This window comes from Streptomyces decoyicus (genome assembly GCF_019880305.1).
In the GTDB taxonomy this organism is placed as follows: domain Bacteria; phylum Actinomycetota; class Actinomycetes; order Streptomycetales; family Streptomycetaceae; genus Streptomyces; species Streptomyces decoyicus.
This window is the reverse complement of record NZ_CP082301.1, coordinates 7,158,218-7,619,590: the sequence shown is the minus strand read 5'-3', so window position 1 is coordinate 7,619,590 and position 461,373 is coordinate 7,158,218. Positions and strand designations below refer to the sequence as shown.

Sequence of the window (461,373 nt, the reverse complement as noted above, 5' to 3'; positions counted from 1 at the left end):
GCCGTCGGTGAGCGCCTGAAGGCACGCCGAGGGGTCCTCACGGTCGAGGCCGAGGTCCATGGCGAAGTGATTGCGGGTCCCGGCACAGATGACGACGAACGGCACGCCGTGCGCCGCCGCCACGCCCGCGACCAGGGCCTGCGTACCGTCGCCGCCCGCGACGCCGAGCAGGTCGGCGCCGTCGTCGACGGCCCGCCTCGCCGGCTCGGCCACGTCCTGCGGCCGGGCGGGATCCAGCACGACGACTTCGGCGCCGAGAGCCCTGGCCTTGTCCGCCAAGTGGAACCTCTCGACCTTTCCGCCGCCCGAGCGCGGGTTCATGATGAGGAAGGGGCGTTTCGGAGGAGCGACCGGGCGTTCAGGCGGGGGCGCCGGGCCGGTGTCCTGTGCCAGTGCCGTTCTGCCCGTGACGACGGCAAGCGTCCACAGGGCGAGCGAGACGAGCACCACCCACAGCAGCCCGGCGAATGCGTAGAGCGTCAGGACGGCGACCGGTGCGCACACCGCCAGTAGGAGACCGAGCGCCCTGACCACACCTATGTGCGCGAGCACCCACCACAGGCCGGCCGCCGTGGCGGCCGACCCGGCCAGCCCCACAGCCACCAGCACGAGGCCACGGAGCCCGGCGAACACCAGCAGGACCAGCAGCGCCGCCGTTCCCGCCGCAAGTGCCAGCCGTGCGGCCCAACGCCTGTCCACGCGTGAAGACCTCCCGCGGTTTCCACCGTCCTCCCCTCCGCTCCATCCTCGTTGCCCTCCTCCCCCGCCGCCAGGCACGGGCGGCGTGCCTCGTCCGGCGTCGCCGGGCCGGGCCGCCCCGATGCCGCCGGGGTGGTGGCCCGCCGACTGCCCGGTCCGCAGCGAGCTATCGCAGCAGGCGCAGCGCGTCGTCGCCGGGGCTGCCGGGCCGGGCGGAGTAGACGAACAGCTGCCGGCATCGGCTGATCGTCGCTCTGTCCCACGACGAGGTCGTGGCCACCGCCGGACTGCTCTCCCGCGGGCCGGCGCATCCACCGCATCCGTGATGGCTGGCCGGGCGCTACGCCTCCGCGGCGAGCTCGTACGCATCTATGTCCGGCCCGAGCACCGGCGCCGCGGACTGGCCCGCGCCATGGTGCGAAGGGCGTGCGAGTTCGCCGCCGCCACGGAGGGATACGACTGCGTCTACCTCCACACCCACGTCAACATCCCCGGCGCGCAGGGCTTCTGGAACAGCATCGCCAAGGAGGTCTTCGACGCCAGGACCACCGGCGAACACGGAGCGGGCTCCGGGACCGTGCACTTCGAGATCCCGCTGCCTGCACACGGGGCGGAAGCCGCTTCAGGATCGGCAAGGCCAACCTCCACCGGAACACACACGGCCTTCGAGCCCGCCCGGACCTCAGGACAGGCCCTGAGGGCTACGGGAGGTGGCCTCTTCGTGCCTCACCGGCCCGGCTGCCCCTCAGCGCGAGGGGCAGCGGTGTCCTCGGCGGCGCGCCGCCGTGGCCCACCCGGCCATGTACAGCAAGCGCCGCGAGGCGTCAGCTCAGGGTGCGCAGCATCGAGGCGTCGAACGGGAGGAGTTCGTCGGTGCGGCCTTCGAAGACCTTGGTGGCCCACTCCGGGTCGCCGAGCAGGGCCCGTCCGACGGCGACGAGGTCGAACTCGTCGCGCTCCATGCGGTCCAGCAGGCGCTCGACGCCGGTGACTCCGGACTGCTCGCCCTGGAACGTCCCGATGAACTCGTTGTCGAGACCGACGGAGCCGACGGTGACCGTCGGCCTGCCGGAGAGCTTCTTGACCCACCCGGCGAGGTTGAGGTCGGAGTCCTCGTACTCCGGGAGCCAGTAGCGGCGCGTGGAGCAGTGGAAGGCGCTGACGCCCGCGTCGCTGAGCGGCGCCACGATCTCGTTGAGTTCTTCCGGGGTGTCGGCGAGACGTGCCTGGTAGTTGTTCATCTTCCACTGGGACATACGGAAGACGACCGGGAAGCTTGGTGCGACGGCTTCCCGGACGGCCGCCACGATCTCGGCGGCGAAGCGGGTACGGGCGGTGCGGCTGCCGCCGTAGGCGTCGGTGCGTCGGTTGGTGCCCGACCACAGGAACTGGTCGATGAGATAGCCGTGGGCCCCGTGCAGCTCGACTCCGTCGAAGCCGAGGCGCTCGGCCGTTCGGGCCGCTTCGGCGAACGCCGCGATGACGTCGTCGAGGTCCCGCTGTGTCATGGCATGGCCGGCCGGGGTGCCGTCGAGGGCGATCCCGGACGGGCCGGAGGGCGGGGCGTCGGGGAAGGGCGGCGCGCCCGCCTCGCGGGCCATGCCGACGTGCCACAGCTGCGGCATGATCGTCCCGCCCGCCGCGTGCACCGCCCGCACCACGTGCTCCCAGCCGGCGAGCGCGTCCTCTCCGTGGAAACGGGGCACGGCGCCGCTGGTCCCGGCGGCCGCGTGATCGACATAGGTGCCCTCGGTGATGATCAGGCCGACCCCGCCCGCGGCCCGGCGCGCGTAGTAGTCCGCGACATCGGCGCCCGGGACGCCGCCCGGTGAGAACTCGCGGGTCATCGGCGCCATGGCTATCCGGTTCGGCACGGTGAGGCCGCCCAGGCTGAAGGGGCGGGAGAGCACCTGAGCCGCGCGGGCGGCCGTATCGCTGGTATGCACGTGCGGGTCTCCTAGGACGAGAGGGCGGTTGCGGAACGCCGCCGGCAGGTGAACGCTCCGCTGTTCGCAACACGCGACAGCGACTGCGTCATCCGCTTCCCGTTGTCGTCTGCGCCACAGTCGTCGCCCCGCTGCGCGGCGCACGCGAGGCCGAGAGGTCGCGAGGACGATGGGACATGGCAGACGGCCCGCCCCGGCCCGGAGGCCGGGCCGGGGCGGTGCCCCCACGGAGGTCCCGCGGCCCTCAGACGGCCATCGCCTCCTGGATCCACCGGTTGACCCGGTACGGCAGCCACCACAGCAGCCCTCCGGTGCGGGCGACCAGCCGTTCCTCCAGGAAGTCGGCGGCGATGGCCTCGGGGACGGCCGACAGCGGGGCGCCGTAGGCCAGCCGGCCGATGGCCTCGCGGTATTCGGGCTCGTCCGCGGTGAACCGGCGCAGGTTGCCCCACCTGCGGTCGCGGATCTGGACGAAGCCGGGGCCTTGGCGCCACAGGCACTTGCAGAGGTAGTGCTCGTTGCGCCACTGGGTGAGCGCGGCCGCCGGGTCGGCGGGGCCGGTGAGGGTCCGGGGCGGTTGGAGATGGCTGAGGTCGCGCCATCCGTCATCGGGCTCCGCGGGCAGCCGCAGCTGCCATTGGACCAGCACGGCACGGGCCGTCAGATCGCGGACCAGACACAGCCGCCGGACCGCGTGCGCGGCGGCGTCGGGGTCGTCGACCGAGGTCAGGTCGATGTCCTCGGCGAGCCGGGCACGGCGTACCCCGCATTCCCACAGCCGGGCGGCGTGCTCCTCCGGCGGTCCGGCCAGGGCGAGTTCGCCCAGACTCATGCCCGGCAGTGTGCAGGCGTCCTCGTCGTAGTCCCGCCATGCGGCGAGTGTCAGTGCCCGGGGGGCGGGCGTGGTGCAGGTCATGACGGTCTCCTCGGGGGCCGGGCGGCGCTCAGGCGTGGACGACGGCGCGGGCCGGTGCGTCCGGCTGCTCCTGCGGGGCGGGCGCGGCGTGGCTGTGGCGCATGAAGTCGAGCCGCAGCAGGTCCTCGTTGACGGCCGCCGGTGCCAGGTGGACGTACTGGCCGCCGTCGGTGAAGACCAGCCCGAGCGTCACCCAGTGCTGGAGCAGGGCGTGCACGGCGCTCTCGTCGACCGGATGACCGGGCAGGCGCGCGGCGAGTTTGCGGGTCAGTGCGGCGGGGGCGTGCGGCTGGTCGAGGAGCCGGAAGGCCGCGGTCTGCGTGGGCTCGGTGAGCTCCATGGCCCGCCAGTCGAAGGCGCGTCTGCGGCTGACGAGCACGATGCGGTCGCCGAGGTCGGTGTGGGTGAGCCTGCTGTCCGTGTGGTGTTTCCGCCAGGCGCCGAGGGCGTCGTTGAGGGAGGTGACGGTGGGCTCGCCGATGCCGCGTTCGGGGGCCTCGAAGACGTAGGCCAGGTCGTGCAGTTCGGACTCGGGCAGGTCATAGGTGAAGCGGTAGTGCTCCTCGGCACGCAGACCGGTGAAGCCGAGTTCGGGCCGGTTGAAGTACGGGCTGAAGCGTTCGATGGCGATGCGGGCGGACAGGTCGACCGGCGGATCGAGGTGCTCCAGTGCCGGTAACTGGGCGATGACGGGCTCGTAGTCGGCGGCGGTCTCGCCGGGGAAGCCGTGGAGGTAGTTCCAGGAGACGGAGAGTCCGGTCTCGGCTCCGTCGCGGAGCATTCGGACGTTCTGACAGCCGCTCACGCCCTTGTCCATCAGGTCGAGGACGCGGCTGTTGAGGCTCTCGATGCCCGGCTGAACGTAGATCATTCCGGCTTCGGCCAGGGTGCGCAGCTGGGGACGGCGCATGTTCGCCTTGATCTCGATGTGCATCCGCAGGTCGTAGCCGCTGTCGACGATGCGGGGCAGGACGGTGTTGAGGTAGCCCATGTCCAGGATGTTGTCGACGACGTACATGTCCAGCACACGGTGACGGCGTGCCAGGTCCATGATCTCTTCGTAGAAGATCTCCGGGCTCTTGCTGCGGAACTGCATGAAGGAGCCGTTGAGTCCGCAGAAAGTGCAGTGGTGCTTCTCCCCCCACCAGCAGCCGCGGGCCCCCTCGACGACGAGCTTGGGTTCCACCCAGTTGCGGGCGACGGAGGACGCCAGCCGCTCGAAGTAGCCGCTGTAGTCGGGCGGCAGGATGGTGGCGGGTGGCAGCGGGCTGGTGCTCATGGGGTTCGCGGTGCTGGTGCCGTCAGGGCCCCGGTGGCACAGGCCGGGGACCGCGGACAGGTCTCCGCCCTCGTCGAGGGCGGTGAGCAGCTGGGGGAAGGCGGCTTCGCCCTCGCCGCGGACCACGAAGTCGAGGAAGGGGAAGTTGCGGTGGCCGGCCGCGCCCTGCTCGGCATCGCAGTTGGCGCCGCCCATGACGGTCCTGATGTGCGGGGCGAGGCGTTTGACGTACTTGGCGGCGGCGAGCGCGGCGGTGTTCTGCTGGAAGGTGGAGGTGAAGCCGACGACGTCGGGGCCGGCCGCGACGATCCGCTCGGCGGTCTCCTGAACGAACTCCGGTACCACGCGGTGCAGTTCGTGCGACATCCGCAGCCGCGCGTCGCGCAGCTTGCCGCGCATCGAGGCATTGAACTCCGGTACCCGCCACTCGGGGTCGTCGTAGAGGGCGGAGGAGAACACCCAGTCGCCGCATCCCATGAAGTACGAGGAGAGCGCGTAGAACTGGTAGTCGTCCGCGGTGAACTCGGTACGCCGGGTGATCCAGTCGGTGAACTCCAGGTTGGCGTGCAGGACATCGGCGTGGCCGGAGGTGCGCTCGTCGACGCTCCGCCGGAGGATGCCGAGGGCGAGGGACGGGAGGTCGATCGGGGACCAGGGCATGTTGACCAGCAGGACGCGCATGTCGGCTCCTCGTAGGCGGCGGGGCGGGGTGGGAGGCGGCCGGTGTCCGGCCGGTGACGCACGGCGGTCCGGCCGGCCCGGGTGGCGCACCGGGCCGGCCGGCGAGGATCAGTCCTCCTCGGTGTCCTCCGCGTTGCGGAACGGGACGGTCACCGTGATGCCGATGCCCGGCTTACGGTTCTCCTCGTCACCCGCGAGCGGGTCGTTGTGGATGATGTCCTTCTGCATGGCTGCTCTCCTGTTCTGTCGGTTTTTCGGGAACGGTTCTCACATTCCGGGGGGCGCCGGTCGGGCCGGTGCTCCCGGAGGCCCCGTCCGCTGGGGGACGGGGGGTTCGGTGGGCCGCGGGCCGCGGCGCAGGTGGCGGTCGAGGAAGCCCATGGCGCGCCGGAGGGCGGTCACGTGGTGGGCGCCGGTGTATCCGTCGTGGCCGGTGTCCAGCCACAAGGACTCGTGCCCGACGCCGGCCTGCCGCAGGGCAGCGAGGTAGCTCCGGACCTGGCCGGGCGGGCATTTGGCGTCGCGGGTGGCGGCGATCACCAGCAGGGGGGCGCGGACGTCGGCCGCGTAGTGGAGCGGCGAACTCCGCGCGTAGCGTTCGGGCACGGCGTCGGGGGTGCCGCCGAACAGCCGCTCGTCCAAGGCGCGCAGTGCGGGGGTGCCCGTGCGGTGCGCCGCGGCGCAGTCGGCGACCGGTTTGACGGCGACGCCCGCCTGCCAGAGGTCCGGCCGGGTGCCGAGGGCGAGCAGCACCAGGTAGCCGCCCCAGGAGGTGCCCCACAGGCCGATCGCGTCCTCGCGGGCCAGTCCGCGACGGAGCAGGTCGGCCCGGACCGCGACGAGATCGGCGACCTGGGTGATCCCGACGCCCTCGCCGTATGCGGCGCGCCAGCGGGGGCCGTATCCGGTGGAGCCGCGGTAGTTGACCCGTGCGACCGCGAACCCGGAGGCGACCAGGGAGTGCACCTGCGGGTCGTAGGCGTCGCGGTCGTGGTCGGCGGGGCCGCCGTGCACCAGGAACACCAGCGGGGCCGGCCGGCCGGGGACGTGGTCCGGTGCGCTGAGCAGGGTGTGCACGGGCCCGTCCGGGCCGGGGGTCCACAGGTCACGGTGCCGGCCGGGGACCGGGGCGGGCAGGGCGGGGAGCGACGGGAGCCGGGTGCCGGCGGTGGAGCGCATCTGTGGCGGGGTGGCCATGTCGGTCCAGAGGCAGTGTACGTCATCGCCCGGGTGCGGGACGGCGTCGAGCAGCGTGCCGGGCGGGCAGGGCACCGGGGTCAGGGTGCGTCGGTCGAGGTCGGCCGCGGTGAGGGCGGAGCGGCCGTGCCGGTCCTGGCGGATGAGGACCCGTCGTCCCTCGGGGTACCAGCGGGCGGTGATCTCGGTGTCGAAGCGGCACCAGTCCTGCGGCCGCAGTCCGGCCCCGGGCCGCCAACTGGCCAGACGGTAGCGGTCGTTGCGCTCCTGGACCAGCAGCAGTTCGGTGGCCGACGGGGTCGGCGCAAAGCCGAGCGCCCACAGCCTTCCGCCCCGTCCGGAGAGCTGGTCGAGGACCGCCCCGGAGCAGGTCACCAGGGTGACCGCACGGTCGGAACCCGCCGCCCCCGACAGCGCCAGCAGCCCGCCGGACGGCGAGATGCCGGTCAGCAGCGCGTGGCCGTCGACGGTGCGCACCGGCCGGGCGGGGCCGCCCGGTGTGCCGAGGTGGACGGTCATCCCACGGCCGTCCCCGAGTCCGATGGCCACGGTGCCGGCGTCGCTGACCGCGAGGCCGTACGGGAGTCCCGGCCGCAGGCCGGTCAGACCACGGAGCCGCGGCCCGCCCTCGAAGTCCTGGAAGTACCAGAGCCCGCGGCCGCCCCGGTCCTCGGCGAACCACCACACCCGGGCGTCCGCGTCGAGGGCGCAGTGCAGCGTGCCGTCCGGGCTGTCGGTGACCTGGCGTGCGGCGCCGGTGGCGGCATTCCAGGTGAAGATCTCGCAGCGGCCGTCGGCGTCCGCGGCCAGGGCCATGCGCGCCGGGTCGCGTGGGCAGACCTCGGGGAGCGCCGATCGGTAGACCCGGAAGCCGGTGCCGGACGACGGTGTGGCGGTATGTGCCGCGGTCGCGCTCATAGCGGCTCCTCCCCGGTGCCGCGGGTGACGGCCGGCGCCGCGCAGGTCGCGTACAGCGCCAGTGCGGCCAGCAGCACGGCGCAGCCCGTGAGGGTGGCGGCGACGCCGGTCCGGTCGGCGGCCAGCCCGGCGAGGGCCGGGGCCAGGGCCGCGGCCGCCCCGGAGGTGGTGGCCAGCACGGTGCCGGTGCGGGCCTGGAGCCCGGGTGGGGTGAGCTGGAGGATCCGGGCCTGTAGCGCCACGGTGGCCGGCGGCGTCAGGAAACAGAGGAGTCCGAAGAGCAGCGCGAACTGCCAGGCCTCGCGGGCCGTCACCAGTGCCGCGGCGGGCGGCACCATGAGCCAGGACACCGGCACCAGCACGCGCGCCGCGGAGTGCCGGCGGACCAGCCGGGGTGCCGCCAGCGCGCCGGCCAGGCCGGCCGCCCCGGCCGACGCGAGGACCAGGCCGAGCGGGGTCGCGCCCCCGCCGTGGTCCTGGAGGGCGAAGACCGTCGTGTAATACAGCGCGACGAGCAGCGCGTTGACGGCCGAGATCCAGACGAGCGCCAGCCGCAGGAAGGGTTCGCGGCGGATCAGGGCCGGCCCCGCCCCGGCTTCGGAGACCAGGGCCCGCCAGGTCCGGTGCGGGGCGGCAGCCGGGGACGGCTGCTCCTGCCGTGCGGACAGATCGGAGCGCATGGCGTGGATGCCGGCCGCCGCGACGGCGTACGACAGGGCGTCGACGAGGAACGGCAGCCAGGCGCCGACGGAGAAGAGCAGCCCGCCCAGCGCGGGCCCGAGGACGAGGGCGCCCCGCTCCCCCGCCTCCAATCGGGACAGCACACGCCGGTGCGCCTCGGGGGGACACACCAGCGCCACGGTGCCCCGTGACGCGGCCTCGTAGCAGGAGGTCGCGCACCGCTCGACGAGTACGGCGGCGAGGAGCACGGCCAACGGGACCGGGCCCGCCGCGACGGCCACGGTGACACCGGTCATCGCCGCGGCCGACACCAGCGCGGCGCCCACCATCACCTGCTTGCGTGCCCCGCGGTCGGCGGGTACGGCGGCGAGCGGACCGAGGGCCAGGGTGACGGCTGCGGAGATCCCGGCGAGGGCGCCGACCTCGGCGGGGGAACGGCCCAGGCTCAGCAACAGCAGCGGCAGAACGAACCCGGACGCCTGACTGCCGAGTGCGTCGCAGGTACCCGCGCCCCAGAACAGCCGGACGTCGCGGCGGGCGTGCGGCAGGGACACGGCGGACGCCGCCGCCGTAGCGGGCCGCGCCATCAGGGACGGCCCGGGGCCGGTCTCGCGGCGCCGTGCACGGCGCCGTGTCGGGTGCCGTCGAGCGCCGCCCCGGCCCGGTCGTTCACGGGCCGGTTCGCCGGCGCACTCCGGGATGACGCCGACGGTAAGCCGTGCGGCATGCCGTGCGGTAAGCCATGCGGCATGCCGTGCAGTAAGCCGTGCGGTAAGTCGCCTCCGCGCGGGGTCGCTGATCGCCGTTCCATGCGAAGCCACCTCGGTTTTCGTGGGCAGATCGTGAAGATTGCCGCACCAATAGGTCAACTTGCGGAGGAAATGTGCCTAAAGCGTGCTGGAGCTTAACCAGCCAGTGACACAGGCCACAAGATGTCGGACAGGGAACGCCTTCGGCCGCCCTCACCCCGCCCCGCTCCGGGCCCCGCGGACAGCTGGGCCGGACGCCATCGGCGGCACCGCACCCGGGATTCCCCGGACATTCCGCCCACTGCCCGCACCACGCACGGCTCCCGGACCGGTCCCCCGCACCGGTTTGTATTCTCGGCAGGCGCCACCGATCGAAGCGGCACCTGTGAGAGGAACCACCATGACCACCGAGTTGAGCCCCGACGCCCTGACCGGCCTCCTTGAGCGCGCCCGCCAGGACTACCAGGACCTCGTGGGCCGCGGGCTCTCTCTCGACCTCACCCGGGGCAAGCCGGCACCGGAGCAGCTCGACCTCTCCGCGGACCTGCTGAGCCTGCCCGGCGGGCGGCACACCTCCGCCGACGGCACGGACGTGCGCAACTACGGCGGACTCCAGGGGCTGCCCGAGCTGCGGGAGATCTTCGCCGAGGTGCTCCAGGTGCCGGCCGGACAGCTGCTCGCGGCCGGGAACTCCAGCCTCGAGCTGATGCACGACTGCCTGGTGCACGCCCTGCTGAGCGTGCTGCCGGGCGCCGAGTCGCGCTGGGTGGACCAGGAGCGGATCGCGTTCCTGTGCCCGATACCCGGCTATGACCGGCATTTCGCGCTCTGCGAGCGGTTCGGTATCGACATGATCCAGGTGCCGATGACCGCCGAGGGCCCGGACATGGAGGCCGTGGAGCGGCTGGTCGCCGAGGACCCGGCGATCAAGGGCATCTGGTGCGTACCGAAGTACAGCAACCCGGACGGCGTCTGCTACAGCGACGCGACCGTGGCGCGGCTCGCCTCGATGAGCACCGCCGCCGCCGACTTCCGGATCTTCTGGGACAACGCCTACGCCGCGCACCACCTCACCGACGAGCCCGTCGAGATAGCCGGTCTGCTCGCCGCCTGCGCCGAGGCCGGGAACCCGGACCGGGCCTTCGTGTTCGGCTCCACCTCGAAGATCACCGCGGCGGGCGCGGGTGTCGCGTTCTTCGGCTCGTCGCCCGCGAACGTGCAGTGGCTGCTCGGCAACAACGCCAAGCGGTCGATCGGCCCCGACAAGGTCAACCAGCTGCGGCACGTCCTGTTCCTGCGGGACGCCGACGGGGTGCGGGCCCACATGGAGCGCCAGCGCGCCGTGCTCCAGCCGAAGTTCGAGACGGTGGCGCGGATCCTGGACACCGAGCTCGGCGGAACCGGGCTCGCGACCTGGACCTCGCCCAAGGGCGGTTACTTCGTGACCCTCGAGGTGCCGGACGGCTGTGCCAAGGAGGTCGTACGCCGTGCCGCCGAGGCCGGAATCGTGCTGACCCCGGCCGGCGCCACCCACCCCTACGGCGACGACCCGCGCGACGCGGTCATCCGGATCGCGCCCAGCTACCCGGGCCTCGCGGAGCTGGAGCAGGCGATCGAAGGACTCGCCGTCTGCGTCCGGCTCGCGGGATACGAGCAGCAGGCCCGTTAGCGGCCCCACGCCCTCCGCCGCCCGGACCCGTGGGCACGACGGGTCCGGGCGGGGGGCGCGCGTGACCCGGCCGAGGGCCCCGTGGCCGCGCCCCGCGCCGGGGGCCGCGCCTCGCCCCGGCCAGCGGGGATGCAAGGATGCCGTCATGAGTAACGACGTGTTTTTCGACATCACCATCGACGGCGATCCCGCGGGACGGATCGTTTTCACCCTGTTCGACGACGTGGTCCCCAAGACCGCGCGGAACTTCCGTGAGCTCGCCACCGGCCAGCACGGCTTCGGCTACGAGGGCTCCGGCTTCCACCGCGTCATCCCCGACTTCATGCTCCAGGGAGGCGACTTCACCAACGGCAACGGCACCGGCGGCAAGAGCATCTACGGCGAGAAGTTCGCGGACGAGAACTTCCAGCTCAAGCACACCAAGCCCGGCCAGCTGTCCATGGCCAACGCCGGCCGGAACACCAACGGCTCGCAGTTCTTCATCACCACCATCGTCACGGACTGGCTCGACAACAAGCACGTCGTCTTCGGCGAGGTCGTCGAGGGCATGGACGTCGTCCGGAAGATCGAGTCCCTGGGCTCCCACGGCGGCACCACCCGCGCCCAGATCACCATCGCCAAGTCCGGCGTGGTCGCGTAGTCATCACCGCGCATCCGCCGCGCCGGGCAGTCCCGGCCGGCCCTCCGGGGCCGGCGCCGGTCGACGGCCCGGCGCGGCGGTGAGCCCCTCGGGTCGGCCCCGGCCCCGGCAGGCCGGGCACGGACGGCGGTCGAAGAGCTCCCGTGGCGTCGGACGAGGTGCCGGTTCCGGCCTCGTCCGACGCGCTCGTGGACCACTGCCGCCGTCAGCGCACCACGGGCGTCAGCCCTCGCGCACGGCGTAGGTGAGCGCCTGTTCGCTCAGCAACTCCTCGACGACACCGAGGAGTTGCAGCACCGCTTCGGCGATCGCGTCCGGCTTCCCGCCCGCGACGATGCGCCGGCCGATCTCGGCGTAGACCAGCGAGTGGAACCAGCCGATCTGGCTGGCCACCAGGCGCGGCATCTGGTCGTCCGGCGCTGCCCCGGTCTCCTCCGCCAGGACGGTGGCGAGCGCGTCGGTCATCTGCCGGCCGAGGTCCTCCAGGCGGGCGGTGAGAGCGGGGGCGGCTCGCATCATGTCGAAGGCACGGCCGAAGCCGGCGGTCAGGCCCACGCTGCGGTCGCGGCGCCGCAGTTCGTCCCGTAGACGGTCGAGTACGGCCCGCGCGGCGGACTCCCCGGGCTGACGGGCGCGGACGATGTCGGCGAGCCGCTGCGGGGAGGCCTGGTCCGGCGGCAGTACGAGGTCTTCCTTGGCCTCGTAATAGTTGTAGAGGGTGTTGACCGAGACTTCCGCCGCCGCGGCGACCTCGGCAATGGTGACGTGGTCAAAACCCCGCTCCACGAACAGGCCGAGGGCCGCCTCGGAGATGCGTTGCCGTGTCTGCCGCTTTTTGCGTTCCCGCAGCCCTTCCGTCATGGCGCAAGTCTGATCGCCTTGCACATTTACCCTGCATTGCACCTTTGTCATGCAGGGCGCTTGCATTGCACTTGCATTACTCTTGCGTTGCGCTTCTACGCGCTTCCAGGGCGCCTTTCTCCCGCCCGGTTATTCACGTCAACGGCGCGGGCGGACCTGACCGCGCACAGACCTGGCTCCCCTGCGGCACGCTCCCACCCGGCGGCCCGCGTACGGGTATGTCAGTCGACGAGCCGCTCACTGGCGGGAAAACCCGTGGGGAGCCACTGGGCGGAGGCTCTCGCGCGGGAGGCGAGGTGGGCGACGTAGGCCTCGCGGAGCTCGTCCGGCGTCGCGAACCCCGGCTCATCGGCGAGCCATTCGTCCGGGACGGCGGCGACGACCGCGCGCAGCAATTCGGGCGTCACGCGGTGCGCGAGTTCGGCATCCGCCGCCGCCATGTCGGGGCGACGGGAACCGAGCGCGTGGTACCGGAAGTCATAGGCCTTTTCGACGGCGTCCGCCGCGGTGTCCCACCGGTGATGGAAGACGAGCGAGGCACCGTGGTCGATGAGCCACAGGCGGGCTCCTGGTGGCCGGAGGCCGGCCAGGTCATGAGATTCGCGCTGTGCACCGTGCGGTCCACATTGGCGGTGAACGCGTCCAGCCAGATGATCCGGGCGGACTCCGCCGGAGCGACCGCCAGGCCGTCCGGCGTGAAGTCGGCGGCTCCCGGCAGGTAGTCCATGCCGAGATTGAGCCCCGCGCTGGAGCGCAGCAGATCCTGCACCTCTTGGTGCGGCTCCTCCTCGGCGACCGACGGATCGAAGTCCACCAGGACCAACTCCGGTACCCGCAGCCCGAGTCGCCGGGCCAGCTCGCCCACGACGACCTCGGCGACGAGCGCCTTGCGCCCCTGCGCCGAGCCGGTGAACTTGACGACGTACGTCCCCAGATCGTCGGCCTCGACGACACCGGGGACGGAGCCGCCGTTCCTCAGCGGGGTCAGGTACCGGACGGCTGTCACCTTCCGGAGCACCGCCGATGCTGCCGCCATACGCTCCCGCCCCTGTCCCGTCACGGAGAGCCCGGAGCGCCCTTCAGACGTACACGCTCTCGGGCGAGGGCTGGCGCCACAGCCCCGGCGAGACCTTGCGGCAGGTCCTCACCGACCTGCTGCACTGGTGTGACGACACCCAGCGCGACTTCGACGTCGCCCTGCAGCACGCACGCATCCGGCACGCCGACGAGAGCGGCCGGGCGGGCACTTCCTGACGCGTCGCCGGCGGCGCACGCGCGACCTCCCGGCCGGGGCGGGCCTGACGCAGCGCCCGGACCGCTGACGCCCCCACCCGGACGCGGGGCCGGTTTCGTATGTCCCGCGCCGTGTCGCCCATTGCCTTTCGGGCGAGCCGTCGCTGCACTGGTGCCGTGGACACCTCTGTCAGACCGAACAGCGAGTGGCGCGGTGCGCCCGGGTGCGGTCGGCCCCCGGCCGCCCGGCGCGTGAGCCACGTCACACCGACTGGCCGGAACTCACACTTCCAGTTGCCCGACTCCCTGATGCATACGGCAGAGGACCGGGCCACATCACCTTCGAGCTGGGAGCATCCGCGTGCCCACTGAACAACGTCTCGCGTCGAGCAAGGCCGGCGATGCCCCGGACGCCGTCGGCTCCGACACGCAACGGGCGGCCGTACAGCGGACCGGATGGTCCGTCCTTCGCCCGCTGGTGTTGCGCCTGCACTTCTATGCCGGTGTGCTCGTCGCGCCTTTCCTCCTCGTCACCGCGGTCACCGGACTGCTCTACGCCGGCTCGTTCCAGGCGGAGAAGGTGATCTATGCGCACGAGTTGAGCGTCCCGGCCGGTGAGCACACGCTGCCGGTGTCCCGGCAGGTCGCCGCCGCCCGCAAGGCGCACCCGGAGGGCAAGGTCGCCGCCGTACGCCCGGCACCGCAGCCGGGGGACACCACGCGCGTCCTGCTCTCCGACGTGCCGGGAGTGACCGCCGAGCACCAGCTCGCCGTCTTCGTCGACCCGCACACCGGCAGCGTCCGGGGAGCGCTGGAGACGTACGGCGCCACGGGTGCGCTGCCGATGCGCACCTGGCTCGACGACCTCCATCGCAATCTCCACCTGGGCGAGGGCGGCCGCCTCTACAGCGAACTGGCCGCCAGCTGGCTGTGGGTGGTCGCCGGCGGCGGACTCGCGCTGTGGATCGGGCGTAAGCGCACCCACCGCAAACTGCGGGCCCTCGCACTGCCGGATCGCGCCGCCACCGGACGGCGCAGGACGCTGTCATGGCACGGCGCGGTGGGGGTGTGGGCGGCGGTCGGCCTGTTCTTCCTCTCCGCCACGGGGCTGACCTGGTCCACGTACGCCGGGGCGAACATCGACGAAATCCGCCGGTCACTCGGGCAGGCGACGCCGACCGTCTCGACGGCCGTGGCCGAGGACCATGCCCACCACGGCGGCTCCGGCGGGATGGCGGGGATGCCCGACATGCCGGGGATGGACGGGAAAAAGGGCGGCGCGTCGGGCGGGGCGGCGTCCGCGGACGTGGGCATCGACAAGGTGCTCGAGGCGGCCCGCGCCGAGGGACTGTCCAACCCCGTGGAGATCGGCCTGCCGACGGACAGCGGCAGCGCCTATGTCGTCAAGCAGGTACAGCGCAGCTGGCCGGAGAAGCAGGACGCCGTCGCCGTGGACCCGGGCACGGGCAAGGTCACGGACGTCTCGCGCTTCGCGGACCACCCCGTCCTCGCCAAGCTCACCCGCTACGGCATCGACCTGCACACCGGCACCCTGTTCGGCATCGTCAACCAGATCGCCCTGGCCGCGCTCGCCCTCGCGCTGATCTTCCTGATCGTCCTGGGGTACCGAATGTGGTGGCAGCGCCGCCCCACCCGCGCCCACGCCCTGTCCTTCGGACGGCCCATTCCGCGTGGCGCGTGGCGGCAGACTCCGCTGCCCGTACTGATCCCGCTCGTGCTCGTCGTCGCGGTGGTGGGCTGGGCGGTGCCTCTGCTCGGCATCTCGCTCGCCGCGTTCCTGGTCGTGGACATCCTGCTCGGTGTGATCGGACGCCGGCGCGTCCCTGCCCCGGTGGACTGACGGCTTCGGCGGGCGGATGCCGCCGGGAAGCCGTCGGTCCTGTCCACGCGGCAGATCCGTGGCGCTACCAGTAATGCTTTCGCCCGCCGACCGCGTGCCCCAGCGAGCCGAGGATCCACAGAATCGCGCCGATCACGGCGAGAATGATTCCGATGGTCCAGAGGATGGAAATTCCGGTCAGGAATCCGACGATGAGCAGAATAATTCCGAGAACGACCACGATGCGCTCCGATCCCGTGTGAGTTTCCTTTAACTTTGGGCCTCGGTTTCCGGCTCGGCAAGTTCTGGCGAGGCCCGGCACATCGCCGCTGGTGCGGTTCGGTACCCGCCTGCATGACCCGCTCATTTCCCCGTCCGCGGTCGGCGCCCGCCGGACGAGTGTGCGGTCCGACGATCCGGGGGGACCATGGAAGCCACAGCACTCACCGGACCGCGGGCCGGCCACGGACAGATACGTGGGCAGGCCACGGAACGGGGCGAGGGGCAGCCCCGGCAGTCCGGCAGACGGAAGGAGTGCCGGGGTGTGCGCAGCCGATGTGCGTCCGTCCGACGCCGGCGACCCGGAGGGCAGGAAGCCGCCCGCCGGTGGACCGGGGGGCAAGTCGTCGCAGCCGAGCGGGCTGATGGACCTCCTCGCTGTTGCCGCGGTGCTGGTGAACGCGGAGGGGCGGATCGTCCTCTGGAGCCCGCAGGCCGAGGATCTGTACGGCTACACCGCCGAGGAAGCGCTCGGGCAGTACGCGGCGCCGCTGCTCATCCACGAAGAGCACTGGGACCTGGTGATCAAGAAGTTCGCCGAGGTCATGGAGACCGGCAAGAGCTGGGGCGGCACGTTCCCGGTCCGGCACAAGGACGGCGCCGAACGGCTGGTGGAACTGCGCAATATGCGGCTGCTGGACGACCGCGGTGATTTCTACGCCCTGGGGCTCGCCACCGACTCACCGACGCTGCGCGAGGTGGAGCGGGACGTCGCCCTGTCCACCCGGCTGATCTCCCAGTCCCCCATCGGGCTGGCGATACTCGACACCGAACTGCGCTATGTGGCCGTCAACCCCGCCCTGGAGCGGATGCACGGCATTCCCGCGGAAGATCATCTCGGCCGGCACTACCGCGAGATCATGACCGCCGCGAAGTTCGAGGTGCCCGAGGCCGCCATGCGGCAGGTCCTGGAGACGGGCGTCCCCATGGTCGACCAGGCCACTGTCGTCGGCCGCAGCCCCGCCGATCCTGAGCACCAGCACGCCTGGTCGATCTCGTTGTACCGGCTGGAGGACCCCCAGGGGCGGGTGCTCGGGGTGGCCGACCTGGTGGTGGACGTCACCGACCGGTACCAGGCAGCCATGGAGGCCACCGAGGCCCGGCGGCGGCTGGCCCTGATCGCGGACGGGTCCGCCCGTATCGGCACCACCTTGGAGGTGGAGCAGACCGCCCGGGAGCTGGCCGAGGTCACCGTTCCCGAACTCGCCGACATGGTCACGGTCGATGTGCTCGATTCCGTCCTCGGTGAGCACCGTCCCGCGCGCGACGAAGGCCCCGCGCTCTTTCGCGCCCTCGCCGTGAAAGGCGCCTACCCCACCGAAGCCCTCCAGGCCGCCGACCCTCCGGGCCAGACCGCCGCCTACGACGCCGACCGCCTGGCCACCCAATGCGTGCGCACCGGCCGCCCGATCCTGGTCTCCCGAGCGGACGACCACGACCTGGCGCGCATCGCCCGCGACGACCACGCCGCCGCATTGCTGGCCCGCGCCGGGGTGCACTCCTACCTGCTCGCCCCGCTCACCGCCCGCGGCCAGATCCTCGGCTGTCTGGGTCTCACCCGCGCCCGCAACCCGCTGCCCTTCGACGAGGACGACCTCGCCCTCGCCGCCGAGCTGGCCTCCCGCGCCGCCGTGTGCATCGACAACGCCCGCTCCCACCAGAGCGTGCGCAACGCCGCCGAGACCCTCCAGCGCAGCCTGCTCCCCGACCACCCGCCCCACCTCCCCGGTCTCCAGATCGCCTCCCGGTACCGGCCCGCGCAGGCCACGTACGAGATCGGCGGCGACTGGTACGACGTCCTCCCGCTCGAAGAGGACAAGACCGCACTCGTCGTGGGCGACGTCATGGGCAGCGGTATCGACGCCGCCGCCACCATGGGCCGCCTGCGCACCGCCACCGGCGCCTTCGCCGACCTCGATCTCGACCCCGCCCAGGTCCTCCAGCACCTCGACAAGATCACCGCAGGGCTGGAGCACTACATCGCCACCTGCGTCTACGCCACCTACGATCCGCACCGCGCCGAATGCCACATCGCCACCGCCGGTCACCTGCCGCCGGTCCTGGTCCGCAGGGGCCGCCGCCCCGAACTCCTCGACCTGCCCACCGGCACCCCGCTCGGGGTCGGCGGCGTCCCCTTCGAGACCACCACCTTCTGCCTCGACCCGGGCGACCAACTGGTCCTGTACACCGACGGGCTGGTCGAGACCCGCCACCACCCCATCGACGTACGCCTCGAAACCCTGCGGCGCCTGCTCGACGCCCCCGACCGTTCCCTGGAGGAGACCTGCGACCGGCTCCTTCGCGAACTCCGGCGCCCCGACGACCCGGATGACGTCGCCCTGCTCATCGCCCGCACCCGGCCCTTCACCTCCGCCTCGTAGCCTCCGCCTCGTAGCGGCGTCGGCGGTCTTTCCCCGCCCCTTTCCAAACGCCCCCTCGCGCGACACCGTGCGGCCCCCTTGCGCGTGCGCGCCCCGCTCGTCTCCCCCGGCAGCCAGGTAAAGCCTTTCCCTCGCTCCCGCATGGCGCAGCCATACACCGGCCGGCTGCTCCGGCCCGAGGAGCACCGCAAAACCGCATCTCAAGCACCTTTTGAAGGGTGGTTCGGTGAGAGGGAAGACGAGTTTCGGCGCGGTCCCGGGCAGTGACGGCCAGGTTGACGGAGCGGCGCCCGAGGAACACGCTCGTTACATAGGTGCCCGATACAACTGGCTCAGCGAGACTGTCGGGCAACCGGGCATCGGTGTGTCCGCTCGCGGTGTCCGGCGGCTCCTGGGCCGGATCAGGAGGACATGGCATGTGTGGCATCACCGGCTGGATTTCCTTCGACCGTGAGCTGCGCTCCGAGCAGGAGACCGTGGACGCGATGACCGGGACGATGGCCTGCCGCGGTCCCGACGACCGTGGCACCTGGGTGCAGGGACCGGCCGCTCTCGGCCACTGCCGCCTCGCGATCATCGACCTGCCCGGCGGACGTCAGCCGATGACCGCCGAGCGGACGGACGGCAGCCCGGTCACCCTCGTGTACTCCGGCGAGGCCTACAACTTCGGCGAACTCAGGAAGGAACTCGTCTCCAGGGGCCACCGTTTCACGACCGGCTCCGACACCGAGGTCGTCCTGCGCGGATACCTCGAGTGGGGCGAGGAGGTCGCCGGACGGCTCAACGGGATGTTCGCGTTCGCGGTCTGGGACGAGCAGCGCCGACGGCTCGTCATGATCCGCGACCGGATGGGGATCAAGCCGCTCTACTACTACCCCACCCCTGACGGCGTGCTGTTCGGCTCCGAGCCGAAGGCGATCCTCGCCCACCCGCTCGCCCGTCGGAACATCGGCCTCGACGGCCTCCGCGAGCTCTTCGCCTTCGTCAAGACACCCGGCCACGCCATCTGGGAGGGCATGCACGAGGTGGAGCCCGGCACCGTGGTCACCGTGGACCGCAACGGGCTGCGCCGGCACGTCTACTGGTCGCTGCGGACCCGTGCGCACCTCGACGACCGGGACACCTCGATCGCCCGGGTCCGTGCCCTGCTCGACGACATCGTCCGCCGTCAGCTCGTCGCCGATGTGCCGCGCTGCACCCTGCTGTCGGGCGGCCTGGACTCCTCCGCCATGACCGCGCTGGCGGCCCGTCAGCTGGGCGAGACGGACGAGACGGTACGCAGCTTCGCGGTCGACTTCGTCGGGCAGACCGAGCACTTCGTGGCCGACGAGCTGCGCGCCACCCCCGACACCCCCTACGTGCACGACGTGGCCCGCCTCGCCGGCACCGACCACCAGGACATCGTGCTGGACTCTGCCGACCTGGCCGACCTCGATGTCCGCGCGAAGGTCATCCGCGCACGGGACATCCCGATGGGCTTCGGCGACATGGACGCCTCGCTCTACCTGCTGTTCAAGGCGATCCGCCGGCACTCGACGGTCGCTCTGTCCGGCGAGTCGGCGGACGAGGTCTTCGGCGGGTACAAGCAGTTCTTCGACGAGGAGGCCCGCCGGGCCGACACCTTCCCCTGGCTCGTCCGCTTCGCGGAGCGCTTCGGCGACGACGGCAACATCCTGAACCCCGCTGTCACGACCGCCCTCGACCTGGGCTCCTACATCCAGGACGGCTACCGCTCCGCCGTCAAGGACGTCGAGCGTCTCGACGGGGAGAGCGACTTCGAGTTCCGCATGCGCAAGATCTGCTATCTGCATCTGACGCGCTTCGTCCGGATTCTTCTCGACCGCAAGGACCGCGCCAGCATGGCGGTCGGACTGGAGGTACGGGTGCCGTTCTGCGACCACCGGCTGGTCGAGTACGTCTACAACACGCCGTGGGCGCTGAAGTCCTTCGACGGACGGGAGAAGAGCCTGTTGCGCGAGGCCACGGCGGATCTGCTGCCGAAGTCGGTGTACGACCGCGCGAAGAGCCCCTACCCCTCCACACAGGACCCGCAGTACGCGGTCGCGCTGCAGCACCACGCCAAGGACCTGCTGTCGCGTTCCTCGCACCCCGTGTTCGACCTGGTCGACCGCAACTGGCTGAAGCGCGCCGCGCACCACGATGCTCCGCAGATCACCCAGGCGTCCCGGCGCGGGCTGGAGAAGACGCTGGATCTGGCCCTGTGGTGGGACATGTACTCCCCCACGGTTACGCTCTCCTGACCTGAACGGGCGCGCGATGGGCTGAGCGATGACAATCGGTGACGACGAGGCGCTACAGCTGGTGGTCTCCCTGCACCGGCTCACCCGGAGCCTGCGCAGGGCCTCCACGGCGGGCAGCATCCATCTGACACATATCGCCGTCCTGGCACTGCTGACACGGCAGGGCCCGGCCCGGGTCGGCGAGATCGCGCAGTGGGTGCCCTGCTCCCAGCCGACCGCCACCGCCGCCGTCATCGGGCTGGAGGAGGCGGGCCTGGTCCGCCGCGAGTCCGACCCGGCCGACAAGCGGGCCAGCCGGGTCCTGCTCACCGAACGCGGCACCGCCGCGCTGGCCGACATCGCACGCGGCGAAGCCGAGGTCCTGGCCACCCGCCTCGCTTCGCTGCGGCCCGCCGAGATCCGCCAACTCGCCGAGGTGGAACCCCTGCTGCGCAGGCTCGCGGACACGGCGGACTGAGGCTCGCCCTCCCGGGTCGGCCGACGTGGGTGCAGGAGCCGCGACGTCGGCCGCCCGGGTGTGCGAGGGCGGGCCGGGCCGAGTGGCGTCCTCGCGCAAGGGCGAGGACGCGCGATACTCAGCCGACCGGACGGGGCGTGACACCTCGCAGCAGGGGTGGCCCGTCCCCCTTGGAGCGCTGAGCAGATGACCGGCAACCCCGGTGAGGCACCGACTTCCCCATCGGCCGGGGCGGGGAACGGGCCCGCCGTCTCCCGCCAGGAGTTCGACGCACTGTTCGCGGCGGTCCGTACGTGGGGCCGCTGGACGCCCGCCGACCGCGGCGCCTGGAACCGGGTGACACCGGACCACGTACGGCGGGCCACCGCCCTGGCCCGGTCCGGAACGGTCGTCCCCCTGGCGCGCCCGTGGAACACGGCAGCGGGCCCGGACAACAGCAAGCCGGCCTTGCACTACATGTCCGACCTGGGGGACGTGGAGGCTCCGGAACCCTCCACGCACAAGGACTTCATCGCCGTCGACTACCACGGCAAAGCGACCAGCCACCTGGACGCCCTGGCCCATGCCGCCTACCGGGGACAGCTCTACGGCGGCCGCGCGGCGCGCGAGTACGTCGATGCCGGAGGGGCCCGCTTCGGTGCCGTATCGGCACTGGGCCCCCTCGTGACCAGAGGGGTGCTGCTCGACCTGCCCACCGTGCTGGGGTGCCCCTGGCTGGAGCCGGGGCGGGCTGTGCACGCCGGGGACATCGTGTCCGCGGAGCGGGCACTCGGCGTGACGATCGGCGAGGGCGACGCGGTGCTGCTGCGGTCCGGCAGCGTCCGCCGCCGCCGGGAGGAGGGCGCCTGGGACCCCGGTACGGCGAGCGCGGGCTTTCACGTGGACGCCGTGCCCCTGCTGGCCGAGCGGGGGATCGCCCTGCTCGGCGGCGACGGCGACAGCGACGTACGGCCCTCACCGGTCGAGGGGGTGCATTCTCCGGTCCACGCGCTCGCCCTCGCCGCGATGGGAGTGCCGCTCCTGGACAACCTCGACCTCGAAGCGCTGTCCGCCGCCGGCGCGGTGGCGGGCCGCTATGAGTTCCTCCTCGTGGTGGCCCCGCTGAACATCCCGGGCGGCACGGGCTCACCCGTCAACCCGGTCGCGGTGCTGTGACGGCGAGGCCGGCCGGCCGACGGCCGGGTCGCGCCGTTTCCGGTCATGACCGCGTGTAACGGCCGATGGCCTCCGCAGCCCAAGGAGTGACAAGACCCTCGTCCGTTATATGTATAAAGATCTACAATTGGAGCGCATGATGCGGCTGCTCCGACGTACGGGTGGCCATGGCGGCACGTGCCGATGCGGGAAGTGATGGGGATGGGCCTCGTGGGAGAGGACATCGGTCCCGCGCGCGCCCGAGAGCAGTTCCTCCGGGGTGGGGCGGTCGAGGGAACCGTGCGGAACCCGATCCTGAATTCCTGGCAGCGTTCCCGGTCCCTGGGGCTCTCACCGGAAGGCTGCGAGCTTCCCTACTACGAGGATCTCGATCTGGACGGGCGGCTCGTCCGCGCCGCCACACCCGTACTGGACCGACTTCAGTACAGGTTCGCGGGCAGAAACATGAATGTGTCCCTCGCCGATGGACGCGGCGCCGTGCTGCAACGCCGTTTCGGCGAAACCTCCCAGGTCAGGCATCTGGCCGCGATCCAGAGCGTCCCGGGCTTCGTGTTCGCCGAGGAGTTCGGGGGCACCAACGGAATCGGTCTGGCGCTCGCGGAACGGCAGCTGATCAACGTCTACGGCGCCGAGCATTTCGCCGAACGCTCCCAGTCCAATGCGTGTGCGGCAATTCCCGTCCGGGACCCGCTCAGCGGGCGCATAGAAGGCGTTCTCTGCTTCGGTTATCCGCCCACCGATGCGGATGCGGCCCTGAACATCGTGATCAGCAAGGCCGCCGGCGCCATCGAACGACGGCTGCTGGAGCAGAGTTCGACGCGGGAGCGCGCCCTGCTCCAGGCGTACCTCGACGCCAGGAACCGCGCACCGACCGGCGATACGCCGGGCAACGGGCAACTGGGCGAGCCGGCCGGGAGCGGGCTGGACTGGCGTGACGAGATGATCCTCAAGGAGCGGGCCACCGACCTGATCTCCGCGGCCCAGCGAGCCGCCGTCGACGTCCTGCTGCCCGGCGGCCGGCGGGTCACCCTGCTGAGCCGCCCGGTGACCAGCCCCTCCGGGGTGGAGGGTGTCGTCATCGAGGCGGTGCTCCCCGCACCGCATCAACACCGCACCGTCCTCACCGAAGCCGGCACCTCACCCGGCCCCCTGGCCCCGCCGGTCCTCGCCCCCGCCGCCCCGGCGCCCGGACACCTTCCCGGCACCGAACCGGACCGGCCGGCCACGACGGTCCGCCCGCCAGGCGTCGCCGAACGTACCGCCGGCAGTGCGACCAGCGGGCTGGTGCTGATCGGCGAACCAGGAGTGGGCTCCTACGCCGTGGCGGCCCGGCTCCGCCTGGAGCTGCTGTCCGAGGCCAGCACCCGCATCGGCACCACCCTGGACGTGAGCCGTACCGCCCGGGAGCTCGCGGAGATCGCCGTACCGCTCCTGGCCGACTACGTCACCATCGACCTTCCCGAGGCAGTGCTGCGCGGTGAGGAGCCGACCGACCCCCGCACCGGCCTCTACCGCACGGTGGTCCACGGCATCCGCGACGACTGCCCCTTCTACCCTGCCGGTGAGCGGGTCGATCTCCGCCCGTCCACACCCCAGCTCCGTTGTCTGGCCGACCGGCAGCCCGTGCTGGAGCCCGACCTGCGGGCGGCCGGCGGCTGGATCGCCCAGGACCCCGCACACGCCGAACGCCTCCTCGGCCACCACATCCACTCGCTCATCGCGGTCCCCCTGCTGGCCCGCGGGATCGCCCTGGGCACCGCGAGCTTCTACCGTGCGCAGGACCCCGCCCCCTTCGGGGACGACGACCGTTCGCTGGCCCAGGAACTCGCCACCCGCGCCGCCATCTGCATCGACAACGCCCGCCGGTTCACCCGCGAACACACCATGGTCCTTGCGCTCCAGCACAGCCTGCTGCCGCAGAGCTTCCCCGAACAGAGCGCCGTCGAGGTCGCCTACCGCTATATGCCTGCCGAATCCGGAGTCGGGGGCGACTGGTTCGATGTCATTCCCCTCTCCAGCACCCGCGTCGCCCTCGTCGTCGGGGATGTCGTCGGCCATGGGCTGCACGCCGCCGCCACCATGGGCCGGCTGCGCACCGCCGCGCGCAACTTCGCCGAACTCGACCTCGGTCCGGACGAGGTCCTCACCCATCTCGACAATCTCGTGGGGCGCCTCGACCGGGACGAGGGCGGCGAGGAACCCTCCGCCGACAGCACCGGCATCATCGGCGCCACCTGCCTGTACGCCATCTACGACCCCACGTCGCAGCAGTGCGTGATGGCCCGGTCCGGCCATCCGCCGCCCGCACTGGTCCACCCCGACGGCACCGTCACCTTCCCCGACCTCCCCGCCGGCCCGCCGCTGGGCCTGGGCGGTCTCCCCTTCGAAACCGCCGAATTCACGCTCCCCGAAGGCAGCCAGCTCGTCCTCTACACCAACGGCCTCATCGAGGACCGCCACCGCGATGTCGATACGTCCCTCGACCAGCTCCGGCACGCCCTGGCCCACCCGACCCGCCCGCCCGAGGACACCTGCGAGGCCGTGGTCCGGGCCGTGGTGCCCCAGCACCCCGCCGACGACATCGCCTTGCTCGTCGCCCGCACCCACGCCCTGCCCCCGCACCGGAGCGCCAGCTGGGACCTGCCCGCCGACCCGTCGCTCGTCTCCGGCATCCGTGCCGCCGTGACGCGCCAACTGGCCGAATGGGGCCTGCACGAGGTCGTCTTCGCCACCGAGCTCCTGCTCAGCGAACTGGTCACCAACGCCATCCGCTACGGCACCGAGCCCATCCAGGTACGTCTGCTCCACGACCGCACACTGGTCTGCGAGGTCTCCGACGCCGGCAGCACCGCCCCGCATCTGCGCCACGCGGCCAGCACCGACGAGGGCGGCCGCGGCCTGTTCCTCGTCGCCCAACTCGCGCAGGCCTGGGGCACCCGCTACACCGCCGGCGGCAAGGTCATCTGGGCCGAGTGCGCGCTGGAAGCGCCCGCGGGCAAGGCCGACGCCGCCGCAGCGTATTTCGACGACATTCCCGCGCTCTGACGGTCCATCCGACCTCCAGCCCGAAGCGGGCCGTACCATGACGGAATGGCGGTAACCGGTCCGGATGGTGCACCGCCGACGCGCCGCTCCCACCACCGCGAAGCGCCCCGCGGCACTGCCCCGTCAGTCGGGAAGCCCCCAGAAGGACCAAGAGGCCGACCCCCGGAGAAGTCTGTGCATGACGCTCCTGACAGCACCCCTCCCCCGCGCCGTGCCGCAGAGCCTCTCGTCCGCGTACGCGGCCTCAGCAAGCGGTTCGGCGGAACCCTCGCGCTGGACGCGGTCGACCTCGACATCCCCTCCGGCCGCATCCTCGCCCTGCTCGGTCCCAACGGTGCCGGGAAGTCCACCCTCATCAAGGTGCTCGCGGGCGTCCACCACGCGGACGAGGGCGAGGTGACCGTCGCCGGCCACCCGCTCGGCACCGATGCGGCCGCCCGCGCCATGTCCTTCATCCATCAGGACCTGGGGCTGGTCGAGTGGATGACCGCCGAGAACATCGCCCTGGGGGCGGGCTATCCGCGCCGCGCGGGGCTGCTGTCCTGGCGCCGGACCCGTAGGCAAGGGGCCGCGGCCCTGGACCTCGTCGCCGCGCATCTCGACCCGGGCACGCCCGTCGCCGACCTCCCGCGGGCCGAACGCTCCCTGGTGGCCATCGCCCGCGCGCTGTCCACACAGGCCGCACTCATCGTCCTCGACGAGCCGACGGCCAGCCTCCCGGCAGCGGACTGCGCCCGGCTGTTCGACGTCCTGCACACCCTGCGCGACCAAGGACACGCCCTCGTCCATGTCACCCACCGGATCGACGAGGTGTACAGGGTCGCCGATGCCTTCGCCGTGCTGCGTGACGGCCGCCTCATCAGCCAGGGCCCGCTCGCCGGCTACACCGCCGCCCGGCTGGTGCGCGACATCGTGGGGCACGAACCGGGCGGCTACCGGTTCGCCCCCGCCACGGGCCCGCCCGTGCTCAGTCTCGACCGCGTACGGACCGAGAACACCGCGCCGGTCAGCCTGGAACTGCGCCGCGGTGAGATCCTCGGCATGGTGGGCCTCACCGGCGCCGGGCACATGGAACTGGGCCGGGCCCTGGCCGGGGCCCGGCACCTCCTCGGCGGCCGGGCCGTGCTCGACGGACGGCCGTATGCACCGCGCACGGTCACGGCCGCTGTCGACTCCGGCGTCGGCTTCGTGACCAGCAACCGTCAGGAAGAGGGCTGTGCCGCCGAACTGACGGTACGGGAGAACTTCCTCGCCAATCCCCGGGCGGACGGTGTGCCGTCCTGGCACCCGCTGCGCCCTCGGCACGAGCGCACCGAAACCGCTGCCCTGATCGAGCGGTTCTCGGTGTCCCCCAAGGACACCGAGGCGCCGATCGCCACTCTGTCCGGGGGAAACCAGCAGAAGGTCATGGTCGGCCGGTGGCTCAGGACGAGCCGGCACCTGCTGATCCTCGAGGAGCCGACCGCCGGGGTGGACGTCGGCGCCAAGACGGCGCTCTACCTCCTGCTCCGGGATGCCCTGACCGAGGGCCTCGCGGTTGTGCTCCTCTCCACCGACTTCGAGGAGGTCGCCCAGGTGTGCCACCGCGCCCTGGTGTTCGTCCGCGGGGCGGTGACGGTGGAGCTGAGCGGCAAGGCCCTCACGGTCACCGAACTCGCCCGTGCCTCCTCGGCGATGCCCCCGCTCACCTGGACGAGGAGACCATGACCCCCTCTCCCCGGCCCCCGCTGAGCCGCCGGTTCGGACATCTCCTCGGCGCCTACGGCCTCTTGGTCCTCACCGCTCTGCTGTTCCTGGCCTTCTCCCTGGCGCTGCCGGACACCTTTCCCACCCTGGACAACATCTCCGAGATCCTGTCCAACCATTCGATCCCCGCCGTCCTCGCGCTCGGCGCCATGATCCCCATCGTCACCGCCAAGTTCGACCTGTCCATCGGCTACGGTCTCGGCCTCGCACACGTCATGACGATGCATCTCCTCGCCGACGCAGCCTGGCCCTGGCCCCTTGCGTGCCTCGTGGTGGTCCTCGGCGGGGCGGTCGTCGGCGTCGTCAACGGCGTCCTCGTCGAATTCGCGAGGATCAACTCCTTTATCGCCACGCTCGGCACCGGCAGCATCCTGTACGCCCTCACCGGCTGGATCACCAACGGGGCCCGGATCGTCCCCGGCCCGCAGGGCCTGCCGGCCGCCTTCACCGATCTCTACGACTCGCGGTTCCTCGGCCTGCCGGTCTCCGCCTTCTACGTCCTCGCGCTGACCGCCGTCCTGTGGCTGCTCCTGGAGCGCCTGCCGCTCGGCCGCTATCTGTACGTCATCGGCTCCAACCCCCGCGCCGCCGAGCTGGTGGGCATCCCCACCCGGCGCTACGTGATCTACGCCTTCACCGGCTCGGGTCTGATCGTCGGCATCGCCGGGGTCCTGCTCGCCGCGCAGCAGCGCATCGGCAACCCCAGCGTCGGCCTGGACTATCTGCTGCCCGCCTTCGTCGGGGCGCTGCTCGGCTCCACCGCGATCAGACCCGGCCGTGCCAACGCCCTGGGAACCCTGGTCGCCGTCGTCATTCTCGCCGTCGGCCTCGCCGGTATCGGCCAGCTCGGCGCCCAGTTCTGGGTCACCCCGCTGTTCAACGGCGCCACTTTGCTCATCGCCGTCGGCATGGCCGGTTATGCGGCCCGCCGACAGCTGCGCCAACGGCGGACGGCCCCTCCCCGAACCCGCCACGACCGGCCGCGCGTGACGTCGTGACCTTCGGCCGTCACCACCGTGCCGTCCCTCCGCGAGGAGTGCCCGTGTACGCGCACCGCACGACCGCCCTGGCCGGCGCAGTCGTCCTCGCGATGGCGGCCACGCTCGTCGCCGGCTGCGAGCGCGGCGCCTCGTCCGGCGCCGGGGCCTCCTCGCCAGGACCGGCACGGGCGGGGTGTCCCACCGTCCTGGCCAAGGCCCGGACGGCCGTTCGTCGGGCCCAGCAGATGCGCACCACCTGGGACGGTCCCACCACCGGCCCCGCGGCGGTTTCCGGCAAAAGGATCGTCTATGTCGCGCAGACCATGACCAACCCCGGCGTCGCGGGCGCCGCGAAGGGTGTGCGGGAAGCCGCGAAGGCCATCGGCTGGAACGTCCGGGTGATCGACGGTCAGGGCACCCCCGCCGGGATCCAAGCAGCCTTCAGCCAGGCCCTCACCCTGCGTCCCTCGGGCATCGTCATCGGCGGCTTCGACCCGCGTCTGACGTCGCAACAGGTCGCCAAGGCCCGGGCGGAGCACCTCCCGCTCATCGGCTGGCATGCGGTCGACACCCCCGGCCCGAGCAAGGACCCCGAGCTCTTCAGCAACATCACCACCAAGGTCCAGGACGTGGCGAAGATCAGCGCGGACTGGGTCATCGCGCACTCCCGCGGCCATGCCGGAGTCGTCGTGTTCACCGATGCCTCGATCCCGTTCGCCCGCCACAAGTCCGAACTGATCAAGAAGGGACTTGCCGCCTGCTCCGGCGTGCGACTGCTGGCGGAGGAGAACATCCCGATCTCGGACACCAGCAGCCGCACCCCACAGGAGGTCTCCTCCCTCCTCTCCCGCTTCCGGGACGGCTGGACCCACTCCGTAGCCATCAACGACGTGTACTTCGCCGACGCCGCCCCCGCCCTGCGCGCGGCCCGCAAAAAGGGCGGCGCCGCCCCCTTCAACATCGGCGCGGGCGACGGCGACCCCTCCGCCTTCCAACGCATCAACAGCAGACAGTTCCAGGCGGCCACCGTCCCCGAGCCCTTCTCGCAGCAGGGCTGGCAGATCCTCGACGAATTCAACCGCGCCTTCTCCGGCGAACCCGCCAGCGGATACATCGCCCCCGTACACCTCTCCACGGCAGCCAACAGCCGCGGGGCCACGACCTGGGATCCGCCCGGCTATCGCGCGGCGTACTCGAAGATCTGGGGCGGGTGAGTGAGGGGTGGCAGGGCTGGGGCATCGCCCCGGGGTCGGCTGGATTTGCGTGTCCGGCCACTCCGCCTACTGCGAGACGGGCATCAACACCCTCAACGCCAGCGGTTCCCGGACCGACGGCAGCACCGGCCTCTCCCGCGCCGGCGCGCAGGTCTTCGGCAACTTCTTCGGACAGTCCAGCTTCGCCACCCACGCGCTCGCCTACGAGAGCAACACCGTCAAGATCCTTGCCGACTTATCCCCGGTTCTCGCCGCTCCGCTCGGCTGCGGTGTACAGACCGGGGCGTGGCCGAGGAGCTCGGCGCCAAGGCGGCGCTGGACCCCAGCGCCGTCGGCGATGTCGCCACGGCGGTCCGCGATCTCACCGGCGGGGGAACGCACCACGCCGTTGACACCACGGGGCAGCCGGCCGTGGTCTCCCAGGCCCTTGCGGCCCTGCGGCAGCAAGGCACGCTGGCCCTGGTCGGGTCGGGGCGCGGGCCGAGTTCGACATCATGACCGTGCTGACCAAGGGCATCCGGATCCGGGGAGTGATCGAGGGTGACGCGGTGCCCGCCGAGTTCAACCCGCGCCTCATCGGCCTGCACCGGCAGGGCAAGCTCCCGGTCGAGAAGCTCATCACCGAATTCCGCTTCGCCGACATCGAGGCGGCCGCGCAGGCGGCCTCCGCGGGCCGGGCCATCAAGCCCGTGCTGACCTTCGACTGAGCCGGCCCGTCCGCGGCAGGGTGCCGGACCGGAGACATGCCCAGGTCACCGACCGACCGCGGCCGCCACGACGCCCTCGGTCCGGTTACTCGAATCGCGCGACGTCGCCCGCCCCTCGGCGTACGATCTCGGCGTCGCCGCCGGAGAAGTCGATCACCGTGGTCGGCTCGGTGCCGCAGTCGCCCGAGTCGATCACTGCGTCCACCACGTGGTCGAGCCGTTCCTTGATCTCCCACCCCTGCGTCATCGGCTCCTCCTCGTCCGGCAGCAGCAGGGTGCTGGAGAGCAGCGGCTCACCGAGCTCGGCGAGCAGGGCCTGAGTGACGACATGGTCCGGGATCCGGACTCCGACGGTCTTCTTCTTCGGGTGCCACAGCTGGCGCGGCACCTCCTTGGTGGCGGGGAGGATGAAGGTGTAACTGCCGGGCGTCGCCGCCTTGATCGCACGGAAGACGTCGTTGTCGATGTGCACGAACTGCCCGAGCTGAGCAAAGTTCTGGCACATGAGGGTGAAGTGGTGACGGTCGTCGAGGTTCCGGATCGACCGGATCCGGCCGATGCCGTCGCGGCTGCCCAGCTGGCATCCCAGCGCGAAACAGGAGTCCGTGGGATACGCGATGAGCGCGCCGGAGCGGATGCTGTCGGCCACCGTGCTGATGGTGCGCCGCTGGGGGTTCTCGGGGTGCACGTCGAAATACTTCGCCATCCGCCGAGCCTACGTGATCCGGCCACTCCCGCCCACGTCGCAGGTCCGGCGGGGCCGGCCGACACCTGGGGGCGTCGGCCGGCCTGCCGGTCCGCGATGCGGGCGGCCCGGGGGCTCCGCTGCTACGGCGCCATCTCGTACGCCCCGGCCAGGGCCTCCACACGCTCCCAGACGCGCGTCGAGCGGGCGTCGTCGACGACCGGACGCCGGACCGCGTCCAGTGCCCAGCGCTGCTGTGCCTCGGTGGCGGAATCCTTTCCGTGCAGCTCGACGGCGTGCGCGGAGAAGTCGCGTACCAGGACGGCGAACAGCTCGTCGAGCACGTCGGCGTCGAGACCGGTCAGGCGCGCCTGCTCCAGGATCAGCTGGCCGTGCACGACCAGCGCGAACAGCTGGCCGACGGCGAGCAGCAGGTCGAGGTCACGGCTCTGCTCCTCGTCGGGGGCGGCGGTGGTGACGAACTCGCAGAGGGCGTCCGCCTGCTCCCGGAAGCGGGCGACGTTGGGCACCTCGGCGTAGGCGTCGTAGGCGGCGCGCCAGTCGTGGAAGCGGATGGCGCCCAGGCCGCGGGCCGGTCCCTGCCGGAAGAGGAACGCGTCGTCGGCCGCGTCGAGACGGGTCGGGACCTCCTCGTACCCGGCCGGGTTCAGCAGATGGTTGCCCATGAACTTGAGGATCAGCGCGAGGTTGACGTGGACCGTGCCCTCCAGCTTCGGCAGGCCGCGGATCTCGGTGGCGGCCTGGGCGAAGTAGGTGTCCTTCTCGAAGCCCTTGGCCGCGATGACGTCCCACATCAGGTCGATGACCTTCTCGCCCTCGGTGGTCACCTTCATCTTCGTCATCGGGTTGAAGAGCAGGTAGCGGCGGTCGTCGGGGCCGGCGGAGCGGAAGTAGTCGACGGCGCGGTCGCTGAACAGCTTCATCCCGACGAGCCGGACATACGCGTCGGTCAGCTCGCGGCGCACATGCGGGAAGGCGGTGACGGGGCGGCCGTAGAGGATGCGGTTCTGCGCGTGCGTGACGGCCTCGTACATCGCGTGCTCGCAGATGCCGATCGAGGCGGTGCAGAGGTTGAACTTGCCGACGTTGACGGTGTTGAGGGCGGCGTCGAAGGCGGCGCGGCCGGTGTGCAGCACATCGTCCGGGCCGACGGGGTAGTCGTCGAGGCGGAACTCACTGACGTACTTCGAGGAGTCCACGACGTTCTTCACGAGGTGGTACGCGGGGTGGCGGCTGTCGGCGGCGAAGAAGACATAGCCGTCCGGGCCCTCGATGTCGGTCCGGCGGCCGAAGACGGAGACGAGCCCGGCGGCGTTGCCGTTGCCGATGTAGTACTTGGAGCCGCTGGCGCGGAAGCCGCCATCGCCGTCGGGCTCCAGCAGCATGTCGGTCGAGTAGATGTCGGCGCCGTGGGACTTCTCGGACAGGCCGAAGGCGAACACCTCGCCCTGGGTGAGGAGCTCGGCGGCGCGGCTGCGGGCGGCGGCGTTGTCGCTCTGCCAGACCGGGCCGAGACCGAGGATGGTGACCTGCCAGGCGTACCAGTAGTCGAGCCCGTAGAAGCCGAATATCTCGTTGAGGGCGGCGATCCGGGCGGTGTCCCAGCGCTTGTCCTGCTGCCCGTCGGCGGCGGAGGCCGGGGTGAGGAAGGTCGCGAACAGCCCTTCCTTGGCGGAGAACGCGAGGAAGTCCGCCAGCCAGGCACGGGAGCGGTAGTCCTCGATCAGCCGGCGCTTGCCGCGCTCCTCGAACCAGTCGACGGTGGCACGCAGCAGCCTGCGGGTCTCGGGGTCGAAGTGCGCCGGGTCGTAGGTGCGCGGGTTGAACAGCAGCTGGTCGGCCATGGATGTTCGCCTTTCCGGCTCGGGGGTTGAGGGACGTGGGGGGGAAGCTTCGGGGCCGTGACGGTGGACGGCGGGGTGGGGCGGGCAGGCGGCTCGTCTGCGCCGGTTCAGCGCGTGGGGCCGAGTCGGTGAAGGGTGGCGAGTACGTCGTCGAGCCAGTCGAGGGTCATGCGCTCGTACGCGATGCCGCCGCGCAGCACGACGTGCTGGAGCTCTTGCCCGGCATCGGGCCTGGCGGGGGCGTCGGGTCCGGTGAAGTCCCGCCGCTCCCCCGCGAGATAGTGCGCGAGCCGGTCGGTGTGCGCCTGGCGGTGCCGCTCGACCTCGCGGATCAGCGCGGCCGGGTCGTCGAAGGCCGCGCCGCGGATCTTCACGGCGAGCTCGTGCCGGACGCTCTCGGGTTCGATCGGTTCGTGCAGCCACTGGGAGAGCGCGACCCTGCCGGGGGCGGCGACGGAGTACTCCTTCTTGTCCGGCCGGGCCTGCTGCGGCACCTCGCGCACATCGAGCCACCCGTCGCTCTCCATGCGCTTGAGGACGCGGTAGATCTGCTGATGGGTGGCGGTCCAGAAGTATCCGATGGACCGCTCGAACCGCCGGGCCAGCTCATAGCCGGAGCCCGGCTTCTCCAGCAGAGAGACGAGGATCGCGTGTTCGAGCGCCATACCCCGATCCTTCTATGCAACGAGTTGCATAGACAAGGGGCACCGCCGGGGTGAGACACGGCTCACCCGGGCGGGGCGGAGCTCCTCGGCCTTGCCCCGTGGGCGCTGTCCTTGGCCGCTGTTGGTGCCGGTCCTGCCCCGTTGGTGCCGGCCCATGACGGGCGGGCGGTGGCGTCGGTTACTCCCCGACGGCTCCATCGGCCAGCTCGCGTGCGATGTCGAGGTGCCCTACGTGCCGGGCGTACTCCTGGAGCAGGTGGAAGAGGATCCAGATCAGGGTGGGCCGGTCCTCGTCGGCCGGCACCTTTCCGCCGAGGGTGGCGGCCCGGTCCTCCAGCCGTGCCGCGGCGACGATGGCGCGGGATCGTGCGCAGGTCTCCTGGAAGAACTTCTTGACGTCCTCGAATGTTTCGCCGGAGTCGACGTGCCACGGCCCGGGGCGTTTCTTGAAGTCGGCCCATGGCTCTTCGATGTGTTCTCCGTTGAACCCCCATTGCAGCCAGCGCAATTCCACGCAGGCCAGGTGCTTGAACAAGCCCAGTGGCGACCACCCGGTGGGCAGCCGGCTGTTCCTCAGCTCCGCGTCGGACATTCCCTCCACCTTGCGCAGCACGGCTTCCCGGTAGAAGTCGAGGTAGCCGGTCAGAAGGTCTGAGGGGCTGGTGAGAGTGACCGGAGGCTCTACGGCGGGCTCGATCTTATGAACCATGATGAGGACCTTAAGGAGGGGGAAGTGACCTGTCCAGTGATGCGTTCCGTGCAGTGCCGGTCCCTGGGAGCCCCCCGAAAGGCCGCATGCGGTCCGGCGACATACCGCGGGGCCCGTCGGCAGAATGCACCGACGGGCCCCGGAGTCAGTCGCTCAGCACTTCGTATCGAGGACGTGGATTCCGGGCAGTATGCCTTCGATCCGGTAACAGTGGTTCTTGTCGGCCTCGTTGATGTACAGCGGCTGCGATCCTCCCGACCAGTGCACGGTGACCGTGACCCCGGTTGCCTCAGCGGGGAAATGAGCCTTCCAGGAATCCCCGACCGGCCGGTAATTGTGGCAGTAGTTCTTCTTCTCTATGCCCTCCGGGCCCTTCCACTCATAGCAGGTGTCGATGAGAGACGCCGCCTGGTGGTCGAACTGGAGGTAGTTGTCCGAGGCGGCAGTGGCGGAGGGGGCCGTCAATACCGCGCCGGCCAGCGCCAGGCCCAGGGCGGCGGCGCCGTATGCCAGGGAACGCTTCTTGCTTCGCATGCTGGAGTTCGCCTCTCGCTTCGATGGTCCGGGCATGCCCTAGCACTCCTTGTCGGTGATCGCCGGGCTACCCGTGAGACCGCTCAGCACGTAGCAATGATCGCGGCTCAAGTCCGTGATTTGGGGGGACACATTGCCGCCCCCGACCTGCGCAAGCACCGTCACCTCGACCCTGACGCCCTGGGCGTCGTCAGGGATTTCCACCCGCCAGTCCGTGCCCTTGGGCTTTCCTCTGTCGCAGGAGTCCGGGGTCGCCGAGGACTGCCAGTGGAAGCAGGTGTCGACGAGATACCAGCCGTTGTTGGTGAAACCGATGTACTTGCCCGAGCCCGCCGCCGCGGCGGACGGTGCGGTCATTGCTCCGCCGGCCAGCGCGAGGCCCAGGGCAGCAACGCCGTAGGCCACCGACTTCTTGTAATTCCGCACAGGATGCCCCTTCATGAGTTTTTGGTGAGCGGAACCGGCGCTCAACTCTGCTCCTTCTTCAGCAGTTCACCGCACTTGACGACGTCGGTGCTCACCCGCGCCGCCTCGGCGAGGAGGATTTCGGTGCGCAGTCCCGAGATCTTCGCGCCGCCGAACTTGCCGCCCTGGATCGTCACATCGGAGATTCGCTGTTCGGTGTCCTTGCCCATCATCAGCATCCCCCGCTCGCCCGGCTTCACGGTGATCCGGATGTCGCCGGCCTTCGTCTCGGCATTGGTCTCGCTGTACTGCGCGGAGGCGCCGATCTTCAGCACATCCTTGACCAGGGTGAGATCGACGTTTCCGCCGACGTTCCAGCCCCAGGTGAAGGTTTTGCTTCCGCTGAGCGTCTGGTTTATCTCCCCCTGCCCTGTGCCGCAGTTCTCGATGGGGCCGACACCCATGGCGTCATTGCCCACGTCGAACCACTTCGTCACCTGATTGCTTTCCACGGGCTTCTCGGCACACGAAACACTGCTGTCCTTGCACTGTTCCAGTGCGCTCTTGACTTCTTCCGCGGAGTCCACCTTGTAACCGTTGTCGTAGGTGACGGAGGGAGTCGCCTGCGCCATCCACTTGTCGGTGTGGCCGTTCACCTGGGTGAGGCCGGCGCCTTGCGCGGCCGCCGATGCCGTGGGCGCCACCAGGAACAGCGCGGTGGTGACGGCACCGAGGGTGACACCTATTCGGGATGCGGATGTGGAGATCAACGTTTTCCTCACTCTGTTGCTGACGGAAACTTGTCCGGCGGAGAGCGCCGCACCGGCGCTCTCCGTGATACCTGCCTTCAGCAGCCCGTTTCCTGGAGCTTCGGCCGGTCGGCGAGGCCGGTTATCTCGAAGCAGTGGTTCTTGTTGGTATCGATCACCGCTGCGGAGTCCACCGTGGCGTAGTCCACCACGCTGATGCTGAGATCGACCATCGCGCCGGTCGATTCCGCGGGGAAATACGCCTTCCAGGTCTGGCCCACCGGCTTGACGTTGTGGCAGTAGTTCTTGTCCTCGGCGCCACGCCACTTGTAGCAGGTGTTGGCGAGGACGCCGCCGTGGTTGGTGATCTGGATGTAGTTGTCGGATCCCGCGTAAGCGGCGGGAGCGGAGAGTACGGTTGAGAAGCACGCGGCACCCACCGAAAGAAGACCGAATACGGCCCGATGGCTGATCTTCACGGTTGCTACTCCCTCTTGCGCTGGCTGGTGACGTCGAAAGAATGTGACGCCGTGAGAGGTGAGTAAGTCATGCCAAGGCCGCCGAATCAATTGATTGCGGCTAAGACTTCGGTACCCGGAGACCTCCCCTCCCGGGACAACCACGAGGAATGCCGGAAGAAATCCGGAACCACGGCTTTGGACCACGAGAACCACGAGGACCACAGGACTTCGTCCCTGCGGACCACGGCATCGGTGATTGCCGCCGGACATACCGAAAGCCCCTCACCTTCCGATGAGGGGCTTTCGGGGTCGGTCGCAGAGCCCGTGGAACCGTGATCAGGAGTCTGCCGGGTCACTCCCCCTGCGGAACCTGGCCGCCTCGGCCATCGCGGCCGCCAGGTGCGGGCGCCCGGTGATCCCGAGCTTGCGGTAGGCGCCGGTGAGGTGGGTTTCCACGGTCCGCAGCGTGACGACGAGCAGTTCGGCGATCTGCTTGTTGCTGTATCCCTGAGCCGCCAGTGTGCTGACGCGTTCTTCCCCTGCGGTCAGCGCCCGGATTCCCTGCCCACCTGATCTGCTGACCCGGCCGCCGGCGAGGTGCAGCCGCTCCCCCAGCCGCCTGGCGAGCGCCGTGGCACCACAGCCGACGGCAAGATCCAGACCCTCGCGCAGTGCACCGCGGGCGCCGCGTCTGTCGTCCTGGCGCAGCAGTGCGACACCGAAGTCGTGCAGGGCACGGGCGAGTTCGAGGCGTGCGGGGGTGGGGCCGAGTACGCTCACGGCTTCGGCCAGCAGGTCCGGCCCCCGGCGGCCGGGCGTCACCGTTCCCGCCACCCGTAGCGCCACCCCGAGGGCGCGGGGGACCCGGCAGCGGCGGGCGAGATCGAGTTCCTGCTCGGCCAGCTCATGGGCCGACTTCACGTCCCCCAGCGCGAGATGGGCGGCCGCGGCACGGGAGCGCCACGGAGACATCGCAGGGCTGACCGTCCCGGCGGCGTCGCAGTGGTGGCCGCACTCACGGAGCAGCGAGAGCCCCGTGCGCAGATCGCCCTGAGCGATCCGCAGCGCCGCCAGGCTCATCAGGAACCGGGGCCGCTCCCACGCCACTTCGGCCTGCCCCGCCACGGCATGGGGGACCGCGACCCTCTCGGCCGCCTCGATGTGGCCCTGCGCGAGAAGGGCGTCGATCCTGATCGTGTCCAAGGTCAGCGCGTACGGGGGCCGGCCGACGGGGGAAGCCTGGTCCGCCGCGGCCTGAGCCGTGTCGAGGGCTTCGGTGATGTTCCCGCGGCGCAGCGCCAGCCCTGCTTGGTACAGCAGCAGGGAGGAGGCGAGCAGTTCCATGCCCTTGCCCGAGATCTCCCGTTTCAGATGGCGGTTGAGCCGGTCGGCCGTATCGAGCTCGTCGAGGTACAGCAGCGTCTGGGCGACGAAGTAGTGCAGCGGGAAGAGGTCATGGGAGAACGCCGGCAGATTGACGGACGCGCGCTCGATGAGACCGGCGATGTACGGGGCGGGCAGGGCCGCGCGCAGGGCACGGAAGGCACGGATCGCGAGCAGCTGCCGTTCCCCCGCGGTGCGGTCGGCCAGGTCGTCGTCCGTGCCGGGGGACGGCACCGGGGCCGGGCCGACGGACGGCCGCTCGAACTCCATCCACGAGCGCAGCGCCGTCATCCGCAGCGCCAGCTCCCGGTCGGCCGCCCCGGAGCCCGCGGTGCGCCGGTCGCTCAGTGCCGCGATCTTCCGGTCCACGCTGGACAGGTCCGTCCGGGAGCCGCGGGAGAGCAGCAGTGAGTAGGCCAGCACCCCCAGGGCGTCACTGCGGGCCGTTTCGTCGGTCAGTTCTTCGAGCGCGCCGGTGACACAGGAGATCGCCAGCGCCGCGTCGTAATGGCTGGCCGCCGTGCCCAGTTCGAGGAGTACGCGGGCGCGTTCGGGCGCGTCCAGCGGCTGGTTCAACGCGGCGTGCAGATAGGTCACGGCGGTCTCCGGTGCGCCACGGCGTAAGGCCTGGGTGGCCGCTCTGCGCAGGGCCGGCAGGACCCAGGAGCCGTGTACGGGGCCGGCCGCCAGCAGATGGGCCGCGACTTCCTCGTCGGGACGCCCGCTGAGGCAGGACACCTGGGCCGCCCGCGCATGGCCGACGCCGAGTTCTTCGGGCGACAGCGTTCCCAGCACCGTGTCACGGACGACCGGGTGGGTGAGGCGGAGGTCGCCGTCCGCCCGCAGCAGGCCCAGCGACCGCAGGTCCTCGGCCGCGGAGAGCACCACGGCCCGTCCGGTCCCGCAGTACGCGGCGAGCAGCTCGGGTGGTTTGCGGTCGCCCAGGAAGGCCAGCGCCCGTGCCAGCGCCACGACCTCGTCGGACGCCTGGCAGAGCCGGTGCGAGATCTCCCCGCCGAGCGTCGACAGCAGGACCGTGGGGATCCGGTCCCGGAATTCCGCCGTCGGCTGTACCCCGTTGCGCTGTGCCTGGTGGAGCAGGGCGCGCACGAACAGCGGATGCCCGCCCGTGGCGGCGTGACAGGCCGCGCAGAAGCCCGCGTCGGGCGCCTCCGCATCCCACAGCGTCCGCACCAGCTGCCGCACGCCGGCCACGTCGAGCGGCTCCAGGACGAGGGTGTGGCAGTTCGCGGGACGGACGAGTTCGGCGAACAGCGGATCGAGCCTTTTGACCTCGCCGCTGCGGGTGGTCACGGCGATCAGCACCGGGTGGCTGTCGGCCCGCCCGACGAAATGGACGAGCCATCGCAGGGACGGCTGGTCGATCCACTGGAGGGCGTCGACCGCCAGGAGGAGGGGCTGCCGGCGGGAGAGTTGGGAGACGAGCGCGTCGAGTTCCCGTAGCGTCGATGCCGTCACATCGGCCGCCTCCGGTACGGGGTCCGTGGCGGCGGCGTCGTCCAGCGCCCGCAGCGTGGCGGCCGCGGAGCCTTCCAGGAGACGTGCGCGCTCGGTTTCGGAGACCGCCGCCAGCAACGGCTTGAACAGCTGTCGCACCGCACCGAAGGCGAATTCGCGCTCCAGGGGATGGCAGCGGGCCCGCAGCACCCGGAACTGCTCGTTACGTTCCCACCAGGTGCTCAGCAGGACGGACTTGCCGATCCCGGCCGGCCCTTCGAGCTGTACGACGCGCGAGCGGCCGGACAGGACGTCGGCGGCCACGGCATCGAGGGCAGCGAGCTCGCGTTCGCGCCCCACCAACGGCCAGTCGTCACCGCATGCATCACGGGAATGTCCGAACGTCACGGGTTGCTCAACTCTCCTCTGTTCCATCTGGCTTTCGAGACGTCCCGATGACCACCGCGGTTGCTTGAGCCGGGCGCCCAGATGTACCCGGCCGAGGGACGCGCCGGAGAAACGTCCGCCCGGGCGGAATGCTGCGGTCCGTCACGGGAGGCGGCTACACCGCACACACGCCGCAGCCGACGGCATACGCTGCTGCACCTCGCACCGGACGGACTCCAGGAGGCCCGGCATGACGGACGGAACCACTCGTGGCACGGTGACCGCCCGGCCGCGCAACAGCCGACCGCCGGAGGCGCGAGCGGCCTTCGGCGTGGGCGTCATCGTCCTCGCCCCTCAGGGACATGTCCTGATCGGACGGCACCGCGCCGGGACCTGGGAACTCCCGGGAGGCAAGATCGACCCGGGCGAGAGCGTGCCGGCCGCCGCCGCACGGGAACTGCACGAGGAAACCGGCCTGCATGCCGAGCCACATGCCGTCCGGGTCCTCGCGATGCTCCACGACGACGTCCAGGGCGTCCACCGCATCACGATGGCCGCCCTCGTCACCGCCTGCACCGGCACGCCCTACGCGGCCGAGCCCGATATCGTCGGCGACTGGCAGTGGCACGACCCCACCGGCCTGCCGGGCCCGCTGTTCACGCCCTCCGCCCAGATCCTCGCGGCCTGGCGCCCCGACCTGGACATCGCGGTAGCGCCCCCGCACTCCTTCGGCATTGCGGCGCCCGGATCGCACCACGACCGCCGGGAATCACCGGATGCCGACGGGAGCCGCCGCATCTGACAGTCCCCGCCCTCGCGTGCAACCACCGCGCAACGTTGCAGGGAGTTAACTGGGGCACTGCCTCCGTGGCGGCTCGGTGACCACGATCCGGCCCCTTCCGGGCCGGCTCGCCGCCGTCCCGGGGCGGCGTCCGTTGTGGCCGGTCAAGAGAGGAACGGCACGTGTACCGACAAGAGACCGACAACCCGCTGGTCAGCTGCTGTACGAAGAAGCCGGGGAGCGTCTGATGGGCGGCGGCGAGGGGCAGGAGGCGGCCGGGGGCGCCGCCCCGGAGGGCCCTTCACGCATCGCGCTCAGCGCGGCGGCGACGGAACTGCTGCGCCTGCTGCACGATCAGCACGGCCCGCTGATGTTCCACCAGTCCGGCGGCTGCTGTGACGGCAGCGCGCCCATGTGCTACCAGGCCGGGGAACTCCGCACGGGTGCGTCGGATGTGCTGCTGGCCCGGCTGACCGTGGAGGGCGTGCCGGAACCGGTGGGGTTCTGGATGTCGGCGGACCAGTTCGAGCGCTGGCGGCACACCCATCTGACGGTGGACGTCGTACCGGGGCGGGGCAGCGGATTCTCCCTGGAAGCGCCCGAAGGCGTCCGCTTCCTGATCCGCTCGCGGTTGCTCACCGAGGAGGAACGCGCAGGGCTCGACGGCTGAGACCGAGCGGGCGGGCCGGAGTCACGGATACCGGCGCGGAGACACAGTGAGGCCCCACGCACGGGGGAGAGCGTGGGGCCTCACTAGTGATAACGGGTGGATGGGGCCGCAGGTTCCCTCATGGTGAATATTTCGCAAGAAAATCTTGTGCGCGGTGTGCGCGCCGGACGCCGTGGCGCCGCTCAGGCCTCGTCCTGCACCAACCGCTCCAGCATCGCCTGGAAGTCCGCATCCGCCACCACCCGCAGCCCGCCGCCGGCCGCCTCGCTCAGCGGGGTCATCACGCCCCGGCGCCACCAGAAGACCTGGGGGCTGATGGCGCCCGCCGCGTCCTCGTGGCCGGCCGCCGCAAACTGCGCCATGGCCTGCAACGCCGGGACGACCTGGGCATCGTGGATACGGTGGAACGCCAGCTGGTGGCGGAAGGGCAGGGCGACCAGCGCACCGTCCGGAGTCAGCCCGGTGCCCGTGAGCCGCTGCACCAGTTCGTCCAGTACCAGCACCCGGCTCGCGGTGAAGAAGGAATCACCGAGCAGCACCTCGAACGCCGAGCCGTCGCCGCGCCGGACGGTCTCATGCCCCTCGACCGGCAGGGCGCGCAGATTGTTCATCGCCCGGATGCGCAGCTCGGCGACGTCCCCGAGGTCGTTGAGCGAGTCCTCGCTCAGCATCTGCACCGCCTCGGGCAGGTCGAGGGCGAGCACCTCCCGCAGCCCCGGCGCCGGCGCGCGGCCGTAACGGAAGGAGTCCGAGGCGGGCAGCGTCTCCTGGGCGACCACACGGGGGTAGAGGCAGGCCCGGATCTCGTCCGCGCTGAGGATCTCCAGCGGCTGCGGGCCGTCCATCGTACGGAGCACCTTGCCGACGTGATCCCGGATCAGCGCGGGCCAGCTGCGCTCACCGCGCCGGTCGCGGTGGCACACCGCGGCGAGGTTGCCGAGGCCGAACTGCCGGCCCGCAGAGTCGGTGACCACCCCCGCGTACGCGGTGACTTCGAGCCCCTGTTCCGCGAAGGCCTGCCGGACCTGTGATCTGAAGACGCCGCCTTCGCGCTCGGAGAAGAAGCCGAACTCCCCGTCACGTGCCAGCTCGCGGGAATCCCGCTTCGGTCCTCGGCGGAACAGGCCCATCTCTTCCTCCCGGCAGCGGCCACGCACAACGGCCTTGAATGGGCCGATCGTAACGGGTGCCTCAGCGCCCTCGTCGCCCTGCCGCTCGGCTGTTCACGGCTGTGACCGGCGGAGGGAGACGGGGCGGTGGTGCCGGGAGGGACCAGGGGGCGAGCGCCGAGGGGAGACGCTCAGCCGCCGATGTTGACGTCGATGCAGGCGTAGAAGGCATTCGCGGTATCGGCGATGTTCCAGACCGCGAGGATCTTCTGCTTGCCCTTGAGAGAGCCGAAATTGACGGTGTGCGAGACGGTCTCGGGTGGCTGGGCACCGCCGTCGTCGAATTCGGCGACCTTCTTCCCGCCGACGAAGTACTGCCAGGTGCTGGTGGAGTGACGGGCCGTCAGGCGCCAGCTGAAGGACTGGGAGCTGCCGACCGGAGTGACCTTCCAGCCCTTGGCGTCATTGTCGAGTTCGGCGAACCGGCTGTTGCCGCCACTACAGCTGGTCAGCCCCTTGGGGCCCTCGACGCTCTGCGGCTCCCATTTGATGGGGCCGCACTCGATGGCGCCCGCGGCACACTGCGCCTGCCGGCTGGGCGGCGAGGACACATAGCCGTGTGCGCTTGCCGGACTGACCGGCATGGTGACGACGAGCAGCGGGGCGATGCCCGCACCGATGGCGAGGGCCAGCCTTCTTTTCCTATGCATGACAACCCTTTCGCGAAGGAGGCCGCCACGCGAGAACGGCGGACCCGGCGCCGCCGACGACGCCGAACGTCCGCCCCGGGAGACCTCGTTGAGTGTGGGGTGGATGACGCGAGGGTGCACTGATTGGTCTAGACTTTACTCGCTGACCGCGTACGGTCAAGAGTTGCGGAAGCGCTCCGGCTCTCCCTCACGAGGGAAGCGGTCAGCGGGCCAAGAGGCAGCGGTCAGTGGGCCGGGGAAACGCCGGCCGGTGCGCTGGAGGCCCGTACGACCAGCTGCGGTGCGAGCCGGACCGTGTGCCGTGGTCCCGGCTCCCCTCCGGCCGGGCGCCGGCTCAGCAGACGGGCGGCCTCGGCGGCCAGTTCGCCGACCGGCTGGCGGACGGTGGTCAGCGCCGGGTCGGCGAGGCCCGCGAGCGGGATGTCGTCAAAGCCGGTCACGGCGACCTCGCCCGGTACGTCCGCGCCGAGCTGCCGCAGGCGTTGCAGCGCACCGGCGGCGATGAGGTCGTTGGCGCAGATCAGGGCGTCCGGCCGGGACGGCCAGACACGGTCGACGGCGGCCCGCCCCCACTGCACCGAGAAGTCGCCGAGTTCGACGCGGCCGGGAGCCGTGGGGTCCAGCGCCCCGGCGCCCGCCTCGTAAGCCGCGCGCCGCTCGACCGCCGCCGACGCGGTACCGGCGGCGCCGACGAAGCACGGGCGGCGGCGGCCGGTGGCCGCCAGGTGATCGAGGACGAGAGACATACCGGCCGCGTTGTCGACGGCGACGGAGTCGGCGACGCCGGGGCCGCATCCGCGGTCCAGCAGCACCAGCGGCACCCGGGCGGCCGCGCTCGCCACCGCCTCCCGGCTGCGCCGCTCGTCGACCGGTACCAGCAGCAGGGCGTCGACCTGCCGCCCCAGGAACGCGCCGATCCGGGCCGCCTCGGTCACCGGGTCGTCGTCGCAGTCGGCGAGGAGCACGGCCCGCCCCTCGGCATGCAGGGCGTGCTCCAGCTCCCGGACGAGGGAGGGGAAGAACGGGTTGGTGATCTGCGGCAGAACGAGTCCGACGGTGCCGGTGGAACGGCTGCGCAGGGCGCGGGCCACATGGTTGGGCCGGTAGCCCAGCCGCTCGGCCGCCTCGCGTACGGTGCGGGCGGCCTCGGCGCCGACCGGACGGGTGCCGGCCAGGACGCGGGAGACCGTGGCAATGGAGCAGCCCGACGCCAGCGCGACATCCTTCAACGTGACTTCGGCCACCGTCTCCCGGCTCCCTTCGCTCGGCCCACCCGAACCGGAGGGAGCATACGCCCCTTTGAACGCCTGGCAATCGTTGTCCCACCGGGCGCGGATTCACCGGCCGCGCCACCCACCCTTCATCCCGATAAGGGGCAGAAGGCCAGAGATTGAACCGTTGACAACCGGCGGGTCCATAGGTCAAGTTTCCGGAGAACGTTTTCCCATGCTGCTCGCCCGTCGGCTGACCCCACGCCCGGGCTCACCATGGGTGACCGCCGGGCGCGCTGTGCGCCGGAGCCCATGTCGGCCCGCACACATCACCGCTTTTCCGAGCAGCAGAGCAAAGGGGCTCCTCCGTTGGCCAGAAAGATCATCCTCGACTGCGACCCGGGGCATGACGATGCGATCGCCATGCTCCTGGCCCATGGCAATCCCGACGTCGAGCTGGTCGCCGTGACGACCGTGGTCGGGAACCAGACGCTGGAGAAGGTGACCCGCAACGCCCTGTCCGTGGCGCGCATCGCCGGGATCACGGGCGTGCCCTTTGCCGCCGGCTGCCCGCGTCCGCTGGTGCGGTCCATCGAGACGGCGCCGGACATCCACGGCGAGACCGGTCTCGACGGCCCGGACCTGCCCGAGCCCGCCATCGAGCTGGACCGCCGGCATGCGGTGGACCTGATCATCGACACGGTGATGTCCCACGAGCCCGGCGAGATCACCATCGTCCCGACCGCGGGCCTGACCAACATCGCGCTGGCCGTCCGCAAGGAGCCGCGGATCGCGGAGCGGGTCCGCGAGGTCGTCCTGATGGGCGGCGGCTACCACGAGGGCAACTGGAGCGCGGTCGCCGAGTTCAACATCATCATCGACCCCGAGGCCGCGCACATCGTCTTCAACGAGACGTGGCCGGTCACGATGGTCGGCCTGGACCTCACGCACCAGGCGCTGGCCACCCCCGCGGTCGAGGAGAAGATCGCCGCCGTCGGTACCAAGCCCGCCACGTTCGTCCTGGAGCTGCTGGACTTCTTCCGCGAGGCCTACCGCGAGAACCAGGGCTTCGACCACCCGCCGGTCCACGACCCGTGCGCGGTCGCGTATGTGATCGACCCGGACGTCATGACCGTGCGCAAGGCCCCGGTGGACATCGAGCTGCGCGGTGCGCTCACGCTCGGGATGACCGTGACGGACTTCCGTGCGCCCGCCCCGGACGACTGCACCACCCAGGTCGCGGTCAAGCTCGACCACGAGCGGTTCTGGAACCTCGTCGTGGACGCGCTCGAGCGGATCGGCGACATCGAGGCATGAACGTTTCCACCACCCGGCGCCCCGTCGAGGTGACGGACGGCGGCGGCTCCGGCGTCCGGATAGGCGTCCTGGTCGCGGCGCTGCTCGCGGCGTGCTTCGCCTTCCAGCTCAACGCCAGCATGCTCAGCCCCGCGCTCAAGAACATCGAGGACTCGCTCGGCGCCAGCTCCGCGGAGATCGGCCTCACCCAGACCGCGTTCTTCACCTCGGCGGCACTGTTCTCCCTGTTCCTCCCGCGGCTGGGCGATGTCATCGGCCGCCGCCGGGTACTGGCCGGCATGCTCGGCCTGATGGTCGTCGGATGTGTGGTCGCCGCGCTGGCGACCAGCGTGCCGATGCTGTTCGCCGGCCGGGTCATCCAGGGGGTCTGCGGCCCGGTCGTCCCGCTCTGTCTGATCATGCTGCGGGTCGAGGTGAAGGAGCCCAAGCGCTACGGCACCCTGCTCGGCGTGATCACCGCGGTCAACGGCGGTATCGCCGGGGTCGACTCCCTGGCGGGCGGCTACCTCGCCGACCACCACGGGTTCGGGTCGGTCTTCTGGGCGATGGCGGTCGTCGCGGCCCTGGCCACCGTGCTGGTCGCCACCCTGACCCCGGAGTCGAAGGCGCCCGCGGCGACCCGTATGGACTGGCCCGGCGTCACGCTGCTCGTCGTCTCCGTCGGCTCGCTGCTGACCGCGCTGAACGAGGCGGGCAAGCTGGCCGCCGCCGACTGGCCGCTGATCGCCGTCCTCCTCGTGGTGTCCGCGGCCGCCTTCGCCCTGTTCTGGCGGACCGAGAACCGCAGCGGGCACCCGCTGGTCGCCACCCGGCACCTCAAGCAGCGCGCGACGTGGGCCACGTTGCTGACCACCGTGCTCACCATGACCGGTGTGTTCGCCGTCATGAACGGGCTGATCCCGACCTTCGCCCAGGACGCCCAGGCCGGTCTCGGTATGAGCGCCGAGGCCTCAGCGTGGTGGACGCTGTCCCCGTACGCCCTCGCCGGGCTGGCCATGGGCCCGCTGGCCGGCCGCCTCGCCGCCACCTTCGGCTACGGCCGCATCCTGCGGTTCGGCCTGGTCGGATCGGTGGCGACGGTCGTCCTGATGCTGCTCACGATGCACAGCCATTCGCAGGGCCTGCTGCTGGTGACGTCCATCCTGGTGGGCATCGCCTACGCGGGCGTGGCGAACATCGTCCTCAACGGGCTGGGCATCGTCCTCTCCCCCAGCGAGAACCCGGGCTTCCTGCCCGGACTCAACGCGGGCGCGTTCAACCTCGGCGCCGGCCTGAGCTTTGCGCTCCTCTACGCGGTCAAGACGGCCGCCACGCCGACGGACCCCTCGTCGGCCGGGGGCTACACCGCCGGCATGATCGCCGGCGTGGTCATCCTGACCGCGGCCATTGCGACGTCCTTCCTGATCCCGAAGCCGGTGGCGGCCGAAGCCCAGAGCTGAGGCAGCCGCCCGGTACCACCTCGCCGCCCGCCGACCGGAATCCGGTCGGCGGGCGGTGGTGTGCCGGCGGCCGAGTGCGAGGGCGTGCACACGCGGCATGCCGTGGTGTCCGTTGCGGTACGCCAGGATCTCCGGGTGCGGTTCAGTGGCGTCCGTGTGCGGTGTCCGCGGCCCCGCCGAAGAGCCGGGCCACGGCCCGGAACGGCAGGGTGACGACGGTGGCGATGGCGCCACCGATCGACCTGAGAACGTCTGCGATCGCCGTCAACATACTGAGCCTCCCTCATGGCCGTGGGGCGACGCGGGACATGCATCGCCGTCGGCCGGTTCGATCGGTCGGGGTCTGCCCCCGACGGAGTAGGTCACCAGGTCACTCCGGTGCCGTTTTTCCGGTCCCGCGCAGGATGGCGCCGAGCCCGCCGGACGGTGCCCGCTCGGGGTCACGGACCACCACGATGTCGGCGCCGGTCGCGGCCGCCGAGCGCACCAGGGCGTCATCCGCCCGTGCGGCGGCCGGATGCTCCTCGCCCAGATACGTCAACTCCGTGCCGCGTACGGCGAGTTGGTCCGCGTCCGAGCCGACCCAGACCTGCCGGGCGATGTCCGCGCCGTGCGGACTGACCAGCAGCGTGTCGATCCGGTGTTCCCGGGCCGCTTCGACCAGGGCGGGGATGCCTGCGGCGGCGTGCGGGGCGCTCTTGTTGCCGGGTCCGGCGCCCGTGCGGAAGCGGTCCGCCACCTGCGCGACATGTTCGCGTTCCTGGACCGCCCTGACGTGGGCGATGTCCCGGTCCACCAGGGCGCTCTCGGCTCCGGGCGCCCGCCCGCCGTGCTCGCTCTCGTAGGTGAGGGCGCGCAGCGGTTCGGGCAGCTTGTCGTGTACCGAGTGGCGCTCACGCGCCTCCCCGATCAGGAGGACGGCCTCGGCGCCGCTCTTCTCGAACGCCTCGCGCACCGCGTCGGCGATCTCTCCGGCGTTGTGCTCCCAGGTGTTCTCCACCTTGGCCTGGAAGTGCCGTTCGGACGGGTCGCCCGACGAGGTGCGGTGGAGGGGCCGGGCGGCGCCGCTGACCCGGCCGGCGTCCTCGGTGCCGCGTTGGCCGAGGACCGCGAAGTCCGCTCCGGCCCGGTCCAGGCGGACCACGAGACAGACGGGGTCATCGCCGATCGCCGCCAGCAAAGGGGTGACCCGGGGCACCGGACCCCAGGCCGCGAAAGGGAAGGCCGGGGGGCCGGGAAGCGGGGTGTCGAGCACGACCGCACCGTGGGCGGCGAACAGCGCCCGCCCGGCGTGCGCCCCGCTCTCGCCACCGCGCCCCGTGAGCAGTGCCTCGTGCACCGCACCACAGGTGGCCTCGTCCGCGCCGAGCGCGAACAACTGCGCCGTGGTGGCGCTTGCCGTCAACTCTTGTTGTTTTGCGGCGTCCTCGGTGCTGTGCGGGATAGTGGCATAGACGGATGCCCAGGGGCCCGGCCGGTCGATAACCGGTTTCAGGAGCGAGAGTCGCATAGTGCTGCCTCCTTGGCTTCCTCGGATTCCGCGGATTCTCCCGTTGAGCGAGGGGCTGTCATCGGTGTGGCCGGCTGTCATCGGTATGCGGTGGGCTGACCTACGAATTCCCGTTCCCGAAAGGCGTATGCATGACGGGCATATGCATCTGCCGTCACGTTCCGCGCATGCCCGTACGGTTTCCGTATGCACGCTTGAAACAGCCGCCGCCGGGTTGTTAGGGCTGGGGGACCAGGGAAACTGGGAGTAACGCGTCGGGTCCACCGGACCCGTAGAGCCGGAGGCACCCATGGTGATGGAACACGGCACGGACAAGACCGGCCCCGCCCGGGATGACGTCATGAAGAAGCAGCTGCGGGGGCAGATGACGGCCGAGCGCTCCCTGCGGACCGATGAGGAGCATGAACTCCAGCCGGCGGGAGAGGACCAGCCGGTGGCGGCATGGTCCCCCGAGAGCGACTTCAGGGGCGGCACGCCGAGCGGTATGACCGAGCAGGACGTCGGGCTGCGCTCCGAACTCGCCCAGCACCTCGGGCGAAGCCTGTATCCGGCCGACAAGAACTCGGTTATCGAGACCCTTCGGCAGAACAACGCACCGGACCGGCTGGTCGCCATGGCCGAGCGGCTGCCCGCACACGAGCGGTTCGGCAATGTGCAGAGCATCGCCGAGGCCGTCGGCATCGCGACCGAACACCGGCGCGCCTGAGCCCGGCTCCGTCTCCTGGCGCTGCCGCCAGGCACCAGGAGGCGGACAATTGGTCGTACAGGCACCAGCCGCACCCCGCGGCCGGGCCACCGGACGGGAAGAGGGAGGGCGGTCATGTCCGACGAGTCGATGGGCGACGAGGTCTACCAGCCGCCCAGATCCGATCCCCAGGACAACCCCAACGACCTCGACATGGAGGACGCCCTGGACGAGCCGGATCTCGATCAGACGCTGGACACGGGCTATTCGCCTCCGGAGCGGCCCTTCGTGGTGAATCACGACGGGACCACCGCGCAGGAACTGCACGACCGCGAGACGCTCGACCATCGGCTGGCCGTGGAGGTACCGGACGTCTGCGCACCCGACGGCGACGGTATCGGCGACCTGCCGGGCGGGGTCGGTGAACCCACGGACCTCGAATGCGGTGACGAGCGGGCGGGGCGTCTCGTGGGCTCCGACGAGGGTTTCTGGCGCGGGGGCAGCAACGACATTTCCGCCCGGGACGTCGGTATCGACGGCGGAGCCGCATCGGCGGAGGAGGCGGCGGTGCATATCGCCCGTGACAATGCGGGGGACGGGGAGCCGGAGAGCGGTTAGGCCCCTCCGGCGGGCCGGATTCGGCAGTACCGTCGGAAGAATTCCGAGCGTCGAACAGCGCACACGCGCACACATTGTTCCGGTCGTCTGGCCACAGAGCACGAGGGTGATGGCGTCGATACCGTGCCGGCGCAGCAGACAGCAGCAGATATCCGAGCGTCATCGGATATGAAGAATCTCCACGCCTTCATGTCTTCGTGCTCGTAGGAATTGAGCATATCGATCACGATGAGAGCCTTTGCCGACATGGCAGCCGTCCTCTCGTCGGCCCTGGGCGGGCTTCTCCCGGACCGCGTCCGCGGGCCGCGGCAGCCACCGCTGCGTGGTCGGCAGGGCTTCCAGAAGGCCTCTGACCTTGCCCATCAGGCCGCTCCGCGCCCCGCGGCCTCCTCGGCGGCGATCTGCTTCAGGGTCCGCCCGCTGAGCACGGACCGGGCCCGCCGCGGGTCGGGGGTGCCGCGCCGGCCGGCCCGGTCGTCGTTCTCCTTCACCAGCAGCCAGGCCTCCCGTTCTCCGGGGCGCCCGCCGGTACGGAAGCGGGTGAGGGCGTAGCCACCGTGGAGTTTGCCGCCGTCGAGCCAGAAGGAGGCGTGTCCGTCCGCCAGCGCCTGGCCGAACGAGAGGGCGCGGCCCTTCTTCTTCCGGGGCAGCGGGCGATAGGTGCCCCGGTCCCAGACGATCACGGTGCCCGCGCCGTACTCCCCCGCCGGAATGACCCCCTCGAACGCGAGGTACTCCAGCGGATGGTCCTCGGTGGGCATCGCCAGCCGCTTGTCGTGCGGGTCGGCGGACGGGCCCTTGGGCACGGACCAGGACTTCAGCACACCGTCGGCCTCCAGCCGGAAGTCGAAGTGCAAGGTGCTCGCGTCGTGGATCTGCACGACGAAGGCCGGCGCCTCGCCGGTGGAGGTCCGGGTGCCCGGTGGCTCGCGCGTCCGGTCGAAGTGCCGTTTCCCGCGGTACGGCGTCAGCCCGTCCTTGCCACCCACGTGCCCCGCCTGCCCTTCGTGCCGATGGCCGCATCTCTCACTGTCGCGCGCGGCGGCCTGCGGCGCATGTGCGGACGCGCCGCCGCCCGCGCCCCTTCTAGTGCCCGGTTGGGTCAGTAACAGGCCTGCCGGGGAGCAGACGGAGCCCACGGGAGGGAGTTTGGAGGCATACCGCTCGAATCGAGGCGTGGGAGGAACCATGGGCGTAGGCCGGCTGCTCCGCGACTGGCCCGCGTACCGGCAGCTCAGGGGCGAGGACCCGCTGGGCCGGGGGCGCGCCGCGATGTCCCGGCGCACCGAGGAGCTGCGGCCGCGCACGGACACCGCCGACCGCGTCGTGGCCTCGGTCTGCCCGTACTGCGCGGTCGGCTGCGCCCAGCAGGTGTACGTCAAGGACGAACGGGTGGTGCAGATCGAGGGGGATCCCGCCTCCCCGATCAGCAGGGGGCGGCTGTGCCCCAAGGGGGCGGCGACGCTTCAGCTGACGACGGGCCCGTCACGGCGCCATCAGGTGCTCTACCGGCGCCCTTACGGGACCGAGTGGGAGCCGCTGGACCTCGACACCGCCATGGACATGATCGCCGAGCGGGTGATCAAGCTGCGCCGTGACACCTGGCAGTGGGAGGAGGACGGCCGGCGGGTCGCCCGGACGCTCGGCATCGCCAGCCTGGGCGGCGCGACCCTCGACAACGAGGAGAACTACCTGATCAAGAAGTTGCTGACCGGCCTCGGCGTGATCCAGGTGGAGAATCAGGCCCGGGTGTGCCACAGCTCCACGGTCGCCGGCCTCGGTACCTCGTTCGGGCGCGGCGGGGCGACCACCTTCATGCAGGATCTCCAGCACGCGGACTGCATCGTCATCGAGGGCTCCAATTTCGCCGAGGCGCACCCGGTCGGCTTCCAGTGGGTCATGGAGGCCAAGGCCAGGGGTGCCCGGATCATTCATGTCGATCCGCGCTTCACCCGTACCAGCGCCCTGTGCGATCTGCATGTGCCGATCCGGGCGGGCAGCGACATCGCCTTCCTCGGCGGGATCATCCATCACGTCCTGAGCGAGGAGAAGGACTTCCGGGAGTACGTCCTCGCCTATACGAACGCCGCCACCCTGGTCCGCGAGGACTTCCGCGACACCGAGGATCTCGACGGCGTCTTCTCCGGCCTGGACGAGGAGCGGCGGCAATACGACCCCGAGAGCTGGCAGTACGAAGGCACCGACGTCCAGGCGCCGGCGGGCGACGTCGAGCAGCTGCACGACCAGCGCCTCCGGGACAGCACGGCCGAGCCGCAGGTGGTGCCGGGTCACGCCGAGACGCATGGGGCGGGCGGCCCCCAGGCCCACCCCCGCGCACCGCAGGACCCGACGCTGCAACACCCCCGCTGCGTCTACCAGATCCTCAAGCGGCACTACGCCCGCTACACCCCCGAGATGGTCGAGCGGACCTGTGGGGTGCCACGCGAGACGTTCTTGCAGGTGTGCGAGGCGCTGACAAGGAATTCCGGGCGCGAGCGCACCAGCGCGTTCGTCTACGCGGTGGGCTGGACCCAGCATGCGACCGGCTCCCAGTTCATCCGGGCGGCCAGTGTGCTCCAGCTTCTGCTGGGGAACATCGGGCGCCCCGGCGGCGGTATCCAGGCGCTGCGCGGCCACGCGTCCATCCAGGGCTCCAGCGACATCCCCACGCTCTTCAACCTGCTGCCCGGCTATCTGCCGATGCCGCATGCGCACGCCCACGAGGACTTCGACACCTTTGTCGCGGCGAGCCGTACCGACAAGGGTTTCTGGGGCGAGATGCGGGCGTACTTCGTCAGTCTGCTCAAGGCCTACTACGGCGACGCGGCCACTGCCGACAACGACTTCTGCTTCGACCATCTGCCGCGGCTGACCGGCTCGCACAGCACCTACGACACCGTGCTCGCCCAACTGGACGGCGTCTGCAAGGGCTACTTCCTGTTCGGTGAGAATCCGGCCGTCGGCTCCGCCAACACCCGGTTGCAGCGGCTGGGGATGGCCAACCTGGACTGGCTGGTGGTCCGCGACTTCTCCCTCATCGAGTCGGCGACCTGGTGGCAGGACGGCCCCGAGACCGAGACCGGCGAACTGCGCACCGAGGACATCGGGACGGAGGTGTTCTTCCTCCCGGCGGCCGCCCACACCGAGAAGTCCGGTTCCTTCACCAACACCAACCGCTGGCTCCAGTGGCACCATGCCGCCGTCGAGCCGCAGGGCGACGCGCGCAGTGATCTGTGGTTCATGTACCACCTGGGCCGGCGCATCAAGGAGAAGCTGGCGGCGTCCACCGATCCGATGGACCGGATGATCCAGGACCTGACCTGGGACTACCCGGTGGAGGGGCCGCTCCGGGAGCCGGTGGCGGCGGCCGTGCTGGCCGAGATCAACGGGCACGGTCCCGACGGGGCGCCGCTGAGCGCGTACACGGAGCTCAAGGACGACGGTTCGACCCGGTGCGGCTGCTGGATCTACTGCGGGGTCTTCGCGGACGGTGTCAACCAGGCCGCCCGCCGCACCCCGCACACCGAGCAGGACTGGGTCGCCGCACGATGGGCCTGGGCCTGGCCCGCGAACCGGCGGATCCTCTACAACCGGGCCTCGGCCGCCCCCGACGGCAGTCCCTGGAGCGCGCGCAAGGCCTATGTCTGGTGGGACGCCGACGACGGGCACTGGACCGGCCATGACGTCGCCGACTTCGTTCCCGACCGGGCCCCGGACCACGTACCGCCGACGGGCGCCATGGGACCCGACGCCCTGCGCGGCGACGACCCCTTCATCATGCAGGCGGACGGCAAGGGCTGGCTCTACGTACCGGCCGGGCTGCACGACGGGCCGCTGCCCACGCACTACGAGCCGCAGGACTCCCCGTTCCCCAACGCCCTCTACCCCGACCGCCCGCGGTCCCCCACCAAGCAGCTCTACTTCCGCGAAGGCAACCGCTACCACCCCAGCGGCGACGAACCGGGCGCCGAGGTCTATCCGTTCGTGCTGACCACCCACCGTCTCACCGAGCACTTCACGGCGGGCGGGATGAGCCGTTGGTCGCCCCATCTGGCCGAGCTGCAGCCCGAGTTGTTCTGCGAGGTGTCACCGCGGCTCGCCGCGGAGCGCGGTCTGGAGCACAACGGATGGGCCACGATCATCACCGCCCGCAACGCCATCGAGGCCCGGGTGGCGGTCACCGACCGCATCAGGACGCTGACGGTGCACGGCCGCACGGTGCACCAGATCGGGCTGCCGTTCCACTGGGGGCCCAACGGGATCGTCACCGGCGACGCGGCGAACGAGCTGGTCGCCATCGCACTGGACCCCAACTCCCATATCCAGGAGGACAAGGCCCTCACCGCCGACATCCGGCCGGGGCGGCGGCCGCGCGGCCCCGCGCTTCCCCGCCTGGTGGCCGACTACCGGCGGCGCGCGGGCATCACCGAGCACACCGGAAAGGACCACCGGTCATGACCGACAGCCTGCTCAGCGGCCCGGAGCCGGACCCGGCCGGCGATGCCGGGCATGCCGATGCCCCGCCGCGCGTGGGGTTCTTCACCGACACCTCCGTCTGTATCGGCTGCAAGGCGTGCGAGGTGGCGTGCAAGGAGTGGAACGCGATCCCGGAGGACGGACTGTCCCTCACCGGCATGTCGTACGACAACACCGGGGGCCTCGGCGCCTCGACCTGGCGTCATGTGGCCTTCATCGAGCAGTCGGCGCCACCGGCCGCGCCGGCGGTGCCCGCACCCGAGGGCCGTACGCAACTCCCCCTCGCCACGGATGCCGCCCCGGCGGGCGGCGAGTTCCGCTGGCTGATGTCCTCCGACGTCTGCAAGCACTGCACCCATGCCGCCTGCCTCGACGTCTGCCCGACGGGCTCGCTCTTCCGTACCGAGTTCGGCACCGTCGTGGTCCAGGAGGACATCTGCAACGGCTGCGGCTACTGCGTCCCGGCCTGCCCCTACGGCGTCATCGACCAACGCCCGTCCGACGGCCGGGCCTTCAAGTGCACCCTGTGCTACGACCGGCTGGGCGCCGGGCTGGAGCCGGCCTGCGCCAAGGCGTGCCCGACCGAGTCGATCCAGTTCGGCCCGCTCGACGAACTGCGCGCCCGCGCGGCCCTGCGGGTCGACCAGCTGCATGCGGCGGGCGTGGCCGACGCCCGGCTCTACGGCCACGATCCCGAGGACGGGGTCGGCGGCGACGGGGCGTTCTTCCTGCTGCTCGACGAACCCGAGGTGTACGGGCTGCCACCCGACCCGGTGGTCACCACCCGGGACCTGCCCGCGATGTGGAAGCACGCCGGCGCGGCGGCACTGTCGTTGGCGGGCGGTATCGCCCTCTCCTGCGCGCTGCCGACGCTCCTGCAAAGGAAGGTACGACGATGACCGACCAGGCACCCCGCAGCGGCGGCACCCGCTCGCACCGCCGCCCCAAGGGTGAGCAACTCATGGTCCCCCGGGCGGAGTTCCGCTCCTACTACGGCCGGCCGGTCATCAAAGCCCCCTCCTGGGCGGCCCGCGACATCGCCGGATACTTCTTCCTCGGCGGTCTGGCGGGAGCCGGGTCGGTGCTCGCCGCGGGCGCCCAGCTGACCGGCCGCCCGACGCTGGCCGCCGCGATGAAGGTGTCCTCCCTGGCGGCCGTGTCCCTCTCCGCCGCCGCGCTCATCAACGACCTGGGCCGCCCGGCCCGCTTCGCCCACATGCTGCGCGTGCTGAAGCCGACCTCGCCGATGAGCGTGGGCTCATGGCTGCTCGGCGGCTACGGTCCGGCGGCCGGTGCGGCGGCCCTCTGCGCGGTCACCGGCCGGCTGCCACGGGCCGGCGCCGCCGCCACCGCGGCCGCCGCGGTCCTGGGACCGGCCGTGGCCACCTACACCGCCGTGCTCGCCGCGGACACCGCCGTACCGGCCTGGCACGGCGCGCACCGCGAGCTGCCGTACCTCTTCGCCGCCTCCGCGACCGCCGCCGCGTCCGGTATGGCGCTCGTTCTCGCCCCCGTCCAGGAGAGCGCCCCCGCCCGCTGCGCGGCCGTCCTGGCCGCGGTGGCGGACTCGGTGGCGGTCCGGGCGGCCGAGCGGCGGCTGGGGATGGTGGCGGAAACCTACCGGGAGGGGCGGGCGGGCCGGCTGCTGCGCGGTGCGCAGGTGCTCATCGGCGGCGGCGCGGCCATGGCGGCGCTCGGGGGCCGTCGCCGCCGCGCAGCGGCCGTCGCGGGCGGCCTGGCGCTCCTCGCCGGCTCGGCCTGCACCCGCTTCGGCGTCTTCGCGGCCGGCCTCGCCTCCGCCGAGGACCCGGCCTACACGGTCCTGCCTCAACGAGCCGCCCAAGGGCTGCTGCCGTCACAATGAGAACAACGAAGCGCCACCACGATGTGTACCCGGCCGCTCACCGGTAAGCCGACAGAGCACGACCTCTTCGACCGGTGCATCTGCGCGGGCCGTCCGTCCACAGCGGACCGTGACCGTCGTGCGGCCCAGCGCTTGAGCACCCCCCTCGACCGCGGGAGTCCACGTGCAGCGACGTCGTCCTCGGATCGTGATCGTCGGAGCCGGTTTCGCCGGTTACGAATGTGCCCGCACGCTCTCCCGGCTGGCCAAGGGAGCCGCCGAGATCGTGCTCCTCAACCCCCATGACTACTTTCTGTATGTGCCGTTGCTGCCGGAAGTGGCGGCCGGGATTCTCGAACCCCGGCGGGTGGCGGTATCGCTCACCGGGACCTTGCCGGGTGTCCGGCTCGTCCTCGGGCATGCCCACGACGTGGACTTCGACGCCCGTCGGGTGAGCTACACCGACCCCGAGGACCAGGAAGGCTCCCTGTCCTACGACCGTCTGGTCCTGACCGTCGGCAGCGTCAACAAGCTGCTGCCCGTCCCCGGGGTCGCCGAGCATGCCCACGGCTTCCGCGGCATGCCCGAAGCGCTGTACCTCCGCGACCACATCACCCGCCAGATCGAACTGGCGGGTGCGGCCGAGGACCCGGCCGAACGGGCCGCCAGGACCACCTTCGTGGTGGTGGGTGCCGGATACACCGGCACCGAAGTCGCCGCCCACGGCGTGCTGTTCACCGATGACCTGGCCCGGCAGAACACGGGACTGCGGGACGGCCCACGCCCCCGCTGGCTGCTGCTGGACGTCGCCGACCGGCTGCTGCCCGGTCTCGACGAACGGCTGTCGCGCACTGCCGACCGGGTCCTGCGCTCCCGCGGCGTCGATGTCCGCACCCGCACGTCCGTCAAGGAGGCGACCCCGGACGGCGTACTGCTCGACGACGGCGAGTTCCTCCACAGCCGCTCCCTGATCTGGTGTGTCGGCGTACGGCCCGACCCGCTGGTTCACTCGCTGGGGCTGCCCACCGACAAGGGACGGCTGTGCGTGGACAAGTTCCTGGGCGTCCCCGGCCGGCCCGAGGTGTTCGCCTGCGGTGATGCCGCGGCCGTTCCGGACCTGACCCGGCCCGGCGAGGTGACGCCGATGACCGCCCAGCACGCCCAGCGGCAGGGCAAGGTCGCGGCACACAATGTGGCGGCGTCCTGCGGCCAGGGCTCACCGCGCGCGTACGAACACCGCGATCTGGGGTTCATGGTCGACCTCGGCGGTGTCCAGGCCGCGGCGAACCCCCTGCACATCCCGCTCTCCGGCCCGCTCGCCGGCGCCCTCACCCGCGCCTACCACCTCATGGCGATGCCGGACAACCGCGTCCGGGTGGCCGCCGACTGGCTCCTGGAGGCCGTGTTGCCGCGCCACGGGGTACAGCTGGGTCTGCTCAGCTCCTGGTCGGTACCGCTGGACACGGAAACCCCCGAAGTGGCCCGCCTGCCGCACGGCCCGTCGGAAAGGGCTTAGGACCTGTCGTTCGGATCAGGCCCTTGAGCCGCCACGGTCTGCGCGTCATTCCCACCGTGCCGGGTACCCGGGCCGCATGGAGAATCTGGATATGGATGCAACGACCGTGCCCGAACAGCTCGCCGCTCCTCACATGTCCAGCGGCGCCCTGCTCGTCCTCGTCGGCGTGCTCCTCGTCGCCGTCATCCTTGCGGCCTTCGCCTGGGGACGCCGCCTCAAGGCCCGCGCACCGGCCCCGCCCACGCCAGAGGAGCAGCCACGACTGCCGGAGGGCGGGCCCGTGGGCGATGTCGTCGAGAGTCGCGAGCCCGAAGAGCTCCCCCGAACGGACCAACGGCGCACACCGCATGAGCTGAAGGACGACGGGAGCGGCTCCCGGCGCGGTTCCTAGCCGTCGGATGCACTGACCTCCGCATATCTCCGAAGGAGCGGCCCTCATGACTTCAGGCGTGGACCGGTGACGGCAACACCGCGCAGAGCCGTGCTGTTCGATGTGGACGGCACCCTGGTGGACAGCACCTATCTGCACACCGTGACCTGGTGGGAGGCGTTCCGCCAGGCCGGCCACCGGGTGCCGATGGCCTCGATCCACCGGTCCGTCGGCATGGGCGCCGACCATCTCCTCGACCATCTGCTGGGAGCGGACCGCGACCGTGACCGTGACGCCTCCATCAGCGCGGCACACACCACGCTGTACGCCGAGTACTGGACGCGTCTGGCGCCCTTGGACGGCGCCGCCGAGCTGCTGCGGGCCTGCGCCGGGCGCGGCTGGACGGTGGTGCTCGCCAGCTCGGCGAGCGGCCCGGAACTCGACGCCATGCGCAAGGCCCTGGACGCCGAGGACGCCCTCCACGCGGTCGCCGGCGCCGACGACGTCAAGGCCAGCAAACCCGCCCCCGACCTCGTGGAACGGGCCCTGGCGGAAGCCGGCACCGAGGCCGGCCACGCGGTCTTCGTCGGGGACACCGTCTGGGACATGAAGGCCGGCGCCCGGGCCGGCGTGCCGTGTGTGGGCGTCCTCAGCGGCGGATTCTCCCGTCACGAACTCCTCGACGCCGGGGCGCGGGAGATCTACGACGGGCCGGACCAGCTGCATGCACGGCTGGACTCCTCACTCCTCCGGTAAGGGCCTTCTCCGCCGCGGAGAATTCCCCGGATGCCGGATGCGTCCGCTTCTGCTTGGCTTGCCGACGTATGCGCGCGGCGCGTACGGACGGCGTCGGACGTCGCCGCCACCCGCACGATGTGAAGGTGGGAGATGGACCTGCACCGCAGCCCGGTCGCCCGTGCCTGGCGAAAGTGGCGTCGCCCTTCCGACCTCCCGGTTCCCCGCCGCCCCCGCAACGCGGAGGACACCAGCCGGCGGTTCCTCATGTACGGCGTGATGCCGCTCTGGTTCGTCCCGTCGGTGGCGGACTGGGTGATGCACCGGCGTACCCGCATCGAGGAGACCACCGGGGTCCGTGAATCGGCGGTCCATGCACTGATGATGGCGGAAGCCGGTGTGCCCGTCGCGATGGGTCTGCTGGCCAAGGTCAATCCCCTCGTCCTGTCGGTCATGGGCGGTGCGGCACTGCTTCACGGCGCCACCGCGCTGTGGGACGTGAATCTGGCGACGACCGAGCGGGAGGTGCGCCCCACGGAGCAGCACATCCACAGCTTTCTGGAGGTCCTGCCGCTCACCGCGCTGGCGTTCCTCGGCTGTCTGCACGCCGACCAGGTCCGCGGCACGCTGCGGGGCGGCCGCAGTGCCGATGACTGGAAGCTGCTGCCCAAGGAAAGCCCCCTGCCCGCCCGCTACTTGGCCGTCATCGGGCTCGGTATCGGCGTCTGTGTGGCACTGCCGTACGCCGAGGAGATGACGCGGTGCGTCAAGGCGGCCCGGCGCCGCGGAACGCGATGAGCGGGCAGCTGGCGGCCGGCGTCAGGAGGGGCGGCCCCCAGCCGCTCCCGGCGTCCCGCATCGTCGCCCCCGCGATCCAGGGCCCCGAGGATGTGGTGGCCGACGCCGACGGCAGCTTCCTCGCCGGCGCGGCGGACGGCGCGATCTGGCGGCTGCGGCTCTCGGCGTCGGGCGCGGAGGAGGGAGCGGAGGTCGTGGCACACACCGGTGGCCGGCCGCTCGGCCTTCAGCCCCTCGCGGGCGGCGAGTTCCTCGTCTGCGACGCCCTGCGGGGACTGCTGCGCATCAGCCCGCGGCACGGCACCGTACGCGTCCTGGCCGACGAGGTGGCCGGAGCGCCCCTGCGGTTCGCCAGCAACGTCGCCGCGGCCGCGGACGGCACGCTCTACTTCACCGTCTCCAGCCGCCGCTACGGCCTCGACGAGTGGCTGGGCGACTTCCTGGAGCACACCGGAACCGGGCAGCTGCTGCGCCTGCGGCCCGAGGCGACGGCCCCCGAAGTCCTGTTGGACGGGCTCCAGTTCGCCAACGGGGTGGCCCTGGCCCCGGACGAGTCCTTCCTCGTCGTGGCCGAGACCGGGGCGCGCCGCATTCGCCGCTACCGGCTGACCGGCCCGCGGGCCGGCACCTCCGACACCTGGGCCGGTGATCTGCCCGGCTACCCCGACAACCTCTCCCACGGCCCCGACGGTGCGCTCTGGGTCGCCCTGGCGGCACCGCGGACGGCCGGTCTGGAGCTGCTGCACGGCATGCCGCGCGTCGTCCGGCGGATGTCATGGCAGGTGTGCAAGCGGCTGCGGCTGCGCCCGCCCGTGCAGCGGACGGTGCGCGTGCTGGCGCTGCGGCCCGACGGCCGCACGGCCCGCGACCTGCGCGCCGTCAACTCCCCGTACCGGATGGTCACCAGTGTCTGCCGGACGGAAAACCTCCTGCTCATGGGCAGCGTCGAGGAACGCGGCATCGCCGTCTGCACCCTTCCCGGGCCGGACGGTGTGGGCAGCGCGGACCCCGCTCCCGGACGGTGACCGGCGCACCGGCACGGCCCGACCGGCCTCAGGGGCCGGCCGCGGGGCCGCCTACTGCACCCGTTCCGGTTCTTCCTCCTCCTCGGGGAGCCATACATCACTGACCGCGATATTGACTTCCACGACTTCGAGACCGGTCATCCGCTGGACCGAGGAAATCACGTTCTCGCGCACGGCTTTCGCCACCTCGGGGATGACCTCGCCGTAATCGACGACGACGTCCAGATCGACCGCCGCCTGCTTCTCGCCGACTTCGACCTTGACGCCGTGCGTGCTGGTCGTGCCGCCCCCGGGTACCCGCTTGCGCAGGGCCCCCACCGATCTCGAAATCCCGCTGCCCAGGGCATGGACCCCTACCACCTCACCGGCTGCCAGGAAGGCGATCTTCGCGACCACACCGTCGGCGATGGTCGTCCGCCCCAGGTCCCCGGCTTTCCGCGACCCGCGCTCTGCCATCTCGGTCATCGCGCATCACCCCTTTGCTCCATTGCGGGGAAGTTTTCCGCCCGTCTCTTCACGCTATGGCCGGACGGGTGACGCTGCCTCCCGAAACGGAACGGGCCGGGCCGGGCCGGGCGCCGGGGCGGGGACGGGGGCCGGGGCCGGGACGGAGGCCGGGCCGGCACCTGGCACCATCGCCCCTTTGCTGTTCCGGCAAAGCACCTTGCGCGCTCGTCCACGAACACGATCGCCGCCAGGACCTCCCGGTCACCATGGCGACGCCGGCCACCCCCTTGAGGCCGCGACGGCGCCTCCCGCTGGAACAGCTCTCACAGCCCGTCCGGCACCAGCCGCTCAGCCATCCCCACCACGGCCAACAACCTGGCCGGCCAAGTGAGATGACTTCTTACAGGCGCGATTTCGCGCTGGTCCGGATATGCACCCGCACTAACCGATCTTGCTTGTCAATCGGTCGATTGATGAGCGGTTGGATCCTCTACGGCCTTCGTCCGCCAGTAAGCGAGATTGTTGCGGGTGCGGATGGTGTGGGGGTGGTCGGCGCCCCATAACCGCAGCATCTGCCCCAGCAGCTCAGCGGTTGCTTCGGCGGCGCCGGCCGGATCCCCTTCCCGCCCTCGCAAGTGGGCGAGATTGCTCCGGGTGGCGAAGGTATGGGGGTGATCGGGGCCCAGTACACGTAGCCGGTCGACAAGCAGGTTCTCAAGGTCGGCTGTGGCGCCGGCAATATCTCCGGCGATCGCACGCCATCTCCCGAGACTGTGTCGTGCGGAGAGGGTGTCAGGGTGCTCAGGCCCCATCACCCGAAGCTTCTGGTCCACCACGGACTCCAAGGCGGCCACAGCACCAGCATGATCCCCGACTTCCCCGCGCCAGCGAGCGAGGGCGCCCAGGGTATTGAGGGTCAGAGGGTCTCCGGACCCCAACACCTGCAATTCCTGTTCCATCAGTTCTTCCAAGGCGGCCGCGGCTCCAACGGCATCGCCGGCTTCACCCTGGCACCACGCCAGGTTATGCCGGAGATTGAGGACGTGAGGGTGATCCGGCCCTCTTACCTGAATCATCTGCTTCAGGACTCGCTTGTAAGTAGAAGCTGCGCTGACAACATCCCCAGCCTTCATACGCCAGTATGCGAGGGATACGCCAGTATCGAGAGTGGTGACGTGTTTGCGGCCCAGTGCCCGTGTCTCCTGTTTCAGTAGCCGTTTGTAGGCAGCGGCTGCGCCGGCGAAATCCCCGGACTCGCCCAGCCAGTGGGCCAGGTCGTGTGCGGCGTGGAGGGTGTCAGGGTGATCTCGACCAAGGTGAGCGCATGCCGTGTCAAGAACGTGCTGAAGGTGCTTCATGGCAGCGTCGATCTGGCCGGCTTTGCCAAGACTTTCGCCAGCACGGAAGAGCACCGGATGAACGCCATCGAGCTCGTCGTCGAAATCACCGAGCCGGTAGAGGGGGCCCTCGTCGTGGCGGGTGAGCGCTTCAGCGTTGGCGCGCAGGGCCTGGGCCAGGGTGGTGTCACGCTCCGTCTCGGGCCAGGCAGCTATCAGGGCCGTGGCCGAGACTACGGCTGCGACGTCGCGGTCCGTGTCAGTCATGGCGTCGCGGGCAGCGCGTTGTATGAGTTGGTGGACCCGCACGGCTCTATGGGGGACGTTCGGGCTGTGCTCGATCAAGTTCAGGCGATGGAGTGCACGTAGCGCTCCGGCCGCGTCTTGCTCAGTGACCTGTTGCGTATGTGTTTGTTCAAGTGAGGCGCCGATGCGGAACTCGTCAAGGTAGGCGAGGACCGGCGGGCTGGCCGAAACGGTGGCCGGGATGCCGTTGGGGTCGAGCATCGCGACGAGCTGCAGCATGAGGCGAGCAAGGCCCCTGGGGTGAAGCTGGTCGGCACGGTCGATGGACAGGGACCACGCAGCCGCCGTGGTGGTGGCCTGGTCGTCGGGCAACCCCGAGGGGTCGGGCAGCAGCGCGGTGAGGGTACAAGTGCGGTCGGCCAGCTGGGCACGGTAGGCGGCGCAGTCCAGGTGGGCATCGATGAGATACGCGACAGCCTGAGACAGGGCCATGGGGAGACGGCCGAGGTCGGCAGCGAGTGCAGCAAGCTGGTCGCGCGGTTCCTGGCGGCCGTGCAAGGCCAGCGCGGTGATGAGGTAGGCGATTGCCTCATCGGAGCTGAACAGGCCCACCGACACCAGGCGCCGGTGGTTGCCGGTCAGGGCAGCGTCGCGGCGGCGGGTGGTTACCAGCGTTCGGCCGTGTGGGCCGGCGGGCGGCCACAGGCCGCGCAGGTCAGCAGGGTCGGCGACGTCGTCCAGCACGATCAGCCAGTGCTGTTGGGTGGTACCGGGTTTGGGCTCCAGCCAGGCCAGGAATGCGCTCGCGGCGCGTTCCGCGTCGGCAAGGTCGGACCCGAGCACCTCGGCGGCGGCCTGGGCGTAGGCCGAAATGACCGCCTCACGTGTGGTGGCGCTGATCCACACCAGCAGATCCACACCGCCCTTGGCCCATACCTGGCGGGCATGGTGGGCGGCGAGCTGAGTCTTGCCGACCCCACCCATGCCGACCAGCACCTGGCAGGGCACCGCCGTGCTCCCGCGGGTCACTGCCTGCTCCAACTGCTCGGCGTCGGCGCGGTCCTGGAAGCAGTCGGCCTGCCGGGGCAACACTCCGACCTGGTGCGGCCAGCTCACCGCAGGTCGCGGCGCGGCGTAGTAGGCGACTTGGCCGCCGTCGGCAACGTAGCCGACGGCCAGGCTGTGGTCGCGGGCGTGCGCGGTGACGCTTCCCGGTCCTTGAGGAGTGGGAGGCGTCGGGGTGGGCGGTGGGCTGGTGGTAGCCGGTCCGTTCAGCCCTGGGACGGATCCGGCACCGGAGGGGTGCCGGTGTGCGCCCCTCCGTGGATCACCCCGGCCGCGATCGAGCCGCCGTCTGCGCGGATGTCCATGTTGCCGCTCACTGCCAGGCCACCCGGCCCGGCAGTCGCGGCGTTCGACGGGGCGTGTTGCGCGAGCAGGTCGCGCAGTTGGCCGGCGGCTTGGTCACGCTCGCCCTCGTTCAGGCTTTCCAGCACAGCCTCGATGCGGGCCTGCCAGGATGCCTCTATGCGGATCCGGGCCCGCTCGGTTTCGGCCGGGGCGGCAGCCTGCAGGGCGGCCCCGGTTTGGTCCAGGCGCTCCAGTTCGGCCTGCTCGCGTTGCGCGTTGCCCCGGCCGAACCAGCGCGCCACCGCCTGCCGCAGTCCAGCCCATGCGTCCGTCCCTGCCGCTGTCACCACTGCCGTGCCGCCGGACGCAGCCAGCGCGGTCAACGCCTGATCGAGCATCCTGCCCTCCCCGTGTCGCAGTTGCTCTACGGACCGTAGCGCCGCGCTTGGGGTTCTTGCAGAGTCTTCCCGGAACACCGTCCCGAATCCCGGCGGTTCCGCGTGAAGCCTGATTGCCGTGTCCTGCTCCCCCACAGGGCATACATACCGGTCGTCATCCTCCTCCGGCTGAGGTGCAAGCAGCCCCGGCGGTTTCAAAGGAATACGGCAGGGATGGAACCCGTGCTGTGCGCCGGTCCCGACGCTCCTCGGACCACGGCCTCGTGGACGTGACACCAGCCGACGTTCGGCCGTGGCCGCGGGGAGGCCGGCAACCACAACGACCCGTCTCGGTTCGTGACGCCGGTCAGTGGGTCAGCAGCAGGACGTCGAGGAACGTCAGGACCGCCAGCAGGGCCAACGCGGTGACCAGGACGCGCCGTTTGAGGAAGTCATAGCGCTGCTGGTACTCCCGGCGGAGCTGGCGTGCGCGGGTGGCGATGCGAGTGACGGTCATCCGTGAGAGATCGAGCTGGCGACGGGCCAAGAGGGCCACCAGCTCCTCCCGTTGGGCGGAGGTCGGCCAGTCGAGGGCGTCGACGAAGGCTTCGGCGTCGGTGCGGGCGCGGTCGATCTCCGCCTGCCACAGGAGGTAGCCCTCCATGCGGGCGATCCCCGCCTCGACGGTGCGACTGTCCGGCGTTCGGCTGTTGGTCATGGCGCGGCCGGCTCAGCGCGGCTCGTCCCCTGAGGGGCGGCCGCCGTGATGTGGCTCTTCCGGTTCGACCACATCGCGCCGCGCGCCCTTCCTGGCGATTTCCAGGGCCGCGACGTCGGGATGATGCAGGTCGAAGGCCGGCGACTCGGAGCGGACCCGGGGCAGCGTGGTGAAGTTGTGACGCGGCGGCGGGCACGAGGTGGCCCACTCGAGGGAGCGTGCGTAGCCCCACGGGTCGTCGGCGGTCACCTTCGGGGCGTACTTCGCCGTCTTCCAGACGTTGTAGAGGAACGGCAGCACCGAGAGGCCCAGCAGGAACGAGCCGATGCTGGAGATCGTATTCAGCGTGGTGAAGCCATCGGACGCCAGATAGTCCGCATAGCGGCGCGGCATGCCTTCGACGCCGAGCCAGTGCTGGATGAGAAAGGTGAGGTGGAAACCGATGAAGAGGGTCCAGAAGTGGATTTTCCCGAGTCTTTCGTCGAGCATTTTGCCGCTGAACTTGGGCCACCAGAAGTAGAAGCCGGCGAACATCGCGAAGACCACGGTGCCGAACACGGTGTAGTGGAAGTGGGCGACGACGAAGTACGAATCGGACACATGGAAGTCCATCGGCGGCGAGGCCAGCAGAACGCCGGTGAGTCCGCCGAAGAGAAAGGTCACCAGGAACCCGATCGACCAGAGCATGGGTGTCTCGAAGGACAGCGAGCCGTGCCACATCGTGCCGACCCAGTTGAAGAACTTCACTCCGGTGGGTACCGCGATGAGGAAGGACATGAAGGAGAAGTACGGCAGAAGTACCGCACCGGTCACGAACATGTGGTGAGCCCAGACGGTGACCGACAGCCCCGCGATGGAGATCGTCGCCGCGATGAGTCCGATATAGCCGAAGATCGGCTTACGACTGAACACCGGGAAGATCTCGGTGACGATGCCGAAGAACGGCAGCGCGATGATGTACACCTCGGGGTGGCCGAAGAACCAGAAGAGGTGCTGCCAGAGCAGCGAGCCCCCGTTCGCGGGGTCGAAGACATGCGCGCCGAATTTCCGGTCCGCCTCCAGCACCAGCAGCGCGGCGGCCAGAACGGGAAAGGCGAACAGCACGAGCACGGCCGTCAGCAGGATGTTCCAGGTGAAGATCGGCATCCGGAACATCGTCATGCCGGGCGCGCGCATACAGATGATCGTCGTGATGAAGTTGACCGACCCCAGGATCGTTCCGAATCCGGAAAAGGCCAGGCCCATCACCCACAGGTCGCCACCGATTCCGGGGGTACGGAGAGGACCCGACAGCGGGGTGTACGCGGTCCAGCCGAAATCGGCGGCCCCCTCCGGTGTGATGAAGGCGCACAGCGCGATCAGGGAACCGAACAGGTAGAGCCAGTAGGCGAACATGTTGAGCCGCGGGAAGGCCACATCAGGCGCGCCGATCTGCAAGGGCATGATCCAGTTCGCGAACCCGGCGAACAGCGGCGTCGCGAAGATCAGCAGCATGATGGTGCCGTGCATCGTGAAGGCCTGGTTGAACTGCTCGTTCGAGAGAATCTGAAGACCCGGGCGGGCGAGCTCCGCCCGAATGGCCAGCGCCAGAAGACCGCCGACCAGGAAGAATCCGAACGACGTACTCAGATAGAGCGTGCCGATGGTCTTGTGGTCGGTGGTCGTCAGCCAATCCACCACCACCCGTCCGGCACTCTTCCGCCGCCTGGCTGGTTGCAACGATTCCGTCTGCTGAACGGCAGTCACGGTCCGGGCTCCTCATCGCATGTGGTCGCCCCCCTCGCCGGGCTGACGGTACAGACAGCTCAGAAGACGCCAAAGAGGCTCGCCGCCGCGCCCCATCAGTCACATCAAGTTCGGGCACGGGAGTTCTCCGTCGTGCGTCGTGCATGGCGCGGACGGCGACCGTGGGAAGGGGCCGGCGGGGCACGGAAATCCCGGATATCGGGGAAAGGAGGATTATGGGGGGACGAGGGAGGCCGGAATAAGCGGATCACCCACTTTGTTGTGTTCTGGCGTGGAGGACCGTACCGAGAGCACAGGGGGCTCGCCCGCACAATGGGCGGCCGCGGCAGAGCGGATCGCGGAGGACCGGGCCAGTACCGAGCGGCTGATCGGCTCGTTGACGCGCCTGTGGGACGGGGTCGTAGAGGCGGCGAGCCTGACGGCCAACGACGACGAGCACGACCCCGAGGGAGCCACGGTCGCGTTCGAACGGGCCCACCTGCGTGACATGTTGAAGCAGGCACACGCCGACCTGGACGACCTCGATCGAGCCGCCCAGCGGATCGCCAGCGGCGCCTACGGCAGCTGTGAGCGCTGCGGCGGGCCGATCTCCTCAGGACGGCTCACCGCCCGCCCGACGGCGAGGACCTGCATCGACTGCGCCAACAAGGCCGGCAGATGACGAGCCGGGACCCCGTCAGCCGCGGGAACGACCCTGCGGGTCGAAACACCTAGTAACGGAGCGCGGCGAACCAGTCCCCCCGGCCTCGGCGGGTGAGGTCGAGGAGGTGCCACACCGGGCTGAGCAGGTCGATGCCTCGTTGGTCGATGTCGTCGGACATCCGGGGGTGGCCCGAGTAGACGTGACGCACCGACCCGTTGTCGTCGCGGGTGAACACCGAGACCGTCGAGTCCTGGTTGCCCTCGGCGTCCTCGCTGCCCAGGTCGTACTTGAAGGAACTGGACCCGGCGCTGAGCAGCCGCAGATTCGTCCACTCCCGGTCTCGGGCGTGCGCGCGGAGCGTGGGCAGGTCGGCTGCGGCGACGATCGCGAGGTCGACGTTCTGCGCGACGTGGTGGGCCACTCCGTTGAAGCCATCGCACCACATCGTGCACATGGGGCACGGATCGGTCTGCTCCTTGCCGTACATGAGGTGGTAGACGACCAGATCACGCCCGGGGCGAGTGAACAGGTCGCCCAGGCGCACGGTCCGCGTCGGCGCGTCCCCGGCCTGAAGATCGGCAGGGCCCTCCTCGAACGTGTAGTCCTCGACGACGGGGCCCAGCGGCAACCGGCGACGCAGCTCGGCGACGCGTTCGCGATGGCGCATCAGCTCGATCTCGGCTTGTTGCAGCTCCTCACGGGCGCTGACGTAGTCGGCCGACTCCCCGGTGAGATTGGTTGGACGCATCGCTACTCCCGGCCTGGCTGTTGTCCGGTGGCCACCACCTGTTCCGGCCCACCACCGTATGTCCGTGCACAGGCTCGTCAGGCAGCGAAATGACGAGGCTCCGGTCAGTGCACTCCTATGGATCAACCGAGATCCGCCGGACACGTCGCCGGGCCCCGGGCCCCGCCGGGAAGCGGCGTTCACGTCAGGCGGTCCCCTGCTCCCCGGCCCCCGCTCACCGGCGCCCTCACCCCGCCCCCACCGCTCGCTCCGCGACGCCCAGGGCCGCCGCCATGATGCTCAACTGTGGGTTCACTTCGGGGCAGCTGGGGAGCAGCGAGCCGTCGGCGATCAGGACCCCGTGGACGCCGCGCAGGCGGCCTGCCCCGTCGGCGGGGCATCGGTGGGGGTCCGCCCCCGCGGCCACGGTTCCGGTGGGATGGAAGGCCGAGAGGTGGAGCCCGCGGGCGCTCACCCCGTCCAGCAGTGCGGACAGCTCGGCCAGGGAGCGGGCGCGCGGTGCGGTGGGGATGCCGGTCAGTACCTCCTGGGCGCCGGCTGCGAAGAGCAGTTCGCCCATGGCCCGTACCGCGGTCATCAGGCGGCCCGCATCGCGGGGGTCGAGGTCGTAGCGGAGTACGGTGCGGTCCCGGCCCAGGACCCGGCCCGCAGGGCGGTCCGCGATCATGGCGCCGAGGGTGGCCAGCCGGTCGGCGGTGTCCAGTTCGCGGCGCAGCTCGCGGCCCACGCCCGGCAGGACGAAGCTGCCCATGCCCGGTGGGGTGGCGGTCGCCTCGATGAGGATCCCGCCCCGGTGCAGCTCCTCGACACCGACGCTCTGCAACACCCCCTCCCAGGCGGTCACCGGCTCGGCGAAGCGGCCCGCCACGCTGGTCGCCGGATGGACGCTGAGATTTCGGCCGAGCCGTGGGTGGGCGCCCAGCCCGGAGCGCCGCAGCAGCGGTGGCGACTGAAGGGCGCCTGTCGCTACCACCACCAGCGGGCTGAGAATCTCCAGGTCACCACCCTCCGGACGCTGGACGGACACCCCCGCCGCCCTCGGACCGCCGGGTCGGTCGGCGTCCACCAGAATCCGCCGCACCCGGGCCCCGGTGACGATCCGGGCTCCGGCGGCGCAGGCGTCCGGCAGCACCGACAACTGCACGCTCTGCTTGGCGCCGTTGGGGCAGCCCACGACGCACTGACAGGAGCCCTGGCAGCCAGGGGCGTTGCGGCGCAGCGGTGCGGCGCGCCAGCCGAGGCGTTCCGCCCCGGCGAGGGTGAGCAGGCCGTTGTTGCCGAGGACGTCGAGGGGCTGGGCGGCCACGCCCAGGGTGCGCTCCGCCTCGTCGAGATGCGCCCCGAAGCCGTCGGCGAGGTCGAGACCGAAGGCGGTACGCCAGCGCTCCAGCACATGGTCCGGGGTCCGGTAACAGGTGCCGGAGTTGACGAGGGTGGTCCCGCCCACGGCCCGCCCCGTGGGCAGCAGCAGTGGCGGGCGGCCGGCCGCCACGGTGGCCCCGCCGTCGCGGTAGAGGTCCGTGAACCGTTCCAGGGGCGTGCGCCGTCCGAAGGAGGCGGTGGTGTGGTGGTCCCCCTCTTCCAGGACGACGGTACGCAATCCGGTCCGGGCCAGGACCCGCGCCGCCATGGCGCCTCCGGCGCCGGAACCGATCACCACCGCGTCCGCGGTGCTGCGCGCGGGCCAGTGTTGCGCCGCTGTGCAGTCCAGCGGCGGGTCGCGCGGCGGTGCGAAGGCGAGCGGCAGCGCTCCCCCGGCACCGGCACCCCGCCCCGCGCGGGCCCGGTCGTCGAGCATCCGCTCCGTGCCCGCGGCCAGCAGCACCGGAACCTTCAGCAGGTCCAGCAGCGGGGCCAGGCGCGGCCGGGCGGCGAGCGCAGTCATCAGCCGGTCGCGCTCCACCGGGCCGAGGGCGGCGAGCGGGCGTCCCGTGCGGGCCAGCGCATAGGCGTCGACGGCCCGTGCGGCGCCGTGCACCCCGGCGCGGGCCGGCGCGGGCATCGAGGCCAGGACGTCGTCGAGCCGGCGGGGCACCTTGGCCGGCCAGCGTTCGCTGCCGTCGTCGGCGAGGAGGGCGGCGACGAGTCCGGCGGTGCTCATCGCTCCCCCACCTCCGCATGCGCGGTTCCTTCGAGGAGCCACTCCGCCTCCGGGCGCCAGCGGCCCCACCAGCGTTCCAGGCGGACGACGGCGTCGGCGGTCTCGCTGTTGTGGCAGACGGCCGGACTGCCGTCGGGGTCCGCGTAGTCGAGCCGCAGGGTGCGTTCGGCGGGCAGGCTCACCTCGACCCGGACACGGCGCAGCCCGGCGCGTCCTGTGACGCTCCAGTCCGGACGCCCGAGGGCGGCGCGGAAGCGGCCGGGTCCCGCCCAGCCGAGCGCGGCGCGCTCCGCCCGCCGGGGCCAGGTGCGGCCGCCGCGGCGCAGCCGCAGGAAGACCAGCGGCGGCAGTCGGCGCAGTCCCGGTCGCATCGAGACCGCGGCGACGATCTCCAGTACGTCGCCCTCGCCGAGATCCGCGTGCAACCAGGCCCAGCGGCGCGCGTTGCCGTGCCCGTAGATACGGGCGGAGGCGCCCGGCGCACCCCGAAGGGCCAGTTTCTCTCCCCCGTAGGTGACCGTGCCGTCGTACGAGGCGCGGGCCGCCGGGAGCATCTGCGCGGCGGGCAGCCGGGGGCGGCGCCAGGACCAGCGGGGGAAGGTGAACAGCGGGCCGTCCTCGGGGTGTTCGGTCAGCTCCCAGCGAAAGTCACCGGCCGCACCTCCGAGATGACCGGCACGGGCGACGATGCCGTCCGCACGGAAGCCGTCCCGGCCGCCGCGCCAGGGCTCGGGGCCGAAGCGCACGTGCCGCACCGCGCCCTGCGGACCGTCCGGTTCCGGACGGGGGAAGACGGCGGCCCAGCCGTGCACGAAGGGCGGTGAACCGTCGGTGGGCGCGGTCAGCTCGTGGTGCAGCCACAGGCCGTGGCCGGTCGCCGGGTCCGTGACGGTGGTGTACCAGACCTCGGTGCGGCCGGGCTCTCCGCGCCAGCGCGGCGCCAGGTGCCGGCTGCCGTCCTCGCGGCGCGGAAAGCGGACGCTGCCCAGGAAGGGGGCCAGGCCGGTGGCCAGGGGGAAGCGCAGGGTGCCGGTGCCGACCCGCTCTGCTCCGTCGTGGAGCGTGTAGGGCAGGACCGTCATCGAGCGGACGGGGTGGCGCAGCGAGACGGATTTCCAGCCGTCCAGGGTCAGCCTGCGCCCTTGCGCGGTGAAGGCCAGCCGGTAGCGGATACGGCGCCGGGCGAACGGCGAGATCTCCATCTCGCCCGTGACGTACGGGTCGTCGGCCCATCCGGCGATGCGTAGGCGTCCGCTCAGCCTGGCCTTCGTCGTCCCCAGCGGACGCAGTACTTCCCGCGCCGCCACCCGCAGATCGAGCCGGGCCCGCCGGGTCCCGTCCTCGCCGTCGATCCGGGCGCCGCCGAGCATCGTCTCGGTGAAGGTAGTGCCGCGGACACTGTCGCCGTCGCTCATGCGAGCTCCTCCAGCATGATCCGTTCGGTGGCGGTCAGATAGCTCTCGGCGGCGGTGCGCGCAGCTCCCGAGTCGCCCGCCGCCACCGCCTCGACCAGGGGCGCCAGCCGGGCGTGCGCGGCGTCCGGGTCGGTGAAGGGCCGTACCAGAGCGGAGCGGACCGGCAGATAGGCCTGGAAGAGGGTGTTGGTCAGCAGCACATAGACGCGGTTGCCGGTGGCGCGGGCCAGCGCGCGGTGCACCTCGATGTCCGCGAGCTGTACGGCGTCGCCGCTCTCGGCCGTACGGACGGCCGCCAGCAGCTCGCGGAGCTCGGCGTGCTGCGCGGCCTGCGACCGTGCGGCGGCCCGCTCGGCGATCAACACACCGACACTGCGCCGCACTTCGAAGATCTCACCGATCCAGTCCGGGCTGTGCCTCACCAACATCGGCAGCAGATCGGCACCTCCGAGGCGCAGGAAGTCGCACACCCGGGTGCCCACACCGTGCCGCGTCTCCAGCAGACCGGCCTGGAGGAGGCGGCCGTAGGCGTGCTTGAGGGTGGTGCGGTTGACGCCGTACCGCTCCGCCAGCCGGCGCTCGGTGGGCAGGTAGTCGCCGGCGGGGTAGCGGCCGGTGAGGATCGCCTCTCGCAGCCGGTTCTCCAGGACGTCGACGACGGTCTCACGGGGCAGCGTCTCCACGATTTCCCTCCCGGGGCGGGCAGTTGCCCTTGCGCCACCCGGCGGGGCCGGGTGAGCCAGTGACTGAGTGGATGATCCACTGCACCATCACGCTGCACCCCCGTCAAGTCCTTTCACCGCGGCGGCTGTTGTCCTTGACTACCTTCAGACGCATGGCCGACGAATCCTTCCGAGACCCACGACTGGCCGCTCTCTACGATCCGCTCGATCCCGATCGCCGCGACCTGGATACATACCTGCACCTCACAGCGGAGCTCGGTGCCCGTCGCGTGCTGGACATCGGCTGTGGCACAGGCGTGTTGGCGCTCCTGCTGGCCGATCGCGGGATCGAGGTCGTCGGTGTGGATCCCGCCCGTGCCTCCCTCGATGTGGCCAAGGCCAAACCGGGCGGCGATCGCGTCCGCTGGATCTGCGGTGATGCGACAGCACTCCCCCCGCTCCAAGCCGACCTCGCCACCATGACGGCGAACGTCGCCCAGGCCATCGTCGATCCACGGGCGTGGCGGCAGACACTGACGGGAGTCCGCGAGGCACTTCGTCCGGGCGGTCATCTGGCATTCGAGACCCGCGATCCGTCCCAGCGCGCCTGGGAGGCGTGGAATCGCAAGGCCTCGTACAGCGTGGCGGAGGTCCCGGGTGCCGGCCCGGTGGAGAGCTGGGTCGACCTGATCGACGTCGACGGGCCATTGGTGACATTCCGCTGGACCTATGTGTTCACCGCCAACGGGAAGGTGCTGACGTCGGATTCGACGCTGCGGTTTCGTGACCGGCAGGAAGTCGAGGCGGCCCTGCGCGCGCACGGGTATGCGGTGAAGGAGGTGCGCGACGCCCCCGACCGGCCGGGGAGGGAGTTCGTCTTCCTCGCCCGCCGTCCGGCGCCGTGATCGCGTGGTGACAACCGCCGAGGCCGCGGGGGACGTGACGACTCGCTCCCGCGGCTCCTGCCTGACAAACAGGAACACCGCTCCCTCCCCGCCCGGCCCCCGATAACGTTCGGATCATGGCTGACACTCACGTCCTCGATGCCGTTGCCGCCATGCCGCCCATGGTGTCCTCGGAGTACCACGTCGTGGCGACCGGGATAGCGGCGCGACTGTCAGCCGCGGAAATGGACGCCCTGGAACGGTGCGTCACCGACACGTCCGACCCCGCGCGGGGCTTCAACGCGCTGTACGTCCTGCTGGCCCGGCACCGGCGCGCCCTGGACGCCGGCCGCTTCCGGGGGCTCTACCAGCGACACGCGGCACGCTTCGACGGGGTGCCCATGCGCGCCGTCCTGGACTCCGACATGGCGATGCTGGAACAGGCCGGGCCCGATCTTGTGACCGCGCTGCGCCACGCGGAGACGGCGCTGGCCGCCTATCCGGGAAATCTGGCGTTGGTCGCCCATCACGCCCGCATCCTGGCGGAGCACGCGTGGAGCGGGGGTGAGACCGGACAGGCGGATCTCACTGCGGCGATGGGCCGGATGGAGCGTGCCATCGAGACGGACCCCGAACGCCCGCGCTTCCGTGCCGTACACGCCCAACTCGCCGGTCTGCTGGGCGACTTCACCCTCGCCCTCACCTCCATCCGGCGCGCCCTGGACCTGGAGGACTCGGAGCAGCCGGGGTATGCGATGCGGGTGGTCGAGTACCACCGGATCAGGGCGGACATCACGCTGCACCGCGAGGCAACCGCCATCCGCGGCCGCCTGGACGAGGCCACGGCGGAGGTTGCCGACACGCTCCAGGAGCGGCTGGACAAGGCCGTCGCCGACGTCGAGGAGCGGGCCAAGTCCGAGATCGGAAAGGTCAGGTCGGAGACGCTCGGCACCCTCGGGCTGCTCGCGGCAGTGATCGCCTTCATCGTCACCACGACGCAGATCGCCGACCGGCAGCCCGTCGACGAAGCGCTGCGTCTGCTCACCGGCTGCGCCGGCATGCTTTCCCTCGTCTTCACCGCCTTCGCCGCGGTCTTCGGGGTGGTACGCCCCACCCGGCTGATCTTGCCCGCACTCCTCGGGAGCGGCCTTCTGCTGGCCGCCTTCCTCACCTGACACGCGCTCAGGAGCCTCTGCCGGACCGCCTGTCCACTTGTCCACCTGTCGTGCGCCCCGCCGGCTCTCCGTTCGTCAGGCCAGCGCCTCCCGTCAGGTGCCGCCGCACAGAAGGCAGTTCATTACCTGCCCCGGTGTGAGCTCGTCGACCATCTACATGCATCTGAACGCCGCCCGCTGCGTTCAGGGCGCCTTGAAGAGAGCCGGGAAGCGAGGGGCGAGCCATGGCCTACGGCCCCGGACGAGTATGCGGCCCTGGGCAAGGGCGCCCCACTGGTTGCGGCGGCCGAGTGCCATCAAGAGGAAGGTGACCGGCTCGGTGAGGATGGTGCAGTCCGGACGGGTCGGCGGCTGCGGGTCCACGGACACCGCGCCGTTGGCCACCGCCACACCGAATCGGGCGCCACCCCACAAGCGGATCGCGTAGCGGGCGGAAAGGCCGGCTGTGCGGGCGGTGTCGGTCACCCGTGGCATGGCCGTGATCAGGAACGGCAGGGTCAGCTCGACCCGGGTGCGGTCGATCATGTGCGGACGGCGCAGCGCACGGGCGAGGTCGTACCCGTGGCCGAGCATGTGCGTGAGCAGGTACGACCCCAGGACGTCCGGGTCCATCGGGCCCAGCGGGGTGGCGACAGTTCCGTCCGTCGCCCTCTCGTCCATCGCCTTCAGGTAGGCCTCTGCCTGCGCCACGATCATCGCGGCCAGCGGCTCGGCCCCGCGCTCGTCGAATGCGGCGAGCGCTCGCTCGTTGGCCGCGGCGAGGCTCTGCGGCGTGCCGTTCCCGTGACGGCGTGCGCGCCCTGCCGCAATGTCCGCCATCAGTTCGTTGGCCTGCGCCAGATGTGCTGCCGCCTCCCCGACATTCCACTCCGACCCGGGCACCACAAGCCCCGTGTCGGCGCCCCCGCGCAGCAGCGCGGCGATCTCCTCGGCGGTCTCGCGTATGGCCGCACCGAGCCCCTCGGGCAGAGTGCCGCGTACGTCCTGCCCAGCCGCTGGTTCCACGCCGTTCCCCTCGTCGCTCCCCTGCCCGTGCCGGTTACGTACGCAAACGGGCCGCGAACGCGCTACGGATCACCCGGAGTACAGAAGACCAGGCAACAGAGACTGCGACAAGACCCTGAGCAGGGAGGATGGACGGTTCGAAGGGGAACCTCAGGCGCGGGCCGCCAGACGGACCGCCGTCAGTCACTCGCTGCACCCGCGGGCCTTTCGGAAACTTCCGGGCGGGAAGGTTCCCGATGTGAGCCAGGGACGGCCTCTTGACCTGGTAAGGCGCAGGTCGCGAGACCGCCACTGGTCTCATCGCCACCCGATTCGGGCGATCCCCCGCGTCGCCCGAATCAGGCAGCTTGCCCGGGTTCCGCCTGAAGACGGACATCCGGAGTCATACAGAGTATATTGGCCCTGAGCCAGTCAACGCAGGAGTTACAGGATGTCCCCCCGCAGCGCATCGGTCAATGAAGAATTGCGGCGGCGGTCCCGCGAACGGCTGCTCCAGGCGACGATCGAGCTGGTCGGAGAGCGCGGGTTCGAGGCCACGACGCTCGGAGACATCGCTCATCGGGCGGGGGCGGCGCGGGGGCTCGTCTCGTACTACTTCCCCGGTAAGCGTCAGCTGCTCCAGTCCGCCGTGCACCGACTGATGCACCTCACCTTGCAGGCCGCGCTGGAGCGCGAGCCTCGGCCGGCCGGACCGGACGCGGGGCGGGAGCTGATGGCGCGGGCCATCGACGCGATCCTGGGGCTTGCGCATGATCACCCGTTGCTGATGCGGACGCATATGGCGGGCATTCTGACGGCCGACGGATTCATCCAGTGCCCCGAGCAGCAGCGGCTGGCCCAGTTGCTGCGGGAGACGGTCGTGGCATACGGCTCGCCGGATCCCGATGCCGACTATCCGCTGTTGCGGGCGCTGCTGATGGGCGCGGTGGTGCCGATGCTGCTGCCGGGAGCGTCGATGCCGCGGGTGCGGCTGCGCGCCGAGCTGTTCCAACGGTACGGACTCGCATGGGAGTTGGGGGTCCCGCCGGGCGAGGAGCCGCCCGGCGGGACTGCCGACGCGAGGAGCGGTACGGGAGTATCCGGTCAGCGGTAGTCGGGCTGGGTCTGGACGTTGAGTTCCCGCATCCGTACCGGCTCGGCGCTGTCCGTGCGGCGGTCGTCGATCGCGAGGACGTCGAAGCCCTTGGCCATGTCGTTGGAGTAGATGTGGCCGTTGTAGTAGTACGCGGACCACGCGCCGCCGGTGACCAGTGCGTCCGTGGAGAGCGGACCGCGCTCGAAGTAGCCGATCTCCTTCGGGTGCGCGGAGTCGGTGAAGTCCCAGATCGAGACGCCGCCCTGGTACCACGCCTGGACCATGATGTCGCGGTTCCTGGCCGGGATCAGCGAGCCGTTGTGGGCGACGCAGTTCTCGGTGTCGGCCTGGTGGCGCGGGATCTTGTAGTAGCTCTTGAAGACCAGCTTGCGATGGGTGCCCTTGCCGGCGATGTCGTAGATCCCGTCGGCGCCGCGGTTCGGTCCGGTCTTCTCGTTGCAGGTGGCCGCTCCACCGCCGCCCAGTTCATCGGTGAAGACCACTTTGTTTCCGCGCTCGTTGAAGGTCGCGGAGTGCCAGAAGGCGAAGTTGACGTTGTCCTGGACGCGGTCGATGACCTTGGGTGCGGCCGGGTTCGAGAGGTCCATCAGGACGCCGTCGCCCATGCAGGCGCCCGCGGCCAGCTTCAGCTTCGGGAAGGTGGTGATGTCGTGGCAGCCGGTCGTCTGCGAGACGCCCGGGCTGGTGGAGCCGCCGGGGTTGCCGCCGTCCGGGAAGAGGACGGGGAAGTCGACGACGGCGGCCTTTTCGGGCGCGGAGCGCGGCACCTTGATGACGGAGATGCCGTCGTGCGGCGGTTGGCAGTCAGGGAAGGTCGCACTGGGCGAGTAGGACGAAACGTAGACATAGACGTTCCGGCGCTCGGGAAGCAGCGTGTGGGTGTGGGAACCGCAGGCGGTCTCGACGGCGGCGACGTACTTGGGGTTCTCCTTGTCGCTGATGTCGAAGATCTTCATGCCCTCCCAGGAGGACTTCTCCGTCGCGGGCTGTGCGGCGCTGTCACAGGAGTTGTCGCTGCGCGAGGAGTCCGTGGACAGGAAGAGCAGATTCCCGGAGACCGAGACATCGTTCTGTGAGCCGGGGCAGAGCACCTGGCTCACGGTCCTGGGCGCCTTGGGCCGGGAGATGTCGTAGATCACGAAGCCGTCGTAGTTGCCGGCGAAGGCGTACTTCCCCTGGAAGGCCAGGTCGGAGTTGGTGCCCTGGAGGGCCTGCTTCGGGATGTTCGCCAGATGGCGGACGTTGGCGCTGTGGACGACCTCGTCCACGCCGGGTATGTCGCCGTTCTTGATCGCGGCCCGGGTGTCCGCCTCCTGGCCGCGGCTCACCTCCCGGGCTCCTGAGGGGTGGTCGCCGGGGTCGGGAGTTGCGGCCGCCGGTCCGGCCACGAGGAGGGAAGCGGCGAGCCCGAAGGCCGCGGCCACCGCCCTGAGGGGTCTGCGCCGCACGCGGGGTGTGTGCAACGACGTCACGAGGACCTCCTGAAGTCCGTTCCGATGTGAACGGTTCTTGGCCCCGGTAGTATCGCGCTGCTCATGTACATATCAATAGAAGGCAAGGAAGATGTGACGCCCGAGTGAGGCGGACAAGGCCGGGCGGGCCCCGGCCGAGGGTCCGACGGACAGGAGTGCGCGCGTTGAAGCGTCCCAGGAGAGCGATCGTCCTCGCCGCGGCCGGCTGCGGGCTGGCCATCTCCCTTGCCCTGAGCGGCTGTTCGTCCGCCGACGACGCCGGAGCGAACCGTGCCCCCAAGCCGCACGTGGTGGCGCCCGGCAAGCCGGGTGAACCCGCGAAGACCCTCACCGTCGACGAAGCCAGGAAGGCGCGCGGCGACGACTCCCCCAACTCCGCCGACTTCGGCTACGTCCAGATGATGATTCCGCACCACCGGCAGGCACTGGTGATGACGGGCCTGGCCGAGCGGTATGCCCACACCGAGCAGGTCGGGCGGGTGGCGGACCGGATCGCCGCGGCGCAGGGGCCCGAAATCGGCGCCATGGAAGGCTGGTTGAGCGGCTTCGGCGGGTCACGCACGGAGTTCGGGCACCACCATCACGGGGAGATGCCCGGAATGGCGACCGCCGCCCAGCTCGCCCAGTTGCGGGCGGCGCGCGGCGAGAAGTTCGACGCGCTCTTCCTGAAGTTGATGATCGCGCACCACCAGGGTGCGGTCTCCATGGCCACGGAGCTGCTCTCCGAGGGCAGGAACACGCTCGCGGAGGAGATGGCGAACGATGTCATCGCGCAGCAGAGCGCCGAGATCGGGCGGATGCGGCGGATGCAGCGGAAGCTGCCGGACGCCGGGGAGACGCCCTGACGTTGCCGGTCAGCGCTTGTTGTGACGCGGCGTCAGCAGCCCTTCGTCGCGGGCGCCGGCGATCAGCCGCAACGCCCTTCGGCGGTTACGTCCGGTGGCCAGCATGACGGCCAGCACCGGATCGCACCCTTCCCGCTGGGCCTGGCGGTACGCGTCCGCGGCGAGCCTACGGCGCTCACCGGCCCGCGACCGGGCGAGGACGGCGGAGCGGGCGCGCTCGGGCGGCTTGGCCGAGGCGGGCGGCGGCTCGCCCGACGTCGATGACCCGGCCGGGGCCGGTGACGTGGAGGCCGTGACGGGCGTGGACGACGCGGGCGAGGCGGCCAGGGCCGGGGACGGTTCGGCGGAGGGCTCGGCCGCCGGTTCGGCGGACGGCTCGGCAGGGTGGCCGGTACCCCTGTGCGGTGCCGTGCCGTGGACTGCGCCGTCGCCCCGCATGACGCCCGTCGGGCCCGTCGGCCCCTCGCCCGGCGCGGCCGCACCATGAGACGCGGCGGGCGCCACGCCCTCCCCTGCCGTCACTCCCGCTCCGGCACCCCTCGGTTCCGGTTGCGGCGCATGTCCCGGCGCCGTCCCGGCCATCGGCCGTGGTGTCGACGATGTCGGCCCGCTCGGCGAGTTCGGCCGCGGGCCGGTCGCCGGCTCGGGTGCTGCGCCCTTCCCGGGCTCCGCTTGCGGCCCGGCCGGCGGCCTTCCGCCCCGCTCCGGCGAGGTGGCCGCCGGACCGGGCTGCCGGGGTGCGGGCCGTGTCCTGCGCGGCCGCCCGGTGGCCGCCCGGAAGGCGTCGTCCAGGGGGCCTTCGATCCAGCGGGCCAGGTCGGTGAGGCCGGTGAGCGTCAGCGGCGGGTCGGCCCGCACGTCCTCGACGGTGATGTGGTCGTCGGAGACCGTCACCAGGACATCGACCCGGGCGCCGTCGGCGAAGGTCAGCCGGGCGCTGCACCAGGGGCCCAGCGGATCGAGCCGGGGCAGCGGGCATCCGGGGCCGCGGGGTCCGGCCGGATCGTCGGGGGCGGCGGGGTCGGGGGCGAGAGAGGGCGCGGCGGAGCCGTGCGCCTGGAGCTCCCATGTGGGCCACTCCAATGGCGCGCCCTGGGCTTCATATCGGTGATTAACGGTATAAAAGTCACTTTCCGACACATTGAAAACCTAGCCCCCCGCTCACCCGGCCCAGTAGCGCGGCACGCTCATCCCACCGGGAGCAACCCCGATAGCGCATCTCCCGTCGCGCGCCTGCCGGTGCGATCCTGGGGGTATCCCGCGAAAGGGGCCACTCGTGCTTCGTGTCGCAGTGATCGGTTCTGGACCCAGCGGCGTCTACACCGCCCAGTCCCTGATCGAGCAGCAGACCGTGCCGGACATCGAGGTGTACGTCCTCGACCGGCTGCCCTGCCCGTACGGTCTGGTGCGCTACGGCGTCGCGCCGGACCACGAGAAGATCAAATCGCTCCAGAACAATCTGCGTACGGTGCTGGAGCACCCCAAGGTGCGCTTCCTGGGGAACGTCGAGGTCGGGTCGCCGGGGCTGGGCGTCGAGGAGCTGCGGGAGATCTTCGACGCGGTGGTGTTCTGCGTGGGCGCCGCCACCGACCGGCATCTGGGCATCCCCGGTGAGGAACTGCCCGGCAGTCATCCGGCGACCGAATTCGTCGCCTGGTACAGCGCGCATCCGGATGCGGCCGCGGTCCGTTTCACCTTCGCGGCACGGTCCGCCGTGGTGATCGGCGTGGGCAATGTGGCGGTGGACGTGGCGCGGATGCTGTCCCGTGGTGCCGACGAGCTTGCCGCCACCGATATGCCGCAGGGGCCGCTCGGCGCGCTCGCGGACAGCCGCGTCGAGGACGTCTGGATGGTCGGCAGACGCGGCCCCTCCCAGGCCAAGTTCACCACCAAGGAGCTTCGGGAACTGGGTTCCCTTCCGGGGACGGAGGTACTCGTACGGCCCGAGGAGCTGGCGCTGGATCCGGCGTACCGGGATCCGGGCGGGCTGCCCGCGGTGGGGCGGCGGAATGTCGAGGTGCTGCGCGGCTGGGCGGAGCGGGCGGCTGCCGCCCCGCCGGGCCCGGACGCGGGGGCCGAGGGGCGTGGGCGCCGGATTCATCTGCGGTTCTTCCTGCGACCGGTCGAGGTGCTCGGGGATGCCACCGGAGTGCGCGCGGTCCGGTTCGAGCGAACGGCGCCCGACGGGCGCGGCGGGGTCGCGGGGACCGGTGAATTCGAGGACATCGAGGGGCAGTTGGTGCTGCGATCGGTCGGCTACCGGGGGACGCCGCAGCCCGGTCTGCCGTTCGATGAGACGACCGGGACGGTGCCGCACCTGGCCGGGCGGGTACTGCGGGACGGGACGCCGCTCACCGGTGTGTACGTGGCGGGCTGGATCAAGCGAGGCCCCACGGGGGTGATCGGCAGCAACCGGCCGTGCGCGAAGGAGACCGCGCTGTCGCTGCTGGCGGACGCCCCTGCGCTCACCGGGCGCGGCAGCGCCGAGGACCCGCTCGCCGCACTGATCCGGGTGGGGCAGCGGCCGGTTCCGTGGCCGGGCTGGCTGGCGATCGAGACCGCCGAGGCGGAGTGGGGCCGCGGACTGGGGCGCGGCACGGTCAAACTGCCGGACTGGGCAGGGCTGTTGGAGGCGGCGCACTCGGTGGAAATGACCCGCTGAACCAGGGCGGGCGACGGCGAACCGGTCCTGGCCCGCCGGAGCGGCCCGGCCCCGCTGAGGCCTGTCTTCCATGTCCCGTCGTTCGCCCGCGAGGCTTATGGGACTTTGAAGACGGGGCCCTACTCCGCCCCGAGGCGGCCGGCCTGGAGGTCGGCTGCCCGCAGGACACCGTCGATCAGGCCGGGGAAGAGCTCTTCCAGATCGGCCCGGCGCAGCCCGTTCATCTTGGCGGTGCCCCGGTAGAGCTGCTGGATGACGCCGTGCTCGCGCAGCACCCTGAAGTGGTGGGTGCAGGTCGACTTGCTGACCGGGAGCTCGATGTCCGCGCAGTTCAGCTCGCCCTCGGCGGCCGCCAGTGCGCACACGATGCGCAGTCGCACCGGGTCGGCGAGGGCGTGCAGCACATCGGCCAGCCTGATGTCCTCAGGGGCCGGGTGCTCCAGCGACCGGGAGCCCGACGGAGCGTGCGGGGAGGTCGTTTCGGTCGGCATGAGGGCTCCTGACTGGTCCTGCGGGGCTCGGTGGGGCCTGGCGCGCCGCGCCCGCCCGCTCATTGTACGAGAAGCTTCGTAGTTTGACATCCACCGTAGTACGACGCCTATCGTATGAGTGCGGGGCCGGCCGGCACCCGTTCGCCTTCAGGTACAGGAGCCTGCCGTGAGCGCACTGTTCGAGCCCATCACCCTTCGCTCGCTGACCGTCCCGAACCGCCTCTGGATGGCGCCCATGTGCCAGTACTCCGCGGCTCCCGAGGGCCCGGCAGAGGGGGTGCCCGGTGACTGGCACTTCCAGCACCTGGCCGCGCGAGCGGCGGGCGGCACCGGCCTGATCCTCACGGAGGCCACCGCGGTGAGCCCCGAAGGACGCATCAGCCCGTACGACCTCGGACTGTGGAACGACATGCAGACCGAGGCGTTCCGGCGCATCACCGGCTTCCTCAAGGAGCAGGGCACCGCCCCTGGAATCCAGATCGCCCATGCCGGCCGGAAGGCTTCCACCGAGCGCACCTGGGTGGACCGTGGCGCGCCGCTCCTCCCGGGGCAGCGGTACGGCTGGGAGCCGGTCGGGCCGAGCCCGGTGCCGTTCGGTGACGGGTTCGCGGCCCCCGCGGAGCTGTCCGTGGCGCAGATCGGCGAGATCGTCGAGCAGTTCCGCGCGACGGCGCGGCGGGCGCTGGCAGCCGGCTTCGAGGTCGCCGAGATCCACGGTGCGCACGGCTACTTGATCAACCAGTTCCTCTCCCCCTTCACCAACCGGCGCATCGACGAGTACGGCGGCTCGTACGAGAACCGGACGCGGTTCGCGCTGGAGGTCGTGGACGCCGTACGGGAGGTCTGGCCCGACGAACTGCCGGTCTTCTTCCGGATCTCGGCGACCGACTGGCTCACCGAGGACGAGAGCGACCCGCGCGAGGGCTGGACGGCCGACGACACCGTGCGTTTCGCCCGCGAGCTGCGGGAGCACGGGATCGACCTGCTGGACACCTCCACGGGCGGCAACGCGCCGGACGCGAAGATCAGCACGGGACCCGGCTACCAGGTGCCGTTCGCGGAGCGGGTCAAGAAGGAGAGCGGTCTCGCGGTGGGCGCCGTCGGCCTGATCACCGAGGCCCGGCAGGCCGAGAAGATCATCGCGGACGGCCAGGCCGACGCCGTACTGCTCGGCCGTGAGCTCCTGCGCTCCCCCAGCTTCGCGCAGCACGCGGCCCGGGAGCTGGGCGCGCAGATCACCGTGCCGCAGCCGTACCACCGGGCCGTCTGAGGCCGTCCCAAGGGCGTGCGGGGCCCGCGGCAGGAGCGGGGCCGCACCGTCCGACCTGCGCGGACACGTTCCGGGACGCCGTTGTCAGTGGCCGGGTGCAAACTTGCCACTGTCTGAGACAACGGCGTCCCGGAGGTGTTCCGGCATGACTGACGTACTACTCGCGGTGGGCACGCGCAAAGGGCTCTTCATCGGCCGTCGACGGCATGGTGACTGGGACCTGAGCGGTCCGCATTTCCCCGCGCAGGCCGTCTACTCCCTCGCGATCGACACCCGCCGCACCACGCCCCGGCTGCTGGCCGGGGCCGACAGTGCCCACTGGGGCCCGTCGGTGTTCCACTCCGACGACCTGGGCGAAACCTGGCACGAGCCCTCCCGTGCCGCGGTCAAGTACCCGAAGTACACCGGGACTTCACTGGAGCGGGTCTGGCAGCTGCATCCGGCCGGCCCCGCCGCCCCCGATGTGGTCTACGCGGGCACCGAACCCGGCGGCCTGTTCCGCTCCGAGGACGGCGGTGAGACCTTCGAGCTCGTACGGGCGCTGTGGGACCACCCGAGCCGGGAGCAGTGGGTGCCGGGCGGCGGCGGGCTGGCCGTCCATACGGTGGTCACGGATCCGCGGAACGCCGACGCGGTCACCGTCGCCGTCTCCGCGGCAGGCGTCTTCCGCACCCTCGACGGGGGCGCCAGCTGGGCCCCGTCGAACAAGGGCGTGAAGGCGGTCTTCCTGCCGGACCAGCATCCCGAGTTCGGCCAGTGCGTCCACAAGATCGCGCAAGACCCGGTGCACCGCGACCGGCTGTATCTCCAGAACCACTGGGGCGTCTACCGCAGCGACGACGCGGGCGCCGAGTGGACGGACATCGGCGGCGGCCTGCCTTCCGACTTCGGCTTCGCCGTGGCCGCCCATCCGCGCACGGGAGACGTCGCCTACCTCTTCCCGATCACCGCCGATATCGACCGGGTGCCGGCCGGGCACCGCTGCCGGGTCTTCCGCACGACCGACGCCGGCCGGAGCTGGCAGGCCCTGAGCGACGGACTGCCGGACGAGGACCATTACGGCACCGTGCTCAGGGACGCGCTGTCCGTCGATGACGCCGATCCCGCGGGGGTGTATTTCGGCAACCGCAACGGCGAGGTGTACGCCAGCGCGGACGACGGCGACAGCTGGCAGCAACTCGCCTCCCATCTGCCGGATGTGCTGTGCGTACGGGCCGCGGTGGCCTGAGGGAGACGGAGGAGCAAGGGACGCGACGCGGCGCGATGGCACATATCGGATAGCGGCACCTAACGGGGCGTCAGTTGCGAGGGGTCGCCGTGCCGGCCGGACGAGGCTCGGGCCATCGGTTGAAGGGGAGCGGGCCGCGGCCAGTAGGGTGATCCCGTGGCTGCACGACCTCTCCAAGACATTGTCGAACCAGGCTGGGCCAAGGCACTTGAGCCCGTTGCCGGACAGATCTCCGCGATGGGCGACTTCCTACGGGCGGAGATCGCCGCGGGACGCACCTATCTGCCGGCCGGCAACAATGTGCTGCGCGCCTTCCAACAGCCCTTCGACGAGGTGCGGGTGCTCATCGTCGGACAGGACCCCTACCCCACACCGGGGCATGCGGTCGGGCTGAGCTTCTCCGTGGCGCCGGATGTACGTCCGTTGCCCGGCAGCCTGGAGAACATCTTCCGCGAGCTGCACTCCGACCTCGGGCTGCCCCGCCCGTCGAACGGCGATCTGACTCCGTGGACGCACCAGGGCGTGCTGCTGCTGAACAGAGCGCTCACGACGGCGCCCCGCAAGCCCGCCGCTCACCGCGGCAAGGGCTGGGAGGAGGTCACCGAGCAGGCCATCCGTGCGCTGGTGGCGCGCGGGCGCCCGCTGGTGTCGGTGCTGTGGGGGCGCGATGCGCGCAATCTGCGGCCGCTGCTCGGCGATCTGCCGGCCGTCGAGTCCGCGCACCCCTCCCCCATGTCCGCCGACCGGGGATTCTTCGGCTCGCGGCCCTTCAGCCGGGTGAACGACCTCTTGGTGCGACAGGGCGCACAGCCCGTCGACTGGAGGCTGCCCTGACACCGGGCGATAGTGTGCCTGGCATGACGAATGCGAACATCCCTGCGGGCTGGTATGCCGACCCGCAGGGCACCCCCCACCAACTTCGCTGGTGGGACGGGTCCCAGTGGACGGAGCACACCCACCCGGGACAACAGGCCGCGGCGCCGGGCCAAGGCCAGGCGCCGCAGCCGGGGGCTCAGCAGGCCCCGCAACAGCAGGCCCCACAGCAGCAGGCCCCCCAGCAGCAGGCTCCTCAGCAGCAGGCCGGCCAGCAGCCGCCGCAGCAACAGACGCTCCAGAAGCCCGCGCCGCAGCAGCCGATGCCCCAGCAGTTCGCACCGCAGCAGCAGGCGCCGGGCCAGGCCCCGTATCCGGGCCAGCAGCAGGGTGGTGCTCCGTACGGTCAGCAGGGTTACGGCTACCCCCAGCAGGCGCCCGGCCAGCAGGCGCCGGGTCAGCCCATGCAGCAGCCGTACGGCCGGCAGCCGATGCAGCAGCCGGGTGCGCAGCCGGATGCCGTGCAGCAGCAGGTGCAGCACCAGGCAGGGGTGACGCCCGGCGGACCGGGCGGCGGCACGCTGTTCACCGAACCGGTGCTGGTGGTCAACCAGAAGGCCAAGCTCATCGAGGTCACCAACGAATACGGGGTCTTCGACCAGCACGGCAACACGATCGGCGCGGTCGTCCAGGTCGGCCAGAGCACGGCCAAGAAGGTGCTCCGCGTCGTCTCCAGCCTCGATCAGTACATGACCCACAAGCTGGAGATCCGGGACGCTTACGGCCAGCCGCAGCTGATCCTGACCCGGCCCGCGAAGATCATCAAGTCCAAGGTGATCGTGCAGCGCCCGGACGGCTCACCGGTCGGCGAGATCGTGCAGCAGAACGCCATCGGGAAGATCAACTTCGCGATGATGGTCAACGGCCAGCAGATCGGCGCCATCAAGGCCGAGAACTGGCGCGCCTGGAACTTCGCCATCATGGACCATGCCGAGACCGAGGTCGCCCGGATCACCAAGACCTGGGAAGGTCTGGCCAAGACGATGTTCACGACCGCGGACAACTACGTCCTCCAGATCCACCATCAGCTGCCCGACCCGCTGCTGAGCCTGGTCGTCGCCACGGCCCTGACCGTCGACACCGCCCTCAAGCAGGACGCCCGCGGCTTTGGCTGAGCCCGCCGGCCACAGCCCGGGTGCCCTCGGGTCCGGCCGTTTCCTCGGGGTGCTCGGGGTCGACTCGGGCGGTTCGGGGCTGCGGATCGCCGTCGCACGCGCCGACGACGCCGAGGCCCGGCCGCTGGCCGGCCGCTCCTCGCCCGAGCCGGTGCGCACCGGTCCCGCCGGGATCGACGCGGACCATATGTTGCGCCAACTCCTGCCCATGGCGGAGGAGTTGCGGCGCGAAGCGGGTGCGCACGGGTTTGCGGCGGTGTGCGTGGGCGCGGCCGGTATGGCGACGCTGGGCGCGGAGCTGCGTGCCCGGCTGCCGGCCGCGTTGGCCACCGCGTTCGGGGTGCACCACCTCGCCCTCGCGGCGGACGCCGTGACCGCGTACGCCGGTGCGCTGGGCCAGCGGTCCGGTGCCGTGGTGGCCGCGGGCACCGGAATGATCGCCCTGGGCACGGATCTGACCACGAAGGGCGGTTGGCGCCGCGCGGACGGCTGGGGCCATCTGCTGGGCGACTGCGGTGGCGGCGCATGGATCGGCCGTGCCGGGCTGGAGGCCGCGATGCGGGCGTACGACGGACGGCCGGGCGGTTCGGCCGCCCTGCTGGCACGGGCGGAAGCGACGTTCGGGCCGGTCGCCGGGCTGCCCGGCGCGCTCTACCCGCGCCCCGACCGGCCCGCCGTGCTGGCCTCGTTCGCCCCGGAGGTCGCCCGCTGCGCCGCCGAGGACGACCCGGCGGCCCTCAACATCGTGCAGGCCGCAGCGGGCCATATCGCCGATGCCGCCGCGACGGTCTGCCCGCCGGGGACCGGCACCGCGGTGGCCTGCACCGGCGGGCTGTTCGGACTGGGCGAACCGCTGCTGGCCCCGCTGCGCACGGCGTTGGCCGAGCGGCTGCCCGACGCCCGCCCGGCAGCGGCCGCGGGCAGCCCGCTCGACGGGTCGCTGACCATCGCCGCGGCACTGGCCGGCGACCGCCTGACACTGCCCGCCGACGCGCAGTTGTTGCAGATCACACGGCCTGCGCCGGGGTAGTGGGCGTGACGCGCGGGATAAATCGGGACGGATACCTCGCCACCGAACCCTCCCTCCGCGCGGGGGTGGCCCGAACCGTTAGCATGCGGCGCCATGAGTTCCCCCACTGGGCCCGCACCTGGCTCGCCCGATTTTGACGCCGCATCCCCGAGCCCGGGAGCCGCACCCGGCCTGCCTGTACGAATGCCGCGACGGCAGACCGGCCGCCACCGCAAGCCGGAACCGCTCGCCGCACCCGAAGGCGCGCCCGCCCTGGTGCTGGCCGTGCCCGGCACCCCCTCCGCCGCCTCGCGCAGCCTGGCGGAAGAGGTTTCGAGCATCGCCCGCTCGGAGCTCCCCGGCCTCGACGCCCGGATCGGCTACGTCGACGGCGGGGACGACGAGTTCCCGTCCCTGGAGGCCGTGCTGGCGCAGGCCGCCGTGGAGCACAAGGCCCGGGTGGGCGCCGACGGGCAGCCCGACCCCGGCCCCGCCGCTGTGGTGGTGCCGCTGCTGGCCGGGCCGGACAGCGCCCTGCTGCGCCGGATACGCCAGGCCATGATGAACAGCGGCTCCGGCGCCGAGCTGACCGATGTCCTCGGCCCGCACCCGCTGCTCGCCGAGGCGCTGCACGTCCGGCTCTCCGAGGCCGGTCTGGCCCGCGCGGACCGCGCCCGGCTGTTCACCGTCGCCACGGCAGCGGACGGCATCATCCTCGCCACCGTGGGCGGCGAGGAGGCCGTGCAGGCCGCCGGGATCACCGGCATGCTGCTCTCCGCGCGGCTCGCGGTGCCGGTGCTGGCCGCCGCCCTGGACGAGGAGGGCGCCATCTCCCGTACGGCCGAGCAGCTGCGCGGGTCCGGTTCGCAGCAGCTGGCGCTGGCCCCGTACCTGATCGGCCCGGAGATCACCGACGGCCTTCTGGGGGCGGCCGCGGCGGAGGCGGGCTGCGCATCGGCCGAGGCGCTGGGCGCCTACGGCACGGTGGGCCGGCTGGCGCTGTCGAACTACGCGGCGGCGGTGGGCATCACCCTCCCGACGCAGACGCAGGGGGCGCCGGTCCGTTAGGGGTCTCCCCGGGCCGGACACATCTCTCCGAAGGGCCGTCTTCGCGCAGTGCGCGGGGGCGGCCCTTCGCCGTGTCCGGGTGCGGTCTCCCGGTGCGGTGTCCCGGTGCGTCCAGGCGCGCTGTCCAGACGGAGACGATACGTCCGGTTCCGCTGCGAGCGGCACAGATGCCCCTCAGGCGGCCCAGGAGGCCGGAGGTCGCGGTGCAGGCGGAGGTGTGGGCGTGCGTCCACGAGAGGCCCTCACAGGGCGCTTTCCGTGCCCCTTGGGCGCCGACCGATGAGTCGAGGAACCCGGCGGCGTCCCACACCCTGTAAAAGCCATTCACCGGCCGCTCGCCGCTCGTGGCGCGGCCGCGCCGTCCACGGAAGGAAGTTCATGTCGAACGTCGACCTCGTCCGCGCCGCCTTCGCGGCCTACCTCGCCCAGGACCGCGCGGCCATGGAACGGCTGCTCGCGGAGGATTTCGTCTTCACCAGCCCGCAGGACGACCACATCGGCAAAGCCGCTTTCCTGGAGATCTGCTTCCCCACGGCGGACCGGTTGCGCTCGCAGGAGATTCTCGACGCCGTGGCCATCGACGGCGAGCAGGTCTTCGTCCGGTACGAGTACGAGCTGACGACGGGCGAGCGGCATCGCAACGTCGAGGTGATGAGCGTGCGGGACGGCCGGCTCGCCGAGACGCAGGTGTACTTCGGCGGGCGCTTTCCCCAGGGGTGAGGCGGCGGCCCGGGGGCAGCTCAGACGAAGACCACGCAGGAGGCGGCCGGTGCCTCGACGGATCCGCCCCGGGCCGGGACGCCGGTCGCCGGGTCGACGGTGAACCAGGTGACGTCGCCGGAGCGCTCATTGGCGGCGTAGAGATGCCGGCCGTCGGGATGCAGCGCCAGATCGCGGGGCCAGTGGCCACCACAGGGGACGGTGGTGACGAGGGTTGCGGTGCCGCCGTGGAGGGACAGGACGGAGAGGCTGTCGTGGCCCCGGTTGGCGGCCCAGGCGAACCGGCCGTCGGGGGAGACCACGAGTTCGGAGGGGAAGGTGTCCGCCGCAACCGCCCTGGCCTCGTCCGGGAGGAGGCGGGTCTCCCCCAAGGGGGTCAGCGCACCGTGCCCGGGGTCCCATCGGCAGACCGTGACCGTCGGATCGAGTTCGTTGAGGACATAGGCGCGGTCGCCGTCGGGGTGGAAGGCGAGATGGCGCGGGCCGCTGCCGGGCCGCAGCCGGGTCTCGGCGTGTACGGTCAGCGCCCCCTCGGCGGCCAGGGCACAGCTGCGGACCGAGTCGGTGCCCAGGTCGACGCTGAGCAGCCAGCGGCCGCTGGGGTCGGGCAGCACGGCGTGGGCGTGCGGGCCCTCCTGGCGGTCGGACCGCGGGCCGCTGCCCTGGTGGGCGAGCACGGTGGCGGGTCCGGCGAGCGTGCCGTCGGCCCGTACGGGGAGCGTACTGAGGCTTCCGGAGCTGTAGTTGGCGGTGACGAGACGGCCGTCGGCCAGGGTGAGGTGGGTGGGGTCGGCGCCGTCCACGGGGACGGCGGGTGCCAGTAGTTCCGGTCCCCGGCGGGTCAGGGCGAAGGCGGCTGCGGCACCGTCCGGGGTCTCACTGACCGCGTAGAGGTACCGGCCGTCGGGGCTCGGGGCCAGGTAGGAGGGGTTGGGGACGGCGTCGGTGGAGTGCAGCGGGGTGAGTGCGCCGGTGTCCGGGTCGACGGCCGCCGTGGTGATGCCGAGGCCGCCGGCCGCGGTGAACGATCCGATGTATGCCCGTCGGCCGTGGTCGCTCGTCCCCACTGGTCCGCCCTTCGTCCGCCCGCCCGTTGAGGTACCCGGCCGACGCTAACAGTCAGGGGCGGGGCGGTTGGGGGCGTTGGCCGGTTCCCGCTCACGGGCGCGGGCCCGTGGGCCCGGGTGCCCGTGACCGCGGGTACGCCCCGGGCGCCCCGGGCGCCGCGAAGGAGGGGCCGTGGCGGCGGTGTCCGCAGGCGCCGGGGTCAGGCGTCGACCAGGGGGGAGCGCCGGGAGCTGCGCAGTGGCGCGGCGAGCTCGGCGAGCGCCCGCTCCAGGCCGTGGAGATGGACCAGTGCGGGTTCCGCCGCGGGAGGGTGCGACTCGGCGACGGTGGTGGCTGCCGCGTCGCGTGCGCCGCGCGGTGTGGTGAGGGCTTCGACGGCTGCCTCCACCCGCTGGCAGGCGGCGGTGAGCCGGGCGTCGTGGGATGCCTCCGGGTCGGCGGCGATGGAGGCCAGCCCGCGGACCTCACGGGCGCAGTCGTCGAGCAGCGCGAGCACCTGCCGCGCCCGCGCCTTACGGGCCCGCAGCGGGCTCAGCGGGTGCACGAGCGGGGAGAGCGACAGCCGCACCCTGCCCAGCAGGAGCTCCAGGTCGGCGACGTGGGGGGCGGGGTCCGCGGTCGCGGAGCCCGCGAGGCGGGCGGCGGCCTCGGCGGTGCAGTGGTGCACACAGCGCAGGGCCCGCTGGATCCAGGCGTCGGTGGTGGCGTGGGTCGTGACGGGCAGCACCAGGAGCACCGCCAGCGCCGCGCCGAGCGCGCCCACCCCGGTCTCCGCGAGACGCAGCGTGAGCAGGTCGGCGTCCAGCACTCCCAGCAACCCGTACAGCAGCGTGGCCATCAAGGTCACCGCGAGCATCATCCAGGTGTACGAGACGGCGGCCGTGTAGAAGATCCCGAAGACGCTGACCGCGACCAGCGCCACGGTGGGGACGACGGCACCGTGCAGCGGGACGGCGACGAGCAGCCCGAGGGCGATGCCGACGACCGTGCCGAGGGTCCGGCGGAAGCCGCGGACCAGCGTCTCGCCGCGCGAGGCGGTGTTCACAAAGATCCACCAAGTGGCGCCCACGGCCCAGTACCAGCGCTGTTCGGAGAGCAACTGGCCCAGGACGAGGGCGAAGGCGCTGCCGGCGGTGGCCTGGATCGCCTGGCGGGTGGTCGTCCGGGCGAGTCCCCGGCCGCCCGGCGGAGCGGGCAGTACGACCGGGGGCAGCCGGCGCTCGTAGCACCACACCCCGAAGCGGACGGTCGAGGAGGCGAGCAGGGAGAGGGCGACCGCGGCATACAGCTGGGGCAGCTGGTCCGGCACCGTGTGCAGGAACTGCGCGGCGAAGAACGTCATGAACGCGAACACCCCCAGGGCGTGCCCGCGCGGCCCCCAACGGCGGGCGTAGACCCCCGCACCCACCACGGCGGCGAAGGCCACGCCCCGTGCCACCGGGTGATCGTGGAGCACCGCCGCGGCGGCGAGCACCGGGAAGCCGACCGCGGGCAGCAGGCCCGTGGTGACCATCTGTTTGCGGGGCGTGGCATCGGTGACCGTGAAGAGGGCGAGCAGCGCGGCGAGCCCGCCGGTGATGGCCGCGACGAGCGAGTGCTCGGCGTAGCCGCACACGGTGACCGCCAGGCCGATGCCGAGGACGGACCGGGCGGCGCTGCGCAGCCGCAGCCACCCCGGATCCGGAGCCACGAACATCCTCTTCAGCACAGCTTCCACCCCTTCGACGTTCCCGCATGAAAAAGGCGCCGCGGGGATCCGCAGCGCCATCGACGGGCCCATCACAGCATCATTGCGGCAGGTTGCTCAACAGAGGCCGTGAGGACTGTGCCATTGGTACAGCCTGGCCCGCTCCCGTCGTGCCATAAGGAGGCCAATGGGCGGGAGCGGGGGCCAACGGGCGGGATCGGGGGCCGGGGCAAGGTCTCCGGTCCCCGACCGCTCTCGGGGCGCGGTGGGTGCCGGGGGGCAGCCGGGCGCTCCCCGACGGCCGGAGCGGGGAGCGGCTGATGGGGAGCGGCTGACGGGGAGCGGGGCCGCCGCGGGAAACCGGCGCGGGCACCCCGGATTCCCGTCCGCGGCGGCTTCAGCTCGCGACGCCCACCGGGGGTGTGTCGGCACGGGTGGCGGGGGCGGGGTCGGCCGCTTCCGCGGCGCAGGTCCAGAGCCGGGCCAGGGCTTCTCCTTTCAGCTGGTGGCCCTCCTGCCAGAGGCGGCAGGCGGCGGTCAGGACGGCGTGCCGGTCGGCCTCCGGGGTGGTGGGGCGGGCGGGCAGGAGGGGGACGGCGGCCGAGGCGCCCAGACGGACGGCGCGGTGACGGCGGGCGAAGACGGTGAGGGTCTGCCGGGGGCCCGCCTCGACGAGAAGCATGTCGTCGGCCGCCAGCAGCTGATCGAGCGCGGGCTGGAAGAGCACCGGGTCGGTGATCTGACGGGCCCAGAAGCGGGGGCTGACCGCGTCGTCGGGGCCCAGCAGGTCGCCGGTGTAGCCGGAGTAGAGCGGCAGGGCGGGGACGCGGAAGGGGATACCGGTGTAGGCGCGTTCCACCGCGGCCGAGGCCGGGGCCATGGCCGGGCTGTGGAAGGGGCTGGTGGCGGGCACCGTGACGACGGTGTGCCCGTCGGCGCGCAGGGCGGCGGCGGTGTCCGCCAGCGGAGCGGTCGAACCGGCCAGCATGGTCTGGCTGGTGGCGTTGACCGCGGCGATGACGACATCGGCGCGCAGGTAGGGCCGCAGGGTGTCGGCGCCGGCGGCCACCGCGAGCATGCCGCCCGCGGGAATCCGCACCGCCGCGACGACCCGCTCGCGCATCATCGCGACCGCGTCGCTGAGCGGGACCACTCCGGCGAGAACCGCGGCGACCAGTTCGCCGGCGCTGTGACCGAGGAAGGCGGCCGGGCGGATGCCCCAGCTGAGCACCATGCACCCCAGGCCGTAGTCGACCGCGAAGAGCAGGGGCTGGGCGCGGCGGACGTCGTCGATGGCGAGGGACGGGGCGTCGGTGAGCCAGTCGGCGCGGATGGCGGGCCCCTCCGGGCCCATCAGCCCCAGTACGGCATCGACGGCGGCGGTGAAGACCGGGTCCCGGCCGTAGAGTCCGGCGGCCATCGCGGTGTGTTGGGAGCCCTGGCCGGGGAAGAGCAGCGCGACCGGGCGGGGGCGGGGCGCGTACCCGGCGCGGGCCGCGGCGACCGCCGCAGGGGCCCGCTCGGCGGTGGTGACGGCTCCGGCGCGGACGGGGCCGGGGGCCTGGCCGCAGGGCATCGTGGTGGGCAGGGCGGGGAAAGCCTCCGGGAACAACCCGTCGAGCAGGGGCGCCAGTTCGCGCCGTACGCGCTGTTCCTCCGCCGCGTTGCCACCGGACCAGAGCAGCAGACGGGGCGCCGCGGGGTCGGTGAGCCGGCGGCTGTGCCGGGAGGGGCGCAGGATCGGCTCGTCCGCCGGTCCCGCGCAGCCCTCGAAGTCCAGCACCCCCAGCACACTGTCGTCGGCGGCGACCGCTTCGGCCGCCCGCCGGAGGGTCTGGACGGTGACGGCCCGGCCCAGGGGCTCCTGGAAGCCCGCAACCAACGCCAGGTCGGCGGTCTTGGCCTGGAGTTCGTGGTGGGCCAGGTGCAGGGCGTGCGCGGGTGAGGGGGCGGCACGCACCGGGATGCCCTCGTGCGTGGCGGGAAGTCCGGTGAGCGCGGCGGTGGATCCGATGAAGACGACGGTACGGGGCGGCAGTTCACGGGGCCTGCCGCCAAAGGCGTGCAGCACGGCGGTGACGGCGGTGGGCGAGAGCGCGCGGCCGGCGGAGGCGTCGAGGACGGTGCCGAGGGACGTGCCGGTGACTGCACCGGGGGCCGCGTCGGTACCGGTGGCTGCATCGGTACCGGTGGCTGCATCGGTAGCGGTGGCTGCGTCGGGCGCCGCGTCGATACCGAGGGCCGGGCCGGTGCCCGCTTCGTCGGCGGCGGGCGGGGTGTCCGTGTCGCCCGGGAACGGTGGTGCCTTGGGGGTGATCTCCAGCCTTCTGGTCACCGCGGTCTGGTTGGCGAGAGACATGGGTGCCCTCCTTCCGGGCGGGTGCACATGCGGGGTGTGGCAAGTGGTGCGCGGCGGGCGGATGCCGGGTGGGGGCGGTCTGCCTGGTGGGAGCGGTCTGCCGGGCGGTGGCAGGGGCATGGGCGGTGCGGGGCCGGCGTGGTGCGGGGAAGGGCGCGGTGCGCAAGACGGTGGTGGTGCGGGGGGGCGGCGGTGGCGGCCGTCGGGCCGGGCGCGGGAAACGTGCAGGGAAGAGGAGCCTGCGTGGCGGAGCCGGTGGTGGTGCGGGCCCCGCCACGAGGCAGCCTCACTCCTGTTGGAGCGGCGCCGAAGGCGGCCCGTCCGGCCGGGGGAACCGGGATGGCCGCCTTCGACGCCTGATCATGCGGCCGACGTGCTGCCGGCGTTGATGAGGTCGAGCAGGGCGCGCGGGGTCTCGGCGTCGACGACCGCGTCGTCCGGGATCTCCACGCCGTACTCACGCTGGATCTCGCCGATCACCTGGAGCAGCGCGAGCGAGTCGTAGCCGAGCTCGATGAAGGGCGTGTCGATGACGTCGCCGTCCAGGTCGACGCCCTCCTCCTCGCCCGCGCTCTCGCGCAGCATCCGGGTGAGGTCGGTGAGGGTGACGTGGGTGGTGGTGATGGGCATGGCGTGTCCTCTCAGTCGTTCCGGCCGGATGCCGGGTCCGTCGTCGCGGCATGCCGTCGTACGACGAGGGCCGCGTTGAAGCCACCGTGACCGCGGGCGAGCACCAGCGCGGCGCGCAGGTCCTGCTCCCTCGGTGACCCGGTGACCAGATCGAGGGGGAAGTCCGTGGCCGGGGCTGCCACGTTGACGGTGGGGGGAATGACGCCGTCGCGAAGGGCGAGCAGGGCGGTGGCCACGTCCAGGGCCGCGCCGCCGGCGAGCAGCCGGCCGGTCATGGTCTTGGGGGCGGTGACGGGCACGGCGCGCGGGCCGAAGAGGCCGGTGATCGCCTCGGCCTCCACCCGGTCCAGGTCCGGGACGCCCGCCGCATCGGCGAAGACCACATCGATGTCGGCGGGTGTCAGGCCCGCGTCGGCCAGCGCGTTGCGCGCGGCCCGGCCCAGACCGGGCGGACGGGCGGAGCCGGGGGCCGGGTCGAGAGTGGCGGCGTACCCGGCGATTTCGCCGTAGACCTGCGGTGCGCGGCGTTCGCGGGCGCTGCCGGCGTCCTCGGTGACGAGGATGGCCCCGCCCTCGCCGGCGACATAGCCGCAGGCGTCCGGCGAGAACGGCAGATAGGCACGGGCCGGGTCACCGGCGGTGCTCATCCGCCCGGAGGCGAGCTGCGGTACCCAGCCCCAGGGGCACAGGGCCGCGTCGACACCGCCGGCGACGACCAGCGGGATGCCCTTGCGGATATGGCGCCGCGCGTGGCCGAGGGAGTCGATACCGCCGGCCTGTTCGGTCAGCAGCACCCCGCTGGGGCCGCGCATCTTGTGCCGGATGGAGATCTGGCCGGTGTTGACGGCGTAGAACCAGGCGAACGACTGGTAGGCGCTGACGTACTCCTTGCCCTTGCTCCACAGGTTCTGTAGTTCCCGCTGGCCGAACTCGACGGCGCCTCCCGAGGCGGCGGTGACCACGCCCATGCCGTACTCGGGCAGGGCCGCCGCGTCGACCCCCGCGTCGTCGATGGCCCAGGCGGCGGCGGTCATGGCGAGACGGGTCATGTGGTCGGTCTGCGGCATCAGCCGGCTGGGGATGTGCTCCTCGGCGACGAAGCCGGGGACCTCGCCGGCCAGCGTCGCGGGGTACTGCGAGGCGTCGAAGCGGGTGACCGGGCCGATACCGGAGCGGCCGTCCAGGGTCGCCTTCCAGTAGTCCTCGGTGCCCAGGCCGTTGGGTGCGGTGATGCCGATGCCGGTCACCACGGTCGTGGCGGTCATACGGCGCTCCTCTCCGGGCGGGCCAGCACCATCGCGCTCTGGAACCCGCCGAAGCCGCTGCCGACACTGAGGACGGTGTCGGTCTTCTGCTCGCGGGCGGTGAGCGGGATGTAGTCCAGGTCGAGTTCGGGGTCGGGCTCGTGCAGATTGGCGGTGGGCGGCAGCACCGAGTGCTCCATGGCCAGCGCACAGGCGGCGATCTCCAGCGAGCCGATCGCGCCGAGCGAGTGCCCGATCATGGACTTGATGGAGCTGACCGGGGTGCGGTAGGCGTGCGCGCCGAGGCTCCGCTTGAAGGCGCCGGTCTCGTGCCGGTCGTTCATCTTGGTGCCGGAGCCGTGGGCGTTGATGTAGTCGATGGCGGTGGGGTCGATCCGCGCCTCGTCCAGGGCGGCGTCGATGGCCTGCGCCATCTCACGGCCGTCCGGCTTGAGGCCGGTCATGTGGTACGCGTTGCAGCGCGCGGCGAACCCGGCGATCTCCGCGTAGATGTGCGCACCGCGTGCCCGTGCGCTCGTCAGCTCCTCCAGCACGAGGACGGCCGCGCCCTCGCCGAGGACCAGTCCGCTGCGGGTGCGGTCGAAGGGGCGGCAGGCGCTCTCCGGGGTGTCGTTGCGCGGGGTGGTGGCATGGATGGCGTCGAAACAGGCCGAGGTGATCGGGGAGATGGGCGCCTCGGTGGCGCCGGCGATCATCACGTCACAGGTGCCCTCGCGGATCAGCTCGACGGCGTGCCCGAGGGAGTCGAGTCCGGAGGTGCACCCGGTGGAGATGACGGCCGCGGGGCCCTCGGCGCCGGCCGCCATGCCGACCTCGGCGGCCATCGAGCTGGGCACGAAGTGCCGGTAGAGCTCGGGGACCGCGTAGGTGTGGTCGACCTGCCAGCTGCGTCCGCCGTTGCTGACGACGACGTACTCGCGCTCCAGGCTGGTGGTGCAGCCGACCGCGCTGCCCAGGGAGGTGCCGATCCGGCCCGGGTCGAGGCCGGCGGTGTCCAGGCCGCTGTCGGCGAGCGCCTCGCGGGTGGAGACGACCGCGAACTGCGCGGCGCGGTCCAGCCGGCGGATCTCCTGGGGCGTCAGTCCGGCCGCCACCGGGTCGAAGTCGCACTCGGCGGCGACCCGCGAGCGGAACGGGGAGGCGTCGTAGAAGGAGATCGTGCGGGTCGCCGACCGGCCGGCGGTCAGCAGGTCCCAGTAGTTCTTGATGCCCACTCCCCCGGGCGCCACGGCCCCGAGTCCTGTGATGGCGACTCTGCGCATCGCCGCTACCTCGCCTTCGACGGGGCCGGGTACCCCTGCGGGTACGGGCCTGACAGAACGTTGCGGGCCACGGTGTTCCCTTCGGTCGGTCCGCTCCTCGATGAGCCCGGCGGCCGGGGCCGGGGCCGGGAGGGGTGTCCCCCCGGCGCCCCGCCGCCGCGGCGGACAGCTTCGGTGGCCGTTCGTGGCGCTTCCCCCGCTGCCGGCTCCGCCATGGTTCGGCCCTCGCCTCGATACCCGCTCGTATGTGCGTGGATCTGCCGACGGGGATGCCGTGTGTGCTGGTCAGCGGGCTGCCCGCGGCTCTATGTCGGGACGATGCCGTGCTTGCGGTCGGGCAGTTCGGCCTTCTTCTCGCGGAGCATGGCCAGGGACCGCACCAGCACCCGCCGGGTGTCGCCGGGGTCGATGACGTCGTCGACGAGGCCGCGTTCGGCCGCGTAATAGGGGTGCATCAGCTCGGACTTGTACTCCTTGACCAGTCGCTCGCGGGTCGCGTCCGGGTCGGGGGACGCGGCGATCTCGCGGCGGAAGACGACATTGGCCGCGCCCTCGGCGCCCATCACCGCGATCTCGTTGGTGGGCCAGGCGAAGGACAGGTCGGCGCCGATGGACCGGGAGTCCATGACGATGTACGCGCCGCCGTAGGCCTTGCGCAGCACGACGGAGATACGGGGCACGGTGGCGTTGCAGTACGCGTGCAGGAGCTTGGCGCCGTGCCGGATGATGCCGCCGTGTTCCTGGTCTACGCCCGGCAGGAAGCCGGGCACGTCCACCAGCGTCACCAGCGGGATGTTGAAGGCGTCGCAGGTGGTGACGAAGCGGGCGGCCTTCTCCGAGGCATGGATGTCGAGCACGCCGGCCAGGGTGTTCGGCTGGTTGGCGATCATGCCGACGGTCTGCCCGTCGAGCCGGGCCAGGGCGCACACCACGTTGCGGGCCCAGCCCTCGTGCACCTCCAGGTACTCGCCGTCGTCGACGATCTCCTCTATCACCGCGCGCATGTCGTAGGCGCGTCCGGGGTCGGCGGGGACCAGGGTGGTGAGCGCGTCGGTGCGCCGGTCCGCGGGGTCCTCGCCCCGTACGGGCGCGGCGAGTTCACGGTTGTTGCGGGGCAGCAGCGACAGCAGCCAGCGGACCTCTTCCAGGCAGGCGGCCTCGTCGTCGAAGACGAAGTGGGCGACGCCGGAGGTCCCGGCGTGCACATCCGCGCCGCCCAGACCGTTGTGGGTGATCTTCTCCCCGGTCACGGCCTGGACGACGTCCGGTCCCGTGATGAACATCTGGGCGGTCTCGCGCACCATGAACACGAAGTCGGTCAGCGCCGGGGAGTAGGCCGCGCCGCCGGCACACGGGCCGAGCATCACGGAGATCTGCGGGATCACCCCGGACGCGCGGACGTTGCGGCGGAAGATCCCGCCGTAGCCGGCGAGTGCGGTGACGCCCTCCTGGATGCGGGCGCCCGCGCCGTCGTTGAGCGAGACCAGCGGGGCGCCGGACGCCTCCGCGAGGTCCATGACCTTGTGCACCTTCGTCGCGTGCGCCTCCCCCAGCGCCCCGGCGAACACCCGGAAGTCATGGGCGTAGGCGAAGACGGTGCGGCCGTGCACCAGGCCCCAGCCGATGATCACGCCGTCGCCGTGCGGCTTGCGGGACTCCAGCCCGAAGCCGGTGGCACGGTGCCGGCGCAGCGGTTCGATCTCGGTGAAAGTGCCCTCGTCGAAGAGGAGTTCCAGCCGCTCGTGGGCGGTCAGCTTGCCCTTGGCGTGCTGCCGGCGGGTGGCGGCCGCGTCGGGGCCGCGGCTGACCTCCTCCTTGAGGCGGTGCAGTTCGTCGGTGGCCCGGCCGAGGTCGGGGCGCGGCGGGGCGAGCGGCGGGGTCGCGGTTTCCTGAAGGATCGTCATCGGCCGAACGTAGGAACGGCGGCTCGAACCCCGCTGGAGAGCGCGCGGCGGCGGCTGCCGGGCGCTCGTGGCCCGGCCCGGCCGCGGCGGCCCGCGGCCGCCGTCAGCCGGTGGCGGTCAGCGACTGCCCGAGGTCCACGTCGCCGGACAGTACGGCGTGCTGGAGCTGCTGGAGCCGGGCCGACGGCTCGATGCCGAGCTCCCCGACGAGCGCGTCGCGCAGCCGCTGGTACGCCTCCAGCGCACGCCAGGAGCTGCCGGAGCAGTGCAGTGCGGTCATCAGCTGGGCGCAGAAGTTCTCGTGCATGGGGTGCCGGGCGGCGAGGAAGCAGAGTTCGGGCACCACTTCGGTGTGCCGGCCGAGTTTGAGGTCGGCGTCGATCCGGCGCTCCAGACAGGCCATCCGGTCCTCCTCCAGCCGGAGCACCTCCAGTTCCAGTACGCCTCCCACGGGCACATCGACCAGCGCGGGCCCCTGCCAGACCGCCAGGGCCTTGCCCAGCAGGGCGGAGGCGGCGGCGTAGTCATGGGCGTCGTAGGCGCCGCGTCCCGACAGGGCGAGCTGCTCGAACTCCTGGACGTCGACCTGGCCGGGCTGGACCTGGAGGAGATAGCCGCCGTGCTGGGTGACCAGGACTTCCTTGGCGTTGCGCACGGGGTCGCCGTCCAGGGCCACCGCGATCTTGCGGCGCAGCTGGAGGATGTAGGTCTGAAGGGTGGTGGCCGCGCTGCGCGGCACGTTCTGCCCCCAGATCTCCTCCATCAGCGTGGGCACGGTCACCACATGGTCGCCCTGTAGCGCGAGCAGCGCGAGTATCTGGCGCGGTTTGGCGGCGCTCGGCACCAGCGAGACACCGTGCTCGTGGGCGGTCAGCGGGCCCAGAACCTTGATTTCCATGCGTGCTCTCCCCTCGTGAGTCACAACCGCCGGCCACGGGGCCGCGGGTCATCTCGAGCTTCAAGCGAGGTTCGCACCGGGGAGCGCACGAGCCCAGTGAGCCACTCATGAACACAATCATGAAAATGTCATGCCGATGTGGTGAGCCAGGCACTGGGGCCTGTGCCTCCGGCGCCCGCAGAATACTGCCTCACCGGACGCCGGGTCGTCGTGCCGAGTAGTTCAGGCCACCCCGACGGACCGTCCGACAACGGAGGGAACAGTCACATGCCCGCGACGCACCGGACCATGTCCGCCCAGACCACGACCGACACCGCCGCCGACCTCTGCCGTTTCGCCGAACTCGTCGCCCGTGCGGGCCTGGAGCCCGACCTGAAGCGCCGCTACACCAGTGACCCGGCGGCCGTGTTCGCCGAGTTCGGGCTGCTGGGCGCGGAGCCCGTCTACACCGCGCCGTCGCTCGTCATCGAGGATCTCGGACGGCCTGACGCCACGGCCACCACGCTCCTGACCGGTATCCCGTACGCCGTCTGACGCCGTGGAGACCACGGAGCCCTTCGTCGGCTTCCGCCGCCATCTGCGTGCCGAGGTGGTGCCCGACGAGGCCACCTACCTGCTGTCCGGGCGGGGGGTCACCGCGCTGTTCGGCCGGCCCGCCGAGGTCGTCGCGCCGCTCCTCGACGGGACGCGGACACTGTCGAACCTGCTGACGGAGGCGGCCCGGGAGCTGCCCGCGATGCAGGCCGGTGCGGTGGTGGCCGAGCTGGCGACGGCCGGCCTCATCGGCTACCGCCCCGATCCCGGTGTGCCGTCCGACGGTGCGGCCGCGGCCTTCTGGGATCTGGCGGAGGTCTCCGGCCTGCGGTCCGCCCCGCCGCGCCTTCGTCCCACGGTCGAGATCGTGGCCGTGGGACGGTGTGCGGCCGACGGGCTGCGCGCCGCATGCACGGACTCCGGGCTCACGGTGGTCGCGCCCGGCCCCGGCGGCGGCTCGTCTCCGGGCACGGCGGATCTCTCCCTCGTGCTCTGCGACGACTACCTCGCCCCGGACCTGGCGGCGGTCGACACCTGGCACCGTGCACAGGGCCGGCCCTGGCTGCCGGTGCGGCCCGGCGGCGCCGAGCCGTGGGCCGGACCGGTGTTCCGGCCGGACGCGGGCGCCTGCTGGCGCTGTCTGGCGGACCGGCTGCGCGGTCACCGGCGGGGCGAACTGGCCGTGCAGCGCGCCCTGGGGGCGGACCGCCCGGTGGCGGCGCCCGAGGCCTCCCTGGCCGCCGGCCGCGCCATGGGCCTTCAACTCGCCGTGCTGATGGCGGCGACCTGGCTGGGCGGGGTACGACGGGAGAGCCATGACGCGATCTGTGCGCTGGACACCCTGACGCTGCACACCCGGCACCACCTCGTGCACCGAAGACCCCAGTGCCCCGGTTGCGGTGACCCGGGGCTGGTGGCGCGGACGGTGAACCGGCCGGTGGTGCCGGTCTCGCGCACCAAGGCCGCGCACGGCGGCGGCAATCACCGGGCGCTGCCCCCCGAGCAGATGCTGGCGCGCCACGGCCATCTGGTGGGGCCGGTGACCGGCGTCGTCAGCGAGATCCGGCGGGCGGACAACGCCCCTGCCGCGCTGCACTGTTACACCTCGGGGCACAACGTGGCGCTCGGCGGCGGGCTGGGCTGGCTGCGCGGCGGGCTGCGCAGCCTCAGCGGCGGCAAGGGCGTCACCGCGGTCGAGGCGCAGGTCAGTGCGCTGTGCGAGGCCGTGGAGCGCTACTCGGGGACGCGGCAGGGCGATGAGCCGGTGATCCGTGACTCGCTGCGGGCGCTGGGCGGCGACGCGCTGCACCCCAACAGCTGCCAGTTGTGGGCGGCACGCCAGTTCCGTGACCGCGCGAGGTGGAACGCGACCGCCTCCCCGCTCCAGCGGGTCGCCGCGCCCTTCGATGTCACCGCGCCCACCGACTGGACCCCGGTGTGGTCACTGACCCAGCGCCGTCAACGGCTGCTGCCCACCTCGCTGTTGTACTTCGGCCCCGCCCCGGACGGCACCCCGCCCGCGGTGCCGGCCGACTCCAACGGCAACGCGGCCGGCAGCAGCCTGGAGGACGCCATCGTGCAGGGCTTCCTGGAACTGGTGGAGCGGGACGCGGTCGCCCAGTGGTGGTACAACCGGACCCGGCATGCCGCACTGGATCTCGATGCCTTCGACGAACCGTGGATCGCCGGGCTGCGCACGGCCTACGAACGGGATCTGCACCGCGAGGTGTGGGCGCTGGATCTCACCTCGGACTTCGGCATTCCGGTGGTGGCGGCCGTCTCCCGGCGGCGGGACAAGGCCGCGCAGGACATCACCTTCGGCTTCGGCGCGCACTTCGACCCGAGGCTGGCGCTGCGCCGCGCCCTGACCGAGATGAACCAGCTGCTGCCGCCGGTGCTGGGCGCCCGCGAGGACGGCACGGGGTACCTCACCCGGGACCCTGACCTGCTCGCGTGGTGGACCGGGGCGACGGTGGGCGGGCAGCCGTATCTGCGGCCCGACGGCGGGCAGTCCGCGCGCACACCGGGGAGTTACGGCTACCGGCCGCGGGCCGATCTGCGCGACGACATCGCGGCGGCGGAGCGGCTGGTGGCCGAACGGGGGCTGGAATTGCTGGTCTTGGACCAGACGAGGCCGGACGTGGGCATTCCGGTGGTGGCGGTGCTGGTGCCGGGGCTGCGGCACTTCTGGACGCGGTTCGCCCCCGGCAGGCTCTTCGACGTCCCGGTGGCCGAGGGGCGGCTGACGCGGCCGACCCGCTACGAGGACCTGAACCCCGTCCCGCTCTTCGTCTAGGGCCTACGTCCGCCCGCCCCTGAGCCATATGCCAGAGGCCCCGCCCAGCTCCTAAAACCCGCTTCACGGGGCGGTCCAGGCCTAGGTTTGGCCATACTATGCTGTCACGTCCGAGAGCCGCGCAGCCAAGGCACGGGGGGGCATATATGGGTGTCACCGGCGTTCCGTCCGATGCCGACGCGGAGCCGTCACATCAGCGTTCGCGGTGGCCCGCGCGGCTGCCCGACCGTGACCTGCCCGCGCCGCGGCTCGCCCGGACCATCACCATCGTGGTGCTGTTATGCCTGTCGATCGTGGTGTCGCTCAACTCCCTTGAGTACAGCGCCAATATGCCGACCTTGGCCGCGTCGGTGGCCATCGTGCTGGCCGTGTTCTTCCTGCAGTTCCTGCACTCCTCGTCACGGGCCCAGCGCTGGACGACGCGGACGCGGGTGCTGATGCTGCTGACCCAGGCGGTTTTCACCTACGCACCTGTCCTGATCTTCCACCGCACCTGGGTCAGCATGACCGGCCCGCTTGCGGGATCGATTCTCCTGCTGGTGCCGTTTCCGCGGGCGTGGATCCCGTTCGCGGCGACGGTCGCCGTGCCCGCCTCCTTCCAGCTGGTGGTGTCGCTCAGTTGGCTGGAGACGTCGTATCTGGTGCTGTCGACGCTCTTCACGGGCCTGGTGATCTACGGGCTGTCCCGGCTCACCGACCTCGTCCAGGAGGTGCACCGCTCCCGCGCCGAACTCGCCCGGCTGGCCGTCTCGCAGGAGCGGCTGCGCTTCTCGCGGGACCTGCACGACCTGCTGGGCTACAGCCTCTCCGCGATCACGCTCAAGAGCGAGCTGATCTACCGGCTGGTGCCCGGCCGGCCGGAGCAGGCGCGCGACGAGGTCGCCTCCCTGCTGGACATTTCACGTCAGGCACTGTCGGATGTGCGCACGGTGGCCAGCGGGTACCGTGACATGTCGCTCGCCGCCGAGGCGGATTCCGCCGCGGCGATCCTGGCCTCGGCGGACGTGCAGGCGGAGGTCGAGATCGCCTGCGGACATCTGCATCCGGTCATAGACACCGTGCTCGCCACCGCACTGCGCGAGGGTGTCACCAACATTCTCCGCCACAGCAAGGTCGAGACCTGCCGCATCAGCGCCGTCACGGAGGACGAGAGAGTGACGCTGACCCTGACCAACGACGGGGTGCCCGACGATCTGCCCGCGCTCTCCCCCCACAGCGGCAGCGGCATCGGCAATCTCAAGGCCCGGCTCGGCGCGGTCGGCGGCCGGCTGGAGGCGGAACGGACGCGCGACGGGTGCTTCCGGATGGTGGCCGAGGCGCCGACGCGGCCGATCGCCGCGCGCACCACGCAAGACCGGATGGCCGCGAGACCCGCGGCCTGATCGATGCCTGCCCGGCTCCGCGCCGGGCACCTGCCGGCCGGGGGAGACCTGCCATGCTCGCCGTCAAGATCCTGCTCGCCGAGGATGTGCACATGATCCGCGGTGCGCTCATCGCCCTTCTGGAACTGGAACCGGATCTGCGGGTGATCGCTTCCGTGGACCGCGGCGACAAGATCGTGGAAGCCGCGCTCGCCAGCCGGCCCGATGTCGCCGTCGTCGACATCGACCTGCCCGGCATCGACGGGCTGACCGCCGCCGCGGAGCTGCACCAGCGCCTCCCGGACTGCCGCACCCTGATCCTCACCAGCCTCGGGCGGCCGGGGACGCTGCGCCGCGCGCTGGCCTCCCAGGTGACGGGCTTCCTGCTCAAGGACGCGCCGCCCGACCAGCTCGCCCAGGCGGTGCGGAGCGTGGCGGCGGGGCGGCGCGTCATCGACCCGCAACTGGCCCTGGCCGCCTGGGACTCCCCCGAGAACCCGCTCTCGCCCCGCGAACTGGAAGTGCTGCGGCTGGCCGCCCGGGGCGCGGACGCCGCGGAGATCGCGGGCTGTCTGTTCCTCTCGCAGGGCACCGTCCGCAACTACCTCACCGCGATCGTCACCAAGCTCAACGCCCGCAACCGGATCGACGCGGTCCGGATCGCGGAGGAGGCCGGCTGGATCCCGTAGGGGACGGCCGGCGGTAGCCGCACGTCCGGCACGGGGTCAGCCGGTCGTGTCCAGCAGCGCGTCCAGCAGCCCGGCGTCCAGCGCCGTCTGGACGGACAGGTCGGTGCCGCCGCCGAACCCCGCGTCCTGCACGGCGACGCTGACGACGTATTTGTCGTCGACGGCGAAGGTGGCAAAGGCCCAGTCGTCGGCCCCCGCGTCCCGCCCGTCCGGCCCGACCAGCCGGGCCCAGGTGCCGTCCAGCGCGAAGCCGAACTCGGTGAAGCGGAACCGCAGGCCCTGCCCCAGCGCCTTGCTGTACGCCTCCTTCAGCGTCCACAGCCGCACCAGCGTGTCGTTGCGGACCCCGTCGTCCGCGGCATCCAGCCGCTGCCGCTCGAAGGGGGTGCAGCCCTGCGCCTCCGAGCCGGTGCCGGCCATCCGGCGCGCCGCCAGTTCCACGTCGACGCCCACCCGCCCGCGGCTGGTGATGCCCACCACCATCACCTCCTCGGTGTGGCTGAGGCTGATGTCGATCTGGTCGCAGCCGCGGACGAACGGCCGGCCGCCGGGCTGGTAGGCCAGGTCCACCAGGTCCGGCGCGGTCTCGATGGCCAGCGCCGCGGCGTAGCGCAGCAGCAGCCGCGAGGCCAGGAACCGTTCCTTGGCCCGCGGGTGGGTCAGCGTCTGGTAGCGGTGCCAGTCGCGGCCGAGCACGGGGCGCACCAGGGCCACGTCCTGGATGTGCGGCAGCCACTGCGCCAGCCGCCCGTAGACGAGGACCACACCGGTGGCGGCCAGGTCGTCATGGACGGTGTGCCACGGTCCCTGCGGGCCGGCGACGGCCCGGGGGCGGCGGAGCGGGGGCCCGGCAGCGGGGGACGCCGGCGCCATGTCAGGCCCGTACCAGTGGGTCGGACAGCGGGCCGGCGTCCAGCGCGGAGAGCACGCCGGCCAGATCGACGGCGTTGCTCTCCGGGCCCCGGCACACCCCGAGGCAGACGGGGCCGGCCGAGCCGCCCATCCGCCGTACGAACGGGGTGAGCACGACCTTCGGGCCGATCTCCACGACATGGCTGGGGGTTTCCTGGTCGAGCAGTTGCCGTGCCGCGTCGGCGAACCGGACCGGGGCGGTGATCTGCCGGCTCCAGTACGGCGCGTAGAGCGGCTGGGTGGTGAGCCTGCCGTGCACCGTGGAGTAGTAGGGCAGCCGCGGGGCGCCGCCGGGCAGCCGGCGGGCCACCGCCTCGAAACGCGGCAGCATCGGCTCCATCAGCGGCGACTGGAAGGAGTGCGACACCTCCAGCAGGGTGCAGCGGATACCCCGCTCCTCCAGCCGGACCCGGACCCGTTCGAGGCCCGCCAGTTCCCCGGAGAGCACGGTCGCCCGGGCGGCGTTGATCGCGCCGATGACGACGCCCGGCTCACCGGCGATCGCCTCGGTGGCCTCGTAGGGCGCGGCGCAGGTGGCCATCATGCCGCCGTTCGACGCCGGGAGGTACTGCATGAACGCCCCGCGCAGGGCGACGAGTTTGGCGGCGTCGGCGAGCGGCAGCGCCCCGGCGGCGGTCGCCGCGGCGTACTCGCCGATGCCGTGGCCGAGCACCGCGACCGGCCGCACCCCGGCCTCCTCCAGGGTGCGGGCGAGGGCGTACTGCACGGCGAACAGCGCGGGCTGGGTGAAGGCGGTCCGGTGGATCCGGCGGTCACCGCTGAGGATCAGGTCGACGACGGACAGGCCGGTGTAGGGCCGCAGCACGTCGGCGGCCTCGTCGAGGTAGCCGCGGTAGCCGGTGGAGTGCATGTAGAGGCCGGCGGTCATTCCCGGGTGCTGGCAGCCCTGGCCGGTGAAGACGAAGGCGGCGCGGATCCGCCGGCCGCCGCAGGGCCGGATGTCGCGGAGCTGGAGGTAGCGGGTGAGCTCCCGCACGGTGGGGTAGTCCCAGATGTCGGTCGGGTCGATCAGCGGGCCGAACTCCTCCTCGATGTCGCCGTAGAGGCTCAGCGCGGCCACCGAGTCCAGTCCGTACTCCGCGAAGGCGACGTCGGCCGCGACCGGCCTGCCCAGGTAGTGCCGTAGGCGGGCGGTGAGCCAGCCCTCGTAGTCCGGTTCGTTCGGCGGGGTGGCCGGCGGCGTGCTGTGCATGGCGGGCTCCTCAGGGCAGGTCGGGTACGTCGGTACGGCGACGGGGCGCGCGGGTGGTCAGGCCAGCGCGGATCCGTACAGGTCGTAGCTGCGGCGGCCGTGGAGTCTGGCCAGCACCTCGGCCAGCACCCGGTCCTCCTCCGCGGCCGGGCGGTCGGGCAGCGGCAGGCCCAGGCGGCGGCCCAGGCGGTAGAGCGCGGCGGTCGCCCAGGACGGGTCGGCGAGGAAGGCGTCGGAGCCGGCGCGCTGCTCCCGCCACACCCCCAGGCAGGCGGCCGCGGTCAGAACGAGGGAGTAGCGGTCGGCCAGCCCGAACGCGTGCGGGCTGGCCAGCGCCTTGCGGTCGTCGGGGGCGATATCGGTGAACGCCTCGCGCAGATCGGCGAGTTCGGCGGTGCAGGCGCGGGCGAGGAACCGCAGCGTGCCGCCGGGGGACGCGGCCGTGTCGCCCTCCAATTCGTCGGTGCAGGCCACCAGGGTCGCGGCGAGCGGATCGCCGTCGCCGAGCAGCGCGGGCTCCGACAGGTCCAGCGGCGGCAGCCCGTCGTGGATGCGGAACAGCGCGGCCGGTGCCTCGGGGTCGGCGAACCAGGCGTTGCGGGCGAAGTACGGCAGCTGTGGCAGCAGGCTGACCTGGCGCCCTGCGCTGCCGGCGTGGCCGAGCGAGGTGACCGGCAGATCCCGCAGCTGCTTCTGGAACATGGCGTACGCGCCGGCCTCGGCGAAGGTCGCCTTGCCCAGCACCGCCGACATCTCGTCCATGGACTCGGCGAGCAGCTTGGGGGCCTGGTAGGCCGCGGCGGCGGCGTAGGCGCTCATCTGACGGGGCAGCAGATGCAGCGCGCGGGTGGCGACGGCGGCCAGGCAGTCGCTGAGCAGAAGGTCCAGGAACGCGCCGGTCAGCACGTCCCGCACATGCCGTACGTCGAGCGAGGAGCGGCCGTCGGCGCGGCGCCGGGTGGCGAACCGGGCGACGGTGCGCAGCGCGGTGTCCGCGCCGGACAGCACGATGGACGGGATCAGCCCCCGGATGACGAGGGAGGAGCGCAGGCTCAGCTCGTAGCCGTCGCCGAGGGAGCCGACCAGGGACTCGCGCGGGACGACGCAGTCGGTGATGCTCAGGCCGCTGAAGTCGGTGCTGCGCATGCCGTTGGTGGCGCGGCGGCCCAGGTTGCGTACCCGGCCTGCGGGGAGCCGGTCGCGGTCGAGCAGCAGCACGGAGTGGGTGCGGCCCCTGGTCTCGCCGGTGCGCGCGAACACCACCAGGCCCGCGGAGCGCGCGGCGTTGGCGATGACCGATTTGCTGCCGTTGAGCAGGAACCCTTCCTCGACGGGCGCGGCCGCGAACTCCTCGCGGACGAAGGCGTTGCCGTGGGCGACCTCGTGGCGGGCGACCGCGATCCGCCGGCCGTCGAGCAGCAGCCGGGCGGCCAGCGCGCACTGGTCGTCCTGGCCTCCGGTCCACACCGGGACGGCCGCGAAGAAGCAGTTCAGTCCGTAGCCGAAGCCCAGGGAGGCGTCGCGGCGGAAGACCGGGCGCAGCACCCGGCCCAGGACGTCCATCCGCGCCAGCCGGCCGCCGTGGCGCTCGGGCACGAACTCGGCGTCGAAGGCGTAGGAGTCCAGCACCGCTTCGGCCGCGGCCAGGGACTCGCCGGCGGCGTCGGCGGCGAGCAGGGCGTCCTGTCCGCAGGGGTTTCGGGGGTCGTCCAGCGGGCCGAACGCGGACTCCAGGCGGTCGATGCGGTCCTGCGCCGGGCCGCTCATCGCACGCTCCCGACCGGCAGCAGCTGCTGGACCTCGGGCTCGATCTGCTGGTGCAGCGGCCGTAGTTCGCCCTGGAGGAACTGCCGTCGCATCGCGGCGCGTTCGACCTTGCCGCTGGTGGTGCGGCGGACCGTACCGGGCCGTACGAGCAGCACCGCGCCGGCCCGTACGTCGTACTCCTCCGTGAGGGCCGCACCGATCGAGGAGGTGAGGGCGGCGAGGTCGATGTCGTAGCGGCTGCCGGCCCGCAACTCCTGCACGACGACGACGCGTTCGGGCTCGCCGGGGACCACGAAGGCGGTGACGGCGCCGAAGAGGGCGCTGAGGCGCTGGACGGTGGTCTCCAGGTCCTGCGGATAGAGGTTGCGGCCGGCCACCACGATCATGTCCTTGAGGCGGCCGGTCACATAGAGCCGGCCGTCCTCGCGGGTGCCGAGGTCGCCGGTGCGCAGATAGCCGCCGCGGCCGGCCGCGGTGGTGCCGTTGAAGGCCGCGGCGGTCTCGGCGGGGCGGCGCCAGTAACCGCGCGCGATGCTGTCGCCGCTCAGCCAGATCTCGCCGATCCGTCCGTCGGGGAGCGGCTTGCGGGTGGCCGGGTCGACGATCAGCAGTTCGCCGTCGGCGGGCTCCCCGCAGTCGGTGAGCAGGCGCCGTGGTGCACCCTCGGCGGGGGCCCGCAGCTCATGGGTTTCCAGGGCGGCGGCGTCGGCGGTCAGTTCGCGGCGCTCGGTCCCGGCCGGTGCGCCGGACGCCAGCAGGGTCGCCTCGGCGAGGCCGTAGCAGGGGGTGAGGACCTCGGGGCGCAGGCCGGCCGGGGCGAACCGTGCGGCGAACGCGCGGAGCGTGGCCGGGCGCACCGGCTCGCCGCCGCTGACGGCGGTCTCCCATCCGGACAGGTCCAGGGTGGCGAGCTGCTCGTCGGTGACGCGCCGTACGCACAGGTCGTAGGCGAAGTCCGGGGCGCCGCTGACCGTGACGTGGTGCTGCCCGATCGCCTCCAGCCAGCGCACCGGGCGCCGGACGAACGCCTCGGGTGAGAGCAGCACGCTGCTGCCGCCGAGCCACAGCGGATGCAGCAACTGGCCGATCAGGCCCATGTCGTGGTGGAAGGGCAGCCAGCCGCCGAGGCGGGCGCCGGGCAGGGTGTGCAGCACCCGGCTGATCGCCCGCTGGTTGGCGAGGAGGTTGTCGTGGGTGACCACCACTCCGCGGGGTTCGCGGGTGGAGCCGGAGGTGTACTGGAGGAAGGCGACCGTGTCGCCGGGCAGGTCCGGTTCCTGCCAGGCCCGGGAGGCGGGGACGACCTCGGCGGCGAGGCAGGGGATATGGCCGTGGCCGTGCCGGGCGAGCAGCCGGGAGACGTCCGGTGCACCGGCCCCGTCCGCCAGGGCGAGGAGGGGCGCGGCGTCCTTGACGATGCCGGCGAGGCGGGCTTCCAGGTTGCCGCGGCCGTCGGGCGGCGGCACCGGGACGGCGAGGGCGCCGGCGTAGAGGCAGGCCAGGAAGCTGATGGCGAACAGCCTGCGGTCGCTGTGCACGATCAGCACGCGTTCGCCGGCGGCCCCCCGGTCCTGGAGCCAGCCGGCCAGCCGCCGGGCGCCCTCGTCCAGCGCCCGGTAGGTCACCACTTCGGGCTGTGCCCGCCCCTCGTATTCGGGCAGCACGATCAGCGCTTCCCGGTCGGGCGTCTGGGCGGCCCTGGAGCGGACGAGTTGGGTGAAGTTGTGGTTGCCGTTCAACGCCTCCCCCTCACATGTCGTGGTGTACGGGCCCGGTCGGCCCCTGCGGCGGTGCGTTGCGGTCGCCGGGCGCGGCCCGTCCGGCGGTGTGCGGCTGCCGGTGGTGCGGTGCGCGCGGCGGCCGCGGGGTCATGGCGTGGACCAGCCGACGGGTGAGCGGCGCGGGCCGTGTGCGCGGCCCCATCCGGCGCGGGGCGGCAGCGGCTCGCCGGCTCCGGGGCCGGCCGCTTCGCCGGCCCGCAGCACGGCGAGCAACACGGTGGTGACGGCGGCCAGTTCGGCCTCGTCCGGTCTCCCCCGGACCACGGTGAACCGTATGTCGTTGGCCATGCCCGCAGGATGCGCCGGGGCGCTCGAAGGGAACTCGTGTCCGGCCGCAAAGATCGCTATACGGTCCGGACGCGGGCGGAAACGGCCGGAGCCGAGGACCGGTGGGTCCTCGGCTCCTGGGGTGCGCGTGCGCGCCGGCGTCAGCGGATGACGCGCTGGTAGGCCATGTGCACGGTCCGTTCGGTGGTGACGTCGGCGATCTCGGAGACCTCCCGCAGCCGGTCCTCGGCCTGCGGGTCGTGCAGCGCGGAGACGCAGGCGTCGCCGTTGCGCCACCACGACAGCCCGAGGTAGGTCATGGGGCTGAGGGTGGAGCGCAGCAGGTCGCTGCCGCCGAACCCGCCGAGCCGGGACCAGCGGTCCGTCAGCGCGCCGAAGCGGTGCTCGAACTCCGCGCCCGAGCCGCGGACCCGGGCGTGGGTGAGCACGACATCGGCGTCACCGACGGCGGCGTCGTGGTGCAGCAGCCGGCCCAGGCTGACGGCCTGGTCGGCCTCGGTCTCGACGAGCGCGCCGAGGCGGCGCACCCGGTCCAGGAAGGTGTCGTCGTGGACGACGTCCAGGAAGTTCCGCAGACTGCGCCAGTGTCCCAAGTGCACGTAGACATGGGGCTGTTCGACGAGCCGCACCGTCACCAGGAAGTCGAACCCCTGTTGTCTGCGCAGGAATTGGGAGTGCTCGTGGAACTCCCGCTCGAACTTACCGGTGTCGCCCTTGACGCGGAACCGGTTGATGACGGTGACGGGCCCGTTGAGGTCACGTCCGGGCATGTGCTTCCTCCGCGAACTGCTTGGCATGGCGCAACGTGGTCGAGCTGTTGGTCCCCAGTGCCCTGCGCACCAGGGTGCGGGCCTCTTCGAGCGTCGCCTCGGCCCCGAGCGTCTGGCGCACCCCCTCGGGATCGAGGGTGACAGTGTGCCAGGAGGTGGCGACCACACCCGTGCCGTGCGGCCCGCGTGGCGTGATTTCCCAGCGGCCGGTGTGGCCGGCCATCGCGACGGGCACCCGAAGCTGCTTGTAGACGATCTCCGCGCGGTCGGGGAAGCAGACCCGCACGGAGGTGGTGTTGTGGGTGGAGCCGTCCGGACTGCGGGTGTCCATGTCCAGGTGCTGGAGGCCCGGTTCGTCCTCGGTCAGCTCCAGCCGTGCCACGTGCGGCAGCCGCTCGGGCCAGCGGTCGGCGCGGTCGAGGAAGGCGTAGACATCGGCGGCGGCACCGTCGATCTCCACCGAGTCGCTGAAGGTGAAGGTGGTCTCGTGGCGCCGGCCGGCGAGTTCGGCGGCGTTCTTCAGCGCCTCCAGTTCGGCGCGGCTGTTGCGGTCGACCGCCTGCTCGATGAGGGCGACGGCGGCCGGATCGTCGCCGACGGCCCGGTAGTCGTGCAGCAGCACCACCCGGCAGCCGCCGTCGTCATCGGGCTGTATCCGCCAGGTCCCGCCCATCGACGCCACGGGCGCGGCGGAGACGACCTGGCGGAAGGTGATGGTGTGGGTGGCGGGGTCGAGGGTGCGGCGCGACGTCCAGTTGCGTACCTCGCCGTTGGCGAACGCCCAGATGTGCAGCAGCTGTTCGCCCCGGGCCTCCTCCAGCACCTCGGCATGCACGGTCGGCCCGAAGACCTGCGGCCAGGCGGTGACATCGGCGACCAGGGCGTAGACGGTGCCGGGCGGGGCGGCGACCGTGACGGTGTGCTCGGTGACATGGGTTGTGCCGGTGGTGGTAACGGTCGGCGCCACGGCGGACCTTCCCTTCGTTACGCGCCGCGCAGGCGGCGGCATCAGACTGGCAGGGGGTGCTTGAGCAGAGCTGGAGTGCGGGTCGGACGGGGTCCGGACCGGCGGCGGGCGGGCCTCAGCCCTGCGCCCAGGCGGGGCGGTCGCAGATCTCCACCACGGCGGCGCCCCAGCTGTAGCCCGCGCCGACGCCGATGAGCACGACCCGGTCGCCCGGCACGGCCCGCCCCGAGGTCACGAGGTGGTCCAGGCCTGCGAACTGGTCACCGGCGCCGAGGTGGCCGACGGTGCGGCTCCACTCCCAGGTGGTGCGGGCGGGGTCGATGCCGTACGGCCGGTAGTAGATGGCCTCCAGCCGGCGGCGGCCGAAGTGCGGCAGCACCACCCACTCCGCCTCGGCCAGCTCCAGGTCCGCGTCCGCCAGGGCCTGTTTGACGACGGTGCGCTGGCCGGTGTTGGCGCGGCTGATGGCGAAGGACATACCGACCCGGCCGACGAAGGCGCGCTTGGCCTCCTCGAAATCGACCGGGGTGCGGTGGCTGAACGGGGCCGGGCCGAAGGGTTCGTCGCCGCGGTGCATCGGCTCCAGTTCGGGGTCGGCGAGCAGCGCCAGCGACCGCAGCCGGGCGAAGCCGCCCTGCCGGGAGAGCACCAGGGCGCTGGCCCCGTCGGCGTAGGGGGTTCCTGGGTCGGTGCGCCAGCGGTCGATGCCGGGCGCGCAGAACCGGTCGGCGGCGCTGAGCAGGGCGTCCCGGCGGCCTGCGGCGGCGGTCAGGTAGGCGGTGGCGAGGTCGAGGGCGGCCATCCCGCCGTTGGACATCTGCCGGATCTCGATGGCCGGGCAGGTGTTGCCGACCGCCTCCCGCTGGATGTAGGAGGCGACCGGCCACAGGTCCTGGCCCTGGTGGTAGGTGTCGGCGTGCAGGATCAGCGCGACGTCGCCCGGGGCGGACGCGGCCCTGGCGAGAGCCGCGCGGGCGGCCGCCGCGCCCATCTCGGCGGCCGACTCGTCCGGCGAGTGGGCCACCGACAGCATGCCGGTCGCCCGCGCCACCTGGGGCGGGCAGCTTCCGTCGGCGACGGCGTCGGCGATCGCTAAAGAGGAGGGCAGCCTGGTCGCGGTCCCCCGGATGAAGATGTCGTCCACTCGCACAGCCACTCCTGGAGTGTGGTTCGCGGCCGGCGCGGCCGGGTGCCCGGCGGCGCGCCGGCGGGTTCAGTCGGCAACGGCGGCGGTCGGCAGCGCCCGGTAGCGGTCCTCTCCGGTGCGCGCACCGGAGATCAGCACATAGCGGACCGCGTCGAGCAGGGCCCGCCAGGACGCGGCGACGGTGTTCTCGTCCACGCCGACGGTGCCCCAGCGGCGCTGCCCGTCGCTGAAGGTGATCAGCACCCGGGCGGCCGCGCCGCTGCCGCCGCTGCCGGGCAGCACCCGCACCTGGTAGTCGACGACCGCCAGCGCGGTGAGCTCGGGGAAGAACGGGTCGAGTGCGGTGTGCAGCGCGCGGTCCAGGGCGTTGACCGGCCCGTTGCCCTCGCCGGCGGCGCTCAGCGGTACCCCGTCGACCCGCAGCCGTACGGAGGCCTGGGTGCGGGTGCCGCCACCCGGCTGCCGGTCGACGCCGACCCGCCAGGTCTCGACGTCGAAGGGACACTCCAGCGATCCGGCGACGGCCCCCTGGAGCTCCTCGCGCAGCAGCAGTTCGAACGAGGCGTCCGCGGACTCGAAGCTGTAGCCGCGGCTCTCCAGGTCCTTGATGCGGGCGGCGGCGCGGGCGACCGGCTCGGAGCCGGCCTCGACGTCGTAGCCCAGTTCGCGGGCCTTGAGCTCCACGGAGGAGCGGCCTCCCATGTCGGAGACGAGGGTGTGCATCGCGTTGCCGACCAGCGCCGGGTCGATGTGCTGGTAGAGGCCGGGGTCGACGCGCAGTGCGGAGGCGTGCAGGCCTGCCTTGTGGGTGAAGGCGCCGGCACCGACGTACGGGGCGGCGGCACGCACCGGAATGCCGGTCAGTTCGGCGACGGACCGGGCGGACAGGCTCATCTCCCGCAGCTGTTCGAGCGAGACCACCTCCAGGCCGCGCTGGAGCAGCAGATTGGCCGTGACGGTGAAGAGGTCGGCGTTGCCGCAGCGTTCGCCGTACCCGTGGGCGGTGCCCTGGACGTGGTCGGCGCCGGCGTCGACGGCCGCGAGGGTGTTGGCGACCGCGCAGCCGGAGTCGTTGTGGCAGTGGATGCCGAGGCGGACGCCGGTCGCGGTACGGGTGTCGTCGACCACCGCGCCGATCCGGTCCGGCAGTCCCCCGCCGTTGGTGTCGCACAGCACCACCGCCTCCGCGCCCGCGTCGGCGGCGATCCGCACCACCTCCAGGGCGTATTCGCGGTTGAGGCGGTAGCCGTCGAAGTAGTGCTCGGCGTCGACGAAGACCCGCCGGCCGGCGTGCACGAGGAAGCGCACGGTACTGCCGATCATGGCGAGGTTCTCGGCGAGGGTGGTGCGCAGGGCCAGTTCGACATGGCGCGGATGGCTCTTGGCGACGATGGTCACCACCGGTGTGCCGGCGGAGACCAGCGCACGCACCTGCGGGTCGTTGGACACCATCGCGCCGGGCCTGCGGGTGGCGCCGAACGCGGCCAGCTGCGCGGTGCGCAGGTCCAGTTCCTGTTCCGCGCGGCGGAAGAACTCGGTGTCCTTGGGGACCGCTCCCGGCCATCCCCCCTCGATGAACCCGACGCCGAAGGCGTCCAGATGGCGCGCGACGGCGAGTTTGTCCTCGACCGTGAGCACCATGCCCTCCTGCTGCGTTCCGTCGCGCAGGGTGGTGTCGTAGAGCTGGAAACGCTGCTCGGCCATGGTCCCTCCGTCCCTGACTCACGCCGCCCTCGGTCGGCGGCTCGGAGCGGTCACGGTCGGGCGGTGGGGTGGAGCGGGGATGGAGGGCCGCTCAAGCCGCCGCGGGCCCTGCCGAGGGGCCGCCGGGCGCGGGGGGCACGGGCGGGTCGAGGGGCGCAGGACAGCGGGACCGGCCGGCGGCAGAAGGTGGGCAGGACGACGGGACCGCCGGCCGGCGCCGGGCCGGCCGGCGGTGGACCGGGGTGGACCGGAGCCCGCCGGGCACGCTGCTGTGCCTGCTCGCCGCCTCGCGCTCAGGCGGCGACCTCGACGCTGGAGTGGTCGCCGACGACGAGGCGGGAGCAGCGGGTGCGGACGGCCGACGAGACCGTCGCGTCCCGGCCGATGACCGAGCCGCGGACCCCGCCGACGCGCCGGACCGTCGCCCCGTCCAGCATGATGGAGTACTCCACCTCCGCCGCGGTCAGCACACAGTCCCGGCCGATGGAGGTGTGCGGGCCGATGTGGCTGTCCTCCACCACGGTGCCGGCGCCGATGATGACCGGGCCGGTGATGCGGGAGCGGATGACCCGGGCGCCCTCCTCGATCACGACCGGGCCGGACACCTCGCTCGCCCCGTCCACGTCGCCGCGCACGGACGGCGCGAGCCGGTCGAGGAGTTCGCGGTTGCAGTCCAGGACGTCCTCGACCTTGCCGGTGTCCTTCCAGAAGCCGGAGTAGATCCGTGCCCGTACCTCCGCACCGTGGGACACCATCCACTGGAGCGCGTCGGTGATCTCCAGTTCGCCGCGGGCGCTCGGCTCGATCGCGGCGACCGCTTCGTGCACGGCCGGGGTGAAGAAGTAGACGCCGGTCATCGCGAGGTCGCTGCGCGGCTCGGCGGGCTTCTCCGCGAGCCGCACCACCCGGCCGTTCTCGTCGATCTCGGCGACCCCGAACGCCCTGGGGTCGGGCACCTTGTGCACCACCACCTGGGCGGCGGGCCGGTCCTCCCGGAACTGCCGGGCGATGTCGGCCACCCCGTCGGTGAGCATGTTGTCGCCCAGATACATCACGAAGTCGTCGTCGCCGAGGAAGTCCTGAGCGATGGTGATGCAGTGCGCGAGGCCGAGCGGTGCGTGCTGCCGGATGTAGGTGAGCTCGACGCCGAGGCCGGTGCCGTCGCCGAGCGCGGCCGCGATCTCCTGGCCGCGGTCCCCGACGATCACTCCGACCCGGGTGACCCCGAGGGCGCGCAGGCCTTCCATCACATGGACGAGCACCGGGCGGTTGGCGATCGGGATCAGCTGCTTGGGCATGGAATGGCTGAACGGGCGCAGCCGGCTGCCCAGCCCGCCGGCCAACACGAGTGCCTTCATGGGAAGTCCTTCCTCACCGCGTCGCCGGCCGCCGCTGCACGGCGGCGGGCGGCCTGGGACCTGCCGGCGCAGAATGCGGCGGGCGGGTCGCGGCGCGCTCAACCCCCGCTGGTTTTCCGGCGCCTGAGGGGAGACACCCCAAAGGGCTGTCCCGCAACCCCTGGCGGGGCAGCCCTTGGCCCGCCGGCCGCGGCGGGCAGGGCTCAGCCGGCCGGGGCCGGCTCGGCGGCGGCCAGCCGGGCGCTCTCCGCTTCCGTCAGCCCCCAGTCGGCGAGCAGCCGCGGGCAGGGCCCGTCGGGCGCCGCCGCCGGGTCCGGCCCTGCGGGGGTGCGCCCGAACCGGGGTGCCGGGGCGGGCTGAACGCCCTCGTCGGTGCTCAGGAAGGTGCCGCGTGCCCGGTGGTGCGGGTGCCCGGCGGCCTCCCGCAGACTGAGCACCGGGGTCACGCACGCCTGGGTGCCGTCGAAGGCCGCGGTCCACTCCGCGCGGGTACGGGTCGCGAACCGGTCGGCGAACTCCCGCCGGAGAACCGGCCAGTTGGCGGGGTCGTCACGGTCCGGCAGCCGGTCGGCGGCCAGTCCGAGACCGGCCAGCAGCGCCGTGTAGAAGCGCTCCTCCAGCGCGCCGACCGCGACATGTTCGCCGTCGGCGCAGGTGTAGACGGCGTAGAAGGGCGCCCCGCCGTCGAGGAGGTTGCCGCCCCGGTCCGCTCGCCACTGGCCCGCCTGCGCCATGGCCAGCAGCATGCCCGTCAGCGAGGCGGTGCCGTCCACGATGGCCGCGTCCACCACCTGGCCCAGCCCGGAGCGCGACCGTTCGAAGAGCGCGGCGAGGATGCCGGCGACCAGCAGCATCCCGCCGCCGCCGAAGTCACCGAGCAGGTTGACCGGCGGGACCGGAGCGCCGCCGGCCGGCCCGATGGCGTGCAGCACGCCGGTGAGGCCGATGTAGTTGATGTCGTGGCCGGGTGCCTGCGCCAGCGGCCCGTCCTGGCCCCACCCGGTCATCCGGCCGTACACCAGGGCGGGGTTGCGGGCACGGCACACCGCGGGTCCGACGCCGAGCCGCTCGGCCACCCCTGGCCGGAAGCCCTCGACCAGCACATCCGCACCGTCCACCAGCCGCAGCAACAGCCTGGTGCCGGCCGGGTCCTTGAGGTCCAGGGCGACCGGGCGGCGGCCGCGGTCGAGGATGCGGTGCCATGCGGCGAAGGCACGGTCCTGGCCGGGCCGGTCGACGCGGATCACCTCGGCGCCGAGGTCGGCGAGCATCATGCAGGCGTACGGGGCGGGGCCGATCGCGGCGAGTTCGAGCACCCGCAGTCCGTGCAGCGGGCCGCCGCTCACCGTGGCTCCCGGTGGCGCGGGACAGGTGGGGCGGGTGGGACGGAAGCGGAGCGGGGCGGCGTACCGGCGGGCGAGCGGCCGGCGGAGGAGGAAGGCGGCATCCGCGGAGGGTGACAGCGGGCGCTGCACCGGGCCTTGAGGGGCTCTCGCGCCGCGCCGACACCCGCCCGCGCGCGGTTCGAGCCGGAGGCGAGTTCCCCGGTCCATAGTGGGCCTGCCCCTCCTGCACCACGACCGAAGGAATCCGATGGCCACCCGGATGCCGGCGAGCAGCCGCCCGCACAACGGCGAGGACGGCACTCCCGTCCTCAGCACCCGCGCCCTCAACCGTGCCCTGCTGGCACGCCAGTTGTTGCTGCGGCGTCACCAACTGGGCGTCCTCGACGCGGTGACCCGGCTCGTCGGACTCCAGGCCCAGGCACCCAACCCGCCCTACATCGGCCTGTGGACCCGCCTGGACGGGTTCGCGATCGAGGATCTGGCGGGTGCACTGGAGGACCGTTCCCTGACCCGTATCGCCGTGATGCGCAGCACGGTGCATCTCGTCACGGCGCAGGACTGCCGCACGCTGCGTCCGCTGACCCAGCCGGCTCTGGACCGCGATCTGTGGGTGGGCAGCGGGTCCGGCAAGGCGGTGGACGGGGTGGTGGACCCGGCCGAACTGGCCGACGCCGCACGCGCCGCGCTGGCCGACGCGCCGCTGACGACCGCGGAGCTGGGCGAGGCGTTGCAGCAGCGCTGGCCCGGGGTGGCGGCGCGGCATCTGGCCTACGCGGCGCGCACGCTGCTGCCGCTGGTGCAGGTGCCGCCGCGGGGGATCTGGGGAGTGGGCGGCCGGACGCGGTACGCCACCGCCGAGTCCTGGCTCGGCGAGCCGCTGACGGCCGAGCCCTCCCTCCAGGAGGTGGTGCTGCGTTATCTGGCGGCGTACGGCCCGGCCACCGTCAAGGACGTGCAGATCTGGTCGGGGCTGACCCGGCTGCGGCCCGTGCTCGACGGTCTGCGGGACCGGCTGCGCATCTTCCGGGACGGCGCCGGCCACGAGCTGTTCGACGTGCCCGGAGCGCCGCTGCCCGACCCGGGCCTCCCCGCCCCCGTGCGGTTCCTGCCGGAGTTCGACAACATCCTGCTGTCGCACGCCGACCGGGGCCGCATCATCACCGACGAGGACCGCCGGCGGATCTTCACCCGCAACGGCATCGTCCGTGCCACCTTTCTCGTCGACGGCTTCGTCCGCGGCATGTGGGCCATCGACCGCGACCGCAGCGGGGCGGTGCTGCGCGTCGAGCCGTTCGCTCCGCTCGGCGCGCCGGACCGTGCCGCCCTGTCGGAGGAGGGCGCCCGCCTGCTGGCGTTCGCCGCGGCCGACGCCCGCGCGCACGACATCCGCTTCGCACCGCCCGGAGGGTGACCGCACCCTCCCGTCACGGCCGGTGCGCCTGGTACGACCCCCTGCCCCGGGCGGACGAGCCGCCCGGCCTTCCCGAGAGGAACCCGCCATGCCCCACGCACCGTTCGCCGGCCGGACCGTCGTCGTCACCGGAGGCGGCACCGGCATCGGCCGCGCCACCGCGCTCGCCTTCGCCGAGCAGGGCGCCGCCGTGCTCGTCACCGGCCGCCGCAAGGAACGGCTGGCCGAGACCGCCGCCGCGCACTCCGCGGTCGTCCCGGTGACCGCCGATGTCACCACCGAGTCGGGCGCCGAGGCGGTCGCCGAGGCGGTGCGCGAGCGCGGCGGCACGGTGGATGTGCTGGTGCACAACGCCGGCATCTTCCGCTTCAGCCCGCTGGCGGCACTGGACGTGACCGCCGCCCGGGAGGTCCTCGACACCAACGTGATCGGCCCGGTCCTGCTCACCAAGCATCTGCTGCCGCTGCTGCGTTCGCCGGGCGGCAGCCTGGTGCTGGTCTCCAGCCGCGGCGGCCACAACCCGGGCCCCGGCAGTTCGCTGTACTCGGCCAGCAAGGCGGCCGTGCACAGCCTCACGCGCAGCTGGGCGGCCGAACTGTCCGCACAGGGCATCCGGGTCAACGCGGTCGCCCCCGGCTTCGTCCGCACCGACGCCTACGCCGCCAACGGCCTGGCGCCGCAGGAGGTCGAGGGCCTGTTCGCGGGGGTCGCCCAGGGCATCCCGCTGGGCCGGGTCGCCGAGACCGACGACATCACACCCTGGATCGTCCAACTGGCCCATCCGTCGTCCGCCCTGGTCACCGGGCAGGTCATCACCATCGACGGCGGGATGGACGTGGGCGGGCCGCAGGGCGGCTGACCCGCTGCCACACCCTGGTCCAGCCGGGCTCGACCCGGCGTTCAGGGCGCACTCCTAGCCTCGGTGCGACCGAGGCAAGCCGCAGCGCTGGAGGGGACGTTCCTATGAGCCCGGCCATCACCCCGTACCGCATCGACATTCCGCAGCCGGAGATCGACGACCTCCGCCGGCGGCTCGCCCGGACCCGCTGGCCGGAGGCGGAGACCGTCGCCGACCGGTCCCAGGGCGTCCCGCTCGCGGTCATGAAGGACCTGTGCGCCCACTGGGCGGAGCGCTACGACTGGCGGGCCACCGAGGCCCGGCTGAACGCGCTGCCGCAGTTCCGTACGGAGATCGACGGGCTGGGCCTCCACTTCCTGCACGTCCGCTCCCCGCACCCCGGTGCCGTACCGCTGCTGATCACCCATGGCTGGCCCGGCTCGGTGGTGGAATTCCTCGACATCATCGGCCCGTTGACCGATCCCGCGGACCCGGCCGACGCGTTCCACGTGGTGTGCCCGTCGCTGCCGGGCTACGGCTTCAGCGACAAGCCGTCCGAGGCCGGCTGGACCGCCGAGCGGATCGCGGCGGCGTGGCAGGAGCTGATGGCGCGGCTGGGGTACACCCGCTATGCGGCGCACGGGGTGGACTGGGGTTCCTTCATCTCGGCCGTGATCGGCGAGACCGACCGCGGCAGCCTGCTGGGGCTGCATCTGACGATGCCGTTCGCCCGGCCGCCGCAGGAACAGGCCGAGCTGTCCGAGCGGGACCTGGCCGGGCTGGCCGCCATGAAACGGTTCCAGCAGGAGGAGGGCGGCTACTCGGTCCTCCAGACCACCCGGCCGCAGACGCTCGGCTACGGGCTGACCGACTCCCCCGCCGGCCAGCTGGCGTGGATGGCCGAGAAGTACTGGGCGTGGAGCGATCACGACGGGGACCTCGAGAAGGTCATCTCCCGCGACCGGCTGCTGGACGCCGTGTCGGTGGCCTGGTTCACGGCGTCGGCCGCGTCGTCGGCCCGGATCTACTGGGAGAGCCAGAACAAGCTCGCGCTGGCGCCCGTCCACGTCCCCACGGCCGTCGCCAACTACCCGAAGGACGGCCGGATGCCGCGGCCCTGGATCGAGGGCCGCTTCACCGATCTGCGGGACTGGAAGGACCACGAGCACGGTGGTCACTTCCCGGCTCTGGAACAGCCCGAGAACCTCGTCCGCGACCTGCGCGCGTTCTTCCGCACCCTGCGCTGACCCCTGCCTCTTCTGGAAAGGACCCCTCGTGACGACTTCTGCCACCGGACCCGGCGCGGCCACCGACGCCAAGACGTTCCCCTATCAGCGCAGGTGCCCCTTCAGCCCGCCGGTCGAGTACGCGGCGATGGCCGAGCAGGATGTCTCGGAGGTGACGCTGACCGGCTCCGGGCTGCGGGTATGGACGGTGACCGGCTACCACACCATCCGCAAGCTGCTCACCGATCCGCGGGTCAGCGCCTCGCGCAGACACGCCAACTTCCCCTTCTACTTCGTGGCGCCGCCGGAGTACCGCACCGAGACCTCGTTCATCGGGTACGACGGAGCGGAGCACACCACGACCCGGCGCAAGGCCGCGCTGACGTTCACCAACCGGCAGGTGCAGCGGCTGCGCCCGCGTATCGAGCAGATCGTCGACGAGCACCTCGACCTGATGCTGGGCATGCAGCCGCCGGTCGACATGCACCGGGTGTTCTCGCTGGCGGTGCCGATGACCGTCATCTGTGAACTCCTCGGCATCCCGCAGGACAAGCACGACTTCTTCATCAAGCACGGCACCGCCCTGCTCGGCGGCCACAGCTCCACGGAGGAGCGGCAGGCCGCGATCGTCGAGGTCAACGCCTATGTGGACGAGCTGATCCAGCTCAAGAAGCGCGAACCGGGTGACGATCTGCTGAGCCGGGCGATGGCCGACTACGCGGCGTCCGGCGAGGAGTACACCGACCGGGACCTGTTCAACATGGTGCGGCTGCTGATGAACGGCGGGCACGAGACCACCGCCAGCCAGATCTCGCTGGGTACCGCCTGCCTCCTGGAGAACCCCGACCAGCTGCAACTGCTGCTGGACGACCCGGCGCTGGTCAAGCCCGCCGTCGAGGAGCTGGTGCGGTTCGCCACCATCGGGGACACCGCGGTACCGCGCGTCGCGCTGGAGGACCTGGAGATCGGCGGGCAGGTCATCCGCAAGGGCGACGGCATCCTGTGCCTGGGGCTGGCCGCCAACCGGGACCCGGAGACCTTCCCCGAGCCGGAGAAGCTGGACATCACCCGCGGCAGCCGCAAGCACCTCGGCTTCGGTCACGGTGTGCACCACTGCATCGGCGCGGACCTGGCGCGGCTGGAGCTGGAGATCGTGTGGAGCAAGCTCTTCCGGCGCATCCCGGACCTCCGGCTGGCCAAGCCGTTCCTGGAGATCCCGCGCAAGGAAGGCGCGGTCATCTACGGGTTGTGGGAGCTGCCGGTCACCTGGTGACACTCCACGGGCCCAACCGGCGCCGCAGCGGCGCCCGTTGGCACCTCCGCACGCTTGTCCGCCGGCCGTCATCCGACGAGGAGAGCTCCATGGCCAAGATCACCTATCGGCATCCGAACGGAACCGAGACCGTCGTCGACGTCCCGGTGCCCAACACCGTGATGCGCGGCGCGAAGATCAACAACATCGACGGGATAGAGGCCCAGTGCGGCGGTTCCGCCCAGTGCGGCACCTGCCATGTGTACATCGACGAGGCCAACGCGCTGCCGCTGCCCGAGATGCACGAGTCCGAGGACGACGTCCTCTACGGCACCGCCGCCCCGCGCCGCGCGAACAGCCGCCTCAGCTGCCAGCTGCCGGTCTCCGAAGAGATCGACGGGCTCGTGGTGCATCTGCCGGAGACCCAGAGCTGATGGCAGCGCCGTCGGTCGTCGTCATCGGTGCGGGGCAGGCAGGCTCGGACACCGCCGCGGCGCTGCGGTCCCAGGGCTTCGGCGGGCGGATCACCCTGGTCGGCGCCGAGGGCGTCCTTCCCTACCAACGGCCCCCGCTGTCCAAGCAGTTCCTCGCCGGGACCCGGAGCAGCACCGATCTCGCACTGCGCCCCGCCTCGTTCCACACCGCCCAGGACATCGAGTTCGTGGGCCAGGATCCGGCCGTGCGCCTCGACCGGGCCGGCGCCCGCGTCCTCCTCGCGTCCGGACGCTCCCTCGGCTATCAGCACCTGGTCCTGGCCCTCGGCGCCCGCCCCCGCCGGCTCACCGTTCCCGGCGCCGGGCTGGACGGGGTGCTGACCCTGCGCACCCTCACGGACGCCGGCCGGCTGCGCGACGGCATGCGCGACGCCGGGCATCTCCTGGTGATCGGCGGCGGTTTCGTGGGACTGGAGGTCGCCGCGACGGCACGGGCGGCCGGGCTGGAGGTGACCGTCGTCGAGGCCGGGGCCCGCCTGTTGGCGCGTTCGGTCAGCGGCGCGATGTCGGCTCATCTGCTCGCCGAACACCGCGCGCACGGCGTCCGGGTGCTGCTCTCCCGCGAGGTGACGGCCCTGCGCGGCGACGGTGCGGGTCATGTGCGGGAGGCCGAACTGGACGGCGGGGAGCGGATCGCGGCGGACCTGGTGGTCGTCGGCATCGGCGCACTGCCGGAGGTCGGGCCGGCCGCCGACGCCGGTCTGGCCGTGGACGACGGCATCCTCGTCGACGCCTTTCTGCGCACCAGCGACCCCGCCGTCCATGCGGTCGGCGACTGTGCCCGGTTCCCCGGCCCGCACACCGGGCGCCCGGTCCGCCTGGAATCGGTGCAGAACGCGGCCGACCAGGCGCGGTGTGTGGCGGCCACGCTCTGCGGGAATCCCCGGCCGTACGCGGCGCTGCCGTGGTTCTGGACCGAGCAGTACGGGCTGCGGTTGCAGATCGCCGGGCTCGGCGACGGCCACGACCGGGTGCTGACCGTCGGCGATCCGAGCACCGGGCGGTTCTCCCTGCTCTGTTACCGGGGCCGGCAGCTGCTCGCCACCGAGTCGGTGAACCAGCCGGCCGACCACATGATCACCCGGCGGCTGATGGGCGCGGGAGGGCCGCTGCCGGCCCCCGAGGAGGCGGCGCGGCCCGGATTCGGCTTCAAGGCCTTTCAGCAGGCCGCCAGCGTGTGACGCCGCGGCGCAGGGCCCGCCCCCGCTGCCGGGGGCGGGCCCTGCGCCGCGGTGGTCAGGAACGGGTTCCGGTGTCGTGCGCCTGCACGCTGCGGGTGAGTACGTCGTCGGCGTCGTACTGCCGGGAGACCCCGCTGCTGGTGAAGGTGTCGCCGGTGAGCCGGGCGCTCTGGTCGACGCTCACCCGGCCGAGGTAGTCGCCCCGTTCGCTCCACATGGGTTCGGCGATCCGGAAGGTGAAGCGCCCGTCCCCGGTCCGGCTCCAGCGCCCGGCGCCGCCGCCCACGATGAACGCCGTACCGCCCGGGGTGAACTGCACGGTGCTGTCGTAGGTATGGCCCTCGAAGGACACCTTCAGTGCCCATCGCCCGACCGGACTTGCCGCGGCCATCCGCCCGGCACCTGCGGCCGGGGCGCCCGTTCCGGCCGGGGCGACGGCCGTCGACGTACCGGTCATCGGCACCGCGGCCAGGACGGCCGCGGCCACGACGACCGGCGTCCTGCGGCGTCTCCCTGTGTCTGCCGAACGCTTCATGCTGTTCCTCCCCCGCGCGGCGCGCGTGTGCTGTGGTGAACCGGTCGGGACAGGCTGCGGCCACCGGCTCGACGGACGCTCGAGGGACGCTGCACGCACCGCGCTCCAGCCGGGCGCGAGACGGCCTCGGGACACTGGGCGGCCCCGGGCCGATCCGAAAGACACGCCCTGGCCCCCGAGGAGGCCCGATGCTGCTCCCCCGCACTCGCCCCGGCCGCGACGACCGCATCCTTCGGCCGGCGGCGGCCGGCACCTGGCGGGCGCTGGTGCGGCGGCCCCGGGAGACCTCCGCCAGCACCTTCGTCTTCACCGAGCGGGGCTCGGCCCTGCTGCTCTCCGGCACCGCGGGCTGCGGCTCGTGGAGCGCCACGGGGGCGTCGGCGTTCTCCTACCGGATCTCCGAGCCCCTGTGGGACGCGGACGGCCGTTTCCGGGGCTGGGTGGACATCGACCAGACAGCCGTGTTCCGGGGTCCGGGGTTCACCAGCTGCGGGGTGTCCCGCGTCCATGACGCGCACGGCGTCCTGAGGTACCGCGTGCCGGTGGCGGTCCTCGCACGCCGGTGGGGGTGAGGGGCCGCGCGGGGAAAAGGGGCGGGCACCGGAGATCCGGTGCCCGCCCCCGTTCGTACGGGTGGTTCGGCGTGTCCTCAGGCGTGCGCCAGGTGCAGGGCGACGTTGCCCCGGTAGGCACCCTTGAGCAGCGACATCAGGGCGGCGGGTGCGGCCTCGATGCCGCCCTCGACGGCCGTGTGCGGGAAGACGAAGGTGCCTTCGGCCACCCACATCGCGAAGTGCCGCGTCCACTGGGTGATCTGCTCCGGCGTGTGGTACGTCGCGAACGGCCGCAGCTCCAGATGCTTGGTGATGGCCGTCATGAGGTCGAGCCGGGGATGAGCCTGTGCGCCGTTCTGTGCGGACAGCGCGCCGCACAGCGCGAACCGCGCATGCGGGGCCGCGACCTCGATCGCGGCCTCGAACTGCTCGCCGCCCACGTTGTCGAAGAAGACGTGGATGCCGTCCGGGGCGAGCTCGCGCAGCCGGTCGACGACCGGGCCGTCGTGGTAGTCGAAGGCGTCGTCGAAGCCCAGCGCGCCGACGAGGTAGTCGACCTTCTCCTTGCTGCCCGCACTGCCGATCACCCGGGCCGCGCCCCGGCACTTGGCGATCTGCCCGGCGAGCGAGCCCACCCCGCCGGCGGCACCGGAGACGAACACCACGTCGCCCTTGCCGACCCGGGCGATGTCGGCCATGCCGTAGTAGGCGGTGGGGCCCTGGCTCAGGTAGTACACCGGGCTCGGGAAGAGGTCCGGGTCGACCTTGAAGTACGTATTGGCCGGACCGCAGGAGTACTCGCTCCAGCCGGTCATCGACTGCACGATGTCGCCGACGGCCAGGTCCGGGCTCGCGGACCGGACCACCGTGCCCAGCGCGCCCCCTCCGAGCCGCTCGCCGACCTGGAACGGGGGCAGCGGCAGCGGGCAGTCGGCCCGCATCAGATCCTGGTAGGCCGCCGCCAGCGGCAGATGGTCCGTACGGACCAGGACCTCGCCGGGGGCCGGCTCGGGCACCTCGACCTCGACGATGTCGAAGTGGCCGAGGGTCAGTTCACCCTCCAAGTGCTCGGACAGCCGTACTTCCCGCGCCTTCTGCGGAATGCCGGGACCCACACCAGCGCTCATGACTCTCCTTCGTGCCGTCGGCAGCCTGGGCTGAAACCTCCCCAGGGATATCCCGGCCCGCTCGCGGCCGCCTCGGGCGCCGGTGCAGCGCCGGGCGGGGCGGCGGGCCGGGGGCCGTCATGCGCCGGGGGCGGCCTGCTGGAGGTCGAAGGCGTTGGCGCCGTCAAGGGATTCCCGGATCACGTCGGCATGGCCGGCGTGCCGGGCCGCCTCCCCGATCAGATGCAGCAGGATCCACCGGACGGTACGCGGCTCGTCCTGCGGGCCCCACGGGGTCTTGGGCATCGGCACCCGCTCGTCGAAGTCCTTGACGGCCCGCACCGCCTGCGCCACTTCCGCGCCCACCCGCTCGTGCTCGGCCAGCAGACCGGCCACCGTGGCCGTCGCGGGCACCTCGAACTCGGCCTGTCCGTCGCGCTGAAGCCAGTCGGCCCCCCGGCCGGCGATGACCGGGATCCATTCCGGCTCTCCGCGCACGGCATGGGTGATCAGCGAGGCCAGCGACAGTGTGCTGACGCTGGGGGTGCTGCGCGCCTGTTCTTCGGTGAGGCCGACGAGCGCCCGGCGCAGCACCGCGCGGTGCTCCTGCCAGGCGGCCAACAGCTCTTCACATTCATCCATCCGCGGGTCCGCCGGGGTCGGCATGCCGATCGCCTCTCGTCCGTGCTGGTGGTACGGCCTGCACAACGCCGCAGGTCCGGCCGGGGACACGCGGCGCCGTCCGACACGCCCGCCCCGGGCCGGGTCCGGAAAGTCCCGCCCCCAGGGCGTGACGCCCTAGCGCCTCTCCAGGACGCGTCCAGCTCGGCCGGTCACCGTGGACGGCGCCACAGACCCGACCGGCGACGGTGGCGCGCCATGACCGAAGGAGCCGATGTGTCCCAGGTAACGCAGGCAACCGTGCAGCGGGTGACCGCGGATCTGTATGTCGAGGTGCAGCAGTTCTACGCACGGCAGATGCCGCTCCTGGAAGCCCGGAAGCTGGAGGAGTTCCTGGAGACCCTGACCGAGGACGGCTCGATCGAGCACCGTCCCGGCGGCTGGAAGCTCGAAGGCCGCCGGCAGCTGCTGACCGAGATGCAGGCCCGCCGGGGGGACCCGGAGCGGCCGCTCGTCGAGGAGATCTCGGCCCGCGAGGCGCGGGAGCAGAACGTCTCGTATTACGACGGCCTGATCTACCGGTACTGGTTCGACCGGATGCACATCGAGCCGGTCGGCGAGGACACCCTGAAGGTGCGCTACCAGGCGATCGTGAGCATGACCGACGCCGCGGGCAAGGTCAGCTTCGAGCCGACGACGGTCGTGGACGACGTCCTGGTCCGTATCGACGGTGAGCTGTACACCCGTTCGCGCGTCGTCACACATGACTCTCCCGCCTGGGCCGACAAGATCCACAACCCGTCCTGAGCAGCCCGGCCGGCTGCCGGCCGCCCTGGTCCGATCCGTTCCGAAAAGGCCGCACACCGCGGAGGTGCCCCTTGTCCGCCTGCCCCGTTTCCGACGCCTTCCCCTTCCCCGGCTCGTCCTATCAGGGCCCGGCCCCGCACTACGCCCGGCTGCGCACCGAACAGCCGGTGGTACGGGTGCGGACGGCGGGCGGTGTGGACGCCTGGCTGGTCACCCGTTACGAGGACGTCCGGGCCGCTCTGGCCGACCCCCGGCTCAGCAGGGCGGAGACCTGCAAGCCCGGCGCGCCGCGGATCGGCGGCTCGATGACCACCACGCCCGAGATGATCATTTCGCTGGACGGCGCCGAACACGCCCGGCTGCGCAAGCTGGTGGTCGGCGCGTTCACCACCCGGCGGGTCGAGCAGATGCGGCCCGGTGTGCAGAAGGTGGCCGACGAGCTGCTGGACGACATGGCGGACCGCGGCGGCCCGGTGGATCTGGTGCAGCAGCTGACGGTGCCGCTGCCGCTGACGGTCATCGGTGAGCTGCTCGGTGTCCCGCGCGAGGATCTGCGGCAGTTCGAGACCTACGCCCGCGCCTTCGCCACGGTCGACGACCGGGCCGGCGGCGAGGAGTCGCTGGCCGGCCTGGCCAAGCTGAACGAGTACATCGTCGGCCTGATCGCCGACAAGCGGGCCGAGCCCAGCGACGACATGCTCTCGGATCTGATCGCGGCCCGCGACAACGACGACCGGCTCAGCGAACAGGAGCTGGTGACCTTCGGTTTCACCCTGATCGGCGCCGGCTTCGACACCACCGCCAACCAGCTCGCCAACTCCGTACTGGCGCTGGTGGCCGGGCACCGCGACCAGTGGCACGCGCTCGTCGAGGACCACAGCCGGATACCGGACGCCGTCGAGGAACTGCTGCGGCACGTCAACCTGTTCGCCACCGACACCTCGGGATTCCCGCGGATGGCCGTCGAGGACCTGGAGATCGGCGGAGTGCACATCGCCGCGGGCGAGCCGGTCCTGCTGTCCCTGGCCTCCGCCAACCGCGACCCGTCGGTCTTCGACGACCCGGACCGGCTGGACCTGGCCCGCGGCCGCAATCCGCACATCTCCTTCGGCCACGGCATCCACTACTGCCTCGGCAAGCAGCTCGGCCGGATGGAGATGGAGATCGCCCTGGCCGGGCTGGTGCGGCGCTTCCCGGATCTGCGGCTGGCCGTGCCCCAGAGCGAACTCCCCTGGCACACGGGCGAGATCAACCACACCCTGACCAGCCTTCCGGTCACCTGGGGGGCCTGAGGCCATGGCCACCGCCACGCCCTCCCGTACGGCAGCGGATCTCGCGGAGCGCTGTGCGCGCTCCGCCGCGGTGACCGAGGCCGGCTCGTGGCTGCGTACCGCCGAGGTCCCCGGCTGGATGGCGGAGCGCCACGCGTCCCACCGCTTCGCGGTGCGGCGCATCCCGTTCGCGGCGCTGACCGGGTGGTCCTTCGCCGCCGGGACCGGGAACCTGCGGCACGACAGCGGGCGCTTCTTCACCGTGGAGGGGCTGCAGGTCTCGGTCGGCACCGGGCCCTTCCCGCACTGGCAGCAGCCCATCATCAAACAGCCGGAAGTCGGCATCCTGGGCATCCTCGCCAAGGAGTTCGACGGTGTCCTGCACTTCCTGATGCAGGCCAAGATGGAACCGGGCAACCGCAATCTGCTCCAGCTGTCACCGACCGTGCAGGCCACCCGCAGCAACTACACCAAGGTGCACCGCGGCGCCGATGTGCGCTACCTCGACCACTTCCTGCGGCCCGCCCCGGGCAGCGTGGTGGCCGATGTTCTCCAGTCCGAACACGGCTCCTGGTTCTTCCGCAAGAGCAACCGGAACATGATCGTCGAGACCCGCGACGAGGTGCCGGTGGCCGAGGACTTCTGCTGGCTGACGCTGGGGCAGATCGGCCGGCTGCTGCGCCGGGACAACGTCGTGAACATGGATGCCCGGTCGGTCCTGGCGTGCGTACCCACGGGCGGTGCTCCGGGGTCCGGCGCACCGTACGGTGACACGGACCTGCTGTCCTGGTTCACCGCCGAGCGCTCCCGCCACACGGTCAGCGCCGAGCGCATCCCCCTGGACGTGGTGGCGGGCTGGCGGCGCGGGCCGGACACGATCGAGCGCCCGGACGGCCGGTACTTCCGCGTGGTGGCGGTGGCCGTCGAGGCGGGCAGCCGCGAGGTGACGGGCTGGAGCCAGCCCCTGATCGAGCCGTGCGGAATCGGCGTCACCGCCTTCCTCACCCGCCGCGTCGGAGGCGTCCTCCAGGTGCTGGTGCACGCCCGGGTGGAGGGCGGCTTCCTCGACACCGTCGAACTCGGGCCGACCGTCCAGTGCGTGCCGGGCAACCACGCCGCTCTGCCGCCCGGGGACCGGCCGCCGTTCCTCGACACGGTGCTGACGGCCGGGCCCGGCCGCATCCGGTACGCGGCCGCCCACTCCGAGGAGGGCGGTCGCTTCCTCAACGCCGAGAGCCGCTATCTGCTCGTGGAGGCCGCCGACGACATGCCGGAGGAGCTACCGCCGGGCTACCGCTGGGTCACGCCCGGCATGCTCGGTGCGCTGGTCCGGCACGGTCACTACCTCAACGTCCAGGCACGCAGCCTGCTCTCGCTGCTCACCACCGGCGCGGCCGGCCTCCAGGACTGACCGCAGCACCGGCGGGGCGGTGCGGCCTCGAGTGCCGGTCGAGTACGGGCGGCAACAATGAGGCGCATGTCCCAGCTCTCCCTGCGCACGCTCAACCGCACCTATCTGGAGCGGCAGTTACTGCTCGACCGCGCCACCCGCACCCCCCTCGAAACCATCGGCCATCTGACGGGGCTCCAGGGCCAGGAGCCCGACGCGCCCTATGTGGGCCTGTGGGCGCGGCTCGCGGACTTCCGGCACGACGGGCTGACGGCGTTGCTGCACGACCGTTCCGTCGTCCGCGCCAAGCTCCTGCGCAACACCCAGCACCTGGTGCGCGCGGAGGATTTCCGTACGCTGCACCCGCTGCTGGCCCCGGTGCTGGGCAAGGCCCGCCAGGGCGCGTTCGGGCGGGCCATCAACGGACTCGACACGGGCGAACTCGCCAAGGTGGGGCGGGAGTTGATGAGCGGCGACGGGCTCACCCGCCCGCAGCTGGGCCGTGCGCTGGCGGCGCGGTTCCCCGGTCGGGACAGTCTCGCCCTGGCCTATGCCGTGCAGTCGCTGGTGGCGCATGTGCACCCGCCGCCCAGCGGCGTCTGGGGCCACCGCGGCGCCACTCCGGTGGTCCTCGCGGAGGAATGGCTCGGCCGCCCGATGGCCGCGCTGCCCCGCATCGACGACGTGATCCTGCGCTATCTCGCGGCCTACGGGCCGGCCGGGGTGAGGGACATCCAGGCGTGGTGCGGTCTGACCAGGCTGCGGGCGGTGGTCGACGGCATGCGGTCGCGGCTGCGGGTGTACCACGACTCCTCGGGCCGGGAGTTGTTCGATGTGCCCGGCGCTCCGCTCGCCGACCCGGACCGGCCCGCGCCGGCGCGCTTTCTGCCGCCCTTCGACAATCTCGTCCTCGGTCATGCGGACCGCACACGGGTGATCGACGACGCGGACCGCCGGCGGGTGATCACCGGCAGCGAGGTGCGCCCGGTGTTCCTGGTCGACGGCTTTGTGCGCGGCATCTGGTCGTGGCGGGACGGCACCTTGGAGGTCACACCGTTCCGGCCGCTGGCACCGGACGAGGCAGCCGAGGTACAGGAGGAGGCCGGGGCGCTGCTCGGCTTTCTGGCGGGGCCCGGCGGAGCGGGCACCGCGGGGCGGAAGCGCGCGGTGCCCGCGGCGGGCCAGGTCCTGATCGGCTGAGCTGCGCACCGGGAGCCGGTGACCCCGGGCGGCGGTCACCGCTCCCCGCGCCGCCCGGCCGTCCGTCAGGCGCTGTACGAGCCGTCCGCGGCGCCCACGGTGTCCCACATGTCGCGGAACGACGTGGCCAGGGCGTGGCGCGGGCGCCAGCCCAGGGACCGCTCGGCCCGGGAGCGGTCCACCTGGATCCAGTCCGCGCCGGCGCTGCGGCTGGGTACGTCGTCGACGCTGACCCGGACCGCGTCCGGGGGCAGGCCGCTGACCGTGATCAGGGTGCGGACCATGGTGCGGATGTCCACCGCCGCGCCCCGGCCGATGTTCAGCAGCGGTTCGGCGGACCGGACCGCGGCCGCGGCGAGCACCGCGTCGGCCGCGTCCCTGACGTCGACGTAGTCGCGGCGGGCCGCGGCCACCGTGACGTCGAGCCCTACGTCCGGGTCGGTCCGCCGCAGCCGTGCCGCCAGGGCCCCGAAGAAGCTCTCCCTGGCCGGGTGCGGCCCGACGGTGTTGGTCAGCCGCAGCACGGAACCCTGGACCTCCCCGCGGCGGACGGCGTCCAGCACCAGGCGCGACGCGGTCAGCTTCGCCCGGGCGTACAGCGATACCGGGCGCGGCGCGACGTCCTCGTCGAGGGAGGTGCCGGCCGGGACCGGGCCGTACTCGTGGATGGTGCCCAGGTGCACGAGCCGGACCGGGTCCGGGAGCCGCGGCAGGGCGGCCAGCAGCCGTTCCACCGGGCGGACGTTGGAGTGCGCCATCTCCTCGGGCGTACTCCCCCAGCCGAGGGTGGCGTTGACGACCGTGTCGACGCCTTCGTCCGCCAGGATCGCGGCCAGCCCGGCCCCCGTGCAGCGGGCCAGGTCGAGCGGGAGGAACGGATGGGGGCGCAGGTGCGGGGCGTCGCGGCGGGCGATCGCGACGACGTCCGTCCCCCGGGCCGCGAAGGCCGCGCACAGGTGCCGGCCCACGCAGCCGGTGGCGCCCAGGACCGCGACCCGGCGGGGCATGTCTGTCGTGGTCATCGAGGCCTCCGTCAGACCCGTGCGCAGTCCGCGTAGCGGGGCAGCAGCCCCTGGGCCGTGGCCTGCGCCAGGCCGGGGGCGACACGGTCCCGGTCGGAGAGCACGAAGTCGGTGCCGGCCGGCCACGGCAGGGCGAGCTCCTTGTCCAAGGGGTCGAGGGCCAGCTCCCGTTCGGCCCGGTAGCCGGTGGACACCAGATACGACATGACGGTGTCGTCCTCCAGGGCGAGGAAGGCGTGTCCCACGCCTTCGGGGTAGTAGGCGGCCCGGCAGGTCCCCTCGTCCATGTCCACGGTGTCCCGGGCGCCGAACGTCGGTGATCCCAGCCGCAGATCGACCACCACGTCGAGGGCCCGGCCGCGGGCACAGTGGACGTACTTGGCCTGGCCGGGAGGCGCCGTGGTGAAGTGCACACCGCGCAGCACCCCGCGGGCCGATCTGCTGTGGTTGGTCTGCGCCACGGGGAAGGGACGGCCGACGGCGGCGAGGAACGCCTCCTCCTGCAAGGGCGAGACGAACATCCCCCGCCGGTCGGCGTGGACTTCCGGGGTGAACTCGAAGGCGCCGGACACGGCGAGCTCTCGGGTGCGCACGGCGCTCACCACCGATCCTGACGGGGCGTCGGACCGATGGCGGGCGGCCCGTACGACGCGGTCGCCGCCCTCACAGGACGGTGATTTCCGGGAGCGGGAAGACCAGCTTTCCGCCGTTGGCGACGAAGGCGGCCTCCCGCTCGACGTAGCCGTCACGGTAGATCCACGGCAGCACGAGCAACTGGTCCGGTGCGAGCGCCTTGGCGTCGGCCTCGGACACGATCGGGATGCCCGTGCCGGGGGTGAAGCAGCCGGCCTTCTCCTCGTTGGGTTCGCCGATGCACGGCAGGTCGTCCGGGCCCAGACCGCAGTACTGGAGGATGACATTGCCCTTGGTGGAGGCGCCGTAGCCGACGGTCAGCCGGCCCGCCTTGCGGGAGTCCGCGAGGAACTCCACCAGTTGGTCGCGGGAGTCGGCGGCCCGCCGGGCGAACGCCTCGTAGGGCGCCGGGGTGTCGAGCCCCAGCTTCCGCTCATGGGCGCGGATGCGGGCGAGGGCGGTGTGGTCGACGGGCAGCCGGCTGCCCTGCTTGGCCAGGGTCAGTGAGAGGCTGCCGCCGTAGACGTCGGTGAGCCGGGCCCCGATGACCACGAGCCCCGCGCGCTCGGCCATCCACTCGATCTGCCGCAGCGCGTAGTACTCCAGGTGCTCGTGGCAGACCACGTCATAGGCGCTGGCCTCCAGCATGGCGGGCATATAGCTCTGTTCCATGACCCACACGCCGTCGTCATCGAGGATGGCGGCGACGTCCCGCATGAAGTCGAGCGGGCGCGGGAGGTCGTAGAACATCGCGATGGAGGTGACCGCTTTGGCGCGCCGGGTGCCGAACCGCTCGGTGAAGACCTGCCGGGAGAAGAAGTCGGTGACCAGCTCGGCGTCCGTCGGGTAGGAGGCGCGGAACTTCTCCCCCGACGGGTCGATGCCGACCAGCGCGAGGCCGTTGCGGGGGTAGCAGCCGAGCAGGGTGCCGTCGTTGCTGCCGATGTCCAGCACCAGGTCGCCGGGGGCGAGTTCGACCAGTTCGGTGATCGCCGCCACCTTGCCGCGCAGGTGCTCGATCATGAACGGCCGGATGCCGGAGCGGTATCCGTAGTGCTCGCCGTACATCAGCCCGAGGTCGGCGGTGTGCCGCAGCTGGAGCAGACCGCAGCCGTCGGGCGAGCACATCACCAACTCCAGCGGGACGGTGGGCACTTTCTGTTCCGGCGTCGCGGGGAAGACGCCCGTGAGGGCGGAGGGGCCCAGGTCGAGCACGGGCAACAGCGTGCGGTTGTCGCAGATGCGGCAGGCATCGATGACCATTCGTCCTCCAGGGCGCGTCGAACGGCGAGCCGGGCCGGCTCGGACGGGACCCACCGTCGTGGACGGGACTCGAACGCCCGTGGAGCGTCGCTGAAGACCTGCGCCCCCACGGTCCCGCGGCCGGCCGCCCCTGCCCCGCCCCCGTGGAGCGGAGGCGGAGCCCCCGGCTCCGGCGGCACCCGAGCGCGGCTCTAGCGCGGTCCAGCAGGCTCGGTAGACACGCCCAAACCCCCGTATCAGGAGAGGCCCATGAGCTCCGCCCGCGAAACAGCGGCAGAACCGGTCGCGGATGCCCGGCGCTGGATGGCACTGGCCGTATTACTGACCGCTACCCTGCTGGATCTGCTCGACGCGACGATCATCAACATCGCGATCCCGAGCATCCAGCGGGACATCGATGCTTCCTACACCTCCATTCAGTGGATCGCGGCAGGCTATACGCTCGCGTTCGCCGTCGGCCTGGTCACCGGTGGCCGGCTCGGCGACATCTTCGGGCGCAAGAAAGTCTTCCTGCTCGCCATGGCCGGTTTCACCCTCGCGTCCGCGCTGTCGGGCCTGGCGACCGGCCCGGACGTGCTGATCGTCTCCCGCGTGCTCCAGGGCGGGATGGCCGCCATGATGGTCCCGCAGGTGCTGTCGATCATCCATGTCACCTTCGCTCCCCAGGAGAGCGGGAAGGTCTTCGGGATGTTCGGTGCCGTCTGCGGCATCGGTGCGGTCTCCGGCCCGGTCATCGGCGCCCTGCTGACCGAGTGGAACCTCTTCGGTCTCGAATGGCGCCCGATCTTCCTGGTCAACCTGCCGATCGGGATCGCCGGTCTGATCCTCGGCCACCGCTTCGTCCGCGAATCCAAGGCGCCCAGCGCGCCACGCCTGGACCTGGCGGGCGTCACCCTCGTCACGCTCGCCCTGTTCATGCTGCTCTTCCCGCTCACCCGGGGCCGTGACCTGGGCTGGCCGGCGTGGTGCTTCGCTTCCCTCGCCGGCAGCGTCGTGCTGTTCGTGCTGTTCGTCCTGCACCAGCGCTCCAAGGTCCGCAAGGACGCCTCCCCGCTGCTGGAGCTGTCGCTGTTCCGCATCCGGAGCTTCGCGGCCGGCATCGTCGTCCAGCTGACCTTCGGCACCTCCTTCGGTCTGTTCTCCCTCACCGGGGCGCTCTATATGCAGGTCGGTCTGGGCTGGACGCCGTTGCGGGCCGCGCTGACGAGCCTGCTGTTCGGCGCGACGATGGCCGGTGTCGCCATGGTCGCCGTGCCGAAGCTCGTACCGCGGTTCGGCCGGAAGGTGCTCCAGGCCGGGGCGCTGCTGATGATCGTCGGGCTGGGGCTCTACGGCTTGATCGCCCACCAGCAGGGCACCGCCGTCACTCCGGCGCAGATCGCCGTCCCCCTCATCGTGGGCGGCTGCGGCCTCGGCATGATCATGGCGCCGCTGACCAGTGCGGTGCTGTCCGAAGTGCCCGGCCGGCATGCCGGTTCCGCTTCGGGGCTGATCAACACGATCAACCAGGTGGGACTGTCGCTCGGCCTCGGTCTGACGTCGGTGGCCTTCTTCAACGTCGTGGACGACGCCGGGAAGCCGGCCCCGACCGGCGGCGCGCCCTTCATCACGGCGTTCACCCACTCGCTGTGGTGGGTGATCGGCGGTATGGCGCTGGCATTCCTGCTGATGTTCGCCCTGCCGAAGGCAGCGCAGGCCCAGTTCGCACCGCCCGCCGAGGACGGCGCCGAGGACACGGCCGCCCCCTCCGGCGCCGCATCGGCCGACGACGAACCGGCGCTCCGGAGCGAGGCCGCGCCCGCCGCGAACGCACCGACGCCCTCCGTCGGCTGACATCCCGTAGCCGCGCCCGCCCGTGCCGGCCCGTGGCCCCCTCCCGGGGCTCGGGCCGGCGTCGTGCTGCCCCGGGACACGGACCCGCGGTTCGAGCGCCGGTCTAGGCGGCCACGAGCCCGGATGGGTAGGTTCACCAGTCCGTCTGCCGCCGGGGACGGCGCCGCGAGGAACAAGGAAGTGATCACTGATGAGCGACACCACGCGCGACGCCGTGCGGCTGCGGTGGCCGGCGGTCTCCGCCCGGCGTCTGGAGCGCAGCGCACTCGCCGCGCCGTCACCGCATCTGGACCCCGCCGGGATCGTCGGCGCCCTGTGCGGCGCGCACGCCCAGGTGCTGAGCGCCGCCGAACTGTCCATCGGCATGCGGGGCGAGGGGCTCACCCGGAGCGTGGTGCGCAAGGCGCTGTGGGACGAGGCCGGGCTGATCAAGATGTACGGGCCGCGGGGCACCGTCCATCTGCTGCCGGCGGCGGATCTGCCGATGTGGGTGGGCGCCCTGAGCGCGCTGCCGTCCTCCCCCAGTCCGTTCACCAAGGACGTCCGGATGACCCCCGAGCAGACGGAAGACGTCGTCGCGGCCATCGGGGCGGCCCTGCGGGACGCCGAACTGACCATCGACGAGCTCAGTGAGGCCGTCATCGCCGCCACCGGGCCCTGGGCCGGCGATCTGGTCATGCCGGCCTTCCAGGGGATGTGGCCGCGCTGGCGGCAGGCCATCACCCTCGCCTCGCACCGCGGGCAGCTGTGTTTCGGTCCGAACCGCGGCCGCAAGGTGACCTACACCCACCCGCAGCATCTGACCGGTGGCCACGCCGCGGAGGGCACGGCGTCGCTGGCCCGGCTCGTGGAGCGGTATCTGCATGCCTACGGTCCGGCCACTCCGCAGAACTTCGCGCGTTGGCTCAATGTCTCACCGCGCTGGGCCACCGAGCTGTTCGACTCCCTGGCCGGCGCGCTCCAGCGCGTCGATCTGGAGGGCTCCGCGGCCTGGGTGAACGCGGGCGACACCGACACGCCCGGGGAACCGCCGTGCGGGGTGCGGCTGTTGCCGTACTTCGACTCCTATGTGGTGGCCTGTCAGCCACGTGACCGGCTCTACCCGGGGGCCATGGCGGAACGCGCGCTGACCCCCAGCGGCCAGGCAGGCAACTATCCGGTCCTCCTGGTCGACGGCGTGGTGAGCGGCGTCTGGCACCAGCGGCGGTCCGGCCGCCGGCTGGCCGTCACCGTCGAGCCGAGCACCGAACTGACGGCCGCGCAGCGCGCGGAGCTCGACGAGCAGGTGGAGCGGCTGGCGTTCGTGCTGGAGGGGACGGCCGAGCTGACGATCGGAACCGTCAGCGTCGGCCCGCACGCGTGACGGGTGCCTCACCCGGCCCGGCCGGACTCCGCAGCTCCGCGGCGACCGGCCGGGCTTTCTCGTGCGCGGCACGCCGTGCTCACCACTCCACGGGACCGCCGTCGTTGAGGAACCGGCCGGTCGGCCCGTCCGCCGCGAGGGTGGCGAGCCGGACCTCGATCTCGGCGCCCTCTTCGGCCGTCCGCTCTCCGACGCCCCGGTTGATGTCGGTGGCGACGAAGCCGGGCGAGCAGGCGTTGATCTTGACAGCCGTGCCCCGCAGTTCGTTCGCGTAGAGCACGGTCAGCATGTTCACCGCCGCCTTCGACACGCTGTACGCGGTCATCGCCGGCATCTCGGACCCGGCCAGCCAGGCGGGCATTCCCATCTCGCTGGAGACGTTGACGATCCGGCCCGCCGCCGAGCGCCGGATGAGCGGCAGCAGCGCGTTGGTGACCTCGACCAGTCCGAACACATTCGTCTCCAGGGTCGCCCACAGGGCATCGCGGGAGACCTCGCTCGGCGCGCCGGCCGGCCATTCGACGTTGATCCCGGCGTTGTTGATGAGGATGTCCAGCCGTCCGTACCGCTCGTCGATGTGCCGTGCGGCCGCGGCGATGGTGGCCGCGTCCGTGACGTCCAGATGCACCGCGTGCGCGTCGGAGCCCTCCTCGCGCAGCGCCTTCGCGGCGGCCTCGCCGCGCGCCGGATCACGGGTGCCGAGCAGGACGACCGCGCCCTGGGCGCCCAGCCGCCGGGCGGCCTGGAATCCGATGCCCTTGTTGGCGCCGGTGATCAGTGAAATCTTCGCTGTGGCAGTCATGGAGCGAGGCTGTCACCGTGCGCTAGGGCGCGGCTGGTCCCTGGCTCAGCACTCGTGACGGCACCGGCCGGCGCGCTCCGGAGGGGCCGGTCCGCACACGGCGCGGGGCGCCACCGCGGCGCACGCCGGTGGCGCCCCTGTCTCGGCGGCTCAGAGCGCGGCGCCGGTGGGCGCCGCCTCCACGATGCTCAGGGACGAGTCCGTGCCGATGACCCGCTTCACCCGGAACCCGGCCTCCGTGAGCAGCTCCGTGTACTCGTCCTGTGTCCGCTCCTGGCCGCCCGCCATGACGAGCATCGCCAGGTCGAACGCCTTGCTGGAGTGCGGGGTGTCCCCGACGGGGATCACCCGCTCGATGAGCAGCAGCGTGCCGTCCGGCTTCATCGCCCGCCGGCAGCCGGTGAGGATGCTGACGACCTCGCGGTCCGTCCAGCCGTGCAGTACGGACTTCATCATGTACAGGTCGCCGCCGGCGGGCAGCTCACCGAAGACGTCACCGCCGACGATCTCGCAGCGGTCGGTGAGCCCGGCGTCGCCGATGCGGTGGCGCTCGACGACATGCGGAAGGTCGAACAGCACACCGGCGGTCTCCGGGTGGGCCGTCAGCACCGTGGCCAGCAGGGTGCCGTCACCGCCGCCGATGTCCACCAGCCGGGCGGTGCCGGAGAAGTCGTAGGCCGCCACGATCGCGTCGCGTTCGATACGGCTGTGCTCGTGCATCGCGGTGTCGAAGTCCGCGCCCTCGTCGGGGTGTTCCTGGAGATAGTCCCAGACGGGCTGCCCGAAGGCGGTGGTGAACGCCCCTTCGCCGGTGCGCAGCACCTCCTCGGCGTGGTTGAACGTCTTCGCGGTCAGCCGGCCGGCCTGCGCCACGGTCGCCCGGACGGACCGCGGGTGGTCGGAGCGCAGGCACTCACCGACCGGCGTGAGGCCGAACCGGCCGGTCTCCACCTCGGTGAACACCCCCCGTCCTGCGAGCGCCCGCAACAGGCGGTAGAGGGCCTCGGGCCGGGTGCCGCTGGCCTCGGCGAGCTCCGCCGTCGGGCGCGGGCCGTCCGCCAGCAGGTCGGCGAGCTTCAGCTCCGCCGCCAGATGCAGCGCTCGTGCGTAGATGAAGCTCTCACTGATTTCCAGCAGTTGCAGACTGCCGTCCTGTGCGATGTCGCTGCCCATCGGCTGATCCCACTCCTTCTTCCGTCTTCCGTTGCGCTGAGGTCTTTCCACCGGGGGCACCGGGGCCGGTGCCGTGCCGCGTGCGGTCAGCGGGGGACGGCCTCGACGAGGCTGTCCGGGCCCGAGCTGTGCAGGACGCGGGTGAGCCGCAGCCCCGCTCGGTCGAGCAGCTCGCGGAACTCCGCTTCGGTGCGCTGCCGGCCCGTCGTACCGATCAGGGTCTCCAGGTCGAGGAGCTTGCCCACGGACGGTTCCGGCCCGTCCGGCAGCACCGGTTCGCCCAGGAGCAAGGTGGCGTGGGCGGGCATGGCCGCGCGGCAGTTGCGCAGGATGCGTACCGAGGCCTCGTCGTCCCAGTCGTGGATGACGGCCGTCAGCACATAGGCGTCGGCGCCCTGCGGCACCGCGTCGAAGAAGGAGCCGCCGGCCACCTCGCAGCGGTCGGCGACACCCGCCTTGGCCAGGACGGGGGCGGAGCGCTCCACGACGTCGGGGAGGTCGAAGAGCACCCCGCGCAGTGCCGGGTAGGAGGCGAGGATGCCGGAGAGGTAGGCGCCGTTGCCGCCGCCGACGTCGACGACGGTGCCGAACCGCCCGAAGTCGTAGGACTCCAGCGTCGCGTAGATAGCGGAGGCCACGGACGTCATCGCCGCGTCGAAGATCGCGGCCTCTTCCGGGTGGCTGCGGTAGTAGTCGAACTGCGGCGCCCCGTGGACCCGCTCGAAGGCCGCCTCGCCGGTGCGGACGCTGTCGTACAGGCCGCTCCATGCGGCCCGGTGGAAGCCCGATCCGAAGTGCTCCGCCAGCCCGCGCAGCGACGGGGTGCTGTCACTGCGCAGCAGCTCGCCGGCCGGGGTGAGCGCGAAGCGCCGGCCCGCCAGCTCCGCGAACACCCCGAAGTCCCCCAGGGCGCGCAGCAGCCGGTAGAGGGACGGCGCATGCGCACCGACCTCGGCGGCGATGTCGTCCACGTGCCGGGGGCCCTGGGCGAGGGCGTCCGCCACACCGAACCGGGCCGCCACGCCGATGGACTGGGTGACGAAACCACCCATCAGGAGTTGCATGAGTGCCGCCTCCGGCGGTGCCTCGGCCGTCGGCCCTGCCCACCCCGGGTCCAGCTCACTCGCCGTGTCGGTCATCGCCTGTTCCCTTCCACTGCCACCAGCGCTCCTTCTGACGTCGTCACAGTGCAGGACACCCCTCAACGAGCGCTTGAGACCTGGTGCACCTCCGGGGCCGGGGGTGCGGGCGCGGGAACCATCCGGACCGGGACATGGGGCAGGCCGCGCATCATGGCGCTGTGGTGCCAGACCAGTTCGTCCGGCGCGACGTCCAGTGCGAGGCCGGGGCAGCGTTGCAGCAGGGCCCGGATCGCGGTCCGCGCCTCCAGCCGGGCGAGCGGGGCGCCGAAGCAGTAGTGGATGCCGTGCCCGAAGGCCAGGTGGCCGCGGTGGTCGCGGCGGATGTCGAAGCGGCCGGGGTCCGGGTAGCGGCCGGGGTCGTGGTTGGCGGGGGTGTTGCCGACGAGGACGAGCTCTCCGCCGCCGGGAATGAGGGTGCCGGCGATGTCGACGGGCCCGGTGGTGAACCGGTGCAGCGAGGTACCGGTCGGTCCGCTGTGCCGCAGCATCTCCTCCACCGCACCATCCAGAAGGCCGAAGTCGGCTTGCAGTGCGGCGAGTTGGTCCGGGTGGCGGAGCAGTGCGAGCATCCCGTTGGAGATCAGTCCCGCGGTGGTCTCGTGACCGGCGATGAGCAACAGGACGGCCATGCCGAGGAGTTCGTCCCGGGACAGCCGGTCGCCGTCCTCGCCGGTCGTCCGGATCAGCGCGCTCAGCAGATCGTCACCGGGCCGGCGGCCCTTGTCCTCCAGCAGCCGCATCAGATAGCCGGCCAGTTCCCCCATGGCCGCTTCGGCCCGTGGTCCGCCGGAGCGCTTGGTGACCTCGGTGGACCACTCGTGGAACGTCTTCCGGTCGGCGTAGGGCACCCCGAGGAGTTCGCAGATGACGGCGGCGGGCAGCGGGAACGCGAAGTCCTCCACGAGGTCGGCACGGCCGCCGGGGCGGCTCAGCATGGTGTCGATCAGCTCGTCGGTGATCTCCCGTACCCGGGGGCCCAGGGCCTCGATACGGCGCGGGGTGAACTCCTTGACCACCAGTCTGCGCAGCCGGGTGTGCCGGGGCGGGTCGGAGATGAGCATGTGCGGCGCGGCCGCGGGATCGCCCTCGTCGGCGCCCGCGGCATGGCGCCAGTCGTTGGAGAGCCGCGGATCGGACAGCGCGGCGCGGGCGGCTTCGTAGCCGACGACCAGCCATGCCTCGAAGCCCTCGGGAAGCCGCACCCGGTGCACCGGTCCCCGGGCCCGCAGCTCGGCGTACACCGGGTGCGGGTCCCGGGTGAACTCCTCCCCCAGGGCCGCCAGGTCGACGATGCGGTCTTCACTCACCAGGACACCTCCGTACGGGGCCGACACGTCAGGCGGCACCGTAGGGAGCCGCGGTGGAGCCCGGGTCGGCCGCCGATCGCAGCTGCGCACCGCGGCGGATGGCGTGCAGCAGCCGTGCCTGCTCACGGATGCCGTCGTCCGGGCAGGTCCGCCGGGCGCGCACGGCCGCCGCGAAGGCGCTGACGGTGTTGCGCACCTGGTCGTCGGGGGCGAGCCGGATCTCCCGGGTGCCGCTGCCGTCCTCCAGGCGGACCAGGGGGGTCAGACCGGCGGGCGGGGTGAAGGCCCGCTCGATGACGATTCGGCCCCGGGTGCCCCGGAGTTCACAGACGTTGCGGTACACGTGGTCCAGGCCGAACGACAGCTGGGCGCTCACCCCGTCGTCCCTGACCAGCAGCGCGGATCCGGTGGTGTCCACCCGGCGGCCCGGACCGCGGGCCAGGACGGCACCGGTGACCCGCAGCCCGCCGCCGAGGTGGTGGACGGCGGCCCGGACGGGGTAGACCCCGGTGTCCCAGAGGGCGCCGCCGCCCAGTTCGGGCCGGTAGCGGATGTCGTCGTCGGGCAGGCGCGGGACGGCGAAGGCGGCGTGCAGGGAGCGCAGTTCACCGATGGCGCCCTCGCGCACCAGGTCCCGTACGGCGGTGTGCTGGCGGTGGTGCGGGAACATCACGTTCTCCGCGACCACCAGACCCCGTGCCGCGGCCAGCGCGAGCAGCCGGTCCGTGCGCTCGGGGTCGAGCGCCAGGGGTTTCTCGGCCAGGACGTGTTTGCCCGCGTGCAGCGCGGCCTGCGCCCAGTCGGCGTGCAGCGCGGCGGGCAGCGGAAGGTAGACGGCGTCCACCGCCGGGTCCTCCAGCGCGGCGGCGTAGCCCTGGACGTGCCGGCACCCGAACTCCCGGGCCAGCTCCGCGGCGCGGGCGGCATCTCTGCTCGCCACCACCACCGGCGTCACACCGGGCGTACCGGCGAAGGCGGGCAGCATGCGCCGGCGGGCGATGCCGGCACAGCCCAATACGGCGATCCGGACGGGCGGGGGCATGGCTCCTCCTGCGTCGGTGGCCGCACCCGGCGGCGGGGCGGTCGGCCCGACGGTAGGGGGGCGCCCTCGAAACCGGCTCGTCCGTGTGCGGAGCCCGTCCGGCACGGGGTGGATGACCGTGACTCGAGCGGTCGTTGAGGTGCGCGCCCGAGGCTGGGCCCCCAGCGACGCCGCGTGCGGCGGTGAGGAGGCACAGGAGATGAACCAGTCGGTGGCCGGCCAGACCGCCACGGCGAGCACCCCGGTGGGCACCTGGAGGGAGGAACTGCTCCTGGAGCGGGGGACGTACACCAGCACCCTGCGCTTCACGCCCAGCGGCCGCACGCTGCTGCTGGCCGGACCGCGGCCGGGCTGCGTGGGCGCCGGAACCTGGACCGCGACGGGGGCCGGCCGTTTCTCCTTCCGGCTCGCCGAGCTCGTCTTCGACCCGGACGGCACCTTCACGGGCTGGGTGGACATCGAGCAGCACGTCGTCCAGACGGGAGACACCTTCACCAGCTCCGGGGTCTCCCATGTCTACGACGCCGACGACCAGCTGCTGGAGCGCGCGGAGGTCGCGGCGCGCGGGACCCGCAGCCGCTGACGGACCGCCCCGGCCGCGCCCCCGGCGGGCAGGCGCTCAGGCGCGGTACGACCCGCCCTGTGCCGTCGCTCATGCGGCGGTCGGCACCGTGGGAGACACGCAGCACCGCCCCACCCCGGGCCCGCAGGCGGGCCTTTCCGTACACCTCGGAGGACAAAGATGACATCTGCTCACGGCGACGCCGCCGAGCTCAGCGCACAGCTGTCGGAGCACATGAACGGCTTTCTGTACTCGGCGGCGCTCTACACGGTGACCCTGCACGGCGTCGCCGACCATCTCGCCGGCGGCCCGCGCTCCCCCGAGGAGCTCGGGGAGCTCACCGGTCTGCACGGCCCGCACCTGGGCCGGGTGCTGCGCTACCTGTCCACCCGTCAGGTGTTCCAGGAGGACGCGGAGGGACGCTTCGGCCTCACGCCCATGGCGGAGCTGCTCCGCGCCGGGGTGCCCGGCTCCCTGCGCGACAGCTTCCTCATGCTGGGCGACGACCTGTACTGGAAGCCGGTCGGCCGGCTGCACGAGACGGTCCGCACGGGACGTACGGCCTTCGACGAGATCTTCGGCGCGCCCTTCTTCGCCCATCTCCAGACGGACCCGGCCGCCGCCTCGCTCTTCAACGCCGGGACCGCGGGCTTCTCGCACCTGGTGACCGAACATGTCGCACAGAGCTGTGACTTCCCCGACGGCGCCACCGTCGTCGATGTCGGCGGCGGGCGCGGCGGTCTGCTGCGCTCGGTGCTCGCCGCGCACCCGCAGGTCACCGGCACGCTGTACGACCAGGCGTCGGTCATCGCCGAACACCAGCTGGACCACCCGGAGGTGGCGGGCCGGTGGGCCACCGCGGCCGGCGACTTCTTCGAGTCGGTGCCGGCCGGCCACGACCACTATCTGCTCAAGTCGATCCTGCACGACTGGAGCGACGAGAACTGCCTGCGCATCCTTCAGGCCGTGCGCGCGGGGATGCGCAAGGACAGCAAGCTGCTGGTCGTCGACCCGGTCATCCCGCCGGGCAACGAGTTCGACGCCAGCAAGACCATCGACGTGATGATGATGGCCGTCTACGACGGCAAGGAGCGCACCCAGCGGGAGTTCGAGGAGATCCTCACCAAGGCCGGGTTCAAGATCACTCGGATTCTGCCGACACCGTCGCTGATGTCGGTCATCGAGGCGGTCATCGCCTGATCCGCCGGCCGGCCCGGCCCGGCCCCGCTCCCCCTGGCGCCGCCCTTGGCGCACCCCCGCCCTGCCCCGGACGCGCGTCACCGGGCAGGGCGGACGGCTGCCGGGAGACGGCGATGAGGAGTCGAGTCCCCCTCGACGGCCGCATGTGAGGCTCGGGCCGCATCGTCGTGGAAGGTCCCCCAGCGCGGCCGATCCACGGCTTCCGCCACTCGGGCCGGACAGCAACGGGCCAGACAGCAAAGGGGAACTCCATGCGCGTACTGATCGTGGTGTGGCCACTGACCGCACATCTGTATCCGGCCCTTCCGGTGGCCTGGGCACTCCAGGGCGCCGGCCACGAGGTCCGTGTCGCCTCGCATCCGGACCTGACCGGCACCATCACCGCCGCCGGACTGCCCGCGGTTCCGCTCGGCACGCCGGAGACCATCGCCTCCCCCGCGGCCGTCGGCGATCATCTGCTCCCCGCGGAACACCGGGAGCGGCTCGCCGCGGCACTGGACATCGACCAGGACGGCGACGCCGACGTCTGGGCCACCGTCAGCACCTACACCCTGGCGTCCTCACGCGTCTTCCACCCGGCGGACGGCTCCGCGACGGAAGGCTGGGGCGGGGTCGACGACCTGGTCGCCGCGGCCCGTGACTGGCAGCCCGATCTGGTGCTGTGGGACCCCAACTGGCCGGCCGCCGCGGTCGCCGCACGGGCCTGCGGCGCGGCCCACGGGCGGGTGTTGTGGGGGCGTGACTACCTGGGCTGGGCCTGTCATCGCATCGACCGGCGCCGCGCCGCGCTGGCCGCGGCGGGGCTGCCGGACCCGGTGGCCGAGATCATCCGCCCGGCAGCCGAACGCCACGGTGTGCGGGTCGACGACGACCTGCTGCTCGGCCAGTTCACCCTCGACCCGACGCCCGCCGACATGCGGCTGCCGAGCCGGGCCCGTACCGTCCCGGTCCGGCGCATCCCGTACACCGGCGCGGCAGCCGTCCCGGCCTGGCTCCGGTCGCGGCCCGGCCGTCCGCGGGTCGCGCTGACCCTGGGCGCCACCCAGCGCATGTTCGACAACGACAAGGTGCTCGTACCGGCGCTGCTGGAGATGGTGGACGGGCTGGACATCGAGGTGGTCGCCACCCTCGACACCTCCCAACTGGCCGGGCAGCGCCTACCGGACAACGTCCGTGCCGTCGACTATCTGCCACTGAACCTGCTGCTGCCGAGCTGCTCGGCGATCATTCACCACGGCGGTATCGGCACTTTCACGGCGGCCGTCGCCCACCGCGTGCCGCAGCTGGTCGTCGGGGACGAGCTGCGCGTGGCCTACGCCGCCAACTCCGCCTATGCCGTCGGCCATGGCGCGGGCCTCGCGGTGGATCCCCAGCAGCAGTCGGTGGCGGAGATGCGTGCGCGCTTCCGGCGGGTCCTGACCGAACCGTCGTTCCAGGACAGCACCCGGCGGCTGCACGCGGACTGGCTGGCCATGCCCAGCCCGAACGACACGGTGCCCGTGCTGGAGAAGCTCGCCGGTCTCCACCGCGCCGCCCGCTGAACGCGCCGCCCGCACCCCGGTACCGGTCCGCGGCCGCCGTCCATCGTCCGCCGTCCGCCGTGCGGACGCGGCCGGGACGGTGCCGGGCGGCGGCTCCCGCTGGGGGCGGCCGGCATACCGGTCCGGAGCGGTTCCAGAGCCTCTCAAGGCGCCACCGCAACGCTGACCTCATCACGAGAACGGAGATCCCCGGTGGTAATCAAGCGGCCCGACTCCCCGACGACTTCCTCCGCGATGCGTGCCCTGCGCGCCCAGCAGCCGCAGTGGACGGCAGCCACAACCGACGACGGCCTCCCGGTCGAGTACGCGGCCCTCGAGGTGCCCCGGGACCACGCCGATCCCGACGGAGAGCGGCTGACCCTGGCGCTCAGCCGCCACCGCGCCACCGACCCGGACCGCCGGCGGGGCATCCTGCTGGCCGTCAACGGCGGCCCCGGCGGTGACTGGGGCCTGGGCCGGGGCCTGGTGGCGAAGTTCGCCGGCACCCCGCTGCACGAGGTCTACGACCTCATCGGTTTCGACCCGCGCGGCACCGGGGCCTCCACCCCGCTGCACGCCGAAGTCACCCTCCCCAAGGCGCCGTTCGACTCCCGTCCGCCCGACTCGGCCTTCGGCGCACTCGCCGAGGACATGCGGCGCCGCGAACTGGCCTGCGAGCGAGCCGGCGGCGAGCTGCGCCGCCACATCAGCACCGCGAACACCGCCAGGGACATGGACCTCGTCCGGTCCGTCCTCGGCGAGGACCGGCTGAACTTCATCGGGTACGCGTACGGGGCGTATGTCGGTGCCGTCTACGGCTCGCTCTTCCCCGAGCACCTGGACCGCAGCGTCCTGGACTCCTGCGTCCACCCCGGCTGGACCTGGCGCGAGCAGTTCCTGTGGCAGGGCGACGCCGTCCGGCGCAACGTGGACGCCTGGGCCCGCTGGGCCGGCGAGCGGCACAGCCACTTCGGCCTCGGCACCGACGCGACGGCCGTGCTCGCCACCGTCGAGGACGTGGCCGCGCGCCTGGAGCGCCAGACGGACGGGCACCGGGTGCGCACTCTGCTCGACGGGGCGGTGGGCAACCGCGCGACCGACCGCGCGCAATGGGCCGAACTCGGCCACCTGGTACGGGAAGTGCGGGCCGCCGCGCTTGCCGGGGACCCGGCGAAGACCGGAGAGCTGCTGTCCGAGCAGGGCACTTGGCGCCCCGGCGACAGCGAGGGCGATCTGCGCTGCGGGGTCCTCGAAGCCATCACCCTGGAACACGACTGGCCCACGGACCTGGAGACCTACTTCACGGACATGCGGGAGTTCCGCAGGCGCTACCCCTACGGCTACGGAGTGCTGCGGGCCCAGCCCTGGGTGGGCGCCTTCCGTACCTTCACCGCGCCGGAGCGCCCCGTCACCCTCACCCGCCGGGGCTATCCGGCCGGGCTCGTCGTCCAGGCCGACGGCGACCCCATGGACCACTACGCCGGCGGTGTCGCCATGGCCGAACGGCTCGGCCATCACCTCGTGACGGTCGAGGACTCCGGCGACCACGAGGTGTTCGCGCTGGCCGGCAATGCGCAGGTGGACGCCCATGTCCACCGCTATCTCGTGCACGGCACCCTGCCGCCCGCGCGCACCGGCGTGCCGGGAACCGCCGCCCGGCCGGACCTTCCGGCCGACGCACCCGCCGCACCCGCCGCGCCCGCCGCCACCCTCCCCGTCTGACACCCGGCCCCACCACTCGCCACGCCCCGAGGAGCAGCCCGCATGACGACAGCAGCCACCGGCCAGGAATTCAAGGTCGCCGACCTTTCCCTCGCCGCTTTCGGCCGCAAGGAGATCACCCTGGCCGAGCATGAGATGCCCGGTCTGATGGCGATCCGCAGGGAGTACGCGGCGGCTCGGCCGCTGGCCGGTGCGCGTATCACCGGTTCCCTGCACATGACCGTGCAGACCGCCGTTCTGATCGAGACCCTGGCGGCGTTGGGCGCCGAGGTCCGCTGGGCGTCCTGCAACATCTTCTCCACCCAGGACCACGCCGCCGCGGCGATCGCGGTGGGCCCGGACGGCACGCCCGAGGCGCCGGCCGGTATTCCGGTCTTCGCCTGGAAGGGCGAGTCCCTGGAGGAGTACTGGTGGTGCACGGAGCAGGCGCTGACCTGGCCGAACTCGCCCACCGGCGGCCCGAACATGATTCTCGACGACGGTGGTGACGCCACCCTGCTGGTCCACAAGGGCGTCGAGTACGAGAAGGCCGGCAAGGTTCCCGGCGTCGAGACGGCGGAGAGCGATGAGCACCGCGCGGTTTTGGAGCTGCTGACGCGCACGCTGGCCGAGGCGCCGCAGAAGTGGACGAACCTGGCCTCCGAGATCCGCGGTGTGACCGAGGAGACCACCACCGGTGTGCACCGTCTGTACGAGATGCACCGTGACGGGGACCTGCTGTTCCCGGCGATCAACGTGAACGACGCCGTGACGAAGTCGAAGTTCGACAACAAGTACGGCTGCCGTCACTCGCTGATCGACGGCATCAACCGTGCCACCGATGTCCTGATCGGCGGCAAGACGGCCGTGGTCTGCGGCTACGGCGATGTCGGCAAGGGCTGTGCGGAGTCGCTGCGCGGCCAGGGCGCCCGGGTGATCATCACGGAGATCGACCCGATCTGCGCGCTCCAGGCGGCGATGGACGGCTACCAGGTCACCACCCTCGAGGACGTCGTCGAGACCGCCGACATCTTCGTGACCACGACCGGCAACAAGGACATCATCATGGCGTCGCACATGGCGCGGATGAAGCACCAGGCGATCGTGGGCAACATCGGCCACTTCGACAACGAGATCGACATGGCCGGCCTGGCCAAGCTCGAAGGCATCGTCAAGGACGAGGTCAAGCCGCAGGTGCACACCTGGACGCAACCGGACGGCAAGGTCCTGATCGTGCTGTCCGAGGGCCGCCTGCTCAACCTGGGCAACGCCACCGGTCACCCCTCCTTCGTGATGTCCAACTCCTTCGCGGACCAGACGCTGGCCCAGATCGAGCTGTTCACCAAGCCCGCCGAGTACCCCACCGACGTCTACGTGCTGCCCAAGCACCTCGACGAGAAGGTCGCCCGCCTCCACCTCGACTCGCTCGGCGTCAAGCTCACCGAGCTGCGCCCGGAGCAGGCCGCCTACATCGGCGTCCAGGTCGAGGGCCCGTACAAGCCCGACCACTACCGCTACTGACCACCCCCGGAACCGCCGACACCAGGAGTGCACATGTCCCGCCGCCTGTTCACCTCGGAGTCCGTGACCGAGGGCCACCCCGACAAGATCGCCGACCAGATCAGCGACACCGTGCTCGACGCGCTGCTGGCGGTGGACCCCTCTTCCCGGGTAGCCGTCGAAACCCTCATCACCACCGGGCAGGTGCACCTCGCCGGTGAGGTGACCACGACCGCCTATGCGCCGATCGCCGCCCTCGTGCGCGAGAAGATCCTCGACATCGGCTACGACTCGTCCGCCAAGGGCTTCGACGGAGCCTCCTGCGGCGTCTCCGTCTCCCTGGGCGCCCAGTCCCCCGACATCGCACAGGGCGTCGACACCGCCTACGAGAAGCGGGTGGCGGACGGCGCCTCCGAAGCCGGCGACGCACTCGACGCCCAGGGCGCCGGCGACCAGGGCCTGATGTTCGGCTATGCCTGCGACGACACCCCCGAGTTGATGCCGCTGCCGATACAGCTGGCCCACCGGCTCGCCCAGCGGCTGACGGAGGTCCGTAAGGACGGCACCGTTCCCTACCTGCGCCCGGACGGCAAGACCCAGGTCACCATCGAGTACCTCGGCAACCAGCCGACCCGCCTGGACACCGTCGTGGTCTCGTCCCAGCACGCCTCCGACATCGACCTGGAGGCCCTGCTGGCCCCCGATATCCGCGAGTACGTCGTCGAGCACGTCCTCCGGCAGCTGGCCGACGACGGGATCAAGCTGGACACCGAGGGCTACCGGCTGCTGGTCAATCCGACCGGGCGCTTCGAGGTCGGCGGCCCCATGGGCGACGCGGGCCTCACCGGCCGAAAGATCATCATCGATACGTACGGCGGCATGGCCCGGCACGGCGGCGGCGCCTTCTCGGGCAAGGACCCGTCCAAGGTCGACCGCTCCGCTGCCTATGCGATGCGCTGGGTGGCGAAGAACGTGGTCGCCGCCGGACTGGCCCGCCGCTGCGAGGTCCAGGTGGCCTACGCCATCGGCAAGGCACAGCCCGTCGGCCTCTTCGTCGAGACCTTCGGCACCGCTTCGGTGGCCGTCGACCGGATCGAGAAGGCCGTTTCCGAGGCCTTCGACCTCCGTCCGGCCTCCCTCATCCGCGACCTCGACCTGCTCCGCCCCATCTACGCCCGGACCGCCGCCTACGGCCACTTCGGCCGGGAGCTGCCGGAGTTCACCTGGGAGCGCACCGACCGGGTGGTCGCCCTGCGCAAGGCCGCAGGAGTCTGAGATGCGCATCGCCGTCAGCGGCTCCATCGCCACCGACCACCTCATGGCCTTCCCCGGAAGGTTCGCCGACCAGCTCCTGCCCGACCAGCTGGACAAGCTCTCGCTCTCCTTCCTCGTCGACGCCCTGGACGTCCGCCGCGGCGGGGTCGCCGCCAACATCGCGTACGGCCTCGGTGTCCTGGGGCTCAGCCCCGTGCTGGTCGGGGCCGTGGGCGACGATTTCGCGGAGTACCGGGTCCGGCTCAAGGAGCACGGGGTCGACACCGACGTCGTCCATGTCTCCGCGACCCGGCAGACGGCACGCTTCCTCAGCCTGACCGACCGGGACATGAACCAGATCGCCGCCTTCTACGCGGGCGCCATGACGGAGGCCAGGGACCTCGGCATCCCACAGGTCGTCCGGCACACGGGCGGCCTCGACCTGGTGCTCGTCTCCCCGAACGACCCCGAGGCGATGCTGCGGCACACCCGCGAGTGCCGCGCCGCGGGCATCCCCTTCGCCGCCGACCCCTCCCAGCAGCTGGCCAGCCTGGACGGGGAGCAGGTCAGGAACCTCGTGGACGGCGCACGCTGGCTGTTCACCAATGAGTACGAGGCCGCCCTCCTCCTGGAACGCACCGGATGGCAGCGCCAGGACGTGCTGCGCCGGGTCGGGACCTGGGTCACCACACTCGGTGCGGACGGCGTACGGATCGACCGGGACGGCGCGCAGCCGTGCCGGGTGCCCGCCGTCCCGGCCGGGACGACCGCCGATCCGACCGGTGCGGGCGACGCCTTCCGCGCCGGTTTCCTCGCCGCGACGAGCCACGGCCTGGAACCGGCGGCCGCGGCACAACTGGGCTGCGCGCTGGCCACCGCCGCGCTGCGTACGACGGGCCCGCAGGAGTACGACGCACGGCCCGCCGGCCTGCTCGCGGACCTCACCACCGCCTACGGGCCCACCGCCGCACGGCTGTTCACGCCGTGGCTGGGAGCACGCTCATGACCGCCCGCGTCGAGTCGCTGCGTGCGGCCCTGGCCTCGCGGGTGGTGGTCGCCGACGGTGCGATGGGCACCATGCTGCAGGCGCAGGACCCGACCATGGAGGACTTCCAGCAGCTGGAGGGCTGCAACGAGATCCTCAACGTCACCCGGCCCGACATCGTGCGTTCGGTGCACGAGGAGTACTTCGCGGTCGGTGTGGACTGTGTGGAGACCAACACCTTCGGTGCGAACTTTGCGGCGCTGGCGGAGTACGACATTCCCGAGCGGGTCTTCGAGCTGTCGGAGTCGGGTGCGCGCATCGCGCGGGAGGTGGCGGATGAGTTCACCGCCTCGACGGGTCAGCAGCGCTATGTGCTGGGGTCGATGGGTCCGGGGACGAAGCTGCCGACGCTGGGCCATGCCCCGTATGTGACGCTGCGCGATGCCTATCAGCAGAACGCCGAGGGGATGATCGCCGGCGGTGCGGACGCGCTGCTGGTGGAGACGACGCAGGACCTGCTCCAGACGAAGGCCGCCATCCTGGGTGCGCGCCGTGCGCTGGCGGTCACGGGCAGTAATCTGCCGGTGATCTGTTCGGTGACGGTGGAGACGACCGGCACGATGCTGCTGGGGTCGGAGATCGGTGCGGCGCTGACGGCGCTGGAGCCGCTGGGCATCGACATGATCGGTCTGAACTGTGCGACCGGTCCGGCGGAGATGAGTGAGCATCTGCGGTATCTGGCGCGGCATTCGCGGGTGCCGATCGCGTGTATGCCCAATGCGGGGCTGCCGGTGCTGGGCAAGAACGGTGCGCATTACCCGCTGACGGCGGGGGAGCTGGCCGATGCGCAGGAGACGTTCGTTGCGGAGTACGGGCTGTCGCTGGTCGGGGGGTGCTGCGGCACGACGCCGGAGCATCTGCGGCAGGTCGTCGAGCGGGTGCGGGGGATCGCTCCGCCGGTGCGGGAGCCGCGTCCGGAGCCGGGGGCGGCTTCGCTCTACCAGACGGTGCCGTTCCGTCAGGACACGTCGTATCTGGCGATCGGTGAGCGGACCAATGCCAACGGGTCGAAGAAGTTCCGTGAGGCGATGCTGGAGGGCCGCTGGGACGACTGTGTGGAGATGGCCCGGGACCAGATCCGTGAGGGTGCGCACATGCTCGACCTGTGTGTCGACTATGTGGGCCGTGACGGTGTGGCGGACATGGAGGAGCTGGCCGGCCGGTTCGCGACGGCCTCGACCCTGCCGATCGTGCTGGACTCCACGGAGCTGAACGTCATCCGGGCGGGTCTGGAGAAGCTCGGTGGCCGTGCGGTCATCAACTCCGTCAACTACGAGGACGGCGACGGGCCCGAGTCGCGCTTCGCGAAGGTCACCGAGCTGGCGGCCGAGCACGGCGCGGCGCTGATCGCGCTCACGATCGACGAGGAGGGCCAGGCCCGCACCGTCGAGCACAAGGTCGCCATCGCCGAGCGGCTGATCGCCGATCTGACCGGTAACTGGGGTATCCACGAATCGGACATCCTCATCGACTGTCTGACCTTCACGATCTGCACGGGTCAGGAGGAGTCGCGCAAGGACGGTATCGCCACCATCGAGGCGATCCGTGAGCTGAAGAAGCGTCACCCGGACGTCCAGACGACGCTGGGCCTGTCGAACATCTCCTTCGGTCTGAACCCGGCCGCGCGGATCGTGCTGAACTCCGTGTTCCTGGAGGAGTGCGTCAAGGCCGGTCTGGACTCGGCGATCGTGCACGCGAGCAAGATCCTGCCGATCGCGCGGCTGGAGGAGGAGCAGGTCAAGGCCGCCCTCGACCTCGTCTACGACCGCCGCAGCGAGGGCTACGACCCGCTCCAGAAGCTGATGGAGCTGTTCGAGGGCGTCAACACCAAGTCGATGAAGGCCGGCCGGGCCGAGGAACTCCTGGCGCTGCCCCTGGACGAGCGCCTCCAGCGGCGCATCATCGACGGGGAGAAGAACGGCCTGGAGGCGGACCTCGACGAGGCCCTCCAGGACCGTCCGGCCCTGGCCATCGTCAACGACACCCTGCTGGAGGGCATGAAGGTCGTCGGTGAGCTGTTCGGCTCCGGGCAGATGCAGCTGCCGTTCGTGCTCCAGTCCGCCGAGGTGATGAAGAGCGCGGTGGCCCATCTGGAGCCGCATATGGAGAAGTCCGACGACGAGGGCAAGGGCACGATCGTGCTGGCCACCGTCCGTGGTGACGTCCATGACATCGGCAAGAACCTCGTCGACATCATCCTGTCCAACAACGGCTACAACGTCGTCAACCTCGGCATCAAGCAGCCGGTCTCGGCGATCCTGGAAGCCGCCGAGGAACACCGCGCCGACGTCATCGGGATGTCCGGTCTCCTGGTCAAGTCCACGGTGATCATGAAGGAGAACCTCGAAGAGCTCAACCAGCGCAAGATGGCGGCCGACTTCCCCGTCATCCTCGGCGGCGCCGCCCTCACCCGCGCCTACGTCGAGCAGGACCTTCACGAGATCTACGAGGGCGAGGTCCGCTACGCCCGCGACGCGTTCGAGGGCCTGCGCCTGATGGACGCCCTGATCGCCGTCAAGCGCGGCGTGCCCGGCGCCACCCTCCCCGAACTCAAGCAGCGCCGGGTCAAGGCCGTCCCCGCCCAGGTCGAGGAACGCCCGGAGGAGGCCCCTTCCCGCTCCGACGTCGCTCTCGACAACCCCGTCCCCGCCCCGCCGTTCTGGGGCACCCGTGTCATCAAGGGCATCCAGCTCAAGGAGTACGCCTCCTGGCTGGACGAGGACGCCCTCTTCAAGGGGCAATGGGGCCTCAAGCAGGCCCGCACGGGCGACGGTCCGACCTACGAGGAGCTGGTCGAGACCGAGGGCCGCCCCCGGCTGCGCGGCTGGCTCGACAAGCTCCAGACCGAGAACCTCCTCGAAGCGGCCGTCGTGCACGGCTACTTCCCGTGCGTGTCCAAGGGCGAGGACCTGATCCTGCTGCACGAGGACGGCACCGAACGCACCCGCTTCACCTTCCCCCGCCAGCGCCGCGGCCGGCGCCTGTGCCTGGCCGACTACTTCCGCCCCGAGGAGACCGGCGAGAGGGACGTCGTCGGCCTCCAGGTCGTCACCGTCGGCTCCAGGATCGGCGCAGCAACCGCCGAACTCTTCGAGGCCAACTCCTACCGCGACTACCTCGAACTCCACGGCCTGTCCGTGCAGTTGGCCGAAGCACTCGCCGAATACTGGCACGCCCGGGTGCGCAGCGAACTCGCCATCGGCTCCGGCGATCCGGCGACCCTGGACGGCATGCTGCGCACCGAGTACCAGGGCTGCCGCTACTCCTTCGGCTACCCCGCCTGCCCGGATCTGGAGGACCGCGCCAAGATCGCGGTCCTGCTGCGGCCGGAGCGGATCGGTGTCGAGCTCTCCGAGGAGTTCCAGCTCCACCCCGAGCAGTCCACCGACGCCCTCGTCGTCCACCACCCCGAAGCCGGCTACTTCAATGCGGGAGGCCGGGGATGAACACCCTTCGCGACACCCTGGCCACCGGAGCGCGCTCGCTGTCCTTCGAGTTCTTCCCGCCCAAGTCCGCGGCCGGTGAGCGGGCCCTGTGGCAGGCCATCCGCCGTATCGAGCCGCTGTCGCCGACCTTTGTCTCCGTGACGTACGGGGCCGGCGGCTCGTCCCGCGACCGCACGATCGACGTCACCAAGCGGCTGGTCGGCGAGACCACGCTGCGGCCGGTCGCGCATCTCACCGCCGTCGGCCACTCGGTCGCCGAACTGCGGCACATCATCGGGCAGTACGCGGACGCGGGCGTACGCGATGTGCTCGCCCTGCGCGGCGATCCGCCCGGCGCGCCCAACGGCCCCTGGCGCCCGCACCCGCACGGGCTGCGCCACGCCCAGGAGCTGGTGAGGCTGGTGAAGGAGTCGGGAGAGTTCAGCGTCGGGGTGGCCGCCTTCCCCGAACGGCATCCCGCTTCGCCGGACTGGGACAGTGACATCCGCCATTTCGTCGCCAAGTGCCGGGCCGGCGCCGACTACGCCCTCACCCAGATGTTCTTCCGCGTGGAGGACTATCTGCGGCTGCGTGACCGGGTCGCCGCGGCCGGCTGCGAGACCCCGATCATTCCCGAGATCATGCCGGCCACCGATGTCCGCCAGATCCGGCGCTTCGCCGAACTGAGCCATGCCGCGTTCCCCGAGGATCTGGCGCACCGGCTGGAGGCGGCCCGTGATGACCCCGGGGCAGCCCATCGCATCGGCGTCGACCACGCCACCATGATGGCCGAGCGGCTGCTCGCGGAAGGAGCCCCCGGCCTGCACTACATCACCCTGAACCGGTCCACCGCGACACTGGAGATCCACCAGAACCTCGGCCTGTCCGCCGCCGTCGCACGGCACCGACCGGACCGACACCAGTAGGAGGACGACCCATGCATCCCCTGGTCCCGGCGGAGGCCGGCACATGAAACTCCTGGTGACCGGCGGCGCCGGCTTCATCGGCTCCCACTACGTCCGTACACTCCTCGCCGGCGGCTACCCGGGCCATGAGCAGGCCGCGGTGACCGTCGTGGACAAACTCACCTATGCGGGCAACCGGGCGAACCTGCCGGCGAGCCATCCGCGGCTGACGTTCATCGAGGGGGACGTCTGCGACCGGAGCCTGCTCCTCGGTCTGCTGCCGGGCCACGACGCGGTGGTCCACTTCGCCGCGGAGTCCCATGTCGACCGCTCGCTGACCGACGCCGGCGCGTTCGTCCGCACCAACGTCGGCGGCACCCAGACGCTGCTCGACGCCTGTGTCGCCGCCCGCATACAGCGGGTCGTGCACATCTCCACGGACGAGGTGTACGGGTCGATCGCCGAGGGCGCCTGGACCGAGGACCACCCGCTGCTGCCCAACTCCCCCTACGCCGCGTCCAAGGCGTCCGCCGATCTCGTGGCCCGCTCGTACTGGCGCACCCACGGTCTCGATCTGTCGATCACCCGCTGCTCCAACAACTACGGCCCCTACCAGCACCCCGAGAAGCTGATACCCCGGTTCGTCACGAACCTGCTCCAGGGAGAACCGGTGCCCCTGTACGGGGACGGCAGGAACGTACGGGAGTGGCTGCACGTCGACGACCACTGCCGGGCCGTCCAGCTCGTGCTGACCCGCGGGAAGGCCGGCGAGGTCTACAACATCGGCCAGGGCAACCAGCGCTCCAACCGGCAGATGACCGAGCTGCTGCTGGAGCTGTGCGATGCGGATCCGCACCTGGTGCGCTCGGTGCCCGACCGCAAGGGCCACGATCTGCGCTATGCGCTGGACGACGGCAAGATCCGCCGTGAGCTGGGGTATGCGCCCGCGGTCTCCTTCACCCGGGGCCTGGGCGAGACGGTGGCCTGGTACCGCGACAACCCGGCCTGGTGGAAGCCGCTGAAGGGCGATCCGCAGTGAGCGGAGTGCTCTTGGCCGTACCCGGTGCGCGGCTTGCCTGAGCGGCAGCCGCGCACCGGGCGCAGGCGAGGCCCCGGTCGCCGGGCGGACGGGCAACGGGTAAGGGGTGGTGCGGCCCGCGGGCCGCACCACCCCTCTTCGCTGCTGCCACCCGGATCTCAGCCGCCGGCCGCGCCCAGCAGCACCGCCGAGTAGTTCTTGCGGGCCGCCGTGTCGTACTGGAGCGCAATGTGACCGGCCGCGGAGGTGACGTCGCGCCACAGCCGCTGGAGCGGTGAGGACTCCCCCAGGCCACCGGTGCCCGCCGCCCGGACCAGCAGGCCGACGGCGTCGGTGCACAGCTCCGCGGCGAAGGTGGCGTTGCGCTCGTTGCGGGCCATGTGCTCGGGGGTGAAGCGGCGCTCGTCGAGCACCTCGGCGTTCTGCTCGACGAGGTGGCGTGCGGCGTCGATCCGGCCGGAGGCACGGACCAGCAGCAGTTCGTTCGACGGGTTGCGGCGCCGGCCGGTCATGGTCGCCGCGCTCGCGGCCAGCGCACCGGCGGCGGCGCCCACGACCGGTGCGATGAAGGTGAGTCCGCCGACGGCCTGGAACGGCACGTTGTGCGCGGCCACATCGGAGTCGATGCTGCGGCCGGCCAGCATGTCGGCCCGGTCGAACGACAGATGACCGGGGACGGCGACCCCGTCCACCGACACCGTGTGGCTGCCGGTGGCGCGCATCCCCACGTTGTCCCAGGTCCGCTCGATGGTGCAGACCTCGCGCGGCAGGGCGAAGAACCGCATCAGGGGCGGCCCGTCGACGCCGGCCGGGCCGCCGGCCACCGAGGCGCACACCAGCACCCGGTCGGCGAAGTCGATGCCGCTGACGTACGCCCAACGGCCCGAGAGCCGCCAGCCGTCGCCGTCGGGCACCGCACGGCCGCCGGGCATCAGCGCGGTCGCGATCACCGGGTCCGGGTTCGCGCCCCAGACCTCCTGGTGGCCGCGGACGGGCAGATGACTGGTGAAACGGGCCGAGTAGGCGCTCAGCGAGGCACACCACGCGCTCGCCGCGCAGGCCTCCCCGATCGTGAGGACCGCGCGGGTCAGCTCCGCGAACGTCCCCTCGGCGCCGCCCCAGGACCGCGCCACGAAGTGCCGGGCGAAGCCGGCGCCGCGCAGCGCGTCGATAACGTCCGGGGAGAGTGCGCCGGCGCGGTCCGCCTCGGCCGCGTGCACGGCCGCGAGGATGCGCACCTTCTCCGCGGCCGGGACGAGCCCGGTGTCCAGCTGTGTATCGGCAGGCATCCTCATGTCCTCCTGTGATGGCGGGTCCGTGGTGCTGTGATCCGTGCGGTGAGCTGCGCTGTGACCGGTCAGGGTGCGGGGGCTGCCTAGAGGTCGGCTGGACCGTGGCCGGGGCGACGGGAACCACCACGCGCGGCCGGACCGGCGCGGGCCGGAACCGGCGAGGCCCCGGACCGCGCCGTTGGGGTCCGGGGCCTCGGTAGGCAGGGGCGTACGGGGTGCGGGCGTCCCTGCGCGGTGGCGCGGCGCGTCCTGGGGTGGTGGACGCACCGCGCGCCACACGGCGGCGGGGCACCGCCGCGGGAGTCGGCGGCGGACGGGGGAAGAGGCGGGCCGCAGGCATCGGGCCGGCCGCCCGTTCCGTCTGCCGTCTGTCTTCTGCCGTCGGCTGTCAGATGGCGCGGGCGAACCGCTCCAGCGTCTCCCCCGGGCTCGGCCCGTCCAGGGCCTTGAAGATGCCGAACGCGCCCTCGCCGTGCCGGTGCAGCTTGACGTGGGCCAGCTCCACCTTCGTGGTGTGGGCGTCGACGGCCGTGAAGTCGACCTCGATCTCGCTCGCCCGCTCGTCGTCCGGGATCGACTGCCAGTGCCCGTCGATGCGCCAGGTCATCACGAGGCGGCGCGGCGGGTCCCACTCCAGGACCCGGCCCCAGGCGATCTCGTTGCCGTCCACGTCCCACTCGTAGTAGCGGCCGCCGACGCCGGGTTCGAAGGCGAGGCCGGCGCGTTCCTTCTTGACGAGGATGTGCGACGGCGGCCACCAGTCGGCGGGCCGCTCGGTGAACACCTTGAAGCAGTGCTCGGGTGTGGCCGCGACCGTCACCGACTTGCGTACGTCCGGGATCGTCTGCGGCGGTGTCGGTGCCTGTGTCTGCTCGGGCACGGCTCCTCCTTCATTCCTTCAGGGCTGGGCGCACCGGCACGCTGACCCGTCCGCCTCGACACCGCGTCGAGCCCCGCTCGACCTCCGCCGTACGCCACCCGCACGGTCGCTGCCCCCGCCGCAACGCTCCAGAGGCAGTCGAGATCCGCGCAAGGCCGCGCCGCCACCGTCGGCAGTCCGCGGCCACGACAACGGGAGAGCACCATGACTGACGCACCACGACGAGTCGCCTTCGTCACCGGCGCCACCAGCGGGATCGGCCTGGCCGTCACCGAGCTGCTGGCCCGTCAGGGCAGTGCCGTGTTCGGCGTGTCCCGGGGCGAGGAGAATGTGCACAGCACCGTCAAGCGACTGCGCGCGGAGGGGCTGGAGGTCTCGGGTACCACCTGCGACGTCTCCTCACCGGAGCAGATCCGCGCGGCGGTCCGGCAGGCCGTCGAGACCTACGGCCGCATCGACATCCTCGTCAACAACGCGGGGCGCAACGGCGGCGGCGAGACCGCGAAGATCGACGACGCGACCTGGCTCGATGTCATCGACATCAACCTCAACAGCGTGTTCCGGGTCACCCGCGAGGTGCTGACCACCGGGCGGATGCAGGACGGCACCTGGGGCCGGATCATCAATATCGCGTCGACCGGCGGCAAGCAGGGAGTGGTGCTGGCGGCGCCGTACTCCGCCTCGAAGCACGGCGTCGTCGGCTTCAGCAAGGCCGTCGGTCTGGAACTCGCCAAGACCGGGATCACCGTCAACGCGGTCTGCCCCGGTTTCGTCGAGACGCCGATGGCACAGCGCGTACGCCAGGGCCACGCCGAGTACTTCGGCATCTCGGAACGGGACGTCCAGGACAGGTTCGAGGCCAGGATCCCGACCGGCCGCTATGTCACCCCCGAGGAAGTGGCCGGCCTGGTGGGCTACTTGACCACCGACGCCGCCGCCTCGGTCACCGCTCAGGCGCTCAACGTCTGCGGCGGACTCGGCAATTACTGATCCGGCACCCCGCCGCGGACGACAGAGACGGAGCCCCACCGATGACCGACCCCGGCACCACCCTCCTGGAAGTTCCCGACACCGCCACGTTCCGGGCGGCGATGGGGAACTTCCCCACCGGCGTCACCCTGCTGACCCAGGGCATCGGCGACGGGACGATCGTGATGACGCTCAACAGCCTCGCCTCGGTCTCCCTCGACCCGCTGCTGATCCTGGTGTCCGTGAAGAAGGAAGGCCGGATGCGGCCGAGGATCCGGCACGGCGGCGGCTACGCCGTCAACGTACTCGGCGAGCAGCACCACCGGCTCTCCACGGAGTTCGCCCGCCCGGACCGCCCCGAGGGGCAGCAGGCGATGGCCCGCATCGGCGCCGTCGAGGGCACCACCGGCAATGCCGTCATTCCGTCCGCCGTGGCCGCCTTCGAATGCCGGCTGGACAGCGAATACGAGGCCGGGGACCACGTCCTGCTGATCGGCCGGGTGGTGTCCGTGCACCGCGCGACCGACCGGGCCCGGCCGCTGGTCTTCCACCAGGGCCGCTACACCCGGCTCTCCGGCGTCCAGGAGACCGCGTGAACGCCCCCGTCGCCGCCCTCCGCGCCCCGCTGCCGACGGTCGAAGCGCCCACCCTGCGGGAGCTGGCCGACGGCGTCTTCGTCTACGAACAGCCCGACGGCGGCTGGTGTCTGAACAACGCCGGAGTGATCACAGGAGGCGGCAGGTGCGTCCTCGTCGACACGGTCGCGACCCGCGCCAGGGCCGAGCGGCTGCGCGACGAGGTGACACGCGTGGCGCCCGGCGGCCCGGACACCGTGGTCAACACCCACTTCCACGGCGATCATGTCTTCGGCAACTCCCTCTTCACCCCCCGCGCCACGGTCATCTCCCATGAGGGGACCCGCAGCGACATGGCCGAGTCGGGGCTCGGTCTGTGCCACCTGTGGCCGGACGTCGACTGGGGCGAGGTCACCCTCGCCCTCCCCGACCAGACGTTCACCGAGCGGCTGACGCTGCGGGCCGGTGAACTGAGCGTCGAGCTGCTCCACGTCGGCCCGGCCCACACCGCCGACGACGTGGTCGTCTGGGTGCCCGAACGCAAGGTGCTGTTCACCGGCGACGTGGTGTGGTCCCAGGTGACGCCCTACGTCCTGATGGGCTCCCTCACCGGTTCCCTGCGCGCCCTGGAGCGGCTGCGCGCCTTGGGGCCCGAGACCGTGGTCTGCGGCCACGGCCCGGTCGCCGGGCCCGAGGTACTGGACGCCACGGAGGACTATCTGCGCTGGGTGGGCCGGCTGGCCGAGGACGGTCTGCGGGCCGGCCGCAGCCCGCTGGAAACGGCCCGCGCCACCGAACTGGGCCGCTTCGCCGGCCTGGTGGACGCCGAGCGCCTGGTCGGCAACCTGCACCGCGCCTACGCCGAGGCCACGGGTCTGCCGCCCGGCGCCCGTATCGACGTCGCGGCCTCCTTCCAGGAGATGGTCGCCTACCTCGGCCGTCTCCCGGCCTGCCACGCCTGACGCCGCTCCCCCGTCGGGGCGGCGACCGCGTCCCGGCAAGCGGCGAGGGCGGTGGGAGAACTCCCACCGCCCTCGCCGCCGCGTGCGCCACCGGACTCCCCCTGCGCGTACCGCTGTCCGCGCCTCACGCCGTACCGGGGGCCGTGCCGTCAGAAGGCGACCGGGCTGTCGCGGTGGATCACCCGCGACTGCGTCAGCAGCTGCCCGTCCCGTCGCACCAGCACATCCTCGACCGTGAAGGTCGGTTCGAAGGTCACCACGCCCTCCCGGTCGGTCCGGGTGACCAGGGAGTAGTACGACACCCTCAGCTCTTCCCCCTGCCGGCCGACGGGCTCGATCAGCAGATGGTCGAACCAGTGCCGTACGGCGATGTCTCGGTAGCGGGGCAGCGCCGCCCGCATCCCGGCGACCATGGCCTCCCGCCCCTTCGCCAACTCGCCGTTGGCGTGCAGCACTTCACCGTCCTCGGTGAACGTCGCGGCGAAGCCCTCGATGTCCAGGGCGTCCACGCGGCGCATCTGGCGCGCGTAGAAGGTCCGCACCTCGGCGTAGAGGTCCCCGGTGACCTGACTTTCCGTTGCCCGTACCACCTGCGACACGGCTGCTCCCTCCGCTGAACGCCGACCGCCACGGAAGGCGACCCGGTCACGGCCCACTCTTCCGCCCGGGACTTCAGTACCTCTCCAGCGGCGCTGGAGCTCGGCTGCCGTCAGCCGATCGCTCACCCTGCACCGACTTGACTGGGCCATTGGTACAGTCACGACGCCCAGGAAGCCGACCTTGTGAGGAGCCGTTGCAGGATGGCCGTGGATGCCCTCGATGCCAGGATCCTGCGGCTGCTGCTGGAGCAGCCGCGCACTAGCGTGCGGGAGTACGCGCGTCTCCTCGGTGTCGCCCGGGGAACCGTCCAGGCGCGCCTCGACCGCCTCGAACGGGACGGCGTGATCACCGCCTACAGCCCCCTGCTGTCCCCCGCGGGGCTCGGCCACCCCGTGCTCGCCTTCGTCCACATCGAGGTCACCCAGGGGCATCTGGAGGAGGTGGCCGACGCGCTGGCGGAGGTCCCGCAGATCATCGAGGCGTTCTCGACGACCGGTGGCGGGGACCTGCTGACCCGGGTGGTGGCACGGGACGCGGCGCATCTGGAGGATGTGATCCAGCAGCTGATCAGCGTGCCGGGCGTGGTCCGCACCCGTACGGAAGTGGCGCTGCGCGAGCGGGTGCCGCACCGGATGCTGCCGCTGGTCGAGGCGGTGGGCACCGCCGCGGGGCCGCGATGAGGCGCCGCTTGGCATCCTGGTGGGTATGAGCAGCTCCCCCGCGTCCCCGGCCGCGCCGGCCCCACCCGCTCCGGTGATCTTCGACCTCGACGGCACGCTGGTCGACAGCGAGCCCAACTACTACGAGGCCGGGCGCCGGCTGCTGGCCGGGTACGGCGTGCCGGACTTCAGCTGGGAGCACCACACGCGCTTCATCGGCATCGGCACCCGCGAGACGCTGGAGATCCTCAGCCGGGAGTTCGGTATCGACGCGCCGGTCGAGGAGCTGCTGGAGGGCCAGAACGGCACCTATCTGGAGCTGGCGCGGGCGCACACCGCGGTCTTCCCCGAGATGCGCGCTTTCGTGGAGCGACTGTCGGCGGCCGGGCATCCGATGGCGGTGGCGTCCGGCTCGTCCCGGCCCGCGATCCGGGCGGTGCTGGCCGGTACCGGTCTCGATGCGCTGCTGACCACGATCGTGTCCGCCGAAGAGGTGGCCCGTGGCAAGCCCGAGCCGGATGTGTTCCTGGAGGCGGCGCGCCGGCTCGGTGTCGATCCCGGGGACTGTGTGGTGCTGGAGGACGCGGCGCCCGGTGCGCGCGCGGCACACCGGGCGGGGATGCGGTGCATCGCCGTCCCGTATGTGGCCGCCACCGCCGACGACCCGGCGTTCACGAGCGCCGGGCTGCTGTTCAAGGGCGGTCAGGGGGAATTCACGGCGCGGGCCGCGTACGAGTGGCTCGGGCAGCCGGTCCGCTCTTCCCCCTGACCGGCGCGGTCACTCCAGGCCGAGGGACTTGCATTCGGCGGCGAGGTCGCCGGCGCAGAGCAAGTCGGTCCGGACCGTGCCGTCGCGGACGACGGTGTCCTTCATGTTCTTCCGGGTGACGATCTGCGCCTTGAACAGCGTGGCGGGGATACCGGACTTGCTGCTGTTGTCGGCGGTGGTCGACGTCAGGGACTTGATGCTCTTGCCGCGCAGCAGGCGGAAGGCGATTTCGGCGGCGGTTTCGGCCTCCGGCCTGACTTCCTTGTAAATCGTGAAGGACTGGGTGCCGGCCACCAGCCGCTGCAACGCGGGGAGTTCGGCGTCCTGGCCACCGAGCGGCACATTCTTGAGACCGGCCGACTTGAGTGCAGCGGCGATACCGCCCGCCATACCGTCGTTGGCCGAGTAGACCACGTCAAAACCCTCCGGCCCCTCGGCGTTGATGACGTCGGTCATCTCCTTCTTGGCCGCCTTCGCGGACCAGTCGGGGATGTCCTTCTCGTAGACGATCTTGTGGACCTTGCCGTCGAGGACGCTGTGCGCGCCCTTCTTGTAGGACGGCGCGTTCGGGTCGGTCGGGGAACCGTTCATCATGACGACGTCGGAAGTGGCCGCCTGGGAACCGAGGGCGGCGAGAATCCCCTGCCCCTGGAGCCGGCCGATCTTCTCGTTGTCGTAGGAGACATAAGCCGCGACATCGCCCTCGGCGAGCCGGTCGTATGCGATGACCTTGACGCCCTTCTTGGCGGCCGAGTCCACCCAGCCCTTGACCGCCGCGGCGTCGACCGGGTCCAGGATGATGACCTTGACACCCTTGTCCACGAGGGCGTCGAACTGTCTCTTCTGGGCGTCGACCTTCTGCTCGGCATTGTGGTAGTCGAGCTTGCATTCGAGGCAGAGCGAAGCAATGCGCGAAGAAATAATGCGGCGGTCGAACTTCTCGTACCGGGCCGCTTTGCTCTCCGGCAGGAGCAGCCCGATGGAATCCTTGCCGGCGCCGGCGTCCTGTTGCTCACTCCCACAGGCCGCCAAGGGCGCCGCGAGCGAAAGCGCCATTGCGCCGGTGAGGGCGCGCCGCATTATTGCATTCATTTCCGGTACCTCCAAAGGGGCCGCCTGACCGGCCCAGAACGGCTGAAGTGAACGCTATCTGCGGCCCTACCGTCAAGAATCGAAGCAAGAACGATATGGAAGCGAGGTGTGCCTTGACTCTCTGAACCCCCGTCACTCGACGGCGTTCCGGACAGGACCGAAACGGTCAATTCATTCCGGAACACTCCGGAACGCTCCCGTTCTCACCCCCGCCACGTCGGCCGTGTCAAAGCGGGAGAAAACCGGGCCCTTCACCCCCGGCGGTCCTGCCAACCATGCGATATCCGAACGGAGTTGGCAGACCGCACCGGAAAGCGAACTCGCGCGCGGGCAGGCACGACGGTGTTTCGCCGCACCTGCCGCCCGCAAGAAGAGCGGGAAATAGATGCTGGGCACAGCTTTCCGGGGCGACCGTCAGCCGAGCGGGCAAGTGGTCAAGACCAATCGGAGCCAGGCCGGCGACGTCCGGGCGAGGGCCACGGCACAACCCTTTCCACTCCGCAGTCAAATACGGCGGCAGAAATGGGGAATTCCGGGGAATGTCTTCAGCATAAATTTTCGACCCGGGCCCTCTTCGTCAAGAGAACCCGGGCCATGACAATCCCCGTATCGCGTGAAGCACTGCGCGCGCACCAGCCGGATGGGCCGGACGCAGGGCCCTGGGACCGGACGCGGCCGCACCGGGTCAGCCCACCCAGCCACCCGTCAGGCCGAGCACCGCCGAGCCGTCCAGGTCGGTGAGCTTGGTGCCGGTGAAGCCGCGCGCCCAGTCCGACGTCTGGATGCGGAACGCGGGACGGTCCGCGGTGAGCGCCTCCAGTACGGCCTCGGCGGCCTCGGCCGGGGTCTGCGCGCTGCCGGCGAACTGCGCGACGGTGCGGTCCAGGTACGCCTTCAGCGCGTCCGCGTACGGGCCCGCGGCGGCGACCTCGCCCTCCAGGTCGACCCCGATGTTGTTGACGAACTCGGTCGCCACGGCGCCGGGCTCGACGACGGAGACCGTCACCCCGAGCCGCGCCGCCACCGGCGCCAGACTCTCCATATAGCCCTCGACGGCGAACTTGGCCGCACAGTAGGCCTCGTTGAAGGGCTGCCCGACGACCCCGCCGACGCTGGTGACGGTGACCAGACGACCGCCGGTGGCGCGCAGATGAGGCAGCGCCGCCTTCGAGACATGCAGCACGCCGAAGAAGTTGACCTCCATCACCTTGCGCACCTCGGCGACGGCCTCGTTCTCCAGGGTGCCGAGGTGTCCGGCCCCCGCATTGTTGATCACGGCGTCGAGGCGGCCGTGATCGGCGATCACCCCTTCGACCGCGGCGGCAACGGAATCCTCGTCGGTGACATCGAGCTGCCGGACATCGAGCTCCACCCCCGCCTCCGCGGCCGCCTCGCGCAGCGCGGCGGCACGGCCGGTGTCGCGCAGCGTCGCCACGACCTGCCAGCCGGCCCGCGCCGCGGCGACCGCGGCGGCCAGGCCGATGCCGGAGGACGTGCCGGTGATCAGAGCAACCTTGGAAGACATGGCAGACCTTTCGGCTCCGTATGACGGAGCAAATTAAGTGCGTGTACACACACCATAGACATTACGTGCGCGCACACGCAACCGGTAGCCTTGCCGCATGGCGAAAAGGAAGCTCACCCAGGCCGAGATGCCCGTGGCCGACCACGCGTTCTACGGGCTGGTCTGGGCCGGAACCGTCCTCACCGAACGCGTGGACCGCGCCCTGACCAAGGCCCACGACCTGCCGGTCTCCTGGTTCGAGGTGATGCTCTGGCTCGCCTCCAGCCCGGACCCGGTCCCGGCCTCCGTGCTCGGGAACAGCACCATGCTCAGCCGCAGCCAGGTCTCCCGCGTCGTGGACGCCCTGCAGAGCCGCGGGCTGGTCACCCGCACCCCCTCCGCACGTGACGCACGCTCCGTCGAGGTGTCTCTCACCCCGGAGGGCCACCAGCTCTTCGAGGAGGCCGAAGCCACCCGCCGCTCCTGCCTGGCCCCGGTCTTCACCGACCTCCTCGACCATGAGGACCTCGAAGCGCTGAGCACGGTGTGGCAGAAGCTCAAGGCCCACAAGGACGGCTAGGACGACCGAGGGCCGTCCCGTATTCCCTGGCGGGCCATGGGCGGACCAGGGGGCCAGGGCGGACCGGACGGCGCCGTCGGCGCCTCAGTGGGCGATCGTCCGGGCGATGTCCAGCGTGAGACGCTGCCAGGGGTCGCGCGGGTCCCGCGTGGTGAGGTCGCTGATGCGGCGCAGGCGGTAGCGCAGCGACTGGGGATGGAGGCCGAGCCTTCGGGCGGCGGCGTTCGCGGAGCCCGTGTCGAGGTAGGTCGTGAGCGCTTCCATGAGGTGGTGGCGGCCGGGCTGGACGAGCGGGCCGAGGATCAGCCGGCCGATCTGGTCGGGAGTGCCGGCGGGACGTCCGCCGAGCAGCGCCAGCACCTGGGCGTCACCGTCCGTCAGGACCCGCGCCGGGTGGTGGGCGTGCGCGGGCGCCGTGTCCAGGGCATCGGCCGCGAGCCGGTAGGCGACGGCGATACGGTCCGGGCTCTCGCCCGAGATGGCACAGCCGCGCAGGCCCCGCTCGCCCAGCGCCCGCGGAGCGGCCCCACCGGCCGCGGCGGGCACCAGCAGGACCACGCGCGAGCCCCGGACCGTCGCCAGCGAGGTGGCCTCACCGCCGTGGCCGTCGAGCGAGACGAGGAGCCCGACGGCCGTCTCCTGCGTCACGGCCGCGCCGTCCCCGTCGGCCGGCTCCGCCACCAAGAGGCAGTAGGGGTCGGGCAGTTGCCGTCCCAAGCGGGCGGCCCGGTCGGTCAGCGCGCCGACGGAGGCGTGCCGCCCCGCGATCAGGTCGTCGAGGAGCAGCCGCAGCGCGCGGTCGTGGTCCGCGGTGAGATCTTCGCTGGTGGCGGTATAGGCCGTGGCCATCTCCTCGGCGAGCGTGTCGAGGGTGGTCAGCGCCATCCGGGCGAGTGCGAAGGCATCCGGTGCGCCCGGCGGGGGTGTGGCGGCCGCGACCTCGTCCGTCATCACCGTCGCCGCGACGCGGTAGGCCCGCAGGACCGCCTGCATCGGGCGGCCGTCCGCGGCCCGCGCCGCCGCGATACCGCGGAACCGCCGGAGGTCGGCCGGGGTGAGTGCACTGTCGGTGACCCAGAGATGGAGCAGCCGGTCCAGCGCCCAGGCGGCGATGGCACGCACCTCCTGGAGCCGGCTGTCGTCGAGCACGGCGTAGGCCGGGACCTGCTCGCGCACGGCGGTGAGGATCGCCGCGACGACCCGCGGAGCGGCGATCAGCTGCTGGCGGATACGTTCCCGTTCCTTCATCACAGGGTGATGATTCCACCCGCGTGTTGTGCGCACCACGGTGGACGGGTGTTGTCACTGTCGCCAGGATCTCGGGTGAGCACGCAGTCTCAGCGACGAGAGGCGGGACGTACGGATGGCGAAGCACTGGGCGGACTTCCAGTACGAGATCTATCTCCACGGCATGACGGGCGCCGTGCCGCGGCTGCCGACCGATCTGACGCGCCTGGAGGAGCTCGCGGAGCGGCGCCTCGGCCCCGGCCCGGTCGGCTATGTGGCGGGCAGCGCGGGCACCGGCAGCACCGCCGACGCCAACCGGGCGGCACTGCACCGCCGCCGGATCGTCCCCCGCATGCTCCGCGAGGTGGACGAACGCGATCTGTCCGTCGAGGTGTTGGGCCGCAACCTGCCCGCGCCGCTCGCGCTCGCGCCGGTGGGCGTGCTGTCGATCATGCATCCGGAGGCAGAGCCCGGTGCCGCACGGGCCGCGGCGGCGCAGGGCGTTCCGTACATCCTGTCCTCCGCCTCCAGCACCCCCATGGAAGAGGTCGCCGAGGCGATGGGTGGCGGGGAGCGGTGGTTCCAGCTGTACTGGGCGAAGGACCGCGAGGTCACCAGGAGCTTTCTGACCCGCGCGAAAGCGGCCGGCTACACCGCCCTGTTCGTCACGCTCGACACCCCGCTCCTCGCCTGGCGGCCGCGCGATCTCGACCAGGCGTACCTGCCGTTCCTGCACGGCGTGGGCACCGCCAACTACTTCACCGATCCCGCGTTCCGGGCGGGCCTCGCCAAACCGGTCCACGAGGACCCGAACGCGGCCGTCATGCACTTCCTGGGGATGTTCGCCGACCCCGCCAAGACCTGGCCCGACCTGGCGTTCCTGCGCGAGAACTGGGACGGCCCGATCGTGCTCAAGGGCATCCTGCACCCGGAGGACGCCCTGCGGGCCGCCGAGGCGGGCATGGACGGTGTGGTCGTCTCCAACCACGGCGGCCGCCAGATGGCGGGCTCCGTCGCCGCCGCCGATGCGCTGCCCCGGGTCGTCGAGGCGGCGGCCGACCGGCTCACCGTGCTCTTCGACAGCGGCATCCGTACCGGCGACGACATCTTCAAGGCGCTGGCCCTGGGCGCGAAGTCGGTGCTGGTGGGGCGGCCGTACGCCTATGGGCTCGGCCTCGACGGCCAGGCGGGCGTCGAGCATGTCATCCGCTGTCTGCTCGCCGAACTCGACCTGACCCTCGCACTGTCCGGGCACTCCCGACCGGCCACGCTGACCGCCGACGACCTCATCAAGGAGTCCGCATGACCACCACGCCGGACCCGGCCCCCGCCACGGAGCCGCACACCGTGCACCACGTCCTCGCCGTCGTCTCGCCGCACGTCGGTGGCCGCGCCGCCGGCGCCGCGCTGGCCGGCCTCTTCCCCGGGCGGACCCGGGTCACCGTCGTCGAGAGCACCGACGAGGACCCGGCGGCCCTGCGCGACGCCCATCTCCTCATCACCGGTCTGGCTCCGGTCACCGCCGAACACCTCGCCGCCGCACCGTCCCTGGAGCTCGTCCAGTGCGCCAGCCACGGCTTCGACTACGTCGACCTGGACGCGGCCCGCCAAAGGGGCATCCCCGTCTGCAACATCGGCTCCAGCGGCGCGGAGAAACAGAACGTCGCCGAGCAGACCTTCGCCCTGATGCTCGCCCTGGCCAAGCAGCTGGTCCCCGCCCACACGGCCCTCGTCGAGGCCGACTGGGCGCTGCCGCGCCTCCAGCAGTCCATCACCGAGCTGTCCGGCAAGACCCTCGGCATCATCGGCCTGGGCCACATCGGCGAGGAAGTCGCCCGCCGGGCCGTCGCGTTCGACATGCACATCGTCTACGCCGGGCCGCGGCCGGTGGCCCCGGAGACCGCGGCCCGCCTCGGCGGTGCCCGGCATCTGAGCCTCGACGAACTGCTGCGCACCTCCGACTACGTCACCCTGCACGCCCCGCTCACCGACGCGACCCGCAACCTCCTCGACGCGGAACGCCTGGCCCTGCTCAAGCCCACCGCTTTCGTGATCAACACGGCCCGCGGCGCCCTCATCGACCAGGACGCCCTCGCGGACGCCCTGACATCCGGGGCCCTCGCCGGCGCCGGTATCGACGTCTTCGACCCCGAACCGCCCACGGTGGCCCTGCGCCTGCTCAAGGCCCCGAACGTGGTGCTCTCCCCGCATGTCGCGGGTGTCACCCGCGAGACGCTGGTCCGCATCGCCCTGGCCGCCGTCCAGAACGTCATCGACCACCTGGCGGGCAAGCCGCTGCGGGACATCGTCTCGTAACGGCCACCCCGCCGCCGGCCACCACCGGCGCCCGCGCACTCCCGCACGACCGGCCCGAGCCGCGTTGGTGCGGGAGCAGCCGGACGCCTCCGTGGCTGCCCCCGGCCCTCGCGCCCTGCCCCGGGCTCCCACCGGGCTCGTTCGCGCATTCCGGCCATTGTTCGGCGCACGGTACCGGTCCGGCCTCAGTTGTGATCACCATGGTCGGCGTCTCGCCCACCAGGCCGGTCACTCCGGTCAGCTCGTCACCGGCCTCGCGTCCGGGAAGCCCCGGCGGGACCTTCGCCAAGGCACCCCAGGCCGTCCCGCGCTCCGTGACGGCCGCACCAGGAAAGGCTGGTTCACGCTCGTGGAACCCCGTGGAGGCACCCGTTGGGCGATGGGTGGACTGCTCGCCGGAGGCATACTCGTCAACTTCCTCGACCGCACCGCGATATCGGTGGCGAGTTCCTCGATCGCCGCCGACTTCGGGCTGGACCTCCAGCAGCTCGGTGTGGTGCTCTCGGCCTTCACGTGGTCGTACTGCCTGGTCCAGTTACCCGCCGGCCTGCTGGTGGACCTCCTGGGAGTCTCGCGGCTCACCCGGATCGCTTCCGCGTTATGGGCCGTTGCCGGTCTGCTGACCGCGGTGGCCGGCGGGGTCGGCCCGATCATCGCGGCACGGCTGCTGCTCGGGGTGGCCGAGGGGCCCTCGATGGTCGGCGCCTCCAAGGCGACCGCGGCGTGGTTTCCCCTCAGCGAGCGCGGTATGGCGACGGCGATGTTCGACGGAGCCACCAAGCTGGCCAACATGGTGGCGTTCCCGGTGCTGGCGTTCGTGATGAGCGAGTGGGGCTGGCGGGCCGGTTTCCTCTTCACCTCCGTGATCAGCGTGCTGTTCACCGCCGTGTGGTGGTGGGGTTACCGGGACCCGTCCGCGGCCCGCTCGCTGCGTCCGGCGGAGCGGGAGTTCATCCTCGAGGGCGGGGCACGGGACCTCGACAGGGGCGGGGCCCGGCAGTTCCGCTCGGCGCTGCGCTCCGGCAGGATCTGGCTCCTGTCCTGCGGTTTCGCCTGTTACGGCTACACCATCAACATCGTGCTGACCTGGATGCCGGAGTTCCTTCAGCGGGAGTTCGGAGTGCGGCTGCTCCAGTCCGGCATCTACTCGATGATTCCGTGGGCGGTGGCGACGGTGGCCGAACTCATCGTCGGGGGCTGGCTGGTGGACCGGCTGGTGCGCCGGGGCCGCAACCCGTGGACGGTCCGCAAGACCGTGCTGACGTGCGGGCTGGCGCTCGGCGCGACGATCGGCGCCGCGGGGAGTGCCGGGTCCCCCGCCGTCGCCGTCGTCTGGATGTCCCTGTCCCTGGCGGGCCTGGCCATCGCCGCGCCCGTCGCCTGGGGTCTGCCTGGACTGCTCGCACCTCCGGGGACGGTGGGGGCGGTCAGCGGACTGATGAACTTCCTCAACACGGCGGCCACCGCCGGCGGCGTCCTGCTCACCGGCCGGCTGGCCCAGGCGACCGGATCGTTCCACGCACCGTTCCTCTTCGCGGTCGCCGTACTGGCCGTCGGGGTCGCGCTCTACTGGAGGGCGCTGCGCCCGGCCGCGCTGCCGGACGCCGGCCCGGCGCGGAAACTGCACCGGGTCTGAGCCCCTGGCCCGCCGCCTCGTGCAAACACAACGCACCCGCACCACATGGGCAGTTGCTGTGTCTGTCGTCACAGATTCGCCCTGCTGAGCCGGGGAATCCCTAGTATGGATCGGCAGTTCTCGGCAGGGGGGCGTGGAAAGCAGTTATGCACACCGTCGGCCCGATCCGGCCCAGGTCTGACACCACACCAGAGCTCCCCCGGCAGTCGCCGGAGCTGACCGATCCTGCCCCGGACACCACCGGTCCGGCGTCGAATACCGCTGCGGTCGAGGTTTGCCGTCGATGAACGATACGTCCGTCTTAGCGTCCTGCCTGGCGCGATTATCCTGGCCGCCGGAGCGGCTTGCACGGGAGATCAACAAGAGGTGCGGCACCGGCACCATCAGCAGCAAAGCCCCCTACAACTGGCTGAAGGGGGCCTGTCCCCGGCGTCGGCTGCCGTACATCGTCGCCAAGATCCTTTCCGACCAGCTCGGCGAGTCCGTCGCGGTCGAAGCGCTGTGGCCGGAGCACTTCCCGGCCGCGGCACCACCCTGTCAGCACATCCCCGCTCAGCGGCGCACCCTCTCGTCCGCCGCTCGCCCGGCCGCACTGGACCCGGTCACCGCGTCGGTGGACTGGCTGGTGGCCGACGACGCTCCGCCGCCCTCCCGCACGCGCGGCGCCGAGGTCCCGGATGTCGCGGTCGACATGCTGACCGCCAGGATCCAGCAGCTGCGTCAGCTGGACGACAGTTGCAGCAGCGGGCTCGTACTGGACTGGGCGCTCCAGGATCTGCAGTGGGCGAAGAAGCTGGCCGGCACGTACTCCTACGGCCCCGCGACCGGCCTGCGACTGCACCGGATCATCGCCGAACTCGGCCAGCTGACCGCCTGGTTGACCGCCGACCAGGGCATGGACGAGCTGAGCAATTCCCGCTTTCTGACCGCTCTGGGCGCCGCACGTGCCGCCGGGGACCGGCCGCTCGCCGCGTACATCATCTCCTGTATGAGCTACCGGGCCGCCTGGGCCGGGCGGGCGGAGGAGGCGCTGCGTCTGATCCGCATCGCGCGCAAGGGGTCGGCGCAGGAGGACATGGGCATCGGCCGGGCGCTGCTGGCGACGCGCGAGGCCAGAGCCCAGGCGAGCCTCGGCGACGAAGCGGGCTGTCAGCGGGCCTTGGAGGAGGCCGCCGAGCTGAGCCGGGCCGGCCGGCCCTCGTCCGACCCGCCGTGGGCCTATTGGCTGACGCCCGCGGTGATGGTGGCCGATGCCGGGCGGGCCTGGCTGGAGTTGGGGCGCCCCCGGCGGGCGGAGTGGCATCTCGCCCACGGGATCGACTTGCTCCGGGGCAGCCAGCCACGCAACCTTCTGCTGCACAGCGCCTCGCTGGCCGAGGCGCGGCTGGCGCACCGCGAGGTCGACGGCGCCGCGGAGGCCGCCGCGGATGCGCTGACCCTGGCCGAGAGCGTCACCTCACAGCGCGCCCACTCCCGGCTCATGGCACTACGGGGGCGGTTCGGGCGGTATGACACCCCGGTGGCGCGCGAGATCGTGCAACGGGCCGACGATCTGCTGGACGCGGACCGGGCCCGGACGGCGTGCTAGACGGTGAACCCCAGGGCGTGTCAGTGAGCCCGTCGGCCCCCACCGGCAGTGCAGTGGCACGGGCAGCCGTCCCGCTCGTCACAGACTGAGGGACGCCCCTTCACCACCGCGTCCCCTTTGGCAGGACCCCCCACCCCGGAACGGCATCCAGGAGAAGCAGGAACATATGCGAGTCATTCACGAGGCACCCCTTGCCCCGATGACCACGCTGGGCATCGGAGGACCGGCTGCGGCCCTCATCGAGCTGCACGACCCCGCGGACTTCCCCGAGTTCGTGGCGCTGGCCGACACCTTCCCCGGCGAGCCCGTCTGCCTGGGCGAGGGGAGCAATGTGCTGGTCAGCGATGCCGGATGCCACAGCGCCGTGCTGCGGATGAGCACCAAGGGCGTACGTATGGCCGGGAACACCGCCGATGGACGGGTGCTGGTCGAGGTCCAGGCCGGTCATCTGCTCGCCGATCTGGTCGCCACCACCATCGCCGAGGGCCTCACCGGTATGGAGATGCTTGTGGGCATCCCCGGGACCACCGGCGCCACACCGATCCAGAATGTCGGCGCCTACGGTCAGGAGACCGCCGACACCTTGGTGCAGGTGACGGCGTGGGACCGGACGTTGCGCCGCATGGTGACCATGGATGCCGCGGAATGCGGGCTGGGCCACCGCACCAGCGTCTTCAAACGCTCCCGTCGGTGGACGGTGCTGAGCCTGGTCTTCGCGCTGCGCCGGTCGGAGCTGAGCGCACCGGTCACCTACCGTACGGTCGCCGCCGCACTCGATGTCCCGGTCGGCAGCAGGGTGCCACTGGACGAGGTGGCCCAGGCGGTGCTCACCGTCCGACGGAGCAAGGGCATGGTGCTGGGTTGCAGCGGCACCGACGACCGGTCGGTCGGCAGTGTGTTCCTCAGCCCCGAGATCTCCCCCGCACAGGCCGACAGCCTGCGGGCACGTCACGCGCCGGTGAACCGTTTCCCCGACGGCTCGGTCAGGGTGAGCGCGAGCTGGCTCATCCGGCAGGCCGGCTTCGGGCTGCGCCGCCCGATCGTCCCGGGCGTACGGATTTCCTCGCTGCACTACACCCTGGTCGCCGAGGAGGGTGCGACCGCCGCCGGCTTCCGTCAGGCGGTCGACATCGTGTTCCAGGAGGTGCTGCGCCGCACCGGGGTGCGACTCACTTCCGAAATCGACTTCCTCTGAACCCGCCCCTCTCCGGGAGGGCGGGAGAAATCACCCTTCCTCGCCTTTTTCGCGCCCTGGAAATTAGGCATATCCGCTCACGTGCGCACAAGCGGTTTTGCCGACGCGAATTCCCGGCAGCTCTCGGGTGCTCGTTTTCCGGGGAGGCGGAGCTCACTCGCCCTGTTGCGGCGAGGGCAATTCGTCGGCGAAATCCGGCCGCTGCAAGGGAATTCCCAACGAACCGGATTTAGCCATTCCGGTCACATTAACCGGAGCATGCCTCCGAAGCTTGACACGACATGCGCCCTCCGGTGGAATATTCCGGCGGTTGCGAAATACCTCCGCAACAACCGGGAATGCTCCGGGATTAAAGCATCTTTCTTTGGAGGGGACCATGGAGAACATCATCACCAGCATGGACGAATTCGACCTCGACCTCGACATGGAAATCACGGATTCGGCCACGGTCGCCATGAGTGCGCAGGAGTCGAAGCTCATGACGCAGGTCTGTCCCGTCACCTCCTGGCACTGCTGAGGTGCGAGTGCGGGGCGGCGCCGAGGACTTCGGCCCGCCGCCCCGCACCCTCGGCGGGCGCGGCGGCAGGGGTGGAACGGGGCGGGGAGAATCGTGAGCGGCAGGACCGACGTCGAATTCACGTGCGGGGAGGTGGCCCTGGTACGAGCGGCGGCCCTCCCGCTGCCCTCGGAGGACGCACCGGCCCGGCAGTCCCGGCCGCCCGTCGGAACCCCGGACGAAGAGGGCTGGCTGCACCGGCAGGTGACCCGTCTCGCCGCCGATCCACGCCTCATGGAGGCGGTGGGCCTGGCCAGCGCGAGCCTGGCGGCGGATGTCGCCCGGGTCGTCGCGGGAGAGCGGCTCAGGCTCAAGTCCCTGCGCCGTATCGCGGTGTCCCTGACGAAGTACCACTCGCGGATGTCCCACCGTCCGACCCCGTTCGGCCTCTTCGCGGGCGTAGCACTCGCCGGCTTCGGATCCGCGCCCTCGCCGGGACCGGCCGGTGGCGTTCGCAGTGTGACCCGGCCGGACGCGGACTGGCTGGACGGCGTGCTGGAGACACTGCTCGACGTCCCGGCCGTACTGGAGCGTTCGCGGCTGACGGCCAACAACCTGCACACCGTACGGGACGGCCGGCTGGTCCTGGTCGACCGCCATGACCGCGCCGGGAAACGGCAGTTGTCGGGCTCGGTGCGCCACACCCGGGTGGTCCGGCACCTCCTGGCGGCCACGGCACTGCCCACCCCCTTCCCCGAGCTGGTGGAAGACGGAAAGCGGCAGTTCCCGCAGGCCCCCGAGGGCGCGGTCGAAAACAGCATCGCGCAGCTCGTACGCGGCCACTTCCTGCTCAGCGACCTGATACCGCCGCCCGACTGCACCACGCCCCTGGCCCATGTGTGCGACCGGCTGCACGGAGCCGACCACCCGACGGCAAGTCAATTGCATGCCATCAAGGCCGAGTTGGACGCACTGGACGCCACGCCGCCGGACGCCCGGCGTACCCGGCTGACCACGGTCTCCGAGCGGATGCGTGCGGTGCGGCCGGCCACGGACGTTCTCCACACGGACCTGGCGCTGGAGATGCGGCCGACCCTGCCGTACGACGTGGGCCGGGAAGCGGAACGCGCCGCGACGGTGCTGTGGCGGACCTCTCCCGTTCACCGGGGCAATCCCTGCCTCCGCGACTACCATCTGGCGTTCCTGGAGCGGTACGGCACCGACCGACCGGTCCCGGTCCTGGAACTGCTCGACGACACCCGGGGCCTGGGGCTGCCCCCCGGCTACCGTCAGCACAGTGCCCCGCCGCCCGCCCCGCTCTCCCCCGAGGCCGTCGCGCGCGATCGCGTGCTGGGTGAGCTGCTGATGGACGCCGCCCGCCGCGGCAGCCGGGAAGTGGTGCTCGACGAGGAGACCGTACGCGCCCTGGAACCGGCGGAGCGCGGACCGGCCCCCCTGAGCATGGAGGTGGGGGCCGAGCTGGTGGCAGCGGGCCGGGAGGCCCTGGACGGCGGGGACTTCCATCTGGTGCTCGCGCCTCAGGCGGTGTCGCCGCTGGCCGGAGCGATCTTCAGCCGGTTCGCGCCGGTGCTCGGCCGGGCGGCGGCCGGGCGGATCCAGGAGCTGGCCCTGCGGGCCGAGCGGACCGCGGCGCCCGGCGAGATCCCTGCCTGTGTCGCCTACCGGCCCAGGGTGGCGCGCTCGGCCAATGTGTCCGCCGTCCCGCAGTGGCTGTCCCATCGCATCCCGTTGGGCGTCGGCCCCGCCGAGTCCGGGACGGCACACGATCTGCGCCTGGAGAACCTGGCGGTGTGCGCCGACGCGGACAGCCTCCACCTCATGGACAGGCCGTCGGGCCGCAGGGTGCGGCCGCTCTCCTACTCGATGCTCAACCCGGGCAGCGGCCATCTTCCGCACGTGGCCCGGTTCCTGCTGGACATCGGGCAGGAAGGGCGGGCCTTCTGCGCACCGTGGAGCTGGGGAAGCTGGGCCTCGGCTCCCGCGCTGCCCCGGGTGCGCCACGGCCGGACCGTGCTCTCCCCCGCACGATGGCTGCCGGACCGGGCCCTGGTCGCCGCGGCCGGCCGGGAGGACGGGGAGTGGGGCGAACAGGTCGGCCGGTGGCGGCGGCGCTGGGACGTCCCACGGCAGGTGCTGGTCACCAAGGCCGACCACCGCGTCGCGGTCGACCTCGACGACCCCCTGCACCTCATGGTCCTCCGTGACGAGGTGCGGCGGGCGCCCGGCCTGACGCTGGTGGAACAGTTCGGGGACCGCGCGCAGAGACAGTGGTTCCGGGGACCGGAAGGCCCCCATGCCGCCGAGTTCTTCTTCCCGCTCTTCGCCGGGCCTGCCCGTCACGAAGCGCCGCACGGTGCCGGGCAGGTCCTTCCCCTGGCCGCGCCGGTCCCGCTCCTGACGGACGGCACGGACAGCGGCCGCGGAACGCGGGCGCACCTGCCCGGTGGCGAGTGGCTCTACGCGAAGATCTATGCGCCCCAGGCCCGCCAGCCGGAGCTGCTGGCCCGCCACCTCGCACCGCTGACCGACCCCGGACTGCTGCGCAGAGCGGGCGCCGACCTCTGGTTCTTCGTCCGTTACGAGGATCCGGCGCCTCACATCCGGCTGCGTTTCCACGGGAAGCCGGAAGCCCTGTGGCCGGTACTGCTGCCCGCACTCCACGCCTGGGCACAGGCACGCGAGGAGGCGGGGCTGCTCTCGAAGATGGTCCTGGACACCTACGAGCCCGAGGTCCAGCGGTACGGCGGACCGGCCGCGATCGAGCACGCCGAGCGGTTCTTCCACGCCGACAGCGAGTCCGTCGTCACCCTGCTGGCCATGGCCCCCGACCAGCTGGGCGATCCGGCGTTGCCGGCCGCGCTGGGCATCCTCGACATCCTCACCCACCTCGGCTCCCCGGACCAGGCGCTCCGCTGGCTGAGCAGCCCGTCGGTGCTGGAGCGCCGGGGCGACGTAACGCGAGACCGGAAACAGGCCGTCGCCGCTCTGCTGGGCCCGCACGCCAGGCCCCGGCCGCCGGCCGCCGCGGACGGCTGGGGCGTGGGATGGAGCACCCGCGGCCCGTCGCTCACCGGTCTGCGCGACGTGCTCTCCGCCGCGGAAGCGGACCCCGACCGGACGGGACGGATCGGCCGGAGCCTGGCGCATCTGCACTGCAACCGGCTGCTCGGTCCCCGGCCCGAACAGGAACTGACGGCACATGTGACTGCCCGTGAGGCGCTCGCACTGTGGCTCGGCCGGAAGAGGAACAACAGATGACCGTGACCGCACCCCACGCTCTGTGCGACACGGCGTCGGGAATCGCGTTCCGGGTCGCCGACCTGCTGAGCTCACCGGAGCAGGTGGCCGGCGCCGCCCGCGACGCCTTCGCCACGCTGCCGCCCGACCTCCCGCTGCCCGGCTGGCAGCCCGCTTCACTGCTGGCCGGACACCCCGGCATCGCCCTGCTGCACACCAGATGCGCCCGGACCGACGCCCGGTACGCGGCCCTCGGGCACGCCCATCTCGCGGCGGCCGTCGCGGCGACCACCGAGGCCGGCCCGGCCGCGGTCGGTGACCTGCTGCTGCCCGCGCGGCTGCACGCGAACGCACACGGCGGATACGCCCGCCTGCTGGCACGCTCCGCCGAGGTACACGCCGCCTACGTACGGGCACGTGCGGCCCGTCTGGTGGCACGACGGCAGGAACACGGCCCCGGACTGGCGTACGGCGACTACGACGTGATCGCCGGCCTGGCGGGAGAGGGACGCGGCCTCCTGCTGGCGGCCGACCACGGCGACGAGCGGTGCGCACAGGCACTGGGCGACGTCCTGGACTTTCTGATCGGCATCAGCCACCCCGTCCGGCCGGCAGATGGCGACGGACACCAGGTGCCGGGGTGGTGGTGCGCACCCGACCGGTATCTCCTCCCGCGCGACCGCCAGGAGTTCCCCGGAGGGGACTGCAACGTCGGTGCCGCCCACGGGATTTGCGGTCCGCTCGCGCTGCTGTCACTGGCGCACCGCTCCGGACACCGGGTACCGGGCATGCAGGACGCCATCCGCCGCATGGCCGAATGGGTGCTGAGCGTGGGCTACACCGACGGCCGGGGCATGCAGTGGCCCGGCCGCGTCGCTGTGCCGGATCACCCCGGGGAGCCTCCCCGGCCCCGGCCCTCCCCTGAAGCGGGAACGGGACTGGGATCGGGAACGGGAGCCGGAGCGGGAGCGGGAGCCGGAGCGGGAGCGGGAGCGGGAGCCGGATCGGAAGCCGAATCGGGAACGGGAACGGGAGCCGGAGCGGGAACGGTAACAGGAGCTCGGAGCAGACCCGGTTGGTGCTACGGGACCTCCGGCATCGCCTGGACCCTCCATCTGGCCGGCCAGGCGCTCGACGACCACCGGATGTCGGCCCTGGCAGAGGAGGCGGTCAGCGCCCTCGTGCACCGCCCACACGACGCGCTGGTGTCCGACGACCCGGGCCTCTGCCACGGCCGCGCCGGCATCCTGCACACCACCGTCCGCATGGCGGCCGCCACCGGGCGCGCCACATTGTGGGAGACCGCGGACCACCTCGCCCGGGAACTCGTCGCAGAATTCGATGACCGAACTCCCTTCGGCTACCCCCAAGTTCTGCGGCCCCCGTCGGCGTCTATCCCCTCGCCGCCGCCCGCACCACGCCGGATGCACCACCCCGGCCTGCTGGACGGCGCCACCGGTATCGCCCTAGTCCTGGCCGACTACGCCGACGCCCGCCGGGGCACCACACAGGCCGAGCGGAACGGCTGGGACGCGGCGCTCCTCATGAGCTGAAGCGGTCGGCGGATGCCGCCACCGTGCCCTTCCCGGGGAACGGACCAGGCGCGTCGGACAGGTCCTAGAACCCGCCAGGGGCCGGCCGGATGTCGAAGCCCGTCAGTCCCTCAGCCTCTTCCTCCTGGACGGACGCGGTGTTGACGGTCGCCATGGGGGGACCCTCGCGTGCCCAGTCCACCATCTCCTGTACGCGCTCGGGCTCCCCCTCGAACACGGCCTCGACCGTCCCGTCCGGCAGATTCCGCACCCAGCCGGCCACGCCGTGCTCGTCCGCCTTGCGCCGGCAGGTGTCGCGGAAGAACACACCCTGCACGTCTCCGGAGACCACCACGCGTCTGCGGATCATCCGTGCCTCACCTCGTTCACTCGCCCCGGCGGTACGAGCGCAGATATATCCCGGCCCCGCGGTCAGCGGGCGGAGCCACGCCCGGACGGCGTACGGCTCACGGAGCGTCCGGCGGCCGAGGCGGCGCGGGCGAACCGGACGGCGTCGAGGACGGCTGCCCCGCCCACATCGTTGTTGAAATACGTGTAGACGTCGGCCCGGTCCGGCCAGGTGTCGGCGATCCGCCGCGCCCAGCCGGCGAGCGCCTGTTTGCCGTAGCGGGGGCCGGATTGTGCCCGGCCCCCGTGAAGGCGCAGATACCCCCAGTCGGCGGTCCGCCAGAGGGGCGTCACGGGCCGGGAGCGCCGGTCCGCCCAGCACAGCGCGGCGCCCCGCCGCTCCAGCACGGCACGGATCTCCGTCGTCCACCACGAGGGGTGGCGGGGTTCGACCGCCACTCGCGCGTCGGCGGGGAAGCAGCCGAGGCAGGTGTCCAGCAGCCCGGCGTCCGCGTGCAGCGTGGGTGGCAGCTGGAGCAGGACCGGCCCGAGCCGGGGGCCCAGACGGGCGGCGCGCGACATCAGCCGGCCGACCGGCTCCTGCGGGTCGCGCAGCCGCTTGATGTGCGTCAGATAGCGGCTGGCCTTGACGGCCATCACGAACCCGTCGGGGGTACGGTCCCGCCAGTCCGCGAAGGTCTTCTCCTCGGGCAGCCGGTAGAAGGCGGCGTTGCTCTCGACCGTGGCGAACTGCCGCGCGTACTCCTCGAGCCACAGCCGCTGCGGCTGGTCCGGCGGGTAGAGGACACCGCGCCAGTCCTTGTACTGCCAGCCGGAGGTTCCGACGAGGACGGTCATGTCCGCATCCCTGCCCGGTGCGGGCCGGGGGCTACCAGCCGTCGCCCGTCGGGGGCGGCTGCCAAAGGGTCCGGTGCGCTCGGCAGCCGTCGCCGCACAGCGACGCTGTGATCTGCCTTCCATAACCGGCCGTACCGCACAACCCTTCGGCCCGCCAGGAGTCATGCTGCGCAAGCACCTGACAGCTCAGGTGATATCTCAGCAAGGTCTTCTTGATGACGTTACGCCAAGCCCCGACGGCCGCCGCGGCGGCAGCCGTCATCGCACCCGCCGCCGTACTAGGTCACGCCCGCCGCCGCGTCCGCCACGGAAGCCCCGAGACCGCCGGCACACACCCACGAGCCGCAGAAGACAGACGGCCCGGAGCACGGCGGCCGGTCGGCGCGGCCGGAGGAGGCGACGGGGCCGGGCGGGTCGTCCGGGACCGGAGGCCCGACCGCCGAGACCGGTGAGGCCACGAAGCCCGGTGCGGGGAACCTTGCGGGGAACCACACCAAGCCCGCGCCCGACGCCAAGCCCGGGAAGGAAACCGGTACCGAGCCCGGCACCACCCCCGGCGGGTCCTCCTCCGAGGAGGTTCCCCCGGACGGCCGATGCGAGAGCGCGCCCCAGCACCTCCAGATGGCGATCAAGGGGCTCCGGTCCGGGTTCGTCGCCGGTGCCGGCTGGAGCAATTCCTCCATCACCGTCACCAACACCTCCGACAAGGCCATGGAGAAGGTCCGGCCGCAGCCGTACATCTCCTCCGCCGAGATCGTCGACCGTCCGTACGAAGAGTTGGAGGCGCAGCTCCGCAATCCCGTGACGGGCAGGTGGCTGAGCTTCGAAGACGCCACGGTCGACAGCGAGTTCACCGGATTCCCCGTCGCCGCGCACAGCACCGTCACGCTGCCGCTGCGCGTCCGTGCGATCAATTCGGCCAAGCCCGGGGCGGGTTACGCCATCGTGGAGGGGATGTTCTCCCGCCAGGACGGCTCCTGCGGCCTCTCGCATCACGAGCGGTACGACTTCAAGATCCTCCCGGCGCGCGGCAAGCCCGGCAACCCAGCGGGCCCGGTAAGCCCAGTGAGAGCGCCGAGCCCGCCGGTGGCGCCGCGGACGGCCCCAGGCCGCAGGGTGGCGCCGAGGAGACCTCGGGCGCGGGCCAACTGGCGGCGACCGGCTCGTCCTCCGCGCTGCCGACGATCGCCCTGGTGGGAGGCGTGGCGATGGCCGTGGCGGCGGGCGCGATCATCAGCGTGCGCCGCCGCAGGGCCCCTGCGGGCTCTTCCGGGGGTGGCACGGGAGCCGCAGCGTAAGGAGGTGCGTACCGGGCCCCGGCGTCAGTCCGGGGCCCGGTCCACGACCACCCTGCCGCTACGGGCAGCAGCGGCAACCGAGGGCCTCGGGCGCCCGCCGCCCGCTCGCGGATCAGCCGGCCCATCGCCCCGACAGGAAGGTGACGGCGAAGACGGTCATCAGCGGCGCCGTGAGGCAGAGATACATGGTGGTGAACCGTGGAGTGCGCAGGCTCCAACCGGCCAGGAGGATCCACAGGGGCCACCACAGGAGCGTGGCGCGGGGAATGGACGTGTACCAGTACGAAGTGCCCAGTGCCCACAGGCTGAGGCCGACGTAGACAGCCTCGGGCCAGCGGCGCTGACGGGCCAGCACCCCGGCCAGCAGAATGCCGACGACCATGGCGAGGAGTTCGGCCTGGGACATCAGGGCGTACCCGGTGGGCAGTGACTCCTCGAAGGCGGCATGCCAGGTGTTCTGCCAGGCTTCCCAGGGGGCGTGGAAGTCGCGGTACCAGCCGCGTTCTTGGGCGTGCTTCCAGGCCATCCAGTCGCCGGTGTGCAGGTGGAGGTACCAGCTGTAGACGAGGGGCGCGAGGGCGGGCAACGCCAGCCAGGGCAGTGCGCGCCACTGCCGGCGGGTGCGGACGGTGAGGGCGAAGTGGACGGCCAGGGCGGCGACGAGAAAGAGACCGCTGACGCGGACGGTGCAGGCCAGGCAGGCCAAGGCGGCCGCGGCGGGCCAGTTCTGCCGGTGGGCGGCGAGCCAGGCAGGCAGGGCGAGCGCGAGGAAGAGCGCTTCGGTGTACCCCGCCGCCAGGAATATCGCGCACGGCGAGAGCAGGAGGAAGAGCACCGCGCGCCGGCCGGCGTTCCCGTCGGGCAGATACAGCCGGGCGACCCGGGCGAGGGCCAGGACGGCCACGGCTCCGGAGACGAAGGAGATCAGCAGGCCCGCGGTGGCCCAGTGCGGGACGACGGTATGGACGGCCCGCAGGACAAGAGGGAAGCCGGGGAAGAAGGCCTCTCGGTTGTCCCAGCCGTTCATCCACGGCCCGGCCTGACCGGGGAAGTAGCCGTCGCGGGCGATGTGCAGGAAGTGGCCCCAGTCCCACTGCTGCCACGGCGCGAATAAGTCGGCGACGTGCGGGGTCTTGCGGTCGTCGGGGAACAGCCACCGGGTGCAGTAGGCAGTGGCCCAGATCCCTGCCCGGGTGAGCAGATACAGCCACAGCACCTCACGGTCGGCGGGCCCGGGGACGAGACGTCGTCGCCAACGGACCGCCTGTCGTGGGCGGAGCAGAGAAGAGCGGTCGACCGTGCCGGCTTCGGTGGCTGTGCCGGCGACGCCCGGCGTCCCGGCGATGCTTGGCGTGCCGACTTCGGCCGCGGTGCCGACGACGCGTGCCGTGCCCGCTTCTACTGCGGTGCCGGCTGTGCGCGCAGGCGCTGAGCGCTGCCGTGGTCCGGCACCAGGCCTGGGGGTGAGGGACGGATGTTTCCGACGCAGGCGGGACGACAAGGCGGGCATAGCGGTATCTCCTGCTCGGATTCGGGCGTGCGGGACCGCCCGGCGGCCGGACCGCCGGGTCAGGGTGCGAAGGTCAGGGGGCGAGGGTCAGCGCGGTGGGGCCGTGGACGGGGGATCTGTGGACGTGGGGGGTGTGCCAACCGTGGGGGTGCCGGACGCTCCCGAGGTCTCCTGGCCGGTCCGGGGCGGCGCGGTGGTCGGTGCTCCCGTCGAGCTCCGGCCGGGAGCAGGCGCACCGGTCCCGGTTGAGGTGCTGCGGGGCGACGTCGGTACGGGGGTCGGCGTGAGCGTCGGCTTGGAGGGAGAAGGCGTGACGGCCGGGACGGAGGTACCCGAGGTGCCCGGCAGGAGTGCGGCAGCGGCAGCACCGGTGCCGGCGAAGACCAGGCAGGCGCCGACGGCGAGCGTGGCGATCCGGCGCCGGCGCATCCGCTCCCCGCGCCGGGTGACGAGCGAGACCGGCGCGAAGCGCGCACGGGCCTGTCCGGTGGAGGCGGCTTCCTGGAACAACGACCGCAGCAGGTCATGGGGTTCAGGCACCGGGGGCCTCCTCAATACGCGGGTCCGCCAGACGAAGGGAGAGCGCGGTGCGGCCCCGGACCAGATGCGTCTTGACCGTGCTGGCGGACAGCCCGGTCTCGTTCGCGATCTGCTCGACGGTCAGGTCGCACACGTAGTGCAGCGTCATGGTCCGACGCTGCTTGGCCGGCAGTTGTCGCAGCGCCTCCACCAGTGCCACGGACTCCGGTCCGGGCCCCTCGACATGCGGCGGGGCGCCGCTGCGCTGCCACGCGTCCGCGGTGCGGCGCCGTACGCGCCACCGGCTCACCGCCAGGCGCCAGGCGACCGTGCGGATCCACGCCTCGGGCTGACCGTTCCGGTCGAGCTGACGCCGCCGGCTCCAGCCCTTGGCGAACGCCTCCTGCACCACATCCTGCGCCTCGTGCTGATCGCCGAGCATCACGTACAGCTGCCCGGTCAGCCGTGCGACCGTCTGCGCGTAAAACTCTTCGAACTCCTCGACGGTCAACAGCCACTCCCCGGATCTTTTCGGTCTCACCAGGCTTACGCCTGGCGCACGGCATCCGGTCGACACGGGGGCGAAGATTCCGGCGTGACGGTCGTCACAGGTCACGGCGCAGTGGACACCCAGCCCCCTGGCCGAGCTCCACCCCTCGGCCGGAGCCTGCACATCGGCACATTCGGCCGACGCCCGTCCGCCTGCGGTACGCCCGGCCGGAGGCCGAGCTCAAGCGTCGCCCCGGACGCGCGCGTGAAGGTGCGTGTCGTGCCGGCCATCCTGTTGCAGACGCGCGCTGCGCAGGGTCCCCTCCAAGACGAAACCCGACTTGATGGCCACCCGGCAGGACGCCTCGTTGCCGACCGAGTGGGCAAGTTCGAGGCGGTGGAAACCGGCCTCCACCAGCGCCCAGGCGGTCACCGTGGCGACGGCGCGGGGAGCGACACCGGCCCCTCGGGCGTTCGGCAGGACCCAGTAGGCGCACTCGGCGAGGCCGTGCACGAGGTTCATCCGGCGCAGGGCCACCCGGCCGAGGATCTCGCCGTCGTCGGCCCGGGTGACGGCCCACTGGGCGTCCTGCTCCTGCTGCCAGGACCGGTGGGTGGCGGTGATCCACTCCTGGGCCTCGTCCAGCGACGTCACATGGTGCACGTGCCGGCGCCGGATCATCCGGTCCTGGAAGGCGCGTTGCAGGACGGGGGCGTCGTCCGCCTCCCAGGACCGCAGCAGCAACGCGCCGTCGTGCGAGGGGAGGGAGGGCTGAGAAGTACGTGAGAGGGTCCCGGCCGGGATCGTGGGCGCCATCGCTAAAGCCATGAGCGCATCATGTCCCACGACCCGGCGTGGAACGCCGGGAGAGCTGCGAAGGACGACGCTGGTCCAGCCGTCGCGCTTTGGGCCGGCCCGGCTGTCGGTGCCCTGGTGTTCACTGTCGCTGTCACGGCAACGGACCAGGCGAGGAGAGCCACATGAGGAGCCACATCAGGAGTGCCGCATGAGCATGGACGAGTGGATGAGCGCAGCCGGGGAGCCCACGGCGGAGTGGCTGGAGTCCTGCTTCGGTCCGGGCTCGCTATGGCGTCCTGCGGAGGCGGACCTTCCGGAGCGGCTGGAGCATGAGGAAACAAGGAAGTTCCTCACCACGGTCGGCTTCCCCGCGGTACGGATCGACGGGTTCCTCGAATTCGTCGACTTCGACTCGAGCGATCTGAAGGACGACGGCCCGTGGGCGGAAGACCCGGACGAGCTGTTCGGCCGGCGGACACCGGACGACGACTCTCCCCCCACGAAGTACGCGTTCATGTTCGGCGAGTGCCGGGGGTTCTCGTTGGTGGTGGACGGCGAGACGGGGACGGTCGACCTGTACGACCCGAACGGCTGGGACCACGCGGCGGGTTACGCAGGAGAGGCCCACTCCTGCCTCGCGACGCTGGCGGGCGCGCTGGGCCTGGCCACGAAGTTCGCTCCGCGGTTCGAGGAGCCGAAACCACTGGAAGCGCTGGCGGAGTTCCGCCTGGCGATCGAGGAACTGGACCCGCTCGTGGAGTCCGCCCTGTGGGAGAAGGTCACCGAAGCACTGGAGGAAGAGTACGAACTGGCGCAGGGGACGGGGCAGGCTTCGTGAGGCGCCCCGCGGCACCAGACATCCGCAGTTGACTCCTCCTCCTTCACCCGCTGCACCGGGCTACGCCGGACTGCGCTGGGCTGGACTACGCCGGACTGCGCTGGGCTGCGCTGGGCTGGGCTGGGCTGGGCTGGGCTGGGCTGCACCGAACTACGCACGGCCGGCTCACGCCACCGCCCGCTCCCCGGCCACCCCGCCACCTGCCGCGCCCTCACCCCCGTCCCCGCCCCCGTCCCGGTGTATGGGTGTCCGCGAACCGGTCAGCGGGACACCCGTGCCGCCCCGTCGTGCCGCGACGATCTCGGCCGCGATGGACAGGGCGGTCTCCTCGGGGGTGCGGGCACCGAGGTCGAGCCCGATCGGCGAGTGAAGACGGGCCAGTTCGGGGTCGGTGACGCCGGCTTCGCGGAGTCTGCGGTTGCGGTCTTCGTGGGTGCGGCGTGAGCCCATCGCGCCGACGAAGGCGACGGGCAGCCGCAGGGCCTCCTGGAGCAGGGGAATGTCGAACTTGGCGTCGTGGGTGAGCACGCACAGGACCGTGCGGCCGTCGGTCCCGGTGCGCTGGAGGTAGCGGTGCGGCCAGTCGACCACGATGTCGTCGGCCTCCGGGAAGCGGACCCGGGTGGCGAAGACGGGGCGGGCGTCGCAGACGGTGACGTGGTAGCCGAGGAACTTGCCCGTACGCACCAGCGCCGCGGCGAAGTCGATGGCGCCGAAGACGATCATACGGGGCGGCGGCACGCTCGACTCGACGAACAGGGTCAGGTCGGCCGTGCAGCGCGATCCGCTCTCCGAGACCGCGAAGGCGCCGGTGCGGCCCGCGTCCAGCATGGCGCGGGTCTCCGCCACCGCGGTGCGGTCCAGCTCAGGATGTCCGTCGAGGCCGCCTTCGTACGAGCCGTCGGGGTGGACGAGCAGTGCCCTGCCGAGCAGTTCGGCCGGCCCCCGGGCCACGCGGGCAACGGCCGCCGGCTCTCCCCGGGCCGCGGCCGACAGCGCCGCCGCGAACACCTTGCGGCCCGGCGCGTCCGCCGTCACCGGCGTGACCAGGACCTCGATGGACCCGCCGCAGGTCAGCCCCACCGCGAAGGCGTCCTCGGCGCTGTAGCCGAACTGCTCGAGCACCGTCCCGCCGTGCTGGAGCGCCTGGGTGCACAGGTCGTACACCGCGGCTTCCACACAGCCGCCGGAGACCGAGCCGATGACCACGCCCCGGCTGTCGACGGCGAGGGCGGCACCGGGGCTGCGGGGCGCGCTGCCGGCGACGGCCACGACGGTGGCGACGGCGAAGTCCCGCCCCTCCTCCGTCCAGCGGTTCAACTCGTCGGCGATGTCGAGCATCTAGGTCTCCTCATGGTTCGTGGGCCGGTGCGGGGCCCTGCGCGGCGGACGGCGTGGGGCCCCGGGCGTCCGGGCGGGCTCAGCCGGTCCCGCCCTCCCCCCTTCCCGCCAGCAGCACACGGTCCGGGCGGATCGGCAGGTCCCGGTGGCGTACTCCGGTCGCGTGCCAGACCGCGTTGGCGATGGCCGCCGCGGCTCCCACGATCCCGATCTCGCCGATGCCCTTGATCCCGACCGGGTCGTCCGGGTCCGGATCGTCCACCCAGTCCGCCTCGATGAGCGGTACGTCGGCGTTCGAAGCGAAGTGGTAGCCCGCAAGGTCGGCGCCGACATGGCTGCCCGAAGCCTGGTCCCTGACCGCTTCCTCGTGCAGCGCCATGGAAAGGCCCCAGATCATGCCGCCGATGAGCTGGCTGCGTGCGGTCAGCGGGTTGATGATCCGGCCCGCGGCGAAGATGCCGAGCATCCGCCGTACCCGGACCTCGCCGCTGGTCACATCCACCGCGACCTCGGCGAACTGCGCCCCGAAGGAGTGCCGTTCCTTGTTCGCCAGCGCGCCGATGGCCGCGCCGGTGTCCGAGCGCGCCGTGATCCCCTGCGGCGGGATGTCACCGCCCAGGGCCAGTTGCTCCCGCAGCTCGCTCACCGCGGCCGTGACCGCCCAGCCCCAGGAGCGGGTGCCCATCGAGCCGCCGGCGATCATCGCCGGGCCGAAGTCACTGTCCGCGATCTTCATCCGGATACGCGCCGGTTCCACCTCCAGCGCCTCCGCGGCGATCAGCGTCAGCGCCGTCCGCGCGCCGGTCCCCACGTCTGCCGCGGTGATCCGTACGGTGAACGTGCCGTCCGCCTCCGCCGTCACGGCAGCCGTGGACGGAACGGCCCTGGAAGGGAACGAGGCCGCGGCCGTCCCGGTCCCGAGCAGCCAGCGCCCCTCACGGCGTATGCCGGGCCGCGGGTCGCGGTCCGCCCAGCCGAACCTGCGGGCGCCCTCCTGGAAGCAGGCGAGCACATTGCGGCTGCCGAACGGCAGACCGGAGACCGGTCCCGCAGCCGGTTCGTTGCGTGCGCGCAGGGCGATCGGGTCCAGGCCGCTCTTCTCGGCGAGCTCGTCGAGCGCGGACTCCAGCGCGAACGAGCCGGGCGCCTCGCCCGGTGCGCGCATGAAGGTCGGGGTGGGCACGTCGAGCTTCACGAGGCGGTTCACGGTGTGATGCGCGTCGGCGTCGTACATCACGCGCCCCGGGTCGGCGCTGCGCTCGACGAATTCGTGCACCGTCGAGGTGAGGCTCTGCGCCTGGTGGTCGAAGGCACGCAGCCGCCCGTCGGCGTCGGCGCCGAGCCGGACCCGCTGCGCCGTCGGGCTCCGGTAGCCGACCAGCGAGAAGGTCTGACGGCGCGTCAGGACGACCCGGACCGGGCGGTGGAGGACGGTTGCGGCCATCACGGCACAGACCTGGTGGGGCCGGACCCCCTTGGCCCCGAAGGCGCCGCCGACATGCTCCGAGCGCACGCGTACCGAGGACGGATCGAGGGAGAACAGCTTCGCGAGCTCCTCCGCCACCCACATACTGCCCTGATTGGAGTCGACGACCTCGAGGCGTCCGCCGTCCCAGTGAGCCGTCGCCGCATGCGGCTCCATCGCACTGTGATGCTCTTCAGGTGTGGTGTACTCCGCGTCCACGACGACCGCGGACGCGGCGAGTTCGGCCTGAAGGTCACCCTTCGCCGTCTCCGCCTCCGAGCCGAGGAAACTCTCCGGTGTGTACGTACCGGGACGTCCGGCGAAGAACGCCACGTCGTGCGGCTCCTGGTCGTACCGGACCACCAGCGCTTCGGCGGCCTCCCTGGCCTGTTCGGACGTTTCGGCGACGACCAGCGCCACCGGCCAGCCCGCCGAGGGCACACGATCGTGCTGGAAGACCTGGAGTGTCGGGTCGGGCCGCCCCAACATGCCTGTGTAGTCCCCGTCGACGCGGGGCGCGTTGCCGTGGTGCAGGACGGTGAGGACGCCGGGCATGGCCAGGACGGGGTCGGCCTCCACGGCGCGGATCCGGCCGCGGGCGATGGTGGACAACACCAGCCAGCCGTAGGCGAGGCCGGCGAAGGGGATCTCCCCCGCGTACCGTGCCGTTCCGGTGACCTTTTCCCGGCCTTCTATACGGGTGTGGGCGGTACCGATGGCCCTCGTCACCGCGCTGGTTCCGGTCGTCGTGGTCATCGGGCGGCCTCCTCGGTGAGTTCGGTCAGCATGGCCACGACGAGGTTGCGCATCAGCGTCACCTTGTATCCGTTGTGGGGCAGCGTCTCGGCGGCTGCCAGCTCGGCGTCCGCGGCGGCGGCGAACGCGGCGGCGTCCGCCGGCCCCCCGGTCAGCACCCGCTCGGCCTCCCGGGCCCGCCACGGCCGGGACGCGACCGCGCCGAAGGCGAGGCGCACGTCGCGTACGACGCCGTCCCGGACATCGAGGGCCGCGGCGATCGAGCCGATCGCGAAGGCGTACGACGCTCGCTCGCGCACCTTCCGGTAGCGGGAGTGCGCGGCGACCGGAGCGGGCGGCAGGGTGAGGCCGGTGATCAGCGCGCCGGGCGGCAGCGCGGTCTCCAGGTGCGGGGTGTCGCCCACGGGCAGATAGAACTCCGCAAGCGGCAACTCCCCCGGACCGTCGGTGGTTTCGTACCGGACGACGGCGTCGAAGGCGGCGAGCGCCACCCCCATGTCGGACGGGTGGACGGCCACACAGTGCGCGGAGGCGCCGAGGATCGCATGGTTGTGGTGTTCGCCCTCGATGGCGGGACAACCGCTGCCGGGGACACGCTTGTTGCACGGCTTGGTGGAGTCGGTGAAATAGCCACAGCGGGTGCGCTGGAGGAGATTCCCGCCGACCGTGGCCATATTGCGCAGCTGCCCCGAGGCGCCGGACAGCACCGCCTGCGCCAACGCCGGGTAATGGCGCCGGACTTCGGGATGGGCGGCGAGCTCGCTGTTGGTGACGGTCGCGCCGATGCGCAGACCGCCGTCGTCCACGGCCTCGATCCGGCCGAGGGGAAGTTCACGTACGTCGATGAGCTGCGCGGGTCGTTCCACCCCGGCCTTCATCAGGTCGACGAGGTTGGTGCCGCCACCGAGACAGCGCGCATCGGGATCGGCGCCGAGCAGGGCGACCGCGCCGGGGACGTCGAACACACGCTGATAGCCGAATTCCCTCATACCGTCATCTCCGCGTCTTCCGTGCCGGCAGTGCCATCGGGGCCGCCGAGCCGGCCCGAAGGTGTGGGAGGAGACTGTGCCGCCTCGGCCTCCGCCGCCCGCGCGACCGCCTGCACGATCGACACATAGGCGCCGCAGCGGCACAGGTTGCCGCTCATCCGCTCCCGGATCTCGTCGGCGGTGAGCCGCGGCACTCCCGCTTCGGGCCGTATGTCGGCGGTTGCGGCACTCGGCCAGCCCGCCGCGTGCTCCTCGATCACCGCGATGGCCGAGCAGATCTGCCCCGGCGTGCAGTAGCCGCATTGATAGCCGTCGAGGTCGAGAAACGCCTGCTGCACCGGATGCAGCTCTTCCCCCTGCGCCACGCCCTCGATGGTGGTGATCACGCGCCCCTCGGCGGCCACCGCCAGCTGAAGGCATGAGACGGCCCGGCGGCCGTCGAGCAGCACCGTGCAAGCGCCGCACTGACCGTGGTCACAGCCCTTTTTGGTACCTGTCAGATCGAGCCGGTCACGCAGTGCGTCGAGGAGCGTGGTGCGGTGGTCGACGGGCAGCGTGTGCTTCTCTCCATTGATGTTCAGGGTGATGGCGCTGGACGTCGATAGGGCCATGATCAGCCTTCTTTCGCGTATGTGAGGCGCGGCGGGCGTCGGGGCGCGGGCCCTGATGCCGACGTGGTCGACCCGGAGGTCGAGCTGTCCTGTCAGGCGGGGGGCGGGAGCGTCGGACGAGACGATCCCGGAGACAGTGCGGAAGACGGTTTCGGGAGGAGACGGCGGGGTGCGTAGCGGCGTCGGCTCAGGCGTCAACGGCGTGCGTACTGGGCGAGGAGCAGGTCATGGGGGTCACCGGTCATCCCCACCGGCCGCATCTGCCGCTATGGTGGGCCTAAGCGGACAACTGTCCATTACGTGTGAACCTACCGGACAGCTGTCCGGTTAGCAAGGCCGTCATCGCAATTCCCGGAAGGAGGACGAGTGCAGGAGAAGAAGGACGCGCCGCTGCGCTCGGACGCGCAACGGAATCGCGAGCGCATCCTGGAAGTGGCGCTGGCGGAGCTGACACAGTCGGCCGACGCCCCGCTGAGCGCGATCGCAAGGAAGGCATGCGTCGGGCAGGGGACCTTCTACCGCCACTTCCCCAACCGCGAGTCACTGGTCCTGGAGGTCTACCGCTACGAGGTCCAGCAGGTCGCCGACACCGCCGCCCAGCTGCTGGAGACCCGCGCTCCCGACCAGGCCCTGCGGGAGTGGATGGACCGCCTCGCCCAGTACGCCATGGCCAAGGCCGGCCTGGCCGACGCGATGCGCAGGGCGACCAGCAAGCAGAACGCCCTGGCCGGCCTGGGGCACGGCCCCGTCACCTCGGCCGTCACCCTCCTGCTGACGGCGAACGAGGAAGCCGGCACCATCCGCGCAGGGGTGGCCCCCGACGACTTCTTGCTCGCCATCGCCGGCCTCTGGCAGATCGATCCCCACGGTGACTGGCAGTCGCGCGCCGGACGCCTCCTGGACCTCGTCATGGACGGGCTGCGCGCCGGCGCCCCCGGGGCGTGAGCGCCGCGACGCTCCGGGCCGAGGATTCGATCATGCGGGGGACGCCCCGGAGTCGTCGGTGGGCCCGTTCACGGTGTGCGCCGGATCAAGCAGCATCCTGCCGGTATGGACACATATCTGCGTTCGTGGACCGGGCACCGGCCCATCACCTCGCCGTTCGCGCGCCCGAGCGGCACGCGCGGGCGCCTCGCCGGACGGTTCATGCGGTGGACCAACAAACAGGACGATGTGCTCGACACCCTGGACGTCCAGCCGGGAGACCGGATCCTGGAGGTGGGGTACGGCCCCGGTGAGCTGGTGCGGCTGCTGGTCGCCCGGACCGGGGCCACCGTCATCCGGGGAGTGGACCCCTCGCCCGAGATGCGCCATGCCGCCGCCAGGGCCAACCGCGGTGCGGTCCGCACCGGCCGGGTCGCGCTGGACATCGGAACGGCGGACCACACCGGCCTCGCCGATCAGAGCATGGACCGTGTCGTGTCGGTCAACAACGTGGGCCTCTGGCCCGACCTGGAAGCCGGGCTACGCGAGCTGCACCGCGTCGTACGCCCCGGAGGCACGGCGGTGATCGCATGGCACGGCGGTGTGGCCCCGGGGCCCATCACGCGGCGGCTGCGTCTCCCCGACGACAAGCTCGACCGCATCGAGAGCGCCCTGCGCAAGCTCTTCACCGACGTGGCCCGTCGCGACGCGCGGAGCCTCGTCATCTACAAGGCCGTGCGGTGACCGCGGCCATGGCAGTCCCTTCCCCCTCGGCCGGACCCGGTGACTGCGGTTGCCGGCATCCCGTTGAGCGTGCTCAACGCCGGCAAGCTCCGGGCGGCCGTCGTCTGCTGTCACGACGCCCCACCTCCCCCGCGGCCAAGTCTGAGCACAACGTCATGAGTTCGCCTTTAGACTCGAAGATCACCGTGCCGGCTCACAGTTCAAGGAGATGGAATGACACAGCCTCCCTTCGCAACCCTGTCCACCGCGCTTGCGGCGCTAGGAATAGCCCTGGGCGTCTTCGCGGTCCAGTTGCGCGCAGACGGTTACGAGCAGTACGTCGAGTCCGTGGCCACCGCCAGTGTCGTGATGTTGATTACCGCGAGCCTGACGGTTGTGACATGGGTCCGCCACCGCCGCCAGCTGAACTCGGACTGAGTTGCACACACGCCGACGGGCGCCGGGGCATCAGCTCCGGCGCCCGTTGCATGCGGTGATCGCGCTCGCACCACCAGGAGTTCCGCCCGTTCGCCTGCCCGTTTGCTGACGAGGGGACCAGGGCCCGCCGGGTTGCTCCCGCAGGCAAATCGCATCCACTCCTTCACTGGTCCTCCTCACCATTTGACGCCTCTCGGCAGGGCCGGTCTACGGTGACCGACCCTCTATCCCCCCATGTTTCAGAGGTACAGCTCCATGCCTGAATTCAACCGCCGACGCTTCCTCCAGGTAGCAGGCGGCACCGCCGGCGTCGCGGCGTTGTCCGGCAGCATCATGCGGGCCGCCGGCATCCCCGCCGCGGGCCGGTCGGGAACGATCGACGATGTCGAGCACATTGTTGTGCTGATGCAGGAGAACCGTTCCTTTGACCACTACTTCGGCACGCTCAAGGGCGTCCGGGGGTTCGGTGACCCGCGGCCGTTGACGCTGGAGAGCGGCAAGTCGGTATGGCATCAGTCCGGCGGCGGGCAGGAAGTCCTGCCCTACCACCCGGACGCCGACGACCTCGGTATGCAATTCATCGCCGGGCTGGACCACGACTGGGAGACCGGTCACCAGGCGTGGAACAAGGGCAAGTACGACGACTGGATATCCGCCAAGACCTCCGGGGCGATGGCTCACCTGACCAGGGACGACATACCGTTCCATTACGCCCTGGCCGACGCGTTCACCGTCTGCGACTCGTACCACTGCTCTTTCATGGGCGCGACCGACCCCAACCGCTATTACCTCTACACCGGACACGCTGGCAATGACGGAAAGGGCGGCGGCCCGGTCCTCGGGAACGAAGAGGCCGGATACGACTGGACCACCTATCCGGAGCGGCTGGAGAAGGCGGGTGTGTCATGGAAGATCTACCAGGACACCGGCGACGGGCTGACCAAGGACGGGCTCTGGGGCGCGCTGGAGGACGCTTACCGTGGCAACTACGCGGACAACTCGCTGATGTTCTTCAACACGTTCCGCAACGCCGAGCCCGGTGATCCCCTCTACGAAAGGGCGTGCAACGGAACGAATCTCAAAAAGGGCGGCCGTCTTCTTGATGACCTTCGAGCGGACGTCAAGGACGGGAAGCTGCCGAAGATATCCTGGATCGCCGCTCCGGAAGCGTTCTGCGAACACCCCAACTGGCCCGCCAATTACGGTGCTTGGTACATCTCCCAGGTCCTTGATGCGCTGACGGCCAACCCCGAGGTATGGAGCAGGACCGCCCTGTTCGTCACCTATGACGAGAACGACGGCTACTTCGACCACGTACCCCCGCCCTACCCGCCGGCCGACTCCTCCTGGGGAGCGTCCACCGTCGACGCCGAGCCCGACCTCTTCCCCGGCGACAGCAGCTACAGCGCCGGCCCCTACGGCCTGGGCATGCGCGTCCCCACGGTCGTGGTCTCCCCGTGGTCCACCGGCGGCTACGTCTGCTCCGAGGTCTTCGACCACACGTCCATCATCCGGTTCATGGAACGCCGCTTCGGCGTCCACGAACCGCACATCTCGCCCTGGCGACGCGCCATCTGCGGCGATCTCACCTCCGCCTTCGACTTCAGCCTCAAACACACCGAGCATGCGACGCTGCCCAGCACCGACGCCTATGAGCCCCCCGACAAGGAACGGCACAGCAGCTACACCCACACACCACCGGCCAACCCCGCCCTGCCCAAACAGGAAAAGGGCACCAAGCCCACCCGGCCCCTCCCCTACACCCCCCTCGTCACGGCGGCCGTCCAACCCTCCAGCGGGAACATCACACTCGCCTTCACCCCGGGCGACGACACCGGAGCCTGCTTCCTCGTCACCTCCGGAAACCGCCAGGACGGACCCTGGACGTACACCGCCGAGGCCGGAAAAAAGATCTCCGACACCTGGAGCACCGGCCCCTCCGACGGCCGGTACGACCTGACCGTGCACGGCCCGAACGGCTACCTGCGCACCTACGCAGGCTCCACCTCGACCGCGGCCCCGGAAGTCACCGGCCACCACGACAAGAACAGTGGCCGCATCAAACTCACCCTCACCAATCCCGGCAAAACCGCCTGCCACCTCACCGTCACCAACGCCTACGGGGGCAGGAGCAGCAACCTCACCATCGAGGCCGGCGGTCGACAGACGCGCTGGGTCGATCTGCGGCACAGCAAGCGTTGGTACGACCTGCGCATCCGGTCCGGCAACGACAGCACCTACCTGCGCAGGCTGGCCGGACATGTCGAGACGGGCGAGCCCGGCACCAGCGACCCCGCACTCCGCACCGCCTGACCTGCCGCCACCGCCAAGCCAGGGCCCGCCGCACCGGGCGGGCCCGTGCCACACGCACGCAGCACTCACCCCGACTGCCGGAACCCCCGCCCACGCCCCCGCTCTTCCCCATGGGTGCCGCCGGTGATCAGGGGCGCCGATACCGCCCGCCATACACCGCCGGCCTGATCACGTCCGCACATTTCACCCGTTCCGGCATTCAGCAGCGCGCACCGTAGCCGCTCGATTACCTTGCGTAGGCAACCGCCTGAACAGGCAATCACCGATCATGCACAGCGTGAAGCGCGAGGAGACCCCTGAGTGAAGCGAACCCGTATGATCCGCACGGTACTTGCCGCCCTCGGCATCGCCGTGGCCACGGCAACAGCCCCCACGGCAGCTGCCGCCCCACAGCCTCAGGACCGGACCCGCCCGACCGCCGCCCCCGGGCCCGCACCCTGCACCGGGGAGTACCACGGCGAGGCCCGGTTGGGCCCCCAGCGGCTGCCGAAGAAGTGGCAGGCACCCGTGGGCCCGCTCCTGAACGGGTGGAAGCGGACCGGGGCGCTGACGCCTTCGGCCTTCCTGAAGAAGTACTGGCAGGGGCCCACGGACAGCGGCAGCTGGAAGTACCCGCCCAACGACGGGTTCGCCGAGGTCAACGGCGAGATCGACAAGGAACCCACGAAGATCCGCGCGGGCCGGCGACTCGACCGCTTCGGCTCCGAATACGGCTCCTATCTGGCACCGGCCGGTGACCGGTACGCCGAGCGGGCGCTGCCCCCACAGAACCTCAACACGCGTGATGCGGCGGCGCCGTGCGACTACCACGTCTACAAGGTCACCAAGCCGTTCTGGGTGTGGGAGGGCAGCATTGCCCCCTGGTTCGAGCAACCGGGCGGCGGCGAACAGATCAAGCTCGACCCGACGTTCCTCACCCCGGGCGAAGGGCAGCGGCTCAATGTGAAGTGGCTGCTGGAGCACGGCTATCTCGCCTCCGTCCAGCCCTGACACGGCCGTGGAGCGCCACGAACTGCGCGCCGCACTGATCGCGGCGGGGGTGGCCGACGGCTACTACCGCATCGAAGGCGTCCACGAGCCCGGCCCCACGCCCCCCGATTTCCTGTACCTGCGCAGAGCATGGAACGGGGCGTGGGAGACCGGGTCCTACGAACGTGGCACCTACCAGCCCCTCTCACACCATCCCAGCGAAGAGGCGGCGTGCGCCCATCTGCTGCGGCTGCTGACCTGACCGCGACGGGGACTGGGGCGCCCACCTGCCACCGCCACCCTGACCGCCGCCCGCCGCCGCACCCCCACCCTTCCCCCCTGGCGCGTCCCCCTCACCGACGGGAGCAGCCCGCCGGCATCCGAGCCGGAAACGGCATAGGGCCCGCCACGCTTCCACGTGACGGGCCCCTTTCATATGCGCTCAGCGGCGGGCGAACTTCTGCCGGCCCGCAGCGCCGTTACTCGCCGGCGCCATCGACAGTGGCGACCGTGACCCCGCGCTCTTCGTCGTGGTGATCACCTTGCCCGACGCCCGGTTGTAGAACCGGCCCCCCGACCACTTCCACTGCATCGAGGAGTACTTGTGCCGGCACTCGCTGCGCGTGCCCTGCTTGACCTTCGCGCCCGTCGCATGACCGGCCGCAAAGAGGCACATCCCCGAGCGCTTGTTCCATACCGTGTACCAGCCCTTGGCGGCCTTCTTGAACGTGAACACCTGCGTGGGAAGCCCGTTCTCGCACCCGCGCAGCGTCATCGTTGCCGCTTCACTCTGCGAGCCGCCCATCGACCAGCACTTCGCGCTCTGCCCGTGGGTCCTGGCGAGCTGGATGTTGCCGTGGCTGCCCGCGGCCGACGCCGGAGAAACCGCCGACCCCACCATCGCCACCGAAACCCCCGCCAGCACCGCGGACTTCATCAACGTGCGCATTCTCTTCCCCCTTCGTGCGGGAGAGCTCCCACAACGGACCGCCCAGGTCACTTGTTGAGGACGACCTTGCTGGTGACCGTCGGGTCACCGATCGAGGCCCGCGCCTTCTTGCCCGGGTTGATGGCGTACTTGAAGTAGTAGCCCACCGTGGCCTTGCCGGTCTTGTGGCCGACCTGCACAGGGAACACGCAGGTCCCCGACAGTCCGTAGACCTTCTTCGCCTTGTGCGGGTGCGCCTTGCTTCCCACCTTGGAGTGCCATACGTAGCCCACCGGGATCGATGCGTGGGAGTCGTGGTACTTCCCCTTCAGCCCCTTGGCCACGCACTTCATCGGGCCGCGGGCGATGGATATCAGCTTCTTGTTCGTGATCTTCCACGACCAGGGCATCGGGTAGTACTTGGGGTACTTGCCCTTCAGCTTGACCTGGGCGTGCAGGATGCCGGCCTTCCGCTTCGCCTTGGGTGTCACGTAACCCTGGTGCTTGGGGGTGAACACGGTGGTCTTCTGGGCCTGCACGTTCGCCGGGGCGGCCTCGGCCGCACCCAGACCTCCCATGGCCACCATGACCACCACGCCGGACGCGACGGCGGTGCGGCCCAGACGGTTCATCTGCCGGGGAGCAGCGGTCTGCTTGCCGGGCGGGCGTAGCGTCGTGATCTGCAAGGTATCTCCATTCCGGGTAACGGAAAGGCGAGTTGACGCTCTTTCCGGGCTGTGCTGACAATGTGTGGTCTTGCAAGAGTCAGAAATGTTTTGGGGGAGTCATCACTAGTCATCCGGTTCACGGAACCGTCCAGTCGTGGGACAACGAGGAGGGATGGGGCGTCCTGGTCTCACCCGACATTCAGGGCGAGATCTGGGCCCACTTCTCCGCCGTATACGCGAAGCCAGGCGCGTTCACCTCCCTGGACCCCGGAGAGAGCGTCCTGTTCACCTGGGAGGAATTTCCGCAGGACGACTACTCCTACAGGGCAGTTCACGTACGCCGCCCCAGCGACCCGGAGACCGACTGGGAACCCGAGCAGGACGACGAAGACGCGGCCGACCTGCAAGACATCTGCATCGAACTCGACCCGGAGTGACAACAACAGCCCCCCTCAAACCTTCCGACCCCCGACAACGAACATAGGGGTGAGGAGGCCGAGTTAGGTAGATCCCTAAAGGTCACTGCCCCAAGGGGAGGGCAGCCGGGGGCCGCCCGCACTCCGCTGGAATCGGACCGCAGGCGGCCCCGGACCTATGCGGCGTGAGGCTTCCGGGCGCCCGGCGGACGGGGCCACCTCCCGGCGCACATTCACGCGATTTGAGCCTTTACTCCCGTACGCTCCGCGATCCCCAAGTCCCGTGAAGGCGACCGACTTCCCATACCTGCGCCTACAAGGAGAAGAACTTCCTTTTCCCGGGCCGTGAGCCTCTTCAGCTTCCACAACCCCTGCAGCGGAATTCCCCGAGCGCAGACAGGCGCAGACATCACTCCCCTCATCGGCCCGTTTGGTCATATCGGGCCCTTTCTGATCCTCGCCCACCCCACCCAAAAGCCGCCCCACCCCAAAAGCACCCCAAAGGACACTGCCCCTTCGGGAGGTGTCCCGCCGGGCGCTGCCTCAAGAGACAATTCCCGTCAACACGCAGGCTTCGTAAGGTCATTGGTGATCACACATTCCAACGCCCTTACCAGGAGTCCCACATGCTCACTCGCACCCCGGGCCGCATCGCCACCGGCGCCATCGCGACCCTCGCCGGCATCGCCGTCCTGTCCCCGATGGCCCACGCCGACAGCCACACCTCCGCGGCCCCCAAGAAGCCCTCCGAGCTCACCGTCCAGAGCTACACCAAGTACCTCAAGAAGCAGCACACCAGCCACGCCCGCACCACGCTGGTCAAGTTCAGCAAGCTCAACAAGAAGCAGAAGGCCGTCTTCCTCAAGGACCTCCAGGACCGCAAGGTCTACAAGGCCCTCCAGGGCAAGGTGAACGTCCGCTTCAACAAGCCGGTGACCACCACCGACAAGTACAACAAGGAAGTCACCTTCGTCACCCGGACGAACACCTCCATCGCCAAGGACAAGGCGGGCACCGCCACCGTCCGTTTCACCGTCACCGAGAAGATCTTCAACATCCCGGTGACCGCCGAGACGATCTCCCTCAAGTTCGGCACCGCCCCCAAGGCATCCAAGCGCGCCACGGCCACCGCCGGCGTCAAGAACGTCAACGCGGCCATCGCCATCGACAACAAGCGCGTCAACGTCAAGGGCAGCTTCGCCCAGACCATCTGGACCGCCACCCCGCAGGTGAAGTCCTTCGGCAAGAAGGCCGTCTACAAGACCGAGAAGGTCTTCGCCAACAAGTCCCGCGTGCGCGCCGGCCTCACCAACAACGGCTGACCACGTTACCCCTGACCTGTGCCAGGGGAGCGCAACAGCGAGGGCCCAGGGCACCCTCCCGCCCTGGGCCTCACCCCTTGGCCGAACACACCCCGAAGGAGCCCCACGTGAAGACCCGCGCCGCCCTGACCACTCTCGCCGCCGCCGGGATCCTCGCCGCCCCCACCGCAGCCGCCCACGCCGCCCCCGCAACTCCGCCCCAAGGCTGCCCCAAGGGATCCATCCAGTACGTCAAGGACAACGGGCCCGCAGGGAAGCTCCCCTACACCAAATCCATCGACCTGTGCGCCGGCAAGAAGACCAACAAGCTCTACACCGCCGACGGCGACTGGTACACCAAGAAGGCCACCGCGGGGCCCGTCTACATGAAGCTCATCATCGACAAGCCCAAGGCCAAGCCCTACGCCTACAACGGCAAGAAGTGGATCAAGGCCAAGAAGGTCGCCGGAACCGCCCACGTCTACCGGGGCGAATGGAAGATGAAGAAGGCCCTGGGACTCCCCAGCCACACCCGCGTCCACATCCAGATCAAGGGACACGGCAACACCCCTACGATCACCCTGTAGCGCGATCACCTGATCGTGGGCGGATAACCCCCAGCTTCAGCTGGGGGTTATCCCATCTCGTTACCGCCCTGCCGAGTAACCGAGCCGAGGGGGATCTCGCAGGGGTATCGGGGAGGGTGGGCGATCCCCTGCATCTTCGCGATTGCCTTCCGCTCATCTTCGCGATTGCCTCCGCTCGGCCGCGAGCCGTTTGTACATCTGGCGGATCCAGCGCACAAGGTAGGCGTTGGTGCGCATCACGAAGGGGATCAAGAAAGCTCAGCCGTACAGCTATGGCGACCGTCAAGCGTCCGTTGGGCGAGCTTGGCCCGGCACTCGCGTGGCGCGACGAGCTCCGGGAGTTGGCGGCGCGCGCGACGGCGTTCGGGCCTTGCCGACAAGGGAAAGAACTTCTGGGTTCCGCGGCTGCATCCGTAGGCCGATGGGACATCGGCCTGGGCCAACGACGCGTACCCGTACGCGGCCCCCACCGCTTCGCGAGAAGCTTGTCAGTTCCAGCGGACGGCAAAAGGCAAAGGCAGAGAGTTATCTCTCCCTGCCACTCCTAACGTATAGCGCACTGGGGGGCTTGCGGCAAGACCCGGGTGATGGCGCAAAATCGTCGGCCGAGGCCACAACCTGCGGAAATGGGGGGCATGACGTGCGTGTGTTGTCGACGTACGGGGGACGCGGTGACGTCGGACCAGTGGGGGGACTGACAGTGCGGTCGCGAGCGCTCGGGGCGGTGGTGCGGGGGTGCGCGCCGCCCGACCGGGCGGAGCGGTCGGCCGACTCGTCAGAGGGAGGGCGGCCGGCGTCGAGGACGTGCCTGACAAGAGGCTCGACAGAGCTGGAGGCGTCGGTGAGCCGATCGGTCGGCGCAGTGCAACGGAACACGACTGCCTCGGAGGTAGCGGGATGATCGAGCAGTACGTGTGGGATCTTCAAGAGGTTGACGAGACGCAGGTCGCGGTCGTCGGCGGCAAGGGCGCGCACCTGGGCGGGCTGTCGCGGATCGAAGGCATCCGCGTGCCGGGGGGCTTTTGTGTGACGACGGACGCCTTCCGGCGGATCATGGCGGAAGCGCCGTCGATCGACGATCGGCTCGATGAGTTGTCGCGCGTGAACCCGGACGACCGGGAGGCGATCCGCACGCTCAGCGCGCAGATCCGCCGGACCATCGAAGGGATCGCCATCCCGGGCGATCTCGCGGCGGCGATCACCCGCGCGCTCGCCGGGCTCGGCGAGCAAGCCGCCTACGCCGTCCGGTCCAGCGCGACGGCAGAGGACCTGCCGACGGCCTCCTTCGCCGGCCAGCAGGACACGTACCTGAACGTCGTGGGGCCGGCGGCGATCCTCCAGCACATCAGCCGGTGCTGGGCCTCGCTGTTCACCGAGCGGGCCGTGACCTACCGCCAGCGGAACGGCATCGACCACCGTACGGTCCGGATGGCCGTGGTCGTGCAGCAGATGGTCTTCCCGCAAGCGGCCGGCATCCTGTTCACGGCCGACCCCGTCACGGGCAACCGGAAGGTCGCCACCGTGGATGCCGGCTTCGGCCTCGGCGAGGCTCTGGTCTCCGGCCTGGTGAACCCGGACGTCTTCAAGGTGCGAGACGGCGAAATCGTCGCCAGGACGATCGCCGCCAAACAGTGTGCCGTGCACGCCCTGCCGGCCGGCGGTACCCAGGAAGTGGCGATCGACGCGCAGCGGCAGGAGCAGCCTGCGCTGACGGATGCGCAGGTCGTGCAGCTCGTACAGCTCGGGCGGCGGATCGAAGCGCACTTCGGCCGCCCGCAGGACATCGAATGGTGTCTGGCAGACGACGGCGTTGGCTTCCAGATCGTTCAGAGCCGCCCGATCACGACGCTGTTCCCCATCCCCATCCCCGAGACCGGCGACCAGGAGAATCACGTCTACGTCTCCGTCGGTCATCAGCAGATGATGACCGACCCCATGAAGCCGCTGGGATTCTCCATGTGGCAGCTGACGGCCATGGTGCCGATGCACGAGGCCGGCGGGAGGCTGTTCGTCGACGTCGCCCGGCGCCTGGCCTCGCCCGCGAGCCGCGCCGCCCTGCTGGACGTCATGGGGAGAGGCGATCCGCTGATCAGGGACGCTCTGGAGACCGTCCTCGGCCGTGACGATTTCGTCCCGTCGCTCCCGGACGCGGGTCCCGGCGGGCCGCCGGCCGGTGGTGCGTCCGCCCCCATCGAGACCGATCCGGCCATCGTCACCGAGCTGATCGAGCGCAGTCAGGTGTCCATCGCCGCCCTGGAGCGCGACATCCGGACGAAGACCGGACCGGCGCTGTTCGACTTCCTGCTGGAGGCCTTCGAGGAGCACAAGCGAGTCCTCAGTGATCCGCTGAGCATGCAGGCGATCATGGCGGGGATGGAGGCCACGTGGTGGCTCAACGACAAGCTGCAGGAGTGGCTGGGCGAGAAGAACGCGGCTGACACGCTCACGCTGTCCGCCCCCGACAACGTCACGTCGGAGATGGGACTGGCGCTGCTCGACGTCGCGGACGTGATCCGCCCGCTGTCGGAGGTGGTGACGTTCCTGCGGGCCGTCGAGGACGTCGGGTACGTCGGGTACGTCGAAAACACGGCCTTCCTGGACGAGCTGGCGAAGCTCCCGGGCGGGACCGAAGCGCGCGACGCCATCGAGACCTATCTCGACCGGTACGGCATGCGCTGCGTCGGCGAGATCGACATCACGAGACCACGTTGGCGCGAGCGCCCCACCACGCTCGTGCCCGTGATCCTCGACAACGTCAGGAACTTCGAGCCGGGCGCCGCCGAGCGGCGCTTCGAGCAAGGGCGGCAGAAGGCGCAGAAGAAGGAACAGGAGGTGCTGTCACGCTTGCGGGCCCTGCCGGACGGGGACCGGAAAGCCGACGAGGCCAAGCGGATGATCGACCGGGTCAGAACCTTCATCGGGTACCGGGAGTACCCGAAGTACGGCATCGTCAGCCGCTACTTCGTCTACAAGCAGGCCCTGCTGGAGGAGGCCGAGCGCCTCGTGCAGGCAGGCGTGCTTCCTGAGAAGGAGGACGTCTTCTACCTCACGTTCCAGGAGTTCCATGACGCCGTGCGCTCGAACCAGGTGGATGGCCGGCTCATCCAGCGGCGCAAGGAGGCGTTCCGGTCGTACCACGCGCTCACACCGCCCCGGGTGCTCACGTCCGAGGGCGAGGCCGTCACCGGGGCGTACCGGCGCGACGACGTGCCGGCCGGCGCCCTGGTCGGCCTGCCGGTTTCCGCCGGGACCATCGAGGGAAGGGCCCGCGTCATCCTTGACATGGCGGAGGCCGATCTCGAAGCGGGCGACATCCTGGTCACGCCCTTCACGGACCCCAGCTGGTCGCCGCTGTTCGTCGGAATCGCGGGCCTGGTGACGGAGGTGGGCGGCCTGATGACCCATGGCGCAGTGATCGCCCGGGAGTACGGCTTGCCGGCCATCGTGGGCGTGGAGCAGGCCACCCGGCTGATCCGGGACGGGCAGAGGATCCGCGTGCACGGAACCGACGGGTACGTCGAGATCCTGCCTTGACCGACCCCACTCCGCGTACGCGAAAGCGGAGAGCCTGAGTACCACGGTTCCCCCGCCGGCCGCTGTGCACCGCCTTGGCCCGCGCGCACCACAGAAGCCCCGCCGGAGCATTCCGGCGGGGCTTCGTCAGACAGATCAGCCAAGCCCGACTTGCCCGCACCCACCCTTCCGTCACGCCCTTCAGCGCTCTGACACTCAATGCGTGAGGACTCACCCTTCCAGCGATCGGCATGGGGACCACCGGGTCGTCGTCAAGGACCGGCCAGCATTTCTGCCCAGACGGCGGCACTACGGGAATCGCTCGCACAGCAACTCCTGCCACGGGTCGCACAACGCGCATGAGCGGGTAAGCGTCCCCGCGCTGGTGCTCGGCAATGGGCGAGGTCGTCGACTCAGGGCCGCTGGACACCACGGGTGGAGAGCTTTGACTGGCGTGCAGTCGATATGAGGGCGGCCTTTCAGGATTCGTCGGCCACAGGGTTGCTGCTGGTCGAGGCAGCTCTTCTACGCCGGTACACCATCACGCCGCTCATCGCGAGGAGGAGCACGGTGACCGCGCCCACACCGATCACCGTCTGCTCGGCAAACAGCCTTGCCAGCAGTTCCAGCGCGCCGATCCCGACCGTCGCGTATGCCAGCGCCCAGCCCGCTCCGCCCACGAACAGTGCGGGGAGGTAGCGCGACAGCGGCATGTGCATACTCCCCGCGAGGAAGTTGGCAGCGGTCTGGAATCCGATGGTCAGGAAGGAGGCGGCCACCACCGGTGCGCCCCACCGCTGAATCGCCCGCTCGGCGCGTCGGAACTTGGGCGTGGAGATCCGCTCCGCGAGCCTGCCACGCCTGGCACCGGCCCCGGCGAGCCAGCCGACGGCGAAGGTCCCTCCGGCACGCAGCAGGACGATGGCGTAGAGACCGGCAGCTGTGAGCGCGACCTTATCCACGACGGCTCGCCCGCCAAGCCGGGCCCTCGCCGTGGAGTACTTCTCCTGTCACCCGATGTCGCGATTCCCGCCCCAGCGGGCTCGCAAAGGGCACGAGGCTGGTCTCATACCTCACCTGCATCTGCTGGTCCGTCCCTGCATGCGTGTCGAAGCGGCACTGGTTCCCCAGCACGACGCAGAACGTTCCTGCGTCCAGGGGCCTTGCGGGTACGGCCTCTTGTCAGGACCACCCGGCACACCCAGATTAAGCGAACATGCGTACCCCGGGTACATGGCCGTCCTACGGCCGATGCGACGGGCACTCCCGCTTCGCCGAGAGCAGTCGCCGCCCAAGGGCATGCGGCGGGGCCTTCCACAGAAGTCCGCCTCTGGGGTGGTCGCGCGGAGGTATCAGCGCATGGCGTTGCCGGGAAGAGATGGGAGCCGGCCGCTGATGGCGTCGATGTGGTCGAGGGCGAGTACGGGAGCGAGCGGCCGGTCGAACTCTCGGGGCTCGGGCCAGAGCTTGGTGGCGGTGCTGGTGGGATCGAGTTGTGTCACCGGTTCCGTGTGCAGATCGTGTGAGTCGGCCTCGGCGACAAAGAGCGCGGGGTGTTGATCACGATGGTGGTCACGAGGTGGGTGCGGTGGGCTTCCGGGACCGTGTAGGGGTCACCGTCCACTCGCCCTCTGACCATGGCGGTCTTTGCCGCCCACGTTCCAGCACCGTCGCATCCATCTCGCCTACATGCCTGCGCCGGGCTTGTTGCGGCCGACATCCACGCCGACCCGGGCCCGGTGCGGAGACGGCGGGGACGGCGCCGGACGACAGCGGAACCGGCGCCGTCGACGAGCCGGGCGGCGGGCTCTCCGACCTCCAGCGGCGCATGGCTGGCGCCCTCTCCGGGCTGCTCGGGCGGGTGGGGTAAGCGCGCGGCCACCCCCAGGACGATCTTGGTCAGCCCAGGAAGCTCAGTCGGATCTGACGGTTGACATTGTCGACGTTGGTGTCCGCGAAACTCCGTTAAGGCACAGTGGATCTCGTTCTGAGACGATCACTTGAAGAGGTCCCCCCTCACCTGCCGCTCCACCGGACCAGAGTTGAGTGCGGGTACTCATGCGCATCGTCATCAGCCGGGGCACCCTGCACCCATGACCGACCCCCGGGCGGGTGCGGATGCTGCTGATCGCCGTACTCATCCTGGCAGTTCTCGCAGCAATCTTCCGTGCCCGCTGGACGGTGATCACACACTTGCTGGTGGCCCTCCCACATCACCGAGCAGTCCGCTGCACTGTCGAATTGGCGAGACACGGCCAGGCCACGCTCGCCGCTGCCACTCCGTCGGAGGGGCTGACTCCCGCCGGGCGGCCGGGTGATCCGGAAGAGGTCGCCGAGGAGGCGATCGACTGGCTACTGTCGCCCGCCGCGTCCTACGTCAACGGGGCCGTCCTCACCGTCGACGGCGGGGTGACCACGGTCGGCGTCGGCCGTGCCGCCTTCGACCACCGGATCGAGGCGCGCACCCCACGCCTGTAGCGGACTACCGGACAGGCCCGCTCCACAGGCTCCATGCCGGAGCCAGGACCCCCTGGCGGGGCCAGGGCCCCAGAAAGAGGCTGAGCCTGGCCGACGCCCCCGAGGCAGCCGGGCTCGTCGTCGGGAGATGTAACTGAGGGGCGGGGCCAGCCAGCCTAGCCTCCGGGCCGAGACACCATGCCGACGGTGGCGGCCAGGGTACGCAGGACGGTCGTGCCGGCGGCCACTACCGAGGAGACCGGCCATGCCACCCATCGCGTCAGATCGCCTCGCAGGTCGGGATCCACCTCGACGGTCACCCGGAGGTATCTGCTCTGTAGCGTGGTGACTTTGGTGGACCGGGGTGCGGCAACGTCCTGTCCGCGCTGCAATGCCGCGCGGTAGCTTTCCTTGCGCTGACTCATGCCTCATCCTGACGCTTGATCAGTTCCTCCGCGAAGTCCATGTACGCCGACCCCTTGGCCTGGACCGGGTTCCCGAATGACTGGGCGTACAGGTCGAGCCGCGCGATCTGGGTGTCCAGCACCTCGAAACCCCGCTCGGTAAGTGCCTCACGAGCATCGGCATCGGGCCCGGTGCGCGTGGCATCCGGACGGTTGGTGCGATTGAGCAAGACCGCCGTGCGGGCCGGCTCGGCACGCAGGGACTGCACGTCCGCCATCTCTCCGAGGATGGGTGCCATCCGGTCCAGTTCGATGGGGGCGGGGGTCACGGGCACGATCCACTCGCCGGCGTACCTCATGATGCTGCGGGTAATGCGGGGATGGTCCTCCAGCTGGGGCGCATCGAGCACGACGGCCTGCCGGTTGCCGAGGAAGTCGTTCACGCGCCGGTGGACATCCCCCACCGGCAGGGCGATCACCGGAAACGGAAAGCCACCGGCCAGCTCGCTCCAGCGCAGCGCGGAAGAGGCTGGGTCACCGTCGACCAGCAGCGGCGACAGCCCCGACTCATGAAGCGCGTGGGCCAGCCACACAGCACTCGTCGTCTTTCCGACGCCGGGCTTGAGGTTCACAAACGCACAGCTCAATGGCACAAGAACGGACAATAGCGGGCACAATCGTCCAGTTTCGGTCGGTACGAGGGCGTGGCGTCGTGGTTCACCCGCAAGCAGTGAGAAACAGCGGACGACCGTGGTGGTCGCAGCCGTCCGTAGGCACCGCTGGTTGCTCTTTCTTGCCCCCTCGCCGGATCGCTTACGGCCCCCACCCACCCGCACCGACTATTCCGCTCGGCCCCGCCACAGCCGGCCCACGAGCCTGGGGACCAGCGCGAAGGGTGGACGGCGCGGCCTCGGCCACCTGTTCGCGATCCTCGGTCGGCTCACCGAGAAGACGGTGACCCCGCATGGACAGGCTGTGCTACGCCGAATGCCAGCGCTTCCGCGCGGTCGCATGCGCCGCCGCACCGAGAATGTGTTCACCTGATGGGCGCTCGCGGGGGGGGCGAAGGAACGCAGCGCCGTCCTCCTGACTCGCCGCTCGTGACGCGTCACCCGCAGCGGGTGAATCGGCTTCTTGCGCCGCTTTGCAGGCGGCCCACGTGCTCTGCCACAGAGCGCGGGGGCGGCCGGCCGGCCCCGGCGAAGGCGTGTGCCGCATCCATCGCGTCGCGATCTCGGTCAACCACGCCCGCAAGCCGTTCCCTCAGCGAACCGCGGTCGCGCCGGCGTGGCTCGCGGGTGATGCATTGACCGGCTGAGACCGCCCTCATCACCAGAACATGTTTTGACTTCGCCCAGAACCCTCACGGTCAACGCTCGCTAGCCGAGGAAGCTCAACCGCACCTGACGGTTGACATTGTCGACGTTGGTGTCCGCCAACCTCCGTTAAGGCAACCCGCACGATACTCGGTGACACCTGTCGGATCCGAGGCGCCTCACGTGCACCTCAAGTACAAGGAGACCGCCCGGGGCGGGCTGGCGATGAACATCATCGAGTGCTGAGGTTGTGGGCCCTGAACAGCGCGTTCGTACCTTTCAGAGCTGTCAGGGCCTTCCCTGCTTACCCGGCGGAAAGTCCCTGGGATCTCCCCGGGACAGACGTGAAAGTCCCTGCAGAGTCCCCGGGATGCCCCCGGCCGGCGAGGGCCTCAAGGGAAGCCATCGACCCTCTCAGCTGACCAACGCGTCAGAGTCAGCTGGGCACCTTTAGGTACGCCCCCGACGTTGCGGAGCCTCGGCGGCTGCTCCGGCCCGTACCCGTAACCCGAACTGGTAGGTGCCCTGCTGCGACCTGACAACGCTGGTGATCAATTCAACTACCGACTCGGAAGGCATAGGGATCACATACTTCACCACGGTCACTGCCCACCGATCGCCAAGCTCTGGCTACGTCACAGGCTGCGGGGGCAAGCCGAGGACAGGACCACAGTCGTGGTCCCCACGCATGCGGGGTTGGCCCTCGGCAAGTCCGAGCACCCTAGACCGTGTCACGCGCCGACCGGTATCGAGGCGGCGATCACAACTTGCCTCGGTCGCTCCGAGTGCTGGACCAAAAGAAAGGCCCTGATTGCTCTGTCGGGTGAGGCCGAGGGTGGCCTGCATCTCCGCGCACCGTCGGGCGGAGCCAGCCGACGGTGCCGGGGGATGACCCCTGCGTGGCTGAAGAAACGGGTGCAGATGCGGACGACGCTCGTGCATGGGATGAGCGGCTGGGCTGGGCGTTCGGGCTGATAGCAGATCATCCGGCTACGAGGAGCGCGGCACGCGCTGGCCGCCGTCCTCGACCTGACCGCGTGCGCGGTGGCGGACCGACAGCGCACCCCGCGCTATGGCGACCTGGCGCAACCTCGCGGTCGGCGCCCTGCGACTGAACGGCGCGAAGAACATCGTTTCCGGCCGTCGCCGCAATGCGCGTGACGCCCGCCGCCCCCTCACGCTCCTCGGCCTCACCTGAGCACGAAGCGGACCTCACTCGACTACACCGAAGCCCTGAGGGCGGTCGCAGAATAACTTCAGGCTTGATCTTGGTCAGGCGGGCTGTCTCGCGAGGTCATAGAATGGAACGGCGCTTCAGCGTTCGTAAGTTATTTTCCGACGGCCCCCTGGGCCGCTCAGGGGTCGACCGGGGCCGGCGCATGCGTTCTCGGCGTCCTCTCAGGCCGAGACCGAGAGGTAACGCCGCCTCAGATGGTCGGGGTGTCGTCAACAATCGGCCGGTGAATCTCGACAACCGGCTTCCACCCCGCGGAGAACTCGATGAAGTCCGCACGGGTGGGGTAGGTGTCGATCGCGCGACGGTCACGCTTGGGGCTGTCGCTCCCCTTGCGCCCCCGAGGAATCTGCTCCTCGAAGATGTCGACCTTCACGTCGGGAACCTCCTTGAGGCCCTGGCGCCAGATCTGCACGACGTCGGCACCGAAGGCCTGCCGGGCCGCAGCGTAAAGGGCCGTGAGGGCCCCCTTGTCCCCACTAGGGACGAAAAGTGCCAGGTCCAGCACGACACCGGCGGACTGGAGGACCTCGATGGTCGCCGAGCCGTTCTCGTCGGCCAAGTAGATTCCGGCTTCATTCTCGTCGTCGGGAAGCCAGGAGACCTCTTCCTGAAATACGGTTCTCGCCGTGATCGAGCCGCCCTCGAAATCCTCACCGGACTTGGTCAGAAAAGCAGGGACATAGCAGTCGGGAAGCTTGAGTTCTGCCGTGTCAGCGGAAATGAAAAGCCTGTCTTTCACGCCGAGCTTCGTCACCTCTTCCAGCGAGAGGCGGCGAGCGGCGATCTTCTCCGTGTTCACGATTTCCCTTTCAGGTTGCATTGTCCCTCCGAACAAGAACGCTATCACGAAACCCTGAGGTCAACTGCCCAGTAATCTTTGGGTAGATGGCCTCCGACGACCTGCACGGGAGGATGTCGAAGCGAGTGCCACTCGGCCGGGAACACGCATCCGCCAGGTAGTGTCCCTCGTCATGCTGTTGGGGATCAACCGGCGGTTGCATTGCGGTGCGTTGGGTAGCGCGGAGGAACTAAAAGAGAGTTTACGGCAGATATCACCCATATCACCTTCGGGGAGGTGGCGGCGCGGTAAGGCGATCCATTCGTCGTGCTTCTCGAAGAGCGCAGCGGAAGCCAACCGGATGGTCCGACAACGGAACAACGGAGAGACCCCAACCGGCAACATCTGGATGAAGCGCGAACCGGAAGTCGCGTACTACCGCGCCCTCTTCGGTCCTTCGGCGTAGTCGGGTGACGCTCGGTTGCTGACGTCTCGTCATGTTGGGCGGGGTTCGGTACACAGCAGGCACGGACGTCCGCGATCATGGAGTTCTCTACGCTCTGTGACCTTGGACTGCCCGTGCCTGCCGACGCATCATCCCTGACCTCCCCCGCCTTTGAACAGCTCAGACCGCATCCGGAAGTGTCCAGGAGCGATCTTCCGACTCTGCTGGAACGCCTCGCGCAGGTCCCGGACCCGCGGGATCCGCGGGGAATAAGGCACCCTCTCGTGACGCTCCTGGCACTGACGTCCTGCGCGGTCCTCGCCGGAGCGCGATCCCTGCTCGCGGTGAGTGAATGGGTCGCCGACGCACCGCCGGCCCTGCTCGAACATCTCGGCACGGCCGTCGCCCCGCTGGTTCCGAAACGGTCCTGGCCCGCGGAATCCACGATCCGGCGACTGCTCGCCAGAATCGACGCGGACGCCCTGAACCGGGCGGTCGGAGCCTGGCTCGCGGACCGGCAGACCAGGGGACAAGAGCTGCGAGGGCTCGCGGTCGACGGGAATTCGCTGCGGGGTGCGGCCCGCGCGAAGGGACGGAAGATCCACCTCCTGGCCGCCTGCGACCACGTGAACGTACTGGTCCTGGCCCAGATGGACGTCGGTGAGAAGACCAACGAGATCACCCGCTTCCGGCCTCTGCTCGACACCCTCGACGCCCGAGTAGTTCCGACCAGAGGCCAGGGGCGCGGTGTTGGAGATTGGAGTCCGATGGCCGCGGCGGCGTTGCGTACGTCTCTCCCTTTCGAGTTCCTGCGTACGGTCATCACGCAGGTGTCCGACGACTCCCCGCCCACACGCATGGTTGTCGAGGCGATACGCACGGCACCCCAGGGCACGGACCGCGACGGCCTACTCATGGCCCTGCTCACGGGACCGCTCGCACAGTCGGCGCCCGAGTGGCTGTTGACCACGGCGGTGGAGAGCGATCTCAATCGCGAACCGCTGCCGCACATGACGACCGCCCGCATGGACTTGACCCGCATCGCCCTCTCTCACCCGGCTTGCCCGGATACATACAGGGCACGGATTCTGCAGGCGTGCACTGAGACGCGGCTCGGTGCACTTGGCCGGAGCGGCGGTGGAGCTCATCCACGCCACCGTCGCTGAGCTCCACCGCCGCTCGACAACGGGCCTGACCATCACCCCCGAGCTGCTGACGGCTCCGACGCCCGCCCAGCTCGTACTCGGTGAACACGGCCTGCACGAGGACGTGTTCGTCGCAGCCCTGGACTGCCTCCCGTTCGGGCCGGACAAGCACGACGGCAAAGAGGACGTCGATGCGTGGATGGACCGCCACCGTGCCGCATCCGACGCATGGGACAGCATGTGGACCGGCATCCTCCGGGCTCAGACCAGGCATCACCGCCGCCTGCTGGCCTGGTCCGCGCGGCACCCCGCCGCCGATCGTGTGGTGCGCGAGCACCTGCTCGGCTCCGTGCCGTGGCACGTCGAACCGGCATTGTTGGAGGAAGTCGCCGCACACGACCTGGAGTCCTTCGAGCGAGCGGTCCTCCTCACCCGGATCTTCCGGGCTTGCCGGGACGGGCTAACGCCCATGCAGGCGCAGGAGCGCTACGCCGAAGAACTGGCGACCGCGTCCCAGGAGGAGCGGGACTACGTGGAGCGATTCGTCGACGAGGAGATGCAGTCCGGGTACCTCCAGGACGTAATCTGCCGCTCCGCTGTCGCCTGGGTGGAGCGGGCCGGCAAAGGATCCTGGCGGTTCCTCCTCAACCCCGGCGAGGCCCAGCGCTTCGGCCGCCCCCGGGAATGGCTGGCGTCCCAGGAACTCGTCGCCGCCCTCGGCACCCGGTTCGCGACCGTCTGCCTCACCGCCCTCAGCCTCTGGGAGCCGGACCCCGACTCGCGCCATCCGGTCGTGCGCGATCTCGGCTGGTTGCAGGCCCTCCTCGTGCATCTCCCCGAAGTCCCGGAGGAGGCGCGGCAGAAGGCGCGTCTCGTGGTGCAGGAGGCCCAGCGGGCCCTGTCCGCCCGGACCGGTGCGTGCGGCTACCCCTCCGGCCATTCCGCATGGGAGGAGAAGCGGCGGGCCAAGGAACTGATCGACAGCATCATTCCGCTAGTCACCGATCCCGTTCCCGCCTTGCCAGGCCGACGCACAGCCTCCCTCGGCGACCCACAAGGCATCAGATTCAAGACATTGGCCGACGTCGACGAGGACGTTCTCGTCGCGTACCTGGAGCGGCACACGGGCAACGACACGCTCGTCGAGGAGGCCCTGCTCTCCTTCGCCGCCCGCTCCTATCGAAAGACCCTTACCTTCGACGCCGTACTGGCCCGCCACTCCGCCCCGCAGCAGGCACTGCTCGCCCTCACGCTGCACCTGCGCAGGCGCCTGGGCGGCGGACCCGACCTACGCGGACGCTGGGCCGAGATCATGCTGGGCCGGCCCAAGTGCCCTCCGGAGCTACTCCGGCTGCTGCCTGCCTGGTCAGTACTGAAGGCCCGCGGCCCGCGCTACGACACCACTCACGCCGTCGTCGCCGCCTACGTCACCGAGGCGCTCGGAGACAATGACGCGGCGTGGCAGCGGTTCGCAGCGAGCCCCATGTCCCACGCCGGTCCGGGCGCCTGGCATCGGCTCGGCGATCTCCTCGACGCGGCAGTCGACGGGACCGCGTGGCCGACGCCGCCGGGACGATGACAGCGGCCATATCGGTCCCCGCCTCGTGGTCATGACATCAAGCACTCTCCACGTATGCCAGCCCACTCTGCGAGGTCGTTGTGGCGGGCGGCAGCGCGGCTGCCAGCGATCCGCTGGCAGGTAGGGGCAGGCAGCCTCGTTTGGCGTGGCCGGACTTCCCACCTACAGTCGGCACCCCTCGTGGCCTGACGGGGCCGAAGGGGCCCGGAAGCGATCAGTCGCGACGTTATCGGTGGCCCCCCGATCACCTCTTCGACGAGATCGATCCGAGAGAGGCCGGGGCACCGTCTGGGCGCTTCAAGCACCGTGGGCCCGAGCTCATCACGCGGTCACGGCCACCAATGTAGGCACCCACCTCCGGCGATGCAAATAGCTCAATGATCGCCGCGCGGCCCCGCGCCGTCCGGCTCACAGGACCCGGTTCTGATCGGAGCAGGTGGCCAGGCGCGAACTCGAACTTCGTCACTGGCTGCGGGCCCCGGCCAGGAGGCCGCAGCCAGGCCACTCGTTCCACCGACCAGCGGAAGCTGCCCCTGAGGCACACCGCCCACAACCGCGTCTGGCTCGAGATCGTGCAGATCGCACTCGACCTCCTGACAATGGCGCCGATGCTCGCGTTGACCTGCCAGGCCCGCTGGGAGCCCGGCGGACTGTGTCTCAGTCTCTATATGCCCCGGCAACTCGTGCCTACTGGCAAACGTCGAATCACCGCCTCTTCGGCATGTCCCGGAAGGGCTGCGTCACCACCGCACTCGAACGACGCGCTCAGCTTCCCGGCCCAGTCTGACCACCGGATTCCCCCTTCCTACAGCAACAGCATTCCCGTCGGAGTAGCGGGAGCCGGCGACCACCCGAGACGACACTCGGACCACCACGCTGCCCACCCATAGCCGCAGAGCGCGGTATGGGCCGCCGACCCCGTGCGGCCCACCACGAAAGAGCGTCAGGAGTCGGTGGACTCGGCCGACTCCTGTTTCGCCAATCTGTCTCGCAGCTTTTTCGCAGCAGGTTTCACCTTGTTGTTCCACAAGGGCTTGGCATGAGGAGCAATGAGAAGAGCGCCTACCACGGCTCCGCCGATAGCCAACTCTTTCCAACTGGGCGCGGGGCTGTCGTCATCACCACTGCTGCTGCAGTCCACGAAGGGCTCGCACCCGAAATGGTCCTCCTCTTTCGCGGAAGAGCTTCCTAGGTCGAAGCCTCCAGGGTTGACTTGCATGTCAGCCTTGAGTGCCGCTGCAGTCTCGTCGCTCCAGGTGCGAGTTTCCCAGCTTGGGTTGTATTGCGCGTAACCGCCTGTGCCACGCGAGTGGTACTGCTCCTCCGCGTACTGCTGCCCCTTCTCGGTGAGCCCATAAGCGCCGGGGTTTCCGTCCAGGTAGCCGTGCTCCTTGAGGAGCGCATTCATTTCGCGAGCCGTTCGACCGAACTCCCAGCCCAGTACCCGTGCTGACTTACCCATAGATCAGCGCCCCTTTTTCCACTTCGGCCACACTCGGGCCGTCGCTGAACGACATGATGCGACGTTACCGGCAGCGCACTGGACTGCGGGCCAGTTCTGTTCATTCCTCGCGAGACGGCGGCCGACTCCCCGGGCCGGAGCGTGACATAGGAGGCGACCGCACGTTGAGGTGGAGAGCCGCGTCGTCAGGCATGGCAGCCAGTGCTAGGAGATTCCCCTCAGGCGTCCTGCGCCCCCGGACGCTTCTTCTGAAGATGCTCGCCGGGCAGAACGGCCGAGAGGTTACAGAGCCCTGGGAACAAGGAGGCGGCGGTCCAGGATCTTGCGGGCTTCCTTCCTGCGGGAGCGGCGGGGATGGAGCAGGGCGACGCTGACGATGACGACATACGCCGCGGTCCAGATACAGAGAAGCGTGACCACCGCCCAGGCGGCGGGGCTGCAGGTCAGCGGCGGGAGCAGAGTGATGATGGGCATCGCGTCCTCCTGATTCGTTGCCGGGGCTGTGCGCTCCGACGGTTTCCCCAGGGCACCAGGCGCGGCGCTGCTGTACCCCGTCAAGGTGGGGGGTCTCCAAAAGGGCCCGCCGCGGACTGAGAGGTTGAGTAGCCTCGCGGCATGCCTTCCAGGAGTGCTCCGAGCCCCGCTGATCAACAGCTCATCGACCACGCGCGGGAGCACGGCTATGTGGTGTCCGTGAAGCGGCTTGAGGTGTGGCGGCGGGCGGGTCTGCTGCCGGGGAACGTGGTGCGGTCGCTCGGTCGGGGGCGTGGGAGTGGGTCGGTTCCGCGGGAGGAGGCGTTCGTTCTGGTGGTCGCGCTCGCCCGTCTGGCCCGGCGGGGTGCCCGGCCGTCCGACCTGGCGCTGGCTCTGTTCGATGAGGGGCTGCCGGTTCCGGAGGAAGCCGTGCGGAAGGCGTTCGGTAGGGCGGCTCGGATTCCGGGTGCCGGCTTCGCCGAGGGTGGGCCGGACGCCGGGACGGACGAGGACGAGTGGGCGGAGCGTGTCGCCGACGAGGTGGTTGCGTCGGGGCACCGCGCCACGCTGATTCCCGAACGGGCTCGTCGCCTCGATCGGGGCATCGCACGTCACCTGAGCAGTAAGGGAGTGGTCTGGCCGCCGCCGGAGCTGGATGAGTTGGACCGGAACCCGGAGCCCTCGGGGCTGTCCGGCGGCGAGGCGAGCGCGGTCGCGGTGTCCATGGTGCTGCGCGGAGGCGCGGCTGTCACACCGCAGGGGGTTGGGGATGTGCTGCGGACGGTGCAGCCGGAAGGGTGGGGTAATCCTGTGGCGGCCCTGGCCGAGTACACGGTGGAGGACGTTCCGGCTGCGGAGCCGGTCTTCCCCGCTGACGGCGGGATGACAACCATCGCTGATGGCGATGCCCGCGACACACTGGCGCGGTTGGCGGAGACCATGCCGCTGGACGATCTACGGGCCGCTTGGGCAGCTGCCCAAGCGGCCCGGGACTGGACACTGGATCTGTGCGCTCGGGCTGAAGCCGAGTTGGAGGCGGGGGAACTTGGTAGCGCGGTCTTGGAGTGGCTGCTGGGCCGGACGCTGGCGTCGGGGCTGATGGTACTGAACGCCTTGCGTGATCGCGCCTGGTCACCATCCGACCGTGCGCTCTCGGCGCTGCTTCTGCTGTTGATGCGGCAGGCGTTCCGCGATCTCGACGAGAAGGTGCCGGGCTGCCAGTGGGAGCTGCTCGAATCTCCCGGGATGGCACCTGCTCCGCTGGTGCCGTTTCTCCGGCCGTAGCCCGCCTCAAGGACCCGATAGGAAAATCATGGCCGAGAGCACTCGTGGGGCTGTGGTCGCGGCAGTGGCTGAGATGGCCGTGCTGCGTGCCCTGGAACTGGTCGGTCGCCGGTTGCTCGCGCGGCGGAGTCGAGCGGTGCGGGGCCCTCTACAGGCCGTCCCTCCGTGGGAATTGCATATCCATCTGTCAGTCGGTGACACGGATCTGGATGTCCTCCTGCGGGACGCGTGGGCCATCCCGGAAGCCCTCAAGCTGCCCTCGTTGGTGATCGAGAGCATGGATCACCATGTGCGGATCCTGCTCGCCGCGGGCCTCGGGTACTGCCGGGACGACTTGATCAAGACGGTGGCTCGTCTGCCGCTAGAACAGCTTGCGTTTCCCTGGGATGCACTCACCGATACGGAGCAGGCTCATGCCCCGAACGAATGATCCCGTGGAGCTGAGGACAGCAGGCGTCCTCTGGTTTTGCACCGGTGAGACCGTTGAGCCGTATGACAGTTGCCCTCTGTGTGGTGAGTTCCATGATGTGCGGGCTGACCGCAACGGCCGCTACGACCTCATGTGCGGCCGTGATCTGGCGGTTGAGACCACTCTGGTCACCAGCAGTGTCGCCGAGCAGAACAGGCGTTCCTGGGAACCGTACTTGCAAGAGCGCCCAAAGTCCGAGTTGAGTCTGGGCTGGCATGTGGTCTTCGAGAGCACGGCGAAGGCAACCTACGGAGGTCGCAAGGAGGGCCCCCCCCCCCGCTTCAAAGATGCCCTGACCGTCATCAGCCCGGCACTGGCCGAACTGGAACGACGTGGAGTGACCAACTTCGGCCCCGGCACGGCCTGTATCGAGCAGCCAGTCCATGAAAAGGGATGTCCGTACCGGATCCTGGGTGCTGCTGGAGTGAGCTTCGGCTGTTCGGTGCCCAGCGAAGCGGGTACCGGCTTCATCAGCGCCGGACTGCTGACGGGGTACGACCAGATGCCGGCTTTCAACCCGGACCACTGGGCCAAGAGGGCTGAGAAGAACCTACGGCAGGAGAAGCCCGCACCGCCTTCTCCGGTCCCGAAACCACCCCAGATGGGCCTGGTGCAGTGGTCGTTCGATCCGGGCCTCATCGCCGTGCTGGAAGAGCGTCGGGACGAGGATGAACGGAAGTGGGCCGAGGTGACGCGGGCACTGTTTCCTGGTCGCCACACTGCTGCCGAACTGGACGAACTGGCCCGCCGGGAGGTGAGTGGGCGGATCGCCCTTGCACGGTCCCTGGCCTGGCAGAACCCACTTCCCGCGAAACCGCCCCCCCATTGGTGATGCTGATGGTTCAACGGAGCTGGTGGACCTGCTGAACGTCGAGTTTGGGCTGCACGAGGACCTGGCCTCGAAGCTCAACACGGCGTCCGACCGGCCGCGCCGTGAGGTGTTCTTCTGGCTCACATGGATGCGTTCTTCCGCATGGTGCCGCCTTGCCGACCCTGGCTTGCTGCCCCAGCGGCCTCCGAACGTACCGACCGGCATCACAGGCGTCTGGGTCGGTTCCCTGCTGGATGACGCCCACGTGCTGCACTGGGACCGTGACACCGGATGGACGCGTCACCCGCTCCCGAACCCTCTGCTCGTTCCCGAGTTCCCCGGCTGTTTCTGACCAAGAGCTGAGTTGCTCCACGGCCTGCTCGCACCCCCAACGAGCAGGGTGACACCCCGGTCAGTACCGATGAGGAACTATCCGAGGAGCCTCGCTTGGTTTCGTATCGTGTGCTGCCGACGTCGCGTACCGGCTGGTCGAGCCAGTCTTCTGGTTCATCCATGCGCGAAGGCGTGAACGCCGCTCGCGGTGACGGAAGTCGGGTTACTTCGAACCAACCGCCTCCGCTGCATCCCAGGCGTTGCCTCAGTTGCTACCCCTCGGCTCCGCCAAACTCCGATAAGGCAACTGCCAAGGTACCCGACTCCATACTGCACTCGACGTGTCAGGACTGTCGCCAGGTCTCGCAGGTCGAGTCAGCCGACAGCTACCCGCGAACGTGTAAGCAGCAGGCAAGCGTGGCAACGCAGGACCTGGACCTTCACGAAGGTCCAGGTCCTGCGAGGCAGCGACAAGCGATGGCACTGCTCCTCAGCTCCCGGACCTTGGCCGCCCACTCTCCCGTCGGCGTGATGGCGAAGGTCATCTGCTTCACCGCTGCCGAGATCTCCCTCATTGGCTCGCGGAGGTGCAGACCTACCCGGGCCATGGCGCCCACCGAGGTACCGAAAGAGCCGATTTGCACCAGACCGTGGGCTGATGAACCTGGGCCACATCATCGGGCATGGGACCTAGAGGATGGTCAGAGAGGCATCAAGAGAAACTGGAGAATGACATGCTTATGAAGGGTTAGTGTGCCATTCGTGCGAGATGAGACCTGGGAGACCGCAGTCAGGGCCGACGAAGGCCTCAGCCGCAGGGCAAAGGCCTTGGCCTGTACGGTCCCGCTCCACGAGTTGGACGCTCACAAGGGGAGACTGGAGTGGGCCGACGCAAAGGTCTATCTGATGGCGGAGATCGCCCTGCACACGATCGACCAGGTCGCGATCGCCATGGACTTCGACACAGGCGCCGACCACCAGCACGTCCTGGAGCGGGTCCAGCGCTTTGTCGCATTGCAGGCCCCCGAGCGGTCTTCCGCGGAGCACGCAAGGGTCGCCGAGTGGGTGCTGGAGAGCCTGGTCAATCTCGGGGACGTGGAACGGTCGTTCCACCGGCCCTACGGATCCCTGGATCTCGACGGCGTCTATCGCGTGTACACCTTCGACTTCAAGCTCATCGAGGAGCGCAGGGACGATGAGGGAAAGCTGTATCTGCGTGCATCGGACGAGGCGCTGAACGTCCTGGTCGGAGCGCTGGACACGGACGTCGAATCCGCCCAGATCGCCGCCGAGGTGAAACTGGAGAACCTGATCAAGCGGGGGCGGCTCGCAGACGCCAAGCTGGTGGCCGAACAGGCCCGTATCCGCACCATCCAGTGCGGGGAAATGATCCGAGCGCAACTGGAGGCCACCGAACGCGACGTGCAGACGGTGGACTGGCAGGAGAAGGTTCCCACGCTGCTCGATGCCGCGCTGGAGCACGTCGAGGAGCGGGTCAGGGCCGAGCGGGCGATCTCCACGAACATGGCCGAAGCCCGTGACGACGCCGAGGACCCTGCGTACAAGCGCCGCGCGGCGGAACTCGTGGATATCGTCGACGACTGTGTGCGGCGCCACATGAAACTCCATTCCTTTCTCATGGGCGCACGTGATTTCTTCCGGGAGCAGCAGGACCGTCAGCAGTTCACCCACGTGCTCCGGCCTCAGGTTCCGGACCTGTTCGGGGAACTACTCAAGCCCGTACTCGATCTGGCGATCGCCGACGCGGGCAGGCCGACGGACCGCTTCTTCACCGAATCGGTGGGGCCCACCGCGCGGAACGTGCCGGACCTGGCGGCCCTCGTCTGTCTACTGCTCCGGCCAGCACCGGAGCGCAGCCGGTTCGCGGGCGAGGTTCCTGATCCCGAACTGCACCCCTTGGAGGAGCAAAAAGGCTTCACCGACCGGCAGTGGGAGTTGGCGGAGAGCTTGCTCGATCTTCCGGACCGTGTCCGGGCGCTGTCCGGCCTGCTGGACGAGGCCGCGGCCCTCGACCCGGAGCTGCCCGAGCTTGTCGCGCTCCTTGGACTGCACGCCTTCAGCCCACAGACCGGAACGGCCCTGCGCCGCCGGGACGACCATGTCCTGCTGGCCGTACGCGACGACAACGAGCTGAACAGCCAGAGCTTTCTGGGTGACGACCTCCTCCTCACCACCGCACGGCTCAAGCCAGCCGGCGCGGACCAGCCGGTACCGGAACACACCACATGGACCCACGGGGGCGACGACCGATGAGCAATGGTCTGGGCATGTACAGCGATCACGACGCCGAAGAAGCGACGCGGCTGATCTCGTACGGGTTCCGGCCCAGGCTGCGCCCCCATCGGGACGCCGACTACGCGGCACTTGTCCGCCGCTACGACGAGGAACCGGTCTTCGAACAGTTGGTGATCAATAGCGCGGCGGGTCTGGGACTGCGGGTCATCGCCGTCACCAGACAGGCCGGCACCGTCCTCGGAGCCCTGCCCGGTTCGGCGTTCGAGACCAGGCTTGAGCACTATGCCAGGCAGGCACGGCAGACCCATCAGCGTGAGCCGGAGCGGATTCTGCACGGCATCGCCCATCTCGCCATCGCCGCACGCTGCTTCCCCCGGCCCGAGGACCTGGCCGACGATCACTACGTGGGCCAGGCCACCGTCTCATCAGTGGACGGATTCGTACGCCATGTCTGCAGGGAGCTCTCCGAGCGAGTGGCTCAGGCCGAGGAGAACAGTGACCCGGTGACCGACGCCCGCGAACTCGAACGGGCATGGCGTGTCTACCCGCGTCGCCCCGAGGCCGGCTCGACAGGGGACGGCCGTGTCGCGCTCACCACGACCGAGGCGATCGTGGGCAAGGCACTCCGATACCTGGTCGATCAGGGAATGTTGATCGAGTCGGAAGACGCCGAGCGCCGAGGGAAGATCTACCGCACGACGAGTCGCTACCAACTACAGGTGCGGGAGCTGGCCGCGATCGAGGCATATGACGAACTGCTGCGCCTGGGCGCCTCCGTCGAGCAGCACTCCACGGCCGCCCTCCGTCTTGCCGGCCCCGACACGCTGCACTGAGCCCGAGGATTCGTGACACACGATGTACTACGAACTGTCCCGCATCCGGCTGTGCTCGGTCGGCCCCGCAGGCGCCCGTTTCCAGGATGTCACCCTGGACTTCAGCGGCGTCGGGAAGCCAATCACACACGAGCAGGACGACTTGTTCGGCTCCGCGACCCAGACGCTGCGCCCGTCACCGGCGAGCGTGGTCTTCCTGGAGAACGGCGGCGGCAAGTCCGTACTTCTCAAACTAGTGTTCTCCGTTCTGCTGCCCGGTTGGCGGCCGGTGAAGGGAGCCAACGACCCGCGTCTTCTCGGCGACTACGTGCTGGCCCAGGACGTTTCACATGTTGTCCTGGAGTGGACGCACTCGCTGACGGGGCAGGTACTCGTCACGGGCAAGGTGATGGCCTGGAAGAACCAGACGGCTTCGCAGATCGCCGACAACCTCCAGGAGGGCTGGTACTACTTCCTGCCGCAGGAATCGCTGTCCCTGGACAGCCTTCCGATCACGGACGACAACCGCTACCTGTCGTTCGACGCCTACCGCAGGCAGCTGCACGACCTCCATGACGAAGACCCGCGGCTGGGGCTGAACTGGCCGAAGACCCAGACCGCCTGGACAGAGCTCCTGGGAAAGCTCGACATCGACTCCGAGCTCTTTCAGTACCAACGAGTGATGAACAGGGACGAGGGCGAGGCGGTACGGGCCTTCGACCTCGACTCCGACGCGAGCTTCGTCGACTTCCTCCTGGAGGCAGTGGCTCAGCACGACGGTCTGGCCGAACTGGCCGGACTGGTGGCGAAGCACGTGCACAAGCTCGCCCAGCGCCAGACGCTGCTGCTGGAGCAGGAGTTCGTGGAGCGGGTATTGGACATGCTCGAACCGCTCACCGAGGCCGCCCGTGCAGTGGACGGCGCGCGCGAGGACGTCGCACGGGCCCAGGGGGACCTCGAGAACTTCGCGAGCCGTGTGAAACGCCGAGTGCAGGACGACGAGAATCTGCTGAGGGAGCTGGACGAGCAGGCTGTGCGGCTGAAGGGGGATCTGGACGCCGCTGTTCATCTCGCCGAACGGTGGCGGCTGACAGCGGCCGAACAGCAGGTCACCCTTGCGGCTATGCACCTGACCAACGCCGAGGCCGACGTCGACCGGACCATCTCCGTACGGAAGAAGGCGAACGCCGTTGTGGCGGGATGGCAGGCTACGGCGGTTGTCCTGCGCCATCAGGAAAAGTCCGGCGAGGAGCGCGCGCTGCGTGACCTGGTCAACGCCGGCGAGGAAGAGGCGCGTCCGGCCCTTCGGGAGAGGGACGCCGCTGCCAGGGCATTCGCCGGCGGTCTCTTGGCGCTGGTGCGTACGGCGCGTTCCCAGGCCCTGAGCGAAGACGCCGAGGCGGAGGAACACGAGAAGGCGGAAGACAAGGCTCGTGGTGAGCGCGAGGAAGCGCTGAAGGCCGCCGCCGGTGCCCAAAGCGAGACGGACAACCTCAACCAGCTTATCCAGGGGGCCGGTTCCGACGCCGAGCAGGCCGTGTTGGCCGGGCTCGCGGGGAACGTCGAAGGCGTACCGCAGGCCGCGAAGGACGCACTCCGGGCTCTCGATGACGTCCAGACCAAGATCCGGACCCTCCAGGAAGAGGAGGACAGCCTCTCGACGGAACAGAGCGCGGCGCAGGGGGAGCTGGACAAGGCCAAAGAGGACGAAGCGACGGTGCGCGGGCGGGCGGAAGGAATTCAGGCCGATCTCGACCAGGTCGTAGGCCTCAAGGCCGAGTTGGAGTCCGAGTCGCGGCTCACGGAACTCCTCGACGGCGAAACCCCGGATCTGAAACGAGACGCTCAGGCTCTGGCGAACCGCCTCGGGGAGGTGGTCACGGAGGTCGAACGGGAGCAGATCACGCTGCGGGTAGAGGAAGCCCGCGACCAGCAGGCCCGCTTAGCCCTGGCCGACGGCCGTCTGCTGCCGCCGCCCGACCTCGTGACCAAAGCCTGCCAGCTGCTCCTGGCCGAGGGCATCGACGCCTGGCCGGGGTGGGAGCACCTCGCGGACTACCCCAAACGGAAACGGGAGGAGTTCATAGCCCGGGTGCCCCATCTCGTCAGCGGGATTCTGCTCAACAATCCCGACCGGCTCGCCGAGGCCCGTCACCTTCTTGCCCGGACGGCGCCCGGCGCCACGGCATACGTCGCGGTGGGGACCACGAAGGCGTTCGAGGACCTGGCCACGGGCCAGGAAAGCGGAACCGACTTCTTCCTCCCTTTCCACCCGGCCCTGCACGACCCCGACGCCGCGGAGGCCGAGCACCAAGCCATCGAGCAACGGCACGCCGTGCGTGTCGGGCGTCTCGATCGACTGACCGCCTCGAAGCGTGCTGACGACGTCCTCCGGCAGCGGATCATCGCGTGGCAGGAGAAGTATCCGGCCGGTGTACTCGCTGGGCTGCGTGAATTGCTCGCCCCGGCAACGGAGGAGGTCGTCGCCGCCCAGAAGCTCACGACAGACCGGCAACGGACCGTCACCGCTCTGATCAGGCGCCGCACCGAGAACTCCCGGAACCAGCGCGCAGCACACGACGAGTTCGAACGGCTGGGTGAAGCGAGCCGCCGGCTCACCGCCCTCGCGGAGAGGATGGCGCTGGTGCCGCAGTGGACTGACGCGCTGCAAGTCGGCGAGGCGACCCTGCGACACCAGAACGACCTGGCGGAGAAGGCGAAGAACGACGCCGCCGAGCACCGTCGCCTGGCCGCCGAATACAAAGGTGCGGCAGGACAACAGCGAAGGATCGCCGACGAGGCACACAAGGAGTGGGCGGGAATCCCTGGCGTACAGGAACTTATCCTCGACGAGGGAGTTCCCCATACGCCGATCCCTTTGTTGCGCAGTGCCTTCACTACGGCCTGCGACAACTACGCGAAGGCAGACGTCCCGGAGGAACTGCGCCGGGACCTTGGCCGAGCGGAGAAGGAAGCGACCGCCGCCCGCACCGAGTACACAGCCTTGGACGACACCACACGGGATCACGCCCATCGGCTCCTGCTGACGCCGGAGGCCACCGACGCCGTGACCCGCGCGGAGGCTCGGCAGCGTGCGGTCCGCGCCCAGGAGGCGGCCGAAAAAGCTGCTGGGCAGGCGCAGTTGCTACAGGGGAAGTGCGAAAGCACGCTGCGTGAGCGTCAGCACGAGCTGCGCCCGCTCGCGCGGGACGGGCTGATTGCCATGCCGTTGCCGTCCCAGCCGCACAACATCATCGCCGCCCAGGAGGCGGTGGCCCGTGCCATCACCGAGCACGCGGCCGCAGCGACCTTCGAGAAGGAATCACGTACCCAGCACGAAGGCGCCGAGCGGAGACTCGGCCTCGCGAAGGACGCGGCCAAGGAACTCGCGGTCCTCGCCACCACCCTGGAGAGCATCACTCCCCAGGAACCCGCGACGGAACCATACGGGGGCGATTCCGCAGCCGCGCTCGGCGAGCACCGCCGACTCGACCAGGCGAAGAACGCCGCCCAGGAGAACCTGACCAAGCATGAGCGAACCCTCCGCATCGCGAACGACCGGTTGACCAGGCACGCGGCCAAGGACACGTACGAATCCCTGGCCACTCCCGTGCGACGCCAGATCCTGAACCTGCCCTCTGAGCAGGTGACCGCCCAAGCTCCTGGCTGGCGTATCGCTCTCACCGCACGGCTGCGCAGCCTTGCCGACGATCTGGACCAGATCGGCCGCCACCGCCAGGTGATCATCGACCATCTCAAGGGCGAGGTCGACCGGACACTGGCCATCCTTCGCTCGGCCCAGCGGGTGTCCACACTGCCCCGCAGCCTTGGCGACTGGGCGGAACAGGAGTTCCTCCAGTTCTCCTTCGAGCGGCTCACGAAGGAACTGCTCGCGGCGCGCATGGGCGAGGTCGTCGACGAAGCCGCAGTCGGCCGTACCGGGGACGGGCGCAGAGTGCAACGTGACGGATTGTCGCTGCTGCTGCGCGGTGTTCATGCCGCCGTGCCCAAGGGGTTCAAGGTGTTCGTCCTCAAACCCGACATCGTTCTCCGTACGGAGCGGGTACGGGTCTCCAAGGTCAAGAAGATCTTCTCCGGCGGTCAGCAGCTCACCGCCGCCATCCTGCTGTACTGCACCATGGCGTCGCTGCGGGCCAACAATCAGGGCCGCAAGCGCAGCCGTCACGCCGGGGTCCTCTTCCTCGACAACCCCATCGGCCGCGCCAACGCCGACTACCTCCTCGACCTGCAACGATCCGTTGCAGAGGCGCTTGGCGTCCAGCTCATCTACACCACGGGCCTCTTCGACGAGAGCGCGCTGGGGCAGTTCCCTTTGATCATCCGGCTGCGCAACGACGCCGACCTGAGAGCCTCACTCAAGTACCTGATCGTGGACGAACGGATCCGTAACCGACTAGACCGGCTGGATCCCCCCGACGGCACGGGACGCCTCTCGGCAGCGAGGGTCTTCTCCCGCGACGCCGAAGACCCCCAGGAGCTCGGACGATGACGCAGGAGGCCCAGCCCAGGAAGGTGAAACTGCCGCGACGCGAACGCGAACTCATCACCCGTCTGCGACAGTGGGCCAAGGACAACCGACGCGGCAGCAGCGGAAAGATCCAGATCCCGCTGGACGCCGTATGGGCCGCGTTCCAGGCCATCCGCAACCGCAACCCCGAGGGGGACTTCGAGCAGGCTGTACTCGTCCACTGCCTGGACACCCTGGAAGGGCACGGCCTGATCAAGGGCTTCCAAGAGCGAACGCCCGAGAAGATCTCCCTACCCGTCAAGATCTGGCTCCTACCCGAGGCACGCCCGGCCCGCGTCGAGGAACCCATGCCTCGCTGGCACCACGAACTGCACTGGCTAGCGGACCAGTGGCGCCGAGCCACCCCCAAGCAGCGAGCCGCCTACATAGCCATCAACCTGTGGCTCAAGAGCGACCCCGATCTCTTCGCTGTGCCTATCCGCGAACGGGTCCTAGAGATCTTCGCGACCTTCGGGTCAGAGACCGACTTCCCCATGCCGGAGAAGACATTCGACGAGTTGAAATCCGGAATCCTCTTCTCCGACCCCGAACGGCTCGACACCGTCCTGAGGACCTTCCGTCCACCGCCGCCGCTGCTCACGGAGACCTTCCCCTTGGAGGAGGCCGACGGCCACTACCGCCGCGTCGGCACCGGCGACATCCTGCTCGTCGTCGAGAACTCGACTACCTGGTGGTCCATCGTCGAGTGCCTGCCCGTCCACCACCGCCTTGGCTACGTCGCCTGGGGCCTGGGCGGCACCTTCCGGGCCTCGGTCCGGGCCATCACTGCAGAACACCGCATCTCCGAGATCCGCTACTTCGGCGACTTGGACCTTAGCGGCGTACGGATCCCGCTCAGCGCATCGCGCACGTCCCTGGGACTGGGCCTTCCCCCCGTACAGCCGACCAAGGTGCTGTACGAAGCGCTTCTAGCCCTTGGTCGCCCCCACGCGGCAAAGGAAGCACCAGCTAGCTTGGCGGAGGCCGCCGAACTAGCAGACTGGCTCCCCACAACGCAGCGAGGTGAAGTCATCCGCCTCCTCGCCGAGGGAAAACGGCTCGCCCAGGAATGGGTGGGATACCGCTTCTTGAGCCGCAGCACGGACTGGTACGTGGATATCCGCTGAGGAAACAGGAAGACAGACATCAGCGGTCCATCAGAAGAGGTGCGGACGATAGGCGTAGCTGCAGACTAGTACTCAGTCATAGATCATCTCTATGATGCTTCTCCCGCCGCAGTCTCGATCAACACGCCAGCGCACTCGCCCTTCGGGCGCCCCTGTCTGATCCGCACAGAGACCGAGGACCTGTCACCCCTTCACGCGGTGGCGGGCCCTTTCGCGCTCATGGAACAGGAGCCCAACTCCGAGCAGGTCGCCTCGAGCCGGCAAGGTCTTTCTCCGAGCGGTCCATGGAGCCGAGGTGACCGTGCCCCCCTCGGGTGACGTTGCAGAAGCAGACCTGTCCGGCATGATGCTCCCTTCAGCTATGAACCGAGGGGGCACCACCGATGAGAAATGATGAAGTCGCGGGCCTGACGAACTTCCTCCAGGCTCGTATTGACGAGGACGAAGCTGCAGCACAGGCCGTGAAGCCCGGCGCGGCCGAGGACACCGCAGGGCTGAAGGCCCGGGTTCTCGCCGATGTCGCCGCCAAACGAGGTGTCCTGGGCTTCGTGGAGCGGATGCAGCAGGACGCAGAACACGACGACTTCATGGTTCACGGTCCCGCCATGATTGCGCTCTCTGCGACTGCGTTCCCGCTCCGCCACCTTGTTGCGGCATACGCCGCACACCCCGACTTCCGGCCTGAGTGGGAGTCGAACGAGGAGGAAGCCGGGCCGGACCAGAGGCTCAGTCGCTCCGTCCGGGCATAGGTCGCAGGGCTCACTGAGAGATCGAGGCCCGTCATTGCTTCACGCGGTGGCGGGCCTTCATTCTCCGGGCGCCCTCGGCCGGCACTCGCCGGCGGAACGGCTCGTTCGGCCAGGTCGCGTCAAGCGCGGCCGAGGAGTTCCTGGCGCCGGGCCAGCGTCCAGGCACACCAGTCGTCACGGTGAGTGGGCAGCCTCCCGTCGTCACCCATGTCATTGCCTTCGCCCCCGCGGTCTCCCCCGTCGCGGATGGCGAGGTGAAGGGCAAGTTCCTCGGCCGCCAGCGGCCCAGGAGAACTGGCGGCGCCACTGGAGGTCGGCGACGAAGGCCAGCTTCGGGTGACAGGCGAACACTCCCCAGTGGCCGTCGTGCTCGTCCGGCACTACGGGCCTGTCACCGAGTTCCTCGCGGGTGACATCCTCCCAGGCGTACGTCGCTGCCGGGACCGCTCGCCCGGCCCTGCCCAGAGCTGGGGCTCTCTCACTTGGTGCGGCCGGACATCACTCCCACTGTGACGGCAGACGCAGACCTACCCGATGAACGACAGACGGACCTGACGGTTTACATGTCGCGATTTGTATCCGCGAAGCTCTGTTAAGGCGTCCGTCAAGGCACCCGATCGCGCCCTTCACGTGATATGTCATCGTGAATCACGTCAGGGCGGACGAGAGCGAGAGAACTTGCAGGTCATGGCCCACTTTTCGACCAGGCCCCGCAAAGGTGTGGCGGCAGCACAACCCCAGGATCCGACTTGGAGCAGATTCATCGCCGCTCCAGATACGGCGCCAGGTGGTGTAGGCGCGTGTAGTAGTCAGGGTGCGAGGACAGGAGCTTGCCCGAAAAACTCCGCCTACCGCCGCGAGCGGCGGTTCTCGGGTCAATCGCAACCGTCTTGCCGCACCCGGAAAGAGCGGAAGTCGTCGCATGGCCGCCCTCCCCTTCCGCCGCCTGCATCATGTGCAACACCTCGGCGAGCATCGGCCCGAATCCAGCCGCTACCGCATGGTGATCCGCCCTCAGTTCGGTCCGACGGGTCACGGCGGCGAGGAGATACGGAGTGGCCACCAGCGTCAGGGTGAGGAACCAGTACTCCCATGCGACCGCCAGCACGATTGCGCCTACCGCAAGAAGCAGCACTGCACCCCAGAGGCTCATGCGCCTACGGCCCACGACGGTGACGAGCCGGATCAGCCTCCGCACAGCGGCCCACGCAAACCGCCCCGGAACCGCATACCACTGCCCCAGGATCAAGGACCACGCGTGACCGCGGACGTGGTGCCCCAGCTCATGAGCGAGGACGGCGGCCAGCTGACCATCAGACAGACGCTCCAGTGAAAACCGGGTGACGCCCACGATGTGACCCGCCGCGGCCAGGGCGTTGAGGTGATCGCTGTCCTCGATCCACAGCTCGTAGGCGCGGCCCTCTACACCCGTCCGCGCCGTCACCTCCCGCCACAGCGGTTCCAGCCGATTCAACTCCCTCGAAGTGGGGTGACGGAGGTTCAGCAGATGACGGGCCAGGGCTCTCTCGGTGGGTCGGTGAAACGCCATGGCACCTGAAGCGAGCCAGAGCAGGACCCCCAACCAGTCCATGCCGGGGAACAGGAGGTGGGAGAGTGTCGCCACGATCACCAGGCTGACGAGGAACGAGGGCAGCTGCAGCAGCAGTTGGCCCGCAGCCGTGGCGTCGATGCCCCGCTGCCGTTTAGCGAGGTGCACACGCCCACGGCGGCCGAGACCCTCCTGCGGCGCGCGCTTCTCGGAACCGGACCGCTGTTCCGGCTTCCCGGCGGGGTGAGCGGCCTCGGACGCCGTCGCGCTGCCCGGGTAGGGCGGTGCAGGCGGAATTGTTGCGTCCGGACAGCACGGGCAGGGAAAGGGAACAGCAGCCGGATAAGCCGGAGCTTCGGGCAGGGTAATGCGGCCGGGGTGGGCGGAGTCGAAGGGGGTGGTCATGAGAGATTCCTGTCTCGGCATACGGCCGGATCATGACGACGCGGTAAGAAGCATGCTGTCGCGGTGCGTTCAGCCGCCGAGCCCCGCGATGGGCAGAAGCACCACGCCCGCGCAGTAGGCAGCCAGACCGGCGCGGATCCACCGGTGTTTGGCACCGACGATGCGGCTGTTCTGGGCCAGCGCCTCCAGTACTCCGTCGGCCTGGTGTGCCTCGGTGACGGCGAGGGCCTCGGCGAGCCGGCCGCACTCCGCGGCACGGCGGATGTCGTCGAAGTACGTCAACGGCCGCCCCGGAGACCACCGGCTGGTGCCGTATCGGGGCAGGACGGCGAGGAGCAGGCATCCCAGTGCGCCGGCCAGAGCAGCCATGGCCACCCACAACAGCACGCTCCCCGGGGCGGAGAGCCCGGATAATGACCATCCTCGAGCCGCGAGCAGTCCACCGAGCAGGCTCACCGTCATGCTCATGGCCCCCAGAAGCAGCGACGCCTTGCTGTCCGCACGAGCTGTCTCGGAGCGCAGCTCCGTGAGCAGCCGGGCTCCCACCGTCGGAATGTGCACACCATCACTGCTCATCGCCCCTCCTCGGTGCTGTCGGCGGACGACCCGTCCCGCTGCTTGTGGAAATGCACCGGAGTGCCGGGGGGCCCGGCCCAGGGCAGGGAGCCCGATGCGGAGGGAGCAGAATCGATACCGGGCAAGTTACGTGCGAGGAGCCCCTCCAGAATCTCCACGGCCTGCTTGTTCAGTCCCGCACGCTGGTAGTCCTCCGGATTCCCTTCCTTCAGCACCTGCAGGGCGACCTCTGACTGGCTCCGGATCAGCTGCAGCTGGTCCCTCTGCAGGTTCTCCATGACCAGCCGGGAATCCTCCGGGTGCTGTGCCAGGTGCAGGGCCCACATCGCCACGCCGCCGTGCTGGAGGTAGTACTCGTAGTAGTCGACCTTCTTCGCCTCCAGCTCCCTGGCTTCCTCCTCCTGACGACCCTGCAGCATGACCAGTTCGTGATCGTGCCGGGCCTGCTCCACATGCCGCTCCGCCCTGAGCCGGTCTTCCCGCATCGCCACGTCGTGCGACAGTCCCAGCTGTTCGTCGCTGTACCGGATCCGGCGGAGCTCCCGCTGGTGGCCGATCGCCGCGTCGTCCAGCCTGAGCCGCACGGCGTACGACGTGCGCAGCCCCGCCTCCTCCCCCACATCGCCCGCTCTGGCGAGGACTTGGTACACGGCGCGTTCGGCGTCCGCGCTCCGGTCGAGCTGGAAACCGCGGCTGACCGGGTACATCAGCTGTTCCAGCCGGCGCCTCAGGAGAGCGGGCACGTCCCGTTCTCCGCTGGCCACGAACCGTTGCGGCCGGGATACCTGCCACGTCAGCTCGACCTCGGCGGTGAAGTCGAAGGCATCGTTGTCGCTGGGCAACAGCAGGGACACGGTGCAGGCGTGCACCCCCATGTCGACTTCGTAGACCGCGGTGTACCGCGTCGCGGTGAACAGGGAGCGCGTCGGCCGGTGGGGCGGCAGGTAGACCTCGAACTCCCCTTTGTCCATGGTGAATACCAACGCGTTGTCGATCCGGCTGTATCCCCTGCGGTGGTCGAACCGGGACAACTGGCGCACGGTCAATACCGGGTCGACCAGCTCGCTGTGCCGGTCTGCGCCCTGGTGCCAGTCGGGTTCGCGACGGAGGTCCGCCATGGTTCCTCTCTCCTCACTCAGTGGTGTTCCGAAACTTCGCGGCCCGTGACCGCAGACGAGAGGCGGCACCTCACAGCACGCCCCGCAGACGGTTGGCCACCGCGGGTGGGGCATCCGCACTCCCGCGGCGACCACGCAGGGTCAGGAGCATGTGATCGAGGCGCTTTCGGTCCTCGTCGGAGCCGACCAGCGTCGGAAGCAGCATCGCCAGCTCCCGCTCGGCCTGCGGATCGCCGTCCGCCTCACGAGCCCAGCCGGCCAGCGCCTTCAACGCATCGGCGGTGTACCCCAGATCGCCCAAGGCTGTCCGCCACAGCAGGGACAGCTGCTGCGCCTCCTCGGCCGGGCCCGCTGAGGCGGCAGCCGCGTACCACCGCAGCATCAGTCTGCCGTCGGCGCGGGTGCAGGCCAGGACGAATGCGTGCAGCGCCAGTCGGCGGCCGGAAGGCCCGTCCCGGAGGATGTCGAGCAGGCCCCGCAGCAGCCGGCTGCGCACCGGCGCCGATTCGTCGCTCAGCAGCAGCGCGGCGGACTCGGCGATGTGCTGCGCCTCCTGCTCGTCGTCCCCGGTGCGAGCGGCTTCCGCCAACGCCTTCAGCGCTTCGTCGGGCATCCTGGCGCCCACCAGGGCGTAGGCCCGGATGGCTGTCCAGCGAAGCCGTGGTCCGGCCTCCTCGTCGCACCAGGAGCGGAGGATCTGCGGGATGTTCGGCGCACCGATGGCATGCGCCGTCGCGAGGGCGTTGGCGGCGACGAGGCAGTCGCGATACACCTTCGACTTCGCCCAGCCCTCGATGAGCAGTGCCATCGCCGACGGCAGGTCGGTCTGGGCGAGCACCGCGGCCGTCACCGCGGCGCGGGTGCGTACCAACGGCCGGCCGTCCTGTGCGAGCTTCCGGAGCCACGCGAGCAGAGCAGGCCGCGCGGAGGGGTGACTCGTCCAGACCTCGCGGAGGACCTCGACAGCTGCTCTGGGCTCCTGGAATCGGGCCATGCGCTGGAACACGGGGCCCCACTCGGTGTGCTCCTCCTTCCGGTACTCGACGGCTCGGGCCAGTCGCAGGCGTTTGGTGATGGACGTCCCGAAGATGCCGACCTGGGGCTCCCTCCCGGCGTCCTCGGTTCTCTGGAACTCTGCGTACAGGGTGTCGCTGAGCTCCGCGGTCAGGGCGTAGGCGGCTTCGTCGAACGCCGCCAGGGAGATGAGGAAAGCCCTGTCCCGGAGAAGGGTCTCGTCGTCCCCGAACCATTCCCTGACCTGCTCGCGGACCAGCTCCGGGCCGACGCCCGCCAGCTTCTCCCGGGTGATCGTGCCGTCCGCGTGCCCGGCCAGGGCCTTCGCGAACTGTGCCGCCTCCCGCAGCTGGTGGTCGTCCCGGTCGAGGAACTCCCGGGAGAGATCCAGCGCCAGCAGCTCGCGCTCCCTCGGCGGGTCATCCACCAGGGCGTGCAGATGTGACCGGAGCACCGCCTGAGGCGACGGCGGTTGCCACGAGACGGCGTCGACGCCCCGCAGGATCGCGAGCAGGTCGACGGTGATGACCAGATAGGCACCCTTCTTCCGGAGAACGTCCCGCACGGCCCACAGGTCGATGTCGCGCAGCGGGTTCTCCCTGCCCGTCACCAGATCGCTGACGAGGTAGCCGTGCTGATCGCCGTTGACCTCGTCCATCAGCGCGGTCGGCCGGGTGTTGGGGTCGATGGCGCGTACGGGCACGGCATCCAGGGAGCGCAACAGCATCAGGGCGGCGCTGCGACGGCCGGTGAAGGGCGCGCCGTACAGCACGAGGACCCGCTCCTCCCGCAGCCGGTCGCGCAGGAGGTGCACGAGTTCCTCGTATCCGGCGAACTCCTGTGCCAGCTGGTCGAGTTCGGCAGGGGGAATGTTTCCGGAGATGTGGGTGGTAGCGCCGAAGCGGTAGTGGTGCTCCACCTTCGTGCCGAGGACAACGTCGCCTCCTACGCTGCCCCCGCTGACCCCGGTCTGATCGCCGCCGACGAGGCTGCCGCCGACGGCGGCCGGGACGTGTTCGTACAGATCACGCCGGGCCGCCCAGGGGTCCTGCGGGCGGTCATCCTCCGTTTCAGTGTGCTCGTCGTTCGTCTGCTCCTGTTTGCCGTCCGCCGGGTCGGTGTCGTCCTGAGGACGGTCCGATGGCTTGTCGCCGGGCTGCTCGCTCATGCCTGCTCGCTCCGGCCCTCATGCCGGACCGTCCCCATGATCACGTCGCCCGAGACATGGCCGCCGCTGACCCCGGTCTGACCGCCGTTGACCTGGCTGCCGCCGACCGACACCGTTCCGCCGTTGAAGGCGAATGCCGCCCCACTGCTCGAAGGCGCCCCGGCAGGTGCCGCCGGAGACTGCCCGGCGGCACCCTCATGCGCACCCCTGCCGCCGCGCCCGGCGGACGCCGGCTCCGGTACAGGGGTGGTGGTGCCGTCCGGCAGCGACCCATGCAACCACAGGTCGAGCCGGTCCTTCTTCACGGACACCGCCGCGTGGTGGAACTCCTCCGGGCGCAGTCCGCGGTGTCCGTGGCGAACCACGCCTTCGTAGACGGGGGCCGACACCCCCAGCACACAGTCCGCTTCCTGCCGCGCGAGCGCTTCGCGCAGGGCGTCGGCATCGAGCAGCCGGCAGGACTGGTTGAGGTCGTGGCCGACGAGCCCTCCCACCGTGCCCTGCTTCGGGTCGAAGGCGACCTCTCCTGCGGCCAGTACCATCCGCAGCCGCATCTGCGCACTGCTCGATGCCAGCCGATTGTACTGGCACAACGCATCCGGGATGGTCGTCAACAGGGCCCGAAGCAGCACCGTTTTCGGGATGTCGGCACTGACCAGCACGATCAGACCGTCCCCGCGGTCCTCTCGGTACTGCATGTTCCGCTCGACACCCGCCGCGGCCAGAGTGTCCTCCACCACGTTGTGCAGTTCCCGGCGCAGGCAGGCCTGCACCACATCGTCCCGTCGGCTGAAGTCCTCGATGTCCAGCAGCAGAATGGTGCGGTTGACGGGTTCCGTCAGGACCAGGGTCATGGGTGCCTCTCGGACGGTCGGGCTCGGTCCGGAGCACTATCTCGTGGGGGTCTGACAATGGAGAAGGAACACCTGCACACAGCGTCTGTAACCGATGGCACACAACTCGCCCCGGTTGCATGACCGTCAGCTATTCGCCGCCCGCTATCCGGCGCAGCTGGTCCGGGCGGACGATGACCAGTCCCCTGCGGCTGGTCCGGACGACGTCGCGTTCTCTCAGTTCCTTCAGAAGCCTGGCCACCGCCTCGCGAGAGGCTCCGACCGCGCCTGCCAGCTCGTGCTGGCTGAGGCCGCTGGTCAGGCGCACTCCCTCCGCATCCTGCACCCCGTGTGTGCGCGACAGCTCCAGAAGCAAGAGCGACAACCGCTCACGGACTCCGAGTGCGCCTTGCTCCACGCGTCGCCGGTCACTGGCCTGTGTCCGGTCTCCGATAAGGCTGAGCAGTTGGAGGGACGAGGCCGGGAATTCCGCAAGATGGCCCAGGAACCGGCCACGCTCAATCGTGACGGCCTCGACCTTCCCCAGCGCGGTAACCGTCGCCGAGCGCGGGCGGCCGCTGACTGCGGAGGCCTCCCCGACGACGTCGCCCGGACCCCGCAGGGCAAGCAGCGCTTCGTAACCATTGGCGGTGGAGCGGGTGACCTTGGTCCAGCCGGCGAGGATGACCACCACGTGGGTGGACGGTTCGTCCTGACGCACCAGTACAGACCGCGGGCTGTACTTCATGGGTCGGCCCAGCTCCAGCAGCGCGACACGTTCCTGCTGCTCCAACCGGGCCAGGAACGGAACTTGGTCGTCGAGCCTGCCGGTTCGTGACGGCGCCATGGGCCTGCACGACGCGGAAACGGCCGCTGCTCCCTGCTGCCCTGACACAGGGCCGACCACGCCGTCGGTTTCCACCCGCATGCCCCCAAGTCCAGTTCGCTGGCATTTCAGCGAAGCCTTCCCCTCACGCTGTGCATCCAGCCTATGACACACGGACCAGCGCACCCCAGTTGCGCGCTTCCTCCGGGTGCCGCCACAGCCCTACATCTGGGAAGGCGTGACACCGTCGACGTCGACCCCACCGAACGAACCGGCGCGGCGGGCACCCGGCCCTGCGCAGCCCTGTCTCCCGGGAGCGCGCGAGAGTCGGCAACCGAACCAGGCCTGGCAGGGACGACCGGCTCCAGGTCACCCCAGGAAGCTCACCCGTACCTGCCGGTGCGGATTATCCACGTTTGTATCCACCAAACAGATGGACTGCCAGGTGCCGAGGGCCAGTCGGCCCGCGACGACCGGGAGGGTGGCGTGGGGTGGGACGAGGGCGGGGAGGACGTGGTCGCGGCCGTGGCCGGGGCTGCCGTGGCGGTGGCGCCAGCGGTTGTCGGCGGGGAGGAGGTCGTGCAGGGCGGCCAGGAGGTCTTCGTCGCTGCCTGCGCCGGTTTCCAGTACGGCGATGCCGGCGGTCGCATGGGGGACGAAAATGTTCAGCAGGCCGTCGCGTCCGTCTGCTGCCTCTCGCAGGAAGGCCGCGCAGTCGGCGGTGAGGTCGGCAACGGTCTCCGTCGAGCCCGTGGTGATGTCAAGGGTGCGGGTGGTGAATGCGGTGCTCATGCCTCCATTTTGGTACGGAGAACCTGCCCTGGTTTGCAACCCCGCGGGCGTCGCCCGCAATGCTGCCTCAATGCTGCGGCAACAAAGGTCCACCAGCCGAGATGACGTTTGACCCCTCTCGCGGCGCACCGCTACGTTCAGCGACATGTCTACATCAGCCCTGCTCACCACGCGCGGTCACATCGACCTGCTGCGGGTGGCCTCTGCCGCGTGTCGCCGCGGCGGCTGTTGTTGATCATGATGCCGCGTTGCTGTTGATGCCGTTGCGGCGCCGTTGTCGTCGTCGTTACTGAGCCCATTGCTGAGCCCGTTGCTGAGGCCGTTCCAGGTTTCGTGCGCGTTGCGGGACTCCTCGTCGGTTTGCTTGCGGCTCTTCGCGGCTGTTTCGAGGCTTCGGCTTTCTGGTCTGGCTCTGGCTGCCTTTCGGGGTTTTTCAGGGGCTGTCGTGGCTCGATTCGGGTTCGTTCGTGGTCGGTGTGCCGAATTCCGGTCGGTCTTCCGCTTGCCCGGTCGGCTTGACCGGTTTGCCTCCTTGTCGTTCTGGCGCTTTGTCGCTTGTCGGTGCCTCTGCCGGGCTGACGTCGCCTGTGCGCTGTGGCGTCGGGCATCGGGCGACGGGCGTCCGTGCGTGTCGTTGGCTTCCGTTCCCCCGCCTCGCTGCCCCCGGCTCCGCTGTTCTCCAGCCCCCTCACCTGCCCCGCTGTTCTCGCCTTCCTCCCCCTCACCTCCCCGTGGAGCATTTATGACTCTCGATCAGGCCGTGGCCCGCGACGCGCCACCCGGTCTCGCTGCTGATGCAGAGCAACCGTCCCTTGCGAAGGGCGGCGTGGAGGCAGCGGTGACATCCGCTTCCGGCGCTGAGGGGCCGGAGCTTGCTCGCGTGGTTCCGGTTTCCGGGCGCCGGTGGTCGGTGCCGCGGTGGTTGCGTCGTACGGTGGGGCCCCTCGCGCTGCTGGTGTTGTGGCAGGTGCTCAGTGCGGGCGGTGTGCTGGAGGCCGACATTCTGGCGTCGCCCGGGACCATCGCTGCCACCGCCGGGGACCTGGTTGCGGACGGCACGCTGCCGTCGGCGATGTTGGTTTCGCTCCAACGGGTCGCGGTCGGACTGTTGTTGGGTGGCGTGACCGGCGTGGCGCTGGCGCTCGCGTCGGGGCTTTCACGGCTCGGCGAGGATCTGGTCGACGCGACGGTGCAGATGCTGCGGTCCGTCCCCTGGGTGGGGGTGATTCCGCTGTTCATCATCTGGCTGGGCATCGGCGAGGCGCCCAAGATTGCGTTGATCTCCTTGGGCGTTGCCTTCCATCTCTATCTGAATGTCTATGCCGGGATTCGTGGTGTGGATGCGCAGTTGGTGGAGGCCGGGACCTCGCTCGGGCTGAGCCGGTGGGGTCTGATCCGCCATGTGGTGCTGCCCGGCGCGCTGCCGGGTGCCATGACCGGGCTGCGTTATTCGCTCGCCACCGCATGGCTCGCGCTGGTCTTCGGCGAGCAGGTCAACGCCGACGACGGCCTCGGTTTTCTGATGAACCAGGCCAGGGAATTCTTCCGCACCGACGTGATCGTGGTGTGCCTCGTGGTCTACGCGATCCTCGGGCTCATCGCCGACTTTCTCGTTCGTACCCTCGAAAGGCTGCTGCTGCAATGGCGACCGACGTTCACAGGACAGTGACCGACACCCAGCACGAGGAGCGGCCGGGCTCCGCGGTCTCCGGTTCCGCCGTGCAGGTGGGCGGGCTGGTACGCGCCTTCGGCGACCGGGCCGTCATCGACGATCTCCAACTGTCCATCCGGCCGGGCGAGTTCGTGGCACTGCTCGGGCGCAGCGGCTGCGGCAAGTCGACCTTGCTGCGGGTGCTGGCCGGGCTCGACCGGGAGATCGAGGGCGAGGTACTGGTGCCGCGCCGCAAGGCCGTGGCGTTCCAGGCGCCACGGCTGATGCCCTGGAAGCGGGTCTGGCGGAATGTGCTGCTGGGGCTTCCGGGGCGGCCGGAACGCGACGCCGCCGTAAGGGCGTTGGAGGAGGTCGGGCTCGGCCATCGGGCGGACGCCTGGCCCAAGACGCTCTCCGGCGGGGAAGCCCAGCGGGCGTCGCTCGCCCGTGCGCTGGTGCGTGAACCGGATCTGCTGCTGCTCGACGAGCCGTTCGGTGCCCTCGATGCGCTGACCCGGATCAAGGCGCAGCGCCTGGTGTCCGAGCTGTGGCAGGAGCGTGGCTGCGCGGTGCTGCTGGTCACCCACGACGTGGAGGAGGCCCTGCTGCTGGCGGACCGGGCGCTGGTGATGGAGGGCGGCCGGATCGCGTACGAGACCACGGTGGACCTGCCCCGACCACGCGATATCTCCGATCCGCGCTTCGGCGCGTTGCGTGCCCGATTGCTCGACCGGCTCGGTGTGGAGGTCGCGGACGGCGGTGGAGGTTCCGAGGCGGATGCGGAGGGCGTGCCGGTGGCCGCTTCTCCCGGCGCGACCGAGGCCTCCCCTGCCGCGGTCTGACACCGCAGCGCATTGCGCGGCAGCACCTTCCGCGGCAGGCACCCCGGCACAGCAGCACCCCAGCGCCCCAGCGCCCCAGCGCCCACCTGACAACCGGTCCGCGTACCTGACTGCCGGCTCGCACCCATCCGCATCCCCCAGCCAGGTCAGCCCCCGATCCCGAGCCACCTGCTCACCCCCACCCACTCCCCGACCCCACGCCACCCCACCCCAGTCCCACCCCCAGAACGAAACGGACGCCCCATGAGAGCACGCCCTATCGCCCCAGCTGCCCTGTTGCTCCCGCTCACCCTGCTGCTGGCCGCCTGCGGTGGTTCGTCGGGGGCCTCGGGTGCCGGCGGGGGTGCCGGTAGCGGGACGGACGGCAAGGGGTCGCTGACCCTCAACGTCGGTGACCAGAAGGGTGGTTATGAGGCGTTGCTGCGGGCGGCCGGCGAGCTGGACGACCTTCCGTACAAGATCAAGTGGTCTACCTTCACCTCGGGGCCGCCGCTGTTGGAGGCGGTCAATGCCGGGGCCGTGGACGTCGGTGGGGTCGGCAACACCCCGCCCGTGTTCGCCGCCGCGGCGAAGTCGAAGATCAAGGTCATCGCCGGGACGCACAGCAGCTCGGACGGCGAGGCGGTCCTGGTGAAGAAGGGCTCACCCCTCAAGCGGCCGGCGCAGCTGAAGGGCAAGTCGATCGCCGTTGCCCAGGGCAGCTCCGCGCACTACCAGCTCATTGCCACGCTGAAGAAGGCCGGGCTGACGCCGAAGGACGTCACGCTCAACTACCTTCAGCCGGCCGATGCGCTCGCCGCTTTCACCCGGGGGAAGGTGGATGCCTGGGCGGTGTGGGACCCGTACACCTCGCAGGCCCTGGACCAGGCCGATGCCCGGGTGCTGACCAGCGGGCAGGGGGTCGTCAACGGACTGGGCTTCCAGGTCGCCGCGCCTGCCGCGTTGGACGACAAGAAGAAGTCGGCGGCGCTGAAGGACTACACGGACCGGGTGCGGCGGGCGCAGAACTGGGTGTTCAAGCACCCCGACGTCTGGTCGAAGGCCTGGGCGAAGGAGACCGGGCTGCCGGACAAGGTGGCGCTGGACGCGGTCAAGCGCACCCGGGGCACGGCGGTCGCGGTCGCCGTGGACAAGGACGCCATCGCCTCCGAGCAGCAGATCGTCGACTCGTTCGCGGCGCTGAAGCTGATTCCCCGCTCCTTCGACTTCGGGGAGTTCGTCGATCCCCGTTTCAACGGTGGCCTGCCGCCTTCGAGCACGGCGCCGCGTACCTATGGAAAGGCTCAGTGAGATGTCCGTACACCTGCACTGGTTTCTGCCGACCGGCGGCGACGGGCGGACCCTCGTCGACCGGCATGCCTACACCGACGGCGGCATCCGGCGGGACCGCATCACCCCGGTCAGCGGGGTACGGGCCCCCGACATCGAATATCTGGCCCAGATCGCCAAGGCTGCCGAGCAGTTGGGGTTCGAGGCGGTGCTCACGCCGACCGGTACGTGGTGCGAGGACGCCTGGCTGACCACGGTGGCGCTCACCCAGGTCACCGAGCGGCTGAAGTTCCTGGTCGCGTTCCGGCCAGGGGTGATCTCACCGGTGCTGGCGGCGCAGATGGCCGCGACCTATCAGCGGATCTCGCGTGGGCGCCTGCTGCTGAATGTGGTGACCGGGGGCGATTCGACCGAGCAGAAGCGGTTCGGCGATCATCTCGACCATGACCGCCGGTATGCCCGTACGGATGAGTTCCTACAGGTCGTACGGGGCGTGTGGGGCGGCAAGCCGTTCGACTTCCGGGGCGAGCACTATCAGGTCGAGGGCGGTCTGACGGCGCTGCCGCCGGACCCGCTGCCGCAGATCTTCTTCGGCGGCTCGTCCGCCGCCGCGGGGCCGGTCGCCGCCCGGAACGTGGATGTGTACCTCACCTGGGGCGAGCCGCCCGAGGAGGTCAAGCAGAAGATCGACTGGATTCGCGGGCTGGCGGAGAAGGAGGGGCGTACGGTCCGGTTCGGTATCCGGCTGCACACCATCTCCCGGGACTCCTCGAAGGAGGCCTGGGCGACCGCGGACCGGCTGCTCGACGACCTCGATCCGGAAACGGTCGCGGCCGCGCAACAGGCGCTGGGCAGGAGCGAGTCGGTGGGACAGCAGCGGATGCTGGCGCTGCACGGCGGCTCGCGCGACAAGCTGGAGATCTCGCCCAATCTGTGGGCGGGTGTCGGTCTGGTACGCGGCGGCGCCGGCACCGCGCTGGTGGGCAGCCATGCCGAGGTGGCAGACCGGATCGAGGAGTACCACTCACTGGGCATCGAGCACTTCGTTCTCTCCGGCTATCCGCACCTGGAGGAGGCGTACTGGTTCGGCGAGGGGGTACGGCCGGAGCTTGCCGCCCGTGGACTGCTGGCTGCGGGTCCCTCTCCGCTGGACGGCGTGCCGGCCGCCAATGGCCGACCGGCGTCCGCGCCGGGCGGTGCGCCGCTGCTGATCGCCGGCGGCCGCTGAGCGGGATCCGTGCGCTGCGCCCGGCAGTGGTTGCCGCCGGGCGGGATCTGTGGGGCGCCCCCGGCAGTCGTGGCCGGCGAGCGGGATCCGAAGATCGGCACGGGCCGGCCTGCCCGCGCCCCGCCGGGGCGGCGCCCCGCAGAACCGCAGCGCCGCGCGTTGCGCGTCGCGGAAGCCGGCCGCGTCCCCCGGGAAGAGATCCAACCCTCCCCGAGTTAGGTGAAACATGAACTACACCGGGGTGCGCGAGGTCGAGGTCGTGGTGATCGGTGCCGGGCAGGCCGGCCTGGCTGCCGCCTTTCATCTGCGGCGGGTCGGTGCGGTACCGGACCGGGACTTCGTGGTGCTCGATCACTCTCCGCGCCCCGGCGGGGCCTGGCAGTTCCGGTGGCCCACGCTGACGTACGACAAGGTGCACGGGATGCATGCGCTGCCGGGCATGGAGCTGTCCGGCGCCGACCCGCAGCGCCCGTCGTCCGAAGTGATCGGCGGGTACTTCGACAGCTACGAGCAGACCTTCGGGCTGCGGGTGCACCGGCCGGTGAGCGTGACGGCGGTGCGCGAGGGCGGCGGGGGTCCCCCGTGGACGAAGCCTGGCGGACGGACGGGGTCTGGTGGACGGACGGGGTCTGGTGGACGGACGGGGTCTGGTGGATGGACAGCGCCTGATGGGCGGACGGAGCCCGTCGGAGCCCTTGGGAGAGGACGTCTGCTGGTCGAGACGTCGGAGGGGGACTATGCGACGCGGGCGCTGATCAATGCCACCGGGACCTGGGACCGGCCGTTCTGGCCGCGGTTTCCCGGGCAGGAGACGTTCGGCGGCCGTCAGCTGCACAGTTCCCGCTACCCGGGGCCGGAGGACTTCCGCGATGCCCGGGTCGTGGTGGTGGGCGGCGGGACGTCGGCCGTTCAGCAACTGATGGAGATCGCGCCGGTCGCGGCCGCCACGACCTGGGTGACCCGCCGGCCGCCGGTGTTCCGCGAGGGGCCGTTCGGTGAGGCGCGGGGCCGGGCCGCGGTTGCCCTGGTGGAGGAGCGGGTCAGGCAGGGGCTGCCGCCGCGGAGCGTGGTGAGCGTGACCGGGCTGCCGATGACCGAGGCGATCCGGCAGGCCCGCGAGAGCGGCGTACTGGAGCGGCTGCCGCTCTTCGAACGCCTCACGCCCACGGGCGTGGTCTGGGACGACGGACGCGTCGTCGAGGCCGATGTGATCCTGTACGCGACGGGGTTCCGCGCCGCCATCGACCATCTCGCCCCGCTGCGGCTGCGCGAGCCGGGCGGCGGCATCCGGATGGACGGCACCCGCACGCTGCGTGATGCGCGGGTCCATCTCGTCGGTTACGGGCCGTCGGCGAGCACCATCGGCGCCAACCGCGCGGGCCGTGCCGCCGTCGGCGACATCCGCCGGCTGCTCGCCGAAGCCCCTCAACCGGCGGACGAGCAGGCGGGGTTGGCGGGCAGCCTCGCCTCGTAGGGCGGGCCCGCCCGCTCGACCGGGCGGCGGGCCCGACGTCCGGCAACGCCGACGAACCGTCCGCGCGGCGAGGCGTCGCGAGACCTCCCCGACCACGAGTCCTCTTCGCGTCCCGTACCCAGTCCTGTCTCGTACCCAGTCCTGTCCCGTACCCAGCCCCGTCCCGTACCCACCCCGGGCGCGTCTCGTATGCATCCCCGGCATGTCTCCGGACGGCTCCCCATGCGAACAAACGACCCCGGGCGCACCCGTTCCCCGGCAAGCATGATCGAAGAGGTGAGGGCTTCAATTGACTCATTGCGACCGGCAATGATGACGGGGCGCGAGCGGCGGGCTGCAGACCGTTACCGTGCCTCCGGCCGATACCCCTTGCTGGGCCGGAGAGTTGAGTCCCCCAACTTCAAGGAGAAGATTCCGATGGACATTCTCACCGCCCTCCTCGCCCACGTACTCCACCTCGTGGGTTGGCTCGTCTGACAGACCTCACTCCGAAGGCGCCGCCCCTCCCTGTCCCGGGACGGGCGGCGCCTTCATGTGCTCCACGGAGCTCGGTCCGCCGTGCTCGGTCCGCCGGACTCGGTCCGCCGGGCTCGGTCCCCGCGCCCCTCCTCGGGCTACCTCTCCAGCTTCTGCCGGGAGGTCTCCGGCAGCGTCAGATAGACGACGAACGAGACGAGGCAGAGCGCGGCCACGTACCAGGGGAAGAGGTCGGCGTGGCCGGCCTCCTTGAACCACGTGCCGACGTAGGGGGCGGTGCCGCCGAAGAGGGCGACGGTGAGCGAGTACGGGAAGCCGATGCCGGCGGCACGTACCCGCGCGGGGAACACTTCGGCGTTCACCGCCGCGGCGATCGCTGTGTAGCCGGTGAGCAGCACCATGCCCGCGCACTGCACCAGCAGCAGGGAGGCGAACGAGTCGGTCACCAGGTGCAGCAGCGGTACGGCCAGGACGGCGAAGCCCAGCGAGAAGCCGAGCAGCAGCGGTTTGCGGCCGATGCGGTCCGAGAGCATGCCGCCGAGCGGCTGGAGCAGGGCGAAGAAGGCGAGCGAGAGGGTGCCGACGGTGAGTGAATCGCCCTTGTCGAAGCCCGCGTTGACCTGTGCGTAGGTGGGCAGGTAGGTCGTCCACGTGTAGTAGGCGATGGTGCCGCCCGCGGTGATGCCGCAGATGAGCAGGGACTGCCGGGGATGGCGGCGCAGCGCCTCGAAGAGCCCCGGGCGGTCGGCCGCCTGCTGCGCTCGGGGAAGGGTCTCCTGGGCACCGCGCCGGATCCACAGACCCAGCAGGCTCAGCAGCGCACCGACGAGGAACGCCACCCGCCAGCCCCACTCACCCATCTGCTGTTCGGTGAGCAGCGCCGCGAGCAGCGCCGCCGTCCCGGAGGCAAGCAGCTGGCCGACGGTCGTGGACACGTACTGGAAGCTGGAGAACAGCCCCCGCCGGCCGGGCCCCGCCGATTCGACGAGGAAGGTCGTGGAGGCCGCGAACTCGCCGCCCACCGACAGGCCCTGTACCAGGCGTGCGACGACCAGGATGAGGGGCGCCAGTACTCCGGTGGCCGCGTAGGTGGGGGTGAGTGCCACCAGCAGGCTGCCGCCGCCCATCAGCAGGATGGTCAGGGTCAGTGCGGCCCGCCGGCCGCGGCGGTCGGCGAGCGCCCCCATCAGCAGTCCGCCGACCGGCCGCATGAAGAAGCCGACCGCGAAGACGGCGAAGGTGGAGAGCAGCGGCACCAGGGAGTTCCCCGCGCCCTCGGGGAAGATCTGCCCGGCGAAGTAGACCGCGAGGAAGGAGTACGCGTACCAGTCGTACCACTCGACGGCGTTGCCGATGGAGGCGGCGGCCAGCTGCCGCAGCCGTGACGGCGGGCGGACACCGTCCGGTGCCCGGTCCTCGGCTATGTATTCGGCACTCGACATGGTCCTCCGCTCCCGGTTCTTCTCCTTGGCCTGCTGCTGGGGCAGGATGATCCGACAGGTGATCATGTACCGCGGAAGCGGATGCCCGCCAGGGGCCGTGGCGGCCGAAAGGAGATGGCAACGTGCGTGTAGCACTGTTCGTCACCTGTATCAACGACATGCTCCATCCGCGGACGGGGCAGGCCGTGGTGGCGCTGCTGGAGCGGCTGGGGGTGGAGGTCGGTTTCCCCGCCGAGCAGAGCTGCTGCGGTCAGCCGCAGTACAACACCGGCTACCGGCATGCCACCGAGCCGTTGGTGCGCCGCTTCGACCGGGCGTTCCGGGACTACGAGTACGTGGTCACCCCGTCCGGCTCCTGCGCGGCGATGGTGCGCGACAACTACTCGCGGATCGGGGCGAAGGCGGCCGCCGAGGGGCGGGGCCGGGGACTCATCGACGCGGCGGCGGTCGCGGTGCCGAAGACGTACGAGCTCACCGAGTTTCTGGTGGATGTGCTGAAGGTGGAGGATGTCGGCGCCTATTACCCGCATACCGTCACCTATCACCCCACCTGCCACGGGCTGCGGATACTGGGGCTGGGCGACCGGCCGCGGCGACTGCTGGAGCACGTCAAGGGGCTGGAGCTGCGGGAGCTGCCGGGCGCCGAGGAGTGCTGCGGGTTCGGCGGCACCTTCGCGGTGAAGAACCCGGCCGTCTCGGCGGCGATGGGCGCCGACAAGGTCCGCAATGTCATCGGGACCGGCGCCGAGGCGGTCTGCGCGGTCGACAACTCCTGTCTGCTGCACATCGGCGGCACCCTCACCCGCCAGGGCTCGGCGGTCCGCCCGGTCCATATCGCCGAGATCCTGGCCAGTACGGAAGGGAGCGCGTGGTGAGCGGCACCTACCTGGGCATGCCGGCCTTCCCCCGGGCCGCTGAAATGTCCACCCGCGACACCCAGCTGCGCGCCAACCTCACCCACGCCACGCACACCATCCGTGACAAGCGGGCCAAGGCCGTTGCGGAGCTGGACGACTGGGCCCAGCTGCGGGCCGCGGGCGCCGCGCTGAAGGACCGTACGCTGCGCCATCTCGACCACTATCTGGAGCGGCTGGAGGCCGCGGTCACCGCCGCGGGCGGGCAGGTCCACTGGGCCGCGGACGCCGACGAGGCCAATCGGATCGTCACCCGGCTGGTACGGGAGACCGGCGAGACGGAGGTCGTCAAGGTCAAGTCGATGGCGACCCAGGAGATCGGGCTGAACGAGGCGCTGGCCGAGGCCGGTATCCGCGCGTACGAGACGGATCTGGCCGAGCTGATCGTGCAGCTCGGCCACGATCTGCCGTCGCACATCCTGGTCCCGGCGATCCATCGCAACCGCTCCGAGATCCGCGACATCTTCCGCCGGGAGATGGGCAGTTGGGGGCGTCCGGCACCCGAAGGGCTGACCGACTCCCCCGCCGAGCTGGCCGAGGCGGCGCGGCTGCATCTGCGGGAGAAGTTCCTGTCGGCGAAGGTCGGCATCTCCGGGGCCAACTTCATGGTCGCCGAGACCGGCACCCTGGTCGTCGTGGAGTCCGAGGGCAACGGCCGGATGTGTCTGACCCTCCCGGAGACGCTGATCTCCGTCGTCGGCATCGAGAAGGTGGTACCGAGCTGGCAGGACCTGGAGGTCTTTCTTCAGCTGCTGCCCCGTTCCTCCACCGCCGAGCGGATGAATCCGTACACCTCCATGTGGACGGGCACGACGGACGGAGACGGGCCGCGGACCTTCCATCTGGTGCTGCTCGACAACGGGCGCACCGACACCCTCGCCGACACCGTCGGGCGGCAGGCGCTGCGCTGTATCCGCTGCTCGGCCTGTCTGAACGTCTGCCCGGTGTACGAGCGGGCCGGCGGGCATGCGTACGGCTCGCCGTACCCCGGCCCGATCGGCGCCATCCTCACGCCGCAACTACGAGGCATGGAAGGCTCGTTGGAGGCTTCACTGCCGTATGCCTCGTCGCTGTGCGGGGCCTGCTACGAGGTGTGTCCGGTGGCCATCGACATCCCCGAGGTGCTGGTGCATCTGCGGGAGCGGGTCGTGGAGGGCGGGCCCGTCACCCGGGGCGGGGCGCGCACCGTCCTCAAACCGGCCAAGGGGCACGCCGCGGAGCGGGCCGCGATGCGCGCGGCGGCCTGGGCTTTCGACCACCCGGACGCGCTGCGCAGCGGAATGCGCCTGGCGGCCCGTACCCGTCGGCTGCATCCACAGCGGCTGCCGGGCCCGGGGCGCGCCTGGTCACGGACGCGCGATCTGCCTACGGTGCCGGCCGAGTCCTTCCGCGACTGGTGGCAGCGCACCCGCGGTACGGCATCGGAGCGCGGGATCTGGCCGGAGCACGGTACGTCGTCGGAGCAGCGAGGAGACGCCGAGTGAGCAGCCGGGACGTGGTGTTGGCGCGGGTGCGCCGGGCGCTGGCGGATGTGCCGCGCGGGGAGGGGCCGGGCGGTTTGCCGGTGGCGCGTGACTACCACCGGGTGCACGGGTCCCGTACGAGCGCGCAGAACGTCGATCTGCTCGCGGAGAATCTCGCGGACTACCGGGCGGTCGTGCACCGCACGGACGCCGAGGGGCTGCCGCGGCTGATCGGCCGGCTGCTGGCGGAGCGCGGGGCCCGGACGGTGCTGGTGCCGCCGGGTCTGGACGAGTCATGGACGGCCGGCAGCGACGTCACCCTCGTCGAGGACCGCGCATCGAGCACGCCCCGTGAACTCGACGCCGTGGACAGCGTGCTGACGGGCTGTGCGGTGGCCATTGCGGAGACCGGCACCCTGGTCCTGGACGCGGGCCCCGACCAGGGCAGACGCCGGATCACGCTGGTGCCGGACCATCATCTCTGTGTCGTCCGCGTCCCCGGCCAGGTGGTCGGCTCGGTGCCCGAGGCGCTGCCGCGGCTGGCGCCGGACCGCCCGCTCACCTGGATCTCCGGGCCGTCCGCAACCAGCGACATCGAACTCGACCGGGTGGAGGGGGTGCACGGGCCGCGGACCCTGGAGGTGATTCTGCTGGCAGCGGGGGCGGGGACGGGGACGGGGACGGGCTGAGCGAAGCAGCGGCCGGGGAGTGACTGCGACAGGTGTGCGACCCCGCTGTCAGTGGGGATTCCTACACTGATCGGGATGCCCTGCGCACAGGCCGTGCGGGGGCGCGCGCCCGGGGTGGGGAGGGAGCAGATGGTGCTGCGGCAGGTCTTACCACCACGGCGTTCCGGCACGACAGGCCGCTCGCCCGCACCGGATCCCGGACCGCCGCCCGCTGCCGCCGCGCCCGCCTCCGCAGTGTCCCGGCTGCTGACATGGTTGGGGCGGCTGGGCGTCCCGGCCGCCGCGTTCGCCGTGTTCCAGACGCTGCTGGGGATCCTGCCGCAGAACCTCGCGGGCGAGGCGGCGCGGTACTTCGTGGCGGCGACCGCCGGATGCGGGGTCGGCGCCGTGGTGTGGCTGGCGGCGGCCCTGCTGCGGACGCGCGCCGCGACCGCGGCCGCCGTCGCCGCACCCCCGGCCGGCCCCGCTCCCTCACCCGCCGGAACGCTGCCCGAGCTGATGGACGGCACGTACCAGGCACTGCGGCGCGGTCTCACGGTGATCGAGGTGTCCGGACGCGGACCGCTCACCGGCTGGCCGCACTCCCTCGCGGAGAACGATCCGCCGGTGCACCCGACGGCGTTCGGTACGGCGTACGGGCTGCATCTGCTGCTCGACATCGCGCCGTACGACGGCCGCATACGGGCGGGGCAGGTGGCGGAGACGCTGTGGCGGCTGCGGCTTCCCGGCGGCGGGTGGGCCGCCCGCTCCCAGGGCAGCGGGGCGCGGCCCGAGGTGACCGCGGTCGTGCTGGGTGCGCTGGCGCGGGCCGGTGCCGATCCGCGGCTGCTGGAGGCGGAAATACGCTCCTGCGAGGTGCTGTGGAACCCCGACCATGACGCATCGGGGCTGGCGAACACCTATGTCGTGACGAATGTGCTGCGCGGGCTGCTGCGGGCCGCGCCCGGCTCCACCGCGCTGGACGGGCTGCGCGAGGTGCTGGTCAACGGCGCCACCGCCGACCCGGCGCGCGGCAATCACCGCTGCTGGGGCGCGGCGCTGGCCACCGGCCGCGGCAATCCGGCGCCGTCCGCGGCGCACACCGCGCGGGCAGTGGTGGCGCTGGACCGGGCCGCACGCGTACTGGGCGAGGACGAGCGGCAGCGCACGGTGCGCGAGGAGGGGCTGCGGTGGCTGCTGGCCGGCCCCGCGACGCCGGCGGGCGGCGTGGCCGATCTGCAGAACTGTCAGGAAGAGGTACGGCGGCCGGACCAGGAGGATCCACTGCATCAGGAGCTGTTGTCCGTACGGCATTTCGCGGCCGCGTGGGTGGCCCGTGCGCTGATGACGGACGGCGCCCGGAAGGTCGCCGCCGAGGGAGTGGGGCTGCCGGCCTGGGAGGCGCAGCTGACCGCCGCCGTGGCGCGGGTCCACGGCATGCAGCGGGGCGGGGTGTGGCGGTGGGACGACGGGCCCATGGGGCACCCGGTGTGGATGGCGTACCAGGGCCTTTCGGTGCTGCGGCGGCATGCGCTGATGGTCTACCGGCCGTGAGGCGGACCGCCGGCTTCCGAGGGGCGGGGCCAGGCCTGCTGGTGCTCCCCGCCCGGTGAATGCCCAGGAGGCAGGTCGGGTCGGGTCAGCACGGGGCGGTCAGGGGCACGAGGGCGGTCGGGGCGGATGATGAGCGCCGGTGTGATCAGCCGGGGCGGTCAGGGTCGGGGCGGTCAGGGGGTCGGCGAAGGGAAGGCGGTCTCATGCAGGTCGAGGAAGCCCGGCGGCTGTTGGCGGAACGGCTGGGCGGCGGGCCGCGGCCGCCGTCACCCGAGTCGGCACGCGCGGTGACCGCCCAACTGGCGCACCCCGATACGCTCGGTCCGCTGGTGCGCCGATTATCCGCCGGCGATCTGGACCTGGCGGAGTGCACCCGGCTCTCGTACCGCCATGTGCTGGGCTTCGACAAGCTGTTGCTGCTGGCCGGCGCCCCGCGGTTCATGCTGCGGATCCATTTCTGGCACGGCAGGACCGGCCCGGTCCCCGAGGACATCCACAACCACCGGTGCGCGATCGCCTCGGCGGTGGTGCGCGGCCGCGTCCGGATGGAGTGCTACGAGCCGGCCGCGGACGGCGTACCCGCGACCGCCTACCGGGAGACGATCGACGGCCCCGGCGGCGCCTGGCGGCTCCGGCGGGTCGGGGACGCACGCCTGCGGCTCATATGCACGGAGCAGTACGGCCCCGGCCGGAGCTACGGCCTGGCCGCCCGTACGCTGCACCGGGTGGTGAGCGAGGAGCCTACGGTGACGCTGTTCCTGGAGACCGCCCCACAACGGTCGGTGACCGATGTGTACGTCAGGAACAGCGGCCACGCCACTAGCGCCGAGGCCGGGCGCAGCGGCTCCACCACGGACGGCGGCCCCGCCACGTACAGAACTTCCGCCACCGCCGGAGGTTCCGTCACGGGCACCGGTTCCGTCACGGACATCGGCGATGACCGGATCGCCGACGATGAGCCGGTCGGCCGCGATGGCCGGGGCGGTGGCGATATCAGGACCGGCGGCGCCGAGCGGGCCGGTCCGCCGCCCAAGACTCCGCTGCCGCCGGCCGTCTATCTTGCCGAACTCGACGCGCTGGCAAGGTCTTTGGGCTACTGAAGACTGGTGGCGCCGGGTAGCGGGAGCGGGCCGTCATGGCGCGGAGCCCGGCCGCGTCCAGCCGGCCGCCGAGCGCCTGGCGGATCACTTCGAGGTTGTACGCGTCCACCCCGATCTCGGCCAGTTCGGCGGGCCGTGCCCACAGATGGGCCTGGTCCGGGCTGGGCAGGACGACATCCAGCGTCAGCGGGCGGACGATGAAGTTCTCCTGGTGGTTGTGGACGCGGCGGCCCCGGTAGTCGCTCAGGAAGCTGGACGAGCCGGTGTGCGCGACGATGGTGCCGAGGATTCCGGTCTCTTCCTTCAACTCCCGCAGGGCACCGCTCTCGGCGGACTCCCCGCGATCGAGCTTCCCGCACGGCACGCCCCACGCGCCGGGCAGAAAGCGCTCGCGGTAGCTGCGGCGCACGATCAGCACACAGGCCTCGTGCACCACCACCGCCGCGGCCAGATACGTATCGGCTGCAATCTGGTTCATCGGACATCTCGCAATCCGAAGAGACGGGCACAGGCCCGTGGCGGAGGTCCACCGTACCGACGATGACGCAGCTACGGGCCGGTTTCCGGGGGCACCCGCCGGAGCACCGTGAGGCGGCTACCCCCGCGGGGAGACCGGGCGCTCGAAGAAGGTCTCCAACGAGATGATCGCCTGGGTTCCGCTGACCCCCTCGATCGCATACAGCCTGCGCAGGACGTCCTGAAGCCCCTCGGTGGTGGCGGTTCGCACCTTCACCAGGACGGAGGCGCTGCCCGCGATCACGTGTGCCTCCTGGATCTCGGGGACGGCCAGGAAGGCGGCAGCCGAATCGCCCATCCACGCCGAGGACTCGACCATGACGAACGCCAGGACTCCGCGGCCGAGGGCAGCGGGATCCACGTCCACGGTCGTACGGCGGATCACTCCGCGCTCCCGGAGCTTGCGGACCCGCTCATGGGCAGCACCGGCGGAGAGACCGACCGCCTTGCCGAGCGCCGCATAGGCCTGGGTGGCGTCCTGCTGGAGCAGGGCAACCGCCGTGTCACCCGTACCGAGCACGACGGAACCCTCACGGTGCTGGCCGACCGCTTCGACGGCAGGCGGCCCAACAGCCCGAACGATGCGGTCGTGCACTCCGACGGCACCCTCGGGTTCTCCGATCCGGACTTCGGAATCACCAGCGACTACGAGGGCCACCGCGCCCTCCGCGTCCCCGAGGCGGTCTCCGACATCGCCTTCGGCGGCCCGAAGAACAACCGCCTCTTCATCACCGCGACGACCACGCTGTACTCACTGGTGATGTCGGTGCCGGGGGCACCCCGGATCCGCCGCCCGCGTTGATTCCGCCAGGTCGGCGCCGCCCCCGGTCGAGGTCCGCACCGACCCTGCAGAGGTCTGCACCGACCCTGCCGAGGTCCGCACCAACCCTGCCGAGGTCCGCGCCGACCCTGCCAGGGTCCACCGGCCGGCCTCCTCGGACGGGTCGGGCCGCCGCCCCGGAGCATGTCCGGCGCATCGTCGCGGAACACGGCCCGGTGCCTGGTGGTGACGACACCAGGCCCGGCCCGTACTCCCCAGTCACCGCGCCGTGCCGTCACGCTGGCTGTCATGAACCCACGCACCACCTTGATCACCGGCGCCACCCAGGGGCTGGGCCGCGGTCTCGCACTCGACCTCGCCGCCCGCGGCGGCACCGTCCTGCTGCACGGCCGCGACCGCGGCCGCCTGGAGCACGTGGCGGCCGAAGTGCGGGCCGCCGCCCCTCAGTCCACCGTCCGCACCTACCTTGCCGATCTGGCCGACCTCGGCCAGGTGCACGCGATGGCGGCGCGGATCCGTGCGGCGGAGCCCCGGCTCGACGGCTTGATCAACAACGCGGTCGCGGGCGGTGGCACCGAGCCGCTCAAGCGCGAACTGAGCCACCAGGGCCATGAGTTGCGCTTCGCCGTGAACCACCTCGCGCCGTACGCCCTCACCCGCGATCTGCTGCCGCTGCTGACCGCCTCGGCGCCCGCCCGGGTGGTCAACGTCGCCTCGATCGGGCAGGAGGCCCTCGACTTCGACGACCTCATGCTGGAGCGCGGCTACGAGGGACTGCGCGCCTACTGCAAGAGCAAGCTCGCCCTGATCATGGCGACCTTCCACCTGGCCGCCGAACTGGAGGGCACCGGCGTCACGGTGAACACCCTCCATCCGGCCCATCTGATGGACACCGACGGAGTGCGCGCGTACGGCCTGACACCGGTCACCGGCATCGACGAGGGGGTACGCCCGACCGTCCGGCTGCTCGTCGACCCGGACCTCGCCTCCACCACGGGCCGCTACTTCGACCAGTTCACCGACACCCGGGCACACGTCCAGGCGTACGACACCGAGGCCCGGGAGCGTCTGATGAAGCTGACGCACGCCCTCATCGACCAGGGCTGACCGGCCGGATCGCGGCGGCGCGTACAGGCACGGACGGCCGCGCCCAGGCCGCGACATCGCGCCGCTCATGAGGCCTGTCGTCCGCAGAGCAGTGAGGCGAGAAGGGTGACCCTGGTCTTGGTAGGGATCGGATGCGTACCAAGACCAGAGGTCTGGGTAGCCCTCGCGCCCGCCCGCAGACTCTCTGTCATCGCCACCGGGCGCACGACAGAGAGGCAGCAGCATCATGAACCGCACCAGCACCGGCCACGCCGACTCCCGCTCCTGGAGGGCCGGTTGGTCGGCCGCCGTACAGCGCCCCAGCGAGGGGTTCCACAAGAACTGGGCGCTGGAGGGGTTCGCGGACCAGACCGTGCGCCAGATCGTACGGGTCACCGGCTCCGGCACCTCGGCCCGTATCAAGCTCTCCCACCGCTACGGGACCACGCCGCTGGAGGTGTCCGGCGCCACGATCGCCCGTACGGAACAGGGCGCGGCCGAGCAGACCGGCACGGTTCGACGGCTCACCTTCGGCGGGGCCGACACGGTGCGGATTCCGGCGGGCGGCGAGGTCTACAGCGACGCCGCGGAGTTGAGCGTGGCGCCGTTCGACTCGGTGACGGTGTCGCTCTACTTCGCACGGCCGACCGGCCCCGCCTCCTTCCACGCCCAGGCGTTCGCCACCACCTACCGGGCCGCGGGCGACCGGCTCGCCGCTGCCGATCCGGTGGTGTTCAGTGAGACGACGGTGTCCTGGTACTACCTCGCCACCGTGGAGCTGACGGACGGCACTCCGGCGCGGGACGACACGGTCGTGGTGTTCGGTGACTCCCTCACGGACGGGTTCGCCTCGACCATCGACGGCAACCAGCGCTACTCGGACGCGCTGGCCGAGCGGCTGGCCGACCGGGGCACTCCGCGCCCCGTGCTCAATCAGGGCATCGGAGGGAATCTTCTGCTCAGTGACTCGGCATGGTTCGGCGAGCGGGCCGGGGGCCGCTTCCGCCGCGATGTGCTCGGCCAGCCGGGAGTGCGCTCGGTGGTGGTGCTGGTGGGCCTCAACGACATCGGCTTCAGCGAGATCGACCTGCCGACGTACCGGCCGAACCCGGACCGGTCCGTCGCCGAACTCATCGCCGGTTACCGCGAGTTGATCCGAATGGCGCGCGCGGCGGGTGTGCGGGTCACGGGTGGGACGATCATGCCGTTCAAGGGGGCGGAGTACCACACACCGGCGGCCGAGGCGAAGCGCCGGGAGATCAATGAGTGGATACGCCACGCGGGCGAGTTCGACGCGGTGGCCGACTTCGCCGCGGCGCTGGCCGATCCGGCGGACCCGGACGCGCTCGCGCCCGCCTACGACAGCGGCGACCACAAGCACCCCAACGATGCGGGCTACCGGGTCATGGCGGCTGCCGTCGACCTCGTCGCGCTCTGATCCCGGCAGCCGACCGGCCGAGGCCAGGGGCGCCGCCCGGCCCCGGCCCTCACGGCCTCCGGGTTCGCGTCACCTCTCTTGAGCGGATGCGCTCCCGCCCTCCAGGCGCTCCACGACCCGGAAACCTTCGAGCACGACCATGGTGTCGTCGTCGACGGTGAATTCCGGGTCGCCGAGCTCGTTGCGCATGTCCGGGCCGTGCCAGAAGGCCTCGTGGGCGGCCCGCCAGGTGGCCACCGTCAGGTGGCCACCGTCAGGTGGCCCTCGCCCTCGGCCCGCGCATGCGCCCGGTCGACCTCCGCCAGGCGCAGCACCCGCACCCCGGTCACCTCGATCACGGCCACCGGCCGGCCGCCGGAATCGGGCATGACCGACCGCTGGCCGACGGACGGCACCGGCTCGGCGCAACGCTCGTACTCGGTCAGCAGCCCGGTCGTGGCGGTCTTGGTGCCGGAGAGCACCGCGGCGACCAGCCGGTCGCGCAACGGACCGGGGAATCCGAGGGCGAACTCCGGGAGATCCAGGCGGTCCTGAGGTGGGGTCATACCACGCAGCGTAGGCGCTACGGCCGCGGGGCGCCCGTGGTCCGGCGGGCCGCGTGGGCGGTGTGCAGGGCCCAGCCGATCAGGGGGGCCTGGCCGGGCAGCCGCGCGTAGGCCAGGGCCTTGAGCGGCGCCGGGCGGTGCCGCCAGTCGTGCGCCATCTTGATGTTTGCCGGGAAGACCGCGGCGAACAGGCCGGCCGCCGCCAGGGCGCCGGCCCGGCGGGTGCGCGGCAGGGCGACGGCGGCGGCGACGGCGAGTTCGGCGACGCCGCTGGCGTACGTCCAGGTGCGGGGGCTGCCGGGCAGTTGCCGGGGCACGAGCGCGTCGAACGGCTTCGGGGCGAGGAAGTGGAGGGTCCCCATCCCCGCAAGCAGACGGGCCAGCGCATGGGCGGAACGGTCGTCAGCGGTCACGGAGAGCTCCCTGATCGGACGGACAGAGGCGGAGCAGGAAGGGCAACGGGCGCGTCAGAACCCGCAGGCCGGGCGGCCGAGGAGTGGGTGCGGCGGCCACCCCGACCAGTGAACTGGCCGCCGCGACTCCGACCTTACCCGCGGGTCACTTACTGGGCCATCTCTTGATCGGCGGCCGGGGTGAGGTGTGCGTCACGCCGTACCAGCGCCGCATAGCGCCCGTCGGCGGCGAGCAGCTCGTCATGGGTGCCGCGCTCGGCGATCCGGCCGGCGTCCAGCACGACGATCTGGTCGGCGTCGCGGACCGTGGAGAGCCGGTGCGCGATGGTGAGGGTGGTGCGGCCCTCGGACAGCTCGTCGATGGCCTGCTGTACGGCGTGTTCGGTGCGGGTGTCCAGAGCGCTGGTCGCTTCGTCCAGGACGAGGACGGGCGGATCGCGCAGGATGGTGCGGGCGAGGGCGAGGCGCTGTTTCTCGCCGCCGGAGAAGCGGTAGCCGCGCTCGCCGACGAGGGTGTCGTAGCCGTCGGGCAGGGCGGCGATGTGGTCGTGGATCTGGGCGGCCCTGGCGGCGCGTTCGATCTCGTCGTCGGTGGCGTCCGGCTTGGCGAAGCGCAGGTTGTCGGCGACCGAGGCGTGGAAGAGGTAGGTCTCCTGGGAGACCACACCGACCGAGCGGGCGAGGCTGTCGAAGTCGAGGTCGCGGACGTCCGTGCCGTCGAGGGTGACCCGGCCGCCGGTCACGTCGTAGAGCCGTGGCACGAGATAGCTCAGGGTGCTCTTGCCGCTGCCGGTCGGTCCGACCACGGCGAGGCTGCCGCCGGCGGGGACGGTCAGATCGATGCCGTCGAGGGTGGGGGCGGCCGCGGGGTCGTAGCGGAAGCGGACGTTCTCGAAGCGGATCTCGCCGCGCGGCGCCGGGAGGCGGACCGGCTCGGCGGGCTCGGTGATGGCGACCGGCAGATCGAGGTATTCGAAGATGCGCTGGAAGAGCGCGAGCGAGGTCTGCATCTGTACGCCGGTGGACAGCAGGGAGACGGTGGGCCGCAGCAGGCCCTGCTGGAGAGAGACGAAGGCGACCAGGGTGCCGAGCGAGAAGACCGGGCCGCCGAGCCGGAGCACCATGCCGGCCGCCCAGTAGATCAGTGCGGGCATGGCGGCCATCACGATGCCGATGGTGGCCATCCGCCAGCGGCCGGCCATGTTGGCGCGGACCTCCAGGTCGACCAGGCGCTCGGACTCGTCGGCGAAGGTCTTGGTGAGGGAGTCGGCACGGCCCATCGTGCGGCCGAGCAGGATGCCGCTGACCGAGAGGGATTCGGTGACGATCGCGGACATCGCGGCCATCTGCTTCTGCCGCTGAGTGGTGATCTTCTTGCGTTCGTTGCCGACCCGGCGGCTGATCCAGACGAAGAGCGGAAGCAGCAGCAGCGAGACGACGGTCAGCCGCCAGTCGAGGGCGAGCATCGCGCAGACGGTGGCGATGACGGAGGTCAGATTGGAGACCAGGGAGGTGGCGGTGGTGGTGACCGTCGCCTGCATACCGCCGATGTCGTTGGCGATCCGGGACTGGACCTCGCCCGTGCGGGTGCGGGTGAAGAAGGCCAGCGGCATCCGCTGGAGTTTGGCGTAGACGGCGGTGCGCAGATCGTGCATGACGCGCTGGCCGACGGTGGTGGACAGCAGGGTCTGGAGTACGCCGAAGACGCTGGTGGTGACGGCGGTGACGATCATGCCGAGGGCGAGCAGGGTCAGCAGTCCCGTGCGCCGGCCGGGTATCGCCACGTCCAGGATCTCGCGGAGGAGGAAGGGGGAGGCGACCGAGACCAGCGAGGAGGCGCCGACGAGCAGGCCGACGAGGCCCAGCCGGGCGCGGTAGGGGCGGAAGAGAGCGAGGATCCGCCGCAGCTGGACCGGCTTTTCCGGGTCCTTGGGCGGTGGGGTCCACTGGGGTTCGTCGCTGCGCAATGGGCTCCTTCGAGGGGTGTGGCTGCGCGTGGGAGGGGCAACGGACAGGCAGAGTCCGGGACAAACAACGTGGAGCCTAGCTCATTGTTACCTATGCTCACAATGAATTAAGTCCTGTCATCCGCTATCCTCGCGCCATGCCCTCCCCCGAGCCGACGGTCAGCACCACCAACCTCGCCGAGCAGCTGGTACGGCTGACCCGCCGGATGCACCGCGCCCAGAAACACCACCTGGAACACCTCGACATCGCCTTCACCCCCGCACAGTCCCGGCTGCTGCGGATCGTCGACCACTACCGCGACACCCCGCCGCGGATGGCCGACCTCGCCGAGCGGCTGGAGGTCGTACCCCGGGCGGTGACCACCCTGGTGGACGCGCTGGAGGCACATGGCGCGGTGCGCCGGGTGCCCGATCCGGCCAACCGCCGGGTGGTACGGATCGAGCTGACCGGCACCGGCCGTTCCACGCTGCGTGCGTTGCGCAGCGCGCGCCGGGCCGCGGCGGAGGAGATCCTGGCCCCACTGACCGCCGATCAGCGCGAGGTGTTCGGCGACCTGCTGTCCACCCTGGTCGACGATCCGTGCAGACCGCATCGGCCGGACCGACCGGACCGACCGGACCGACCGCATTGAGCTGACGCGGAGTCAACCGGAGGAGTGCCGCCATGCCCCTGCTGGAGCCGAACCCCCAGAGCCTGCGCCCCACCGCCCCCGGCAGCCCCGCGCACGACCGGGTGGCCGGCCACCTGGCATCGGGCACCCCCGAGCCGCTGCGCGGTGACCTGATCGCGCTGCTCGGCCCGGACAAGGTGCTCCACAAGATCTCCGACCTGGTCCGCTACGCCTCCGACGCCAGCCCGTACCGCTTCGTCCCGCAGGTCGTGGTGGTGGCCGAGGACCTCGACGACATCTCCGCGGTCTTCTCCTACGCCCACGGAAAGGGCCGCAACGTCGTCTTCCGGGCCGCCGGGACCTCGCTCAACGGCCAGGCCCAGGGCGAGGACATCCTCGTCGACGTCCGCCGGCACTGGAGCGGGATCCAGGTGCTCGACAACGGTGCCCGCGCCCGGATCCGGCCGGGCACCACCGTGCTGCGCGCCAACACCACCCTGGCCCGGTACGGCCGGCTGCTCGGGCCCGATCCGGCCAGCGCGCTCGCCTGCACCCTGGGCGGTGTGGTCGCCAACAACGCCTCCGGGATGACGGCCGGCACCACCCGTAACTCCTACCGGACGCTGGCCTCGGTCACCCTCGTCCTGCCGTCGGGCACGATCGTGGACACCGCCGAACCGGACGCCGACGCCGAGCTGGCGCACGCCGAACCGGCGCTGTGCGCGGGTCTGCTGGCGCTGAAGGCAGAGATCGAGGCGGAGGGAGAGCTGGTGGACAGGATCCGCGCCAAATACCGGATCAAGAACACCAACGGCTACCGCCTGGACGCCTTGCTCGACGGCACGACACCGGTACAGATCCTGCGCGGGCTGATGGTCGGCTCCGAGGGCACCCTCGGCTTCCTCGCCGAGACCGTCTTCGACACCCTGCCGCTGGACCGGCGCACCTCCAGCGCGCTGCTGTTCTTCCCGACGCTGAGTGCCGCGGCCGCGGCCGTCCCCCGCTTCAACGAGGCGGGTGCACGGGCCGTGGAGCTGATGGACGGCAATACGCTGCGCGCCTCGGTGAGCGTGGCCGGGGTGCCGGCCGACTGGGCGGCGCTGCCCAAGGAGACCACCGCGCTGCTCGTGGAGTTCCGGGCGCCCGACGAGGCCGCCCAGGAGGCGTACGAGCGGACCGCGGCGCAGGTGCTGACGGAACTGGAGCTGGTCGCGCCGGTCGCGTCCGTCACCAATGCCTTCACCCGCGACCCGGCAGTCATCGGCGGCTACTGGAAGGCACGCAAGGCGTTCGTGGCCGCGGTGGGCGGTACCCGGCCGTCCGGTACGACACTGATCACGGAGGACTTCGCGGTGCCGCCGGAGCAGCTCGCGGACGCCTGTAGGGCCCTGCTGGAACTCCAGGTGCGGCACGGCTTCGACGCGGCGGTCGCGGGTCATGCCGCCCACGGCAATCTGCATTTCCTGCTCGCCTTCGACGCGGCGAAGCCGGCGGATGTGGCGCGCTATGCCGCGTTCATGGACGAGTTCTGCCGGCTGACGGTCCGGCGCTTCGACGGATCGCTGAAGGCGGAGCATGCCACCGGCCGGAACATCGCACCGTTCCTGGAACTCGAATGGGGCCCGCGGGCAACGGAGTTCATGTGGCGGATCAAGCAGATCGTGGATCCGCACGGCATCCTGGCTCCGCGCATCCTGCTCGACCGTGATCCGCAGGCGCATCTGCGCGGGCTGAAGACCATCCCGGAGACCGAGGCCGTCGCCGACCCGTGCATCGAATGCGGCTTCTGCGAACCGGCCTGCCCCAGCGGGGATCTGACCACCACGCCCCGCCAGCGGATCGTGCTGCGCCGGGAAATGCTGCGCCAGCCGCCGGGCTCCCCCGTCACCACCGAGCTGCTGGACTCGTACGGCTATGACGCGGTGGACACCTGCGCCGGCGACTCGCTCTGTCAGCTGTCCTGCCCGGTGGGGATCGACACCGGCGCGCTGATGAAGGACTTCCGGCACCGGCGCCACTCACCGCGCGAGGAGTGGGTTGCCGCGCAGACCGCCCGGCAGTTCAAGGCCGTCGAGAAGGCGGCGCGGCTGGCGGTGGCCGCCGCCGACCGGATCGGCGAGCGGCTGACGTCGTCGCTGACCCGCGCCGCCCGCAGAGCCGTACGCCCCGACCTGGTGCCCGAGTGGCTGCCGCGGATTCCCGGCGCGGCGGCCCGTACGCTGCCCGCGACGCGGCGGGCCGGGGCGGCCGCGGTCTACTACCCCGCGTGTGTGAACCGGATCTTCGGTGAGCCCGCCGGGTATCGGGGGCCGTCGCTGCCGGAGGCGGTGGTGGCGGTGTCGCAGCGGGCGGGCCGGCCGGTGTGGATCCCGTCGGACGTGGCCGGGACCTGCTGCGCCACGATCTGGCACTCCAAGGGGTACGAGCGCGGCAACGCGGTGATGGCCAACCGCATCGTCGAGGCGGCCTGGGGGTGGACGGCCGGCGGCACGCTGCCGCTGGTGGTGGACGCGTCGTCGTGCACCCTGGGCCTAGCCCGGGAGGTCGTGCCGTATCTGACGCCCGACAACCGCGCGCTGCACGCCGAACTGACGGTGGTCGACTCGGTCGTCTGGGCCGCCGAGGAGCTGCTGCCGCGGCTGGAGATTCTGCGCACGGTCGGCTCGGCGGTGCTCCACCCCACCTGCTCCATGCAGCACTTGGGGGACGAGGAGCAGTTGCGCCGGGTCGCCGAGGCGTGTGCGGGTGAGGTGGTGGTGCCGGACGACACGGGCTGCTGTGCCTTCGCCGGTGACCGCGGGATGCTGCACCGGCAGCTGACGGAGTCGGCCACCGCGAAGGAGGCTGCCGAGGTGACCTCGCGGCACTTCGACGCGCATCTGTCGGCGAACCGGATGTGCGAGATCGGCATGGATCATGCGACGGAGGGCCGAGGCTATTACTCGGCCCTCCTGGCGTTGGAGCGGGCCACACGGCCTGTTCCTCGGCCTCCTTCCGGAGCGCGCCTCAACGCGTGACGTGCAGCGCCACCGCGCCCCTGGCCGGGACCGAGAGGTGTGCCTTCCCGTCGTCGCCGACGGTGACCGTGTGGCCGTCACACGAAGACGGCGCGGCCGCGACGACATTGCAGTACGTGCCGGACGGCAGCGAGGTCGCAAAGGTCCGTTGCAGCTCGGCGTCACCGTTGTTGAGGGCCACGAACCCCTTGCCGCCCCGGCCGAAGGCGACGGCGCCGCCCCCGTTGTCCCACCAGTCCGTCAGCTCTGCCGCCCCCACCGCATTGCGGAACCCCACCATGCCGGTGATCGCCTGCTTGGCGTGCTGGTTGGTCCAGCCGCCGCTGCCGCTGGGCGGTCCGGCATCCTTGTCGGACCACTCGTAGCCGGAGTAGACGTTCGGTGAGCCGTAGGGCGAGGCGAGCATGAAGACGTTGGCGAGGGTGTGGGCCGCACCGTCCTTGTAGGTCAGCGTGGAGCCGTTGCGCTCGGTGTCCCAGTTGTCGACGAAGGTACGGGCCTTGTCGCTGCCGAGTTTGCCGTCCGCGACGGACTTGAGCTGAGCAAGGTTGCCACCTTGGAAGGCGCTCTTGAGGTGGCTGCCGTAGCGGAATTCGTCGACATCGCCGGTGCCGGTGTACTCCTCGGGCCGGACCGCTTCGCCGGCGCCGTAGATGACCTCCTGCACCCAGTAACCCGGGTCGCGCATCTTGCCCTTGATGGCGGCGAGGTCGGTGGCGGAGATGTGCTTGGCGGCGTCCACCCGGAAACCGTCCACGCCCAGCGACCGCAGGTCGTCGAGGTAATTGGCGATGGTGGTGCGGACGTGGTCGCTGCCGGTGTCGAGGTCGGCGAGCCCGACGAGTTCGCAGTTCTGGACGTCGTCGCGGTGGGTGTAGTCGGAGATGCTCTTGCGGCAGCCGTGGAAGTCCTGGTCCTGGAAGTAACCCGGGTAGTCGTACTTGGTGTAGTGGGTGCCGCCGGTGCCCGTACCGGAGCCGGCCGCCATGTGGTTGATGACGGCGTCGGCGACGACCTTGACGCCCGCGCCGTGACAGGCGCTGACCATCGAGGCGAACGCGGTCCGGTCGCCCAGCCGTCCGGCAATCTTGTAGCTGACGGGCTGGTACGAGGTCCACCACTGGTCGCCCTGGATGTGCTCGGAGGCGGGCGAGACCTCGACATAGCCGTAGCCGGCCGGGCCCAGCTGATCGCTACACGCCTTGGCGACATCCGCGTACTTCCACTCGAACAGCGTGGCGGTGACGGTCTTTTCACCGGGCGGAGCGGCCTGGGAGGGCCACGGCGCGAAGGTGGCGAGGCCGGCCGCGGCCAGCACTCCGGCCAGCGCCCCGCCCAGCACACGGGAACGTTGCTGCATCTTGCGGCTCCTTCGTCATGGGGCACGGCAGGGCACACCGCGCCCACGAGTGCAGCCACGCGCCGGGCCGCCGTGGGGGGATTCGCCTCGGAGCCTGCCGTTTACCTCGCGGACACGTCAAGGCTTTCCGCAAGGCTTTTCAGCGACTTGCGAAAGGTACTGGCGGCGGCACCCTCGGTGTTGCCGTAAGCCGTCCGGTATTGCGGCAAAGAATCCAAGAGTGCCGCATCAAGAGTCCAATCGGCCCTCTTGTGCCTCAGGCCGTCGGCCGACAGGGTCCTGACCGAGGTTCACGTATGCCCCGGCACACCAGCGCTCTCCTGGAGGACCGATGAACGAGGCACCATCGCAGAACCACGATGACAACGAGGCGGGCCCGAGCCGCCGTTCGGTGCTGTGGACCGCCGGTGCGGCGGGCGCCGGACTGGGGCTCGGCGGCCTCGCGTCCGGGACGGCAGCGGCGGCCGCACCCACCGCGGCCGGCTCCGCGACGGCCGCCGCCGCATCCTCCGACGCCAAGACCAGGACCATGATCGGGGTGCCGTTCGAGCGGCGCAGCACCGTACGCGTCGGCATCGTCGGGCTCGGCAACCGCGGCGGCAGCATGATCGACCTCTTTCTCGCGATGCCGGGCGTCCGCGTCGTCGCCCTGTGCGATCCGGTGAAGGAAAAGACCGCCAAGGCCGCCAAGAAGGTCACCGCCGCGGGACAGCCCGCACCCGCCGTCTACACCAACGGCGACCACGACTTCGAAAACCTCTGCAAGCGCGGCGACATCGACTTCGTCTACGCGGCCACGCCCTGGGACTGGCACTTCGAGATGGCGAAGACGGCCATGCTCAACGGCAAGCATGTGGGCGTGGAATGCCCCCTCGCGCTGCGACTGGACCAGCTGTGGGAGCTGGTTCATCTCTCCGAGCGCACCCGCAGACACTGTATGCAGCTGGAGAACTGCTGTTACGGCAAGAACGAGATGCGGGTGCTGCGGATGGCGCACGCGGGCCTGTTCGGCGATCTGCTGCACGGTGCCGGTGCCTACAACCACGATCTGCGCGGCCTGATGTTCGACCCCAAGTACTACGAGGGGCCATGGCGCCGGCTGTGGCACACCCGGCTGCGCGGCGACCTCTACCCCAACCACGGGTTCGGTCCGGTCGCCAACTACATGGACATCAACCGCGGTGACCGCGCCGTACGGATCTCCAGCTTCGGCACCCCCGCGCTCGGCCTCGCCGCCTACCGCAAGGAGCACATGCCGGCGAACGACCCGAGCTGGAAGGAGTCGTACATCGAGAGCGACCGGACGATCAGCCTCGTCCAGACCGCCAAGGGCCGGGTGATCCGGCTGGAACACGATGTCTCCACCCCGCACCCCTACAGCCGCATCAACAGCCTCGGCGGCACCAAGGGCGTCTTCGAGGACTACCCCGAGCGGATCTACCTCGAGCCGGACCAGAGCAACGACGAGTGGGGCGACTTCGCCAAGTACGCGGAGTGGGACCACTGGCTCTGGAAGGAGCACGCCAATCCGCCCGGCGGGCACGGCGGCATGGACTACATGCTGGTCTTCCGGCTGATGCAGTGCATGCGGCTCGGCCTCGTACCGGACTTCGACGTCTATGACGCGGCGACCTGGACCGCGCCGGTGCCGCTGAGCGATCTCTCGATCAAGGCGAACGGCGCCCCGCAGGAGATTCCCGACTTCACCCGCGGGCTGTGGAAGAAGGCACGGCCGGGGATGGATTCGCAGAAGCCGGAGGAGTAGGGGCCCCGGCGCCGCGGGGCCGGCGGGCGGCTGTGCGCCCGCCGGGCCCGGCGCGTCAGGTGTCGTGGGTGGTGACGGAGGCGGCGCCCGGCCCGGCCGCCGCCTCCCGCGGCTTCGCCACATCCGCCGTCGCCGGTTCCGCCGCCCGCTCCTGCTCCGCCGGGCGGTCGGTCTGCGCGGCGGCCGGCAGCCCGCCGTTCAGGACCTTCTTCGCCGTCACCCGGTCCAGTGCGCCCTCCCAGCGGGCCACCGCGAAGACCGCGACACAGTTGCCGAGCAGATTGGTCGCCACCCGCATCGAGTCCATGATCCGGTCGACGCCGAGCAGCAGGGCGACCGCGGCGGCCGGGATGACGCCCAGCGCGGAGGCCGTCGCGGACAGCGCGAGGAACGCCGAACCCGGCACGCCCGCCATGCCCTTGCTGGTCAGCATCAGTACCAGCACCACGGTGAGCTGCCGGCCGAGTGACAGATCGACTCCGATGGCCTGGGCGATGAAGAGCGTGCCGATGGAGAGGTAGATCGAGGCGCCGTCGAGGTTGAACGAGTAGCCGGTCGGCAGCACCAAACCCACCGCATCGTCCCGGCAGCCCGCGGCGCGCAGCTTCTGCATCATCCGCGGCATCACGGTCTCGCTGGAGCCGGTGCCGAGCGCCAGCAGCAGCTCCTCGCGGGTGTAGCGGACGAACTTCCACAGGCTCAGCCCGGTGACGGCCTTGAGTGCGCAGCCGAGCAGCACGAGGAAGACCAGCGCGACGCCGTAACAGACCGCGATCAGCTTGCCGTATGTCGACATCGCGCCCAGGCCGTACTCCCCCACGAGATGGGCGGTGGCACCGAGGACCGCGAGCGGGGCGAGCTTCATGAGGAAGCCGACGATGGTGAACACGACGTCCTGAGCCTGCTCGATCACGGGCAGGATCTGCGGCACCTTCTGCTGCCCGAGGTGCAGCAGTGCGGCGCCCACCAGGCAGGCCAGCACCAGGACTTGCAGCAGCGAGTTCTCGGCGAACGCGCCGACCGCGCTGTCCGGCAGCGACTCCAGGACGAACTGGGCGGCGGAGGGCAGCTGCCCGCCGCCCGTCTTGGCGTCCACCGCGCCCTTGTCCAGGGACGCCGGGTCGATATGCATCCCGGCGCCGGGCGCGAAGACATTGCCGGCCAGCAGACCGACGACGAGCGCGATGCTGGTCGCCACCTCGAACCAGATCAGGGCCTTGACCCCGATCCGGCCAAAGGCCTTGAGATCACCCGCCTTGGTGATACCGGCGACGACGACGCAGAAGACCAGCGGCGCGATCATCGCCTTGATCAGACGGACGAAGCCGTCACCGAGCGGCTGGAGCGACGCCCCCGCCTGCGGCCACAGGCGTCCGACGAGCACACCGAGGACCAGGGCGATGAGTACCTGCGCGAACAGGCTGGTGCGCAGGAAGCGGCCTGCGCGGCGGGTGAGGCTTGCGGTGGCGTGCGGCACGGGCACTCCTCCATGGACGGATTCTGTGATGCGGAAGTGGACTTCCGCGATCCGCCACTATGGTCGCTTGTTGTTCACCACGAAAGAGGTCCGTGTAACTTCCCGGGAAATCTTGGAGCTTGACCCAAGGAACAAGAAGCAAGGAGCAAGGAGCAGCGCACGGGCCATCCGTTTTCGGGCAGGGGTGACCGCTGCGTGCACTTCCTCCTGCTTTGCTGCGCCGCGTGGCGCCGCGCCCCGTACGCCCGAGCGCCCCGTACGCCCGCGCACCTCGTACGCCCGCGCGTGCCTCGTGTCCTCGCCGCGCCCGTACGCTCGCTCAGCCCGCCAGGTGCGCCTTGTCCCCCATGACCACCACGGGGTGCCGCGCCGGGTCGAGGGCGCGCAGCAGTGCCTGCATCCCGGACTTCGGCACGCTGACACATGCGGACGTTCCGCTGCCGTGGTCCATGTGCAACCAGACCCCGCCCCCCTTGGACTGCCCCTGCGGGCGGGTCGGGTCCAGCGGGGAGTTCCCCTTGACGCGGTTGTAGTTGATCGCGACGACGTAGTCGAAGTCGTGACGGGTGTTCTTGGACCAGTACGACGGCGGGGTGAACGCCGATGAGTGCGTATAGGGCAGCTTGGCACCGGGATCCGCCAGCACACCGCCCGCATCGGTCAGGGGGAAGACTCCGACGGGACTGCGCTTGTCCCCTTCGTGATGAGCCACCGTCCAGCCGCGCCGGCCGTTGTGCCCGTCCCAACTGCCCTTGCGGTCCCAGCCCTTGGGGCCCTTGTCGTAGAGGACGACGGTGGCGTCGGCGGAGTCCACACCCTTGCCGTAGACGGCCACGACCTGCCGGGAGCCGGCCGGGATCCGTGAGCGCAGGGCGGTACCGACCTCGGGGATGTTCTTGAGGTGGGTGGTGGCCGACGAGCCGCGTGCCGGGCCGCCGGGGCGCTCCCCCTTGCCCGCGCCGTCACCCTTGCCGTCACCGCTGCGGCCGCCGCCCGCACCGCCGCCGCAGCCCGCCAGAAGAACCAGCCCCGCAGCGGCCACCGCCGCCGTCCTCATCACACCGACCGCTGTTCGCATGCCCCCATGGTCGCACCGTCCGGCTGACGACCGTTCAGCACCCGGCCACCGCATACCGGCCGCCGCACGATTGTCCGAATCGCATGGCCACAGCGGAAAAACCGTTTGAAATCAACCCAGGCCGCGGGCCAATCTTCCAGGACCTCCGCCGGAGACGAGACGGGCGAGAGGGACATTTCGCCTGCCAGGGCGGCCTGTTGCCGACCACCCACCACGACTTCGCCTGGGACCTCATGCACATTCGCGATCTTCCGCATCCCGACCCGGGCGTCCCGGACGTCCGTACGGGCGGCGCCTTCCTGCTGTGGCTCTACAAACAACAGCTCGGCGGACAGCTCAAGGCCCTCGCCTGGGGGCTGGTGAACGTCGGCGCCATCGCCGCCTCCCCGCTGCCGGTGGGGCTCGCCGTGCAGGCCGCCGTGGACCGCGACGGCGGCCGGCTGCTCCTGGCCGGCGGCCTGATCATGGCCTTGGGCGTACTCATCGCGCTCGGCGGCACCATGCTCCACCGTGCGGCCGTCACCAACTGGATCACCGCCGTCGCCCGGATGCAGCAGCTCCTCGCCCGCAAGACCACGGAACTGGGGTCGGCCATGACCCGACGGATGGCGGCCGGCGAGATCGTCGCCGTCAGCACCGGCGACCTGGAGAAGATCGGCTGGTTCGTCGAGGCGGTCTCCCGGTTCGGTGCCTCCGCGGTCACCACGGTCGGCGTCGCCGTCGCCCTGACCGTCTACCAGCCGGAACTGGGAGTGCTGGTAGCCGTCGGCGTACCGGTCATGGCCCTGGCCGTACTGCCGTTGCTTCCGCCCGCCACCCGGCGCGCCGACGCACAGCGCGAGAAGGCCGGCCGGGCCACCGAGCTGGCCTCCGACACCGTCGCCGGGCTGCGCGTACTGCGCGGCATCGGCGGCGAGGAACTCTTCCTGGGCCGCTACCGCAGCGCCTCCCAGGAGGTGCGCAGGGCCGCCGTCCGCAGCGCCCGGATGTGGTCGCTGATCTCGGCCGTCCAAGTACTGCTGCCGGGCCTGCTGCTCATCGCGGTGGTCTGGTACGGCGCCCGGCTCGCCATCGACGGCACGATCGCCGTCGGCGACCTCGTCACCCTCTACAGCGCGGTCACCTTCCTGCTCTTCCCCCTCCGGCACTTCGAAGAGATCGCCCAGGCCTACTCCTTCGCCAAGCCGTCGGCGAAGCGCACCGCCCGCGTACTGGCACAGACCCGGCCGTCCGGCGGCCCGGCCAGGAGCCAGGGGTCGACGCCCGCCGGCGATCTGCACGACCCCGTCAGCGGCCTGACGCTCACGGCCGGCCGGCTGACCGCGGTGGTCTGCGGCGACCCCGACACCGCGGGCCGGCTCGCCGAACGCCTCGGCGGACACCCGCCGCAGCACGACGAAGACGGTGGTGACGGGACCGGCCCGCTGTCCGTCGTCCTCGGCGGTACCCCGCTGGACGAGCTGCCGCGCGACGTCGCGCGTGCGGCCGTACTCGTCCAGGACAAGGACCCGATGCTGCTCTCCGGCACGCTCGGCGACCTGCTCGACGTACCGGCCTCCGGGCGGGTGGGCGCGACGGAGGCGCTGGCCGCGGCCCAGTGCGGCGATGTGCTGACCGCACTGGCACAGGCGTCGGTCGACGATGCGGGAGACCCGATGCACACCCACATCACCGAGCGCGGCCGGTCGCTGTCCGGCGGGCAGCGGCAGCGGCTGGCACTGGCCCGATCGCTGGTCACCGACCCGGAGGTGCTGGTGCTCGACGAGCCGACCAGCGCCGTCGATGCGCACACCGAGGCCCGGATCGCCGACGGCCTGCGGGAGATCAGGAAGGGGCGTACGACCGTCGTGCTCACCTCCAGCCCGCTCCTCCTGGACCGGGCCGAACGGGTGGTGTTCCTCCAGGAGGGCAAGGCCGTCGCCGAGGCCACCCATCGCGAACTGCTGCACAGCCACCCCGCCTACCGCGCGGTCGTCACCCGTGAAACGGACCCCGAGCCGGCGATGTCGACCGGCCAGATCGAGGAGAGCGCATGATCGGCCTGGCGCCGCCCGAGCACGATCCGGACGCCCCGCAGATCCTCACGACCCTGCCCGTCGGCTCACCGGCAACGGTGCGCAGCTATGTCGGGGGCCTGATCCGCCGACACCGCACGGCGTTCACCCTGCTGGTCGCCGTGAACGCGCTCGCGGTGATCGCCTCCATGGCCGGCCCGTATCTGCTCGGCGGCGTCGTCGAGAAGCTCGCCGCGGGCGCCCGGGACCTCCAACTGGAGCGCACCATCGGGCTGTTCGCCGTCGCACTGGCCGCCCAGACGGTGTTCGTCCGCCTGGTCCGGCTGCGCGGGGCGATGCTCGGCGAACAGATGCTGGCGGATCTGCGCGAGGACTTCCTCGTCCGCTCCGTGGCGCTGCCGCCGGGCGTCCTGGAGCGGGCCGGTACCGGCGATCTGCTGTCGCGGATCACCACGGACATCGACCGGCTCTCCAGCGCGATGCGCGAGGCCGTACCGCAGCTGGCCATCGGCGTGGTGTGGGTGGCGCTGCTGCTCGGCGGGCTGACCGTGACCGCGCCGCCGCTCGCCCTGTCCGTACTGGTCGCGCTGCCACTGCTGATCGTCGGCTGCCGCTGGTACTTCAAGCGGGCGCCCGGTGCCTATCGCTCGGAGGCGGCCGGTTACGCCGCGGTGTCCGCGGTACTCACCGAGTCCGTGGACGCGGGACGGACGGTCGAGGCCCACCGGCTGGGCGCCCGCCGGATCGCCCTGTCGGAGCGACGGATCCGCGAGTGGACCCAATGGGAGCGTTACACACTCTTCCTTCGCTCGGTGCTCTTCCCCGTCGTCGATCTGACGCATGTGCTGCTCCTGGGCTCGGTGTTGCTGCTCGGCGGAGCGTTCGTCATCCAGGGCTGGATCACTCCGGGACAGCTGACGACGGGGGCGTTGCTGGCACAGATGATGATCGAGCCGGTCGGCATGATCCTGCGCTGGTACGACGAGTTGCAGGTGGCCCAGGTGTCCATCGCGCGGCTCGTCGGCGTCCGGGAGATCGAACCGGAGGCCGCCGGCACGGAGCGCCTCCCGGACGGCCGGGATGTCCACGCCGACGGGGTGAGCTTCGGCTACCGTGCCGGCGTCGATGTACTGCGTGAGGTCTCGTTGCGGGTACCTCCGGGGACCCGGGTGGCGCTCGTCGGGCCGTCCGGCGCCGGCAAATCGACACTGGGCCGGCTGCTGGCAGGTATCTACGGTCCCCGCGTGGGCACCGTCACCCTGGGCGGGGCCGAGCTCTCCGCGATGCCGGCGGAGCGGATCCGCGAGCAGGTGGCACTGGTCAACCAGGAACACCATGTCTTCGTCGGCTCGCTCCGCGACAATCTTCTGCTGGCGCGCAGGGGTGCCGCCGATGCCGAACTGTGGGCCGCGCTCTGCGCGGTGGACGCCGATGACTGGGCGCGGGCCCTCGGCAAGGGGCTGGATACCGAGGTCGGCTCGGGCGGGCACACGCTGACGCCCGCCCAGGCCCAGCAGATCGCCCTGGCCCGGCTGGTGCTCGCCGATCCGCACACCCTGGTGCTGGACGAGGCGACGTCGCTGCTCGACCCGCGGGCGGCCCGCCATCTGGAGCGCTCACTGGGCAGAGTGCTGGACGGCCGTACGGTCGTGGCCATCGCGCACCGGCTGCACACCGCGCATGACGCCGATGTGATCGCGGTCGTCGAGAACGGCCGGATCAGCGAACTGGGCAGTCACGACGAACTGGTCACCGCCGACGGCGCATACGCAGCGCTCTGGCGCTCCTGGCACGGCTGACACGGCCGGCACGGCCGGCACGGCCGGCACGGCTGACACGAAACGGGGGCGGCGGGACTCGGGACTCGGGACTCGGAACTCAGAACTCGGAACTCAGAACTCAGAACTCAGGACTCGGAACTCAGAACTCGGAACTCAGGACTCGGGACTCGGAACTCAGGACTCGGGACTCGGGACTCGGAACTCGGGACTCAGGACTCGGGACTCGGGACTCGGGACTCGGGACTCGGGACTCGGGACTCGGGACTCGGGACTCGGGACTCGGGACTCGGGGCCGTACGATCCGCCTTGGCGCGAGCGCCGGCGGATCTTGCCCCCTCGTCCGGGCGGTCTGGGTGATCATGGCGCTCGTGACGGTCAGTAGTGGCGGCACGCGGACGGGAAGCCGGGGGCACGCACGAAGCCCGGATGGTCAACCCGGCCTGAGGGAACCCTGATCACACCGCAAATGGCGACCGCCGGAGCGTGCCCGCTCGGGCTCAGCCGACGGCTGGGCGGCGGGGTCGGCGACTGGGCGGCGGGGTCGGCAGCTGGGCGGCGAGGGGGCGAGGCAGCGGCTGGACGACAGATCCGGCGGCCGGGCGGCGGGACCGGCGGGACCGGCGGCTGGAGCGAACCGCAACTGGGGGTCGCGCCCAGGGCGGGCGACCGGCCGTGGGCGTGCCGCAGCGGGGAAGCCCAGCCGCGGGCGGGGGCGCGGCTGGGGCATCCGACACCGTTGGGCCTGCCACCGCCAGCGCTACGGGCCAACGGGCTCCGGCTGGTCACCGATCTGCGGACCCGACACCGGTTGCGGGACCCGACACGGTTGCGGGACCCGATACCGGTTGCGGGGCCCCGCACAGCGCTCGGGGCCAAGGATGCAGGCGTTGGTTCCAAGGCCCGACACAGGGCTCCGGCCCCGGGAGCCCCACCGACACCACCGGTGCAGTCCCCTGTGCCGCCGCGCGCTTCAGATGTAGGCGTCAGATGTATGCCTCAGGTGTACGCCTCAGATGTACGCGTCAGATGTAATTGAGCGCGCCCAGACCGCCGAGGCCACCCAGCACCATGAAGACCGGCATCAGCACCTTCAGCTCCACCCAGCTGCCCGCCTTGAAGCGCATGCCCTTGGGCGGGCCGAGCGGATACCAGCGCTTACGGCCTATCGGGATGGGCCACAGTATGGGGCAGCCGGAGACGGTCAGGGCATCGCCGATGTCATGGACCAGCGCGCCCAGGACGACCGGCAGACCCAGCCAGAGGTACTGCTGCCCCGGCTCGGCGAACAGCCAGCTCGCCCCGTTGCCCGGCTGGTCGAGAATGCCGGCCAGGATCCAGGCCGAGGCCGCGCCCAGCAGCCACACCAGTACATCGCTGGAGACCCGTGCCGCCCGCCACAGGAGCCCTTCGATGGCGAGCACCATGTGGACGAAGAGGATGCCGAGTACCGCCCAGCGACCACCCTGCATCGCCAGCAGCGACATCCCGCCGCCGACCAGCACCGCCCATACCCAGGTGTGAGTGAGCGTGCGGTGACCTCCGTTGCGGGTCGAGTCACCGCGCATCTTGGTCGCCTTGTAGACCGCGTGCGAGATCGCGTCGACCACTTCGCACAGCAGCCGCGAGAGCGGTCCGAAGGCCCGCGAGATGGTCGCGGACTTGTGGTCGAGGTCCGGGGCGAGCGCCGCACCGGCACAGATCAGAGCCCCGCAGACGAGCACCGGCCAGGGCATCGGATGACCGGCGGCAGCGGCTGCCGCGCCCACCCCCAGCCAGGCCGCGGCCCCGGACAGCGAGTGCGCCGGTCCCATCATGGTTGTTCCCACCCCTTGTTCTCTTGCGCCGCTTGTTCTCCTGCGCGCACGGCCTGCCTCGCGCACTGCTGAGCCGCGCCTCTGACGCCCGGTCGGCGACTCAGCGTAGCGTCAGATGATCTCCCTACGAGGAGGGGGTGAGCCAACCCCCCGCGTGCGGGCGTCGGCGGAACATCAGCAGGACCGTCCACCGGAGCAGCGCCGGGCGGCCGAAGCCAACTGCTCACTACAGGCGACTTCCTGGCTTTTGTCCCGGAAAGTGCCCAGGGAGCGCGCCCTCCCTGCTGCATCAACTCCGCCTGGGGACAACGCCCTTGGTATGGGCATCCCCATTACTCCCCCTCCCGCCGCACGGACTGCCTGACCAGACTCGCCACCCGAGGTCACCGGCCACCGGCCACCGGCCACCGGCCACCGGCCACCGGCCACCGGCCACCGGCCACCGGCGGAACGATCCCGAGTCGTGCCTCGACTCTGTTCTTCTTGATCGCGTGCCTTCACTCGGTTCCCCGACCGGGTGCTCTGATGCCGTAGCCGTTTCTTGAGCCCGTTTCTTGATCCCGTTTCGTGAGCGGACCTCGGACCTCTTGGTCGGGCGTTGAGCCGGGTCTCTCGATCGGGTCTCTCGATCGGGTCTCTCGAACCGGACGAGGGGGGTGCTCCGCGCCTTGCTTGCCTTGCTTGTCGCGCACGGTGCGTACGGTGGGTGATCTCTGACACGTAACGGCGGCGACGCGACGCAGAGGGTGATCGTCGGGAACGACAGCGCGCCCAGCAGTTTGTACGGAGGGTGATGGCGCTGCACCATGCGCTCCTCCGGCCTGCGCTACCGCGCAACATGATTCCGCAGGTCAAGGCTGCCGGGCCGGCGTCTTGGGCCGACGCAGCGGGTGGGGCGGCGGGGCCCGGGGGCCTGCCGGGCGGGCGGGTTTCGGCGTTGTCGATCTTCAGCTGATCTCCGTCCGGGTCGCCGGTTCCCTGATCCGGGCCGAAGACAGGCAGTATGGGGGCGTGACCCTCATCGATCATCTCCCGAACGACGCCGACCCCGATGCCCTCTTCGAAGCCTTTTCGGGCTGGGCCGAGCAGCAGGGCATCTCGCTCTACCCTGCCCAGGAGGAGGCGCTGATCGAGGTGGTCTCTGGGGCGAACGTCATCCTCTCCACCCCCACCGGCTCCGGTAAGAGCCTGGTGGCGGCCGGTGCGCACTTCACCGCCCTCGCCAATGACCAGGTCACCTTCTACACCGCGCCCATCAAGGCGCTGGTCTCGGAGAAGTTCTTCGACCTGTGCAAGCTGTTCGGCACCGAGAACGTCGGCATGCTCACCGGTGACGCCTCGGTCAACGCCGACGCACCGGTCATCTGCTGCACCGCCGAGGTCCTCGCCTCGATAGCGCTGCGGGACGGCAAGGACGCCGACATCGGCCAGGTCGTGATGGACGAGTTCCATTTCTATGCCGAGCCGGACCGTGGCTGGGCCTGGCAGATTCCGCTGCTGGAACTGCCGCAGGCGCAGTTCATTCTGATGTCGGCGACGCTCGGCGACATGTCGCGCTTCGAGGAGGACCTGACCCGGCGCACGGGGAAGCCGACGTCGGTGGTGCGCTCGGCGACGCGTCCGGTGCCGCTGTCGTACGAGTACCGCACGACGGCCATGACGGAGACGCTCACCGAGCTGCTGGAGACCCGCCAGTCCCCCGTGTACATCGTGCACTTCACTCAGGCCGCCGCCGTGGAGCGGGCGCAGGCCCTGATGAGCATCAATATGTGTACACGTGCGGAGAAGGACCAGATCGCCGAGCTCATCGGGAACTTCCGGTTCACCACCAAGTTCGGCCAGAACCTGTCGCGGTACGTCCGCCATGGCATCGGTGTGCACCACGCCGGCATGCTGCCGAAGTACCGCAGGCTCGTCGAGAAACTGGCGCAGGCGGGGTTGCTGAAGGTCATCTGCGGTACGGACACCCTCGGCGTGGGCGTCAACGTCCCCATCCGTACGGTGCTGTTCACCGCACTGACCAAGTACGACGGGTCGCGGGTGCGGACGCTGCGGGCGCGGGAGTTCCACCAGATCGCCGGGCGGGCCGGCCGGGCCGGCTTCGACACCGCGGGCTTTGTGGTCGCGCAGGCCCCCGAGCATGTCGTGGAGAACGAGAAGGCGCTGGCCAAGGCGGGCGATGACCCCAAGAAGCGCCGGAAGGTCGTGCGCAAGAAGGCGCCGGAAGGCTTCGTCAACTGGGGTGAGAACACCTTCGAGAAGCTGATCGCTTCCGATCCGGAGCCGCTGAACTCCCGTTTCCGGGTGACGCACGCGATGCTGCTGTCCGTGATCGCCCGGCCGGGCAATGCCTTCGAGGCGATGCGCAAGCTTCTCGAGGACAACCATGAGCCGCGCAAGAATCAGCTCAGGCACATCCGGCGGGCCATCGCGATCTATCGGTCGCTGCTGGACGGCGGGATCGTCGAGCGGCTGCCGGAGCCGGACGCGGAGGGCCGGATCGTCCGGCTGACCGTGGATCTTCAGCAGGACTTCGCGCTGAACCAGCCGCTGTCGACGTTCGCCCTCGCCGCGTTCGATCTGCTCGACCCCGAGTCGCCCTCCTACGCCCTGGACATGGTCTCGGTCGTGGAGTCCACGCTGGACGATCCGCGCCAGATCCTGGCCGCGCAGCAGAACAAGGCCCGGGGCGAGGCGGTCGCCCAGATGAAGGCCGACGGCGTCGAGTACGAAGACCGCATGGAACGGCTCATGGACGTCGAGTACCCCAAGCCGCTGGAGGAGTTGCTCTTCCACGCCTACGGTCTGTACCGCAAGAGCCATCCGTGGGTCGGCGACCACCCGTTGTCGCCGAAGTCGGTCATCCGCGATATGTACGAACGCGCCATGACCTTCACGGAGTTCACGTCCTTCTACGAGCTGGCGCGCACCGAGGGGATCGTGCTGCGCTACCTGGCGAGTGCGTTCAAGGCGCTGGACCACACCGTGCCGGACGATCTGAAGTCCGAGGACTTCCAGGACATCATCGCCTGGCTGGGCGAGATGGTGCGGCAGGTCGACTCCAGTTTGCTGGACGAGTGGGAACAGCTCGCCAATCCGGAGGTGGAGACGGCGGAGCAGGCCGCGGAGCGGGCGGACCAGGTCCGGCCGGTCACGTCCAACGCGCGGGCCTTCCGGGTGCTGGTGCGCAATGCGATGTTCCGGCGGGTGGAGCTGGCGGCGCTGGACAAGGTCGAGGAGCTCGGCGCGATGGATGCCGAATCCGGCTGGGACGAGGACGCCTGGGGCGAGGCGATGGACGCCTACTGGGACGAATACGACGACCTGGGCACCGGTCCGGACGCGCGCGGCCCGAAGCTGCTGCAGATTCAGGAGGATGCCGAGCACGGGCTGTGGAAGGTGCGGCAGACTTTCGCCGACCCGAACGGTGATCACGACTGGGGCATCTCCGCGGAGGTGGATCTGGCCGCCTCCGACGAAGAAGGCCGCGCGGTGGTACGGGTCACGGATGTGGGTCAGTTGTGAGGCGACGGCTTCGACCGAGGCCGCCGAAGGATCTGACGGAGGGCCACCGGTCATGAGCAATCCCGCCGATAAGCTGGTCGATCTGCTCGATCTCGAGCAGATCGAGGTGAACATCTTCCGGGGCCGCAGCCCGCAGGAATCGTTGCAGCGGGTCTTCGGCGGGCAGGTCGCGGGCCAGGCGCTGGTGGCGGCCGGGCGGACCACGGAAGGTGACCGCCCGGTCCACTCGCTCCATGCGTACTTTCTGCGGCCGGGCCGGCCCGGGGTGCCGATCGTGTACCTGGTCGAGCGGGTCCGCGACGGGCGGTCCTTCACCACCCGCCGGGTCGTCGCCGTCCAGCAGGGACGCACGATCTTCAATCTGACCGCCTCCTTCCACAAGCCGGAGTCCGGCTTCGATCATCAATTGCCGTTGCGTCGGGTGGTGCCCGACCCGGAGGAGCTGCCGACGGTCGCGGAAGAGGTCCGCGAGCGCCTGCACGATCTGCCCGTATCGCTGGAGCGGATGGAACGCCGGATGCCCTTCGAGATCCGGTATGCCGACCGGCTGCGCTGGACCCCGGAGGAGATCGAGGATGCGGAGCCCCGCAGCGCGGTGTGGATGCGCGCGGTCGGGCCGCTGGGCGACGATCCGCTCGTGCACACCTGCGCGCTGACCTACGCCAGCGATATGACGCTGCTGGACGCCGTCCGCATCCCTGTCGAGCCGCTCTGGGGTCCGCGCGGGTTCGACATGGCCTCGCTCGACCACGCGATGTGGTTCCACCGTCCGTTCCGCGCCGACGAGTGGTTCCTCTACGACCAGGAGTCGCCGATCGCCACCGGAGGCCGCGGCCTGGCCCGCGGGCGGATCTACGACCGGGAGGGCAGGCTGCTGGTCTCGGTCGTCCAGGAAGGGCTGTTCAGGAAGCTCGGGGACTGACCCGGGCGGGCGGTGGAGGGAACGGCGGCCGGGGTCCGCAGCCGTCCCGGGTCTTGTCGGCGGGCCCTTTCCAGGCACCGGGAGAGATGGACGCGGTACCACAGCACTTCGTCGAACTCATCCGCCGTCAGCACGCGCTCGTAGGACTCCCGGGCGGCCGGGGTCACCGTGATCACGGACGCCAGGGTGGGCCTGAGCCGGCGCAGCAGGGACCGCTCCAGTGGCTCCTCGGCCACCGAGGCCAGCTCCTCCGGCGGCAGCACGGCGGCGAGCACCGCGGCCGCTTCCCAGGGGTCGTCGGTCTGTCCCATGAGCTGGGCGACCCGTCGGCTGCGCCACTGGCGTGCCCGCCAGTCCTGTCCGCTGTCGAGCATCACCCGCATCGCCGCCGGGGTGTTGCCCCGCATCAGGTCGGGTTCGCGGTCGGCGAAGTCGGCGACCTCGGCCGCGAGATAGAGCCAGACCACCGCGCCGAAGCGGTTCACATAGAAACGGACGGGGCTGAAGCAGCCGGCCCGGGTCAGACGCCCGGCCCGGCCGGGGCCGATGCCCATGAGCGCGGCGGCCTCGGTCGTGCTGACCGCGCGGATCCGTTCGCGGAGCGCGTCCGGGAAGCCCGGCTCGGCCTGTAGCCGGGTGATCTCCTCCAGCGGGACCCGGCGCCTGCCGAGTGATCCGGTGCCGGCCGGCCGGTCGTCGGCCGCGGGCGGGACCGTCCGCACTTCTCCGAGCTGGGTGGCGAGCTCGAACTCGCCGGTCCGCAGCTCCAGTTCGCGGGCCGCGCGCCCCATGGTGAGCGTCTGCCGCCCCTCGCACATCACTGTCATGTCGCTTCCCCCGCAACTCGGTCGATCACTGACAGTGACGACGATAGCCGCAGGCGGTGACAGGGAGTCAAGCCCCGCTTCAGACCTGTGGATAACTTTCCGGCTGGCGGGCCGCCACGCCCAGATGCTCCCCGACGCGATTGACCAGCAGCGTCATTTCGTAGGCGACCTGGCCCATGTCGGCGTCGGCGCGCGCCAGCACGCACAGACAGCTGCCGTCCCCCGCCGCCGTCACGAACAACACCCCGTCGTCGAACTCGACCATGGTCTGGCGCACCCGGCCGATTCCGAAGTGGAGCGCCGACCCTTTCGCGAGGCTGTGCATTCCCGAGGCGACCGCCGCGAGATGCTCGGCGTCACCCCGCTCCAGTCCCTCGCTCGCCCCGGTCACCAGACCGTCGTTGGAGAGCACCAACGCGTGCCGTACCTTCTCCACCCGTTTGGTCAGGTCGTCCAGCAGCCAGTCGAGTCCGCTGCTCAATGCCATTGCTGCTTCCTCCCCGTATCCCCGTCCGCACTCCTGGCCGGACGGCACCCGCGGCCCGTCCGCGACCTGCCGTGCCAGCCTGTCCCACCTCCGCCGTCTCGGCAAGCGGCCCCACGGACGGACGGCGTGCCACGCGGCGCTCGGGTGTGCCGCATGGATGAGGATGTCGGCATGGCACACAAGATGACGAAGGATGAGTGGCAGAGGTTCCTTTCCGAGGGCACCCGTACCGGGAAGCTGGCGACCGTACGCGCCGACGGCAGCCCGCACCTCGCCCCGGTGTGGTTCCTCATGGACGGTGATGAGCTGGTGTTCAACACCGGCGAGGACACGGTCAAGGGCCGCAATCTCGCCCGCGACGGCAGGGTGGCCCTGTGCGTCGACGACGAACGGCCGCCGTTTGCTTTCGTGGTCGTACAGGGGACGGCGGAGATGAGTGACGACCTGGCAGACGTACGTCACTGGGCGGCCCGGATCGCGGCCCGCTACATGGGCGAGGACCGGGCGGAGGAGTACGGCGCCCGCAACGGCGTGCCGGGCGAGCTGGTGGTCCGGGTCAAGATCGACAAGGCCATCGCCCTCGCGGCTGTCGCCGACTGAGGCATGCGTGGCGCGGGCCGCGGCGTGCGTGGCGCGGGCCGTCCGGACCTCCGCGCCACGTCGGCCGTCCGCCGGTCAGCCCACCGAATCGAGCACCCGGGCGGAGTGCCGCCGTCCCGCGTGCTCGACGAGCCGGACCAGCACCTCCTTGCCGGAGTCGCGGTCCCTTGCGTCACAGAGCACGACCGGTGTGCCACGGTCCAGGTCCAGTGCGCGGGCCACCTCGTCGGCCCCGTAGGACCGTGCCTCCGCAAAGCAGTTGACGGCCACCAGGAACGGGATCGCGCGGCGCTCGAAGTAGTCGACGGCCGGAAAGCAGTCCTGCAACCGCCGGGTATCGGCCAGTACCACGGCACCCAGCGCGCCCTCCGACAGGTCGTCCCACAGGAACCAGAAGCGGTCCTGTCCAGGGGTGCCGAAGAGGTAGAGGGACAGGCCCTGCCTGATGGTGATGCGGCCGAAGTCCATCGCCACCGTGGTGGTGCCCTTGTCGTCCACTCCCCCGGTGTCGTCCACGGTCTCGCCCACCTCGCTGAGCCGCTCCTCCGTGCGCAGCGGGTGGATCTCGCTGACCGAGCCCACCAGGGTCGTCTTGCCCACGCCGAAGCCGCCCGCGACTAAAATTTTCAGGGTCAACTCGGCGTCGGGGCCCGGGGCTGCGTCCTCCGGGGCCCCTTGTGCGGCGTTCATCGGCCGTCTCCTCCAGGATGCAGGGTCCTGCGCGTCACGGGTATGCGGATCGATGGCTCGGCGGGGGGAGCCTTCGGCGGCGGAGGGCCGTCCGAAATCCATGGCGAGGACCGTACCCCCCGTAGAGGGGGATTTCCCCGGATTCGCCAAAGCCGCCACGTCTTCGGATCAAGAAGCCCACCCACCGCCGGATTCGTGGTAGTTGGACCTCCACGGCGCACCGCCGCGGGCCCCGGGGCCCCGGCCATATCGGGCAGAAAACGTTCGCCCGGCGGGCCGGCCGGGCCCGTGCGGGATCATGAGCGCATGACGCAGCAGCAGTCACAGAAGCGGGTAGGCCCACCGGCGACGGCGGCGAACCCGTCGACGGGGGCGGTCGAGCGCAACGGCATCAATCCGGTGCCGGATGCCGAACGGCACGGCACCCCCCGGTCGCTGTTCTGGCCGTGGGCCGCCTCCGGGCTGTCCTTGCTGTCCATCGCCTACGGCGTCTACCTCATGGGCCTCGGGCTCAGCCCCTGGCAGACGATCGTCACCGGGGCCCTCGGCTATGTGCTGTCCTTCCTCCTGGTCGGTCTGATCTCGGTCGCCGGGGCGCGCACGGGCGCACCCACCATGGCCATCGGCCGGGCCTCCTTCGGGACACAGGGCAACAAGCTGCCCACCGTGTTCAGTTATGTCTCCAACGTGGGCTGGGAGACCGTACTGGTCGCGCTCTCCTCGCTCGGCGGTTCCGCGATCCTGGCCCGGGTCGCGCCCGGTACGTTCGCCCGTGCCGACGGGGGGACACCGACCACGGCGGCGCAGGTGCTGTGCTTCGTGGTGACCGCCGTCTCGGTCGTGGTCGTCGGGATCTTCGGGCACGCACTGATCATGAAGGTGCAGAAGTATCTGACCGCCTCGATCACCGCCCTGACCGTGGTGTACATGGTGCTGATGGCCGACCGCATCGATCCGTCCGCCCTCGGGGACGGCCCGTCCGCCAGCCTCGGCACCTGCCTCGGCGGCGTCGTGTTCGCGATGACGCTCCTGGGCCTGGGCTGGGTCAACTGCGGTGCCGACTACAGCCGTTATCTGCCGCGTACGAGCAGCGGGCGGGCGGTCACCTGGTGGACGACGCTGGGCGGGGTGCTGCCCCCGCTGGCGCTGCTGGCCTTCGGCGTGCTGCTGAACGCCGGTGATCCGAAGCTCGCCGAGGCCGCGGCCGCCGACCCCGTAGGCGCCCTCGCGGCCGAGTTGCCGACCTGGTTCCTGGTGCCGTATCTGCTCGCCGCCATCGGGGGCTTCGCCTCCGGGGCGATCATGGACATCTACAGCTCGGGCATGTCGATGCTGGCCCTGGGCATCCCCGTCCGCCGACACCTCGCCGTCCTGGTGGACGGTGCGCTGATGGCTTTCGGCGGCTGGTACGTGCTGTTCGTCTCCCCCAGTTTCTTCGCCACCTTCCAGGCGTTCCTGTCCGTCATCGGGGTGGCGATGGCCGCCTGGACGGCCGTCTTCCTCGTGGAGCAGTGGCGCCGCCGCCACACCGGCTTCGAGCTGACGTCCGTACGGACCCTGGGCTGGCCGGCAGTGCTCTCGCTCGCCGTCGCGACCGCGGTCGGACTCGGCCTGATCACCTCCGGCGACCCCCATATCGCCCGAGCCGTGGGCTTTCTGCTCACCGACGGCGCCGCCCGGGGGACGCTGGGCGCCATGAACCTCGGCGTCGTGGTGGCCCTGGCCGTCGCGGCGGCCCTGTACGCCTGCACGGCCTCCCTCGCCGACCGTCCCACCCCCGGAGGAACCCGATGACCGACCACCACGCCGACCGGCCGCACGAGGTCCGTGCGTTCTTCGCGTCACGCGCCGCCGACTGGGACACGAAGTTCCCCGACGACGGTCCCGCCTATGCCGCGGGCGTCGCCGAACTGGGCCTCCAGGAGGGCGACCGGGTCCTGGACGCCGGCTGCGGTACGGGGCGCGCGCTGCCCGCGCTGCGGGCGGCCGTGGGACCGCGTGGGGCGGTGCTTGGCGCGGATCTCACGCCCGAGATGCTCCAGGCCGCCGTGCGGGCCGGGCGCGACCGTGACGCGGCGCTGCTGCTCGCGGACGTGACCCGGCTGCCGCTGCCCGACGCCGCACTGGACGCGGTCTTCGCCGCCGGGCTCCTCTCCCACCTGCCGGACTCGGCGGGCGGCCTCGCCGAACTCGCCAGGGCCGTACGCCCCGGTGGCCGGCTGGCTCTCTTCCATCCCATCGGGCGGGCCGCCCTCGCCGCCCGCAAGGGCCGCCCGGTCACCCCCGACGACCTGCGGGCGGAGCCGAACCTGCGGCCCCTCCTGGACGACTGCGGCTGGGACCTGATCCGGTACGAGGACGAAGACTCCCGCTATCTGGCCCTGGCGGTCCGCCGGGCGTAACCGGGCCGGCGGCCCCATCTGGCCGGCGGCCCAACTCGACCGACGGCGTACGGGGTTCAGGACTCCGCCGGGCCCTCCACGTGGGGCACCGGACAGCTGCCCGTGCGGCGGGCGGTGGGGAAGGTACCGAGCTCGGCCACCTTGAAGCCGTTCGGATAGCCCTTGATCTCGGGGTTCTGACGGGCGTAGTGGGGAGTGCGACGGGGCGGCAGCAGCCGCACGGCCTTGGCACGCAGCTTCAGGGCGGTGCGTACCGTCTTCTGGACCGTCGGCCGGGGCCGCTCGTACCGGAACGCCGCCAGCAGCGAGTCGTCCAGGAGGGCCATGCTCGCTCCGCGCACCACCGGAGCGAGCGGGCCGTACCACCCTGCCATCAGGTCCAGCGTGGCGTCCGACACCCTGCGCGCACCCTCGTCCCAGGCGAAGTGCGCCTCCTCGTAGGCATCGAGACACCGCTCGAAGTCCTCGTAGGTCTGCGGGAGTTCGGTGATGCCCATATGACGGCCGAGGGTGCGGTAATAGACGGCGACGGCCTGCTGTTCATGCGCGGTCAGCCGCCGCCAGCCGTATGCGTCCAGCCAGCGCTTGGGCACCACGACGAACGTGCACAGGACATAGCGCATGTCCTCGTTGCTGATGTCATAGCTGCGGTGCATCTGGTTGATCCGGCGGATCGCCGTCCGGCCGTCCTCGCCGTCGAAGCCGTGCTCGACGACGGCATCCAGGAGGAGAGCGGTGTCGTCGTAGCGCTTTTGCGTACGGTCCGTCAGCTCGGCGGTCTCGGCGAGCAGCCGGCCGATGCTCGGCACCGCGTAGGTGCGGTAGAGCGCCAGCTCCAGGGCTCTGGTGATGTCCCAGGGGAATTCATGGGTCGCGATGATGCGGTAGATCCGCAGGAAGTCGCGCTCCGGGTCGAGCCGCCGGATCTCCCTCAACCAGTCGTAGCGCCGCACCTGGCATCTGTCCCTTCGTTCGCCGACGTGCCGATTTTAGGGGGGCGGAGGGGAGTTGGAGGGGGTGGCGGGCGTCAGATCGGGCCGGGTGATGGCCGGATTCCGTAGCGTCAGGCGGTCTTCGGTGAGCGCGGGGGCACGCCGGTCGCGCGCCGTGCGGTGCGGGTGCCGCGCCCTGGAGTGCGCGCGGCGGCGCCATAGCGGTCCGTGAGCGTCGGATCCACTACGGCCAGTGCCTTCTTGACGGGCATGCCGGTGCGGCCGGCGAGCGCCAGCCGCTCCTGGACCTCGCGCGGGGTGCGCGGACGGTAGCCGGGGCCCGTACCGCAGCAGCCGCCGTGGAAGGTCAGGCCCGCGCGCAGTACGGCCTCCAGGGCGCGCCAGCCGGCTTCGTCGCGCCTCTTGGGGACCGCCAGGTCGGCGCCCGCGTTGATCAGCTCGGCGCGGCACTGCGGGCAGCGGACCGGGCCCTGCGAGGCCGGCGTCTTCTTCCACGCGGCCCGGCAGGCCAGGCACACGAAGTGCATGCGACTGCTGTAAAAACACATCTGTGCAGCGTACGGCTGGTGACAAGCCCCTCCCAAGCCAATTAGGGTGCGCCGACGTACTCCGCAACGGATTGGATGGGGAGGCCCGCGTGCCCACGACCGAGAGCGCCGACAACGACCAGTTGTTCGTGCTGACGGCGGTGCTGCTGACGCCCGCGCAGTTCCCGAGCGTGCTCGGCGACGACTACCCCGAGGTGTGTGCGGGCCTCGGCCTCGAACCGTATGCGGAGGGCTACGGGCTGGTCCTCGGTCAGGACAGTGAGGGCGCGCGCTGGACCGTGGCGACGGAGGATGTGTCGCTGGTCGCGTGTGCGATCGCCGCCTGGGACTGCGGGATGGAGTACGACCTCTCCCCCGGCGAGGGCAGCATCATCGGGGCGATGCCCGGCTGGCCGCTCGCGCTCGCCGTATCGGCGCCGGGGGTGCCGCAGCCGCACGATCCGGAACCGCAGGAAGGCGACCCGGCGCCGCTCGCGCCGCCGGACGCCGAGGGGTGGGGGCCGGCGCAACGGCGGCTGGGCGCGGACGAGATCGCCATGCAGTGGGCGGCGTGGCGCGAGCAGGTGGATGACGACGACAGCTTCGCCGAGCCGGGGGGTCATGCGCACAAGGGGGTGCGGCGGGTGCTGGAGGAGGCGCGCGGTTATGTGAACGAGCCGCCGCCGCCGGGGCGGGTACGGTCGTCGTTCGCGGCCGGTGAGGCGCGGACGCTGCGGGTGGACGGGCCCGGCTGGAGCATGGTTGCTCGTACCGATGACATTGCGTTCGTGCTGCTGGATGACGAGCCGGGCGAGGTGCATCCGGTGGGGCGGGGGCCTGCGCTTCCCGGGTTGTTGTCGTCGCTCGATGAGTTGGCGGCGCGGCCGGTCTGAGGCGGGTCGGTCTTGGGCGGGTCGTCTTGGGCGGGCGGTCTCGGGCGGGTCGGTTCTTGGGCGGGTCGGTCTTCGCGGGTCAGCCTGAGGCCTGAGGCGGGCGTTCGTGGGGGTCTTGGCGGGGTTCGCGGGCGGTGTGCGCGGCGGGCGGTGGGCTGACGCCCTGGCTGTGCGGTTCGTGGCGGGCGTGCGGCCGGTGGGGGCTGGCGTCTGCGGGGCTCGTGGTTGCCGCGGGGGTCGGAGGGGACGCACCGGAGCCCGTCCTCGGCGCGGGCCCACTGGTACGCGGGATTGAGTACCCCGGCGTTTGCTCCGGTCCTGCGGGCGGTCCTCGGTACATCCCCTCCGACCTGCACACGTTCCCGTCTGCGGCCCGGCGGCGCTGTCCGTCACCGACCGCACGCCGGGCTATGGGGCCAGCCGCGCCCGTGCCAGGGATGGCCGAGTCACCCGAGTTACGTGGCTCGGGCGGTGGCCCCGCCTGCCCGGCCAGTGCCCGCCCACAGCCCCGGCTCGCCGAATCGAGCGCGGGCCAGGAGAGCCGTAGGCGCGTACGGGTGGTGGCCGTACGGCACGCAAGCAAGGCGATGCCGGGGGCGCCCGGAGCGGGGCGGGTGTCTGCTCGGTCAGCGGCCGATCTGTTTGCGGCTGACGCGGCGCAGTCGGCGTCGTTGGGAGGAGTCGAGCGTCAGATACGCGACGGCCGGGACCCCGACCATGACCAAGAGGGCCGCCCAGAAGGGCAGCAGCCACAGCAGGATCACTCCCACCGCGACGCCGCCGACCGCGACCTTCGCCTGTGTGGACATCCTTCACTCCCCTTCCGCGGCGTGCGCCGCGCTCTGTGTACTCCATTGAACGCCGTTTTCGCGCCGCAGGTTCCAGGTAAGCGCGTGCCGTCCTGTACTCTCGGGCGCTCCAGGCGCCAGTAGTCAAACTTGAGGAGTTCGGGAAGCAGTGACATCCCTCCCCGTGGTCACGCCCGCTCAGCTGTCCGCGCTCTCCCGCTGTGCAGCGGTTTTCCTGCCGTCGGATCCGCCACGAGCGGGGCGGGTCGCGTTCTGGCGGCCTGATGGCGAGCTCGTGGGCGAGGTGCTCGGCGCGGATGGTGCGTGGGGCGGGGCCGGGGCGATGGAGCGGCTGGAGGTGGCGCTGCCGGAGGAGGACGGTGGGGTTTCCCTGTGCGAGGTTCCGGCCCTGGTTCTGACGGTCGCTGAGGCCGTGCCGGTGCTCACCCGGGCGCGGGCCGCGCGGGGTACCCATCCGGCTGCCGCCTTCTGGGGCGCCGCGGCCGTACTGGCGCTACAGCTCGCGGCTCGCGGCCGGCTGCTGCCCGGGGTGAGTCCCGCCGGATATGACGCCTGGCGGCTGGGGCCGCTCGACCCGGCGGACGTCGGGCGGCTGCGCGATCTCGCCGCCGCGATGCCCCCCTACGCGCACGCCGTCCCGCTCCCGGATTCCGACCCGTTGGCGCTGCCGGACCCCGAGGGGCAGGTACGGGCCTTTCTCGACGCGGTGGCGGACGGGCTGCCGCGCTCCCCCGGCGCGGCGCTGGTCACCGGGGCGCCGGCCTTGCCGCCCGCCCCGCAGCACATCCCCGAACAGCGGGCCTGGGCCACGGAGGTCGCCGCGGGACATGACGCGGGCGTGCGGATCTCGCTGCGGGTCGAGGCGCACGGCATGGGGGCGGAGGGAATCAGTGGGCAGGGGGGCGGTGACGTCGGGGTGGTGCCCTCGGATGCTCGCATCGGCTTCAGCGCCGTGCTCCAGTTGCACAGCCTCACCGATCCGACGCTGATCGCGGATGCCGCCGATGTGTGGGCCGGGACGTCGCCCGCCGGGCAGGCCTTCGGGTCGCGGGCGCGGATGGACACGCTGCTGACGTTGCGCCGTGCAGCGGCTGCCTGGGCGGCGCTCACCCCGTTGCTGTCCGCGGCGGTGCCCGGGTCGCTGGACCTCGCCGATGAGGAAATCGCTGAGCTGCTCGGTCCGGCCGGCCGGGCGCTGGCCGCCGCCGGGGTGCAGGTGCACTGGCCCAGGGAGCTTGCACGCTCGCTGACCAGTCGGGCCGTGGTGGGCCCGCCCGATGGCGGGGGCGCCGACGGGTGGGACGGGCCGGAGTCGGGGCTGCCTTCCCTGTTGTCCGCGGATGCCCTGCTCTCCTTCAGCTGGCGGTTCGCGGTGGGCGGCCAGGAGGTGGACAAGAGGGAGCTGGACCGGCTCGCCGAGGCGGGACGGCCGCTGGTGCGGCTGCACGACCAGTGGATGCTGATCGACCCGGAGGCGTTGCGGGCGGCCCGGGACCGTCAGGACCGTAAGATCACGCCGCTCGATGCGCTCGGCGCCGCACTGACCGGCACCGCCGAGGACGCGGACGGCAGCCGGGTGGAAGTGGAGGCCTCCGGCCCGCTCGCCCGGCTGCGCGACCGGCTCGCCGACCCCGAAGGCAGCGACGCCGTGCCCGTCCGGCAGCCGGCGGCGCTCACCGCCACGCTGCGCGACTACCAGGTGCGCGGGCTCGGCTGGCTGCACCGGATGACGTCGCTGGGGCTGGGCGCCTGTCTCGCCGACGACATGGGGCTGGGGAAGACGATCACTCTCATCTCCCTCCATCTGCACCGGCAGACCTGTCCCGAATCAGCCGGCCCCACGCTGGTCGTCTGCCCCACCTCCCTCATGGGCAACTGGCAGCGGGAGATCGAGAAGTTCGCGCCGGGCACGCCGGTGCGCCGCTTCCACGCCGGGCGGCGCAGCCTGACGGAGCTGGCGGAGGGCGAGTTCGTGCTCACGACCTACGGGACGATGCGGGTCGATGCCGCGAAGCTGGCGGAGGTGGGCTGGGGGCTGGTCGTCGCCGACGAGGCACAGCACATCAAGAATCCTTTCTCCGCGACCGCCAGGGCGCTGCGGACCCTCCCCGGCAAGGCCCGGGTGGCGCTGACCGGCACCCCGGTGGAGAACAACCTGTCGGAGCTGTGGGCGATCCTGGACTGGACGACGCCGGGGCTGCTGGGGCCGCTGGGCCGGTTCCGTACGCGCTATGCGCAGGCCATCGAGGGCGGCGCGGCGGCATCCCCCGAGGCGGGCACGGCGGCCGAGCGACTGGCCCGGCTGGTGCGGCCGTTCCTGTTGCGCCGCCGTAAGTCCGATCCGGGGATCGCGCCGGAGCTGCCGCCCAAGACGGAGACCGACCGTGCGGTGGCGCTGACCAGGGAACAGGCCGGACTGTACGAGGCGGTGGTGCGCGAGGGACTCGACGAGATCGCCGGGACCGACGGGTTCGCGCGCCGCGGGCTGGTGGTCAAGCTGCTCACCTCGCTCAAGCAGATCTGCAACCACCCTGCGCAGTACCTCAAGGAGAACGACCGGGCGGAAGGGGGCCGTGCGGCGGGAGCGGTGCGGATCGCGGGGCGTTCGGGGAAGGTCGAGCTGCTCGACGAGCTGCTGGACACTCTGCTGGCCGAGGGCGCGAGCGTGCTGGTGTTCACGCAGTATGTGCAGATGGCGCGGCTGCTGGAGGGGCATCTGGCGGCGCGCGGGGTGCCCACGCAGTTCCTGCACGGCGGGACACCGGTGGCCCGGCGCGAGGAGATGGTGCGGCGCTTCCAGGACGGGGCGGCGCCGGTGTTCCTGCTGTCGTTGAAGGCGGCGGGTACCGGTCTGAACCTCACCCGGGCGGCGCATGTCGTGCACTTCGACCGCTGGTGGAATCCGGCGGTCGAGGCACAGGCCACCGACCGGGCCTACCGCATCGGGCAGACCCGGCCGGTGCAGGTCCACCGGTTCATCACGGAGGGCACGATCGAGGACCGGATCGCCGAAATGCTCTCCCGTAAGCAGCAGTTGGCCGATGCGGTGCTGGGGTCCGGAGAGGCCGCACTGACCGAACTCACCGACGCCGCGCTGGCGGATCTGGTCGCACTGCGAGGGAGTGAGCGATGAACACGCTCGGAGGGGAAGAACCGATGAATCCGGAGCAGGAGAGTGCGAGGTGTCCGGACGAGGAGGGCTCGGCGGACTGTGCGCGGACGTTCGGTGCCCTGCCTGTGGCGCGTGGGCGCGCCTTTGCGCGGAGTTGGTGGGGGCAGGCGTGGCTCAAGGCGCTGGAGGACACCGCGCTGGACGGTGAGCAGTTGAGGCTGGGCCGGCGGCATGCGCGGGGCGGTGCGGTCGGCGCGGTGTCCGTGCGCCCCGGCCGGATCACGGCGGTCGTCCAGGACCGCGACCATACGCGGCACCGGTCCGATGTCCTACTACAGCAGTTGAGCACGGCGGACTGGGACCGATTCCTGGACATGGTCGCGGACCGGGCCGGGCATATCGCGGCGCTGCTGGACCGGGACATGCCGCCGGTGCTCGTCGAGGACGCGGCCGCCGCCGGGATCGAGCTGCTTCCCGGCATCGGCGACCTGGAGTCGGAGTGCAGCTGCGGGGCGTGGGACCACTGCGCGCATTCGGCCGCGCTGTGTTACCAGTTGGCACGGCTCCTGGACCAGGACCCGTTCGTCCTGCTGTTGTTGCGCGGCCGGGGCGAGGGGGAACTGCTCGACGAGTTGCAGACGCGCGGCGCGGCGCGGGCAGTGGGGCCGACGGACGAGGACGTGGCGGCGGAGCGGTCCGGTGCGGGGGTGCCGGCGGCAGAGGCGTATGCGGCGCGCGACATTCTGCCGCCGCTGCCCGCGGCACCGCCGCCGGTCGCCGTGCCGGGTGCTCCGCCGGTGCTCGGTGGCGGCACCCCGCCCGCGCCCGGGGTGGACGTGGCCGCGCTGGAGCTCCTGATCGCGGACACGGCGGCGCGCGCCCAGCGGCTGCTGGCCGATGCGCTCTCCGCCCGGCACCCGGACAGTCCGCCGCCGACGGTGCTGACTCCCGCCCAGGATGCGGTGCGGCTGGCGGCCGCCGGCCCCGGAGAGGTCATATCGGCGCGGCTCGCGGCCGGTTCGGGCCGGGAGACACGGGACCTGGCGGCGGCCGTACGCGCCTGGGAGGTGGGTGGCCCAGCCGGGCTCGCGGTCCTGGAGGAGGACTGGACACCGGGGCCGGAGGCGCTGGCACGGGCAACCGGCAAGCTCGCGGCCGCCTGGGAGGACGGCGAGGCCCGGCCGCGGCTGCGGGCCACCCGCAACCGCTGGACGGTGATCGGCGGCGCCGCCCAGTTGCGCTACGGGCGGGACGGACGCTGGTGGCCGTATCGCAGGGAGGACGGGCGGTGGGTGCCCGCCGGACCGGCCACGGACGATCCGGCGGGCGCGTGGGCGGGCCTGTCCGCGGAGGGGTGAGGGACAGGGGCCAGGGTGAGACGGGTCAGCTTCCGCCTTCGGCTGCCGCCGGGTGTGCGGCCGCTCGTCGTACGAAGAGGTCGTGCAGATCGCGGGCGGCCCTGGGGACCGAGCCGGAGCGGCGGCGCTGGATCACCATCAGGACGTCGGTGGAGTCGGCCGCCAGCGGGCGGTAGGTGATGGTCCCGCTGCGTTCCAGCGGGTCGCCGATGATGCTGAAGTCGGGCAGGACCGTGGCACCCAGGCCCTCGGCGACCATCAGCTTGCCCATTTCGGCGCCGTCGGTGGAGTACGAGAAGGAGGGCGTACGTCCCTCGAGGAGCCGGTGGACGAAGCGGTGCATGACATAGCCGGAGCGCATCACGATCAGCGGCTGGGCGAGCAGCTCGGTCACCGAGACCTCGCCGAGTCCGGCCAGCGGGCTGTCCGGCCGGAGGCACACCACCGGGCGGCCCCGCAGGAGTTCGGTGGTGTGGACGTCCGGTGGGAGGTCGTCGCCGCGCAGGTAGTTGACGAGGCCGAGGTCGAGGCTGCCTTCCAGCAGCGCGCGGTGGATGTCGGCCTGCTGGGCCCCGATCACCTCGACCTGGGTCAGCGGATGCCCGGTCCGGAACTCGCGGATGGCCGGGACCAGCAGCGGAACCGTGGCGGCGTTGACCGTTCCCAGGCGCACCATCCGGCTGGTGTGGTGCTGGTCGTCCGCGGCCCGGCGCAGTTTGTCGACCGCGTCGAGCACTCCGATGATGTGCGGCAGCAGCTCGCGGCCGTCCTCGCTGATCTTCGCGCCGGAGCGCTTGCGGTCGAGGACGTCCACACCGAGTTCGCGTTCCAGATTACGGACGGTTTCGCTCAATGCGGGCTGGGACAGATGGAGTTCCTCGGCAGCTCTGCGCAGCGAGCCGAGGCGGGTGACAGTCGCTATGTATTCGAGTTGTTCGATCCGCACGGAATACGCACCCCGGTGGTCCGGTACCGATGGTGAACCTCGGTGGATTCACTCGCCTTTGAGGCCTCTCGGTGGGGAGCTCGCCTCCGGTTCAAGGGGAACCCTATCACCACTTCACCTATGCCGTATCGACGCTTCGCAGTTCGATCGCTAAACTCGGCAGGGAGGCGGCCACATTGACCGGAAAGGGCCGCAGGAGCCGTCGCCCATTGGCCGGCGCGGAGCAATTGTTGCGAGGAGGTGACACGTTCATGAAGCAGCAACAAAAGCAGCTCACCCGACGGCGTCACGTCGATCTCGCACGGATCTCCAGTTCGCTCTGTCGCGGTGTCGGCCGGGAGCGCTGACGACCTGGGAGCGCCGGCAGGTGCCAGCGCTGACGGCTGGGAGCACTGACGGCTGGGAGCACCTGCACCGGTCGTTGATTTCCTTTCCGGAATGAGATTCGCGGCGGTCGCTGCCTCGCCTCGCCGACCGGGCGATCCTCCCCTTTCAGCACCTGCATTCAGCACTTGCATTCAGCACCTCTGCATTCATCACGTGTCGCGCGCCATTCCGTGCGAAAGGGGCGCGCTCACTTCGATGCGCTTCATGCACGACTACTTGCACGGCCTTATGAAACCCGCCTTCTTGCACGTGGCCCTTGCATGCCTTCTTGCATGCGTTCTTGCACGCGTTCTTGCACGCAGGCTTGCACGCGGGCTTGCACGCGGCTTTCCTCACCACCGGGAGATCCTGATGTCCGACCTGCCCGCCCCCGGCCCCGCACGCTTCGCCTATTGGGTGCCCAATGTCAGTGGCGGCCTGGTGACCAGCACCATCGAGCAGCGCACCGATTGGGGGTACGACTACAACCGCAAGCTGGCGGTGCTGGCCGAGAACAACGGTTTTGAGTATGCGCTGAGCCAGGTCCGCTATATGGCCAGCTACGGCGCCGAATTCCAGCACGAGTCCACGAGTTTCAGCCTCGCGCTGCTGCTGGCCACCGAGCGGCTGAAGGTGATCGCGGCCGTGCATCCGGGGCTGTGGCACCCGGGTGTGCTGGCGAAGCTCGGTGCCACCGCCGATCAGCTCTCCGGCGGCCGGTTCGCGGTGAACGTGGTCAGCGGATGGTTCAAGGGCGAGTTCAGCGCGCTCGGGGAACCTTGGCTGGAGCATGACGAGCGCTACCGGCGAGCGGAGGAGTTCATCCGGGCGCTGCGCACCATCTGGACCGAGGACCATGCCGAACTGGCCGGGGACTTCTACCGGATCCGGGACTTCTCACTCAAGCCGAAACCGCTCAACACCGCCGAGCGCCCGCATCCGGAGATCTTCCAGGGCGGCAACTCCACCGCGGCGCGGGCGATGGCCGGCCGGGTGTCCGACTGGTACTTCAGCAACGGCAAGGACTTCGACGGCGTCACCGAGCAGCTCGCGGACGTCCGGGCGTCGGCCGCCGCCGCGGGCCGGCCGGCCCCCCGCTTCGGGCTGAACGGATTCCTGATCGCGCGGGACACCGAGGCCGAGGCCCGCGACGTGCTGCGGGAGATCATCGCCAAGGCGGACACCGAGGCGGTGCACGGCTTCGGCTCGGCGGTCAAGCAGGCCGGACAGTCCACGGCCGATGGCACGGGCATGTGGCAGGACTCCTCTTTCGAGGACCTGGTCCAGTACAACGACGGTTTCCGTACGGGCCTGATCGGCACACCGGAGCAGATCGCGGAGCGGATCGTGGCCTACAAGCGGCTGGGCGTGGATCTGTTCCTGCTCGGGTTCCTCCACTACCTGGAGGAGGTCGAGTACTTCGGCGAGCGGGTGCTGCCGCTGGTGCGCGAGCTGGAGGCACAGGAGCAGGGCGCGCAGGCACCGTCCCGGGGAGCGGACGCGGCGCCGTGGTCCGGCCCGGTTCCGGCAGCCGCCCGGCCCTGAGCACGCCAGCACGGGAGCACGCCAGCACGGGAGCACGCGAGCCCGCGAGCACGAGCGCCCTAGCGTCCGAGCGCCTGAACGCCCGCGCGCACCCCCCTATCACGCCACCATCCAAGGAGACTTGATATGAGCACCGTCGCTCCGACCGACTGGGCCACCCGGCCCGCACCCGAAAGCCCGCAGGGCTGGATCGAGCGCGCCGCGGAGGTCGCCGCCGTCCTCGCCACCGACGCGATCGCCCGTGACCACGCGGGCGCCACCCCGTATGCCGAGGTCCAGCTGCTCAAGGACTCCGGTCTGGTCACCCTTCTCGGGCCCACCGCGCACGGGGGCGCCGGCCAGGACTGGCCGACCGCGTACCGGGTGATCCGGGAGGTCGCCAAGGCGGACGGGTCCATCGGCCAGCTGCTCGGCTACCACTATCTGTGGAACTGGGCCGCGCGGCTGGTCGGCACCCGCGAGCAGTGGGAACACGTGGAGGCCGAGGCCGCCCGGCAACGATGGTTCTTCGGCGGCGCGGTCAACCCGCGCGACAAGGACGTGGTGGTACGGGACGAGGGCGAGACCCTGGTCTTCACCGGCCGGAAGTCGTTCTCCACCGGAAGCAAGGTCTCCGACGTCACCGTGCTGGAAGGGGTCCTGGAAGGCACCGACGACCATGTCTTCGCCATCGTGCCGTCCGACAGCGCCGGGCTGACGTTCCACGACGACTGGGACAACATCGGGCAGCGGCTCACCGAGAGCGGCGGCGTCACCCTGGACGGGGTACGGGCACCGTGGTCCGCGGCCGCCGGGTACGTCGACAAGGCGTTTCGGCCAAGTGTCTACAACACCCTCAACGTACCCACCATCCAGCTGGTCTTCGCCCACTTCTACCTCGGTATCGCGGCGGGCGCCCTGGAGACGGCAGCGGTCTACACCCGTACCAAGGCCCGCTCCTGGCTGCACGGCGGCCATGAACGGGCCGCCGACGAGCCGTACGTCATCGACATCTACGGCGATCTGACGGGCAAACTCTGGGCCGCCGAGGCGCTGGCCGACCGGGTGTCCGAGGAGGGGCAGCGGCTGCACGACGATCCGGACGCGGTGACCGAGCGGGACCGCGGCGAGTTCGAGGTCAGGGTCGCCGCCGTCAAGGCGCGCGCCACGGAGGTGGCCCTGGAGGTCACCCAGCGGATCTTCGAGGTGACCGGGGCCCGGTCCACCGCCTTCGCCGAGGGCCTGGACCGCTTCTGGCGCAACGTCCGCACGCACACCCTGCACGACCCGGTGGCCTACAAGCGCCGTGAGGTCGGCCGGTTCGTGCTCGACGGCGCACTCCCCGAGCCGACTTGGTACTCCTGACGCCGGCTCCGCTCCCTACGCTCCGCCCCGACCCGACCCGGCGCTCATCGCTTCCCTCTCCCCTCTCCCCTCTTTCCCTCTCCCCTCTCGCCCTCTGCACTTCGAGGTGATCCCTTCATGGCCACCGTTCTGTCCGTCTCCGGAAGTCCCTCCGCGACCTCGCGTACCGCCCGTCTGCTGCGTCAGCTGGACGCCCGGCTCGCCGACGAGGGGCACCACGTCATTCCGCTGGACGCCCGCAAACTGCCCGCCGAGGCCCTGCTGGGGGCCGATTTCGGCCATCCGGCGATTGTCGAGGCCACCGAACTGTTCGCCCGTGCCGACGGCGTCGTCATCGGCACGCCCGTCTACAAGGCCGCCTACTCCGGTCTGCTCAAGTCGCTGCTGGACCTGCTGCCGCAGTACGCGCTGACGGGCAAGACCGTGCTGCCGCTGGCGACCGGCGGCAGCACCGCCCACGTCCTGGCGATCGACTACGCGCTGCGGCCGGTGCTGTCATCCATGGGCGCCGCGCACATCGTCCAGGGCTGGTTCGTCCTCGACCGGCATCTGGCCGTACGGGAGGACGGCTCGCTGGCCGTCGACCCCGGGGCGCGGGAAGGGCTCGACCACGTTCTGGACCAGTTCTCCGGGGCGCTCGGGCGCAGCCCGTTGCTGTCCGTCGCGAGCTGACCGCCGCCTCCCCGCCACCCCTCCGCCCCGCTCCGCCCCGCCCCGCCCTTTCGACGCTCCCCCTGGAGGCAGCACCGTGACCGCTACCGCGCGGCCCGCCACCACCCATGTGATCTCCGATGACGCCGAGGCCCTGGCGGTCGCGGCCGAATTGGCCGCGGAGTTCCGGGCCGGTGCCGCGGAGCGGGACGCCGTTCGCCGACTGCCACACACCGAGCTGGCGCGGCTGTCGGCGAGCGGACTGCTGGCCATCACCGTGCCGCGGTCCCACGGGGGCGCACAGGTGCGGACCGAGACGTTGGCCGAGGTGGTGCGGCTGCTGGCGACCGGGGACGCCAGTTTGTCCCAGATCCCGCAGAGCCACTTCGTGTACCTCAATGTGCTGCGCCGTCAGGGCACCGCCGGGCAGCAGGCCTTCTTCTTCGGTGAGGTGCTGGCGGGGCGGCGGCTGGGCAATGCGCAGTCGGAGGCGGGGACCCGGCATGTGCAGGACATCCGTACCCGGCTGGTGTCCGCGGCGGACGGTTCGTATGTGCTGAGCGGGGTGAAGCACTATGCGACCGGTGCGGTGTTCGCCGACTGGATCCCGGTGCTGGCGCGTGGCCGGGACGAGGCGCTTTATGTGGCGTATGTGCCGCGGGATGCGGCGGGGGTGCGGATCGTCGACGACTGGGACGGTATGGGGCAGCGGACCACGGCCAGTGGGACGGTGCACCTGGAGGACGTGACGGTGCCGGCCGACCGGGTCGTCCCGCATCACCTCACCTTCCGCGGCCCCCAACTGCACGGTGCGGTCGCCCAGTTGTTGCATGCCGCGATCGACACCGGAATCGCCGGCGGCGCACTGGCCGAGGCCGCCTCCTTCGTCCGCACCAAGAGCCGGCCGTGGTTCGAGAGCGGTCTCGACAGCGCCGCCGAGGACCCCCTGCTGATCCAGCGGTTCGGGGAACTGGCGGTACGGGTGCGGGCCGCCGAGTCGCTGCTGGTGTCGGCGGCGCGGACGGTGGACGCCGCGACGCTCGCGCTGACCGACGACTCCGCCGCCGAGGCGTCGATCGCGGTGGCCGCGGCGAAGGTGGTGGCCGCGGAGGCGGCGGTGGAGACCGGCAGCGCGCTGTTCGAGGTGGCCGGGACCCGGTCCGCCCTGGACGGGCTGAATCTTCACCGGCACTGGCGGGACGCGCGCACCCACACCCTGCACGACCCGGTCCGCTGGAAGGTGCAGCACATCGGCCGGTACGTCCTCAACGGCACCCGGCCGCCCCGGCACGGTCTGCTCTGACGCCCCGCCCCGCCCCGCCCCGCCCCGGCACGGTTCGCTCTGACGCCACGCCACGCCACGCCCCGGCACGGTCTGCTCTGACGCGCCGCCCCGGCACGGTCCGCTCTGACGACCGGCCCCGACCCGCCCCCACCCGTTCTCTTCCCTCTCCTTCTCTTCTCTCTTCTCCTTCGGAGCCCCTATGTCCTCCCTCACCTTCCACTGGTTCCTGCCCACCTACGGCGACAGCCGGCATGTCGTCGGCGGCGGTCATGGTCTGCCCGCCGGGGCGGCCGGCGGGGAGCGGCCCGCCACCCTCGGCTATCTGACGCAGATCGCCCGCGCCGCCGAGGACCTGGGCTTCGAGGGGGCACTCACCCCCACCGGAGCGTGGTGCGAGGACGCCTGGCTCACCACGGCCATGCTGGCCCGCGAGACCGAACGCCTGAAGTTCCTGGTGGCGTTCCGGCCGGGGATCATCGCACCGACCCTGGCCGCCCAGATGGCCGCCACCTTTCAACGGCACTCCGGCGGACGGCTGCTGCTGAATGTCGTCACCGGTGGCGAGAGCCATGAACAGCGCGCCTACGGGGACTTCCTGGACAAGGACGACCGTTACGCCCGCACCGGCGAATTCCTGGAGATTGTCAAGGAGTTGTGGGACGGGAAGACGGTCGATTTCACCGGGGAGCAGCTGCGGGTGGCGGGCGCCCGGCTGGCCCGGGTGCCCGATCCGGTGCCGCCGGTGTACTTCGGCGGGTCCTCCCCGGCCGCCGGAGAGGTGGCCGCGCGCACCGCCGATGTCTATCTGACCTGGGGCGAGCCGCCGGCCGAGGTCGAGCGGAAGATCGCCTGGATCCGGGAGCTGGCCGGCCGCGCCGGGCGCCGGGTGCGGTTCGGCATCCGGCTGCATGTGATCACCCGGGACACCGCGGAGGCGGCCTGGGCGGAGGCGCAGCGGCTGCTGGACGGCTTCGGCCCGGAGGCGATACGTGCGGTGCAGGCGGGGCTGGCCCGTAGTGAGTCCGAGGGGCAGCGCCGGATGCTGGCACTGCACGGCGGCCGCACCGACGGGCTGGAGATCGCGCCGAATCTGTGGGCCGGCATCGGACTCGTGCGGGGCGGTGCGGGCACCGCGCTGGTCGGCAGCCACACGGAGGTGGCGGAGCGGATCGTGGAGTACCAGCGGCTGGGCATCGAGGAGTTCATCCTCTCCGGCCACCCTCATGTCGAGGAGGCGTACTGGTTCGGGGAGGGGGTGCTGCCGGTGCTGCGGGACGCCGGGCTGTGGCGGCATCCGGCGGCGCGGAACGACGATTCCCCGGCCGCCGTGCAGGTCCCGTTCGCCGCCGGGGTGGGCCGCTGAAGCAGGGGCCGGGTGGACCGCTGAGCCATGAGCCGGGCGGCCCGCCGCGACGCCCTGGCCCCCTCCTCGGCCCAATCCTCCCCATCCGGCTGCGCCGTGCCGCCGCACATGATTCGCTGAGCTGATCCCCCACCGCCAGGCACCTCGCCCGCAGCAGGAGGACCAGTGACCGGCACCTCGCAGCACGCGCCGCAGCTCACGTCGTACGCACAGCCCCCGCGGACCGCCGACGGGTCGGACAGCGCACCGCACCACCCCGGCCGCCCCCGGAATCCCCCCTACTACGAGGACCGCTCGCCGGGGAGCGGGGTCCTGCCGCCGCGCGCCTGGTACCCGAGGTCGGATGCCGCCCGGCTGCCCCTGCACGGCCGTTGGCGGTTCCGGCTCTCGGCGAGCGCCACCGCCGTGGACGAGTCGTTCGCCCGGCCCGACTTCGACGATGCGCAGTGGCAGGAGCTGCGGGTGCCCGGTCACTGGGCGCTCCAGGGACGCTTTGCCTCCGAAGGCTCCTACGAGGGCAACGGCACGGCGCAGCCGAGCGGGGCGCCCGCGTACACCAACACCGCCTACCCCTTCCCGGTCGATCCGCCGCGGGTGCCGGACGAGAACCCGACGGGCGACCACCGGCAGGTCTTCGATCTCCCCGGGGGGTGGGGTGAGGGGCCCGCGGTGCTGCACTTCGCCGGGGTGGAGTCCTGCGCCCGGGTCTGGCTCAACGGGCAGGAGCTGGGCCACTTCAAGGGCAGCAGGCTGCCGCACGAGTTCGAGGTGGGGGCGCTGCTGCGGCCGCGCGGCAATGTGCTGGCGGTACGTGTCCACCAGTGGTCGTCGGGCAGCTATCTGGAGGACCAGGACCAGTGGTGGCTGCCCGGTATCTTCCGGGAGGTGGCGGTCCACCGCCGCCCCGAGGGGTCGGTCGCCGACCACTTCGTCCACGCCGGGTTCGATCACGTCACCGGCCACGGCACCCTGCGGGTGGAGTGCGCACCGGCCGGCCGGGTGACCGTCCCGTCGCTCGGCCTCGATCTGGCGACCGGCGAGAGCGCCACCGTTCCGGTGCGTCCCTGGACGGCCGAGCAGCCGCATCTCTACGACGGGGAGCTGGTGACCTCCGGTGAGCGGATCCCGCTGCGGATCGGGTTCCGTACGGTCCGCGTCGAGGGCGGGCTGCTGAAGGTCAACGGCCGCCGGATCCTGCTGCGCGGCGTCAACCGCCATGAGTTCCATCCGCGCTACGGACGCGCCCTCGACCCCGGGACGATGCGCCGCGATCTGCTGCTGATGAAGCAGCACAACATCAACGCGGTACGCACCAGCCACTATCCGCCGCACCCCGCCTTCCTCGACCTCTGTGACGAGTTGGGCCTGTGGGTCGTCGACGAGTGCGATCTGGAGACCCACGGGTTCGGCGCGCAGGGCTGGCGGGACAATCCGGTCGATGACCCGCGCTGGGAGCCGGCGCTGCTCGACCGGGCCCGGCGGATGGTCGAGCGGGACAAGAACCATCCCTCCGTCGTGCTGTGGTCACTGGGCAACGAATGCGGCACGGGGCGCGGGCTGTCCGCAATGGCCGCCTGGATGCGCGAGCGCGACCCGTCCCGGCCGCTGCACTACGAGGGCGACCCCAGCTGTGCCGACACCGATGTCTACTCCCGGATGTATGCCGACCACGCCGAGGTGGCGCGCATCGGGCAACGCGCCGAGGCCCCGCTGTCCGACCCGGCGCTGGACGCCCGGCGGCGCCAACTCCCCTTCCTCCTCTGCGAGTACGCGCATGCGATGGGCAACGGTCCGGGCGGGCTGAGCGAGTACCAGCGGCTGTTCGAGCGCTACGAGCGCTGCCAGGGCGGTTTCGTCTGGGAGTGGATCGACCACGGGCTACGGCAGCAGACGCCCGCCGACGAGGTCTTCCACGCCTACGGCGGCGACTTCGGCGAGGAACTGCACGACGGGAACTTCGTCTGCGACGGCCTGGTCTTCCCCGACCGGGTGCCCTCCCCGGGCCTGCTGGAGTTCAAGAAGGTCGTCGAACCGGTGCGGATCGAGTCCGGGACCGACGAGGACGGCACGGCGGGCGAGGTCCGGATCACCAATCTGTACGACTTCGCCGGCCTCGGCCATCTCGTCTTCCGCTGGATCTACGAGGTGGACGGCGAGCTGCGCGGGCACGGCCGGCTGGAGGTGCCGCCGTTGGCGCCCGGCAAGTCGGCCGTGGTGCGGCTGCCGACGCCGCCGGTCGAACCGGGCGACGACGGGGAGGCGCTGTGGACGGTCCGGGCCGTGCTGGACGAGGACAGCGCATGGGCGCCGGCCGGGCACGAGGTCGCCTGGGGCCAGCTGCCGGCCGCACCGCGCCCCGCCGTCACTCCCCCGGCGGCCACCGCCGCACCGCGCCGCGGTGAGGGCAATGTGATCGTCCTCGGCCCGGGGACCTTCGATGCCGGCACGGGGGTGCTGGCCTATCTGGACGGCGTCCGGATCGGCGGCCCCCGGCTGGACGTCTGGCGCGCGCCGACCGACAACGACGAGGCCGCTCCCTGGCAGCCGGGGCCGCGGCCGGCCACCGAGTGGCGGCGGATCGGCCTGCACCGGATGCGGCACCGCGTCGATGCCGTCGAGACCGGCCCGGACACCGTGGTGGTACGGTCCCGGGTCGCCCCGGCCGGTTCCCCTCTGGCGCTGCGCACGGTCTACCGCTGGACGGCACAACGGGACGTGCTGCGACTGGAGTTGAGCGTCGATCCCGAGGGCGACTGGCCGGTTCCGCTGCCGCGGCTCGGAGTGCGGATGCGGGTGTGCGGGAGCCTGGGCCTGGCGACGTGGTTCGGCGGCGGGCCGGGCGAGGGCTATCCGGACACCCGGGCGGCCGCACGGGTCGGCCGCTGGTCGATGCCGGTGGACGCGCTCCAGACGCCGTATGTGCGGCCGCAGGAGAACGGTGCGCGGCCCGGTGTGCGCTGGGCGGAGCTGACCCGTACGGACGGCTCGGGCCTGCGGATCGAGGGCGATCCGGACTTCTTCCTCACCGCCCGCCGGTGGTCGGCCGAGGAGCTGACCGCGGCCCGCCACACCACGGATCTGCGGCCGGGCGACGACCTGTGGCTGCATCTCGACCATGCGCAGCACGGCATCGGCAGCCAGTCGTGCGGTCCTGGGGTGCTGCCGCAGCACCGGTTGGAGGTGGCACCGGCGCGGTTCTCGTTCGTGTTCTCGTCGCTGCACTGAATCCCGCGCCGCACCGTGCGCCGACCGCCGGGCCATTCCGCCGGCGCACGGTACGTCGCGCCGTGCGGTATGTCGCACCGTGCCTGCGCACACCCCTCCGGCCAGGGGGTTTGTCACCTGCGGCGATACGATCCGGGGTGAGGCGTGCGCACCCACGCCTCCCGCACCACCGAGAGGCTTTGCACCATGGTCAGCACCTCCCCGCCGCTCGCCGACGCCCTCGCCGCGGGGCCGGTCGTCCTCGACGGCGGGCTGTCCAACCAGCTGGAGGCCGCCGGGCACGACCTCAGCGACGCGCTGTGGTCGGCCCGGCTGCTGGCCGAGGAGCCGGAGGCGGTGGTGCAGGCGCATCTGGCGTACTACGAGGCCGGGGCCCAGGTCGCGATCACGTCCAGCTATCAGGCGACGTTCGAGGGGTTCGCGCGGCGCGGTACCGGCGAGGGGCAGGCCGCGGCGCTGCTCGGCCGGAGTGTGGAGCTCGCCCGCGAGGCGGCCGGGCGGGCGTCGGCCGGCGGGGTCGCCGGACCGCTGTATGTGGCCGCTTCGGCGGGTCCGTACGGGGCGATGCTGGCGGACGGCTCCGAGTACCGCGGCCGCTACGGCCTGTCGGTGGACGAGCTGGAGCGGTTCCACCGGCCGCGTCTGGAGGTGCTGGCCACGGCGCGCCCCGATGTGCTGGCACTGGAGACGGTGCCGGACGCCGAGGAGGCCCGTGCGCTGCTGCGGGCGGTGCGCGGGCTCGGTGTGCCGGCCTATCTGTCGTACAGCGTCGCGGGCGACCGCACCCGGGCCGGGCAGCCGCTGGCGGAGGCGTTCGCGGTGGCGGCGGACGTGGACGAGGTGATCGCGGTGGGGGTCAACTGCTGCGCGCCGGACGACGCGGACCGGGCGGTGCGGCTGGCGGCGCAGGTCACCGGCAAGCCGGTGGTGGTCTACCCCAACAGCGGGGAGAGTTGGGACGCTGCGGCGCGGGCCTGGTGCGGCAGCCCGGCGTTCAGCGCGGACCGGGTCGCCGCCTGGGCCGCGGACGGCGCCCGGCTCATCGGCGGCTGCTGCCGGGTGGGCCCGGACGCCATCGCCGAGCTGGCGGCCGGGCTCGGCCGCTGACGGGGCTGCCCGAGAGCGGGAGCCCGGCGGGCCGCAACGGACGCGGCGGTGGCCCCGGGAGCGGAGCCCGCCGGTCGCCACGGGCCCGGATGCGGGCCGAAGGCGTTACACAGACGCAACCGAAGCAGCGGCGACAGAGCCCCGGGCCGATGGCAGGATGCAGCCACATCGCAGCACGCACGGCTTGGTTGATGTTCATCCTGCCCCTGGAGGGCCTGTGTCCGCTCGCTCCGCGTTGCCTGTCATAGCCGCTGCCGCGGCCATCGTCGTTCTGGCGGGGTGCAGCAGCACCAAGTCCGACGGGAAGAAGGGCTCCGGTGGTCTGGAGCTGGTCTCCTCCGGGACCTTGAAGACCTGCACCCATCTTCCCTACGCGCCGTTCCAGGTGAAGAAGGACGGCAAGGTCGTCGGGTTCGATGTGGATCTGGTGGACCTGGTCGCCAAGGACCTGGGCGTCAAGCAGGAGATCGTCAATACCCCCTTCGAAGGCATCGAGACCGGCCAGGACTTCACCATCCGCAAATGCGATCTTGCCGCCGCCGGCATGACGATCACGTCCGCGCGGGACAAGGTCATGGATTTCTCCGACCCCTATTTCAATGCCACCCAGGCACTGCTGACGAAGTCCGGCAAGCCCTTCAAGAAGGTCGAGGAACTCAAGGGCAAGAAGCTCGGATACCAGAAGGCCACCACCGGCGGGATCTACGCCAAGAAGCACGGCAAGGGCGTCGAGCTGGTGGAGTTCGAGGATCTGGGGCTGCTGCTGACCGCCGTGAAGTCCGGGCAGGTCGCTGCCGGCATCAATGACAACGGCGTGCTCTTCGACTATGTGAAGCAGAACCCGGACACCAAGGTCACCGCGGAATTCAACACCGGTGAGCATTACGGCATCGGCGTACGCACCGGGAACGACGCGCTGCGCAAGAAGGTCAACGCGGTCATCAAGAAGGCGAAATCCGACGGGAGTTACGACCGGATCTACAAGAAGTGGTTCGGCACCACCCCGCAGAGCTGAGGCCGGCCGTCATGTCACTGTCCAAAAGACAGCGCGCGCGGGCGGTCCGCAGCGTGCAGTACGGCGTGCTGGTCGCCGCCGTTGTGGCCTTTGCGCTGGTCGCCGACTGGCACCAGCTGCGGATGGCGTTCTTCGACGTGGAGGTCGCCAAGGCGCTCTTCCCGGAGATCATCACCACGGCGCTGGTCAACACCGTCCTCTACACCCTGCTCGGCTTCGGTTTCGGTCTGGCGCTCGGCCTGGTGCTCGCACTGATGCGGCTCTCCTCCGTGCCGCCCTACCGCTGGCTCGCCGTCACCTATATCGAGTTCTTCCGCGGGATTCCCTGTCTGCTGGTGTTCATCGCGCTCGGCTTCGGTGTGCCGCTGGCCTTCGAGGTTGCGCTCGATATGAACATCACGGTGATGCTGTCGCTCGGGCTCGTGGGCGCGGCCTATATGGCGGAGACCATCCGGGCCGGTATTCAGGCGGTCCCCAAGGGGCAGACCGAGGCGGCGCGTTCCCTGGGGATGTCGCACGGCCGGGCAATGGTCTCGATCGTCATTCCCCAGGCGTTCCGTATCGTGCTGCCGCCACTGACCAATGAATTGATCCTGCTGACCAAGGACTCCTCGCTGGTGTATCTGCTGGGGCTCTCCCTCACCCAGTTCGAGCTGGCCAACTTCGGCCGGGACGCCCTCAATGAGCACAAGAGCCTGACCCCGATCCTGATCGCCGGGCTGCTCTATCTCGTGATCACCCTCCCGCTCGGCCAGCTGGTCCGTCGGCTGGAGGCCCGTACGGCGAAGGCCAGGTGAGCGGCGTGACGACCGACCAGGCGGCACCGGAGACGGCGGATGCGAAGGCCATCGACGTACAGGGCCTGCGCAAGGCGTTCGGTGAGCTGGAGGTGCTGCGCGGGATCGACTTCTCGGTGGCGCGCGGCGAGGTGGTGTGTGTCATCGGGCCCTCCGGGTCCGGGAAGTCGACCCTGTTGCGCTGTGTGAACCTGCTGGAGGAGCCGAGCGCGGGGCGGGTCGTGGTGGCCGGCACCGAGGTCACCGACCCGGATGTGGACATCGACCGGGTCCGGCGGCGGATCGGGATGGTCTTCCAGGCCTTCAACCTCTTTCCGCATCTGACCGCGCTGGAGAACCTGACGATCGCCCAGCGGCGGGTACTGGGCCGCGACCGCGGCGAGGCGGAGCGGATCGCCCGCGCCAATCTCGAACGGGTCGGGCTGAGCGACAAGGCGGGTGCCTATCCCGCGCAGTTGTCGGGCGGGCAGCAGCAGCGGGTGGCCATCGCCCGTGCGCTGTCCATGGAACCGGAGCTGATGCTCTTCGACGAGCCGACCTCGGCGCTGGACCCCGAACTGGTCGGCGATGTGCTGGCGGTGATGCGTGCGCTGGCGCAGGAAGGCATGACGATGCTCGTCGTCACCCACGAGATGAGCTTTGCGCGGGAGGTCGCCGACCGGGTGGTGTTCATGGACGGTGGGGTGATCGTCGAGGAGGGCACGCCGGAGCAGGTGGTCGGCGCCCCGCAGCACGAGCGGACCCGGACCTTCCTGGCGCGGGTGCTGGACCCGGCGGCCGCCGAGGTCGGGGAGGTCACGGACACCGGCGCGGCGGGCAAGCGCGTCGACCGCTGACCGGTCGAGGGCGTCGCCGGCGGCGGGCGGCGCACCGCCCGCTCGTCGACGACCACGGCCTCGGCAGGACGGACGGCCCCGATGCGTTCGACGCTCAGGGCCGTCTCGTGGGCGGTGTCTCGTGGACGACGGGGTGCCGACGACGGCGGTGACCGTCCGGCTCAGGAAAGCGGCCGGGTCAGCTTCTTGGTGGCGGTGCTGTTGCCCGCCAGGCTACAGCTGACGGTTTTGATGCCGATCCTGTAGCCCTGGAGGGTGGGGTACTGGACGTAGGTGCCCTCGGCGGTCCCCCTGGGCTGCCGGGCCGCCTTGCTCTGCAGCTCGTTGCGGCACAGCGAGGACGCCTTGGCCCGGATCTCGGTTTCGGTCGTCAGCCCGGATGCGAGGCGGTGGATGGTGACGACCTCGGCGTCGTGCGGGCCGTTGCAGGAGGCCTTGTCGTTGTTGCCGCCGCCGCCTGCCGGGCGGTCGTAGCAGTCTCCGGCCTTCATCAGATAGAAGGGGATCTTGTCGTCGTCGGGCGTCGGCGTGCTGCTCTCGAAGTCGCTGTCGGTGGGTGCCCCGGTGGGGGTGGCGCCGTAGGAGGGCGTCGCGGACGGTGTGGCGCTGGTGCTCGAACCGGGCGACTGGGCACGGTTGTTGTTGCTGCCGCCGTCGCTGTTGTTGATCACGATGAAGGTGATGACGGCGGCCAGCACGACCACACCACCGCCGATGATCATTGCGATGGTCTTGCCGTTGCCGCCACCGCCGGGCGGGCCGGGCGGCTGCTGCCAACCGCCGGGGCCCCCGGGCCCACCCGGCCCGGGAGGGCCGTAGCCGCCGCCTGCGGGCGGTCCGAAGCCGCCGGGGGGCTGGTTGCCTCCCGCGGGCGGGCCGTAGCCACCCGGGCCGAAACCGCCCTGGCCCTGACCGCTCGGGCCGTAGCCACCGGCCGGCGGGCCATAGCCGCCCGGGGTGCCCTGAGGCGGCTGATTCGGCTGGTTCGGCGGCGGAGGCGGAGGAAAACTCATGGTGGAAATGATCGCTTCTTTACTCGGTTTTCAGGGACTCGGTGACCAACCTGGAACATTTCAGGTCTGAAATGTCCGGCCCATGGGCACCGTTGGCGACAGGCAGCAAGCCACCCTACGGCTCGGAGGTTTTTCGTGTTCACCGACCTGCCCCTGGACGAGCTGCGCACCTACCGCCCGCCACGACCCGAGCCGGCCGGCTTCGACGCGTTCTGGCGGCGCACCCTCGACGCGGCCCGTGCCCACGACCTCGACGCGCGTTTCACCGAGTTCGATACGGGGCTGGCCCTGCTGCACACCTATGACGTGACGTTCTCCGGCTTCGGCGGGCACCGTATCCGCGGCTGGTTCCTGTTCCCGCGGGCGGCCGACGGGCCGCTGCCGTGCATCGTGCAGTACCTCGGCTACGGCGGCGGCCGCGGAATGGTGCACGACTGGCTGCTGTGGCCGTCCGCGGGGTACGCCACCCTCGTCATGGACACCCGTGGTCAGAGCGGCCCCAACCGTCCCGGCGACACCCCCGATCCGGTCGGCTCCGGCAATCCGGGCGTCCCCGGCAAGATGACCCAGGGTCTGCTCGATCCCGATGACTACTACTACCGGCGGCTGTTCACCGACGCGGTACGGGCCGTGGAGGTGGCACGCGGACACGAGGCGGTGGACGCCGGCCGGACCGTGGTCGCCGGCCGCAGCCAGGGCGGTGCCGCCGCCCTGGCGGTGACGGGCCTGGTCCCCGGCCTGGCGGGCGCGTTGATAGATGTCCCGTTCCTGACCCACATCCGCCGCGCGGTCGAGATCACCGACAACGGGCCGTACGGCGAACTCACCCGCTACTTCGCGGGTGCGCGCGGCCACATCGACACCGCGCTGCACACCCTGGACCACTTCGACGGCCTCAATTTCGCGGCCCGCTCCTCCGCCCCCGCGCTCTTCGGCACGGCGCTGCGCGACGAGGTGGTCCCGCCCTCGACCGGCTTCGCCGCGTACCACCACTACGCGGGCGAGAAGGAGTTGAAGGTGTGGCGGTTCAACGCCCACGAGGGGGGCGGCGGCGAGCAGCGGGCGGCCGAAGTCACCTTTCTGCGCGAGCTGTTCGGCTGAGCGGCCACCCGCCTTCCTGCGGCACCCCTCAGACGGCCCCCAGCAGGTGCTCCAGCGCCAGCTGGTCCAGATGCTCGAAGGCCATCCCGCGGGCGGCCGCCGCCTCGACGTCGAAGGTCTCGTAGGCGGTGCCGTCGGCGAGCAGACCGGCCAGGCCGTCCTCGGCGGTGGGCCGCCCCAGCTGGTCCAGGCGCCCGGCGCGCAGCGCGTCCTGGACGGCCGGGTCGGCCCGGAAGGCCGCGGCGCGCTCCTTGAGGAGCAGATAGTTGCGCATGCAGCCGGCCGCCGACGTCCAGACGCCGTCCAGGTCCTCGGTGCGCGGCGGCTTGAAGTCGAAGTGCCGCGGTCCGTCGTAACCGGCCGTCTCCAGCAGGTCGACCAGCCAGAACGCGGACCGCAGGTCGCCCGCGCCGAAGCGCAGGTCCTGGTCGTACTTGATCCCGCTCTGGCCGTTGAGGTCGATATGGAAGAGCTTGCCCGCCCACAGCGCCTGGGCGATGCCGTGCGGGAAGTTCAGCCCGGCCATCTGCTCGTGCCCGACCTCGGGGTTGACGCCGTAGAGCTCGGGGCGCTCCAGCCTCTCGATGAAGGCGAGGGCGTGGCCGACCGTGGGCAGCAGAATGTCGCCGCGCGGCTCGTTGGGCTTGGGCTCGATGGCGAACTTCAGGTCGTAGCCCTGCTCGACGACGTACTGGCCGAGGAGATCGAAGGCCTCCTTCATCCGGTCCAGGGCGGCCCGTACGTCCTTGGCCGCCCCGGACTCCGCGCCTTCCCGTCCGCCCCAGGCCACATAGGTGCGGGCGCCCAGCTCGGCGGCCAGGTCGATGTTGCGGAGTGTCTTGCGCAGCGCGTAGCGGCGGATGCCGCGGTCGTTGGCGGTGAAGGCGCCGTCCTTGAAGACGGGGTGGGTGAAGAGGTTGGTGGTTGCCATCGGGACGACCAGGCCGGTGGCGTCCAGTGCTTGCCGGAAGCGTTTGACGGCCGCCTCGCGCTCGATCTCGCCGGCGCCGAAGGGGATCAGGTCGTCGTCGTGGAAGGTGACGCCGTACGCGCCGAGGTCGGCGAGGCGGTGGACCGACTCGACGGGGTCCAGGGCCCGCCGGGTGGCGTCCCCGAAGGGGTCGCGGCCCTGCCAGCCGACGGTCCACAGGCCGAAGCTGAACTTGTCCCCGGGCACGGGCTGACGGCTCATCGTGGCTCCCTCGATCATTTCGTCAACGCACTTTACAAATTCCGCCACGGCCAAACTAATATGCGACAGCACACCGGGGAACCCCCTGGACCGAGACCATGGGATACGGGCCGCCAAGGGAGAGTGCACGATGGGCGCACAGTCAGCGGGACCGCTGGTCGTCGGGGTGGACAGCTCGACGCAGTCCACCAAGGCGCTGGTCGTGGATGCGGCGACCGGCGTGGTCATCGCCCGGGGCCAGGCCCCGCACACGGTCAGCGGCGGCGACGCCAAGGAGAGCGACCCCGGCCGGTGGTGGCAGGCACTGGGCGAGGCGCTGGCGCAGTGCGGCGACGCGGCGCGGCAGGCCTCGGCGCTGTCCGTCGGCGGTCAGCAGCACGGGCTGGTCGCGCTGGACGCGGCCGGTGAACCGGTGCGCCCCGCCCTGCTGTGGAACGACGTACGCCCGGCGCCGCAGAGCGAGCGGCTGATCGCGGAGCTGGGCGGTGCGAAGGCCTGGGCCCAGCGGGTGGGCAGCGTGCCGGGCCCGGCGTTCACGGTGGCCAAGTGGGCCTGGCTGCGGGCGAACGAGCCGGCCGCGGCCGCCGCCACCGCCGCCGTGCGTCTGCCGCACGACTACCTCACCGAGCGCCTGACCGGCGAGTCCGTCACCGATCGCGGCGACGCGTCCGGGACGGGATGGTGGGCGTCGTCCACCGAGTCCTACGACCCGGAGATCCTGGAGCATGTCGGGCTGTCCCCCGGGGCGCTGCCGCGGGTGGCGCTCCCGGGTGAGGCCGCCGGGACCGTACACACCGATGATCTGCCACTGCCCCATGGTGCGTTGGTGGCCGCCGGGACGGGGGACAACATGGCGGCCGCGCTCGGGCTGGGCCTGCGTCCCGGGCAGCCGGTGCTGAGCCTGGGCACCTCGGGCACGGTCTATGCGGTCTCCACCCACCGGCCCGCCGATCCGACCGGCACCGTGGCGGGCTTCGCCGATGCCCGCGGCGACTGGCTGCCGCTGGCCTGCACCCTGAACTGCACGCTCGCCGTGGACCGGGTGGCGGCGCTGCTGGGGCGCGACCGGGAAGCCGTGGAGGCGGGCGGTGAGGTGGCGATGCTGCCGTTCCTCGACGGCGAGCGCACCCCGAACCTGCCCGGCGCCTCGGGCCTGGTCCACGGGCTGCGGCACGACACCAGCGCCGGTCAGCTGCTCCAGGCCGCCTACGACGGCGCGGTGTTCGCGCTGCTCCAGGCCCTGGACCGGGTGCTGGACGCGGATGCCGCACCCGATACCCCGCTGCTGCTGATCGGCGGCGGCGCGAAGGGCCGGGCCTGGCGGGAGACGGTGTGCCGGCTGTCGGGCCGCCCGGTGGTGGTGCCCGAGGCACAGGAACTGGTGGCGCTCGGCGCGGCGGCGCAGGCGGCCGGACTGCTGCTGGAGGAGGACCCGGCGGCGGTGGCCCGTCGTTGGGGAACGGCGCGCGGCGCGGAGTACGAGGCGCAGCCGCGGGACGTCGCCGCCTGGGACCGGCTGGCGGCGACCCTCGCCGACGGCGAGGCCCTGCTGCGACGGTGACCGCAACACCACAGCCGTACACCAGGAGGGACCGCACCCTCGCCATCACCCCGAGGAGAACCCAGTGACCGCGCCCGGCGGCGACACCCAGCACGGCATCCGGCGGCGCAATCTGGCCCGGGTGCTCCGGACCGTGGCCGCGCAGGGCCCGCTCTCCCGGCCGGCTGTCGCGGCGCGGATCGGGCTGACCCGGGCGGGTGTGGCCCCGCTCGCCGACGAGCTGCTGCGGGCCGGACTGCTGGTCGAGACGGCGCGCGCGGCGACCGGCGGCCGGGGCCGGCCGGGCAGTGAACTGGCGGTCAGCGACCGTGGCCCGGCCGGGATCGGGGCCGAGATAGGCGTCGATCATCTGGCGGTGTGCGCGGTCGATCTGCGCGGGCGGGTCCGGGCCAGGGCGGCGGCCGGTGCGGCGAACCGGCACAGCGCTCCGGGGCCGGTACTGCGGCGGCTGTCGGCGCTGCTCGCGGAGGTGACCGAAGAGATCGCCGCCGAGGGGCTGCGGCCGGCCGGGCTGGCGGTGGCCGTGCCCGGCCTGGTGGCCCGCGGTTCGACGACCGTGGTGCACGCGCCCAACCTCGGCTGGCGGGCGGCCGACCTGGCCCCGGGGCTCGCCGGGGCAACGGCCCCGGGGGACGGCCCCGTCCCCCTTCCGCTCACCGTCGAGAACGAGGCCAACCTCGGCGCGCTGGCCGAACTCCGGCTGGGCCGGGACGACGGCCGGCCGGCGCCGCCGCCGGACTTCGTGCATGTGTCGGCCGAGATCGGTATCGGTGCCGCGGTCGTCGTGGACGGTCAACTGCTGCGCGGCGCACGGGGGTTCGCGGGGGAGCTGGGGCATGTGCCGGTGTATCCGGACGGCCCGGCGTGCGACTGCGGCGGCCGGGGCTGTCTGGAGCGGTACGCGGGGGAGGAGGCCGTGCTCCGCGCGGGCGGGCTCACCCCCGAGCGCGCGGCGGCCGCGCATCCGGGCCCGGGTGCCCGTATCGGCCTGCTGGCGCGCCGTGCCGCCGACGGGGACGCGGCCGTCGTGCGGGCGCTGCACGAGGCGGGGACAGCGCTCGGGATCGCGCTCGCCGGGGCGGTGAACCTGCTCGATCCGCAGGCGGTGGTCCTCGGGGGTGCGCTCGCCGGGCTGGCGCCCTGGATCCTGCCGTCCCTGGAGCGGGAGTTGGCGCTGCGGACGACCGTCGCGGCGGATTCCGGGCGGGCCGGCGGGCCGTTGGTGACGGTCTCCCGGCTGGGTGCGGACGGTCCGCTGCTGGGGGCGGCGCACGCGGCGCTCCAGGCCGTACTGGACGATCCCCTCCACTCCTGCGCCCCGGCACACTCTCCCCGGAATTGAACCCGCTAAACCTTTCCAGGGAACGAGAATTCCATGCCACCCCATCGAGCGATTGTGCCGATAAAAAGAGCACCACTACCTTCGGTTCGGCGGGCTGCCGCGGAACGGCCTTGAAAAGGGTGTTCCTGGGCGGTCCGCACAGCACCCTCCGAAGAGACAGGTGGCATTGTGACGATTGCCGACGAATCGCTGCACGGCAGTGCGGAAGACGCCCAGAATTCCAGTCTGAGTACCACCGCCGCGCGGAATCTGGCGACGACCACCAAGACCGCGCCGCAGATGCAGGGCATCACTTCCCGCTGGCTGCTGCGACTGCTGCCCTGGGTGCAGGTGTCCGGCGGCACCTACCGGGTGAACCGCCGGCTGACGTACACGCTCGGCGACGGGCGCATCGATTTCCACACCAGCGGCGGCGACGTCGAGATCATCCCCGACGAGCTGCGCGAGCTGCCCGCGCTGCGGGAATTCACCGATACCGAGGTGCTGTCCGCGCTCGGCGAGCGGTTCACCCAGCAGGAATACGCGCCCGGTGAACTCATCGCCGAAGCCGGCGCGCCGGGCGACCGGCTGGTGCTGATCGCGCACGGCCGGGTGGACCGTATCGGCACCGGCAAATACGGCGAAGAGGCGGTGCTCGAAGCGCTGGCGGGCGGCGACCACCTGGGGGACGCGCCGCTCACCGACCCCGAGGGGACCTGGCAGTTCAGCTATCGCGCGGTGACCCGGGTGACGGTCATGGCGCTGCCCCGGCAGGCCGCGCAGGAGATCGCCGACCGCTCCCCCGGGCTGCGCGAGCATCTGGCGGCGGCCGGGCAGGACACCGCGCAGCCGACGAACGCCAGCGGGGAGTCGGCGGTCTCCGTCGCCTCGGGGCACCATGGCGAGCCGCCCCTCCCCAGCACCTTCGTCGACTACGACCTGGCGCCGCGGGAGTACGAACTCAGCGTCGCGCAGACGGTGCTGCGCGCCCACAGCCGGGTCGGCGACCTCTACAGCGACCCGATGAACCAGGTCGAGGAGCAGCTGAAGCTGACCGTCCAGGCGCTGCGGGAGCGCCAGGAACACGAGATGATCAACAACCCCGGGTTCGGCCTGCTGCACAACGCCGACCTCAAGCAGCGCATCCACACCCGCACCGGCCCGCCCACCCCCGACGACCTCGACGACCTGCTGGCGACGGTCTGGAAGGACCCGGGCTTTCTGCTCGCCCATCCCCTCACGATCGCCGCGATCGGCCGGGAGTGCAGTGCCCGCGGGCTGTATCCGACCGCGGTCGATTTCATGGGACATTCGCTGCCCTCCTGGCGCGGGGTGCCGATTTTCCCGTGCAATAAGATTCCGGTGACACCGGAACGGACGAGTTCGATTCTTCTGCTGCGTACCGGCGAGGAAAAGCAGGGCGTTGTCGGCCTGCACCAGACCGGAATTCCTGATGAATACGAGCCGAGCCTCTCGGTGCGTTATATGGGTCTCGACGACCGGGCCGTCCTCAAATATCTCGTGAGTGCCTACTATTCGGCGGCCATTCTCGTGCCCGATGCGCTGGGCGTCCTCGACGACGTACAGATCGGCCACTGAACGGCCCGTGGAAGGGCCCGGCGTGCCCGGCGAACGGCCGCGTCCCTCCGCCCGCCCTGCCGCGCCGACCGTACGCACGTGCAGGCACCGCCGCACCGCACAGCACCGCACTGACAAGAACAGGTGAGCCTTCTTCATGACCACATCGGTGGATCCGACGTCCGGACCGCAGCAGTCCGCGATCGAGCAGAGCCGGTCCAGCCTGGACACCGCGGCCGCCCGCAAGCTGGCGACCACGACCAAGACCGTGCCGCAGATGCAGGGGATCTCGTCCCGCTGGCTGCTGCGCATCCTGCCCTGGACGCAGGTCTCCGGCGGTACGTACCGCGTCAACCGCCGGCTGACCCACACCCTCGGTGACGGCCGGGTGGATTTCGTCTCGACCGGCTCCGAAGTCCGGGTGATTCCCGCCGAGTTGCGGGAGCTGGCGCCGCTGCGCGGCTACACCGACGCCGGGACGCTGGAGGCGCTGGCGGACCGGTTCGTCCAGCGGGAGTTCGCGCCGGGTGATGTGCTGGCCCGTGCGGGCGGGCCGGCGGACCGGGTCATCCTGATCGCCCACGGCAAGCTCGACCGCCTCGGCACCGGCAAGTACGGCGACGAGACGGTACTGGGGGTACTGGCCGACGGTGACGCCCTCGGCGCCACCGTGCTGCTCACGGCGGACGCGGAGTGGGAGCACTCCGTACGGGCGGTGACCCGGGTGACCGCACTGACCCTGTACCGCAGCGACCTCGAAGAGGTACTGGGCCGGTCGGAGTCGCTGAGCAGCCATCTGGAGGAGTTCCGCGCGGCGATGGTGCCGGCGCAGAACAAGCACGGTGAGGCGGCCATCGAGCTGGCCGCGGGCCATGTCGGCGAGCCGGCCCTGCCGGGCACCTTCGCCGACTACGAGACGGCGCCGCGGGAGTACGAACTCGGCGTCGCCCAGACCGTGTTGAACGTGCACTCGCGGGTCGCCGACCTCTACAACGACCCGATGAACCAGCTGGACCAGCAGCTGCGGCTGACCGTGGAGGCGCTGCGCGAGCGCCAGGAACACGAGATGATCAACAACCCCGGGTTCGGCCTGCTGCACAACGCCGACCTCAAGCAGCGCATCCACACCCGCACCGGCCCGCCCACCCCCGACGACCTCGACGAGCTGATCTCCCGGCGCCGTAAGACCCAGTTCCTGCTGGCGCATCCGCGCACCATCGCGGCGATCGGGCGGGAGTGGAACGCCCGGGGGATCTACCCCACCACCGCGGAGTTCGAGGGCACGGCGGTCCGCGCCTGGCGGGGCATTCCGCTGTTGCCCTGCAACAAGATCCCGGTCACCCCGGAGCAGACCAGCTCGATCCTGGCGCTGCGGGTCGGCGAGGAGAACCAGGGCGTGGTCGGACTGCACCAGACCGGGATCCCGGACGAGTACCGGCCCGGCCTGTCGGTGCGCTTCATGGGCATCAACGACCAGGCCGTCATCAATTACCTGGTCAGTGCCTACTTTTCGGCGGCGGTGCTGGTGCCGGACGCGCTGGGCATCCTGGAGGACGTAGAGATCGGTCACTGACCGGCGCGGTTCGGTCCGGGTGCCGCCCACGATCGGCCGTCAGGCCCGTGTGCGCGGCACCCGAGTGACGTCCGATCAGGTATCTCGCCACTCCTGACCTGCGCCGTTCTGCCTTTGGTCGAGCCATTGGCAGAACGGCCATTCCCTTGGCAGGGCGTGCCCTGTTGCGCATCATGAACGCACCGCATGTGTGCGTGACATGTACGCGACCACTCCCCCTCGGTCCTTGTCAGGAGTTCACATGGAGCCCGACCCTCACCGCCCGGCCCGTCGGCGCCTGCTCACCGGTGCGGCCGCGCTCGCCGCGTCCGCCGCACTCGTCCCCTTCACCGCGGCCGGTGCCGCTCCCTCCCGGCGGTCGCCGCGCGGCGGCGCCTACCCCCCTGTCCACCAGGTGCCGGCGAACCCGGCCAACTTCACCGCCGCCAACCGCCCGACGCAGTATCCCGTCGAGATGGTCGTGGTGCATGTGACCCAGGAGACCTACGCGGACACCCTCGCGCTCTTCCAGGACCCCGCGCACAAGGCGGCCGCACACTATGTCGTACGGTCCGCCGACGGCTACCTTGCGCAGTGCGTCAGCGAGCGGAATGTCGCCTGGCACGCCGGGAACTGGGGCTACAACACCCGCAGCATCGGCATCGAGCACGAGGGCTGGACCGACGACCCGCTGTGGTTCACCGACCCGCTCTACGAGCAGTCCGCCCGGCTCACCGCCGCCATCTGTGACCGCTACCGGATCCCCAAGGACCGCGAGCACATCATCGGCCATGTCGAGGTCCCCGGCACCGACCACACCGACCCCGGTGAGTTCTGGGACTGGGCGCGCTATCTCCAGCTGGTCAACGACGCCTCCTGGCACGGCGCCGGATGACGCGGCACGCCGTACCGCGCCCTTCGGGGTGCCCGGAAGGCCGCGGCACGGCGTGCGGACACCGGCGACGGCGCCCGGCTCGGCGGTCAGTGAGCCGACCGCAGAAAGCGCGCCAGGCCCGCGAGGTCATCGGAGTTGAGGTGGTCGACGCCGGCGTCGACCAGCTCCGTCCACACCGCCTCGCGCGCCGCTCCGGCCGCATCCGGTGTCGCCCAGAAGCGCAGCCGGCGCCCCGCACCGTGCGCGGCCGCCACCAGCCGGCACAGCCGTTCCCGCTCGGCGGACGGTATCGGGCCCACGCCCTGCCAGCCGAAGAGGTCCGTCCAGGAGGCGGAGACCAGCGGGGCGAAGGAAGCGGGGGCGGCGGTCCCCAGATCCTCCGGGCGCCCGTCGTAGAAGGCGTGGCGCACCCGCTCGGCCTCCATGGGCGCAAGGGCGGCCCGGTCCCCGGAGATCACGGCGGTGACCGGACCACCGTGGACCCGGCCCGCGCGGCAGACGCTCAGCAGATCCCGGTAGCCGTGCAGGACCCGGGACAGCGCGCGGTAGGTGGAGTCACCCGCGGTCTTGATGTCGATCAGCAGCTGGAGGGAGAGCTGACGGCCCCGGTAGACCGTGCCGCCGTTGGCGCGAACCCGTCGGCGCAGCGGATCCAGATAGAGCGACTGCAGGGTGCGGGCCGGGTCGAGGCCGCCCTCCTCGTGGGCGACCAGCAGGCGGCCGTCCACCAGCCAGATGTCCGCCTCCACGCTGCCGAAGCCGTGGTCGAGGGCGTCGAGCAGGGGCCGGGCGTGCTCGTAGTCGTTGTGCGCATGGGCACGGCGCAGCGGCACGGGGCCGGTGGGCCGTACGGCCGTGTCACGGGCGGCGGCGGGCGCGGTCAGGCCCGCGGCGAGGACGGCGCCCAGCGACACGACGGCCGTTCTGCGGGTGTACGGATTCATGACATCTCCGGGTCATAGTGAGCGCCTTCGGCACCTGGGACAGTTGGCACGACGTCAGGGGGGATCGTGAAGCGGCGATTCGGTCGAGTGCGTGCGGTACTGACGGTGCTGGTGGCGTGGGGTGTGCTGGCGGGCGGAGGGATGGCGGGCGGGGCGCCGGCCACCGCCGCGGGCACCACTCTCCACCGCTCCCCTGCCAGGTCGGTGGCGCCTGGTGTGGCATACGGCGAATTCCGGATGACGGTGCCGCGCGGCACCGTGCACGGGCATCTGCTGACGGTCGATCTGGCCGCTCCGCGGGTCTCGGTGGATCTGCTGTACCCCGGGGCGGTCGGCGCGCGGTCGCCGGTGTCCCAACTGGCGGCCGACCGCGGCGCGGTGGGGGCCGTCAACGGCGACTTCTTCAATATCACCGAGACCCAGCACCCGGGTGTGGAGGCCACCGGCGCCTCGGTCGGCCCGGCGGTGGCCTCGGGGCGGCAGCTGAAGGGCGCGGTGCCCGACGGCCAGCGGTTCGGGCCGGTCATGCCACCGGGCGCGACCACCGAGGACGTCATCGGCATCGGCTACGACCGCCGGGCCCGGCTGGACCGGCTCACGCTGCGCGGTGCGGCGCTGACCGCCGAGGGGGCGCTGCCGCTGCGCGGGCTGAACCAGTACGCCCTGCCGGTCGACGGTATCGGCGCCTACACGCCGCAGTGGGGCCCGGCGTCCCGGGTGCGCGCCACCTGCGGCACGGACACCGACCGGGCGGCGCCGTGCACGACGGACACCGCGGAGGTCACCGTCCGGCACGGCCGGGTGACGGCGCTGGACGAGGTGCCGGGCGCCGGCGGGGTGGCCGCGGGGAGCGTGGTGCTGGTGGGCCGGGAGGAAGGGGCGCGGCAGCTGCGCAAGCTGCATATCGGTGAGCCTGTGCAGATCGCCCATCGCCTCGTCGGCCGGGGGCCCGGTCCTCTGCGGTGCGCGGTGGGCGGCTTCCCCATCGTGCGGGACGACGAGCCCGTGGCCGGTCTGGACACCGCCGCGGTGGCGGTACGGACGTCCGCGGGGATCGGGGACGGCGGACGGCTGCTGTATCTGCTGGCACTGGACGGGGCCCCGGGCCAGACCGGCCTGACGGTGCGTGAACTGGCCGATTTGATGGTGCAGTTGGGTGCACGGGACGCCATGGATCTGGACGGCGGCGGGTCCTCGACGCTGGTCACCGGCGACAGGTACGGGGCGACGGTCCGCAACCACCCGTCCGGCGGGGCGGAGCGGCCGGTGCCCAATGCGGTCGGGGTGTTCTCCTCCCGGTGAGCGCCCCGCCCCCGGACGCCCCCTGGCGGCGCCCGGCCCCGGTTCAGGCCTTCCCGGCGGTCGCGGCGCCCGCGGTGCGCATCCGGACCAGGGCGTAGGCGCCTCCGGCCAGGGCCAGGTCGGCGAGGAGCATGAAGCCGAGGGCGTAGGTGCCCTTGCCGCGGTGGACCGCGCCCAGGACGAGCGGCGGCACGAAGCCGCCGAGGCCCCCGGCGGCACCGACGATGCCGGTGACACTGCCGAGCTGCGACTGCGGTGTCACCCGCGAGACGAGCGCGAAGACCGCTCCGCCGGCCGCGCCCAGGCCCGCCGCCATGACCAGGAAGTGGACGGTGCCCGAGGGGTGCAGCGTCGGGTCGAAGGCCTGGAGGATCGCGGCCAGCGCAACCGCACCCAGCGCCCAGGCCGTGACGACGGCGGGGTGCCCCCGGTCCGCGCACCAGCCGCCGACGGGCCGGAAGACGACGGCGACCAGGGCGAGGCCGGCGGCCCGGGTGGTCGCGCCGCCGGCGCCGAGGCGGTACCAGGTCACCAGGTAGGTCGGCAGGTAGACGGCGAGCGCGAGGAGGCCGCCGAAGGCGAGCGCGTAGACCCCGGCCAGTTCCCAGGTGATCCGCCGCCGCCCGGCCCGTGCGAGCCGGGTGACGGGCGAGGTCCGCGGGACGGGTTGGTCCGGGTGGTCGTCGATCAGCAGTGCGCCGAGGAAGGCGAAGAGGGCGAGCGCCACGGCGACGACGAGATACGGCAGGTTCTCGTCGTAGGCGTGGAGGCGGGGAGTCAGATATCCGGAGAGTGCGATGCCGCCCGTGCCCAGCCCGGCGAGGCCCAGGGCAAGACCCCGGTGACGGGGCGGGAACCAGGCGTTGACCAGGGGGATGCCGATCGCGAACGTGGTGCCGCCCAGGCCGAGCAGACAGCTCACGGCGAGCATCTCGGCGTAGGAGTGCTTGGCGGGGGCGAGCAGCAGCACCGGCACGATGGTGAGCCCGGAGACCAGCGGGAACATCACCCTGGCGCCATAGCGGTCGGTGAGCGCACCGACCGGCACCCGGCCCAGCGAGCCGGCCAGCAACGGCACCGCCACCAGCGCCGCCGCCTCCGGTTCGGTCAGGCCGAGGCCGGACTTGAAGGCGTGCCCCAGGGGGGAGAGCAGGTTCCAGGCCCAGGAGGTGACCGTCAGACCGAGGATGGCGAGAACGAGGTTCCGGCAGGCCGCCACCGTCACGGACGCACACTGCTCACCACGTCGGCGGCGCCGGACAGTCCTTGGTGGATGTCCGGGGCGAGGCTGCTGTTCGCCAGGTAGAAGCCGAGCAGTGCGCACACCAGGGCGTGCGAGATCTTGAGCTTGCCGCTGCGCAGGAAGATCACGGTCAGGATCACCAGCAGCAGTACGACCGAGATGGAAATGGCCATGGGACGCACACCTCCTCAACCGCCGCCCGAACGGGCAGCAAGGGGTGGCCAGTTTGGCGTATTTCAGGGTATGTCCGGTTCTCGTCCGGGTGCTCCAATCAGGTGATCACTGCGGGTCACGGGGACCGGCGGCGGGGCGCGGTGGACGACGGCCGACCGGACCGTGCGGCTCACCCACCCGGAGGCGGGGCGCGCGATGCCGTTCACCGGCCGGCCGGCCACCGACCCGCCCCCTCGCCTGCAATCGGACGGCCCCACGGAAGGAATCACCCATATCCCCGCAAGTGCCAAGCAGCGCTCCGGCATTCACCCCCGCACCACACCCCCACCCCCCATTGTGTCGTGTATCACATCACTCCCTGCAACGAAGTGTGGCGATCTGCCGTCTTAGCGGCCGACACCGCCGCCCTCTCCGTACCGCAGACGAAAGCCCGACATGAGCCAGACCCCCTCCCGCCGCCGGCCGTTCCGGCCGCGGCGTGCCGTACCCGCTCTGGCCCTGGCGGTCGGCGTGGGCACGCTCTCCGCATGCGGGGGCGTCGAGGAGCCGGCACCCCAGGGCGACCCGGTGAAGGTGGCACTGGGCGCGGCGAGCGGGACCGGCGCCGTGCAGGCCGGCGACCGGCTCCGGGTGACCGCGAAGGGCGGGGTGCTGACCGAGGTGACGGTCACCGACCCCAGGGGACAGCAGCTGCCCGGCGGGCTCGGGAACGGCGGAACCACCTGGACGTCCAGGACGAAAGCCGCCCCGGACACCAAGTACTCCCTCGTCGCCAGGACCAAGAACGCACAGGGCGGCGTCGGCGCGGCCAAGGAGTCGCTGACCACCGCGAGGGCGGCCAGGCTGAACACCCTGACGGCCGGGCCCGGATCACCGGGCACCGTGGTCGGCGCCGGCCGGCCCCTCGCGCTCACCTTCGACTTCCCGGTGACCGACCGGGCCGCGGTCGAGCGGCGACTGAGCGTCACCAGCGGCGGCCGCACTGCCGGATCGTGGCACTGGGGGAAGGACCGCAGCGGCAGGGACCGGGTGGACTGGCGTCCCGCGCAGCAGTGGAAACCGGGCACCCACGTCACGTTGCGAGCGGCCCTCGGCGGGGTGTACTCCGGCGGCGGCCGCTACTTCGCCGACGACTATGACCTGAACTTCACCATCGGCCGGAGTTGCACCGACTCGGACATGGGACGGGATTGTGGCAAGGTCCAGGTGAGTGACCCCGTAGAGGTCACCGCACCCTCCGAACGAGGGGAAGACAACAGGACCACCGGGATCGGAGACTGGCATGACGGCTGATCCCCGTGGCAGAGAACCAGCGCCCACGCGTCGAGCAGCTGACCCCTTTCAGAGCCTAGTGTGACGGAATGAGCACCGTGCAGGACCAGGATCAACTCACGGGGTGGCGGCGCTTCCGGCGCCGTGTCCCCAATGGCTTCGCCATCATCTTCAGTGTGCTGGGGCTCTTTTGTGCCCTGACGGCGCTGATCGGGCCGCTCCGGCGCGGACTCCACCCGGTGATCTACTGGCTGGACGCCCTCACCATCCCGGTGGCGCCGAACTTCGCCTATGCGGTGTTCCTCTTCCTCCTGGGCGCCGCGATGACCGCTCGCAAACGGGTCGCGCTGTGGTTCGTGGTGGCCTACATGGTGCTGGTCATCCTGGCGGACGCGCTGTTCCTCGCCAGGGGGTACTGGGAGTACGCCTTCTCCCTGGTGCTGTGCGCCGGAGCGCTGGTGCTGCTGCTCGTCTCGCACCGCGAGTTCTATGCGATCACCCGGCGCGGCGCGTTCCTGCGCGCCAGTTTGGTGCTGATCGGCGGGCTCGTGGTCGCGGTGCTGATCGGCTGGGGACTGGTGTCGCTGGCTCCCGGCACACTGGAGCCCGGCGGCGCCAACCGGCTGCTGTGGGCGGCCAACCGCGTCTGTGGCGGGCTGGTCGGCGGCCGGCTGGTCGAAGGCCATCCGGCGCACTGGACCAGCGCCGTCCTCGGACTGCTCGGCGCGCTGGCAGAGCTGAACGCCGCGCTGACGCTGTTCCGTTCGCAGCGGATGGAGGCCGCGCTGCACGGCGACGAGGAGGCCCGGATCCGGGCGCTGCTGGACCGCTACGGCAGCCAGGACTCCCTCGGCTACTTCGCCTCCCGCCGCGACAAGGCCGTGGTCTTCTCCCCCAGCGGCAAGGCCGCCGTCACCTACCGCGTCGAGGCCGGTGTCTGTCTGGCCAGTGGTGACCCGGTCGGTGACCGCGAGGCGTGGACGCAGGCCATCGAGGCATGGCTGGAGGTCGCCGGACGGTACGGCTGGCAGCCCGCCGTCATGGGCGCCAGCGAGAGCGGCGCCAAGGCGTTCGCCCGCTGCGGCCTCGGCGCGCTTCAGCTCGGCGACGAGGCGATCCTGCATGTGAAGGACTTCGACCTGGACGGCCGGGAGATGCGGGTGACCCGCCAGGCCGTCAACCGTGTCGAGCGCACCGGCGCGACCTTCCGCGTACGGCGCCACTCCGAGCTGACCGACGAGGAGATGCAGGAGGTCATCCACCGGGCGGACGCCTGGCGGGACACCGAGACCGAGCGCGGGTTCTCGATGGCGCTGGACCGGCTGGGCGACCCGGAGGACGGCGCGTGCCTGCTGGCCGAGGCGTTCGACGGCGACGGCAACATGATCGCGCTGCTGTCGTTCGTGCCGTGGGGCAAGGACGGCATCTCGCTGGACGTCATGCGCCGTGACCGCACCGCGCCCAACGGCGTCATGGAGTTCATGGTGGCCCGGCTGTGCGCCCAGGCCGGTGCCATGGGCGTGCGCCGGATCTCGCTGAACTTCGCGGTGTTCCGGTCCGCCTTCGAGGAAGGTGCCCGGATCGGTGCCGGGCCGGTGCTGAAGTTCTGGCGCAGGCTGCTGCTGTTCTTCTCCAAGTGGTGGCAGCTGGAGGCCCTCTACCGTTCCAACGCGAAGTACAACCCGGAGTGGTACCCGCGGTTCCTGTGCTACGCCGACACCGGCGCGCTGGCCCGTATCGGTCTGGCCTCCGGTATCGCCGAGGGCTTCGTGGCCGTACCGAGCCTGGGCAAGCTGTGGGGCAAGGGCCACAAGAAGCGGGTGCTGGCCCCGGCCAGCACCGCGGGCCTGCCGTCGCTGGACGAGCTCGGCCTGGTGCAGACCGGTCCGGCCACCGAGGAGGAGCTGCACGAGCAGGAACTGGCCGCGCTGCCCGAGCAGGTGCGGGTGCGCCACCGGAAGCTGGAGCGGCTGCGGGAGGCCGGCACCGACCCGTACCCGGTGGGCGTGCACCGTACGCACACCCTGGGCGAGGTCCGCGACGAGTACCCGGACCTGACGCCCGGCACGCGCAGCGGCAAGTCCGTCAGCATCGCCGGGCGGGTGCTGCTCACCCGCGACCACGGCGGCGTGCTCTTCGCGGTGCTGCGGGACTGGTCGGGCGATCTGCAGATCGCGCTGACCCGGGACGGCAGCGGCAAGGACCTGCTGGACCGCTTCGGTGCGGACATCGACCTCGGTGACCATGTCGAGGCGGAGGGCGAGGTCGGCACCAGCGACCGCGGTGAGCTGACGGTGTTCGTGACGCAGTGGCGACTGACGGCCAAGTGCCTGCGGCCGCTGCCGGACAAGCGGCGCGGACTGTCCGACCCGGAGGCCAAGGTCCGCCAGCGGTATGTGGACCTGGTCGTCTCGACGGACGCGCGGGACAACGTACGGGCCCGCAGCACGGCCGTACAGGCGCTGCGCCAGGGCCTGATCGACCGCGGCTATCTCGAGGTCGAGACGCCGATGCTCCAGCAGATCCACGGTGGCGCCAACGCCCGCCCGTTCCAGACCCACATCAACGCCTACGACCTCGATCTGTATCTGCGGATCGCGCCGGAGCTGTATCTCAAGCGGCTGTGCGTGGGCGGTATGGAGAAGGTCTTCGAGATGGGGCGGACCTTCCGCAACGAGGGCATCTCCTACAAGCACAACCCCGAGTTCACGATGCTGGAGGCCTACCAGGCCTTCGCCGACTACGACGTGATGCTCGACCTGACCCGGGAGCTGATCCAGGGCGCGGCGATCGCCGCGTTCGGCAGCGCCACGGCCCGTAAGGCGGACGCGAACGGCAGGCTCGTCGAGCACGACATCTCGGGGATCTGGCCGGTCAAGACCGTCTACGGCGCGATCTCCGAGGCGCTCGGCGAGGAGGTCGATGCGGACACCGCACCGGACCGGCTGCGCCGGCTGTGTGCTGCCTCGGCGGTGCCGGTGAAGCCGGAGATGGGCCGCGGCGACATCGTGCTGGAGATGTACGAGCGGCTGGTGGAGGAGAAGACCCAGCTCCCCACGTTCTACAAGGACTTCCCCACCGATGTCTCGCCACTGACCCGGCAGCACCGCAAGGACCCGCGGCTCGCCGAGCGCTGGGACCTGGTCGCGTTCGGCACCGAACTGGGCACCGCCTACTCGGAGCTGACCGACCCGGTCGAGCAGCGGCGGCGGCTCACCGCCCAGTCGCTGCTGGCGGCCGGCGGTGACCCGGAGGCGATGGAGCTGGACGAGGACTTCCTCCAGGCCCTGGAGTACGCGATGCCGCCGACCGGTGGTCTGGGCATCGGCGTGGACCGGCTGGTCATGTTCCTCACCGGGCTGTCGATCCGCGAGACGCTGCCGTTCCCGCTGGTGCGGCGCCGCTGACGACGCTCACGGCCCTGCACGACGGGCGAGACGGCGAAGGCCACCTCCTTGCGGGGGTGGCCTTCGCCGTTCGCGGGCACTTGGCACGGGCCGGCGCCGTAACACCGGGCAGGGCGCGGACGAGGGTGCGGCGGCCGGCCGCACCGCCGGGGCGCCTCAGAACCAGTTGACGGTGAGCGGGAAGGTGACGGTGGCGGTGGCGCCCGTGGAGTCGGTGGCGGTGGCGGTGACCGGGAAGGTGCCGGTCTGCCAGGGTCTGCCGCCGATCCGGCCGCCCGCGGCGTCGGCGCCCAGGCCCAGCGGCAGACCGGTGGCGCGGTAGGTGAGCGGGGGTGTGCCGCCGGTAGCGGTCAGCTGGACGGTGCATTCCTGTGCGAAGCGGCAGGTCTGCGGGCCGGGGGCGGTGAGCTGGAGGCCGCCGTCGGGCGGCTCGGTGCCGTCGGTGTCGAACACCCCGGTGACGGGAGCGGCGGAGGCGGCATTGCCCGCATGCCCGGTGCCGTACATGTCCTCGACCGTGCGCAGCAGGCTGAAGTGGTTGTACGCGCCGCTGACGCTGCCCTGTCTGACATGGGCTCCGTGGAACACGGTCGCGATCCGGTTGGAGCCGAGGTAGTTGTCCTCGTCCCAGGTCACCATCAGCAGGCTGTTGTGGTCCTCGGCCCACGTGGCGTAGGAGGCGAGGTTGTTCTTGGTCCAGGTGTCGCCGCTGCCGACGGCGCAGTCGTGCATGTCGTTGCACATGTCCGGGATGACGAAGGACACCGTGGGCAGCTTGGTGAAGTCGTCCTTGGGGAACTGGGCGAAGGTCTTGGCGGTGTTCAGCGGCACATTCTCGAAGGCGAACCAGGGGTTGTGCTTCTGGGCGTACCGGCCGGCGGAGCAGGTCGTGGCGCCCTCCTCCGGCAGGCCCTCGTTGTAGCTCGCGAAGGTCTTGCCGGCGGCGATCAGCTCCTGGCCGAGGTTGGGGGCGGTCATCGACTGCGCGGTGTAACAGCCGTCGCCGGTGACGCCCTGGGTGGTGCCGGAGAAGAGGTTGAAGTAGTTCGGCTGGCTGGGGTGGGTCAGCGCCTTCATACCGGTCAGTTCGGCGCCTTGCTGGGCGAGTTGGTTGAGGTAGGGCGCCTGGGAGCTGCCGATGATCTCGCCGTACTGCTTGTTCTCGAAGACGACGATCACGACATGGTCGTAGGACGGCAGGGCCGCCCGGGTGCCGGTGCCGCTCGCGTGGACCGCCGCGCCTGTGGGGGTGGGGTGCGCGTCGGCGGTGGTGGCGGCGACCGTCAGCCCGAGCGCGCCGAGCATCGCCACGAGCGCCCTGCGCAGATGGACCGCTGTGCGTTTCATCAGGTCTCCCTCCTTGCCTGAGGGTGCCGGGGTCGGGGTCGTCAGTCCTCGCGGCGGGCCGCGTCCGCGAGGGTGATCCGCAGGATGCGGGGAACGGGCAGGCCGCAGCGGCGGAAGGCATCGGCAGCGGCGGCCCGGACCGCCGCGCGCCGGTCCCGGGGCACCAGCAGCAGCACACTGCGGCCGGGGCGGGCGCCGGGCCACCAGGCGGACCATGCACCGGCGCGCAGGGTTTCACGGACCGCGGTGGCGAGGCCGGTGGCCACGGAGGAGGGGGTGGCGCCGGCCGCGGCCCCGCCGTCCGCCCCCGCGTCCCCACCGGTGGTGAGGCGGGCCGTCAGGAGCAGCAGACGGGGATCGGGGCTGCCGTCAGGGGCGCGCAGCGGCTGATGGGTGCTGCCGTCGGCCGCGAGGAGGTGGCCGGCCCGGGCGAAGAGCACGGCGCGGCGCAGCCCGTCGTCGCCGGGTGCGGCGGCGCCCAGGAGACGCACCAACTGGGCGCGGTCCGGCGGGCACCCGCCCCGGCCGGCGTGCGCGCCCGCGACGGCCAGGGCGACCGCGCACTCCAGCGGTTCGGCGACGGGCAGCCCCACGGCGTCGGGCAGGGGGGCGTTCAGCTGGAGATCGGCGCCGCCCCGTCCGCATCCGGCGGCGGCGAGGGCGCGCAGCGCGGCATACGGGCGGGCCGCCCAGTCGGGGGCGCGGGCGGCCGGTCCGGTGAGGGGGAGTTCGGCGGTCTCGGCGGGGTGGTTGAGCGAGCCGCAGCGCAGCACTCCGTCGGCGCGCGGGGCGACGGCCACGTCGACGTAGTGGCCGGCCGCCGCGAACCAGTCGGTCCGTGGCGCGGCCGCGGTGTGCGGCGGGCCGGACGGAACGGCAGCCGCGGCGACCCGGAAGGCGTACGGGGCCCGCCACACCGCGTCGGGCGGGCGGTGGTACGCCGTCGCGAAGCCGTGGGAGAGCAGGCGCAGCAGCGGGTCCGCCGTGGTGCGGTACGCCAGGTCCCCCGCGTTCACCCCAGCTCCTTGCGGGCGAGCAGCCGGTAGGCGTTGCCGCCGTCGGTGGCCCGGGCCACCACGGTGCGCAGGGAGTCGAGGGCGAGCGCGGCGGCGTAGCAGGGCACCGCCATGGCCTGTACGGCGCTGCGGGCGGCACGCCGGGCCGGGGTGGCGGGGACGGCGGACCAGGGGGCGTCCGGGTCGGGGGCGAGTCCGTTCGCGGCGAGGGCGACGGCGCCGAGGAAGTCGCCGTTGGACTGGTGGGCCGCGCCGTGCTGCTCGGCGAGGATCGTGAATCCCCGTGCGGTCAGGGCCTGTTCGAGGTTCCTGGCCGGCATGAGGTGCTGGTGCTGGGGCTGGAACCAGGGCAACCAGTAGCGGCCGAGCAGCCGGCCGGCCCGGGACCGGGGGTCGGGGAGTTCGATGAGCAGATGGCCGCCAGGGGCCAGGACCTTGACGGCCGCGTCGAGTTCGGCGAAAGGGTCCCGGGTGTGTTCGAGGTAGTGGTGCATGCTCACCGTGTCGTAGCGGCCGGCGAGCCGGTCGGCGAGGTCGGGGAACTGGCCCTGGTAGGCGGTGTCGATCCAACCCCGGCGTGCGGCCTCGTGGACCCCTTCGCCCATGTCCAGTCCGTCGAAACGGGTGTCGGGCCATACGGCGCGTGCCGCGTTGCAGAAGTGTGCCGCGGCGGTGCCGACGTCGAGCCAGGCCCTGGGGGTGGTGAAGGGCCGGAGCATTTCCGCGCGGGCGCGGTAGGTGCTGCTCATCCGGCCCAGGACCAGGGCGGCGCCGTCGCCGCCGAGGCCTTCGTAGAAGTCGCGGTAGTAGAAGTCGAGCCCGTCCTGGGTGAGCCGGGGGTTCTGGAAGATGTGGCCGCAGTGGCGGCACTCTTCGAGGGTGAAGCGGCCGGGCTTGCCCTGGAGCAGGTCGGGTGTACGGAGCCGCACGGCGGGTTCGGGTGCGGAGCACCAGGGGCAGTCCGGGCGGCGGGGCTCGAAGAACCGGCCCGTGCCGGCCGCCAGTTCGGCGGTGTACGCGGCCCGGCGCGTCTCGTCGCCCGCGGGGTCGGGCGTGTCGGCGGCCGGTGTGGCGAGGGTCCGCAGCGCGCCGGACAGGGCGCGCAGCGGACGGGAAGCGGTGGCGCGGGCAAGGCCGGCGGGGCGCGGTCCCCGGGCCGGGCCCAGGACGACGGCGGGCTGGAGCCAGTACAGGGCGGTGGCCGCCGCGCCCCAACGCGGCGCCGAGACCAGGCACTTCACCAGCAGGGCGAGACCGGCGAGCCGGGCGGCGGACAACAGGGCCGGCGGGAGTCCACGGGCGCGGAGCTCCTCGGCGTGCCGGGCGGGGTCGGGGGGCGGCGCGGTCAGACCCGGGGCGATGGCCCAGCCGGTGGCGTCGGGGGCGTACTCCTTGAGGGTGCGGACGAGGCGGAGCAGATCGGCCGTCGAACGCGGCGGTACGGCGGTGTCGAGCCCGGCCCGCCGGTGGACGTCGTCGGACACCAGCAGGGCGTGGCCCGCGCCCTGTCCCGGGGCGCACCGGTCGGTGCGGTGGGCCGCCGGGTCGAGCAGCCGGAGCAGACCGAGGGTGCTTTCGGGGTCCAGGCGAGCCGGGATCAGGTCCACGACCCCCAGTCCTTCGCGTGCGGCGTGGCCGGCCGCGGCACGCACGGTCGCCTCGTCGGCCACGACACCGGGCGCGGTGATCAGGTGCCAACCCGGGAGCAAGGGCCACGGGACGCCGTGCGGCCCGGTGGGGTCGAGCACGGGCAGCGCGGCGAGCCTGCGGCGGGCGCGCACGGTGCCCGCTCCCAGGGCCGTCACGGCGGCGGCCGCCACCCATCGTGTGCGGCGTCCCGAACGGTGCGCTCGCGTCATCTGGCTCACGGTCCCTTCTCGTTCTCGGTCGGGGCGGTGCCGGGGCCGGGCGGGGCGGGGTGCCGTACGGCGGACCGGCCGGGGCCCGTGGCGCCGGACGGCAGCTTCTCCAGACGGTCGGCCGCGGTGAGGGCGCCGCCCGCCGCGGCGAAGGACGCCTGGATGCGGCGGGCCGCACGACGGTGGGCCGGATCGTCCAGTACGGCGGCCAGCGCCCGGTGCAGCTCGTCCGCACGGGCCCGGCCGAAGCGCACCCGCACTCCCGCGCCGGCCTCGGTCACCTGCCGGGCGACGATCGGCTGATCGTCGCGGACGGGCGCCACGACCAGCGGCAGTCCGTGGGCCAGCGCCTCGCACACGGTGTTGTGGCCGCCGTGGCACAGCACGGCGTCGAGGTGCGGCAGCAGGGCGAGCTGCGGGACGTACTCCTGGTGCACCAGGTGGTCCGGGACGGTCCCGGCGAGGTCGACGGGGGCGGCCAGGATCAGCTGTGCCCGGTCCGCGAGGGCGTCCGCGGCACGCAGTACCGCGGGGTAGAAGCGGGCGCCCGCCTCGCGGTTGAGGGTGCCGAGGGAGACCAGCACCCGCGCGCGTCCGGGATCGAGCCGGTGCCACGGGAAGTCGTGGGCGGACGGGCGGGCGCCGAAGGCGGGCCCGACGAAGACGTAGTGGGGCGGGTACCTCCGCCCTCCGGGCCGGACGGCAGCGCCGGGCGTGCCGTCGGCCGCCCCGCTCGCGCGCGCCCCGTTCCCGGACGGCCCGCCGTCCCCGATGAGTTCGGGGGAGCCGTCCCCGATGAGTGCTGGGGCGCCGCCACCGATGAGTGCCGGGGTGGAGAAGACCAGGACGAGGTGCGGGGAGAAACGTGGGTCCCAGCCGCTGGGCGCCCCGGATTCGGCGAGCAGCGCCGCGATGCGCTGCGCCACCCACTCCCCCACCTTGGGGACACCGTCGAAGGGCCGGGTGAACTCGGCCGAGGTGGTCGCCGAGGTCGCCCAGGGCAGACCGTGGCGGCGCGCCACCAGCGGCCCGGCCAGGGCCTGTTGGTCGGCCACCAGCACATCCGGCGCAAAGGCTTCGACGGCGGTGTGCACGCCGGGCAGCATCGCGCGGGCGAGCGGGATGAGGACCTCCGCCCACAGGAAGCGCAGGGCCGCGATGCCCCGTAGATCGCGCCACCGCCCGTGCAGGACGTCCGTGCTGTCGGCCGCGTCCCCGTCCCCCGCCGCGTACAGGAGGGAGCCCGCGGGAAGCAGCGGCGCGAGGGCCGCGGCGGGGCCGGTCCAGGCGACCTGGTGGCCGCGTGCGGTGAGTTCGGCGGCGACGGCGATCGTGGGGTTGACGTGTCCGACCAGCGGCGGGACGACGAACAGCACTCTCATCCGGTCACCGCCCCGGCCGGGGCGCCGAGCCGTGCCAGCACCGCTGCGCACAGCCCTTCGGTGGCTTCGTTGAGCACGGTGTGCCCCACCCCGGGGAGGACACACAGCTCGCAGTCCGGCGCGGCACCCGCCAGTTCCCGTGCGCCGGGGAGGAGTTCGGAGTGCTCTCCGTAGACGGCGAGGACCGGGCAGGCCAGCCGGGCGAAGTCGGGGGCGGTGAAGGCGCTGCCCGCGGCGATGTCCTCGATCAGGGTGGTCCGGTTGAGCAGGGCGTCGGCGCCGGCGGTCAGCCGGGCCTCCTTGCGCCGCCCGAGCGCGGCGAGCTGCTCGGGCAGACGGCGGTGTTCGAGGCCGAGGGCCGCGACGGAGAGGGTGTCGGTCATGTCCTCGACCCAGTCACCGGTCAGCTGGGCGTCGATCAGCACGAGTGAGGCGACCAGGTCGGGCCGGACGAGTGCGGTGTGCAGGGCGAGCACACCGCCGTAGCTGTTGCCGATCAGATGGACCGGGCGCCGGTCGAGGCCGAGGGAGGCGAGCAGGGCGGCGAGATCGTCCACCGCGGTGTCCCTGTCGTAGCCGCCGGGCGGGCGTTCGCTGCGGCCGTGCCCGCGCTGGTCGTAGAGGAGCACCTCGTGGCCGGCGCGGGAGACGGGGCCCGCCAGGGTGCAGTAGAAGCTCGACAGGTTGTCCATCACGAGGCCGTGGAGGAAGACGACCGTGGGGCCGCCGCCGCGGCCCGGCAGCCGCTGGGTGTGCAGGCGCAGCCCGCCTGCGGGGGTGAGGGCCATGGTGCGCTCAGCCCGCGCAGGCCTGGTCGGCGGCGGTGGCCCGGTCGATGTGGACGGCGAGTTCGCCGACCGTCAAGGCCAGGATCTGGTCGATGTCCTTCTCCGCGAGCAGGCCGAGGAGATCCACCGAGCTGCCGTAGCGCTGCTGGAGCAGCTCGGCCAGGGCGACGAACTCGATGCTCTCCAGCGCCAGATCGTCGTTGAAGGTGGTCGCGGGGGTGATCTCGCCGACGACGAGCAGTTCGTCGCCGACGACGCTCACCAGCATGTCGGTGATCTCGGCGAGGATCGTCCGGGTGCGCTCGGGGAACGGGTCAGCTGCCATGGGTGGCCTCCGTGGGAGTGGGGGTGTCGGTGCCCGTTCGGTCCGCGGGCGGCGGCCCGGTCCAGGCGACGACATGGCGCGCGGACAGGTCGTGGACGGAGTCGAGGTGGACGAGGTGGCTCCGGCCGTCCGGGGAGGCCACCCGGAGCGCGCCGCCCGGCGCGGACGTCACGGACCACTCCAGCGGCCGGCCGCCGAGGCCGCTGCCCGCCGCCTTCGCCGCGGCCTCCTTGGCGCACCACAGGGCGGTGACCCAGTAGGCGCGGCCGGTGCCCGGGCCAGGTGCCTCCCGGGCGTGGAGGCCGTCCGCCAGACGGCGTTCGGCCGGGGTGAGGGCGATCCGTTCGAGGGCCCGCGGATCGTCGCTGACGGATTCGATGTCGATGCCGACGGGGCCCGACCGGTGGGCGAGGGCGACGGCGACATGGTCCTTGTGCGCGAGCGAGAGATGGACACCGCCGGCGAGCGGGCCTTCGGGCCGGGGACGGCCGTGGTGGTCGTTGCCGACGGGGACCTCGGCAGGGAAGACGGGCCCGGCTCCCGACTCCCACAACAGCTCACGGACCGCGTCCTTGGCGGCGATCCGGCCCAGCAGCCATGCCGCGCGGGCGCGCGGTGCGCACCGTTCGTAGCGGGCGCGTTCGGCCGCGCCCAGATAGCGGCGCATGACCAGCTCCTGCGAGGCCGGGTCCGACCAGCGGCGCCGGGCCAGGCACCAGCCGCCCGGCCGGGGCTCGCCGATGCCGCACACCTCCGGGGTGAACTTCATGGGCCACACCCGCTCGTCCGCTCCGAACCGCCGGTACGTCCAGCCCTCCAGCCGCGCCCATACGCCGCCGTCGGGACCTTGCAGTTCCACATCGCCGCGCACCGAGCCGGGCCGTACCTCACGGATCCGGGCGGTGGCCGCCAGCAGCGTGCCCGCGCGGGGCGGGGGCCCGTAGAGCCGTACGCGGTCCAGGGTCGCGGGGAAAACCAGCCGGTCGCCGGTCAGTTTCAACTGCATCCAGTGGCCGAGGAGCTGGCCCGCGGCGTCCAGGAGGGCGCCGGGCGCGGGCAGGGCACGCAGCGTTCCGCGGATGCCGTCGGCGGCGAGCGTGCTGACCTCGTGGACCCCGGCGAACGCCGGGCCGTGGAACATCCACCGGTCCCGGTAGAGGGCCTCGGCGCTGACGGGCGCGGGCCGGCCGGAGGCCAGGGCCGAGGGGTCGGGGGGCGGCGGAGCCGGGTGGTGTGCCGCGAGATGGACGGTGACGGCGGCATGGTCGCCGAGGCGTACCCGTACCCGGCCGTCGTCGGCAGGGGCGGCGGTGACGGCCAGGTCGACGGGCGGGGCGACGGGCAGCCAGCGCAGGGCCCGTACGTCGGAGTAGCCGGTGACGAGGTGTCCGGGCCGCGCCTCCCGGGCCGCCTCTGCGGCCAGTTCCAGCAGTGTGGTCATGGGGACGACGGGGAAGCGGTCGGCGGGCTCGGGCCAGTCGTCGGGCTGGAGGTAGACGCAGTGGTCGCGGACGTACGGGAGGGTGCCGAGGGAGAGGTGGCGGGTGGTGCGGAGGGGGTGGGGACGGGGGTGGGGGCGGCTGGGTCACGCGGAGGGGCGTGGGGGCCGGGGTGGGCCGGTCGGTGCGGAGGGGGCCGGGGGCCGGAGGTGGCTGGGTGGTGAGGAGAGGGCCCGGAGCCGAGGGCGGCTGGGTGGTGGGGAGAGGGCCCGGAGCCGAGGGCGGCTGGGCGGTGGGGAGAGGGCCCGGAGCCGAGGGCGGCTGGGTGGTGGGGACGAGGCCGGGGGCGGGGGCGGGGGTCTGCCGGGCGGCTGCCGCGGCGACCGTGTGGGTTGCGGCCCGGGTTTCGGCGAGGAGAGCGTCGAGGGCCTGCCGGACGGGTTCCGCGACCGGCGGCCAGGGGTGCCGCGGCGCTCCCCCGCCCCCCCCGCCCCCTCCCCCTCCTCCCCCTTCGGGGGAGGGGGCGGGGGGTGGGTTCGGGGGTGGGGGTGGGCCCGCGGGCGCGAAAAGCCCGGTGCCCGGCGCCGCCCCGCCGAGGCGGACCAACGGCGAGCCGAGGTCGAGCCGGACCGGCGCGCCGACTCCTAACGGGGCGGCGACTCCTGATGGGGCGGAAGCTCCTGACGGGGCGGCGGCTCCTGACGAGGCCCCGACGGGATCCGCGGCGGCCGGGATGGCGGCGCGGTCGGCGTCGGCCGGGGCGGCGGCGGGATCCGCGGCGGCCGGGGCGGCGGCGCGGCCCACAACAGCCGGGGCCAAGGCGTGATCCGCAACAGCCGGGGCAGCCCCGGCGGCCGGGACGTCCGCGACAGGCGAGGCGCCCGCGACAGCCAGGGCAGCCCCGATGGGCGGCCCCAGCCGCTCCCAGCGCGGACGCAGTCCCTCGGCCCACAATGCAGCCGACAGCCGGCGCAGTTGCGCCCTTCCGTCACGGCGGGAGTCGGCCGCCGCCACGGCGAGATGGTCCTCCCCGTGGAGGGTGTCGGCGACGAAGCCCGTCAGGCTGCCCGCGCCGATCTGGACGAAGGCGCGTACGCCCGTCTCGTACAGCCGTCTGGTCAGTTGCTGGAAGCGGACCGGTTCCAGGAGGTGCCGCAGGACCAACTGGCGTATCTCTGCGGGCTCTTGAGGGAAGGGGGCGACGGTCGTGGCCGACCATACGGGGAGGTGTGGGTCCCGCAGCGGCAAGGCGTCGAAGGCGGCGCCGACCTGGCCGAGGTAGGGCGCCCACATCGGCGTGTGGAAGCCGGAGCGGAAGGGCATCTCCTGGGCCCGTACGCCCTGCCGGGCGAGTCTGCTCACGGCCTCGGCCAGCTGCTGGGGGGCTCCGCAGATCACCGACTGGTGCGGGCAGTTGTCGTGGCTGACCGCGACCCGCGCCAGGCCTTCGAGCGCCGCGGCCGCCTGTGCGGCGCCGCAGCCCAGTGCCGCGTAGACCAGGTCGGGTACGGCGAGGGTGCCGGACCGCAGCGAGTCGAGGAAGGTGTCCACGGCCCGGTGCGGATACATTCCGGCGACCACCATGGCGGTCCATTCCCCGAGGCTGTGGCCGGTCAACAGGTCGGGGGCGATGCCCAGTTCGGCCACGGCGCGGGCGAGCAGTCGGCCGACGGCCAGGGAGTCGACGGCTCGTTCGACCAGGCCGCTGCCGCCGGAGACCGTGGGGCGGGGCAGGGACAACCGCTCGGCGATGTCGTCCACACGCGGCGGCGGCTCCGCCTCCAGCCCCGGGAACACGAAGGCCAGCCGCGCTCCCGTCTCCCGCGCGTGCGGCCCGAAGAAGGGGCTCGGGGTGAACCACACCTCGCCGCGTCCCCGCCAGGGCAGTCCGCGCGCCAGGATCTTGGCGGCCAGGGCGCGGCGCTGCGGGGTGGGGTCGAGCAGGGCGAGGCGGCAGGGGCCGTCGTCTGCGAGCAGGCACGTGTCCGCGCCCGAGCCCCCCTCGCCCACACTCCGCAATTTTTCGGCGAGTGCGCCGGGAGAGTCCGCGGTGAGCAGCACGGTGCGCTCCGGTTCCACCGTGCGCGCCGTCCGCTCCGGTACCGCCGTGCGCGGCGTCCGGTCCGGTTCCGCCGTGCGCGCCGTCGGCTCCAGTACGGCCGTCCGCTCCGGTTCCCCCGTGCGCGCCATGCGCTCCAGTACGGCCGTCCGCTCCGGTACCGCCGTGCGCGGCGTCCGGTCCGGTTCCGGCGTCCGCAACGGATCCGCCGTCCGGTCCGGTTCCGTCGTCCGCCCCGGATCCGTCGCCCGGTCCGGTTCCGCCGTCCGCAACGGATCCGCCGTCCGCTCCCCTTCCACCGTCCGCAGTGGGGAGTTCCGGGGCACCGGCGGCGCGGCGGCACGCGACCGTCCCGGGGCTTCCTCCAGGATGACGTGGGCGTTGATCCCGCCGAAGCCGAAGGCGTTGACACCGGCCCGCAGGGGTGCCCGTCCGGCGTCCCAGGGCTCGGCCTCGGTGACCGGGCGCATCCGGGTCCGTGCCAGGCCCTCGTGCGGCTCGTCCAGATGAAGGGTCGGCGGCAGGGTCCGGTGGTGGACGGCGAGGGCGGCCTTGATCAGTCCGGCGATGCCGGCGGCCTGCATGGTGTGCCCGAGCATCGACTTCACCGATCCCAGGCCGACGGGCGACCGGCCCGCGCCGGGCGGTCCGAACACCCGGGCCAACGTGTCCAGTTCGGCGCCGTCGCCGACCGGGGTCCCGGTCCCGTGCGCCTCCAGCAGGCCGAGTGCCGTGGAGTGTTCCGGGTCGAGGCCCGCGCTGCCCCAGGCCTGCTCCAGCGCCCGTATCTGCCCCTCCGTCCTGGGGTTCATCAGACTCGACGCGCGCCCGTCCCCCGCCACTCCCGCCCCGCGGAGGACCGCGTAGACCCGGTCCCCGTCGCGTTCGGCGTCGGCCAGGCGTTTGAGGAGGACGACGCCGGTGCCTTCGGAGAGCAGGGTGCCGTCGGCCCGGCGGTCGAAGGGGCGGATGCTCTGGGAGGGGCTGAGGGCGCGCAGTTGGGTGAAGACGCTCCACAGGGTGGCGATGTGACAGTGGTGCACGGCTCCGGCCGCCACGAGGTCGCAGCGCCCGGCGGCCAGCAGGTCGACGGCCTGCGCCACGGCCAGCAGCGAGGAGGCGCAGGCCGCGTCGAGGGTGTAGGCGGGGCCGCGGAAGTCCAGCCGGTTGGCGGTCCGGGCGGCGGTGAAGCTGGGCACCAGGCCGATCGACGCCTCCGGCTGTTCGGGGCCGAGGCTCGCCTGGAACGCCTCCCGTACGGCAGTGATCTTCGACTCCCCCCATTCCGGGGCGAGTTCGCGCAGCGTGACGGCGAGCTGGTGGGCCGTTCGGACCCGCTGGTCGAGCCGGGCGGTGGCCACGCCCATGAAGCCGCCGCGGCCGAGGATGACGCCGATACGGGAGCGGTCGGCGGGCAGCCGCTCCTGGCCGCCCGCGTCGGCGATGGCGTCGGCAATCGCGCGCAGGGCGAGCAGTTGATCGGGCTCGGCTCCCGGTACGGCGCTGGGCATGATGCCGAAGCGGGTGGGGTCGAAGGCGGCCGGCTCGTCCAGGAAGCCGCCCCGCCGGCAGTAGAAGCGGTCGCTGCGGGCGGGGCCTTCGGCGCCGTGCGGGTCGTAGTAGATCTCCGGGTCCCAGCGGTCGGGCGGCACGTCGGTGATGCAGTCCGTGCCGGCCAGCAGATTGCGCCAGTACGCGGCGAGATCGCCGGCGCCGGGGAAGACCGCCCCCATGCCGACGATCGCCGCGTCCGTGGGCCGTGGGCCGGTCCGCCGGGCGCCGGGCTCACTCATCGCCCGCCTCCGCGCCCGCCTCCGCCGCCAGGACGACCTGGGCCGAGGTGCCATGGGCCAGTTCGTCCAGGAAGGCGGCGACCGCGGCCTCGGGGTCCAGGAGCGGGATGCCGCGGCGGGCGTAGGCGCGCTCCAGCTCCGGGGTGACCATGCCGCCGGCGTCGGCCGCCCACGGCCCCCAGTCCACGGCGAGGACACGGCAGGCCGTACGCGCCGACCAGGCCCTGGCGAGGGTGTCCAGGGCGTCGTTGGCGGCGGCGTAGTCGGCCTGGCCGCGGTTGCCGAAGACCCCGGCGACGCTGCCGAAGAGGGCGAGGAAGCTTGTGTCGTCACCGGCCGCCGACAGGAGATGACGGGCCCCGTCGACCTTGCCGGCGAAGACCCGGGCGAAGGAGGCCGGGTCCTTGTCCCACAGCAGCTTGTCCTCCAGGGTGCCCGCGCCGTGCACGATCCCGTCGAGACGGCCGTGCCGGTCCCGGATGTCCTGCGCCACGGCACGGACGGCGGCCGCGTCGGTGACATCGGCCGCGTGATAGCGCACGGAGGCGGCGAGCGGTTCCAGGGCGGCGAGCGTGCCGGTGATCTCACGACGGGCCAGGACGCGGCCGGCCGCCGCCTCGATCTCGGCCGGTCTGCGCAGCCCTCGGGCGATGAGCGCGGCGCGCAGCGCGATGCGGTCGTGGGCGTGCGCGAGCACCGGGTCCTCGGGGGTCTCCTTTAGGGGCGTGCGTCCCAGGAGTTCGATATGGCAGCCGTGGGCGCGGGCCAGGGCGTGGGCCGTGCGGGCGGTGATACCGCGCGCGCCGCCGGTCAGCAGCACCACGGCATCGGCACCGAGGGGCGGCCGGCCGGTGGCGGCCCGGTCGCGGGGCAGTGGCGTGGGGACGGTGCGCAGGGTGGTGCGGGTGCCGTTGGTGCGGCCGACGACGACCGGTTCGCCGGGGGCGCAGAGTTCGGCGAGGAGGTGGGCGGCGATGCGTTCGGGGCGGTCCTTGGGATCGATGTCCACGGCGCGTATCAGGACCTCGGGGTATTCGAGGGCGGCCGTACGGGCAAAGCCGCGCAGCCCGGCGCCGGGCAGCGGGTCGGGAGCCTCCTCCGTGGCGTCGTGGCCGAAGGTGCCGCCCGCCGCGGTGGCCAGCAGCAGCCACCGCGCTCCGCCGGTCAGGGCGGCGCGCAGCCCCGCGTACTGGCCGGGCAGCACCGCACCGCGGCCCGCCCGCAGGGCGCTGAGGTCCACCAGCCCGCCCACCCCGTCCGCCGTGGCCTCGGCCAGCCGCTCGGCGGGGACGGTACGCACCCGTGCGCCATGGCTCTCCAGGAGGGCCGCGAGCGCGAGCGCCACCCCCTGCCCGTCCTCCACGACCGTGAAGTCGCTGCCCGCCACCACCTCGGCGGGCGGCCGGCTCGCGGGCGGGCCGAGGGGAGTGACCTGGACCAGGTGGCGGGTGGGGGGCTGCGGCACGGGGACGCGGCCCGCGTCGCCCGCGGCGGGCGGGGGCGCGGTGGCGGGCGGCGCGGGAACGGACGGCGCGGGCTGCACCAAGGCGGCCGGTGTGGACTCGGGGGTGGCGGGGGCCGGATCGGCCAGGAAGGCGGCGGGATCCGGTGCGGGCGCCCGTAAGGAGAGTGCTGGTGCGGACCCCGGCAAGGCCAGGTCCGGTGCGGACCCCGGCAAGGCCAGGTCCGGTGCGGACTCGGACAAGGCCAGGCCCGGTGCGGACTCGGCCGAGGAAGGGACCGTCGGTGCGGGCTCGGCGTGGGCGGCGGCGATCCAGTCGACGATGCCGCTGATGGTCTTGACCCGGGCGAGCTGCTCCACCGCCGACTCCATGGCGCCGTCGGCGTCCTGCGGCAGTCCGATCCGGTCGGCCAGTGCGCCGATGATCTCCACGCGCTTGATGGAGTCCACCGAGAGATCGGCCTCCAGGTCCAGCCCGGCGTCGAGCATCTCGTGCGGATAGCCGGTCCGGGTGTGGATGATCTCCCGTACGGCGTCCAGGAGTTCGTCGGAGCTCAGCTGCTTCGCCTCGATGAAGGGCGCCGGCGCGAGGGCGGTTTCGGCGGGGGCCCCGGCTTCGTCCGCCAGGGGCGCGGTGTACGACGAGGCGGCCGGCCCGGCGACGGGCGCCGTCCGGCCGACCGCGGGGGCTTCCCCCAAGTACCTGAGCACGACGTCCCGTTGGGCGACGACCAGCTCTCGCGAGACCCGCAGATACTCCAGTACCGCATCCTGCCGGGCCGCGTCACCGGGTGCGGTGCCGGATGCGGTGCCGGATGCGATGCCGTCCGTGGGCGCCGTCCCCTCACCGCCGCGCCAGGTGTCCACGCGACGCGCCGGGCGCAGCCCGCCCGGCAGACAGGCGCCGTCGGCGGTGCGCACCAGATGCCCGTCCACCAGCCATCCCGGGCGGCGCGGCGCCGTGGCGGGCAGGAGCGCCGTACGACCGCGGAACAGGGCCTCCGGGTCGATCGGGACCCCGGCCGCGGCGAGCCGGGCCAGCACGTGCGGCAGCCTGGCCAGCCCGGACTCGCCCGGCACGTCCAACGCCACGGCGGTGTGCGGCCGTCCGCCCAGGATGTGCCCGACGAGGCCGGTGAGCACCCGGCCGGGACCGGCCTCCACAAAGGTGCGCACCCCGGCGGCGTACATGTCCTCGATCTGCTCCACGAAGCGCACCGGTGCGGCGACCTGGTCCGCCAGCATCGCGCGTACCGCGGAGGCCTCGCGCTCGTAGGGGCGCGCGGTGGCGCCGGACCAGACCGGGAAGGCGGGCGCGGACACCTGCGCCGCGGACAGTCCGGCGGCCAGCGCCTCGCGGGCGGCGGCGAGTTGCGGGCTGTGGAAGGCACAGGCGACGGGCAGTCGCCTCGCCTGCACCCCGGCACCGAGCAACGCCGCCACGGCCGCGTCCACGGCGTCCGTGGGCCCCGAGATCACGCTCTGTTCGGGCGCATTGTGATTGGCGACGACGACCCCGGCGCCCTGCGCCAGGCCCCGGACCCGCTCCGGGGTGGCCACGACGGCGGCCATCGCCCCCGGGTCGTCCCCGGCTGCACCGAGGATCGCCTCGCCGCGGCAGGCACTGAGCCGGAGCAGCGTCCCGATGTCGTAGGCGCCCGCCGCCCACAGTGCGGTCAGCTCGCCGTAGGAGTGCCCCGCCGTGCAGTCGGGGTGCACGCCGAGCGTGGTGAGCAGCCGGTGTGCGGCGGCGGAGGCGAGGCCGAGCGCCGGCTGGGCGACGCGGGTGTCCGTGAGGGCGGCCTGCTGGGCGGCCCGGCCCTCGGCGGTGAAGGCGGTGGGCGGGAACATGGCCGCGACCCACTCCGGATCGGCGACGTCCAGCAGGCCGCGCAGCGCGGGGAAGGCGAGGAACAACTCGCCGAGCATCCCCGGCCGTTGGCTCCCCTGGCCGGGGAAGAGGAAGGAGACCAGACCGGGGTCGGCGGCCGGCCGGCGCGGATACACGCCCTCGACGGCGTCGCACCGGCGGGCCGCCGCCAGCTTGACGGCGAGATCGTCGAGGTCGTCGGCCACCACACAGAGCTGGACAGGTCCCGGTGCCGCGGCGGTCTCGGCGGCCAGGTCGCGCAGCGGCCAGGGCCGTCCGGCGGCGTCGTTGTCCGCCAGCCGCGCGGCGAGGCGCTCCATGGCCCGTTCGGCGGCGGGGAGGTCGGCCGCTCGGAAACAGAAGAGCTCGGCGGGCCAGTGCGTCAGGGCGTGGGCGGGCTCGGGCGCGCCGTCGTAACCGGCCAGCACGGCGTGGTAGTTGGTGCCGCCGAAACCGAAGGCGCTCACCCCGGCGATACGCCGCCCCACGGGGACCGGCCAGGGCCGCGCATGCCCGGCGTCGAAGCGGAACGGGCCCGTGTCCGGTCCGGTGTCGGCGGCCGGCCGGGTCAGATGCAGCGTCGGCGGCCGTACGCCCGTGTGCACGGCGCGCGCGGCCTTGATGAGCCCGGCCAGGCCGGCCGCGCATTTGGTGTGCCCGATCTGCGACTTGACCGAGCCCAGTGTGCAGCTGCCCGGTGCGGCTCCCGCGGCCTCGAACAGCTCGGTGAGGACGCCGAGTTCGGCGGTGTCGCCGACGACCGTTCCGGTGCCGTGGGCTTCGAGGAGACCGACCTGCGCGGGGCTGATCCCGGCGCGTCGGTAGGCGCGTTCCAGGGCGCGCCGCTGGCCTTCGGGCCGCGGCGCGATCAGCCCGAGGGAGCGTCCGTCGCTGGAGGTGCCGACCGACTTGATGACCGCGTAGACCCGGTCGCCGTCGCGCTCGGCGTCCGTGAGCCGCTTGAGGACCAGTGCGCCCACGCCCTCGCCGAGCGCGATGCCGTCGGCCGCCGCGTCGAAGGGGCGGCAGCGGCCGGTGGGCGACAGGGCGCGTACGGACGCGAACATCAGATAGTCGTTGATGCCGTTGTGCACATCCGCGCCGCCGCACAGCGCCATATCGCTGTCGTGGTCGCGCAGTTGGCGGCAGGCCAGGTCGAGCGCGGCGAGCGAGGAGGCACAGGCGGCATCGACGGTGCAGTTGGCACCGCCCAGGTCGAGCCGGCTCGCGATGCGCCCGGCGATGACATTGGCGAGCACGCCGGGGAAGGAGTCCTCCGTCAGGCGGGGCAGTTCGGCGTCGAGGCCGGGCGGCAGCTCTCCCAGGTAGGCCGGGTGCAGCGTGCGCAGGCCGTAGGCGCCGGCCAGTTCGGCGCCCGCCTCGGCACCGAAGACGACGCTGGTGCGGGTGCGGTCGAAGTCGCGGTCGGCGTATCCGGCGTCCGCCAACGCCTTGGCGGCCGCTTCCAGGGCGAGGAGCTGCACGGGATCGATGCCGGTGAGGGAGGACGGGGGGATGCCGTGGGCGAGGGCGTCGAACGGGATGGCGGGCAGGAAGCCGCCCCAGCGCGACGGGGTGCGTTCGCCCGCCCGCGCGGGGTCCGGGTCGTGGTACGTAGCGGTGTCCCAGCGCTCGGCGGGGACCTCGGTGACGGAGTCGACGCCGGCGACGACATTGGACCAGAAGCGGGCGGTGTCGGCCGCGCCGGGATAGAAGCACGCCATGCCGACGATGGCGATGTCCAGCGGCTCCGCGTCCCGCTCCGGTTGTCCGTCGGGGGCTTGGAACCGTTCCGCCCGTGCCGTGAGCTGTGCGGTGGCCCCTTCGGTGACGTCGGTGTGCAGCGCGGCGACGGTGGTGGGGGCGCTGCGGGCGGTGGCGGCCTGGCCCAGCATGTACAGGCCCTCCCGGCGCTGTTCCGGCTCCTCCACCGGCGCGGGCGGCCCGCCGTCCGTATGGCGCAGGCCCTTGCTCGCCAGGCGCAGCCGCCCGAGGTTGCGGCGCTCCAGCTCCTCCCACCGGGCGCGCGGGTCGGTGCCCTGCGCGGCGAGGAGATGTTCGGCCGCGGCGAACTCCTCGGCGTAGGCGGTCTCGGCGCAGCGCGTGGCATGGCCCGGTGCGGTCCGCAGCAGTACGGTCCGGTCGCAGGCCAGCGCGGTGTCCTGGAATCCGGGGAGTACGGCGCCGGTGGCCACGGCCTCCTGGGTGAACAGGTAGGCGGTGCCCATCAGGACGCCGATACGGGCGCCGAGCTCGGCGAGCGGGGCCGCGGCGGCCGCCGCCATGGCGGCGGAGCGGGCGTCGTGGATGCCGCCCGCGAAGAGCAGGTCCAGGTCCTCGGCCGTCCCGCCGTGCGTCCGGGTGTGGACGGTCAGCCGCTCGATCTGCTCCTCCCACAGCGGGAAGCTGGCCCGGGGGCCGATGTGACCACCGCACTCCTGCCCCTCGAAGATGAATCTCCGGGCGCCTTCGGCGAGGTAGCGCTCCAGCAGCCCCGGTGCCGGGACATGGAGGTAGGTCCGTGTCCCGGCCGCTTCGAGGGGCGCGGCCTGGGCGGGCCGGCCACCGGCGATGAGGGCGTACTCGGGGGCGAACTCGGCGACCGCGGCGAGTTGTTCGCGCCGGAGTTCGGGCGGTGCGAAGCCGAGCAGTCCCACGCCCCACGGCCGCTCGCCAAGCCGCTCGGCGGTCTCGGCCAGCAGCCGGCGCACCTGCCCGCCGTCCATCACGGCGAGCGCGAGGAAGGGCAGTCCGCCCTCGGCGGCCACGGCGGCGGCGAAGGCGGACTCGTCGCTGACCCGGGTCATCGGCCCCTGGGCAACGGGGAGATGGCGGGCTCGGGGGCGCGGGGCGAGCGGACGGGTGCGGGCCGCCGCGGCGAGGTGCTCCGCGAGGCCGGTCCGTACCGCCTGCACGATGCCACCGGTGGTGCGGTGCCGCGCGGCGAGCCGGGCGGCGAACGCACCGTCCTGGCCGACGGGGAGCAGCTGGGTGTGCAGGTCGCGGGCGCCGAGGAGCGCGGCGACGCGGGCCGGGCCGGTGTCCTCCCCGGTGGTCCCGGCGCCGGCCTCTGCGGGGCCGGCGGCCGCGGGTGTGGTGAGGTCCGGGCGGGTGAGCACCCGGTGGCCCGCGACGAGCGTGGTCTCACTGCCGTCCATGGCCCGGATCGCGGCGGCGACCGCCAGGGGCAGCCGGGCCTCGCCCTCGGTGGTCAGCGCGAGCTGGGAGTCGAGCAGCACTCCGGCCGCGCCACCCGCGACGGCCGCCGCGGCGGTGTGCGGGCCGATGCCCCCGGCGGCGAGCACGGGGACCGTCACGGACGGGTCGGTCAGTACGCGCTGCAACAGGACGCAGGTGGTGAGTTCGCCCACCCGGCCGCCCGACTCATGGCCCCGGGCGACGAGCGCGGTGGCCCCGGCGGCACACGCCGCCGCGGCCTCCTCGGGGGTGGTGATCTCGGCCCATACGCGGCGCCGCCCGCCGCCGGACCAGTCGTCCGGCCCGGGGACCGCGCTCGGTCCGGTGGCGGCGTGCGTGACGGCGTGCGGCACGGCGGCGGCGTACGCCCGTGGGTCGGCGAGCAGCACGGTGTCGACCTCGTCGGGCAGATCGGCGGGCGTGAGCGGGCATCCCACCGGCACCCGCACTCCGTGGCGTAATCGTCCGGTCCTGGCGAGCGCGTCGCGCGCGGCACCGGCGTCCCGGCCGAGGTCCAGCAGGCCGAGCGCGCCCGCGCGTTCGGCCGCCACGACGATCCGCTCGCCCGGCTCCTCGAAGGGCGAGAGCGCGACGACGAGGTCACGGCCCGCGGTCCCAGGGCGGGCGGGCTCGTCGGAGGCGGGACCGGGCCGAGCGGCCCCGGCGGTCTGCCCGGCAGGGGCAGCCGCGGGACGAGCCGGACCGCCGGGAGTGGAGGCAGGAGGGCGGGAACCGGGGTCGCCGGACCCGGAAAGGGGGTTGCCGGGGAGAGGGGGCCAGGGGGCCACGGGCGCTCCTTCTGCTGGGGGCGGACACGCTTTACCACTGCCACCTGCGGTAACCAGCGGTAGGACATGCCCTGGCCCGCTGATACCGCGTTGCATGGTGGAGCCACCCCCTTGCACTGTCAACGCACGCGTACCAGGCGGTAGTTGATTTCGCCAAGGTCACGAAGGTGGTGTTCCACCTCCGCCACCTCCCCGGTACCTGGGCCGATGCCGCCCCGACGGCCGACTCTTGACGCCTCAACTGGCCTGAAATACACCTGGGTTGGCACAGTTGACCAGTGGCTCGCCGCGCAGATGGCGGCCGACCTCGGCGGCGACGATCCGTGCCGCCTTGTGCGCGACCTCCTGGCTGCCGCCCGCGATGTGCGGGGTGAGCACGACGCCGGGAGCGGTCAGCAGCCGGGAGCCCGCGGGCAGCGGCTCCTCGGGGAAGACATCGAAACCGGCGCCGGCCAGCTGCCCGGAGTCCAGGGCGTCGCAGACCGCGTCGTAGTCGAGGAGCGCACCGCGGGCGCAGTTGACCAGGACCGCGCCACGGGGCATCGCGGCGATCTGCCTGCGCCCGATCATGCCCGTGGTCTCCTCGGTGACCCGGGCGTGCAGGGAGACGATGCGGGAGCGGGTCAGCAGTTCGTCGAGGGAGACCTGTTCGGCGAGGCCGGCCAGCGCCTCGGGACGGACGTAGGGGTCGTGGACGAGGGCCTGGGCGCCCATGGCGGCGAGGACCTTGGCGACCCGGCTGCCGATGGCGCCGAAGCCGATCAGCCCGACGGTGGCGCCTTCGATCTCGATGCCACAGGTGTCGTAGTCGTAGTAGTCGCCGCGCCAGACGCCCCGGCGCAGGTCGGTGTGGGTGTCGCCGACGCCGCGGGCGGCGGCCAGCATCAGGGTGAGGGTGTGCTCCGCGGTGGCCGTGGCGTTGCGGCCGGGGGCGTAGCAGACCGCGACGCCGTGCCGGGTGGCGGCTTCGACGTTGGCGTTGACCGGGCCGCCGCGGCTGGTGCAGAACAGCTTCAGATCGGGGCAGTGGGCGAGGATCCGCTCGGTGAGCGGGCCGTGCTCGGTGACACAGATCTCGACGCCTTGGAGGGCCTCGATCATCTCGTCCTCGCTGCCGGATGCCTCGATGACCTCGGCGACCGGGCCGAAGGGGGTGTGCGGCCAGTCGAATTGGATCTCGCGTACGTCCAGCGGGGCGTCCCCGGCGGCCGCCTGCACGGCCCGGGTGAACAGGCTCGGGCGGATGAAGTGGTTGCCGGCGGCGAGGACGGTGGTGCTCATGAGGGGCTTCTCCTGAGAGGCGGGTGCGGTACGGGCGGCCGTACGGTCAGTGGAGGGCGGGGGCCCGGTTCAGGGCCGGGGTGTTGAAGCTGAGCAGCGCGGTCCGCCCGTTCTCGATGCGGATCTCGGTGAGGGCGCCGTTGTGCACCTGGGGGAAGACCCGGCGGTAGTCGGCGAGCGGGATCCCCAGCAGATGGCAGAGCAGGACCCGGACGAGGGTGGAGTGCGCGACGACCAGGATCCGGCCGTGCGGCTGCTCGTGGGCGAGGTCGGCGAGGCAGTCGGCGGCGCGCGCGGCGGCGCGGCGCGGGTCCTCCCCGTCGGGCAGATGGTTGTCGACCGGGTCGGCGAGGAAGGCGGCCAGCCGCTCCGGGAAGCGGTGGCGCATCTCGTCCCTGGTCAGGCCCTCGCCCTGGCCGAAGTCGAGTTCGTAGAGCCGCTCGTCGGTGCGTGCGGTGAGGCCGCAGGCCTCGGCGGCGGGGGCGGCGGTGAGCCGGGCGCGGGAGAGCGGGGAGCTGGCGACGGCGGTGAGGCCGGCGGAGGCGGCCCAGGTGGCGAGGGTGGCGGCCTGCTCGCGGCCGTGGTCGGTGAGGGGCACATCGGTGCGGCCGGCGTAGCGGTTCTCCGCATGCCAGACGGTCTCGCCATGGCGTACGAGGATGAAGTCGGTCACGGTGCGGCCCTCCTGCGGGCGTGGTCGGCCACGGCCTGGTCGAGCCAGCCACGGCGGGTGAGTTCGTCGAGGAAACGGAGATGGACGGGGAGGTAGCGGGCGGTGCGGCCCGGTGCGGGCCGGATCTCCCGGTCGATGCGGACCATGGCGGCGGCCGCTTCCTGGAGGCCGGCGCCGGAGGAGGTGGCGGCGAGGACCGCCATGCCGAGGGCGGCCTCGGCCTGCTGCGGCAGCAGTACGGGACGTCCCAGGACATCGGCGCGCAGTTGGCACCAGTAGGCGTTGCGGGCGCCGCCGCCGGTGAGGGTGAGCGGCCCGTCGACGGGCGCGCCGAGGTGGTCGAGATAGTCGAAGCAGAGCCGTTCGAGGCAGGCGACGCCGAGGAGGTAGGCGTGGAATTCGGCGGCCCGGGTGGGGACGTCGCCGAGGACGAAGGGTGTGGCGCCGGGGGCGCGGAAGGGGAAGCGTTCGCCGCCGGTGGAGACCAGGGGGTAGGCGACCGCGTCCGGGTCCAGGGCCGCGGCGCGGGCGGTGAGCGCGTCCAGGTCCTCGCCGGGGAAGTGCCGGGCAAGGACGCCGGCGCCGCTGCTGGAGGCGCCGCCCGGCAGCCAGTTGTCGCCCGGCCCGCGGTGGCAGTAGACGACGCCTGCCGGGTCGCGGACCAGGTGCGGGCTGCTGCCCTTGAGGACGAGGGTGGTGCCGAGCACCGAGTTCCAGGCGCCCGGCGCGAGTGCCCCGGCGCCGATCTGCGCGGCGCAGCCGTCGGTCATCCCGGCGACGATGGTGGTTCCTTCGGGGATGCCGGTGGCCTCGGCGGCAGCGGCGCAGACGGTGCCGAGCGGGCTGCCGGGGCGCACCACCTCGGGCAACAGGCCCTCGGGGGCGCCGAGTTCGTCCATGACCTGCTCCGGCCAGCGTTCCTCGACGAGGTGGTAGCCGGTCTTGAGGGCATGACTGGCGTCGCCGGCGACCTGGTGGCCCGCCAGCCGCCAGGTCACCAGGTCGACCTGGTGCAGCAGCCGGACGCCGGGCCGGCGCGCGGCGGCGTTCTTCAGCAGGGAGACGAGTTTGGGCAGCGCCCAGGAGGGCTGCATGCTGCGGTAGCCCAGTTCCTGCCAGACCGCCTCTCCGGCGGCGTTGACGGCCGCGGCCTCGGCGGCGGCGCGCCCGTCGTCGTACATCAGACCGGGGGTGAGCGGGGTGCCGTGTGCGTCGGCGAGCAGGATCGTGCCGGAGGTGCCGTCGACGGCCAGCCCGCGGATCCGCCGGGTGTCGACGCCGCCGAGGGCCTCCCGGCACGCGGCGGCCAGCGCGCTCCACCACTCCTCGGGGTCCTGCTCGTGCTGCTTGCCGTCGCGCCGGCCGGTCAACGGGCGGGCGGCGGAGGCCAGGACCTGCCCGGTGCCGTCGACGGCGACACAGCGCGCGCTCTGGGTGCCGAGGTCGAGGCCCAGCCAGATGCCGTCGAGGCCGGGGGCGGGGGTGCCGCCGTCGGGGCGCGGGTCAGACACGGGGGCCTCCAGGGGTGGTGCCGGCGGGGTGGCCGGTGGTTTCGGTCGGCCGGCCGGGGGCCTCGGGCCGGCGGCGGGCGCTCCCCCGCCAGACCGCGCCGCCCCGCCAGCCCGCCTCCCGGGCGCGGGCCCGCCAGCCGAGGAAGTCCTCGTACAGCGCGGCATAGAACTCCGCGCGCTCCGGTACGGGCTCCCAACTGCGCTGCATCCGGACGTACTTGGCGGCCGCGCTGTGCATGCTGGTCTCGGCGCCGGTGCGGACCAGGCCGGTGAGGAAGGCGCCCTTGGCGCCGAGTTCGGTGTCGCCGGAGCGGGCGGTGGGCACACCCGTTGCATCGGCGATCAGCGCACACCAGGCATCGCTGTTGGCGCCGCCGCCGCACAGCCGCAGCTCGCTGACGTCCGTACGGGCGGCGGCCAGCGAGTCCCGCAGGACCAGCGAGAGCCCGTCGAAGACGGCGCGCGCCAGATCGGCGGGCGTGTGCTCCAGGGACAGCCCCCAGAAGGAGCCGCGGGCGCCCGGGTCGAGGAACGGGGCCCGCTCGCCGGCCGGGGAGAGGTAGGGCAGGAACATCAGCCCCCTAGCGCCCGGCTCCGACTCGAAGGCGAGCTGTGCCAGCTCCGGGGGGCCGGGCAGGTGGAGCAGCCGGGCGGCCCAGCCGAGGACCTCGGCGCCGTTGAGGGTGGGGAAGGCGCGCAGCACCCGTTCGCGTCCCCGGTAGGCGATGTGGACGCCGGACGGTTCGCCGCCGGTGTCGATGTCGGTACGGACGATCTCGGTGCACAGTGTGGTCCCGAGGATGCTGCAGGCCTGGCCGGGGTTGACGACGCCGACACCGCGGGCGGTGGCGGCGATGTCGTAGGGGGACATCACGACCGGGAGCCCGGCGGGCAGCCCCAGTTCGCCCGCCGCCGCGCCGGTGATCTCGGCGATCCGCTGCGACTCCCCGAGGACGGTGGGCAGCAGCCGCTCGTACGCGCCGAGGCCGAACAGATCGAGGATGTACGGGTCGTACGCGCCGGTGGCGTGGTCGAGGAACGGGGCCGAGGCATCGGATTCATCGCTGGCGCGTACACCGGTGAAGCGCAGGAAGAGCCAGCCGGCGGCGGTGAGCGAGGTGGCGGAGCGGGCCAGCCGGTCCGGGTCGTTCGCGGCGAGCCAGGCGAAGAGGGCATTGGGCATCCCTGCGCAGGTCAGCGAGCCGTTCCGGCGGAAGGCCGCCTCCAGGACGCCGTCGCGCTGCCACCCGGTGAGCAGGTCCCCGGCCCGGCCGTCGGACCACAGGATGGCGGGTCCGGTGGGCCGGCCGCGGTCGTCGACGAGCCAGGCGCCGTCGCCCTGGGCGGTGAAGGACACCAGCCAGACCGGGTCGGACAGCCCGTCGAGGACGGTGCGGACGGTGTGGACGACGGCGTCCCAGACGGCGTCCATGTCCTGTTCCGCCCAGCCGGGGTGCGGGCGCAGGACCTCGGTGGCCCGGCGGGCGACGGCGATCTCGGTGCCCTGGTCGTCGAAGACGACCGACTTGATCACCGTGGTGCCGACGTCGATGGTCAGTACGGACATCAGTGGAGTCCTCTCACGCCGGTGCCGAGGCGGCGCCGGCAGCGGTGCCCTCGGGGGCGTTGCCGCGCTGTGCGGCGGCGTCCTGCGCGTCCGCCGTACCCGGCTCGTCCGGCAGCTTCAGGAAGTGGGCGAGCACGCAGCTCACCGCGTACATCCCCGCGAAGATCCAGACCACCCCTTCGACGCCGAGCGGTCCGACGAAGGCCGCGACGACGGCGGGGCCGACGAAGGTGCTGGCTCCCGCGCCCAGGTTGAGGGCGGCCAGCGCCTGCCCCTGGTGCTTCGGCTCCAGAGTGGGCACCAGCGCCGATAGGGGTACATAACCTGCCAGCGTAGCGCCGTAGAAGGCGGCGACCAGGAGGGCGAGCGGGAAGTTCGGGCCCGCGGCGTCCGGGACGTAGAAGAGCAGCAGCGTGCTGAGCGTGCAGCCGGCACCGCCGAACCAGGCGATGGTGCGGCGCCAGCCGAAGCGGTCGCCGAGCACGCCGAACAGCAGGTTGGCGAAGATGTTGGTCGCGAACATCGCGCTGAGCAGATGCAGCCACTGGGTGAGGCTGAAGCCGACGGTCCTGGTGAAGTGGATCGGCATGATCACGAAGAAGCCGAACTGCGAGGCGGTGTTGATCACCCGGACGACCGAGCCGACCCCGACCCGGGGGTTGCGCCACAGGATCGTGATGCTGCCGACCAGGGTGGCCACCGGCCCCTCCCCCGTACCGCGGGGCCGCCGTACACCGTGGTCGTCACGGACCAGCAGCAGGGCGATCAGCCCGCCCGCGGCCACCAGGACCAGCGCGGCCCACAGCGTGGCGTAGGAACCGATCTGCGGGATGAGCCCGCCGGCGACCAGCGAGCCGAGCGTGGGCAGGCCGCCCGTGAAGGCGAACCAGAACCACCCCATCGCCGTACCGAGCCGGGCGCGCGGTGTCACCCCGGCGACCCAGACGAGGAACCCGTAGGCGAACAGCGGATACCCCAGGCCGCGCAGCCCGTAGGCGAGCATCATCAGCGGATAGCTGGTGAGCGGGATGGCGGCGAGGAGGAAGAACAGCTGGAAGGCGGCCCAGATGGCCAGGCCGGTCCACATGACGCGGCGCGGGCCCCACAGGTCGGACAGCACTCCGGAGAGCCAGGCGGCGAGGCCGGCGGCGATCCCGTAGACGGTGAACAGCAGCGCGACCCGGGACTCCGAGATGCCCTGGTCGATGAGGTACGGCGAGAGATAGCCGGACTCGACTCCGTCTCCGATCATGAAGAGGAGGAGTCCGAGGTATCCCCAGGCGAGGGTCGGCGGGATACCCAGGCGTGTGATCAGCGAACGCGGAGGAGAGTTCGTCATCGAATCTCCCTTTCTGCGGCGGCGGGGCAGGAGGGGTGGACGCAGTGATGGAACCGCCGGGCGGAAACGGGCGTCAATGGCCGCCGGAATCTTCGCATCGGGGCCGCGACCTGCCATGTTGTGTCGTACCGGAACCGCATGTGGACGCCGCTGTCGCCGCGCGCGCCATGTGAAATCCATGCGAACATAACGCGGCGAATTCACGCGGCCGAGCCCTGCGACGTGGTCGCCCCACCACGCCGGGCGGCCGCACGGGGACCGGAAGGAGCGGAGCGATGGACCGGGTCGAGGCCCAGGAGGAGCGGCGGCGCCGCATGCGCGACACCGTCATCGCCCGCGGCTTCGTGCGCACCGCGGACCTCGCCGACGAGTTCGGCATCAGCCTGATGACCGCGCACCGCGATCTGGACGCCCTTCAGGCGCAGGGCTGGCTGCGCAAGGTGCGCGGAGGCGCGACGGGGCTGCCGTCGGCACAGTTCCACGGCAGTGTCGCGGAGCGGATGGCCACCATGGCGCAGACCAAACAGCAGCTGGCGCGGGCCGCCGCCACGCTGCTGGTCCCCGGGCAGACGGTGCTGCTCGACGACTCCACGACCTGTCTGCTGCTGGCGCACCAGGTCGCCGAACACACCCCGCTGACGGTGATCACCAACTCCCTGCCGGCCATCACCACCCTCGCCAAGGAGCCCGGCGTCTCGCTGATCACGCTGGGCGGTGTGTACTTCCCGGCGTACGACGCGTTCATGGGCCCGCACACCGCGGACGCGGTACGGGCCTTTCGCGCCGATGTGCTGTTCATGTCCACCACGGCCGTCACCAACGGCCGCTGCTACCACACCTCACCGGAGACCGTGCAGGTCAAGCGGGCCATGATGGAAAGCGCCGGCCGCCGCGTCCTGGTCGCCGACCACACCAAGTTCGCCAAGGGGGGCCTCTACGCGCTGGCCCCGCTGACCGACTTCGACCTGCTGATCGTCGACGACGGGCTGGCGGCGGAACACGTACGGGAGATCCGGGCGGCCGGCACCGAGGTACTGGTGGTGCCGGCCCGGGGCTAGGGGTGCCTCCCCCTGGGGGTAGGGGGTGTCTCCCCTAAGCGGGTAGGGCGAAGCGTTCTTTGAGGGCGTCCAGGCCGGTGGCGTAGATGGTGTCGCCGAAGTGCTTCTCTATCTCGGGGACGAGTGCGTCGGCGGCCTCGTATGTCGCGGCCCAGCGGATCTCGGCACCCGCCTCGTGCGGGTGCACGGACAGCGTGGAGACGTAGGCGGAGACGGGGGCGGCGGATTCGTGGATGGTGTAACGGAGCATCCGGCGCGCGTCGTCCTTCTCCAGGAGCTTTTCCCGGATGACCACTTGGCCGTTGACCGAGAACGCCTGGACGGCCCCGGGCGTCTCGGGATCGGCGCCGTCCTCGATCACCGACGGCGGGAGCAGGGGGTGCCAGTCGGCCAGGCCGCCGAACGTGCCGATGACCTGCCAGACGGCATCGGGGTCGGCGGTGACGACGGTGGTACGGGTCAGTGTGTGCACGGATGGGCCTCCGATGACTGCGGATGGCGAGGACTGCGGGTGGTCCCCGACCGGCGCTCCCCTCGGCGGCTCACCACGTGCCGTCGCCTCGCAGTACGGCGTCGGCGCCGCCGTCGATGAAGACGACCTGGCCGGTGACCAGTTCGTTCTCGGGCGAGGTGAGCCAGGTCAGGAGGGGAGCGATCTGTGCCGGCCGGGCATGGCCGTGAAGCGGCATGGGGACGGTCGCGTCGACGATCTTGCGCACGTCGGGACTGGCCAGCATGGGTTCCGTCATGGGGGTGACGACGGTGCCGGGGGCGATGGCGTTGAGGGGGATACCGGCACCCGCCCAGTCGGCGGTCACGGCAGTGCGGCGTATCCACCGTGCGAGGGCGGCCTTGGTCGAGCCGTAGATCGCATAGCCCTCTCCCCGGTCGACCGCTGCCCGGGCGGCGGCCAGCGCCGCTTCCTCGTCACCGGCGAGCGCCGCGTCGGCGATGGCCGTGTCGTGCGGGTGGACGGAGGCGACCGAGGCGATGACGACGGCGCGCGGGTCCGTACCGGCGGCCAGCAGGGGGCGCAGCCCTTCCAAGGTGGCGACCGCGCCGAAGTAGTTGACGCTGACGGCGCGTGGCTCGAAACCGGCGAGGCCGGCGCCCGCGATCACGGCGTCGAGCCGCCCACCGCTCAACTCGTCCGCGCGCTGGACCAGATGGGCCCGGCCATCGGGGGTGGCGAGGTCCGCGACGATATCGGCGTTCTTGAGGTCGGTGCCGATGACCGTGTGCCCCTGCTCCGCGAGGCGGGTGGCGGTGGCCTTGCCGATGCCGGAGGCAGCTCCGGTGATGAGGTAAGTGCGGGACATGGTGGGCTCCTTCGCTGACGCTGTACGTTCCCCGGTCACTGATCACCGCGCGCCGGCCGTTGACCGTGCGCCGCCGGTACCGATTGCCGGTCACCGGTCCTCGTCACCGGTCGCCGGATACCCATCGCCGGTCGCCGGTCGCCGGTCGCCGATGGGCCATCGCGTTCGCCGCCCGGCCCCCTCGGCGCGCCGTGTGCAGGGATGGCACGACAGCGCGCCCAGCCGATGCACCGACCGCTGAACGACCGGCTCCTGATCAGTCGTTGCTCAACATACGCTTTTTTGGCGTGACGTGCCATCAATTCTCTGTGAGAATGCGAGCCAAGGCGGAGCACGGCAAGGAGCACACACATGACGGCAGCGCGGGGCCGACCGTCCCTCACGGAACAACGGCGCCTTCAGACCCGGCTGGAGATCGCGGAGGCCGCGGCGGCCCTGTTCGCCGACCGCGGTTACGACACGACGACGGTCGAGGACATCGCCTCGGCCGCGGGCATCTCCCTGCGCACCTTCTACCGCTACTGCCCGGCGAAGGAGGACGCCCTCACCCCCCTCTTCGCCTCCAGCGTCGGCCAGCTCGTGGACGTCCTCGCGGAACATCCGGCCGAGGAACCGCTCAGCGCCGCCATCGAGGCGTCCTTCGGGACGGCGACGGCCGAGCGGCGCCTGGAGGACGCCGCGCGGGCCCGTCGGCTGGTCCGGGTCCTGGGGAGCGTCCCCGTCCTGAAGATGCGCTGGCTCGCGGCGGGGCGGGAGATGCAGGAACGGCTCGCGCCCGCGCTGGCGTCCCGCGTGGGCGCCCCTCCCGACAGTCTCGAAGTGCGTCTGCTGACCACCGCGGTGCTGGATGCGTTCACCGTCACCATGGAGCACTGGGCCTGGCAGGACGAGCCCGAGGAACTCGTCGATCTGATGCGCCGCGCGCTGGCGTTCCTGCGGCTCGACGAGCTCCGGGCGAACCCCGAGTGCTCCGTCGACACGTAGTCGGCACACCCGCCAGGGCCTGTCCGGTGGGTCGGGGCCGGGCCTGCTGCCACGGCCCGGCCGGGCGATCTCTGCACATGAGCGCGCCCGCCCCAACTACATTGGCTCCGTGGGACGTTGTAGTCGTGAACACGACGCACGGAGGCGACGCCGGTGAGTGTGAACGTACGGGATGTGGTGTCCGACGCGACGAGGGGTGCGTCCTGAGCGCCGGCGGCGCACCGCCCGCCCCGGATGGCGCCCCGCCCACCCCGGGCGGGCCCGAGCCCGGCAGGATCGACCCGCGAGTCCTGCCCATGGGCACCACCCTGCGCTTCGCCGTCCTGGTGCTCGTGATGGTGGTGGCGACCATCGGGATGGTCAACTCGATGTTCGCGCTGTCTCCTTGGGACGACAAGGAGATCCTCTGCAAGTTCGCGGCGGGCTTCGATCCGAACCTCCGGATGGCGGACTCGATGCGGCTCGACATCCGAGGGCTGCGCGAACTCAAGGACTGCGCCCCCGCCGGCGCCGTGGTCAAGAACCTGCCCGGCATCGTCGGCGCCGTGCTGGTGCTGCTGTCGGCCGCCGCGCTCTACGCCTGGCTGCCGCGTTGGAAGTCCCGGCGCGGCCGGGTGATTCCCCTCGACGAGGCGGATCCCGACGGGGAGTTGCGGGCTGAGCTGATGCGCCTCGTGGCCACGGCACGGCTGCGTACCGTACCGGCGTTCGTGGTGGACCCCGCCTCCTTCGACGCCGGTGCCGTGGTGTTCGGCCGGGCCGGGCGGCACACGGTCTGTCTGCACGCCGGGCTGCTGGCCGCGTGGCGCGGCAACGCCGACGGCCGGGCCGGATTCCACGCCGTCGTGCTGCACGAGCTGGCCCATCTCCGCAACCGGGACGTCGACCTCGCCTATGCCGTCACAGCGCTGTGGCGGGTCTTTCTGGCACTGGTCGTCGTGCCGTTCACGGTGCTGTACGGCGGAAGTTTCGTCGCGGCGCAGTTCTTCGGCGCGTTCTACGGCGGCGACGCGGTGTTCTGGCCCGCCGGGCGAGCCGGTGTACTGCGGGCCCTGGCGAGCGCGCTGTTCATGGTGCTCCTCGTGGTGCTGGCCCGCGCCGACACCCTGCGTCACCGTGAGTTGTACGCCGACGCCGACGCCGTCGCCCTGGGAGCGCAGCGCCAGGTCTGGGACGGCGCCCGGGACCGCGGCCCCCACGTCGCCGTCCCCACGCTCCTCCACCAGGCACGGAGCCGGGTGACCGCGCTGTGGAGCACCCACCCCTCCTGGGCCGTCCGCAGACGTTCCCTGGCCGATCCGGCAGCGCTGTTCTCCCTGGGCACGGAGCAGATGTTCCTGATCGGCTGGGCCGCCCTCGTCTCCGCCCACACCCTGTCCGGCCTGTGGGGCACCACGGCCGCGACCTGGGCAACCGCCCTGCCCACCGCGGTACTCGTCACCATCGCGGTCTGGCGGTCGCTCGCCTACGCCGAGCATCACGGTCTGCGCCGGCCCGACGGTCTGCGCCCGGGTCTCGCGCTGGGACTCGGGCTGGCCTGCGGTGAGCTGATGACCGGCATCACCAGCGGCGCCGGGTGGCTGCCCGAGCACCCGGAGATCCTGCTGGTGCTCCTGGCCTGTGCCGTGCTGTTCACGCTGTGGACCGTGGCCTCTGCGCGGCTGCGGCTGCGGACGCTGGGCGGCGCCTCGCTGCGCAGGGCGATCTGGCCGTCCCTGCTCGCCTCCTGTCTGCTGGCCGCGGCCGGATTGAACTGGTGGCTCCGGTTCGGCTTTCTGTACCTGGCAGGAGACATCCTCACCGGGGCCGGCCTGCAACAGCAGATGATCCAGTCATTTCCCGGGCCGTGGAGCGAACACACCACGGAGCTCGACTGGTTCACCGCCACCATGCCGCAGGCCGCGATGCTGGGCACGAGCACGCTGTTCGCCGGCGCGACGATGGTGCTGTGGGCCTTTCCCCTGGCCCTGTGGCTGCGGCGGGCCCGGGTCCACGGCCCGGCGGCCGGGCTGCGGTCGGCCGTGACGGCCGGACTCCTCGGCGGCCTCGTCTGCCTGGCGGGGCTGGTCGGCGTCATGGCCCATATGCACACCTGGCAGCCGCCGCGCGGAGCGTCAAACGGCACCTTCTCGATGCTGTACCTGTGGTGGGCGGCCACCGCGATCTGGGCGGGGGTGGCCCTGACCGGTGCGGTGGTTGCGGTCACCTCCCGGTACAGGTGGCTGCCGCGTGCGCTCGTGGCCGCGGGGGTGGCCCAGTCCGTCGCGCTGGTGGGGAAGTTCGCGCTCGGTTCCGTGGACGGCTGTCTGGGGCCGCTGCGGACCCTGGCCCACACCTGCCACTGGGTACCCGGCCCGAGCTGGATGATCACCCAGCCCCTGGCCGGCCTGGTGCTGCCTTCCGTGATCGGCGCCGCACTGGCGGCCGTGGCCGCCAGAGGTGCGGTGGCCGCGCTGCGCCTGCGGGCCCCGGCGCGACAGCCCCGTTCCGCCCCGGCCGCCCCGCCGGCCACCGTGCGCCCTTCCCGCACGCGCTCCCTGGTCACGTTGGGCGGCCTGGCTCTGCTGATCGCCGCCGCGGCAGTCGGTCCGGTGGCGATCGCCGGTCAGCAGCGCGCGGAGGCGCAGACGCCGTCCGCCTTGACACCGCCTCCGCCGCCCCCGGCATCCGAACGGATCCGGACCCTCCAGTTGCTGGCGTGGTACACGCTGAGCGGTAAGCGCGATATCCGCCAACTGACCGCGCATTACGGCGAGTTCCGCAAGCAACTCGACAGCGTGGTGCAAGCGGCGCAGTCCCGCCCGCACGAACTGGTCCGCTTCGACTCGCACCGGCTCCGCGGGACCTGCGCCGCGCTCACCACGGACGCGACCACCGCGCGCCGCCTTCCGATCCCGGACCGCGACCTCCAGGCCCCCTGGTCGTCCTGGCTCAGGACGACCCTCGACGCAAGCCGGAACTGCGTGAAGCTGGTGGACAGCAACCGCAACAACCCGCGAGAGAACGACACCATGCTCAAGGCACTCGTCCAGGGTTACACCCGGTCGGCCACGGCCCTCGGCCCGGTCGTCCGGCAGGTCGAGGCCGCCACCCGCCTCTGGCCCCAGTGGGCACGGACCGACACCCCCTAACGGCCGCGCGTGCGGGCGCCGAGCGCCTTGCGGTAGTCCTCGACGCCTTCCCCGACCGATTCCATACGCTCTCGCATGCCACTGTTCGTGCGGAGTTCCACGAGGGACCGCAGTACGTAGTCAGGGGAGAAGCCGCCCCCGAAGCTGTCCGGGGTGTTGGAGCGGATCAGCGGCTCGTTGGCGAAGGCCGACGAGTCGTCGTCGGAGTGCCGATAGGTCCAGCGGCACGGCCACAGCCGCAGCGCGGTCTGACCGACGTACCTGATGGCGCCCTGGAAGAACTCGTCTTCGCCCGCCGCCTCAAGCGCGGCGAGCCCGTCGAAGCGGTCCAGTACGAGCCGTTCCAGCGCCGTGAGCGAGGCCGGCGAGTAGTCGAAGGGGAAGCCGTCGGGCAGATGGACCGTCCGCCACCGGTCCAGTGCGGCGTCCATGGGGACCAGCCACTCGTCGAGACACCGGCGGGACTCCTCGCTCGCGTGCAGGCGGTCGTCCTCCATGTACCACGCCGGCGTCCCGGGCTCCGCCGTGGGCTTCCCGTCACGGACCCGGTTCCTGAGACTCACCGGCATCGGCAGGCCGAACTCCTCCAGGCCCTGGGCCTGGTCAGGTGTCAGCAGAAGCCACCAGGCGTCATAGGAATCCTCGTCCAGCTGCCAGAAGGCCCGTGGATCGTCATTGCCGGGCACGAGGTCGCCGATGGCGTCCATGGCGGCATTCCAGTCCATGTAGCGGGTGCTGTCCGAGAGGTGCTCCGTCCCGTGCCATATCGACCGGCCGTTGCGCCGGAAGTGCAGGTACTCGTCCTCCTCCCCGTCCTCGTTCGCGACCTTCACCAGCTCGACGTCGTCGACCACCACCGAACCGCCCGAGCACGCCGCCGCCTCCGTCAGCAGCTCCTCATATTCTTCCGCAAGGTCACCACTCGCCTTTTCGGGCGTCTGGAAGCCGAGGCCGCATTCGCCGACGAGGAAGGTCAGCTCGTCGGTCTCCTCGAATTCCTCATCGAGGTCCATGTCGATCCCGGCCGCCTCCACCAGGCCGGCCGCCGCCTGCTCCTCGGTCGCGATGCCGAGCCGGACCAAGGTCCGCGCAAAACCGTTGAGGGTGCGTGGTGTTGAGTCGCTCATGACAGCACTCTCACACATTCCGGCCGCCGCCGAGCCAGGGACCGGCCTGCCAGGGGTGCCGTGCGGATCGTTGTCCGGGCGAGGGACCGGGCAGGGCCTCTCTCCTTCGGGCCCTGCCGTCCCGGCTCCGGACGGCCCGGGGCGCGACGCCGTGTCGCGGCCCGGACCGGGGGTGCGGAACGAAGGTGCCGCGGCAGGTCAGTTGTTGAGACTGGTGTGGTTCCACCAGCCCTGGCGGCCCACGGTGAAGTCGACCGTCGGGCCGTTCCCGTCGATCTTGCCCTGGTACTGCTGCCCCTTCTTCAGCGGGCTCTCGACCAGCTTGTCGTGGGCGTCCTGGATCGAGTCGATGACGAGGGTCGGGACCTTCTTGAGCGTCGCCGCGTCGATGGGCTTCGCGGTGGTGACGGTGACGGCCTCGTCCCAGTTCGGGCGCTCGGCGAGCTGGTGGGCGAGGTGGATCTCGTCCCCTTCGCCGAACATCAGGTAGGTGAGGTACTCGGGGTAGGGCAGTTGTCCGAGCTTGCGGAACGAGAGGACGTCCTCCCTCTTGCACTCCACCGGGGTCTCGGTCGTCGTCATCTGCTGGAAGTCGCGGCTGCCGTCCGGCTTCACGACGACCCGCTCCAGATGGACGCTGAACTCCTTGCCCTGCTGGAGCTCGGGGAGTTCGAAGTGGTGCGGACAGCGCAGGGAGTAGAAGACCCGCTCGTTCTCGTGCTGCGCCAGGTCCTTCAGGTACATCTCCCGCAGCTCACCCTTGTCCTTGATGGTGAAGGTGAACACCGCCTGGTAGTTGTGGCCGGACTGGGGGTTGTACAGCGCCAGGTGGTAGAAGAACAGCTTCTTCTTGCCCAGCAGCAGGAAGCGGTGGATGTGCTGGCCCTCGGCGTGCTCGGGTCCGGTGGTGGGGGTCATGAGGGGGTCTCGCCTTTCGTCAGAGGGGGGTGGGGGCGGATGTTCCGCTGTCGCCGGGCCCAGAAGGGGCGGTCGGCCCAGCGGGTTTCCCGGGCGTGCACGGCGCGGTGGCCGTGCTGGTAGGCGATGCGGGCGGTGGCGACCTGCGCCGCGTAGGCGGCCGGCGCCGCCCGGTCGCCGTGCAGCCGGGCGTCGACCGCCCGGCCTGCGCTCAGCCCCGTGTAGAGAGCGGTGAGGATGCCCTGGGAGCTGAGCGGGTCGAAGGCGGCCGCCGCGTCTCCGGCGGCCGTCCAGCCGTCGCCGTGCACCCGGTCCAGATGTGCGCTGTGCGCGGGGGCGCGGCGGGGTGGCCGCAGGGTGGTGAGGCCGTGCGGGCGGGCCCGGCGGGAGATGTGCCGGGTGGCCAGCAGCCGCTCGTGGAACCGCTCGGCGCCGTGTGCGGCGACGGGCAGGTCGGGATCGGTGAAGTAGGCGACCAGGCGGTGCCGGGAGGGCAGCAGGGCGGTGTACCACCAGCCGTCCTCGTCGGACTCGACCAGCGAACGGCCGTCGGTGGCGGTCTGCGGGGCCGGGTCGAGGGTGAGGTGGAAGGCGGTGAGCCGGTCTCCGGTGCGCCGCCGGGCACCGGAGCGGACGGCGATCGCGGCGCGCCGGCCGGTGGCGTCCACCACCCAGCGGCAGCGGACCGTACGCTCCCCGCCGCCGGAGCGGTCGCGCAGGGCGAGCCGCCAGGTGCCGTCCGGCTGCCGCGCCGGGCACCGTACGCCGGTGTGCTCGGCGACCTCGGCGCCCGCCGCGCGGGCGGCGGCGCGCAGCCGCCGGTCGAAGAGCGGGCGGTCGAGGTGCCAGCCGTGGCCGTACGGGTCGTTGATGAAGTCCACGGCGTGCAGTTCGGCCGAACCCCAGGCGGACAGATTGCCGTGGCAGGGCAGATGGCCGCTGCCCAGGACCGGCTCTTCGACGCCCAGGTCGGCCAGGAGCAGCCGCCCCATGGACACCAGTGCCTCGCCGGCCTTGGGCGGGCCGGTGCCCGCGTCGGCCAGCAGGACGCTGCGCCCGGCCCGTACGAGGGTGAGGGCGGCGGCGCAGCCGGCCGGGCCACCGCCCGCGACCACGACGTCATAGCCCGGTACGGGGCTCACTGGGCGCCGTGGAAGGGATCGAGCTTCTCCAGGTATCCGGCCGCGATCGCCGTCTCGGGTTGCCCCGTCGCCTCCTTGACCTCGTCGACCGCCTGCTGCACGAGCATCGCCTCGACGGTCTCGGCCGGGATGTCCCCGGTCCAGGTACCGGCCACGCCGGCCAGTTGCGGCACCCCCGCCTCGGGGACCTGGATGTTGATGAGGTTGGCGTGGTCGGGGGCCTGCGGATAGCCGGGCTCGGACTCCACCTGGATGATGTCGGGGAACTTCGCGTCGCCCACGGTGTATTTGCGCGGCTCGACGATGCCGAACTTGAACCAGTCGTCGACCATCTGCCGGCGCTGGGCGTTGGACTGGGTGCCCGTCAGGCCGCGCAGCCACACCGCCCTCTTCTCGAAGGCCTTCTCCCTGACGCTGTCGTCGGGGCCGGTCGGCGGGGTGTTGACAGTCGTGAAGTCCGTGTTCTTCAACACGTGGTTGGGCACCTGGGCGGGCCAGAACGTCGGCAGATAGGGGCTGTAGCGGGGGCCGAGCCCGGACTGCACCTGGTAGCCGGAGCGGCAGCTCGCCGCGTCGCACTGCCAGGGGGCGGCCATCCAGCGCGTGAGGTCGCCCGGCCCCTGCGCGTACAGCGGACCGTTCTTGCCCATGGCGTCCTGGACGGTGAGCATGTCGCCGTAGTCGGGTTCCGGGTTCTCCGGTGTGCGGTGCAGGATGCGGAACGGCTCGGAGTACATGGTCTTGTGCCGCATCGGCCAGGTGACCTCACAGCCCGGGTGGAACGCGTCGGCGGCACAGTTCTCCAGCGCGCCGCGGTCCAGCAGCCGCGGCTGTTCGGCCGGGGGCGCCTCGTCCACGTTCGGGAAGCCCTTGCGGGGCGGGCCGGAGGTGAAGCGGCCGTCGGCCCACAGGGCCAGCACCCGGTCCTGCTCGGCGGAGATCACGAGGTGCTGCCGCTCCGAGTCGGGTTTGCGGCTGGTCATGGCGTCGCCGTAGAGCCACGGCCAGGGCACCGGGGATGTGCCGTCGCGGTCGTAGTCGCGCATCTGGACGTAGATCTGGCGGCGGAGCTCCTGGCTGGCCGCACCCGGGTCGGCGAGCCGCTTGCGCATGGCCGGGTCGCGGAAGTCGTGCGGTCCCTTCCATCCGAACTGGGTGGCGAAGCCGTGGTTGACCCACTGCAGCCGGCAGAACCGGCTCAGCAGCGGCTCGATGTGGTCCGGGTAGGAGACCTGCTGCACGGTGGGCAGCGTGTGCTCGGCGAGGAACACGTCGTAGAGCACGTCGTACAAGGTGCGGACGCTCTTCACACCGGGCGCGTAGTGCGGCGGGGCCACCACGGCCCAGGCGGGGCTCGCGGCCTTCGTGACGCCCCCGATGGTGACCTCCGCCGTGACCGGTCCGTCGGCGACGTCGTCGTACCAGGTGTCATTGTTGGCGACGCCGGAGATCGGCTTCTCGGGGGTGGCGTAGGAGGCCGACTTCCCGGCACCCCCGACGACCAGCAGGCGGCCGTCGGTCTGGGTGGAGATCGAGCCGAGGGGGACCTGCCGGTTCATGATCTTCCCGGAGAGGGCGGCGCTCTCGTGCACGGAGGCGCGGATCGCCTTGTTGCCGGCATCGATGACGAGCTTCTTCCGCTCGGCTCCCCTGACGTCGAAGTTCCGGCGCTGAAGCTGTGCCGGCGGCAGGTTGAGGGCCTCTTTGATGTCGAGCGGGAGGTGGAACTGGTACCAGGCGGACTTCTTGTTGGCCAGGTGCACCGACCACTTGATCTCGGTGACGTCCCCCTCGCCCAGCTTGAGTTCCCGCACGACCTCCCCCGCCCGGTTGTAGCCGTAGATGCGGAAGCGGGCGGCCTGCCGGATGACCTTGCCCGAGCTGTCCTTGTACGAGCCGGGCGGCAGGGGCGGCTGGTCGGGCGACTCGGGGCCGATGAAGGGCTGCTTGTCGCTGTTGCCGACCCGGGCTATGCCTATGGCGGGGTGGATCTTCACCTGTGCGATCTGCGTGTCCATCGAGGAGCCTTTCACTGGGCAGGCGTGGATGCCCCCCAAGGACTCCATCGTTGGATCGCCGTCGTGCCTGCTGTGACATCGAGGCGTCGCAATGGGTGCACGGATTCACCCTTTCGAGACGGCCGACACGCGGAGCCGCTCCGGGCCCGCTCACGGACCGTGACAGTGGCCGCGGCCCGGCACCATGGGTGCGCCCGGCGGAAAGCCGCGCCCGGTGGTGCCGGGGCACCGGACGCGGCACGGGGGCCGCCGCCCGCCCGCGTTCCGCGGGAGGGGCCGGGAGGGTCAGACGAAGGCGCTCTCGCCGGTGATGGCCTTGCCCACGATGAGGGTGTTCATCTCGCGGGTGCCCTCGAAGGAGTAGATGGCCTCGGCGTCGGCGAAGAAGCGGGCGACGTCGTAGTCGAGGACGATGCCGTTGCCGCCGAATATCTCCCGGCTCCAGGCCACGACCTCGCGCATCCGGGCCGTGACGAACGCCTTGGCCAGGGAGGAGTGCTCGTCACGGAAGATGCCGGCGTCCTGGAGGCGGGCCAGCTGGACGAGCATCCCCCAGCAGGCGGTGATGTTCCCGAGGCTCTTGACCAGCAGGTCCTGCACCAGCTGGAAGCGGGCGATCGGACGGCCGAACTGCCGGCGCTCCTTGGCGTAGGCGAGCGCGAGCTCATATGCGGCGATCATGACGCCGAGGGCCTGCCAGGCGACGCCGCTGCGGGTGGCGCGCAGGATCTCCGCGACATCGCGGAAGGAGTCGACCCGCTGGAGCCGGTTGGCCTCCGGGACCCGGACCTCGGTCAGGGTGAGGTCGGCGTTCTCGACGATCCGGAAGGCGGTCTTGTTCTCGATCTTGGCCGCCGAGAAGCCGGAGGTGCCCCGCTCCACCACGAAGCCCTTGACCTTGTCGTCGGCCTCGTCGCGGGCCCAGACGATGACCAGATCGGCGAAGGTGCCGTTGCCGATCCACCGCTTGGCGCCGTTGAGGACCCAGTGGTCGCCGGCCCGCCGGGCGGTGGTGCGCATCCCGCCCGCCACATCGGAGCCGCCGAGCGGCTCGGTCATGGCGAAGGCGCCGATCTTGTCGAGGGCGGCCATCGCTGGCAGCCAGCGGTCGCGCTGCTCCTGGTCGCCGCCGCGGTAGATGCTGTACATGGCCAGGCCGTTGTGGACGCCGAAGAAGGTCGCGGACGAGGCGTCGGTGCGGGTGTACTCCATCGTCAGCATGCCGACCAGCAGATTGCTTCCGGCGGGCAGCGGGTCGCCGTACCCCTCGTACGGGACACCGGCGAGGCCCAGTCCGCGGAACCTGTCGACCAGTTCGCGGGGGAACTCCCCCTTCGCCCAGGCGCCGTTGACCAACGGCTGCACCTCGGTGCGCATGAAGTCGCGGGCCCGGAGGAGGAGTTTGCGCTCGTCCTCGGGCAGCAGGTTCTCGTAGCCGTAGAAGTCGGCGGTGAGGCCGTCGGACAGCGGGGCCTCGGGGTGGGTGGCGGTCATGACCGGGTCTCCTGGTTCTGCTTGCTGGTGGTGCCGGCGTCCTTCAGGGCCGCGAGGACGGCGAGCTGCTTGCGGTCGCGCTCCCGGCCGAGGTCGCGGTAGGAGCGGGAGCCGTACGCGTCCTCCACGGCCCTGATGAGCCGTTCGGTCTGTTCGGGGTTCTGCTCGGGGCGGCCGAGGGAGTCCCACATCCGCTGCATCGAGGGGCCGATGTGCCCGGCCATGTGCCGGTAGCCTCCGGGGCCGCCGCCCAGGTGGGCGCCGAGGAAGGGGCCCACCGCCGACCAGCGCAGTCCGAGCGAATTCACCATGATCGCGTCGAGTTCGGACGGGCTGACCACGCCCTGTTCCACCAGGTGGATCGCCTCACGGCTGAGCGCGTTCTGGAGGCGGTTGCCGACGAAGCCGGGGATCTCCTTGCGTTCCACCACCGGCACCCGGCCGACCGAGCGGTAGAACCCCACCGCCCTGGTGACGGCGTCCTCGGAGGTGCGCCTGCCGGGCACCACCTCGACCAGCGGTACGAGGTGCGGCGGGTTGAACGGATGGCCGATCAGGATGCGCCCGGCGTCGTCGAGCCGGTCGGTGAACGCCGAGGACGGGATGGCGGAGGAGGAGCTCAACAGGAGGGCGTGGGACGGGGCTTCACGGACCAGGGTGGCGAACAGCTCGCGCTTGAAGTCGGTGTTCTCAGGGCCGTTCTCCTGGACCACATCGGCGTGCCGTACGGCCTCGGTGACGCCCTCGGCCAGCTGGACCCGGCCGGCGAGGCCGGTGGTGTCGAGGCCCTGCCGGGCCAGTTGCGGGGCGGCTTCGGCCAGCGCCTCGTCGACGGCTTCGGCGAGGTCGGGGCGCGGGTCGGTGACCCGTACCCGCAGTCCGTGCCCGGCGAACAGGGCGGTCCACGAGAGCCCGATGGTCCCGGCGCCGATCACCGCCACGGTGGGGTGGGTGTTGCTCATGGCAGATGCTTCTTTCCGTGCGCGGGTTCAGCGCGCGAGGTAGTCGTGCACCGGCTCGACCGGCGCCAGGGTGAGGTCGGCGAGGAGGTGGCTCGCCGAGACGATCTCGCGGACCGGCAGATCGGCCAGCGGGGCCAGCACATGCGCGCTCAGTTGCAGCCGGGCGGGCCCGGTCCAGGCGCCCTTGACGGCCACGTCACCGATCTCGGTGCGGACCAGCTGGGCCACCTGCGGGGCTCCGTCGTAGCCCGGCACCAGCTTGAGCATGAAGGTGGGAACGGTGAGCTGCGCGGCCGCCTCTTCGGGGTCCAGCTCGTGGTGCTTGTAGCCCATGGTGGCGGTCGCCACCCGGACCGTGCCGTAGTCGAGGACGCCGACGAGCGCGCCGTGGTCCACGTACAGGGCGGGCGAACCGAGGGTCTTGGGATAGGCGCTCGCCTCGCGCCCGGATGCCGTGGCCGCGAAGTTGTCGAGGTACATGGCGTGCAGGTACTCCCCGCGCTCGCCTTCGTAGCGGACCGGGACCGCCTGGCCGGATTCGGTGTACGGCCCGTACCCGGTGACATCGCCCATCCGCATCACCTCGAAGCGGACCAGCGGTTCGTCGATCTCCAGCGGCTCGGGGACCACCGCACGCAGGGCGTCGTAGTCGGTGCGGTAGACGATGTTGAGGTACTCGCGGTGGGTGAAGCGCGGGATGACGGGTGGATACGCCGGGTTGATCAGGGGGGTGGCATGGTGCCGGGTGACGTCGTGCTGCTTCATGGGGTGCTCCTCCTACTTGCCCTGCCAGACGGGGGCGCGGCGCTCGGCGAAGGCCGTCATGCCTTCCCGTACGTCGGCCGATGCGGCGAGTGCGGCCGTCTCCCTGCGCTGGGCGGCGAACGCGGCCGGCTCGGGTGTGCCGTCGGCGGCGTGGGCGATCTTCTTCACGGCGGCGAGGGCGAGCGGGGCGTTCGCCGCGAGCTGTGCGGCCAACTCCAGTGCCGTGCCGACCGTTTCACCGGCCGGGACGACCCGGTTGGCGATCCCGAGCAGACCGGCCCGCTCGCCGGAGAGCGGCTCTCCGGTCAGCAGCAGCTCCATGGCCAGGTGGTAGGGGATCCGCTTGGGCAGCCGGATCACCCCGCCGCCGGCCGCGACGAGGCCGCGCTTGACCTCCGGCAGACCGAACCGGGCCTCGTCGGCGGCGACGATGAGGTCGCAGGCCAGGGCGAGTTCGAAACCGCCGCCCATGGCCCAGCCCTCGACCGCGGCGATCAGCGGCTTGGGCGTCACGGTCTCGGTCAGTCCGCCGAAGCCGCGGCCCGGGATCTCGGGCGATTCACCGGCCAGCGCGGCCTTGAGGTCCATACCGGCGCTGAAGGTGCCCCCCGCGCCGGTGAGGACACCGGCCCGCAGTGCGGGGTCGGCCGCCAACTCGTCGAGGGCGCGGGCGAGTCCGGCGGCCACGGCCGCGTTGACCGCGTTACGGGCGCGGGGCCGGTCGAGGGTGATGAGGAGGGAGGTGCCGATCCTCTCGGTGCGTACGGCGGGGGTGGGGTCCGCGGGACGGGTGCGGTCGGGGGTGGCGTCCGGTGTGCTGGGCATGGCCCGGGTCCTTCGGTGGTCGGGGTGTGGTGCGGGGCGGGCGACGGCGTGGTGGGCCGTCACCGCCGGGCGGCGGCGAGCTCGTCGAGGACTTCGTCGGTGTGCTGGCCGGGCAGCGGGGCGAGCCGCCGGACCGAGCCCGGCGTGGCGGAGTAGCGCACGGGAATGCCGACCGAACGGATCGGGCCCTCGCTCGGGTGCTCGACCACGTCGAGGAGGTGACCGTCGCGGACGTAGGGGTCCTCGGCCGCCCGGTCCAGCTCCAGCACCGGCGCCATGGGGATGCTGTGCTTGGCGCAGACCTCTTCCCACTCCTGGGTGGTCAGGCTCGGCGCGCACCGGGCCACCAGCTCCATGAGCGGGTCGACGTCGTCGTCGTCGATGGCCGGGCCCGTCACCCGCGGGTCCTCGGCGAGGTCGGGACGGCCGGCGGCGGCGAAGAAGTCACGGAAGTTCTGCGGGTTGTACGGCACGACGCAGGCGAGCCCGTCGGCCGTGGGCACGGCCCGGTGGCCGCGCTTCATCGACAGGGGGAATCCGGTGGCGCCCTCGGCCGGCTCGTAGACATGACCGGACAGATGCTCCACGAGGTTGAAGGCGAGGAGGGTGTCCGTCATGGGGACCTCGATGTGCTGGCCGCTGCCCGTGCGGTCGCGGTGCACCAGCGCGGCGAGCACCGCGTAGACGATGGTCAGCGCGGCGACCTTGTCGCCGATGATCGTCGGCAGGTAGACGGGGCGGCCCAGCGCGCGGTGGGCCACGTCCACCAGACCGGAGGACGCCTGCACCGTTTCGTCGTAGGCGGCGTGGCCCGCGCGGTCGGAGTCGCTGCGGAAGCCCTGGGCGTGGGCGTAGACCAGGCCGGGGTGGCGCTCGGCGAGGTCGGCGTAGGTCAGGCCGAGCCGGGCCAGGGCACCGGGGCGCATATTGGTGATCAGGACGTCGGCGGTGCCGATGAGCGCCAGTGCGCGCTCGTGGTCGGCCTCGTCCTTGAGGTTCAGCGAGACGCTGCGCTTGTTGCGGTTGACGTTCAGGTTGAGCGGTGTCATACCGGGCGTGGTCCGGTACCGGCCCGACCGTACGGTGTCCGACGGCGACTCGATCTTGATGACGTCGGCGCCGAGGTCTCCGAGGATCTGGGCGGCGTAGGGGCCCATCACCACCGTGGACAGATCGATCACCCGTACGCCGTCCAGCGGGCCGTTGGCGCTTTCGGTCGTGGCGTCCATTGTCGCTCCTGCGGAAGTAGCTGTACTGCGAATCTTTCTGTCCTCGACGTTAGGCGAGATACCGGGGAATGAGAACGATCAAGAAACGAAGAAGGGCATGACCACTGTGGTCATGCCCTTGGGTCGGGTGCGGGAGTGCGTGCGGATCAGGCGAAGAGTTCGTCGGCGAAGATGCGTCGCGCCGCGGTGACGAGCTCTTCGAGATCGCCGCCGGGCCCCGCCCGGTCCTCGCGGAAGAGCAGGCCGGTGGCCAGTTCGGCCTGGAAGTCGTCCACCGGCAGCACGGTGACATTGTCCAGCCGATAAAGATGCATCGGACTGTCCGGAGAAAGCATCGTCATCGAGAAGGCAATTCCGCCCGAGACCAGTTCCGACGTTCCCGCATAGTCGGAGCTATTGATGCGAATTCTCTTCTTCAGGCCCGCGGAATTCAGCCGCGCATCGATTTCATCGAAATACGCGGGCATGGCCTCGGGGGCGGTGGCCACATAGGGGAACTGCGTCAGTTCGTCCAGGGTGACCGACTCCCGGCCTTCGAACCGGTCGGCGGGGACGGCCGCCCCGAGCCGTTCCCGCATGACCTCGATGACACCGAGCGCGGGGTCCGCGACCGGCAGCCGGGCCAGCGCGAGCGCCAGCCGGCCGTCGCGGACCGCCTCGGCGAGGCCGGTGGAGCGGCCGGGCCAGCGCTTGAGCTCGTAGGTCTCCCGGCAGGCGCCCTCGAGCTCCCGGACCCGGGCGCGGAGATCAGGATGCACCCCGGAGGGCATCCCGATGAGCAGGGTGGCGCGCTGCGGACGGACGGCCTCACGCAGCCGCCAGGGAATGGAGTTGACGCGTTCGAGAACATCGCGCGCCATCGGCAGCAACGCGGCACCGGCCGGGGTCAGCTCGACATGGTGGGTGGTGCGGTCGAAGAGCGGCTGGTTCAGCTCCCGCTCGAGGTCCTTGATCCGCTGGCTCAGAGGAGAGGCCGCCATATGCAACTTGCGTGCCGCCTGGGAGAAATTCAGCTCTTCGGCAACCGCCACGAAGTAGCGCAGGTGCAGCATGTCCACACGCCCACACTACCCGGGCCCGCCGGCGCCTTTCGCGTACCGGAGGGGCGCCGCGAACGCGCTCGTCAGCCCTCGGCGAGACCGAGCAGCGAGGGGTCGTCCGCCAGGTCGCGGAAGGCCGCCCGCGGGTCCTTGAGCAGCTTGCGCTCGGTGAGGTCGAGCAGCCCGCAGACCGCGCTCACCTCGGCCGCCACCGTCCCGTCCGTCTTGCGGACGGTCTGCTCGATGCGGAAGGTCTTGCCCTCGCCCCAGACGAACGCGCAGCTGACCTCGACCTCGTCACCGGCCCGCAGCTCCCGCCGGTAGCGGATGGTGGTCTCGACGGTCACCGGGCCGACGCGCCGGTCCACCATGGTGCTCTGGCGGATGCCGCTCGCCTGGAGCAGCGACCAGCGGGCGTGCTCGGCGTACTGGAGATAGACGCTCTGGTTGAGATGGCCCTGGGTGTCCGTCTCGTAGCCGCGCACCGTGATCCCGACGGCGAACGGCCCCGCCGCGTCCGTACCAGTTGCCGTGTCCGCCGCCTGCGCCGCTTCCGCCACGATCTCTCCCGCTCCCCGTAGGCACCGGTCCGCCGCTCGGACGCACCCGGCCTCATGACCACCGGCCTCCATCGTAGGCGCCGGGGGCCGGCGGGCGGCGGGCGCCCGTCAGGGGCTGCCCGTCTTCAGCCTCAGGTTCCACTTGGCCAGGGCCTCACCGACCGGCTGGAAGATGGTGAGGGTGGGACCACCGAAGTGGCCGCAGGAGGCGGCGCCGCCACCGGAGTGCACGCCGAGGGCCATCGGGGCGTTGGGCTGGGTGACATACGAGCCGCCCGAATCTCCGGGCGCCGAGCAGGCGTTGGTGAGCGAGAGCCCCTCGATGACCGTGTTGCCGTAGTCCACCGTCTGGTCGACCCGGGTGATCTCCCCGCAGTGCCAGCCGCTGCTCTGCCCGGAGTGGCAGATCGACATGCCCACCAGGCCCTCCTGGGAACCGATGACGGTGACCGGCATACCGCCCTGGCCCGCCACGTACGAGCTGACGGTCCAGCCCGGCTGGTCGACCCCGACCAGTCCGAAGTCGCCCTCCCGGTTGTTGATGCTGTGCCCGCCGCCCGGGTTCGAGGTCCCCATCCGGCTGCCGTCCTTGCCGTACGCGGCCTGGTCGGCGGTGTGGGTGCAGTGACCCGCCGTCAGAAACCCCTGGAAGCCCGCCGGTCCGTCGACCGAGAAGCCGATCGAGCAGATGCCCTCGGAGCCCGGCATCCAGCGCTCGCCGCCCACCACCGAGCCGCCCTGCTGACGCGGAGTCTGGTTGCTGCGCTCGACGGTGACCGGGATCTTCGCGCGCGTCCCGAGATCGCGGACGGCCTTCTCGAAGGCATCGGTCCGGGCGGTGTGCCGGGTGCGGTCGATACGGACCACGGCGCCGTTGGCGCGCTCGTCCACGCCCCACCCCGTGACGCCCGGGACGCCCTTGCCGGCCCGGCCGGTGATCTGCCGCACCAGTGCGGTGAGCGCGGCACGGCTGTGCGGCACCGTCTTGGGCACCGCCCCCGCGGACCGCACCCGCTGTGCGTCGGCGGCGCCGGTGACCGCGACGACGAGCTTGCCGGTCGTCTTGTCGAACCACATCCCGGCGGGCGGTGCGCCGAGCGCCCGGCGTACGGCGGCCGCGGCGCGATGCGCATCCGTCTCCTGCGCGAGCCGGGTGCGCACCTGTTGCGCCGTCAGCCCGAGGTCCCGGCGCATCGCGTCGAGCATGCCGCGCGGCGAGGGCTGGGGCGAGGGGTCGGGCCGCGGCACGGCGTGCGCCGGGCCGAGTGCGCCGGCGGCCGCCATGACGGCGGCGACGGTCGCGCCCCAGAGAGCTGCCTTGCGATAGCGGCGTTCCATCGGGGATCTCCTCGCGGTGTCGAGTGCACGTCGGATCCGATGCGTCGAGACTGCTCGACACCGGGGCGTGCGGCACGGGGGAGATCCGCTGCATCATGACGTGGTGAAGTGTGAGCCCGGCCGTCAAGTCCCCACCGCCTACGGCGCGGTAGCGTTCCGGCGGCTGCCCGAGGCGCTGCGCAAGGTGACCTACTCGGGCGCCCGCCATCCGGGAGCCCGGACACCTGAATGCCCGTCATGCGCCGTGGAGGGGACGGCGGATGCGCCCGGCAGCGGTGCCCCGGATGCCTTCGCCGACCTCGCCGGCGGCGCGAACTGCCAGCGCTACGCCTATGCCGTGCTCCGCCACTTCGGCCTGCTGATACCGCCGTTGCGGTCGGCGGAACTCTGGGCGGACGAGCGGTCGACCCGGCGGGCCGACCCTCCGCAACCGCTGGACCTGGTGCTGTTCGACGGCGGGCCGGTCGACGGCCGGCCGCCGGGGTACGGCGCGCATGTGGGCGTGCACCTGGGGCCCGACCAGGTGCTGCATCTGTGCCGGGAGGCCGGCCGGCCCGCCGTATGGCGCTATGCGGACTTCGCGGCGCGTCCCCGCTACGAGCGGTTCCTCGGCGCCAAGCGGGCGGTGGGCGCCGCGGCCGGCTGAGCGCCCGAGGGCCGCGGGCCGGTTCCTCGGCGCCAAGCGGGCGGTGGGCGCCGCGGCCGGCTGAGCGCCCGAGGGCCGCGGGCACGAAGCGCTCACCGTGCCGCGGCCGGGAGCGCCCGACGGCCGCGGGCACAAGTGCTCACCGCTCCGGGGCACGGAGCGGTGAGCACCCGGCGCCCCGGGCCGTTGACCGTACAAGGGCTCCCCGCGCTCAGAAGCCGCCGCCGAAGCCCCCGTCACCTCCGCCGCCGAAGCCGCCGCCGTCACCGAACCCACCGCCGTCGCCGAAGCCGCCGCCGAAGTCGTCGGAGTTGAAGTCGGCTCCGGAGGAGTCGCCGCCCTCGGCGCCCGTGGGCCCGCCGAAGCCTGCGCCGTAGGCGTCGGTCGACATCATCATGTTGCCGAGCAGCGTGCCCACGAGGAGGCCGGGCAGCAGTCCGCCGCCGAAGTAGCCGCCGGCCCAGGGGCCGTAGGCCGGGCCCGCGTCCCAGTAGGGGCGGTCGCCGCTCGCGGTGCGGACCGTACGGGCCAGCGGCTCCCGGCCGTCGTCCAGGCGGCTCTTGTCCGCGGCGCAGACCGGTACGGTGCGCTCCGCGCCGCCCGCGGGTGCCCAGGCGGCATCGACGATGGACGGGCCGTGCCGCGGATCGAAGAAGCAGGGCAGCCGGCGCTCGGGCAGCGGCCTGCCCTCACGTCGCGCGGCGAGGGTGGCCAGCGAGAACCGGCCGTCCTCCAGGGCCTTGGTCACGGCCTGCACATCGCCGGGGTGCTCGGCCGCCGCCATCGACGACTTGGCGCCCTCGTACGCGTCCAGCGCATGGCTGTAGTCCGCGCGCATCGCGTCGTCGGCGCCGGGCTCGCCGGGGTGGAAGTCGAGCCGGTCCAGCTCCTCGCCGAACGCGGTGATGTCCTCGTCGACGACGACCCGCAGATCCTCCAGTGCGGCCCGCTCCTCCTCGGCCCGCCTTCTGCGGTTGCGGCGGGCGATGGCGTACGCGCCGCCACCGCCGACGACCACCAGCGCACCGAGGCCGATCGCCGTTCCGGTGTCGAAGCCGGAGCCGCCGGAGCCGCCGCCCCAGGACGAGGGGGCCTGGCCCTTGGCCGACTGGGTCGCGGTGTCGACAAGGCTGTTCAGGCGGTCGTCGACGCTCGGGTACTGCGAGCGCTTGACCGAGCCGACGAGGTTCTGCACCGCGCTGTGCGACATCACCCGCGGGTCGGCGCCGGCGTTGAAGCCGTTGCCGAGCTCGACGGCGTAGATGCCGCTGATGCCGACCTTGGTGCGCAGGTCCCGCAGCAGCGTGCCGGGCTGGTACTCGGCGGCCCGGGGCAGCACGGCGACGAAGACCGGCTTGTTCGCGTCCTTGATTTTCTTGGCCAGCGCGTCCGCTTGCGCGGAGGAGAGCTGGTCCGAGGCGCGGGGATCGACATAGACCGGGCCCTTCTTGAGGGCGGTCGCGGCCTCGTCGAGCCCGCCGGCCGCACGGGCTCCCGGTGCCGTCGCGGCGATCACCGCCAGCAGTGCGGCCACCAGCAGGAGCACCGGTCCGATCAGCGCACGACGCGTTGCGGTCTTCATGTATTCGACGCTACCTGAACCACACTTTCCAGACATCACCGATGCAGGGGTCGATTCCGTCCGCAGTGGGGGATTCTCCCCTCTCCACGGAGGGCTGTCGCGCTGGAGATGTCCATCCAGGTGGTCGCTCCGCGCGTCGTTTTTGATGCTCAGAGTGCCGGGGATGTTCCGGCTCGCCACTCCCCCGAGGAAACGAGGAGACGATGTGCAGGGCCACCTCGATGGCCACCAATCTGGCCGTCGCCGTCGCCGCCACCGCCGTCGGATGCATGTTGGTGATCTCGCTGGCGCCGTCGCGCCCCGACACCGGCAAGAGCTGGTCCTCGGACGGCAATCCGAAGGCGGCCACGTCCGGCCATGCCGGCTCGGCCGCGCGGGCCGCCACCTCCGCCCTCAACGCGGACTCCGCCCTCGGCGCGACCACCGCCAGTGCCGGCCCCGGGGAACCCGAGGAGTTCGCCTCGCCCCCGACAGGACGGATCGAGGTGACCGCGCCGCAGCCCGGTGTCGACTACAAGGCGAACGGCAGCTTCACGGTGGCCTGGAAGAACACCACCGGCGAGGAGGTGGACGTCTGGCTGCGGACGGCGACGGGGCACGGCCGGTCGCAGCGGGTGGCCCTGGTGGTGCCCCGGGCGGAAGCCGGACCGAACGGTGAGGCCATCGTGACGCTGCCCAAGGTGCCGCCGGGCCCCCGCTACTTCCTGGAGGTGGCCACCGCCGGTGACGGCGCGGTCGGCGATGTCAGCCGGACCTTCGCCATCACCGAGTGACCGGATGTCACCGGCCACGAAGGCGGTGGCCGCCCAGGGGTGGCTTTCGGAGCAGTGCGGCCCCGGGGGCTGCTCCGAAAAACGCCTCCTAAGGGGCGTCGAGGGCGACCAGCCCGGCCAGGGCCTCCCGGTGCCGTCCCGGCGCCCCCAGGGCGATCTCATCGCTCTTGGCCCGCTTGAGGAACAGATGGGCCGGGTGCTCCCAGGTCATGCCGATGCCGCCGTGCAGCTGGATGCACTCCTCGGCGGCACGCACCGCCACCGGCGCGCAGTACGCCTGGGCGACGGCCACTGCCACGGGGGCGTCGGGGCTGCCGGCGGCCAGGGCGTCGGCGGCGTGACGGGCGGCGGCGCGGGCCGAGGCCACCTCCAGCCAGAGCGCGGCCATCCGGTGCTTGAGCGCCTGGAACGAGCCGACGGGGCGGCCGAACTGGGTGCGCTCCGCCGTGTGGCGCACGGTTTCCGTCAGGCACCATTCGGCGACGCCCAGCTGCTCCGAGGCGAGCAGGCCGGCGCCGGTGAGCAGGGCTTGTTCGACGGCGGTGCGGGCGCGGTCCCCGGTGGCCAGGAGGCGGCCGCGGGCACCGTCGAGGATGACGTGGCCCAGGGGGCGGGTGAGGTCGAGCGGGGTGACCGCGTCGGTGCGGACGCCGTCCGCCGAGGCCTCGACCGCGTAGAGCGCCGGGCCGTCGGGGCCCTGGGCACGGACGAGGAGGAGTTCGGCGCCCGCGGCGTCGGCGACCGAGGTCACCCGGCCGGTCAGGGCACCGTCCGCCCCGGCGCGTACGGACGGTTCCGGCAGCCCGCCCGGGGCGGTGGGCAGCGGGACCGCGAGGACACCGACGGTGCGGCCGCCGGCGAGCGCGGCGAGCGGCGCGGCGACCTCCTCCTGGGCGTGGTCGCAGCCGAGCAGGGCGGTCACCGCGATGACCGCGCTGGTCAGATAGGGGACGGGCGCGACGGAGCGGCCCACCTCCTCCAGCACCACGGCGGCCTCGCGGGCGCTCGCGCCCGCTCCGCCGAGCTTTTCGGGCACCAGCAGCCCCGCGGCACCGATCTCCGTGGCGAGCGCGCGCCACAGTCCGGTGTCGTAGGCGACGTCCGACTCCAGTCCGGCGAGCACGGTGGCCGGATCGCCGCGGTCGGCGAGCAGCGACCGTACGGCGGCGCGCAGCGCGTCCTCGTCCTCGGAGTACAGCAGATCGGGGTCGGCTGCCGGGGTGCCGGTCAGGGGTGTCCCGTCGTTCATCGGGGGAGGTCCTTCCACGCGACGTCCTTGTCGGTGCGCGGCTCGGGCGGCAGCCCCAGCACACGTTCGGCGACGATGTTGAGCAGCACTTCCGAGGTGCCTCCTTCGATGGAGTTCCCCTTGGCCCGCAGATAGCGGTAGCCGGCCTCGCGGCCGGTGAAGTCGACGCCGTCGGGGCGGCGCAACGTCCAGTCGTCGTAGGTCAGACCGTCCTCGGCGAGGAACTCCACCTCCCAGCCGCTGATCTCCTGGGCGAGCCGGGCGAAGGCCAGCTTCATACCGCTGCCCTCGGGTCCCGGCTGGCCCTTGGTCAGCTGCTGGCGCAGCCGCTCACCCGTCAGCCGCGCGACCTCGGCCTCCACCCACAGCTTCAGCAGCCGCTGGTGCAGACCGTGGGTGCGCAGTTCGGGCCGTGCGCGCCAGTCGGCGGCGGCCACGCCGATCATGCCGCCCTCGCGGGGGATGCGGGCGCCGCCGATGGCGACCCGCTCGTTCATCAGCGTGGTCCGGGCGACCTTCCAGCCCTCGCCCACCTCGCCGAGGCGCTGGGTGTCGGGGATCCGGACGCCGGTGAGGAAGACCTCGTTGAACTCGGCCTCGCCGGTGATCTGCCGCAGCGGACGCACCTCGACGCCGGGGTCGGTCATATCGCAGACGAAGTAGCTGATGCCGCGGTGTTTGGGCAGGCCGGGGTCGGTTCGCGCGATCAGGATCGCCCAGCGGGCCAGATGCGCGCTGGACGTCCAGACCTTCTGGCCGTCGACGATCCAGTCTCCCCCGTCGGCGCGTACCGCGCGGGTCGCCAGCGCCGCCAGGTCCGAACCGGCGCCCGGCTCGCTGAACAGCTGGCACCACACCTCCTCGCCGGTCCACAGCGGGCGCAGCAGACGCTGCTTCTGCTCGTCGGTGCCGTAGCGCAGGATGGTGGGCGCGGCCATGCCGAGGCCGATGCCGATGCGGCCGGGGTCGTTGCCGGGGGCGCCGGCGGCCTCCAACTCGGCGTCCACGACGGCTTGCAGGGAGCGTGGCGCGTCCAGTCCCCCGAGGCCCTCGGGGAAGTGGACCCAGGCGAGCCCCGCGTCGAAACGGGCGCGCAGGAACTCCAGCCGCTCGGTGGTGGCCGGCGGGTGTGCGGCGAGCAGGCCGGCGGTGCGCCGGCGCAGGTCGGCGGCGTCGGTCATCGGGTCTCCTCCGCTCCGGGCAGGACGACCAGACGGCCGGTGGACGTACCGTCGGCGACCCGCTGGACGGCTTCGGCGGCGTCCTTCAGCGCGAACCGGCCGCCGATGAGCGGCTTGACGGCGCCCTGCGCGGCGAGCTTGGCGAGCTCCTCGTGGCAGGCGTCGACCGCGGCCGGGTCCTTGGTGTTGTAGAGGCCCCAGTGGAGGCCCAGGATCGCGTAGTTCTTCACCAGCGCGTGGTTGAGGGCCGGGGTGGGGATGGCGCCGCCGGCGAAGCCGACGACGATGATCCGGCCCTCGAAGGCGATGCACTTGACGGACTTGGCGTACGCCTCGCCGCCCACCGGGTCGTAGACCACATCCGCGCCGCGGCCGCCGGTGGCCTCCTTGACGGCCGCGATGATGTCGTCACAGCGTCGGTCGAGGACCACGTCGCAGCCCAGTTCGCGGGCGGTCCGGGCCTTGTCCTCGCCGCCCACGACGCCGATGACCTGCGCGCCCGCGGCCTTGCCGAGCTGTACGGCGGCGCTGCCGACGCCTCCTGCCGCGGCGTGCACGAGCAGGGTCTCGCCCGCCTGGAGACGGGCCCGGCGGTGCAGGCCGAACCAGCCGGTCTGGTAGCCGATGTGCAGCGCCGCGGCCTCGGCGTCGTCCAGGGCCTCGGGGGCCGGGCGTACCGTCGCCGCGTCGACGACCGCGAGCTCGGCGAACCCGCCGTCGGGCAGCGGCGGCTGGGCCAGCACCCGCGCCCCGGTCTCACCGGCCGCCCCCTCCCCCACGGCGAGCACCTCGCCGCAGATCTCCACGCCGGGGGTGAACGGCAGCGGCGGCCGCACCTGGTACTGGCCGCGGCACAGCAGGGCGTCGGGGAAGTTGACGTTGGCGGCCCGCACCCGCAGCAGCAGCTGACCCGGCCCCGGCTGCGGGTCCGGCACCTCCTCCAGCCGCATCACTTCACGCGGCTCGCCGTTCGCGTGTACGCGCCATGCCTTCACCTGGTGCCTCCACAACCTTGGATACGCGGGTGGGGCGGAGGGCGCAGCGGCGCCCTCGCCAGCGACATACTAAGCGGTCGGTATCCTCCAGGGAACAGTCTCCGCCACATCACGGCGACAGGCCCCGGCGCGGCCCTCGACGCCCGCGCCCGCGCGCCCCCTCCCCCGGACGGGCCCCGGATCCTGGCAATGACAGGGTCAGGCTCCGGCCCGCCCGATGCCGCAGACTGGCCGGCATGGACTCATCCGCCCTGGACTCCCCCGCCGAGCTGGGAAACTTCCTGCGCACCCGCCGTGCCCGGCTTCAGCCGGAGGACGTCGGACTGGTCTCCTACGGGGCCCGCCGCCGTGTCCCCGGTCTGCGCCGTGAGGAGCTGGCCCAGCTGTCCGGCGTCAGCGTCGCGTACTACACACGTCTGGAACAGGGGCAGAGCCACCACGCCTCGGAGGGGGTGCTGGACGCCCTGGCCCGGGCGCTGCGGCTGACCGACGACGAGCGGGCGCACCTGCGCGCGCTGGCCCGTCCCAGCACGGCTCGCCGCCGCCCCGCGGTGCGCCATGACATGGTCCGCCCCGGCGTACGGCAGTTGCTCGCCGCCGTGGCGGACGTACCGGCCCTCGCACTCGGACCGCGCTTCGAGATCCTGGCGTGGAATCGCCTGGGGCACGCCCTGACCGCCGGACACCTCGACTTCGACAGCCCCGGCCGCCCGCAGGACCGCCCCAACGCCCAGCGGCTGCTCTTCCTCGACCCGCACACCCGCGAGCTGTACCCGGACCGCGACGAGGAGATCCGGCGGGCCGTCTCCTCCCTGCGGGTGGCCGCGGGGCAGCGCCCCGACGATCCGCAACTGGCGGCGCTGATCGGCGAGTTGTCGATGAAGAGCACCGAGTTCAGCAGCCTGTGGTCCCGGCATGTCGTCCGCACCTGCACCTTCGGGACCAAGCGGTTCCACCATCCGCTGGTGGGCGGCCTGGAGCTGGACTTCGAGATGATGCAGACGCCGGACGGCTCCGGGCACGGCGTGATGATGTACACCGCGGCGCCGGGCTCACCGTCCGAGGCGGCGCTGCGGCTACTCGCCGCGGAGCGCGGACCAGAAGTCCGGGTCCTCGAACCCGAGCGCCCATAGGCCGGTGCCCCGTACGCCGTACTTCCTCAGCAGCGGCAGCTGCTCGCGGACCCCGCGTCCGTCCTGGTACCAGACCTCGTGCTCCTCGCCGTCCTTGCGATAGGTGAAGTGCGGGCTGCCGGACACCTCGTCGAAGAGGTAGTCCGCGCCCTCCCGCTCGCGCAGCGCCTCGGCCTCCTTCCAGGTCAGATGGGCCGCGTGGCCGGTGACCCCGCTGATCCAGTCCCAGCCGTAGCCCGGGAAGGCGACCTCGATCTTGTGCCGGGGGACGGTGTCGGTGGCGTAGCGCAGAAACTCCTCGTACCAGTCCTTGGCGGACAGCGGACCGGCCTCGCCGCCCGACCAGTGCAGGTCATAGCCCATGATGCGGAACCGGTCGGCGTACCTGCCGAGCCGCTCGTAGTCGAAGGCCTGGCCGCTGCCGCGGACCCGGGCGAGCACCGTGACCACGCACTGCTTGTCACGGTCGTGCAGCCGCGCGCACAGCTCCTTGACGAGCGCGTTGTATCCGGTGCGCACCCGGTCGCGGTCCTCCCGGTCACCGGTGAGGGCCATCCCTCGTAGTCGAGGTCGATCCCGTCGTAGGAACGGCTCTCGACCAGCTCCAGCAGGGTGTCGACATGGTCCCGCCGCCGCTGCGGATCGTGCATCAGCTCGGCCATCTTCTCGGCGCCGAGGGTCTCGGTCACGGTGGGCACGACATCGATCCCGGCGTCGTGCAGTCCGTCGATGATGTCGCGGCGTCCCGCGCCCGCGTGCCCCGTGACGTCGGTGTCGGAGGAGGCCTCGTACCAGAAGGGGCTGACGGTGTGCAGCTGGGAGGCGTGCCGCAGCGCGTCGCGGTAGGCGGCGTCGATGTCGCCCCAGTAGGGCAGCCAGGCCGAGCCGGTACGTCCGCCGCTCCTCGGGTCCGCCGTCGCCGTGGCCGCCGGGGACCAGAGCACGGTGAGCATCACCACGGCCAGCAGGAGCGCAAGCCCGGGGCGCGCCCGGGTTCCTGATACATGGTCCATTTCCCGAGCGCTACCCGGTCCGCGTTCTGACGTACCGTCAGTACGGCCGAACGGGCGCGCGGCCGGGGGCGGGCCCGGCGCTACGTCCGCCCGGCGCGCTGCTGGGCGTCCCGCAGGGTCTCGGACGGCGTCACCCATCGGGCCCGTATCACCGGGAAGCCGGCCTTCTCGCATGCGTCGCAGACGAGTTCGTCGTCATCGACGACATGGCGGATCTCGCGGTCGCGGGCGATGCGGCGCAGGATCTCCAGCTTGGTGTGCCGGGCCGGGCGCCGGTCACTGTTGGGGCGCATCCACAACCGCCCCTTGGGCAGCCCGTGCCGGGCCAGCCAGGCCAGCGTGTCGCGGCGGCAGCGCTCCGGGCGGCCGGTGAGGTAGACGACCTCGCAGTCCTCGGTGCTGCGCTGCGCCAGGGCCACCCCCTCGGCGAGCGGAGGGTCCTCGGTGGCGGCCGCGAAGAAGGCCTTCCAGTCGCGTGGGGTGCGTTGCAGCAGATGCTGCCGGTGGGTGGAGTCGGCGAGCGTGCCGTCCAGGTCGAAGACCGCCAGTGGGCGCGTCGTCATGCCGTTGTCGTCCTCTTCCGTCGCCGTTGTTCGCCGGACACCTCGGGCACCGTGACCGTGATGCGGCCGGATTCGATCCCCTGTGCGAGGGAGAGGCGATCGTACGCGATCTCGGCGCAGGTCGCGGTATCCATGCGCAGACGGATGTCGGGGCGCTCGGCCGGTCCGTCGGCGTAGCCGGGGCCGTCGTCCGGTCCACCGGAGTCCAGGCGCCCGGCAGCTGCCCCGTCGCCCCCGAGGACGACATGGAACTCGCCCTCGTCGAGGGCGATGTCGACCACCTCGATGCCGTCGGTGAAGTGCCGGGCCAGCCGCGCGACGAGGGGCACCGCGAACCAGTGGGCCCGCACCGCGTCCGTCGGGCGCTTCTCGTCGAGGGCGGGGGCACCCCAGTCGGCGAGGGCGGCGAGCGCCGGCAGCAGCGCGCGGCCGCGGGGGGTGAGCTCATAGACGAAGGCGGCTGCGGGCGGGGCGAGCCGGCGGCGGGCGACCAGATCGTCCCGTTCCATGCCCTTGAGGCGGGAGGCGAGCATGTCGGTACTGACGCCCGGCAGATCGGCGTGCAGGTCGGTGTAGCGGCGGGCTCCGCCCAGCAGTTCCCGGACGATCAGGAGCGTCCAGCGGTCGCCGACGGCGTCCAGGGCTCGGGCGACGGCGCAGTACTGGTCATAACTTCGACGCGGCATGACACCAGCATAGACAGAAGTTGGACTTTCCAAGTCCCCACTTGGTAAAACCAAGTACGGTGTCAACAAGTGCTGCCGCGCCGCGCGGTGAGCGAGGACCGGGAGGCCGCCGCATGCAGTTCAAGCAGTCCAGCAAGATGGCCGATGTCTGCTACGAGATCCGCGGGCCGGTGATCGAGCACGCCGACGCGCTGGAGGAGGCAGGCCACAGCGTGCTGCGGCTGAACACCGGCAACCCGGCCCTGTTCGGCTTCGAGTGCCCCGACGAGATCCTCCAGGACGTGATGCGCAACCTCTCCCGCGCGCACGGCTACACGGAGTCCCGCGGCATCCTCTCCGCCCGCCGCGCGGTGGCCCAGCACTACCAGCAGAGCGGGCTGCCGCAGGTCGACGTCGACGACATCTACCTCGGCAACGGCGTCTCCGAACTCGTCTCGATGGCGGTCCAGGCGCTGCTCGACGACGGCGACGAGGTCCTCATCCCGGCCCCCGACTTCCCGCTGTGGACGGCGGTCACCACGCTCGCGGGCGGCAAGGCCGTCCACTATCTCTGCGACGAGTCCGCCGACTGGCTGCCGGATCTCGACGATCTCGCCTCGAAGATCACCGACCGGACCCGGGCCATGGTGATCATCAACCCGAACAACCCGACCGGCGCCGTCTATCCGCGCGAGCTGCTGGAGGGCATGCTCGATCTGGCCCGCCGCCACGGGCTGATGGTCTTCGCCGACGAGATCTACGACCGGATCCTGTACGACGACGAGGTGCACCACCACGCCGCGGTGCTCGCCCCCGACCTGGTGTGCCTGACCTTCAGCGGACTGTCCAAGTCCTACCGCGTGGCCGGATTCCGCTCCGGCTGGCTGGTGGTCTCCGGCCCCAAGCAGCACGCCGCCGACTATCTGGAGGGCCTGGGCACCCTCGCCTCCATGCGGCTGTGCCCGAACGCACCCGCCCAGTACGCCATCCAGGCGGCGCTCGGCGGCCGGCAGACCATCAAGGACCTGGTCCTGCCGGGCGGCCGGCTGCGCGAGCAGCGCGACATGGCCTGGGAGCGGCTGAACGAGATCCCGGGCGTCTCCTGCGTCAAGCCCAAGGGCGCCCTGTACGCCTTCCCCCGCCTCGATCCGGCCGTTCACAAGATCCACGACGACGAGAAGTTCGTCCTCGACCTCCTGCTGCGGGAGAAGATCCAGGTCGTCCAGGGCACCGGTTTCAACTGGCCGCACCCGGACCACTTCCGCATCCTCACCCTTCCGCACGCCGATGACCTCGACGCGGCGATCAGCCGGATCGGCCGCTTCCTGGCGGGCTACCGCCAGTGACACCGGGCGGCGGAGGTTCCGTGCCGCCATGGCGGCAAAAAGCGCCCCGCCCGGCACTCACTCGAACGGTCGTACCCCTCTTCCGCCCCCGTCCGCCGCTCGCCGGACCGGTTGCCGGTCCCGTCGGCGGGCGGGAAGGCCGTCCTGGCGCCGGGAGGCCGCCGGGGCGCCGTCCGTGGTCTCCCGGCCCGGACGGCCCGCTCGCCCCGTGGAAGCCCGTCCCACCGGCCGCGGCACGAACGCGCCCTTGAGCGCATCGCCCGCAGCAGATTAGGTGGAGGGCGGCAATCCTGCCGCCACCCCACAAGGGAGAGGGATTCCATGCCCGTACGGCCTGCGGAAACAGAAGCGGAGCTGGAAGCTCACCTGCGCGGAATATGCTTCAAGACGGGGCCGCCGCGCCGCATCGGAGTCGAGATCGAATGGCTGGTCCATGACGCGCGCAACCCCCGATGTCCGGTCGAACCGGCCCGGCTGCACAGCGCGGCCGCGACCTTGCGCGCGCTTCCCCTCACCTCCCTGCTGACCTTCGAGCCCGGCGGCCAGCTGGAGCTCAGCTCGCTCCCCGCCCGCTCCCTCACCGAGTGCATCGAGTCGGTCACCGCCGACCTCGCGCTGGTCCGCCCCGCCATGCTGGCCATGGGCCTGGGCATGGCCGGCCACGGTCACAATCCGTGGCACGGCCCGCAGCGGGTGCTGACCGAGCCGCGCTACGACGCCATGGAGGCGTACTTCGACCGCTGGGGCTCCGCCGGGCGGTCCATGATGTGCGCCACCGCGTCCGTGCAGGTGTGTGTGGACGCCGGGTACGAGGAGCCGGGGCCGCTCGGGCACGGCCGGCGCTGGCTGCTGGCCCATCTGCTGGGCGCGGTGCTGGCCGCGGCCTTCGCCAATTCCCCGACCAGCGAGGGCTGCCCCACCGGTTACCGCACCACCCGCCAGGTCGTCTGGTCGCAGCTCGACCCGGACCGTACGCTCGCCCCGCCGCTGGGACCGGATCCGCGCACCGCGTGGGCGGCGTACGTCCTGGACGCGCCGGTGATGTGCATCCGCGCCGAGGACGGGCCCTGGCACTCGCCGGAGGGGCTCACCTTCCGCGAGTGGATCCGGACCGGCGTGCCCAGACCGCCCACCCAGGAGGATCTGGACTACCACGTCACCACCCTCTTTCCGCCGGTACGGCCGCGCGGCCATCTGGAACTGCGCATGATGGACGCACAGTCGGGCGACGCCGGGTGGGTCGTGCCGCTGGCCGTCACGGCCGCGCTGTTCGACGACCCGGAGGCCACGGAACGGGCGTACCGCATCGTCAAACCCCTTGCGGAGACGGCGGGTTCCCGCCCCGCGCCGCGCAATCCGCTGTGGCGGCGGGCCGCCCGCGGCGCGTTGACCGACCCGGAGCTGCACGCGGCAGCGGTGGCCTGCTTCGCCGCCGCACAGGAGGCCCTGCCACGGCTCGGCGCCTCCCCCGAGGTGATCACGGCGGTCGCGGAGTTCACCGAGCGCTATGTGGCACGCGGCCGCTGCCCCGCGGACGATCATCTCGACGCCCTGTACGCCGCGGAGGACGACCTCATAGTTGGGAAGGACAGCCAGTGACCCTCGACCCCGAGCTCCTTCGTGAACGCGCGGCCTCGGCGCTGCTCGCCGCCCGCGACCGCACCCGCCTGCTCACCACCTGCGTCGAGGATCCCGACCTCGTCGCGCAGCACTCCCCGCTGATGTCCCCGCTGGTATGGGACCTGGCCCACATAGGCAACCAGGAGGAGCAGTGGCTGCTGCGCACCGTCGGCGGCCGTGACGCGCTGCGCCCGGACATCGACTCCGTCTACGACGCCTTCGAGCACCCCCGCGCCACGCGCCCCTCGCTGCCGCTGCTGGCACCGGACGAGGCGCACGGCTATGTCGCCGAGGTCCGCGGCCGGGTGCTGGACATCCTGGAGCGCACCCCGCTGCACGGCGCTCCGCTGCTCGACGCCGGCTTCGCCTTCGGCATGATCGCGCAGCATGAGCAGCAGCACGACGAGACCATGCTCATCACGCACCAACTGCGCCACGGCCCCGCGGTGCTCACCGCGCCCGAGCCGCCGCACGCCCCCGACGACATCCTGTCGGCCGAAGTGCTCGTCCCCGGCGGTCCGTTCACCATGGGCACCGCCACCGAGCCCTGGGCGCTGGACAACGAGCGGCCCGCACACCACCGGCTGGTGCCCTCCTTCCTGATCGACACCACACCCGTCAGCAACGGTGCCTACCAGCGGTTCATCGAGGCCGGCGGTTACGAGGACCCGCGCTGGTGGGCCGCGGAGGGCTGGACGCAGGTGCAGGAGCACAAGCTGCGCGCACCGCTCTTCTGGAAGCGCGACGGCGGCCAGTGGCTGCGCCGGAGGTTCGGGGTGACCGAACCGGTGCCGCCGGACGAGCCGGTGCTGCATGTGAGCTGGTACGAGGCCGACGCCTATGCGCGCTGGGCCGGCCGGCGGCTGCCGTCCGAGGCCGAGTGGGAGAAGGCCGCCCGGCACGACCCGGCGACCGGGCGGGCCAGGCGCTTCCCCTGGGGCGACGAGGACCCCACACCGGCGCACGCCAACCTCGGCCAGCGGCATCTGCGGCCCGCCGCCATCGGCAGCTACCCGGACGGCCAGTCGCCGCTCGGCGTACGGCAGCTGATCGGCGATGTGTGGGAGTGGACGGCGAGCGACTTCCTGCCGTACCCGGGCTTTGCCGCCTTCCCCTACCGGGAGTACTCGGAGGTGTTCTTCGGCGACGAGTACAAGGTGCTGCGCGGCGGTTCGTTCGCGGTCGGCGAGGTCGCCTGCCGGGGCACCTTCCGCAACTGGGACCTGCCGGTCCGGCGCCAGATCTTCTCCGGGTTCCGTACCGCCCGGGACGCCGACCCGGCGGCGGACGCGTGAGGGCCGCGGCCAGGACACCCCGGGAGGCCGCTGTCTGATGTGCCGTCACCTTGCTTACCTGGGGCCGGACGTGCCCTTCGGCCAGGTGGTCCTGGCCCCGCCGCACAGCCTGTACCGGCAGTCGTGGGAACCGCGCCGGCAGCGGCACGGCACGGTCAACGCGGACGGGTTCGGCGTCGGCTGGTACGCGCAGGGCGACCCGGTGCCCGCCCGCTACCGGCGGGCCGGACCGATCTGGGGCGACGATCTGCTGCCCGACCTGGCGCGGGTGGTCCGCACCGGCGCGCTGCTGGCCGCCGTACGGGATGCCACCGTCGCCGGTGCGGACGCCGAGGCCGCGGCCGCGCCGTACGCCGCCGGGCGCTATCTGTTCAGCCACAACGGCGCGGTGACCGGCTGGCCGGACTCGCTCGCCCCGCTGGCCGCCGAACTGCCGCCGCGGGAGCTGCTGCGGCTGCCGGCCCGCTGCGACGCGGCGTTCCTGTGGGCGCTGGTCCAGCACCGGCTGGCGCGCGGTGACGAGCTCGGCGACGCGCTGGCCGGCACCGTCACGGCGGTCGCCGCGGCCGCGCCCGGCTCGCGGCTCAATCTGCTGCTGACGGACGGCACCGCCACCGCCGCCACCACCTGGGGCGACACGCTGTTTCACCTGGCCGTTCCCGAGGGCGGCACGGTTGTCGCCTCCGAACCGTACGACGATTCCCCCCACTGGGCCGAGGTCCCGGACCGCACCCTGCTGCGCGCCACCCGGACCGACGTCCACCTGACCCCGCTCAAGGAGTCCGCCACGTGAGCCCGCTCAGCATCACCCGCACCCTCCCTGCCGACGCCACCGCGGCCGCGCTGCGCGCCGATGTCGCCACGGGCCTGACCCGTACCCCCAAACAGCTGCCGCCCAAGTGGTTCTACGACGCGCGGGGCAGCGAGCTGTTCGAGGACATCACCAAACTGCCCGACTACTACCCGACCCGCGCCGAGCGTGAGATCCTGCTCACCCGCGCCGACCACATCGCCGCCGCCACCCAGGCCCGCACCCTGATCGAGCTGGGGTCGGGCTCCTCCGACAAGACCCGCCACCTCATCGGCGCGCTGGGCGAACTGCACACCTATCTGCCCATCGACGTCAGCGAATCGGCGCTGGCCGCGGCGGGCGAGGCGCTGCTCACCGAACACCCCGGCCTCAGCGTGCATGCGCTGGTCGCCGACTTCCAGCAGGGCATCGAACTCCCCGGCACCCCCGGTCCGCGGCTGCTCGCCTTCCTCGGCGGCACCATCGGCAATCTGCTCCCCGAGGAGCGCTCGGCGTTCCTGCACTCCGTGCACGGCATGCTCTCCCCGGGGGATGCACTGCTGCTCGGCACCGACCTGGTCAAGGACGAGGCCACGCTCGTCGCCGCCTACGACGATCCGCAGGGCGTGACGGCCGCGTTCAACAAGAACGTCCTGGAGGTCATCAACCGCGAGCTGGGCGGCGATTTCGACCCCGCGGACTTCGACCATGTCGCGCTGTGGAACGCCGACCGCGAGTGGGTCGAGATGCGGCTGCGGGCCCGTAAGGACCTGGGCGTCAAGATTCCCGGAGTGGACCTGGCAGTGAGTTTCGCCGCGGGCGAGGAACTGCGGACCGAGGTGTCGGCCAAGTTCCGCCAGGAAGGCGTACGGGCCGAACTGGCCGCGGCCGGACTGGAGTTGAACAACTGGTGGACGGACAGTGCGGACCGCTTCGCGCTGTCGCTGTCCTTCCGCGTCTGATTTCCGCCCCTTGCCGGCCGGCGTGACCATTCGGTCCGCCGGCCGGGTGCCGTCCGCACGCTCCCCGTGGTTCGATGCCCCGACCGCAGGTGCGCACCGGGTACGCCGCTGCGCACACACGCAGACTCGACGGACAGGGGAAGCGGCATGGGGCTGGGACTGGATCGGCGGGGTTTCCTCCGGGGCGCGGCCGGGCTGTCGGCCGCCGGAGTGCTGGCGGGCGTCGGCAGCGGGCAGTTCACGGCCGGGGCGGCCCAGCGCCGGGCGTCCGTCCTGTCCGTACAGGACTGGATGTCGGCGCTCGGCGACGCCACCCCCGTCCAGCGGCTGACGATCCCGGGCACGCATGACTCGGGCGCCCGGATGGGCGGCCCCTGGGTCGCCTGCCAGAACACCTCCGTCGATGCCCAACTCAACAGCGGTGTCCGCTTCCTGGACGTCCGCTGCCGGGCCATCGACAATGTCTTCGCCATTCATCACGGCGCCTTCTACCAGGAGCTGATGTTCGGCGATGTGCTCAACGCCTGCCGGGCGTTCCTGACGGCCCACCCCTCCGAGACGGTGCTGATGCGGGTCAAGCAGGAGTACTCGGAGGTCGGCGCGGAGGAGTTCCGCCGGATCTTCGACATCTACCTGGACGACAAGGGCTACCGGTCGCTGTTCCGGCTCGACGCCGGTCTGCCGACGCTCGGTCAGGCCCGCGGCAGGGTGGTCCTGCTGGCGGACTCCGACGGTCTGGGCGGCGTCCGCTACGCCGATCCGCAGCTGTTCGACATCCAGGACGACTACATGGCGGAGCCGTTCGGGAAGTACCCGAAGATCGAGGCCCAGTTCCGCAAGGCCGTGACACAGCCCGGCAAGCTCTTCGTCAACTACGTCAGCACCTCCGCCCTGCTGCCGCCCCGCTCCCACGCGGACCGCCTCAACCCGCAGGTCAGGAATCTGCTGGCGGGCTCGGAAGGGAGCGCCTGGACGGGCCTGGGTATCGTCCCGATGGACTTCCCGAACGAGTTCGGCCTGGCCGAGACGCTGATCCGGCACAACCTCGCGGGCCGGGGAGTGCGGCTCGCGGCCTGAGCGAGAGCCGCCGGGCACGCACGGGACGGCGTGCCGGAAAAGGCCGGGTTCGGCCTCGACGGGGGCACGGCGCGGTTCACCCGACCGGCCCAGCGGAGCGCGTTCCGGCAGCGCGGCCGGCCCGCTCCGCTCGGCCCGGCCCTCGGGCCCCTCGAATGGCGGGTACGCCGGGTGTTCCGGTGCGGTTTGTGCCGTGATCTTCGACGCCTGCGCGGAATGATCCGCCGACTGACCGAACCACGGCGCGCACCCCTGCATCAGACTGGGTGAAATGTCTGGTTCCGGTGTTGCCCGCGTCCGACGGGGTTTCGCCGGCTGATGCGGGGAGGCGGTGGCTGGTGGCGACGAGCGAACGCGGGACCGCACCGGCGGACGGCGCCGGGGCGGACCAGGACGCCGGGATGCCTTCGGCGGCGGACTGCCTCAGTCCCGATGGGCCGACCTGCACGGGTCGCGGCCGGGCCGGCGTTCCGCTGCGCGCGACCCTGGCGCTCGGGGTGCTGACCGTGGTCGTGGGCAGCACAGCGCTGGCCCTGGGGTCCCCGTCGCGCGATCCGCTGCTGGCCGCCGGGGACACCGCCACCGGCTCCTATCTCGCGACCCGGGCCGACGGCGACCAGGCCGCCGCCGCGGTGCTGGCCGGCCCCTACCAGGAGCGTCCGGGGCCCCCGGTGACGGCACGGTACGGCGGCGGGACGGCGGCGGCCCCGCTGTCGGCGTCCCGGCCGTTGCAGGCGGCCCCGGCGCCGCCCTCGCCGGCGGTCGGCGCGCTCTTCTCCCCCGCCGACGACGGTGAGCCGTTCCACCACTGCACGGCCAGCGTGGTGCACGCCCCGGCGGGCGACCTCGTCGTCACGGCCGCGCACTGTGTGCACGACGGCGGCTTCCGTACCCGGCTGGTGTTCGCGCCCGGCCTGCACGACGGGTCCGCGCCGTACGGCCTGTGGGTGCCCACCCGGATCCAGGTCGATCCGCGCTGGATCAGCGACCGGGACCCCGATCACGATGTGGCGTTCCTGCGGGTGCGCCAAGCGGGACGGGCGGGGGGCCGTATAGAGGACGTCACCGGGGCCGAACGGATCCGGTTCGACGCGCCGGCCGGGCGCCCGGCACAGCTGACCGGCTACCCCGAGGACCAGGACACACCGGTCAGCTGCCGGCACACGGCGGACGCCCAGAGCCCGACCCAACTCCGCTTCGCCTGCCCGGGGTTCCCGAATGGGACGAGCGGCGGCCCGATGCTCACCGACCTCGACCCGGCCACCGGCACCGGATCGCTGATCGGCGTGATAGGCGGTCTCGACGGGGGCGGTGACGACCTCGTCTCGTACAGCAGCCGGTTCGGCAAGGACATTGCCGCGCTCTACCGGCGGGCGATCAGGAAGCCGGGCCCGGGGGCCGCACAGCCCGGCTCCCGGGCCGCCGCGTCCGATCTCAGGCCCCGCGCGGCACCACGGCCTTGAGGACCGACGGCAGCGGATACCAGTCGGCGGTGGCGAAGCTGGCATGCGCCGTGGCCAGTTGGCGGACCCGGGCCAGCGCCTCCGCCTCGGTCGGACGGGTACCGTCGATGACCGGCGGCACGTTGTGTGCGTCGGTCATGATGAGCAGGTAGTGGCGGGAGTCGTACCAGGAGGTGTCGATACTGCCGTTCAGATAGGTCGCGGCGTCACCGTCGAAGACCACGAACCAGGGGCGCAGCGCCGGGTCGGCGTAGCGCTCACGGGGGTCGCCGGGCGCGGCACCGTGCACGGCGGGGAACGCCGTCGACTGCGCCAGCTTTCCTTGCGCCGCGAGGTCCTTGAGGTGGCCGGCGTACTCCACGTCCGTCCACAGCTTGTCGAACGGGTTCTTCTCCTCGACCGTGCCGGGTATCAGCTCGAACAGGAACTTGCCGGCCAGATCGGCGCGCGAGGGCCAGCCGCCCGCCCGCACCGCCTCGTCGGCGGTGGCATGGCCGCCGGTGAGGTCCCCGGGGCCGTAGACCGCGTCGCCCAGCTTCTGCCGCACCAGCGCATCGAACTCGGCGGGGCCGCGGCCGCCCTTGGCGTTGAAGCCGTCCTTCATCTCGACCTTGAACAGGATGGGACGGTGGTCTGGGTGCGCGTCGTGCCAGGCCTTCATGTCGGCCAGGCAGCCGGCGAAGTCCTGGTCCCGCTTCTTGGTGCGCAGCTCCGAGGCGTTCGCGGCACCCTCGCAGTTGCTGTTGTTCCCGAGCGGGTTGCTGTGCGAGACCCGCCAGGAGCGGCCCAGTCCGTTGGACCAGAGATCGAGTTCGAGCAGGGCGGCGCCGGAGTCCAGGGCGTCCGCGAAGTAGCGGTACTTCTCCTTGTCATAGGCGTTGTGAACGCCCACGGACGTGCTGGTGCCGTATGTCGTGGCGGCCGGCTCGGCGCCCGCCGGCCCGCTCACCGCGATCACTGCCGCCGCCGCGACGGCAGCCGTCCCCACACACCGCTTCCCGTTCATGTGCCCCGCTTTCCCTAGGTATGCGGCCGTCCGGCAGCCGGCTCGGACGCCGCTTCGACCGGTCGGTCGCCCGGTCGATCGGGCAGCAGCGTACGGGAGTTCGACACAGGAGGGAGTGTGGGGGCAACGGGGGGTAGGAGAAAGGCGGATCACTGGGACCGGCCGGGGAGGGCACATGACCGACAAACACCGCACCGACAGAGCACCACGCACCGGACTGACGCTCGCGGCGACCGTACTCACCGGGACGGTCGCCCTCTATCTCGCCCTCGTCGCCTTCGGCAATATCACCGACTTCGACACCAACCGGCAGTTCGTCCGTCATGTCCTGGCCATGGACACCACGTTCAAGGACCCGGAGCTGATGTGGCGGGCCCTCACCTCGCACACGGTGCAGGACGCCGCGTATCTGGCGATCATCGCCTGGGAGACGGCGGCCGCGGTGGTGCTGCTCGCGGCCACCGCGCTGTGGGCCGGCGGCGCACGACGCGGCAGCGTCGCCCGTGCCCGGCAGGTGAGCACGGTGGGGCTGCTGATGGTGCTGCTGCTGTTCGGTGCGGGCTTCCTCGCGATAGGCGGCGAGTGGTTCGCGATGTGGCAGTCCAAGGACTGGAACGGGCTGGAGGCGGCGACCCGCAACGTCACGTTGGCCGGGATCGCGCTGGTGGTCGTGCATCTGCCGGGGGTGACGGGGAAGCACGAGGGCGGGGAGTAGCCCACACCGCGCCACGGCCCGTCGCACCGCCCCACCGCGGTGCGGCGATCAGGGATGTGACCGAGATACGCGCCAAAGGGGCAACGGGATGATCTTGAAGCACTGATCCGCTCGGATTTACCTGCGGCGACGTGCAGCGGGGTCGCGTTCGGCGACGTGCCGGGCGACCGAGTCGACGCCGGGGCGGGCGTAGCGCTCCAGGGAGCGGACGGAGGCGTGGCGGGAGCGGGCCAGCAGCATCGGGGTGGAGGTGCCGTCCTCCGCGTCGTGCGTCAGGGCACTGTGACGTAGCCGGTGAAGCGTCCAGCCGTCCAGGTCCTCGATGTCGTCGGGCGAGGCGAGGGGGTTTGCCAGCAGCCGGGTGTTCTCCTCGAAGATCTCCTCAGCGCGGCGGTAGGAGAGCCGGGCCCGGCCGGTCTCCGGGCACACGTCGAGCGTGGGTGTTCCGGCCGGGGCCTTGCGGTCGGTGAGGAACAGCGGGCCGCGGGTACGGCGGGCGATGAGGCGGGGCAGGAGCTGGGCGGTGCCGGACTGCCAGTGGATCCACTCGGTCGCCCCGCCCTTGCCCTCCGGGTCCTGCCGCAGTAAATGCGTCCACCTCGCCCCGGCAGCCGGATTGGTCCGCCGCAGGTCGCGGTGATCACGGTAGGCGCTCTGCCGCAGTAAATACGGTATTTACTGCGGTAGTTGCGAATACGTCTCCGCGATCGAGTAACCGCCCGAATGCGTTTCTGCTGTGTGGACTTGAGGGGAGTGAGTGGCCTGTCAGTGCCCGGGGCCAGCATGCTTACCTGGGTCATGCCCCAGGCCCTCCGTCACGGGCAGGCACTCGGCGAGCAGGTCGACGACGTCGCGCCAGGCTCGCTGCGCGTGCTGTGGGTGGTAGCCGACGCCGGGACGCACGGTGTGGTCGACCGGCGGGTGGTGGAAGGCGTGCAAGGCGCCGCCGTAGACCGCGAGGCGCCAGTCGACGCCCGCGGCCTGCATCTCGGCGGTGAACGCGTCCCGTTGCGCGGGCGGCATGATCGGGTCTTCCGACCCGACCCCGGCCCACACCGGGCAGCGAATGCGCGCCGCCTCGCCCGGTCGGCCCGTGGTAGTTGCGTTGACTGTCCCGATCGCGCGCAGGTTGACGCCGTCGCGCCCGAGTTCCAGCGCGATGGCGCCCCCGGTGCCGTAGCCGACGGCGGCGATCCGGTCGGGGTCGGTCCGCGGTTCGGTGCGCAACACGTCGAGCGCCGCGTGGCCGATGCCTCGCATCCGGTCGGGGTCGGCGAGCAGCGGCATGCAACGGGCCAGCATCTCCTCGGGGTCGCCCAAATAGCGCCCACCGTGAAGGTCGAAGGCCAGCGCTACATATCCCAGCTCGGCGAGAGCATCGGCCCTGCGGCGCTCGACGTCGCTGAGCCCCGTGCCCTCCGGTCCGAGCAGCACCGCGGGCCGGCGGTCGACACCGGCCGGGAGCGCGAGGTGCCCGATCATCGTCAAACCGTCGGCCGGATACTCGACCGTACGCGTCGTAATCGTCGTCATGAGACTGGACTGTAGTGATCGTCGAGCCCGGTCCGGCCGGTGTTCTGCCGCTGGCAGAACAGCGCGGGTATCCCTCTGAAATACGGCGAGGGCCCACAAGAACCGTCACAAACCCCCGCCCCCACGGCAGCGCTATCGGATCACCTGCGGGCCACGGTGTTGGAGGCCGGCCCTCGCAGCAGGATTCTGGGGTATACCGGCCCGCTCCCGTGAAGGGCGTCACCAGCTAGTTCACTTCTCGGTTCAGGCGGCTTGGCCGAGACCGGCGGCAGTCAGCTCCTGCTCGCGCAGCGGGGTGAAGTCGACGTCGAGTTTCGGGTCGTACGCCTCGGGCTGGATGCCGAGTCCGTGGGTGCTGTACTCGCCGAACCGGTTGATGTGCTCGGTCAGGTACGGCGAGATGTGCGCCAGGTCCTCCGGGTCGGACTCTGTCGGGAACCTTGAGGACGGACAGTCAACGATCGTGACGTTGCGTCAGGTTTGTGGGAGCGTTCTGCCCATGTCCCCCAGGAGCCTGACATGTCCCTCCAGCCCCGTCCCGGAGCCGAGATCCCGGCGCTGACCGTGCGGGTCGCCCGGGCCGGCAACCCCCACGGCACCACTGCGATGTGGATCCGCGACCGCCTCGACGGCCTGTTCAGCGACGAGGACTTCACCGCCTGGTACCCGCGCGACGGCCGGCCCGGGCTCTCGCCCGCGCAGCCGGCCATCGTCTGCGTGCTGCAGTACGCGTTGAACCTGTCGGACCGCCAGGCCGCCGAGGCGGTGCGCTGCCGCATCGACTTCAAGTACGCCCTCGGCCTGGAGCCGGAAGACCCCGGCTTCCACCACAGCGTGCTGTCCGACTTCCGCGACCGGCTCGCCGAGGGCGACCGCGCCGACCGGCTGCTGGTCCTGACACTGACCCGGATCCGGCGGGCCGGCCTGCTCAAGGGGCGCGCCGCCCGCGACAGTCGACCATTTCCATAAACTATGAATATAAAAGTGCTATGCTTCGAGCATGAGTCGTCAAGACACCGCTCCTGGCGCGTCCGCCGCCATCGGGGCCGCCCTCTACGGCCTGGCCACCAGGGCCGCGAGACGCCTGCCCCGGGACATGACCCTGACGTCCGCCGCCACCCTGGCCACCCTGGACCGGACCGGCCCGCGGCGCATCACCGATCTGGCCGCGGTCGAGGGCGTCACCCAGCCCGCGATGACCGCCCTGGTCCGGGTGATGGAGGAGTCCGGCCTGGTCGAGCGGCGGGGCGACGCGTCCGACAAGCGGGTCACGCTGGTGTGCCTGACCGAGGCCGGCGCCTCCTATGTCCGGAAGCGGCGCCAGGCGGGCGTCCACGCGTTCGAGCGGTTGATCGGCGAGCTCACCGGCGACGAGGTCGAGGCGCTGGTGGCGGCCCTTCCGGCGCTGAAGCATCTGGCAGAGCTCGAAAGCCAGGACCGCGAAGGGCCGAAGCAGTGACCGGGCAGCCGGTCGGCGGGGTCGCGGTGAAGGCGTTCCCGGTGGCGCGTTCCGAGGCGCGGCTGCTGGTCCCCGCCCTGATGTTCATCGCTCTGGTCGTGGCGGCGGTCGCCAGCCTCGGGACGCCGCTCATCACCAGCGTGGCGACCTCGTTCCACGTCTCGCTCGGCAGCGCGCAGTGGACGCTGACCGTCGCGCTGCTCAGCGGCGCCGTCGCCACGCCGGTCCTGGGCCGGCTCGGAGCCGGCCCGCACCGGCGGGCCACGATCCTCGCCACGCTGGCGGTCGTCGTCGCCGGCAGCGCGCTCACCGTGCTGCCGCTGCCGTTCGCGTGGCTGCTGGCCGGCAGGGCGGCCCAGGGCGTCGGGCTCGGGCTGACTGCGCTGATGATGGGCGTGGCCCGGGACCACCTCCCCGAGGAGCGCAGCGCGGCCGTGATCGCCCTGATCTCGGTGGTCTCGATCATCGGGGCCGGCGTCGGCTACCCGCTGGCCGCACTGCTCGCCGAGCTCGGCGGGGTACGGGCCGCCTACGGCCTCGGCCTGGTCGTCACCGCCGCCGCCCTCCTGACCGCGTGGCGCTCCATGCCCGAAGCCCCCGAAGGCCGCTCCGCCCACGTGGACGTGGCAGGCGCGGTCGTCCTGGCCGCTGCGCTGCTCCTGGGGCTGTTCCTCGCCGGCGAACGGAATCTGTGGAGCCGGCACCTCGCCGTGGCGGCGGGCCTCGCCGTCGTCGCGGTGGTGCTGCTCTGCGTCTGGGCCGTCATCGAGCTGCGCAGCACGACGCCCCTGGTCGATGTGCGGGCGGTGCGGCACCCGGCGGTCGCCGGGGCGAACCTCGCCATGTTCGTCGGCGGGATCGGCATGTACCTCCTGCTCACGCTCGTCACCCGGTACGCGCAGACGCCGCACGGCGCCGGCTACGGCTTCGGGCTGACGACCTTCCTCGCCGGGCTGGTTCTCATCCCGTTCTCGGTGCTGGGGTTCGTCGCCGGCAAGCTCACGCCGCGGGTCCGGACGCGGATCGCCGACCCCCTGCTCCTGGCCGGCAGCGCCGTCGTGGTCGGCGGCGGGTTCGCCCTGTTCGCGGCGGCCCGGTCGGACCTGGCCGAACTGTTCGCGGCGATGGGCGTGCTCGGCTTCGGCGTCGGCGGCTTCTCGGCCGCGATGCCCGGCGTCATCCTGGCCGTCACCCCCAAGAGCGAGACGTCGAGCGCCATGAGCTTCAACTACGTCGTCCGCAGCGTCGGGTACTCCCTGGGCAGCGCCATCGGCGGCCTGATCCTCGCCGCGGGCACCGGCCCCGGCCACCTCTTCCCCGACGACAGCGCCTACACCACCGCGGCGCTGGTCGGCATCGGCGCCATGGCGATCACGACGCTGACAAGCCTCGCTCTCGCCCGCCGACGCTCGTCCGAGACCAACCCGTAAGCCAGATGCACTCATCCCAACACTGGAGGTTCCATGCCCAAGGGCTACTGGGTCAGCGTCTACCGCACCATTTCAGACCCTGAGAAGCTGGCTGCTTACAACAAGCTGGCCGCTCCGGCCGTCAAGGCCGGGCGCGGTCGGGTCCTCGTCCGTGGCGGTCGGGTCGTGGCGCATGACGCCGGAATCGCCGAGCGCACCGTCCTGATCGAGTTCGACAGCTTCGAGCAGGCCGTCGCGGCGCACGAGAGTGCGGCCTACCAGGAGGCGCTGGTCGCCCTCTCCGACGGCGTCGAGCGCGACTTCCGCATCGTCGAAGGCATCGACTGACCGAGGTCCAGTCGGATCTTCACTGAAGCAGCAGGATTCTGGGGTATACCGGCCCGCTCCCGTGAAGGGCGTCACCAGCTAGTTCCCTCACGGCTCAGGCAGCCTGGCCGAGACCGGCGGCGGTCAGGTCCTGCTCGCGCAGCGGGGTGAAGTCGACGCAGAGGCAACCCACCCCAGGCCCCAGACGACGCTCAACATCACCACCAACGACACTGAGCCGAATGGGTGACGGCCGACGGGCGCTCAGGGCTTCAAGATCATCCCGTTGCCCCTTTGGCGCGTATCTCGGTCACACCCCGATCAGGGCCTTCGTCTTGCCGTTGCCCCCGGGTCGGGGCGCCGGCCCGGTCACGGCCGGCGGAGGGGTGCGGCCGCGTGGGCCGCACCACCCCCGCCCTGGTCCCGGCGGGCCGGAGGATCCGGCCCGCCGGGAGAGGACCGGGCCTCAGCCCGCCGCGTACACATCCTCGATATAGCGGCCGGAGGCGGTCAGTTCGCGCAGCCAGGCCTCGGACTCCTGCGGCGACGCGCCGGTGCACGCGCCGTGCAGCTCGCGGAAGGCGGCCCGTACACCGGGCGCCATCCGGCTGCCGTCACCGCAGACATACACCCGTGCACCGGCCTGGAGCAGCTCCCACACCTCGGCGGCCTCGGCGGCGATCCGGTGCTGGACGAAACGGTGGCCGTTCTCGGGGTGTTCGCTGAAGACGGGGCGTACGGAGATGACGCCGGCGGCTTCGGCCGCGGCGAACTCCGCGGCGTGCAGGAAGTCGGCGGTGGGGTCGTCGCAGCCGAAGTAGAGCCGGGCGGGGGATTTCTGGCCCGCGGCGAGGCGGTCGGCGACGGCGCCGCGGAACGGCGCGAGACCGGTGCCCGCCGCGATCAGGATGACGGGGGTGTCATCGGCCGCATCGAGACGGAAGGCCTCCCGGCAGGGCTGGACGCGGGCCAGGACGGTGTCGCCGGGCCGCAGCGCGTGCAGATGGGCCGAGCCGGTGCCGCCGGGCAGCAGCGAGACCATCAGATCGGCGTGCCGGGGGTCTGCCGCGGGTGACGACGACAGGGAGTAGTGCCGGATGCGCAGCGGCGGCAGCAGCTCCAGGACCGTCGGCCAGGGCAGGGCGCCGCGCAGCGCCGGGTGCGCCTCGATCAGGTCGATCAGGGTGCGCGGATCGTCCTCGGCGAGGTTTTCCAGCGCGAGGCGCTCGGGCGGGCAGGGGTTGTGGGCGGCGAGCTGCGCGACCTGCCCGGGGGTCGGGCGGATGCCCAACTCCAGGTGACGGGTGAACAGTTCACGTACCGTCAGGGGGCGGTCGACGGGCAGGGTGTCGCGGCTCGCGCGGCGGCCGGAGTGCAGCGCGAGGACGGTGTCCAGGTCGGCGCCGAGGGCGTGGGCGGCCCGCTCGACGGCGGCCGGGGCGTTGGCCGGCAGCACGGCGAGATGGTCGGCGGTGCGGTAGCCGACGCCGTCCGGCAGCGCGATGCGCAGGAAGCGCTTGGGCCGCGGCCAGTCCTGTGCGGTGAGGTCATAGGCCTCGGTGACGGTCATCGGGACGAGGTCATGGCGGGCGGCGAGCGCGTCCAGCGGGCCGCCGGTGATCTCGGTGACGGTGTAGCCGGTGTCCGCCGCGGCCGGTTCGGCGGCGCCGATGCTCTCCGGGTCGCCGTAGTGCGTCAGCAGCTGGGTGCGCAGCGCCGCGGTGAACTCCTTGACGGTGCCGCTGAGGTCGCCGGAAGCGTCGGCCTCGGCGCGCGGCAGCAGCCGGTGGGCGCCGAGTGCGTCGAGACGGTCGTCGATCAGGGTCGGTATGTGCTGGTAGGTGGCGGCCCAGTTGCGGTCGCCGACGCCGAGGACGGCGAACGGGAGGCCGGTGGCGGCGCCGTCCTGCGCGGTGTTCAGCCAGTCGACGAAGGCGGCGGCGTCATCGGTGGGCCGGCCGTTGTAGGAGGCGGCGACGATGACCACGGGCCGGTCGGCGGGCAGCGCACCGGCGTACGCGTCCAGCGGCGCCACATCGGCGGCGAAGCCCAGGCCGGTGGCCTCGTCGGCGAGCCGCTCGGCGAACTCGCGGCAGGTGCCGTAGTTGCTGCCGTGCAACAGCAGCAGACCGGTGCCCTGGAGGACGCGGGTCGGCAGCCCGTCATCGGTCGCGGTGTCGTCCACCGGGCCGGCGTCGCTGCCGGGGAGCACGGCCAGCGCGGCGCGGACCGCGGCCCGGTCGGCGGGCGTACGGGCGGCCAGGGTGAAGGTGAACCCGTCGGGCTTGAGGGTCAGCGTCTCCTTGATGCGCAGCCGGTAGTCGCGGTCGTCGACCAACCGGTAGCGGTGCACCAGGAGGGCGAGCAGCATGGTCGCCTCGTGGAGCGCGAACTGCCGGCCGATGCAGGCACGTTCCCCCGTCCCGAACGGCTTGTACGCATGCGGCGAACGGGCCGCCTCGGCCTCCGGGCTGAAGCGGGACGGGTCGAACAGCTCGGGGTTGTCGCCCCAGGCCGGGTCGCGGTGCAGCATCGGGGTGAGCACCGTGACCAGCTCCCCGGCCTTCACCGGGTAGCGGCCGCCGAGCAGCGTGTCCTCACGGGCCTGACGGCTGAAGGCGGCGGCGGTGGGCCACAGCCGCAGCGCCTCGTTGAGGACCTGGCGGGTGAACGGCAGCCGTCCGATGTCCTCGAACGAGGGGTCGGGGTCGCTCTGGTCGCCCCACAGTTCGTCCGCCTCGCGCTGGACCATGCGCAGCGCGAGCGGGTCCTTGAGCAGGTGGTAGAGGGCGAAGGAGAGCGCGCCCGAGGTGGTCTCGTGGCCGGCGATCAGGAACGTGATGACCTGGTTGCGGATGTTGGCGAGGTCGAGGGCGGGTCCGCCGTCCCCCTCGCCGCCTGCGCCGAGCATCAGACCCAGCAGGTCGTCGTCACCGGTCTCCCCGCTCTCCGTCCGGGCGGCGATGACCTCGTCGACGACCGACGCGAGGTAGTCGGCGTCGCGCTGGAAGGCCGCGTCCGCCGCGGAGTGGTCGGCGTCGGGGTCGCGGGAGAACTTCGTCATGCTCCATTCGAGGCAGCGCACCATCGCCTCGACGAACGGGTGCGGGGTGTCGCCGCGGGAGAACGACTCGAAGTCGAAGCCGAACCCGGCGAGCCCGATGGTGTCCAGGGTCATCCGGGTCATGTCCTCGGCGACTTGGACGGGCGTGCCGTCGGCCACCCGCCGGTCCCAGGCGGCCATGACCCGGCGGGCGACCTCGAGCATCGCCGGGTGATAGGTGCGCATCGAGCCGAGCGCGAAGGCCGGCATCAGGACCTCATGTGCCTTGGCCCAGTTCGGCTCGTCGTTGTAGGCGGTGAACAGACCGTCACCGGCGAACTCTCTGACGTTCTCCAGGACGACCGACACGCCCTTGGCGAAGCGGGACTCGTCGGCGACCTCGGTGACCAGGTCCAGGGAGGAGAGGAACAGCGTTTCGCGGTCGCCGAACTTGCGCTTGAAGACCGGGCCGTGGATCCGGGCGAGATCCATGGACTGCTGGATGGGCGTGTGGGTGAGCCCGGCCTCCGTGAGGTCGGCCACCGGAATGCCGTCATCGGCGGCGCGTTCGTCGCTGTGGAGCGCGATGGTGTCGGTCATGTCTCCAGCGTGAGGGCCCCCACGTGCAGGTCACGCCCGGACAACTGCATGATTGTGCAGTGGTTTTTCGCTGCTCGCTCTTGCGCGCGGACCGGAGAAGGGGCAATGGACAACGGGACTGCCGACGGGGCGCCGGACGCGGACGACGACGGCGACGGCAAGCCGTCCTGCGGGGGCGCACCTATCGACCCGGCCGGGCCGTACGCGGGCGGCCCGTGGCGCAACTACTTCCTGATCCTGCTGGACCGTATCCCCACGCCGATCGCGGTGTGCCGGGCGCACGGCGAGGTGCTGATCGCCAATCCGGCGATGGCCGCGCAGTGGGGAACGGTCCCGGGACAGCTGCGCGGCCGCAATCTGCTGGACCTGTTCGAGCCCCGCGCGAAGGCACAGCTCGACCGGCTCACCGAGGCGCTGCGCCTGGGGCGCCGTTCGCGCTATCCCGTCGAGGTGCGCTGGCGCGACGCGTCCGACGGGGCGGAGCGGGAAGGGGAACTGACCATCGATCCGGTGGGGGACCCTTCGGTGCACCCACCGGCCCTGCTGGCGCTGCTGCGGGTCCGCGAGAGCGTCCCGTCCCCCGCGCCGCGCGGCTCGGCGAGCCCCGTGGAGGCCCGGATCCTGGCACTGGCCGCGGGCGGCGCGACCACGGCGTCGATCGGTACGGCGCTGGGGCTGACGGTCGACGGGGTGAACTACCACTTCACCCGGCTGGCCCGCCGCTGGCGGGTGCAGGGCCGTACCGCGCTGGTCGCCAGGGCGTATGTGCTGGGCGTCCTGTCGCCGGACAGCTGGCCGCCGGCCCCCGCCTGACCGGGCCGGAGGGCTCCGCGGGGCGCGGTGGTGCGGCCCGGGGGGCCGGCCGCACGCATGTACGGATAACCTCCTGGTGTGGAGGAGAACGCAGCCGCGCAGTTCGAGCGCGGAACGGACGGCCCGAAGGTCATTGTCGTCGGCATCGACGGCTCCGACTCGTCGTGGCGTGCCGCCTCGTACGCGGCAGGGCTGGCCAGGCGCCAGTCCTCGAAGCTCGTACTGGTCTACGTCCAACCGGTGCTGCCGGGCGGGGCGGCGATGGGCGCCCCGGTCGCGGATGCGACCCACGAGGTCGCCGAGGAGCTGATGGCGGAGATCCGCCAGGCGACCGAGCGGCTTCAGGGGATCTACAGCGTGCGCTGGGAGTTCCACACCCTGCGTGGCGACCCGTACAACGGCATGGTGCAGATGGCCGACGAGCTCAAGGCCGACGCGGTGGTGGTCGGCGCCTCGGAGTCGGCCGGGCACCGCATCATGGGCTCGGTCGCGGTACGCCTGGTCAAGGCCGGGCGCTGGCCGGTCACCGTGGTCCCGTAAGGGCCGGGGCCGCTCCGCTGGTGGGGTGGCCCGCCCTGAGGCACGGTGGACAGTGGACGGGCGGAGCGCCGCCCCGACGAGGGAGACCACCGTGACCGACCGCACGTATCGCGTGACCGAGATCGTCGGCACGTCCCAGCAGAGCCTGGACGCCGCGATCAGGAATGGCATCAAGCGCGCCTCCGAGACCTTGCGCAACCTCGACTGGTTCGAGATGACCCAGGTCCGCGGGCATATCGTCGACGGCGAAATCGACCACTACCAAGTCGGCCTGAAGGTCGGGTTCCGGCTTGAGGACGCCGATTGACACCTCTCCCGTGTACGTATCCCGGCGAGTCCCGGCACTACTAGGGAGTCGCCTTCCTTAGTCGCTCCTGAGGGTCCATGATGATCCGCCGTCGGACCACGACGGAGCGTACGGAGGGATGACGCATGGGGCTGCGCGCTGGACAGGGCGTATTGCGCCGTAAACCGATCGAACACATTCAAGAGGCGGAAGGCACCGCGAGCGAGCAGCTCACCCGGGCGCTGGGCCTGTGGCAGCTGACGGCCATCGGCGTCGGCGGCATCATCGGGGCGGGAATCTTCACGCTGGCCGGCACGGTCGCGAACGGGAAGGCCGGGCCCGCGGTACTGATCTCCTTCCTGATCGCGGGCATCGCGAGCGCCGCGGCCGCGTTCTCGTACGCCGAATTCGCCGGGCTGATCCCGAAGGCGGGCTCGGCCTACACCTACGGTTATGCCGTCCTCGGTGAGGTGGCGGGCTGGTTCATCGGCTGGGACCTGCTGCTGGAGTACACCGCGATCGTAGCGGTGGTCGCGATCGGCATCTCCGGCTACTTCGGCTTTCTGCTCGGCGAGATGGGCGTCGAACTGCCCGCCTGGATGCTCGGCGCGCCGGGTACGGGCGCGGGGCACCGGGTGGACCTCTTCGCCGCCGTGCTCTGTCTGCTGATCGCCTATCTGCTGACGCTGGGCATCAAGAACGCCGCGCGCTTCGAGACGGTCGTGGTGGGCCTGAAGGTCCTGGTGGTCGTCATCGTGATCGCGGTCGGCTTCTTCCACATCAAGACCTCGAACTACCACCCGTTCTTCCCGTTCGGAGTGAGCGGCGCCTTCACCGGAGCGGCCACCGTCTTCTTCGCCGTCTTCGGCTATGACGCGATGAGCACCGCGGCCGAGGAGTCCAAGGACGCCCAGCGCCATATGCCGAAGGCGATCATGTACTCGCTGGCCATCTCGATGGTCCTGTACGTCCTGGCCTGCCTGGTGCTGACGGGGATGCAGAACTTCAAGGACATCGACCCGGAGAGCGGCTTCTCCTCGGCGTTCAAGTCGGTGGGCCTGAGCAGCCTGGCGGATGTCATCGCGGTCGGCGCGATCATCGGCATTCTGACGGTCATGTTCACCTTCATGCTCGGTGTGACCCGGGTGTGGTTCTCGATGAGCCGGGACGGCCTGCTGCCCAAGTGGTTCGCCAAGACCAGCCCCAAACACCATGTGCCGACCCGGGTGACCTGGATCGTCGGCGTCGCCTCCGCGGCCATCGCGGGCTTCCTGCCGATCGGCGAGGCCGCCGAGCTGACCAACATCGGCATCCTGCTCGCGTTCGCAGTGGTCTGCATCGCGGTGATCGTGCTCCGCTACAAGCGTCCCGACCTGCCGCGGACGTTCCGTACGCCGGGCATGCCGGTGGTCCCGGCCATCGGGGTGTGCTTCTCGATCTGGCTGATCACGTTCCTGGCCTGGCAGACCTGGGTGCGGTTCGTGGTGTGGTTCCTGCTCGGCATGGTGGTCTACCTCGCGTACTCCTACCGCCACTCGAACCTGGCACGGGCGGACCGGGAGAGCACCGGCGGGAAGAGCGACGGGACACGGCCGTGAGCCGCGCTCACTGACCGGCGGCGCAGCACGGCGGGGACCGGCAGGACTTCGTCCGCCGGTCCCCGCCGTGCTCCCGAAAACGTGCTCCCGAAGCAGTGCTCCCGAAGCCGTCCTCGGGAAGCGGTCCGTCGGAATCAGAAGACGAACGGTCCCGGGGACTGCGGCGAGGTGGCGTTGCAAGTGGCCGTGACGCCGAACACCACGACCTTCAGGGACGTGGCCTCCAGGCTGTCGCCCGCGGCGACCGTGCCGCTGAGCGGACCGGTGGAGACTTCGCTGCCGGCGGGTATCGCCGGGTTGGAGCTGCCGCTGAACTCCGTGGTCCCGGAGCCGTTCTTGGTGAGGGTGAGCGTGGAGCTGACCGAGTTCGCTCCGACGTCTATCGGGGACGTGATCGCCGACGTGGAAAGGCTGATGGTCGCGGCCGTGCCGTCCTGGGTCGCGGTGAGCGTCGCCGTTCCGGAGCCGAAACTGCCGCAGTCGAACGAGACGGTGGCGGTGTCGGGGCTCACCGCGGTCGCGGCCGGTGCCATGGCGAGGGTGCCCGCGACGGCGAGGGCAACGCCAAGTGCCGTACCGAATCCGCGCGTGCCTGATCTGAGGTGTCTCATGGGGGTACCGCCTTCTTGAGGGGGGTGCAGGCCCATGGCACCGGCCGTCGAGGGGTACGCGAGGGAACGACCGGCGGCCACGCGGGGGCCGCGGTCGGACCCCGTGCGGGACCACCCGTCCAGAACTGACGGTTGGTCAGCGACCTGAATCGCTGACCATTGAGGCACGCGCCCCTGAAGAGAGCAAGGCAGAATCCTCATGATTTTTGACGTGTCTACACCAAATAGAGCCAGGACGGCACAGGCCGGCGGGACGCCTCAACCAGCGCCGAGGCCGTGTGCTGCTACTGAGGGCAGCGGGCACCGGCGGCCCCGGCCGGCTGCTCCTCGTCAGGCGAACTGGCCGGGCTGGTAGTCCCCGGCGGGCTGCTGGAGGATGACGTTCCCGCGGTTGAAGGCGTTGATGAGGGCGATGGTGCACACCAGGGCGGCGAGCTGCTCCTCGTCGTAGTGCTTGGCGGCATTCGCCCAGGCCTCGTCCGTGACACCGCCGGCCGCGTCGGCGATACGGGTGCCCTGCTCCGCCAGCTCCAGGGCGGCGCGTTCGGCATCGGTGAACACCGTGGCCTCCCGCCAGGCCGCGACCAGGTTGAGGCGCACCGAGGTCTCCCCGCCGGCGGCGGCGTCCTTGGTGTGCATGTCGATGCAGCCGGCGCAGCCGTTGATCTGGCTGGCGCGGAGCTTCACCAGTTCCTGCGTCGCGAACGGCAGCGTCGAGTCCGCAAGTGCCTTGCCCGCGGCGATGATGTGCTTCATGGTCTTGGCGGCGACCGGGCCGGCCATGAGATTCAACCGAGCGTTCATCGGGCACTCCTGTGTCGTAGTTGCTGGTCACCCCCTTGGACGGGACAGCTGAGCGGGATGTGACATGAACGGAGGCGGCAGGGGCGGATGTGACGCGCCTCTCCCCTGTCGCACGCGCAGTGGCCCGGAGGTACGACGACGTTCCGTACCGCTGCCCAGGCGCCGTACCGCTCACCCGGCCCCCGACACCTGACTGCCCGGGGCCCGGGGCCCGGGGCCCGGGGCCCGGATCCCGGGTCTCGGGTCCCGGGCCGCGTCGTCCTCGTCACCGTCGGGACATCGGCCGCACGGCCAGAATGGCGCGGTACGTCGAGCTCTCCACCGGCTCTCCTACGGGCCGCCCGCCGACTCCGACCCAGGCGTGGGCGGCGAAGGGCGGGGTGCGCACGCCGACGATCCATGAGGGCCGGGTGCCTCTGGCCCGGCACAACAGCGTGGTGGCCAGGGACCGTTGCAGGCAGTTGGGGCCCCCGGACCGTGGGAACGCGGTTGCCGTAGCCCGGAGATGTTCCGTGAAACCGGCTACGCCGAGGTGCACGCGCCGGTGTGGCCGGGCGAGTTGCTGAGCCGGCATGGCTGACGAGGACACCCGTTGCTGTGCTGCACAGCCGTGCCGCCGTGCTCTGCCGTGCAGCCGTGCTGCCGTGATGCCGTGCAGCCGTGCAGCCGTGCAGCCGTGCAGCAACTCCCGCGGCGCCGCGTGGACCGCGCCCGGCAAGCTCCGGGGCCACCTCCTGGAACACCCCCCGGGGCCGCCCCGACCGCCCTTCACCATGTCTGTGCGACCACGACCACGCCCCCGTACGGTCCTCAACGGCAACTCGGCCTTCTCGGTGGCCACCCTCGACCAGGGCTTCCGGCCGGCCGGGCGGGCGGCACACCTATGCGGGTGCGGGCCGCACACCTATGCGGATGTGGACCAGGCCGCGTACACGGACGGCTGTCCGGCCGGGTCGGCTCCTTGCGCACGCCGGCCTGCCAGGGCGGCAACGGCGCCGTCTATACCCAGACCAGCGATGTGCAGGGCGAGTTGAGCGGGCCGGCGACCTACGACCGCATGGTGCTCAAGCCGGACGGGGCACGGCTGACGGCGGCGCCCCGCGCGCTGGTCTCGGATGCGTCCGCCCCGCCTCGATGCCGTGCGGCACGTCGTGACGGAGCGCGGGGAGCACTCGGCGCTCCGCCCGTTCGTGCGCCCTCCCCACCCGGCACGTCCCGGCCCTCCCCCCACCCGCGAGTACCCTTCCCACCTCGCGACGGGGGCCGGGCAGGCCGGAGTTACCGCCGCGCCACCTCTTGACGTGCACCTGACCGGCGCCAAGAATGAGCGCGCCCTGACAACGTTGTCGGCCTCTGGGTCGTGTGCGGCTTCCGCATGCTCCGGAGGGCCGCTCGGCGACCCGATCCCGGAGGTCCGGATCCATGGCATGGCTCAGTCGTACCCGGCTGCGCGCCGCGGGCGCGGTACTGGCGGCCGCGCTCATCGGGGGCGCGCTCGCGGCCCCCGCCGCGCAGGCCGAGCCGTCCGGCGGCCCCCTCACCGACCTGGTCAACCCGTTCATCGGCAGCCAGAACGACGGCAACACCTATCCGGGCGCGGCCGTGCCGTTCGGCATGGTGCAGCTCTCCCCCGACACCGGCCACACCACCGGGTACGGCTACGACGACGACCACATCCGCGGCTTCAGTTCGGTGCACATCTCCGGCGTCGGCTGCGGGCTCGGCGGCGATCTGCCGGTGCTGCCCACCACGGGCGACATCACCGAGACCGACTATGCGAAGTACGCGGCCGCCTACCGCCACGACGACGAGTCGGCCCGGCCGGGCTACTACCGCGTCGGCCTGAAGTCCTACGGCGGCATCACCGCCGAGCTGACCGCCACCGCCCGCACCGGCAGACAGCGCTACACCTTCCCGGCCACCGACAAGGCCAATGTGCTGCTCAACACGGGCCAGTCGCTGCACAAGAACGTCTCCACGCGGGTCGAGGTGCTCGACTCCCGCACCATCCGGACCGCCCTCACCGGCCGCGGCTTCTGCCAGGACACCAAGCCGTACACCGTCTACGCCCTCACCCGCTTCGACCGGCCGTTCACGTCGTACGGCACCTGGGACGGCGACAAGGTGACGGCCGGCTCCAAGGACTCCACCGCCACCGGCCGGCACGGAGCCTATGCCCGTTTCGACACCCGCAAGGACCGGACCGTCGAGGCGACCACCGCGCTCAGCTATGTGGACGCGGCGGGCGCGGCCCGCAATCTGCGGGCCGAGGGCGGCGGTTCCTTCGACCGTACGAAGGCCGCGGCCGACGCCGCGTGGGAGCGGCGGCTGGGCCTGGTGAAGGCCCAGGGCGGCGACACGACCCTGCGCCGCACCTTCTACTCCTCCCTCTACCGGTCCTTCCTCGCACCGAACATCGGCAGCGACGTGGACGGCCGCTACACCGGCTGGGACCAGAAGACCCATCGCGCCAGGGGCTTCACGTACTACCAGAACTGGTCGTTGTGGGATACCTACCGCACCCAGGCCCAGCTGCTGGCGCTGCTGGCGCCGCACGAGTCCCGCGATATGGCGCTGTCGGTACTGCGGATCGACAAGGAGAGCGGCTGGCTGCCCAAGTGGGGCTACGGCACGGTCGAAACGAACATCATGACCGGCGATCCGGTCACCCCGTTCCTCACCAACGCCTATCAGCAGGGGCTGTTGCGCGGCCATGAGGAGGAGGCGTACGCGGCGCTGAAGAAGAACGCCGACGGAGTCCCGCCGGCCGAGTCGCCGGCCGTCGGGCGGGAGGCCAACGCGCAGTATCTGAAGGACGGCTTCGCCCCGTACCTCAAGGGCCGCCCGCACACCAAGCCCGGCGACTCCGACTTCGACCACGGCGCCTCGGCCACCCTCGAATACGCCCTCTCCGACGCGATGCTGGCGCAGATGGCACGCGATCTCGGGCACGGCGAGGACGCCGACCGGTATGCGGCCCGCGCCCGGAACTACCGCAAGATCTTCGACAGTTCAACCGGCTTCTTCCGGGCCCGCGACGAGAAGGGCGCCTTCACCGGCCCCGCCGACCCGGCCAAGAGCGAGGGCTTTCACGAGGGCACGTCCTGGCAGTACCAGTGGCTGGTTCCGCAGGACCTGCCGGGGATGCTGAAGCTGATCGGCGGCAAGGACAAGGCCGATGAGCGTCTGGATTCCTTCTTCGCCTACCAGAAGCTGCTGAAGGACCCGGAGAAGACGGCCCGCGAGGTGTGGGTCAACGGTCCGTACGACTACTACAACGCGGACAAGTACAACCCGCAGAACGAGCCCGATCTCATCGCGCCGTACACCTATCTCTCCACCGGGCGCCCCTGGAAGACGACGGATGTGGTGCATGCGGCACTGACCCTGTTCACCGACGCCCCCACCGGTATGACCGGGAACGACGATCTGGGGACGATGTCGGCGTGGATGGTGCTTTCCTCGATCGGCGTGTTCCCGGTACAGCCGGGCACCGACAGCTGGGGGCTGAGCACCCCGGTCTTCGACCGGGTGGACCTGACGCTGGACCGGCGCTACTACCCGGCCGGGCACTTCACCCTCAGCGCGCCCGGTACGTCGGCCGCCCACCGCTATGTCCAGGCGGTACGTCTGGACGGCGTCCCCCACGACCGGACGTACCTCACCACCGATGACCTGCGCTCGGGCCGTGAACTGGCCTTCACCGTGGGCCCGGAGCCGTCGGCCTGGGGCACCGGCGACCATGCCGCGCCGCCGCCGGTGGGCACCTCATCCACGCAGCAGCAGCCGGGTCGCCGGCCCTGACACCACCACGGCGGAGAGCAGCGCGGCGCCGACCCGCCCCCGTGAGCCGGTGAGCGACCTGCCCAGCACGGTCCCCCCGGCGGCCAGGAACAGCTGCCGGCTCGCGGGGGCGAGGGGCACGGCGCTGCGGTTCATGGCGGCCGCAGCCGTGCGCCGCGGCAGTGAGCGGCAGCCCCCGGTCGCCCGCGGGCTGGCGGCGTTGCGCGCGGCCGCGGGCGAACGGGAGGCGAAGGGCGCGTGAGGAAGGGCCAGGGGCGGACGTCAGTCCTGGAGGGCGGCCCAGAACTCGTCGAAGGACATCCGGCCGTCGCTGTCGGTGTCCTTGGCCTTGATGACCGCCTCGGCGACCGGGCCGGTGACGTACGGGTCGCCCATCTCGGCCATCGCGTGCTTGAACTCCTCCGGCGTGACCTGGCCGTCGCCGTCCGCGTCGAACCGGTCGAACGCCGCCCTGGCCTTCTCTATGTCTGCCATGAGAGGTGCCCCCTTCGTGGTGCTGCGCAGTGCTGCGCGGTGCTGTTGCCTGGTGATCTGACCTGCGTACATTAGCGGACCGTCAAGAGCCGTCCGGCCGCGCCCTCCGCCGGGCCAGGTAGGGCGCGGTACGGCTGTCCGGTGCCGCCGCGACCTCGGCCGGGGTGCCCGCCGCCACGATCCGGCCGCCGTCCGCACCGCCGCCGGGGCCGAGGTCGATGACGTGGTCGGCGCCGGCGACCACCCCCATGTCGTGCTCGACGACCACGACGGTGTGGCCGGCGTCGACCAGGCCGTGCAGCTGGCGCAGCAGCACCTCGGTGTCGGCGGGGTGCAGTCCGGTGGTGGGCTCGTCGAGGAGGTAGAGGGTGTGGCCGCGGCGGGTCCGCTGGAGTTCGGTGGCGAGCTTGATGCGCTGTGCCTCGCCCCCGGACAGTTCGGTCGCGGGCTGGCCGAGCCGCAGATAGCCCAGGCCCACGTCATGGAGGGTGCGCAGACTGCGGGCGGCCGCGGGGACATCGGCGAGGAACTCGGCGGCGTCGTCGACGGTCATCGCCAGCACCTCGGCGACGGTCCGGCCCCGGTAGGTGATCTGGAGGGTCTCGGGGTTGTAGCGGGCGCCGTGGCAGGCGGTGCAGGGGGCGTACGTACCGGGCAGGAAGAGGAGTTCCACGGCCACGAAGCCCTCGCCCTGGCAGGTCTCGCAGCGGCCGGCGGCGACGTTGAAGGAGAACCGCCCCGCCGTGTAGCCGCGGGCGCGGGCCTCGTCGGTGGCGGCGAAGACCTTGCGTACCGCGTCGAACAGCCCGGTGTAGGTGGCGAGGTTGGAGCGCGGGGTCCGGCCGATCGGCTTCTGGTCGACGCGTACCAGCCGGTCGACCGCCTCCAGGCCCTCGGCGCCGGTGAGTTGCGCCCGTGCCATCGGTCCGGTGCCGGTGCCGTCCCCGTCGGCGGCGTCCTGCTCCTCGCCCGCGCCGAGGTGGTCCCGTACGGCGTCCGCGAGAACGCGGGTGACCAGGGTCGATTTGCCCGATCCCGAGACGCCGGTGACGGCGGTGAAGACGCCGAGCGGGAAGGTCGCGTCCAGGCCGCGCAGATTGTGCAGGGTGGCCCCGCGGAGGGTGAGTGTGCCCGAGGGGCTGCGCACCGTGCGCTCGGCGGGCGGTGCGGTGTCGAAGAGGAACCGGCGGGTGGCGGAGTCGGCGGCGTCCGCGAGCGCGGCGACGGGGCCGCTGTGCAGCACCTGTCCGCCGTGTTCCCCGGCCTGCGGGCCGACGTCCACGATCCAGTCGGCGCGGCGCACCACGTCCATGTCGTGCTCGACGACGAACAGCGAGTTGCCCGCTTCCTTGAGCCGGCCCAGCACCGTGAGCAGGGACTCCGTGTCGGCGGGGTGGAGACCGGCGGACGGCTCGTCCAGGACGTAGACGACGCCGAAGAGGCCGGAGCGCAGCTGGGTGGCGAGCCGCAGCCGCTGGAGTTCGCCGGCGGACAGGGTGGGCGAGGGCCGGTCCATGCTCAGATAGCCCAGGCCGAGTTCGGTGAGGACATCGATACGGGCCACCAGGTCGCGGGCCAGCACCGGCGCCACCTCGTCGTCCGTCCGCCCGGCGGTGGGCCGCAGCAGCTGTGCGAGGGCGCTCAGCGGGCGGCCCGCGAGGGTGGCGATGTCATGGCCCTCGAAGGTGACGGCCAGCGCCTCCGGGCGCAGCCGCCGTCCGTGGCACACCGGGCAGGGCTCGGCGACCATGAACCCCTGGACGCGCCCCCGCAGCGTCTCGCTCTTGGAGTCGGCGAAGGTGTGCAGCACATAGCGTTTGGCGCTCATGTACTGGCCCTTGTAGGGGCGTTGGATCCGGCCCACGTCGCGGACCGGGTGCACGGTGACGACCGGCTGTTCGTCCGTGAACAGGATCCAGTCCCGGTCGGCCTGCGGGAGCTCGCCCCAGGGCCGGTCGATGTCGTACCCGAGGGCGGCGAGGATGTCGCGGAGGTTCTTGCCCTGCCAGGCGCCCGGCCAGGCGGCGACGGCACCCTCGCGGAGGGACAGCGAGGGGTCGGGGACCAGTGATTCCTCGGTGACGCGGTGAACGGTCCCCAGGCCGTGACATTCCGGGCAGGCCCCGGCCGCGGTATTGGGTGAGAACGCGTCGGAATCGAGCCGTTCCGCTACGCCCTCCGGGTAGTCGCCGGCGCGGGAGAAGAGCATGCGCAGGGTGTTGGAGAGGGTGGTGACGGTGCCGACCGAGGAGCGGGAGGTGGGCGCGGAGCGCCGCTGTTCCAGGGCGACGGCGGGCGGCAGCCCGGTGATGTCCTCGACCTTGGGCGCGCCCACCTGGTGGATCAGCCGTCGGGCGTAGGGGGCCACCGACTCGAAGTAGCGGCGCTGCGCCTCGGCGTAGAGGGTGCCGAAGGCGAGGGAGGACTTGCCCGATCCGGACACCCCGGTGAACACGACCAGCGCGTCCCTCGGGATGTCCACATCGATGCTGCGGAGGTTGTGCTCACGGGCGCCGCGCACCCGTACATACGAGTCGGCCATCCCTCCATGATCGGGCACGGTCCTCCCGACCGGGCACAGTCCTCCCCGAGCGGCACGGTCCTCCGCGAGCGGTGCTGTCCTCCGCGCCGGGCACAGTCCTCCCCGACCGGGCACAGTCCTCCCAGGACGGTCATGCGTCTACCTCGATCACGGCGGCCGGGCAGATGACGGCCGCCTCGCGCACCGCTTCGTGCTGCCCGGCGGACCGTTCGGCATCGAGCAGGACGACCACGCCGTCCTCGTCGCGCTTGTCGAAGGCCTCGGGCGCGATCAGCACGCACGGATGAGGTGTCCGTCGTTCTCGATATCGGCGGTGGCAACCCGCCGCGGCCCGTTGCGGATGGTGCTGTGGAAGCGCAGCAACTCCTCGACGGCGCCGCGGATCAGTCCGGGCTCCCGGCGCCCCTCCCGAGGGTCAGCCCGTCGGCCGCGGCGCCCCGGCTCAGGACCGCCTTGCTGATCTTCTTGCGGATCCGGCCGTGGCCGCCGTTCCTGGCGAGAGTGCGCATCCGCACCCGCGGCTTCTGCTCGGCCGGCTGCGGGAGGTACTCGGCCCTGGTGACCCGCCACCGCGCACCGGCCCCGTCCGGCGGCGCGAACCGGAAGCGGGCGATGCTGCCCCAGTTGCCGCGCGGCTTCTTCATGGCCCCGGAGATCTGGTCGCCGAGGCCGTAGACGACCCAGGTGCCGTTGACCTTCTCGTACGGCTGCGGGGTGTGCGCACCGGTGCCGACGATCAGGTCGATGTCGGGCCGGCCGTCGGTCGTCGAAGCGGCGGTGGCGAGCTGCGGAGGCGCCTGGAGGACGGGGTAGTCGGTGAACGGCCCGTTCACCGGTCCGAACGGCGCCCCCAGATGACACAGCGCCAGGTCGGCGGAGGAGATGACCGGCCGCACGCCCTTGAGCATCGGCCGGTAGTCGTAGACGTCGTGCGGTGCGTCATCCTGGGCCGTGGCGAGGACGTCGGGCGGTGAGGCGATGATCTCCCCGGAGGCGACCAGGGTGAACGGCCGCCCTCCGGCGTCCGTGTCGACGGGGGCAACCGCGTGGGCGTGCGACCCGGGCCCCGAGGTGGGCCGCGAGGCCGGCCGCGGGACCGGGTGCGGCCGGTGCAGCCCACGGCCAGCGCGGTGAGCAGGGCGACTGCTCCATACCGTGTGTACACGCTCATGTCCGACAGATATCAGCACGGCGACAGATATCAGCACGGCGAGGGCCGGAAATGCCCCATCCGCCGGTGTCTTCCGCTCTCCCCCATACGGACCCTCGACTGCCGTGGCCGCCGCTGAGGGCGTTCCCGTGGCCCCTGGCGGGCGACCAGGGCCAGGGGCTACGGGACAGCACCGGGGCAGCCCTTAGGCTGCCCGGATGGCGCACCCCCGTGACCCCGACCGTTTCCCCGCCGGGCTGCCCGTGGTCCGGCAGATGGCGCGCACCGCCTCCGGACGGGCCTGGCTGGACCGGCTGCCCGGGATCGTCCGGGAGATCGAGGAGCGCTGGGAACTACGGCTCGGTGCCCCGTTCCACGGCGGCAGCTGCTCCTGGGTGGCACCGGCCGAGTACCCCGGCGGCGGGCCGGCCGTACTCAAGGTGACCTGGCCGCACCGCGAGGCCGACGGCGAGGCCCCGGCACTGCGCGCCTGGGACGGCAACGGCGCCGTACAGCTGCTGCGCCGGTCCCGTGAGCGGGGCGCGCTCCTGATCGAACGGTGCCGCCCCGGAACCCCCCTCGGGGCCGCCCCGCTCCCGCCCGCCGAGCGGCTCGACCTCGCCGCGGGCCTGCTGCGCGAGCTGTGGGCCGCGCCCGCACCACCCGACGGCGAGCTGGAGCGGATGGACAGGGTGTGCGCCGAGTGGGCCGACGTCCTCCAGGAGCGGATGCTGCGGCTGCGGCCGGGCTACGACCCGGGCCTGGTGGCGCTCGGCGCCGGTCTGCTGCGCACCCTGCCGACGACGGCCACCCGCGAGGCGGTGGTGCACGGCGACTTCAACCCGGGCAATGTGCTGGCGGCGGAGCGCAGGCCGTGGCTGGCCATCGACCCCAAGCCGATGGTCGGCGACCCGGCGTACGACCCCTGGCCGTTGCTGACCCAGCTCGACGCCCCTTTCGCGCAGCCGGACCCACGGCGTGCGCTCCGTGAGCGCTACGCGCGGGTGGCCGACGCGCTGGGCGAGGACCCCGACCGGTTGCTCGCCTGGTCGGTGGCGCGCGGCGTGGAGAGCGCCCTGTGGAGCGCCGATCACGATGATGAGGCGGGTGGGGCAGAGGAGTTGGCGGAGGTCCAGTTGCTGGCGGGGGCGGCCGGGGCTGATCTCTGAGGGGCGCCGCGGGGCATCGCTTGACCTCACCGCCGTCGTCGCTCGGCGCCGCCGCACGCCGGGTGTGGCGGCGGACAAGCTTGACCCTGCCCCTGCGTCAGGGTTGGAGCCTTGTCGCATGACGAAGCACAGCACTTCCTCGGCCCGGCTCGCGCCGCCGGTCGGAGGGTTCCAGGAGATCGAGGGCCGTCGCGTTTTCGTGCACCGGTCGGGCAGCGGCGGGCCGGCCGTGGTGTTCCTGCCGGGCGCAAGCGCGGTGGGCCTGGACTATTTCGGCGTCCAGCAGGGCGTTTCGCAGTTCACCACCGCCGTGGTGTACGACCGCGGCGGCACGGGCTACAGCGATCCTCTCCCGCTGCCGCGCACTGCCGCCGCGGTCGCCACGGAACTGCGTGAGCTGCTGCGCGCCCAGGACATCGCCGCCCCTTACGTTCTGGTGCCGCACTCCCTCGGCGGCTTCTACGCGCATCGGTTCGCGCAGCTCTACCCGCAGGACGTGGCCGGGCTGGTCTGGTTGGACGCCTTCCACCGCGACTGGGACGACTTCATGCCGCCCGCGGCTGCTCTGGCCGCGGTCGAGCAGATGGCACCTGACCGGGAGCAGCTGGAGAAGATGCGACCGGCCCTGCGCGAGATGAGCGCCGAGTTGCTCGCGGGCTATCCGGAGCATGTGCGGCAGGCGCTGGTCGAGGCCAAGGTCAGTGACGAATGGACCGACGTCGGTATCGCCGAACGCACCAAGCTTGCCGCACTCGCCGCCGAACTGCGCGATGGGCCGGGCCTTCCCGACGTCCCGGTGGTTGCTCTCTCCGTAGTGGGCACCGACCCCGGCCGGCAGGCGCTGGCGTCGGAGCGGACGTTGCAGGAGATGAAGGACGGCCGGACGAGACTGGACGCGGCGCTGGTGAGCGCGGTTTCGCACGGGGAGCAGCGCATCCTCTGCGACACCGCCCACCACCGTCTCTGCTTCGACCGCCCCGATGCCGTGGTCCAGGCGATCCGCGACGTCGTCGACCGGGCGGCCCGCGCCTAGACTCGCCACGACCACGTCGTACGAAGACTGAGGAGGACGGTGCTCACGATCGGGCAGCTCGCGGCAACCGCCGGCGTGACCGTGCGCACCGTCCGCCATTACCACCACGTCGGCCTGTTGCCCGAGCCCGAGCGCGATGCCTCCGGCTACCGCCGCTACAGCGCGCAAGCGGCGGTGGATCTCATCCGGATCAGGACCCTCGCCGATGCCGGGGTGCCACTGGCCCGTATCGACGCGCTGCTGCATGCACAGCCGGCCGAATTCGCCGCGGCCGTCACCGGCATCGACGCCGCATTGCAGCGCAAGATCGACCAGCTCACCGAATACCGCCGCAGGATCACCGACCTGGCCGGCGGCGAAAGTCTTGTCCTGCCCCCCGACGTGGTCGCCATCCTGAACCGGATGCGCAGTCTCGGGGTCAGCGAACGGAGGGTACGACTCGAGCGCGACGCGTGGATCCTGATGCAGGCACTGGACCCGCACGTCATGCCGCAGCGGATACGGGAGAAGAACGCCGGCCTCGACGACCCCGAGACGATGCGCCTGTATCTCGCCTGTGATCAATCAGTCGACTGGGATCCGCACGATCCCCGCCTGGACCGGCTCATCGACGACCTGGACGCATGGGAGATCCAACACGAACGAGACAACAACCGGGCCGGGCACCTGAAGCTGGTCTCTTCCCGGATCTCCGAGGCCTCACCGGCATGGCAACGCATCGTCGATGCACTCGCCCACCGCGCCAAGCAGCGCCGACCCGCCGGGCACGACAACGCCCCTCCTCCATAAGATCCGCCGGCGCATTGCCGGAACTGGGCCCTTGGCCTCCCGGCCCCGCGGAGTGACAATCGAGCCCGAGAGGGGCGGCAGGTCACTCGTCGCCCAAGGGCCCCATGGAGTCCCGGTGCGCGTCATGCTGCCCTCTTCGCCGCCCCGGCATGCTCGCTTCAGATCAAGATCGGTGACGGTACGGCGAGGTGCCGGAAGTAGACGTTGTCGGTCGCTCCCGACCAGACGGTGTCGTCCAGGAGGCCGATGCTGATGTGGGTGTCACGGGCGCCGTGCCAACTCAGATGGGCGAAGACCACGCACTCGACTTCGTCGTCCGCATCCGGAACGGCGACCTTTCCCCAGGTTCTGACCGGTACGCCGTCCGTTGCGGAGGAGAAGTCGTAGGCATAGACGTGCTTTCTGTCGTTGGCCGCCTCTTCGTAGTCGGAAGCCAGATAGAGATTTCTCCCGCCGTTGCCGAATGTGCCGCCCTGGATGGCGTACACCTTGCTCGGAAGCGGGATCTCCTTCTTGAGGATTCCGGTGTCCCGGTCGTACCCCCAGATGCGGTCGACTTCCTTGTCGATGTCCGTGTGCTCCGGATTTCCGAAGACTGAGCTGTAGACCAGCCCGTCACGGGGATTGAACGCCATCCACGGGAATTTCCACCGCTGGGGTGCGTGGGAGCCCGGTGTGCGTCCGGAAATCGGAACCATCCCTGCCGTGCTCAGGCCGGTGGTCACCTTCCAGATCAGTTCCGGTTCGTCGCCCTCGACCGGAACGTAGATCTGGCGCCGCTGGGGGTCGTATGTGGGCGCCCCTATGTGACCGCTGCCGGAAGGCGCGGACAGGCTCGCATACGTGGTCCGGAAGTCCAGGGACAGCTTGTGGAGGCGCTGGTTGTCCTCGGCGTTGGACACGATGTACCAGTACGCGCCGTCCGTGCACATGCCCTGGAACTGATCGGTCCAACCGGCCTCATGACTGCTGGATTTCGCGTGCGCCCATTCCGATATCCTCGGATTGGACGGCACATTCCCTACCGGAGCCGCAGCGGCGGTTCGCTCCATGCCGCCCAGTGCGGAAACCGCCAGGGCGCCTGCGCCGGCCTTACCGGCTGCCTTCAGTATGTCGCGGCGATTCCATGACATCTTTTCCCATCCCCTCTTTGTCTCCTCTTAGCCCGCCCGCTGTCGTGAGGGCGGGCTCGATTCCCATCGCCGTGGTGGCGCGGCCCAGCGTAGGCAGGTCAACGGTTTCCGCCGTCGGCATGACGCTCCCCGTGCCGGCGGTCATGGACGGCCGCCGTACACGAGGGAAAGCGCGCGGCGGCTTCCATGGGCGCAACGTGGGCGCCGTGCGCGGGAGAGTATTCGCCCGGCGAATTCCGGACCGCGGGTGGTGGCGCCGCGGATCTGCCCACCGCTCCCGACCTGGATGGATTCCGGGAATTGAGCGTTTACTTGTACCTGGCTGAGCCGGGCCCGTCACCGGGAGGAGGGAGCGCACGGTGCCCGACGCCCCTCAGTCCGCTCCCCCAGCGCATGCGTCGCGAACGGCCCCGGGCGCAGACCGGATCGTGGGCGCAGCCGCCAGGACACCGGGCCCTGGAATTGAGTAGCCGATACCTCAAGCGGCCAGGGTTACGGGGAGTGGCGCGGGTGCCCATGATCCGGTCTGGGGTGTGGGTGGCCGTGGCCCCGGCCCCGGCCCCCGGCCTCGCCCCCGGCCTGGTCCCCGCCCCTCAGGCGACCTCGATGCCGTACTCCTGCACCAGCGCCTCCAGGCCGTCGGGGAAGCCCTTGCCGCCGATCACGAAGTCCCAGTCGCCGCCCGCGCGTTGACGGAACGAGCCGAGCACCAGCGCGGTCTCGCCCCGCCGCCCGTCCGAGACCTCCAGCTGACCCAGCTCCTCCCCCGACGCGTCCAGCAGCCGGATGCGGGCATCGGTGAAACCGGAGAGATCGGCGTCGGGGTTGACCTGGGGGTCGATCGCCGCGACGAGGATCAGCCGGTCGGCGTCCGGCGGCAGCGCCTCGAACCGCACCTGCATCGCGGCCCGGTCGGGCGCGAAGCCGGGCAGCATCCGGACCGAACCGTCGGGGTTGCGCGGGTTGTTGTAGAAGACGAAGTGATCGTCGCTGAGCACGCTGGTCCCCTTGCACACCAGGGCACAGACATCGAGGGCGACCTCGCCGGACCAGTTCATACCGAGGATGTTGTGGTCCGGCGCTTCCTCGGTGGTGGCGGGGGCGGACGGGGCGTCGTCCGGGCCGAGCCGTCCGCGCAGCCCGTAGCGGCCGAGCAGATCGACGAGTTCGGGGCCGGCGATGAGGCTGAGCGGCTTGCCGTTGGCGAAGGTGTGGGCGCCGGGGCCGAACCGGGAGGTGGTCACCAGCACCCCCTTGTTGGCGCCTTCCGCCTGGACCGTGCCGTAGAGGTCGCGGACGGCGGTCGGCGGGACGGTGTTGCGGTAGCGCTTGACCTGCACAATGATCTTGCCGCCGCGGATCGGGTCGGGGTCGAGAGCGTCGACATCGACCCCGCCGTCGCCGGAGCGCTGGGTGGTCACGGCCTGCATGCCCATGGCACGGAACAGCTCGGCGATCAGATTCTCGAAGGCGATCGGATCCATCTCGTACAGGTCCGGCTCGCTGTCCGTACCGTGCGAGACGACCCCGCCGCCGACATCGGCCGGAAGGCGCCCCGGGCGTACGGCGGTCCGCTGGTCGGGGCGGGCGGCGAGCTGTCCGCGCAGCCCGTCGGTCAGACACTCCACCGCGCTGACCTGTTCGAGATGGAAGGTGTCGAAGGCGCTGCGGGGCGCCATGACGGTGGCGAGGTACACCTGGGCCGGGCGGCCGGTCACGGGGTCCACGTCGTCCACGAATCCGTTCAGCGCCACCGAATCCAGCGTGCCGAAGGCATCGGCGGCGAAGAGATCACGCAGCACCAGCAGCACGCTCTGGGCCAGCACTTCGCGGTAGAGCGCCCGGCGCTGCGCGGCCGGCCGGGCGGTCTCCTTCTCCTGGTCGGCGGTGGGCATGTAGCGGACGGACTTGGTCTCCGGGACGATGTCGTAGCCCGGGAGTTCCCAGTCCAGGACGAGTTGGCGGGCCATGGGGTCGTAGGCGGCCGCGATCTGCCGGGGGAAGCCCTCCGGCCAGGCCGTGGAGGAGTACAGCGCGGCGGAGAAGTACTCGACGGCCGCGTCCGCGTCGCCGCCGCGCAGGCCGGAGAGCAACTCCTCGATACCGGAGTTGTGCTGCCGGATCCCGGCCAGGGTGCCCGCGGCCCACTGGTCGTACTGCTGCCGGTAGGCGCCGAGTTGGGCCTGCCGTCGGCTCTCCGCCGCCTGCGCGGTGTACCAGTCCTGTTCGTAGCGTGCGCGGGCCTCTTCCTGGGCACGGTCGCGGCGGGCGCCGAGGTGCCAGCCGCCCGTCGGCGCCTCATAGCGGGCCGGGTCGGGCATCGGTACCGGGGTGGCGAGGGCGCCGGGCGCGAACTGCTCGATCTGCTCGGAGCGCAGCAGCGCGGCGGCGGAGAACGCGGGGGCGCGGCAGCCGTCGGCGAGGAGACCGGTCAGTGCGGCGACGCGGGCGTCCAGTTCCTCGGTGCGGCGGCGGGCGTCCGCCTCGCGTTGCTGCCGGTAGGCCGCCTGCCGCTCGCGGTGCATCCGCGCCATGGCGCGTTCGGCGTCCCGTGCCTGCCGTTCCTGGTCGCGCTGCTGTTGTGCTCGCGCGCGGCGCTGGGCTTCCTGCTGGCGCTGCTGCTGACGCTGCGCCTCGGCCCAGACGGCCATTAATCCATGGGAACGGCGGCTCATATCGCTGTGTGTCCTCCCCCGGGGCGGCTGCCCCCCAAACCCTGTGGAAGCGGCTTCACCTGCGCTGTTGGTGAGACTTTAGCGGGGGAGCAAGAGGCCGGTCACGGTCGGGGGCGAAGATTCCGCCCCCTTCGTTCGGTGCGCGCCGGCGTCCGTTCCGCAAGGGTTCCTGGCGTTGTGCGGCCACCACTGCGGACCTGTCGTGCACGTCATCCGGCCACGGATACGGACCGGGGACCGGCAGCCTCGCACATCCTCCGGCCACGGCTGCGCGCCCGCGCGCCTGGCGTCAGCCGGCCACCGCTGCCGACCCGCCCCGGGCATCAGCCGGCCGCCGCCCGCAGCTTCGCCGCCGTCACGGCCGGGTCGTAGCCGTCGGGAACCCCCGGCACCAGGACCACGTCGGCGTCGATGTGCCGGGTGCGCAGCGGGAGGATCTCCTTGTAGGCGGGCGAGTCATACCAGTCGCGGGCCCGCGCCAGGTCGGGGAAGGCAATGACGACAACGAATCCGGGCCAGGTGCCTTCTCTGACCTCCACCTCGGAGCCGTGCACGAGGAAGTGGCCGCCGAACGGGTCCAGGGTCGGCTGGATCTTCTCGATGTACGCGAAGACCTCCGGGTGCGGGGCGGCGGGGCGGAGGTGAGCGATGGCGTATGCGGTCATGGGAATGCCTCTCCGGACGGGCGGCTGGTGCGTCGGCGTCCACGTTTCCAGCCGTCGCGGCACGGGTCGATTACCCCTGGAGTAAGGCGGCACCGGGGCGGGGCGGCGGCGACCAGGTGACCCAACGGGCGGTCGCCGGCCGTCTCTTGTCATACCCGGCTTGTAGGTTTGTGCGGGTGAACCGTACGGATCGTCTCTATGCCCTGGTCGAGGAACTGCGCGCCGTCGCGCCTCGCCCGCGAAGCGCGCGCTGGCTGGCCGGTCATTTCGAGGTGAGCGTGCGCACGGTCGAACGGGACATCAACGCGCTCCAGCAGTCAGGAGTGCCGATCTATGCCGAGCCCGGCCGCACGGGCGGCTACTGCCTCGACAAGGCGCGCACGCTGCCGCCGGTCAACCTGACGCCGGGCGAGGCCGTCGCGATGGCGGTGGCGCTACGGCAGCTGGAGGGCACGCCGTTCCGGGGGCCCGCGGGCTCGGCGCTGCGCAAGCTGGTCGCGGCGATGCAGGGCGACGATGCCGCCGCGGCCCGCGCCCTGGCCGGGCGCATCCACCTGCTCGGCGACGCGGGCACCATGCCGTCGGTGCCCCGTTTGGTGGCCGACGCGCTGTCCAGCCCCCGTGTCCTGCGCATCGGTTACGGCGACCGCGAGGGGGCCGCCACGATGCGCGAGATCGAACCACTCGGCTACGTCGGCACGGCGACCCACTGGTATCTGGTGGCCTGGTGCCGGCTGCGCGACGCCCTGCGCGCCTTCCGCACCGACCGGATCGCCTCGGTCACGATCACTGCCGAGGTGCCCCCGCCACGCTCACTGCGCGGCGAGGACCTCGACATCCCGTACGGGATCGTCCGTCAACTCACCTTGAGCTGACGGCGCCCCCCGGCCGACCGGAACGGCCCGCCGAGGGGCGCCGGCCGGCGGCACCAGGGCTCAGGGTTGCGCGAAAGGCGGCTTGAACACCGCGAAGTGGTTGCCGGCCGGGTCGAGCAGGTGCGCGAAGGTCACCCCGGCCGGGTTGGACGCCGGCGCGCGCAGAACCTTTCCGCCCGCGGCCTCGGCCCGTCGGCACGCAGCCTCGACGTCCTCGACGAGCAGGGTGAAGACCGCGTAATTGGGCGTCTTTCCCTTTGTCGCGAAGAGCCCACCGTGCAGTCCCTGCGCGTCACCCGTCGTGAAGATCTGGTACGCCGGGTCCGTGCTCTTCGTGTCGTCGTGCGAGACCGTCCAGCCGAACACGTCACCGTAGAACCGCTCCGCGGCCGCCGGGTCGTCGGTGCCGATCTCGAACCAGCCGATGCCATTGAATCCAGGCATGTCATCCCTCTCGTCGCGCCAGGGGGGTCCCGGCTCGTCCTACCTTCGAGGGCGGCGGCGACAACCCCCTGTCGGTGTTTCCGCCAACTCCACCGGCCGGCGCGAAGCATGGCGTCTCCGGGCACGATCCGCAGAGAGCCCCTCACGCACGTCACGCACGTCACGCCCGTCACGAAGGGATCCCGCCATGGACGACCTCCTGCACTTCCGGGCCGCCGGCACCAGCCTGGTGCTGGATCTGTCCGGTTCCGGTCTGCCGCGCATCGTGCACTGGGGCGCCGACCTCGGCGCGCTCGCGCCCGGCCGTCTGGCCGGGCTGCGCGCCGCCGATGTCGCGCAGACCGTCTCCAATGCGCTGGATGTGCCGGTGCCGTTGAGCGTGCTGCCGCAGCAGTCCGCGGGCTGGCCCGGCACCCCGGGACTCAGCGGGCACCGGGAAAGCTCGGCCGCCCCACCCGCGTTCACGGTGCGCACCAGGTCCGTACGGGAGGACAGCCGCCGGCTGATCGTCGAGGCTGCGGACGCGGACGGCGGTCTGGCACTGACGCTGGAGACCGGGCTGACCGATGCGGGGCTGGTGCGGCTGCGCGCCGCCGTCACCAACACCGGCGACGACCCCTACCACCTCACCGAGCTGACCCCCGCCCTGCCGGTGCCCGCGCAGGCCACCGAGCTTCTCGATCTCACCGGCCGCCATCTACGGGAACGCAGCCCCCAGCGGCATGCGTTCACCCTCGGCACCCATCTGCGGGAGAGCCGGCGCGGACGCACCGGCAGCGATGCGACGCTGCTTCAGACCGCCGGGGAGGCGGGCTTCGGCTTCCGGTCCGGCGAGGTGTGGGGGCTGCATGTGGCGTGGAGCGGCAACCACCGCTCGCTCGCCGAGCGCACCCCGGCCGGGCAGGCCGTCCTCGCCGGCGGCGAACTGCTGCTGCCCGGCGAGATCCGGCTGGCCCCCGGCGACACTTACCGCTCCCCCTGGATCTACGGCTCCTACGGACGCCACGGCCTGGACGAACTGGCCGGCCGCTTCCACCGCGAGCTGCGGGCCCGTGACGGACACCCCGCCTCCCCGCGGCCGGTCACCGTCAACACTTGGGAGGCCATCTACTTCGACCAGGACCTGGCCGGACTGACCCGGCTGGCGCACGCGGCGGCCGAGGTCGGAGCGGAGCGGTTCGTGCTGGACGACGGGTGGTTCCGGGGGCGGCGGGACGACCGTGCCGGGCTCGGTGACTGGTATGTGGACGCCGAGGTCTGGCCGGACGGGCTGCATCCGCTGATCGACACCGTGCACGGGCTGGGGCTCCAGTTCGGGCTGTGGGTCGAGCCGGAGATGATCAACCCGGACTCCGATCTGGCCCGTGCGCACCCGGACTGGATCCTGGCCGCCTCCCCGTCGCGGCTGCCGCCGCCCTCGCGCCATCAGCAAGTCCTCGACCTTACGCGTCCCGAGGCGTATGCGTACCTCCTCCAGCGGCTGGACACCTTGCTGTGCGAGCACCGCATCGACTACCTCAAGTGGGACCACAACCGCGACCTCGTGGACGCGGCCGCGCACCTCCAGTCGACGGCCGCCTACCGCCTGATGGACGAACTGCGGGCGCGGCACCCGCAGTTGGAGATCGAGTCCTGCGCGTCCGGCGGCGCCCGGGTGGATCTGGGGGTGCTGGAGCGCACCGACCGGGTGTGGACCAGTGACTGCATCGATGCGCTGGAGCGGCAGCGGATCCAGCGCTGGACGGGCCTGCTGCTGCCGCCGGAGCTGCTCGGCGCGCACGTGGGAGCGCCGGTCGCGCATACGACGGGACGCCTGCACACGCTGGATTTCCGGGCGGGGACCGCGCTGTTCTGCCACTTCGGGATCGAGTGGGATCTGACGACGGCCGACGCGGCGGAACGGGCCCGGCTGGCCGAGTGGGTGGCGCTGTACCGGGCACTGCGGCCGCTGCTGCACAGCGGGACGGTGGTGCACGGCGACCATCCCGATCCGGCGCTGTGGGTGCATGGCGTGGTGGCCGGGGACGGCGGGCGGGCGGTGTTCGCGCTGGTGCAGCGGGCGACGAGCGTGCAGTCGCCGGCCGGACGGGTGCGACTGCCGGGGCTGGATCCGGACGCCGATCACCACCTGTCGCCGCTGGCGCCGGGTGACCGCCCGGAGGGGCCGTTCACCTCGGCGCTGCCCTGGTGGGAGAAGGGCGTGACGCTTCCGGGGCGGGTGCTGTCCGAGGTGGGGGTCCAGGCGCCGACGCTGTTCCCGGAGCGGCTGGTGTTGCTGGAGGCCGTACGGAGGGAGAGGAGGTGAGAGAGGCGCGCGGCCCCGCCGAGGCGCAAAAATCACATGACTTCCGTGAAGTTCACGTGGGGCACCATCGGCATCACCGTCGATGGTGCCTGCGCCGAGTACGTCAAGGTGCCGGCGCGCAACTGCTACCGGCTGCCGGAGACCGTCACGCTCGCCCATGCCCCGCTGATAGAGCCGCTGTCGACCATCGTGCGCGGCTTCGACCTCGTCGCCCCCAAGCTCGGCGACCACTTCCTGATCTATGGCGCGGGCACCATGCGCCCGCTCTACCTCCAGGTCGCCCAACGGGCCGGTGCCGCCTCCGTCTCCGTCGTCGATCTGAACGAGGACCGGCTGGCCGTGGCCCGCAAGCTCGGTGCCGATGCGCGCGTACGCCACGGCGCTGGCCACCTTCCAGCAGGGCTCCGGTCGCAAGCTTCAGATCGTCCCGAACGGGCCGCTCACCCGAATCTGACCTCGACGGGGGCAGCCGCCGCGGCCCGTGGGCCGGGCCCGGCGGGGACGGCCCGCCGGGCGGCGGGTCAGCCGTCACCCAGCGCCACCACCTCCGTGCCCGCCAGCAGAAAGGCGCCGACACCGAAGTCGGCGGTGGAGTCGTAGGTGACCGGCTGACTGGACTCCGGCCGGTCGCCGACGTTCTGCACATGGCCGAGGAAGCCGTCGGGGTGCACGGCGGTGTCCACCATCGCGTTCCACGCCCGTGCCACGACCGGGCGATAGCGGTCGCGCGGGACGAGCCCGGCGCGCTGCGCATACGCCGTCCCGTAGGTGAAGAAGGCGGTGCCGCTGGTCTCCGGACCGGGCAGATGCCCGGGATCGGCGAGGTTCACATTCCAGAACCCGTCGGACCGCTGGACGGCCCGGAGCGCGGCCAGTTCCCTGACCAGGGTGGCGCGGTAGGCGCGGACCGGGGCGAAGGTGTCGGGCAGGACGGCGAGCACCTTGGCGTGGGCGGCGGCCACCCAGCCGTTGCCGCGGGACCACAGGACGGGTCTGCCGTTGGGGGACGAGATGCCGCCGGGCAGGAACCGCTTGTCGCGGTACCACAGGCCGCTGCCGGGGTCGTGGAGGCCGGGGCCGCCCTCGGCGCTCTTGGTGTGGGTGTAGAGCGCGTGCATCGCGTCCCAGTAGGCGGGGTCCGCGCGCAGCGCGCCGAGCCGGGCGAACGGCGGCATCGCCATGTGCAGCGCGTCGTCCCACCACCAGTCGTCGTGCCGCTCGGCCGAGGTGTCGACCATACGGCGCAGGGAGTCCTCAATGGCGGCGATCTTGGCCGGATCCGGTGCGGTGTCCAGCGCATGGAGATCGAGGTAGGCCTGACCCGCGCAGTGGTCGTCGGCATGACGGGTGGTGACACCGTTGTGCAGCCCGTACGCATGGCGCTCCGCCCAGCCGCGCGCGTAGGCGAGGTAGCGGGGCTCACGGGTGAGGCGGTGCAGGGCCAGCAGGCCGCTGAAGAAGGTGGCACGGGCCCACTGGTTGTCACCGGGGTCGGCGTGCGCGCCGATCCAGTGGTCGGCGACCCGGCGCAGTACGGCGACGGTCTCGGCGCGGGCCGGCAGCCGGTCGGCGGGGCGGCGGCCCGGCGCGGCGGCGGCCGGGCGGGCGGACAGTGCGGCGCCGGCCGTCAGCGCGGCACCGGTGGCGAGGAATTGCCGACGTTCCATGAACACACCCCTCAGCAACGGAAGTTCAGGCATGCGGGCTCACTGCCGTCAGGCCCCGCTTGTTACGGACACCGGGTCACTCGCGTCCGGGCATTCGCGTCCGGTCCTTCACATACGGTATTCATGTATGCGAACAACGTTCTTTCATGTGATGCGCAGCGAGGACATGGTGGCAGCCAACTCCCGGATGCGGAAGGGGGGTTCGGGCGACCCGTACGGCTCGCGACCGGCAACGCACCGGAGCGGCTCGTCCCGAGCGGGGGATCCGCCCGTCCGGACCGTGGTTTCCGGCAGTCGGCCCGGAAGCAGAGCGGACGAAATATCCGTCCGGCGTTGCCTCGATGCCTTTATGGCATTACCTTTGACGCCGTGACTACCGGGTCGGCCATGTGCCATGAGCGAGTGAGTTTCCCGGTCACCACGTGACCGCGAGGCGGGCGAACAGAGGCCCGCCCCTCCTCTCCTCCACTGTTTGCGCGTTCCGCGCATTTCGCCTGCTGAGCGATTTCGCCTGCACGCGCACCGCGCTTGCGGGAATCTTCCGCCCGCGCGCGCCCTTTCGCTTCCCTCTCCCCGCACCACGGTCGCGTTCCTGTCGACCGCGGTCAATGCGCCCTGCCCACCGAGCGGTTCTTCGCTCGTCGACCGGGCTTTGCCGCCATGCCCGCGTACATCCGTGGGCCCCGCTGCCTTCACCCATCCTGGAGAAAACACCGAATATGCCGATCGATTTCAACCGACAGATCATCGAGGAGTTCCGTGCCAACGGCGGATGCGTCGGCGGCCCCTTCGAGGGCGGCCGCCTGCTTCTGCTGACCACCGTCGGCGCACGCTCGGGCGCCCCGCACACCACCCCGCTCGGCTACCTTCCCGACGGCGGCGGGCGCGTCCTGGTCATCGCCTCGGCCGGGGGCGCACCGAAGCACCCGGCCTGGTTCCACAATCTGGTCGCCCACCCCCGGGTCACGGTCGAGGCCGGTGTCTTCACCTACGAGGCGCAGGCGATTGTCCTGGAGGGCGCCGAACGCGACCGTGCTTTCGCCCGCGCGGCCGAGACCGATCCCGGGTGGTCGGAATACCAGGCAAAAACGGAGCGCATTCTTCCGGTGGTGGCCCTGGAGGAAATCCCCGCCGGTCCGCCGAATATCAAGGCCGACTCGCCGGGCGCCGCGCTCAAGGCCGTGCACGACGGATTCCGGCGGGAACTCGCCCTCATCCGCAAGGAAATAGCAGAATCGGGCCCCGGTCTCGGCGTCCAGCTCCGGGTGAATTGCCTGGCCCTCTGCCAGGGGCTGCACAACCACCACACCGGTGAGGACGCCGGAATGTTTCCGATGCTCGGGCGGCATCACCCCGAACTCACGCCGGCGCTGGAGCGGATGCAGCAGGAACACGAGAAACTCGCAGTCCTCCTCGACGCACTGCAACAGGCCGTCTCCGCCGAGGGCGCGGACCCCCGGACGGTGCTCGCCGAGGTCGAGCGCCTCACGGAGGAGGTGGAGAGGCATCTGGCCTACGAGGAGGAGCAGTTGATTCCGGTCTTCGACGGTCCGGCCTGCTGAACCGAGGCGGCCGCGGGCGGGGTACGGCGTTCAGATCGCACCGTCGTGCCCCGCCCAGTACGGGTCCCGCAGCCGCCGTTTGAAGAGCTTTCCCGACTCGTCGCGCGGCAGCAGCTCCTCGAAGACCACGGCCCGGGGGACCTTGTACCCGGCGAGCCGCTCACGGACATGGGCGCGTACCGCCTCGGCACTGAGCAGCACACCGGATTCGGTCTCCAGATGGGCGGCGAGGACCTCACCGAACTCCTCGTCGGGGATACCGAAGACGGCCACGTCCCGGACCCCGTCGAGGGCGAGCAGACAGCCCTCGATCTCCGCGGGGTAGATGTTGACGCCCCCGGAGATGACCATGTCGTTCCGGCGGTCGCTGAGGTAGAGATAGCCCTCCGCGTCGAGATGGCCGATGTCTCCGATGGTGACGTAGCCGGGCAGGCCCGGCGCTTCCATGGCGGCGCGCCGGTCCGGGTCGCCCAGGTAGGTGAACCGGGGCCAGCCGTCGCCGGGTTTCAGGTAGATGTCACCGGTGGCGCCGGCCGGCAGCGGCGTTCCGCCGGGGCCGAGGACCGCGACCCCGCAGGTTCCGGTGGCCCGTCCGACGGTGCCGGGGTGGGCCAGCCACTCCGCGCTGTCGCACCACGTCACGGCGCCGGTCTCGCTGCCGCCGTAGTACTCCCGCAGTACCGGCCCCAGCCAGTCGATCACGGCGTGTTTGATGTGCGGCGGACAGGGCGCCGCGGCGTGCACCACGGAGGTGAGCGAGGACAGGTCGTAGCGCTCGCGGACGTCCTTGGGCAGTCGCAGCAGCCGGACGAACATCGTGGGCACGACCTGCACCTGCTCGATGCGGTGGTGTGCGATCAGCCGCAGGAACTCCTCGGCGTCGAAGCGCGGCATGAGCGTGACGTCCAGCCCGGCCGCGAGGGCGAGGACGGCGTGCTGGCTGGGCGAGGCGTGGTAGAGCGGGGCGGGGATGAGCGTACGGCCGCCGGGGGCGACGGCGAAGTGCTCCAGGAACAGCCGCACGCCTTCTTCGAGCTGGTCCGGGGAGACGGGCTCGCGCAGAACTCCCTTGGGACGCCCGGTGGTTCCGGAGCTGTAGATGACGGTGGGCGGGCGTTCGCCGGCGGCCTGCCCCAGCGGTTCGTAGCCTTCCAGCCACCGGTCGAGCAGCGGGAGTGCCCCGGTGGGCGGTGGTGCGGTGAACCCGCAGGCGGCCGCGACACCGGCGGGAACGGCCGCCTCGACGATCCGTACGCCGTCGGGGAGCACGGCGGTCACCGCGTCCAGCAGGTCGGTGTGCGCAAAGACGACCTTGCTGCCGCTGTCGGTGAGCACATGCCGTAGGTCGTCATGCCGGAAGTGCCAGTTGACGGGCACCGCAGAGGCGCCCAGCAGGGCGGCCCCGGCGGTGATCTCCAGATGGGCGGGCTCGTTGCGCAGCACCACCGCGATCCGGTCGCCCGGCTCGACCCCCGCCTCCTGGAGCCCGGTGGCGATCCGTGCCGCACGGTCGAGGAAGGACGGGTAGTCGCGTTCATGGCCCGCGCAGCGGATCGCCGGGGCACCGGCGACGGATGGAACGGCTTCCATGGTGCCTCCAGTGAGTGGCGACCTGCTCATTGAACCGGCAAGTCCGGCGGTTTTCCAGGGTGCTGACTGCGCGTCACGATCCCGGGGCCGTCGGCCGTGCCTATCTCGGCCACCAGGTCCCCACACCTACTTAGGTCCGAGGTCTCATGGCCCACCACTTGCCAACACCCCCAACTTCCGCCCACTTTGCGCAAGGTGCTCCGATGTTTGTCGCGTCCGGGGTCTTCCGGTCCCGGTGCCGGCGCTGCACCATGCGGGATGGCACAGGAGGCACGTACGTGACCAACTGACCCGAGGAGCGAGCGATGCACAGCCGCACAAGACCGTTCCGGCTGCTGGGACTCATGGGGGTGCTGGGCGCCCTGCTGCTGACCGTCGGCGCCCCCGGGGCCGCCGCGCAGCCCCCGCCGCGGCCCGCCGCCGGCCCCGGCACCAACCACGCGACCGACGATCCCTTCACCTCGTCGCGCACCTCCTGGTGGCGCCAGGACCGCTTCGGGATGTTCCTCCACTTCGGCGCGTACTCGAACCTGGAGGGCGAGTACACCCGGCCCGACGGCACGGTGTGCCGCAACGCGGAGTGGATCAAGCGCGAGTGCCGGATCCCGGACGAGGAGTACGAGAAGCAGGCCGCCACCTTCAACCCGTCCGCCTTCGACGCCGAGGCGATCGTCCGGGCCGCCAAGGACGCCGGTCAGCGCTACCTCGTCATCACGTCCAAGCACCACGACGGCTATGCGATGTGGCCGACGAAGCAGAACACCTGGAACCTGCGCGACCACTCCGCCTTCGACCCGCACCGCGACATCCTCGCCGAGCTGAAGCAGGCCGCCGACGCCGCCGGGATCAAACTCGGCTTCTACTACTCGATCTGGGACTGGCACGATCCGGACTTCGCCGGTCCGGCGACCTTCCCGCGCTACAAGAAGCGGATGTACGCCCAGCTCAAGGAGCTGGTCGAGCACTACGACCCGGCGCTCTTGTGGTTCGACGGCGAATGGGACGCGGACAACCCCACCAACCGCTGGTCACGCCGGGACGGCGCCGACCTCCAGGCGTACCTGCACGGCCTGAACCCCGACCTGATCGTCAACAACCGGGTCGGCAAACGCGAGGTGGTCGACGGCGACTTCGGCACGCCGGAGCAGGAGATCCCCACGAAGCCGGTCGACGGGCAGCTGTGGGAGAGCTGTATGACGCTCAATGACCACTGGGGCTTCGCCAAGTACGACACCAACTGGAAGCCGACGGCGACCGTGGTGCGCCATCTGCTGGATGTGGCGAGCCGCGGCGGCAACTATCTGCTCAACGTAGGCCCCGACAAGCTCGGGCGCATCCCGCAGCCGTCCGTCGACCGGCTGCGCGAGACCGGCCGGTGGCTGGGCGCGCACGGTCAGGGCGACGCGGTCCACGGGGCCGGGCACACCGGGCTGGCGGCGGACCCGTCCTGGGGCGCGGTCTCCCGCCGGGGCAACGAGCTGTATGCCTCCGTCACCTCCTGGCCGGCTGCCGGAGCATCCCTGCACCTCACCGCCAAGGGGCGGTTCGAGATCACCGCGGCCCGGGTGCTCGGCAGTTCCCAGCAGGTGAAGGTCACCCCGGCCGGTGACGGTTTCGACCTCACCCCGTCCGGTGCGGCCACCGGTCCGCTCGCCGGCGTCATCCGGCTCACCATCAAGCCGCCTGCCGCGGCGCCCGCCGGCACCGGCAAGGGGCTGACGGCGCAGAGCTGGACGAACGACTCCTTCACCGGCCCGCCCGCGGTGACCACCGTCGATCCGACGGTGAACAAGTCCTACCGCTTCGACGGATCGCCGGATCCGTCAATCCCCGCCGATCACTTCAGCACCCGCTGGACCGGCAGCATCCAGCCGCGCTTCGACGAGACCTACACCTTCACCACGGTCTCCGACGACACCGTGCGGCTGTGGATCGACGGCAGACCGGTGATCGACAGCACCACCCCGCACGGACCGAAGGCCGACAAGGGCACCGTCCCCCTGAAGGCCGGTCACCGGCACAGCATCCGGATCGACTACACGGAGCAGACCGGTGAGGCCCATATGAAGCTGCTGTGGTCCAGCCCGAGTCAGCCCCAGCAGATCGTGCCGCAACGTCAGCTCTACGCCGACTGACCCGGCCGTCCTGGCCGTCCTGGCCGTCCTGGCCGTCCTGGCCGTCCTGGCCGTCCTGGCCGTCCGCGGCTGTACGCGCGGTACCGACCGGCGGGTGGGGAGAGCCCGCCCCCGGTTGGGCCGTTCGGTTCAGGCCGAGCCCCCGGGACCGTCGGGTGAGCGCCGTGCGCCGGGGCGCCGTTGTCAGTGCCCGCTCCTATTCTCGGGGAGCATGAACCACGACGAGATCCTGCGGACCCACGGCGAGGCCCTGGCGCTCTTCGGAACGCGGGTGCATGCCGTCCGCGACGACCAGTGGGACCACCCGACGCCGTGTACGGAATGGTCGGTGCGCGATCTGGTGAACCACCTCACCGCCGAACAACTGTGGGTGCCCCGCCTGGTGCGCGACGGCGCGACGATCGCGGACGTCGGTACGGAGTATGACGGCGATGTGCTCGGGGAGGATCCCGCGGCGGCCTGGGACCGCGCGGCGGTGGCCGCCGTCGCGGCGTTCTCCGAGTGCGGTGCGCTGAACCACACGGTCCAGCTGTCGTACGGCTCCGGTCCGGCCGACGCGTACTGCACCCAGATGATGGCCGATGCGGTGGTGCATGCCTGGGATCTGTCCCGTGCGATCGGCGCCGATGAGCGGCTGCCCGGCCCTCTGGCGCGGGCGGGGCTGCGTGAAGTGGAGCCGTATGCCTCCGGGCTCAACACCTCCGGGCTGTTCGCCGCTGCGGTGGAGCCGCCGGCGGGCGCCGACGAGCTCACCCGGCTGCTGTGTCTGCTCGGGCGCCGGCCCTGACCGTGGAAGGATGAGGCCCACGGGTCAGGGACGGCGCCCGAGCGATCCGTCGATTCAGTCGATGCCGCGGAAGATATTCGGTTCGGCGGGATCCTCGTCGCAGCCCGCGAGGCGCACGGGAGCGCAGCGGTCCCAGGCTTCCAGATTGCGGACTTCCTTGATCCGACCGGGCCGCTCGCCCTGCTTCAAACGGGGCTGCTTGTGTTGAGCCTTGTGCAATGCCACCACGCACTCCTTCTTCAGAGGTATTGGTTCCGACGCGGTGGCGCCTTGTTCACAAACCGGGAGGTCAGCCAAGGTTTGTGGCGTTCCCGCGACGGGCCAATGGTGTTGGCGTCTCCCAGAAAGGTCGTCCGTCGCCCCTCAGCGTAACGACGCCGCACTCCGCGCGCTCGACGTTTTTCCGTTGACAAAGGCGCGCCATCGGAAGGTGCGGATACGGCGCCCAAGGGCGGCGGGGAAAAGCGGTGGAATATGTGATGCACATCACTCACTCCAATGGCCCTCAGGTTGCTGCATTCGCCCCGATCCCTACGCTGGAGAGTGAGCGGGGGATCCGCCCTCCGTCGCCGCGCGCCATGCGGCAGGGCGAGCGGCGGCAGTGCTACCCATGGGCGGGTGGCATGGTTCTCGGATTCCGGATACTGGCTGGGGCGGCTGGTCTTCCAGCGCATGCTGGCCGTTCTCTATGTGCTCGCGTTCATCGCGGCGGCCCGGCAGTTCCGGGCGCTCATCGGGGCGCGCGGCATGCTGCCGGTGCCGGACTTCCTGGCGCGGGTGACGTTCCGTGCCGCGCCCTCGGTCTTTCACTGGCACTACTCGGACCGCTTCTTCGCCCTGTGGTCGTGGTGCGGGGCGCTGCTGGCCGCGGCCGTGGCGGCGGGGGCGGCGGATGCCGTGCCGCTGTGGGCGGCGATGCTGCTGTGGGCCGTGCTGTGGGCGATGTACCTGTCCATCGTGAATGTCGGGCAGACCTGGTACAGCTTCGGCTGGGAGTCGCTGCTGCTGGAGGCGGGCTCGCTCGCGGTGTTCCTGGGCAATGCCGGGATCGCTCCCCCGGTGCCGGTCATGTGGCTGCTGCGCTGGGTGCTGTTCCGGGTGGAGTTCGGGGCCGGGCTGATCAAGATGCGCGGCGACCACTGCTGGCGGGATCTGACCTGTCTGTACTACCACCACGAGACCCAGCCGATGCCCGGCCCGTTGAGCTGGTTCTTCCACCACCTGCCTGGGCCCCTCCACCGGGTCGAGGTGGCCGCCAACCACGTCGCGCAACTCGCCGTCCCCGTACTGCTCTTCACCCCGCAGCCGATCGCCGGATGGGCCGCGGCCGCGATGGTCGTCACCCAGCTGTGGCTGGTGCTGTCCGGCAACTTCGCCTGGCTGAACTGGGTGACCATCGCGCTCGCCATGTCGGCCGCCGCCCCGCTGTGGGGGAAGCCGTCCGCGCCGCTTCCCCCGCCCCCCGTGTGGTTCGAGGTCCTGGCGCTCCTCGCCACGGCCGGGGTCCTCGTGCTCAGCTACCGTCCGGCGCGCAATCTGCTGACCCGGCGGCAGATGATGAACACCTCCTACGAGTCGCTGCATCTGGTCAATTCGTACGGCGCGTTCGGCAGCATCACGCGGGTCCGCCGGGAGATCGTCGTGGAGGGGACGGCGGACGCGGTGACCGGGCCGGACACCGTCTGGCTTCCGTACGAATTCCGCGGCAAGCCGGGCGAAGTACGACGACTGCCCCGCCAGTACGCGCCGTACCACCTGCGGCTGGACTGGCTGATGTGGTTCGCCGCCCTGTCCCCTGCCTATGCGCGGGCGTGGTTCGTGCCGTTCGTGGCGCGGCTGCTGGAGAACGACCGGGACACGCTGCGGCTGCTGCGCGGCAATCCGTTCCCCGATCTGCCGCCGGCCCGGATCAGGGCCCGGGTCTTCCGTTACCGCTTCACGACCTGGCGGGAACTGCGGGAGACCCGAGCGTGGTGGCATCGCACCGAGGAGCGGGAGTTTCTGGCGCCGATTGCGCGGTCAGCTCTGCACGGAAGGCGATGACCATGTCGCGGGCGTGGCGCAGCCCGATGCGCGCGAACTCCGCTTCCAGGGCGCCGAGTTCGGCCAGGGTCTCGTCCCGGTCGCGGCCGAGGCGGGCCCGGGACTTGGCGAGCCCGAGCCGGGAGAGCGCCACCCCGCGGGGCTCCTGCATCTCGCGGAACTCCCGCAGCGAGAGGGTGTACGTCTCGCGCGCCGACTCGTAACGGCCCGCCCGGTAGAACACGTTGCCGCGCATCTTGTGGTTGTACGCGAGCGCGCTCGCCAGGTCCATGGTGCGGCAGATGGCCTCCGCCTCGGACAGCAGGGCCAGCGCCCGGTCCGTCTGGCCCTGCACGGACAGGACGTCGGCGACGCCGCGCAGCGACCAGGCGCGCCCGCGGAAGTCGTCGGCCTCGTCGGCGATGCGGGCGGATTCCTCGAACAGCTCCAGGGCCTTGTCGTAGCCGCCGGTGTTGCGGTGCATCTGGGCTATCCCGGACATCGCCCAGACCATGTGCCGGGCCTCGCCGTGCGCCCGGCCCTGTGCCAGCAACTGCTCGTGGAGCTCGGCGACCGCGGCGTAGTCGCCCTGTATGCGGCCGGTCTCGGCGAGTCCGGCGAGCGAGTAGCCGTGGGCGAGGCGGTCGCCGCTGCCGTCGGCCAGCGCGACGGCATGGGTGAGCAGCCGGCGGGCGAGCGGCAGGGACCCGCACTGGCGGGCCAGGGTGCCGCCGCTCCACAGCGCCCAGGCCATGGCGCCCCGGTCACCGGCGTTGCGGGCACTGCGGTAGCTCTCCCGCCAGGCGTCGCCCGCCTCCGCCACCCGTCCGAGCCGCCGGTTGGCCTCGGCGACCGCGAGCGCGGCCCGGGACCGCTCCAGTGTCGTGCCGGCGTCGGCGTGTGCGCGGCTCGCCGTCGCCAGCACCTCCTCGTAGGAGGAGTTCACACCCAGTGCCGCACCCAACTCGCCCTGGTATTCCGGGGCGAATGCCTTGCCGTACATATATCCGTGGCCTCTCGATCATCTTCGTGCCTTGATCAAAAAACTACGAGCAATGAGGGGTGCGGCGAATCAGTCCGCGTATGGGTTGTGTTGTACGACTCGAGTGCTACGGAGGGGGGTGGTGGTCATCATGAGGATGTAGGGGGATGTCAGGGTCATCCCCTCGTTCCGGGTGGCGCCCTTGCGTGGGACGGCCCGCGATTCGGGTTGCCTCGCTTGCCGGAGCGGGCGGGACGGGCCACCCTGCTGGCACGACCACACGACCACCCGACCACGGACCACTGATCTCCGAGCACCGAGGTGTGGCATGAGCGCAGCACGCAGGGGAACGCAGGCCGGGCCAGGGATCGATCGCAGGCGGTTCCTCGGCACCGTCGCGGCGGGTCTGGCCGCGACGGGCGGGGTGGGGCTGCTGACGATGGGGGATTCGGCGCCCGCGCACGCCACCCGCCGTCCCTCGCGGCGCCCGTGCGGCGCCCGGCCGCTCTTCCTGGGGACCTACACCTCGGCAGCGGGCGGCGGGAGCGGTGTCGGACTCGGTACGTACGACACCGCGACCGGCCGGATCACCGCCACCGGGGTCGTGGCCGGGGTCGCCGACCCCTCCTATCTCGCACTGGCACCGTCCGGCCGTACCCTCTACGCGGTCGACGAGCAGCAACAGGGCGGGGTGACCGCGATGGCGCTGGCACCGGACGGCCCGCCCACGGTGCTGGGCACCCGGTCCACCGGCGGCGCCGGGCCCTGCCATCTGTCGGTGCATCCCAGCGGGCGCTGGCTGCTCACCGCCAACTACCTCTCCGGCAGCGTGGCCGTGCATCCGCTCGACCGCGCCACCGGCGCCCTGGGCGAGCGCACGGACCTGGTCACCCACTCCAGCCCGCCGCCCGGACCCGGCCAGGACGGGCCACATGCCCACCAGATCATCACCGCCCCGGACGGCCGGCATGTCCTGGCGGTCGACCTGGGCAATGACACCGTCTACACCTACCGGCTGGACGAGACGGCCGGGAAGCTCACCCAGGTGGCGTATGCCACGCTGCGGCCCGGCGCCGGACCCCGGCATCTGACGTTCCACCCCTCGGGCGCCTTCGCGTATCTGGCGAACGAGGTCGACAACACGGTCGTGGTCTGCCGCTACGACCGCCGGAGCGGGCGGCTGACGCCCGGTATGCCGCAGTCCACGGGCACCGGTCCGGGCATCAGCTATCCGGCGCAGATCCTGGTCACCCGGGGCGGCCGTTTCGCTTTTCTCGCCAATCGCGGTCACAACAGCCTCACCCGTTATGCCGTGGAGGCGGCGGGGGCACGGCTGCGGTTGCTGGACACTGTGCCGGTGGGCGGGGACTTCCCCCGGCAGATCGCCTTCTCACCGGATCAGCGCCGGCTGTTCGCGGCGAACCAGAAGTCGGGGTCGGTCACGGTGTTCTCGGTGGACGCCCGGACCGGGGCGCTGCGCAGTGCGGGCGCACCGTTCGCGGCTCCGGTCCCGGTGTGCGTCCTGCCGCTGTGAGCCCGGCGCACGGGCCGCCACAGCGCCCCGCCTGCTGAAACACTGCGGCAACAGCGCCGCATGGTTGGCCGGTTAGCGTCGCCTCCCATGAGCACGGGAACGGTACGGGACGACAGCACCGCAAGCGCCGGGACGCCGACGGCACCGGGCGGCCTTCAGCAGGGACTCGAACGCCGCCATATGCAGCTGATCGCGCTGGGCGGGGTGATCGGGGCCGGGCTGTTCGTCGGCAGCGGGGTGGTCGTACGGTCCACCGGCCCGGCCGCGGTGCTGTCGTTCCTGGCGGCCGGCGTGCTCACCGTACTGATCATGCGGATGCTGGCCGAGATGACCGTCGCCCGCCCGGCGCTGGGGTCGTTCTACGCCCATGTCCGCGAGACCCTGGGGCTGCGTGCGGGCTTCACGGTCGGCTGGCTGTACTGGTACTTCTTTGTGATCGTGGTCGCCGTCGAGGCGGTGGCCGGCGGCCGGATCGTGCAACTGTGGCTCCCCGGCGTCCCGTTGTGGGCGGTCAGCCTGGTCCTGATGGCGCTGCTGACGGCGACCAACATGGTCTCGGCCCGGTCCTACGGCGAGTTCGAGTACTGGTTCTCGTCGGTGAAGGTCCTGGCGATCGTGGTGTTTCTCCTGCTCGGCGCGCTGTACGTACTGGGCCTGTGGCCGGACGCCCCCGGCGGGCTGGACCAGCTGACCGCGCACGGCGGGTTCGCGCCCGAGGGCGTCGGCGCGGTGCTCGCCGCCGTCGTGCCCTGCATCGGGTTCTTCACCGGCGCGGAGATCGTGACGATCGCGGCCGCCGAGTCGGTCGAACCGGAGCGGGCGGTGGCGGACGCGATCCGCTCGATCGTGCTGCGGGTGGTGGCGTTCTATGTGCTGTCGATCTTCCTGGTCGTCACGGTGGTGCCCTGGACGTCGAAGGCGATCGAGGTGAGTCCGTACGCGGCGGTGCTGGACCGGCTTGCGGTGCCCGCGGCCGGCACGGTCATGAACGCCCTGGTGCTGATCGCCGTGCTGTCCTGCCTGAACTCCGCGCTCTACACGTCCTCCCGGATGCTGTTCGCGCTGACCCGTAACGGGGACGCGCCACGCGGATTCACCAAGGTCAGCGCGAGCGGGGTGCCGCGACGGGCCCTGCTGGCGGGGACCTCGGTCGGCTATCTGTCGGTGATCGCCGCCTGGATCTCGCCCGATGTCGTCTTCCAGTTCCTGATCAACTCCTATGGCGCCATCGCCCTGTTCGTCTATCTGGCGATCGCGGTCGCACAGGTACGGATGCGGCGGAAGCTGGAGCGTACGGAGCCGGAGCGGCTGACGCTGAAGATGTGGCTGTTCCCGTGGCTGAGCCGGCTGACCATCGCGCTGATGGTGGTGGTGATCGGGGCGATGGCGTTCCTGCCGGACAGCCGGTCGCAGTTCTGGCTGAGCCTGCTGACGGTGGCCGTGGTGCTGACGGGGTACGAGCTGCGCCGCAGGAACGGCCCGGCCGGCCCGCCACGGCCGCAGGACGCGGACACGGACGCGGACGCGGACACGGACACGGACACGGACGCGGAGAGGGAAGCAGATGCGGAGGAGGCGGAGCCCAGGAAGCGCACCGCCGCGTCATCGGACGCCTAGGGCCTGTCGTCGGCACACCTAGGAGGTCTCCGGCAGGTCGTGGTTGAGCTCGGCGGTCAGGGCGTCGAGGGTTTCCAGCCGTTGGGCGGAGTCCGCCATCAGTCCGGACGCCGCGACAAGGATCAGCTCGGTGACGGCCACCTCGTGGGTGAGCGGCGCGATCGGCCCGGCCGCTTCGCGGGGCAACCGGACGAGTACCTCGGCCTGGTCGGCCAGGGGTGACTCCCAGGCGTCGGTGACGAGGACCAACCGGGCGCCGCGCGAACGGGCTGCGCGCACGAATGTCGCGGTGCTGTACGCGTACCGGCGGAAGTCGTAGGCCACGATCAGATCCGTCGGGCTCAGATCGACCAGTACCCGGGCCCGGGCGGCAGCGGTATCCGGCACCCGGGCCACGCCCGGACGGAGGCCTGCCAGCTGCCGGACGAGGTAGTCGGCCGCCAGTTCACTCAGCGAACCGCCCACGCCCCACACTCGGCCGGCCTCGGCCAGGAGCCCCCCGATACGGGCGAGCAGCGGCTCGGTCGCCGCGGCCAGTGTGCTGTCCAGCCCGGCGCGCAGCTCCTCCGCGGCCCGATGGGTGACCGCCGGCTCTTCGCGCGGAGCCGTCGTCACGAACTCCCGTAGCCGCGACCGGTCGTGCTCGCGTGCGTGGTCCCGGACCGCGGCCTGGAAATCGGCGAAACCGTCCCAGCCCAGCCGGTGGAACAACCGGGAGGCCGTCGGCGGGCTGACCTGCGCGCGGTCCGCCAGGGCCCGCAGCGACCCCAGCGCGGCGAACGGATAGTCGTCCAGCAGCACCCGCACGATGGCCCGCTCGCCTCGCGGCAGCTCCGCGTACACCTCACCGAGCCGCGTCATCACTGGGTCCGTCGCCATAGTGCCGAATGTTACGCACCCCGGGCGAGGGCGTTCGAAGCGTTTCACCGGTCGCCCCCTCAGCACGAAGATGGATAACGAGAAGGTAACGAACCGGTACGAACGTTTCACTCCATCGCCGCATCCAGCCTTACAGTAACAATCGTAATCCCGTTCGTCCCTCTACCGGATCGGTGAGAACAGTGATCACTTCCACCACGGCAGGCTCCCGCCACTGGCAGGGCCTGATCAGCGCCTACCGGCCCTGGCTGCCGGTCAGCGACAGCACGCCCGTCGTCTCCCTGCACGAGGGCAACACCCCACTCCTGCGTGCCGAGCATCTGTCCGCCCTGACCGATTGCGAGGTGTGGCTGAAGGTCGAGGGCGCCAACCCCACCGGCTCGTTCAAGGACCGCGGCATCACCGTGGCCGTCAGCAAGGCCCTGGAAACGAGCCCGGACAGCACGATCGTGTGTGCATCGACCGGCAACACCAGTGCCTCGGCCGCCGCCTACGCCGCACGGGCCGGACTCCCGGCCGCCGTCCTGGTTCCCCAGGGAAGCGTCGCGCTCGGCAAGCTGGCCCAGGCCGTCCGGTACGGAGCGAAGATCATCAAGGTCGACGGCTCCTTCGACGACTGCCTGCGGATCGCCCGGGAGCTTTCCGCGCATCACCCGGTCACCTTGGTCAACTCGGTCAACGACCACCGCCTCGCGGGCCAGCAGACCGTTGCCTTCGAGATCATCGACGCCCTGGGTGACGCCCCGGACATCCACTGCCTGCCGGTCGGCAACGCCGGCAACATCACCGCCGTCTGGCGCGGCTACACCGCCTACGCCGCCGCGCACCTGGCCACCGGCCGCCCCCGGATGTGGGGCTTCCAAGCCGCGGGCGCGGCACCCCTGGTCAACGGGGCCGTCGTCGCCCGGCCGAAGACGGTGGCCAATGCGATCCAGATCGGCAACCCCGCTTCCTGGGACGGGGCGCTGTCCGCGCGCGAGGAATCGGGCGGCCTGCTCTCCGCCGTGACCGATGAACAGATCCTCAGCGCCTACCGGCTGCTCGCCCGGCGGGAAGGCGTCTTCGCCGAACCCGCCTCGGCCGCCGCCATCGCCGGTCTGCTCGCGGAACACGGCCGAGGACGGCTCGACGCCGGCCAGCGGATCGTCATCACGGTCAGCGGAAACGGCCTCAAGGACCCGGAGACCTCGATGCTGGGTGGCCATGAATCCGTCGAGACCTCGCCCCGAACCGCCGAGGTCGCGCAGGCCATGAATCTGACGGCGGCCTGACGCCTCGGTCGGCGGGCCGGGCCGGGAGGTGATCCATTACTTACTGCCGGTTTATGGCCCCTTTGGGAAGGATGGTGAGGCTTCACAACTGTCGCGTGCCTTGAGGCATCTGAGGAAGGACCCGCAGTGCACCTACTCGTCACCCCGGTATCAGTGGCCTTGCCCGCTTCGTCGGGCCATCGGGGCTGACCCGCCGTGGCAACCTCCTCCCAGCTGCCCCCTTCGGTGACCGCACCTCCGAAGCCCACCTGGAGTCCGGAGCCGCACCTCCGTCCCGCGCCGTGGTTGCGGCCGACCATCCGCATAAGGCTCGCGCTGCTGTACGGCGGCATGTTCCTGATGGCCGGCGTCGTGCTGCTGACGATCATCTACATCCTGGCGGCCAACACCCTCAAGGAGGCGCCGGAGTTCAGAGTGTTCGGCAGCAACGTCCGGGTGGGCAATATCAGTTGTCCCGACCTGCCGTCGGTCGGGACGGTCGACGAGATCAACTCGGCGATCGGCACCTGCATCCGCGACCAGCGCGCCATGGCGCTGCACAGCTTCCTGAACCGTTCCCTGATCGCTCTGGTGGGTCTGACGGTGGTGGCTTTCGCTTTCGGTTATGCGATGGCGGGGCGGGTGCTGTCGCCGTTGGGGCGGATCACGCGTACCGCGCAGCGGGTGGCCGGGTCGGATCTGCACCGGCGGATCGAGCTGGGCGGGCCGGACGACGAGCTCAAGGAGCTGGCGGACACCTTCGACGAGATGCTGGACCGCCTCGACCGGGCCTTCGAGTCGCAGCGGCGGTTCGTCTCCAACGCCTCGCACGAGCTGCGCACGCCGCTGGCGATCAACCGGACGCTGCTGGAGGTCCAGCTCGCCGACCCGGAGGCGTCGCCCGAGCTCCAGCAGCTGGGCAAGACGCTGCTGGCGACGAACGAGCGCAGCGAGCAGCTGGTGGAGGGCCTGCTGCTGCTCGCCCGCAGTGAGAACAAGGTCGTCGACAAGCGGCCGGTGGATCTGTCGGAGGTGGCCGCGCAGGCGGTCGACCAGAGCCGTGCGGAGGCGCACGGCAAGGGGGTGGAGTTCCGCGGGGTGCGCGGGCAGGTCTTCGTGCAGGGCAACGGCGTCCTCCTGGAGCGCATCGCGCTCAATCTCGTCCAGAACGCGGTGCGCTACAACGTGCCCGAGGACGGCTGGGTGGAGGTCAGCACCGAGCCGCAGCCCGGCTGCGCGGTCCTGGTGGTCGCCAACACCGGACCGGTGGTCCCCGCCTACGAGGTGGAGAACCTCTTCGAGCCCTTCCGGCGGCTGCGCACCGAGCGCACCGGCAGCGACAAGGGCGTCGGCCTCGGCCTGTCCATCGTCCGCTCCGTGGTCCGCGCACACGACGGCACCATCACCGCCCAGCCCCGCGAGGGCGGCGGACTCGTCATGCGGGTCGTCCTGCCCTCGTAGGCACGGTTCTCCGCCGCCACCCGAACCCGAACCCGGCTCACCGTCAGTCGCGTGGCGCGGAAATCGCAGAGACTTCGCATGCAGCGGATCAACCCGTGGGCAGGCAGCCCTCAGTCGGTCAAGTACTGCCGCAGCAGATCTCGCAGTTCGGTCTCGAACGCGGCGTAGCGGGAGCGGAGTGGGGCGCCGGGCCAGTCCCCCGGCAGCAGTTCGGCGGGCAGCAGTGGGTCGGAGAGGAGATGGCGGAGGGCGGCGGCCGCGACCGTGAAGCGGTCGGCGGGGGTGTCGGCGCGGTCCAGTGCGGACGTCAGGGCGCAGGCCCGATGTGCCCAGCCGGTCAGGTCCCACAGCCGGGCGGCGAGTGCGGCCGGATCGCCGTCCGGGGTGCCGGTGAGCCAGGTGCACTGCCCGGTGACGACGGCGGGGCGGGTCCGGTCGAGGTTGGCGGGGCGCAGCCAGCTGCCCTCGCGGAGCTCGGCCAGTCGCAGCTCCGCCATGGCCTGGCGCAGCGCGGTGCGCTCGGCGGCCGGCCGGCGTTCCGCGGTGGCGACGACGGCGATCTCCCAGTCCCCGCCCCAGGGCCGTGTTCCGGGTGAGCGGCTCTCGTCCTGCCGGGCCTGGCGCGCCAGCAAGCGGGTGGTGAGCGCGTACGAGCCGTCGGCCTGCCGCAGGTCGTCGGCGGCCACCATGCGGGAGAGCGCGACCCGGACCGTTCCCTCGGCGATGCCGAACAGCTCGCCGACCCGCACCAGGGCGCGCGCGGGCAGCCGCGGCGGGTGATGGCCGAGGAGGGTGCTCAGCACGATGGAGCGTGCGGTGAGCGGCCGCAGCGCGAGGGCGGCGGCTTCGGTGCCGTCGGGGGTGTCGTCGTCGTTCATATGTGCACGAAATTCTAGCGATGCCGACCTGCGGCATTACAGTCTTCCCACGACTGTTCGGATTCTGTAACGTCGATGCCATGACCGTCACCCATGAAGTCGTGAATCAGGCCCCGCCGCTGACCGGGTTCAGCACGGCGGACGAGCCGGCCCTGCTGGAGGCACTGCGCCGGGACGGCGCCGAGTGGGGCGCCGGGGAGGTGTCCGAGCTCGGCGCGCTGGCGGGTTCCGCGGCGGTGCAGGACCAGGCCCGCTGCGCGGAGGAGCAGCCGCCCCGGCTGCACACCCACGACCGGTTCGGGCACCGCATCGACGAGGTCGAATTCCACCCGGCCTGGCATCAGCTGATGACCGTCGCGGTGGAGCACGGTCTGCATGCCGCGCCCTGGGCCGACGACCGCGCCGGGGCGCATCTGGTGCGTGCCGCGAAGTTCTACGTCTGGTCGCAGGCCGAGGCGGGGCACGGCTGTCCGGTCTCGATGACGTACGCCGCCGTCCCCGCGCTGCGCGCCGCACCGGAACTCGCCGCGCAGTACGAGCCGCTGCTCGCCTCCCGCAGCTACGACTTCGGGCTGCGGGCACCGCTGGCCAAGTCGGGTCTGATCGCGGGCATGTCGATGACGGAGAAGCAGGGCGGCTCCGACGTACGGGCCAACACCACCCGCGCGGTTCCGGCCGACGACGGCACCTACCGCCTCACCGGCCACAAGTGGTTCACCTCGGCGCCGATGAGCGATGTGTTCCTGGCGCTGGCGCAGACCGAGGAGGGGCTCGGCTGCTTCCTGGTGCCGAGGGTGCTGCCGGACGGCGCGCTCAACGGCATGCGGCTGATGCGGCTCAAGGACAAGCTGGGCAACCGCTCCAACGCGTCCTCCGAGATCGAGTACGACGGGGCGGTGGCCTGGCCGGTCGGTGAGCCGGGCCGCGGGGTGCGGACCATCGTCGAGATGGTGAACATGACCCGGCTCGACTGTGTGCTGGGGTCGGCGGCCGGGATGCGGGCGGGGCTGCGGCAGGCGCTGCACCACACCGCGCACCGGCAGGCCTTCGGGCGGGAGTTGGGCCGCCAGCCGCTGATGCGCTCGGTGCTCGCCGATCTGGCGGTCGAGTCGGAGGCGGCGACGCTGCTGGGGATGCGGCTGGCGACGGCGGTGGACCGGTCGCAGGCCGGCGACGCCGGGGAGGCCGCGCTGCGCCGGCTGGCACTCGCGGCCGGGAAGTACTGGGTGTGCAAGCGGGGCAGTACCCATGCGGCGGAGGCCCTGGAGTGCCTGGGCGGCAACGGCTACGTCGAGGATTCCGGCATGCCGCGGCTCTACCGGGAGGCACCGCTGCTGTCCATCTGGGAGGGCTCGGGGAACGTCGCCGCGCTCGATGTGCTGCGGGCGCTGGGCAAGGAGCCGACCGCACTGGACGCATTCCTCGCGGAGGTGGAGACCGCGGCGGGTGCCGACCGCCGGCTGGACGCGGCGGTGGCCGGGGTCCGCAAGATGCTCGGCCGCCTCGCCGATCCCGAGCGGGCGCAGCTGATGGCGCGGTCGCTGGCGGAGCGGCTGGCGTTGGTGCTCCAGGGTTCGCTGCTGGTGCGGTACAGCCACCCGGCGGTCGCCGACGCGTTCTGCGCCTCGCGGCTCGACGGGGAGTGGGGCAATGCCTTCGGCACCCTGCCGGCCGGGGCCGATCTGGCCTCGATCCTGGAGCGTGCCCGTCCGGCGACGGCGGATGCGGCCGGAGGCGTGGCCTGATGCCGGTACGGGTCGAGCGCGCCGGGCCGGTGACGACGGTGGTGCTGTCCCGGCCGGCGTCCCGTAACGCCGTGGACGGTGCGACGGCCGCCCAATTGGCCGCCGCCTTCCGGGAGTTCGACGAGGACGACGGCGCACGGGTCGCGGTGCTGTGGGGCGAGGGCGGGACGTTCTGCTCCGGCGCCGACCTCAAGGCGATCGGCACCGGGCGCGGTAACCGCGTGGCCCCGGACGGGGACGGGCCGATGGGACCGACGCGGATGCGGCTCGGCAAGCCGGTGATCGCGGCGGTCGCCGGCCATGCGGTGGCCGGCGGTCTGGAGCTGGCGCTCTGGTGCGATCTCCGGGTGGCGGAGGAGGACGCGGTCTTCGGGGTGTTCTGCCGGCGCTGGGGGGTGCCGCTGATCGACGGCGGTACGGTCCGGCTGCCGCGGCTGATCGGCGCGAGCCGGGCGATGGACCTGGTGCTGACGGGGCGCCCGGTCCCGGCCGCGGAGGCGCTGGACATCGGTCTCGTCCATCGTGTGGTGCCGGCCGGGACGGCCCGCGCGGAGGCGGAGCTGCTGGCGGCGGAGATCGCCCGCTTCCCGCAGGCATGCCTGCGCAGCGACCGCGCCTCCCTGCTGGACCAGGAGGGCAGCGACGAGCGGTCCGCGATGGCGGAGGAACTCCGTTACGGCCAGGCGGTGTTGGCCGAGTCGATGGAGGGCGCGGCGCGGTTCGCCGCGGGGGCGGGGCGGCACGGGGCGCCGGACGGGGGCCCGGGGGGGGGCGGCGGACCGGAATGAAGGGGCGGCCGGACGGAGCCGGTCGGTGACGTGATCCCGCCGACCAGGCAGCAGAAGCAGTACGCCGGCCGGGCCCGGCCCCAGAGCGTCGATGAGCGCCTGGCGGAGGCCGCCCCGGGCGCGGCGAAGGCGTCGTGCGCCGGTCGGGCTTGAGCCCGATCCCCGCGGAGGGCGAGCAGCCGTCCCCGGTAGGGGGCCGCCCTGGGCCGTCGTGCCGGGGCGGCCGCCGGATGACCGGCGGCGCGGAGACGGCCGGCCGCGGCTCGGCGGGCACTGCCCGTCATAGAGGTGCGCTCGACCCGGCCGATGGCCGTTTTTCTGCGATTTGCAGCCTCCGATGGACATTCCTCTTTACCTCTCCGGAGTTTTGCGCCGGGCCCCCCGATAGTGGCGCGCACGCACACCGCGCCACGCTCCGGGACGAGGTAGGTATCGATGAAGGTATGGGAACGGAACTCCCCACCGCCGGCAGGATTGCTGGGCCGAGTCGAGCGATGGGTCAACCGGCTGCCCAATCCGTTCGTGCTCTTCGCCGGCATCTTCTGCTTCGTCGCCGTGCTGTCGACGGTGATCGCCGCCTGCGACGGGTCGGTCCAGGTGCCGGGTGAGAAGAACCCGACACCCGTGCTCGGCGCGCTGACGCCGGAGGGCCTCAGCCATCTCCTCGGCACGGCCATCGATTCCTTCATGGCCTTCCCCGCGCTCGGCCCCGTGCTGGTGATCGCCATGGGCATAGGCGTCGCGCAGGGAACCGGCGCCCTGGAATGTCTGATGCGGGTCGTTTTCCTGCGGGTGTCGAGACGTTGGGTTCCCTACCTCGTCGCCTTTGTCGCCTGCCAGGGACACGTACTGGCCGACTCCGCCTACATCCTGCTGCCGTCACTCGCCGCGATCGTCTTCAAGGCGGTGGGACGACACCCGGTGGCGGGCCTGCTCGGCGCCTTCGTCTGCGTGGGGAGCGGCTACGACGGCGGCATTCTGCTCGGCACCCTCGACGTGACCACGACCGGCATCACGCACAGCGCGGCAGATCTGCTGCCGGGCATCGACGGCTATCACCTCCACATCGCCATGAACTGGTTCTTCACCGCGGCGACGGGTCTGCTGCTGCCCCTGGTCGGCGGCTTCCTCATCGACCGGGTACTCGAACCCCGGCTGGCTCCCTGGAACCCGGAGCACGACCCCGCTCATTCCGGTCCGGAGGGCGAGGGCACCGAGACGATCGCGACACCGGTACAGCGCCGGGCGCTGCTGATCAGCGGTGCCGTGACGCTGGCGGTCGCCGCTGCCGTGGTCACCGCCTGGCTGCTGCCGGGAAGCCCGCTGCGCGGGGAGGGCGGGGTGCTGGCGCCCTCCCCGTTCGTCGACAGCCTCGCCCTCGTGCTGTCCGGGCTGTTCTTCCTCTTCGGCATCGTCTACGCCCGCTGTGGCGGGGTCGAGAAGGAAGCGCGTGCCGCCTACCCGCACATCATCGGCGCGGTGCGGGACATGTCCGGGTTCGTGGTGCTCGTCTTCGCCATCGCGCAGACCATCAATCTGCTGACGTGGAGCAACTTGGGCAAGTTCTTCGCCATCGGCCTCGCGGACGGGGCGAAGTCCGCCGGGCTCGGCGGCTTCGGGATTCTGCTCGCCGTCGTCCTGGTGACCTCGCTGCTCAACCTGGTCATCACCTCGGGCTCCGCGCTGTGGTCCATCCTGGGCACCGTCATGGTGCCGGCCGGGATGCTGCTCGGCCTCTCCCCCGCCGCCATGCATGCGGCCTTCCGGATCGGCGACTCCGTGACCGGGGCGATCACGCCCATGCAGGTCTTCCTGTACTTCGCCCTGGTCTCGGCGCAGAAGTACCAGCCCGAGCTGAGACTCGGCACGGTCATCTCCCGGCTGGTGCCCTTCGCCCTGGCCTTCGCCACGGTGTGGACCGTCATCCTCACCGGTTTCTACTTCCTCGACCTGCCGCTGGGACCCGGCGCGCCCATCCACCTGCCGTGAGCCCGTCATCCGACACCCGACACCCGAGACAAGGACTGCTGATCTTCGTGACCGAGAATGACCTCCTGTGGCTGCCGGCCCGGGAACTGGTGGAACTCCAGCGGCGCCGTGAGGTGTCCGCGCGCGAGATCCTCGACGCGCACCTCGCCCAGATCGACGCGGTGAACCCGAAGGTCAACGCGATCATCACGCTCGCCGAGGACCGTGCCCGTCAGCTCGCCGCCCGCGCCGACGCCGTCGCCGCACGAGGCGAACTGCTCGGCCCCCTGCACGGCCTCCCGGTCGCGCACAAGGACCTCGCCCCGACCAAGGGCATCCGTACGACCTACGGTTCGAAGCTGTACGCCGACCATGTGCCGGATCACGATGCGCTGGTCGTGGAGCAGTTGGTGCACGCGGGTGCCGTGACGGTGGGCAAGACCAATGTGCCCGAGTTCGGAGCGGGCATCCAGAGCACCAACGAACTGTTCGGCCCCACCCGCAATCCGTACGACCTGAACCTGACGGCCGGCGGCAGCAGCGGCGGGGCGGCGGCCGCCGTCGCGACCGGCATGGTCGCCATCGCCGACGGCGGCGACACCGGAGGGTCGCTGCGCAACCCGGCGACCTTCTGCAACGTCGTGGGGCTGCGGCCCTCGGTGGGATCGATTCCGATGTGGCCGGCGAACGACCCGTTCGCGCCGCTGAGCATCCAGGGCCCGATCGGCCGTACCGTCGACGACGTCGCCCTTCAGATGAGCGTGCTGACCCGGCCCGATCCGCGGTCCCCCTGGGGCCTCGGCGACCCGTCCCGGTTCCGTGCCGGTCTGGAGTACGACTTCTCCGACGTGCCCGTGGCGTGGAGTCCGGACCTCGGCGGCCAGCTCGCCGTCGACGACGCCGTACGCACCGCGATGGGCCCGGTGTTCGACGCGCTGACCGGGATCTCCGGCAAGGTCGGCGTGGCGGCCCCGGACATGACCGGGGCCGACGAGGCGTTCCGCACCCTGCGCGGCTGGTACCGGGCGCTCAACTACGGCGACCGGTACGCCGCGCACCCGGAGTCCTTCGGCACCAGGGTCCGCCAGGACATCGAGCACGGGCTGGCGACGACCTCGGCAGGCCTCATGCGCGCGCACAAGCTCCGGGGGCAGCTCTTCCAGCGGTTCGCCGCATTCACCGGCACCTACCGCTATCTGGTGACGGTCACCACCCAGGTGCTGCCGTGGAGCGCGGATCAGCTGTGGCCGGAGCGCATCGGATCCACCAGGAGCGAGAACTACCTCGACTGCATGCGCTCCATGTACTGGTTCACCGTGCTCGGCGTGCCCGCCCTGTCGGTTCCGGCGGGGTTCACCCGGGACGGGCTTCCCGTAGGAGTGCAGATCGTCGGGCGCAGCGGCGACGACCTCGGCGTACTGCGCCTGGCCCGGCAGATCGAGCGGACGCTCGGCGCGGGCCTGCGGCGCCCGCCCGTCGCGGTCCCCCTTCGTGGCGGTGGGACCGGCGGTACCCGCCTCACCGCCTGAGGCCGCTCGGACGCCAGATGTCGAGGGGGACGACGCCACGGCTTCGTCCCCACCCGTCCAGCAGATGACCGCACAGCTTGTCCTGTCGCAGGACCACGGAACGGTCCGCGATCTGCGCGTACGGGAGCGCCTGCCGTAGCTGCACCGCCCAGTCGTGCAGCGCGTCCACCGAGTGCAGGGTGACGGTGACCAGCAGGTTGCTGGCGCCGGAGAGCGCCGCGCAGCTGCGGGTCTCGGGGAAGGCGCCGAGGGTACGGCCGGCTTCCTCCAGCAGTTCGTCCGGAACGTTGAGCCACAGCAGCGCACCGGTCGGCCAGCCGGCGAGAGGCCGCGCGACATCGCAGCGCAGCAGCAGGTCGCGGTTGCCCAGCAGCCGGTTCAGCCGGCGCTGCACGGTCCGGGGCGTGACACCGAGCCGGGTGGCGATATCGGTGTAGCGGAGCCGTCCGTCGTCGCTCAGCGCGACGATCAGGTCGCGTTCCCAGTTGCTGTACGCCGCGGTCTCCGCGCCGTGCGGTTCCGGCAGGGTGCTGCGCAGGGCCCGCTCCTGGCGCTGGTTGAGCACCCCGAGGCGCCACTGCGATCCCGTACGGAAGTTACGGGTGACCAGGTGGGAACGGACGCGGACGACGCCCTCGTGCCGGGGCAGGCCGGTGAGCAGGTAGTCGGACATCGAAGGGAAGTCCGGAGTGAAGGCGATCGCGAACAGATCGTAGGTGCCGGCGACATGCTGAATGGTGAGCAGGTGGGGCTCACGGGACAGCTCGGCCGCCACCTGCGCGGCGCTGCCCGGCTCGCAGTGGATCTCGACGAAGGCCCGGCACGTCCGGTACAGGAGGCCGGGCCCCAGCGCGGGTGTCACCCAGGCCAGCCCGTTGCTCTGGAGGCGCTCCCACCGGCGGGCCAGCGTCACCGCGTCCAGCCCGAGCACAGGTCCCAGCTCGCTCCAGGTAGCGCGGGGCGTGGCTTGCAGTGCGTTGGCCAGCAGCAGGTCGTCCTCGTCCAGCTGTCCGGGCCGCGGCACCTCGGGATCGATGCTCACCCGACGAGTCTATAGAGGAGGTACTCCCCCCTCCAGAGAGAAGCACCCCGCCTCCGGGCCGGCGGACACCGAAGGGCCCGCGGCAAAAGCACCCCTTCCGCGCCGGCAACGGGATGATCCGCGTGCCGCACCGCTGCCTGCGGGCCGGTCAGGTTTCGCCCATGCCGAACGAGTCGTGGACGGGCCGCACCTCGACCGCCACGACATGGGCATCGACGACGCGTTCGGCGATCGCCCGCGCCCGCTCCGGGCTCGTGCAGTCGATCACGAAGTAGGCGGTCAGCTGCTCGGGGGTTCCCGTGAGCGGCCCGTCCGTCGCGGTCGGCCCCTCCCTGCGCCACCGCATGGTCGTCGTGTCCTTCGGGTAGGCGAGCCCGGCTCCGTTGAGCATCTCGCCGGTGCCCGCCAGGTCTTGGTGGAGCGCTTCGTGCCGTCGGAACACCTCGGCGCGGTCCGCGGCGGACATCGCTTCGGTCGCTGCGGGATCGGCGTACATCAGCACCATGTACTTCATGCCACCACCCTGGCACCGAACCCCGTGCGTATGCGGTCACCGCACCAGGCGAGCGTCGTTGATCGCCGGCGGTTCACCCCGTACCGTCGCCCTCCCGCGCCCCGCCCGCCCCCGAGGAGCCGCACCGCATGAGCGAGCTGAACTACCCCGAGGAGGGCGGCACCCGGTACACCCCGCTGCCGCCCGGCTACCACCACCTCCGCGAGGAGCTGCCGATCGGCCACGGCCGGGCGGTGCTGACCGCGGCGGGCGAGGCGATCACCACCTTCCGGATGCATCGCGCGGCCGGCACCCGCATCCGGGCCGACGCCCCGCGGGCCGCGCCGGGCGTGGGCGTCGAGGTGTCGCTGGGCCTCGGACCGCTGCGGCTGCGGGCGCCGTGCACGGTGGTGTGGACGGTGGCCGAGGAGGACCGCATCGGCTTCGGATACGGGGCCAGGAAGGGCCATCCCCAGTGCGGCGAGGAGGCGTTCGTCGCCGAGCTGCGTGCCGACGGCTCGGTGTGGTTCACGGTGACCGCCTTCAGCCGCCCCGCCCGGGCGGTCACCCGCCTGGGCGGCCCGCTGGTGCCCGTCTTCCAGCGGCAGTACGTCCGCCATCTCGGCCGCACCCTCCGCCGCCTCGCGAACCGGTGATCCAGCACGCTCCCACCGCCTCGTCCGGCGATCCGCTCACCCCCTGATGCCCCCTGGAACACGCTTTGTTACCGGCGCGTAGCGAAGCGGCCCACGATCGCCATACGTCCACCCCGGCTTCATCATTTCGTCACCATCACCTCTGCCGACCGTGAAAGAAAACCAGGCATGTGTGAAGACGAACTGATCCCGCCGCAGGCGGACATGACCGAGCAGGAGTGGCTGCGGGCCGGCTCGGCAACGACGGCCGGGGGGCCGCCGACGCGTACGACGGGGCGCGTTCCGCAGTGGGTGAACCGGCGGACGCTGCTGGGTGGCGCGATGGCGGGTGCGGCGCTCGCGGTGCTGCCTTCGCCGGCCCAGTCGCCCGCGTCCGCCGCGCCCCGCCTCGGGGGCCCGGGAGCCTTCCCGTTCCCGGAACACCCCAATGGCAAGGGTGAGTTCGCGGTTCTGGTCACCGGAGACGCGGGGACGGGGGACGAGGCGCAGTACGCGGTGGCGGCCGCCGCGCACGATGTCTGCCGGGCCGAGCGCATCGGCCTCGCCGTCGGTCTCGGCGACAACATTTACGAGAACGGGCCGGAGTCCGACGACGACTCCGAGTTCCAGGACAAGTTCGAGCGGCCGAACAGCGGCATCGATGTGCCCTGGCTGATGGTGCTGGGCAATCACGACTGCTCGGGGCTGATCCCCGGCAGCGGCGGCGACCCCTCGCGCGGTGACCGCGAGGTCTCCTATGCCGCCACGTCGCGGCGCTGGTACATGCCGACCCGCTACTACAGCGTGCCGCTGCCGGCCGCCGATCCGCTGGTGGAGTTCTTCGCGATCGACACCATTCCCTGGTCGTCGTACGTCGCCCAGCTCGATCCGCACTACCGGTGGGACGGGCCGTACATGCGAGAGCAGCGGAGCTGGCTGGACGGTGCGCTCCGTGCCTCGCGGGCCCGCTGGAAGGTGGTGATCGGACACCACCCGTACCTCAACAACGGCAAGCACGGCAGCGCCGGATCCTATGACGGTTTCGAGATCGGGAACTACACCAGCGGCGTCCATCTCAAGGACATGTACGAGAAGGTGGTGTGCGGACGGGCCGATCTGATCCTGTCCGGCCACGATCACACGCTGCAGATCCTGGAGCCGACGGCCCGTACGGGCGGCACCCGGCAGGTGGTGTGCGGTGCGTCGGCCAAGACGGAGGACGGCACGGCGCACTTCGGGCACCCGGCGGCCTGGCAGAACTTCTCCGACCACGGGTTCATGGTGCTGAAGGTGTCCGGCGCGCGGCTGACCATCGATGCCTACACCGTCGATGTGGCGACGCGGAAGGCCACCCTGCGGCACCGGGCCCACCAGACCCGGCCGGTCGCGGCGCCGTCGCGGGTGCACGCCTGACGGCAGGAGCCGTCCCGGAGCGGTGGCCCCGGGACGGCTCACCGGTGCTGCGGTGCCGCGGTGCCGCGGGACCTACCAGGTGAAGGTGGCCGCGGCGCCGGCCGGCAGGTCGTAGGTGACATGCCGGCCGCCCCAGTTGACGGCGGTCCGCCGGGTGCGGCCGGTGTCGTTGTAGGCGATCAGCGCCCTGGACCCGTCGGGGTTGCGCCAGGCGACGTTGGGGACGGTGGCCGAGGCGGTGGAGCCGATGCGGTGGGCACCTGGCCGCACGAACTTGGTGAGATGGCCCATCGTGTAGTACTCGACGGTGTAATCGACCGTACCGTGCCCTCGTCCGGCACCGTGGTGCACGGTGATCAGCCCGGTGCAGTTGCCGCAACCGCCGTGGTGCGGGCCGCCGTTCCGGTCGACGGCGATCGACCACTTGACCCAGCTGCGGCCCCAGTTGCGGGTGTAGTCGATGAGGTTGTGCATGTCCTCCCGCTGCTGGTTGCCGATCCACCGTCCGCCGGAGTGCTCGGTGTCGTAGGCGGGCAGGCCCGGATAGCGGTCGTGCATCAGGGTCTGCTGCCCGACGTCACCGCCGTAGCCGTGCCAGGCGATACCGCCGAAGTTGGGGTGGCGGCGGATCGCCGGATCGTCGACGGTCTCCCGGGCGAAGGCGTCGTAGCGGTCCCAGTTCCAGTCCAGCGCGAGGACCTTGGTGGCCAGCCCGGCCTGCCGCAGGGCGGGGAGCAGGTCGTTCTTGGTGAAGTAGGCGAGCCCGGAGGCGTTCCACCGCATGGACGGATAGCCGGAGCAGCAGGTGGGCTCGTTCTGGACGGAGACATAGTCGACCGGCACCCCTCGGTCCCGGTACGCCTGGAGGTACTTCACGAAGTACCGGGCGTAGGTGGCGTAGTACCTCGACCGGAGGCGCCCCTGCTCCAGCTTCTCGTTGTCCTTCATCCAGGCGGGCGCGCTCCAGGGCGAGGCCATCACCTTGACGGCCGGGTTGAGCTCGCGGGCCCGTGCGGTCAGCGGCAGTACGCCGGCGAGGTCGTGCGCCAGGGAGAAGTTCCTGAGCTCCGGGTCGGTCCGCCCGGCGGGCATGTCGTCGAAGGTGTAGCCGAAACGGGCGAGGTCGGAGGTGCCCATGGGGTTGCGGATGAAGCCGAGGCCGATTCCCGTGGCGGGGTCGAAGAGCTTCTTCAGTGTGGCGTCGCGGGTGGCCCCGCTCAGCGCGCCGCTGCTCTTCAGCAGCCAGGCAGCGGTGTCGGTGAAGGACGCGCCGCCGCCCTCGAACCGCTGGTAGGTCTTCGACTCGTCGACGGTGATGCCGGCTGTGCCGCCCTGGATGAAGGGAAGAGGGGCCTGCTTCTCCAGCCCCTTGACGACCCGACGGCCCGCGGGGTCGGAGGTGGTGGTGAGGTAGACCTGCATCCGCTCCGGGCCTGCGGGGTACGGGGCAGCCGCCCACAGCGGTACGAGGATGACCGCGGCGGCCCCGACCGCGGCGGTCAGGGCTCGCCGGGCTGTTCGGGATCTCATGCTGGGGGTGCCTTCCAGTAGCAAGGGCAGGCCGACACACACCGGACGTCCGCCCGGCGAGCCGGTGAGGTCACGGCCCCGCCGAGCGCCGCCGGGCGGTGCTCACGGCGGGCGGTTCGGCCCTTGTGGCTCGGGGTCGGGGATCGGACCTCGGGTCCTGGGCCTCGGGTCTTGTGGCTCGCGTGGTGAACGTACCGCGTCAAGAGCCCCGCTCGACGGGCGAGTTACCGGGACGCAACACCCGGACCGGGTACGTCGTCGGCCGCGCGCTCTCACGGGGACGGCGCGGGACGGGAGCCCGGTGCCGCCGTCGGCGCGCTTCACCCGCCCTCCGTACCCCCGGAAGGCATCCGGAGCACCGGAAATGCGGGTTGTCCGGCCCGCGCCTAGGGTGAGCGCATGGCCGCGTTCCGGTGGATACCGGCCCCGGTCAACGGCCCGCGACCGTGGGCACGAGGCAGGCTCGGCCCGGTGCCGACGGCCGCTGCCCCGATGTACCGCTGCCGCCGGCGCCTGCCTTCGCACGTCCCGTGCCACGGGGCCACGAGGTGTGCGACGCGATGAGCAGCGGCCCCCTCGACCCGTTCGACGAGGACTACGCCCCCCGGGCCGACCGGGACGGGCGCCTCGTCGAGGAGGACGCGCCCGGGGTGTCGCACCGCGAGCCCATCGGACTGCGCGAGCGGCTCTCGCTCAACCGGATGGGCACCTTCGACTGGGATCTGGACCTCGGGTCCATGGACCTGGACTCCGGTGCCCTGGACGTCTTCGATCTGCGCCCCGACGAATACGACGGCACACCGATGTCCCTGGTCACGCGGGTGCCGCAGGAGGAGGGCCGCCGGCTGGACGAGGCCCTCTCCCAGGCCCTCCTGGACGGCCACTCGTCCTACGGCGCCTACTTCCGGGTCCAGTGCCGCGACGGGACCCGGCGCTGGACCCACTCCCAGGGGCGGATTCTGCACACCGCGGAGGGGGTGCCGTACCGGGTCATCGGCATCGTCCGGGAGGCCACCAGCGAGCTGACGGACTCCGCGCTGCTGCGCTCGCTCCAGCAGGAGCGGCAGCGGCAGACCGCGATGGTGCAGCAGACCACCGCCGCGCTGGCCCGTGCCCTGTCCGTCAAGGACGTGACCCGGGTGCTCACCGGGACCGGCGGGGCCCGGCGGTTCGGCGCGGACGGGCTGATCCTCGGCCTGGTCGAGAACGACCGGTTCGAGGTCATCGCCACCGCCGGGCTGGAGGGCGAGGTGCCCGACGACATGATGACCTCACGGCTGGACGACACCCTCCCGCTGGCCGACACGGCGCGCTCGCGCCGGCCCGTCTTCCTCAGCACGCGCGGTGAACTGATCGCCCGCTATCCGCGGCTGCGCCCGTATACCGAGGTGCTGCCGGCGGGCAGCGCGGCGTTCCTGCCGCTGGTCGCGCAGGACACCGTCATCGGGGCGCTGGGGCTGCTCAACGCCGAGCCGTCGGTGCAGTCGCCGGAGGCCAGGAACCTGGCGCTGGCACTGGCCGGTGTCGTCGCGCAGTCGGTCCAGCGGGCGACCCTCTTCGACCAGGAGCGGGAGTTCGCGACGGGCCTCCAGGCGACGATGCTGCCGCGCCGGCTGCCGCCCATCGCGGGCGGCGCGGTCACCGTCCGCTATCACCCGGCGAGCGTCGGGCGGGACATCGGCGGCGACTGGTACGACGTGATCGCACTGCCCCAGGGACGGACCGGGCTGGTGGTGGGCGACGTACAGGGCCATGACACCCATGCGGCCGCCGTGATGGGCCAGCTGCGCATCGCCCTGCGCGCCTATGCCGGCGAGGGGCACTCGCCGGAGACCGTGCTGGTGCGGGCGTCCCGCTTTCTGGCGGAGCTGGACACCGAGCGGTTCGCGACCTGTACGTACATCCAGGCCGATATGGAGTCCGGCGCGCTGCACATCGCACGGGCCGGTCACCTCGGCCCGCTGATCAGCAACAGCTCCCGGCACATCGACTGGCCCGTGGTCCGCGGCGGGCTGCCGCTCGGTCTGGCCACGCTCTTCGGGCACGACCACTTCCCGGAGACCCAGCTGTTCCTGGAGCCCGGGTCGACACTGCTGCTGTGCACCGACGGCCTGGTCGAACAGCCCGGCCAGGACATCTCCGTGGGCATCGACGCGCTGTCCGCCGCGGTCCGTGCCGGGCCCACGGACCTGGAGGCGCTCGCGGACCGGCTCTCGGACCATCTGTGGGCGGGCCCCGGCTCGGAGGACGACATGGCCCTCCTGCTGCTGCACCGGCTGTCCGGCCCCGGGGCCGCCACCATTCCGCGGCTGCGGCTGCACGTCCACCAGGCCGACCCGTCGGGCACCGCGGAGGTCCGTTCCGCGGTGCGCCGCACGCTGGACCAGTGGCGGGCGGGCGCCGTCGTGGACAACATCGAGGTCGCCGCCTCCGAGCTGATCGCCAACGCGCTGACCCACACCGAGAGCGGCGCCCTGGTCGCCCTGGAGCTGCTGCCCGGCACCCCGCGCCGGATCCGGCTGGAGGTCGAGGACCGCTCCAGCCGGTGGCCGCGGCGGCGCAGCCCCGGCGAGACCGCCACCTCCGGCCGCGGGCTGATGCTGGTCGAGGCGCTCGCCGACGAATGGGGCGCCGAACCGCGCGGGGCGGGCAAGGCGCTGTGGTGTGAGTTCGCGGTGCCGGACGGGCAGGACGCGGTGCGTTGAACTACCCGGCCGGACACCCTGCCTGGCCGGTCGAACCGACCGGCTGTAGGACTGTCCGAGCGAACGAACTACCCGACGGAACAGCGATGATGACACTACGTCAATTCATGGGCCGGGCCTGGGGATCGCCTCTCCCGCGCCTCGGCGGACAGTGGCCGAGCCGACCAACCTGGCCGTTGGCCGACTCGACCTGACCGGAACGTACACCCTCGCGTCCGCGACGGAAAATGCTCCGGCGCATGCGCCCACCGGGGCGGCTGTTTTCGGCGCCCGGTTCAGTCCTCCGGCCCGTACCACAGCGTCGTCATATTGCAGAACTCCCGGATGCCGTGCCCGGAGAGCTCCCGTCCGTAGCCGGAACGCTTGGCCCCACCGAAGGGGAGGCCCGGGTGGGAGGCGGTCATCCCGTTGAAGAAGACACCGCCGGCCTGCACGTCGCGGGCGAGGCGCTGCTGCTCCTCGGGGTCCCGGGTCCAGGCGTTGGAACTGAGCCCGAACGGGGTGTCGTTGGCGAGCCGCACCGCCTCGTCGAGGTCGGCGACGCGGTAGAGCGTGGCGACCGGCCCGAACGCCTCCTCCTGGTGGATACGCATCGCGGGGGTGATGCCGGACAGGACCGTCGGCTCGTAGAACCAGCCAGCGGGGTGCTGCGGCGGCCGCCGCCCGCCGCACAGTGCGGTGGCGCCCTGGTGGACCGCGTCGTCGACGAGCTCCTCCAGGTCGGAGCGGCCCTGTTCGCTGGAGAGCGGTCCGACATCGGTGTGCTCGTCCATCGGGTCGCCGACGGTCAGCGCGGCCATGCGGTCGGTGAACTGCTCGGCGAAGGTGTCGTAGACGTCCTCGTGCACGATGAACCGCTTGGCTGCGATACACGACTGTCCGTTGTTCTGGACGCGCGCGGTGACCGCGATACGGGCCGCCTTGTCGAGGTCGGCGGAGGGCAGGACGATGAACGGGTCACTGCCGCCGAGTTCGAGGACGGTCTTCTTGATCTCGTCGCCGGCGGTGGACGCCACCGCGCGGCCGGCCGGTTCGCTGCCGGTGAGCGTGGCGGCGGCGACCCGCGGGTCGCGCAGCACGTCCTCGACGGCGCCGGACCCGATCAGCAGGGTCTGGAAACAGCCCTCGGGGAAGCCGGCCCGGCGGAAGAGCTCCTCCAGATAGAGCGCGGTCTGCGGGACGTTCGAGGCGTGCTTGAGCAGTCCGGTGTTACCCGCCATCAGGGCGGGCGCGGCGAACCGGACGACCTGCCAGAGCGGGAAGTTCCAGGGCATCACCGCGAGGACGGTACCGAGGGGGCGGTAGCGCACCACGGCGCGGATCGCACCGGAGTCGCTGACGTCGGCGGGGTCGGGGTGCTCGTCGGCGAGCAGCGCCTCGGCGTGCTGCGCGTACCAGCGCATGGTCTTGGCGCACTTCGCGGCCTCCGCGCGCGCCTGGGTCACCGGTTTGCCCATCTCCGTGGTCATGGTGCGGGCGATGCCGTCCTGGTCGGCGTCGAGCAGGTCGGCGGCGGCGAGCATCCGCTCCGTGCGGTACGCGAAGCTGGTGCTGCGGTGTTCCTGGAAGGCCTGGTCGGCCCGGACCAGGTGATCTTCGATCTCGCCCGCGTTGAGCGCATCGAAGGTCTTCAGGGTCTCGCCGGTGGCCGGGTTGACCGTGGCGATGGCCATGATCAGCACCTCCTTGGTGGTGCGGGACGGGGTGCCCGCGGTCTACGGGGCGAAGGGTCCGCGCGGCTCCTAGGAGAGCGGCGACGGAGCCGGGGACGGCTCCGGGACCGGGTCGGGGTCGGGTCCGGGCGGACGGGGTATCGGCGACGGTTCCGGCGGTATGGGATCCGGCGGCCCAGGCGGGCTCGGGGGGCCGGGAAGCGGGTCCGGGACGGGCGGCGGGCCTCCCGGATCCGGGGGCGTGGGCTGCGGATCGCGGTCGAGCGTGCGCTCACTGCGCGTATGCGGTTGCCGCTGCACTGCGGGCCTCCAGACTGAGACGGCTAGGGGCACATGAGCCCCCGTACCCGAGTTTCGCCCGTCCATGGCCCCGGCGCACGGCGGATTGCCGCGGACGGGTTGCGCACGGGCCGGGTGCGACGTATATGACCCGATCGGACGGCGCCCGGCGAGCCCGTCGCGCCCTACATTGCCGTCATGCCCATGACGCACAGGACGACGCATCCGGCGGCAGACGGCACCACGACCGCGGCCGGGAGCCCGGTCGGGGCGGTCCGGGCCGGGCCCGGGGGCCGGCCCGCGGCGCTGCTGTCCGCGGTGGCCGCGGTGCTGTTCGCGCTCGCCGCGCCCGCCCCTGCGGCCACCGCCTCCCCCGTCCGCCCCATCCCCCTCCCCGCCCTCATGGCCGACACCGGCGGCGGCGACCAGCTCATCACCGCCCGTGCGCCCACGACGCGCGCCACCACAGGGACCGTGCGGTGGTGGCAGCGGCACAACGGCCGCTGGCAGCAGGCCGGTTCGGCGCCGGCCCGGTTCGGCGCCGGCGGGCTGACCGAGGGCAGCACCCGGGTGCAGGGCACCTCGACCACCCCGACGGGGCTGTACGACCTGCCGTTCGCCTTCGGGACCGCCCCGCCGCCGCCCGGCACGGCGAGCCCGTACCGCCGGGTCGGCGCGGACTCCTGGTGGTGCGAGGACAACGCCTCCGCCTCCTACAACCGCTGGGTGGCGCCACTGCCGCCGGACTGCGCGGCCGGTGAGTCCGAGCGGCTGGCGGACTATCCCACGCAGTACGCCCATGCGCTGGTCATCGGCTTCAACTACCACCGCCCGGTGCACGGCCGCGGCGCCGGGATCTTCCTCCATGTCAACGGGAAGGGCGCCACGGCCGGCTGTGTATCCGTGCCGGCCGGGGCGATGGCGCGGATCCTGGCCTGGATCCGGCCGTCCGCACATCCGCATATCGCCATCGGTACGGCATACGGCCCGACCGCCCTCACCCGTTACTGACGGCTCCCGCGGTGAGCGGGAAGTGGCAGGCCACCCGGTGCCCCGCCGTCTCCGGCTCGGCCGGCGGCGGCTCCGTGGTCGCGCACAGTGCGGCCGCGGCCGGGCAGCGGGTACGGAACCGGCAGCCGGAGGGCGGGGCGGCCGCCGACGGGGCCTCGCCGGCGAGCGGGGCGCCGGCCGGGGCGGCGTCCGGGTCGGGCGCGTTGACGGTGTCCAGCAGCCCCCGGGTGTAGGGGTGCAGCGGGCGGGCGAAGACCCGCTCGGCGGGACCGGTCTCCACGAGCTTGCCGAGATACATCACACCGACCGAGTCCGCGAGATGCCGCACCACCGCCAGGTCGTGCGAGATGAAGAGATAGCCGATCCCCTTCTCCCGCTGGAGCTCGCGCAGCAGGTTGAGGATCTGTGCCTGGACGGAGACGTCGAGCGCGGAGACCGGTTCGTCGGCGACGACCAGGGACGGGGCCAGCGCCAGGGCGCGGGCCAGGCCGAGGCGCTGGCGCTGGCCGCCGGAGAACTCGTGCGGATAGCGGTCCACCGCGCCGCGCGGCAGCCCCACGTCGTCCAGCAGCCCGGCGATCCGCCGCCGCTGCTCGGCCCGGTCGCCGATGCCCTGGATGACCAGCGGTTCGCGCAGTACGGCGCCCACCCGCATCCGGGGGTCCATGGACGCGTACGAGTCCTGGAACATCAGCTGGACCTCGCGCCGGTGGGCGCGCAGCTCCCTCCTGGTCAGGGTGCCGATATCGCGGCCGGCGAAGTGCACGGTGCCGGTGGTGGGTGCCTCCAGACCGACGGCGATCCGGCCGAGCGTGGACTTGCCGCAGCCGGACTCCCCCACGATGCCGAAGGTCTCGCCGCGCCGGACGGTGAGCGAGACACCTGCCACCGCACTGACCTCGGCGCCCTGCCGGCCCGGCTTCCGGCGGGTGAACGGGCCGTCGTGCAGCGGGTAGCTCTTGCCGACGTCGGTGAGCCGCAGCAGCGGTTCGTCCGTCCGTACCGGGGGCGCGGCGGGCGCGGTCGGGCGCAGTTCGGCTGCCGGGTCGGCGCCGGGGGCCGGTCCTGCGGGGTGGAAGCAGGCGAAGGCGTGGGCCGTGGCGGCGGGCGCGGTGCCGTCGGGGCGGTCGGTGAGCTCCGGCTCGGCGACGCGGCAGAGGTCGGTGGCGAAGCCGCAGCGCGGGGCGAAGCGGCAGCCGGCGGTGCGGGTGAGGAGGGACGGCGGCAGGCCGGGGATGGTGGCCAGCGGCCTGCCGCCGTCGGTACGGGGTGCAGCCCCGCCCGGCGGTAGCCGGGGGAGGTCGGGGAGGGCCGCGAACAGCGCCTGGGTGTAGCGGTGCCGCGGGGTGGCGAACAGCGGGCGCACCGCGGCGCGTTCGGCGATCCGGCCGCCGTACATCACCGCGACCCGGTCGACCCGGCGGGCGATCACTCCGAGGTCGTGGGTGACCAGGATCAGCGCCATGCCGAGGCGGGTGCGCAGCTCGTCGATGAGTTCGAGGATCTGGTGCTGTGTGGTGACGTCGAGGGCGGTGGTCGGTTCGTCGGCGATCAGCAGCCGGGGTTCGCAGACCAGTGCCATGGCGATCGCCACGCGCTGCCGCATCCCTCCGCTGAGCTGGTGGGGGTAGTTCGTCAGTCGTTCGGCGGGACGCGGCATGCCGACCAGCCGCAGGGTCTCCTCGGCTCTGTCCCAGGCCTCGGCCTTGGTCAACCGCCGGTGCAGCAGCAGGGGTTCGGCGACCTGGGCGCCTATGGTGAGGGTGGGGTTGAGGGAGGTCAGCGGGTCCTGGAAGACCATGCCGACGGTGTTTCCGCGGACCTTTCGCAGGGCGGGTTCCGGGGCGGCGGCGAGGTCGGTGCCCCCGAACAGGATCCGGCCTTTGGTGATCCTGCCGCCGGGCGGCAGCAGGCCGAGGACGGACAGCGCCGTCATGGTCTTGCCGCAGCCGGATTCGCCGACGATGCCGAGCGCCTCCCCCGGGGCGAGGTCCAGGTCGATGCCGTCAAGGGCCCGGACGGTGCGGCCGCGGCCGGTGATGTCGACATGCAGGTCCTCGATCCGTAGCAGCGAGTCGGTCATGGTGTGGGTCCTCGCTTCAGGTCTTCCGAAACCGCGTCAGTTCTTCTTCAGCCGTACGTCGAAGGCGTCCCGCAGCCCGTCCCCGATGCAGTGGAAGGCGGCGACGACCAGCACGATCGCCAGGCCCGGCGGGAAGATCAGCCACCAGTAGCCGACCTGGGTGTAGGTGATGCCGGCGGAGAGCAGGGAGCCCCAGTCGGCGGCGGGCGGCGGGATGGACAGCCCCAGGAAGGACAGATAGGCGACGTAGAGGATGGCGTCGGCCACCTGGAAGGTGGCGTTGACGAGGACGGTGCCGACGGCGTTGGGCACGATGTGCCGGAAGACGGCCCGCCCTCCGCCGCCGCCCATCAGCCGCATCGCATGGATGTAGTCGCGGCTGCGCAGCGCCAACGCCTCGCCGCGGATGAGCCGGGCCGGGGAGAGCCAGGCGACGGAGGCGATGATCAGGATGAGCACGGGCTTGCTGGGAGTGACGATGGCGGCGACCACGACGAGCAGGAAGAGCGCCGGGATGGCGAGCGCGGCGTCGGTGATCCGCATCATCACGGCGTCCGTCCATCCGCCGAAGTAGCCTGCCACGGAGCCGTAGACCGTCCCGAAGCACGTTGCCAACAGCCCTGCTGCCAGGCCGACTTCGAGGGAGGTGCGACCTCCATACATCAGCCGGCCGAGCAGGTCGTAGCCGAGGTCGGTGGTGCCCAGCAGGTGGCCTGCGCCGGGGGCGCGGTTGGCCTGGGAGAGGTCGGTGTGGATCTGGTCGGTGGGGTGGACCAGCGGTCCGAGGAAGCAGAAGGCCAGCAGGGCGAGCAGCACCAGGGCGCCGGTGAGGGCGAGCTTGTTGCGGGCGAAGACGGCGAGCGTACGGCGGGCCGCGCCGGGTGTGGCCGGGGCCGCGTCCGGCTGCGTGGCGTCGAGGGCGGTGGTCGTCACGTCACGCTCCTGATGCGCGGGTCGAGGACGGCATAGGCGATGTCGGTGATCAGGGAGCCGAGGACGGTGGCGACGCCGACGACGAGGGTGACGCCGAGCAGGACGGGGAAGTCCGAGCTCTGCGCGGCGTTCCAGAACAGCAGCCCCATGCCCGGGTAGTTGAACATCGATTCGACGACGAGGGTGCCGCTGAAGAGGGTGGGGAGGTAGAGGCCGAGGAGGGTGGCCAGCGGGATGAGGGCGTTGCGCAGCACGTGCCGGGCCATGATGCGGGCGTTCGACTGGCCCTTGGCGCGTGCGGTGCGTACGTAGTCCTCGCCGAGGTTGTCGAGGACGGCGGAGCGCATATAGCGGCTGAAGGCGGCGATGATGCCGAGCGCGGCGGTCACCACGGGCAGGACGAGCGCGGCCGGGGCGGCGAGGATGCCGTCGGCCGTGTCGGCCTGCGGCGCCTCGGCCGGCAGCAGGGGCAGTTGCTGGCTGAAGACGAGGACGAGGACCAGGCCGAGGAAGAACACCGGGGTGGCGTAGGCCAGGAAGGCCGCGCCGGTCAGGACGTAGTCGGCGGCCTTGCCGCGCCGTACGGCCTGCAGGACGCCGAGCGGGACGGCCAGCAGCACGGCGAGCCCGAGGGCGAGACCCGCGAGCAGGGCGGTCTTGGGCAGCCGCTCGGCGAGCAGGGCGGCGACGCTCTGGTTGAGCTTGTAGGACTCTCCGAGGTCGCCGGTGAGCAGGCGTCCCAGATAGCGCACGTACTGCTCCGGCAGCGAACGGTCGTACCCCTGCTGGTGGTTGAAGTGGGCGACGGACTCCGGCGTGGCCTGGACGCCGAGGATGGCGCGGGCCGGTCCGCCGGGGAGCAGGTGCAGCAGGACGAAGACGATGACGGAGACCAGCAGCAGCACGACGAGGGCCTGCGCGAGGCGCTTGGCCAGGAATCGGATCACCGGCCGGCCCCGCCCTTCTTCACGAAGTACCAGTTCTGCGGTGCGAGGGACAGGGTCGGGTTCTGGTCGACGCCCCGCAGATCGTTGCGGATGACGGAGACCTGGTAGGCGGGGTTGGGGGTCCACAGGACCGGGAGCTGACGGGCCACCTCACGGCCGTAGGTGCGCATCGCGGCCGGGGCGTCGGAGTACTCGGTGGCGCGGATGAGCCGGTCGGTGCGCGGATCGGACCAGTTGCCCATGTTGGAAGGGGCATGGGTGGCGAAGAGCTTTTCGCCGCTGGGGTCGGGCGGGAAGTACCAGCTGCCCTGGGTGCCGAAGAAGCCGAGCTGCCATTGCGCGCACAGGGGCTCGGTCGGCTTGCAGGGGACGGTGGTGCCCAGGACGGTGTTCAGCGGCTGCTGCCGGATGTCGAGGGCGACGCCGGCCGCGCCGAATGCGGACTTGACGGCCTGCATCGTGTTGGAGGTCTCGGTCGAGCCGGACTGGGAGAGCAGTGTGAGGCGCAGCTCCTGGCCGTCCTCGATGCCCGTGCCGCACTCCCCCGGGCCGTCCCCGGGGCGGGTGCAGCGCAGCGTGCCGCCCCGGCCGGTCCAGCCGTGCCCGGCGAGCAGCGCCTTCGCCCGCTCGGGGTCGTACGGATACGGGTCGCGGTCGAGGAGGCCGGCGGGGATCGGGCCGAGGGTGGGGGCGGCGCTGCCGTGCCAGATCACCCGGGAGATCGACTTCTGGTCGATCAGATGCTGGAGGGCCTGGCGCAGATAGGCCTGGCGCAGCATCGGTCCGGCGGTGGGGTGGTGGAAGTTGAGGACGATGTAGGTGATTGCCCAGCCTTCCCACGGGTCGATGCGGTAGCCCCGCTCCTTGAACTTCGCGGACTGCGCCATGACGGAGGGCGGGATATAGCCGTAGTCGACGCCGCCGGCGCGCAGCACATTGAATGCGGAGTCGGCGGTGGTGAAGGGCTTGAGGACCACGCGGTCGAGATGGGGTCTGTCGGGCCCGCGGTACTTCCGGTTGGGAACCAGGGAGACCTGTCCCGACGTGGTCCATTTCTCGATGCGCCAGGGCCCGTTGACGGTCTTCCACAACGGGTCCGTGGCGAACTTCGAGAACTGCCTGGCGTGCCGCATCAGCCGGGCGAAGGCCCGCTCGGGGCTCTGGTGGCCGGGGTTCCAGGCGTGTACGGGGAGGGCGACGAAGTCCTGGAGCTCGTTGGCGGTGAACCATGCCGGGTTGTAGGCGCGGTCCAGCCGCAGGCGGAAGGTGTGGTCGTCGACGGTCTCGAAGGCCTTGACGTCGTCCGGCATCAGCTTCGGGGCGTATCCGGCCCAGTCCTGCTTGTTGTGCTTGATCAGATCGAACCAGAACTTCACGTCGCGGGTGGTGACGGGCTTGCCGTCGGACCACTCGTACCCCTTCTTCAACGTGATGCTGACGGTTTTGTTGCCGTCGCTGTAGCGGGGCATTTCGGCGAGGCCGCGCGGCGAGTCCATGGTCAGCGCGGCACCCTTCGGCTCGGGTGCGTACAGCGGCAGGAACAGGAGGCTCTGGATGGCGCTGTTGTACGTGGCCAGGTAGCCGGGGGCGCCGATGGGGAAGATCCAGTTGGGGGTGGCGGCGGGTGGCAGGGCCATGGTGGCGGTGCCGCCCTCGACGGGTGTGCCGCCGGTGGCCCCCAGGTCGGTGACAACGTTGCCAGAGAGGTCGCAGCCGGCGAGCGCGGAGGTACCGA

The 461,373-nt window shown here is 71.5% G+C and carries 379 protein-coding genes and 7 pseudogenes (2 of these 386 only partly in view); 200 read left to right on the top strand and 186 right to left on the bottom strand.

Annotation, left to right across the window (positions count from 1 at the left end):
* Positions 1 to 699 (bottom strand): annotated as a pseudogene (locus K7C20_RS33175) (diacylglycerol/lipid kinase family protein) (it extends 641 nt beyond the left edge of the window).
* A 325-nt stretch (positions 700 to 1,024) separates the two neighbouring features.
* On the opposite strand from K7C20_RS33175, the pseudogene K7C20_RS39330 reads away from it, so the two are divergent.
* A pseudogene (locus K7C20_RS39330) lies at positions 1,025 to 1,150 on the top strand (GNAT family N-acetyltransferase); the annotation flags it as partial.
* 373 nt (positions 1,151 to 1,523) lie between these two features.
* Here K7C20_RS39330 and K7C20_RS33165 read toward each other — a convergent pair.
* The 5 genes from K7C20_RS33165 to K7C20_RS33145 all read right to left on the bottom strand — a co-directional run bounded on the left by K7C20_RS33165 (position 1,524) and on the right by K7C20_RS33145 (position 8,871).
* Positions 1,524 to 2,645, bottom strand: a complete 1,122-nt coding sequence (locus K7C20_RS33165; RefSeq protein ID WP_053208709.1) for an NADH:flavin oxidoreductase — start codon at positions 2,643 to 2,645, stop codon at positions 1,524 to 1,526.
* 244 nt (positions 2,646 to 2,889) lie between these two features.
* Positions 2,890 to 3,561 (bottom strand): DUF5825 family protein, encoded by a 672-nt coding sequence (locus tag K7C20_RS33160; RefSeq protein WP_053208708.1) that lies wholly within the window; start codon positions 3,559 to 3,561, stop codon positions 2,890 to 2,892.
* A gap of 28 nt (positions 3,562 to 3,589) precedes the next feature.
* Positions 3,590 to 5,521, bottom strand: coding sequence for a RiPP maturation radical SAM C-methyltransferase (locus K7C20_RS33155; protein WP_053208707.1), 1,932 nt, complete (start codon positions 5,519 to 5,521; stop codon positions 3,590 to 3,592).
* A 267-nt stretch (positions 5,522 to 5,788) separates the two neighbouring features.
* The gene (locus K7C20_RS33150) at positions 5,789 to 7,636 is read right to left on the bottom strand and encodes an alpha/beta fold hydrolase (protein WP_048829251.1); all 1,848 of its coding nucleotides are present in this window, start codon (positions 7,634 to 7,636) and stop codon (positions 5,789 to 5,791) included.
* Positions 7,633 to 8,871, bottom strand: coding sequence for an MFS transporter (locus K7C20_RS33145; RefSeq protein ID WP_245170980.1), 1,239 nt, complete (start codon positions 8,869 to 8,871; stop codon positions 7,633 to 7,635). The genes K7C20_RS33150 and K7C20_RS33145 overlap by 4 nt, the downstream gene beginning before the upstream one ends.
* 595 nt (positions 8,872 to 9,466) lie before the next feature.
* On the opposite strand from K7C20_RS33145, the gene K7C20_RS33140 reads away from it, so the two are divergent.
* Positions 9,467 to 10,735, top strand: a complete 1,269-nt coding sequence (locus K7C20_RS33140) for an aminotransferase class I/II-fold pyridoxal phosphate-dependent enzyme (RefSeq protein ID WP_030079915.1) — start codon at positions 9,467 to 9,469, stop codon at positions 10,733 to 10,735.
* A gap of 145 nt (positions 10,736 to 10,880) precedes the next feature.
* Complete coding sequence (locus K7C20_RS33135) at positions 10,881 to 11,375, top strand: peptidylprolyl isomerase (protein WP_030079917.1); 495 nt, start codon at positions 10,881 to 10,883, stop codon at positions 11,373 to 11,375.
* Between the two features lie 222 nt (positions 11,376 to 11,597).
* On the opposite strand, the gene K7C20_RS33130 is transcribed toward K7C20_RS33135, so the two are convergent.
* Positions 11,598 to 12,236: a TetR/AcrR family transcriptional regulator gene (locus tag K7C20_RS33130; protein WP_053208705.1), complete on the bottom strand. Its 639-nt coding sequence runs from the start codon at positions 12,234 to 12,236 to the stop codon at positions 11,598 to 11,600.
* 221 nt (positions 12,237 to 12,457) lie between these two features.
* Positions 12,458 to 13,254 (bottom strand): annotated as a pseudogene (locus K7C20_RS33125) (HipA family kinase).
* Positions 13,255 to 13,259: 5 nt separating this feature from the next.
* Between K7C20_RS33125 and K7C20_RS33120 the strand changes: the two are divergent.
* Positions 13,260 to 13,490, top strand: a complete 231-nt coding sequence (locus tag K7C20_RS33120; protein WP_030079921.1) for a hypothetical protein — start codon at positions 13,260 to 13,262, stop codon at positions 13,488 to 13,490.
* A 340-nt stretch (positions 13,491 to 13,830) separates the two neighbouring features.
* The gene (locus tag K7C20_RS33115) at positions 13,831 to 15,330 is read left to right on the top strand and encodes a PepSY-associated TM helix domain-containing protein (RefSeq protein ID WP_030079923.1); all 1,500 of its coding nucleotides are present in this window, start codon (positions 13,831 to 13,833) and stop codon (positions 15,328 to 15,330) included.
* Between the two features lie 64 nt (positions 15,331 to 15,394).
* Here K7C20_RS33115 and K7C20_RS33110 read toward each other — a convergent pair whose 3' ends face one another.
* The gene (locus K7C20_RS33110; RefSeq protein ID WP_150127167.1) at positions 15,395 to 15,550 is read right to left on the bottom strand and encodes a DUF6131 family protein; all 156 of its coding nucleotides are present in this window, start codon (positions 15,548 to 15,550) and stop codon (positions 15,395 to 15,397) included.
* 301 nt (positions 15,551 to 15,851) lie between these two features.
* On the opposite strand from K7C20_RS33110, the gene K7C20_RS33105 reads away from it, so the two are divergent.
* The 10 genes from K7C20_RS33105 to K7C20_RS33060 all read left to right on the top strand — a co-directional run bounded on the left by K7C20_RS33105 (position 15,852) and on the right by K7C20_RS33060 (position 29,534).
* Positions 15,852 to 17,969 carry a SpoIIE family protein phosphatase gene (locus tag K7C20_RS33105; protein WP_030079925.1) on the top strand — a complete coding sequence of 706 codons (2,118 nt, stop codon included), beginning with the start codon at positions 15,852 to 15,854 and terminating at the stop codon, positions 17,967 to 17,969.
* Between the two features lie 416 nt (positions 17,970 to 18,385).
* Complete coding sequence (gene asnB, locus K7C20_RS33100; protein ID WP_030079927.1) at positions 18,386 to 20,230, top strand: asparagine synthase (glutamine-hydrolyzing); 1,845 nt, start codon at positions 18,386 to 18,388, stop codon at positions 20,228 to 20,230.
* 28 nt (positions 20,231 to 20,258) lie between these two features.
* Positions 20,259 to 20,687: a MarR family winged helix-turn-helix transcriptional regulator gene (locus K7C20_RS33095; RefSeq protein WP_053208704.1), complete on the top strand. Its 429-nt coding sequence runs from the start codon at positions 20,259 to 20,261 to the stop codon at positions 20,685 to 20,687.
* A gap of 186 nt (positions 20,688 to 20,873) precedes the next feature.
* On the top strand, positions 20,874 to 21,842 hold the full coding sequence (locus tag K7C20_RS33090) for a cyclase family protein (protein WP_030079931.1): 969 nt from the start codon (positions 20,874 to 20,876) through the stop codon (positions 21,840 to 21,842).
* Between the two features lie 201 nt (positions 21,843 to 22,043).
* Positions 22,044 to 24,887 (top strand): SpoIIE family protein phosphatase, encoded by a 2,844-nt coding sequence (locus tag K7C20_RS33085; RefSeq protein WP_167352490.1) that lies wholly within the window; start codon positions 22,044 to 22,046, stop codon positions 24,885 to 24,887.
* A 174-nt stretch (positions 24,888 to 25,061) separates the two neighbouring features.
* Positions 25,062 to 26,594: a sugar ABC transporter ATP-binding protein gene (locus tag K7C20_RS33080; protein WP_030079935.1), complete on the top strand. Its 1,533-nt coding sequence runs from the start codon at positions 25,062 to 25,064 to the stop codon at positions 26,592 to 26,594.
* Positions 26,591 to 27,631, top strand: a complete 1,041-nt coding sequence (locus K7C20_RS33075) for an ABC transporter permease (protein WP_053208703.1) — start codon at positions 26,591 to 26,593, stop codon at positions 27,629 to 27,631. The genes K7C20_RS33080 and K7C20_RS33075 overlap by 4 nt, the downstream gene beginning before the upstream one ends.
* A 92-nt stretch (positions 27,632 to 27,723) precedes the next feature.
* The gene (locus K7C20_RS33070) at positions 27,724 to 28,827 is read left to right on the top strand and encodes a substrate-binding domain-containing protein (RefSeq protein WP_053208727.1); all 1,104 of its coding nucleotides are present in this window, start codon (positions 27,724 to 27,726) and stop codon (positions 28,825 to 28,827) included.
* Between the two features lie 285 nt (positions 28,828 to 29,112).
* Positions 29,113 to 29,325, top strand: a complete 213-nt coding sequence (locus K7C20_RS33065; RefSeq protein WP_052414292.1) for a zinc-binding dehydrogenase — start codon at positions 29,113 to 29,115, stop codon at positions 29,323 to 29,325.
* Positions 29,322 to 29,534: a hypothetical protein gene (locus tag K7C20_RS33060; RefSeq protein WP_052414293.1), complete on the top strand. Its 213-nt coding sequence runs from the start codon at positions 29,322 to 29,324 to the stop codon at positions 29,532 to 29,534. The genes K7C20_RS33065 and K7C20_RS33060 overlap by 4 nt, the downstream gene beginning before the upstream one ends.
* A gap of 85 nt (positions 29,535 to 29,619) precedes the next feature.
* On the opposite strand, the gene K7C20_RS33055 is transcribed toward K7C20_RS33060, so the two are convergent.
* From K7C20_RS33055 to K7C20_RS33015, 9 genes are all read right to left on the bottom strand, one after another.
* A complete protein-coding gene (locus tag K7C20_RS33055) occupies positions 29,620 to 30,240 on the bottom strand; it encodes an L-threonylcarbamoyladenylate synthase (protein WP_030079943.1) in 621 nt (206 codons plus the stop codon).
* A 122-nt stretch (positions 30,241 to 30,362) separates the two neighbouring features.
* Positions 30,363 to 32,084: an acyl-CoA dehydrogenase family protein gene (locus K7C20_RS33050; protein WP_030079950.1), complete on the bottom strand. Its 1,722-nt coding sequence runs from the start codon at positions 32,082 to 32,084 to the stop codon at positions 30,363 to 30,365.
* A 107-nt stretch (positions 32,085 to 32,191) separates the two neighbouring features.
* Positions 32,192 to 32,749: a PadR family transcriptional regulator gene (locus tag K7C20_RS33045; protein WP_030079952.1), complete on the bottom strand. Its 558-nt coding sequence runs from the start codon at positions 32,747 to 32,749 to the stop codon at positions 32,192 to 32,194.
* Between the two features lie 178 nt (positions 32,750 to 32,927).
* Complete coding sequence (locus K7C20_RS33040) at positions 32,928 to 33,458, bottom strand: DinB family protein (protein WP_030079954.1); 531 nt, start codon at positions 33,456 to 33,458, stop codon at positions 32,928 to 32,930.
* A gap of 153 nt (positions 33,459 to 33,611) precedes the next feature.
* Positions 33,612 to 34,028: a hypothetical protein gene (locus tag K7C20_RS33035; RefSeq protein WP_222892700.1), complete on the bottom strand. Its 417-nt coding sequence runs from the start codon at positions 34,026 to 34,028 to the stop codon at positions 33,612 to 33,614.
* 3 nt (positions 34,029 to 34,031) lie between these two features.
* On the bottom strand, positions 34,032 to 34,418 hold the full coding sequence (locus K7C20_RS33030; protein WP_030079958.1) for a hypothetical protein: 387 nt from the start codon (positions 34,416 to 34,418) through the stop codon (positions 34,032 to 34,034).
* A gap of 41 nt (positions 34,419 to 34,459) precedes the next feature.
* Positions 34,460 to 35,167, bottom strand: coding sequence for a hypothetical protein (locus K7C20_RS33025; protein WP_030079959.1), 708 nt, complete (start codon positions 35,165 to 35,167; stop codon positions 34,460 to 34,462).
* A gap of 77 nt (positions 35,168 to 35,244) precedes the next feature.
* Positions 35,245 to 35,625 carry a hypothetical protein gene (locus tag K7C20_RS33020; protein WP_030079963.1) on the bottom strand — a complete coding sequence of 127 codons (381 nt, stop codon included), beginning with the start codon at positions 35,623 to 35,625 and terminating at the stop codon, positions 35,245 to 35,247.
* Positions 35,626 to 35,943: 318 nt separating this feature from the next.
* Positions 35,944 to 38,856, bottom strand: coding sequence for a helix-turn-helix transcriptional regulator (locus K7C20_RS33015; protein ID WP_048829252.1), 2,913 nt, complete (start codon positions 38,854 to 38,856; stop codon positions 35,944 to 35,946).
* Between the two features lie 229 nt (positions 38,857 to 39,085).
* Here K7C20_RS33015 and K7C20_RS33010 point away from each other — a divergent pair, with 229 nt between their 5' ends.
* Entirely contained in the window at positions 39,086 to 39,637 is a 552-nt protein-coding gene (locus K7C20_RS33010) for a nucleotide triphosphate diphosphatase NUDT15 (protein WP_048829253.1), read from the top strand.
* A gap of 226 nt (positions 39,638 to 39,863) precedes the next feature.
* Positions 39,864 to 40,286: a DUF779 domain-containing protein gene (locus K7C20_RS33005; protein WP_030079969.1), complete on the top strand. Its 423-nt coding sequence runs from the start codon at positions 39,864 to 39,866 to the stop codon at positions 40,284 to 40,286.
* A 182-nt stretch (positions 40,287 to 40,468) separates the two neighbouring features.
* On the opposite strand, the gene K7C20_RS33000 is transcribed toward K7C20_RS33005, so the two are convergent.
* The 3 genes from K7C20_RS33000 to K7C20_RS32990 form a co-directional block, all read right to left on the bottom strand.
* Complete coding sequence (locus K7C20_RS33000) at positions 40,469 to 41,416, bottom strand: DUF1444 domain-containing protein (RefSeq protein ID WP_030079972.1); 948 nt, start codon at positions 41,414 to 41,416, stop codon at positions 40,469 to 40,471.
* A 170-nt stretch (positions 41,417 to 41,586) separates the two neighbouring features.
* Positions 41,587 to 42,105, bottom strand: coding sequence for a lytic polysaccharide monooxygenase auxiliary activity family 9 protein (locus K7C20_RS32995; protein WP_030079974.1), 519 nt, complete (start codon positions 42,103 to 42,105; stop codon positions 41,587 to 41,589).
* Between the two features lie 224 nt (positions 42,106 to 42,329).
* Positions 42,330 to 43,349, bottom strand: coding sequence for a LacI family DNA-binding transcriptional regulator (locus K7C20_RS32990; RefSeq protein ID WP_053208702.1), 1,020 nt, complete (start codon positions 43,347 to 43,349; stop codon positions 42,330 to 42,332).
* Positions 43,350 to 43,685: 336 nt separating this feature from the next.
* On the opposite strand from K7C20_RS32990, the gene uriH reads away from it, so the two are divergent.
* Together uriH and uriT are read left to right on the top strand one after the other, a co-directional pair.
* Entirely contained in the window at positions 43,686 to 44,633 is a 948-nt protein-coding gene (uriH, locus tag K7C20_RS32985) for a uridine-preferring nucleoside hydrolase UriH (protein WP_030079979.1), read from the top strand.
* A complete protein-coding gene (uriT, locus tag K7C20_RS32980; RefSeq protein WP_053208701.1) occupies positions 44,630 to 46,072 on the top strand; it encodes a uridine transporter UriT in 1,443 nt (480 codons plus the stop codon). Before uriH ends, uriT begins: the two co-directional genes overlap by 4 nt.
* A 142-nt stretch (positions 46,073 to 46,214) precedes the next feature.
* Here uriT and K7C20_RS39115 read toward each other — a convergent pair whose 3' ends face one another.
* Both K7C20_RS39115 and K7C20_RS32975 read right to left on the bottom strand, forming a co-directional pair.
* Positions 46,215 to 46,343, bottom strand: a complete 129-nt coding sequence (locus K7C20_RS39115) for an LPFR motif small protein (protein ID WP_267959187.1) — start codon at positions 46,341 to 46,343, stop codon at positions 46,215 to 46,217.
* 99 nt (positions 46,344 to 46,442) lie between these two features.
* On the bottom strand, positions 46,443 to 47,582 hold the full coding sequence (locus K7C20_RS32975; RefSeq protein ID WP_030079982.1) for a baeRF2 domain-containing protein: 1,140 nt from the start codon (positions 47,580 to 47,582) through the stop codon (positions 46,443 to 46,445).
* A 289-nt stretch (positions 47,583 to 47,871) separates the two neighbouring features.
* Here K7C20_RS32975 and K7C20_RS32970 point away from each other — a divergent pair, with 289 nt between their 5' ends.
* The gene (locus tag K7C20_RS32970; RefSeq protein ID WP_030079983.1) at positions 47,872 to 48,288 is read left to right on the top strand and encodes a DUF2795 domain-containing protein; all 417 of its coding nucleotides are present in this window, start codon (positions 47,872 to 47,874) and stop codon (positions 48,286 to 48,288) included.
* A gap of 114 nt (positions 48,289 to 48,402) precedes the next feature.
* Positions 48,403 to 48,885: a DUF5709 domain-containing protein gene (locus K7C20_RS32965; RefSeq protein WP_030079984.1), complete on the top strand. Its 483-nt coding sequence runs from the start codon at positions 48,403 to 48,405 to the stop codon at positions 48,883 to 48,885.
* A gap of 362 nt (positions 48,886 to 49,247) precedes the next feature.
* Here K7C20_RS32965 and K7C20_RS32960 read toward each other — a convergent pair whose 3' ends face one another.
* Entirely contained in the window at positions 49,248 to 49,874 is a 627-nt protein-coding gene (locus tag K7C20_RS32960) for a DNA polymerase ligase N-terminal domain-containing protein (RefSeq protein WP_030079986.1), read from the bottom strand.
* Between the two features lie 199 nt (positions 49,875 to 50,073).
* On the opposite strand from K7C20_RS32960, the gene fdh reads away from it, so the two are divergent.
* From fdh to K7C20_RS32920, 8 genes are all read left to right on the top strand, one after another.
* On the top strand, positions 50,074 to 53,343 hold the full coding sequence (fdh, locus tag K7C20_RS32955) for a formate dehydrogenase (protein WP_053208700.1): 3,270 nt from the start codon (positions 50,074 to 50,076) through the stop codon (positions 53,341 to 53,343).
* Positions 53,340 to 54,260: a 4Fe-4S dicluster domain-containing protein gene (locus K7C20_RS32950; RefSeq protein ID WP_030079992.1), complete on the top strand. Its 921-nt coding sequence runs from the start codon at positions 53,340 to 53,342 to the stop codon at positions 54,258 to 54,260. The genes fdh and K7C20_RS32950 overlap by 4 nt, the downstream gene beginning before the upstream one ends.
* A complete protein-coding gene (gene nrfD / locus K7C20_RS32945) occupies positions 54,257 to 55,225 on the top strand; it encodes an NrfD/PsrC family molybdoenzyme membrane anchor subunit (RefSeq protein WP_167352489.1) in 969 nt (322 codons plus the stop codon). The genes K7C20_RS32950 and nrfD overlap by 4 nt, the downstream gene beginning before the upstream one ends.
* 187 nt (positions 55,226 to 55,412) lie before the next feature.
* Positions 55,413 to 56,720, top strand: a complete 1,308-nt coding sequence (locus K7C20_RS32940) for an NAD(P)/FAD-dependent oxidoreductase (RefSeq protein ID WP_030079998.1) — start codon at positions 55,413 to 55,415, stop codon at positions 56,718 to 56,720.
* A 91-nt stretch (positions 56,721 to 56,811) separates the two neighbouring features.
* On the top strand, positions 56,812 to 57,111 hold the full coding sequence (locus tag K7C20_RS32935; protein WP_048829254.1) for a DUF6479 family protein: 300 nt from the start codon (positions 56,812 to 56,814) through the stop codon (positions 57,109 to 57,111).
* Between the two features lie 66 nt (positions 57,112 to 57,177).
* Entirely contained in the window at positions 57,178 to 57,846 is a 669-nt protein-coding gene (locus K7C20_RS32930; protein WP_030080001.1) for an HAD family hydrolase, read from the top strand.
* Positions 57,847 to 57,978: 132 nt separating this feature from the next.
* On the top strand, positions 57,979 to 58,623 hold the full coding sequence (locus K7C20_RS32925; RefSeq protein WP_030080004.1) for a diguanylate cyclase: 645 nt from the start codon (positions 57,979 to 57,981) through the stop codon (positions 58,621 to 58,623).
* Positions 58,620 to 59,648 (top strand): SMP-30/gluconolactonase/LRE family protein, encoded by a 1,029-nt coding sequence (locus tag K7C20_RS32920; protein ID WP_053208725.1) that lies wholly within the window; start codon positions 58,620 to 58,622, stop codon positions 59,646 to 59,648. The genes K7C20_RS32925 and K7C20_RS32920 overlap by 4 nt, the downstream gene beginning before the upstream one ends.
* A gap of 51 nt (positions 59,649 to 59,699) precedes the next feature.
* Here the strand turns inward: K7C20_RS32920 and K7C20_RS32915 are convergent, their stop codons facing one another.
* The 5 genes from K7C20_RS32915 to ctaD all read right to left on the bottom strand — a co-directional run bounded on the left by K7C20_RS32915 (position 59,700) and on the right by ctaD (position 65,869).
* The gene (locus K7C20_RS32915) at positions 59,700 to 60,113 is read right to left on the bottom strand and encodes an Asp23/Gls24 family envelope stress response protein (protein WP_030080011.1); all 414 of its coding nucleotides are present in this window, start codon (positions 60,111 to 60,113) and stop codon (positions 59,700 to 59,702) included.
* A 440-nt stretch (positions 60,114 to 60,553) separates the two neighbouring features.
* Positions 60,554 to 62,770 carry an FxSxx-COOH system tetratricopeptide repeat protein gene (gene fxsT / locus K7C20_RS32910; RefSeq protein ID WP_063781272.1) on the bottom strand — a complete coding sequence of 739 codons (2,217 nt, stop codon included), beginning with the start codon at positions 62,768 to 62,770 and terminating at the stop codon, positions 60,554 to 60,556.
* Positions 62,771 to 62,949: 179 nt separating this feature from the next.
* Positions 62,950 to 63,426, bottom strand: coding sequence for a hypothetical protein (locus K7C20_RS32905; RefSeq protein WP_030080017.1), 477 nt, complete (start codon positions 63,424 to 63,426; stop codon positions 62,950 to 62,952).
* Positions 63,427 to 63,772: 346 nt separating this feature from the next.
* Positions 63,773 to 64,123: a hypothetical protein gene (locus K7C20_RS32900; protein ID WP_048829255.1), complete on the bottom strand. Its 351-nt coding sequence runs from the start codon at positions 64,121 to 64,123 to the stop codon at positions 63,773 to 63,775.
* A 12-nt stretch (positions 64,124 to 64,135) separates the two neighbouring features.
* Positions 64,136 to 65,869, bottom strand: coding sequence for an aa3-type cytochrome oxidase subunit I (gene ctaD, locus K7C20_RS32895; RefSeq protein ID WP_053209023.1), 1,734 nt, complete (start codon positions 65,867 to 65,869; stop codon positions 64,136 to 64,138).
* A 271-nt stretch (positions 65,870 to 66,140) separates the two neighbouring features.
* On the opposite strand from ctaD, the gene K7C20_RS32890 reads away from it, so the two are divergent.
* Positions 66,141 to 66,530: a TraR/DksA family transcriptional regulator gene (locus tag K7C20_RS32890; protein ID WP_053209022.1), complete on the top strand. Its 390-nt coding sequence runs from the start codon at positions 66,141 to 66,143 to the stop codon at positions 66,528 to 66,530.
* A 49-nt stretch (positions 66,531 to 66,579) separates the two neighbouring features.
* On the opposite strand, the gene K7C20_RS32885 is transcribed toward K7C20_RS32890, so the two are convergent.
* The 4 genes from K7C20_RS32885 to K7C20_RS32870 form a co-directional block, all read right to left on the bottom strand.
* Positions 66,580 to 67,260 carry a DUF899 family protein gene (locus tag K7C20_RS32885; RefSeq protein WP_030080025.1) on the bottom strand — a complete coding sequence of 227 codons (681 nt, stop codon included), beginning with the start codon at positions 67,258 to 67,260 and terminating at the stop codon, positions 66,580 to 66,582.
* A gap of 226 nt (positions 67,261 to 67,486) precedes the next feature.
* Positions 67,487 to 69,361 carry a GMC family oxidoreductase N-terminal domain-containing protein gene (locus tag K7C20_RS32880; protein ID WP_053209021.1) on the bottom strand — a complete coding sequence of 625 codons (1,875 nt, stop codon included), beginning with the start codon at positions 69,359 to 69,361 and terminating at the stop codon, positions 67,487 to 67,489.
* Positions 69,358 to 70,776: a hypothetical protein gene (locus K7C20_RS32875; RefSeq protein ID WP_209443882.1), complete on the bottom strand. Its 1,419-nt coding sequence runs from the start codon at positions 70,774 to 70,776 to the stop codon at positions 69,358 to 69,360. Before K7C20_RS32875 ends, K7C20_RS32880 begins: the two co-directional genes overlap by 4 nt.
* Complete coding sequence (locus tag K7C20_RS32870; RefSeq protein WP_053209020.1) at positions 70,773 to 71,459, bottom strand: FadR/GntR family transcriptional regulator; 687 nt, start codon at positions 71,457 to 71,459, stop codon at positions 70,773 to 70,775. The genes K7C20_RS32875 and K7C20_RS32870 overlap by 4 nt, the downstream gene beginning before the upstream one ends.
* Before the next feature lie 152 nt (positions 71,460 to 71,611).
* Between K7C20_RS32870 and K7C20_RS32865 the strand changes: the two genes are divergently transcribed.
* Together K7C20_RS32865 and K7C20_RS32860 are read left to right on the top strand one after the other, a co-directional pair.
* Complete coding sequence (locus K7C20_RS32865; RefSeq protein ID WP_030080031.1) at positions 71,612 to 72,343, top strand: class I SAM-dependent methyltransferase; 732 nt, start codon at positions 71,612 to 71,614, stop codon at positions 72,341 to 72,343.
* A 116-nt stretch (positions 72,344 to 72,459) separates the two neighbouring features.
* Positions 72,460 to 73,497, top strand: coding sequence for an FtsB/FtsL family cell division protein (locus tag K7C20_RS32860; RefSeq protein ID WP_245171049.1), 1,038 nt, complete (start codon positions 72,460 to 72,462; stop codon positions 73,495 to 73,497).
* A 183-nt stretch (positions 73,498 to 73,680) separates the two neighbouring features.
* On the opposite strand, the gene K7C20_RS32855 is transcribed toward K7C20_RS32860, so the two are convergent.
* Complete coding sequence (locus K7C20_RS32855) at positions 73,681 to 74,502, bottom strand: maleylpyruvate isomerase family mycothiol-dependent enzyme (RefSeq protein WP_030080035.1); 822 nt, start codon at positions 74,500 to 74,502, stop codon at positions 73,681 to 73,683.
* A 430-nt stretch (positions 74,503 to 74,932) separates the two neighbouring features.
* On the opposite strand from K7C20_RS32855, the gene K7C20_RS32850 reads away from it, so the two are divergent.
* Positions 74,933 to 75,595, top strand: a complete 663-nt coding sequence (locus K7C20_RS32850) for a TetR/AcrR family transcriptional regulator (RefSeq protein ID WP_048829257.1) — start codon at positions 74,933 to 74,935, stop codon at positions 75,593 to 75,595.
* On the opposite strand, the gene K7C20_RS32845 is transcribed toward K7C20_RS32850, so the two are convergent.
* Positions 75,586 to 77,070: an LVIVD repeat-containing protein gene (locus K7C20_RS32845; protein WP_053209019.1), complete on the bottom strand. Its 1,485-nt coding sequence runs from the start codon at positions 77,068 to 77,070 to the stop codon at positions 75,586 to 75,588. The genes K7C20_RS32850 and K7C20_RS32845 overlap by 10 nt on opposite strands.
* A gap of 164 nt (positions 77,071 to 77,234) precedes the next feature.
* Between K7C20_RS32845 and K7C20_RS32840 the strand changes: the two genes are divergently transcribed.
* Entirely contained in the window at positions 77,235 to 77,915 is a 681-nt protein-coding gene (locus K7C20_RS32840; protein ID WP_107083371.1) for a DUF305 domain-containing protein, read from the top strand.
* A gap of 9 nt (positions 77,916 to 77,924) precedes the next feature.
* On the opposite strand, the gene K7C20_RS39540 is transcribed toward K7C20_RS32840, so the two are convergent.
* Entirely contained in the window at positions 77,925 to 78,998 is a 1,074-nt protein-coding gene (locus K7C20_RS39540) for a DUF6214 family protein (RefSeq protein ID WP_053209018.1), read from the bottom strand.
* A gap of 193 nt (positions 78,999 to 79,191) precedes the next feature.
* On the opposite strand from K7C20_RS39540, the gene K7C20_RS32830 reads away from it, so the two are divergent.
* Complete coding sequence (locus K7C20_RS32830; protein WP_030086511.1) at positions 79,192 to 80,577, top strand: FAD-dependent oxidoreductase; 1,386 nt, start codon at positions 79,192 to 79,194, stop codon at positions 80,575 to 80,577.
* A gap of 119 nt (positions 80,578 to 80,696) precedes the next feature.
* Here the strand turns inward: K7C20_RS32830 and K7C20_RS32825 are convergent, their stop codons facing one another.
* Positions 80,697 to 81,068 (bottom strand): ArsR/SmtB family transcription factor, encoded by a 372-nt coding sequence (locus K7C20_RS32825; RefSeq protein ID WP_030086514.1) that lies wholly within the window; start codon positions 81,066 to 81,068, stop codon positions 80,697 to 80,699.
* A gap of 166 nt (positions 81,069 to 81,234) precedes the next feature.
* Here K7C20_RS32825 and K7C20_RS32820 point away from each other — a divergent pair, with 166 nt between their 5' ends.
* From K7C20_RS32820 to K7C20_RS32790, 7 genes are all read left to right on the top strand, one after another.
* A complete protein-coding gene (locus K7C20_RS32820; RefSeq protein ID WP_030086516.1) occupies positions 81,235 to 82,338 on the top strand; it encodes an NADH:flavin oxidoreductase/NADH oxidase in 1,104 nt (367 codons plus the stop codon).
* Positions 82,339 to 82,483: 145 nt separating this feature from the next.
* The gene (locus tag K7C20_RS32815) at positions 82,484 to 83,566 is read left to right on the top strand and encodes a WD40/YVTN/BNR-like repeat-containing protein (RefSeq protein ID WP_030086517.1); all 1,083 of its coding nucleotides are present in this window, start codon (positions 82,484 to 82,486) and stop codon (positions 83,564 to 83,566) included.
* Positions 83,567 to 83,722: 156 nt separating this feature from the next.
* Positions 83,723 to 84,400 (top strand): uracil-DNA glycosylase, encoded by a 678-nt coding sequence (locus tag K7C20_RS32810; protein WP_030086519.1) that lies wholly within the window; start codon positions 83,723 to 83,725, stop codon positions 84,398 to 84,400.
* Between the two features lie 23 nt (positions 84,401 to 84,423).
* Positions 84,424 to 85,554, top strand: a complete 1,131-nt coding sequence (locus K7C20_RS32805; RefSeq protein WP_053209017.1) for a phospholipid scramblase-related protein — start codon at positions 84,424 to 84,426, stop codon at positions 85,552 to 85,554.
* The gene (locus tag K7C20_RS32800) at positions 85,547 to 86,584 is read left to right on the top strand and encodes an N-acetylglucosamine kinase (RefSeq protein WP_245171047.1); all 1,038 of its coding nucleotides are present in this window, start codon (positions 85,547 to 85,549) and stop codon (positions 86,582 to 86,584) included. Before K7C20_RS32805 ends, K7C20_RS32800 begins: the two co-directional genes overlap by 8 nt.
* A 93-nt stretch (positions 86,585 to 86,677) precedes the next feature.
* The gene (locus K7C20_RS32795) at positions 86,678 to 87,631 is read left to right on the top strand and encodes a sirohydrochlorin chelatase (protein WP_409351330.1); all 954 of its coding nucleotides are present in this window, start codon (positions 86,678 to 86,680) and stop codon (positions 87,629 to 87,631) included.
* A gap of 378 nt (positions 87,632 to 88,009) precedes the next feature.
* Positions 88,010 to 88,351 (top strand): nuclear transport factor 2 family protein, encoded by a 342-nt coding sequence (locus K7C20_RS32790; protein WP_030086523.1) that lies wholly within the window; start codon positions 88,010 to 88,012, stop codon positions 88,349 to 88,351.
* Positions 88,352 to 88,371: 20 nt separating this feature from the next.
* Here the strand turns inward: K7C20_RS32790 and K7C20_RS32785 are convergent, their stop codons facing one another.
* From K7C20_RS32785 to K7C20_RS32750, 8 genes are all read right to left on the bottom strand, one after another.
* Complete coding sequence (locus K7C20_RS32785) at positions 88,372 to 89,418, bottom strand: lactonase family protein (protein ID WP_030086525.1); 1,047 nt, start codon at positions 89,416 to 89,418, stop codon at positions 88,372 to 88,374.
* A 200-nt stretch (positions 89,419 to 89,618) separates the two neighbouring features.
* Positions 89,619 to 91,127 (bottom strand): FUSC family protein, encoded by a 1,509-nt coding sequence (locus tag K7C20_RS32780; RefSeq protein WP_053209027.1) that lies wholly within the window; start codon positions 91,125 to 91,127, stop codon positions 89,619 to 89,621.
* A gap of 376 nt (positions 91,128 to 91,503) precedes the next feature.
* Entirely contained in the window at positions 91,504 to 93,465 is a 1,962-nt protein-coding gene (locus tag K7C20_RS38605; protein ID WP_063781271.1) for an acyltransferase domain-containing protein, read from the bottom strand.
* A 360-nt stretch (positions 93,466 to 93,825) separates the two neighbouring features.
* The gene (locus K7C20_RS32770) at positions 93,826 to 94,095 is read right to left on the bottom strand and encodes an acyl carrier protein (protein WP_030082858.1); all 270 of its coding nucleotides are present in this window, start codon (positions 94,093 to 94,095) and stop codon (positions 93,826 to 93,828) included.
* Between the two features lie 11 nt (positions 94,096 to 94,106).
* Positions 94,107 to 95,360 (bottom strand): ketosynthase chain-length factor, encoded by a 1,254-nt coding sequence (locus tag K7C20_RS32765; RefSeq protein WP_053209015.1) that lies wholly within the window; start codon positions 95,358 to 95,360, stop codon positions 94,107 to 94,109.
* Entirely contained in the window at positions 95,357 to 96,622 is a 1,266-nt protein-coding gene (locus K7C20_RS32760; protein WP_030082856.1) for a beta-ketoacyl-[acyl-carrier-protein] synthase family protein, read from the bottom strand. Before K7C20_RS32760 ends, K7C20_RS32765 begins: the two co-directional genes overlap by 4 nt.
* A 305-nt stretch (positions 96,623 to 96,927) precedes the next feature.
* Entirely contained in the window at positions 96,928 to 98,526 is a 1,599-nt protein-coding gene (locus tag K7C20_RS32755; RefSeq protein WP_030082854.1) for an acyl-CoA carboxylase subunit beta, read from the bottom strand.
* Between the two features lie 103 nt (positions 98,527 to 98,629).
* Complete coding sequence (locus K7C20_RS32750; protein ID WP_030984772.1) at positions 98,630 to 99,424, bottom strand: AfsR/SARP family transcriptional regulator; 795 nt, start codon at positions 99,422 to 99,424, stop codon at positions 98,630 to 98,632.
* Between the two features lie 267 nt (positions 99,425 to 99,691).
* Here K7C20_RS32750 and K7C20_RS32745 point away from each other — a divergent pair, with 267 nt between their 5' ends.
* The 4 genes from K7C20_RS32745 to K7C20_RS32730 all read left to right on the top strand — a co-directional run bounded on the left by K7C20_RS32745 (position 99,692) and on the right by K7C20_RS32730 (position 104,304).
* On the top strand, positions 99,692 to 99,958 hold the full coding sequence (locus K7C20_RS32745; protein WP_030082850.1) for a hypothetical protein: 267 nt from the start codon (positions 99,692 to 99,694) through the stop codon (positions 99,956 to 99,958).
* Positions 99,959 to 99,962: 4 nt separating this feature from the next.
* Positions 99,963 to 102,254 (top strand): TOMM precursor leader peptide-binding protein, encoded by a 2,292-nt coding sequence (locus K7C20_RS32740; RefSeq protein ID WP_053209014.1) that lies wholly within the window; start codon positions 99,963 to 99,965, stop codon positions 102,252 to 102,254.
* Between the two features lie 146 nt (positions 102,255 to 102,400).
* Positions 102,401 to 103,636, top strand: a complete 1,236-nt coding sequence (locus K7C20_RS32735; RefSeq protein ID WP_078953088.1) for a sensor histidine kinase — start codon at positions 102,401 to 102,403, stop codon at positions 103,634 to 103,636.
* Between the two features lie 53 nt (positions 103,637 to 103,689).
* A complete protein-coding gene (locus tag K7C20_RS32730; protein WP_030082846.1) occupies positions 103,690 to 104,304 on the top strand; it encodes a response regulator transcription factor in 615 nt (204 codons plus the stop codon).
* 36 nt (positions 104,305 to 104,340) lie between these two features.
* Here the strand turns inward: K7C20_RS32730 and K7C20_RS32725 are convergent, their stop codons facing one another.
* From K7C20_RS32725 to K7C20_RS32675, 11 genes are all read right to left on the bottom strand, one after another.
* Complete coding sequence (locus K7C20_RS32725) at positions 104,341 to 105,177, bottom strand: 4'-phosphopantetheinyl transferase family protein (protein ID WP_030082844.1); 837 nt, start codon at positions 105,175 to 105,177, stop codon at positions 104,341 to 104,343.
* Between the two features lies 1 nt (position 105,178).
* On the bottom strand, positions 105,179 to 106,429 hold the full coding sequence (locus K7C20_RS32720; protein WP_053209013.1) for an acyltransferase domain-containing protein: 1,251 nt from the start codon (positions 106,427 to 106,429) through the stop codon (positions 105,179 to 105,181).
* Between the two features lie 57 nt (positions 106,430 to 106,486).
* Positions 106,487 to 108,196 carry an acyl-CoA dehydrogenase family protein gene (locus K7C20_RS32715; RefSeq protein WP_048829599.1) on the bottom strand — a complete coding sequence of 570 codons (1,710 nt, stop codon included), beginning with the start codon at positions 108,194 to 108,196 and terminating at the stop codon, positions 106,487 to 106,489.
* Complete coding sequence (locus K7C20_RS32710; protein WP_053209012.1) at positions 108,193 to 109,935, bottom strand: fatty acyl-AMP ligase; 1,743 nt, start codon at positions 109,933 to 109,935, stop codon at positions 108,193 to 108,195. Before K7C20_RS32710 ends, K7C20_RS32715 begins: the two co-directional genes overlap by 4 nt.
* Before the next feature lie 129 nt (positions 109,936 to 110,064).
* Positions 110,065 to 110,265, bottom strand: a complete 201-nt coding sequence (locus K7C20_RS32705; protein ID WP_053209011.1) for an acyl-CoA carboxylase subunit epsilon — start codon at positions 110,263 to 110,265, stop codon at positions 110,065 to 110,067.
* A 140-nt stretch (positions 110,266 to 110,405) separates the two neighbouring features.
* Positions 110,406 to 111,035, bottom strand: coding sequence for an antibiotic biosynthesis monooxygenase family protein (locus tag K7C20_RS32700; protein ID WP_048829596.1), 630 nt, complete (start codon positions 111,033 to 111,035; stop codon positions 110,406 to 110,408).
* Positions 111,022 to 112,002 (bottom strand): aromatase/cyclase, encoded by a 981-nt coding sequence (locus K7C20_RS32695; RefSeq protein ID WP_053209010.1) that lies wholly within the window; start codon positions 112,000 to 112,002, stop codon positions 111,022 to 111,024. The genes K7C20_RS32700 and K7C20_RS32695 overlap by 14 nt, the downstream gene beginning before the upstream one ends.
* Positions 112,003 to 112,117: 115 nt before the next feature.
* Positions 112,118 to 113,152 carry a ketoacyl-ACP synthase III family protein gene (locus tag K7C20_RS32690; RefSeq protein ID WP_053209009.1) on the bottom strand — a complete coding sequence of 345 codons (1,035 nt, stop codon included), beginning with the start codon at positions 113,150 to 113,152 and terminating at the stop codon, positions 112,118 to 112,120.
* Positions 113,153 to 113,215: 63 nt separating this feature from the next.
* Complete coding sequence (gene cimA, locus K7C20_RS32685) at positions 113,216 to 114,853, bottom strand: citramalate synthase (protein ID WP_030082825.1); 1,638 nt, start codon at positions 114,851 to 114,853, stop codon at positions 113,216 to 113,218.
* 293 nt (positions 114,854 to 115,146) lie between these two features.
* Positions 115,147 to 116,211, bottom strand: coding sequence for a glucose-1-phosphate thymidylyltransferase (locus K7C20_RS32680; RefSeq protein WP_053209008.1), 1,065 nt, complete (start codon positions 116,209 to 116,211; stop codon positions 115,147 to 115,149).
* Positions 116,212 to 116,414: 203 nt separating this feature from the next.
* On the bottom strand, positions 116,415 to 117,557 hold the full coding sequence (locus K7C20_RS32675; RefSeq protein WP_053209025.1) for a CaiB/BaiF CoA transferase family protein: 1,143 nt from the start codon (positions 117,555 to 117,557) through the stop codon (positions 116,415 to 116,417).
* A gap of 247 nt (positions 117,558 to 117,804) precedes the next feature.
* Between K7C20_RS32675 and K7C20_RS32670 the strand changes: the two genes are divergently transcribed.
* The 6 genes from K7C20_RS32670 to K7C20_RS32645 all read left to right on the top strand — a co-directional run bounded on the left by K7C20_RS32670 (position 117,805) and on the right by K7C20_RS32645 (position 123,959).
* Entirely contained in the window at positions 117,805 to 118,968 is a 1,164-nt protein-coding gene (locus tag K7C20_RS32670; RefSeq protein WP_245171045.1) for a winged helix DNA-binding domain-containing protein, read from the top strand.
* A gap of 88 nt (positions 118,969 to 119,056) precedes the next feature.
* Positions 119,057 to 119,827 carry an SDR family NAD(P)-dependent oxidoreductase gene (locus K7C20_RS32665; protein ID WP_053209007.1) on the top strand — a complete coding sequence of 257 codons (771 nt, stop codon included), beginning with the start codon at positions 119,057 to 119,059 and terminating at the stop codon, positions 119,825 to 119,827.
* A gap of 104 nt (positions 119,828 to 119,931) precedes the next feature.
* Complete coding sequence (locus K7C20_RS32660; RefSeq protein WP_030082815.1) at positions 119,932 to 121,053, top strand: epoxide hydrolase family protein; 1,122 nt, start codon at positions 119,932 to 119,934, stop codon at positions 121,051 to 121,053.
* A 28-nt stretch (positions 121,054 to 121,081) separates the two neighbouring features.
* Positions 121,082 to 122,305 carry a cytochrome P450 gene (locus tag K7C20_RS32655; protein ID WP_053209006.1) on the top strand — a complete coding sequence of 408 codons (1,224 nt, stop codon included), beginning with the start codon at positions 121,082 to 121,084 and terminating at the stop codon, positions 122,303 to 122,305.
* An 89-nt stretch (positions 122,306 to 122,394) separates the two neighbouring features.
* Positions 122,395 to 122,718 (top strand): 2Fe-2S iron-sulfur cluster-binding protein, encoded by a 324-nt coding sequence (locus tag K7C20_RS32650; protein WP_030082811.1) that lies wholly within the window; start codon positions 122,395 to 122,397, stop codon positions 122,716 to 122,718.
* Positions 122,718 to 123,959, top strand: a complete 1,242-nt coding sequence (locus tag K7C20_RS32645; protein ID WP_030082809.1) for an NAD(P)/FAD-dependent oxidoreductase — start codon at positions 122,718 to 122,720, stop codon at positions 123,957 to 123,959. The genes K7C20_RS32650 and K7C20_RS32645 overlap by 1 nt, the downstream gene beginning before the upstream one ends.
* Positions 123,960 to 124,014: 55 nt before the next feature.
* Here the strand turns inward: K7C20_RS32645 and K7C20_RS32640 are convergent, their stop codons facing one another.
* Positions 124,015 to 124,494, bottom strand: coding sequence for a hypothetical protein (locus tag K7C20_RS32640; protein ID WP_150127194.1), 480 nt, complete (start codon positions 124,492 to 124,494; stop codon positions 124,015 to 124,017).
* Positions 124,495 to 124,682: 188 nt separating this feature from the next.
* On the opposite strand from K7C20_RS32640, the gene K7C20_RS32635 reads away from it, so the two are divergent.
* Complete coding sequence (locus K7C20_RS32635) at positions 124,683 to 125,066, top strand: hypothetical protein (RefSeq protein WP_030082805.1); 384 nt, start codon at positions 124,683 to 124,685, stop codon at positions 125,064 to 125,066.
* A gap of 77 nt (positions 125,067 to 125,143) precedes the next feature.
* On the opposite strand, the gene K7C20_RS32630 is transcribed toward K7C20_RS32635, so the two are convergent.
* Positions 125,144 to 126,175, bottom strand: a complete 1,032-nt coding sequence (locus K7C20_RS32630; protein WP_030082803.1) for an MDR family NADP-dependent oxidoreductase — start codon at positions 126,173 to 126,175, stop codon at positions 125,144 to 125,146.
* 117 nt (positions 126,176 to 126,292) lie between these two features.
* Positions 126,293 to 126,796: a DinB family protein gene (locus tag K7C20_RS32625; RefSeq protein ID WP_245171044.1), complete on the bottom strand. Its 504-nt coding sequence runs from the start codon at positions 126,794 to 126,796 to the stop codon at positions 126,293 to 126,295.
* Between the two features lie 255 nt (positions 126,797 to 127,051).
* On the opposite strand from K7C20_RS32625, the gene K7C20_RS32620 reads away from it, so the two are divergent.
* The 4 genes from K7C20_RS32620 (at position 127,052) to K7C20_RS32605 (ending at position 131,443) form a co-directional block, all read left to right on the top strand.
* Positions 127,052 to 127,582, top strand: coding sequence for a nuclear transport factor 2 family protein (locus K7C20_RS32620; RefSeq protein ID WP_150127193.1), 531 nt, complete (start codon positions 127,052 to 127,054; stop codon positions 127,580 to 127,582).
* A gap of 71 nt (positions 127,583 to 127,653) precedes the next feature.
* Positions 127,654 to 128,874, top strand: a complete 1,221-nt coding sequence (locus K7C20_RS32615; RefSeq protein ID WP_048829592.1) for a cytochrome P450 — start codon at positions 127,654 to 127,656, stop codon at positions 128,872 to 128,874.
* 4 nt (positions 128,875 to 128,878) lie between these two features.
* On the top strand, positions 128,879 to 130,264 hold the full coding sequence (locus K7C20_RS32610) for an NDP-hexose 2,3-dehydratase family protein (RefSeq protein WP_030082795.1): 1,386 nt from the start codon (positions 128,879 to 128,881) through the stop codon (positions 130,262 to 130,264).
* Between the two features lie 66 nt (positions 130,265 to 130,330).
* On the top strand, positions 130,331 to 131,443 hold the full coding sequence (locus K7C20_RS32605; protein WP_063753980.1) for a winged helix DNA-binding domain-containing protein: 1,113 nt from the start codon (positions 130,331 to 130,333) through the stop codon (positions 131,441 to 131,443).
* Positions 131,444 to 131,508: 65 nt separating this feature from the next.
* Here K7C20_RS32605 and K7C20_RS32600 read toward each other — a convergent pair whose 3' ends face one another.
* The 3 genes from K7C20_RS32600 to K7C20_RS32590 form a co-directional block, all read right to left on the bottom strand.
* A complete protein-coding gene (locus K7C20_RS32600; RefSeq protein ID WP_209443881.1) occupies positions 131,509 to 132,465 on the bottom strand; it encodes an NAD-dependent epimerase/dehydratase family protein in 957 nt (318 codons plus the stop codon).
* Between the two features lie 11 nt (positions 132,466 to 132,476).
* Positions 132,477 to 133,058: a dTDP-4-dehydrorhamnose 3,5-epimerase family protein gene (locus K7C20_RS32595; protein ID WP_030082786.1), complete on the bottom strand. Its 582-nt coding sequence runs from the start codon at positions 133,056 to 133,058 to the stop codon at positions 132,477 to 132,479.
* A 70-nt stretch (positions 133,059 to 133,128) separates the two neighbouring features.
* Complete coding sequence (locus K7C20_RS32590; RefSeq protein WP_030082780.1) at positions 133,129 to 134,361, bottom strand: class I SAM-dependent methyltransferase; 1,233 nt, start codon at positions 134,359 to 134,361, stop codon at positions 133,129 to 133,131.
* Between the two features lie 249 nt (positions 134,362 to 134,610).
* Between K7C20_RS32590 and K7C20_RS32585 the strand changes: the two genes are divergently transcribed.
* Entirely contained in the window at positions 134,611 to 136,194 is a 1,584-nt protein-coding gene (locus K7C20_RS32585; protein ID WP_048829591.1) for an MFS transporter, read from the top strand.
* Between the two features lie 190 nt (positions 136,195 to 136,384).
* Complete coding sequence (locus tag K7C20_RS32580) at positions 136,385 to 137,557, top strand: winged helix DNA-binding domain-containing protein (protein WP_053209003.1); 1,173 nt, start codon at positions 136,385 to 136,387, stop codon at positions 137,555 to 137,557.
* 79 nt (positions 137,558 to 137,636) lie between these two features.
* On the opposite strand, the gene K7C20_RS32575 is transcribed toward K7C20_RS32580, so the two are convergent.
* The 5 genes from K7C20_RS32575 to K7C20_RS32555 all read right to left on the bottom strand — a co-directional run bounded on the left by K7C20_RS32575 (position 137,637) and on the right by K7C20_RS32555 (position 143,023).
* Positions 137,637 to 138,359 (bottom strand): SDR family oxidoreductase, encoded by a 723-nt coding sequence (locus K7C20_RS32575; protein WP_030082774.1) that lies wholly within the window; start codon positions 138,357 to 138,359, stop codon positions 137,637 to 137,639.
* A 150-nt stretch (positions 138,360 to 138,509) separates the two neighbouring features.
* Positions 138,510 to 139,532 (bottom strand): methyltransferase, encoded by a 1,023-nt coding sequence (locus tag K7C20_RS32570; RefSeq protein WP_030082772.1) that lies wholly within the window; start codon positions 139,530 to 139,532, stop codon positions 138,510 to 138,512.
* 86 nt (positions 139,533 to 139,618) lie between these two features.
* The gene (locus tag K7C20_RS32565; RefSeq protein WP_048829590.1) at positions 139,619 to 140,671 is read right to left on the bottom strand and encodes a methyltransferase; all 1,053 of its coding nucleotides are present in this window, start codon (positions 140,669 to 140,671) and stop codon (positions 139,619 to 139,621) included.
* Positions 140,672 to 140,733: 62 nt separating this feature from the next.
* The gene (locus K7C20_RS32560) at positions 140,734 to 141,981 is read right to left on the bottom strand and encodes a cytochrome P450 family protein (protein WP_078953090.1); all 1,248 of its coding nucleotides are present in this window, start codon (positions 141,979 to 141,981) and stop codon (positions 140,734 to 140,736) included.
* A gap of 28 nt (positions 141,982 to 142,009) precedes the next feature.
* The gene (locus tag K7C20_RS32555; protein ID WP_053209002.1) at positions 142,010 to 143,023 is read right to left on the bottom strand and encodes a Gfo/Idh/MocA family protein; all 1,014 of its coding nucleotides are present in this window, start codon (positions 143,021 to 143,023) and stop codon (positions 142,010 to 142,012) included.
* A 199-nt stretch (positions 143,024 to 143,222) separates the two neighbouring features.
* On the opposite strand from K7C20_RS32555, the gene K7C20_RS32550 reads away from it, so the two are divergent.
* From K7C20_RS32550 to rfbB, 10 genes are all read left to right on the top strand, one after another.
* On the top strand, positions 143,223 to 143,606 hold the full coding sequence (locus tag K7C20_RS32550) for a hypothetical protein (RefSeq protein WP_030082764.1): 384 nt from the start codon (positions 143,223 to 143,225) through the stop codon (positions 143,604 to 143,606).
* Between the two features lie 159 nt (positions 143,607 to 143,765).
* Entirely contained in the window at positions 143,766 to 144,785 is a 1,020-nt protein-coding gene (locus K7C20_RS32545; RefSeq protein WP_030082762.1) for a methyltransferase, read from the top strand.
* Between the two features lie 251 nt (positions 144,786 to 145,036).
* A complete protein-coding gene (locus tag K7C20_RS32540; RefSeq protein ID WP_053209001.1) occupies positions 145,037 to 146,326 on the top strand; it encodes a nucleotide disphospho-sugar-binding domain-containing protein in 1,290 nt (429 codons plus the stop codon).
* Between the two features lie 192 nt (positions 146,327 to 146,518).
* Positions 146,519 to 148,027: an alpha/beta fold hydrolase gene (locus tag K7C20_RS32535; RefSeq protein ID WP_245171042.1), complete on the top strand. Its 1,509-nt coding sequence runs from the start codon at positions 146,519 to 146,521 to the stop codon at positions 148,025 to 148,027.
* A gap of 42 nt (positions 148,028 to 148,069) precedes the next feature.
* On the top strand, positions 148,070 to 149,527 hold the full coding sequence (gene ahcY, locus K7C20_RS32530) for an adenosylhomocysteinase (RefSeq protein ID WP_222892699.1): 1,458 nt from the start codon (positions 148,070 to 148,072) through the stop codon (positions 149,525 to 149,527).
* A 33-nt stretch (positions 149,528 to 149,560) separates the two neighbouring features.
* Positions 149,561 to 150,781 (top strand): methionine adenosyltransferase, encoded by a 1,221-nt coding sequence (metK, locus tag K7C20_RS32525; RefSeq protein ID WP_053209030.1) that lies wholly within the window; start codon positions 149,561 to 149,563, stop codon positions 150,779 to 150,781.
* Between the two features lies 1 nt (position 150,782).
* Positions 150,783 to 151,766 carry a carbohydrate kinase family protein gene (locus K7C20_RS32520; protein ID WP_053209029.1) on the top strand — a complete coding sequence of 328 codons (984 nt, stop codon included), beginning with the start codon at positions 150,783 to 150,785 and terminating at the stop codon, positions 151,764 to 151,766.
* Entirely contained in the window at positions 151,763 to 155,251 is a 3,489-nt protein-coding gene (gene metH, locus K7C20_RS32515; RefSeq protein WP_222892698.1) for a methionine synthase, read from the top strand. The genes K7C20_RS32520 and metH overlap by 4 nt, the downstream gene beginning before the upstream one ends.
* Positions 155,248 to 156,156, top strand: coding sequence for a methylenetetrahydrofolate reductase [NAD(P)H] (gene metF, locus K7C20_RS32510; protein WP_030077576.1), 909 nt, complete (start codon positions 155,248 to 155,250; stop codon positions 156,154 to 156,156). Before metH ends, metF begins: the two co-directional genes overlap by 4 nt.
* 43 nt (positions 156,157 to 156,199) lie before the next feature.
* Positions 156,200 to 157,174 (top strand): dTDP-glucose 4,6-dehydratase, encoded by a 975-nt coding sequence (gene rfbB / locus K7C20_RS32505; RefSeq protein WP_030077577.1) that lies wholly within the window; start codon positions 156,200 to 156,202, stop codon positions 157,172 to 157,174.
* A gap of 158 nt (positions 157,175 to 157,332) precedes the next feature.
* On the opposite strand, the gene K7C20_RS32500 is transcribed toward rfbB, so the two are convergent.
* Both K7C20_RS32500 and K7C20_RS32495 read right to left on the bottom strand, forming a co-directional pair.
* On the bottom strand, positions 157,333 to 158,463 hold the full coding sequence (locus K7C20_RS32500; protein WP_048828938.1) for an acyl-CoA dehydrogenase family protein: 1,131 nt from the start codon (positions 158,461 to 158,463) through the stop codon (positions 157,333 to 157,335).
* 391 nt (positions 158,464 to 158,854) lie between these two features.
* On the bottom strand, positions 158,855 to 159,346 hold the full coding sequence (locus K7C20_RS32495) for an SRPBCC family protein (RefSeq protein ID WP_048828939.1): 492 nt from the start codon (positions 159,344 to 159,346) through the stop codon (positions 158,855 to 158,857).
* A 204-nt stretch (positions 159,347 to 159,550) separates the two neighbouring features.
* Between K7C20_RS32495 and K7C20_RS32490 the strand changes: the two genes are divergently transcribed.
* From K7C20_RS32490 to K7C20_RS32480, 3 genes are read left to right on the top strand one after another with little or no spacing between them, the layout of a single operon-like run.
* On the top strand, positions 159,551 to 160,336 hold the full coding sequence (locus K7C20_RS32490) for an SDR family NAD(P)-dependent oxidoreductase (RefSeq protein ID WP_030077580.1): 786 nt from the start codon (positions 159,551 to 159,553) through the stop codon (positions 160,334 to 160,336).
* A 41-nt stretch (positions 160,337 to 160,377) separates the two neighbouring features.
* Positions 160,378 to 160,911, top strand: coding sequence for a flavin reductase family protein (locus tag K7C20_RS32485; protein WP_030077581.1), 534 nt, complete (start codon positions 160,378 to 160,380; stop codon positions 160,909 to 160,911).
* The gene (locus K7C20_RS32480; RefSeq protein ID WP_245171118.1) at positions 160,908 to 161,852 is read left to right on the top strand and encodes an MBL fold metallo-hydrolase; all 945 of its coding nucleotides are present in this window, start codon (positions 160,908 to 160,910) and stop codon (positions 161,850 to 161,852) included. The genes K7C20_RS32485 and K7C20_RS32480 overlap by 4 nt, the downstream gene beginning before the upstream one ends.
* Positions 161,853 to 162,001: 149 nt before the next feature.
* Here the strand turns inward: K7C20_RS32480 and K7C20_RS32475 are convergent, their stop codons facing one another.
* Entirely contained in the window at positions 162,002 to 162,451 is a 450-nt protein-coding gene (locus K7C20_RS32475) for a nuclear transport factor 2 family protein (RefSeq protein WP_030077584.1), read from the bottom strand.
* A 201-nt stretch (positions 162,452 to 162,652) separates the two neighbouring features.
* Between K7C20_RS32475 and K7C20_RS32470 the strand changes: the two genes are divergently transcribed.
* Positions 162,653 to 163,132 carry an Lrp/AsnC family transcriptional regulator gene (locus K7C20_RS32470; RefSeq protein WP_053209171.1) on the top strand — a complete coding sequence of 160 codons (480 nt, stop codon included), beginning with the start codon at positions 162,653 to 162,655 and terminating at the stop codon, positions 163,130 to 163,132.
* Positions 163,133 to 163,157: 25 nt separating this feature from the next.
* Entirely contained in the window at positions 163,158 to 163,880 is a 723-nt protein-coding gene (locus K7C20_RS32465) for an HAD family hydrolase (protein WP_053209170.1), read from the top strand.
* A 9-nt stretch (positions 163,881 to 163,889) separates the two neighbouring features.
* On the opposite strand, the gene K7C20_RS32460 is transcribed toward K7C20_RS32465, so the two are convergent.
* Entirely contained in the window at positions 163,890 to 164,972 is a 1,083-nt protein-coding gene (locus K7C20_RS32460; RefSeq protein WP_030077590.1) for a sugar ABC transporter substrate-binding protein, read from the bottom strand.
* 685 nt (positions 164,973 to 165,657) lie between these two features.
* The gene (locus K7C20_RS32455) at positions 165,658 to 166,497 is read right to left on the bottom strand and encodes an SDR family NAD(P)-dependent oxidoreductase (protein ID WP_053209169.1); all 840 of its coding nucleotides are present in this window, start codon (positions 166,495 to 166,497) and stop codon (positions 165,658 to 165,660) included.
* A 97-nt stretch (positions 166,498 to 166,594) separates the two neighbouring features.
* On the opposite strand from K7C20_RS32455, the gene K7C20_RS32450 reads away from it, so the two are divergent.
* A complete protein-coding gene (locus K7C20_RS32450) occupies positions 166,595 to 167,056 on the top strand; it encodes a MarR family winged helix-turn-helix transcriptional regulator (RefSeq protein ID WP_030077593.1) in 462 nt (153 codons plus the stop codon).
* Between the two features lie 84 nt (positions 167,057 to 167,140).
* Here K7C20_RS32450 and K7C20_RS32445 read toward each other — a convergent pair whose 3' ends face one another.
* Positions 167,141 to 168,304: a PucR family transcriptional regulator gene (locus K7C20_RS32445; protein ID WP_053209168.1), complete on the bottom strand. Its 1,164-nt coding sequence runs from the start codon at positions 168,302 to 168,304 to the stop codon at positions 167,141 to 167,143.
* A gap of 115 nt (positions 168,305 to 168,419) precedes the next feature.
* Between K7C20_RS32445 and K7C20_RS32440 the strand changes: the two genes are divergently transcribed.
* From K7C20_RS32440 to K7C20_RS32405, 8 genes are all read left to right on the top strand, one after another.
* Positions 168,420 to 169,589, top strand: a complete 1,170-nt coding sequence (locus K7C20_RS32440) for a lactate 2-monooxygenase (protein ID WP_053209167.1) — start codon at positions 168,420 to 168,422, stop codon at positions 169,587 to 169,589.
* Positions 169,586 to 170,599, top strand: a complete 1,014-nt coding sequence (locus K7C20_RS32435; RefSeq protein WP_048828942.1) for a 2-hydroxyacid dehydrogenase — start codon at positions 169,586 to 169,588, stop codon at positions 170,597 to 170,599. The genes K7C20_RS32440 and K7C20_RS32435 overlap by 4 nt, the downstream gene beginning before the upstream one ends.
* A gap of 349 nt (positions 170,600 to 170,948) precedes the next feature.
* Positions 170,949 to 172,235: an MFS transporter gene (locus tag K7C20_RS32430; protein ID WP_246655320.1), complete on the top strand. Its 1,287-nt coding sequence runs from the start codon at positions 170,949 to 170,951 to the stop codon at positions 172,233 to 172,235.
* 283 nt (positions 172,236 to 172,518) lie between these two features.
* Positions 172,519 to 173,823, top strand: a complete 1,305-nt coding sequence (locus K7C20_RS32425; protein ID WP_053209166.1) for a hypothetical protein — start codon at positions 172,519 to 172,521, stop codon at positions 173,821 to 173,823.
* A gap of 85 nt (positions 173,824 to 173,908) precedes the next feature.
* Positions 173,909 to 175,018, top strand: coding sequence for a UDP-N-acetylmuramate dehydrogenase (locus K7C20_RS32420; protein WP_342452568.1), 1,110 nt, complete (start codon positions 173,909 to 173,911; stop codon positions 175,016 to 175,018).
* A gap of 376 nt (positions 175,019 to 175,394) precedes the next feature.
* Positions 175,395 to 175,535, top strand: coding sequence for a hypothetical protein (locus K7C20_RS32415; protein ID WP_160328710.1), 141 nt, complete (start codon positions 175,395 to 175,397; stop codon positions 175,533 to 175,535).
* A gap of 93 nt (positions 175,536 to 175,628) precedes the next feature.
* Positions 175,629 to 178,793, top strand: a complete 3,165-nt coding sequence (locus K7C20_RS32410) for a lantibiotic dehydratase (RefSeq protein ID WP_048828943.1) — start codon at positions 175,629 to 175,631, stop codon at positions 178,791 to 178,793.
* A complete protein-coding gene (locus K7C20_RS32405) occupies positions 178,790 to 180,325 on the top strand; it encodes a lanthionine synthetase C family protein (protein ID WP_053209165.1) in 1,536 nt (511 codons plus the stop codon). The genes K7C20_RS32410 and K7C20_RS32405 overlap by 4 nt, the downstream gene beginning before the upstream one ends.
* Positions 180,326 to 180,389: 64 nt before the next feature.
* On the opposite strand, the gene K7C20_RS32400 is transcribed toward K7C20_RS32405, so the two are convergent.
* The 6 genes from K7C20_RS32400 to K7C20_RS32375 all read right to left on the bottom strand — a co-directional run bounded on the left by K7C20_RS32400 (position 180,390) and on the right by K7C20_RS32375 (position 186,155).
* Entirely contained in the window at positions 180,390 to 180,674 is a 285-nt protein-coding gene (locus K7C20_RS32400; RefSeq protein ID WP_030077612.1) for an acylphosphatase, read from the bottom strand.
* A gap of 62 nt (positions 180,675 to 180,736) precedes the next feature.
* Positions 180,737 to 181,510 (bottom strand): DUF72 domain-containing protein, encoded by a 774-nt coding sequence (locus tag K7C20_RS32395; protein WP_053209164.1) that lies wholly within the window; start codon positions 181,508 to 181,510, stop codon positions 180,737 to 180,739.
* A gap of 1,410 nt (positions 181,511 to 182,920) precedes the next feature.
* The gene (locus K7C20_RS32390; protein WP_245171120.1) at positions 182,921 to 184,090 is read right to left on the bottom strand and encodes a mannosyltransferase family protein; all 1,170 of its coding nucleotides are present in this window, start codon (positions 184,088 to 184,090) and stop codon (positions 182,921 to 182,923) included.
* 315 nt (positions 184,091 to 184,405) lie between these two features.
* Positions 184,406 to 184,858 (bottom strand): hypothetical protein, encoded by a 453-nt coding sequence (locus K7C20_RS32385; RefSeq protein ID WP_030077620.1) that lies wholly within the window; start codon positions 184,856 to 184,858, stop codon positions 184,406 to 184,408.
* Positions 184,851 to 185,348, bottom strand: a complete 498-nt coding sequence (locus tag K7C20_RS32380) for a SigE family RNA polymerase sigma factor (RefSeq protein ID WP_030077622.1) — start codon at positions 185,346 to 185,348, stop codon at positions 184,851 to 184,853. The genes K7C20_RS32385 and K7C20_RS32380 overlap by 8 nt, the downstream gene beginning before the upstream one ends.
* Before the next feature lie 219 nt (positions 185,349 to 185,567).
* Positions 185,568 to 186,155 (bottom strand): GNAT family N-acetyltransferase, encoded by a 588-nt coding sequence (locus tag K7C20_RS32375; RefSeq protein ID WP_030077624.1) that lies wholly within the window; start codon positions 186,153 to 186,155, stop codon positions 185,568 to 185,570.
* 178 nt (positions 186,156 to 186,333) lie between these two features.
* Between K7C20_RS32375 and K7C20_RS32370 the strand changes: the two genes are divergently transcribed.
* Complete coding sequence (locus K7C20_RS32370; RefSeq protein ID WP_052414263.1) at positions 186,334 to 186,963, top strand: SUKH-4 family immunity protein; 630 nt, start codon at positions 186,334 to 186,336, stop codon at positions 186,961 to 186,963.
* A 165-nt stretch (positions 186,964 to 187,128) separates the two neighbouring features.
* On the opposite strand, the gene K7C20_RS32365 is transcribed toward K7C20_RS32370, so the two are convergent.
* The 4 genes from K7C20_RS32365 to K7C20_RS32350 form a co-directional block, all read right to left on the bottom strand.
* Positions 187,129 to 188,304 carry an XdhC family protein gene (locus K7C20_RS32365; protein WP_053209161.1) on the bottom strand — a complete coding sequence of 392 codons (1,176 nt, stop codon included), beginning with the start codon at positions 188,302 to 188,304 and terminating at the stop codon, positions 187,129 to 187,131.
* A 79-nt stretch (positions 188,305 to 188,383) separates the two neighbouring features.
* Positions 188,384 to 190,525, bottom strand: a complete 2,142-nt coding sequence (locus tag K7C20_RS32360) for a xanthine dehydrogenase family protein molybdopterin-binding subunit (protein ID WP_053209160.1) — start codon at positions 190,523 to 190,525, stop codon at positions 188,384 to 188,386.
* Entirely contained in the window at positions 190,522 to 191,514 is a 993-nt protein-coding gene (locus K7C20_RS32355) for an FAD binding domain-containing protein (protein WP_053209159.1), read from the bottom strand. The genes K7C20_RS32360 and K7C20_RS32355 overlap by 4 nt, the downstream gene beginning before the upstream one ends.
* Positions 191,511 to 192,125, bottom strand: coding sequence for a (2Fe-2S)-binding protein (locus tag K7C20_RS32350; RefSeq protein ID WP_030077636.1), 615 nt, complete (start codon positions 192,123 to 192,125; stop codon positions 191,511 to 191,513). The genes K7C20_RS32355 and K7C20_RS32350 overlap by 4 nt, the downstream gene beginning before the upstream one ends.
* A gap of 366 nt (positions 192,126 to 192,491) precedes the next feature.
* Between K7C20_RS32350 and K7C20_RS32345 the strand changes: the two genes are divergently transcribed.
* From K7C20_RS32345 to K7C20_RS32320, 6 genes are all read left to right on the top strand, one after another.
* Positions 192,492 to 193,070, top strand: coding sequence for a TetR/AcrR family transcriptional regulator (locus K7C20_RS32345; protein ID WP_030077639.1), 579 nt, complete (start codon positions 192,492 to 192,494; stop codon positions 193,068 to 193,070).
* A 105-nt stretch (positions 193,071 to 193,175) separates the two neighbouring features.
* Positions 193,176 to 193,793, top strand: coding sequence for a class I SAM-dependent methyltransferase (locus K7C20_RS32340; RefSeq protein WP_063753869.1), 618 nt, complete (start codon positions 193,176 to 193,178; stop codon positions 193,791 to 193,793).
* A gap of 213 nt (positions 193,794 to 194,006) precedes the next feature.
* The gene (locus K7C20_RS32335; RefSeq protein WP_030077643.1) at positions 194,007 to 194,210 is read left to right on the top strand and encodes an SCO3870 family protein; all 204 of its coding nucleotides are present in this window, start codon (positions 194,007 to 194,009) and stop codon (positions 194,208 to 194,210) included.
* Between the two features lie 255 nt (positions 194,211 to 194,465).
* Positions 194,466 to 196,523: a phosphocholine-specific phospholipase C gene (locus K7C20_RS32330; RefSeq protein ID WP_030077645.1), complete on the top strand. Its 2,058-nt coding sequence runs from the start codon at positions 194,466 to 194,468 to the stop codon at positions 196,521 to 196,523.
* 315 nt (positions 196,524 to 196,838) lie between these two features.
* A complete protein-coding gene (locus K7C20_RS32325; RefSeq protein ID WP_053209158.1) occupies positions 196,839 to 197,513 on the top strand; it encodes a TNT domain-containing protein in 675 nt (224 codons plus the stop codon).
* A 7-nt stretch (positions 197,514 to 197,520) separates the two neighbouring features.
* A complete protein-coding gene (locus tag K7C20_RS32320; RefSeq protein ID WP_030077648.1) occupies positions 197,521 to 197,754 on the top strand; it encodes a hypothetical protein in 234 nt (77 codons plus the stop codon).
* A 180-nt stretch (positions 197,755 to 197,934) separates the two neighbouring features.
* Here the strand turns inward: K7C20_RS32320 and K7C20_RS32315 are convergent, their stop codons facing one another.
* Positions 197,935 to 198,441 (bottom strand): RICIN domain-containing protein, encoded by a 507-nt coding sequence (locus tag K7C20_RS32315; RefSeq protein ID WP_053209157.1) that lies wholly within the window; start codon positions 198,439 to 198,441, stop codon positions 197,935 to 197,937.
* Positions 198,442 to 198,488: 47 nt separating this feature from the next.
* Complete coding sequence (locus tag K7C20_RS32310) at positions 198,489 to 199,106, bottom strand: hypothetical protein (protein ID WP_048828946.1); 618 nt, start codon at positions 199,104 to 199,106, stop codon at positions 198,489 to 198,491.
* A 62-nt stretch (positions 199,107 to 199,168) separates the two neighbouring features.
* Between K7C20_RS32310 and K7C20_RS32305 the strand changes: the two genes are divergently transcribed.
* The 4 genes from K7C20_RS32305 to rph all read left to right on the top strand — a co-directional run bounded on the left by K7C20_RS32305 (position 199,169) and on the right by rph (position 204,926).
* Positions 199,169 to 199,525, top strand: a complete 357-nt coding sequence (locus K7C20_RS32305) for a cold-shock protein (protein ID WP_245171116.1) — start codon at positions 199,169 to 199,171, stop codon at positions 199,523 to 199,525.
* A 605-nt stretch (positions 199,526 to 200,130) separates the two neighbouring features.
* Entirely contained in the window at positions 200,131 to 200,826 is a 696-nt protein-coding gene (locus K7C20_RS32300; protein ID WP_030077653.1) for a hypothetical protein, read from the top strand.
* A 107-nt stretch (positions 200,827 to 200,933) separates the two neighbouring features.
* Entirely contained in the window at positions 200,934 to 201,392 is a 459-nt protein-coding gene (locus K7C20_RS39110) for a hypothetical protein (protein WP_030077655.1), read from the top strand.
* An 897-nt stretch (positions 201,393 to 202,289) separates the two neighbouring features.
* Positions 202,290 to 204,926, top strand: a complete 2,637-nt coding sequence (rph, locus tag K7C20_RS32290) for a rifamycin-inactivating phosphotransferase (protein ID WP_053209156.1) — start codon at positions 202,290 to 202,292, stop codon at positions 204,924 to 204,926.
* Positions 204,927 to 205,384: 458 nt separating this feature from the next.
* On the opposite strand, the gene K7C20_RS32285 is transcribed toward rph, so the two are convergent.
* Both K7C20_RS32285 and K7C20_RS32280 read right to left on the bottom strand, forming a co-directional pair.
* The gene (locus K7C20_RS32285) at positions 205,385 to 205,867 is read right to left on the bottom strand and encodes a DedA family protein (protein WP_053209155.1); all 483 of its coding nucleotides are present in this window, start codon (positions 205,865 to 205,867) and stop codon (positions 205,385 to 205,387) included.
* 390 nt (positions 205,868 to 206,257) lie between these two features.
* On the bottom strand, positions 206,258 to 206,407 hold the full coding sequence (locus K7C20_RS32280) for a hypothetical protein (RefSeq protein ID WP_160328709.1): 150 nt from the start codon (positions 206,405 to 206,407) through the stop codon (positions 206,258 to 206,260).
* Between the two features lie 616 nt (positions 206,408 to 207,023).
* On the opposite strand from K7C20_RS32280, the gene K7C20_RS39535 reads away from it, so the two are divergent.
* The gene (locus tag K7C20_RS39535) at positions 207,024 to 207,383 is read left to right on the top strand and encodes a DUF6234 family protein (protein WP_053209154.1); all 360 of its coding nucleotides are present in this window, start codon (positions 207,024 to 207,026) and stop codon (positions 207,381 to 207,383) included.
* Positions 207,384 to 207,538: 155 nt separating this feature from the next.
* On the opposite strand, the gene K7C20_RS32265 is transcribed toward K7C20_RS39535, so the two are convergent.
* Positions 207,539 to 207,787, bottom strand: coding sequence for a hypothetical protein (locus K7C20_RS32265; RefSeq protein WP_030077663.1), 249 nt, complete (start codon positions 207,785 to 207,787; stop codon positions 207,539 to 207,541).
* Positions 207,784 to 208,398 (bottom strand): ParA family protein, encoded by a 615-nt coding sequence (locus K7C20_RS32260; RefSeq protein WP_078953151.1) that lies wholly within the window; start codon positions 208,396 to 208,398, stop codon positions 207,784 to 207,786. The genes K7C20_RS32265 and K7C20_RS32260 overlap by 4 nt, the downstream gene beginning before the upstream one ends.
* Positions 208,399 to 210,154: 1,756 nt before the next feature.
* Here K7C20_RS32260 and K7C20_RS39100 point away from each other — a divergent pair.
* Positions 210,155 to 210,280, top strand: coding sequence for a hypothetical protein (locus K7C20_RS39100; protein WP_280921994.1), 126 nt, complete (start codon positions 210,155 to 210,157; stop codon positions 210,278 to 210,280).
* 229 nt (positions 210,281 to 210,509) lie between these two features.
* Here K7C20_RS39100 and K7C20_RS32255 read toward each other — a convergent pair whose 3' ends face one another.
* Positions 210,510 to 211,118: a hypothetical protein gene (locus tag K7C20_RS32255; protein WP_030077669.1), complete on the bottom strand. Its 609-nt coding sequence runs from the start codon at positions 211,116 to 211,118 to the stop codon at positions 210,510 to 210,512.
* Between the two features lie 522 nt (positions 211,119 to 211,640).
* Here K7C20_RS32255 and K7C20_RS38590 point away from each other — a divergent pair.
* The 3 genes and pseudogenes from K7C20_RS38590 to K7C20_RS39715 form a co-directional block, all read left to right on the top strand.
* Positions 211,641 to 212,708, top strand: a complete 1,068-nt coding sequence (locus tag K7C20_RS38590; RefSeq protein ID WP_280921993.1) for a transposase family protein — start codon at positions 211,641 to 211,643, stop codon at positions 212,706 to 212,708.
* Positions 212,680 to 214,266: a hypothetical protein gene (locus K7C20_RS32245; RefSeq protein ID WP_150127211.1), complete on the top strand. Its 1,587-nt coding sequence runs from the start codon at positions 212,680 to 212,682 to the stop codon at positions 214,264 to 214,266. The genes K7C20_RS38590 and K7C20_RS32245 overlap by 29 nt, the downstream gene beginning before the upstream one ends.
* 448 nt (positions 214,267 to 214,714) lie before the next feature.
* A pseudogene (locus K7C20_RS39715) lies at positions 214,715 to 215,053 on the top strand (IS1380 family transposase); the annotation flags it as partial.
* 156 nt (positions 215,054 to 215,209) lie between these two features.
* Here K7C20_RS39715 and K7C20_RS32240 read toward each other — a convergent pair.
* Positions 215,210 to 215,728: a hypothetical protein gene (locus K7C20_RS32240; protein ID WP_150127210.1), complete on the bottom strand. Its 519-nt coding sequence runs from the start codon at positions 215,726 to 215,728 to the stop codon at positions 215,210 to 215,212.
* A 282-nt stretch (positions 215,729 to 216,010) separates the two neighbouring features.
* Positions 216,011 to 216,202 carry a hypothetical protein gene (locus K7C20_RS32235; RefSeq protein ID WP_030077673.1) on the bottom strand — a complete coding sequence of 64 codons (192 nt, stop codon included), beginning with the start codon at positions 216,200 to 216,202 and terminating at the stop codon, positions 216,011 to 216,013.
* Positions 216,203 to 216,535: 333 nt separating this feature from the next.
* On the opposite strand from K7C20_RS32235, the gene K7C20_RS32230 reads away from it, so the two are divergent.
* The 9 genes from K7C20_RS32230 to K7C20_RS32190 all read left to right on the top strand — a co-directional run bounded on the left by K7C20_RS32230 (position 216,536) and on the right by K7C20_RS32190 (position 228,571).
* The gene (locus tag K7C20_RS32230) at positions 216,536 to 217,486 is read left to right on the top strand and encodes a hypothetical protein (protein WP_150127209.1); all 951 of its coding nucleotides are present in this window, start codon (positions 216,536 to 216,538) and stop codon (positions 217,484 to 217,486) included.
* 28 nt (positions 217,487 to 217,514) lie between these two features.
* Complete coding sequence (locus tag K7C20_RS32225) at positions 217,515 to 217,916, top strand: hypothetical protein (RefSeq protein WP_030077675.1); 402 nt, start codon at positions 217,515 to 217,517, stop codon at positions 217,914 to 217,916.
* Between the two features lie 4 nt (positions 217,917 to 217,920).
* A complete protein-coding gene (locus tag K7C20_RS32220; RefSeq protein WP_150127208.1) occupies positions 217,921 to 218,787 on the top strand; it encodes a hypothetical protein in 867 nt (288 codons plus the stop codon).
* Between the two features lie 22 nt (positions 218,788 to 218,809).
* The gene (locus K7C20_RS32215; protein ID WP_030077677.1) at positions 218,810 to 219,118 is read left to right on the top strand and encodes a hypothetical protein; all 309 of its coding nucleotides are present in this window, start codon (positions 218,810 to 218,812) and stop codon (positions 219,116 to 219,118) included.
* A gap of 743 nt (positions 219,119 to 219,861) precedes the next feature.
* Complete coding sequence (locus tag K7C20_RS32210; protein WP_048828948.1) at positions 219,862 to 221,373, top strand: hypothetical protein; 1,512 nt, start codon at positions 219,862 to 219,864, stop codon at positions 221,371 to 221,373.
* Entirely contained in the window at positions 221,370 to 222,188 is an 819-nt protein-coding gene (locus K7C20_RS32205) for a hypothetical protein (RefSeq protein WP_030077681.1), read from the top strand. The genes K7C20_RS32210 and K7C20_RS32205 overlap by 4 nt, the downstream gene beginning before the upstream one ends.
* 22 nt (positions 222,189 to 222,210) lie before the next feature.
* Positions 222,211 to 226,677, top strand: coding sequence for a coiled-coil domain-containing protein (locus K7C20_RS32200; protein ID WP_030077683.1), 4,467 nt, complete (start codon positions 222,211 to 222,213; stop codon positions 226,675 to 226,677).
* Positions 226,674 to 227,822 carry a Wadjet anti-phage system protein JetD domain-containing protein gene (locus tag K7C20_RS32195; RefSeq protein WP_245171112.1) on the top strand — a complete coding sequence of 383 codons (1,149 nt, stop codon included), beginning with the start codon at positions 226,674 to 226,676 and terminating at the stop codon, positions 227,820 to 227,822. The genes K7C20_RS32200 and K7C20_RS32195 overlap by 4 nt, the downstream gene beginning before the upstream one ends.
* A 383-nt stretch (positions 227,823 to 228,205) precedes the next feature.
* Entirely contained in the window at positions 228,206 to 228,571 is a 366-nt protein-coding gene (locus tag K7C20_RS32190) for a DUF6221 family protein (RefSeq protein ID WP_030077687.1), read from the top strand.
* Between the two features lie 760 nt (positions 228,572 to 229,331).
* Here the strand turns inward: K7C20_RS32190 and K7C20_RS32185 are convergent.
* The 7 genes from K7C20_RS32185 to K7C20_RS32155 all read right to left on the bottom strand — a co-directional run bounded on the left by K7C20_RS32185 (position 229,332) and on the right by K7C20_RS32155 (position 236,852).
* Positions 229,332 to 230,525, bottom strand: coding sequence for a M48 family metalloprotease (locus K7C20_RS32185; protein WP_078953148.1), 1,194 nt, complete (start codon positions 230,523 to 230,525; stop codon positions 229,332 to 229,334).
* A 69-nt stretch (positions 230,526 to 230,594) separates the two neighbouring features.
* Positions 230,595 to 231,101, bottom strand: a complete 507-nt coding sequence (locus tag K7C20_RS32180; RefSeq protein ID WP_048828950.1) for a Pycsar system effector family protein — start codon at positions 231,099 to 231,101, stop codon at positions 230,595 to 230,597.
* Complete coding sequence (locus K7C20_RS32175; RefSeq protein ID WP_030077693.1) at positions 231,098 to 232,219, bottom strand: hypothetical protein; 1,122 nt, start codon at positions 232,217 to 232,219, stop codon at positions 231,098 to 231,100. Before K7C20_RS32175 ends, K7C20_RS32180 begins: the two co-directional genes overlap by 4 nt.
* Positions 232,220 to 232,289: 70 nt before the next feature.
* On the bottom strand, positions 232,290 to 234,401 hold the full coding sequence (locus tag K7C20_RS32170; RefSeq protein ID WP_030077695.1) for a hypothetical protein: 2,112 nt from the start codon (positions 234,399 to 234,401) through the stop codon (positions 232,290 to 232,292).
* Positions 234,398 to 235,255 (bottom strand): aromatic ring-opening dioxygenase LigA, encoded by an 858-nt coding sequence (locus tag K7C20_RS32165; protein WP_053209152.1) that lies wholly within the window; start codon positions 235,253 to 235,255, stop codon positions 234,398 to 234,400. Before K7C20_RS32165 ends, K7C20_RS32170 begins: the two co-directional genes overlap by 4 nt.
* A gap of 130 nt (positions 235,256 to 235,385) precedes the next feature.
* Positions 235,386 to 236,081, bottom strand: a complete 696-nt coding sequence (locus K7C20_RS32160; protein ID WP_030077700.1) for a Crp/Fnr family transcriptional regulator — start codon at positions 236,079 to 236,081, stop codon at positions 235,386 to 235,388.
* A 348-nt stretch (positions 236,082 to 236,429) separates the two neighbouring features.
* Entirely contained in the window at positions 236,430 to 236,852 is a 423-nt protein-coding gene (locus K7C20_RS32155; protein ID WP_030077702.1) for a secondary thiamine-phosphate synthase enzyme YjbQ, read from the bottom strand.
* A 145-nt stretch (positions 236,853 to 236,997) separates the two neighbouring features.
* Between K7C20_RS32155 and K7C20_RS39530 the strand changes: the two genes are divergently transcribed.
* The 6 genes from K7C20_RS39530 to K7C20_RS32130 all read left to right on the top strand — a co-directional run bounded on the left by K7C20_RS39530 (position 236,998) and on the right by K7C20_RS32130 (position 243,316).
* Positions 236,998 to 237,087, top strand: a complete 90-nt coding sequence (locus tag K7C20_RS39530; RefSeq protein WP_355780374.1) for a putative leader peptide — start codon at positions 236,998 to 237,000, stop codon at positions 237,085 to 237,087.
* A 507-nt stretch (positions 237,088 to 237,594) separates the two neighbouring features.
* Positions 237,595 to 238,521 (top strand): ABC transporter permease, encoded by a 927-nt coding sequence (locus K7C20_RS32150; RefSeq protein WP_245171110.1) that lies wholly within the window; start codon positions 237,595 to 237,597, stop codon positions 238,519 to 238,521.
* Complete coding sequence (locus tag K7C20_RS32145) at positions 238,494 to 239,345, top strand: ABC transporter ATP-binding protein (protein ID WP_030077706.1); 852 nt, start codon at positions 238,494 to 238,496, stop codon at positions 239,343 to 239,345. The genes K7C20_RS32150 and K7C20_RS32145 overlap by 28 nt, the downstream gene beginning before the upstream one ends.
* Positions 239,346 to 239,588: 243 nt before the next feature.
* Positions 239,589 to 240,635, top strand: coding sequence for an ABC transporter substrate-binding protein (locus tag K7C20_RS32140; RefSeq protein ID WP_030077709.1), 1,047 nt, complete (start codon positions 239,589 to 239,591; stop codon positions 240,633 to 240,635).
* A gap of 1 nt (position 240,636) precedes the next feature.
* Positions 240,637 to 241,842 carry an LLM class flavin-dependent oxidoreductase gene (locus K7C20_RS32135; RefSeq protein WP_053210438.1) on the top strand — a complete coding sequence of 402 codons (1,206 nt, stop codon included), beginning with the start codon at positions 240,637 to 240,639 and terminating at the stop codon, positions 241,840 to 241,842.
* Between the two features lie 226 nt (positions 241,843 to 242,068).
* Positions 242,069 to 243,316, top strand: coding sequence for an NAD(P)-binding domain-containing protein (locus tag K7C20_RS32130; RefSeq protein WP_053210437.1), 1,248 nt, complete (start codon positions 242,069 to 242,071; stop codon positions 243,314 to 243,316).
* 614 nt (positions 243,317 to 243,930) lie between these two features.
* Here K7C20_RS32130 and K7C20_RS32125 read toward each other — a convergent pair.
* Entirely contained in the window at positions 243,931 to 245,235 is a 1,305-nt protein-coding gene (locus K7C20_RS32125; protein ID WP_053210440.1) for an MFS transporter, read from the bottom strand.
* A 122-nt stretch (positions 245,236 to 245,357) separates the two neighbouring features.
* Here K7C20_RS32125 and K7C20_RS32120 point away from each other — a divergent pair, with 122 nt between their 5' ends.
* The 5 genes from K7C20_RS32120 to K7C20_RS32100 all read left to right on the top strand — a co-directional run bounded on the left by K7C20_RS32120 (position 245,358) and on the right by K7C20_RS32100 (position 250,934).
* Positions 245,358 to 246,110, top strand: a complete 753-nt coding sequence (locus tag K7C20_RS32120; protein ID WP_053210436.1) for a (Fe-S)-binding protein — start codon at positions 245,358 to 245,360, stop codon at positions 246,108 to 246,110.
* Positions 246,107 to 247,633: a lactate utilization protein B gene (locus tag K7C20_RS32115; protein ID WP_030077723.1), complete on the top strand. Its 1,527-nt coding sequence runs from the start codon at positions 246,107 to 246,109 to the stop codon at positions 247,631 to 247,633. The genes K7C20_RS32120 and K7C20_RS32115 overlap by 4 nt, the downstream gene beginning before the upstream one ends.
* Positions 247,630 to 248,301, top strand: coding sequence for a LutC/YkgG family protein (locus K7C20_RS32110; protein ID WP_030077725.1), 672 nt, complete (start codon positions 247,630 to 247,632; stop codon positions 248,299 to 248,301). Before K7C20_RS32115 ends, K7C20_RS32110 begins: the two co-directional genes overlap by 4 nt.
* A gap of 75 nt (positions 248,302 to 248,376) precedes the next feature.
* Positions 248,377 to 249,834, top strand: coding sequence for a hypothetical protein (locus tag K7C20_RS32105; protein ID WP_245171862.1), 1,458 nt, complete (start codon positions 248,377 to 248,379; stop codon positions 249,832 to 249,834).
* A 203-nt stretch (positions 249,835 to 250,037) separates the two neighbouring features.
* Positions 250,038 to 250,934: a hypothetical protein gene (locus K7C20_RS32100; protein WP_053210435.1), complete on the top strand. Its 897-nt coding sequence runs from the start codon at positions 250,038 to 250,040 to the stop codon at positions 250,932 to 250,934.
* Here the strand turns inward: K7C20_RS32100 and K7C20_RS32095 are convergent.
* Together K7C20_RS32095 and K7C20_RS32090 are read right to left on the bottom strand one after the other, a co-directional pair.
* The gene (locus tag K7C20_RS32095; RefSeq protein WP_063781317.1) at positions 250,828 to 251,412 is read right to left on the bottom strand and encodes an NUDIX hydrolase; all 585 of its coding nucleotides are present in this window, start codon (positions 251,410 to 251,412) and stop codon (positions 250,828 to 250,830) included. The two genes, K7C20_RS32100 and K7C20_RS32095, sit on opposite strands and share 107 nt — an antisense overlap.
* 117 nt (positions 251,413 to 251,529) lie before the next feature.
* A complete protein-coding gene (locus tag K7C20_RS32090) occupies positions 251,530 to 251,970 on the bottom strand; it encodes an Lrp/AsnC family transcriptional regulator (protein ID WP_030077729.1) in 441 nt (146 codons plus the stop codon).
* Here K7C20_RS32090 and K7C20_RS32085 point away from each other — a divergent pair.
* From K7C20_RS32085 to K7C20_RS32075, 3 genes and pseudogenes are all read left to right on the top strand, one after another.
* Positions 251,926 to 252,252: pseudogene (locus tag K7C20_RS32085) on the top strand (hypothetical protein); the annotation flags it as partial. The gene K7C20_RS32090 and the pseudogene K7C20_RS32085 overlap by 45 nt on opposite strands.
* 267 nt (positions 252,253 to 252,519) lie before the next feature.
* On the top strand, positions 252,520 to 253,338 hold the full coding sequence (locus K7C20_RS32080; RefSeq protein WP_030077733.1) for an SDR family NAD(P)-dependent oxidoreductase: 819 nt from the start codon (positions 252,520 to 252,522) through the stop codon (positions 253,336 to 253,338).
* Between the two features lie 226 nt (positions 253,339 to 253,564).
* Positions 253,565 to 254,755: a GDSL-type esterase/lipase family protein gene (locus tag K7C20_RS32075; RefSeq protein WP_030077735.1), complete on the top strand. Its 1,191-nt coding sequence runs from the start codon at positions 253,565 to 253,567 to the stop codon at positions 254,753 to 254,755.
* A 69-nt stretch (positions 254,756 to 254,824) separates the two neighbouring features.
* On the opposite strand, the pseudogene K7C20_RS32070 reads toward K7C20_RS32075, so the two are convergent.
* From K7C20_RS32070 to K7C20_RS32060, 3 genes and pseudogenes are all read right to left on the bottom strand, one after another.
* Positions 254,825 to 255,300 (bottom strand): annotated as a pseudogene (locus K7C20_RS32070) (ASCH domain-containing protein).
* Between the two features lie 17 nt (positions 255,301 to 255,317).
* Positions 255,318 to 255,713: a DoxX family protein gene (locus tag K7C20_RS32065; RefSeq protein WP_030077739.1), complete on the bottom strand. Its 396-nt coding sequence runs from the start codon at positions 255,711 to 255,713 to the stop codon at positions 255,318 to 255,320.
* A 149-nt stretch (positions 255,714 to 255,862) separates the two neighbouring features.
* Positions 255,863 to 257,680 (bottom strand): ABC transporter ATP-binding protein, encoded by a 1,818-nt coding sequence (locus K7C20_RS32060; protein WP_053210434.1) that lies wholly within the window; start codon positions 257,678 to 257,680, stop codon positions 255,863 to 255,865.
* A 137-nt stretch (positions 257,681 to 257,817) separates the two neighbouring features.
* Between K7C20_RS32060 and K7C20_RS32055 the strand changes: the two genes are divergently transcribed.
* Positions 257,818 to 258,312 carry a MarR family winged helix-turn-helix transcriptional regulator gene (locus K7C20_RS32055; protein WP_048828951.1) on the top strand — a complete coding sequence of 165 codons (495 nt, stop codon included), beginning with the start codon at positions 257,818 to 257,820 and terminating at the stop codon, positions 258,310 to 258,312.
* Positions 258,313 to 258,344: 32 nt separating this feature from the next.
* Complete coding sequence (locus K7C20_RS32050; RefSeq protein WP_053210433.1) at positions 258,345 to 261,308, top strand: FAD-binding and (Fe-S)-binding domain-containing protein; 2,964 nt, start codon at positions 258,345 to 258,347, stop codon at positions 261,306 to 261,308.
* On the opposite strand, the gene K7C20_RS32045 is transcribed toward K7C20_RS32050, so the two are convergent.
* Complete coding sequence (locus K7C20_RS32045; RefSeq protein WP_030077755.1) at positions 261,298 to 262,668, bottom strand: alpha-amylase; 1,371 nt, start codon at positions 262,666 to 262,668, stop codon at positions 261,298 to 261,300. The two genes, K7C20_RS32050 and K7C20_RS32045, sit on opposite strands and share 11 nt — an antisense overlap.
* Positions 262,669 to 262,999: 331 nt before the next feature.
* Here K7C20_RS32045 and K7C20_RS32040 point away from each other — a divergent pair, with 331 nt between their 5' ends.
* A complete protein-coding gene (locus K7C20_RS32040) occupies positions 263,000 to 264,433 on the top strand; it encodes a Gfo/Idh/MocA family protein (RefSeq protein ID WP_053210432.1) in 1,434 nt (477 codons plus the stop codon).
* Positions 264,434 to 264,488: 55 nt separating this feature from the next.
* Here K7C20_RS32040 and K7C20_RS32035 read toward each other — a convergent pair whose 3' ends face one another.
* On the bottom strand, positions 264,489 to 265,910 hold the full coding sequence (locus K7C20_RS32035) for a cation:dicarboxylate symporter family transporter (protein ID WP_107083536.1): 1,422 nt from the start codon (positions 265,908 to 265,910) through the stop codon (positions 264,489 to 264,491).
* Between the two features lie 319 nt (positions 265,911 to 266,229).
* Positions 266,230 to 266,988 (bottom strand): lipoprotein, encoded by a 759-nt coding sequence (locus K7C20_RS32030; protein ID WP_030077760.1) that lies wholly within the window; start codon positions 266,986 to 266,988, stop codon positions 266,230 to 266,232.
* A 233-nt stretch (positions 266,989 to 267,221) separates the two neighbouring features.
* Between K7C20_RS32030 and K7C20_RS32025 the strand changes: the two genes are divergently transcribed.
* Together K7C20_RS32025 and K7C20_RS32020 are read left to right on the top strand one after the other, a co-directional pair.
* Positions 267,222 to 269,024, top strand: a complete 1,803-nt coding sequence (locus K7C20_RS32025) for an ABC transporter ATP-binding protein (RefSeq protein ID WP_053210439.1) — start codon at positions 267,222 to 267,224, stop codon at positions 269,022 to 269,024.
* Positions 269,021 to 270,802 (top strand): ABC transporter ATP-binding protein, encoded by a 1,782-nt coding sequence (locus tag K7C20_RS32020; RefSeq protein ID WP_053210431.1) that lies wholly within the window; start codon positions 269,021 to 269,023, stop codon positions 270,800 to 270,802. The genes K7C20_RS32025 and K7C20_RS32020 overlap by 4 nt, the downstream gene beginning before the upstream one ends.
* Positions 270,803 to 271,806: 1,004 nt before the next feature.
* Here K7C20_RS32020 and K7C20_RS32015 read toward each other — a convergent pair.
* Positions 271,807 to 272,598 carry a metal-dependent hydrolase gene (locus tag K7C20_RS32015; RefSeq protein ID WP_053210430.1) on the bottom strand — a complete coding sequence of 264 codons (792 nt, stop codon included), beginning with the start codon at positions 272,596 to 272,598 and terminating at the stop codon, positions 271,807 to 271,809.
* Between the two features lie 1,011 nt (positions 272,599 to 273,609).
* On the opposite strand from K7C20_RS32015, the gene K7C20_RS32010 reads away from it, so the two are divergent.
* Entirely contained in the window at positions 273,610 to 276,123 is a 2,514-nt protein-coding gene (locus K7C20_RS32010) for a DEAD/DEAH box helicase (protein ID WP_030077764.1), read from the top strand.
* A 52-nt stretch (positions 276,124 to 276,175) separates the two neighbouring features.
* Positions 276,176 to 277,045 (top strand): acyl-CoA thioesterase, encoded by an 870-nt coding sequence (locus K7C20_RS32005; RefSeq protein WP_053210429.1) that lies wholly within the window; start codon positions 276,176 to 276,178, stop codon positions 277,043 to 277,045.
* Here K7C20_RS32005 and K7C20_RS32000 read toward each other — a convergent pair.
* Positions 276,976 to 277,872 (bottom strand): DUF6397 family protein, encoded by an 897-nt coding sequence (locus K7C20_RS32000; protein ID WP_030077769.1) that lies wholly within the window; start codon positions 277,870 to 277,872, stop codon positions 276,976 to 276,978. The genes K7C20_RS32005 and K7C20_RS32000 overlap by 70 nt on opposite strands.
* 79 nt (positions 277,873 to 277,951) lie before the next feature.
* A complete protein-coding gene (locus K7C20_RS31995) occupies positions 277,952 to 278,359 on the bottom strand; it encodes a roadblock/LC7 domain-containing protein (protein WP_030077770.1) in 408 nt (135 codons plus the stop codon).
* A 171-nt stretch (positions 278,360 to 278,530) separates the two neighbouring features.
* On the opposite strand from K7C20_RS31995, the gene K7C20_RS31990 reads away from it, so the two are divergent.
* A complete protein-coding gene (locus K7C20_RS31990; RefSeq protein WP_030077771.1) occupies positions 278,531 to 278,959 on the top strand; it encodes a PPOX class F420-dependent oxidoreductase in 429 nt (142 codons plus the stop codon).
* 75 nt (positions 278,960 to 279,034) lie between these two features.
* On the opposite strand, the gene K7C20_RS31985 is transcribed toward K7C20_RS31990, so the two are convergent.
* The gene (locus tag K7C20_RS31985) at positions 279,035 to 279,649 is read right to left on the bottom strand and encodes a GTP-binding protein (protein ID WP_030077773.1); all 615 of its coding nucleotides are present in this window, start codon (positions 279,647 to 279,649) and stop codon (positions 279,035 to 279,037) included.
* 306 nt (positions 279,650 to 279,955) lie between these two features.
* On the opposite strand from K7C20_RS31985, the gene K7C20_RS31980 reads away from it, so the two are divergent.
* Together K7C20_RS31980 and K7C20_RS31975 are read left to right on the top strand one after the other, a co-directional pair.
* Complete coding sequence (locus tag K7C20_RS31980) at positions 279,956 to 281,443, top strand: purine-cytosine permease family protein (RefSeq protein ID WP_030077775.1); 1,488 nt, start codon at positions 279,956 to 279,958, stop codon at positions 281,441 to 281,443.
* Positions 281,440 to 282,051: a class I SAM-dependent methyltransferase gene (locus tag K7C20_RS31975; protein WP_030077777.1), complete on the top strand. Its 612-nt coding sequence runs from the start codon at positions 281,440 to 281,442 to the stop codon at positions 282,049 to 282,051. The genes K7C20_RS31980 and K7C20_RS31975 overlap by 4 nt, the downstream gene beginning before the upstream one ends.
* 56 nt (positions 282,052 to 282,107) lie before the next feature.
* Here the strand turns inward: K7C20_RS31975 and K7C20_RS31970 are convergent, their stop codons facing one another.
* Both K7C20_RS31970 and K7C20_RS31965 read right to left on the bottom strand, forming a co-directional pair.
* Entirely contained in the window at positions 282,108 to 283,004 is an 897-nt protein-coding gene (locus K7C20_RS31970; protein ID WP_030077779.1) for an oxygenase MpaB family protein, read from the bottom strand.
* 110 nt (positions 283,005 to 283,114) lie between these two features.
* A complete protein-coding gene (locus tag K7C20_RS31965; protein WP_053210428.1) occupies positions 283,115 to 283,531 on the bottom strand; it encodes a hypothetical protein in 417 nt (138 codons plus the stop codon).
* 110 nt (positions 283,532 to 283,641) lie between these two features.
* Here K7C20_RS31965 and K7C20_RS31960 point away from each other — a divergent pair, with 110 nt between their 5' ends.
* Entirely contained in the window at positions 283,642 to 284,424 is a 783-nt protein-coding gene (locus K7C20_RS31960; RefSeq protein WP_030077784.1) for a hypothetical protein, read from the top strand.
* 626 nt (positions 284,425 to 285,050) lie between these two features.
* Here the strand turns inward: K7C20_RS31960 and K7C20_RS31955 are convergent.
* Positions 285,051 to 285,233, bottom strand: coding sequence for a hypothetical protein (locus K7C20_RS31955; protein ID WP_030077786.1), 183 nt, complete (start codon positions 285,231 to 285,233; stop codon positions 285,051 to 285,053).
* A 148-nt stretch (positions 285,234 to 285,381) separates the two neighbouring features.
* Here K7C20_RS31955 and K7C20_RS31950 point away from each other — a divergent pair, with 148 nt between their 5' ends.
* Positions 285,382 to 288,366 (top strand): DEAD/DEAH box helicase, encoded by a 2,985-nt coding sequence (locus K7C20_RS31950; protein ID WP_053210577.1) that lies wholly within the window; start codon positions 285,382 to 285,384, stop codon positions 288,364 to 288,366.
* A gap of 23 nt (positions 288,367 to 288,389) precedes the next feature.
* Positions 288,390 to 289,703: an SWF or SNF family helicase gene (locus tag K7C20_RS31945; RefSeq protein WP_053210586.1), complete on the top strand. Its 1,314-nt coding sequence runs from the start codon at positions 288,390 to 288,392 to the stop codon at positions 289,701 to 289,703.
* Positions 289,704 to 289,728: 25 nt separating this feature from the next.
* Here K7C20_RS31945 and K7C20_RS31940 read toward each other — a convergent pair whose 3' ends face one another.
* Positions 289,729 to 290,649, bottom strand: a complete 921-nt coding sequence (locus K7C20_RS31940; protein WP_030088964.1) for a LysR family transcriptional regulator — start codon at positions 290,647 to 290,649, stop codon at positions 289,729 to 289,731.
* A 251-nt stretch (positions 290,650 to 290,900) separates the two neighbouring features.
* On the opposite strand from K7C20_RS31940, the gene K7C20_RS39310 reads away from it, so the two are divergent.
* The 11 genes from K7C20_RS39310 to K7C20_RS31890 all read left to right on the top strand — a co-directional run bounded on the left by K7C20_RS39310 (position 290,901) and on the right by K7C20_RS31890 (position 304,183).
* Complete coding sequence (locus K7C20_RS39310; RefSeq protein ID WP_342452605.1) at positions 290,901 to 290,996, top strand: putative leader peptide; 96 nt, start codon at positions 290,901 to 290,903, stop codon at positions 290,994 to 290,996.
* 391 nt (positions 290,997 to 291,387) lie between these two features.
* Positions 291,388 to 292,560 carry a dimethylsulfone monooxygenase SfnG gene (gene sfnG, locus K7C20_RS31935; RefSeq protein ID WP_167352559.1) on the top strand — a complete coding sequence of 391 codons (1,173 nt, stop codon included), beginning with the start codon at positions 291,388 to 291,390 and terminating at the stop codon, positions 292,558 to 292,560.
* A gap of 126 nt (positions 292,561 to 292,686) precedes the next feature.
* Positions 292,687 to 293,904 (top strand): acyl-CoA dehydrogenase family protein, encoded by a 1,218-nt coding sequence (locus tag K7C20_RS31930; protein WP_030088961.1) that lies wholly within the window; start codon positions 292,687 to 292,689, stop codon positions 293,902 to 293,904.
* Between the two features lie 117 nt (positions 293,905 to 294,021).
* Positions 294,022 to 294,576 carry an NADPH-dependent FMN reductase gene (ssuE, locus tag K7C20_RS31925; protein ID WP_053210578.1) on the top strand — a complete coding sequence of 185 codons (555 nt, stop codon included), beginning with the start codon at positions 294,022 to 294,024 and terminating at the stop codon, positions 294,574 to 294,576.
* Between the two features lie 76 nt (positions 294,577 to 294,652).
* Positions 294,653 to 295,858 carry an SfnB family sulfur acquisition oxidoreductase gene (locus K7C20_RS31920; protein ID WP_053210579.1) on the top strand — a complete coding sequence of 402 codons (1,206 nt, stop codon included), beginning with the start codon at positions 294,653 to 294,655 and terminating at the stop codon, positions 295,856 to 295,858.
* A gap of 181 nt (positions 295,859 to 296,039) precedes the next feature.
* Positions 296,040 to 297,203 (top strand): LLM class flavin-dependent oxidoreductase, encoded by a 1,164-nt coding sequence (locus K7C20_RS31915; RefSeq protein WP_053210580.1) that lies wholly within the window; start codon positions 296,040 to 296,042, stop codon positions 297,201 to 297,203.
* Between the two features lie 165 nt (positions 297,204 to 297,368).
* A complete protein-coding gene (locus K7C20_RS31910) occupies positions 297,369 to 300,428 on the top strand; it encodes a glycoside hydrolase family 2 TIM barrel-domain containing protein (protein WP_053210581.1) in 3,060 nt (1,019 codons plus the stop codon).
* A gap of 186 nt (positions 300,429 to 300,614) precedes the next feature.
* Positions 300,615 to 301,535, top strand: coding sequence for a homocysteine S-methyltransferase (gene mmuM, locus K7C20_RS31905; protein WP_053210582.1), 921 nt, complete (start codon positions 300,615 to 300,617; stop codon positions 301,533 to 301,535).
* 217 nt (positions 301,536 to 301,752) lie between these two features.
* Complete coding sequence (locus K7C20_RS31900) at positions 301,753 to 302,550, top strand: transporter substrate-binding domain-containing protein (protein WP_030088880.1); 798 nt, start codon at positions 301,753 to 301,755, stop codon at positions 302,548 to 302,550.
* Between the two features lie 11 nt (positions 302,551 to 302,561).
* Positions 302,562 to 303,347, top strand: coding sequence for an amino acid ABC transporter permease (locus tag K7C20_RS31895; protein ID WP_030088881.1), 786 nt, complete (start codon positions 302,562 to 302,564; stop codon positions 303,345 to 303,347).
* Positions 303,344 to 304,183, top strand: a complete 840-nt coding sequence (locus K7C20_RS31890) for an amino acid ABC transporter ATP-binding protein (RefSeq protein WP_030088882.1) — start codon at positions 303,344 to 303,346, stop codon at positions 304,181 to 304,183. The genes K7C20_RS31895 and K7C20_RS31890 overlap by 4 nt, the downstream gene beginning before the upstream one ends.
* A gap of 161 nt (positions 304,184 to 304,344) precedes the next feature.
* Here the strand turns inward: K7C20_RS31890 and K7C20_RS31885 are convergent, their stop codons facing one another.
* Positions 304,345 to 305,196 (bottom strand): hypothetical protein, encoded by an 852-nt coding sequence (locus K7C20_RS31885; RefSeq protein ID WP_030088884.1) that lies wholly within the window; start codon positions 305,194 to 305,196, stop codon positions 304,345 to 304,347.
* A 135-nt stretch (positions 305,197 to 305,331) separates the two neighbouring features.
* Here K7C20_RS31885 and K7C20_RS31880 point away from each other — a divergent pair, with 135 nt between their 5' ends.
* Entirely contained in the window at positions 305,332 to 306,297 is a 966-nt protein-coding gene (locus K7C20_RS31880; protein WP_053210583.1) for an acetylxylan esterase, read from the top strand.
* A 28-nt stretch (positions 306,298 to 306,325) separates the two neighbouring features.
* On the opposite strand, the gene xylA is transcribed toward K7C20_RS31880, so the two are convergent.
* A complete protein-coding gene (gene xylA, locus K7C20_RS31875) occupies positions 306,326 to 307,489 on the bottom strand; it encodes a xylose isomerase (RefSeq protein WP_053210587.1) in 1,164 nt (387 codons plus the stop codon).
* Positions 307,490 to 307,619: 130 nt separating this feature from the next.
* Here xylA and xylB point away from each other — a divergent pair, with 130 nt between their 5' ends.
* From xylB to K7C20_RS31850, 5 genes are all read left to right on the top strand, one after another.
* Entirely contained in the window at positions 307,620 to 309,050 is a 1,431-nt protein-coding gene (xylB, locus tag K7C20_RS31870; RefSeq protein ID WP_053210584.1) for a xylulokinase, read from the top strand.
* Positions 309,051 to 309,114: 64 nt separating this feature from the next.
* On the top strand, positions 309,115 to 310,392 hold the full coding sequence (locus K7C20_RS31865) for an ROK family protein (protein ID WP_053210585.1): 1,278 nt from the start codon (positions 309,115 to 309,117) through the stop codon (positions 310,390 to 310,392).
* A gap of 165 nt (positions 310,393 to 310,557) precedes the next feature.
* Positions 310,558 to 311,970, top strand: coding sequence for a family 2B encapsulin nanocompartment shell protein (locus K7C20_RS31860; protein ID WP_222892728.1), 1,413 nt, complete (start codon positions 310,558 to 310,560; stop codon positions 311,968 to 311,970).
* 136 nt (positions 311,971 to 312,106) lie between these two features.
* On the top strand, positions 312,107 to 313,522 hold the full coding sequence (locus K7C20_RS31855) for a family 2B encapsulin nanocompartment shell protein (RefSeq protein ID WP_222892697.1): 1,416 nt from the start codon (positions 312,107 to 312,109) through the stop codon (positions 313,520 to 313,522).
* A 241-nt stretch (positions 313,523 to 313,763) separates the two neighbouring features.
* On the top strand, positions 313,764 to 314,396 hold the full coding sequence (locus tag K7C20_RS31850; protein WP_030088020.1) for an N-acetylmuramoyl-L-alanine amidase: 633 nt from the start codon (positions 313,764 to 313,766) through the stop codon (positions 314,394 to 314,396).
* Positions 314,397 to 314,482: 86 nt separating this feature from the next.
* On the opposite strand, the gene K7C20_RS31845 is transcribed toward K7C20_RS31850, so the two are convergent.
* Positions 314,483 to 315,340, bottom strand: a complete 858-nt coding sequence (locus K7C20_RS31845; RefSeq protein ID WP_030088018.1) for a phosphatidylinositol-specific phospholipase C/glycerophosphodiester phosphodiesterase family protein — start codon at positions 315,338 to 315,340, stop codon at positions 314,483 to 314,485.
* An 87-nt stretch (positions 315,341 to 315,427) separates the two neighbouring features.
* Here K7C20_RS31845 and K7C20_RS31840 point away from each other — a divergent pair, with 87 nt between their 5' ends.
* Positions 315,428 to 316,642, top strand: a complete 1,215-nt coding sequence (locus tag K7C20_RS31840) for a phosphodiester glycosidase family protein (protein WP_053208583.1) — start codon at positions 315,428 to 315,430, stop codon at positions 316,640 to 316,642.
* Between the two features lie 43 nt (positions 316,643 to 316,685).
* On the opposite strand, the gene K7C20_RS31835 is transcribed toward K7C20_RS31840, so the two are convergent.
* Positions 316,686 to 317,867 (bottom strand): MFS transporter, encoded by a 1,182-nt coding sequence (locus K7C20_RS31835; RefSeq protein WP_053208584.1) that lies wholly within the window; start codon positions 317,865 to 317,867, stop codon positions 316,686 to 316,688.
* Positions 317,864 to 318,058, bottom strand: coding sequence for a hypothetical protein (locus K7C20_RS31830; RefSeq protein WP_030088015.1), 195 nt, complete (start codon positions 318,056 to 318,058; stop codon positions 317,864 to 317,866). Before K7C20_RS31830 ends, K7C20_RS31835 begins: the two co-directional genes overlap by 4 nt.
* Positions 318,059 to 318,494: 436 nt before the next feature.
* Here K7C20_RS31830 and K7C20_RS31825 point away from each other — a divergent pair, with 436 nt between their 5' ends.
* Together K7C20_RS31825 and lysX are read left to right on the top strand one after the other, a co-directional pair.
* Positions 318,495 to 319,352 carry an Ig-like domain-containing protein gene (locus K7C20_RS31825; protein WP_030088013.1) on the top strand — a complete coding sequence of 286 codons (858 nt, stop codon included), beginning with the start codon at positions 318,495 to 318,497 and terminating at the stop codon, positions 319,350 to 319,352.
* Positions 319,353 to 319,420: 68 nt separating this feature from the next.
* Positions 319,421 to 322,738 carry a bifunctional lysylphosphatidylglycerol synthetase/lysine--tRNA ligase LysX gene (gene lysX, locus K7C20_RS31820; protein ID WP_053208585.1) on the top strand — a complete coding sequence of 1,106 codons (3,318 nt, stop codon included), beginning with the start codon at positions 319,421 to 319,423 and terminating at the stop codon, positions 322,736 to 322,738.
* Between the two features lie 156 nt (positions 322,739 to 322,894).
* Here lysX and K7C20_RS31815 read toward each other — a convergent pair whose 3' ends face one another.
* The 14 genes and pseudogenes from K7C20_RS31815 to K7C20_RS31750 form a co-directional block, all read right to left on the bottom strand.
* Positions 322,895 to 324,085, bottom strand: a complete 1,191-nt coding sequence (locus K7C20_RS31815) for an alkaline phosphatase family protein (RefSeq protein ID WP_030088005.1) — start codon at positions 324,083 to 324,085, stop codon at positions 322,895 to 322,897.
* A 41-nt stretch (positions 324,086 to 324,126) separates the two neighbouring features.
* On the bottom strand, positions 324,127 to 325,101 hold the full coding sequence (locus K7C20_RS31810) for a hypothetical protein (RefSeq protein ID WP_053208586.1): 975 nt from the start codon (positions 325,099 to 325,101) through the stop codon (positions 324,127 to 324,129).
* A complete protein-coding gene (locus K7C20_RS31805; RefSeq protein ID WP_245170956.1) occupies positions 325,098 to 326,960 on the bottom strand; it encodes a class I SAM-dependent methyltransferase in 1,863 nt (620 codons plus the stop codon). The genes K7C20_RS31810 and K7C20_RS31805 overlap by 4 nt, the downstream gene beginning before the upstream one ends.
* 5 nt (positions 326,961 to 326,965) lie before the next feature.
* Positions 326,966 to 328,336, bottom strand: a complete 1,371-nt coding sequence (locus K7C20_RS31800; RefSeq protein WP_053208587.1) for a glycosyltransferase — start codon at positions 328,334 to 328,336, stop codon at positions 326,966 to 326,968.
* Positions 328,337 to 328,338: 2 nt separating this feature from the next.
* Positions 328,339 to 329,130 carry an alpha/beta fold hydrolase gene (locus tag K7C20_RS31795; protein ID WP_030087995.1) on the bottom strand — a complete coding sequence of 264 codons (792 nt, stop codon included), beginning with the start codon at positions 329,128 to 329,130 and terminating at the stop codon, positions 328,339 to 328,341.
* A gap of 7 nt (positions 329,131 to 329,137) precedes the next feature.
* Positions 329,138 to 329,455, bottom strand: a complete 318-nt coding sequence (locus K7C20_RS31790; protein ID WP_048830251.1) for a phosphopantetheine-binding protein — start codon at positions 329,453 to 329,455, stop codon at positions 329,138 to 329,140.
* Positions 329,445 to 330,896, bottom strand: a complete 1,452-nt coding sequence (locus tag K7C20_RS39305) for a 4'-phosphopantetheinyl transferase superfamily protein (protein ID WP_343236133.1) — start codon at positions 330,894 to 330,896, stop codon at positions 329,445 to 329,447. Before K7C20_RS39305 ends, K7C20_RS31790 begins: the two co-directional genes overlap by 11 nt.
* 1,024 nt (positions 330,897 to 331,920) lie before the next feature.
* Positions 331,921 to 334,686: pseudogene (locus K7C20_RS38575) on the bottom strand (beta-ketoacyl synthase N-terminal-like domain-containing protein); the annotation flags it as partial.
* 52 nt (positions 334,687 to 334,738) lie between these two features.
* Positions 334,739 to 342,064, bottom strand: a complete 7,326-nt coding sequence (locus K7C20_RS31775) for a type I polyketide synthase (protein WP_053209301.1) — start codon at positions 342,062 to 342,064, stop codon at positions 334,739 to 334,741.
* A gap of 237 nt (positions 342,065 to 342,301) precedes the next feature.
* Positions 342,302 to 343,345 carry a 2-hydroxyacid dehydrogenase gene (locus tag K7C20_RS31770; RefSeq protein ID WP_030078193.1) on the bottom strand — a complete coding sequence of 348 codons (1,044 nt, stop codon included), beginning with the start codon at positions 343,343 to 343,345 and terminating at the stop codon, positions 342,302 to 342,304.
* Between the two features lie 46 nt (positions 343,346 to 343,391).
* Positions 343,392 to 344,018 (bottom strand): histidine phosphatase family protein, encoded by a 627-nt coding sequence (locus K7C20_RS31765; protein ID WP_030078191.1) that lies wholly within the window; start codon positions 344,016 to 344,018, stop codon positions 343,392 to 343,394.
* Complete coding sequence (locus K7C20_RS31760; protein WP_209443931.1) at positions 344,015 to 345,529, bottom strand: FGGY-family carbohydrate kinase; 1,515 nt, start codon at positions 345,527 to 345,529, stop codon at positions 344,015 to 344,017. Before K7C20_RS31760 ends, K7C20_RS31765 begins: the two co-directional genes overlap by 4 nt.
* Positions 345,522 to 347,096: an FGGY-family carbohydrate kinase gene (locus K7C20_RS31755; protein WP_053209300.1), complete on the bottom strand. Its 1,575-nt coding sequence runs from the start codon at positions 347,094 to 347,096 to the stop codon at positions 345,522 to 345,524. Before K7C20_RS31755 ends, K7C20_RS31760 begins: the two co-directional genes overlap by 8 nt.
* Before the next feature lie 13 nt (positions 347,097 to 347,109).
* Positions 347,110 to 348,435 (bottom strand): MFS transporter, encoded by a 1,326-nt coding sequence (locus K7C20_RS31750; protein ID WP_048829014.1) that lies wholly within the window; start codon positions 348,433 to 348,435, stop codon positions 347,110 to 347,112.
* Positions 348,436 to 348,710: 275 nt separating this feature from the next.
* On the opposite strand from K7C20_RS31750, the gene K7C20_RS31745 reads away from it, so the two are divergent.
* Positions 348,711 to 349,493, top strand: a complete 783-nt coding sequence (locus K7C20_RS31745) for a DeoR/GlpR family DNA-binding transcription regulator (RefSeq protein WP_030078181.1) — start codon at positions 348,711 to 348,713, stop codon at positions 349,491 to 349,493.
* 34 nt (positions 349,494 to 349,527) lie between these two features.
* Here the strand turns inward: K7C20_RS31745 and K7C20_RS31740 are convergent, their stop codons facing one another.
* Positions 349,528 to 349,965, bottom strand: a complete 438-nt coding sequence (locus K7C20_RS31740) for an SRPBCC family protein (protein WP_030078179.1) — start codon at positions 349,963 to 349,965, stop codon at positions 349,528 to 349,530.
* A gap of 70 nt (positions 349,966 to 350,035) precedes the next feature.
* The gene (locus K7C20_RS31735) at positions 350,036 to 350,812 is read right to left on the bottom strand and encodes an SDR family oxidoreductase (RefSeq protein ID WP_030078177.1); all 777 of its coding nucleotides are present in this window, start codon (positions 350,810 to 350,812) and stop codon (positions 350,036 to 350,038) included.
* Between the two features lie 351 nt (positions 350,813 to 351,163).
* On the opposite strand from K7C20_RS31735, the gene K7C20_RS31730 reads away from it, so the two are divergent.
* Together K7C20_RS31730 and K7C20_RS31725 are read left to right on the top strand one after the other, a co-directional pair.
* Positions 351,164 to 351,796, top strand: a complete 633-nt coding sequence (locus tag K7C20_RS31730) for a TetR/AcrR family transcriptional regulator (RefSeq protein ID WP_048829013.1) — start codon at positions 351,164 to 351,166, stop codon at positions 351,794 to 351,796.
* A 296-nt stretch (positions 351,797 to 352,092) separates the two neighbouring features.
* Positions 352,093 to 354,927 (top strand): M48 family metalloprotease, encoded by a 2,835-nt coding sequence (locus K7C20_RS31725; protein ID WP_053209299.1) that lies wholly within the window; start codon positions 352,093 to 352,095, stop codon positions 354,925 to 354,927.
* Here K7C20_RS31725 and K7C20_RS31720 read toward each other — a convergent pair.
* The 12 genes from K7C20_RS31720 to K7C20_RS31665 all read right to left on the bottom strand — a co-directional run bounded on the left by K7C20_RS31720 (position 354,924) and on the right by K7C20_RS31665 (position 368,345).
* Positions 354,924 to 356,054, bottom strand: coding sequence for a hypothetical protein (locus K7C20_RS31720; RefSeq protein WP_053209298.1), 1,131 nt, complete (start codon positions 356,052 to 356,054; stop codon positions 354,924 to 354,926). The two genes, K7C20_RS31725 and K7C20_RS31720, sit on opposite strands and share 4 nt — an antisense overlap.
* A 198-nt stretch (positions 356,055 to 356,252) precedes the next feature.
* On the bottom strand, positions 356,253 to 356,972 hold the full coding sequence (locus K7C20_RS31715; RefSeq protein ID WP_030078169.1) for a hypothetical protein: 720 nt from the start codon (positions 356,970 to 356,972) through the stop codon (positions 356,253 to 356,255).
* Positions 356,969 to 358,114 carry an NAD(P)/FAD-dependent oxidoreductase gene (locus K7C20_RS31710; protein WP_048829011.1) on the bottom strand — a complete coding sequence of 382 codons (1,146 nt, stop codon included), beginning with the start codon at positions 358,112 to 358,114 and terminating at the stop codon, positions 356,969 to 356,971. The genes K7C20_RS31715 and K7C20_RS31710 overlap by 4 nt, the downstream gene beginning before the upstream one ends.
* The gene (locus K7C20_RS31705; RefSeq protein WP_030078165.1) at positions 358,111 to 360,132 is read right to left on the bottom strand and encodes a LodA/GoxA family CTQ-dependent oxidase; all 2,022 of its coding nucleotides are present in this window, start codon (positions 360,130 to 360,132) and stop codon (positions 358,111 to 358,113) included. The genes K7C20_RS31710 and K7C20_RS31705 overlap by 4 nt, the downstream gene beginning before the upstream one ends.
* Positions 360,133 to 360,417: 285 nt before the next feature.
* The gene (locus K7C20_RS31700; RefSeq protein WP_053209297.1) at positions 360,418 to 361,626 is read right to left on the bottom strand and encodes an acyl-CoA dehydrogenase family protein; all 1,209 of its coding nucleotides are present in this window, start codon (positions 361,624 to 361,626) and stop codon (positions 360,418 to 360,420) included.
* Positions 361,623 to 362,588, bottom strand: a complete 966-nt coding sequence (locus tag K7C20_RS31695; protein WP_030078158.1) for a 3-hydroxyacyl-CoA dehydrogenase NAD-binding domain-containing protein — start codon at positions 362,586 to 362,588, stop codon at positions 361,623 to 361,625. The genes K7C20_RS31700 and K7C20_RS31695 overlap by 4 nt, the downstream gene beginning before the upstream one ends.
* Positions 362,589 to 362,615: 27 nt before the next feature.
* Entirely contained in the window at positions 362,616 to 363,353 is a 738-nt protein-coding gene (locus K7C20_RS31690) for an acetoacetate decarboxylase (RefSeq protein ID WP_030078156.1), read from the bottom strand.
* Positions 363,354 to 363,365: 12 nt separating this feature from the next.
* Entirely contained in the window at positions 363,366 to 364,178 is an 813-nt protein-coding gene (locus K7C20_RS31685; protein ID WP_048829010.1) for a crotonase/enoyl-CoA hydratase family protein, read from the bottom strand.
* A 59-nt stretch (positions 364,179 to 364,237) separates the two neighbouring features.
* Positions 364,238 to 365,407, bottom strand: a complete 1,170-nt coding sequence (locus K7C20_RS31680; protein ID WP_030078152.1) for a CaiB/BaiF CoA transferase family protein — start codon at positions 365,405 to 365,407, stop codon at positions 364,238 to 364,240.
* Between the two features lie 146 nt (positions 365,408 to 365,553).
* Entirely contained in the window at positions 365,554 to 366,459 is a 906-nt protein-coding gene (locus K7C20_RS31675) for a LysR family transcriptional regulator (RefSeq protein ID WP_245171198.1), read from the bottom strand.
* 71 nt (positions 366,460 to 366,530) lie between these two features.
* On the bottom strand, positions 366,531 to 367,007 hold the full coding sequence (locus K7C20_RS31670; RefSeq protein WP_053209295.1) for an acyl-CoA thioesterase: 477 nt from the start codon (positions 367,005 to 367,007) through the stop codon (positions 366,531 to 366,533).
* Between the two features lie 108 nt (positions 367,008 to 367,115).
* Positions 367,116 to 368,345 (bottom strand): S1 family peptidase, encoded by a 1,230-nt coding sequence (locus K7C20_RS31665; RefSeq protein ID WP_030078146.1) that lies wholly within the window; start codon positions 368,343 to 368,345, stop codon positions 367,116 to 367,118.
* A 103-nt stretch (positions 368,346 to 368,448) separates the two neighbouring features.
* Between K7C20_RS31665 and K7C20_RS31660 the strand changes: the two genes are divergently transcribed.
* A complete protein-coding gene (locus K7C20_RS31660) occupies positions 368,449 to 368,991 on the top strand; it encodes a cell wall hydrolase (protein ID WP_107083404.1) in 543 nt (180 codons plus the stop codon).
* A gap of 211 nt (positions 368,992 to 369,202) precedes the next feature.
* Here K7C20_RS31660 and K7C20_RS31655 read toward each other — a convergent pair whose 3' ends face one another.
* Positions 369,203 to 370,573 (bottom strand): hypothetical protein, encoded by a 1,371-nt coding sequence (locus K7C20_RS31655; protein WP_030078140.1) that lies wholly within the window; start codon positions 370,571 to 370,573, stop codon positions 369,203 to 369,205.
* 203 nt (positions 370,574 to 370,776) lie between these two features.
* On the opposite strand from K7C20_RS31655, the gene K7C20_RS31650 reads away from it, so the two are divergent.
* The gene (locus K7C20_RS31650) at positions 370,777 to 371,346 is read left to right on the top strand and encodes a GPI anchored serine-threonine rich family protein (protein WP_245171196.1); all 570 of its coding nucleotides are present in this window, start codon (positions 370,777 to 370,779) and stop codon (positions 371,344 to 371,346) included.
* A gap of 88 nt (positions 371,347 to 371,434) precedes the next feature.
* Here K7C20_RS31650 and K7C20_RS31645 read toward each other — a convergent pair whose 3' ends face one another.
* From K7C20_RS31645 to K7C20_RS31635, 3 genes are read right to left on the bottom strand one after another with little or no spacing between them, the layout of a single operon-like run.
* Complete coding sequence (locus K7C20_RS31645; protein WP_053209293.1) at positions 371,435 to 372,595, bottom strand: acyl-CoA dehydrogenase family protein; 1,161 nt, start codon at positions 372,593 to 372,595, stop codon at positions 371,435 to 371,437.
* Entirely contained in the window at positions 372,592 to 373,776 is a 1,185-nt protein-coding gene (locus K7C20_RS31640; RefSeq protein WP_053209292.1) for an acyl-CoA dehydrogenase family protein, read from the bottom strand. The genes K7C20_RS31645 and K7C20_RS31640 overlap by 4 nt, the downstream gene beginning before the upstream one ends.
* Positions 373,773 to 374,771: an NADPH:quinone oxidoreductase family protein gene (locus K7C20_RS31635; protein WP_053209291.1), complete on the bottom strand. Its 999-nt coding sequence runs from the start codon at positions 374,769 to 374,771 to the stop codon at positions 373,773 to 373,775. Before K7C20_RS31635 ends, K7C20_RS31640 begins: the two co-directional genes overlap by 4 nt.
* 236 nt (positions 374,772 to 375,007) lie before the next feature.
* Here K7C20_RS31635 and K7C20_RS31630 point away from each other — a divergent pair, with 236 nt between their 5' ends.
* The gene (locus K7C20_RS31630; protein WP_030078130.1) at positions 375,008 to 375,904 is read left to right on the top strand and encodes a helix-turn-helix transcriptional regulator; all 897 of its coding nucleotides are present in this window, start codon (positions 375,008 to 375,010) and stop codon (positions 375,902 to 375,904) included.
* Here the strand turns inward: K7C20_RS31630 and K7C20_RS38570 are convergent.
* From K7C20_RS38570 to K7C20_RS31615, 3 genes are all read right to left on the bottom strand, one after another.
* Positions 375,848 to 376,459 carry a glycosyl hydrolase family 18 protein gene (locus K7C20_RS38570; protein ID WP_245171194.1) on the bottom strand — a complete coding sequence of 204 codons (612 nt, stop codon included), beginning with the start codon at positions 376,457 to 376,459 and terminating at the stop codon, positions 375,848 to 375,850. The two genes, K7C20_RS31630 and K7C20_RS38570, sit on opposite strands and share 57 nt — an antisense overlap.
* Positions 376,460 to 376,997: 538 nt before the next feature.
* Entirely contained in the window at positions 376,998 to 377,480 is a 483-nt protein-coding gene (locus K7C20_RS31620) for a phosphatase domain-containing protein (RefSeq protein WP_030078128.1), read from the bottom strand.
* Complete coding sequence (locus K7C20_RS31615) at positions 377,477 to 378,166, bottom strand: winged helix-turn-helix transcriptional regulator (protein WP_048829008.1); 690 nt, start codon at positions 378,164 to 378,166, stop codon at positions 377,477 to 377,479. The genes K7C20_RS31620 and K7C20_RS31615 overlap by 4 nt, the downstream gene beginning before the upstream one ends.
* A 113-nt stretch (positions 378,167 to 378,279) precedes the next feature.
* Here K7C20_RS31615 and K7C20_RS31610 point away from each other — a divergent pair, with 113 nt between their 5' ends.
* The 7 genes from K7C20_RS31610 (at position 378,280) to K7C20_RS31580 (ending at position 386,698) form a co-directional block, all read left to right on the top strand.
* On the top strand, positions 378,280 to 379,491 hold the full coding sequence (locus K7C20_RS31610) for a pyridoxal phosphate-dependent aminotransferase (protein WP_030078125.1): 1,212 nt from the start codon (positions 378,280 to 378,282) through the stop codon (positions 379,489 to 379,491).
* A 321-nt stretch (positions 379,492 to 379,812) separates the two neighbouring features.
* Positions 379,813 to 381,090 carry an ergothioneine biosynthesis glutamate--cysteine ligase EgtA gene (egtA, locus tag K7C20_RS31605; protein ID WP_030078124.1) on the top strand — a complete coding sequence of 426 codons (1,278 nt, stop codon included), beginning with the start codon at positions 379,813 to 379,815 and terminating at the stop codon, positions 381,088 to 381,090.
* Positions 381,087 to 382,406, top strand: coding sequence for an ergothioneine biosynthesis protein EgtB (gene egtB / locus K7C20_RS31600; RefSeq protein WP_053209290.1), 1,320 nt, complete (start codon positions 381,087 to 381,089; stop codon positions 382,404 to 382,406). Before egtA ends, egtB begins: the two co-directional genes overlap by 4 nt.
* Positions 382,407 to 382,443: 37 nt before the next feature.
* Positions 382,444 to 383,199: an ergothioneine biosynthesis protein EgtC gene (gene egtC / locus K7C20_RS31595; RefSeq protein ID WP_053209289.1), complete on the top strand. Its 756-nt coding sequence runs from the start codon at positions 382,444 to 382,446 to the stop codon at positions 383,197 to 383,199.
* A complete protein-coding gene (gene egtD / locus K7C20_RS31590; protein ID WP_030078114.1) occupies positions 383,196 to 384,158 on the top strand; it encodes an L-histidine N(alpha)-methyltransferase in 963 nt (320 codons plus the stop codon). Before egtC ends, egtD begins: the two co-directional genes overlap by 4 nt.
* Before the next feature lie 147 nt (positions 384,159 to 384,305).
* A complete protein-coding gene (locus K7C20_RS31585; protein ID WP_030078112.1) occupies positions 384,306 to 385,235 on the top strand; it encodes a phosphatidylinositol-specific phospholipase C in 930 nt (309 codons plus the stop codon).
* Between the two features lie 338 nt (positions 385,236 to 385,573).
* Positions 385,574 to 386,698, top strand: a complete 1,125-nt coding sequence (locus K7C20_RS31580) for a trypsin-like serine peptidase (RefSeq protein ID WP_053209288.1) — start codon at positions 385,574 to 385,576, stop codon at positions 386,696 to 386,698.
* Here K7C20_RS31580 and K7C20_RS31575 read toward each other — a convergent pair.
* On the bottom strand, positions 386,670 to 387,704 hold the full coding sequence (locus K7C20_RS31575; protein WP_053209287.1) for a phosphatidylinositol-specific phospholipase C domain-containing protein: 1,035 nt from the start codon (positions 387,702 to 387,704) through the stop codon (positions 386,670 to 386,672). The two genes, K7C20_RS31580 and K7C20_RS31575, sit on opposite strands and share 29 nt — an antisense overlap.
* 175 nt (positions 387,705 to 387,879) lie before the next feature.
* On the opposite strand from K7C20_RS31575, the gene K7C20_RS31570 reads away from it, so the two are divergent.
* Complete coding sequence (locus K7C20_RS31570; protein ID WP_048829007.1) at positions 387,880 to 388,419, top strand: DUF2165 domain-containing protein; 540 nt, start codon at positions 387,880 to 387,882, stop codon at positions 388,417 to 388,419.
* Positions 388,420 to 388,536: 117 nt separating this feature from the next.
* Here the strand turns inward: K7C20_RS31570 and K7C20_RS31565 are convergent, their stop codons facing one another.
* Both K7C20_RS31565 and K7C20_RS31560 read right to left on the bottom strand, forming a co-directional pair.
* Positions 388,537 to 388,848, bottom strand: coding sequence for a site-specific integrase (locus K7C20_RS31565; protein WP_245171192.1), 312 nt, complete (start codon positions 388,846 to 388,848; stop codon positions 388,537 to 388,539).
* 336 nt (positions 388,849 to 389,184) lie between these two features.
* Positions 389,185 to 389,952 carry a dienelactone hydrolase family protein gene (locus tag K7C20_RS31560; RefSeq protein WP_053209286.1) on the bottom strand — a complete coding sequence of 256 codons (768 nt, stop codon included), beginning with the start codon at positions 389,950 to 389,952 and terminating at the stop codon, positions 389,185 to 389,187.
* Positions 389,953 to 390,471: 519 nt separating this feature from the next.
* On the opposite strand from K7C20_RS31560, the gene K7C20_RS31555 reads away from it, so the two are divergent.
* The 4 genes from K7C20_RS31555 to K7C20_RS31540 all read left to right on the top strand — a co-directional run bounded on the left by K7C20_RS31555 (position 390,472) and on the right by K7C20_RS31540 (position 393,168).
* On the top strand, positions 390,472 to 390,921 hold the full coding sequence (locus K7C20_RS31555; RefSeq protein WP_030078098.1) for an IS1182 family transposase: 450 nt from the start codon (positions 390,472 to 390,474) through the stop codon (positions 390,919 to 390,921).
* A gap of 127 nt (positions 390,922 to 391,048) precedes the next feature.
* Positions 391,049 to 391,411 (top strand): MarR family winged helix-turn-helix transcriptional regulator, encoded by a 363-nt coding sequence (locus K7C20_RS31550; RefSeq protein WP_030078096.1) that lies wholly within the window; start codon positions 391,049 to 391,051, stop codon positions 391,409 to 391,411.
* Positions 391,408 to 392,841 carry an MFS transporter gene (locus K7C20_RS31545; protein ID WP_053209285.1) on the top strand — a complete coding sequence of 478 codons (1,434 nt, stop codon included), beginning with the start codon at positions 391,408 to 391,410 and terminating at the stop codon, positions 392,839 to 392,841. The genes K7C20_RS31550 and K7C20_RS31545 overlap by 4 nt, the downstream gene beginning before the upstream one ends.
* 33 nt (positions 392,842 to 392,874) lie before the next feature.
* Positions 392,875 to 393,168, top strand: coding sequence for a DUF1330 domain-containing protein (locus K7C20_RS31540; protein ID WP_030078088.1), 294 nt, complete (start codon positions 392,875 to 392,877; stop codon positions 393,166 to 393,168).
* Positions 393,169 to 393,613: 445 nt separating this feature from the next.
* Here K7C20_RS31540 and K7C20_RS31535 read toward each other — a convergent pair whose 3' ends face one another.
* Positions 393,614 to 396,790, bottom strand: coding sequence for a cytochrome P450 (locus K7C20_RS31535; protein ID WP_053209284.1), 3,177 nt, complete (start codon positions 396,788 to 396,790; stop codon positions 393,614 to 393,616).
* Positions 396,791 to 396,895: 105 nt separating this feature from the next.
* Between K7C20_RS31535 and K7C20_RS31530 the strand changes: the two genes are divergently transcribed.
* The 4 genes from K7C20_RS31530 (at position 396,896) to K7C20_RS31515 (ending at position 400,027) form a co-directional block, all read left to right on the top strand.
* Positions 396,896 to 397,603, top strand: coding sequence for a PAS domain-containing protein (locus K7C20_RS31530; protein WP_053209283.1), 708 nt, complete (start codon positions 396,896 to 396,898; stop codon positions 397,601 to 397,603).
* Between the two features lie 78 nt (positions 397,604 to 397,681).
* A complete protein-coding gene (locus K7C20_RS31525; protein ID WP_030078078.1) occupies positions 397,682 to 398,143 on the top strand; it encodes a universal stress protein in 462 nt (153 codons plus the stop codon).
* A gap of 91 nt (positions 398,144 to 398,234) precedes the next feature.
* A complete protein-coding gene (locus K7C20_RS31520) occupies positions 398,235 to 398,450 on the top strand; it encodes a dodecin (protein ID WP_030078076.1) in 216 nt (71 codons plus the stop codon).
* Positions 398,451 to 398,575: 125 nt separating this feature from the next.
* The gene (locus K7C20_RS31515) at positions 398,576 to 400,027 is read left to right on the top strand and encodes an amino acid permease (protein ID WP_030078074.1); all 1,452 of its coding nucleotides are present in this window, start codon (positions 398,576 to 398,578) and stop codon (positions 400,025 to 400,027) included.
* A gap of 134 nt (positions 400,028 to 400,161) precedes the next feature.
* On the opposite strand, the gene K7C20_RS31510 is transcribed toward K7C20_RS31515, so the two are convergent.
* The 3 genes from K7C20_RS31510 to K7C20_RS39095 all read right to left on the bottom strand — a co-directional run bounded on the left by K7C20_RS31510 (position 400,162) and on the right by K7C20_RS39095 (position 402,217).
* Positions 400,162 to 400,638: a hypothetical protein gene (locus K7C20_RS31510; RefSeq protein ID WP_053209282.1), complete on the bottom strand. Its 477-nt coding sequence runs from the start codon at positions 400,636 to 400,638 to the stop codon at positions 400,162 to 400,164.
* 330 nt (positions 400,639 to 400,968) lie between these two features.
* Positions 400,969 to 401,442, bottom strand: a complete 474-nt coding sequence (locus tag K7C20_RS31505) for a carboxymuconolactone decarboxylase family protein (RefSeq protein ID WP_053209281.1) — start codon at positions 401,440 to 401,442, stop codon at positions 400,969 to 400,971.
* A gap of 265 nt (positions 401,443 to 401,707) precedes the next feature.
* Entirely contained in the window at positions 401,708 to 402,217 is a 510-nt protein-coding gene (locus K7C20_RS39095; RefSeq protein ID WP_078953209.1) for a lasso peptide biosynthesis B2 protein, read from the bottom strand.
* 647 nt (positions 402,218 to 402,864) lie between these two features.
* Between K7C20_RS39095 and K7C20_RS31495 the strand changes: the two genes are divergently transcribed.
* The gene (locus tag K7C20_RS31495; protein ID WP_209443930.1) at positions 402,865 to 405,246 is read left to right on the top strand and encodes a GH92 family glycosyl hydrolase; all 2,382 of its coding nucleotides are present in this window, start codon (positions 402,865 to 402,867) and stop codon (positions 405,244 to 405,246) included.
* Here the strand turns inward: K7C20_RS31495 and K7C20_RS31490 are convergent.
* The 5 genes from K7C20_RS31490 to K7C20_RS31470 all read right to left on the bottom strand — a co-directional run bounded on the left by K7C20_RS31490 (position 405,211) and on the right by K7C20_RS31470 (position 409,452).
* Positions 405,211 to 405,381 carry a hypothetical protein gene (locus tag K7C20_RS31490; protein ID WP_209443929.1) on the bottom strand — a complete coding sequence of 57 codons (171 nt, stop codon included), beginning with the start codon at positions 405,379 to 405,381 and terminating at the stop codon, positions 405,211 to 405,213. The two genes, K7C20_RS31495 and K7C20_RS31490, sit on opposite strands and share 36 nt — an antisense overlap.
* 126 nt (positions 405,382 to 405,507) lie before the next feature.
* Positions 405,508 to 405,720, bottom strand: a complete 213-nt coding sequence (locus K7C20_RS31485) for an EF-hand domain-containing protein (protein WP_030078061.1) — start codon at positions 405,718 to 405,720, stop codon at positions 405,508 to 405,510.
* 82 nt (positions 405,721 to 405,802) lie between these two features.
* A complete protein-coding gene (gene uvrA, locus K7C20_RS31480) occupies positions 405,803 to 408,262 on the bottom strand; it encodes an excinuclease ABC subunit UvrA (RefSeq protein ID WP_107083402.1) in 2,460 nt (819 codons plus the stop codon).
* Positions 408,263 to 408,392: 130 nt separating this feature from the next.
* Positions 408,393 to 408,539: a ferredoxin gene (locus K7C20_RS31475; RefSeq protein WP_048829004.1), complete on the bottom strand. Its 147-nt coding sequence runs from the start codon at positions 408,537 to 408,539 to the stop codon at positions 408,393 to 408,395.
* A 106-nt stretch (positions 408,540 to 408,645) separates the two neighbouring features.
* Positions 408,646 to 409,452: a CapA family protein gene (locus K7C20_RS31470; RefSeq protein ID WP_245171185.1), complete on the bottom strand. Its 807-nt coding sequence runs from the start codon at positions 409,450 to 409,452 to the stop codon at positions 408,646 to 408,648.
* Positions 409,453 to 409,630: 178 nt separating this feature from the next.
* Between K7C20_RS31470 and K7C20_RS31465 the strand changes: the two genes are divergently transcribed.
* From K7C20_RS31465 to K7C20_RS31455, 3 genes are all read left to right on the top strand, one after another.
* Positions 409,631 to 410,581 carry an aminoglycoside phosphotransferase family protein gene (locus K7C20_RS31465; protein ID WP_053209279.1) on the top strand — a complete coding sequence of 317 codons (951 nt, stop codon included), beginning with the start codon at positions 409,631 to 409,633 and terminating at the stop codon, positions 410,579 to 410,581.
* Between the two features lie 118 nt (positions 410,582 to 410,699).
* Positions 410,700 to 411,614, top strand: coding sequence for an alpha/beta fold hydrolase (locus tag K7C20_RS31460; RefSeq protein WP_030074431.1), 915 nt, complete (start codon positions 410,700 to 410,702; stop codon positions 411,612 to 411,614).
* 39 nt (positions 411,615 to 411,653) lie between these two features.
* Positions 411,654 to 412,403 carry a MerR family transcriptional regulator gene (locus K7C20_RS31455; RefSeq protein ID WP_222892694.1) on the top strand — a complete coding sequence of 250 codons (750 nt, stop codon included), beginning with the start codon at positions 411,654 to 411,656 and terminating at the stop codon, positions 412,401 to 412,403.
* A 158-nt stretch (positions 412,404 to 412,561) separates the two neighbouring features.
* On the opposite strand, the gene K7C20_RS31450 is transcribed toward K7C20_RS31455, so the two are convergent.
* The 3 genes from K7C20_RS31450 to K7C20_RS31440 all read right to left on the bottom strand — a co-directional run bounded on the left by K7C20_RS31450 (position 412,562) and on the right by K7C20_RS31440 (position 416,876).
* On the bottom strand, positions 412,562 to 413,335 hold the full coding sequence (locus K7C20_RS31450; protein ID WP_030085615.1) for a hypothetical protein: 774 nt from the start codon (positions 413,333 to 413,335) through the stop codon (positions 412,562 to 412,564).
* Between the two features lie 794 nt (positions 413,336 to 414,129).
* Positions 414,130 to 416,211, bottom strand: a complete 2,082-nt coding sequence (locus K7C20_RS31445) for a restriction endonuclease (RefSeq protein WP_107083401.1) — start codon at positions 416,209 to 416,211, stop codon at positions 414,130 to 414,132.
* A gap of 323 nt (positions 416,212 to 416,534) precedes the next feature.
* Positions 416,535 to 416,876: a DUF1330 domain-containing protein gene (locus tag K7C20_RS31440; RefSeq protein WP_030085621.1), complete on the bottom strand. Its 342-nt coding sequence runs from the start codon at positions 416,874 to 416,876 to the stop codon at positions 416,535 to 416,537.
* Positions 416,877 to 417,052: 176 nt separating this feature from the next.
* Between K7C20_RS31440 and K7C20_RS31435 the strand changes: the two genes are divergently transcribed.
* Positions 417,053 to 417,751, top strand: a complete 699-nt coding sequence (locus tag K7C20_RS31435) for a helix-turn-helix transcriptional regulator (protein WP_030085623.1) — start codon at positions 417,053 to 417,055, stop codon at positions 417,749 to 417,751.
* Positions 417,752 to 417,811: 60 nt separating this feature from the next.
* On the opposite strand, the gene K7C20_RS31430 is transcribed toward K7C20_RS31435, so the two are convergent.
* Entirely contained in the window at positions 417,812 to 418,195 is a 384-nt protein-coding gene (locus tag K7C20_RS31430) for a VOC family protein (protein WP_053209277.1), read from the bottom strand.
* Between the two features lie 187 nt (positions 418,196 to 418,382).
* Between K7C20_RS31430 and K7C20_RS31425 the strand changes: the two genes are divergently transcribed.
* Positions 418,383 to 420,500, top strand: a complete 2,118-nt coding sequence (locus tag K7C20_RS31425) for an alpha-galactosidase (RefSeq protein ID WP_030085627.1) — start codon at positions 418,383 to 418,385, stop codon at positions 420,498 to 420,500.
* A gap of 36 nt (positions 420,501 to 420,536) precedes the next feature.
* Entirely contained in the window at positions 420,537 to 421,100 is a 564-nt protein-coding gene (locus K7C20_RS31420; protein WP_209443928.1) for an MDR/zinc-dependent alcohol dehydrogenase-like family protein, read from the top strand.
* Here K7C20_RS31420 and K7C20_RS31415 read toward each other — a convergent pair.
* A complete protein-coding gene (locus tag K7C20_RS31415; RefSeq protein ID WP_053209303.1) occupies positions 421,022 to 422,167 on the bottom strand; it encodes a glycoside hydrolase family 88 protein in 1,146 nt (381 codons plus the stop codon). The two genes, K7C20_RS31420 and K7C20_RS31415, sit on opposite strands and share 79 nt — an antisense overlap.
* Positions 422,168 to 422,886: 719 nt before the next feature.
* Between K7C20_RS31415 and K7C20_RS31410 the strand changes: the two genes are divergently transcribed.
* Positions 422,887 to 423,729, top strand: a complete 843-nt coding sequence (locus K7C20_RS31410; RefSeq protein ID WP_053209276.1) for a nitroreductase/quinone reductase family protein — start codon at positions 422,887 to 422,889, stop codon at positions 423,727 to 423,729.
* Positions 423,730 to 423,759: 30 nt separating this feature from the next.
* Here the strand turns inward: K7C20_RS31410 and K7C20_RS31405 are convergent, their stop codons facing one another.
* On the bottom strand, positions 423,760 to 425,319 hold the full coding sequence (locus K7C20_RS31405) for an AMP-binding protein (RefSeq protein ID WP_053209275.1): 1,560 nt from the start codon (positions 425,317 to 425,319) through the stop codon (positions 423,760 to 423,762).
* Between the two features lie 305 nt (positions 425,320 to 425,624).
* On the opposite strand from K7C20_RS31405, the gene K7C20_RS31400 reads away from it, so the two are divergent.
* Positions 425,625 to 427,454 (top strand): alpha-L-fucosidase, encoded by a 1,830-nt coding sequence (locus tag K7C20_RS31400; RefSeq protein WP_053209274.1) that lies wholly within the window; start codon positions 425,625 to 425,627, stop codon positions 427,452 to 427,454.
* A gap of 211 nt (positions 427,455 to 427,665) precedes the next feature.
* Positions 427,666 to 428,241, top strand: coding sequence for a TIGR03086 family metal-binding protein (locus K7C20_RS31395; RefSeq protein ID WP_030085641.1), 576 nt, complete (start codon positions 427,666 to 427,668; stop codon positions 428,239 to 428,241).
* Positions 428,242 to 428,295: 54 nt separating this feature from the next.
* On the opposite strand, the gene K7C20_RS31390 is transcribed toward K7C20_RS31395, so the two are convergent.
* Positions 428,296 to 428,466 carry a hypothetical protein gene (locus K7C20_RS31390; protein WP_160328718.1) on the bottom strand — a complete coding sequence of 57 codons (171 nt, stop codon included), beginning with the start codon at positions 428,464 to 428,466 and terminating at the stop codon, positions 428,296 to 428,298.
* Between the two features lie 393 nt (positions 428,467 to 428,859).
* Between K7C20_RS31390 and K7C20_RS31385 the strand changes: the two genes are divergently transcribed.
* Complete coding sequence (locus K7C20_RS31385; protein WP_030085643.1) at positions 428,860 to 430,284, top strand: lipase maturation factor family protein; 1,425 nt, start codon at positions 428,860 to 428,862, stop codon at positions 430,282 to 430,284.
* Here K7C20_RS31385 and K7C20_RS31380 read toward each other — a convergent pair.
* A complete protein-coding gene (locus tag K7C20_RS31380) occupies positions 430,178 to 431,266 on the bottom strand; it encodes a tetratricopeptide repeat protein (protein WP_053209273.1) in 1,089 nt (362 codons plus the stop codon). The two genes, K7C20_RS31385 and K7C20_RS31380, sit on opposite strands and share 107 nt — an antisense overlap.
* 307 nt (positions 431,267 to 431,573) lie before the next feature.
* On the opposite strand from K7C20_RS31380, the gene K7C20_RS31375 reads away from it, so the two are divergent.
* Together K7C20_RS31375 and K7C20_RS31370 are read left to right on the top strand one after the other, a co-directional pair.
* On the top strand, positions 431,574 to 432,779 hold the full coding sequence (locus K7C20_RS31375) for a lactonase family protein (protein WP_030085647.1): 1,206 nt from the start codon (positions 431,574 to 431,576) through the stop codon (positions 432,777 to 432,779).
* 87 nt (positions 432,780 to 432,866) lie between these two features.
* Positions 432,867 to 434,396: an amino acid permease gene (locus K7C20_RS31370; protein ID WP_245171183.1), complete on the top strand. Its 1,530-nt coding sequence runs from the start codon at positions 432,867 to 432,869 to the stop codon at positions 434,394 to 434,396.
* An 18-nt stretch (positions 434,397 to 434,414) separates the two neighbouring features.
* Here the strand turns inward: K7C20_RS31370 and K7C20_RS31365 are convergent, their stop codons facing one another.
* A complete protein-coding gene (locus tag K7C20_RS31365; protein ID WP_078953203.1) occupies positions 434,415 to 435,275 on the bottom strand; it encodes a MurR/RpiR family transcriptional regulator in 861 nt (286 codons plus the stop codon).
* 185 nt (positions 435,276 to 435,460) lie between these two features.
* On the opposite strand from K7C20_RS31365, the gene thrC reads away from it, so the two are divergent.
* A complete protein-coding gene (gene thrC / locus K7C20_RS31360; protein WP_053209302.1) occupies positions 435,461 to 436,546 on the top strand; it encodes a threonine synthase in 1,086 nt (361 codons plus the stop codon).
* A 195-nt stretch (positions 436,547 to 436,741) separates the two neighbouring features.
* A complete protein-coding gene (locus tag K7C20_RS31355) occupies positions 436,742 to 437,986 on the top strand; it encodes a sensor histidine kinase (RefSeq protein WP_222892693.1) in 1,245 nt (414 codons plus the stop codon).
* 110 nt (positions 437,987 to 438,096) lie between these two features.
* On the opposite strand, the gene K7C20_RS31350 is transcribed toward K7C20_RS31355, so the two are convergent.
* Positions 438,097 to 438,864 (bottom strand): PaaX family transcriptional regulator C-terminal domain-containing protein, encoded by a 768-nt coding sequence (locus K7C20_RS31350; RefSeq protein ID WP_030078438.1) that lies wholly within the window; start codon positions 438,862 to 438,864, stop codon positions 438,097 to 438,099.
* Between the two features lie 80 nt (positions 438,865 to 438,944).
* Between K7C20_RS31350 and K7C20_RS31345 the strand changes: the two genes are divergently transcribed.
* The 4 genes from K7C20_RS31345 (at position 438,945) to K7C20_RS31330 (ending at position 444,894) form a co-directional block, all read left to right on the top strand.
* Complete coding sequence (locus K7C20_RS31345; RefSeq protein ID WP_053210467.1) at positions 438,945 to 440,609, top strand: acyl-CoA dehydrogenase family protein; 1,665 nt, start codon at positions 438,945 to 438,947, stop codon at positions 440,607 to 440,609.
* Positions 440,609 to 441,397 (top strand): crotonase/enoyl-CoA hydratase family protein, encoded by a 789-nt coding sequence (locus K7C20_RS31340; protein WP_053210466.1) that lies wholly within the window; start codon positions 440,609 to 440,611, stop codon positions 441,395 to 441,397. Before K7C20_RS31345 ends, K7C20_RS31340 begins: the two co-directional genes overlap by 1 nt.
* Before the next feature lie 435 nt (positions 441,398 to 441,832).
* A complete protein-coding gene (locus K7C20_RS31335; RefSeq protein ID WP_030078443.1) occupies positions 441,833 to 443,386 on the top strand; it encodes an AbgT family transporter in 1,554 nt (517 codons plus the stop codon).
* A gap of 47 nt (positions 443,387 to 443,433) precedes the next feature.
* On the top strand, positions 443,434 to 444,894 hold the full coding sequence (locus K7C20_RS31330) for an amidase (protein WP_222892692.1): 1,461 nt from the start codon (positions 443,434 to 443,436) through the stop codon (positions 444,892 to 444,894).
* On the opposite strand, the gene K7C20_RS31325 is transcribed toward K7C20_RS31330, so the two are convergent.
* Complete coding sequence (locus tag K7C20_RS31325; RefSeq protein ID WP_048829039.1) at positions 444,884 to 445,936, bottom strand: Lrp/AsnC family transcriptional regulator; 1,053 nt, start codon at positions 445,934 to 445,936, stop codon at positions 444,884 to 444,886. The two genes, K7C20_RS31330 and K7C20_RS31325, sit on opposite strands and share 11 nt — an antisense overlap.
* A gap of 148 nt (positions 445,937 to 446,084) precedes the next feature.
* Positions 446,085 to 446,450 (bottom strand): YciI family protein, encoded by a 366-nt coding sequence (locus K7C20_RS31320; protein ID WP_030078451.1) that lies wholly within the window; start codon positions 446,448 to 446,450, stop codon positions 446,085 to 446,087.
* Positions 446,451 to 446,578: 128 nt separating this feature from the next.
* Here K7C20_RS31320 and K7C20_RS31315 point away from each other — a divergent pair, with 128 nt between their 5' ends.
* A complete protein-coding gene (locus K7C20_RS31315) occupies positions 446,579 to 447,085 on the top strand; it encodes a DUF1990 family protein (protein ID WP_053210463.1) in 507 nt (168 codons plus the stop codon).
* A 168-nt stretch (positions 447,086 to 447,253) separates the two neighbouring features.
* Positions 447,254 to 448,477: a metallophosphoesterase gene (locus tag K7C20_RS31310; protein WP_053210462.1), complete on the top strand. Its 1,224-nt coding sequence runs from the start codon at positions 447,254 to 447,256 to the stop codon at positions 448,475 to 448,477.
* A 72-nt stretch (positions 448,478 to 448,549) separates the two neighbouring features.
* Here the strand turns inward: K7C20_RS31310 and K7C20_RS31305 are convergent, their stop codons facing one another.
* Positions 448,550 to 450,007 (bottom strand): glycoside hydrolase family 30 protein, encoded by a 1,458-nt coding sequence (locus K7C20_RS31305; protein ID WP_030078457.1) that lies wholly within the window; start codon positions 450,005 to 450,007, stop codon positions 448,550 to 448,552.
* 560 nt (positions 450,008 to 450,567) lie between these two features.
* Here K7C20_RS31305 and K7C20_RS31300 point away from each other — a divergent pair.
* Entirely contained in the window at positions 450,568 to 452,712 is a 2,145-nt protein-coding gene (locus tag K7C20_RS31300; protein ID WP_053210461.1) for a SpoIIE family protein phosphatase, read from the top strand.
* 275 nt (positions 452,713 to 452,987) lie between these two features.
* Here K7C20_RS31300 and K7C20_RS31295 read toward each other — a convergent pair whose 3' ends face one another.
* Positions 452,988 to 454,385 carry an NADP-dependent succinic semialdehyde dehydrogenase gene (locus K7C20_RS31295; protein ID WP_053210468.1) on the bottom strand — a complete coding sequence of 466 codons (1,398 nt, stop codon included), beginning with the start codon at positions 454,383 to 454,385 and terminating at the stop codon, positions 452,988 to 452,990.
* Between the two features lie 477 nt (positions 454,386 to 454,862).
* Here K7C20_RS31295 and K7C20_RS31290 point away from each other — a divergent pair, with 477 nt between their 5' ends.
* A complete protein-coding gene (locus tag K7C20_RS31290; protein WP_245171884.1) occupies positions 454,863 to 455,675 on the top strand; it encodes a L,D-transpeptidase family protein in 813 nt (270 codons plus the stop codon).
* On the opposite strand, the gene K7C20_RS31285 is transcribed toward K7C20_RS31290, so the two are convergent.
* The 4 genes in view from K7C20_RS31285 to K7C20_RS31270 are tightly spaced (at most 36 nt apart) and all read right to left on the bottom strand, a layout consistent with a single transcriptional unit that may run on beyond the window.
* The gene (locus tag K7C20_RS31285) at positions 455,662 to 457,758 is read right to left on the bottom strand and encodes a dipeptide ABC transporter ATP-binding protein (RefSeq protein ID WP_053210460.1); all 2,097 of its coding nucleotides are present in this window, start codon (positions 457,756 to 457,758) and stop codon (positions 455,662 to 455,664) included. The two genes, K7C20_RS31290 and K7C20_RS31285, sit on opposite strands and share 14 nt — an antisense overlap.
* Positions 457,759 to 457,794: 36 nt before the next feature.
* On the bottom strand, positions 457,795 to 458,691 hold the full coding sequence (locus K7C20_RS31280) for an ABC transporter permease (protein WP_030078475.1): 897 nt from the start codon (positions 458,689 to 458,691) through the stop codon (positions 457,795 to 457,797).
* Entirely contained in the window at positions 458,688 to 459,638 is a 951-nt protein-coding gene (locus K7C20_RS31275; protein WP_030078477.1) for an ABC transporter permease, read from the bottom strand. Before K7C20_RS31275 ends, K7C20_RS31280 begins: the two co-directional genes overlap by 4 nt.
* Positions 459,635 to 461,373, bottom strand: partial view of a peptide ABC transporter substrate-binding protein gene (locus K7C20_RS31270; RefSeq protein ID WP_030078479.1) — the 3' portion only. It continues 61 nt past the right edge of the window; 1,739 of the gene's 1,800 nt are visible here — the last part of the coding sequence; its start codon lies beyond the right edge, outside the window; its stop codon occupies positions 459,635 to 459,637. Before K7C20_RS31270 ends, K7C20_RS31275 begins: the two co-directional genes overlap by 4 nt.

Bases quoted from the DNA above. Each gene is read 5' to 3' on its own strand.
- metF (WP_030077576.1), top strand. From the start codon at position 155,248: ATGAACACCCTTCGCGACACCCTGGCCACCGGAGCGCGCTCGCTGTCC.
- K7C20_RS31515 (WP_030078074.1), top strand. From the start codon at position 398,576: ATGGGGCTGCGCGCTGGACAGGGCGTATTGCGCCGTAAACCGATCGAA.
- K7C20_RS32815 (WP_030086517.1), top strand. From the start codon at position 82,484: ATGACTGACGTACTACTCGCGGTGGGCACGCGCAAAGGGCTCTTCATC.
- K7C20_RS32625 (WP_245171044.1), bottom strand. From the start codon at position 126,796: ATGGATGAATGTGAAGAGCTGTTGGCCGCCTGGCAGGAGCACCGCGCG.
- K7C20_RS32920 (WP_053208725.1), top strand. From the start codon at position 58,620: ATGAGCGGGCAGCTGGCGGCCGGCGTCAGGAGGGGCGGCCCCCAGCCG.
- K7C20_RS31410 (WP_053209276.1), top strand. From the start codon at position 422,887: ATGCCGATCGATTTCAACCGACAGATCATCGAGGAGTTCCGTGCCAAC.
- K7C20_RS32005 (WP_053210429.1), top strand. From the start codon at position 276,176: ATGAGCAATCCCGCCGATAAGCTGGTCGATCTGCTCGATCTCGAGCAG.
- K7C20_RS31530 (WP_053209283.1), top strand. From the start codon at position 396,896: ATGGACAACGGGACTGCCGACGGGGCGCCGGACGCGGACGACGACGGC.
- K7C20_RS31290 (WP_245171884.1), top strand. From the start codon at position 454,863: ATGCCCATGACGCACAGGACGACGCATCCGGCGGCAGACGGCACCACG.
- K7C20_RS33085 (WP_167352490.1), top strand. From the start codon at position 22,044: ATGGGCCTCGTGGGAGAGGACATCGGTCCCGCGCGCGCCCGAGAGCAG.
- K7C20_RS31305 (WP_030078457.1), bottom strand. From the start codon at position 450,007: ATGAGATCCCGAACAGCCCGGCGAGCCCTGACCGCCGCGGTCGGGGCC.
- K7C20_RS32540 (WP_053209001.1), top strand. From the start codon at position 145,037: ATGCGCGTACTGATCGTGGTGTGGCCACTGACCGCACATCTGTATCCG.
- K7C20_RS38570 (WP_245171194.1), bottom strand. From the start codon at position 376,459: ATGGCCCTCACCGGTGACCGGGAGGACCGCGACCGGGTGCGCACCGGA.
- K7C20_RS32700 (WP_048829596.1), bottom strand. From the start codon at position 111,035: ATGCCCGGACGTGACCTCAACGGGCCCGTCACCGTCATCAACCGGTTC.
- K7C20_RS32645 (WP_030082809.1), top strand. From the start codon at position 122,718: ATGGCAGCGCCGTCGGTCGTCGTCATCGGTGCGGGGCAGGCAGGCTCG.
- K7C20_RS31415 (WP_053209303.1), bottom strand. From the start codon at position 422,167: ATGGAACGTCGGCAATTCCTCGCCACCGGTGCCGCGCTGACGGCCGGC.
- K7C20_RS32365 (WP_053209161.1), bottom strand. From the start codon at position 188,304: ATGCTCGACATCGCCGACGAGTTGAACCGCTGGACGGAGGAGGGGCGG.
- K7C20_RS32355 (WP_053209159.1), bottom strand. From the start codon at position 191,514: ATGAGGGAATTCGGCTATCAGCGTGTGTTCGACGTCCCCGGCGCGGTC.
- asnB (WP_030079927.1), top strand. From the start codon at position 18,386: ATGTGTGGCATCACCGGCTGGATTTCCTTCGACCGTGAGCTGCGCTCC.
- K7C20_RS31985 (WP_030077773.1), bottom strand. From the start codon at position 279,649: ATGAACGCCGCACAAGGGGCCCCGGAGGACGCAGCCCCGGGCCCCGAC.
- K7C20_RS32080 (WP_030077733.1), top strand. From the start codon at position 252,520: ATGAACCCACGCACCACCTTGATCACCGGCGCCACCCAGGGGCTGGGC.
- K7C20_RS32500 (WP_048828938.1), bottom strand. From the start codon at position 158,463: ATGCCTGCCGATACACAGCTGGACACCGGGCTCGTCCCGGCCGCGGAG.
- K7C20_RS32485 (WP_030077581.1), top strand. From the start codon at position 160,378: ATGACCGACCCCGGCACCACCCTCCTGGAAGTTCCCGACACCGCCACG.
- K7C20_RS33000 (WP_030079972.1), bottom strand. From the start codon at position 41,416: ATGGGCCTGTTCCGCCGAGGACCGAAGCGGGATTCCCGCGAGCTGGCA.
- K7C20_RS31405 (WP_053209275.1), bottom strand. From the start codon at position 425,319: ATGGAAGCCGTTCCATCCGTCGCCGGTGCCCCGGCGATCCGCTGCGCG.
- K7C20_RS32610 (WP_030082795.1), top strand. From the start codon at position 128,879: ATGGCCACCGCCACGCCCTCCCGTACGGCAGCGGATCTCGCGGAGCGC.
- K7C20_RS33120 (WP_030079921.1), top strand. From the start codon at position 13,260: ATGCTGCCGCCATACGCTCCCGCCCCTGTCCCGTCACGGAGAGCCCGG.
- K7C20_RS39530 (WP_355780374.1), top strand. From the start codon at position 236,998: ATGTCTACATCAGCCCTGCTCACCACGCGCGGTCACATCGACCTGCTG.
- K7C20_RS32200 (WP_030077683.1), top strand. From the start codon at position 222,211: ATGTACTACGAACTGTCCCGCATCCGGCTGTGCTCGGTCGGCCCCGCA.
- K7C20_RS32745 (WP_030082850.1), top strand. From the start codon at position 99,692: ATGCCCGCGACGCACCGGACCATGTCCGCCCAGACCACGACCGACACC.
- K7C20_RS31980 (WP_030077775.1), top strand. From the start codon at position 279,956: ATGACGCAGCAGCAGTCACAGAAGCGGGTAGGCCCACCGGCGACGGCG.
- K7C20_RS31345 (WP_053210467.1), top strand. From the start codon at position 438,945: ATGACCGTCACCCATGAAGTCGTGAATCAGGCCCCGCCGCTGACCGGG.
- K7C20_RS31610 (WP_030078125.1), top strand. From the start codon at position 378,280: ATGCAGTTCAAGCAGTCCAGCAAGATGGCCGATGTCTGCTACGAGATC.
- K7C20_RS32325 (WP_053209158.1), top strand. From the start codon at position 196,839: ATGATCCGCACGGTACTTGCCGCCCTCGGCATCGCCGTGGCCACGGCA.
- K7C20_RS32025 (WP_053210439.1), top strand. From the start codon at position 267,222: ATGCACATTCGCGATCTTCCGCATCCCGACCCGGGCGTCCCGGACGTC.
- rph (WP_053209156.1), top strand. From the start codon at position 202,290: ATGATCGAGCAGTACGTGTGGGATCTTCAAGAGGTTGACGAGACGCAG.
- K7C20_RS32265 (WP_030077663.1), bottom strand. From the start codon at position 207,787: ATGAGTCAGCGCAAGGAAAGCTACCGCGCGGCATTGCAGCGCGGACAG.
- K7C20_RS31715 (WP_030078169.1), bottom strand. From the start codon at position 356,972: ATGACCCCCACCACCGGACCCGAGCACGCCGAGGGCCAGCACATCCAC.
- K7C20_RS31945 (WP_053210586.1), top strand. From the start codon at position 288,390: ATGAATCCGGAGCAGGAGAGTGCGAGGTGTCCGGACGAGGAGGGCTCG.
- K7C20_RS32600 (WP_209443881.1), bottom strand. From the start codon at position 132,465: ATGACCACGACAGACATGCCCCGCCGGGTCGCGGTCCTGGGCGCCACC.
- K7C20_RS32205 (WP_030077681.1), top strand. From the start codon at position 221,370: ATGAGCAATGGTCTGGGCATGTACAGCGATCACGACGCCGAAGAAGCG.
- K7C20_RS31570 (WP_048829007.1), top strand. From the start codon at position 387,880: ATGACCGACAAACACCGCACCGACAGAGCACCACGCACCGGACTGACG.
- K7C20_RS31855 (WP_222892697.1), top strand. From the start codon at position 312,107: ATGACCACATCGGTGGATCCGACGTCCGGACCGCAGCAGTCCGCGATC.
- K7C20_RS31505 (WP_053209281.1), bottom strand. From the start codon at position 401,442: ATGAACGCTCGGTTGAATCTCATGGCCGGCCCGGTCGCCGCCAAGACC.
- K7C20_RS39310 (WP_342452605.1), top strand. From the start codon at position 290,901: ATGAAGCAGCAACAAAAGCAGCTCACCCGACGGCGTCACGTCGATCTC.
- K7C20_RS32570 (WP_030082772.1), bottom strand. From the start codon at position 139,532: ATGGGCAGCGACATCGCACAGGACGGCAGTCTGCAACTGCTGGAAATC.
- K7C20_RS31680 (WP_030078152.1), bottom strand. From the start codon at position 365,407: ATGGACGCCACGACCGAAAGCGCCAACGGCCCGCTGGACGGCGTACGG.
- K7C20_RS32360 (WP_053209160.1), bottom strand. From the start codon at position 190,525: ATGACCACGACGACCGGAACCAGCGCGGTGACGAGGGCCATCGGTACC.
- K7C20_RS32015 (WP_053210430.1), bottom strand. From the start codon at position 272,598: ATGATGGGACCGGCGCACTCGCTGTCCGGGGCCGCGGCCTGGCTGGGG.
- K7C20_RS33070 (WP_053208727.1), top strand. From the start codon at position 27,724: ATGGCGGCCACGCTCGTCGCCGGCTGCGAGCGCGGCGCCTCGTCCGGC.
- K7C20_RS32805 (WP_053209017.1), top strand. From the start codon at position 84,424: ATGACGAATGCGAACATCCCTGCGGGCTGGTATGCCGACCCGCAGGGC.
- K7C20_RS31420 (WP_209443928.1), top strand. From the start codon at position 420,537: ATGACTTCCGTGAAGTTCACGTGGGGCACCATCGGCATCACCGTCGAT.
- K7C20_RS33130 (WP_053208705.1), bottom strand. From the start codon at position 12,236: ATGACGGAAGGGCTGCGGGAACGCAAAAAGCGGCAGACACGGCAACGC.
- K7C20_RS32170 (WP_030077695.1), bottom strand. From the start codon at position 234,401: ATGAGCGAGCAGCCCGGCGACAAGCCATCGGACCGTCCTCAGGACGAC.
- K7C20_RS32020 (WP_053210431.1), top strand. From the start codon at position 269,021: ATGATCGGCCTGGCGCCGCCCGAGCACGATCCGGACGCCCCGCAGATC.
- K7C20_RS32765 (WP_053209015.1), bottom strand. From the start codon at position 95,360: ATGACCGCCACGACCGTGGTGACCGGCATCGGCATCACCGCACCCAAC.
- K7C20_RS33040 (WP_030079954.1), bottom strand. From the start codon at position 33,458: ATGGTTCATAAGATCGAGCCCGCCGTAGAGCCTCCGGTCACTCTCACC.
- K7C20_RS31965 (WP_053210428.1), bottom strand. From the start codon at position 283,531: ATGCACTTCGTGTGCCTGGCCTGCCGGGCCGCGTGGAAGAAGACGCCG.
- uriT (WP_053208701.1), top strand. From the start codon at position 44,630: ATGAACGTTTCCACCACCCGGCGCCCCGTCGAGGTGACGGACGGCGGC.
- K7C20_RS32050 (WP_053210433.1), top strand. From the start codon at position 258,345: ATGCCCCTGCTGGAGCCGAACCCCCAGAGCCTGCGCCCCACCGCCCCC.
- K7C20_RS31620 (WP_030078128.1), bottom strand. From the start codon at position 377,480: ATGACGACGCGCCCACTGGCGGTCTTCGACCTGGACGGCACGCTCGCC.
- K7C20_RS32885 (WP_030080025.1), bottom strand. From the start codon at position 67,260: ATGCGTCCAACCAATCTCACCGGGGAGTCGGCCGACTACGTCAGCGCC.
- K7C20_RS32075 (WP_030077735.1), top strand. From the start codon at position 253,565: ATGAACCGCACCAGCACCGGCCACGCCGACTCCCGCTCCTGGAGGGCC.
- K7C20_RS32455 (WP_053209169.1), bottom strand. From the start codon at position 166,497: ATGTCTTCCAAGGTTGCTCTGATCACCGGCACGTCCTCCGGCATCGGC.
- K7C20_RS32995 (WP_030079974.1), bottom strand. From the start codon at position 42,105: ATGCATAGGAAAAGAAGGCTGGCCCTCGCCATCGGTGCGGGCATCGCC.
- K7C20_RS32850 (WP_048829257.1), top strand. From the start codon at position 74,933: ATGTCCCCCCGCAGCGCATCGGTCAATGAAGAATTGCGGCGGCGGTCC.
- K7C20_RS39115 (WP_267959187.1), bottom strand. From the start codon at position 46,343: ATGTTGACGGCGATCGCAGACGTTCTCAGGTCGATCGGTGGCGCCATC.
- K7C20_RS31540 (WP_030078088.1), top strand. From the start codon at position 392,875: ATGCCCAAGGGCTACTGGGTCAGCGTCTACCGCACCATTTCAGACCCT.
- K7C20_RS31955 (WP_030077786.1), bottom strand. From the start codon at position 285,233: ATGTCCACACAGGCGAAGGTCGCGGTCGGCGGCGTCGCGGTGGGAGTG.
- K7C20_RS33075 (WP_053208703.1), top strand. From the start codon at position 26,591: ATGACCCCCTCTCCCCGGCCCCCGCTGAGCCGCCGGTTCGGACATCTC.
- K7C20_RS31350 (WP_030078438.1), bottom strand. From the start codon at position 438,864: ATGAACGACGACGACACCCCCGACGGCACCGAAGCCGCCGCCCTCGCG.
- xylB (WP_053210584.1), top strand. From the start codon at position 307,620: ATGGGCGCACAGTCAGCGGGACCGCTGGTCGTCGGGGTGGACAGCTCG.
- K7C20_RS32395 (WP_053209164.1), bottom strand. From the start codon at position 181,510: ATGACCGTCCTCGTCGGAACCTCCGGCTGGCAGTACAAGGACTGGCGC.
- K7C20_RS32755 (WP_030082854.1), bottom strand. From the start codon at position 98,526: ATGACGATCCTTCAGGAAACCGCGACCCCGCCGCTCGCCCCGCCGCGC.
- K7C20_RS38590 (WP_280921993.1), top strand. From the start codon at position 211,641: ATGGAGTTCTCTACGCTCTGTGACCTTGGACTGCCCGTGCCTGCCGAC.
- K7C20_RS32175 (WP_030077693.1), bottom strand. From the start codon at position 232,219: ATGGCGGACCTCCGTCGCGAACCCGACTGGCACCAGGGCGCAGACCGG.
- K7C20_RS32105 (WP_245171862.1), top strand. From the start codon at position 248,377: ATGCCCTGCGCACAGGCCGTGCGGGGGCGCGCGCCCGGGGTGGGGAGG.
- K7C20_RS39100 (WP_280921994.1), top strand. From the start codon at position 210,155: ATGGCGACCTGGCGCAACCTCGCGGTCGGCGCCCTGCGACTGAACGGC.
- K7C20_RS32300 (WP_030077653.1), top strand. From the start codon at position 200,131: ATGCTCACTCGCACCCCGGGCCGCATCGCCACCGGCGCCATCGCGACC.
- K7C20_RS32925 (WP_030080004.1), top strand. From the start codon at position 57,979: ATGGACCTGCACCGCAGCCCGGTCGCCCGTGCCTGGCGAAAGTGGCGT.
- K7C20_RS31285 (WP_053210460.1), bottom strand. From the start codon at position 457,758: ATGACCGACTCGCTGCTACGGATCGAGGACCTGCATGTCGACATCACC.
- K7C20_RS32315 (WP_053209157.1), bottom strand. From the start codon at position 198,441: ATGCGCACGTTGATGAAGTCCGCGGTGCTGGCGGGGGTTTCGGTGGCG.
- uvrA (WP_107083402.1), bottom strand. From the start codon at position 408,262: ATGGCCGACTCGTATGTACGGGTGCGCGGCGCCCGTGAGCACAACCTC.
- K7C20_RS32715 (WP_048829599.1), bottom strand. From the start codon at position 108,196: ATGAGCGGCCCGGCGCAGGACCGCATCGACCGCCTGGAGTCCGCGTTC.
- K7C20_RS31750 (WP_048829014.1), bottom strand. From the start codon at position 348,435: ATGACGAACTCTCCTCCGCGTTCGCTGATCACACGCCTGGGTATCCCG.
- K7C20_RS32000 (WP_030077769.1), bottom strand. From the start codon at position 277,872: ATGACAGTGATGTGCGAGGGGCGGCAGACGCTCACCATGGGGCGCGCG.
- K7C20_RS32915 (WP_030080011.1), bottom strand. From the start codon at position 60,113: ATGACCGAGATGGCAGAGCGCGGGTCGCGGAAAGCCGGGGACCTGGGG.
- K7C20_RS32575 (WP_030082774.1), bottom strand. From the start codon at position 138,359: ATGACTGCCACAGCGAAGATTTCACTGATCACCGGCGCCAACAAGGGC.
- K7C20_RS32605 (WP_063753980.1), top strand. From the start codon at position 130,331: ATGTCCCAGCTCTCCCTGCGCACGCTCAACCGCACCTATCTGGAGCGG.
- K7C20_RS33155 (WP_053208707.1), bottom strand. From the start codon at position 5,521: ATGCGCGTCCTGCTGGTCAACATGCCCTGGTCCCCGATCGACCTCCCG.
- lysX (WP_053208585.1), top strand. From the start codon at position 319,421: ATGAGCACCGTGCAGGACCAGGATCAACTCACGGGGTGGCGGCGCTTC.
- K7C20_RS33010 (WP_048829253.1), top strand. From the start codon at position 39,086: ATGACGGACGGAACCACTCGTGGCACGGTGACCGCCCGGCCGCGCAAC.
- K7C20_RS31930 (WP_030088961.1), top strand. From the start codon at position 292,687: ATGAGCACCGTCGCTCCGACCGACTGGGCCACCCGGCCCGCACCCGAA.
- K7C20_RS31815 (WP_030088005.1), bottom strand. From the start codon at position 324,085: ATGAAACGCACAGCGGTCCATCTGCGCAGGGCGCTCGTGGCGATGCTC.
- K7C20_RS32340 (WP_063753869.1), top strand. From the start codon at position 193,176: ATGGACACATATCTGCGTTCGTGGACCGGGCACCGGCCCATCACCTCG.
- K7C20_RS31380 (WP_053209273.1), bottom strand. From the start codon at position 431,266: ATGTACGGCAAGGCATTCGCCCCGGAATACCAGGGCGAGTTGGGTGCG.
- K7C20_RS39095 (WP_078953209.1), bottom strand. From the start codon at position 402,217: ATGGTGAAGGGCGGTCGGGGCGGCCCCGGGGGGTGTTCCAGGAGGTGG.
- K7C20_RS32145 (WP_030077706.1), top strand. From the start codon at position 238,494: ATGGCGACCGACGTTCACAGGACAGTGACCGACACCCAGCACGAGGAG.
- K7C20_RS31575 (WP_053209287.1), bottom strand. From the start codon at position 387,704: ATGAACGGGAAGCGGTGTGTGGGGACGGCTGCCGTCGCGGCGGCGGCA.
- K7C20_RS31990 (WP_030077771.1), top strand. From the start codon at position 278,531: ATGGCACACAAGATGACGAAGGATGAGTGGCAGAGGTTCCTTTCCGAG.
- K7C20_RS31375 (WP_030085647.1), top strand. From the start codon at position 431,574: ATGAGCGCAGCACGCAGGGGAACGCAGGCCGGGCCAGGGATCGATCGC.
- K7C20_RS31845 (WP_030088018.1), bottom strand. From the start codon at position 315,340: ATGAATCCGTACACCCGCAGAACGGCCGTCGTGTCGCTGGGCGCCGTC.
- K7C20_RS31550 (WP_030078096.1), top strand. From the start codon at position 391,049: ATGACCCTGACGTCCGCCGCCACCCTGGCCACCCTGGACCGGACCGGC.
- K7C20_RS32590 (WP_030082780.1), bottom strand. From the start codon at position 134,361: ATGGTCATCGATGCCTGCCGCATCTGCGACAACCGCACGCTGTTGCCC.
- K7C20_RS32155 (WP_030077702.1), bottom strand. From the start codon at position 236,852: ATGAGCACCGCATTCACCACCCGCACCCTTGACATCACCACGGGCTCG.
- K7C20_RS31560 (WP_053209286.1), bottom strand. From the start codon at position 389,952: ATGACGACGATTACGACGCGTACGGTCGAGTATCCGGCCGACGGTTTG.
- K7C20_RS32670 (WP_245171045.1), top strand. From the start codon at position 117,805: ATGGCCACCCGGATGCCGGCGAGCAGCCGCCCGCACAACGGCGAGGAC.
- K7C20_RS31850 (WP_030088020.1), top strand. From the start codon at position 313,764: ATGGAGCCCGACCCTCACCGCCCGGCCCGTCGGCGCCTGCTCACCGGT.
- K7C20_RS33095 (WP_053208704.1), top strand. From the start codon at position 20,259: ATGACAATCGGTGACGACGAGGCGCTACAGCTGGTGGTCTCCCTGCAC.
- K7C20_RS31365 (WP_078953203.1), bottom strand. From the start codon at position 435,275: ATGGCGACGGACCCAGTGATGACGCGGCTCGGTGAGGTGTACGCGGAG.
- K7C20_RS32770 (WP_030082858.1), bottom strand. From the start codon at position 94,095: ATGCCCATCACCACCACCCACGTCACCCTCACCGACCTCACCCGGATG.
- egtA (WP_030078124.1), top strand. From the start codon at position 379,813: ATGCCCGTACGGCCTGCGGAAACAGAAGCGGAGCTGGAAGCTCACCTG.
- K7C20_RS31725 (WP_053209299.1), top strand. From the start codon at position 352,093: ATGGGCACCACCCTGCGCTTCGCCGTCCTGGTGCTCGTGATGGTGGTG.
- mmuM (WP_053210582.1), top strand. From the start codon at position 300,615: ATGGTCAGCACCTCCCCGCCGCTCGCCGACGCCCTCGCCGCGGGGCCG.
- K7C20_RS39305 (WP_343236133.1), bottom strand. From the start codon at position 330,896: ATGACCACACTGCTGGAACTGGCCGCAGAGGCGGCCCGGGAGGCGCGG.
- K7C20_RS31300 (WP_053210461.1), top strand. From the start codon at position 450,568: ATGAGCAGCGGCCCCCTCGACCCGTTCGACGAGGACTACGCCCCCCGG.
- K7C20_RS31650 (WP_245171196.1), top strand. From the start codon at position 370,777: ATGTGCAGGGCCACCTCGATGGCCACCAATCTGGCCGTCGCCGTCGCC.
- K7C20_RS31485 (WP_030078061.1), bottom strand. From the start codon at position 405,720: ATGGCAGACATAGAGAAGGCCAGGGCGGCGTTCGACCGGTTCGACGCG.
- K7C20_RS31915 (WP_053210580.1), top strand. From the start codon at position 296,040: ATGTCCTCCCTCACCTTCCACTGGTTCCTGCCCACCTACGGCGACAGC.
- K7C20_RS33035 (WP_222892700.1), bottom strand. From the start codon at position 34,028: ATGCCCGGACCATCGAAGCGAGAGGCGAACTCCAGCATGCGAAGCAAG.
- K7C20_RS32140 (WP_030077709.1), top strand. From the start codon at position 239,589: ATGAGAGCACGCCCTATCGCCCCAGCTGCCCTGTTGCTCCCGCTCACC.
- K7C20_RS32490 (WP_030077580.1), top strand. From the start codon at position 159,551: ATGACTGACGCACCACGACGAGTCGCCTTCGTCACCGGCGCCACCAGC.
- K7C20_RS32030 (WP_030077760.1), bottom strand. From the start codon at position 266,988: ATGCGAACAGCGGTCGGTGTGATGAGGACGGCGGCGGTGGCCGCTGCG.
- K7C20_RS31445 (WP_107083401.1), bottom strand. From the start codon at position 416,211: ATGAGCCGCCGTTCCCATGGATTAATGGCCGTCTGGGCCGAGGCGCAG.
- K7C20_RS33055 (WP_030079943.1), bottom strand. From the start codon at position 30,240: ATGGCGAAGTATTTCGACGTGCACCCCGAGAACCCCCAGCGGCGCACC.
- K7C20_RS32425 (WP_053209166.1), top strand. From the start codon at position 172,519: ATGAACGATACGTCCGTCTTAGCGTCCTGCCTGGCGCGATTATCCTGG.
- K7C20_RS31630 (WP_030078130.1), top strand. From the start codon at position 375,008: ATGGACTCATCCGCCCTGGACTCCCCCGCCGAGCTGGGAAACTTCCTG.
- K7C20_RS32190 (WP_030077687.1), top strand. From the start codon at position 228,206: ATGAGAAATGATGAAGTCGCGGGCCTGACGAACTTCCTCCAGGCTCGT.
- K7C20_RS32330 (WP_030077645.1), top strand. From the start codon at position 194,466: ATGCCTGAATTCAACCGCCGACGCTTCCTCCAGGTAGCAGGCGGCACC.
- K7C20_RS33045 (WP_030079952.1), bottom strand. From the start codon at position 32,749: ATGGCGCTCGAACACGCGATCCTCGTCTCTCTGCTGGAGAAGCCGGGC.
- K7C20_RS32160 (WP_030077700.1), bottom strand. From the start codon at position 236,081: ATGGCGCCGTCACGAACCGGCAGGCTCGACGACCAAGTTCCGTTCCTG.
- K7C20_RS32335 (WP_030077643.1), top strand. From the start codon at position 194,007: ATGACACAGCCTCCCTTCGCAACCCTGTCCACCGCGCTTGCGGCGCTA.
- K7C20_RS32725 (WP_030082844.1), bottom strand. From the start codon at position 105,177: ATGGCGCCGGCGTCCCCCGCTGCCGGGCCCCCGCTCCGCCGCCCCCGG.
- K7C20_RS31395 (WP_030085641.1), top strand. From the start codon at position 427,666: ATGAACCACGACGAGATCCTGCGGACCCACGGCGAGGCCCTGGCGCTC.
- K7C20_RS32635 (WP_030082805.1), top strand. From the start codon at position 124,683: ATGCTGCTCCCCCGCACTCGCCCCGGCCGCGACGACCGCATCCTTCGG.
- K7C20_RS31495 (WP_209443930.1), top strand. From the start codon at position 402,865: ATGGCATGGCTCAGTCGTACCCGGCTGCGCGCCGCGGGCGCGGTACTG.
- K7C20_RS31320 (WP_030078451.1), bottom strand. From the start codon at position 446,450: ATGAAGTACATGGTGCTGATGTACGCCGATCCCGCAGCGACCGAAGCG.
- K7C20_RS31295 (WP_053210468.1), bottom strand. From the start codon at position 454,385: ATGGCCATCGCCACGGTCAACCCGGCCACCGGCGAGACCCTGAAGACC.
- K7C20_RS32195 (WP_245171112.1), top strand. From the start codon at position 226,674: ATGACGCAGGAGGCCCAGCCCAGGAAGGTGAAACTGCCGCGACGCGAA.
- K7C20_RS32405 (WP_053209165.1), top strand. From the start codon at position 178,790: ATGACCGTGACCGCACCCCACGCTCTGTGCGACACGGCGTCGGGAATC.
- K7C20_RS32100 (WP_053210435.1), top strand. From the start codon at position 250,038: ATGCAGGTCGAGGAAGCCCGGCGGCTGTTGGCGGAACGGCTGGGCGGC.
- K7C20_RS32660 (WP_030082815.1), top strand. From the start codon at position 119,932: ATGAGCCCGGCCATCACCCCGTACCGCATCGACATTCCGCAGCCGGAG.
- K7C20_RS32240 (WP_150127210.1), bottom strand. From the start codon at position 215,728: ATGGGTAAGTCAGCACGGGTACTGGGCTGGGAGTTCGGTCGAACGGCT.
- K7C20_RS31440 (WP_030085621.1), bottom strand. From the start codon at position 416,876: ATGACCGCATACGCCATCGCTCACCTCCGCCCCGCCGCCCCGCACCCG.
- K7C20_RS32970 (WP_030079983.1), top strand. From the start codon at position 47,872: ATGGTGATGGAACACGGCACGGACAAGACCGGCCCCGCCCGGGATGAC.
- egtC (WP_053209289.1), top strand. From the start codon at position 382,444: ATGTGCCGTCACCTTGCTTACCTGGGGCCGGACGTGCCCTTCGGCCAG.
- K7C20_RS32905 (WP_030080017.1), bottom strand. From the start codon at position 63,426: ATGCTCGATCAGGCGTTGACCGCGCTGGCTGCGTCCGGCGGCACGGCA.
- K7C20_RS32640 (WP_150127194.1), bottom strand. From the start codon at position 124,494: ATGAAGCGTTCGGCAGACACAGGGAGACGCCGCAGGACGCCGGTCGTC.
- K7C20_RS32185 (WP_078953148.1), bottom strand. From the start codon at position 230,525: ATGACCACCCCCTTCGACTCCGCCCACCCCGGCCGCATTACCCTGCCC.
- K7C20_RS32965 (WP_030079984.1), top strand. From the start codon at position 48,403: ATGTCCGACGAGTCGATGGGCGACGAGGTCTACCAGCCGCCCAGATCC.
- K7C20_RS31555 (WP_030078098.1), top strand. From the start codon at position 390,472: ATGTCCCTCCAGCCCCGTCCCGGAGCCGAGATCCCGGCGCTGACCGTG.
- K7C20_RS32880 (WP_053209021.1), bottom strand. From the start codon at position 69,361: ATGAGCACCGCCGGACTCGTCGCCGCCCTCCTCGCCGACGACGGCAGC.
- K7C20_RS32790 (WP_030086523.1), top strand. From the start codon at position 88,010: ATGTCGAACGTCGACCTCGTCCGCGCCGCCTTCGCGGCCTACCTCGCC.
- K7C20_RS31885 (WP_030088884.1), bottom strand. From the start codon at position 305,196: ATGAGTTTTCCTCCGCCTCCGCCGCCGAACCAGCCGAATCAGCCGCCT.
- ahcY (WP_222892699.1), top strand. From the start codon at position 148,070: ATGACGACAGCAGCCACCGGCCAGGAATTCAAGGTCGCCGACCTTTCC.
- K7C20_RS32975 (WP_030079982.1), bottom strand. From the start codon at position 47,582: ATGCGACTCTCGCTCCTGAAACCGGTTATCGACCGGCCGGGCCCCTGG.
- K7C20_RS32440 (WP_053209167.1), top strand. From the start codon at position 168,420: ATGGCGAAGCACTGGGCGGACTTCCAGTACGAGATCTATCTCCACGGC.
- K7C20_RS32900 (WP_048829255.1), bottom strand. From the start codon at position 64,123: ATGACCAACAGCCGAACGCCGGACAGTCGCACCGTCGAGGCGGGGATC.
- K7C20_RS32370 (WP_052414263.1), top strand. From the start codon at position 186,334: ATGAGCATGGACGAGTGGATGAGCGCAGCCGGGGAGCCCACGGCGGAG.
- K7C20_RS32730 (WP_030082846.1), top strand. From the start codon at position 103,690: ATGCTCGCCGTCAAGATCCTGCTCGCCGAGGATGTGCACATGATCCGC.
- K7C20_RS32555 (WP_053209002.1), bottom strand. From the start codon at position 143,023: ATGCCCCCGCCCGTCCGGATCGCCGTATTGGGCTGTGCCGGCATCGCC.
- K7C20_RS31640 (WP_053209292.1), bottom strand. From the start codon at position 373,776: ATGACCGACGCCGCCGACCTGCGCCGGCGCACCGCCGGCCTGCTCGCC.
- K7C20_RS32125 (WP_053210440.1), bottom strand. From the start codon at position 245,235: ATGTCGAGTGCCGAATACATAGCCGAGGACCGGGCACCGGACGGTGTC.
- K7C20_RS31895 (WP_030088881.1), top strand. From the start codon at position 302,562: ATGTCACTGTCCAAAAGACAGCGCGCGCGGGCGGTCCGCAGCGTGCAG.
- K7C20_RS32665 (WP_053209007.1), top strand. From the start codon at position 119,057: ATGCCCCACGCACCGTTCGCCGGCCGGACCGTCGTCGTCACCGGAGGC.
- K7C20_RS31400 (WP_053209274.1), top strand. From the start codon at position 425,625: ATGCACAGCCGCACAAGACCGTTCCGGCTGCTGGGACTCATGGGGGTG.
- K7C20_RS32375 (WP_030077624.1), bottom strand. From the start codon at position 186,155: ATGGCTTTAGCGATGGCGCCCACGATCCCGGCCGGGACCCTCTCACGT.
- K7C20_RS31655 (WP_030078140.1), bottom strand. From the start codon at position 370,573: ATGAAGACCGCAACGCGTCGTGCGCTGATCGGACCGGTGCTCCTGCTG.
- K7C20_RS31700 (WP_053209297.1), bottom strand. From the start codon at position 361,626: ATGACCGCCACCCACCCCGAGGCCCCGCTGTCCGACGGCCTCACCGCC.
- K7C20_RS32225 (WP_030077675.1), top strand. From the start codon at position 217,515: ATGGCCGAGAGCACTCGTGGGGCTGTGGTCGCGGCAGTGGCTGAGATG.
- K7C20_RS32235 (WP_030077673.1), bottom strand. From the start codon at position 216,202: ATGCCCATCATCACTCTGCTCCCGCCGCTGACCTGCAGCCCCGCCGCC.
- K7C20_RS32180 (WP_048828950.1), bottom strand. From the start codon at position 231,101: ATGAGCAGTGATGGTGTGCACATTCCGACGGTGGGAGCCCGGCTGCTC.
- K7C20_RS31690 (WP_030078156.1), bottom strand. From the start codon at position 363,353: ATGAAGCAGCACGACGTCACCCGGCACCATGCCACCCCCCTGATCAAC.
- K7C20_RS32865 (WP_030080031.1), top strand. From the start codon at position 71,612: ATGGCCGACGAATCCTTCCGAGACCCACGACTGGCCGCTCTCTACGAT.
- K7C20_RS31460 (WP_030074431.1), top strand. From the start codon at position 410,700: ATGACGAAGCACAGCACTTCCTCGGCCCGGCTCGCGCCGCCGGTCGGA.
- K7C20_RS32950 (WP_030079992.1), top strand. From the start codon at position 53,340: ATGACCGACAGCCTGCTCAGCGGCCCGGAGCCGGACCCGGCCGGCGAT.
- K7C20_RS31615 (WP_048829008.1), bottom strand. From the start codon at position 378,166: ATGCCGCGTCGAAGTTATGACCAGTACTGCGCCGTCGCCCGAGCCCTG.
- K7C20_RS31705 (WP_030078165.1), bottom strand. From the start codon at position 360,132: ATGGACACGCAGATCGCACAGGTGAAGATCCACCCCGCCATAGGCATA.
- K7C20_RS31795 (WP_030087995.1), bottom strand. From the start codon at position 329,130: ATGGCCCTCACCCCCGCAGGCGGGCTGCGCCTGCACACCCAGCGGCTG.
- K7C20_RS31425 (WP_030085627.1), top strand. From the start codon at position 418,383: ATGGACGACCTCCTGCACTTCCGGGCCGCCGGCACCAGCCTGGTGCTG.
- K7C20_RS32720 (WP_053209013.1), bottom strand. From the start codon at position 106,429: ATGCACAGCACGCCGCCGGCCACCCCGCCGAACGAACCGGACTACGAG.
- K7C20_RS32860 (WP_245171049.1), top strand. From the start codon at position 72,460: ATGGCTGACACTCACGTCCTCGATGCCGTTGCCGCCATGCCGCCCATG.
- K7C20_RS31335 (WP_030078443.1), top strand. From the start codon at position 441,833: ATGAAGGTATGGGAACGGAACTCCCCACCGCCGGCAGGATTGCTGGGC.
- K7C20_RS33090 (WP_030079931.1), top strand. From the start codon at position 20,874: ATGACCGGCAACCCCGGTGAGGCACCGACTTCCCCATCGGCCGGGGCG.
- K7C20_RS32450 (WP_030077593.1), top strand. From the start codon at position 166,595: ATGGCGAAAAGGAAGCTCACCCAGGCCGAGATGCCCGTGGCCGACCAC.
- K7C20_RS32795 (WP_409351330.1), top strand. From the start codon at position 86,678: ATGAGTTCCCCCACTGGGCCCGCACCTGGCTCGCCCGATTTTGACGCC.
- K7C20_RS32165 (WP_053209152.1), bottom strand. From the start codon at position 235,255: ATGACCCTGGTCCTGACGGAACCCGTCAACCGCACCATTCTGCTGCTG.
- K7C20_RS33060 (WP_052414293.1), top strand. From the start codon at position 29,322: ATGACCGTGCTGACCAAGGGCATCCGGATCCGGGGAGTGATCGAGGGT.
- K7C20_RS31535 (WP_053209284.1), bottom strand. From the start codon at position 396,790: ATGACCGACACCATCGCGCTCCACAGCGACGAACGCGCCGCCGATGAC.
- K7C20_RS32435 (WP_048828942.1), top strand. From the start codon at position 169,586: ATGACCACCACGCCGGACCCGGCCCCCGCCACGGAGCCGCACACCGTG.
- sfnG (WP_167352559.1), top strand. From the start codon at position 291,388: ATGTCCGACCTGCCCGCCCCCGGCCCCGCACGCTTCGCCTATTGGGTG.
- K7C20_RS31805 (WP_245170956.1), bottom strand. From the start codon at position 326,960: ATGACGCGAGCGCACCGTTCGGGACGCCGCACACGATGGGTGGCGGCC.
- K7C20_RS33050 (WP_030079950.1), bottom strand. From the start codon at position 32,084: ATGGCCGACCAGCTGCTGTTCAACCCGCGCACCTACGACCCGGCGCAC.
- K7C20_RS31675 (WP_245171198.1), bottom strand. From the start codon at position 366,459: ATGCTGCACCTGCGCTACTTCGTGGCGGTTGCCGAAGAGCTGAATTTC.
- K7C20_RS32470 (WP_053209171.1), top strand. From the start codon at position 162,653: ATGGCCGTGGATGCCCTCGATGCCAGGATCCTGCGGCTGCTGCTGGAG.
- K7C20_RS32750 (WP_030984772.1), bottom strand. From the start codon at position 99,424: ATGGAAATCAAGGTTCTGGGCCCGCTGACCGCCCACGAGCACGGTGTC.
- K7C20_RS31430 (WP_053209277.1), bottom strand. From the start codon at position 418,195: ATGCCTGGATTCAATGGCATCGGCTGGTTCGAGATCGGCACCGACGAC.
- K7C20_RS32875 (WP_209443882.1), bottom strand. From the start codon at position 70,776: ATGAGCGACGGCGACAGTGTCCGCGGCACTACCTTCACCGAGACGATG.
- K7C20_RS31310 (WP_053210462.1), top strand. From the start codon at position 447,254: ATGTGTGAAGACGAACTGATCCCGCCGCAGGCGGACATGACCGAGCAG.
- K7C20_RS32135 (WP_053210438.1), top strand. From the start codon at position 240,637: ATGTCCGTACACCTGCACTGGTTTCTGCCGACCGGCGGCGACGGGCGG.
- K7C20_RS32825 (WP_030086514.1), bottom strand. From the start codon at position 81,068: ATGCCGACCGAAACGACCTCCCCGCACGCTCCGTCGGGCTCCCGGTCG.
- K7C20_RS31790 (WP_048830251.1), bottom strand. From the start codon at position 329,455: ATGGCAGCTGACCCGTTCCCCGAGCGCACCCGGACGATCCTCGCCGAG.
- K7C20_RS32460 (WP_030077590.1), bottom strand. From the start codon at position 164,972: ATGAATGCAATAATGCGGCGCGCCCTCACCGGCGCAATGGCGCTTTCG.
- K7C20_RS31465 (WP_053209279.1), top strand. From the start codon at position 409,631: ATGGCGCACCCCCGTGACCCCGACCGTTTCCCCGCCGGGCTGCCCGTG.
- K7C20_RS32630 (WP_030082803.1), bottom strand. From the start codon at position 126,175: ATGAGCGCTGGTGTGGGTCCCGGCATTCCGCAGAAGGCGCGGGAAGTA.
- K7C20_RS32705 (WP_053209011.1), bottom strand. From the start codon at position 110,265: ATGGCCAACGACATACGGTTCACCGTGGTCCGGGGGAGACCGGACGAG.
- K7C20_RS31720 (WP_053209298.1), bottom strand. From the start codon at position 356,054: ATGAGCGACTCAACACCACGCACCCTCAACGGTTTTGCGCGGACCTTG.
- K7C20_RS32150 (WP_245171110.1), top strand. From the start codon at position 237,595: ATGACTCTCGATCAGGCCGTGGCCCGCGACGCGCCACCCGGTCTCGCT.
- K7C20_RS31825 (WP_030088013.1), top strand. From the start codon at position 318,495: ATGAGCCAGACCCCCTCCCGCCGCCGGCCGTTCCGGCCGCGGCGTGCC.
- K7C20_RS31585 (WP_030078112.1), top strand. From the start codon at position 384,306: ATGGGGCTGGGACTGGATCGGCGGGGTTTCCTCCGGGGCGCGGCCGGG.
- K7C20_RS33160 (WP_053208708.1), bottom strand. From the start codon at position 3,561: ATGACCTGCACCACGCCCGCCCCCCGGGCACTGACACTCGCCGCATGG.
- K7C20_RS33140 (WP_030079915.1), top strand. From the start codon at position 9,467: ATGACCACCGAGTTGAGCCCCGACGCCCTGACCGGCCTCCTTGAGCGC.
- K7C20_RS32045 (WP_030077755.1), bottom strand. From the start codon at position 262,668: ATGCAGCAACGTTCCCGTGTGCTGGGCGGGGCGCTGGCCGGAGTGCTG.
- K7C20_RS31755 (WP_053209300.1), bottom strand. From the start codon at position 347,096: ATGTCCGTACTGACCATCGACGTCGGCACCACGGTGATCAAGTCGGTC.
- K7C20_RS31315 (WP_053210463.1), top strand. From the start codon at position 446,579: ATGAGCGAGCTGAACTACCCCGAGGAGGGCGGCACCCGGTACACCCCG.
- rfbB (WP_030077577.1), top strand. From the start codon at position 156,200: ATGAAACTCCTGGTGACCGGCGGCGCCGGCTTCATCGGCTCCCACTAC.
- K7C20_RS33135 (WP_030079917.1), top strand. From the start codon at position 10,881: ATGAGTAACGACGTGTTTTTCGACATCACCATCGACGGCGATCCCGCG.
- K7C20_RS32415 (WP_160328710.1), top strand. From the start codon at position 175,395: ATGGAGAACATCATCACCAGCATGGACGAATTCGACCTCGACCTCGAC.
- metH (WP_222892698.1), top strand. From the start codon at position 151,763: ATGACCGCCCGCGTCGAGTCGCTGCGTGCGGCCCTGGCCTCGCGGGTG.
- K7C20_RS32445 (WP_053209168.1), bottom strand. From the start codon at position 168,304: ATGAAGGAACGGGAACGTATCCGCCAGCAGCTGATCGCCGCTCCGCGG.
- K7C20_RS33150 (WP_048829251.1), bottom strand. From the start codon at position 7,636: ATGAGCGCGACCGCGGCACATACCGCCACACCGTCGTCCGGCACCGGC.
- K7C20_RS32935 (WP_048829254.1), top strand. From the start codon at position 56,812: ATGGATGCAACGACCGTGCCCGAACAGCTCGCCGCTCCTCACATGTCC.
- K7C20_RS32650 (WP_030082811.1), top strand. From the start codon at position 122,395: ATGGCCAAGATCACCTATCGGCATCCGAACGGAACCGAGACCGTCGTC.
- K7C20_RS32735 (WP_078953088.1), top strand. From the start codon at position 102,401: ATGGGTGTCACCGGCGTTCCGTCCGATGCCGACGCGGAGCCGTCACAT.
- K7C20_RS32400 (WP_030077612.1), bottom strand. From the start codon at position 180,674: ATGATCCGCAGACGCGTGGTGGTCTCCGGAGACGTGCAGGGTGTGTTC.
- K7C20_RS31695 (WP_030078158.1), bottom strand. From the start codon at position 362,588: ATGAGCAACACCCACCCCACCGTGGCGGTGATCGGCGCCGGGACCATC.
- K7C20_RS32465 (WP_053209170.1), top strand. From the start codon at position 163,158: ATGAGCAGCTCCCCCGCGTCCCCGGCCGCGCCGGCCCCACCCGCTCCG.
- K7C20_RS32565 (WP_048829590.1), bottom strand. From the start codon at position 140,671: ATGACCGACACGGCGAGTGAGCTGGACCCGGGGTGGGCAGGGCCGACG.
- K7C20_RS31995 (WP_030077770.1), bottom strand. From the start codon at position 278,359: ATGGCATTGAGCAGCGGACTCGACTGGCTGCTGGACGACCTGACCAAA.
- K7C20_RS32580 (WP_053209003.1), top strand. From the start codon at position 136,385: ATGAGCGACACCACGCGCGACGCCGTGCGGCTGCGGTGGCCGGCGGTC.
- K7C20_RS31975 (WP_030077777.1), top strand. From the start codon at position 281,440: ATGACCGACCACCACGCCGACCGGCCGCACGAGGTCCGTGCGTTCTTC.
- K7C20_RS31665 (WP_030078146.1), bottom strand. From the start codon at position 368,345: ATGGAACGCCGCTATCGCAAGGCAGCTCTCTGGGGCGCGACCGTCGCC.
- K7C20_RS39535 (WP_053209154.1), top strand. From the start codon at position 207,024: ATGCTGCTGATCGCCGTACTCATCCTGGCAGTTCTCGCAGCAATCTTC.
- xylA (WP_053210587.1), bottom strand. From the start codon at position 307,489: ATGAGCCGTCAGCCCGTGCCCGGGGACAAGTTCAGCTTCGGCCTGTGG.
- K7C20_RS31735 (WP_030078177.1), bottom strand. From the start codon at position 350,812: ATGTCCCGCACTTACCTCATCACCGGAGCTGCCTCCGGCATCGGCAAG.
- K7C20_RS32760 (WP_030082856.1), bottom strand. From the start codon at position 96,622: ATGCGCAGAGTCGCCATCACAGGACTCGGGGCCGTGGCGCCCGGGGGA.
- K7C20_RS31510 (WP_053209282.1), bottom strand. From the start codon at position 400,638: ATGAGACACCTCAGATCAGGCACGCGCGGATTCGGTACGGCACTTGGC.
- K7C20_RS31685 (WP_048829010.1), bottom strand. From the start codon at position 364,178: ATGCCCAGCACACCGGACGCCACCCCCGACCGCACCCGTCCCGCGGAC.
- fdh (WP_053208700.1), top strand. From the start codon at position 50,074: ATGGGCGTAGGCCGGCTGCTCCGCGACTGGCCCGCGTACCGGCAGCTC.
- K7C20_RS32585 (WP_048829591.1), top strand. From the start codon at position 134,611: ATGAGCTCCGCCCGCGAAACAGCGGCAGAACCGGTCGCGGATGCCCGG.
- K7C20_RS31370 (WP_245171183.1), top strand. From the start codon at position 432,867: ATGAGCACGGGAACGGTACGGGACGACAGCACCGCAAGCGCCGGGACG.
- K7C20_RS32545 (WP_030082762.1), top strand. From the start codon at position 143,766: ATGACATCTGCTCACGGCGACGCCGCCGAGCTCAGCGCACAGCTGTCG.
- K7C20_RS31745 (WP_030078181.1), top strand. From the start codon at position 348,711: ATGGACCGGGTCGAGGCCCAGGAGGAGCGGCGGCGCCGCATGCGCGAC.
- K7C20_RS32550 (WP_030082764.1), top strand. From the start codon at position 143,223: ATGAACCAGTCGGTGGCCGGCCAGACCGCCACGGCGAGCACCCCGGTG.
- K7C20_RS31450 (WP_030085615.1), bottom strand. From the start codon at position 413,335: ATGTGCACGGACGGCGCGTACTGGTACATCGTGTCCAACGCCGAGGAC.
- K7C20_RS31730 (WP_048829013.1), top strand. From the start codon at position 351,164: ATGACGGCAGCGCGGGGCCGACCGTCCCTCACGGAACAACGGCGCCTT.
- ssuE (WP_053210578.1), top strand. From the start codon at position 294,022: ATGGCCACCGTTCTGTCCGTCTCCGGAAGTCCCTCCGCGACCTCGCGT.
- K7C20_RS38605 (WP_063781271.1), bottom strand. From the start codon at position 93,465: ATGTCTCTCGCCAACCAGACCGCGGTGACCAGAAGGCTGGAGATCACC.
- K7C20_RS32055 (WP_048828951.1), top strand. From the start codon at position 257,818: ATGCCCTCCCCCGAGCCGACGGTCAGCACCACCAACCTCGCCGAGCAG.
- K7C20_RS31490 (WP_209443929.1), bottom strand. From the start codon at position 405,381: ATGAACCGCAGCGCCGTGCCCCTCGCCCCCGCGAGCCGGCAGCTGTTC.
- K7C20_RS31770 (WP_030078193.1), bottom strand. From the start codon at position 343,345: ATGAGCACCACCGTCCTCGCCGCCGGCAACCACTTCATCCGCCCGAGC.
- nrfD (WP_167352489.1), top strand. From the start codon at position 54,257: ATGACCGACCAGGCACCCCGCAGCGGCGGCACCCGCTCGCACCGCCGC.
- K7C20_RS33005 (WP_030079969.1), top strand. From the start codon at position 39,864: ATGGGCGGCGGCGAGGGGCAGGAGGCGGCCGGGGGCGCCGCCCCGGAG.
- K7C20_RS31340 (WP_053210466.1), top strand. From the start codon at position 440,609: ATGCCGGTACGGGTCGAGCGCGCCGGGCCGGTGACGACGGTGGTGCTG.
- K7C20_RS31645 (WP_053209293.1), bottom strand. From the start codon at position 372,595: ATGAACGACGGGACACCCCTGACCGGCACCCCGGCAGCCGACCCCGAT.
- K7C20_RS32680 (WP_053209008.1), bottom strand. From the start codon at position 116,211: ATGAAGGCACTCGTGTTGGCCGGCGGGCTGGGCAGCCGGCTGCGCCCG.
- cimA (WP_030082825.1), bottom strand. From the start codon at position 114,853: ATGGCCGAGCAGCGTTTCCAGCTCTACGACACCACCCTGCGCGACGGA.
- K7C20_RS32040 (WP_053210432.1), top strand. From the start codon at position 263,000: ATGAACGAGGCACCATCGCAGAACCACGATGACAACGAGGCGGGCCCG.
- K7C20_RS32095 (WP_063781317.1), bottom strand. From the start codon at position 251,412: ATGAACCAGATTGCAGCCGATACGTATCTGGCCGCGGCGGTGGTGGTG.
- K7C20_RS32350 (WP_030077636.1), bottom strand. From the start codon at position 192,125: ATGGCCCTATCGACGTCCAGCGCCATCACCCTGAACATCAATGGAGAG.
- K7C20_RS32130 (WP_053210437.1), top strand. From the start codon at position 242,069: ATGAACTACACCGGGGTGCGCGAGGTCGAGGTCGTGGTGATCGGTGCC.
- K7C20_RS31830 (WP_030088015.1), bottom strand. From the start codon at position 318,058: ATGGCCATTTCCATCTCGGTCGTACTGCTGCTGGTGATCCTGACCGTG.
- K7C20_RS32520 (WP_053209029.1), top strand. From the start codon at position 150,783: ATGCGCATCGCCGTCAGCGGCTCCATCGCCACCGACCACCTCATGGCC.
- metK (WP_053209030.1), top strand. From the start codon at position 149,561: ATGTCCCGCCGCCTGTTCACCTCGGAGTCCGTGACCGAGGGCCACCCC.